The organism is Mesorhizobium koreense (assembly GCF_031656215.1).
Lineage (GTDB): Bacteria > Pseudomonadota > Alphaproteobacteria > Rhizobiales > Rhizobiaceae > Mesorhizobium_L > Mesorhizobium_L koreense.
The window spans coordinates 2,833,204-3,282,208 of sequence record NZ_CP134228.1 but is presented as its reverse complement, the minus strand read 5'-3'; the positions used below and the strand labels follow the sequence as shown (position 1 = coordinate 3,282,208).

The 449,005-nt window shown below is 62.6% G+C and carries 436 protein-coding genes, 5 tRNA genes, 1 other RNA gene, 2 pseudogenes and 1 riboswitch (2 of these 445 running past the window's edge); of the genes and pseudogenes, 192 read left to right on the top strand and 252 right to left on the bottom strand.

All coding sequences use genetic code 11. The annotated features are described in order from the left end of the window. Together RBH77_RS15635 and RBH77_RS15630 are read left to right on the top strand one after the other, a co-directional pair. A protein-coding gene (locus RBH77_RS15635; protein WP_311028512.1) for a MaoC family dehydratase crosses the window boundary here: on the top strand, positions 1 to 424 show its 3' portion. The gene continues 65 nt to the left of window position 1, outside the view; 424 of the gene's 489 nt are visible here — the last part of the coding sequence; the start codon falls outside the window, past its left edge; it ends in the stop codon at positions 422 to 424. A 49-nt stretch (positions 425 to 473) separates the two neighbouring features. After that, complete coding sequence (locus RBH77_RS15630) at positions 474 to 1,265, top strand: class I SAM-dependent methyltransferase (protein ID WP_311028511.1); 792 nt, start codon at positions 474 to 476, stop codon at positions 1,263 to 1,265. A gap of 40 nt (positions 1,266 to 1,305) precedes the next feature. Here RBH77_RS15630 and RBH77_RS15625 read toward each other — a convergent pair whose 3' ends face one another. Together RBH77_RS15625 and RBH77_RS15620 are read right to left on the bottom strand one after the other, a co-directional pair. Next, positions 1,306 to 2,109 carry a creatininase family protein gene (locus RBH77_RS15625; protein ID WP_311028510.1) on the bottom strand — a complete coding sequence of 268 codons (804 nt, stop codon included), beginning with the start codon at positions 2,107 to 2,109 and terminating at the stop codon, positions 1,306 to 1,308. 6 nt (positions 2,110 to 2,115) lie between these two features. Then, positions 2,116 to 3,648, bottom strand: coding sequence for a UxaA family hydrolase (locus tag RBH77_RS15620; RefSeq protein WP_311028509.1), 1,533 nt, complete (start codon positions 3,646 to 3,648; stop codon positions 2,116 to 2,118). A gap of 162 nt (positions 3,649 to 3,810) precedes the next feature. On the opposite strand from RBH77_RS15620, the gene RBH77_RS15615 reads away from it, so the two are divergent. After that, positions 3,811 to 4,836 (top strand): aldo/keto reductase, encoded by a 1,026-nt coding sequence (locus RBH77_RS15615; RefSeq protein ID WP_311028508.1) that lies wholly within the window; start codon positions 3,811 to 3,813, stop codon positions 4,834 to 4,836. Positions 4,837 to 5,033: 197 nt separating this feature from the next. Next, positions 5,034 to 5,861 carry an amidohydrolase family protein gene (locus RBH77_RS15610; protein ID WP_311028507.1) on the top strand — a complete coding sequence of 276 codons (828 nt, stop codon included), beginning with the start codon at positions 5,034 to 5,036 and terminating at the stop codon, positions 5,859 to 5,861. An 18-nt stretch (positions 5,862 to 5,879) separates the two neighbouring features. On the opposite strand, the gene RBH77_RS15605 is transcribed toward RBH77_RS15610, so the two are convergent. Together RBH77_RS15605 and RBH77_RS15600 are read right to left on the bottom strand one after the other, a co-directional pair. Beyond that, positions 5,880 to 6,272, bottom strand: a complete 393-nt coding sequence (locus tag RBH77_RS15605; RefSeq protein ID WP_311028506.1) for a hypothetical protein — start codon at positions 6,270 to 6,272, stop codon at positions 5,880 to 5,882. A gap of 116 nt (positions 6,273 to 6,388) precedes the next feature. Further along, entirely contained in the window at positions 6,389 to 7,390 is a 1,002-nt protein-coding gene (locus RBH77_RS15600; protein WP_311028505.1) for an LLM class flavin-dependent oxidoreductase, read from the bottom strand. A gap of 211 nt (positions 7,391 to 7,601) precedes the next feature. On the opposite strand from RBH77_RS15600, the gene RBH77_RS15595 reads away from it, so the two are divergent. The 6 genes from RBH77_RS15595 (at position 7,602) to RBH77_RS15570 (ending at position 13,054) form a co-directional block, all read left to right on the top strand. Continuing rightward, positions 7,602 to 7,931 (top strand): hypothetical protein, encoded by a 330-nt coding sequence (locus RBH77_RS15595; RefSeq protein ID WP_311028504.1) that lies wholly within the window; start codon positions 7,602 to 7,604, stop codon positions 7,929 to 7,931. A gap of 240 nt (positions 7,932 to 8,171) precedes the next feature. Further along, entirely contained in the window at positions 8,172 to 9,128 is a 957-nt protein-coding gene (locus RBH77_RS15590; protein WP_311028503.1) for a sugar ABC transporter substrate-binding protein, read from the top strand. Positions 9,129 to 9,222: 94 nt separating this feature from the next. Further along, positions 9,223 to 10,356, top strand: a complete 1,134-nt coding sequence (locus RBH77_RS15585; RefSeq protein WP_311028502.1) for an ABC transporter permease — start codon at positions 9,223 to 9,225, stop codon at positions 10,354 to 10,356. Next, positions 10,356 to 11,186: an ATP-binding cassette domain-containing protein gene (locus RBH77_RS15580; RefSeq protein WP_311028501.1), complete on the top strand. Its 831-nt coding sequence runs from the start codon at positions 10,356 to 10,358 to the stop codon at positions 11,184 to 11,186. The genes RBH77_RS15585 and RBH77_RS15580 overlap by 1 nt, the downstream gene beginning before the upstream one ends. Positions 11,187 to 11,255: 69 nt before the next feature. Further along, a complete protein-coding gene (iolG, locus tag RBH77_RS15575) occupies positions 11,256 to 12,260 on the top strand; it encodes an inositol 2-dehydrogenase (RefSeq protein WP_311028500.1) in 1,005 nt (334 codons plus the stop codon). Continuing rightward, positions 12,257 to 13,054, top strand: a complete 798-nt coding sequence (locus tag RBH77_RS15570) for an SDR family oxidoreductase (RefSeq protein WP_311028499.1) — start codon at positions 12,257 to 12,259, stop codon at positions 13,052 to 13,054. The genes iolG and RBH77_RS15570 overlap by 4 nt, the downstream gene beginning before the upstream one ends. A 28-nt stretch (positions 13,055 to 13,082) precedes the next feature. Here RBH77_RS15570 and RBH77_RS15565 read toward each other — a convergent pair whose 3' ends face one another. Then, complete coding sequence (locus RBH77_RS15565; RefSeq protein WP_311028498.1) at positions 13,083 to 13,871, bottom strand: MmyB family transcriptional regulator; 789 nt, start codon at positions 13,869 to 13,871, stop codon at positions 13,083 to 13,085. Between the two features lie 90 nt (positions 13,872 to 13,961). Here RBH77_RS15565 and RBH77_RS15560 point away from each other — a divergent pair, with 90 nt between their 5' ends. Next, positions 13,962 to 14,735 carry a class I SAM-dependent methyltransferase gene (locus RBH77_RS15560; RefSeq protein WP_311028497.1) on the top strand — a complete coding sequence of 258 codons (774 nt, stop codon included), beginning with the start codon at positions 13,962 to 13,964 and terminating at the stop codon, positions 14,733 to 14,735. Positions 14,736 to 14,744: 9 nt separating this feature from the next. On the opposite strand, the gene RBH77_RS15555 is transcribed toward RBH77_RS15560, so the two are convergent. Then, positions 14,745 to 15,860 (bottom strand): Gfo/Idh/MocA family protein, encoded by a 1,116-nt coding sequence (locus RBH77_RS15555; RefSeq protein WP_311028496.1) that lies wholly within the window; start codon positions 15,858 to 15,860, stop codon positions 14,745 to 14,747. 239 nt (positions 15,861 to 16,099) lie between these two features. Here RBH77_RS15555 and RBH77_RS15550 point away from each other — a divergent pair, with 239 nt between their 5' ends. From RBH77_RS15550 to iolB, 6 genes are all read left to right on the top strand, one after another. Beyond that, the gene (locus RBH77_RS15550; RefSeq protein ID WP_311028495.1) at positions 16,100 to 16,957 is read left to right on the top strand and encodes a MurR/RpiR family transcriptional regulator; all 858 of its coding nucleotides are present in this window, start codon (positions 16,100 to 16,102) and stop codon (positions 16,955 to 16,957) included. A gap of 100 nt (positions 16,958 to 17,057) precedes the next feature. After that, positions 17,058 to 18,995, top strand: coding sequence for a bifunctional 5-dehydro-2-deoxygluconokinase/5-dehydro-2-deoxyphosphogluconate aldolase (locus tag RBH77_RS15545; protein WP_311028494.1), 1,938 nt, complete (start codon positions 17,058 to 17,060; stop codon positions 18,993 to 18,995). Between the two features lie 37 nt (positions 18,996 to 19,032). Continuing rightward, a complete protein-coding gene (gene iolD, locus RBH77_RS15540; RefSeq protein ID WP_311028493.1) occupies positions 19,033 to 20,883 on the top strand; it encodes a 3D-(3,5/4)-trihydroxycyclohexane-1,2-dione acylhydrolase (decyclizing) in 1,851 nt (616 codons plus the stop codon). 44 nt (positions 20,884 to 20,927) lie between these two features. Further along, on the top strand, positions 20,928 to 21,842 hold the full coding sequence (gene iolE, locus RBH77_RS15535; protein WP_311028492.1) for a myo-inosose-2 dehydratase: 915 nt from the start codon (positions 20,928 to 20,930) through the stop codon (positions 21,840 to 21,842). A gap of 30 nt (positions 21,843 to 21,872) precedes the next feature. After that, positions 21,873 to 22,088 (top strand): DUF3329 domain-containing protein, encoded by a 216-nt coding sequence (locus RBH77_RS15530; protein ID WP_311028491.1) that lies wholly within the window; start codon positions 21,873 to 21,875, stop codon positions 22,086 to 22,088. 14 nt (positions 22,089 to 22,102) lie between these two features. Further along, on the top strand, positions 22,103 to 22,903 hold the full coding sequence (iolB, locus tag RBH77_RS15525; RefSeq protein WP_311032569.1) for a 5-deoxy-glucuronate isomerase: 801 nt from the start codon (positions 22,103 to 22,105) through the stop codon (positions 22,901 to 22,903). Positions 22,904 to 23,143: 240 nt separating this feature from the next. Here the strand turns inward: iolB and pncB are convergent, their stop codons facing one another. After that, a complete protein-coding gene (gene pncB, locus RBH77_RS15520) occupies positions 23,144 to 24,448 on the bottom strand; it encodes a nicotinate phosphoribosyltransferase (RefSeq protein ID WP_311028490.1) in 1,305 nt (434 codons plus the stop codon). 194 nt (positions 24,449 to 24,642) lie between these two features. Here pncB and RBH77_RS15515 point away from each other — a divergent pair, with 194 nt between their 5' ends. Beyond that, entirely contained in the window at positions 24,643 to 25,980 is a 1,338-nt protein-coding gene (locus RBH77_RS15515) for an MFS transporter (protein ID WP_311028489.1), read from the top strand. Positions 25,981 to 25,988: 8 nt separating this feature from the next. Here RBH77_RS15515 and RBH77_RS15510 read toward each other — a convergent pair whose 3' ends face one another. Both RBH77_RS15510 and RBH77_RS15505 read right to left on the bottom strand, forming a co-directional pair. Then, positions 25,989 to 26,285: a DUF2218 domain-containing protein gene (locus tag RBH77_RS15510; RefSeq protein ID WP_311028488.1), complete on the bottom strand. Its 297-nt coding sequence runs from the start codon at positions 26,283 to 26,285 to the stop codon at positions 25,989 to 25,991. A gap of 27 nt (positions 26,286 to 26,312) precedes the next feature. Next, positions 26,313 to 26,990 (bottom strand): PadR family transcriptional regulator, encoded by a 678-nt coding sequence (locus tag RBH77_RS15505; RefSeq protein ID WP_311028487.1) that lies wholly within the window; start codon positions 26,988 to 26,990, stop codon positions 26,313 to 26,315. Between the two features lie 182 nt (positions 26,991 to 27,172). Here RBH77_RS15505 and RBH77_RS15500 point away from each other — a divergent pair, with 182 nt between their 5' ends. The 5 genes from RBH77_RS15500 (at position 27,173) to RBH77_RS15480 (ending at position 31,233) form a co-directional block, all read left to right on the top strand. Then, entirely contained in the window at positions 27,173 to 27,604 is a 432-nt protein-coding gene (locus RBH77_RS15500; protein ID WP_311028486.1) for a hypothetical protein, read from the top strand. Positions 27,605 to 27,749: 145 nt separating this feature from the next. Further along, positions 27,750 to 28,562: a DUF1194 domain-containing protein gene (locus RBH77_RS15495; RefSeq protein ID WP_311028485.1), complete on the top strand. Its 813-nt coding sequence runs from the start codon at positions 27,750 to 27,752 to the stop codon at positions 28,560 to 28,562. A 115-nt stretch (positions 28,563 to 28,677) separates the two neighbouring features. Further along, positions 28,678 to 29,610: an ABC transporter substrate-binding protein gene (locus tag RBH77_RS15490; RefSeq protein ID WP_371832878.1), complete on the top strand. Its 933-nt coding sequence runs from the start codon at positions 28,678 to 28,680 to the stop codon at positions 29,608 to 29,610. A 67-nt stretch (positions 29,611 to 29,677) separates the two neighbouring features. Further along, a complete protein-coding gene (locus RBH77_RS15485) occupies positions 29,678 to 30,451 on the top strand; it encodes an ABC transporter permease (RefSeq protein WP_311032567.1) in 774 nt (257 codons plus the stop codon). Next, the gene (locus RBH77_RS15480; RefSeq protein ID WP_311028484.1) at positions 30,448 to 31,233 is read left to right on the top strand and encodes an ABC transporter ATP-binding protein; all 786 of its coding nucleotides are present in this window, start codon (positions 30,448 to 30,450) and stop codon (positions 31,231 to 31,233) included. Before RBH77_RS15485 ends, RBH77_RS15480 begins: the two co-directional genes overlap by 4 nt. A gap of 159 nt (positions 31,234 to 31,392) precedes the next feature. Here the strand turns inward: RBH77_RS15480 and RBH77_RS15475 are convergent, their stop codons facing one another. The 4 genes from RBH77_RS15475 to RBH77_RS15460 all read right to left on the bottom strand — a co-directional run bounded on the left by RBH77_RS15475 (position 31,393) and on the right by RBH77_RS15460 (position 33,240). Then, positions 31,393 to 32,391: a GlxA family transcriptional regulator gene (locus RBH77_RS15475; protein WP_311028483.1), complete on the bottom strand. Its 999-nt coding sequence runs from the start codon at positions 32,389 to 32,391 to the stop codon at positions 31,393 to 31,395. A 232-nt stretch (positions 32,392 to 32,623) separates the two neighbouring features. After that, positions 32,624 to 32,761, bottom strand: coding sequence for a hypothetical protein (locus RBH77_RS15470; protein WP_311028482.1), 138 nt, complete (start codon positions 32,759 to 32,761; stop codon positions 32,624 to 32,626). Positions 32,762 to 32,782: 21 nt separating this feature from the next. Next, positions 32,783 to 32,989 (bottom strand): hypothetical protein, encoded by a 207-nt coding sequence (locus RBH77_RS15465; protein ID WP_311028481.1) that lies wholly within the window; start codon positions 32,987 to 32,989, stop codon positions 32,783 to 32,785. A 65-nt stretch (positions 32,990 to 33,054) separates the two neighbouring features. Continuing rightward, entirely contained in the window at positions 33,055 to 33,240 is a 186-nt protein-coding gene (locus tag RBH77_RS15460) for a hypothetical protein (protein ID WP_311028480.1), read from the bottom strand. 136 nt (positions 33,241 to 33,376) lie between these two features. Between RBH77_RS15460 and RBH77_RS15455 the strand changes: the two genes are divergently transcribed. Further along, positions 33,377 to 34,276 carry a LysR substrate-binding domain-containing protein gene (locus RBH77_RS15455; RefSeq protein ID WP_311028479.1) on the top strand — a complete coding sequence of 300 codons (900 nt, stop codon included), beginning with the start codon at positions 33,377 to 33,379 and terminating at the stop codon, positions 34,274 to 34,276. Between the two features lie 15 nt (positions 34,277 to 34,291). Further along, complete coding sequence (locus RBH77_RS15450; protein ID WP_311028478.1) at positions 34,292 to 35,371, top strand: tartrate dehydrogenase; 1,080 nt, start codon at positions 34,292 to 34,294, stop codon at positions 35,369 to 35,371. 64 nt (positions 35,372 to 35,435) lie between these two features. Here the strand turns inward: RBH77_RS15450 and RBH77_RS15445 are convergent, their stop codons facing one another. Beyond that, positions 35,436 to 37,211, bottom strand: a complete 1,776-nt coding sequence (locus RBH77_RS15445; RefSeq protein WP_311028477.1) for a glucan ABC transporter ATP-binding protein/ permease — start codon at positions 37,209 to 37,211, stop codon at positions 35,436 to 35,438. A gap of 488 nt (positions 37,212 to 37,699) precedes the next feature. On the opposite strand from RBH77_RS15445, the gene RBH77_RS15440 reads away from it, so the two are divergent. After that, on the top strand, positions 37,700 to 38,689 hold the full coding sequence (locus tag RBH77_RS15440; protein ID WP_311028476.1) for an RluA family pseudouridine synthase: 990 nt from the start codon (positions 37,700 to 37,702) through the stop codon (positions 38,687 to 38,689). A gap of 60 nt (positions 38,690 to 38,749) precedes the next feature. Continuing rightward, positions 38,750 to 39,547 carry an ATP12 family chaperone protein gene (locus tag RBH77_RS15435; RefSeq protein WP_311028475.1) on the top strand — a complete coding sequence of 266 codons (798 nt, stop codon included), beginning with the start codon at positions 38,750 to 38,752 and terminating at the stop codon, positions 39,545 to 39,547. Here RBH77_RS15435 and RBH77_RS15430 read toward each other — a convergent pair. The 3 genes from RBH77_RS15430 to RBH77_RS15420 form a co-directional block, all read right to left on the bottom strand. Beyond that, positions 39,544 to 40,389, bottom strand: coding sequence for an EamA family transporter (locus RBH77_RS15430; protein ID WP_311028474.1), 846 nt, complete (start codon positions 40,387 to 40,389; stop codon positions 39,544 to 39,546). The genes RBH77_RS15435 and RBH77_RS15430 overlap by 4 nt on opposite strands. A gap of 175 nt (positions 40,390 to 40,564) precedes the next feature. Further along, positions 40,565 to 41,974, bottom strand: a complete 1,410-nt coding sequence (glnA, locus tag RBH77_RS15425) for a type I glutamate--ammonia ligase (RefSeq protein ID WP_311028473.1) — start codon at positions 41,972 to 41,974, stop codon at positions 40,565 to 40,567. Between the two features lie 45 nt (positions 41,975 to 42,019). Beyond that, complete coding sequence (locus tag RBH77_RS15420) at positions 42,020 to 42,358, bottom strand: P-II family nitrogen regulator (protein WP_311028472.1); 339 nt, start codon at positions 42,356 to 42,358, stop codon at positions 42,020 to 42,022. A gap of 347 nt (positions 42,359 to 42,705) precedes the next feature. Between RBH77_RS15420 and RBH77_RS15415 the strand changes: the two genes are divergently transcribed. Further along, a complete protein-coding gene (locus RBH77_RS15415) occupies positions 42,706 to 44,208 on the top strand; it encodes an NAD(P)H-hydrate dehydratase (protein ID WP_311028471.1) in 1,503 nt (500 codons plus the stop codon). A 306-nt stretch (positions 44,209 to 44,514) separates the two neighbouring features. On the opposite strand, the gene RBH77_RS15410 is transcribed toward RBH77_RS15415, so the two are convergent. Genes RBH77_RS15410 through RBH77_RS15400 form a run of 3 tightly spaced genes read right to left on the bottom strand, consistent with a single transcriptional unit; the run spans position 44,515 to position 50,613 of the window. Next, the gene (locus RBH77_RS15410) at positions 44,515 to 46,959 is read right to left on the bottom strand and encodes a GcvT family protein (RefSeq protein ID WP_311028470.1); all 2,445 of its coding nucleotides are present in this window, start codon (positions 46,957 to 46,959) and stop codon (positions 44,515 to 44,517) included. Next, positions 46,956 to 48,155: a pyridoxal phosphate-dependent aminotransferase gene (locus RBH77_RS15405; RefSeq protein ID WP_311028469.1), complete on the bottom strand. Its 1,200-nt coding sequence runs from the start codon at positions 48,153 to 48,155 to the stop codon at positions 46,956 to 46,958. Before RBH77_RS15405 ends, RBH77_RS15410 begins: the two co-directional genes overlap by 4 nt. A 4-nt stretch (positions 48,156 to 48,159) precedes the next feature. Further along, positions 48,160 to 50,613, bottom strand: a complete 2,454-nt coding sequence (locus RBH77_RS15400) for a GcvT family protein (RefSeq protein ID WP_311028468.1) — start codon at positions 50,611 to 50,613, stop codon at positions 48,160 to 48,162. 199 nt (positions 50,614 to 50,812) lie between these two features. On the opposite strand from RBH77_RS15400, the gene RBH77_RS15395 reads away from it, so the two are divergent. Together RBH77_RS15395 and ettA are read left to right on the top strand one after the other, a co-directional pair. Next, complete coding sequence (locus RBH77_RS15395) at positions 50,813 to 51,526, top strand: nitroreductase (protein WP_311032565.1); 714 nt, start codon at positions 50,813 to 50,815, stop codon at positions 51,524 to 51,526. Positions 51,527 to 51,693: 167 nt separating this feature from the next. Then, positions 51,694 to 53,343: an energy-dependent translational throttle protein EttA gene (gene ettA, locus RBH77_RS15390; RefSeq protein WP_311028467.1), complete on the top strand. Its 1,650-nt coding sequence runs from the start codon at positions 51,694 to 51,696 to the stop codon at positions 53,341 to 53,343. Positions 53,344 to 53,366: 23 nt separating this feature from the next. On the opposite strand, the gene RBH77_RS15385 is transcribed toward ettA, so the two are convergent. Then, complete coding sequence (locus tag RBH77_RS15385) at positions 53,367 to 54,119, bottom strand: sulfite exporter TauE/SafE family protein (protein WP_311028466.1); 753 nt, start codon at positions 54,117 to 54,119, stop codon at positions 53,367 to 53,369. A gap of 76 nt (positions 54,120 to 54,195) precedes the next feature. On the opposite strand from RBH77_RS15385, the gene RBH77_RS15380 reads away from it, so the two are divergent. The 4 genes from RBH77_RS15380 to RBH77_RS15365 all read left to right on the top strand — a co-directional run bounded on the left by RBH77_RS15380 (position 54,196) and on the right by RBH77_RS15365 (position 57,738). After that, positions 54,196 to 55,098, top strand: coding sequence for a LysR family transcriptional regulator (locus RBH77_RS15380; protein WP_311028465.1), 903 nt, complete (start codon positions 54,196 to 54,198; stop codon positions 55,096 to 55,098). 1,055 nt (positions 55,099 to 56,153) lie between these two features. Beyond that, positions 56,154 to 56,546, top strand: coding sequence for a GFA family protein (locus RBH77_RS15375; RefSeq protein ID WP_311028464.1), 393 nt, complete (start codon positions 56,154 to 56,156; stop codon positions 56,544 to 56,546). 97 nt (positions 56,547 to 56,643) lie between these two features. After that, positions 56,644 to 57,618, top strand: coding sequence for an alpha/beta fold hydrolase (locus tag RBH77_RS15370; protein WP_311028463.1), 975 nt, complete (start codon positions 56,644 to 56,646; stop codon positions 57,616 to 57,618). A 34-nt stretch (positions 57,619 to 57,652) separates the two neighbouring features. Beyond that, a tRNA-Leu gene (locus RBH77_RS15365) sits at positions 57,653 to 57,738 on the top strand. Positions 57,739 to 58,064: 326 nt separating this feature from the next. On the opposite strand, the gene RBH77_RS15360 is transcribed toward RBH77_RS15365, so the two are convergent. Together RBH77_RS15360 and RBH77_RS15355 are read right to left on the bottom strand one after the other, a co-directional pair. Beyond that, positions 58,065 to 58,868: a DUF72 domain-containing protein gene (locus RBH77_RS15360; protein WP_311028462.1), complete on the bottom strand. Its 804-nt coding sequence runs from the start codon at positions 58,866 to 58,868 to the stop codon at positions 58,065 to 58,067. Positions 58,869 to 58,984: 116 nt separating this feature from the next. After that, positions 58,985 to 59,302, bottom strand: a complete 318-nt coding sequence (locus RBH77_RS15355) for a hypothetical protein (RefSeq protein ID WP_311028461.1) — start codon at positions 59,300 to 59,302, stop codon at positions 58,985 to 58,987. A gap of 425 nt (positions 59,303 to 59,727) precedes the next feature. On the opposite strand from RBH77_RS15355, the gene RBH77_RS15350 reads away from it, so the two are divergent. The 5 genes from RBH77_RS15350 to RBH77_RS15330 all read left to right on the top strand — a co-directional run bounded on the left by RBH77_RS15350 (position 59,728) and on the right by RBH77_RS15330 (position 63,243). Then, on the top strand, positions 59,728 to 60,390 hold the full coding sequence (locus RBH77_RS15350) for a hypothetical protein (RefSeq protein WP_311028460.1): 663 nt from the start codon (positions 59,728 to 59,730) through the stop codon (positions 60,388 to 60,390). Between the two features lie 92 nt (positions 60,391 to 60,482). Further along, complete coding sequence (locus RBH77_RS15345) at positions 60,483 to 60,998, top strand: type II toxin-antitoxin system Phd/YefM family antitoxin (RefSeq protein WP_311028459.1); 516 nt, start codon at positions 60,483 to 60,485, stop codon at positions 60,996 to 60,998. After that, positions 60,995 to 61,384 (top strand): type II toxin-antitoxin system VapC family toxin, encoded by a 390-nt coding sequence (locus RBH77_RS15340; protein ID WP_311028458.1) that lies wholly within the window; start codon positions 60,995 to 60,997, stop codon positions 61,382 to 61,384. The genes RBH77_RS15345 and RBH77_RS15340 overlap by 4 nt, the downstream gene beginning before the upstream one ends. A 64-nt stretch (positions 61,385 to 61,448) precedes the next feature. Then, positions 61,449 to 62,231 carry a DUF4145 domain-containing protein gene (locus tag RBH77_RS15335; protein ID WP_311028457.1) on the top strand — a complete coding sequence of 261 codons (783 nt, stop codon included), beginning with the start codon at positions 61,449 to 61,451 and terminating at the stop codon, positions 62,229 to 62,231. A gap of 70 nt (positions 62,232 to 62,301) precedes the next feature. Further along, complete coding sequence (locus tag RBH77_RS15330) at positions 62,302 to 63,243, top strand: hypothetical protein (RefSeq protein WP_311028456.1); 942 nt, start codon at positions 62,302 to 62,304, stop codon at positions 63,241 to 63,243. A 55-nt stretch (positions 63,244 to 63,298) separates the two neighbouring features. On the opposite strand, the gene RBH77_RS15325 is transcribed toward RBH77_RS15330, so the two are convergent. The 7 genes and pseudogenes from RBH77_RS15325 to RBH77_RS15295 all read right to left on the bottom strand — a co-directional run. Next, on the bottom strand, positions 63,299 to 63,604 hold the full coding sequence (locus RBH77_RS15325; RefSeq protein WP_311028455.1) for a hypothetical protein: 306 nt from the start codon (positions 63,602 to 63,604) through the stop codon (positions 63,299 to 63,301). 169 nt (positions 63,605 to 63,773) lie between these two features. Continuing rightward, entirely contained in the window at positions 63,774 to 66,695 is a 2,922-nt protein-coding gene (uvrA, locus tag RBH77_RS15320; protein ID WP_311028454.1) for an excinuclease ABC subunit UvrA, read from the bottom strand. A gap of 895 nt (positions 66,696 to 67,590) precedes the next feature. Beyond that, positions 67,591 to 68,196 (bottom strand): ATP-dependent Clp protease proteolytic subunit, encoded by a 606-nt coding sequence (locus RBH77_RS15315; RefSeq protein ID WP_311028453.1) that lies wholly within the window; start codon positions 68,194 to 68,196, stop codon positions 67,591 to 67,593. Between the two features lie 10 nt (positions 68,197 to 68,206). Further along, positions 68,207 to 68,653, bottom strand: coding sequence for an SRPBCC family protein (locus RBH77_RS15310; RefSeq protein ID WP_311028452.1), 447 nt, complete (start codon positions 68,651 to 68,653; stop codon positions 68,207 to 68,209). Then, on the bottom strand, positions 68,650 to 68,970 hold the full coding sequence (locus RBH77_RS15305) for an ArsR/SmtB family transcription factor (protein ID WP_311028451.1): 321 nt from the start codon (positions 68,968 to 68,970) through the stop codon (positions 68,650 to 68,652). The genes RBH77_RS15310 and RBH77_RS15305 overlap by 4 nt, the downstream gene beginning before the upstream one ends. A gap of 180 nt (positions 68,971 to 69,150) precedes the next feature. After that, positions 69,151 to 70,203 (bottom strand): autotransporter outer membrane beta-barrel domain-containing protein, encoded by a 1,053-nt coding sequence (locus tag RBH77_RS15300; protein ID WP_311028450.1) that lies wholly within the window; start codon positions 70,201 to 70,203, stop codon positions 69,151 to 69,153. Positions 70,204 to 70,721: 518 nt separating this feature from the next. After that, a pseudogene (locus RBH77_RS15295) lies at positions 70,722 to 73,856 on the bottom strand (beta strand repeat-containing protein); the annotation flags it as partial. 1,008 nt (positions 73,857 to 74,864) lie between these two features. Here RBH77_RS15295 and RBH77_RS15290 point away from each other — a divergent pair. After that, positions 74,865 to 75,383 (top strand): single-stranded DNA-binding protein, encoded by a 519-nt coding sequence (locus RBH77_RS15290; protein WP_311028449.1) that lies wholly within the window; start codon positions 74,865 to 74,867, stop codon positions 75,381 to 75,383. Between the two features lie 36 nt (positions 75,384 to 75,419). On the opposite strand, the gene RBH77_RS15285 is transcribed toward RBH77_RS15290, so the two are convergent. The 5 genes from RBH77_RS15285 to RBH77_RS15265 are packed head-to-tail and all read right to left on the bottom strand — an operon-like array spanning position 75,420 to position 78,541. Continuing rightward, positions 75,420 to 75,656, bottom strand: coding sequence for a hypothetical protein (locus RBH77_RS15285; RefSeq protein WP_311028448.1), 237 nt, complete (start codon positions 75,654 to 75,656; stop codon positions 75,420 to 75,422). Between the two features lie 8 nt (positions 75,657 to 75,664). Continuing rightward, positions 75,665 to 76,288 (bottom strand): NifU N-terminal domain-containing protein, encoded by a 624-nt coding sequence (locus tag RBH77_RS15280; protein ID WP_311028447.1) that lies wholly within the window; start codon positions 76,286 to 76,288, stop codon positions 75,665 to 75,667. Between the two features lie 35 nt (positions 76,289 to 76,323). Continuing rightward, complete coding sequence (locus RBH77_RS15275; RefSeq protein ID WP_311028446.1) at positions 76,324 to 76,857, bottom strand: DUF2249 domain-containing protein; 534 nt, start codon at positions 76,855 to 76,857, stop codon at positions 76,324 to 76,326. A gap of 16 nt (positions 76,858 to 76,873) precedes the next feature. Then, a complete protein-coding gene (locus RBH77_RS15270) occupies positions 76,874 to 78,232 on the bottom strand; it encodes a hypothetical protein (RefSeq protein WP_311028445.1) in 1,359 nt (452 codons plus the stop codon). A 54-nt stretch (positions 78,233 to 78,286) separates the two neighbouring features. Next, positions 78,287 to 78,541, bottom strand: a complete 255-nt coding sequence (locus RBH77_RS15265; protein WP_311028444.1) for a DUF2249 domain-containing protein — start codon at positions 78,539 to 78,541, stop codon at positions 78,287 to 78,289. 215 nt (positions 78,542 to 78,756) lie between these two features. On the opposite strand from RBH77_RS15265, the gene RBH77_RS15260 reads away from it, so the two are divergent. The 3 genes from RBH77_RS15260 (at position 78,757) to RBH77_RS15250 (ending at position 79,988) form a co-directional block, all read left to right on the top strand. Further along, complete coding sequence (locus tag RBH77_RS15260) at positions 78,757 to 79,056, top strand: hypothetical protein (RefSeq protein WP_311028443.1); 300 nt, start codon at positions 78,757 to 78,759, stop codon at positions 79,054 to 79,056. A 93-nt stretch (positions 79,057 to 79,149) separates the two neighbouring features. Then, positions 79,150 to 79,491, top strand: coding sequence for a ferredoxin FdxA (gene fdxA / locus RBH77_RS15255; protein ID WP_311028442.1), 342 nt, complete (start codon positions 79,150 to 79,152; stop codon positions 79,489 to 79,491). 47 nt (positions 79,492 to 79,538) lie between these two features. After that, the gene (locus RBH77_RS15250; protein ID WP_311028441.1) at positions 79,539 to 79,988 is read left to right on the top strand and encodes a pseudoazurin; all 450 of its coding nucleotides are present in this window, start codon (positions 79,539 to 79,541) and stop codon (positions 79,986 to 79,988) included. Positions 79,989 to 80,016: 28 nt separating this feature from the next. On the opposite strand, the gene ccoS is transcribed toward RBH77_RS15250, so the two are convergent. From ccoS to RBH77_RS15185, 13 genes are all read right to left on the bottom strand, one after another. Next, on the bottom strand, positions 80,017 to 80,169 hold the full coding sequence (ccoS, locus tag RBH77_RS15245; protein ID WP_311028440.1) for a cbb3-type cytochrome oxidase assembly protein CcoS: 153 nt from the start codon (positions 80,167 to 80,169) through the stop codon (positions 80,017 to 80,019). Continuing rightward, the gene (locus RBH77_RS15240) at positions 80,166 to 82,469 is read right to left on the bottom strand and encodes a heavy metal translocating P-type ATPase (protein WP_311028439.1); all 2,304 of its coding nucleotides are present in this window, start codon (positions 82,467 to 82,469) and stop codon (positions 80,166 to 80,168) included. Before RBH77_RS15240 ends, ccoS begins: the two co-directional genes overlap by 4 nt. Continuing rightward, positions 82,466 to 83,320 (bottom strand): DUF2189 domain-containing protein, encoded by an 855-nt coding sequence (locus RBH77_RS15235; protein ID WP_311028438.1) that lies wholly within the window; start codon positions 83,318 to 83,320, stop codon positions 82,466 to 82,468. Before RBH77_RS15235 ends, RBH77_RS15240 begins: the two co-directional genes overlap by 4 nt. A gap of 194 nt (positions 83,321 to 83,514) precedes the next feature. Continuing rightward, positions 83,515 to 84,396: a cytochrome-c oxidase, cbb3-type subunit III gene (ccoP, locus tag RBH77_RS15230; RefSeq protein ID WP_311028437.1), complete on the bottom strand. Its 882-nt coding sequence runs from the start codon at positions 84,394 to 84,396 to the stop codon at positions 83,515 to 83,517. Further along, positions 84,387 to 84,560: a cbb3-type cytochrome c oxidase subunit 3 gene (locus tag RBH77_RS15225; protein WP_311028436.1), complete on the bottom strand. Its 174-nt coding sequence runs from the start codon at positions 84,558 to 84,560 to the stop codon at positions 84,387 to 84,389. Before RBH77_RS15225 ends, ccoP begins: the two co-directional genes overlap by 10 nt. Then, complete coding sequence (gene ccoO / locus RBH77_RS15220) at positions 84,557 to 85,291, bottom strand: cytochrome-c oxidase, cbb3-type subunit II (protein ID WP_311028435.1); 735 nt, start codon at positions 85,289 to 85,291, stop codon at positions 84,557 to 84,559. Before ccoO ends, RBH77_RS15225 begins: the two co-directional genes overlap by 4 nt. 6 nt (positions 85,292 to 85,297) lie before the next feature. Then, on the bottom strand, positions 85,298 to 86,953 hold the full coding sequence (ccoN, locus tag RBH77_RS15215; RefSeq protein WP_311028434.1) for a cytochrome-c oxidase, cbb3-type subunit I: 1,656 nt from the start codon (positions 86,951 to 86,953) through the stop codon (positions 85,298 to 85,300). Positions 86,954 to 87,196: 243 nt separating this feature from the next. Continuing rightward, on the bottom strand, positions 87,197 to 87,916 hold the full coding sequence (locus RBH77_RS15210; protein WP_311028433.1) for a peptidylprolyl isomerase: 720 nt from the start codon (positions 87,914 to 87,916) through the stop codon (positions 87,197 to 87,199). Further along, complete coding sequence (gene narI / locus RBH77_RS15205) at positions 87,913 to 88,632, bottom strand: respiratory nitrate reductase subunit gamma (RefSeq protein WP_311028432.1); 720 nt, start codon at positions 88,630 to 88,632, stop codon at positions 87,913 to 87,915. Before narI ends, RBH77_RS15210 begins: the two co-directional genes overlap by 4 nt. 12 nt (positions 88,633 to 88,644) lie before the next feature. Beyond that, on the bottom strand, positions 88,645 to 89,268 hold the full coding sequence (gene narJ, locus RBH77_RS15200) for a nitrate reductase molybdenum cofactor assembly chaperone (protein ID WP_311028431.1): 624 nt from the start codon (positions 89,266 to 89,268) through the stop codon (positions 88,645 to 88,647). A 10-nt stretch (positions 89,269 to 89,278) separates the two neighbouring features. Continuing rightward, positions 89,279 to 90,811, bottom strand: coding sequence for a nitrate reductase subunit beta (gene narH, locus RBH77_RS15195; protein ID WP_311028430.1), 1,533 nt, complete (start codon positions 90,809 to 90,811; stop codon positions 89,279 to 89,281). Continuing rightward, on the bottom strand, positions 90,808 to 94,587 hold the full coding sequence (locus tag RBH77_RS15190; RefSeq protein ID WP_311028429.1) for a nitrate reductase subunit alpha: 3,780 nt from the start codon (positions 94,585 to 94,587) through the stop codon (positions 90,808 to 90,810). The genes narH and RBH77_RS15190 overlap by 4 nt, the downstream gene beginning before the upstream one ends. Positions 94,588 to 94,611: 24 nt before the next feature. After that, positions 94,612 to 95,880 (bottom strand): MFS transporter, encoded by a 1,269-nt coding sequence (locus RBH77_RS15185; RefSeq protein WP_311028428.1) that lies wholly within the window; start codon positions 95,878 to 95,880, stop codon positions 94,612 to 94,614. Between the two features lie 392 nt (positions 95,881 to 96,272). Between RBH77_RS15185 and ilvD the strand changes: the two genes are divergently transcribed. Beyond that, entirely contained in the window at positions 96,273 to 97,997 is a 1,725-nt protein-coding gene (gene ilvD, locus RBH77_RS15180) for a dihydroxy-acid dehydratase (protein ID WP_311028427.1), read from the top strand. Continuing rightward, complete coding sequence (locus RBH77_RS15175; RefSeq protein ID WP_311028426.1) at positions 97,984 to 98,787, top strand: tetratricopeptide repeat protein; 804 nt, start codon at positions 97,984 to 97,986, stop codon at positions 98,785 to 98,787. Before ilvD ends, RBH77_RS15175 begins: the two co-directional genes overlap by 14 nt. Positions 98,788 to 98,827: 40 nt before the next feature. On the opposite strand, the gene RBH77_RS15170 is transcribed toward RBH77_RS15175, so the two are convergent. Together RBH77_RS15170 and xth are read right to left on the bottom strand one after the other, a co-directional pair. Beyond that, complete coding sequence (locus tag RBH77_RS15170; protein ID WP_311028425.1) at positions 98,828 to 99,112, bottom strand: hypothetical protein; 285 nt, start codon at positions 99,110 to 99,112, stop codon at positions 98,828 to 98,830. A gap of 57 nt (positions 99,113 to 99,169) precedes the next feature. Further along, a complete protein-coding gene (gene xth, locus RBH77_RS15165; protein ID WP_311032564.1) occupies positions 99,170 to 99,964 on the bottom strand; it encodes an exodeoxyribonuclease III in 795 nt (264 codons plus the stop codon). Positions 99,965 to 100,089: 125 nt separating this feature from the next. On the opposite strand from xth, the gene RBH77_RS15160 reads away from it, so the two are divergent. Then, on the top strand, positions 100,090 to 101,574 hold the full coding sequence (locus tag RBH77_RS15160) for a nucleobase:cation symporter-2 family protein (protein ID WP_311028424.1): 1,485 nt from the start codon (positions 100,090 to 100,092) through the stop codon (positions 101,572 to 101,574). 171 nt (positions 101,575 to 101,745) lie between these two features. Here the strand turns inward: RBH77_RS15160 and RBH77_RS15155 are convergent, their stop codons facing one another. After that, on the bottom strand, positions 101,746 to 102,480 hold the full coding sequence (locus RBH77_RS15155) for a DUF899 domain-containing protein (RefSeq protein ID WP_311028423.1): 735 nt from the start codon (positions 102,478 to 102,480) through the stop codon (positions 101,746 to 101,748). Positions 102,481 to 102,731: 251 nt separating this feature from the next. Here RBH77_RS15155 and RBH77_RS15150 point away from each other — a divergent pair, with 251 nt between their 5' ends. After that, complete coding sequence (locus RBH77_RS15150; RefSeq protein ID WP_311028422.1) at positions 102,732 to 106,874, top strand: AsmA family protein; 4,143 nt, start codon at positions 102,732 to 102,734, stop codon at positions 106,872 to 106,874. Between the two features lie 3 nt (positions 106,875 to 106,877). Here RBH77_RS15150 and RBH77_RS15145 read toward each other — a convergent pair whose 3' ends face one another. Genes RBH77_RS15145 through RBH77_RS15135 form a run of 3 tightly spaced genes read right to left on the bottom strand, consistent with a single transcriptional unit; the run spans position 106,878 to position 107,853 of the window. After that, positions 106,878 to 107,093 (bottom strand): ribbon-helix-helix domain-containing protein, encoded by a 216-nt coding sequence (locus RBH77_RS15145; RefSeq protein ID WP_311028421.1) that lies wholly within the window; start codon positions 107,091 to 107,093, stop codon positions 106,878 to 106,880. Continuing rightward, positions 107,090 to 107,281, bottom strand: coding sequence for a DUF4169 family protein (locus RBH77_RS15140; RefSeq protein WP_311028420.1), 192 nt, complete (start codon positions 107,279 to 107,281; stop codon positions 107,090 to 107,092). Before RBH77_RS15140 ends, RBH77_RS15145 begins: the two co-directional genes overlap by 4 nt. An 11-nt stretch (positions 107,282 to 107,292) precedes the next feature. After that, a complete protein-coding gene (locus RBH77_RS15135) occupies positions 107,293 to 107,853 on the bottom strand; it encodes an SspB family protein (protein ID WP_311028419.1) in 561 nt (186 codons plus the stop codon). A 255-nt stretch (positions 107,854 to 108,108) separates the two neighbouring features. On the opposite strand from RBH77_RS15135, the gene RBH77_RS15130 reads away from it, so the two are divergent. After that, on the top strand, positions 108,109 to 109,320 hold the full coding sequence (locus RBH77_RS15130) for a multidrug effflux MFS transporter (RefSeq protein ID WP_311028418.1): 1,212 nt from the start codon (positions 108,109 to 108,111) through the stop codon (positions 109,318 to 109,320). 7 nt (positions 109,321 to 109,327) lie between these two features. Here the strand turns inward: RBH77_RS15130 and RBH77_RS15125 are convergent, their stop codons facing one another. Next, on the bottom strand, positions 109,328 to 109,876 hold the full coding sequence (locus RBH77_RS15125; protein WP_311028417.1) for an AAA family ATPase: 549 nt from the start codon (positions 109,874 to 109,876) through the stop codon (positions 109,328 to 109,330). A gap of 80 nt (positions 109,877 to 109,956) precedes the next feature. Further along, positions 109,957 to 110,317, bottom strand: a transfer-messenger RNA (tmRNA) gene (ssrA, locus tag RBH77_RS15120). A gap of 126 nt (positions 110,318 to 110,443) precedes the next feature. On the opposite strand from ssrA, the gene RBH77_RS15115 reads away from it, so the two are divergent. The 7 genes from RBH77_RS15115 (at position 110,444) to RBH77_RS15085 (ending at position 116,303) form a co-directional block, all read left to right on the top strand. After that, on the top strand, positions 110,444 to 110,755 hold the full coding sequence (locus RBH77_RS15115) for a DUF2853 family protein (RefSeq protein ID WP_311028416.1): 312 nt from the start codon (positions 110,444 to 110,446) through the stop codon (positions 110,753 to 110,755). A gap of 118 nt (positions 110,756 to 110,873) precedes the next feature. After that, on the top strand, positions 110,874 to 111,668 hold the full coding sequence (locus tag RBH77_RS15110) for a thymidylate synthase (RefSeq protein ID WP_311028415.1): 795 nt from the start codon (positions 110,874 to 110,876) through the stop codon (positions 111,666 to 111,668). A gap of 11 nt (positions 111,669 to 111,679) precedes the next feature. Continuing rightward, positions 111,680 to 112,210 (top strand): dihydrofolate reductase, encoded by a 531-nt coding sequence (locus RBH77_RS15105; protein ID WP_311028414.1) that lies wholly within the window; start codon positions 111,680 to 111,682, stop codon positions 112,208 to 112,210. Positions 112,211 to 112,357: 147 nt separating this feature from the next. Continuing rightward, entirely contained in the window at positions 112,358 to 113,488 is a 1,131-nt protein-coding gene (hflK, locus tag RBH77_RS15100) for an FtsH protease activity modulator HflK (RefSeq protein ID WP_311028413.1), read from the top strand. Beyond that, positions 113,485 to 114,456, top strand: coding sequence for a protease modulator HflC (gene hflC, locus RBH77_RS15095; RefSeq protein WP_311028412.1), 972 nt, complete (start codon positions 113,485 to 113,487; stop codon positions 114,454 to 114,456). Before hflK ends, hflC begins: the two co-directional genes overlap by 4 nt. A 14-nt stretch (positions 114,457 to 114,470) precedes the next feature. Continuing rightward, positions 114,471 to 114,656, top strand: coding sequence for a DUF2065 domain-containing protein (locus tag RBH77_RS15090; RefSeq protein WP_311028411.1), 186 nt, complete (start codon positions 114,471 to 114,473; stop codon positions 114,654 to 114,656). A gap of 123 nt (positions 114,657 to 114,779) precedes the next feature. After that, a complete protein-coding gene (locus RBH77_RS15085) occupies positions 114,780 to 116,303 on the top strand; it encodes a DegQ family serine endoprotease (protein ID WP_311028410.1) in 1,524 nt (507 codons plus the stop codon). A 9-nt stretch (positions 116,304 to 116,312) separates the two neighbouring features. Here the strand turns inward: RBH77_RS15085 and RBH77_RS15080 are convergent, their stop codons facing one another. Both RBH77_RS15080 and serB read right to left on the bottom strand, forming a co-directional pair. Continuing rightward, complete coding sequence (locus RBH77_RS15080) at positions 116,313 to 116,882, bottom strand: GNAT family N-acetyltransferase (RefSeq protein WP_311028409.1); 570 nt, start codon at positions 116,880 to 116,882, stop codon at positions 116,313 to 116,315. Further along, positions 116,879 to 117,760, bottom strand: coding sequence for a phosphoserine phosphatase SerB (gene serB / locus RBH77_RS15075; RefSeq protein WP_311028408.1), 882 nt, complete (start codon positions 117,758 to 117,760; stop codon positions 116,879 to 116,881). The genes RBH77_RS15080 and serB overlap by 4 nt, the downstream gene beginning before the upstream one ends. A gap of 12 nt (positions 117,761 to 117,772) precedes the next feature. Here serB and miaA point away from each other — a divergent pair, with 12 nt between their 5' ends. Together miaA and RBH77_RS15065 are read left to right on the top strand one after the other, a co-directional pair. Further along, positions 117,773 to 118,651: a tRNA (adenosine(37)-N6)-dimethylallyltransferase MiaA gene (miaA, locus tag RBH77_RS15070; protein WP_311028407.1), complete on the top strand. Its 879-nt coding sequence runs from the start codon at positions 117,773 to 117,775 to the stop codon at positions 118,649 to 118,651. Between the two features lie 128 nt (positions 118,652 to 118,779). Further along, positions 118,780 to 119,571, top strand: coding sequence for a GGDEF domain-containing protein (locus RBH77_RS15065; protein ID WP_311028406.1), 792 nt, complete (start codon positions 118,780 to 118,782; stop codon positions 119,569 to 119,571). Between the two features lie 218 nt (positions 119,572 to 119,789). Here the strand turns inward: RBH77_RS15065 and RBH77_RS15060 are convergent, their stop codons facing one another. Then, positions 119,790 to 121,622, bottom strand: coding sequence for an ATP-binding protein (locus RBH77_RS15060; protein ID WP_311028405.1), 1,833 nt, complete (start codon positions 121,620 to 121,622; stop codon positions 119,790 to 119,792). A gap of 147 nt (positions 121,623 to 121,769) precedes the next feature. On the opposite strand from RBH77_RS15060, the gene RBH77_RS15055 reads away from it, so the two are divergent. From RBH77_RS15055 to RBH77_RS15015, 9 genes are all read left to right on the top strand, one after another. Further along, complete coding sequence (locus tag RBH77_RS15055) at positions 121,770 to 122,336, top strand: helix-turn-helix domain-containing protein (protein WP_311028404.1); 567 nt, start codon at positions 121,770 to 121,772, stop codon at positions 122,334 to 122,336. Then, positions 122,333 to 122,629 (top strand): hypothetical protein, encoded by a 297-nt coding sequence (locus tag RBH77_RS15050; protein ID WP_311028403.1) that lies wholly within the window; start codon positions 122,333 to 122,335, stop codon positions 122,627 to 122,629. Before RBH77_RS15055 ends, RBH77_RS15050 begins: the two co-directional genes overlap by 4 nt. Before the next feature lie 244 nt (positions 122,630 to 122,873). After that, positions 122,874 to 124,625: an acetolactate synthase 3 large subunit gene (locus RBH77_RS15045; protein ID WP_311032563.1), complete on the top strand. Its 1,752-nt coding sequence runs from the start codon at positions 122,874 to 122,876 to the stop codon at positions 124,623 to 124,625. Between the two features lie 61 nt (positions 124,626 to 124,686). Further along, entirely contained in the window at positions 124,687 to 124,962 is a 276-nt protein-coding gene (locus RBH77_RS15040; RefSeq protein WP_311028402.1) for an AbrB/MazE/SpoVT family DNA-binding domain-containing protein, read from the top strand. Next, on the top strand, positions 124,946 to 125,341 hold the full coding sequence (locus RBH77_RS15035; protein ID WP_311028401.1) for a type II toxin-antitoxin system VapC family toxin: 396 nt from the start codon (positions 124,946 to 124,948) through the stop codon (positions 125,339 to 125,341). The genes RBH77_RS15040 and RBH77_RS15035 overlap by 17 nt, the downstream gene beginning before the upstream one ends. 37 nt (positions 125,342 to 125,378) lie before the next feature. Next, positions 125,379 to 125,951, top strand: coding sequence for an acetolactate synthase small subunit (gene ilvN, locus RBH77_RS15030; protein ID WP_311028400.1), 573 nt, complete (start codon positions 125,379 to 125,381; stop codon positions 125,949 to 125,951). 425 nt (positions 125,952 to 126,376) lie between these two features. After that, complete coding sequence (locus RBH77_RS15025) at positions 126,377 to 127,642, top strand: efflux RND transporter periplasmic adaptor subunit (RefSeq protein ID WP_311028399.1); 1,266 nt, start codon at positions 126,377 to 126,379, stop codon at positions 127,640 to 127,642. Further along, the gene (locus RBH77_RS15020; RefSeq protein ID WP_311028398.1) at positions 127,639 to 130,794 is read left to right on the top strand and encodes an efflux RND transporter permease subunit; all 3,156 of its coding nucleotides are present in this window, start codon (positions 127,639 to 127,641) and stop codon (positions 130,792 to 130,794) included. The genes RBH77_RS15025 and RBH77_RS15020 overlap by 4 nt, the downstream gene beginning before the upstream one ends. A 147-nt stretch (positions 130,795 to 130,941) precedes the next feature. After that, on the top strand, positions 130,942 to 132,069 hold the full coding sequence (locus RBH77_RS15015; RefSeq protein WP_311028397.1) for an ATP-dependent DNA helicase: 1,128 nt from the start codon (positions 130,942 to 130,944) through the stop codon (positions 132,067 to 132,069). Positions 132,070 to 132,170: 101 nt separating this feature from the next. On the opposite strand, the gene RBH77_RS15010 is transcribed toward RBH77_RS15015, so the two are convergent. Beyond that, positions 132,171 to 132,566, bottom strand: a complete 396-nt coding sequence (locus RBH77_RS15010; RefSeq protein ID WP_311028396.1) for a hypothetical protein — start codon at positions 132,564 to 132,566, stop codon at positions 132,171 to 132,173. Positions 132,567 to 132,683: 117 nt separating this feature from the next. After that, positions 132,684 to 133,091, bottom strand: coding sequence for a SpoIIAA family protein (locus RBH77_RS15005; RefSeq protein ID WP_311028395.1), 408 nt, complete (start codon positions 133,089 to 133,091; stop codon positions 132,684 to 132,686). A gap of 113 nt (positions 133,092 to 133,204) precedes the next feature. Here RBH77_RS15005 and RBH77_RS15000 point away from each other — a divergent pair, with 113 nt between their 5' ends. The 9 genes from RBH77_RS15000 (at position 133,205) to RBH77_RS14960 (ending at position 141,053) form a co-directional block, all read left to right on the top strand. Further along, positions 133,205 to 133,951 (top strand): pyridoxine 5'-phosphate synthase, encoded by a 747-nt coding sequence (locus RBH77_RS15000; protein ID WP_311028394.1) that lies wholly within the window; start codon positions 133,205 to 133,207, stop codon positions 133,949 to 133,951. 212 nt (positions 133,952 to 134,163) lie between these two features. After that, complete coding sequence (locus tag RBH77_RS14995; protein WP_311032562.1) at positions 134,164 to 136,059, top strand: potassium transporter Kup; 1,896 nt, start codon at positions 134,164 to 134,166, stop codon at positions 136,057 to 136,059. A 221-nt stretch (positions 136,060 to 136,280) separates the two neighbouring features. Beyond that, positions 136,281 to 136,877, top strand: a complete 597-nt coding sequence (locus RBH77_RS14990) for a DUF2062 domain-containing protein (RefSeq protein ID WP_311028393.1) — start codon at positions 136,281 to 136,283, stop codon at positions 136,875 to 136,877. Next, positions 136,877 to 137,287 carry a holo-ACP synthase gene (gene acpS, locus RBH77_RS14985; protein WP_311028392.1) on the top strand — a complete coding sequence of 137 codons (411 nt, stop codon included), beginning with the start codon at positions 136,877 to 136,879 and terminating at the stop codon, positions 137,285 to 137,287. The genes RBH77_RS14990 and acpS overlap by 1 nt, the downstream gene beginning before the upstream one ends. A 78-nt stretch (positions 137,288 to 137,365) precedes the next feature. Further along, positions 137,366 to 138,115, top strand: coding sequence for a signal peptidase I (lepB, locus tag RBH77_RS14980; protein WP_311028391.1), 750 nt, complete (start codon positions 137,366 to 137,368; stop codon positions 138,113 to 138,115). Positions 138,116 to 138,131: 16 nt separating this feature from the next. Next, positions 138,132 to 138,851: a ribonuclease III gene (gene rnc, locus RBH77_RS14975; protein ID WP_371832784.1), complete on the top strand. Its 720-nt coding sequence runs from the start codon at positions 138,132 to 138,134 to the stop codon at positions 138,849 to 138,851. Beyond that, complete coding sequence (gene era / locus RBH77_RS14970) at positions 138,848 to 139,765, top strand: GTPase Era (RefSeq protein ID WP_311028389.1); 918 nt, start codon at positions 138,848 to 138,850, stop codon at positions 139,763 to 139,765. The genes rnc and era overlap by 4 nt, the downstream gene beginning before the upstream one ends. A 17-nt stretch (positions 139,766 to 139,782) precedes the next feature. Continuing rightward, entirely contained in the window at positions 139,783 to 140,532 is a 750-nt protein-coding gene (recO, locus tag RBH77_RS14965; RefSeq protein WP_311028388.1) for a DNA repair protein RecO, read from the top strand. Then, complete coding sequence (locus RBH77_RS14960; RefSeq protein ID WP_311028387.1) at positions 140,529 to 141,053, top strand: PaaI family thioesterase; 525 nt, start codon at positions 140,529 to 140,531, stop codon at positions 141,051 to 141,053. Before recO ends, RBH77_RS14960 begins: the two co-directional genes overlap by 4 nt. A 7-nt stretch (positions 141,054 to 141,060) precedes the next feature. Here RBH77_RS14960 and RBH77_RS14955 read toward each other — a convergent pair whose 3' ends face one another. Both RBH77_RS14955 and RBH77_RS14950 read right to left on the bottom strand, forming a co-directional pair. Then, positions 141,061 to 142,299, bottom strand: a complete 1,239-nt coding sequence (locus RBH77_RS14955) for an MFS transporter (protein ID WP_311028386.1) — start codon at positions 142,297 to 142,299, stop codon at positions 141,061 to 141,063. 106 nt (positions 142,300 to 142,405) lie between these two features. Next, positions 142,406 to 143,320: a mechanosensitive ion channel family protein gene (locus RBH77_RS14950; protein ID WP_311028385.1), complete on the bottom strand. Its 915-nt coding sequence runs from the start codon at positions 143,318 to 143,320 to the stop codon at positions 142,406 to 142,408. 287 nt (positions 143,321 to 143,607) lie between these two features. On the opposite strand from RBH77_RS14950, the gene RBH77_RS14945 reads away from it, so the two are divergent. Next, positions 143,608 to 144,708: a peptidase C39 family protein gene (locus RBH77_RS14945; protein ID WP_311028384.1), complete on the top strand. Its 1,101-nt coding sequence runs from the start codon at positions 143,608 to 143,610 to the stop codon at positions 144,706 to 144,708. Next, the gene (locus RBH77_RS14940; protein ID WP_311028383.1) at positions 144,705 to 146,165 is read left to right on the top strand and encodes a RimK family ATP-grasp domain-containing protein; all 1,461 of its coding nucleotides are present in this window, start codon (positions 144,705 to 144,707) and stop codon (positions 146,163 to 146,165) included. Before RBH77_RS14945 ends, RBH77_RS14940 begins: the two co-directional genes overlap by 4 nt. A gap of 3 nt (positions 146,166 to 146,168) precedes the next feature. Here the strand turns inward: RBH77_RS14940 and RBH77_RS14935 are convergent, their stop codons facing one another. From RBH77_RS14935 to RBH77_RS14925, 3 genes are all read right to left on the bottom strand, one after another. Then, positions 146,169 to 146,786: a YfbR-like 5'-deoxynucleotidase gene (locus RBH77_RS14935; protein WP_311032561.1), complete on the bottom strand. Its 618-nt coding sequence runs from the start codon at positions 146,784 to 146,786 to the stop codon at positions 146,169 to 146,171. Beyond that, positions 146,783 to 147,646 (bottom strand): CAF17-like 4Fe-4S cluster assembly/insertion protein YgfZ, encoded by an 864-nt coding sequence (gene ygfZ, locus RBH77_RS14930; protein ID WP_311028382.1) that lies wholly within the window; start codon positions 147,644 to 147,646, stop codon positions 146,783 to 146,785. Before ygfZ ends, RBH77_RS14935 begins: the two co-directional genes overlap by 4 nt. Positions 147,647 to 147,885: 239 nt before the next feature. Next, positions 147,886 to 148,326: a VOC family protein gene (locus RBH77_RS14925; RefSeq protein WP_311028381.1), complete on the bottom strand. Its 441-nt coding sequence runs from the start codon at positions 148,324 to 148,326 to the stop codon at positions 147,886 to 147,888. Positions 148,327 to 148,533: 207 nt separating this feature from the next. Between RBH77_RS14925 and RBH77_RS14920 the strand changes: the two genes are divergently transcribed. The 3 genes from RBH77_RS14920 to RBH77_RS14910 are packed head-to-tail and all read left to right on the top strand — an operon-like array spanning position 148,534 to position 150,464. Next, entirely contained in the window at positions 148,534 to 149,142 is a 609-nt protein-coding gene (locus RBH77_RS14920; protein ID WP_311028380.1) for a cold-shock protein, read from the top strand. A gap of 26 nt (positions 149,143 to 149,168) precedes the next feature. Next, entirely contained in the window at positions 149,169 to 149,681 is a 513-nt protein-coding gene (locus RBH77_RS14915; RefSeq protein WP_311028379.1) for a DUF192 domain-containing protein, read from the top strand. 27 nt (positions 149,682 to 149,708) lie between these two features. Beyond that, positions 149,709 to 150,464, top strand: a complete 756-nt coding sequence (locus tag RBH77_RS14910; RefSeq protein WP_311028378.1) for an alpha/beta fold hydrolase — start codon at positions 149,709 to 149,711, stop codon at positions 150,462 to 150,464. Positions 150,465 to 150,500: 36 nt separating this feature from the next. Here the strand turns inward: RBH77_RS14910 and RBH77_RS14905 are convergent, their stop codons facing one another. Together RBH77_RS14905 and RBH77_RS14900 are read right to left on the bottom strand one after the other, a co-directional pair. Next, positions 150,501 to 151,337, bottom strand: coding sequence for an FTR1 family iron permease (locus RBH77_RS14905; protein ID WP_311028377.1), 837 nt, complete (start codon positions 151,335 to 151,337; stop codon positions 150,501 to 150,503). A gap of 8 nt (positions 151,338 to 151,345) precedes the next feature. Beyond that, entirely contained in the window at positions 151,346 to 151,732 is a 387-nt protein-coding gene (locus tag RBH77_RS14900) for a cupredoxin domain-containing protein (protein WP_311028376.1), read from the bottom strand. 409 nt (positions 151,733 to 152,141) lie between these two features. Between RBH77_RS14900 and cysE the strand changes: the two genes are divergently transcribed. After that, the gene (gene cysE / locus RBH77_RS14895) at positions 152,142 to 152,981 is read left to right on the top strand and encodes a serine O-acetyltransferase (protein ID WP_311032560.1); all 840 of its coding nucleotides are present in this window, start codon (positions 152,142 to 152,144) and stop codon (positions 152,979 to 152,981) included. Between the two features lie 97 nt (positions 152,982 to 153,078). Further along, positions 153,079 to 153,285, top strand: a complete 207-nt coding sequence (locus RBH77_RS14890) for a DUF3126 family protein (protein WP_311028375.1) — start codon at positions 153,079 to 153,081, stop codon at positions 153,283 to 153,285. 2 nt (positions 153,286 to 153,287) lie between these two features. Here RBH77_RS14890 and RBH77_RS14885 read toward each other — a convergent pair whose 3' ends face one another. Then, positions 153,288 to 154,022: a hypothetical protein gene (locus tag RBH77_RS14885; RefSeq protein WP_311028374.1), complete on the bottom strand. Its 735-nt coding sequence runs from the start codon at positions 154,020 to 154,022 to the stop codon at positions 153,288 to 153,290. 178 nt (positions 154,023 to 154,200) lie between these two features. On the opposite strand from RBH77_RS14885, the gene RBH77_RS14880 reads away from it, so the two are divergent. After that, complete coding sequence (locus RBH77_RS14880; protein ID WP_311032559.1) at positions 154,201 to 154,728, top strand: gamma carbonic anhydrase family protein; 528 nt, start codon at positions 154,201 to 154,203, stop codon at positions 154,726 to 154,728. A 181-nt stretch (positions 154,729 to 154,909) separates the two neighbouring features. On the opposite strand, the gene RBH77_RS14875 is transcribed toward RBH77_RS14880, so the two are convergent. The 3 genes from RBH77_RS14875 to RBH77_RS14865 all read right to left on the bottom strand — a co-directional run bounded on the left by RBH77_RS14875 (position 154,910) and on the right by RBH77_RS14865 (position 157,172). Next, the gene (locus tag RBH77_RS14875; RefSeq protein ID WP_311028373.1) at positions 154,910 to 155,521 is read right to left on the bottom strand and encodes a transglutaminase-like cysteine peptidase; all 612 of its coding nucleotides are present in this window, start codon (positions 155,519 to 155,521) and stop codon (positions 154,910 to 154,912) included. Positions 155,522 to 155,814: 293 nt separating this feature from the next. Next, a complete protein-coding gene (locus tag RBH77_RS14870) occupies positions 155,815 to 156,432 on the bottom strand; it encodes a PilZ domain-containing protein (protein ID WP_311028372.1) in 618 nt (205 codons plus the stop codon). Between the two features lie 104 nt (positions 156,433 to 156,536). Continuing rightward, a complete protein-coding gene (locus RBH77_RS14865) occupies positions 156,537 to 157,172 on the bottom strand; it encodes a PAS domain-containing protein (protein ID WP_311028371.1) in 636 nt (211 codons plus the stop codon). Positions 157,173 to 157,538: 366 nt separating this feature from the next. On the opposite strand from RBH77_RS14865, the gene RBH77_RS14860 reads away from it, so the two are divergent. The 3 genes from RBH77_RS14860 to gatB all read left to right on the top strand — a co-directional run bounded on the left by RBH77_RS14860 (position 157,539) and on the right by gatB (position 161,299). Next, positions 157,539 to 158,285, top strand: a complete 747-nt coding sequence (locus tag RBH77_RS14860) for a rhomboid family intramembrane serine protease (protein WP_311028370.1) — start codon at positions 157,539 to 157,541, stop codon at positions 158,283 to 158,285. A 71-nt stretch (positions 158,286 to 158,356) separates the two neighbouring features. Next, positions 158,357 to 158,788, top strand: a complete 432-nt coding sequence (locus tag RBH77_RS14855; protein WP_311028369.1) for a CBS domain-containing protein — start codon at positions 158,357 to 158,359, stop codon at positions 158,786 to 158,788. A gap of 1,008 nt (positions 158,789 to 159,796) precedes the next feature. Next, complete coding sequence (gene gatB / locus RBH77_RS14850; RefSeq protein WP_311028368.1) at positions 159,797 to 161,299, top strand: Asp-tRNA(Asn)/Glu-tRNA(Gln) amidotransferase subunit GatB; 1,503 nt, start codon at positions 159,797 to 159,799, stop codon at positions 161,297 to 161,299. Between the two features lie 15 nt (positions 161,300 to 161,314). Here the strand turns inward: gatB and RBH77_RS14845 are convergent, their stop codons facing one another. After that, a complete protein-coding gene (locus tag RBH77_RS14845) occupies positions 161,315 to 161,722 on the bottom strand; it encodes a GFA family protein (RefSeq protein ID WP_311028367.1) in 408 nt (135 codons plus the stop codon). 136 nt (positions 161,723 to 161,858) lie between these two features. Here RBH77_RS14845 and wrbA point away from each other — a divergent pair, with 136 nt between their 5' ends. Next, a complete protein-coding gene (gene wrbA / locus RBH77_RS14840) occupies positions 161,859 to 162,458 on the top strand; it encodes an NAD(P)H:quinone oxidoreductase (RefSeq protein ID WP_311028366.1) in 600 nt (199 codons plus the stop codon). A gap of 96 nt (positions 162,459 to 162,554) precedes the next feature. On the opposite strand, the gene bmt is transcribed toward wrbA, so the two are convergent. Beyond that, the gene (gene bmt / locus RBH77_RS14835) at positions 162,555 to 163,574 is read right to left on the bottom strand and encodes a betaine--homocysteine S-methyltransferase (protein WP_311028365.1); all 1,020 of its coding nucleotides are present in this window, start codon (positions 163,572 to 163,574) and stop codon (positions 162,555 to 162,557) included. An 84-nt stretch (positions 163,575 to 163,658) separates the two neighbouring features. Further along, entirely contained in the window at positions 163,659 to 164,495 is an 837-nt protein-coding gene (locus RBH77_RS14830; RefSeq protein ID WP_311028364.1) for a helix-turn-helix domain-containing protein, read from the bottom strand. A 148-nt stretch (positions 164,496 to 164,643) separates the two neighbouring features. Between RBH77_RS14830 and RBH77_RS14825 the strand changes: the two genes are divergently transcribed. Together RBH77_RS14825 and RBH77_RS14820 are read left to right on the top strand one after the other, a co-directional pair. After that, the gene (locus tag RBH77_RS14825; protein WP_311028363.1) at positions 164,644 to 165,669 is read left to right on the top strand and encodes a fatty acid desaturase; all 1,026 of its coding nucleotides are present in this window, start codon (positions 164,644 to 164,646) and stop codon (positions 165,667 to 165,669) included. 67 nt (positions 165,670 to 165,736) lie between these two features. Beyond that, positions 165,737 to 166,549, top strand: coding sequence for a phosphate/phosphite/phosphonate ABC transporter substrate-binding protein (locus RBH77_RS14820; protein ID WP_311028362.1), 813 nt, complete (start codon positions 165,737 to 165,739; stop codon positions 166,547 to 166,549). A 9-nt stretch (positions 166,550 to 166,558) separates the two neighbouring features. Here the strand turns inward: RBH77_RS14820 and RBH77_RS14815 are convergent, their stop codons facing one another. The 3 genes from RBH77_RS14815 to RBH77_RS14805 all read right to left on the bottom strand — a co-directional run bounded on the left by RBH77_RS14815 (position 166,559) and on the right by RBH77_RS14805 (position 169,258). After that, a complete protein-coding gene (locus RBH77_RS14815; protein WP_311028361.1) occupies positions 166,559 to 168,070 on the bottom strand; it encodes a DEAD/DEAH box helicase in 1,512 nt (503 codons plus the stop codon). A 239-nt stretch (positions 168,071 to 168,309) separates the two neighbouring features. Then, positions 168,310 to 169,083 (bottom strand): NAD kinase, encoded by a 774-nt coding sequence (locus tag RBH77_RS14810; protein ID WP_311028360.1) that lies wholly within the window; start codon positions 169,081 to 169,083, stop codon positions 168,310 to 168,312. 85 nt (positions 169,084 to 169,168) lie between these two features. Further along, positions 169,169 to 169,258: transfer RNA gene (locus RBH77_RS14805), tRNA-Ser, on the bottom strand. 358 nt (positions 169,259 to 169,616) lie between these two features. Here RBH77_RS14805 and RBH77_RS14800 point away from each other — a divergent pair. The 10 genes from RBH77_RS14800 (at position 169,617) to mazG (ending at position 179,382) form a co-directional block, all read left to right on the top strand. Continuing rightward, the gene (locus tag RBH77_RS14800; RefSeq protein WP_442920467.1) at positions 169,617 to 170,888 is read left to right on the top strand and encodes a septal ring lytic transglycosylase RlpA family protein; all 1,272 of its coding nucleotides are present in this window, start codon (positions 169,617 to 169,619) and stop codon (positions 170,886 to 170,888) included. Between the two features lie 240 nt (positions 170,889 to 171,128). Further along, complete coding sequence (locus RBH77_RS14795) at positions 171,129 to 172,244, top strand: D-alanyl-D-alanine carboxypeptidase family protein (RefSeq protein ID WP_311032558.1); 1,116 nt, start codon at positions 171,129 to 171,131, stop codon at positions 172,242 to 172,244. Positions 172,245 to 172,330: 86 nt separating this feature from the next. Beyond that, positions 172,331 to 172,996 carry a dTMP kinase gene (tmk, locus tag RBH77_RS14790; protein ID WP_311028358.1) on the top strand — a complete coding sequence of 222 codons (666 nt, stop codon included), beginning with the start codon at positions 172,331 to 172,333 and terminating at the stop codon, positions 172,994 to 172,996. Between the two features lie 3 nt (positions 172,997 to 172,999). Next, positions 173,000 to 174,052, top strand: a complete 1,053-nt coding sequence (locus tag RBH77_RS14785) for a DNA polymerase III subunit delta' (RefSeq protein WP_311028357.1) — start codon at positions 173,000 to 173,002, stop codon at positions 174,050 to 174,052. A 74-nt stretch (positions 174,053 to 174,126) separates the two neighbouring features. After that, complete coding sequence (gene metG / locus RBH77_RS14780; protein WP_311028356.1) at positions 174,127 to 175,674, top strand: methionine--tRNA ligase; 1,548 nt, start codon at positions 174,127 to 174,129, stop codon at positions 175,672 to 175,674. Between the two features lie 2 nt (positions 175,675 to 175,676). Continuing rightward, positions 175,677 to 176,471, top strand: coding sequence for a TatD family hydrolase (locus RBH77_RS14775; RefSeq protein ID WP_311032557.1), 795 nt, complete (start codon positions 175,677 to 175,679; stop codon positions 176,469 to 176,471). Positions 176,472 to 176,473: 2 nt separating this feature from the next. Further along, a complete protein-coding gene (locus RBH77_RS14770; RefSeq protein ID WP_311028355.1) occupies positions 176,474 to 177,292 on the top strand; it encodes an MBL fold metallo-hydrolase in 819 nt (272 codons plus the stop codon). Between the two features lie 16 nt (positions 177,293 to 177,308). Further along, positions 177,309 to 177,779, top strand: coding sequence for a YbaK/EbsC family protein (locus RBH77_RS14765; RefSeq protein WP_311028354.1), 471 nt, complete (start codon positions 177,309 to 177,311; stop codon positions 177,777 to 177,779). 70 nt (positions 177,780 to 177,849) lie between these two features. After that, the gene (locus tag RBH77_RS14760; protein WP_311028352.1) at positions 177,850 to 178,401 is read left to right on the top strand and encodes a HutD/Ves family protein; all 552 of its coding nucleotides are present in this window, start codon (positions 177,850 to 177,852) and stop codon (positions 178,399 to 178,401) included. A 156-nt stretch (positions 178,402 to 178,557) separates the two neighbouring features. After that, entirely contained in the window at positions 178,558 to 179,382 is an 825-nt protein-coding gene (gene mazG / locus RBH77_RS14755) for a nucleoside triphosphate pyrophosphohydrolase (protein WP_311028351.1), read from the top strand. A 6-nt stretch (positions 179,383 to 179,388) separates the two neighbouring features. Here mazG and hflX read toward each other — a convergent pair whose 3' ends face one another. The 8 genes from hflX to dusB form a co-directional block, all read right to left on the bottom strand. Next, on the bottom strand, positions 179,389 to 180,708 hold the full coding sequence (gene hflX / locus RBH77_RS14750; RefSeq protein WP_311032556.1) for a GTPase HflX: 1,320 nt from the start codon (positions 180,706 to 180,708) through the stop codon (positions 179,389 to 179,391). Between the two features lie 57 nt (positions 180,709 to 180,765). After that, positions 180,766 to 181,014: an RNA chaperone Hfq gene (hfq, locus tag RBH77_RS14745; RefSeq protein ID WP_311028350.1), complete on the bottom strand. Its 249-nt coding sequence runs from the start codon at positions 181,012 to 181,014 to the stop codon at positions 180,766 to 180,768. Between the two features lie 145 nt (positions 181,015 to 181,159). Then, positions 181,160 to 182,023, bottom strand: a complete 864-nt coding sequence (locus tag RBH77_RS14740) for a D-amino-acid transaminase (protein WP_311028349.1) — start codon at positions 182,021 to 182,023, stop codon at positions 181,160 to 181,162. Positions 182,024 to 182,143: 120 nt separating this feature from the next. After that, on the bottom strand, positions 182,144 to 183,505 hold the full coding sequence (gene ntrX / locus RBH77_RS14735) for a nitrogen assimilation response regulator NtrX (protein WP_311028348.1): 1,362 nt from the start codon (positions 183,503 to 183,505) through the stop codon (positions 182,144 to 182,146). Further along, the gene (locus tag RBH77_RS14730; protein ID WP_311028347.1) at positions 183,495 to 185,792 is read right to left on the bottom strand and encodes a sensor histidine kinase NtrY-like; all 2,298 of its coding nucleotides are present in this window, start codon (positions 185,790 to 185,792) and stop codon (positions 183,495 to 183,497) included. Before RBH77_RS14730 ends, ntrX begins: the two co-directional genes overlap by 11 nt. Before the next feature lie 80 nt (positions 185,793 to 185,872). Then, positions 185,873 to 187,333: a nitrogen regulation protein NR(I) gene (gene ntrC, locus RBH77_RS14725; protein ID WP_311028346.1), complete on the bottom strand. Its 1,461-nt coding sequence runs from the start codon at positions 187,331 to 187,333 to the stop codon at positions 185,873 to 185,875. Continuing rightward, the gene (locus tag RBH77_RS14720; RefSeq protein WP_311028345.1) at positions 187,330 to 188,475 is read right to left on the bottom strand and encodes a two-component system sensor histidine kinase NtrB; all 1,146 of its coding nucleotides are present in this window, start codon (positions 188,473 to 188,475) and stop codon (positions 187,330 to 187,332) included. The genes ntrC and RBH77_RS14720 overlap by 4 nt, the downstream gene beginning before the upstream one ends. Next, positions 188,472 to 189,521 carry a tRNA dihydrouridine synthase DusB gene (dusB, locus tag RBH77_RS14715; RefSeq protein ID WP_311028344.1) on the bottom strand — a complete coding sequence of 350 codons (1,050 nt, stop codon included), beginning with the start codon at positions 189,519 to 189,521 and terminating at the stop codon, positions 188,472 to 188,474. The genes RBH77_RS14720 and dusB overlap by 4 nt, the downstream gene beginning before the upstream one ends. A gap of 125 nt (positions 189,522 to 189,646) precedes the next feature. On the opposite strand from dusB, the gene RBH77_RS14710 reads away from it, so the two are divergent. Continuing rightward, positions 189,647 to 190,852 carry a bifunctional 2-C-methyl-D-erythritol 4-phosphate cytidylyltransferase/2-C-methyl-D-erythritol 2,4-cyclodiphosphate synthase gene (locus RBH77_RS14710; protein ID WP_311028343.1) on the top strand — a complete coding sequence of 402 codons (1,206 nt, stop codon included), beginning with the start codon at positions 189,647 to 189,649 and terminating at the stop codon, positions 190,850 to 190,852. Further along, complete coding sequence (locus RBH77_RS14705; protein WP_311028342.1) at positions 190,849 to 191,337, top strand: CinA family protein; 489 nt, start codon at positions 190,849 to 190,851, stop codon at positions 191,335 to 191,337. The genes RBH77_RS14710 and RBH77_RS14705 overlap by 4 nt, the downstream gene beginning before the upstream one ends. Here the strand turns inward: RBH77_RS14705 and RBH77_RS14700 are convergent. The 13 genes from RBH77_RS14700 to RBH77_RS14640 all read right to left on the bottom strand — a co-directional run bounded on the left by RBH77_RS14700 (position 191,327) and on the right by RBH77_RS14640 (position 203,285). Next, positions 191,327 to 191,797: a type II toxin-antitoxin system RatA family toxin gene (locus RBH77_RS14700; protein ID WP_311028341.1), complete on the bottom strand. Its 471-nt coding sequence runs from the start codon at positions 191,795 to 191,797 to the stop codon at positions 191,327 to 191,329. The two genes, RBH77_RS14705 and RBH77_RS14700, sit on opposite strands and share 11 nt — an antisense overlap. Before the next feature lie 11 nt (positions 191,798 to 191,808). After that, on the bottom strand, positions 191,809 to 192,774 hold the full coding sequence (gene lipA / locus RBH77_RS14695; protein WP_311028340.1) for a lipoyl synthase: 966 nt from the start codon (positions 192,772 to 192,774) through the stop codon (positions 191,809 to 191,811). A gap of 133 nt (positions 192,775 to 192,907) precedes the next feature. Beyond that, a complete protein-coding gene (locus RBH77_RS14690) occupies positions 192,908 to 193,159 on the bottom strand; it encodes a GlsB/YeaQ/YmgE family stress response membrane protein (RefSeq protein WP_311028339.1) in 252 nt (83 codons plus the stop codon). Positions 193,160 to 193,227: 68 nt separating this feature from the next. Further along, the gene (gene lpdA / locus RBH77_RS14685) at positions 193,228 to 194,673 is read right to left on the bottom strand and encodes a dihydrolipoyl dehydrogenase (RefSeq protein ID WP_311028338.1); all 1,446 of its coding nucleotides are present in this window, start codon (positions 194,671 to 194,673) and stop codon (positions 193,228 to 193,230) included. A 17-nt stretch (positions 194,674 to 194,690) separates the two neighbouring features. Next, positions 194,691 to 195,329 carry an SGNH/GDSL hydrolase family protein gene (locus tag RBH77_RS14680; protein WP_311028337.1) on the bottom strand — a complete coding sequence of 213 codons (639 nt, stop codon included), beginning with the start codon at positions 195,327 to 195,329 and terminating at the stop codon, positions 194,691 to 194,693. A gap of 51 nt (positions 195,330 to 195,380) precedes the next feature. Next, entirely contained in the window at positions 195,381 to 196,742 is a 1,362-nt protein-coding gene (locus RBH77_RS14675; protein ID WP_311028336.1) for a pyruvate dehydrogenase complex dihydrolipoamide acetyltransferase, read from the bottom strand. A gap of 15 nt (positions 196,743 to 196,757) precedes the next feature. Then, the gene (locus RBH77_RS14670; RefSeq protein WP_311028335.1) at positions 196,758 to 198,164 is read right to left on the bottom strand and encodes a pyruvate dehydrogenase complex E1 component subunit beta; all 1,407 of its coding nucleotides are present in this window, start codon (positions 198,162 to 198,164) and stop codon (positions 196,758 to 196,760) included. A gap of 18 nt (positions 198,165 to 198,182) precedes the next feature. Continuing rightward, a complete protein-coding gene (pdhA, locus tag RBH77_RS14665) occupies positions 198,183 to 199,223 on the bottom strand; it encodes a pyruvate dehydrogenase (acetyl-transferring) E1 component subunit alpha (protein WP_311028334.1) in 1,041 nt (346 codons plus the stop codon). Positions 199,224 to 199,387: 164 nt separating this feature from the next. Continuing rightward, positions 199,388 to 199,705 (bottom strand): FtsB family cell division protein, encoded by a 318-nt coding sequence (locus tag RBH77_RS14660; protein WP_311032555.1) that lies wholly within the window; start codon positions 199,703 to 199,705, stop codon positions 199,388 to 199,390. 111 nt (positions 199,706 to 199,816) lie between these two features. Next, the gene (gene eno, locus RBH77_RS14655; protein WP_311028333.1) at positions 199,817 to 201,097 is read right to left on the bottom strand and encodes a phosphopyruvate hydratase; all 1,281 of its coding nucleotides are present in this window, start codon (positions 201,095 to 201,097) and stop codon (positions 199,817 to 199,819) included. 187 nt (positions 201,098 to 201,284) lie between these two features. Then, entirely contained in the window at positions 201,285 to 201,488 is a 204-nt protein-coding gene (locus RBH77_RS14650; protein ID WP_311028332.1) for a dodecin family protein, read from the bottom strand. Positions 201,489 to 201,564: 76 nt separating this feature from the next. Beyond that, on the bottom strand, positions 201,565 to 202,395 hold the full coding sequence (gene kdsA / locus RBH77_RS14645; RefSeq protein ID WP_311028331.1) for a 3-deoxy-8-phosphooctulonate synthase: 831 nt from the start codon (positions 202,393 to 202,395) through the stop codon (positions 201,565 to 201,567). Beyond that, a complete protein-coding gene (locus tag RBH77_RS14640) occupies positions 202,392 to 203,285 on the bottom strand; it encodes a VOC family protein (protein WP_311028330.1) in 894 nt (297 codons plus the stop codon). The genes kdsA and RBH77_RS14640 overlap by 4 nt, the downstream gene beginning before the upstream one ends. Before the next feature lie 175 nt (positions 203,286 to 203,460). Here RBH77_RS14640 and RBH77_RS14635 point away from each other — a divergent pair, with 175 nt between their 5' ends. Together RBH77_RS14635 and RBH77_RS14630 are read left to right on the top strand one after the other, a co-directional pair. Then, positions 203,461 to 204,918, top strand: coding sequence for an NCS1 family nucleobase:cation symporter-1 (locus RBH77_RS14635; RefSeq protein ID WP_311028329.1), 1,458 nt, complete (start codon positions 203,461 to 203,463; stop codon positions 204,916 to 204,918). A 168-nt stretch (positions 204,919 to 205,086) separates the two neighbouring features. Next, positions 205,087 to 205,950 carry a D-alanyl-D-alanine carboxypeptidase family protein gene (locus RBH77_RS14630; protein WP_311028328.1) on the top strand — a complete coding sequence of 288 codons (864 nt, stop codon included), beginning with the start codon at positions 205,087 to 205,089 and terminating at the stop codon, positions 205,948 to 205,950. Between the two features lie 21 nt (positions 205,951 to 205,971). Here RBH77_RS14630 and pyrG read toward each other — a convergent pair whose 3' ends face one another. From pyrG to tpiA, 4 genes are all read right to left on the bottom strand, one after another. After that, entirely contained in the window at positions 205,972 to 207,600 is a 1,629-nt protein-coding gene (gene pyrG / locus RBH77_RS14625) for a CTP synthase (RefSeq protein WP_311028327.1), read from the bottom strand. A gap of 150 nt (positions 207,601 to 207,750) precedes the next feature. After that, entirely contained in the window at positions 207,751 to 208,581 is an 831-nt protein-coding gene (locus tag RBH77_RS14620; protein ID WP_371832782.1) for a L,D-transpeptidase, read from the bottom strand. A gap of 266 nt (positions 208,582 to 208,847) precedes the next feature. After that, on the bottom strand, positions 208,848 to 209,399 hold the full coding sequence (secG, locus tag RBH77_RS14615) for a preprotein translocase subunit SecG (RefSeq protein WP_311028326.1): 552 nt from the start codon (positions 209,397 to 209,399) through the stop codon (positions 208,848 to 208,850). A gap of 142 nt (positions 209,400 to 209,541) precedes the next feature. Then, positions 209,542 to 210,306, bottom strand: coding sequence for a triose-phosphate isomerase (tpiA, locus tag RBH77_RS14610; protein WP_311028325.1), 765 nt, complete (start codon positions 210,304 to 210,306; stop codon positions 209,542 to 209,544). A gap of 179 nt (positions 210,307 to 210,485) precedes the next feature. Here tpiA and RBH77_RS14605 point away from each other — a divergent pair, with 179 nt between their 5' ends. The 6 genes from RBH77_RS14605 to lexA all read left to right on the top strand — a co-directional run bounded on the left by RBH77_RS14605 (position 210,486) and on the right by lexA (position 216,769). After that, positions 210,486 to 212,375, top strand: coding sequence for a SurA N-terminal domain-containing protein (locus RBH77_RS14605; RefSeq protein ID WP_311028324.1), 1,890 nt, complete (start codon positions 210,486 to 210,488; stop codon positions 212,373 to 212,375). 17 nt (positions 212,376 to 212,392) lie between these two features. Beyond that, the gene (trpD, locus tag RBH77_RS14600; RefSeq protein ID WP_311028323.1) at positions 212,393 to 213,409 is read left to right on the top strand and encodes an anthranilate phosphoribosyltransferase; all 1,017 of its coding nucleotides are present in this window, start codon (positions 212,393 to 212,395) and stop codon (positions 213,407 to 213,409) included. Between the two features lie 5 nt (positions 213,410 to 213,414). Continuing rightward, positions 213,415 to 214,233 carry an indole-3-glycerol phosphate synthase TrpC gene (gene trpC / locus RBH77_RS14595; RefSeq protein WP_311028322.1) on the top strand — a complete coding sequence of 273 codons (819 nt, stop codon included), beginning with the start codon at positions 213,415 to 213,417 and terminating at the stop codon, positions 214,231 to 214,233. Between the two features lie 5 nt (positions 214,234 to 214,238). Then, positions 214,239 to 214,724 (top strand): cyclic pyranopterin monophosphate synthase MoaC, encoded by a 486-nt coding sequence (gene moaC, locus RBH77_RS14590; protein WP_311032554.1) that lies wholly within the window; start codon positions 214,239 to 214,241, stop codon positions 214,722 to 214,724. Continuing rightward, positions 214,721 to 215,935: a molybdopterin molybdotransferase MoeA gene (locus RBH77_RS14585; protein WP_311028321.1), complete on the top strand. Its 1,215-nt coding sequence runs from the start codon at positions 214,721 to 214,723 to the stop codon at positions 215,933 to 215,935. Before moaC ends, RBH77_RS14585 begins: the two co-directional genes overlap by 4 nt. Positions 215,936 to 216,055: 120 nt before the next feature. Then, positions 216,056 to 216,769, top strand: a complete 714-nt coding sequence (lexA, locus tag RBH77_RS14580; RefSeq protein ID WP_311028320.1) for a transcriptional repressor LexA — start codon at positions 216,056 to 216,058, stop codon at positions 216,767 to 216,769. On the opposite strand, the gene RBH77_RS14575 is transcribed toward lexA, so the two are convergent. Beyond that, entirely contained in the window at positions 216,763 to 219,231 is a 2,469-nt protein-coding gene (locus RBH77_RS14575; RefSeq protein WP_311028319.1) for a ComEC/Rec2 family competence protein, read from the bottom strand. The two genes, lexA and RBH77_RS14575, sit on opposite strands and share 7 nt — an antisense overlap. 123 nt (positions 219,232 to 219,354) lie before the next feature. On the opposite strand from RBH77_RS14575, the gene gltX reads away from it, so the two are divergent. Together gltX and gltA are read left to right on the top strand one after the other, a co-directional pair. Continuing rightward, positions 219,355 to 220,773 carry a glutamate--tRNA ligase gene (gene gltX / locus RBH77_RS14570; RefSeq protein ID WP_311028318.1) on the top strand — a complete coding sequence of 473 codons (1,419 nt, stop codon included), beginning with the start codon at positions 219,355 to 219,357 and terminating at the stop codon, positions 220,771 to 220,773. A 176-nt stretch (positions 220,774 to 220,949) separates the two neighbouring features. Next, positions 220,950 to 222,239, top strand: a complete 1,290-nt coding sequence (gene gltA / locus RBH77_RS14565; protein ID WP_311028317.1) for a citrate synthase — start codon at positions 220,950 to 220,952, stop codon at positions 222,237 to 222,239. Between the two features lie 46 nt (positions 222,240 to 222,285). On the opposite strand, the gene RBH77_RS14560 is transcribed toward gltA, so the two are convergent. From RBH77_RS14560 to RBH77_RS14475, 18 genes are all read right to left on the bottom strand, one after another. After that, a complete protein-coding gene (locus RBH77_RS14560; protein ID WP_311028316.1) occupies positions 222,286 to 223,467 on the bottom strand; it encodes a lipid-A-disaccharide synthase in 1,182 nt (393 codons plus the stop codon). Beyond that, positions 223,467 to 224,363: an LpxI family protein gene (locus RBH77_RS14555; protein ID WP_311028315.1), complete on the bottom strand. Its 897-nt coding sequence runs from the start codon at positions 224,361 to 224,363 to the stop codon at positions 223,467 to 223,469. The genes RBH77_RS14560 and RBH77_RS14555 overlap by 1 nt, the downstream gene beginning before the upstream one ends. Then, on the bottom strand, positions 224,341 to 225,171 hold the full coding sequence (gene lpxA, locus RBH77_RS14550; RefSeq protein ID WP_311028314.1) for an acyl-ACP--UDP-N-acetylglucosamine O-acyltransferase: 831 nt from the start codon (positions 225,169 to 225,171) through the stop codon (positions 224,341 to 224,343). Before lpxA ends, RBH77_RS14555 begins: the two co-directional genes overlap by 23 nt. A gap of 7 nt (positions 225,172 to 225,178) precedes the next feature. After that, the gene (gene fabZ, locus RBH77_RS14545; RefSeq protein WP_311028313.1) at positions 225,179 to 225,646 is read right to left on the bottom strand and encodes a 3-hydroxyacyl-ACP dehydratase FabZ; all 468 of its coding nucleotides are present in this window, start codon (positions 225,644 to 225,646) and stop codon (positions 225,179 to 225,181) included. Beyond that, positions 225,643 to 226,698: a UDP-3-O-(3-hydroxymyristoyl)glucosamine N-acyltransferase gene (gene lpxD / locus RBH77_RS14540; protein ID WP_311028312.1), complete on the bottom strand. Its 1,056-nt coding sequence runs from the start codon at positions 226,696 to 226,698 to the stop codon at positions 225,643 to 225,645. Before lpxD ends, fabZ begins: the two co-directional genes overlap by 4 nt. Positions 226,699 to 226,766: 68 nt before the next feature. Then, complete coding sequence (gene bamA, locus RBH77_RS14535) at positions 226,767 to 229,169, bottom strand: outer membrane protein assembly factor BamA (protein ID WP_311028311.1); 2,403 nt, start codon at positions 229,167 to 229,169, stop codon at positions 226,767 to 226,769. Between the two features lie 225 nt (positions 229,170 to 229,394). Continuing rightward, the gene (gene rseP / locus RBH77_RS14530) at positions 229,395 to 230,531 is read right to left on the bottom strand and encodes an RIP metalloprotease RseP (protein WP_311028310.1); all 1,137 of its coding nucleotides are present in this window, start codon (positions 230,529 to 230,531) and stop codon (positions 229,395 to 229,397) included. A gap of 93 nt (positions 230,532 to 230,624) precedes the next feature. Further along, entirely contained in the window at positions 230,625 to 231,434 is an 810-nt protein-coding gene (locus RBH77_RS14525) for a phosphatidate cytidylyltransferase (RefSeq protein ID WP_311028309.1), read from the bottom strand. Positions 231,435 to 231,475: 41 nt separating this feature from the next. Beyond that, positions 231,476 to 232,195 carry an isoprenyl transferase gene (locus tag RBH77_RS14520; protein WP_311028308.1) on the bottom strand — a complete coding sequence of 240 codons (720 nt, stop codon included), beginning with the start codon at positions 232,193 to 232,195 and terminating at the stop codon, positions 231,476 to 231,478. Between the two features lie 31 nt (positions 232,196 to 232,226). Then, positions 232,227 to 232,787, bottom strand: a complete 561-nt coding sequence (gene frr, locus RBH77_RS14515) for a ribosome recycling factor (protein ID WP_311028307.1) — start codon at positions 232,785 to 232,787, stop codon at positions 232,227 to 232,229. Positions 232,788 to 232,857: 70 nt separating this feature from the next. Continuing rightward, the gene (gene pyrH, locus RBH77_RS14510) at positions 232,858 to 233,580 is read right to left on the bottom strand and encodes a UMP kinase (protein ID WP_311032553.1); all 723 of its coding nucleotides are present in this window, start codon (positions 233,578 to 233,580) and stop codon (positions 232,858 to 232,860) included. Between the two features lie 96 nt (positions 233,581 to 233,676). Beyond that, positions 233,677 to 234,600, bottom strand: a complete 924-nt coding sequence (gene tsf / locus RBH77_RS14505) for a translation elongation factor Ts (RefSeq protein ID WP_311028306.1) — start codon at positions 234,598 to 234,600, stop codon at positions 233,677 to 233,679. A gap of 122 nt (positions 234,601 to 234,722) precedes the next feature. Beyond that, positions 234,723 to 235,541 carry a 30S ribosomal protein S2 gene (rpsB, locus tag RBH77_RS14500; protein ID WP_311028305.1) on the bottom strand — a complete coding sequence of 273 codons (819 nt, stop codon included), beginning with the start codon at positions 235,539 to 235,541 and terminating at the stop codon, positions 234,723 to 234,725. Positions 235,542 to 235,730: 189 nt separating this feature from the next. Further along, positions 235,731 to 236,129 (bottom strand): DUF1801 domain-containing protein, encoded by a 399-nt coding sequence (locus tag RBH77_RS14495; RefSeq protein WP_311028304.1) that lies wholly within the window; start codon positions 236,127 to 236,129, stop codon positions 235,731 to 235,733. Between the two features lie 69 nt (positions 236,130 to 236,198). After that, the gene (locus RBH77_RS14490) at positions 236,199 to 236,408 is read right to left on the bottom strand and encodes a hypothetical protein (RefSeq protein ID WP_311028303.1); all 210 of its coding nucleotides are present in this window, start codon (positions 236,406 to 236,408) and stop codon (positions 236,199 to 236,201) included. A 38-nt stretch (positions 236,409 to 236,446) separates the two neighbouring features. Next, positions 236,447 to 236,878 (bottom strand): SRPBCC family protein, encoded by a 432-nt coding sequence (locus RBH77_RS14485; protein WP_311028302.1) that lies wholly within the window; start codon positions 236,876 to 236,878, stop codon positions 236,447 to 236,449. Next, positions 236,875 to 237,198, bottom strand: coding sequence for an ArsR/SmtB family transcription factor (locus RBH77_RS14480; protein ID WP_311028301.1), 324 nt, complete (start codon positions 237,196 to 237,198; stop codon positions 236,875 to 236,877). The genes RBH77_RS14485 and RBH77_RS14480 overlap by 4 nt, the downstream gene beginning before the upstream one ends. Positions 237,199 to 237,307: 109 nt before the next feature. After that, positions 237,308 to 238,135 (bottom strand): cell envelope integrity EipB family protein, encoded by an 828-nt coding sequence (locus RBH77_RS14475; RefSeq protein ID WP_311028300.1) that lies wholly within the window; start codon positions 238,133 to 238,135, stop codon positions 237,308 to 237,310. A 129-nt stretch (positions 238,136 to 238,264) separates the two neighbouring features. Between RBH77_RS14475 and RBH77_RS14470 the strand changes: the two genes are divergently transcribed. From RBH77_RS14470 to RBH77_RS14460, 3 genes are all read left to right on the top strand, one after another. Beyond that, positions 238,265 to 238,729: a RidA family protein gene (locus RBH77_RS14470; RefSeq protein WP_311028299.1), complete on the top strand. Its 465-nt coding sequence runs from the start codon at positions 238,265 to 238,267 to the stop codon at positions 238,727 to 238,729. Positions 238,730 to 238,733: 4 nt separating this feature from the next. Continuing rightward, positions 238,734 to 239,459: a glycerophosphodiester phosphodiesterase gene (locus tag RBH77_RS14465; protein ID WP_311028298.1), complete on the top strand. Its 726-nt coding sequence runs from the start codon at positions 238,734 to 238,736 to the stop codon at positions 239,457 to 239,459. A 62-nt stretch (positions 239,460 to 239,521) separates the two neighbouring features. Then, entirely contained in the window at positions 239,522 to 240,751 is a 1,230-nt protein-coding gene (locus RBH77_RS14460; RefSeq protein ID WP_371832781.1) for a GNAT family N-acetyltransferase, read from the top strand. Here RBH77_RS14460 and RBH77_RS14455 read toward each other — a convergent pair. Next, entirely contained in the window at positions 240,720 to 241,055 is a 336-nt protein-coding gene (locus RBH77_RS14455; protein WP_311028296.1) for a DMT family transporter, read from the bottom strand. The genes RBH77_RS14460 and RBH77_RS14455 overlap by 32 nt on opposite strands. A gap of 67 nt (positions 241,056 to 241,122) precedes the next feature. On the opposite strand from RBH77_RS14455, the gene RBH77_RS14450 reads away from it, so the two are divergent. The 4 genes from RBH77_RS14450 to RBH77_RS14435 all read left to right on the top strand — a co-directional run bounded on the left by RBH77_RS14450 (position 241,123) and on the right by RBH77_RS14435 (position 244,873). Continuing rightward, positions 241,123 to 241,548: an HIT family protein gene (locus RBH77_RS14450; RefSeq protein ID WP_311028295.1), complete on the top strand. Its 426-nt coding sequence runs from the start codon at positions 241,123 to 241,125 to the stop codon at positions 241,546 to 241,548. Between the two features lie 244 nt (positions 241,549 to 241,792). Beyond that, positions 241,793 to 242,980 (top strand): NEW3 domain-containing protein, encoded by a 1,188-nt coding sequence (locus tag RBH77_RS14445; protein WP_311028294.1) that lies wholly within the window; start codon positions 241,793 to 241,795, stop codon positions 242,978 to 242,980. After that, positions 242,977 to 243,930: an ABC transporter ATP-binding protein gene (locus RBH77_RS14440; RefSeq protein ID WP_311028293.1), complete on the top strand. Its 954-nt coding sequence runs from the start codon at positions 242,977 to 242,979 to the stop codon at positions 243,928 to 243,930. The genes RBH77_RS14445 and RBH77_RS14440 overlap by 4 nt, the downstream gene beginning before the upstream one ends. Then, a complete protein-coding gene (locus RBH77_RS14435) occupies positions 243,920 to 244,873 on the top strand; it encodes an ABC transporter permease (RefSeq protein ID WP_311028292.1) in 954 nt (317 codons plus the stop codon). Before RBH77_RS14440 ends, RBH77_RS14435 begins: the two co-directional genes overlap by 11 nt. A 331-nt stretch (positions 244,874 to 245,204) precedes the next feature. On the opposite strand, the gene putA is transcribed toward RBH77_RS14435, so the two are convergent. Continuing rightward, positions 245,205 to 248,858: a bifunctional proline dehydrogenase/L-glutamate gamma-semialdehyde dehydrogenase PutA gene (putA, locus tag RBH77_RS14430; protein ID WP_311028291.1), complete on the bottom strand. Its 3,654-nt coding sequence runs from the start codon at positions 248,856 to 248,858 to the stop codon at positions 245,205 to 245,207. Positions 248,859 to 248,957: 99 nt separating this feature from the next. Between putA and RBH77_RS14425 the strand changes: the two genes are divergently transcribed. After that, positions 248,958 to 249,446, top strand: coding sequence for an Lrp/AsnC family transcriptional regulator (locus tag RBH77_RS14425; RefSeq protein WP_311028290.1), 489 nt, complete (start codon positions 248,958 to 248,960; stop codon positions 249,444 to 249,446). Between the two features lie 13 nt (positions 249,447 to 249,459). On the opposite strand, the gene RBH77_RS14420 is transcribed toward RBH77_RS14425, so the two are convergent. The 5 genes from RBH77_RS14420 to RBH77_RS14400 all read right to left on the bottom strand — a co-directional run bounded on the left by RBH77_RS14420 (position 249,460) and on the right by RBH77_RS14400 (position 253,493). Next, positions 249,460 to 249,846, bottom strand: coding sequence for a MerR family transcriptional regulator (locus RBH77_RS14420; RefSeq protein WP_311028289.1), 387 nt, complete (start codon positions 249,844 to 249,846; stop codon positions 249,460 to 249,462). A gap of 85 nt (positions 249,847 to 249,931) precedes the next feature. Continuing rightward, on the bottom strand, positions 249,932 to 250,816 hold the full coding sequence (locus RBH77_RS14415; RefSeq protein WP_311028288.1) for a DMT family transporter: 885 nt from the start codon (positions 250,814 to 250,816) through the stop codon (positions 249,932 to 249,934). Continuing rightward, positions 250,813 to 252,171: a magnesium transporter gene (mgtE, locus tag RBH77_RS14410; protein ID WP_311032552.1), complete on the bottom strand. Its 1,359-nt coding sequence runs from the start codon at positions 252,169 to 252,171 to the stop codon at positions 250,813 to 250,815. The genes RBH77_RS14415 and mgtE overlap by 4 nt, the downstream gene beginning before the upstream one ends. A 193-nt stretch (positions 252,172 to 252,364) precedes the next feature. After that, complete coding sequence (locus RBH77_RS14405; RefSeq protein ID WP_311028287.1) at positions 252,365 to 252,652, bottom strand: DUF3175 domain-containing protein; 288 nt, start codon at positions 252,650 to 252,652, stop codon at positions 252,365 to 252,367. 190 nt (positions 252,653 to 252,842) lie between these two features. Continuing rightward, positions 252,843 to 253,493 (bottom strand): hypothetical protein, encoded by a 651-nt coding sequence (locus tag RBH77_RS14400; protein WP_311028286.1) that lies wholly within the window; start codon positions 253,491 to 253,493, stop codon positions 252,843 to 252,845. Between the two features lie 236 nt (positions 253,494 to 253,729). Here RBH77_RS14400 and RBH77_RS14395 point away from each other — a divergent pair. From RBH77_RS14395 to RBH77_RS14355, 9 genes are all read left to right on the top strand, one after another. Continuing rightward, positions 253,730 to 253,814: transfer RNA gene (locus tag RBH77_RS14395), tRNA-Leu, on the top strand. 177 nt (positions 253,815 to 253,991) lie between these two features. Continuing rightward, positions 253,992 to 254,477 carry a hypothetical protein gene (locus tag RBH77_RS14390; RefSeq protein ID WP_311028285.1) on the top strand — a complete coding sequence of 162 codons (486 nt, stop codon included), beginning with the start codon at positions 253,992 to 253,994 and terminating at the stop codon, positions 254,475 to 254,477. A 709-nt stretch (positions 254,478 to 255,186) separates the two neighbouring features. Beyond that, positions 255,187 to 255,315, top strand: coding sequence for a hypothetical protein (locus tag RBH77_RS14385; RefSeq protein WP_311028284.1), 129 nt, complete (start codon positions 255,187 to 255,189; stop codon positions 255,313 to 255,315). Positions 255,316 to 255,438: 123 nt separating this feature from the next. Then, a complete protein-coding gene (gene lipB, locus RBH77_RS14380; RefSeq protein ID WP_311028283.1) occupies positions 255,439 to 256,182 on the top strand; it encodes a lipoyl(octanoyl) transferase LipB in 744 nt (247 codons plus the stop codon). A gap of 201 nt (positions 256,183 to 256,383) precedes the next feature. Further along, on the top strand, positions 256,384 to 258,159 hold the full coding sequence (ggt, locus tag RBH77_RS14375; protein ID WP_311028282.1) for a gamma-glutamyltransferase: 1,776 nt from the start codon (positions 256,384 to 256,386) through the stop codon (positions 258,157 to 258,159). Positions 258,160 to 258,318: 159 nt separating this feature from the next. Further along, positions 258,319 to 259,065: an arginyltransferase gene (locus tag RBH77_RS14370; protein ID WP_311028281.1), complete on the top strand. Its 747-nt coding sequence runs from the start codon at positions 258,319 to 258,321 to the stop codon at positions 259,063 to 259,065. A gap of 119 nt (positions 259,066 to 259,184) precedes the next feature. Next, positions 259,185 to 260,027 carry a DMT family transporter gene (locus RBH77_RS14365; RefSeq protein ID WP_311032551.1) on the top strand — a complete coding sequence of 281 codons (843 nt, stop codon included), beginning with the start codon at positions 259,185 to 259,187 and terminating at the stop codon, positions 260,025 to 260,027. A 99-nt stretch (positions 260,028 to 260,126) separates the two neighbouring features. Beyond that, positions 260,127 to 261,290: an efflux RND transporter periplasmic adaptor subunit gene (locus RBH77_RS14360; protein ID WP_311028280.1), complete on the top strand. Its 1,164-nt coding sequence runs from the start codon at positions 260,127 to 260,129 to the stop codon at positions 261,288 to 261,290. Continuing rightward, positions 261,287 to 264,361, top strand: coding sequence for an efflux RND transporter permease subunit (locus tag RBH77_RS14355; protein ID WP_311028279.1), 3,075 nt, complete (start codon positions 261,287 to 261,289; stop codon positions 264,359 to 264,361). The genes RBH77_RS14360 and RBH77_RS14355 overlap by 4 nt, the downstream gene beginning before the upstream one ends. A 271-nt stretch (positions 264,362 to 264,632) precedes the next feature. On the opposite strand, the gene RBH77_RS14350 is transcribed toward RBH77_RS14355, so the two are convergent. After that, complete coding sequence (locus RBH77_RS14350; protein ID WP_311028278.1) at positions 264,633 to 265,082, bottom strand: DNA polymerase III subunit chi; 450 nt, start codon at positions 265,080 to 265,082, stop codon at positions 264,633 to 264,635. An 8-nt stretch (positions 265,083 to 265,090) separates the two neighbouring features. After that, on the bottom strand, positions 265,091 to 266,596 hold the full coding sequence (locus RBH77_RS14345) for a leucyl aminopeptidase (protein ID WP_311028277.1): 1,506 nt from the start codon (positions 266,594 to 266,596) through the stop codon (positions 265,091 to 265,093). Positions 266,597 to 266,987: 391 nt separating this feature from the next. Here RBH77_RS14345 and RBH77_RS14340 point away from each other — a divergent pair, with 391 nt between their 5' ends. The 6 genes from RBH77_RS14340 (at position 266,988) to rsmA (ending at position 274,621) form a co-directional block, all read left to right on the top strand. Beyond that, positions 266,988 to 268,202, top strand: coding sequence for an LptF/LptG family permease (locus RBH77_RS14340; protein WP_311028276.1), 1,215 nt, complete (start codon positions 266,988 to 266,990; stop codon positions 268,200 to 268,202). Further along, on the top strand, positions 268,199 to 269,287 hold the full coding sequence (lptG, locus tag RBH77_RS14335; RefSeq protein WP_311028275.1) for an LPS export ABC transporter permease LptG: 1,089 nt from the start codon (positions 268,199 to 268,201) through the stop codon (positions 269,285 to 269,287). Before RBH77_RS14340 ends, lptG begins: the two co-directional genes overlap by 4 nt. Next, on the top strand, positions 269,287 to 271,683 hold the full coding sequence (locus RBH77_RS14330) for an LPS-assembly protein LptD (RefSeq protein WP_311028274.1): 2,397 nt from the start codon (positions 269,287 to 269,289) through the stop codon (positions 271,681 to 271,683). Before lptG ends, RBH77_RS14330 begins: the two co-directional genes overlap by 1 nt. A gap of 79 nt (positions 271,684 to 271,762) precedes the next feature. After that, positions 271,763 to 272,692, top strand: a complete 930-nt coding sequence (locus RBH77_RS14325) for a SurA N-terminal domain-containing protein (RefSeq protein WP_311028273.1) — start codon at positions 271,763 to 271,765, stop codon at positions 272,690 to 272,692. Positions 272,693 to 272,765: 73 nt separating this feature from the next. Continuing rightward, complete coding sequence (gene pdxA, locus RBH77_RS14320) at positions 272,766 to 273,782, top strand: 4-hydroxythreonine-4-phosphate dehydrogenase PdxA (protein ID WP_311028272.1); 1,017 nt, start codon at positions 272,766 to 272,768, stop codon at positions 273,780 to 273,782. Next, on the top strand, positions 273,779 to 274,621 hold the full coding sequence (rsmA, locus tag RBH77_RS14315) for a 16S rRNA (adenine(1518)-N(6)/adenine(1519)-N(6))-dimethyltransferase RsmA (RefSeq protein WP_311028271.1): 843 nt from the start codon (positions 273,779 to 273,781) through the stop codon (positions 274,619 to 274,621). Before pdxA ends, rsmA begins: the two co-directional genes overlap by 4 nt. Here rsmA and gmk read toward each other — a convergent pair. The 8 genes from gmk to RBH77_RS14275 form a co-directional block, all read right to left on the bottom strand. Continuing rightward, entirely contained in the window at positions 274,618 to 275,268 is a 651-nt protein-coding gene (gene gmk / locus RBH77_RS14310) for a guanylate kinase (RefSeq protein ID WP_311028270.1), read from the bottom strand. The two genes, rsmA and gmk, sit on opposite strands and share 4 nt — an antisense overlap. Positions 275,269 to 275,271: 3 nt before the next feature. After that, positions 275,272 to 276,159 carry a YicC/YloC family endoribonuclease gene (locus RBH77_RS14305; RefSeq protein WP_311028269.1) on the bottom strand — a complete coding sequence of 296 codons (888 nt, stop codon included), beginning with the start codon at positions 276,157 to 276,159 and terminating at the stop codon, positions 275,272 to 275,274. A gap of 104 nt (positions 276,160 to 276,263) precedes the next feature. Further along, positions 276,264 to 277,445 (bottom strand): endolytic transglycosylase MltG, encoded by a 1,182-nt coding sequence (gene mltG / locus RBH77_RS14300; RefSeq protein ID WP_311028268.1) that lies wholly within the window; start codon positions 277,443 to 277,445, stop codon positions 276,264 to 276,266. Between the two features lie 109 nt (positions 277,446 to 277,554). Then, positions 277,555 to 278,817, bottom strand: a complete 1,263-nt coding sequence (fabF, locus tag RBH77_RS14295; RefSeq protein WP_311028266.1) for a beta-ketoacyl-ACP synthase II — start codon at positions 278,815 to 278,817, stop codon at positions 277,555 to 277,557. A gap of 58 nt (positions 278,818 to 278,875) precedes the next feature. Continuing rightward, positions 278,876 to 279,112 carry an acyl carrier protein gene (locus RBH77_RS14290; RefSeq protein ID WP_311028265.1) on the bottom strand — a complete coding sequence of 79 codons (237 nt, stop codon included), beginning with the start codon at positions 279,110 to 279,112 and terminating at the stop codon, positions 278,876 to 278,878. Between the two features lie 164 nt (positions 279,113 to 279,276). Further along, positions 279,277 to 280,014 carry a 3-oxoacyl-[acyl-carrier-protein] reductase gene (gene fabG, locus RBH77_RS14285; protein ID WP_311028264.1) on the bottom strand — a complete coding sequence of 246 codons (738 nt, stop codon included), beginning with the start codon at positions 280,012 to 280,014 and terminating at the stop codon, positions 279,277 to 279,279. Positions 280,015 to 280,066: 52 nt separating this feature from the next. Continuing rightward, positions 280,067 to 281,008: an ACP S-malonyltransferase gene (fabD, locus tag RBH77_RS14280; RefSeq protein WP_311028263.1), complete on the bottom strand. Its 942-nt coding sequence runs from the start codon at positions 281,006 to 281,008 to the stop codon at positions 280,067 to 280,069. Positions 281,009 to 281,114: 106 nt separating this feature from the next. Further along, positions 281,115 to 281,621, bottom strand: coding sequence for a DUF1993 domain-containing protein (locus tag RBH77_RS14275; protein WP_311028262.1), 507 nt, complete (start codon positions 281,619 to 281,621; stop codon positions 281,115 to 281,117). Between the two features lie 139 nt (positions 281,622 to 281,760). Here RBH77_RS14275 and RBH77_RS14270 point away from each other — a divergent pair, with 139 nt between their 5' ends. Next, positions 281,761 to 282,798, top strand: a complete 1,038-nt coding sequence (locus tag RBH77_RS14270; protein WP_311028261.1) for a DUF1176 domain-containing protein — start codon at positions 281,761 to 281,763, stop codon at positions 282,796 to 282,798. A gap of 25 nt (positions 282,799 to 282,823) precedes the next feature. On the opposite strand, the gene RBH77_RS14265 is transcribed toward RBH77_RS14270, so the two are convergent. The 8 genes from RBH77_RS14265 to RBH77_RS14230 all read right to left on the bottom strand — a co-directional run bounded on the left by RBH77_RS14265 (position 282,824) and on the right by RBH77_RS14230 (position 289,493). After that, positions 282,824 to 283,714, bottom strand: coding sequence for an alpha/beta hydrolase family protein (locus RBH77_RS14265; RefSeq protein ID WP_371832780.1), 891 nt, complete (start codon positions 283,712 to 283,714; stop codon positions 282,824 to 282,826). Then, positions 283,711 to 285,321 carry an NTP transferase domain-containing protein gene (locus RBH77_RS14260; protein ID WP_311028260.1) on the bottom strand — a complete coding sequence of 537 codons (1,611 nt, stop codon included), beginning with the start codon at positions 285,319 to 285,321 and terminating at the stop codon, positions 283,711 to 283,713. Before RBH77_RS14260 ends, RBH77_RS14265 begins: the two co-directional genes overlap by 4 nt. Continuing rightward, on the bottom strand, positions 285,318 to 286,028 hold the full coding sequence (locus RBH77_RS14255; RefSeq protein WP_311028259.1) for an XdhC family protein: 711 nt from the start codon (positions 286,026 to 286,028) through the stop codon (positions 285,318 to 285,320). The genes RBH77_RS14260 and RBH77_RS14255 overlap by 4 nt, the downstream gene beginning before the upstream one ends. Next, positions 286,028 to 286,237 carry a hypothetical protein gene (locus RBH77_RS14250; RefSeq protein ID WP_311028258.1) on the bottom strand — a complete coding sequence of 70 codons (210 nt, stop codon included), beginning with the start codon at positions 286,235 to 286,237 and terminating at the stop codon, positions 286,028 to 286,030. The genes RBH77_RS14255 and RBH77_RS14250 overlap by 1 nt, the downstream gene beginning before the upstream one ends. Positions 286,238 to 286,256: 19 nt before the next feature. Further along, positions 286,257 to 286,595 carry an XdhC family protein gene (locus tag RBH77_RS14245; protein ID WP_311028257.1) on the bottom strand — a complete coding sequence of 113 codons (339 nt, stop codon included), beginning with the start codon at positions 286,593 to 286,595 and terminating at the stop codon, positions 286,257 to 286,259. 15 nt (positions 286,596 to 286,610) lie between these two features. Continuing rightward, positions 286,611 to 287,831: a vWA domain-containing protein gene (locus tag RBH77_RS14240; RefSeq protein ID WP_311028256.1), complete on the bottom strand. Its 1,221-nt coding sequence runs from the start codon at positions 287,829 to 287,831 to the stop codon at positions 286,611 to 286,613. A gap of 210 nt (positions 287,832 to 288,041) precedes the next feature. Further along, on the bottom strand, positions 288,042 to 288,974 hold the full coding sequence (locus tag RBH77_RS14235) for an AAA family ATPase (RefSeq protein WP_311028255.1): 933 nt from the start codon (positions 288,972 to 288,974) through the stop codon (positions 288,042 to 288,044). A gap of 24 nt (positions 288,975 to 288,998) precedes the next feature. Further along, a complete protein-coding gene (locus RBH77_RS14230) occupies positions 288,999 to 289,493 on the bottom strand; it encodes a flavin reductase (RefSeq protein ID WP_311028254.1) in 495 nt (164 codons plus the stop codon). Between the two features lie 785 nt (positions 289,494 to 290,278). On the opposite strand from RBH77_RS14230, the gene RBH77_RS14225 reads away from it, so the two are divergent. Further along, positions 290,279 to 294,073, top strand: coding sequence for a vitamin B12-dependent ribonucleotide reductase (locus tag RBH77_RS14225; protein ID WP_311028253.1), 3,795 nt, complete (start codon positions 290,279 to 290,281; stop codon positions 294,071 to 294,073). Positions 294,074 to 294,444: 371 nt separating this feature from the next. Continuing rightward, positions 294,445 to 295,107, top strand: coding sequence for a hypothetical protein (locus RBH77_RS14220; RefSeq protein ID WP_311028252.1), 663 nt, complete (start codon positions 294,445 to 294,447; stop codon positions 295,105 to 295,107). Positions 295,108 to 295,385: 278 nt separating this feature from the next. Here the strand turns inward: RBH77_RS14220 and RBH77_RS14215 are convergent, their stop codons facing one another. The 4 genes from RBH77_RS14215 to RBH77_RS14200 form a co-directional block, all read right to left on the bottom strand. Then, the gene (locus tag RBH77_RS14215) at positions 295,386 to 296,594 is read right to left on the bottom strand and encodes an MFS transporter (RefSeq protein WP_311028251.1); all 1,209 of its coding nucleotides are present in this window, start codon (positions 296,592 to 296,594) and stop codon (positions 295,386 to 295,388) included. Between the two features lie 219 nt (positions 296,595 to 296,813). Beyond that, on the bottom strand, positions 296,814 to 297,686 hold the full coding sequence (yghU, locus tag RBH77_RS14210; protein ID WP_311028250.1) for a glutathione-dependent disulfide-bond oxidoreductase: 873 nt from the start codon (positions 297,684 to 297,686) through the stop codon (positions 296,814 to 296,816). A gap of 184 nt (positions 297,687 to 297,870) precedes the next feature. Continuing rightward, entirely contained in the window at positions 297,871 to 298,863 is a 993-nt protein-coding gene (locus tag RBH77_RS14205; protein ID WP_311028249.1) for a glycoside hydrolase family 25 protein, read from the bottom strand. Positions 298,864 to 299,105: 242 nt separating this feature from the next. Then, complete coding sequence (locus tag RBH77_RS14200; protein ID WP_311028248.1) at positions 299,106 to 299,309, bottom strand: hypothetical protein; 204 nt, start codon at positions 299,307 to 299,309, stop codon at positions 299,106 to 299,108. Positions 299,310 to 299,570: 261 nt separating this feature from the next. Between RBH77_RS14200 and RBH77_RS14195 the strand changes: the two genes are divergently transcribed. After that, positions 299,571 to 300,113: a MerR family transcriptional regulator gene (locus RBH77_RS14195; RefSeq protein ID WP_311028247.1), complete on the top strand. Its 543-nt coding sequence runs from the start codon at positions 299,571 to 299,573 to the stop codon at positions 300,111 to 300,113. 1 nt (position 300,114) lies between these two features. Here RBH77_RS14195 and tgt read toward each other — a convergent pair whose 3' ends face one another. The 6 genes from tgt to RBH77_RS14165 all read right to left on the bottom strand — a co-directional run bounded on the left by tgt (position 300,115) and on the right by RBH77_RS14165 (position 304,803). Continuing rightward, positions 300,115 to 301,284 carry a tRNA guanosine(34) transglycosylase Tgt gene (tgt, locus tag RBH77_RS14190; RefSeq protein WP_371832779.1) on the bottom strand — a complete coding sequence of 390 codons (1,170 nt, stop codon included), beginning with the start codon at positions 301,282 to 301,284 and terminating at the stop codon, positions 300,115 to 300,117. Then, a complete protein-coding gene (queA, locus tag RBH77_RS14185; protein ID WP_311028246.1) occupies positions 301,281 to 302,360 on the bottom strand; it encodes a tRNA preQ1(34) S-adenosylmethionine ribosyltransferase-isomerase QueA in 1,080 nt (359 codons plus the stop codon). The genes tgt and queA overlap by 4 nt, the downstream gene beginning before the upstream one ends. A gap of 80 nt (positions 302,361 to 302,440) precedes the next feature. Then, complete coding sequence (locus RBH77_RS14180; RefSeq protein ID WP_311028245.1) at positions 302,441 to 302,953, bottom strand: peptidylprolyl isomerase; 513 nt, start codon at positions 302,951 to 302,953, stop codon at positions 302,441 to 302,443. 20 nt (positions 302,954 to 302,973) lie between these two features. Next, entirely contained in the window at positions 302,974 to 303,564 is a 591-nt protein-coding gene (locus tag RBH77_RS14175; protein WP_371832778.1) for a peptidylprolyl isomerase, read from the bottom strand. A gap of 35 nt (positions 303,565 to 303,599) precedes the next feature. Next, complete coding sequence (gene coaD, locus RBH77_RS14170) at positions 303,600 to 304,109, bottom strand: pantetheine-phosphate adenylyltransferase (protein ID WP_311028244.1); 510 nt, start codon at positions 304,107 to 304,109, stop codon at positions 303,600 to 303,602. A 79-nt stretch (positions 304,110 to 304,188) separates the two neighbouring features. Beyond that, positions 304,189 to 304,803 (bottom strand): LysE family translocator, encoded by a 615-nt coding sequence (locus tag RBH77_RS14165; protein ID WP_311028243.1) that lies wholly within the window; start codon positions 304,801 to 304,803, stop codon positions 304,189 to 304,191. A gap of 179 nt (positions 304,804 to 304,982) precedes the next feature. Here RBH77_RS14165 and RBH77_RS14160 point away from each other — a divergent pair, with 179 nt between their 5' ends. After that, entirely contained in the window at positions 304,983 to 305,420 is a 438-nt protein-coding gene (locus tag RBH77_RS14160) for a CBS domain-containing protein (protein ID WP_311028242.1), read from the top strand. Between the two features lie 88 nt (positions 305,421 to 305,508). On the opposite strand, the gene RBH77_RS14155 is transcribed toward RBH77_RS14160, so the two are convergent. The 11 genes from RBH77_RS14155 to RBH77_RS14105 form a co-directional block, all read right to left on the bottom strand. After that, entirely contained in the window at positions 305,509 to 305,844 is a 336-nt protein-coding gene (locus RBH77_RS14155) for a hypothetical protein (protein WP_311028241.1), read from the bottom strand. Further along, entirely contained in the window at positions 305,807 to 308,563 is a 2,757-nt protein-coding gene (gene gyrA / locus RBH77_RS14150; protein WP_311028240.1) for a DNA gyrase subunit A, read from the bottom strand. The genes RBH77_RS14155 and gyrA overlap by 38 nt, the downstream gene beginning before the upstream one ends. A gap of 995 nt (positions 308,564 to 309,558) precedes the next feature. Next, positions 309,559 to 310,437 (bottom strand): twin-arginine translocase subunit TatC, encoded by an 879-nt coding sequence (gene tatC / locus RBH77_RS14145; RefSeq protein ID WP_311028239.1) that lies wholly within the window; start codon positions 310,435 to 310,437, stop codon positions 309,559 to 309,561. Continuing rightward, positions 310,434 to 311,120 (bottom strand): Sec-independent protein translocase protein TatB, encoded by a 687-nt coding sequence (tatB, locus tag RBH77_RS14140; RefSeq protein WP_311028238.1) that lies wholly within the window; start codon positions 311,118 to 311,120, stop codon positions 310,434 to 310,436. Before tatB ends, tatC begins: the two co-directional genes overlap by 4 nt. A gap of 47 nt (positions 311,121 to 311,167) precedes the next feature. Then, positions 311,168 to 311,398 (bottom strand): twin-arginine translocase TatA/TatE family subunit, encoded by a 231-nt coding sequence (locus RBH77_RS14135; protein WP_311028237.1) that lies wholly within the window; start codon positions 311,396 to 311,398, stop codon positions 311,168 to 311,170. Positions 311,399 to 311,590: 192 nt separating this feature from the next. Further along, complete coding sequence (gene scpB / locus RBH77_RS14130) at positions 311,591 to 312,292, bottom strand: SMC-Scp complex subunit ScpB (protein WP_311028236.1); 702 nt, start codon at positions 312,290 to 312,292, stop codon at positions 311,591 to 311,593. 28 nt (positions 312,293 to 312,320) lie between these two features. After that, entirely contained in the window at positions 312,321 to 313,154 is an 834-nt protein-coding gene (locus RBH77_RS14125; RefSeq protein ID WP_311028235.1) for a segregation and condensation protein A, read from the bottom strand. Positions 313,155 to 313,167: 13 nt separating this feature from the next. Continuing rightward, positions 313,168 to 314,187 carry a beta-N-acetylhexosaminidase gene (gene nagZ / locus RBH77_RS14120; protein ID WP_311032546.1) on the bottom strand — a complete coding sequence of 340 codons (1,020 nt, stop codon included), beginning with the start codon at positions 314,185 to 314,187 and terminating at the stop codon, positions 313,168 to 313,170. Between the two features lie 63 nt (positions 314,188 to 314,250). Further along, complete coding sequence (glmS, locus tag RBH77_RS14115) at positions 314,251 to 316,074, bottom strand: glutamine--fructose-6-phosphate transaminase (isomerizing) (protein ID WP_311028234.1); 1,824 nt, start codon at positions 316,072 to 316,074, stop codon at positions 314,251 to 314,253. A gap of 178 nt (positions 316,075 to 316,252) precedes the next feature. Further along, positions 316,253 to 317,617, bottom strand: a complete 1,365-nt coding sequence (gene glmU / locus RBH77_RS14110) for a bifunctional UDP-N-acetylglucosamine diphosphorylase/glucosamine-1-phosphate N-acetyltransferase GlmU (RefSeq protein WP_311028233.1) — start codon at positions 317,615 to 317,617, stop codon at positions 316,253 to 316,255. A gap of 95 nt (positions 317,618 to 317,712) precedes the next feature. Next, on the bottom strand, positions 317,713 to 318,462 hold the full coding sequence (locus RBH77_RS14105) for a cytochrome c biogenesis CcdA family protein (RefSeq protein ID WP_311028232.1): 750 nt from the start codon (positions 318,460 to 318,462) through the stop codon (positions 317,713 to 317,715). A 274-nt stretch (positions 318,463 to 318,736) separates the two neighbouring features. Between RBH77_RS14105 and RBH77_RS14100 the strand changes: the two genes are divergently transcribed. Next, complete coding sequence (locus RBH77_RS14100; protein WP_311028231.1) at positions 318,737 to 318,976, top strand: hypothetical protein; 240 nt, start codon at positions 318,737 to 318,739, stop codon at positions 318,974 to 318,976. Positions 318,977 to 319,074: 98 nt separating this feature from the next. On the opposite strand, the gene RBH77_RS14095 is transcribed toward RBH77_RS14100, so the two are convergent. Continuing rightward, the gene (locus tag RBH77_RS14095; protein ID WP_311028230.1) at positions 319,075 to 319,227 is read right to left on the bottom strand and encodes a hypothetical protein; all 153 of its coding nucleotides are present in this window, start codon (positions 319,225 to 319,227) and stop codon (positions 319,075 to 319,077) included. A 307-nt stretch (positions 319,228 to 319,534) separates the two neighbouring features. On the opposite strand from RBH77_RS14095, the gene RBH77_RS14090 reads away from it, so the two are divergent. Further along, entirely contained in the window at positions 319,535 to 320,416 is an 882-nt protein-coding gene (locus tag RBH77_RS14090; RefSeq protein WP_311032545.1) for a DMT family transporter, read from the top strand. Positions 320,417 to 320,586: 170 nt separating this feature from the next. Beyond that, positions 320,587 to 322,962, top strand: coding sequence for a molybdopterin-dependent oxidoreductase (locus tag RBH77_RS14085; protein ID WP_311028229.1), 2,376 nt, complete (start codon positions 320,587 to 320,589; stop codon positions 322,960 to 322,962). A 229-nt stretch (positions 322,963 to 323,191) separates the two neighbouring features. On the opposite strand, the gene RBH77_RS14080 is transcribed toward RBH77_RS14085, so the two are convergent. The 4 genes and pseudogenes from RBH77_RS14080 to RBH77_RS14070 all read right to left on the bottom strand — a co-directional run bounded on the left by RBH77_RS14080 (position 323,192) and on the right by RBH77_RS14070 (position 325,672). Beyond that, positions 323,192 to 324,277 carry a tyrosine-type recombinase/integrase gene (locus RBH77_RS14080; protein ID WP_311028228.1) on the bottom strand — a complete coding sequence of 362 codons (1,086 nt, stop codon included), beginning with the start codon at positions 324,275 to 324,277 and terminating at the stop codon, positions 323,192 to 323,194. A gap of 71 nt (positions 324,278 to 324,348) precedes the next feature. Beyond that, a pseudogene (locus RBH77_RS24005) lies at positions 324,349 to 324,462 on the bottom strand (helix-turn-helix domain-containing protein); the annotation flags it as partial. Between the two features lie 64 nt (positions 324,463 to 324,526). Then, the gene (locus RBH77_RS14075) at positions 324,527 to 324,961 is read right to left on the bottom strand and encodes a hypothetical protein (protein ID WP_311028227.1); all 435 of its coding nucleotides are present in this window, start codon (positions 324,959 to 324,961) and stop codon (positions 324,527 to 324,529) included. Positions 324,962 to 325,171: 210 nt separating this feature from the next. Further along, positions 325,172 to 325,672: a hypothetical protein gene (locus tag RBH77_RS14070; RefSeq protein ID WP_311028226.1), complete on the bottom strand. Its 501-nt coding sequence runs from the start codon at positions 325,670 to 325,672 to the stop codon at positions 325,172 to 325,174. A gap of 408 nt (positions 325,673 to 326,080) precedes the next feature. Here RBH77_RS14070 and RBH77_RS14065 point away from each other — a divergent pair, with 408 nt between their 5' ends. Then, a complete protein-coding gene (locus RBH77_RS14065; RefSeq protein WP_311028225.1) occupies positions 326,081 to 327,295 on the top strand; it encodes a hypothetical protein in 1,215 nt (404 codons plus the stop codon). Positions 327,296 to 327,385: 90 nt separating this feature from the next. Here the strand turns inward: RBH77_RS14065 and RBH77_RS14060 are convergent, their stop codons facing one another. From RBH77_RS14060 to RBH77_RS13980, 17 genes are all read right to left on the bottom strand, one after another. Further along, positions 327,386 to 327,652, bottom strand: coding sequence for a hypothetical protein (locus tag RBH77_RS14060; RefSeq protein WP_311028224.1), 267 nt, complete (start codon positions 327,650 to 327,652; stop codon positions 327,386 to 327,388). 562 nt (positions 327,653 to 328,214) lie between these two features. Next, on the bottom strand, positions 328,215 to 328,838 hold the full coding sequence (locus RBH77_RS14055) for a hypothetical protein (protein ID WP_311028223.1): 624 nt from the start codon (positions 328,836 to 328,838) through the stop codon (positions 328,215 to 328,217). Positions 328,839 to 329,463: 625 nt separating this feature from the next. Next, the gene (locus RBH77_RS14050; protein WP_311028222.1) at positions 329,464 to 331,620 is read right to left on the bottom strand and encodes a tape measure protein; all 2,157 of its coding nucleotides are present in this window, start codon (positions 331,618 to 331,620) and stop codon (positions 329,464 to 329,466) included. Between the two features lie 9 nt (positions 331,621 to 331,629). Continuing rightward, positions 331,630 to 333,249, bottom strand: a complete 1,620-nt coding sequence (locus RBH77_RS14045) for a terminase large subunit (RefSeq protein ID WP_311028221.1) — start codon at positions 333,247 to 333,249, stop codon at positions 331,630 to 331,632. Then, on the bottom strand, positions 333,221 to 333,601 hold the full coding sequence (locus RBH77_RS14040) for a phage terminase small subunit P27 family (protein WP_311028220.1): 381 nt from the start codon (positions 333,599 to 333,601) through the stop codon (positions 333,221 to 333,223). The genes RBH77_RS14045 and RBH77_RS14040 overlap by 29 nt, the downstream gene beginning before the upstream one ends. Further along, positions 333,598 to 333,915, bottom strand: a complete 318-nt coding sequence (locus tag RBH77_RS14035) for a phage head closure protein (RefSeq protein ID WP_311028219.1) — start codon at positions 333,913 to 333,915, stop codon at positions 333,598 to 333,600. Before RBH77_RS14035 ends, RBH77_RS14040 begins: the two co-directional genes overlap by 4 nt. After that, positions 333,912 to 334,325 carry a DUF3168 domain-containing protein gene (locus RBH77_RS14030; RefSeq protein ID WP_311028218.1) on the bottom strand — a complete coding sequence of 138 codons (414 nt, stop codon included), beginning with the start codon at positions 334,323 to 334,325 and terminating at the stop codon, positions 333,912 to 333,914. The genes RBH77_RS14035 and RBH77_RS14030 overlap by 4 nt, the downstream gene beginning before the upstream one ends. After that, the gene (locus RBH77_RS14025; protein WP_311028217.1) at positions 334,322 to 334,735 is read right to left on the bottom strand and encodes an HK97-gp10 family putative phage morphogenesis protein; all 414 of its coding nucleotides are present in this window, start codon (positions 334,733 to 334,735) and stop codon (positions 334,322 to 334,324) included. The genes RBH77_RS14030 and RBH77_RS14025 overlap by 4 nt, the downstream gene beginning before the upstream one ends. A gap of 1 nt (position 334,736) precedes the next feature. Beyond that, positions 334,737 to 335,027 (bottom strand): head-tail connector protein, encoded by a 291-nt coding sequence (locus RBH77_RS14020; protein ID WP_311028216.1) that lies wholly within the window; start codon positions 335,025 to 335,027, stop codon positions 334,737 to 334,739. Continuing rightward, entirely contained in the window at positions 335,024 to 335,749 is a 726-nt protein-coding gene (locus RBH77_RS14015) for a hypothetical protein (RefSeq protein WP_311028215.1), read from the bottom strand. Before RBH77_RS14015 ends, RBH77_RS14020 begins: the two co-directional genes overlap by 4 nt. After that, positions 335,746 to 336,105 (bottom strand): phage tail protein, encoded by a 360-nt coding sequence (locus RBH77_RS14010; protein ID WP_311028214.1) that lies wholly within the window; start codon positions 336,103 to 336,105, stop codon positions 335,746 to 335,748. Before RBH77_RS14010 ends, RBH77_RS14015 begins: the two co-directional genes overlap by 4 nt. Then, complete coding sequence (locus RBH77_RS14005; protein ID WP_311032544.1) at positions 336,102 to 336,374, bottom strand: HNH endonuclease signature motif containing protein; 273 nt, start codon at positions 336,372 to 336,374, stop codon at positions 336,102 to 336,104. Before RBH77_RS14005 ends, RBH77_RS14010 begins: the two co-directional genes overlap by 4 nt. A 71-nt stretch (positions 336,375 to 336,445) precedes the next feature. Then, positions 336,446 to 337,039 carry a hypothetical protein gene (locus tag RBH77_RS14000; protein WP_311028213.1) on the bottom strand — a complete coding sequence of 198 codons (594 nt, stop codon included), beginning with the start codon at positions 337,037 to 337,039 and terminating at the stop codon, positions 336,446 to 336,448. A 5-nt stretch (positions 337,040 to 337,044) separates the two neighbouring features. Beyond that, positions 337,045 to 337,527: a hypothetical protein gene (locus RBH77_RS13995; protein ID WP_311028212.1), complete on the bottom strand. Its 483-nt coding sequence runs from the start codon at positions 337,525 to 337,527 to the stop codon at positions 337,045 to 337,047. Between the two features lie 62 nt (positions 337,528 to 337,589). After that, positions 337,590 to 338,819, bottom strand: a complete 1,230-nt coding sequence (locus tag RBH77_RS13990; RefSeq protein ID WP_311028211.1) for a phage major capsid protein — start codon at positions 338,817 to 338,819, stop codon at positions 337,590 to 337,592. Then, positions 338,816 to 339,331, bottom strand: coding sequence for an HK97 family phage prohead protease (locus RBH77_RS13985; protein ID WP_311028210.1), 516 nt, complete (start codon positions 339,329 to 339,331; stop codon positions 338,816 to 338,818). Before RBH77_RS13985 ends, RBH77_RS13990 begins: the two co-directional genes overlap by 4 nt. Then, positions 339,328 to 340,380, bottom strand: a complete 1,053-nt coding sequence (locus RBH77_RS13980; RefSeq protein WP_311028209.1) for a phage portal protein — start codon at positions 340,378 to 340,380, stop codon at positions 339,328 to 339,330. The genes RBH77_RS13985 and RBH77_RS13980 overlap by 4 nt, the downstream gene beginning before the upstream one ends. Before the next feature lie 418 nt (positions 340,381 to 340,798). Here RBH77_RS13980 and RBH77_RS13975 point away from each other — a divergent pair. The 3 genes from RBH77_RS13975 (at position 340,799) to RBH77_RS13965 (ending at position 341,319) form a co-directional block, all read left to right on the top strand. Continuing rightward, positions 340,799 to 340,875, top strand: a tRNA-Pro gene (locus RBH77_RS13975). A gap of 20 nt (positions 340,876 to 340,895) precedes the next feature. Next, positions 340,896 to 341,201: an ETC complex I subunit gene (locus tag RBH77_RS13970; RefSeq protein WP_311028208.1), complete on the top strand. Its 306-nt coding sequence runs from the start codon at positions 340,896 to 340,898 to the stop codon at positions 341,199 to 341,201. A 41-nt stretch (positions 341,202 to 341,242) separates the two neighbouring features. Beyond that, positions 341,243 to 341,319: transfer RNA gene (locus RBH77_RS13965), tRNA-Arg, on the top strand. An 83-nt stretch (positions 341,320 to 341,402) separates the two neighbouring features. Here the strand turns inward: RBH77_RS13965 and RBH77_RS13960 are convergent. From RBH77_RS13960 to RBH77_RS13930, 7 genes are all read right to left on the bottom strand, one after another. After that, positions 341,403 to 342,155, bottom strand: coding sequence for a hypothetical protein (locus tag RBH77_RS13960; protein WP_311028207.1), 753 nt, complete (start codon positions 342,153 to 342,155; stop codon positions 341,403 to 341,405). 181 nt (positions 342,156 to 342,336) lie between these two features. Next, positions 342,337 to 342,651 carry a hypothetical protein gene (locus RBH77_RS13955; protein WP_311028206.1) on the bottom strand — a complete coding sequence of 105 codons (315 nt, stop codon included), beginning with the start codon at positions 342,649 to 342,651 and terminating at the stop codon, positions 342,337 to 342,339. A gap of 64 nt (positions 342,652 to 342,715) precedes the next feature. Beyond that, on the bottom strand, positions 342,716 to 343,423 hold the full coding sequence (locus RBH77_RS13950) for an MOSC domain-containing protein (protein ID WP_311028205.1): 708 nt from the start codon (positions 343,421 to 343,423) through the stop codon (positions 342,716 to 342,718). Further along, positions 343,423 to 343,644 carry a hypothetical protein gene (locus RBH77_RS13945; protein WP_311028204.1) on the bottom strand — a complete coding sequence of 74 codons (222 nt, stop codon included), beginning with the start codon at positions 343,642 to 343,644 and terminating at the stop codon, positions 343,423 to 343,425. Before RBH77_RS13945 ends, RBH77_RS13950 begins: the two co-directional genes overlap by 1 nt. 193 nt (positions 343,645 to 343,837) lie before the next feature. Beyond that, positions 343,838 to 345,820, bottom strand: a complete 1,983-nt coding sequence (locus RBH77_RS13940; RefSeq protein WP_311028203.1) for a bifunctional 2',3'-cyclic-nucleotide 2'-phosphodiesterase/3'-nucleotidase — start codon at positions 345,818 to 345,820, stop codon at positions 343,838 to 343,840. A 100-nt stretch (positions 345,821 to 345,920) separates the two neighbouring features. Next, positions 345,921 to 347,207, bottom strand: a complete 1,287-nt coding sequence (locus RBH77_RS13935; RefSeq protein WP_311028202.1) for an NAD(P)/FAD-dependent oxidoreductase — start codon at positions 347,205 to 347,207, stop codon at positions 345,921 to 345,923. Positions 347,208 to 347,282: 75 nt separating this feature from the next. Beyond that, on the bottom strand, positions 347,283 to 347,756 hold the full coding sequence (locus RBH77_RS13930; RefSeq protein ID WP_311028201.1) for an Lrp/AsnC family transcriptional regulator: 474 nt from the start codon (positions 347,754 to 347,756) through the stop codon (positions 347,283 to 347,285). A 150-nt stretch (positions 347,757 to 347,906) separates the two neighbouring features. Between RBH77_RS13930 and ald the strand changes: the two genes are divergently transcribed. Beyond that, positions 347,907 to 349,022 (top strand): alanine dehydrogenase, encoded by a 1,116-nt coding sequence (gene ald / locus RBH77_RS13925; protein WP_311028200.1) that lies wholly within the window; start codon positions 347,907 to 347,909, stop codon positions 349,020 to 349,022. Between the two features lie 304 nt (positions 349,023 to 349,326). Beyond that, the gene (locus RBH77_RS13920) at positions 349,327 to 350,481 is read left to right on the top strand and encodes an outer membrane protein (RefSeq protein ID WP_311028199.1); all 1,155 of its coding nucleotides are present in this window, start codon (positions 349,327 to 349,329) and stop codon (positions 350,479 to 350,481) included. A 266-nt stretch (positions 350,482 to 350,747) separates the two neighbouring features. Here the strand turns inward: RBH77_RS13920 and RBH77_RS13915 are convergent, their stop codons facing one another. The 8 genes from RBH77_RS13915 to RBH77_RS13880 all read right to left on the bottom strand — a co-directional run bounded on the left by RBH77_RS13915 (position 350,748) and on the right by RBH77_RS13880 (position 357,583). Continuing rightward, positions 350,748 to 351,215: a DUF1203 domain-containing protein gene (locus RBH77_RS13915; protein ID WP_311028198.1), complete on the bottom strand. Its 468-nt coding sequence runs from the start codon at positions 351,213 to 351,215 to the stop codon at positions 350,748 to 350,750. Between the two features lie 86 nt (positions 351,216 to 351,301). Continuing rightward, positions 351,302 to 352,108: a 4-hydroxy-tetrahydrodipicolinate reductase gene (dapB, locus tag RBH77_RS13910; protein WP_311028197.1), complete on the bottom strand. Its 807-nt coding sequence runs from the start codon at positions 352,106 to 352,108 to the stop codon at positions 351,302 to 351,304. A gap of 19 nt (positions 352,109 to 352,127) precedes the next feature. After that, positions 352,128 to 352,664 carry a GNAT family N-acetyltransferase gene (locus RBH77_RS13905; RefSeq protein WP_311028196.1) on the bottom strand — a complete coding sequence of 179 codons (537 nt, stop codon included), beginning with the start codon at positions 352,662 to 352,664 and terminating at the stop codon, positions 352,128 to 352,130. Positions 352,665 to 352,666: 2 nt separating this feature from the next. Then, on the bottom strand, positions 352,667 to 353,518 hold the full coding sequence (gene sseA, locus RBH77_RS13900) for a 3-mercaptopyruvate sulfurtransferase (protein WP_311028195.1): 852 nt from the start codon (positions 353,516 to 353,518) through the stop codon (positions 352,667 to 352,669). A gap of 69 nt (positions 353,519 to 353,587) precedes the next feature. Further along, positions 353,588 to 354,328 (bottom strand): alanyl-tRNA editing protein, encoded by a 741-nt coding sequence (locus tag RBH77_RS13895; protein WP_311032542.1) that lies wholly within the window; start codon positions 354,326 to 354,328, stop codon positions 353,588 to 353,590. Further along, a complete protein-coding gene (locus RBH77_RS13890) occupies positions 354,328 to 355,362 on the bottom strand; it encodes a cysteine synthase A (RefSeq protein ID WP_311028194.1) in 1,035 nt (344 codons plus the stop codon). The genes RBH77_RS13895 and RBH77_RS13890 overlap by 1 nt, the downstream gene beginning before the upstream one ends. A 460-nt stretch (positions 355,363 to 355,822) precedes the next feature. Then, positions 355,823 to 357,193, bottom strand: a complete 1,371-nt coding sequence (locus RBH77_RS13885; RefSeq protein ID WP_311028193.1) for a PleD family two-component system response regulator — start codon at positions 357,191 to 357,193, stop codon at positions 355,823 to 355,825. Positions 357,194 to 357,211: 18 nt separating this feature from the next. Then, a complete protein-coding gene (locus tag RBH77_RS13880) occupies positions 357,212 to 357,583 on the bottom strand; it encodes a response regulator (protein ID WP_311028192.1) in 372 nt (123 codons plus the stop codon). A 206-nt stretch (positions 357,584 to 357,789) separates the two neighbouring features. Between RBH77_RS13880 and RBH77_RS13875 the strand changes: the two genes are divergently transcribed. Both RBH77_RS13875 and RBH77_RS13870 read left to right on the top strand, forming a co-directional pair. Continuing rightward, positions 357,790 to 358,089 carry a DUF3572 domain-containing protein gene (locus RBH77_RS13875; protein WP_311028191.1) on the top strand — a complete coding sequence of 100 codons (300 nt, stop codon included), beginning with the start codon at positions 357,790 to 357,792 and terminating at the stop codon, positions 358,087 to 358,089. Next, on the top strand, positions 358,086 to 358,742 hold the full coding sequence (locus RBH77_RS13870; RefSeq protein ID WP_311028190.1) for a hypothetical protein: 657 nt from the start codon (positions 358,086 to 358,088) through the stop codon (positions 358,740 to 358,742). Before RBH77_RS13875 ends, RBH77_RS13870 begins: the two co-directional genes overlap by 4 nt. Before the next feature lie 20 nt (positions 358,743 to 358,762). Here the strand turns inward: RBH77_RS13870 and RBH77_RS13865 are convergent, their stop codons facing one another. Next, positions 358,763 to 359,377 carry a GNAT family N-acetyltransferase gene (locus tag RBH77_RS13865; protein ID WP_311028189.1) on the bottom strand — a complete coding sequence of 205 codons (615 nt, stop codon included), beginning with the start codon at positions 359,375 to 359,377 and terminating at the stop codon, positions 358,763 to 358,765. A gap of 66 nt (positions 359,378 to 359,443) precedes the next feature. On the opposite strand from RBH77_RS13865, the gene RBH77_RS13860 reads away from it, so the two are divergent. Beyond that, on the top strand, positions 359,444 to 360,772 hold the full coding sequence (locus RBH77_RS13860; RefSeq protein WP_311028188.1) for a DNA polymerase IV: 1,329 nt from the start codon (positions 359,444 to 359,446) through the stop codon (positions 360,770 to 360,772). A 27-nt stretch (positions 360,773 to 360,799) separates the two neighbouring features. Here RBH77_RS13860 and RBH77_RS13855 read toward each other — a convergent pair whose 3' ends face one another. The 4 genes from RBH77_RS13855 to RBH77_RS13840 form a co-directional block, all read right to left on the bottom strand. Beyond that, positions 360,800 to 361,366 carry a DUF2155 domain-containing protein gene (locus tag RBH77_RS13855; RefSeq protein ID WP_311028187.1) on the bottom strand — a complete coding sequence of 189 codons (567 nt, stop codon included), beginning with the start codon at positions 361,364 to 361,366 and terminating at the stop codon, positions 360,800 to 360,802. A 134-nt stretch (positions 361,367 to 361,500) separates the two neighbouring features. Beyond that, entirely contained in the window at positions 361,501 to 361,899 is a 399-nt protein-coding gene (locus RBH77_RS13850; RefSeq protein WP_311028186.1) for an NADH:ubiquinone oxidoreductase subunit NDUFA12, read from the bottom strand. Positions 361,900 to 362,013: 114 nt separating this feature from the next. Next, positions 362,014 to 362,694 (bottom strand): HAD hydrolase-like protein, encoded by a 681-nt coding sequence (locus RBH77_RS13845; RefSeq protein WP_311028185.1) that lies wholly within the window; start codon positions 362,692 to 362,694, stop codon positions 362,014 to 362,016. Further along, positions 362,695 to 364,707: an acetyl-CoA carboxylase biotin carboxylase subunit gene (locus tag RBH77_RS13840; protein WP_311028184.1), complete on the bottom strand. Its 2,013-nt coding sequence runs from the start codon at positions 364,705 to 364,707 to the stop codon at positions 362,695 to 362,697. Positions 364,708 to 364,881: 174 nt separating this feature from the next. Between RBH77_RS13840 and RBH77_RS13835 the strand changes: the two genes are divergently transcribed. The 11 genes from RBH77_RS13835 (at position 364,882) to gcvP (ending at position 375,108) form a co-directional block, all read left to right on the top strand. Next, positions 364,882 to 365,547, top strand: coding sequence for a DUF1345 domain-containing protein (locus RBH77_RS13835; RefSeq protein WP_311028183.1), 666 nt, complete (start codon positions 364,882 to 364,884; stop codon positions 365,545 to 365,547). Between the two features lie 79 nt (positions 365,548 to 365,626). Next, positions 365,627 to 366,028, top strand: coding sequence for a DUF3597 domain-containing protein (locus RBH77_RS13830; RefSeq protein ID WP_311028182.1), 402 nt, complete (start codon positions 365,627 to 365,629; stop codon positions 366,026 to 366,028). A 64-nt stretch (positions 366,029 to 366,092) separates the two neighbouring features. Beyond that, a complete protein-coding gene (locus RBH77_RS13825; protein ID WP_311028181.1) occupies positions 366,093 to 366,557 on the top strand; it encodes a YaiI/YqxD family protein in 465 nt (154 codons plus the stop codon). Positions 366,558 to 366,712: 155 nt separating this feature from the next. Beyond that, positions 366,713 to 367,615, top strand: a complete 903-nt coding sequence (locus RBH77_RS13820; RefSeq protein ID WP_311028180.1) for a cytochrome b/b6 domain-containing protein — start codon at positions 366,713 to 366,715, stop codon at positions 367,613 to 367,615. Between the two features lie 2 nt (positions 367,616 to 367,617). Continuing rightward, entirely contained in the window at positions 367,618 to 368,409 is a 792-nt protein-coding gene (locus tag RBH77_RS13815; protein WP_311028179.1) for a molybdopterin-binding protein, read from the top strand. A 587-nt stretch (positions 368,410 to 368,996) separates the two neighbouring features. Then, entirely contained in the window at positions 368,997 to 369,362 is a 366-nt protein-coding gene (locus RBH77_RS13810) for a hypothetical protein (RefSeq protein WP_311028178.1), read from the top strand. Positions 369,363 to 369,462: 100 nt separating this feature from the next. After that, the gene (locus RBH77_RS13805; protein ID WP_311028177.1) at positions 369,463 to 369,870 is read left to right on the top strand and encodes a lysozyme inhibitor LprI family protein; all 408 of its coding nucleotides are present in this window, start codon (positions 369,463 to 369,465) and stop codon (positions 369,868 to 369,870) included. A 235-nt stretch (positions 369,871 to 370,105) separates the two neighbouring features. Beyond that, complete coding sequence (locus tag RBH77_RS13800; RefSeq protein ID WP_311028176.1) at positions 370,106 to 370,510, top strand: helix-turn-helix domain-containing protein; 405 nt, start codon at positions 370,106 to 370,108, stop codon at positions 370,508 to 370,510. Between the two features lie 49 nt (positions 370,511 to 370,559). Beyond that, positions 370,560 to 370,647, top strand: a riboswitch (glycine riboswitch). 144 nt (positions 370,648 to 370,791) lie between these two features. Beyond that, on the top strand, positions 370,792 to 371,898 hold the full coding sequence (gene gcvT / locus RBH77_RS13795; protein WP_311028175.1) for a glycine cleavage system aminomethyltransferase GcvT: 1,107 nt from the start codon (positions 370,792 to 370,794) through the stop codon (positions 371,896 to 371,898). 6 nt (positions 371,899 to 371,904) lie between these two features. Then, complete coding sequence (gene gcvH / locus RBH77_RS13790) at positions 371,905 to 372,273, top strand: glycine cleavage system protein GcvH (protein ID WP_311028174.1); 369 nt, start codon at positions 371,905 to 371,907, stop codon at positions 372,271 to 372,273. A 33-nt stretch (positions 372,274 to 372,306) separates the two neighbouring features. Then, complete coding sequence (gcvP, locus tag RBH77_RS13785; RefSeq protein WP_311028173.1) at positions 372,307 to 375,108, top strand: aminomethyl-transferring glycine dehydrogenase; 2,802 nt, start codon at positions 372,307 to 372,309, stop codon at positions 375,106 to 375,108. A gap of 12 nt (positions 375,109 to 375,120) precedes the next feature. On the opposite strand, the gene RBH77_RS13780 is transcribed toward gcvP, so the two are convergent. The 8 genes from RBH77_RS13780 to cpaB all read right to left on the bottom strand — a co-directional run bounded on the left by RBH77_RS13780 (position 375,121) and on the right by cpaB (position 383,050). After that, entirely contained in the window at positions 375,121 to 375,591 is a 471-nt protein-coding gene (locus RBH77_RS13780) for a tetratricopeptide repeat protein (protein ID WP_311028172.1), read from the bottom strand. Positions 375,592 to 375,738: 147 nt separating this feature from the next. Continuing rightward, the gene (locus RBH77_RS13775; protein WP_311028171.1) at positions 375,739 to 376,686 is read right to left on the bottom strand and encodes a type II secretion system F family protein; all 948 of its coding nucleotides are present in this window, start codon (positions 376,684 to 376,686) and stop codon (positions 375,739 to 375,741) included. Between the two features lies 1 nt (position 376,687). After that, a complete protein-coding gene (locus RBH77_RS13770; protein WP_311028170.1) occupies positions 376,688 to 377,641 on the bottom strand; it encodes a type II secretion system F family protein in 954 nt (317 codons plus the stop codon). Positions 377,642 to 377,645: 4 nt separating this feature from the next. Continuing rightward, positions 377,646 to 379,073 (bottom strand): TadA family conjugal transfer-associated ATPase, encoded by a 1,428-nt coding sequence (locus tag RBH77_RS13765; protein WP_311028168.1) that lies wholly within the window; start codon positions 379,071 to 379,073, stop codon positions 377,646 to 377,648. A 4-nt stretch (positions 379,074 to 379,077) separates the two neighbouring features. Next, positions 379,078 to 380,286 carry a CpaE/TadZ family protein gene (locus tag RBH77_RS13760; protein WP_311028167.1) on the bottom strand — a complete coding sequence of 403 codons (1,209 nt, stop codon included), beginning with the start codon at positions 380,284 to 380,286 and terminating at the stop codon, positions 379,078 to 379,080. A 3-nt stretch (positions 380,287 to 380,289) separates the two neighbouring features. Continuing rightward, entirely contained in the window at positions 380,290 to 380,565 is a 276-nt protein-coding gene (locus RBH77_RS13755; protein ID WP_311028166.1) for a hypothetical protein, read from the bottom strand. Positions 380,566 to 380,575: 10 nt separating this feature from the next. Then, a complete protein-coding gene (locus RBH77_RS13750; protein ID WP_371832777.1) occupies positions 380,576 to 382,009 on the bottom strand; it encodes a type II and III secretion system protein family protein in 1,434 nt (477 codons plus the stop codon). 96 nt (positions 382,010 to 382,105) lie between these two features. Continuing rightward, positions 382,106 to 383,050, bottom strand: coding sequence for a Flp pilus assembly protein CpaB (gene cpaB, locus RBH77_RS13745; RefSeq protein WP_311028165.1), 945 nt, complete (start codon positions 383,048 to 383,050; stop codon positions 382,106 to 382,108). A 260-nt stretch (positions 383,051 to 383,310) separates the two neighbouring features. On the opposite strand from cpaB, the gene parE reads away from it, so the two are divergent. From parE to RBH77_RS13730, 3 genes are read left to right on the top strand one after another with little or no spacing between them, the layout of a single operon-like run. Further along, the gene (gene parE, locus RBH77_RS13740; RefSeq protein ID WP_311028164.1) at positions 383,311 to 385,344 is read left to right on the top strand and encodes a DNA topoisomerase IV subunit B; all 2,034 of its coding nucleotides are present in this window, start codon (positions 383,311 to 383,313) and stop codon (positions 385,342 to 385,344) included. 27 nt (positions 385,345 to 385,371) lie between these two features. Continuing rightward, entirely contained in the window at positions 385,372 to 387,456 is a 2,085-nt protein-coding gene (locus RBH77_RS13735) for an FUSC family protein (protein WP_311028163.1), read from the top strand. Between the two features lie 37 nt (positions 387,457 to 387,493). Next, positions 387,494 to 388,396 carry a DMT family transporter gene (locus tag RBH77_RS13730; RefSeq protein WP_311028161.1) on the top strand — a complete coding sequence of 301 codons (903 nt, stop codon included), beginning with the start codon at positions 387,494 to 387,496 and terminating at the stop codon, positions 388,394 to 388,396. Between the two features lie 11 nt (positions 388,397 to 388,407). Here the strand turns inward: RBH77_RS13730 and RBH77_RS13725 are convergent, their stop codons facing one another. Next, positions 388,408 to 389,550 (bottom strand): DUF2336 domain-containing protein, encoded by a 1,143-nt coding sequence (locus tag RBH77_RS13725; protein WP_311028159.1) that lies wholly within the window; start codon positions 389,548 to 389,550, stop codon positions 388,408 to 388,410. Between the two features lie 138 nt (positions 389,551 to 389,688). Between RBH77_RS13725 and RBH77_RS13720 the strand changes: the two genes are divergently transcribed. Beyond that, entirely contained in the window at positions 389,689 to 390,141 is a 453-nt protein-coding gene (locus tag RBH77_RS13720) for a MaoC family dehydratase (RefSeq protein WP_311028157.1), read from the top strand. A gap of 2 nt (positions 390,142 to 390,143) precedes the next feature. After that, positions 390,144 to 391,022, top strand: a complete 879-nt coding sequence (locus tag RBH77_RS13715; RefSeq protein ID WP_311028155.1) for an HpcH/HpaI aldolase/citrate lyase family protein — start codon at positions 390,144 to 390,146, stop codon at positions 391,020 to 391,022. 9 nt (positions 391,023 to 391,031) lie between these two features. Here the strand turns inward: RBH77_RS13715 and RBH77_RS13710 are convergent, their stop codons facing one another. Then, positions 391,032 to 391,640 (bottom strand): flavin reductase family protein, encoded by a 609-nt coding sequence (locus tag RBH77_RS13710; protein ID WP_311028154.1) that lies wholly within the window; start codon positions 391,638 to 391,640, stop codon positions 391,032 to 391,034. Between the two features lie 3 nt (positions 391,641 to 391,643). Further along, positions 391,644 to 392,228, bottom strand: a complete 585-nt coding sequence (locus RBH77_RS13705) for a nitroreductase family protein (RefSeq protein ID WP_311028153.1) — start codon at positions 392,226 to 392,228, stop codon at positions 391,644 to 391,646. Positions 392,229 to 392,325: 97 nt separating this feature from the next. On the opposite strand from RBH77_RS13705, the gene RBH77_RS13700 reads away from it, so the two are divergent. Together RBH77_RS13700 and RBH77_RS13695 are read left to right on the top strand one after the other, a co-directional pair. Further along, positions 392,326 to 393,294, top strand: coding sequence for an RgsD C-terminal domain-containing protein (locus RBH77_RS13700; protein WP_311028152.1), 969 nt, complete (start codon positions 392,326 to 392,328; stop codon positions 393,292 to 393,294). A gap of 243 nt (positions 393,295 to 393,537) precedes the next feature. Beyond that, positions 393,538 to 394,422 carry a 5'-nucleotidase, lipoprotein e(P4) family gene (locus tag RBH77_RS13695; RefSeq protein ID WP_311028151.1) on the top strand — a complete coding sequence of 295 codons (885 nt, stop codon included), beginning with the start codon at positions 393,538 to 393,540 and terminating at the stop codon, positions 394,420 to 394,422. Positions 394,423 to 394,481: 59 nt separating this feature from the next. On the opposite strand, the gene thrS is transcribed toward RBH77_RS13695, so the two are convergent. From thrS to RBH77_RS13675, 4 genes are all read right to left on the bottom strand, one after another. Next, a complete protein-coding gene (gene thrS, locus RBH77_RS13690) occupies positions 394,482 to 396,488 on the bottom strand; it encodes a threonine--tRNA ligase (RefSeq protein ID WP_311028150.1) in 2,007 nt (668 codons plus the stop codon). Positions 396,489 to 396,672: 184 nt separating this feature from the next. Then, positions 396,673 to 396,855 (bottom strand): YegP family protein, encoded by a 183-nt coding sequence (locus tag RBH77_RS13685; protein ID WP_311028149.1) that lies wholly within the window; start codon positions 396,853 to 396,855, stop codon positions 396,673 to 396,675. A 139-nt stretch (positions 396,856 to 396,994) separates the two neighbouring features. Further along, positions 396,995 to 397,327: a membrane protein insertion efficiency factor YidD gene (gene yidD, locus RBH77_RS13680; RefSeq protein WP_311028148.1), complete on the bottom strand. Its 333-nt coding sequence runs from the start codon at positions 397,325 to 397,327 to the stop codon at positions 396,995 to 396,997. 11 nt (positions 397,328 to 397,338) lie between these two features. Further along, positions 397,339 to 397,785 carry an iron-sulfur cluster assembly scaffold protein gene (locus RBH77_RS13675; protein WP_311028146.1) on the bottom strand — a complete coding sequence of 149 codons (447 nt, stop codon included), beginning with the start codon at positions 397,783 to 397,785 and terminating at the stop codon, positions 397,339 to 397,341. A gap of 222 nt (positions 397,786 to 398,007) precedes the next feature. Between RBH77_RS13675 and folE the strand changes: the two genes are divergently transcribed. The 3 genes from folE to RBH77_RS13660 all read left to right on the top strand — a co-directional run bounded on the left by folE (position 398,008) and on the right by RBH77_RS13660 (position 400,211). Then, positions 398,008 to 398,643, top strand: coding sequence for a GTP cyclohydrolase I FolE (gene folE / locus RBH77_RS13670; protein ID WP_311028145.1), 636 nt, complete (start codon positions 398,008 to 398,010; stop codon positions 398,641 to 398,643). 48 nt (positions 398,644 to 398,691) lie between these two features. Then, complete coding sequence (gene hisI, locus RBH77_RS13665) at positions 398,692 to 399,093, top strand: phosphoribosyl-AMP cyclohydrolase (RefSeq protein WP_311028144.1); 402 nt, start codon at positions 398,692 to 398,694, stop codon at positions 399,091 to 399,093. 143 nt (positions 399,094 to 399,236) lie between these two features. After that, positions 399,237 to 400,211: a patatin family protein gene (locus RBH77_RS13660; RefSeq protein WP_311028143.1), complete on the top strand. Its 975-nt coding sequence runs from the start codon at positions 399,237 to 399,239 to the stop codon at positions 400,209 to 400,211. Positions 400,212 to 400,266: 55 nt separating this feature from the next. Here RBH77_RS13660 and RBH77_RS13655 read toward each other — a convergent pair whose 3' ends face one another. Beyond that, positions 400,267 to 400,593, bottom strand: coding sequence for a winged helix-turn-helix transcriptional regulator (locus RBH77_RS13655; protein ID WP_311028142.1), 327 nt, complete (start codon positions 400,591 to 400,593; stop codon positions 400,267 to 400,269). Between the two features lie 148 nt (positions 400,594 to 400,741). Here RBH77_RS13655 and gstA point away from each other — a divergent pair, with 148 nt between their 5' ends. Next, positions 400,742 to 401,335 carry a glutathione transferase GstA gene (gene gstA, locus RBH77_RS13650; protein ID WP_311028141.1) on the top strand — a complete coding sequence of 198 codons (594 nt, stop codon included), beginning with the start codon at positions 400,742 to 400,744 and terminating at the stop codon, positions 401,333 to 401,335. Between the two features lie 59 nt (positions 401,336 to 401,394). On the opposite strand, the gene RBH77_RS13645 is transcribed toward gstA, so the two are convergent. The 5 genes from RBH77_RS13645 to RBH77_RS13625 form a co-directional block, all read right to left on the bottom strand. After that, a complete protein-coding gene (locus RBH77_RS13645; RefSeq protein WP_311032540.1) occupies positions 401,395 to 401,838 on the bottom strand; it encodes a CHRD domain-containing protein in 444 nt (147 codons plus the stop codon). A 146-nt stretch (positions 401,839 to 401,984) separates the two neighbouring features. Then, positions 401,985 to 402,950: an ABC transporter substrate-binding protein gene (locus tag RBH77_RS13640; protein ID WP_311032539.1), complete on the bottom strand. Its 966-nt coding sequence runs from the start codon at positions 402,948 to 402,950 to the stop codon at positions 401,985 to 401,987. 41 nt (positions 402,951 to 402,991) lie between these two features. Next, the gene (locus tag RBH77_RS13635) at positions 402,992 to 404,113 is read right to left on the bottom strand and encodes an ABC transporter permease (RefSeq protein ID WP_311028140.1); all 1,122 of its coding nucleotides are present in this window, start codon (positions 404,111 to 404,113) and stop codon (positions 402,992 to 402,994) included. Continuing rightward, entirely contained in the window at positions 404,113 to 404,988 is an 876-nt protein-coding gene (locus RBH77_RS13630) for an ABC transporter permease (protein ID WP_311028139.1), read from the bottom strand. Before RBH77_RS13630 ends, RBH77_RS13635 begins: the two co-directional genes overlap by 1 nt. A 34-nt stretch (positions 404,989 to 405,022) precedes the next feature. Beyond that, the gene (locus RBH77_RS13625; protein WP_311032538.1) at positions 405,023 to 405,811 is read right to left on the bottom strand and encodes an ABC transporter ATP-binding protein; all 789 of its coding nucleotides are present in this window, start codon (positions 405,809 to 405,811) and stop codon (positions 405,023 to 405,025) included. Between the two features lie 127 nt (positions 405,812 to 405,938). On the opposite strand from RBH77_RS13625, the gene RBH77_RS13620 reads away from it, so the two are divergent. Further along, a complete protein-coding gene (locus tag RBH77_RS13620; protein WP_311028138.1) occupies positions 405,939 to 406,355 on the top strand; it encodes a cupin domain-containing protein in 417 nt (138 codons plus the stop codon). A 78-nt stretch (positions 406,356 to 406,433) separates the two neighbouring features. Here the strand turns inward: RBH77_RS13620 and hydA are convergent, their stop codons facing one another. The 4 genes from hydA to aptA form a co-directional block, all read right to left on the bottom strand. Continuing rightward, positions 406,434 to 407,885 (bottom strand): dihydropyrimidinase, encoded by a 1,452-nt coding sequence (gene hydA / locus RBH77_RS13615; RefSeq protein WP_311028137.1) that lies wholly within the window; start codon positions 407,883 to 407,885, stop codon positions 406,434 to 406,436. A 67-nt stretch (positions 407,886 to 407,952) separates the two neighbouring features. Continuing rightward, positions 407,953 to 409,203: a Zn-dependent hydrolase gene (locus RBH77_RS13610; RefSeq protein ID WP_311028136.1), complete on the bottom strand. Its 1,251-nt coding sequence runs from the start codon at positions 409,201 to 409,203 to the stop codon at positions 407,953 to 407,955. A 5-nt stretch (positions 409,204 to 409,208) separates the two neighbouring features. Further along, positions 409,209 to 409,499 carry a cupin domain-containing protein gene (locus RBH77_RS13605; RefSeq protein ID WP_311032537.1) on the bottom strand — a complete coding sequence of 97 codons (291 nt, stop codon included), beginning with the start codon at positions 409,497 to 409,499 and terminating at the stop codon, positions 409,209 to 409,211. 4 nt (positions 409,500 to 409,503) lie between these two features. Next, positions 409,504 to 410,832: an omega-aminotransferase AptA gene (aptA, locus tag RBH77_RS13600; protein WP_311028135.1), complete on the bottom strand. Its 1,329-nt coding sequence runs from the start codon at positions 410,830 to 410,832 to the stop codon at positions 409,504 to 409,506. A 253-nt stretch (positions 410,833 to 411,085) separates the two neighbouring features. Between aptA and RBH77_RS13595 the strand changes: the two genes are divergently transcribed. After that, a complete protein-coding gene (locus RBH77_RS13595) occupies positions 411,086 to 411,718 on the top strand; it encodes a TetR family transcriptional regulator C-terminal domain-containing protein (RefSeq protein WP_311028134.1) in 633 nt (210 codons plus the stop codon). Between the two features lie 97 nt (positions 411,719 to 411,815). Here the strand turns inward: RBH77_RS13595 and RBH77_RS13590 are convergent, their stop codons facing one another. The 3 genes from RBH77_RS13590 to RBH77_RS13580 all read right to left on the bottom strand — a co-directional run bounded on the left by RBH77_RS13590 (position 411,816) and on the right by RBH77_RS13580 (position 417,871). Further along, a complete protein-coding gene (locus RBH77_RS13590; protein WP_311028133.1) occupies positions 411,816 to 414,722 on the bottom strand; it encodes an SPOR domain-containing protein in 2,907 nt (968 codons plus the stop codon). 94 nt (positions 414,723 to 414,816) lie between these two features. Continuing rightward, the gene (gene argS / locus RBH77_RS13585; RefSeq protein ID WP_311028132.1) at positions 414,817 to 416,574 is read right to left on the bottom strand and encodes an arginine--tRNA ligase; all 1,758 of its coding nucleotides are present in this window, start codon (positions 416,572 to 416,574) and stop codon (positions 414,817 to 414,819) included. 73 nt (positions 416,575 to 416,647) lie between these two features. Further along, positions 416,648 to 417,871: a deoxyguanosinetriphosphate triphosphohydrolase gene (locus tag RBH77_RS13580; RefSeq protein ID WP_311028131.1), complete on the bottom strand. Its 1,224-nt coding sequence runs from the start codon at positions 417,869 to 417,871 to the stop codon at positions 416,648 to 416,650. Positions 417,872 to 417,962: 91 nt separating this feature from the next. On the opposite strand from RBH77_RS13580, the gene erpA reads away from it, so the two are divergent. Beyond that, a complete protein-coding gene (erpA, locus tag RBH77_RS13575; RefSeq protein WP_311028130.1) occupies positions 417,963 to 418,313 on the top strand; it encodes an iron-sulfur cluster insertion protein ErpA in 351 nt (116 codons plus the stop codon). 49 nt (positions 418,314 to 418,362) lie between these two features. Here erpA and RBH77_RS13570 read toward each other — a convergent pair whose 3' ends face one another. Then, positions 418,363 to 419,781 (bottom strand): FAD-binding oxidoreductase, encoded by a 1,419-nt coding sequence (locus RBH77_RS13570; protein WP_311028129.1) that lies wholly within the window; start codon positions 419,779 to 419,781, stop codon positions 418,363 to 418,365. Positions 419,782 to 419,902: 121 nt separating this feature from the next. Here RBH77_RS13570 and RBH77_RS13565 point away from each other — a divergent pair, with 121 nt between their 5' ends. Beyond that, positions 419,903 to 420,382, top strand: a complete 480-nt coding sequence (locus RBH77_RS13565; protein WP_311028128.1) for a thioesterase family protein — start codon at positions 419,903 to 419,905, stop codon at positions 420,380 to 420,382. Positions 420,383 to 420,397: 15 nt separating this feature from the next. On the opposite strand, the gene RBH77_RS13560 is transcribed toward RBH77_RS13565, so the two are convergent. Continuing rightward, positions 420,398 to 421,672 (bottom strand): arsenic transporter, encoded by a 1,275-nt coding sequence (locus RBH77_RS13560; RefSeq protein ID WP_311028127.1) that lies wholly within the window; start codon positions 421,670 to 421,672, stop codon positions 420,398 to 420,400. Between the two features lie 331 nt (positions 421,673 to 422,003). On the opposite strand from RBH77_RS13560, the gene RBH77_RS13555 reads away from it, so the two are divergent. Beyond that, positions 422,004 to 422,207, top strand: coding sequence for a hypothetical protein (locus RBH77_RS13555; RefSeq protein ID WP_311028125.1), 204 nt, complete (start codon positions 422,004 to 422,006; stop codon positions 422,205 to 422,207). Positions 422,208 to 422,374: 167 nt separating this feature from the next. On the opposite strand, the gene RBH77_RS13550 is transcribed toward RBH77_RS13555, so the two are convergent. Beyond that, positions 422,375 to 423,250, bottom strand: coding sequence for a dienelactone hydrolase family protein (locus RBH77_RS13550; protein ID WP_311028124.1), 876 nt, complete (start codon positions 423,248 to 423,250; stop codon positions 422,375 to 422,377). A gap of 251 nt (positions 423,251 to 423,501) precedes the next feature. Here RBH77_RS13550 and RBH77_RS13545 point away from each other — a divergent pair, with 251 nt between their 5' ends. The 6 genes from RBH77_RS13545 (at position 423,502) to RBH77_RS13520 (ending at position 430,315) form a co-directional block, all read left to right on the top strand. Then, a complete protein-coding gene (locus RBH77_RS13545) occupies positions 423,502 to 424,377 on the top strand; it encodes a hypothetical protein (protein ID WP_311028123.1) in 876 nt (291 codons plus the stop codon). 5 nt (positions 424,378 to 424,382) lie between these two features. Beyond that, positions 424,383 to 424,811 (top strand): hypothetical protein, encoded by a 429-nt coding sequence (locus RBH77_RS13540; protein ID WP_311028122.1) that lies wholly within the window; start codon positions 424,383 to 424,385, stop codon positions 424,809 to 424,811. 188 nt (positions 424,812 to 424,999) lie between these two features. Next, on the top strand, positions 425,000 to 426,067 hold the full coding sequence (locus RBH77_RS13535; protein ID WP_311028121.1) for an alkene reductase: 1,068 nt from the start codon (positions 425,000 to 425,002) through the stop codon (positions 426,065 to 426,067). A 71-nt stretch (positions 426,068 to 426,138) separates the two neighbouring features. Next, on the top strand, positions 426,139 to 427,179 hold the full coding sequence (locus tag RBH77_RS13530) for a phosphotransferase (RefSeq protein WP_311028120.1): 1,041 nt from the start codon (positions 426,139 to 426,141) through the stop codon (positions 427,177 to 427,179). Positions 427,180 to 427,271: 92 nt separating this feature from the next. Further along, the gene (locus tag RBH77_RS13525; RefSeq protein ID WP_311028119.1) at positions 427,272 to 427,691 is read left to right on the top strand and encodes a hypothetical protein; all 420 of its coding nucleotides are present in this window, start codon (positions 427,272 to 427,274) and stop codon (positions 427,689 to 427,691) included. Positions 427,692 to 427,762: 71 nt separating this feature from the next. Beyond that, positions 427,763 to 430,315, top strand: coding sequence for an ATP-dependent helicase (locus RBH77_RS13520; RefSeq protein WP_311028118.1), 2,553 nt, complete (start codon positions 427,763 to 427,765; stop codon positions 430,313 to 430,315). A gap of 302 nt (positions 430,316 to 430,617) precedes the next feature. Here the strand turns inward: RBH77_RS13520 and RBH77_RS13515 are convergent, their stop codons facing one another. The 5 genes from RBH77_RS13515 to RBH77_RS13495 form a co-directional block, all read right to left on the bottom strand. After that, positions 430,618 to 430,890, bottom strand: a complete 273-nt coding sequence (locus tag RBH77_RS13515; RefSeq protein ID WP_311028117.1) for an HU family DNA-binding protein — start codon at positions 430,888 to 430,890, stop codon at positions 430,618 to 430,620. A gap of 184 nt (positions 430,891 to 431,074) precedes the next feature. After that, the gene (gene lon, locus RBH77_RS13510; protein ID WP_311028116.1) at positions 431,075 to 433,507 is read right to left on the bottom strand and encodes an endopeptidase La; all 2,433 of its coding nucleotides are present in this window, start codon (positions 433,505 to 433,507) and stop codon (positions 431,075 to 431,077) included. A gap of 232 nt (positions 433,508 to 433,739) precedes the next feature. Then, positions 433,740 to 435,017, bottom strand: a complete 1,278-nt coding sequence (gene clpX, locus RBH77_RS13505) for an ATP-dependent Clp protease ATP-binding subunit ClpX (RefSeq protein ID WP_311028115.1) — start codon at positions 435,015 to 435,017, stop codon at positions 433,740 to 433,742. Positions 435,018 to 435,333: 316 nt separating this feature from the next. Further along, entirely contained in the window at positions 435,334 to 435,969 is a 636-nt protein-coding gene (locus tag RBH77_RS13500; protein WP_311028114.1) for an ATP-dependent Clp protease proteolytic subunit, read from the bottom strand. Positions 435,970 to 436,109: 140 nt separating this feature from the next. Continuing rightward, positions 436,110 to 437,213: an NAD(P)/FAD-dependent oxidoreductase gene (locus RBH77_RS13495; protein ID WP_311028113.1), complete on the bottom strand. Its 1,104-nt coding sequence runs from the start codon at positions 437,211 to 437,213 to the stop codon at positions 436,110 to 436,112. 75 nt (positions 437,214 to 437,288) lie between these two features. Here RBH77_RS13495 and RBH77_RS13490 point away from each other — a divergent pair, with 75 nt between their 5' ends. Beyond that, on the top strand, positions 437,289 to 438,542 hold the full coding sequence (locus RBH77_RS13490) for a cytochrome P450 (protein WP_311028112.1): 1,254 nt from the start codon (positions 437,289 to 437,291) through the stop codon (positions 438,540 to 438,542). A gap of 127 nt (positions 438,543 to 438,669) precedes the next feature. Here the strand turns inward: RBH77_RS13490 and RBH77_RS13485 are convergent, their stop codons facing one another. From RBH77_RS13485 to RBH77_RS13470, 4 genes are all read right to left on the bottom strand, one after another. Continuing rightward, positions 438,670 to 439,956 (bottom strand): O-acetylhomoserine aminocarboxypropyltransferase, encoded by a 1,287-nt coding sequence (locus tag RBH77_RS13485; RefSeq protein WP_311028111.1) that lies wholly within the window; start codon positions 439,954 to 439,956, stop codon positions 438,670 to 438,672. A gap of 154 nt (positions 439,957 to 440,110) precedes the next feature. Beyond that, positions 440,111 to 440,632 carry a CoA-binding protein gene (locus tag RBH77_RS13480; RefSeq protein WP_311028110.1) on the bottom strand — a complete coding sequence of 174 codons (522 nt, stop codon included), beginning with the start codon at positions 440,630 to 440,632 and terminating at the stop codon, positions 440,111 to 440,113. Next, positions 440,629 to 441,048: a VOC family protein gene (locus RBH77_RS13475; RefSeq protein WP_311028109.1), complete on the bottom strand. Its 420-nt coding sequence runs from the start codon at positions 441,046 to 441,048 to the stop codon at positions 440,629 to 440,631. The genes RBH77_RS13480 and RBH77_RS13475 overlap by 4 nt, the downstream gene beginning before the upstream one ends. Positions 441,049 to 441,067: 19 nt before the next feature. Beyond that, the gene (locus RBH77_RS13470; RefSeq protein WP_311028108.1) at positions 441,068 to 441,889 is read right to left on the bottom strand and encodes an enoyl-CoA hydratase; all 822 of its coding nucleotides are present in this window, start codon (positions 441,887 to 441,889) and stop codon (positions 441,068 to 441,070) included. A gap of 99 nt (positions 441,890 to 441,988) precedes the next feature. On the opposite strand from RBH77_RS13470, the gene RBH77_RS13465 reads away from it, so the two are divergent. Next, a complete protein-coding gene (locus RBH77_RS13465) occupies positions 441,989 to 442,432 on the top strand; it encodes a PaaI family thioesterase (RefSeq protein ID WP_311028107.1) in 444 nt (147 codons plus the stop codon). A gap of 3 nt (positions 442,433 to 442,435) precedes the next feature. Here the strand turns inward: RBH77_RS13465 and RBH77_RS13460 are convergent, their stop codons facing one another. Continuing rightward, the gene (locus tag RBH77_RS13460) at positions 442,436 to 443,323 is read right to left on the bottom strand and encodes a sigma-70 family RNA polymerase sigma factor (RefSeq protein ID WP_311028106.1); all 888 of its coding nucleotides are present in this window, start codon (positions 443,321 to 443,323) and stop codon (positions 442,436 to 442,438) included. 137 nt (positions 443,324 to 443,460) lie between these two features. On the opposite strand from RBH77_RS13460, the gene RBH77_RS13455 reads away from it, so the two are divergent. The 6 genes from RBH77_RS13455 to RBH77_RS13430 all read left to right on the top strand — a co-directional run bounded on the left by RBH77_RS13455 (position 443,461) and on the right by RBH77_RS13430 (position 448,232). Further along, on the top strand, positions 443,461 to 443,919 hold the full coding sequence (locus RBH77_RS13455) for a carboxymuconolactone decarboxylase family protein (RefSeq protein ID WP_311028105.1): 459 nt from the start codon (positions 443,461 to 443,463) through the stop codon (positions 443,917 to 443,919). A 260-nt stretch (positions 443,920 to 444,179) separates the two neighbouring features. Next, positions 444,180 to 444,644 (top strand): 50S ribosomal protein L13, encoded by a 465-nt coding sequence (gene rplM, locus RBH77_RS13450; protein WP_311028104.1) that lies wholly within the window; start codon positions 444,180 to 444,182, stop codon positions 444,642 to 444,644. Further along, entirely contained in the window at positions 444,644 to 445,120 is a 477-nt protein-coding gene (rpsI, locus tag RBH77_RS13445) for a 30S ribosomal protein S9 (RefSeq protein WP_311028103.1), read from the top strand. The genes rplM and rpsI overlap by 1 nt, the downstream gene beginning before the upstream one ends. Positions 445,121 to 445,397: 277 nt before the next feature. After that, on the top strand, positions 445,398 to 446,366 hold the full coding sequence (gene speB, locus RBH77_RS13440; RefSeq protein WP_311028102.1) for an agmatinase: 969 nt from the start codon (positions 445,398 to 445,400) through the stop codon (positions 446,364 to 446,366). 81 nt (positions 446,367 to 446,447) lie between these two features. Further along, entirely contained in the window at positions 446,448 to 447,389 is a 942-nt protein-coding gene (gene argC, locus RBH77_RS13435; protein ID WP_311028101.1) for an N-acetyl-gamma-glutamyl-phosphate reductase, read from the top strand. Then, positions 447,390 to 448,232, top strand: a complete 843-nt coding sequence (locus RBH77_RS13430) for an aminoglycoside phosphotransferase family protein (protein ID WP_311028100.1) — start codon at positions 447,390 to 447,392, stop codon at positions 448,230 to 448,232. Here the strand turns inward: RBH77_RS13430 and RBH77_RS13425 are convergent. Then, positions 448,222 to 449,005: the 3' portion of a COX15/CtaA family protein gene (locus tag RBH77_RS13425; protein ID WP_311028099.1), read on the bottom strand. 320 nt of this gene lie beyond the right edge of the window; only the last 784 of its 1,104 coding nucleotides appear in the window; the start codon falls outside the window, past its right edge — the gene reads right to left on this strand; its stop codon occupies positions 448,222 to 448,224. The two genes, RBH77_RS13430 and RBH77_RS13425, sit on opposite strands and share 11 nt — an antisense overlap.

Sequence of the window (449,005 nt, the reverse complement as noted above, 5' to 3'; positions counted from 1 at the left end):
CGGCTCCGATCTTGGCGTATCGAACTGGATCGAGGTCGACCAGACCATGATCGATCTTTTTGCCGAATGCACCGGCGACCGGCAATGGATCCATATCGATGTCGACCGCGCTCGCCGCGAAAGCCCGTTCGGTGCGCCGGTGGCACATGGCTACCTGACACTCTCGCTCATCCCGGTGATGGCCTACGAGATCGGCGCGGCACCCGAAGGCGTGGCGGCCTCCATCAATTACGGCCTCGACAAGGTACGTTTCCTGACGCCGGTCAAGGTCGGGTCACGGGTCAGGCTGCATTCGCACCTCATCTCCTTCGAGCGCAAGGCGCCCGGCCAATATCTCATGAAGCAGCGCCAGACGATCGACATCGAAGGCGGCGACCGGCCGGCGTTGATCGCCGAGACGCTTTCGATGTTGGTCGCGGGTTGATCCAGGGCTCTCGGGGAAAGAATTTTTGGCCCGGACAGGAGGGCTGGTTGTGACCGATCAGATTCGTTTTGACGATGGATCCGCCTATGAGCGGATGATGGGCGTCTGGAGCCAGCTGGTTGGCACCGCCTTCCTCGACTGGCTCGCGCCGCCTCCGGATTGGCGCTGGGCTGACGTGGGTTGCGGCAATGGCGCATTCACCGAGCTTGTTATGGAGCGCTGCGCCCCTGCCGACATACAGGCCATCGACCCGTCGGATGGACAATTGGCCTATGCACGGCGACGGATCACGTCCGCAAAGGTCGAATTCCACAAGGGCGATGCCATGGAATTGCCCTTCGAAGACAACAGCTTCGACGCCGCTGTGATGGCGCTTGTGTTGTTCTTTGTGCCCGAGCCGGCGCGCGGTGTGGCCGAGATGGTCCGCGTGGTACGGCCCGGCGGCTCCGTTTCGGCCTATCTGTGGGACATGCTCGGCGGAGGCTTTCCGATGGAACCGATACAAGCCGAACTGCGCGCTGCCGGTCTCAATCCGGTTCGACCGCCAAGCGTCGGCGTCTCGCGAATGGATGCGCTCCGGCAGGCATGGGTCGACGCCGGTCTGGACGACGTGAAGACCACGGAAATCACGGTAAGCCGTACGTTCGACGATTTCGACCAGTTCTGGTCGATCACGACCAGCATCGGGACAAGCCGGTCGCTGCTTGCGTCGCTGCCTGCCGATGAGGTGGGGCGCCTGAGGGAGCGCGTGCGCGCGCGCCTGCCGGCGGATGCGGCTGGCCGGATAAGCTATGAAGCGCGCGCCAACGCGATAAAGGGCCGCGTGCCCATCGCGGACTGAGGAGCCGGCATTCTTGCGGTTTGGCGGATCGCTGCAACGCTCAGGATAGCCAGTCCCTGAGCCTCGCTTTCCTTATGTCCTGAAGCAGGCGGACAAATCCTTCTGCCTGGAATTTCGCCGTAGCGCGGCCCTTTTCGGCGGTCGCAGCCGCCGCGTTCCCGACTACGCCATGCGGGTTGAGGTCGGCTGCGACCCAGGCGAAGGCGTGCTTGCCGGTTTGGCGCAGTAGATCGAATTCCTGTTCCGCCTCTAAAACGCGGGAAGGAAAATTCTCCGCCTTCGACATATCGACCATTTCCGGCCGGAAATGCAGCATCAATGACGTTTCTACGTCGCCGCCATGGATTCCGTAGCGTTCCTCCCAGGCCGAAAACAGACCCTCCGGCCGGCCGAAGCGCTCCCAACTCGTCTTCACCGCCATCATGGCGTGCCGCACGCGAAGCTCGCGGGTGACAATGCCCATCACCTCCTCGTTGCCGCCATGCGAATTGACGAAGACGATCTTGCGGATGCCCGCGCGCGCGATCGAAGCTCCGAGCTCCGTCCATGCCTCGATCAGTACCGTGGGTGAAAGCGTCAGCGTGCCGGGTTCGAAGATGTGCTCGTTCGATTTGCCGACCGCCTGGATCGGCAGGATGCGGACATCGAGTTCGACAGGCAACTGCGCGATCGTCTCGGCGAGCATGCCTTCCATGATCGCCGTATCGGTAGAGACCGGCAGATGCGGGCCGTGCTGCTCGATCGCGGCGACCGGTACTACCGCGATCACTGCCTCGGCATCGATGTCCGTGAATTCCGGGGCCCGGAAATCCCCCCACCAGACCCGGCGCTTGCTGTCGGTCATGCGGGCCTACATCGTCGCGCCGATCTGCCAGGGCACGAACTCGTTGTCGCCGTAGCCGAGTTCTTCCGACTTGGTGCGCTTGCCCGACGCGACGGCCAGTATCTCGTCGAATATCTCGTGGCCCTTCTCCGCCAGTGTGACGCCGTCGAGGATGTCGCCGCAATTGATGTCCATGTCGTCCTTCATGCGCTCGTACATGGGCGTGTTGGTGGCGAGCTTGATCGACGGCGTCGGCTTGTTGCCGTAGGCGGAGCCTCGGCCCGTGGTGAAGCAGAGGATATTGGCGCCGCCGGCCACCTGACCGGTTGCCGAGACCGGGTCGTAGCCCGGCGTATCCATGAAGACGAAGCCTTTTTCGTTCACCTGGTCGGCATAGTGATAGACAGCGTTGAGCGTGGTCGAGCCGCCCTTCGCCGCCGCGCCGAGCGACTTCTCCAGGATCGTGGTCAGCCCGCCGAGCTTGTTGCCGGGGGAGGGGTTGTTGTTCATCTCCATCTGGTTGCGGGCGGTATAATCCTCCCACCAGTGGATGATCTCGACCAGCTTCTCGCCGACCTCGCGGTTTTTCGCCCGGCGCGTCAAAAGATGTTCGGCGCCATAGATTTCCGGCGTTTCCGAAAGGATCGCCGTGCCGCCGTTCTTCACCAGAATGTCGGCTGCGATACCGAGCGCCGGGTTGGCGGTGATGCCCGAATAGCCGTCCGAGCCGCCGCATTGGAGCGCCAGCGTCAGGAGCGAAGCGGGCAGGGGCTCGCGATGGACGGCGTTGACGGTCGGCAGCATCTCCTTGACGAACTCGACGCCACGCTCGACCGTCTTCCTGGTGCCGCCGACCTCCTGGATGGTCATCGTGCGGAAGGTGTCGCTTTCGGTCACGCCATAGGCTTCCTTGAAGCGTGGGATCTGGAAGCCCTCGCAGCCGAGGCCGACCATGACCACGCCGCCCATATTCGGGTTGGTGGCATAGCCCCATGTCGTCTTCTTCAGCGTGTCGAAGATAACGCCGCGATAGTCGATAACGCAGCCATTGGCCTGCTTCAGCGCCACGATGCCGTCGATGTTGGGATAATCGTCCAGGATACCCGAGCGCTCGATCTCCTTGGCGATGAAGCCGGCCACGGTGGTCGAGCAATTCACGCTGGTCAGGATGCCGATATAGTTGCGGGTGCCGGCGCGGCCGTTTCCCCTGAGATAGCCCTGGAAGGTCGCCTGCTCGGAAACGGGGAGGACCGCTTCCGGCCGCGCCTCCTCGGCGAAGCGGTAATCGCGCTCGAAATCGTGCATGTAGACATTGTGCTCATGAACCCAGTCGCCGGGTTCTATCGTCGTCTTGGCGAAGCCGATGATCTGGCCGAATTTGCGGATCGGCGCGCCTTCGGCGATGCGCGTAATCGCGATCTTGTGGCCGAAAGGAATGCGCGCCTTGGTGACGACCCCGCTGCCGACATCCGCGCCGGGTTCGATGCGGCTCGCCGCGACGATCACGTTGTCCTCGCTGGAGAGACGAAGCGTTTTGGGGAGTTCTGCGGTAACGGTCATGACGGGCGTCCGGTCGGTCGGGTGTTTTCAACGAAGCGCGGGGTTTGACGCGCGGCTAACAAGTAGCCTTTCGAAAGAGATGTAGATAGTCTTTCACTGAAAATGTAGCCTGTTTCGACGCGACGCGTCGAGCGGGCACGAGGAAAGGAACCGAGAATCCACATGAAGAACAAAACGTTTAGGACGCCTTCGGGCAACGATATCACTTTCACCGAACTCGGCTTCGGCTCCGCCTCGATCGGCAATCTTTATCGCGCCTATACGGAAGAAGAGGCGCAGGCGACGATGAATGCGGCCTGGGACGCCGGCATCCGCTATTTCGACACCGCGCCCTTTTACGGTCTCGGCCTTGCCGAGACGCGCATCAACCATTTCCTGCGCGGGAAGCCTCGCGATTCCTACGTGCTTTCCACCAAAGTCGGCCGCCGGCTCGGCCTCTGCAAGCCGGAAGAGCGGGCTGGCATCGGCAAATTCTTCGATACGCCGACCCGCCGCGAGATATTCGACTATTCCTATGACGGCATCATGCGCTCGGTCGAGGATTCGCTGGAACGGCTCGGCATCGACCGCATAGATATCCTCTACGGCCACGATCTCGACGTCTACACGCATGGTAGTCAGGAGGCGGCCGACCGGCGCGTCGCTGAATTCATGGCCGGCGGCTACAAGGCGCTCCTGAAATTGCGCGAGGAAGGCTCGGTCAAGGCGATCGGCGCCGGCATCAATGAGTGGCAGGCCTGCCAGAAGCTGGCGGAGCAGGGCGATTTCGACCTATTCCTGCTTGCCGGCCGCTACACGTTGCTCGAACAGGAATCGCTCGAGACCTGCCTGCCACTGCTCCAGAAGCGCGGCATCGGCGTCGTCATCGGCGGAGCCTACAATTCCGGCATCCTTGCCACCGGGCCGAAACCGGGCGCTTTCTTCAACTACGATCCCGCCCCGCCGGAAATCCTCGACCGGGTGACAAAGATCGAGGCGGTCTGCAAGAAGCACGGCGTCAAGCTGGTGCAGGCGGCGTTGCGCTTCCCGCTCGTTCATCCGGTCGTCGCCTGTGTCATCCCCGGTGCCGCGCGTGCCAGCGAGGTGGCGCTCAATATGGAAACGCTGGCCGCGGCCATCCCCGCCGCGCTCTGGGCCGACCTAAAGGCCGCCGGCCTCATGCGCGCCGCCGCGCCGGTGCCGGCATAGCTGAAAATCACTGTGCATGTGGAGAGTCTTGTATCCCCACCCCTAGCCCCTCCCCACAAGGGGGAGGGAGACCTTGTGCCGGCCAGTCCGCCGGTTTGGCGGAAACGGTGATGAAAGCGTCTCCCTCCCCCTTGTGGGGAGGGGACAGGGGTGGGGGTATCGGGACGCACCGGAAATGATCCGAGGAGAAATCAGCGATGCGCATCGATGCCCACCAGCATTTCTGGAACACGGCGCGTGGCGACTATGGCTGGATGGCATCGCTGCCGCCGGACGCGCCGATCCTGCGCACCATTCTGCCGCCTGTGCTTGAGCCGCATCTGAAGCGCTTCGGTATCGACCGCACTGTGCTTGTCCAAGCCGCGCCGAGTGTCGAAGAGACGGAATATATGCTGGGCCTCGCCGATGCGACGGATTTCGTCGGCAAGGTGGTCGGTTGGGTCGATTTCGAGAAGCCCGAGGACAGCAGGCACCTGGAGCGGTTGGCGAAGCATCCGAAATTTTCAGGCGTCAGGCCGATGATCCAGGACATTGCTGACCCCGACTGGATGCATCGGCCGGACGTGCAATGGGGCTACCGGGCGCTGATCGACCTCGACCTGACCTTCGACGTGCTCGGCTATCCGATCCATCTCGACAATTTCCTGCGGCTCTTCGATCGCTACCCTTCAATGCGCACGGTGGTCGACCACTGCATGAAGCCCGTCATCCGCGAAGGGCGGTTCGACGACTGGGCGGCCGGTATGGAGAGGATCGCACGGCAGACGCCGGTGTTCTGCAAGCTTTCCGGCCTCGCAACAGAAGCCGCGCCCGGCTGGACGATCGAGACGCTGCGCCCCTATGCCGAGCACGTGCTTGCCGTATTCGGGCCGGGGCGCGTCATGTGGGGATCGGACTGGCCGGTGCTGGAAATGGCGGGTACCTATGAGGGCTGGCGCAAAGCGGCCGAAGCCATCGTCGGCAAGGGACCGGCATTCGACAAGGTGTTTGGCGGAACGGCGGCGGAATTTTACCGCATCGAGTGAACGGCAGCGCGCCGGCGGTCAGCCCAAACCCGGCTTTTTCCGACCTTTGGGTGCTCCCTCGCACTGACGCCGCTGGAGCGAATGGTTCATGGCGTCGATACGCCCGAGCGCCTTGCGCGCCTCAAGCTGGTCCTTGCTGCGGAAATCGGGCGCCAGAAATGCGCCGAGCGGCTCGTGCTTCAGATAGGGCCTTTCGCCGGGCTTTTTCCCTTCGGGCAGGGCGTCCGGCGAACCGTAGCGGGCCACCAGCGTGTTGCGCTGGGATATCAGTTCCTTGCACGGAATATTGTCGAACTGGGTCGAACTGACGACCTCCCGGTTCGTGTTGCCCACCATGTCGGCGCAGGCCGTGAGTGAAACGAGCGCCGCCGCGGAGACGGCGAGCATGACGATCCTGCCTGTACCCGGCATTATCGGCGGCTTTGCTCCTCGCATCGAACGGCTCCTGCGCGAATCTGTGGCGCTTCGCGCCGGGAACGCAACATGCCGTACAATTGCGGGATGTGCAAAGCAAACAGATGTGGCTGTCAGGCAGCGCCGGCGAGTTCCCGCATCGCCTCCGCCGCGATTTCGAAGGAGCGGACGCGCGCGCTGTGCTCGAATATCTGGCCGGTGACCATGATCTCGTCAGCGCCGGTCGCCCTGGCGAAGTTTTCCATGCCGCGCCTTACCGCTTCCGGCGAGCCGACGACCGTGCAGGAAAGCGCCTGGTCGATCATGGCTTTCGCCATTGGCTCAAGCGTTTCGTAATAGCCGGCGACCGGGGGCGGAAGCTGGCCGGGGCGGCCGCTTCGCAGGTTGACGAAGGCCTGCTGCTGTGAGGTGAAAAGCAGGCGCGCCTCCTCGTCGGTCCCGGCGGCGAAGACGTTGAGGCCGAGCATGACATGCGGCTTCTGAAGCTGTTCGGACGGCTGGAAGCGTTCCCGGTAGATTGCCGCGGCGCGTTCCATCTCCGCCGGCGCAAAGTGCGAGGCGAAGGCGTAGGGCAGGCCGAGCATGGCGGCAAGCTGAGCGCCGAACAGGCTGGAGCCTAGGATCCAGATCGGAACGTCGAGGCCCGCGCCCGGCACGGCGCGTACCCGCTGTCCCTCTTCAACGGGCTGGAAATAGCCCATCAGTTCGACCACGTCCTGCGGGAAGGCGTCGACGTCGGAATGGAGGTTACGGCGCAGCGCCCGAGCCGTCAGCGGATCGGTGCCCGGCGCACGGCCGAGGCCGAGATCGATGCGGCCTGGAAAGAGCGATGCCAGCGTGCCGAACGCTTCAGCCACCATCAGCGGTGAATGGTTGGGCAGCATGATGCCGCCTGCGCCTACCCGGATGGTCGAGGTTCCAGCCGCGACATGGCCGATGACGACCGAAGTCGCAGCACTTGCGATGCCCGGCATGTTGTGGTGCTCGGCGAGCCAATAACGCCGGTAGCCCAACCGTTCGGCATGCCGCGCGAGATCGAGCGTGTTTTTCAGCGATTGCGCGGCATCAGAGCCTTGCGGGACGGGCGAAAGGTCGAGGACGGAGATCGGTATCATCGCGCGAATATAGGGACAGGTGCGGGGACTGCAATCATGTCGCTTACGAGAGCGATTGCGGCAGATTGGGAGACCGGAATGGTCCAGGTCACAAATAAGTCGGATATTCAGGAGTTTGTATCGAGGAGGCGCTGGCGCTTCGATTGCAGGGCCATTTCCTTGCAAGCCCGGCAAATAGCACAACCGATGCGGGCGCAGCGGGGTGCCTGGAATGGTAGTCGACTGGAATGAGACGCTCGCCAAGCAGGCGAGCCTTGTAAGGCAGATGTCGCAGAATGTGCTGGTGGCGCTGGCCGGGGCAAGCCTGACGCCGGAGCAGGTGTCGGAGATCGACGCTTCCGTGCGACGGTGCGCAGCGAATTTCGATCGTATCTCCTCGATGATGGACGGACAGGGGGTGGATCGTTCGTCGGCGGCGAAGGCCGAGGCCATTCGCGGCATGTGGCAGAACCTTTGCCTGGTCACGACCGATCGCCTGCATCATGCGCAGGCGGCGAACGAGGAGGGCGGCAAGCCCCTTCGCCTTGACGAACAGGTATGAGCGCCGGACGGCGCCAAGCGGCAACCTTTCTCGCATCGACCGCTTCCTGGCCATGCGTCGCGGCGTCTGCGCACGCGAGACGCTTGACAGATTTGCACTGAAATGGAATTAATATTCCACTCAATTGCAGTAATGGTATAAAAGTTCCATTATGTGCCGAATTGGGAAGGGGCGGAGCTTGCCGCGCCGCGAGGCGGGGGTAAGATGCGGCGCCTGAGTGTATTCAAGGGAGGATTATCGATGAAATCTGCTTTGCTGCGCGGCGTGCTCATGGCCGCGGCGATGGTGGCGGCGGTGGCGACGACCACTTCTTCCGCGCTCGCCGACAATGAGCGTTTCGTCTTTGTCAGCCATGCCCCGGATTCGGATTCGTGGTGGAACGTCATCAAGAATGCACTCAAGAACGCGGAGCACGACGAGGGCGTGAAAGTCGAATATCGCAATCCGCCGACCGGCGACATCGCCGACATGGCGCGTATCATCCAGCAGGCGACTGCTTCCAACCCGAATGGCATCGTCACCACGATCGCCGATTTCGACGTGCTGCAGTCGGCCATCCAGGGCGCTGTGGCCAAGGGCATTCCGGTCATCACAGTGAACTCCGGGACCGCCGAGCAGTCGAAGGAACTCGGTGCGCTGATGCATATCGGCCAGCCTGAATATGACGCGGGCAAGGGTGCGGGCGAGCGTGCCAAGAAAGCGGGCGTCACCCACTTTCTCTGCGTGAACCACTACATCACCAACCCCGCATCGGTTCAGCGCTGCCAGGGCTACGCCGACGGTCTCGGCGTGAAGCTCGGCGACCAGATGGTTGATTCCGGCATCGACCCGACCGGAATCTACAACAAGGTCAAGGCGTTCCTTGCCAGCCACCCGGATACGGACGGCATTATAACTCTTGGGCCGAATTCGGCGGATCCGACGATCAAATATCTCCGTGACACCGGCTCGCGCTCGAAGTTCAAGAGCGTGATCTCGTTCGACCTAGACGGTGATATTTCCAAGGCGATCAAGGACGGCACCATGGACGCGGCGATCGACCAGCAGCCCTATCTGCAAGGCTATCTGCCGATCGTCTTCCTGACGCAGTATGTCCGTTACGGCGTGATGCCCGCGAACAACGTCAATACCGGGCCGGGCTTCGTGACGAAGGACAACATCGCCCTGGTCGAGAAACTCGCCGGCGAATATCGCTGAGGCCTGGTTAGGCGGGCGTCGAGACGCCCGCCTTTCCTTTCCCAACGGACGGGTGCCTGCCGGGCACTACCTGGGATAAGACGCGAGGTTAGAAATGGCCGGACAAACCGATCCGGGCACGGCCGCGACACCGATCGTGGACGTGGTCGACGAACGGCTCAGCCGTCAGTCCTGGTACCAGCGGTTGATGAGACGGCCGGATTCCGGCGCTCTTGCCGGGGCGATCCTGGTTCTCCTCTTCTTCGTCTTCACGGCCGGCGACACCGGCATGTTCGCTTCCGACGGCATCCTGAGTTGGATGACCGTCACGGCGCAGCTCATGATCATCGGAGTCGGCGCGGCGCTTCTGATGATCGGTGGTGAGTTCGACCTTTCCGTGGGCTCGATGATCGGGTTCACCGGCATGATGATCGCCATCCCGACGATCTATTTCCATGTGCCGGTGGGGCTTAGCGTCATTCTCGCCTTCGTCGTGGCGATGGCGATCGGTGCGCTCAACGGCTACATCATCGTGCGCACCCGCCTGCCGTCCTTCATCGTCACGCTGGCATCGCTCTACATCCTTCGAGGGTTGACCATCGCGCTCTCGATCATCTTCACCAACCGCACCATCGTCAGCGGGTTGAAGGAATATTCGGACAACAGCTTCGTGGCCTCGCTGTTCTCGGCCAAGCTATTTCCCGGATTCTTCCAGTGGCTGGCCGATAACGGCATCATCAATAAGCTGCCGAACGGCGCGCCGGCAGTTGCCGGCATTCCCATGCTGATCGTATGGGCCTTCGTCATCGCTGTGATCGGGCACATCGTCCTGACCAGGACGCGGATCGGCAACTGGATATTCGCATCCGGGGGCGATGCCGACGCGGCGCGCAATGTCGGCGTTCCGGTCAGCGCCGTGAAGATATCGCTGTTCATGGTGACGGCCTTTTGCGCGACCGTCTTCGCCGCCTGCCAGGTGTTCGAATTCGGCTCGGCCGCAGCCGATCGCGGCCTTTTGAAGGAGTTCGAGGCCATCATCGCGGCTGTCATCGGCGGCTGCTTGCTAACCGGCGGCTATGGTTCGGTGATTGGAGCGTGCCTCGGCGCGCTGATCTTCGGTGTCGTGCAGCAGGGCATCCTCTTCACCGGCGCGCCGAGCGACTGGTTCCAGGTATTCCTCGGCGCGATGCTTCTGATCGCGGTCCTGTTCAACAGCTCCATCCGCCGGCGCGTGACGGGAGAACGCTGATGAGCACGGCCATGCAGGCTGCCGTCGCCGAAAAGGATCAGCCCGAAGGCTGGGGGCGTCCGCTGATCGAGGTGCGGGATCTGGTCAAGCATTTCGGTCCCGTCGTCGCGCTCGCGGGCGTCTCGCTCACGGTAAAGGCCGGAGAGGTGCATTGCCTTCTCGGCGATAACGGCGCCGGCAAGTCGACGCTCATCAAGACGCTGTCGGGTGTGCACAGGCCGACTGGCGGCGACTTCGTGGTGGACGGCAAGCCGGTATCTTTCTCGAGCCCGCGCGACGCCCTCGACGCCGGCATCGCCACCGTCTTCCAGGATCTGGCGATGATCCCGCTTCTCTCCATCACCCGCAACTTCTTCATGGGCCGCGAGCCTGTGAAGAAGGTCGGCCCGTTCTCCTTCATGGATATGGGTTATGCCAACAAAGTCGCGCGCGAGGAGATGCGCAGGATCGGCATCGACGTGCGCGATCCCGAGCAGGCGGTCGGCACCTTGTCGGGAGGCGAGCGGCAATGCGTGGCGATCGCGCGCGCGGTGCATTTCGGCGCCAAGGTGCTGATCCTCGACGAGCCGACCTCGGCGCTCGGCGTGGCGCAGACCTCGATGGTTCTGAAATTCATCCGGCAGGTGAGGGCGAAGGGCCTTGGCGTCATCTTCATCACGCACAATGTCCGCCATGCCTATGCCGTCGGCGACAAATTCACCGTGCTCAACCGGGGCCGCACGCTCGGCACCTTCACCAAGACCGAGATCAGCCTTGACGAACTGCAGACCAAAATGGCTGGTGACAAGGAATTGCAGGACCTTTCCGAGGAACTCGGCGGCACGGTATAGCCATCATCCTGTGCTCGACCTGCCGTCGCAGACGCGGCGGCATCGACACTTCCATAGTAGGGACATTCCATGACAGTGAGATTCGGGTTGCTGGGCGCGGGACGCATCGGCAAGGTTCATGCAAAGGCAATCGCCGCCAATCCGGTGGCGAAACTCGCCGCGGTCGCGGATGCGGTCGAGAAGGCCGCGTCGGATCTTGCCTCGACTTACGGTGCACAGGTGTGCACGATCGAGGCGATAGAGAAATCCCGAGATATCGACGCCGTCGTCATTTGCACGCCGACCGACACCCATGCCGACCTGATCGAGCGCTTCGCGCGTGCCGGCAAGGCGATCTTCTGCGAAAAGCCGATCGACCTCGATATCGGCCGCGTCAAGACCTGCCTGACGGTAGTGAAGGAGACCAAGGCGACGCTGATGGTCGGCTTCAATCGCCGCTTCGATCCGCATTTCGCCGCCGTGCGCAAGGCGATCGACGACGGCGCTATCGGCAATGTGGAGATGGTGCAGATCGTCTCGCGCGATCCGGGCGCGCCGCCTGCCGAATACATCACGCGCTCGGGTGGCATCTTCAAGGACATGACCATCCACGACTTCGACATGGCGCGCTTCCTGCTAGGCGAGGAGGCGGCCACCGTGACGGCGCAGGCCTCGGTGCTGGTAGACAAGAAGATCGGCAAGCTGGGCGACTATGATTCTGTGAGCGTCATCATCACGACGAAGAGCGGCCGGCAGTGCACGATATCCAATTCCCGCCGCGCCTCCTATGGCTACGATCAGCGCATCGAGGTGCACGGCTCCAAGGGCATGGTGGCGGCGGAAAACCAGCGTCCGGTGTCGATCGAGATCGCCAACGGCAGCGGCTATACGCGGCCGCCCCTGCATGATTTCTTCATGACGCGCTACACGGAAGCCTATGCCAACGAGATCGCGAGCTTCATCGAGGCAGTTGAGAAAGGGCGCAAGGCGCAGCCGAGCGGCGAGGACGGAATGATCGCGCTCGCCATGGCGGAAGCGGCGCTGCGCTCGGTGAGGGAAGGTCGCACGGTGAAGATGTCGGAGTTCGACCTATGAGCGCGGCCGATTTTTCACACCGCAACGAGGACGCGCGTGCTCTCGTCACCGGCGGCGGGCAGGGGATCGGCTTTGCAATAGCCAAGAGGCTTGTCTCTGAAGGATGTCGCAAGCTGGTGCTGGTGGGGCGCTCGGAGGAAAAAGGCCGCAATGCCGTGGCCGAACTATCGGCCTCCGGCGCGGATGTACGTTTCGTCTCCGCCGATCTTGGCAAGGTCGAGGACTGTCGGCGTGTGATCAAGGAGGCGCTTGCCGCGTTTGGAACGATCAACGCGCTCGTCAACGCGGCCGGCTCGTCGGAGCGTGGCTCGCTCCTCGATACGACGCCGGAGGTGTTCGACCGGCTCTTCGCCATCAATGTGCGTGGGCCGTTCTTCCTGATGCAGGGCGTGGTGAAGGCGCTGATCGACGCCGGCGTGCCCGGCTCGATCGTGAACGTGCTTTCCATGTCCGGCCATGGCGGCCAGCCCTTCCTCGCACCCTACTCATCGTCCAAGGGCGCGCTGGCGACGCTGACGAAGAACGTGGCTTACGGCTTCCGCTCGAAGCGCATCCGCTGCAACGCGGTGCTGCCAGGCTGGATGGATACGCCGGGCGAGGACGAGGTGCAGAAGAAATGGCATGCCGCGCCCAATGACTGGCTGGCGCAGGCGGAAGCAGCCTCGCCCATGGGCCAATTGGTCAAGCCGGATCAGCTCGCGGACCTCGTCTGCTATCTCTTGAGCCCGTATTCGGGTGTCGTCACCGGCTCGCTGATCGACTACGACCAGAACGTGGTGGGTACATCGGACTAGGACGCCCGCGCCCCGTGGTTCGAGCCGGTCAGGCGCGCCTTAGGATCGTCAGCTTCAGATCCGGATGGCCGACGAGCGCGAAGGTGACCTGTTCGTAGCGCAGGAAGCCGTCGACGGGGTGGTGGAAGGTTCGCTCGCCACCTTCGCGGCCGAGCACGGCGTGGTCGCGCCAGTAGCGCGCGAACAATTCGCTTTGGCGGTTGAGGCCATCCACCAGATCGCTGATCTCGGGATCGGTCAGATACGAACTGACATCGGCGCGGAATTCGGCAATCACGCGCTTGGCCCTTGTTTCGTAATCGTGGATGAACGAGCGGGCAGCCGGTTCGAGAAAGATGAAACGTAAGAGGTTCCGGTCAGCCTGGCCGTCCAGCCATCCCGTGAAGAGATGCCGGGCGGGGGCATTCCAGCAAAGCGCGGTCCAGGCGCGGTCGAGGATATAGGCCGGCGTCGTGATGAGATCGACCGAGGCGAGGGCCGCTGCCGGCGCGCTCGTGCTTTCACGATGCGGCTGTTCGGGATCGCGCTTCGAGGCAAGTTCGAACAGATAGACCCGCTCGGCTCGGCCGAGCCTAAGTGCTGCCGCCAGCCGTGCCAGCGCCTGCGGCGAAAGGGAGATTTCCCGGCCCTGCTCCAGCCAGGTGTACCAGGTGACGCTCAGGCCGGCGAGCAGCGCCGCCTCTTCGCGCCTGAGGCCGGGCGTGCGTCGCCGTCGTCCGGCCGGTAGGCCCGCATCCTGCGGTGTCAGCCTCTCCCGCAACGAGCGAACGAAATCGCCGAGTTCACGCCGCTGTCCTGCCGTCTGCGCTGTCACCATATTGGGATTTATACCAGTATAAAGATGGAACTGAAACCGGTATCGACCCTGTCGTATCCGGTTCCGGATCATCGAGAAGGAACAGCCGCCATGTCGCAGACCAGTCACGAAACCCTGGTGGGAAATCAGTTCGGCTCGCGCGCTGAGGCCTATCTGAAGAGCGCCGTGCATTCGCAAAGCGACGATCTCGCGGCGCTGGTGGACGTGATGAGGGGACGAAAGGCCGCTCGCGTGCTCGATCTCGGCTGCGGCGGCGGCCACGTCACCTTCAATGTGGCACCGCTGGTCCGGGAAATCACCGCCTACGATCTCTCGTACGAGATGCTGGAGGTCGTCGGGAATGCGGCGCGGGAGCGCGGCCTGACCAATGTGCAGACGCGGCAGGGAGCCGTCGAGGCGCTGCCGTTTGAGGATGCGAGCTTCGATGCCGTGGTGAGCCGTTTCAGCGCGCATCACTGGTCCAGCCTCGATGCCGCGCTTTCGGAAGCAACGCGGGTGCTCGAGCCCGGCGGGTTCTTTGCGATGGTCGATACGGTAACGCCCGGCGTGCCGCTGCTCGACACTTACTTCCAGTCGATCGAACTCTTGCGCGACTGTTCGCATGTGCGCAACTACACGCGCTCGGAATGGGAGGCCGCGATCGCCCGAGCCGGGCTGCTTCCGGGCTCCGTCCAAGGCTTCCGCATGCGCCTCGAATTCCGTTCGTGGGTGGAGCGCATGCAAACACCGGAAATCCAGGTGAAGGCAATCCGGGCGCTGCAGACGAGTGTCTCTTCGGTCGCAACTTCCCATTACGAGACCGAGGCCGACGGCAGCTACAAAATAGACGTGGCGCTGTTCACGGCGACGAAGCGGGCCGACTGATCGAAAGCGTTACGCCACGATTTCCCAGCGGCCGCGCTCGAAGGAGCGGGCCATGGCGTGCACGGCCCGCTCGATCTCCAGCCCGTCGTCGAAGCCGATGCCCAGCGTCTTCTCGTCGCGGATTCGGCCGATCAACTGCCGGCATTCGATGATCTTCAGTTCGTTGAAGCCGAGGCCGTGGCCCGGGGCGGGGATGAAGCGGTCGTAGGGCGGGTGCTGCGGCCCGGCGAGAATGGTGCGATAGCCCTGTTCGCCCGGCCGCCCGGATGCCTGGTAAAGCTGCAGTTCGTTCATGCGTTCCTGGTCGTAGAGGATAGAGCCGCGCGAGCCGAATATCTGCAGCGCGATACGGCCCTTGCGGCCCCAGGCGGTTCGGTTGACCATCAGCACGCCTGAAATGCCTTCGTGCAGATGGAAGAGTATGCTTGCCATGTCGTGGTTTTCCACCGCGCGGCGGGCGCCGCCCTCTGTCGGCCGGTCGGCATAGGGCTTGTCCATGTCGCACAGGACACGCGTCATGTTGCCGAAAAGCGTCTGCAGGATGGAGAGCGGATGCACGGCGAAATCGTCCAGCGCGCCATAGCCGTTGGCCTTCTCGTTGCGGGCGGCGAAGGGCGCGTCCGGGTCGGCCATGAAATCCTCGTCCATCTCGACGCGGACATGGTTGACCGAGCCGATCGCGCCTTCCGAGAGGAGCTTGCGGATATGGCGGACCATAGGGTTTTGTATGTAGTTGTAGCCTAGCATGGCGACCCGGCCGGATTGTCTAGCCGCCTTGGCCATGGCCTCGGCCTCGGCAAAGCTCGGCGCCATCGGTTTCTCGCACCAGACATGCTTGCCGGCCTCAAGTGCCGCGATCGCCATTTCGGCGTGGAACTTGTTCGGCGTAGTGATCGAGATCACGTCGATCTCGGGATCGTCGATCAGATCGCGCCAGTTGCCGGTCGCCTTCTCGAAGCCCAATTCGCTGGCGCGCTTTTCGGCCAGCGCTACACCTGCCTCCGCAAGGTGGACGAGGCGTGGTCGCGGCACGTCGCCGAAGACCGGATGAACGGCATTCCAGGCGAGAGCGTGGCATTTGCCCATATAGCCGGTGCCGATCAGGCCCACTCCGATGCGATCCATGCTTGTTTCCTTCAACATATGGGTGTGCGCAAAACTACACGACGAAACCTAAGGCGCTTCGCGCAATCGTCTGGAATCATATTCTTTTACGGGTTTCTTCGCCGCCCCAGACACGCAATTTGTCCACGTTTCCCGCGACCGCGCAACCACCCCTCGCCATGAATAAACCAGATCGTCGATTGATGGAATGTTTATTCTATTTGCTGTAGCGTGGTGACGGGAGAGGAAGGAAAGTGCCGATGGATGAGGCCGAAACGCCACCGCCGCCGCGCGATTTCGAATCGCTGCGCGCCATGATCATCACGCGCCGCCAGTCGCTGCCCAAGCGGTTGGCGCAGGTCGCGGCGCATACGCTGGACAGTCCCGACGAGATCGCCTTCGGCACGGCGGCAAGCGTCGCCGCAGCAGCCGATGTCCAGCCTTCCACGCTGGTCCGCTTCGCACAGCATTTCGGCTTCGAAGGCTTTTCCGATCTCCAGCGGGTGTTTCGAGACCGGCTGAAGGAGCGGACCAATTCCTATGAGGAGCGCCTAGCGGCGCTTCGTGCCGGCGCGCGCGCGGGTTCGCATGAGAGCGCCGTCCTGGACGGGTTCCTCGATGCGGCGCGCCACTCGCTCGACAAGCTCTCGCATGCCGTGGAGGCGCCGAAGCTTGAGCGCGCCGTTGCGATTCTCGGCGGAGCGCGTACCATCCACCTGATCGCGCGGCGCCGCTCCTATCCGATCTCCACCTACATGGCCTATGCCTTCGGCAAGCTCGGCATTCCCTGCACGCTGGTCGGTTCGCCGCTCGGCATCGATGCGGAGATGCTGGCAAATGCGGGCGAGGGGGATGCCGCGCTCGCCGTCAGCTTCTCGCCCTATGCATCCGAAACAGCGGAGCATGCGCGCATCCTCGCAGGGCGCGGCGTACCGGTGATCGCCATCACCGACAGCGCCTTTTCACCGCTTGCGGAATGCGCGACGGAATGGTTCGAGGTGGCGGAGGCGGATTTCGCCGGCTTCCGCTCGCTTTCCGCGACCATGGCGCTCGCAATGGCGCTGACCGTCAGCGTTGCCGAGCTTCGCGCGGAACTGGCGACCACAGAAAAGGAATAGACATTCCATATTGACTTGAACATGGAATTTACATTTCATATTGACGGGGCCACGCAACCGTTGCACACGTTTGCAAAACCTATGATCCCCGGAGGAGCACATGGCCAGGGCTGAAGCCTCGAACGGGCAGGGGCAGCTTGATGTCATCACCATCGGCCGCGCTTCCGTCGATCTTTACGGCCAGCAGATCGGCTCCCGCCTCGAGGACAGTACCAGCTTCGCCAAATCGGTGGGCGGCTGCCCCGCCAATATCGCTATCGGCACCGCGAGGCTCGGCCTGAAATCTGCGCTGGTGACGCGAGTCGGCCAGGAGCAGTTCGGGGCTTTCATCCGCGAGCAGATGGTGAGGGAAGGGGTGGAAACTGCTGGAATCGTTACCGACCAGGCACGGCTGACGGCGCTAGCCTTCGTTTCTGTCGAAAACGACAAATCCTTCCCGCTCCTCTTCTATCGCGAGAACTGCGCCGACATGGCGCTCTCGGAGGACGATATCGACGAGGCGTTCTTTTCGCGAGCCCGCGCGGTGGTCGTCACCGGCACGCATTTCTCGCGCCCCAACAGCGATGCCGCGCAAAAGAAGGCGATCCGACTGATGCGCGGGAAGGGCGGCAAGGTTGCTTTCGACATCGACTATCGTCCGAACCTGTGGGGCCTTGCCGGCCATGCCGCCGGTGATGAGCGCTACGTCAAGTCCGACCGCGTCTCGCAGCATCTCAAAACCGTGCTGCCCGATTGCGACCTGATCGTCGGCACGGAAGAGGAAGTGCTGATAGCGTCGGGCGAGGACGATCTCCTGAAGGCGTTGAAGACGATCCGCGCGGTCTCCGATGCCGTCATCGTGTTGAAGCGTGGCCCGATGGGCTGCATCGTCTATGAAGGCGCCATCCCCGATGACCTCGAGAATGGCATCGTCGGGCAGGGTTTCCCGATCGAGGTCTACAATGTGCTGGGCGCCGGCGACGCCTTCATGTCCGGTTTCCTGCGCGGATGGCTTGGCGGCGAGAGCTTCGAGACGGCGGCGACATGGGCCAATGCCTGCGGTGCCTTCGCCGTTTCCCGGCTGCTCTGTTCGCCGGAAAGCCCGACCTTCGAGGAATTACGGTATTTCCTCGAGCACGGGTCGAAGCACCACGCGCTGCGCAAGGACGATGCGATCAACCACATCCATTGGGCGACGACGCGGCGCGGCGACATTCCGCTCCTGATGGGGTTCGCCTGCGACCACCGCTCACAGTTCGAGGAGATGGCAGCGCGCGTGGGAGCCGATCCGGAGCGGATCTCGGCCTTCAAGGTGCTGGCAGTGAAAGCGGCGTCGAAGGTGGCCCAGGGGCGACGCGGCTACGGCATGCTGATCGACGAGAAATACGGCCGCGAGGCCCTGTTCGAGGCGACAAGGCACGATTTCGACTGGATCGGCCGGCCGGTGGAACTGCCGGGCTCGCGGCCGCTCCGCTTCGAGTTCGGTCAGGATATCGGCTCGCAGCTTGTCGAATGGCCGGTGACGCACACGATCAAATGCCTGTGCTTTTACCATCCCGACGATACGGCCGGGCTGAAAGAAGAACAGCAGCAGAAGCTCGTTGCGCTGTTTCAGGCATCGCGGAAGGTCGGCCGTGAATTGCTGATCGAGGTCATCACCGGCAAGAACGGCCCGCTCCGCGACGACACGGTCGCGCAGGTGCTCGACGAACTCTACGCACTCGGTATCCGGCCGGACTGGTGGAAACTCGAACCACAGGCTTCCAAGGCGGCCTGGACGAATATCGAGGCGACCATTTCGCGCAACGATCCATGGTGCCGGGGCGTGGTGCTGTTGGGGCTCGATGCCCCCGCCGCCGATCTCGAAGCGGCCTTCTCCGCGACCGCCGATGCGTCTATCGTAAAGGGGTTCGCGGTCGGTCGCACCATCTTCGGCCATGCGGCCGAGGAATGGCTGGCCGGGCGGATGGACGACGAAGCCGCGATTGCCGAGATGGCCGATCGCTTCGGCCGGCTGACGAAGGCGTGGCTCGCGACGCGCAAGCGCGCGGCGGCCTAGCGGATCGCCGGCGAGGCGGGAGGCGCAAGGAGGACAAATGACCAGCAAAATCCGCCTGACCATGGCGCAAGCGCTCGCCCGCTTCTTGACGCGCCAGATGACGGAGATCGACGGCGAGAAGGTGCCGCTCTTCGGCGGCGTATGGGCGATCTTCGGGCACGGCAACGTCGCCGGCATGGGCGAGGCGCTCTACCAGGTGCGGCGCGACCTGCCGACCTATCGCGCCCATAATGAGCAGGCGATGGTCCATGCGGCAGTCGGCTTCGCCAAGGCGAATTTCCGCCGCCGCATGATGGCCGCGACGACCTCCATCGGCCCCGGCGCGACCAATATGGTCACGGGGGCGGCCCTTGCGCATGTCAACCGCCTGCCGGTGCTGCTTTTGCCGGGTGATGTCTTTGCTACCCGTATTCCTGACCCTGTGCTTCAGCAGGTTGAGGATTTCGGCGACGGCACCGTCTCGGCGAATGACTGCTTCCGTCCCGTTTCCCGCTATTTCGACCGCATCGCCCGGCCCGAGCAGATCGTGCCGGCGCTGGCCCGAGCGATGGCCGTGCTGACCGATCCGGCCGAGTGCGGGCCGGTGACGCTGTCGCTCTGCCAGGACGTGCAGGCCGAGGCCTTCGATTATCCGGAAAGCTTCTTCGAGGAGCGGCTGTGGCTGCCGCGCCGGCAGCGGCCGGACGAGCATGAGTTGCAGGTGGCCGTCGAGGCGCTGCGCAGCGCCAAGGCGCCGCTCATCGTCTCCGGAGGCGGCACGCTCTATTCGGGGGCTTCCGCCGCGCTCGAAGTACTGGCTGGCAAGTCCGGCATCCCGGTGACCGAGACGCAGGGGGGCAAATCGAGCCTGCCCGACGGCAACCCGCTCAATATGGGCGCGATCGGCGTCACCGGAACATCCGCCGCCAACCAATTGGCGGAAAAGGCCGATGTCGTGCTGGCCGTCGGGACACGGTTTCAGGATTTCACCACCGGATCCTGGGCACTCTTCCGTAATCCGGACAAGACCATCATCGGGCTCAATGTGCAGCCCTTCGACGCCTTCAAGCACCGTGCGCTGCCGCTTGTCGCCGATGCCCGCGTCGGGCTGACGGAACTTGCCGAACATCTCGGCGGCTGGGCGGCGCCCAAGGCGTGGACGGACAAGGCCAGGAAGGGCAAGGCGGAATGGCGCAAGGCCGCCGACGCCGTCACCGCCTCGACCAACGCGCCGCTGCCATCGGACGCGCAGGTGATCGGCGCCGTTCAGCGCGCCATGGGCGACGGCATCGTACTGGTGCATGCGGCCGGAGGTCTGCCGGGCGAGTTGCACAAGCTCTGGCAGGCGGACTGGCCGGGTTCCTATCACGGCGAATACGGCTATTCCTGCATGGGCTACGAGATCGCCGGCGCGCTCGGCGCCAAGATGGCGCGGCCCGACGAGGAGATCGTGGTCATGCTCGGCGACGGCTCCTATCTCATGATGAATTCGGAGATCGCCACTTCGGTCATGCTCGGCTTGAAACTGACCATCGTGCTGCTCGATAATCGCGGCTTCGGCTGCATCAACCGGCTGCAGATGGCCACCGGCGGCGCCAACTTCAACAATCTGTTGAAGGATGCCCGCCATGACATGCTTCCGGATATAGATTTCGCCAAACATGCCGAAGGGCTCGGCGCGCTATCCGAGCATGTCTCCTCGATCGGCGATCTCGAAGCGGCGCTGAAACGCTCGCGTGAAAACGACCGCACGACCGTGATCGTCATCGACACCGATCCGCTCGTCTCGACGGATGCGGGCGGGCATTGGTGGGATGTCGCCGTGCCGGAAGTCAGCGTGCGCAAGGAAGTCAACGCCGCACGCAAGGCTTATGAGAAAAACAGGCAGACGCAGAGCGTCGGCGATTAGCTGCTACCCTCCCGCAGGGAGGTGGAAATCTGGAGAATGACATCTTGAAAGCCAAACTGGGCATGTCCCCCATCGCATGGTGGAACGATGATCTCGTGGAACTATCCGACGACGTTTCACTTGAGGAGTGCTTACGCCAGTCGCGATCGGCCGGTTTCACCGGCATGGAGAAGGGGCGGCGCTTTCCGGACGATCCGGCCGTCATGCTGCCTATCCTGAAGGCGGCTGACGTAACGCTTTGCGGGGGGTGGTTTTCCGGAACGCTGGTGAACGAGGATTTATCGGCCAACAAGGAACGCATCCGGCCGATGATCGAGCTTTTCAAGGCGGTCGGCGCGCCCTGCATCGTCTATGGCGAGGTCGGCCGCTCCATCCAGGGCGACCGTTCGAAGCCGCTGGCGCAAAAGGCGGTGCTGTCGGACGACGAGATGAAGGCCTATGCACGCAAAATGACCGAATTCGGCGAATGGTGCGCGGGCGAGGGCATGCCGCTCGCCTACCATCATCACATGGCGGCGGTGGTGCAGTTCGAGCGCGAATTGGACGCCTTCATGAACCACTCCGGCGAAGGCATTCCTCTGCTGCTCGACGCGGGACATTTGGCCTTCGCCGGCGGCGATGTGCTCGCCGCCATCGACCGGCACCACAAGCGCATCAGCCATGTCCATGTGAAGGACGTGCGCATGGATGTGATCAAGGGGCTGGACTGGAAGAAGCAGTCCTTCCTCGACGCCGTGGCGCTCGGCGCCTTCACGGTGCCGGGCGACGGCTCGCTCGATTTCGGCGCTATCGTGCGAAAATTCGCCGATTACGGCTATGAAGGCTGGTTCGTGGTCGAGGCCGAACAGGACCCGAAGAAGAACCCGCCCTTGAAGATGGCTCAGATCGGTCACAAGGAACTGATGCGGGTGATGACCAAAGCGGGCTATGAGGTCGAGACGCAAGGATTCCCGAACTGACGAAATCGCCAATCGAGAGGCCGCGCTGAAGTGTTGAAATCGGACGCCGACCATCCCTTCTTCCGGCCGCTTTGGCGGCGGATCGCCGTTTTCGTGGTCTGCCTGGTGTGGTCGGCACTGGAATTTTACGGCGGCTCGCAGAATTGGGGCGTCATCGCCCTGGGGTTCGCCGGCTACGCCGCGTACGCCTATCTGTTCCGCTACAGTCCGCCGGACGAGAACAAGAAGCCGCCCACCAAAGAGTAATGAGCGAGGAAGACATGCCGAATTTGCTGGTGAAGCCAAACGGGAAGCATGGGCGTGTCACCCATGTCACGCCCGAAAACGCCGGCTGGACCTATGTCGGTTTCGATCTCTTCCGCCTCAGGCCGGGTGAAAAAGCGGAGGCAGAGACAGGCGACCGCGAGGCCTGCCTTGTCTTTATCACCGGAAAGGGCAAAGCGGAGGCCGACGGCAGTGGTTTCGGCGAGTTGGGAGGGCGCACATCGCCCTTCGAAGGCAAGCCTTGGTCGGTCTATGTGCCGGCGGGCTCAAGCTGGAAGGTGACCGCCACGACAGATCTTGAACTCGCCGTCTGCACCGCGCCCGGCCGAGCCAAAAGCCATCCCGCGCGGGTCATCCGGCCGGACGATCTCGGGCAGGAAACGCGCGGGAAGGGGACCAATACGCGCCATGTCACCAACATCCTGCCGGAGACGGACAAGGGCGCGGATTCGCTTCTTGTGGTCGAGGTGATCACGCCCGGTGGCCACACCTCGTCTTATCCGCCGCACAAGCACGACGCAGACAATCTGCCGGCCGAATCGCAACTGGAAGAAACCTATTACCACCGCATGAACCCGACGCAGGGTTTTGCCTTCCAGCGGGTCTATACGGACGACCGATCATTGGACGAGGCGATGGCAGTTGAGGACGGCGATGTCACGCTTGTTCCGCGCGGATACCATCCCTGCGCGGCCTGCCACGGCTACGACCTCTACTATCTCAACGTCATGGCCGGCCCACGCCGCACCTGGAAATTCCACAATGCCGCAGAACATGAGTGGCTGTTGAAGGCGTGAGGCGGGGTGCGCTTCATCCTCGCTTGTGCGTCTTTCGAGGCTCGCTCCGCTCGCACCTCGGGATGAGGGAGGTCGGTGCTGCTTACCGATCCGGTTCTGATGGTTTGGAACGGATCGCTATGCTGGACGCGACACTTCAGAACTTGGGCTGACATGTAAAAGCCGTCCTCATCCTGAGGTGCGAGCGGAGCGAGCCTCGAAGGACGCACCACAATTTGCCGCCCCAAAATGGCAATAACCCTACACCGTTACCGGCTGGCGCACGCGGTCCTTGCTGCCGAAGATGCGCAGGTAGCGCTCGACCTCCTTCGGATCGCCGGTCGCTTTCTCCGGATTGTCGGAGAGCTTGACGGCCGGATGGCCGTTCGCCTCGCTTACCTTGCAGACCAGCGAGATGGCTCGAAGCTGATCGTTACGCTCAGGCGCGCAATCGACGAAATCGTTGGTGAGGTTGGTGCCCCAGCCGAAGCTCAATCGCGCCTTGCCGCGAAAATGGAGATAGGCCTTCTCGATTGTTTCGACGTCGAGCGCGTCGGAAAAGATGAGGAGCTTCTTTCTTGGATCCTTGCCCTTCTCCTTCCACCATTCGATGATTTTCTCGCCGCCTTCGATCGCTGGCGCACTATCGGGGCGGAAGCCCGTCCAATCGGCGACCCAGTCGGGTGCGTCCTTCAGGAAGGCGGCGGTTCCGAAGGAATCGGGCAGCACGATCAGCAGATTGCCGCCATAGTAGCTCTGCCAGTCGGTCAGCACCTTGTAGGGAGCGGCGCGAAGCTCCTCGTCGTTGCGGGCAAGCGCAGCTAGGACCATCGGCAGTTCGTGCGCGTTGGTGCCGAGCGCTTCGAGATCGGTGTCCATGGCGAGCAGCACGTTAGAGGTGCCGGTGAAAGCGGCGCCGATACCTTCCTTCAGCGCCTCGACGCACCAGCGCTGCCAAAGGAAGCTGTGGCGGCGGCGGGTACCGAAATCGGAGATTTGCAGGTCCGGATATTTGCGCAGCCGCTCGACCTTGGCCCACGTCTTGGCCTTGGCGCGGGCATAGAGCACGTCGAGTGCAAACGGCCCGAGCGAGCGCATGGCCGCGCGCGAGCGCAACTCGTTGATGATGGCGAGCGCGGGGATTTCCCACATCGTGGTTTCGCTCCACGGCCCATGGAAGTTCAGTTCATACTGGCCGTCGCGTCGTAGAAGTTCGTATTCGGGCAGGCGGAAGCCGGCGAGCCAGGCGAGGAAATCGGGATCGAAGATCTGCCTGCGGCCGTAGAAACTGTTGCCGGCGAGCCAGATCATCTCCTTTTTGGAGAAACGGATGGTGCGCGCGTGGTCGAGCTGGGCGCGCAATTCCGCTTCGTCGATCTCGTCGGCGAGGCGGACCGAGGCGGTGCGGTTGATGAGCGTGAACGTCGCCTGCACGGTCGGGTAGAGCCCCCAGATCATCTGCAGCATCAACAGCTTGTAGAAATCCGTGTCGAGCAGGCTGCGGATGATAGGATCGAGCTTCCAGGTGTGGTTGTACACACGTCGAGCGATATCGGTTCTGGCCATGCGCCGTCCATCCCTAAACGGTAGAGCCTCGGAAGCCGGGTCCGGCTGTAGTCGTTACAGCACCGCCGGCTTGTTTCTCGCGCCATAGGTGGTGGAGGGAGGGCTGCTGTCAATGTCTGTCAGCAGTCCGCCTCTTGGCCCAAGGCTGCCTGCTTGTTCGCCGGTTGTGCAAGGAATAAGCATGACGCGGATAAATGACCAGGACGCCCATGGCCGCGACACCGCCGATCCGGACAAAATTTTTCTATGGCTGGGTCGTCGTGGCGGTCGCCTTCGTCTCCATGGGCATTGCGGTCAACACACGTACCGCGTTCTCGCTGCTCTATCCGCCGATCCTCGATGAATTCGGCTGGGAACGCGGCGCGACAGCGGGTGCCTTTTCGCTCGGCTTTCTGGCCTCGACCGCGGCGGTGCCCGTTATCGGTATGATGATCGACCGCTACGGCCCGCGGCTGGTTTTGCCGCTGGCGGGATTCCTGATGGCGGCCGGACTGGTGGGCGTGACCTACGTGACCACGCCGTTGCAGTTCTCTCTCACCATCGGCCTTTTGACGGTTGGCGGCTCCATGCCGCTCACCTATATCGGCCATTCCATGTTCCTGCCGAACTGGTTCGTCCGGCGTCGTGGGTTGGCGATCGGCATTGCTTTTTCGGGCGTCGGCGTCGGCTCTATCCTGATGCTGCCGCTGCTCCAGGTCGTCATCGAGGCGAGCGGCTGGCGCGCGGCCTGCCAGATAATGGCGGTACTCTGCGCGCTGCTCATACCGCTCAATTTTCTGTTTCAGCGCAAGAGTCCTGAGAGTTTCGGCCTGTTGCCCGATGGCGAGGGTTCAGGGCCGGACGAGCAGATGCTTGCGCCTTCGACGATCGTGGACAAGGAGTGGGTGGATCGGGATTGGACGCTTGCGCATGCGATGCGCACGCCACGCTTCTGGTGGGTTGCCGCCGGGTTCTTCTGTGCCCTCTACGCCTGGTACACCGTGCAGGTCCATCAGACGCGCTATCTGGCCGATGTCGGCTTCGGTGCGGGCGAGGCGGCCTTCGCGCTGGGGATGGTCGGCCTTTGCGGCGTTGTCGGCCAGATAGGGATCGGTCATTTCTCAGACCGCATCGGCCGTGAATGGGCCTGGACGATCGGCATGTCGGGCTTCATCGTCACGGTCCTGGCGCTGCTTGCACTGGACCATAACAAATCCCGGCTCCTGATGTATCTGATGGTCGCATCGCAGGGCCTGATCGGCTATGGCGTCGCTTCCGTCTTCGGCGCCATGCCGGCCGAGCTGTTCGCCGGCCGCCGCTTTGCCACCATCTTCGGCATGCTCAGCGTCTTCGGCAATATCGGTGCCGGCGTCGGACCATGGCTGACGGGCGATCTCTACGACCGGACAGGAAGCTACCAGAGCTCCTTCGTCGTGCTGCTTGTGCTTTCCATTGTCTCGATTGGTTGCATCTGGATGGCTGCGCCGCGCAAGGTCAGGCTCGTCGCCGGCCAGGCCGCCCGCCGCGCGGTGGTCGCGACGGGCGGCGGCTGAGCTCGGCCTTAGTTCCAGACGATTTCCGGCTTCTCGCGGAAGGCGAAGCGTTCCAGATGGCTGGCGATGACATGCTGGACGCGCGACAGGCCGACCGTTGTGCCGGCGGTAGCGGTCAGGCTCAGCATGTTGCCGCTTGAGGCGAGCGCGCAATTGCCGAAATCGAAGACGATCGTGCCGCGTTCCGGCGTGAAGCTCACTGCGACCTTGTGGCCGAAATGCTTGCAAAGCTGCTGCAGGTAACCGCTCGCCCTCTCGCTTATGACGATCGCGGAAGAGGTGAGCAGGAGTGGCTGTGTATCCATTGTCGTTCCTGTTTTCAGGTTTGTTCTTCAGACGGTTCGAGGGGGATCGCGCCGCACCAGTGCGTCGAGTTGGTCGGCCGCCCGATTGAGTATTTCAAGCGCCTCCTTCTGCTTCTCGGAGGGAGCGTCGACGATCTCGGTCAATGCGGCGCGGACACGACGGCGAACGGCATGGAACTCGTGCCGCATGGCGTGCCGCTCGTCGCGGCGGCCGCGCCCGACGGGTCCCTCGTCGGACCAGTCGAACCACTCGCGCGCCTTCGCCATCTTGCGGCCGAAGCGCTCGATCTGTTCGAGCACGCCGTCGACCATCTCGCGATTCTCTTCCAGATGCGCGCGGCCGGCATCGGTGATGGCGAATACCTTCTTGTTTCCCTCCGTGGACGAGGTCGCGTAGCCGGCTTCTTCGAGGAAGGTGAGCGTAGGATAGACGACGCCGGGGCTCGGGCTGTAGATGCCGCTCGAAAGCTCCTCCAGCGCCTTGATGAGATCGTAGCCGTGGCGCGGGCCTTTCTCGATCAGCGACAGGGCGATGAGGCGCAAATCGCCGTCGGCCAACATGCGGCCGGCGCGGAACATGTTGCCGCCGCCTCCGCCGAAACCTTTGCCGAACGGTCCGAATCCGTGACGTCCGCCGAAATTGCGGGACATGAAGCGCATGAGGCCGTCGTCGCGGCCCCGATGGTCCCGGCAGTGATGATGCATGACGATTTCCTCGTTATGTCTTACGATACATCTTAAGATAACGATGCGGTGCTGTGAGTCAAGATATATCGTAAGATATGTCGAGAATTTGGCGCGTCGGCTCTTTGAGGAGGCGTTAACCGGTGGCGGGTAGGCTTTACCACCCGAAAGCGGGCCATGCGGGCGGGTGAGAATTGGGATCGGTGCGCGACTTCGTTTCGTTTCTGGAAGACCTTGTGGAGCCGCCCGCAAAACCGGCGACGCACGACGAAGACTTTTCCGATGATGCCGTGGCCGCTCCCTCGATCCCGTTCGGTCTCGTCGGAGGCAACTCCGCTGACCAGCCGTCCGGCAGCGGGCCGGAAATGGCCACGGTCGCCTATCTTGGTCTCAATGCGGGATGGGCAGGCAGGGAGGCATTGCCGGAAACCGCGCCCGACGCGATCTCCCGCGAGCTTGCGCTGCATCGCATTGCCGACGCGAAATCGCTCGATCGCCTGAGGCGCGAATTCGCGTTTAGGAACCATCCGGACCGGGTGCGGCCGGAATGGCGCGACGCCGCCATGGCCCGGATGCAGACCGCCAACCGTCTGATCGACGAAGCAAAGCAACGCCTCGCCGGCAAGCGCGGCTGAACGGCGAGCGCCTGACCTCTCTCACCCTGAGGTGCGAGCGGAGCGAGCCTCGAAGACCGCACCCACCCGAACCGCTCTCCAAATCGTGAAGGCGGTTGCCGGGAGAGGGATTTTCCGCGCTCGTGCGGCAGGCTAGATTCCGGCCATGGTGCCGTGGTCCGGCCTTTGGCGAATCCTGCTTGCCGCTGCTTGTTCGCTTCCGGCAGCGGCATCGGCGCGGGCCGCAGAGACTGTCGACGTGCAACTCGTCCTCGCGGTAGACGTGTCGCTTTCCATGTCGCCCGACGAACTGGAGATCCAGCGTCGGGGCTATGCCACGGCGATGGCCGACCAGAGCGTGATCGACGCCATCACCGACGGTGCCTATGGACGGATCGCCGTCACCTATGTCGAATGGGCCGGGAAGGATACGCAGCGTGTCATCGTTCCGTGGACCTATATTGCGAACCGCGCCGACGCGGAGGCTTTCGCCGGCAAGCTCACCGAGGAGATCCCGCACTCGGCGCGGCGCACCTCCATCTCGGGCGGCCTTGCCTTCTCGGCCGATCTCATCGCCGAAAGCGGCATTCAGGCGATGAAACGGGTGATCGACGTTTCCGGCGATGGGCCGAACAACGAGGGGTCGCCGGTGGAAAGCACGCGCGACCGGATCGTGGCGCAGGGCGTCGTCATCAACGGCCTGCCGCTGATGACCAATAGCGGTTTCGTGAGCACGTTCGATGTGCCCGACCTCGATATCTATTACAGGAACTGCGTGATCGGCGGGCCGGGTGCCTTCATGTTCCCGGTGACGGGCTGGGAGCAGTTCCCCGAAGCGGTGCGCCGCAAACTCGTCATGGAACTTGCCACCGTGCCGATGCATTTTCCGGTTGTGAAGGCCGCCGCAGACCCCGATTACGACTGCATGATCGGCGAGAAGATCTGGAACAACCGTCCCTGGAACCTCAACGCGCCGTGAGCCGGCCCGTTCGATGATGCCGACCTTGCGCCGCCAGTTGACAAGGTTTGCGGCGGTTGTACGACTACGCTCCTCATCGTTTGAGTTAAGGGGAACTTCCGTGAAAAAGACAATAATGTTCGCCGCCGCGCTGTTGGCTTCGGCGGCACTTTGCATGCCCGCATCCGCCGAGACGAAAGTCGCTCTAGGCATGAGCGGCTGGACCGGCTTTGCTCCGCTGACGCTTGCCAAGGAAGCCGGTATCTTCAAGAAGAACGGCCTCGACGTGACGCTGGAGAAGGTACCGCAAGCGAGCCGTCCGCTCGCCATCGCCAGCGGCTCGCTGCAATGCGCCGCAACCACCGTCGAGACCTGGATGGTGTGGAACGCCAGCGGCGTCGCCACCAAGCAGATATTCCAGCTCGACAAGTCCTACGGTGCGGACGGCCTCGTCGTGCGCAACGACATCAAGACCGTCGCCGATCTGAAGGGCAGGACCGTCGCCGCTTCGGCACCCGGCACCTCGCCTTACTTCCTGCTCGCCTGGATCCTGGACAAGAACGGCCTCTCCACCAAGGACGTGAAGGTCATCAACATGGAACCGGACGCGGCTGCACAGGCTTTCCTGGCTGGCCAGAACGACGCGGCCTCCACCTACGAGCCCTTCATCTCCTCGGTGCGTGACAAGCCCGATGTCGGGCACATCCTTGCCACCACGCTCGACTATCCGATGATCCTCGATACGGTCGGCTGCACGCCGGACTTCCTCGAGAAAAATCCGGGTGCGGCAAAGGCGCTTGCCGACAGCTATTTCGAGGCGCTCGAAATGATCAAGAAGGAACCGGAAAAATCCTACAAGATCATGGGCGCCGACGTGAAACAGTCGGCGAAGGAGTTCGAGGATTCGGCGAAATACCTGAAATGGGCCGACCGTGAGGAGAACAAGAAGTTCTTCACTAAGGAGTTCCAGGACTTCTCCACCTCCGCTGCGAAGCTCCTGCTGTCGATGGGGTTGATCAAGGAGATGCCCGACGTCTCCAAGCTTGTGGATACGAGCGCGGTACAGTAGGGCTGGCCGCAATAATCGGCGCGGCGCCGTTGTTGCGCCGCGCTTCTCATCCGGGAAGTTTCTGATGATGCGGCCCCTCGAACCGGTTTCGCCGATGCTGCGCGTCGTGCTCGGCATCGGCTTCTTCGTCCTGTTTGTCGCCTTCTGGGCGTGGATGACGCTCGGCGGATATGTCAATCGCGTCTTCCTCGCCGACCCGTTCAGCATGTTGCACGACGGCTGGCGGCTCCTGGTCGAGGACAATTTCGCGCTCGATATCCTGATCACGGTCTGGCGCGTGGTTGGCGGCTTCGTTCTGGCTTCAATCGTCGCCGTGCCGCTCGGCATCCTGATGGGCGCATGGAAGCCTGTCGAGGCGCTTCTGGAGCCTTTCGTCTCCTTCGCGCGCTATCTGCCGGCCTCGGCCTTCATCCCGCTCCTGATCCTGTGGGCGGGGATAGGAGAGGTCGAAAAGCTGCTGGTCATCTTCGTCGGCTCTGTTTTCCAGCTCATCCTCATCATCGCCGTTTCGGTCGGCAATACCCGCCGCGATCTCGTCGAGGCGGCCTATACGCTGGGCTCGTCGAGCGGCGGCATCGTCAGGCGCGTCATCGTTCCGGCGAACGCGCCGGCAATCGCGGAGACGCTGCGGCTGGTGCTCGGCTGGGCCTGGACCTATGTGATCGTCGCCGAACTGATCGGCGCGTCGTCCGGCATCGGCTACATGATCATCAACAGCCAGTCGCGGCTCGCGACGGGGCAGATCATCTTCGGCATCATCGTCATCGGCCTGATCGGCCTGATCTCCGACGCCGGCTTCAAGGCGCTCAACCGCTGGCTCTTTCCATGGAGCCTCGCGTGACCAAACTCACGATAGAGAATGTCAGCCGCACCTTTCCCGGCACGCATGGCGGGCAGCCGGTGAAGGCGCTGCAGCCGGCCAACCTTTCCGTCAACGCCAACGACTTCATCACCATTCTCGGCCCGTCGGGCTGCGGGAAATCGACGCTTCTCAGGATCATCGCCGGTCTCGACACGCCGAGCACCGGCCGCGTGCTGCTCGACGGGCGCACCGTGACGCGGCCGGGCCCGGATCGCGGCATGGTCTTCCAATCCTATACGCTGTTTCCATGGCTTACCGTCGCCGACAACATCGCATTCGGCCTGCGCGAGAAGGGAACGCCGGAAAGGGAGCGGCGCGACACCGTCGCCTCCTATGTCGATCTCGTCGGCCTCAAGGGCTTTGAGAACCACTGGCCGAAACAGCTTTCCGGCGGCATGCAGCAGCGCACCGCGATCGCCCGCGCACTCGCCAACGATCCGGAGATCCTGCTTCTCGACGAGCCCTTCGGCGCGCTCGACAACCAGACGCGCGGGCTGATGCAGGAACTTCTCCTCGGCATATGGGAAAAGCGCAAGAAGACGGTGCTGTTCGTCACCCACGACATCGAGGAAGCGATTTTCATGGCTTCGCGTGTCATCGTCATGTCGGCGCGGCCGGGGCGCATAAAGTCCGACGTCGCGGTCGACCTTCCGCATCCGCGTCTCTACACGATCAAGACCAGCCCGGAATTCTCCGCGCTCAAGGCCCGGCTGACCGAGGAAATACGTGTCGAGGCGATGCGCACGGCGGAGGTGAGGTAGCACACGTAAAGAGTGCGTCCTTCGAGGCTCGCTGCGCTCGCGCCTCAGGATGAGGACTGCCGGCGCCTGCCTTCCTCATCCTGAGGTGCGAGCCCACACCGACTTTCGTGAAAAGCCGCCGCATATCCGGGCGAGCCTCGAAGGACGCACTCAATCCGACTAAGCCGCCAGTAGCTGCTTGCGGTCGATACGCTCCTGCTGCGGCGAGCGGGCGTAGAGTTCACGGTAGCATTTTGAGAAGTGGGACGCAGAGACGAAGCCGCAGGCAACTGCTACTTCCACGACAGGCAGCGACGACTGGATGAGCAGATGTCGCGCCCGATCGAGCCGGATCTCCAGATAATAGCGTGCCGGCGAGCGGCCCATCTCCTGCCGGAAGAGCCGTTCGATCTGACGCCGCGAAAGGCCGACATGGTCGGCGATCTCGATCAGAGAAAGCGGCTCGGACAGATTGGCTTCCATCAATTCGATGATGGTGAGGACCTTTGAATTCTGCACGCCGAGACGGGCGCGCAACGGCAGGCGCTGGCGGTCGGTCGGGCTGCGCACGCGGTCGGTCAGGACCTGCTCGCAGATGCGGTTGACGAGGTTGTCGTCGAAATCGTCGCCGATGAGCTTCAGCATCAGGTCCAAAGCGGCGGTGCCGCCGGCGCAGGTATAGATGTTCTGGTCGACCTCGAAGAGGTCGGCGAAGACGTTTGCCTTCGGGAACGCCTCGGAGAAGCCGGGCAGGTTCTCCCAATGGATGGCGCATCTCTTGTTGGAGAGCAGGCCGGCGGCGGCAAGGATATAGGCGCCGGTGCAAAGTCCGCCGATCGCCACTCCGCGATTATATTCCTCGCGTAGCCATGCATGGATGGTCTTGCTGCCTTGGTCCTCGACATTGACGCCGCTGCAGACGACGACCATCGAAGGCCGGTCCTGCCCGGACATCTTGCGCCGCTCCTCGTCGAGCGACGTATTGACGGCACAAAGCACGCCGTTCGACGCGGCTACCGGCTTGCCGTCGGCGCTGGCCAGCCGCCAGCGGTAAGCTTCATAGCCGAGCATCCGGTTGGCGATCCTGAGCGGCTCCAGCGCCGTCGCGAACGCCACCATCGTGAAATCATTCACCAGGAAGAAGACCAGCGATCTCTTGGTTTGCGCTTTCGCGGTCATCCAAGCCTCCACGAGGCGAGCGGCCCGCTGACATGATGTCGCGATCAGAAAAATCGTCAACAGGAAATGCCTGTCCTGTCAATGGATTGAGCAGGGCGCAAACGGGATATTCGTTGCGTTTCGAGAGGGGATGAGACGGAATGTCGCGGCTGTCGCAAACAAACAAGGCCCGCCTCTTTCGAGACGGGCCTGCGTTCATTCGATGCGGCTCTCAGAGCCCGATCGGGCTATTTCAGACAAGGATACCGAGGCGGGCGCCGGCCATCGCTCCGGTCTGGCCCGGCATCGTGCTTGCCAGGCGCTGACGCTCGAGAGCGGTCGCGATGTTGGAGGACTTGCGGTTCCTGCGGAAGCGAGCGAAGAATTTCATGACACATCTCCATGCTTTGGTTCACACGGAGCGGCCAACGTTTTTTGGACGGGCTGCTCGGTTGATGTTGCTTACATAGTTATGGTGCGGCGCAAAATAAGCGGCAAAAGCGAAGTGCAGGATACGAAAAGCGACATCGTGCATGAAACCCGGCTCAGAAAATTCGGAAATACCGTTAGTTAACAGTCGGTTACTCCAAGTCTCCCTGGCGCTATGCGCGACGTTCATGGGGGTTCCTCGCTTTTCGCATGGCATTGTGCGACGCACAACAGCCTGCATCCCGCTTTCCCGGTTCACATTCCGCCGTAACGCCCGCGTTCGCGGATCAGGCGGTCGTGGACGTCTTCATGGGCCTGCGGCCAGCCGATATCCTTCTGGACATCCGGCGGCAGGCTGCTGATCATGCGCTCGGTGCGGGCGGCGTCACGGCGGGCACGGAAACCGGCCACGTAGTGATCGAAAGCGTTGAGTATCGACATTTTGGCCTCCTTGCGACTGTGGGATCCGGCGGGTTTGCCGATCCTTGCTGTTGACAAGATGGTGCCGAAGTGAGATTCAATCAAACGAAATGAAATGAAGCAATCATTCAGCAATATTGAATGATGGAGGTTCGCAATGAACGCCCCACTCAACCACCCGATGCCGCTGCTTGACCTCGATGTCCTGCGCACCTTCGTCGCCATTGCGGAGACCGGCAGCTTCACGCTCGCCGCCAGCGCCGTCTTCCGTACGCCGTCCGCCGTTTCCATGCAGATAAAGAAGCTGGAGGAGCAACTCGGTCGGTCGGTTTTCACGCGCGACGCGCGTTCCGTGGCGCTCACCAATGACGGCGAGATGCTGCTTGGCTTCGCGCGGCGGCTCCTCTCCATCAACCGCGAGGCGGTGTCCAAATTCGTCATGCCCGATATCAGCGGCGTGGTGCGGCTAGGCTCGGCGGACGATTTCGGCGAGCGCATCCTGCCGGTGGTGTTGAAGCGGTTCGCCGAGACGCATCCGTCGATCGCGGTCGACGTCACCATCGACCAGAGCGTCAATCTTCGCCGGCGCATGACGGAGCGGCTGCTCGACATCGCCCTGATTACCAATTCGTCCGGGACCGGCGGGGCCGATTGCGAGGTGCTTTTCACCGAGCCGATCGTGTGGGCCGGCATGAAGGGCGGCTGTGCCCATCTGCGCGAACCGCTGCCCGTGTCGCTGTGGGAAGAAGGCTGTGCCTGGCGGGCAGGCGCGCTGGAGGCGCTCGGGCGGGAAGGACGCAACTACCGTGTCGCCTATATGAGCGCACACACGGCCGGCCAGCGCGCGGCCATCCTGTCCGACCTCGCAGTGGCGCCGCTGCCGAAATCCTTCATCGGCGACGATCTGGTGGAACTCGGGCCGAGGGATGGCCTGCCGAAGATGGGCGAGTACAGCCTTGCCATGATCGTGGCGCCGGATGCCGACGCGCCGGTGAAGGCGGCCGCCGATCATATCCGCGCGGCCTTCGAGGCGTTCCGCGAAACCGGCCGGTTCTAGGTTCCGGTGAGCACGATGCGGGAATACAGTATCGCGGCGATCCCCGCCGATGGGATCGGGCCGGAAGTCATCGATGCCGGCATCACCGTCCTCAAGGAATTGGCCGGGCAGCGCGGCGATATCAGGCTGGATTTCGATCTCTTCGACTGGGGCACGGACTACTACAAGCGTCACGGCGTCATGATGCCGGCGGACGGGCTGGACCGGCTCCGGAAATTCGACGCGATCTATTTCGGCGCGGTCGGCGCCGTCGACGTGCCGGACCACGTGACGCTCTGGGGGTTGCGTCTGAAAATCTGCCAGGGCTTCGACCAATATGCGAATGTCCGGCCGACCCGGATCCTGCCTGGGATAGCCTCGCCGCTCAATGGTGTGGAGGCAGGGGACCTCGACTGGGTCATCGTGCGCGAGAATTCCGAGGGCGAATATTCCGGCGCAGGCGGGCGGGTCCATCAGGGCCTGCCCGAGGAAGTCGGCATGGACGTAGCCGTCTTCACCCGCGTCGGCGTGGAGCGCATCATGCGCTATGCCTTCCGGCTGGCGCAGTCGCGGCCGCGCAAACTCCTGACGGTCGTGACCAAGTCCAACGCGCAGCGTCACGGCATGGTCATGTGGGACGAGATCGCCGAAAAGGTGTCGCGCGACTTCCCGGATGTGACCTGGGACAAGATGCTGGTGGACGCCATGACCGTGCGCATGGTGCTGAAGCCGCAGAGCCTCGACACGATCGTGGCTACCAATCTGCACGCCGACGTGCTTTCCGATCTTGCGGGCGCGCTTGCCGGCAGCATCGGCGTCGCACCGACAGCCAATATCGATCCGGAACGGCGATTTCCCTCGATGTTCGAGCCCATCCACGGCTCGGCCTTCGACATTGCCGGCAAGGGTATCGCCAATCCGATCGCCAGCTTCTGGACCGCGGCCGAGATGCTAGGCCATCTCGGCGAACAGGAGGCGGGGGATCAACTCATGCGCGCCGTCGAGCGCGTCTGCGAAGCCGGGATCATGACGCCCGATGTCGGCGGCAAGGCGACGACGCGGGAAGTCGCCGAAGCAGTCTGCAATGCCCTGCGGGGACGCAATATCCTGGGTTGAAGGCTGACAAGCGAGGCCCCCACTGACGGCGGGACTGACGGCGGGCCTCCAAGGCGCGAGTGGCTTACGCCGCCTGATCGGTCGCGAGCGGGCGGGTCATGCGGCGGACTTCCTCGTCCGTCAGCAGGCCGCCAGCGCGCAGGAGCGCGGCGAAGCGGCCGTTCCGCGCGGCAAGCTCGTTGAAGCTGCCGGCTTCCACCAGACGCCCCTGATCGAGGAAGATCACGAGATCGGCATCGCGGACCGTCGAGAGGCGGTGGGCGATGATGAAGGTCGTGCGGTTGCGCCTGATCTCGTCGATGGCGTTCTTCACACGCTCCTCGGTCTCCACGTCGAGCGCGCTCGTCGCCTCGTCGAGTACCAGGATCGGCGCGTTCTTCAGGATGGCGCGGGCGATCGCGATGCGCTGCCGCTCGCCGCCCGAAAGCTGCGTGCCGCGCTCGCCGACGACCGTGTCGTAGCCCTCGCTCTTGGCGAGAATGAAGTCGTCCGCGGCGGCCGCGGCCGCGGCTGCATGGACGTCCTGGTTGCCAGCGTCCTCGTTGCCGACGCGGATGTTGGCCTCGATCGAGCGGTTGAACATGCCGGCATCCTGGAACACCGTCGCGATCGAGTGGCGCAGCGACTTCTTGGTAACCGAGCGCGTATCGACGCCGTCGATCAGGATACGTCCCGATTTCGGCTCGTAGACGCGCTGCAGGAGGTTGATCAGTGTCGTCTTGCCGGAGCCTGTCGGGCCGACAATCGCCACCGTCTGGCCGGGCTGCACGTCGAAGCGGATGTCGTGGACGCCCTGGCCCGAGCTTGCGAATTCGTAGGAAACATCCTCGAAGCGCACATGGCCCCTGACGTTCTCAAGCTCGATCGTTCCGTCGTTCTCAAAAACGGTATGATCGATCGCCTCGAGCGCATAGAATTTTTCGAGCTTGGCGCGCGCCTCGAAAATCTGGTTCACAAAGGCGTTGATCTGGTCCAGGCGGCTGATGAGCAGCGTGGCAAAGCCGGTAAAGGCGATGACGTCGCCGACCTTCATTTCGCCACGGGTGACCAGATAGGCGCCGAGAAGCAGCACGACCATCATCGAGATCGTCGAGGCGACCTTGTTCATCGCGCTTGCCAGCGCCCACCAGTCGAGCACGGGATACTGCGCGTTCAGGAGCTTGCGCGCGAATTCCTCGAATGCGCGCGTTTCCTGTGCCACGCGATTGTAGCTCTGCAGCACGGCGATGTTGCCGATGGAGTCGCTGACATGACCGAAGACGGCGTTGTGGTGCGATTCCACCGCCGTCTGCCCCGCCTTGGTGCGGTGCATGACGATGCGGCCGGTGATGAAATAGAGAATGCCCAGCATGACGAGCACGGCGGAAAGCCGCACGTCGAGCACCAGCGCCGTCGGAATCATGAAAAGCAACGCGACGGCGGTCGAAAGGTGCTGGCGCATGAATTCGAGCCAGAGGCTGAACAGCGCGTCCATGGCGCGTACCAGCGTGTGGAGCACATTGGAGGAGCCGTTGGCCTGGTGCCATGCGAGCGGCATGGTGATGATGCGCTCGAAGGAATTCCCCATCACCTCCAGCCGGCGCCTGTGGGCAAGCCTGTCGGCGCCGCGCGCCACCCATACAAAGGCGAAGATGTTGAAGATGCCGAGCGCGGCCCACATCAGGAGCGTGGAAGCAACAGGCTGGTGCTCGGACACGCCTTCGATGACCCGACCGAACAAGACCGGTTCGGCCACGGTAACAAAGGCCAGCACGACGTTCGCGGAACAGATGAACAGTACCGGACGCTTGGCAGGCGCGAGATAGCGCAAAGCCCTCAAGTAGATTTCAACTAATGACACTTCGCCTACTCCCCGGCTGGCGATAAGATTGTGCGCCGCAGCATCCGGAACACCTTGCCCGGTTCCAACGCAAGGGAAAAATGGAGATGGATGGCGACCGTTCCATGGCAAAAGGAACAATAGTTGCGTGGTCCCTGTAATATTCCGTGATCAGCTAAGCTTTTGAGATAAAACAAAAACTGCGTCCGGAAGTCGCGGTTAAAAAGGGGCTCGCACCAGAGGTTGGCGACGGCTGTCCGTTTACCGCCTAGCGGTAGCGTCCAACTCGTGCATTCGCTCGCCATCGATCGGGAGTTGCCCTGACTGGAAATGCCTGCCCCGTTTGGGAAAATGCCGGGAGGAACTTTCCGTTGCGTCAGCTTTTTGCAAGGCAGCCATGCATTTTTGTCGGGCCATCGCCCGACTGCGAAAAGGCCGGTTCCTCACCGCGGCGGCTCGCCTCCGCTGCGATGCGGTGCTAGACGCAGCGGCGAAAGGATCAACAGCCGATGGCCGGTGTAGAACAATTGACGGTGGAACCAGGCGAGGCGGGTATGCGCCTCGACCGCTGGTTCAAGGCGCACTATCCGGGGCTCGGCTTCGGCCATCTGCAGAAGTTGCTGCGCTCCGGTCAGGTGCGCGTCGACGGCCGCCGGGCCAAGTCCGACACGCGCATCGAGCCCGGTCAGGTCGTCCGCATCCCGCCGCTGGAAGTGGATCGCAAGGAAGGACATGCGCTGACGGCGAAATCCATCCGTGGCCAGGATGACGGCGACGTGCTCGCCAAAATGCTGCTTTTCGAGGACGACAAGCTGTTCGTGTTCAACAAGCCGGCGGGACTGGCGGTGCAGGGCGGGTCGGGCGTGACGCGCCATGTCGACGACATGCTTGAGGCCTGGCGCAACAAGAAGGGCGAGAAGCCTCGCCTCGTCCATCGCCTCGATCGCGATACGTCCGGCGTGCTGGTCGTGGCGCGTACGCGTCTCGCCGCCATGAACCTCGCCAAGGCCTTTCGCGAGCGCGTGACGAAGAAAGTCTACTGGGCGCTGGTGAAGGGCGTGCCGAAGAAGCGGGAAGGGCGCGTATCCTCCTGGCTGGTCAAGGAACCCGGCCCGGAGGGCGACCGTATGCGTGTGGCCAGACATGGCGAGCCCGATGCCGACCATGCCGTCTCCAACTACCGCGTGGTGGAGCAGGCCGGCATGACGCTTACCTGGCTGGAGATGGAGCCTTATACCGGACGAACGCACCAGCTTCGCGTCCATGCCGCGAGCATCGGCTGCCCGATCATCGGTGATCCGAAGTATTTCGAGGCCGACCAGAATTGGGAGTTTCCCGGCGGCATCCAGAATCGCCTGCATCTCCATGCCCGCCGCATAATCATCCCGCATCCGGACGGCAGTGGCGTGGTCGATGTGACCGCCCCGCTGCCGCCGCATATGGTGCAGAGCTGGAACCTGCTGGGTTTCGACGAGGCCGACGCGGAGAGCGAGGGCTGACCTCGCCATTGCCACCGCCTATATTCGGGAAATTCGGCTGCCCACGAACTGGAGATGCCCATGCGCGACTTGCTGAACGATCTGGACGCGAGCCGGTATCTTTCCGATCCTGACCCGGTGAAGCGCGCGCGCAACCAGATGAAGGCGGCGCTGCCGAAGCGCTTCTACAAGGCGGTGACGACGGCGGAAGAAGAAGAGAGCGGCCATGTCGTCAAGCTCGACGGCCGCTCGGTGCGGACGCCGGCTGGCGCCGTGCTTGTGCTGCCGAATGCGGCCGTGGCGAAGCTGGTTGCGGACGAATATGCCGCGCAGGAAGAACTCATCAATCCGCTGACGATGCCTGTCACGAGGCTCGCCAACACGGCCTTCGACGGCGTTTCCTCAGCGGCGGATGCCGTGCTGGAGGATGTGCTCAAATTCTCCACGAGCGATCTTCTCTGCTACCGCGCCGGTGCGCCGGAGGCGCTGATCGAGCGCCAGGCCGGGGCCTGGGATCCGGTACTCGACTGGGTGCGCTCCGAGCTTGGCGCGCGCTTCCTGCTCGCCGAAGGGGTGATGCACGTGGAGCAGCCGCGCGAGACGATCGGCGCGGTCGCGATCCATCTGCGTAAGCGCGCGGAGCCTTTCCGGCTCGCCGCCATTCATCTGATGACGTCGCTAACCGGCTCGGCGCTTCTCGCACTCGCGGTGGAGGCGAAGGCGCTTGATGCAGAGACGGCATGGACGGCTGCCCATATCGACGAGAACTGGAATATCGAGCATTGGGGCGAAGATCCCGAGGCGACGAAGCGGCAGGCGAACCGCAGGCGCGACATGATGGCGGCCGCGGCGCTCATCGAGGCACTCGACGCGAATTAGCTCTGCAGCCTGAGCAGCACGGCGCCGGAGAGCGTCACGAAGACCGAGACGATCTTCGCCAGGTTGACGCGCTCCTTCAGGAACAATGTGCCGATGATGAGCGCGAAGACGAGGCTGGTTTCGCGCAGCGCTGAAACCAGGGCAATCGGCGCCTGGGTGAAGGCCCATGTGATCAATGCATAGGCGATGAAGGAGAGCGGCCCGCCGATCCACAGCGACCGCCGGCATGCCGTGAACGCCACGGCCACAATGTTGCGCCGGAAGAACGACATGCCGATGCACATCATGGCGCAGTTCAGGATCGCGGCGGTGCTGTAATAAGCCACGCTGTTGCCGGCAAGCCGCGCGCCGATACCGTCGTTCAGCGAGTAGGCGGAGATGAAGAGGCCGGTGACGAGCGCCAGCGTGCAGGACACGACGTTCAGCCGGCCGTCGGTCTTTGCTGTCAGGACGAGGCTGATGAGGCCGAGTCCGATGGTCGCTACCGCGGCGGTTTCAAGCGGCGTGAGCGTTTCGCCGAGGACGACGCCGGCCGCGGCTGCCGTTATCAGCGGCGCCACGCCGCGCGCGATCGGATAGACCTGGCTCAGGTCGCCCACGCGATAAGCGCTCGTCAGGAACAGGAAATAGCCGGTGTGCAGTACGGCCGAACTTGCGACCAGCGGCCATGCCTCCCGTGCCGGCAGGCCGGTGTACACGAGGCAGACAAGCCCCATCAAGGCGCTGCCGATGGATACCGCAAGCGCGCCGGCCATCTTGTCGGGCTGGGATTTTAGAAGCGCGTTCCACCCGGCATGGAGCAGGGCGGCAAACAGGATGGCTATCAGGACGGGCGTGGACATGGCTCGGATTTTCAATCGCGACGAATGTTAGCCGGCGTCGATACGGCAATCCACCTTTGCAGCATATAGCCATCGCGGGCAAGTTCATGGGCCTGCGCTGTAAATGTTGTCCGATAAAAGCGAAAAGCCCCGCCATTGCCGACGGGGCTTCTCCGGATGCTCGGTGAGCGGTCGGTCAGACCGAATAATACATGTCGAACTCGACCGGATGCGGCGTCATGTCGAAGCGCAGCACCTCGGCCATCTTCAGTTCGATGAAGCTGTCGATCTGGTCGTCGTCGAAGACGCCGCCGGCCTTGAGGAAGGCGCGGTCCTTGTCGAGGCTCATCAGCGCTTCGCGCAGCGAGCCGCATACGGTCGGGATCCGCTTCAGTTCCTTCGGCGGCAGGTCGTAGAGGTCCTTGTCCATCGGCTGGCCCGGATGGATCTTGTTCTTGATGCCGTCGAGGCCGGCCATCAGCAGCGCGGCGAAGGCGAGATAGGGGTTCGCGCCCGGATCGGGGAAGCGGACCTCGACGCGCTTCGATTTCGGCGAGGCGCCGAAGGGGATGCGGCAGGACGCCGAGCGGTTGCGCGCCGAATAGGCGAGCAGCACCGGCGCCTCGAAGCCCGGCACCAGCCGCTTATAGGAATTGGTCAGCGGGTTGGTGAAGGCGTTGATCGCCTTGGCGTGCTTGATGACACCGCCGATATAATAGAGACAGCTTTCCGAAAGGCCGGCATATTCGTTGCCGGCAAACATCGGCTTGCCCTCCTTCCAGATCGACTGATGCACGTGCATCCCCGAGCCGTTGTCGCCGTAGATCGGCTTCGGCATGAACGTTGCAGTCTTGCCGTAGGCGTTGGCGACCTGATGGACCACATATTTGTAGATCTGCGTCTTGTCGGCGTTGCGCACCAGCGTGTCGAACTTCATGCCGAGTTCGTGCTGGGCGGCGGCGACCTCATGATGGTGCTTTTCCGTGCGCACGCCCATCTCGGTCATCACCGACAGCATTTCCGAGCGCATGTCCTGGCAGGCGTCGATCGGCGGAACCGGGAAATAGCCGCCCTTGACGCGCGGGCGGTGACCCATGTTGCCGGTCTCGTAATCGGTGTCGTCGTTCGACGGCAGTTCGTTGGAATCGAGCTTGAAGCCGGTGTTGTAGGGGTCGGCCTTGTATTTCACGTCGTCGAAGATGAAGAATTCGGGCTCCGGCCCGACATAGACGGTATCGCCGATGCTCTCCGCCTTCATGTAGGCTTCTGCCTTCTTGGCGGTGCCGCGCGGGTCGCGATTGTAGGATTCGCCGGAAACCGGGTCGAGGATGTCGCAGAGCACGACCATGGTCGACTGCGCGAAGAACGGGTCCATGTGGACCGTGTCGGTGTCGGGCATCAGTACCATGTCGGACTCGTTGATCGCCTTCCAGCCGGCGATCGAGGAGCCGTCGAACATGACGCCGTCGGCGAACATGTCCTCGTCGACCTCGGCGATGTCCATGGTCAGGTGCTGGAGCTTACCCCTCGGATCGGTAAAGCGCAGGTCAACGAACTTCACCTCGTTGTCCTTGATCTGCTTCATGATGTCGTCTGCAGTCGTCATTCTATGTTTTTCCCTGTGACAGTTTGATTTGCGCTACGCCGCCTCTCAGACGGCGTCGATCCCGGTTTCGCCCGTGCGGATGCGGATGACTTCCTCGACATTCGACACGAAGATCTTGCCGTCGCCGATACGGCCGGTCTGGGCCGCCTTGCGGATAGCCTCGATCGCCGCTTCCACCATGTCGTCGCCGAGGACCACCTCGACCTTCACCTTGGGCAGGAAATCCACGACATATTCCGCCCCGCGATAAAGTTCCGTGTGGCCCTTTTGCCGACCGAAGCCCTTGGCCTCGGTCACCGTGATGCCTTGAAGCCCGACCTCCTGGAGCGCTTCCTTCACCTCGTCGAGCTTGAAGGGTTTGATGATCGCCTCGATCTTCTTCATTTCAGGTCTGCTCTCCATTCGGTTGAGACGGCTGCGGTACCGGCTTCGCCCAAAGCTTAGCATGAAGCGTGCCAAACCGTTCGGGAGCGGTTGCTGTCGCTGGGTGGTGTCGCGGCCAGGACTGATACGTCATTCCGGCGCTAAAAGCGATTATTTGGCGGCCGTTCCGCCTTAGCCTGCAGATGTTCCTGATTGGAAACAGGGCATATTGCCTATTTTCTAGGCAGACTGGCCTATGTGCGGCCGCTTAGGGAGCGCCGGCGCAAGCCGCCGATGATTGCGGCAACGCCGGAAAGCGCCCTATGGTCACCACGATCCCCCACGGTCGGATCGGGAGCGAATGAACGATGACGCATGAACTGCTGATGCCGGATGAGATGGCCGAAGTCGACCGGCTTGCCATTGGGGCGGGGCCGCTCGCCGGCATCGAACTGATGCGCCGGGCCGGCGCGGCGGTGGCAGCGGCTATTCTGGAACGCTTTCCCGACGCCGCTGCCGCTCACGTCCTTTGCGGGCCGGGCAATAATGGCGGCGACGGCTATGTCGTGGCGCGCCTGCTGGCGGAAGCCGGCATGGAGGTCCGCGTCTGGAGCATGGCGGCGCCGAAGCCCGGCACGGATGCGGCCGGCGCCGCCGGCGAATGCCCGGTAGTGCCACAGCCGCTCGGTGAATTCCGCGCTGGTGCCGGTGAGGTGGTGATCGACGCGCTTTTTGGCGCGGGACTTTCCAAGCCAATTGCCGGAGTGGCAGCGGATGCAATCGCCGAAATCGAGCGTTCCGGTGCGGCTGTGGTCGCCGTCGATCTTCCCTCCGGCATTTCCGGAGCGAGCGGCAAGATGCTCGGCATCGCGCCGCGCGCGGATTTGACCGTCACGTTCTTCCGGCTGAAGCCGGGGCATTTGCTTTATCCCGGCCGCGACTATTGCGGGGAGACGGTGGTAGCCGACATCGGCATTCGGGACGAGATTCTGGAAAAGGTCCTGCCAAGCACCTTCGAAAACCTCCCGGCGCTCTGGATGCACGCGCTGCCGTTTCCGGACGTCGATACGCACAAGTACAAACGTGGCCATGCCTGCGTCTTTTCAGGCGGGCCGTCGGCGACCGGCGCGGCGCGGTTGGCTGCGATGGCCGCGGCGAGGGTCGGGGCAGGGGCGGTCACGGTGCTGTCGCCTGCTGCAGCGATGCTGGTCAATGCATCGCACCTGACCGCGATCATGCTGGCGAAGGTGAGGGATCGAGACGATCTCAATGCTTTCATCGAACGGCGCAAGCCGAACGCTTTCGTGCTGGGGCCGGGCTTCGGCGTCGGCGAAAGGACACGCGAACTGGCGCTCGCGATACTGGAAAACGGGGACTGCGGCGGGCTGGTGCTCGACGCCGACGGCATTACCTCGTTCAAGGATGCGCCCGCCTCTCTCTTCATCACAGCCGGCTCGGGACATGCGCCTCCGCTCGTGCTGACGCCGCATGAGGGCGAGTTCGCCAGGCTTTTCCCCGGGCTTGCCAAGGACGGGGCCCTCTCCAAGCTCGACAGGGCGCGCCGGGCGGCGGAGCGCTCCCACGCAGTCGTCGTCTACAAGGGGCCGGACACGGTGATCGCCGCACCTGACGGACGCGCGGCCATCAACGCCAACGGCACGCCCTTCCTCGCGACGGCGGGATCAGGCGATGCGCTCGCCGGCATAACCGCCGGACTACTCGCGCAGGGCATGCCGGCCTTCGAAGCAGCCTGCGCCGCGGTGTGGATGCACGCCGAGGCCGGCAGCCGTTTCGGGGCCGGGCTGATCGCGGAGGATTTGCCGGGTCTGCTGCCGAGGGTGCTGGCGGAGGTTTACGGGGCTGCTTCGTAGCCCTGTCGCGCGTCGTCCCCGATGGCAGGCTTTGTGCGTCCTTCGAGGCTCGCTTCGCTCGCACCTCAGGATGAGGGAGGTGAGTATTCGTCATCCCAGGTCCTGAGGCATTGGATATGGCGTTGTTGAGGTCCGGCAGCTTGCCAGAAAGCGGCACGGAATGTTGAAGCCACATCCCTCATCCCGGCGCTGGAGTGCTCGCTCCGTCTCTCTCGTCTGGCGCCATGGCTCCGTCTCCCTCATCCTGAGGTGCGAGCGAAGCGAGCCTCGAAGGACGCACCGCAACAACGGCCGGCGCTCGACTGACTACGCCCTGACCCGCTCCGCTTTCGGATCGTACATCGGTTTCAGCGATGCTTCCGCCGGGAAGCGTTCGCCGGCGATCTCGATCTCGTAACGCGAGCCGAGCACATCAGCCGCGCTCTCGCCCTCCGAGGGCACATAGCCAAGACCGACCGCGCCGCCGAGATGATGGCCGTAATTGCCGGACGTGATCGTGCCGACGATTTTTCCGTCGCGCAGGATCGCCTCATTGTGGAAGAGAAGCGGTTCCGGATCGGTCAGCCGGAACTGAACCAACCGGCGCGACAGGCCGGCATCCTTCTTGCGCAGCACGGCGTCGCGGCCGGTGAAATCGCCCTTGTTCAGCTTTACCGCGAAGCCGAGCCCGGCTTCCAGCACATGGTCCTCGTCGGTGATGTCGTGACCGAAATGGCGGAACGCCTTCTCGATGCGGCAGGAATCGAGCGCGTGCAGCCCGCAGAGTTTCAGGCCGGTCTCCGCGCCAGCTTCCGTGATCGTCTCGAAGACATGCACCGCCTGCTCGGACGGGACGTAGAGCTCCCAGCCGAGCTCACCGACATAGGTGACGCGGTGGGCGCGGGCGAGGCCCATGCCGATCTCGATCTCCTTCGCCGTGCCGAACGGGTGCGCCTCGTTGGAGAAATCGTCGGGGCTGATTTTCTGTATCAGTTTCCGCGCGTTCGGCCCCATCAGGCAGAGCACTGCTTCGGCCGCGCTGACATTGGTGACGACGGCGAACTCGTCGCGGAGGTGTTTTCTCAGCCAAGCGAGGTCGCGCTGGAGCGTCGCGCCCGGTACGATGAGCAGGAAGGCGGTCTCCGATAGCCGCGTGACGGTCAGGTCGCTTTCGATGCCGCCGCGCTCGTTCAGCATCTGGGTATAGACGATGCGGCCGGCGGGCACGTCGAGGTCGTTGCCGCAAAGGCGCTGCAGGAAGGAAAGTGCGTCGCGGCCTTCCACTCGGATCTTGCCGAATGAGGTCATGTCGAAGAGGCCCACGCCGTTGCGAACGGCCAAATGCTCCTCGCGGTTGTTCTCGAACCAGTTCTGCCTGTTCCACGAATATCGGTATTCGCGCTCCTGCCCTTCGTGTGCGAACCAGTTGGCCCGCTCCCAGCCGGCGACTTCACCGAAGACCGCGCCCAGTGCCTTCAAGTGCTCGTGGAGCGGCGAGCGCCGCACGCCGCGCGCGGACGCCATCTGCCGGTATGGGAAATGATCGGCATAGAGCAGACCGAGCGTCTCGGAAACGCGCTCGCGTAGATAGCGGCGGTTCCTCTGGAACGGCTCGACGCGGCGGATATCGACTTCCCAGAGATCGAAGGGCGGCTCGCCATCGTTGATCCATTGCGCCAGCGCCATGCCGGCGCCGCCGGACGAGACGATGCCGATGGAATTGTAGCCGGCGGCGACCCAGTAGCCGGAAAGTTCGGGCGCCTCGCCAAGATAGTAGCGGTCGTCCGGCGTAAAGCTCTCCGGCCCGCAGAAGAAGGTGTGGATGCCGGCCGTGCCGAGCATCGGCAGTCGGTTGACGCCCATTTCCAGGATAGGCTCGAAATGAGCGAAATCTTCCGGCAACTGGTCGAAGCAGAAATCTTCCGGGATGCCGTCCATCCCCCACGGCTTGGCTTTCGGCTCGAAGGCTCCGAGCATCATCTTGCCGGCGTCTTCCTTATAGTAGGCGCATTCGTCGGGCACGCGCAGCACCGGCAGGCGGCCGAGGCCTTCGATCGGCTCGGTGATGAGATAAAAATGCTCGCAGGCGTGGAGCGGGATCGTGACGCCCGACTTCGCGCCGAACTCGCGCGCCCACATGCCGGCGCAGTTGACGACGATGTCGGTCGCGATCTCACCGCGCTCGCCGTCTTTTTTCCATGAAACACCGGCGACGCGGCCGTTCTTCACCAATACGTCCGAGACCTTGACGCCCTCGACGATCTTCGCGCCGCGCTGCCTTGCGCCCTTGGCGAGAGCCATGGCGATGTTGGCCGGGTCGCATTGCCCGTCGAGCGGCAGATGGACGGCGCCGACGACGCCGTCGATGTTGAGATGCGGGTACATCTCCTTGACTTCTGCCGGCGAGATTTCACGCACGTCGATATCGAAGGCGCGGGCGACCGTTGCCTGCCGATAAAGCTCATGCTTGCGCTCCTCGGTGAGCGCGACGCTGATCGAGCCGACCTGGCGCATGCCGGTGGCGATGCCGGTCTCGGCTTCGAGCTTGACGTAGAGATCGGCCGAGTATTTAGCGAGCCGCGTCATGTTCTTCGAGCCGCGCAACTGGCCGACAAGCCCCGCCGCGTGCCATGTGGTGCCGCAGGTAAGCTGCTTGCGTTCGAGAAGAACGACGTCCTTCCAGCCGAGCTTGGTCAGGTGATAAGCGACGGAGCAGCCGGAAACGCCGCCGCCGATGATGACGACGCGGGCACGGGTGGGGAGGTCGCTCATGAAGCGGCCCTTGATTTGTTCTCACCGGGATAGGCGGAAATGAAGCGCCGCAGCCGTTTTGCTGCCTCCTTGAGCAATTCGTCCGGCTGGCAGAGGCTGATGCGGATATGGCCTGCCGCCGCCTCGCCGAAACTGGAGCCGGGCATGACCCCGACCTTCTCGGCTTCGAGCAGCGCCCAGGCGAAACGCTCGCAATCAGGCTCGACGGCGCGGATGTCGAGCATGACATACATGCCGCCTTCCGAGCCGCGCACCGTGACTGCGTTGAAGCCGCGCATCTCCCCAAGGAAGATATCGCGGCGCGCGGCGTAGCGCGCGGCGATCTCGTCCACGCCGTAGCGGTTCTCCAGCGCCTCGATCGCGGCGCGGCTGACGAAGTCGTTCAGCCCATAGGTGGAGACAAGGTTGAGGCCGATGGCGAGACGGATCAGGTCGGCCGGGCCGGTCAGCCAGCCGATGCGCCAGCCGGTCATGCCGTGGCTCTTCGACAGGGAATTGATGACCAGCGTCCGTTCCTTCATGCCGGGCAGCGCGCGCGGCGACAGATGCGGCTCCGCCCCGGCAAGTGTCCAGTAGACCTCGTCGGAGAAGAGCCAGAGATCGTGCTTGCGGCAGATCTCCGCGATCCCCTCCAGCGTCCCGCGCGTATAGACGGCGCCGGTCGGGTTGTTCGGGGTATTGATGAGGATGGCGCGGGTGTTCGGCCGGACGGCCTCCTCGACGGCCTTCGCGTCAGGCTGGAAACCGTCCTCAGCGCGTGCCTCGACCACGGTGAAGCTCGCGCCGGCGGCGCGGAACGTGCCGGGATAAGTCGCGTAATAGGGCGCCACGACGACCGCATGGTCGCCCGGATCGAGCGTCGCCTGAACGGCGGCGTAGAGCGCGGACTGGCCGCCGGGGGTGGCGAGCACCTCGCCAGCTGTCGTCGGTACGCCGGTCGCCTCGCTGGCGATCTTCGCCATGGCTTCGCGCAGGGGCGGCAGGCCGGGCAGTTGGGTGTAATGATGATGGCCCGAGCGGACGGCCGTTACGCAGGCCTCGACCGTTTCCGACGGCGTGTCGAAATCATGGTCTCCGACCGACAGCATCAATATGTCCTCGCCGGCCTGATAGCGGGCAAGGGCTGCGAAATGCACCTCCCAGCCGTCCTTGCCGGAAGGGCTTATGCCGGAAATGCGAGAAGAGGGTTTTGGCATGTTGTCAGGCTCTTATTCTTTCGTTTGTCGGGTCCCAGACCGCCTGGCCGGGCTGTACAGTGGCGGCGAAGCGCTCGCCGAAAATCTCGACCTCCACCCGCGTTCCCGGCTCTGTCAGGTCGGAGCGCAGCATGCCGAGCGCCAGCGACTTGTCCACTCTGTGGCCCCAGCCTCCTGACAACGTCTCGCCAACGATCTTTTCACCATGCCAGAGCGTCGACATGTAGGGCGCGTCGCATTCGCCGGGATTGTCGAGAACCAGTGTCGCGAAACGCTTGGTTACGCCCTTCTGTTTTTCCTTCAGGAGCGCGGCCTTGCCCTTGAAATCGGGCTTATCCCATTTGACGAAGCGGTCGAGCCCACCCTGAAGGATGGTGTAGTCGGTGGAAAGGTCCTGCTTCCAGGCGCGGTAGCCTTTCTCCAGCCTGAGCGAGTCGAGCGCGAACATGCCGAAGGGTTTCAGGCCGTGACCTTGGCCGGCTTCCCATATTGCGTCGAAGATGGAGGGCGTATCGGCCATATGCGTATGGATTTCCCAGCCGAGTTCGCCGGCGAAGGAAACGCGCACGAGCTGAAGCCAGCGATCCGCGATCCTGCAGGATTGATGCGAGAGCCATGGAAGCGACAGATCGCCGTCGCAGATTTCAGCGAGGATTTTCCGTGAATTGGGACCGCTCAGGATCTGGCAGGAAAAGGCTTCCGTCATGTTCTTGAGCGATAGTTCCGTTTTCTCCGGCAAGTGTTTCTGGAGCCATTCGAAATCGTGAAGTTCTGCGGCTGCCGCCGTGATGAGGAAGAAGAAATCTTCCTCCAGCGCCATGATCGACATTTCGGTGACGATGCGGCCGTCATCGTCGGCGAAATAGCCGAGGCCTATGCGACCGGGCTTCGGGACCACGCCGGTGATGAGCGAGGACAGCCACACGCGCGCGCCGTCTCCCTGCAGACGGAACCGCGAGAAGCCGGGAAGATCGAGGATGCCGGCGGCATCGCGCACGGCAAGGCACTCTTCGCGGATACGCTCCTGCCAGGGGCCGTCGCGGCGGAAGGTCTGGGTCGAGGCTTCGGAGATGTCGTCGCCCGGTGCCGCGTACCAGTTGGCGCGTTCCCAGCCATTATAGGCGCCGAATTGAGCGCCGAGATCTGCGATCCGGTCGTGGATAGGGGAGAGTTTCCTGTTCCGCGCGGCCGGCCATGTGTGACGCGGGAAGTGGATGGCATATTCGTGGCCGTAGACTTCCATGCCCTTGGCAACGGCGTAGTCGGGAGCCGACGCGAAGGCGGTGAAGCGGCGCGGATCGCACGACCACATGTCCCATTCCGTACGGCCCTCCGTGACCCATTCGGCCAGTACCTTGCCGGCACCGCCGGCTTGCGCGATGCCGAAAGTGAAGACGCAGGCCTCGAAGGCATTGGGCACGCCGGGCATCGGCCCGATCAGCGGATTGCCGTCCGGCGCGTAGGGGATCGGGCCATTGATGACCTTGGAGACGCCTGCCGTGCCGAGGATAGGGATGCGCTCGGCGGCGTCGTTCAAATACCATTCCAGTCGGTCGAGATCGTCGGGGAAGAGCTGGAAGGAGAAATCCTCCGGCATCGGGTCGTCGGGCGAAGCCCAATGCGCGCGGCAACCTTTCTCGTAGGGGCCGAGATTCATGCCGTATTTCTCCTGCCGCAGGTACCATGACGTGTCGACGTCGCGGAGCAGCGGCAGCTTGTGGCCGGCTTGCTGGGACCACGCCTTCAGTTCCGGTATTTCCTCGAACAGGATGTACTGGTGGCTCATCACCATGATCGGCACGTCGCGCCCGAACATCCGCCCGACTTCGCCGGCGCGATAACCTGCGGCATTGACCACATATTCGCAGCGGATTTCGCCGTCCGGCGTCGTAATGACCCATTCGCCCATGTCGCGCCGCACCCCCGTGACGGGGCAGAAGCGGACGATCGTCGCGCCCATATCGCGCGCGCCCTTGGCCAGCGCCTGCGTCAGCTGCGCCGGGTCTATATCGCCGTCGCTCGGGTCGTAGAGCGCGCCGGCGAGCCCGTCCGTCTCGATGAACGGGTAGCGGCTCCTGATGTCGTTTTCGCCGACGATCTCGATCTCCATGCCCTGGTAACGGCCCATGCCCCGCACGCGCCGGAACTCGCGCATGCGTTCCTCGGTGTGGGCGAGCCGCAGCGAGCCGGTGACGTGGTAGTTCATCGGATAGCCGGTCTCGGCCGCGAGCCCGCGATAAAGCTCGGTCGAATAGCGCTGCATGTTCATGACCGACCATGAGGCGGAAAAGGTCGGCACATTGCCGGCGGCATGCCAGGTCGAACCGGAGGTCAGTTCGTTCTTCTCGAGAAGCACGCAGTCGGTCCAGCCGGCTTTTGCCAGATGATAGAGCGAGGAGACGCCGATCGCGCCGCCGCCGATGATCACCACGCGCGCGGTGGGCGGGACTTTCGCCATTTTTTCTCCTCCTTTGGTCATGATATCCGCGCGGCTCGAAATTTCGAATACGCCTTCCCACGCCCGGCTTTTCAAGCGATCTTTGGCCTTGGCAGAGGCGAATCGCTGGCTCTGGCATTGCTTCGCAGGCGCGAAGGCGGCAAAAGTCGGCCAGATTCGGACCTCGGACCGGATCGCGGACGGCTCGAAGGGACATGAAATGCTGGCGCCGGACAACAGGAACCTGACGCAGGACGAGGAAGCGGCGATCGTCGACGAGGCCATCACCTCGCGACGGTCCGTGCGCGCATTCCTGCCGGACCCGGTGGACGAGAAAATCATCCGCGAAATCCTGGAAGTCGCCTCGCGGGCGCCCTCCGGCACCAACATGCAACCCTGGAAAGGCTATGTCGCGACCGGCGAGACCAAGCAGAAGATCACCGACGCCGTCATGAATTCCGGCATCCGCGCGGAAAAGGCGAAGTGGGACGAATACAAATATTATCCCGACAAGTTCTTCGAGCCTTACTATGCGAGGCGCCGCGCGGTGGGATATTCGCTTTACGGCGCGCTTGGCATCGGCAAGCGCGACGTCGACCAGATGCGCGCCCAGCATGATCGCAATTTCGTCTTCTTCGACGCGCCGGTCGGCATGATCTTCACCATCGACCGGCGGCTGAACCAAGGCTCTTGGGTCGATCACGGCATGCTGTTGCAGTCGATCATGATCGCCGCCCGGGGCAGGGGGTTGCATACGTGCCCGCAGGCGGCGTTCGCGCCCTATCACAACCAGATACGGCCGGTTCTTGGCATACCGGATGAAGAGATTGTCGTGTGCGGCATGGCGCTCGGCTACGAGGACACGTCCAAGCCGGAGAATACTCTGCGCACCGAGCGCGAGCCGGTCGACGAATGGGTCAAATTCTTCAAATAGCAGGCTTTCGCGCTTCCTGGCAGTCGATACGCATCGAGAAGCGGCTTTCTTCGACGGGCCGTTACAGAGCTTGCAGGGGCGGTCCGCTTTCGCCATTGCCCCCCATCCCCGCATCGCCTAAATAGCGCGCAACTCTCCTTTCAGTCCCAACCACAGGAAAAGCGCGCGTGGCACGCCAGTTCATCTATCACATGTCGGGCCTCTCCAAGGCTTACGGCACCAAGAAGGTGCTCGAGAACATCCATCTGTCCTTCTACCCGGACGCCAAGATAGGCATCCTCGGGCCAAACGGCGCCGGCAAGTCGACCGTGCTCAGGATCATGGCCGGGCTCGACAAGGAGTGGAGCGGCGAGGCCTGGCTCGCCGAAGGCGCGACCGTCGGCTACCTGCCGCAGGAGCCGCAGCTCGACCCGGCGCTCGACGTGTTCGGCAACGTCATGGAAGGTGTCGCCGCCAAGACCGCCATCGTCGAACGCTATAACGAACTCATGATGAACTATTCCGACGAAACGGCCGACGAATCGGCGCATCTCCAGGACGAGATGGACCGGCTGAATTTGTGGGACCTCGAGCAGCAGGTGGAGATGGCGATGGAGGCGCTCGGCTGCCCGCCGAAGGACGCCGACGTCACCAATCTCTCGGGCGGCGAGCGCCGCCGCGTAGCGCTCTGCCAGCTTCTGCTGCGACAGCCAGATCTCCTGCTGCTCGATGAGCCTACCAACCACCTCGACGCCGAGACGACGGCGTGGCTCGAAAAGCATCTGCGCGCCTATCCGGGCGCCGTGATGATCATCACCCACGACCGCTACTTCCTAGACAACGTCACCGGCTGGATCCTCGAGCTCGACCGCGGCCGGGGCATCCCCTACGAAGGCAACTACACCGCCTATCTGGACGCCAAGGCCAAGCGCCTGAAGCAGGAGGGCCGCGAGGACGACGCGCGCCAGCGGGCTATCGGCCGTGAGCGCGAGTGGATCGCCTCCTCGCCCAAGGCCCGGCAGTCCAAGTCGAAGGCCCGCATCAAGGCCTTCGAGGAGCTTCTGGACGCAGCCGACAAGCGCCGCCCCTCCGATACTCAGATCGTCATCCCGCATGGCGAGCGGCTCGGAAACGTGGTGATCGAGGTGGACGGCCTGTCGAAGGGTTTTGACGATACGCTCCTGATCGACGATCTCGAATTCAAGCTGCCGCCCGGCGGCATTGTCGGCGTCATCGGCCCGAACGGCGCCGGCAAGACGACGCTCTTCAAGATGATCACCGGGCAGGAAAAGCCCGACGCCGGCTCGGTTCGCATCGGCGAGACCGTCAAGCTCGGCTATGTCGACCAGAGCCGCGATACGCTCGATCCGGCCAAGACCGTATGGGAGGAAATCTCCGGCGGTGCCGAGGTGATCAAGCTTGGCAAGCACGAGGTGAATTCAAGGGCTTATTGCTCCTCCTTCAACTTCCGCGGCGGCGACCAGCAGCAGAAGGTCGGCAATCTCTCCGGCGGTCAGCGTAACCGGGTGCATCTGGCAAAGATGCTGAAGAACGGCGGCAACGTGCTCCTCCTCGACGAACCGACCAACGACCTCGATACGGAAACGCTGGCAGCACTCGAAGACGCGCTCGAAAGCTTCGCCGGTTGCGCCGTCATCATCAGCCACGACCGTATGTTCCTCGACCGCATGGCCACCCACATGCTGGCCTTCGAAGGCGACAGCCATGTCGAATGGTTCGAGGGCAATTTCGAGGACTATGAGGCCGACAAGGCGCGGAGGTTGGGCCCAGAGGCGCTCAACCCGCACAAGATGACGTATAAGCGGCTGACGCGGTAGGAGGCTTCTTCTCGGGCGCGTTCCTAGCCGAGATACGCGCGCGAGAAAAAGACCAGGGTCACGCCTGCCGTCCAGAACAGTGTCGCCACGCAGGCCACATGGGCGGGGACTGCGCGGCCGATCTTGGCGCCCGCGAAGCCGCCGGCCAATCCGCCGACCAGAATCGCCAGCGTCTCCGGCCAACGAACCGCGCCGGCGAACGCGAAGGTCACGACCGCGATCGTGTTGGCGGCGCTGACGAGCAATGTTCGCGGGCCGTTCAGCATCTTTATTTCGTGTTCGCCGAGAGCGGACCACGCCGCTACCATCATCAAGCCTACGGCGCCGCCGAAATATCCGCCATAGGCGCCGAGCGCGAACTGGATCAGCACCACCGGGCCGCGCCGCCCGTTCAGGCGGCCTTGCAGCGCCGGCCCGATCCGGCGCCCGAAGGCAAGCGCGAGTGTCGCCAGCAGAAGCATCCAAGGCAGGATCACGTTGAAGGACGAGGAGGGCGTCCACAGCAGAAGCAGGCTGCCGGCGAAGCCGCCCGCGAGCGTTACGGCCAGCATCAGGCCCGTTCCGATTCCGCATATGCGCTGCCTGCCTTCGTGATAGGTCCAGGCGCTTGCGGCGCCACCGGGCCATAGCGCCACCGTGCTCGACGCATTCGCCTCGACCGAAGGTACGCCGACGGCGATCAGTGCGGGCAAGGTGACGAACGAGCCGCCGCCGGCAAGGGCGTTCATCAACGCGCCGACAAACCCGGCACCAAGGAGGAAAAGATCATGCTCCATCTCACGAAAATGCTCCCGACGGGCTTTTCGTGCCAGCGGGCTTTCACGATGGTATCCTTCGGATATAACGAAGCCTATGGTGCGTTTCGATCTGACCGATCTTCGCCTATTTGTCGCCGCCGTCCGCGGCGGCTCGATCACGCGTGGAGCGGAAACCGTGCATCTGGCTCTCGCTTCGGCCAGCGAACGCATCAGCGGGCTTGAAGCGGCCTTTGGCGCTTCCCTCCTGGAGCGTGTTCCGCGCGGCGTGCGGCCGACGCAAGCCGGACTGGCTCTGCTCGCCCATGCGGAGGATATCCTGGCTAGCACGGAGCGGATGCGGGACGAACTCAGCGGCTTCGCAAAAGGAGCGCGCGGCCGCATCCGCCTTCTTTCCAACACCGGCGCGCTACTCGGCTTCCTGCCGCGCGCAATGGGGCGGTTCCTGTTGGAGCACCCAGGCCTCGATATCGATATCGAGGAGCAACCGAGCACCGAGATCGTCAGGCTGGTGACCGAACGCGCGGCCGAATTGGGTGTCATCGCCGATGTCGTGGATGCCGGCGGGTTGAGCCTGCATCCGCTCGTCGAGGACAGGCTTTTTCTCGTGGCGGCGTCGTCCCATCCGCTGGCGAGCGGAAAGGACGTCACATTTACCGATCTGCTGCGCGAGCCCCTCGTCGGTATCATGGAAACCGCGCTCGATCGTCACCTGGCGGAGCACGCCGTGCGACGTGGCGCGCGCCTTTCCTACCGCGTTCGGCTTCGCGGCATAGGTGACGTCTGCCGCATGGTCGAGGCCGGGGTAGGTGTTGCCGTTCTGCCGGAAAGCACTCTGCCGGAACTGGAGGGAATGGCGGTGCGTGCCGTACCGCTGGCCGAGCTATGGGGGCACCGCCGGCTGGCCTTGTGCTGCCGCCGCCAGGACGAACTGTCGCCCCATGCCCGGCTTCTGTTCGAACATCTCCGTGCGGTTGCCACGAATTCGAGCCAGGGATGAACGAAAGTGAGAGTTATCGCCGGCATCCGACGATTGGTGGATGTGTTTTCTTTGTACCGTCATTTGGATTTCCGGGCAGCGCGAAGCTCGGAAGACCTGGGGCGGCAAACCACACCCTGCGCGTCGTCCCGGAAGGCAGCCCGAACGCTGTGAGGGCGGCCTGTCCGAGGCCTATTCTGGAAGGGCGCGGAAGCGTGGCGGCTCCCCATTCTCGGCGATTGTCGGAAGGGTCGATGAAAACGCCGTCATTCCCGACCTCGTGAGCGACTGGAAGGAGCGGGGAGTGTCGGGAATCTAGGCCTGAGCGATGGTGTGGCGAGCCGGAGGTTCAGAACGGGTTCGCCTCAGGCATGGGGGTGTTCGTCCGCAAGGCCACGGCATGGATTCCCGACACTCTCCGCTCCTTTCAGTCGCTCACGAGGTCAGGAATGACGAAGTGGTTGGTCTCCCGCCAAACGTGGACAGGATCGCGCCTGCCTGCCTCCGGAAGCTGCTGATCTCCGCGCTTTCCATATTTTCTTCGTCTTTCTTTCTCCACGCCCTCTGCCCTTCATCCATACTCCCTGTCAGTTCCTCCCATCGGGAACACCGATCATGACGGTGATTGCGTGGAGAGGAGCCGGCGCCTCCGCCGTGATGCTGACGTGGCATCATGGCCGGGGAGGTTCCGCCTGGAGGTTCCCCTGGGGGCACTATGACCCCTGCGTGCCGGTAGAAGGTACACAGACCCCGGGACGAGCGCTGAACCTGTTCGGAGTGACTACCCTTCGGCAGGTTCAGGGTGAGGCTCGGGGAGCAGCGGAACAGGCGGGAACAGAAATCGCCGGCGGGGCGCGATTGTCGCGCCACCTATTTCAATTCGGAAGGCACGGCATCGCGCCCCGCTTCCCGGTTTCTTGACAATGGCCAGGGCCGACAGGCAGCGTGGTGAGCACCAAGCATGGGCGATTACGAACACGGAAGTGCTCCAACGCCCGTGCCGGCCATCGCATCCTCGCCTTGCGGCCCGGTGCATTCCGCCCCACAAGAAACAGGACCACGAAAGGAGGATCCGAATGCTCTATGCCGGCGGGTGTTTGTGCGGGAAGGTGCGTTACCGGGCGAAGGCAGCTCCGGTCAACGAGCGCGTCTGCCATTGCCGGCTCTGCCAGAAGGCGGTCGGCGCGGCCTTCAACGCACGTCTGCTCTTTGCTGGCGCCGATGTGGCGATCGAGGGGCCGGCGCGCTGGTCGCACTCCTCGCCCGATCTGCAGCGCGGTTTCTGCCCGGAATGCGGCACCACCCTCTTCACCCGGCGCCTGTCGAGCGGGACCGTCGGTGTCGGCTCCGGTACGCTTGACGACCCGTCGCTGTTTCGGCCCCGGATGCACATTTTCATCTCGGCGAAACAGCCCTGGCTCATCCTCGAAGACGGGTTGCCGCAATATGAGGAATGGCCACCCGCATGAGGCAGGCGACCGTGCGCCGTGGATGGAAGCGGAAGCCGGCTTGCCGTAACGCGTCGGCCCGGTATGCTCGGCGCCGAATAAGGGGAGAGCAGGGCGCATGTTCGAAATCCTGACGGTCGTCATCGGCATCCTGCTGGCGCTCGCCGTGGCGGCGATCATCGTCGTGCTCTATCTCTATTTCGTCACGCGCCGCATCGCCCGCCGTGCCGAGAAGGCAGTGCCGCCTGCCGGCAAGTTCATCACCGTTGACGGCAACCGTATCCACTATGTCGAGCAGGGCGAGGGGCGGCCGATCCTCTTCATCCACGGGCTCGGCGGTACGCTCCATCATTTCCTCTATCCGGTGATCCGCAATTTCGGTCCCGGCTATCGGCTGATCGCGCTCGACCGGGCCGGCTCCGGCTGGTCGACCCGCACCGACGGCAGCGACGGGCGGCTGATAGATCAAGCCAAGGCCGTTCACCGTTTCATCGAGACGCTCGGGCTGGAGAAGCCCTTGCTCGTCGGCCACTCGCTCGGCGGAGCGATCGCCTTGCAGACGGCGCTCGACTATCCGGACGACGTGTCCGGTCTGGCGCTGATCTCGCCACTCACCCATTTCGGCGGCGGTATCCCGGAAGGGTTCCGGCCGCTTTTCATCACCTCGCCCCGGAAGCGGCGACTGATCGCCTGGACGGTGTCGGCGCCGCGCTCCATCAAGAACGCGCCGGCCGTGCTCGACTTCGTCTTCGGGCCGCAGCAGCCGCCGGAAGACTACGCGGTGGCGGGTGGCGCCATGCTCGGCCTGCGGCCCAGCCATTTCTACGCGACCTCGACCGATTTCTGCAGTTCGGGGCGCGATCTGCGGCGATTGCAGGCACGCTACGGCGAATTGCGGATGCCGGTCGGCATCCTCTTCGGCGACGCCGACCGCGTGCTGAACTACGAACAGCACGGCCTTGCCATGGAAGGCAAGGTGAAGGGGCTCGACCTCGAAATCGTCTCCGGCATCGGTCATATGCTGCAGCATGCGCTACCGGAACAGACGGTGGCCTTCATCCGTCGCATCGCGGCGCGTGCGTTTGCGGCTTGATCGGGACGCCCGCCTCGTCTACCCGTTTCCCGGCGCTGGCGTGGCGGAATTGGTAGACGCAAGGGACTTAAAATCCCTCGGGCCTTGCCCGTGCGGGTTCGATCCCCGCCGCCAGCACCAGCTTCAACTCTTTCCGTAACAATTCGGCGCGTCGGAACCCCTTCGTCGAACCGTCGTTATGCGGCCAAAGGAGTTGGCCATGCCCGATCCGCGCCCACCCGATCCGCCTGCGACACCGCCTCCGCCGCCCAGCTGGAAGCCGGACGTCAAGGAGCCCGACCCGGATTTACTGCCCGACGAGGAGCCGAACCCCAATCCGGACGAAAACCGCGAGCCGCCGAAACGGGCCGGCACGCAGCCGCGCCCGATACCGAATCCGATCCCGCCGCGCCCGGAGCCGTTTCCAGGTCCCGACCCGGAGCCGCAACCGCCGGTCCGCGACATGTTTAGGCGACCCGCTTCATGAAGGCCATCGCTCCGTGCGGCGCGCGCACCTTGCCCGAGGTGATGAAATAGATGAACACGTCGCGCGGCTTGACTGGCGCATGCGTCGAGGGATCGGCAAGCGGCAAATCGTCGGGCGCCTTGCCCTCGGCCCACAGCTTCGCCCGTGCGGCCCATTCGTCCAACGCCTTTTCGGAATAGCAGGTCGGGATGTCGTCGGAGCCGGTCTGCAGGCGGGCATAGACGAAATCGCCGGTCACGTCGGCGATGGCCGGATATTTCTCATGGTCGGCATAGACCACCGCGACGTCGTGCTTGCGCAGGAGGGCGGCGAATTCCGGCACGACGAAGGAGTCGTTGCGCACCTCGACCGCGTGGCGCAGCTTCACGCCGTCCTGTTTCTCGGGCAAGAGCGCCAGGAACGCGCCGAAATCGTCGGGGTCGAATTTCTTGGTCGGTGCGAACTGCCAGAGGATCGGCCCGAGCTTGTCGCCAAGTTCGGAGACGCCTGAGCCGAGGAAGCGCCCGACGGATTCGCCCGCCTCCGCCAGCACCCGGCGATTGGTGGAAAAGCGGATAGCCTTCAGCGAGAAGACAAAACCTTCCGGCGCGTCGCCCGCCCATTTGGCGAAAGTGGCCGGTTTGAAGGTCGAATAATAGGTGCCGTTGACCTCGATGGTCGGCACAGCCCGAGAGGCATGATGCAACTGCTTCGCCTTCGGCAGCTTGTCGGGATAGAAGGACGTATCCCATGGCTCGAAGGTCCAGCCGCCCATGCCTGCGCGGATCGTTCCAGATTTTGCCACGCTGCTACTCCTGAATCGACGGGGCGAATTGATGCGGACGCGAGGGTGCGCGGGCGGACGACGCTTGTCCACCCGGAATGAAACATTGCTGACATATACCCATAGCCGTGGGGCGTTCATGAGGTGTCGGGTTTTTCCAGCGCCCAGAACGCCAGGCCGTGGGTGACGTCAAGGATTTCGTGGACCTCGTGGCGGGGCCCGCTATTGGCCGGGCGATGGCCGGGCGGGCGACCGGGACGCAACGGCCAGACACGGCGATTACCCCTACCCCTAGCCTTGCCGGGGAGAGCCACTTGTCTCGCCCGTCCTTCGGACCCCCACAAGGGGGAGGGGGACTTGGGATCAACGCCAGCCAGCCCCGCCATGGCGATGAGCATGGCCAGCACGCGCTTCAGTGCCTCCCGGTTTTTCTCGATCGCAGCATCCCAGTTCATCGAGCGTCCTCCGGACCCATTCAGGGCGGCGGGATTTTAGCGCTGGGTGGAGGAGGGTGGATAAAAGGGGCGAGGGAAATCACGCGCTTCGTCATCCCGGCCGCTGCCGAGCGGCCGCAGGCCGCGCGGCGAGAGCCGGGATCCATGCCCGAACGAAAGCGGCCGGGCGCGAACGCCAAGGTTCCGGACCGCTGCGTTATTCGGCAAAGGTTCCGGCATGGATCCCTGGGTCGCGTTCCGCGGAGCCTGTCCTCGGGCTTGCCGAAGACAAGACCCGGGGGCTCCACTTGCCCCAGGACGACGACCCTGGCCGTTCCTCCGCTTGCAAAATATAACGCGTTGATGCGCTATCAACCGCCGCAACCACCTAAACGGGAACAGGATCCGGCGGATGATACGAACACGAATTTCGCAGGGCGCCTGACATGGCCACGACTTCTCGCCCCAGAACCACCGGTATCCGGCAATTCCTCGATCCTGAGCAGCAGCGCGCTTGGATAGAGGGCAAGGCCGACTTGCCGGACGCGGGCGAGCGCTCGGAATCCCTGGAGCACCGCTTCAAATATGCCGTCCGGTTCGAGAAACTGCTTCGTCGCCCGCAGGCAAAGGAAGTGCTGGCGATCCTCGGAATATACGGTCCGAACTGCATTCCGATCCCGCGCAGGACAGAGCGCACCTACTGGTCGGTCTCCTGCCTGCCGTCGACCTCGGACAAGCCGCTCATCCGCGTCAATGCGAGCTGGATGGAGCTTTTCACGCTCTATGCCCGGGACGACGACCTCGGCGCCCGGTTCATCCTGCACCTGTCGGATTTCACCACGGATGGTTCGGCCACGCCGGACCGGCTGGACGAGTCCTTTCTCGAGCAGAGCGTCGCGACGCCGGAGAATGTCAGCCATTTCTTCCCGCGCGGCGCCGACATGTTCGTCGTCAAGGTGCGCGGCGCCGCCTCGATCCGCCAATTCATTGCGAACCCCCGCGCCCTGCGCGCCATCCGCACGTTCAACCTCACGCACATGAACCGGGGGCGGAACGCCTACCAGGCGAGCCATTGCTACAGCATTGCGGACACCATGCTGGGGGAGTGAGGGGTTCGGGGGGTCCCTTCTCCCCCTGTGGGACAAGGGAAGGGTACCGAACCTTCGTTGATCTTAGCTAAGTTCCTAGCTATATTGCAGGGATGGCCACGATCAACATGCACGACGCCAAGACGCAGCTTTCCGACCTCGTCGCTCGCGCCGAGGCCGGCGAGGAGATCGTCATCGCGCGCCGCAACAAGCCGGCGGTGCGGCTGGTGCGAATGCGGACGAGCGGCGAAGTGTTGCCGCCGGTCGAGATGGAGCCGTGGGAGCACGCACCGGATGATTATATCCACAAGGATGACATCGCCGCCTATTATCGGCGCTTCCCGCAAGAATGGGACGATATGGTCGGCCGCGTCGGCTTTGGCGAAGAGACGCCGGCCGGTTACGATGCCGGCGGCCTCCGTGAGGCGGTGGAGCAGGGCAGGGAATACACGATCATGAAGAATGGCAAGCCGGTGGCAAAGGTGGTGCCAGTGGAAAAGAAACCGCGCGTGGCCGGCCGCTTCGCGCATCTACGCGGCAGCCTGCCGCCCGACCTGTTTGACCAGCCGCTGACGGATGATGAACTAGACGCCTGGGAAGGCAAATATTCGGACGACGGCGGCCGGTGAGGGCTCTGCTCGATACCCACGCGCTGTTCTGGTGGCTCTATTTTCCCGAACTCCTGCCGGTCACGGTGCGAGAAATCCTTGCCGATCCGGATGCACGGATATTCGCAAGCGCCGTGTCCGCCTACGAAATGTCCTACAAGCATCACCGGGGACGCTGGCCGGAGGTGGAGCCTCTGGTCGGCGCCTTCGAGGAGGTGATCGCGGCTGAGGGGTTCGACCTTCTCCCGCTCTCCGCCAGGCACGCGATACGGGCGGGGGCGTACGGCCGCGAGCACCGCGATCCGTTCGACCGGATGCTGGCCGCTCAGGCGGTGGTAGAGGGGCTGACGCTGGTGTCGAAGGACAGGTGGTTGGGGGAGTTGGGCGTGGAGGTGGTGTGGGTGTAGATCGCCTTGCGAAATTTTGCTTGATTTGCACGTTTCACATTACGGCGAGGGGTAAGACGAACAAATGAAATATGTGTCACCTTCGATACGGGAAACGGCGTTCAACTGTCCTCATTGCGGCGCTCTCGCGAAGCAATTTTGGTATGACGCCTACGTGAAGGGGCGGAAAGACGATTATCCTCTTCCGACATTTATCTCTCGCGACGATGACCGCGACTTTTCCGATATTGAGGACAAGGAATTTCGCGCCATGATGATCAAGTGGCGCGATAAGAGGAAAGCTGGAACACCCTTCTTAGAAGAACTGTCGGACAGCGACTATGTCCGAATTCAATTTGAAAATTTTCAAGTTTCCAAGTGCTTCAATTGCGACGACATTTCCATCTGGATTTACGACAGAATGGTGTATCCCCAACGAGGAGAAGCACCGCCCGCAAACCCCGATCTGCCGGACGAAATTCGGCGCGACTACGATGAAGCCAGCACGATCCTAGACCTTTCGCCCCGTGGTGCAGCGGCCTTGGTGCGCCTCTGCATTCAGAAGCTATGTAGAGAGCTCGGCCAGCCGGGGAAGAACATCAATGACGATATCGCGGCGCTTGTGAAGGCGGGACTAGATAGTCGTATTCAGAAAGCGTTGGACGCCGTCCGTGTAATCGGAAACAACGCCGTTCATCCGGGAAGCATTGATCTCCGTGATGATCAGGCAACGGCCGAGAGCCTGTTCAGTCTGCTAAATTTGATAGCGGAAAAGATGATCTCCGAGCCGAAGCACGTTGATGAGGTTTATGCCACGCTTCCCCCGAACGCACTTGCTGCGATAGAGGCGCGCGACAAGAAGGTCTAAAAAAAATGGCGCGTATTTGGCGGTACATCCTTCGATAAACGCGGGCAGGATAATGGATCAGAATTCAATAATGGAACAACTAACGCAAGTGTATCACGATGCGATGGCGTATTTTGGTCACGCTGGTGACTACCTGAAGCAAAATGGGGAGTGGAAAGAAGACAAGGACGATAGCCCCTTTAGCTATTACTCAGACAGATATGTGGACTACTGGTCCAAGTTGCCTACAGAGGTGCAGGCAGAAGCTCATTCTTTGGCTTCGCGCTTAGCGGGACTGGCCCAGCAGATCGCTCCTGTCATCCGACGTTCGCCGTTGCTGACAGAGGTGGACGAACGCGCAGCTGGTCACGCGCTAAAGGGGATGCGGTCGGCACTGAAGTTTCGTGACTTCGGCTGGCGTGATGTTGAAGTTCTGCACGATGAGGGATCAGTTCTTGGCCTTCAACCGGCCCACGAAACTACTGACATTTCTGACCCTGATAAGGCTAAACAGGATTACACCTCGTGGTTCAACGGGCTCGTCGACCGCTTGGAGCTTGCTGATTTAAAGCCACCGGAGGGGAAGGAACTTCTTGTCGGCGGTACCGGGGCTGTTGCGGCGGGCATTAGGCCAGATACCGCGTTCATACTGATGTGGATTTCGCCGGAGCATCCCGAACTGGAAGATGCGTGCAATAAGATAAAGGAGTGCTTCAAACGCTTCGGCATAAAGGCGCTCCGAGCCGATGACATCGAGCACGAAGACATCATCACCCAACGCATACTTGACGAGATCAAAACAGCGGAGTTCTTGATAGCGGACATCACGGGCGAAAGGCCGAGCGTGTATTACGAAATAGGATACGCTCACGCGCTAAGCAGGCGGGTTACGATGTACAGAAGGGCTGGAACTAAAATCCATTTCGACATCGCCGCCTACAACTGCCCTGAGTACAAGAATCTCACCTCCTTGGAAGACATGCTTATGAAACGGCTTGAGGCGCTTACTGGTGGACCTGCGAAAGGAGTATGACAGCGTGACACAATGGGACGTCGATTGCTCGACGTCCCATAGGTTTGATTTCAGATTAGTCGGCCATATTTTTCTCACAAGCGAAACATGCTTCGCCTCGATGGTTTTCATAGGCTTCCTTGAGGAGGTCAGTGTAATCGCGGGCTTTCATATCGGCAGCCCATGGAACCGGCCCCTTAGCGCCACGGTTCCGGTCGTTCATGACCTGTTTGTAGAAGTCATCTTCGAGGTCCCAAGCAGCTCCGCCGAAAATGGTGCCGTGAGCCTCACAGCTTTCCAACCTTCCGATGGCCACTAGGTAGGAAGCAGCCATCGCTAGATTCTCTTCATGCTCCATCATTGCCGCCTTAGCGCCACCCATGTTTTTCTCCTTCCCTGAAACATAGCGCAAGTATCCGCCCCGCAGAGCAGCCCATCTAGATGGGAACGGGCATATAGCTAAACAAGAGGCGGCCGGGGTGTAGCCGGTCAGGATGGACCCCCCGCGCCCAGCCCGAGGATGAGCCGCGACTAGCGATGTGCCGTCAGCCTTACTCCGCCGCCTCTCTCTTCCTCCCCGGCCGACGCTCCATCAGTTCCTTCAAAAACTGCCCCGTATAGCTGCGCTTCTCCGCCATCACGTCCTCGGGCGTGCCGGAGGCGACCAGTTCGCCGCCGCCGTCGCCGCCTTCGGGGCCGAGGTCGAGGATCCAGTCGGCGGTCTTGATGACTTCCAGGTTGTGCTCGATCACGGCGACCGTGTTGCCCTGGTCAACCAGCTCGTGCAGCACTTCGAGAAGCTTGGCCACGTCGTGGAAATGCAGACCGGTGGTCGGCTCGTCGAGGATGTAGAGCGTCTTGCCGGTGGCCTTGCGCGACAGTTCCTTGGCGAGTTTTATCCGCTGCGCCTCGCCGCCCGAAAGCGTCGTCGCCTGCTGGCCGACATGGATGTAGCCGAGGCCGACCTTGGCCAGCGTCTGCATCTTGTCGCGCACCGCCGGCACGGCGGCGAAGAATTCGGCCGCTTCCTCCACCGTCATGTCGAGCACGTCGGCGATCGACTTGCCCTTGAACAGGACCTCCAGCGTCTCGCGGTTGTAGCGCTTGCCGTGGCAGACGTCGCAGGTGACGTAGACGTCGGGCAGGAAGTGCATCTCGATCTTGATGACGCCGTCGCCCTGGCAGGCCTCGCAGCGGCCGCCCTTGACGTTGAAGGAGAAGCGGCCGGGCTGGTAGCCGCGCGCCTTCGCTTCCGGCAGGCCGGCGAACCAGTCGCGGATCGGGGTGAAAGCGCCGGTATAGGTGGCCGGGTTGCTGCGCGGCGTGCGGCCGATGGGCGACTGGTCGATGTCGATCACCTTGTCCAAAAACTCCAGACCCTCGATGCGGTCGTGCTCGGCCGGATGCTCGCGCGAACCCATGATGCGGCGCGAGGCGGCCTTGAACAGCGTCTCGATCAGGAGCGTCGACTTGCCGCCGCCCGAAACGCCGGTGACGCAGGCGAAGGTGCCGAGCGGGATTTCGGCGGTGATGTTCCGCAGATTGTTGCCGCGCGCGCCGACAATCCGGATGCGCTTCTTCTTGAGCGGCCGCCTTTCGGTCGGGATTGGGATCTCGCGCGCGCCGGAAAGATACTGGCCGGTCAGCGAAGCGGGATTGGCCATGATCTCGGCCGGCGTGCCTGCCGCCACCACGCGGCCGCCATGGATGCCGGCGGCCGGGCCGATGTCGAAGACATGGTCGGCGGTCAGGATGGCGTCCTCGTCATGCTCGACCACGATCACCGTGTTGCCGATGTCGCGCAGGTGCTTCAGCGTGTCGAGCAGACGGGCGTTGTCGCGCTGGTGCAGGCCGATGGACGGCTCGTCGAGCACGTAGAGCACGCCGGTCAGGCCGGAGCCGATCTGCGAGGCGAGCCTTATGCGCTGGCTCTCGCCGCCCGACAGCGTGCCGGAATTGCGCGACAGCGTGAGGTAGTCGAGGCCGACATCGTTGAGGAAGCGCAGGCGCTCGCGGATTTCCTTCAGGATGCGCGCGGCGATCTCGTTCTGCTTGGCCGTGAGCTGGCCGGGCAGGTCGGCGAACCAGGCATTCGCCTTGCGGATCGACATGGCGGTGACCTCGCCGATATGCAGGCCGGCGATTTTTACCGCCAGCGCCTCGGGCTTGAGGCGAAAACCGTGGCAGGCGGGGCAGGGCGTCTCCGACATGAAGCGCTCGATCTCCTCGCGCATCCAGGCCGAATCCGTCTCCTTCCAGCGACGTTCGAGATTCGGGATCACGCCCTCGAAGGTCTTGGTCGTCTTGTAGGCGCGCAAGCCGTCATCGTAGTTGAACGACACCTGCCGCTCGCCGGTGCCGTTCAGGATGGCGTCCTTGCCCTCCTGCGGAATGTCCTTCCACTTGTCGCCGATCTTGAAGCCGTAGGCGGCGCCGAGCGCTTCCAGCGTCTGCGTATAGTAGGGCGAAGTCGATTTCGCCCATGGCGCGACGGCGCCGCCCCGCAGCGTCAGGTTCTCGTCCGGAACGATCAGCATCGCGTCGATGGCGCGCTGGCTGCCGAGCCCGTCGCAGGTCGGGCAGGCGCCGGCGGGATTGTTGAAGGAGAAGAGCCGCGGCTCGATCTCGGGGATGGTGAAGCCTGAGACGGGGCAGGCAAATTTCTCCGAGAAGAGAAGCCGCTCATGCGTCTCGTTCTTCGACTTGTTGGCGGCGCCGCCTTCCGCCGTTTCCTCGGGCGGCAGCGGCCTATCGGCCATTTCGGCGATGGCGAGCCCGTCGGCGAGCCTCAGCGCCGTTTCCAGCGAATCCGCCAGGCGTGTGGCGATGTCCGGGCGGACGACGAGCCGGTCGACGACCACGTCGATGTCGTGCTTGTATTTCTTGTCGAGCGCCGGCACGTCGGCGATCTCGTAGAAGGTGCCGTCGACCTTGACGCGCTGGAAGCCCTTCTTCTGCAGCTCGGCGAGTTCCTTCCTGTATTCGCCCTTGCGGCCGCGGACGATCGGCGCGGTGAGATAAAGCCGCGTGCCTTCCGGCAGCGCTAGCACGCGATCGACCATCTGGCTGACGGTCTGGCTCTCGATCGGCAGGCCGGTTGCCGGCGAATAGGGGATGCCGACGCGGGCGAAGAGAAGCCGCATATAGTCGTAGATCTCGGTGACCGTGCCGACGGTCGAGCGCGGATTGCGCGAGGTCGTCTTCTGCTCGATGGAGATGGCCGGCGAGAGACCGTCGATCTGGTCGACGTCCGGCTTCTGCATCATCTCGAGGAACTGCCGCGCATAGGCCGACAGGCTCTCGACATAGCGGCGCTGGCCCTCGGCATAGATCGTGTCGAAGGCGAGCGAGGATTTGCCCGAGCCCGACAGGCCGGTCATCACGGTCAGGCTGTCGCGGGGGATGTCGAGATCGACGTTTTTCAGATTGTGCTCGCGGGCGCCGCGAACCGAAATCATCTTATGCTCGGCCATGCTGCCGCTTTCTCGTCCGGGATGTCGGGATGGCCGGGTGGGAAGCCGGCCAGTCCTCATGTAGGTATTTTTGCTGCCGCGTCGAGCCGCGCGCCACGCTCCTGCCAAGGTTTATCCCCTTTGCGCGGGAAGGGGCAAGCGCGAAGAACAAAGGCCGAACGGGCTGCTGACACCATTATGGCAGGAGCTTTAAGACCGCAAGCCTGATCACATTCGCTGTAATATTAGCCGAAGAGTTTGACGAAGCGGGTGATCGGCACCAGAATAAGGGTGTCTCGATTGATGCGGTTCGCCGTCATCCGGACCTTGCGAGGCGCCGCAAGCCGCGTGGACCGGGCATCGATGGACGTTGACGCAACGGACAGAGGAGCGAGGCATGAATCCACCGGACAGTCTCCTTCGGCTCTGCCGAAGCGCAGAGCCGCGGCAGGCTTAGGCCGCGCCCCAAGGGTAAAGCCGAGGGCGTTGAGTCGGCTGTCGATATCCCCCACATCGTAGAGACTATTGGTCGGATCGGCGGCTGAACACCGCGACGCATCCGAGAGTTAACACCGGCAGGATGGCCGGCGAATGATGGTCAAACCACAAGAGCCCCGCGCGACCGGGTGAAACCGGCGGCGGGGCCGAGTTTTTGTAGACCGAAGCTGCGGCAGGTTTGGCTGTGCGTCCTTCGAGGCTCGCTTCGCTCGCACCTCAGGATGAGAGAGGATGGTGGTCTTCATCCCCAATTCTGAAACACCCCATCCGGCATATTGAAACTCGGGCAATCTAGTGGGACTTAGCGGACCTCAGAAATTGGTGCTGGAGCGTCAGCACTATCCTCCCTCATCCTGAGGTGCGAGCGAAGCGAGCCTCGAAGGACGCACGGTAGCTCCCATAAATCCATTGCCGCAGTTCACGCCGCGAGGTTGTCATCCCTCGTGTCGTAGACATGGTCGACCAGGCCCCACGCCTTCGCTTCTTCGGCGGTCATGAAGTAGTCCCGGTCGAGCGTTCGTTCGACTTCCTCGACGCTGCGCCCGCAATGCTTCGCATAGAGCGCAATCATCCGCTTCTTGGTCTTAACGATGTCCTCGGCATGGCGTTCGATATCGGACGCCTGGCCCTGGAAGCCACCGAGCGGCTGGTGGACGACGACGCTGGAATTGGGCAGCGCGATGCGGCGGCCGGGCGTTCCCGCCATCAGCAGGAAAGACGCCATCGAGCGCGCCGTTCCGATGCAGACGGTCGAGACCGGGCATTTGATGTAGCGCATCGTGTCGTAGATGGCGAAGCCGCTGGTGACCATGCCGCCGGGCGAGTTGATGTAGAGGGCCACTTCCTTGTTCGGATTGTCCGACTCCAATGACAGCAACTGGGCGCAGACCAGCGCCGCCATATCGTCCTCGATCGGGCCGTTGACGAAGATGATGCGCTCGCGCAGCAGCCGGGAAAAGATATCGAAGGCGCGCTCGCCGCGGCTCGACTGCTCGATCACCATCGGCACGAGATTGTTGGACATGGCTCTCTCCTCAGGCCGCAAGCGCCGTCACTGGCGCGTTCGCGGCGATCATCCGCATGCCCGACCGTTCCGCACCGAGCGACATGCGCATGCCGGAGACACCGGCGACACGCAGCGTCGGCAGGGCAGGGCGGGCGAGGCCGCTATGGACGATGGTCAGGCGCGTGCCGCCGGCTTCGGTGCCCGCAAGATGGAAACGCACCAGGCTGTCCGGGCCACCTTCTTCGCGCCAGGAATAGCTGAGTATGTACGGTGGTTTCGCATCGACGATCTCACACTCGATGGCGTGGTCCTCATCCTGCAGGCTGAAGGCGTGGCCTTCTTCCGGCCGGATGTCGTTCGGCGCCAACCAGCGTTCGACGATTTCAGGCACGGTCAGAGCGCGCCACACCTTCTCCGGCGACGCGTCCAGTTCGGTTTCGAAGCGGACCTCGTCTTCACGATCGTTACTATTCATTGGTCCATCTCCTTCAGAACTTCCTTCAGTTTCTCCACGCGTTCGGGCCAGAAAGCCTGGTAGCGCGCGACCCAGTCGATCAGCGGCGCGAGGCCGGCGGGTTCGACCCGATAATAGGAGAACCTGCCCTCCCGGCGTTCGCATACCAGTCCCGCACCGCGCAGCACGGCAAGATGCTGCGATACCGCAGGCTGCGAGACTTCAAGCCCCTTGCGCAGCTCCGATACACTCATCTCGCGATCGGCAAGACGCTGATAGACGGCTCGACGCGTCGGGTCGGCGAGCGCACGAAAGACTTCCGATTCGGCTTCGTTCATGGAAATAAATAAGCATGCGCTTATCAGATAAGCAAGGGCTTATTTGGTGTGCCGGCTTGGCCGAACCCGCAGGTCAAGCTTGCCTGTCAGGCTAAGGAGATCAGCGGGAAAGCTGGATAAGCTCGCCTTTTTCGGCGTAGCTGTCCAAGAGTTGTCGCGATTGGCGGTGCCTTGTTGCCCTCAGAATTTTCCCGCAACCTGTAATTGGATCTGCTCAGGACCAACACCGTCTTGCCCATCGACGGTGAAGCCATAGTCGGCGCCGAAGGTCCATCCCGTACCAATCCGCATATCGGTCCCGAAAGTGATGGTAGCGTAGTCGCGAGCGGTGTCGGCCGTCTTCAGAAGGTAGGACGGGCTGCCGGTGATGTTCGCGTAGGACAGTGCAAGGCTGCTCCCGCTGGCGAAATCGTGCCCGTACTCAAGGCGCAGCTTGGGTGTCATGCTGCCCCAGTCCGTCGGAATCTCATAGGCGAGCCGCAGTCCGACGATGCCGGTCAGCATATCGATGGATTGGCTCCCGTATCGGATTGCCGACCATTCGGTGCTGTCTTCGCTGAAGGCGTCGAGGTTGCTGTGCGAAGCGCTCAGCCGTGCATATGGCGATATGAAAAAGCCGCCCAGCTTCGTCTCGTAGCCCGCCGTCAGCGATCCATAAACCTGCCGTCCGTCACGCGAGCCGTCGAAGATATCGCCGGACGACGAGTCGAAACGCCTGGAGTTGAAGTGAAGCCAGCCATAGCCCGCTACCCCGTCGACAAAGACGCCGTTTGAAGGATGGAAGCTTCCATAGATCGCCGCGCTGTAGGCAAGACCATTTGTGCGCGTTCCATCATCGCTGATGAAGCTCTGATCGTAGCCGATGCCGGCAACAAAGCGATCGCTGAACTTGTAGTCCATTCCGGCGCTGATGCCGAAGGTCGTGAAGTCGAAATTCTTGCTGTCGTCGGTGAAATCGGTCGAGCCGAAATTGACCGAACCCGCCGTCCAGAAGGCGAGAGAGCCGTCCGCATAGGAGAGCAGGCGTCGTTGCTGTGATCGGCCGTCTTTTGATGATGCCCGTTTTTCCTGCCTTTGCCCGTGGACCCGCCAGACAGGCCGCCCTGTGAGGCCCCTTCTTCCGACAAGCCGGGGATCTGGCCGGGGTTCTGATTGAGATCGTCCTGTTCCCGCTGTTCCTGGGTGCTTTGACGATTGTCGCTCAGATTTATCCCCCAACTGTTGGTGAGACATCCGCCATGATGCAGTTGTTCGAGATGACTGTTGAAATTGTCGATCTCCATTTGCGCAAAGCGCTTTGTCGCTTCGACTTCCGCGTTCGCGACACCCGCCACGTCCGGATCCATCGTCGGATCGGGCAATGCGGTAACCGAGAACGTGACCGTCGCCGGAGCCGAGGTCGCGTAGGCGTTCGAGAGCGTGTAGGTCGCAACCGCAGTGCCGGAGAAGGTGGCGGACGGGGTGAATTTGAGTTTGTAATGACCGCTCGCCATCAGCGATGCCATGACCATCCCGCTCGCGTCGGCCGTGTCACCGAGCGTGATGACGGCCGTTCCCGCCGACGAGGGCGAGAGCGAGACCAGGGTCGCCCCGGTGAATGGCCCGCCTGTTGCGGTCGAGGTGAGATCGACAGTGGCGGTTCTGCCAGCGGTTGCCGAAGCGCCAAGCGAGGGGGCGACAATCGCCGGAGCTGAAACCTTGAGGGTATACGCGGCGGTTCCGCTAAAGCCCAGTTGATCGGTTACCGTTACCGTGAAGCTCGCATTGCTTAGCGCCGTCGGCACGCCGCTGATCTGGCCGGTCGAAGAATTGAATGTCAGCCCGGAAGGCAAGGATCCGGCGGTCACCATATAGGTGTAGGGCGCCGTACCATTCGAAGCTGCGATCGTCGTCGAGTAGTTTGAGCCCGCGGTCGCTCCGGGCAGGGAGCCCGCTGCCGGTGCGAAGACAAGAGGCGGCCTTGCCTGCACGGTGATTGTCACGGTGGCGGGAGCCGAAGTGCCGCCCGCATTGGCCGCCGTGTAGGTGAAGCTGTCGCTACCGCCGAAAAAGCTCGCGGCCGGCGTATAGGTCACCGTCGTCCCCGAGACCGCCGTTGTTCCGTGGCTAGGGGCGCTGGCGACCGTGATGGAGGTGACGCCCACGCCGGTGATCGAGCCGGACAGGTCGATGCTCGCCGGAGTGTTGTAAGGCGTCGTGACAGATTTCGCCGCCACGGTCGGTGCTGGCGGGGCGCCAACGGTGACAGTCACTGTGGCAGGCGCCGATGTGCCGCCCGGATTGGTCGCCGTGTAGGTGAAAGTATCGGTGCCGCCATAGAAGGTCGAGGATGGCGTGTAGGTCACTGTCTCGCCGGACACCGAAGCGGTGCCATGTGCCGGCGGCGTGCCGATCGCGACGGAGGTGACATTCACGCCGGTGATCGAGCCCGACAGGTCGATAGTCGCAGCGGTGTTGAAAGGCGTCATCACCGCCTTCGCGGCGGCCGCCGGCGCCGACGGCACGCCGACTGTGATAGTGACGGTGGCGGGGGCCGACGTGCCGCCCGGATTGGTGGCGGTGTAGGTGAAAGTGTCGGTGCCGCCATAGAACGTGGAGGAGGGGGTATAGGTCACCGTCTCGCCCGATACCGTCGCGGTCCCATGGCCGGGGGCGCTGGCGACCACGACAGAGGTGATGTCCACGCCGGTGATCGAGCCCGACAGGTCGATGCTCGCCACGGTATTATAAGGCGTCCCCACCGCTTTCGCAGCGGCCGCCGGCGCCGACGGCGCGCCGACAGTGATAGTGACGGTGGCGGGGGCCGACGTGCCGCCCGGATTGGTCGCGGTGTAGGTGAAAGTGTCGGTGCCGCCATAGAACGTGGAGGAGGGGGTGTAGGCCACCGTCTCGCCCGATACCGTCGCGGTCCCATGGCTGGGCGCGCTGGCGACCGCGACAGAGGAGATGTCCACGCCGGTAATCGAGCCGGACAGGTCGATGCTCGCCACGGTGTTGTAGGGAGCGGTCACGGATTTCGCTGCCGTCGTCGGCGCCGCGGGCGGCGACACTGTGATCGTCACTGTCGCCGGCACGGACGTGCCGCTGGCGTTGGTGGCGGTGTAGGTGAAGCTGTCCGGCCCGAAATAACCGGAGGCCGGTGTATAGGTGATCGAGGTGCCGCTGGCCGTGGCTGTGCCATGGGTGGCCTGTGTACCAACGGCCACCGACGTCGGCGCACCGCCGGCAACGTCAAGTGTGATCGGGTTGTTGGCGCTGTTGTAAGCCACGGTCGCGTTGGCCGGGTTCGCAACTGGCGGCTGGACTTTGATCGTTACTGTCACGTCTGCCGGCGCCGACGAAAACGGTCCTGTGCCAGTCGAGCTGTCAGCCGCCACGACCTTGAAGGCGAATGTCCCGGCCGCGCTCGGAGTACCGCTCAGTGTTCCATTGGCAGTCAGCGTCAGCCCGGCTGGCCAGGTACCGCTAGCAACGGTATAGGTATAGGGTGCCGTGCCGCCGCTCGCTCCCGCGATGGACTGACTGTAAGCGACGTTGACAGTGCCGGCCGGCGGATTGGCGGGCGTGTAGGTGATGGTCGGCGGCGACACCGTGATCGTCACGGTCGCCGGAGCGGACGTACCGCCGGCGTTCGTTGCGGTGTAGGTGAAGCTGTCCGGACCCGCGTAACCGGCGGTCGGCGCATATTTGATCGAGGTGCCGCTGGCCGTGGCTGTGCCATGGGTGGCCTGCGTGCCGACGGCCACCGACGTCGGCGCACCGCCGGTAACGTCAAGTGTGATCGGGTTGTTGGTGCTGCCATAGCCTATGGTCGCGCTGAGGGGATTGGCCACCGGCGCCTGGACGTTGATGGTCACCGTCACATTGGCGGGAGCCGATGAAAACGGACCCGTTCCGGTTGAACTGTCCGTGGCCCTGACCGTGAAGTTGAATGTCCCCGCAGCGGTCGGCGTGCCGCTCAGCGTGCCGTTGGCGGCGAGCGTGACACCAGGCGGATAAGAACCCGAGGCCCGGGCATAGGTATAGGGCGCCGTGCCGCCGCTCGCGCCCGCGATCGACTGGTTGTAAGCGACGCTGACGATACCGGCCGGCGGATTGGCCGGCGTGTAGGTGACGGTCGGCGGCGAAACCGTGATCGTCACCGTGGCGGGCGAGGACGTCCCGACGCTGTTGGTGGCGGTGTAGGTGAAGCTGTCGGGGCCGGCATAGCCGACGGTCGGCGTGTAGGTGATCGAGGTGCCGCTGGCGGTCGCCGTGCCGTGGGTGGCCTGGGTGCCGACGGCCACCGACGTCGGCGTGCCGGTAATGCTCAGTGTGATCGGGTTGTTGGTGCTGTCGTAAGCCACCGTCGCGCTGACCGCATTGGCGACAGGGGGCGGCATGTTCTGCACGGTGATGGATAGATTGTTGGCCGAGAAGAAATGGCTCGGCAGGCTGCTGTCCGTCACGCGTACGGTGAAGTTTGTGGTGCCCGTCGCGGTTGGCGTGCCGCTGATTGTGCCATCGGGCGTCAAGGATAGACCAGGCGGAGGCGTGGTGCCGCTGTCCATCGTATAGGTGTAGGGAGGTGTTCCTCCGGACGCGGTCAGGGTGAAGGAATAGGGGGAATTGACGACCGCATCCGCGGGCGTGTTGGTGACGTTGACGCTAGCTGGCCCGATCGAGATCGAATAGCTCGCCGTACCGGTAGTGCTTGCGTTATCGGTCGCTGTGATCGCGAACGAATAGGTGCCCTGCGTGGTGGGCGTACCGGAAATGGTATTGCCGCTGAGTGTCAGGCCGGGAGGCGGGGAACCACTGCTGACGGAGAAGGTATATGGCGTGGTCCCGCCGGATGCGCTCAAGGTTTGAATGGGATAGGCGACCGCCACGGTGCCCGAAGGCATGGTCGATGGCGAGATGGTGATGGACGAGGTCTTCGCGGCAATGTGCACCGTCACGGTAACGTTGTTGGTGCCCGTGCCGTCGTCGAACGCGAAAGTGTCCGTCGTGGCGCCGTCACCGTTATTGCTATAGCTGATCTGCGAGGCGGCATGGTTGGTGATCGTCGCCGTGCCGTGGCTTGCCGGTGTCGTGATATCCCCAATGCCAAAGCCGGCGACGCCTTGGCACGACGTGGCGTCGATGGCGATCGTGCCGCCGGATACCATCGGGTTGGTCGACGGCGTGGTATTCGCGCCGGGCACGCTCATAGTGGTGCAGGCGGCGTTCGCGGCGCTCGGCAGTAATATCACCAGCGCGAACAACGTGAGGCACAAGCGCAGCGCGCTGATCGCGCTCGTAGGGCGCATCGTTGCAAATCTGTGATGACTGCTCCAAATCGCCCGCGCCATCTGGCGCACAGGCGTCGATGTCACGCCGAGCAATGCCAGAGAATAGCGTTCCACCAGCCGAGATTGGCCGCGTTGATGCGATCGATCCTGAGTCATTGCCCCGCCCTTCCCGCCGCACAGCAGGCGCCGCACTGAGGAAGGCATTGGGCAAGATGTCCGCTGCTGTCTTGGCTACCTCAACATCGTCGGCGCCGCGTCGAAGCGCGGGCCAGCGAGGTTGGTTCCCCCCATGAGACGAGTGGCGGTTGTACACGAACCATTGTTCGATTCAAAGGAATTTGCGCACGTATGCCGATAATATGCAATCGATGAACGCGATGCTTGCAAGGCTGTATCGTGACCGATGCGAGCCTGCGGAATGCCCCCGATTGGGGTAAGATTTCGAGCGACGAGAGGAAGTTCTTTATCGCGGTATCGTTCCTTGGCTTGACTGTCGGGAAGAGGTTTTGTAGAACAAATATAGAACAGAAATGAACTGTGGACGGGCGCGGGCCGTCGCATCGACTCGCCGGCCTGTCGGTGCGAAGAAGGCTCGGTTTCGGACAAGCGTGGAGAAGCGTCATGGCGGGTAGCGTGAACAAGGTCATACTGGTCGGCAATCTGGGCGCCGATCCCGAGATCCGCCGGCTGAATTCCGGCGATCCGGTCGTCAATCTGAGAGTGGCCACGACTGAGACCTGGCGCGACCGGAACAGCGGCGATCGGCAGGAACGTACCGAATGGCACCGGGTCGTCATCTTCAACGACAACCTCGCCAAGGTCGCCGAGCAATACCTCAAGAAGGGCATGAAGGTTTATATCGAAGGCCAGTTGCAGACACGCAAATGGCAGGACCAGTCGGGGCAGGAGCGCTATTCGACCGAAGTGGTGCTGCAGAAGTTCCGCGGCGAGCTTCAGATGCTCGATTCACGGGGCCAGGGCGGCGAGGGACAGGTCGGCTACAGCGGCGGCGGCCAGAACTATGGCGGCGGCGAACAGGGCAGGGGCGGTTCCGATTTCGGCCAGTCCGGTCCAGGTAACCGTGGCAGCGGCGAAGGCGGCGGGTTCTCGCGCGACCTCGACGATGAGATTCCGTTCTGACGAATTGGCAGTGCCGGCGTAAGCCGGGTGCCGTCTCTACTCGGCGGGAGAACCCGTTATTGGGCTCAGTCGGTGCAACAGCTTGTTGAACCGGCTCCATTGTTCCGGGTTTTCCTTGCGCAATGTTGCGCAGGCACGTCCGGCTAGCTTGCAGGCCGCTTCCGGCTCGCCGGCTTCGGCAAGCGCCTTGAGACCTGCTACGAGGATTTCGCACAGTTCGGCTGTCGGGCGCGCGGGACTTTGGACGATGGCGGAGGGGCTATTGTCGGACATGGGGCGCCTCAATCCATGATGCCGAAATGGCCCTTCGCCTCGGGGCTCATCATCTCGGGCGCCCATGGCGGGTCGTAGGTGAGATTGACCTCAACCGCTTCGACACCCTCCACGGACCATGCCGCGTCGTTCGCGCCTTCCTTGAGGTAGTTCGTCGCCGGACAGCCGCGCGTCGTCGTGGTCATGATGATGTCGACGTCATGACCTTCCGTCCTGACGTCGTAGACCAGCCCGAGATCGACGATGTTGTAGCCGAGTTCCGGATCGATGACGAGCCGCAGCGCATCCGTGACTTTTTGCGCCAGCGGGCCCCGGGTCGCCGAAGCGCGGTTGGCCGTGGCCTTTGCCGGTTCCGAAAGAACCGGTGCGCCCGACATGAAATGCTCCATGATCACGCCGAGCAGCGCCGGCTTGAGATGCTGCCAGTCGCCGCCGTCTTTCGTGACGGTGATGTAGTCGAGCCCGAAGGAAAGCGCTGTCACGCCGGGGATTTCGAAGAGATGAGCGGCAAGCGGCGAACGGGCGGCCGCGGCTCCGTCGGCCATATCGAGCGGCCCGTCGGAAAGTACTTCCCTGCCGGGCAGGAATTTCAAGGTGGCCGGATCGGCCGTGGCTTCGGTCTGGATGAACATTTCGGTTCCTTAAGGCATGAGGACGATGGAGCCCGTCAGGCCGCGGCGTCCCGGTGTCCACCGATACGTATTAGGATCTTGTAGGTTGTGCCGTCCGGCTCGAAGGCTCCGCGCCATGCATGGCCGCGTTTCCCCAGTTCCGGCAGAAGGAAGATCGGCTCACGGCAAAGAAGCGCCGACAAAACCTGCCCCTGTTCCATTTTCTCCAGCGCGGCCAGGATGCGGACCATTGGTTCGGGCGGGTCGAGGTCGCGATTGTCCATCTGCTCAACTGGCTCGGGCCATCCCGCCGCGTCCGATGCGGCGGCCACGGCAACCGGTTCGGCGGGCGCCGTGGTGCCCGAGCGCCGGAACAGCACCTCCCAGTCGCCGCCGTCGAGTTCGTTCGCCTCATAGCTGAAGCCCTTGCTGCCGAGGACGTGGAACAGCGGAACGGGCTTGAACGTGGCGTAGAGGCGCAGGCCCTGATCCGGCGCGAGTGTCTGAACGGCCTCCATGATTTTCCCGAAGGGCTCGCCACCCTCGCGAAGGATCGGGCGAACGTCCAGTTCTGCAAAAGTCTCGGTCATGAGGAAATCCTCCTTGTCATCGGTTGGGGCTTGGCATGCACACGAGGAGATGCGGCCGGCCGACGCCTTCGGGCAGGCGAGCGGCGGCCGTTATATTCGACAGAAGCCGGGTGCGTACGAGTTGCGCGGCAATCGCCAAGGTGGCGACGGTCATGATGGCGGCGGCGAACCGGAAAGGGACGGGCTGGCCGACCAGGAGAGCAAGGGTGGCACCCCAGACCGCGAGGTAATAGACGACGAACCAGTTGCGCGCCCGCGCCTCGACCACGAGGTCCTGCACTCGCGGCGTCGCCATCTTGCCGAGGACGGGACCGTAGCATTCGAGCCATGTGAGGAAGGCGACGATCTTGTACAATTTGGCGAGGCCGAGCCCGCCCAGCCACCCAAAGGCGACGAGGAAGACGAGTGCGCCTACCTGTTCGGCGAATCTGCCAAGAGCGAGCAGTGCGGCCGCCAGAACGATGGACGCTGCAAGGGAAGCGAGAGCGAACGCGGCCATTCGGCTGTTCAGTTCGATGATGCGGCGCTTGCGGGCCCGGTAGAGATGGACGGCATCGGCGAGGTAGAGCGCGATCGCGACTGCGCCGAGGGCGCCGCCTAGAAGAAGCGCGGGAAAAACGGACATATTGCCAAGCAGCGATGCGAGGCCGCCCAATATGGCTACGGCAAGCGCGCTGGTGCCGAGCCAGAAGACGGCTTGCGGTCTCCGCCCGTTCAGTTCGGGCGCCAGCATGAACATCGCGAGCAGGCGATAGCTCACGCCGATCGCCGCCAAGGTAAGCCAGCCGCCAAGGCCGGCCGAGACATGGAGGGGAAGCCCGTAACCGGCAATCGCAAGAAGCGCGTCCGAATGCACCGTCGTGCCGAAGACAAAGCTGAATATCGCGCCAAGTGTGACGGTTGCCGCCAGGCAAATGAGCGCCACCGCGACGAAACGTGCTTGCAGCGGCAGCGGACGCGCCTGCCAGAGCGTGCGGCCGAGATTGTAGAGGACAAGCGCAAAGCCGATCGCGAGCGAGATGGCGCCATAAGGAAGCAGCGAAGGTGCGAAATCGATCGCGCCGGCGAGTTGGAGGAAGCCGGCGAGCAATGCGCCGAGCCCCGCCAGCAGGAATAGCAGTGTCGGGAGCGGCAGCGTGTTGCTGTAAAGGGAGCGCGCGACAAGGACAGGGACGAATTGGAAGAGCGCGCCGCACAGGAGGAGGCTCAGCCAGCCGATTGCGATAAGATGAACAAGAACAAGTGTCTGCGGCGCCTGAATGGGGACGGCTGGAAAGCCATAGCCGGCAACCATGAGCACCTCGCCCAGAAGGAGCGAGATAATCGCCACGGCGAAATAGGCCATGGTCCAGCGCGAGAGTGAGACACCGATCATAACGGCAACCCGGAAGAGCGGCGCCGGCCGGACCGGCGCCGCGAATGAAACGAATTATGCGGCCTTGGCGTGCTTGCCGATCTCGACGCGCCAGACCTGCGGCCCCCGCTCGACATAGGTCCAGGAATACTGGTTGGGGTATTCGGCCTCGAGTTGATAATAGAGCGGCTTGGGATCGTGATCGTTGACGAGAATGAACGACGCGCCCGGTTGCAATGCATCGACGAGCTGGAAGATCTTCGCGTGCCGCTGGGCGGGAATGAGGCTGCGGACGTCGATGATCTCGGCGCCACTTGATGCTTCGGTCATAGGGCTTTCTCCTTCGTTTGAAGAGGTGTCGGTTTCGCCGGTCGGGCCCCGCCGGCGGTGCTTAGGCGGTTATCGTGAAGCTCACCGAACGAGTGTCGATCCTAAAAGATACATTGTCAATATATCTTTTAAGAGTTATGGAGACAGCCAACGTAACGGCGTTCCTGGCGCGCTTTCGGGCATGTCCGGATGTCGGCGGAACGAAGCGGCCTCTAATGGACGAGGTGAGAGAAATGACGGAAGTGGTGATGGAGAGGTTCCGGATGGCCGCGAATGGCGTGCGGCAGGAAATCGGCCCCGAGGACCGGGAGTTGCTCGCCTACTACGAGTCGCTGGTCGCCTCCGACTATGATCGGTGCCATCCGGGTGATTCCTTCGAGGCGATGAAGCTTCGTGCCCGCTTTTCGAAAGAGGATCAGGGCCTTCTGAACGAGTGGATGGCTCTTGCCGCCGCGAGAGCCGCAAAGCTTCCGCGCGGGCGACGGGCGGCCAAGGTGGATCAGGCCGCCGCGTAAGACGCGGCGTCGTGACGGTATCGTCCCGACAAAAAGACGCATTGAAAATATTTCTTTTGCGCGCGACGACTGCACAACCCCACTGGGCATCCAATGACATATGTGGTCACCGACAATTGCATCAAATGCAAGTTCACCGATTGCGTCGAAGTCTGCCCGGTCGATTGCTTCTACGAAGGCGAGAACATGCTCGTCATCCACCCCGACGAGTGCATCGATTGCGGCGTGTGCGTTCCCGAGTGTCCGGCCGAGGCGATCTTCCCGGATACCGACCCGACGGTCGGGGCGGACTGGCTGCGGCTCAACCATGAATACGCGGACAAATGGCCCAACATCACGCGGAAGAAGCCGCCGCTGCCTGACGCGGACCAACTGAACGGCACCTCCGACAAGCTTCGTTTCTTTAGCCCTGAACCAGGAGAGGGAGACGCCTGAAGGCCCCCACACCGCTCATCCCGGGCGGCGTATGAAAGGAAAAGAAAATGCGTTATTCATTCGTGGCAATCGCGGCCGGCGCCCTGGCATTGACGGTGATCGGCGGTGCGCAGGCGGCCGAGGTCGAGGTCAAGATGCTCAATCACGGCGCCAGCGGCGCCTACGTTTTCGAGCCTGACCTGGTCCGCATCCAGCCCGGAGACAGTGTCCATTTCGTCGCGGCGGACAAGGGACATGACGCCGCCAGCATCGACGGTATGATGCCGGCAGGCGCCAAGCCGTTTACCGGCAAGATCAGCCAGGACATAACCGTCAAGTTCGATGTTCCCGGGGCGTACGGCGTCAAGTGCCAGCCGCATTATGCGATGGGGATGGTCGCGCTCGTCGTCGTCGGCACGCCGACCAATCTCGATGCGGCCAAGGCCTTCAAGACGCCCGGCAAGGCGAAGGCGAAGTTCGCGGACCTTTTCAAGCAATACGCCGCGAGCGCCAAGTAACAGAAGGCCATTGCATCTGGGCTCGACGTCAGTCCGGCGCGTCCTCGTCATCGAAGAGGACGCGCTCGGCGGCTCCGTCGAGGTCCTGATATTGACCGCTTCTCATCGACCATAAGAACGCGCCGAGCCCCACCGCGCCGAGCACGAACGATATGGGGATGAGATAGATGAGGATGCTCATTCTGCGGGCTGCGTGGCGGCGTTTGAAGGAGCGGCTTGGAGAGAAGGCCGGTCCAGCGCCTGCTTGAAGGACTTTGCCCTGCCGTTGAGGCGCATGGCGTTCGCTACGACGATCAGTGACGATCCCGACATGGCGAGCGCGGCGGCAAGCGGCGTGACGAAGCCGGCGATCGCGAAGGGCAGCGCGACCGCGTTGTAGAGGACGGCGAGCGCGAAATTCTCCCGGATCAGCCGGCGGGTGCGTCTGGCGATGACGAAGGCGAAAGGCACCGCTTCGAGGCTGTCGCGCGTGAAGACGAAATCGGCGGCGTTGCGGCCGACATCGACAGCGCTGGAAGGAGCCATCGAAACATGGGCCGCGGTTAGCGCGGGTGCGTCGTTGAGCCCGTCGCCGATCATGAATGTCTTGTGCCCGGCTTCAGCCAGTGCCTTGAGCCGGGCGAGCTTGCCGTCAGGCCGGATGCCGGCTTCGAATCGTTCGACACCGATTGTATCGGCGAGATCCCGAACAGCCGCTTCATGGTCGCCTGAAAGGATTTCTACGCCGAGCCCTGCATTCTTCAGCGCGCCTGTCGCTTCCTTCGCGCCGGCCCGTAGCCGTTCGTGGAAGGCGAAGGTCGCAACGAGGCATCCGTCCCTCGACAGGACGCTGCAAGGATAGCGAAGCGGCACTGAAACCATTGCCGGATCGTCGAGCGCCCAGTCGGCACGACCGAGACGAATGACGGCCCCATCGAACCGCGCTTCCAGGCCGTGCCCCGGCATTTCCCTTATATCGGTTGCATGCGGTTTTGTTCCGCCGCACGCCCTATGGGCGGCGACAAGCGCAAGCGACTGGGGATGGCGCGAATGAACGGCCAGCGCCGCTGCGAGGCTTAGCGCGTCGGGATCGGCGCGGTCAGGATCGACAAGTTCCGGGCGTCCGGCCGTCAGCGTGCCGGTCTTGTCGAAGACGACCGTGTCGGCCTCGGCGAGGCGTTCGAGCCCCGCTCCGTCCTTGACCATGATGCCGCGCTCGAAGAGCCGCCTTGCGGCGATCACCTGCACGATCGGCACGGCGAGACCAAGCGCGCAGGGGCAGGTGATGATGAGCACGGCGACCGCGACCGTGGCGGCGCGGTGGTAGTCTCCGGTGGCGAAAGCCCAGCCGAGGAAGGAGAGGAGCGCCGCTGAGTGCACCACCGGTGCATAGAGGCCGGCTGCCCGGTCGGCGAGGCGGCGATAGGCGGAGCGACCGGCTTCTGCGGCCGTCATCAGCCGAACCATTTCCGCCAGGAAGGAATCGTCTGCCGTGGCGGTCGCCTCGAGCCTGAGCGGGGCGGTCAGGTTCAGCGTGCCGGCCTCGACAATGGCGCCGGCTGTGATGGCGACCGGCGCGCTTTCGCCCGTCACCAGCGAACGGTCGAGTTCAGAGGCGCCGGCGAGCACCCGGCCGTCGACCGGCACCCTTTCACCGGCCGCGACCAGGATATTCATGCCGGGCTCGATCTTACCGACCGGCACATAGGCGCTGGTTCCGTCCTGATACTCGACCGTTGCGCCGCGCGGCGTGAGTTTCGCGAGGTCGCCAACCGCCGTGCGCGCCTTTGCCCGCATGACATGGTCAAGCGCCCGTCCGATCAACAGGAAGAAAATCAACATGACGGTCGCGTCGAAATAGGCATGCGGACCGCCATTGCTCATGTCGTAGAGGCTCATGGCGAAGGCGAGCGATACGCCGATCGAGATAGGCACGTCCATGTTGGTGCGGCCGTGGCGAAGCGCTGCCCATGCGGACCGGTAGAAGATGCGGCCCGAATAGAGGAGGACCGGCAGCGCGATTATCGCCGAGAGCAGATGAAACAGGTTGCGAAGCTCGGGCCCCGCGCCGGCCCATACCGATACCGAGAACGCCATAATGTTGGCGGAGGCGAAGCCCGCCACGGCAAGCGCGCGGATGAGTTCGGCTAGCGTCTTGTCGGTGCCGCCGCCGGCCTCGCTGTCCGCAAGATGCGGGGCGTGTCCGATGGCGGAAAGCGTTTCAGCGATCTGTGGTGGGGTGCCGCCTTCAGGCCAGCGGACCGTGACGCTTTTCGTCGTCAGGTTTGCGCGGGCCTCGGCCACGCCCTCGAGGTTTCCGAGTGTCCGCTCGATGGTCCTCAGGCAGCCGCCGCAATGGATGGACGGGACCGACAACCGCACCTCGCGCAAATGGCCCGCGACCGCGCGGCTGGCGAGCAAGAGTTCCTCGCGCGAGGGCAGGGCGCCATGCCCGCTCCCGGCGGGGGTTCTCTCCGTCGCTTCCGGCGCATGGCGGTTCATGCAAGGGCTCCGACGGCCTCCCCGTCGGCTGCCTCGGTACGCGGTCCCCGCATCGCCGAAAATGCGTGCCACGTGGCATGGCCTAGAACGGGGAACACGATGATGAGGCCGATGAGGCCGGTAAGCACGCAAAGGCCGAAGAGGCAGACGATGATCGCCGCCCAGGTGAGCATGACCGGAAGGTTGTTCCAGACGAGTGCCATGCTCTGTCCCATGGCCGTCAGCGCGTCGGTCCGCTCGTCCAGCAATCGGGGAACGGCAAACACGCTGATAGCGAAGGAAAAGGCCGCGAACAGGCCGCCGATCAGGCTGCCGACGATGAGAAGCGCCCAGCCGGAAGGTGTGCCGATCAGGACCGGGACGATAGTATCGAGCCCGGAGAATGGGCGGAGCCCGAAGAAAAGCGCGTAGATCAGGATGGCTGAGCGGTTCCACAGAACCATAAGCAGACAGAGAAGCAGGCCGACAAAGACGATCTGGCCGCCCGACCGGATCCTGACGAATAGCATGTTCGCGAGCGTGACGGGCTCGCCGGCCGCGAGACGCCGGCTCTTCTCATAGAGTCCCGTGGCGGCGAGCGGCGCGATCACCAGAAAGCCCGAAAGCGCAGGAAACAGGATGTAGTCGTAGCCGAGATTGAAGATCGAGTAGACGACCAAAAGCGAAACGGCGAAGACGGCGATGCCATAGATGAGGCTCAATCCCGGCTGCCGGACAAAATCCCGCCATCCGGCCGAAAGCCAGCCGAATGCGGCCGCCGGCGGCACATGGCGACGCCAATCCCTCCTTGTCGCGGGGATCGGCGGAAGGACCGGGGGAAGCTGCACATCCGTATTTCTTGCGATCGCCATGATGATCCTCCCTGGTCAGCAGGATGATTGCGCAGCACGGAACCGGCCGTCCGGCCCCGGCGCCTTGAGATGGGCCACGCAATCGGGCTGTGAACTTACCGACCTCCATATGAGATGCGCGTTGGCGGCGGCGAAGAGGCCGATCCCCGCGAAGACCGCCAGCGCCACTTTGGCCCGTGTCCCGATTCGCGCGGTCATGGTGAAACACGTCCGAGATCGAGGACGTAGAGCGTCAGGATCTTGCGATCCGCATCGCTGATCCGGTTTTCCCATGTCGGCATATGACCCTGCCGTCCGTCATAGACCGAATTGTAGATGGACGCCTCGTCACCGCCGTAGAGCCAGAAATCGTCGGTCAGGTCGGGGGCGCCGACCTCCGTGTTGCCCTTGCCGTCCGTGCCATGGCAGGCGACGCAATTATCCTCGAACACTTTCTTGCCTGCAGCCACTTGCTCCGCGGAGGTCTTGCCCTCTCCGCCCGGATGCGAGAGCGAATAGACATAGGCGACAACGTTGGTGATCGCCGTATTGTCCAGCATGCCGTCCTTGCCCCATGCCGGCATCTGGGCGGCGCGGCTGTCAGGGTGCTCGGAATTGATGCCGACACGGATGGTTTGGAAGACCGCATCCGGTGTACCGCCCCAGAGCCAGGCCTTGTCGATCAGGTCGGGGAAACCGGGGCCGCCCGTCGCCTTGACGCCATGGCAGGCGGCGCAATTGTCGCCGAAGAGGGCGTGGCCCGTCTCGCGTACGTCCTTCATGAGCGCCGGGTCGGCCTGGATTGCGGCAAAATCCTCTTTTTCGATCCGGTTCATCCAGACGGAACGTTCCTCCTTTGCGGCTTGCAAATGGGCGGCCACGTCCTTGCGGACATCGTCGCCGAGCAGGCCCTTGGTATAGGTTGTGCCCAGCGGCCATGCCGGCATCAGGATCCACCAGAGTATGGAAAACGCCACCGAGCCGATCAGGAAGGCCCAGATCAGCCAGGGAACGGCGGTGTTGAGTTCCTTGATGCCGTTCCATTCATGTCCGGTGGTGCCGTGACCCGTATAGGGGTCGCGTTCGATCACTCCCATGGCCCGCTCTCATCGTTCATGATGCTGTTCTTCGCGCGGGTGAAGCGCTTCCGGTTGCCCGGCCAGAAAGTATAGGCGAGCACGCCGATCGACAGCGCGATCAGGTAGAAAAGCCCCCACGACTTGGCGATGGCGACCAGGGTTTCATGCGCCGGTCCGGTCATTTGATCCCTCCGGTCACTTCCTGCTTATGGGCCGCGTCGGTCAGGCGGCCGAGGATCTGGAGATAGGCCACCAATGCGTCCATCTCAGTCACTTTTCCGGCGTCGCCGTCGAAGACGCGGATGTCGGTGGCTTCACCGTATCGCGCCTTCACGCCTTCGGCCTGCGGGCTGTCGGGCGCCGCCTGGCCATAGGCGTCGCTGGCCGCGTTCGCCACCATTTCGTCGGTATAAGGAACGCCGAGTTCCTTCTGCGTGGCCAGGTGCTCGGAGAGGTCGTCGATACGCAGTTCAGTGCGCTTCAGGAACGGATAGGCCGGCATGATCGATTCCGGCACGACGTCGCGCGGATTGTTGAGATGCTCGGCCTGCCACTGGTCGGAATACTTGTTGCCGATGCGCGCCAGGTCCGGGCCGGTCCGCTTCGAGCCCCACAGCATCGGGTGATCATATTGCGACTCGACCGCGAGCGAGTAGGGGCCGTAGCGCTCGACCTCGTCGCGCAGCGTACGGATCATCTGGCTGTGGCACGCGTAGCAGCCCTCGCGGATGTAGATGTTGCGACCGGCGAGTTCGAGCGGCGTATAGACACGCATGTCGGGCGCTTTTTCCACGGTCTGATGAATCGTGAAGAGCGGTGCGATTTCCACGATGCCGCCGATGCTGGCGACCACGATGATGCCGATGGCAAGGCCAATCGAGTAGCGCTCAAGCTTGTAGTGGGTCTTGAACATGGCCGCTCATTCCCCCGCTTGCAGGATAGGCCGGGAGGGTTCGGCTGTGACAGGTTTGTCGGCACGCGTTCCTTCAACAGCCGGGACGGCGCGCATCGTCATCCAGATGTTGTAGGCGCCGACAGCCGTGCCGATGAGGAACAACAGGCCGCCGAACGCGCGGGCGATATAGTAGGGATGCATGGCGATGAGGGAATCGACGAAGGAATAGGCGAGCGTGCCGCTGTCGTTATAGGTGCGCCACATCAGGCCTTGCGTGATGCCCGAGTTCCACATCGCGAAGACGTAGACGAAGGCACCGGCGATCGCGAGCCAGAAATGGACCTCCACCAATGCCGGCGAATACATCCTCTCGCGCTTCCACAATTGCGGAACGAGATAGTAGAATGCGCCGAAGATGATCATCGAGTTCCAGCCGAGCGTTCCGGCATGGACATGGGCCACGGTCCAGTCGGTATAGTGCGACAGCGAGTTGACGGGCCGGATGGCGAGGAAGGAGCCCTCGAAGGTCGCCAGCCCGTAGAAGACCGCCGCGACCATCATGAAGCGCAGCGTGGCGTCGTCGCGCACCTTGTGCCAAGCGCCGTTCAGCGTCAGCAGCGCATTGGCCGCCGCAATCCATGACGGGACGAGAAGCATGACGGAGAAGGTCATGCCGAGCGTCTGCACCCATTGCGGCAGCGCCGTATAATGCAGGTGGTGCGAGCCGACCCAGATATAGAAGAAGGTGATGCCCCAGAAGCCGATGATCGACATCCGGTAGGAATAGATGGGACGGCCGGCGCGCTTCGGCAGGTAATAATAGAGCATGCCGAGGAAGCCCGCAGTCAGGAAGAAGGCGACTGCGTTGTGGCCGTACCACCACTGCACCATGGCGTCCTGCACGCCGGCGAAGAGGCTATAACTCTTGGAGCTTCCCAGAGAAATCGGCAAAGCGAGGTTGTTGACGATGTGGAGCATCGCCACCACGAGGATGAACGCCAAGAAGTACCAGTTGGACACGTAGATGTGCGGTTCCCTGCGCCGCGCGAGCGTACGCAGGTAGAGCACGAAATAGGTGACCCAGACGATGACCAGCCAAATGTCGGCATACCATTCCGGCTCGGCATATTCCTTGGACTGGGTGATGCCCATCGGGTAGCCGGTGACGGCGAGCAGGCAGAAGAGATTGTAGCCGGCGAGCACGAACCAGGGGCTTAGCTGGTCCGGCATGCGCGCCCGTGAAGTGCGCTGCATGACATGGAAGGAGGTGGCGATCAGCGCGTTGCCACCGAAGCCGAAGATGATGCCGGTGGTGTGGATCGGCCGGAGCCGCCCGAAGCTCGACCATGCCCCGTCGAATCTCAGGTCAGGATAGGCAAGCTGCCAGGCGACCCAATCGCCGAAGACCATGCCGACCAGCGCCCACACCATGGCGATGACGATGCCGACCTTGATCGGCTCGTCGAAATAGGACGACAGCCGTTCGGGCGACGGTTCGGGATCGTAATAGCCGCGCAGGATGAAGAAGGCGCTGCCCAGCCCGGCAAGCAGGATAAGGAGGCCATGCGTGCCGATCGGATCGTGCCGGCCGGCTGCCGCCAGGACGATGCCGCAGAGCGCGACAAGGACGGAAATGAGAAGCGCGATCTGGCGCTCGTTGATGGTCATCGTGGAAATCATGCGGCCACCATTTCCTCGAAAAATCCGGCGCGGACAACACGCCGATCATTGCTGCTCGAGCTGCGCTCGCGCCGCCCGAAAAACATATATTGCCCGTATATCTTAAGGGTATGGCTGACGGTATGGAGCTTTTTGTCGCTGCCCCGAAGCCCCCGAAACAGACCGGATGTCGGCGGCTTTCTTGAAGCCGTTTCCGTCCGTCCGCCCGGCACGCTGCCGGCAACCCAGGGGCCGGCGGCCGGCCTATTGCACCAGCGGAGAGGCGCTTGCTGCAAGATCGACCCCCTCTATCTCGGCACGGCCGGCCAGCAAGCTGACATATTGGCGCAGCGCCTTCTCCTCCACCGACGCGCTCAGTCTTTCCGCAATCCGGTCGCGTGCCATCTCGAAGGGCAGTTTCTTCCCCGGAAGGCGCTGGTCTATGGCGACGATATGGAAGCCATAGCGCGTCTTGACCAGTTCGCGCAGGATACCGGTCGGCCCCAGCTTGAACAAGGCGGCCTCGAATTCCGGCACCATGTCGCCGCGCCCAATCTGGCCGAGATTGCCGCCCTGTTCGCCGGAGGGGCAGTTGGAAAGCTCGGCTGCAAGTTCGGTGAACCGGTCCGGCTCGGCGAGCAGCGTGTTCAGAGTCTCCTCGGCCCGCGCCCTGATCTGCGGCACGTTCACCTGCGGCGTTATCTGGAACAATATATGCCGCGCATGGACGAGGTCGCCGCTTTCGAACTCCGCGGGGTTCCGTTCGTAGTAGCGGCGGCATTCGGCGTCGGTCGGCTGCGGCGTCGTCACTTCCTTGTCCAGAAGCGCCTCGATCGCCGCCTCGATCGTTTCCTCGTCCTCGTCGGCCGGGCCAAGCAGGCCGATCGCGATCGCGCGCTGTCTCAAAAGCTCGCGCGCGGCAGCAAACTCGGCCGGGGCATCGGCCTCGACTGTAACCGCCATGCCGTTGACCGAGAGGATCATGACCGCACCGGTTGGTCGGCGCGGGTCTTCGGCGTGCGCACGATCTGGTAAGGACGGAACAGATAGGCGAGGGCGCCGGCGCCGCTCCAGATATGGATCATGCGGGTGAAGGGCGAGACGAGGAAGATCGTGAAGCCCAGCAATATGTGCAGCTTGTAGGTCAGCGGCACATGCAGCATCAGCGCCGCCGCCCCGCCGTCGAGCGTCACGATGCCCTTCACGTAGCTGGTCAGCGTCTCGAACAGCTCGCCGTCCATGTGGAAGGCCGAGAGCGGCACGGTGAGCAGGCCGAGCGCTAGTTGCAGCCACAGCATGAAAGTAATGGCGATATCCCATTTGCGGCTGTTCAGTCGGATACGAGGATCGGTCAGCCGTCGATGGATGAGGATGGTCAGGCCGACGATGGCGGTGAGCCCGGCGATGCCGCCCACCACCATGGCGAGAAGCTGGTGCATGACCGGCGACAGCGCCCAGTCGACCGCCCAATGTGGTGCCAGGAAGCCGGCGAAATGGCCGAGGATGACGATGATGACGCCGTAATGGAAGAGATTGGAGCCCAGCCGAAGCTCGCGCTTGCGCAGCATCTGCGAGGAATCGCTCTTCCATGTGTAGGGCTCGCGGTCGAAGCGGATGAGGCTGCCGATCAGGAGCACCACGAGGCAGATATAGGGGTAGACCCCGAAGAGCAGCGTGTTGACGTAGGAATTGGTGAGCATGGACCTTCCTCCTCACATCGTGGAACCGCCGCCTGGTGTGGCGGCATCGGCAAAGGCGGGGCGCTCGGCCCAGTCGCGGTCGAGCGTTTCCGGCTGCTCGGCGACCGGCTTCACGCCGGCCGTATCGACGGGCTTTTCGCCGGCGATGACGAGAAGCGCCTGCGGCACGGCCGAGTAGGAACTTTGCCGGGCGATAAGCGACCGGGCGATAGACCGGACGATATGGGCGCAGTCCGCCAACATGTCGCGGGCTTCCGCCATGTCGCGTTGGCTGAGATATTCGAGCACGACCGGCAGGTAGTCCGGCAGCTCGGAACTGTTCAGTTCGAAGCCGGCCGCGGCGTAGAGCGCCTTGAGTTCGACCATCGCCGTCCCCCGGTCGCGGCCGTCACCGTGCAAGTGTTCGAAGAGATGTAGCGACAGCGCCCGACCGCGGTCGAAGAGATCGACATAGCGCTCCTCCGCCGCAAGCAGATTGCCTTCACCGATCTCGTCGATCAGGGCGAGCAGCTTTTCGCGCTCATGCGCGCCGACGAGCGGCGACGCCCGCACGACTTCCGCGATCTCGGGCAGGGCTTGCCGCATCTCCTCGCTCGGGTAGGAGAGGAGCGCGCTGAAGGCCTTGAAGATCAGCATCGATCGACCCTCACGTATCGAGCGGCCGCATGGGGTTCAGCTTGCGCCGCCCCATCTTGCCGCCGAAGAGGGTGGAGTGCGGCGGGCCGAAATCGCAGCCATTGCCGAAGGAGAAGCCGCACGAGCCTTTCAGCCCGTAGGCGTCCTCCGCTTCCTCGCGGTGGCTGGTCGGGATCACGAAGCGGTCCTCGTAGTTGGCGATGGCGAGATAGCGGTGCATCTCCTCCACCTGCGCGACCGAAAGCCCGGCCTGTGCCAGCACAGTCTCGCCGTCGCCCTCGCCGAGCTGGCGCTGGCGGAAATAGATGCGCATGGCCAGCATTCGCTCCAGCGCCGAGACGATCGGCGCCTCGGCGCCGGCGGTAAGAAGATTGGCGAGATAGCGCACCGGGATGCGTAGCGAGCGCACGTCGGGGATTTCGCCGACCGTGTCGATGGCGCCGGCATTGGCGTGCGACTGGATAGGCGAGAGCGGCGGCACATACCAGACCATCGGCAGCGTGCGGTATTCGGGATGGAGCGGGAAGGCGATCTTCCAGTCCACCGCCATCTTGTAGGCGGGCGAGCGCTGCGCCGCCTCGATCCAGTTGTCGGCGATGCCGCCCGCGCGGGCCTGCTCGATAACGGCCGGGTCGTTCGGGTCGAGGAAGAGCTTGAGCTGCTCTTCATAGAGGTCCTGCTCGTCCTCGACGGAAGCCGCCTTCTCGATGCCGTCGGCATCATAGAGCAGTACGCCGAGATAGCGGATGCGTCCCACGCAGGTTTCCGAGCACACGGTCGGCTGGCCAGCCTCGATGCGCGGATAGCAGAAGATGCACTTCTCCGCCTTTCCCGAGGTCCAGTTGTAGTAGATCTTCTTGTAGGGACAGCCCGAAACGCACATGCGCCAGCCGCGGCACTTGTCCTGGTCGATCAGGACGATGCCGTCCTCCTCGCGCTTGTAGATCGAGCCGGATGGACAGGAGGCGACGCAGCTTGGGTTGAGGCAGTGCTCGCACAGCCTCGGCAGATACATCATGAAGGTGTTCTCGAACTGCCCGTAGATGTCCTTCTGCACCGCCTCGAAATTGTAGTCCTGAGAGCGCTTGTCGAACTCGCCGCCGAGGATCTCCTCCCAGTTCGGCCCCCATTCGATCTTCTCCATCGGCCTTCCGGTGACGAGCGACAGCGGCCGCGCGACGGGCGTTGTCGGCAGCTCCGGCGCCTTCTGCAGATGCTCGTAGTCGAAGGTGAAGGGCTCGTAATAGTCGTCGATCTCGGGCAGGTTAGGGTTGGCGAAGATCTTGGCCAGAACGGCGAGCTTGCCGCCCTGCTTCGGCACGATCTTCCCGTTCTTCTTGCGCTGCCAGCCGCCCTTCCAGCGCTCCTGGTTTTCCCAGTCCTTGGGATAGCCGATACCGGGCTTGGTCTCGACATTGTTGAACCAGGCGTATTCCATGCCCTGCCGCGAGGTCCAGACCTGCTTGCAGGTGACGGAACAGGTGTGGCAGCCGATGCATTTGTCGAGGTTGAGCACCATCGCAACCTGTGCGCGGATCTTCATGATGCGGCCTCCTCGGCAATCGGATCGACGGGATTGGAGCGGTCGAGCCACTCGACCTTGACAAGTTTGCGCAGCACGACGAACTCGTCGCGGTTGGAGCCGACCGTCCCGTAGTAATTGAAGCCGTAGGAAAGCTGCGCGTAGCCGCCGACCATGTGGGTGGGTTTCAAGACCGTGCGCGTCACCGAATTGTGGATGCCGCCGCGCTGGCCGGTGATCTGCGATCCCGGCACGTTCACGATCTTTTCCTGCGCATGGTACATCATGCACATGCCTTCCTGGACACGCTGGCTGACCACGGCACGCGCTGCGATCGCACCGTTCAGGTTGAAGAGTTCGATCCAGTCATTGTCGACGATGCCGGCTTTCTTCGCGTCCGTCTCCGATATCCACACGATCGGCCCGCCGCGCGACAGCGTCAGCATGATGAGATTGTCGGTATAAGTGGAGTGGATTCCCCATTTCTGGTGCGGGGTGATGAAGTTGAGGACGATTTCTTTTTCGTCGTTCGCCTTCTTGCCGAGCATGGCATTGGCCGTGCGCGTATCGATCGGCGGTCGGTAGACGGCGAGGCTTTCGCCGAAATCGCGGAACCAGCGATGATCCTGATAGAATTGCTGGCGGCCGGTTATGGTGCGCCACGGGATAAGCTCGTTCACGTTCGTGTAGCCGGCCGTATAGGAGACGTGCTCGCTCTCGATGCCGGACCATGTCGGCGAGGAGATGATCTTGCGCGGCTGCGCCTGGATGTCGCGGAAGCGGATTTTCTCGTCTTTTCGGGTGTCGGCAAGATGGACGTGGTTGCGCCCGGTGATTTTCCCCAGCGCCTGCCACGCCTTAACTGCCACCTCGCCGTTGGTTTCCGGCGCGAGATACATGATGGTTTCGGCGGCATCGATGTCGCTGTCGATGCGCGGCCGGTCGTCGGTCGGCCCGCCGTCGTTGACGCGACGGTCCAGCGCCCCAAGCCCTTTCACCTCGGTCTCGGTGTTCCACGAGATGCCCTTGCCGCCATTGCCGAGCTTGTCGGCGAGCGGCCCGAGCGCGGTATAGCGGCGGTATGTGTTGGGGTAGTCGCGCTCGACCACCGCAATCTGCGGCGCGGTGACGCCTGGCACGAGATCGCATTCGCCCTTCTTCCAGTCCTGCACCTCGAAGGGCTGGGCAAGCTCGGCCGGCGTGTCGTGCTGGACGGGGGTCAGCACCACATCGCGCTCGACGCCGAGATGGCCTTCCGACAGTTCGGAAAAGCGCTTCGCGATCGCCTTGTAGGTCTCCCAGTCGCTCTTTGATTCCCATACCGGATCCACCGCCGCCGAGAGTGGATGGATGAAGGGGTGCATGTCGGAGGTGTTGAGGTCGTTCTTCTCGTACCAGGTGGCGGTCGGCAGCACGATGTCGGAGTAGAGGCAACTCGTCGACATGCGGAAATCGAGCGTCACCACGAGGTCGAGCTTGCCTTCCGGCGCCGGGTCGCGCCACTCGACCTCGGCCGGCTTCTCGCGGCCTTCCTCGCCGAGGTCCTTGCCTTGCAGGCCGTGCCGCGTGCCGAGAAAATGGCGCAGGAAATATTCGTGCCCTTTGCCCGAAGAGCCGAAAAGGTTCGAGCGCCAGATGAACAGGTTGCGCGGGAAGTTGACCGGATTGTCAGGGTCCTCGCAGGCCATGGCAAGCTCGCCGGATTTCAGGCCGGCGACGACATGGTCCTTGACCTCGCTGCCCGCTTTCTCCGCCTCGGTTGCGAGCGTCAGCGGATTGACGTTGAGTTGCGGTGCCGAGGGCAGCCAGCCCATGCGCTCGGCCTTGACGTTCAGGTCGATCATCGAGCCACGGTAGGGCGCCGGGTCGGCAAGCGGCGACAGCAGTTCCGACACGTCGAGCTTCTCGTAGCGCCACTGGTCGGAATGCGCGTAGAAGAAGGAGGTGCCGTTCATGTGGCGCGGCGGCCGTACCCAGTCGAGCGCGAAGGCGAGCATGGTCCAGCCGGTCTGCGGCCTGAGCTTCTCCTGCCCGACGTAATGCGCCCAGCCGCCCCCGGAGACGCCCACGGTCCCGCATAGCATCAGCATGTTGATGATCGAGCGGTAGCCCATGTCCTGGTGGTACCAGTGGTTCATGCCTGCCCCGATGATGACCATCGAGCGGCCCTTGGTCTTCTCGGCATTCTTCGCGAAGCCGCGCGCGACCTCGATCGCATGGGCGGCCGAGACGCCGGTGATTTTCTCCTGCCAGGCGGGCGTGTAGGGCACATTGTCGTCGAAGCCCTTGGCGCAATCACCGCCAAGGCCGCGGTCGAGCCCGTAATTGGCGCAAAGGAGGTCGAACACGGTTGCCACGTAGCTCTCGCCGTCGGCGAGCTTGATGCGTCGCACCGGCACGTTGCGCAAAAGCACGTCGCCGCCCTGGTCGTTGCCGGCGAAATGCGGATGCGGCGTACCGCCGAAATAGGGGAAGGCGACCGGCAGCACATCGTCGCGCCGGTCGATGAGGGTGAGGCCGAGCCTGACGTCTGTGCCGGTCTCGCCGTCCTTCTCTTCGAGGTTCCAGCGGCCCTTGGGCTCGCCGTCTGCTGGCCAGCGATAGCCGATCGAGCCCTGCGGCACGACGAGGTCGCCGCTTTCCTCAGCCACAGCCACCGTCTTCCAGGCGGCGCGGTCGGACTTCGGCGTCTTGCGGCGCGACTTTTTCTCGCCAACGAGGTCGCTATGGCGCAAATAGCGGTCGGGCACGAAGCGGTCGCCGTCCTTCCTCAGCCGCACCAGCATCGGCAGGTCGGTCAGGCGGCGGCAGTAATCCTCGAAATATGGCGTCTTGCGGTCTAGGAAGAATTCCTTGAGCACGACATGACCCATCGCCATGGCGAGCGCGGCGTCCGTGCCCTGCTTGGGATGCAGCCAGAGATCCGAGAGCTTCGCCACCTCGGAATAGTCGGGCGTGACGGCGACGACATTGGTGCCGTTGTAACGCGCCTCGACGAAGAAATGCGCGTCGGGCGTGCGCGTCTGCGGCACGTTGGAGCCCCAGGCGATGATGTAGCCGGAATTGTACCAGTCGGCCGATTCCGGCACGTCGGTCTGCTCGCCCCAGGTCTGCGGGGAGGAGGGTGGCAGGTCGCAATACCAGTCGTAGAAGGACAGAAGCGTGCCGCCGATGAGGCTGAGATACCGCGCGCCCGAAGCATAGGAGACCATCGACATGGCCGGGATCGGCGAGAAGCCGACGACACGGTCCGGGCCCCATTTCCTGATCGTATGGACATTGGCGGCAGCGATCATCTCGGTCGCCTCGGCCCATGTCGAGCGCACGAAACCGCCGCGACCGCGGATCGCCTTGTAGGCTTTCGCCGTCTTCTCGTCGGCGGTTATGGCGGCCCACGCCTCGACCGGTCCGAGCGTCTTGCGTGCCTCGCGCCACGCCTTGACGAGGCGGCCGCGTATCATCGGGTATTTGATGCGGCTGGCGCTATAGAGATACCAGCTATAGGAGGCGCCGCGCGAACAGCCGCGCGGCTCGTGGTTCGGCATGCCCGGACGGGTGCGCGGATAGTCTGTCTGCTGCGTTTCCCAAGTGACGACACCGCTCTTGACGTAGATTTTCCACGAGCAGGAGCCGGTGCAGTTCACGCCGTGGGTGGACCGCACGATCTTGTCGTGCTGCCAACGCTGTCGGTAGCCTTCCTCCCACATGCGGTCCTCGTCGCGCAACTCGCCATGGCCGTCGGCGAAGGATTCGCGCCGCCGGGAAAGGTAGGTGAGGCGTTCGAGGAAGTGGCTCATATGGCTGTTCCTTTCCCGTGGGCGTCAGGCTTCCGATACTGAGGAGGGGGCTGTCTTCTCGCCCATGACATTTTCCCCCATGACAGGCGCGCGCCGCACCTCGGTCAGGTAATTCAGGGTGAGCGACACCCACACGATGCCGTAAAGCAGCATGAAGCAGCTTGAGTTGAAGCCGAGTCGGTCGAGGATGGCGCCGAACATGATCGGCAGGAGAAAGCCGCCGAGGCCGCCCACCATGCCGACGATGCCCGCCACCGCGCCCATGTTCTCCGAGAAATCGTCGCCGATATATTTGAAGGTCGAGGCCATGCCGCAGGCGAACGCGATGCCGAGCACGAAAAGCAGCATGGTGAACAGCCATGTCGGCAGCGCGATGCCGAAGCTGATCGGTTCGCGGATCGTATGGATGGTCAGGTCGGTCTTCGGATAGGAGAGCAGGAACAGGCAGATCCAGGCGATCCACAGCACCCACCAGGTAACGTTATGCGCCCCGAAACGGTCGGAAAGCCAACCGCCGAACGCACGGAAGGCGCCTGCCGGCAGCGCGAAGCAGACGGCGAGCAGCGAGGCCTGCGCGATCGAAAGCCCATATTCCGACTTGAAATACTGCGGCATCCAGATCGACAGCGCCGTGAAGCCGCCGAAAACGATCGAATAATACTGGCAATATTTCCACACGCGCGGATCGCGCAGCACCTGAAGCTGCGAGAGCATCGACGGCGAGTTTGCGGCCCGCGCTGGATCGGGCGCGGAAAAGACCCAGAAGATCGCCGCCGTCACGATCAGCGCGACGGCATAGACCTTCGGCACCATCTGCCAGCCATAGGCGTCGATCAGCCATGGCGCTATGAACATATTGAGCGCCGCGCCCACCGTGCCTGCGCCGAAGAAGCCCATGGCGAAGCCGCGCTTTTCCTTCGGGAAGAAGCGCGCCACATAGGGCGTGCCGACCGAGAAGGAGGCGCCGACCAGCCCGAGTGCGAGGCCGAGCAGGATGAAATGCCACAACGCCGTGGCGTAGGAGGAAATCCAGACGGGAATCGCGCAGCCGATGAGCAGCGCCAGCATCAGCCGGCGGCCGCCGAGCCGGTCCGTCCAGATACCGAGGGGGAGGCGGAAGAGTGCGCCGGTGAGCACCGGGGTGGCGGTAAGCAGACCGAACTCGGTCGAACTGAGGCCAAGCTGCTCGCTGATCGGGATGCCGGTCACACCGAACATCATCCACACGGCGAAGCAGATGGTGAACGCCCAAGTGGTCGCGAGCAGAACCGCAATGTTCCCGGATCCCGACATCGAAGCCTCCGGCGTCAGTCTTCACGGAACGATACGACTCGGGATCATTCCATGTCTTTGCGCTGGCGCAAAGAGCAAATGGACGCGGTGCGAGTAACGGCCGTGCGCCGCAGCCTTTGGGCGAGCCGGCAGCTCGGTCGTTTGGCGCACCACGCGACACCAACGCCGGTGATATTGGCTGAGCGTGAGAGGGCGACGGCAGATTCTGTTTTTGCACGCCGTTCACGGATTGTGACGATTCAGCAACACCTTTGCGTTAAGCTTTGCGCTAGGACGGCAAGGGGGCGGCTCGGCCCATTTCCCGCCATAAACCCAGCGCACCTCCGAAAGCTCAGGTGCGACGGATTGAGGCACCGGGGGGAATGGTCGCGAAAGCCGCGGCGGGAAGTGTGATGGACGCGAAGGCGATTTCCAAGGCGAATTTGCCCAGCCGGCACGTGACGGTTGGCCCGGAACGTGCGCCGCATCGCTCGTTCCTGCACGCCATGGGATTGTCGGCCCACGAAATCAACCAACCCCTTGTCGGCGTAGCAAGCTGCTGGAACGAGGCGGCGCCGTGCAACATCTCGCTGATGCGCCAGGCGCAGGTGGTGAAGAAGGGCGTCGCGGCCGCCAACGGCACGCCGCGCGAGTTCTGCACCATCACGGTGACCGACGGCATCGCCATGGGCCACCAGGGCATGAAGGCGTCGCTCGTCTCGCGCGACCTCATCGCCGACTCCATTGAACTCACCATGCGCGGCCATTGCTACGATGCGCTTGTGGGGCTCGCCGGCTGCGATAAATCCCTGCCGGGCATGATGATGGCGATGGTTCGGCTGAACGTGCCTTCGGTGTTCATCTATGGCGGCTCGATCCTGCCGGGCAGCCATCGCGGCCGCCAGATCACCATCCAGGACGTGTTCGAGGCGGTCGGCCAGCATTCGGTCGGCGCTATGTCCGACGAGGAACTGGTGGAGGTCGAGGAGGCGGCCTGTCCCTCCGCCGGCTCCTGCGGCGCGCAGTTCACTGCCAACACGATGGCGACGGTGGCGGAGGCGATCGGGCTGGCGCTGCCCTATTCCTGCGGCGCGCCGGCACCCTATGAGATGCGCGACCGCTTCAATTTCGCCTCGGGCGAAAAAGTGATGGAGCTTCTGGCGCTTAACATCCGCCCGCGCGACATCGTCACGCGCGAGGCGCTGGAGAACGCGGCCGCCGTGGTTTCCGCCACCGGCGGCTCGACCAATGGAGCGCTACACCTGCCGGCGATCGCGCACGAGGCCGGCATCAGGTTCGACCTCTTCGACGTCGCGCGCATCTTCGAGAAGACGCCGTACATCGCCGACCTCAAGCCGGGGGGCAAATATGTCGCCAAGGATATGTTCGAGGCCGGCGGCATCCCGCTCCTGATGAAGACGCTTTACGAGCACGGCTATCTGCACGGCGACTGCATGACGGTCACCGGCCGCACGATCGCGGAAAATCTGGAAAAAATTGCCTGGAATTTCGATCAGGACGTGGTCCGTCCCGCCGACAAGCCGATCACGAAGACCGGCGGTGTCGTCGGCCTCAGGGGCAATCTCGCCTCCGAAGGCGCGATCGTGAAAGTTGCGGGCATGTCGAAGCTGAGATTCACCGGGCCGGCGCGCTGCTTCGACAATGAGGAAGACTGTTTCGATGCGGTGACGCATCGCAAGTACAAGGAAGGCGAGGTCCTCGTCATCCGCTATGAGGGGCCGAAGGGCGGCCCCGGCATGCGCGAGATGCTGGCCACGACCGCGGCGCTTTACGGACAGGGCATGGGCAACAAGGTGGCGCTCATCACCGATGGACGCTTCTCCGGCGCCACGCGCGGCTTCTGCGTCGGCCATGTCGGGCCGGAGGCGGCGGTCGGCGGCCCGATCGCGCTTCTGCGCGACGGCGACATCATCACCATCGATGCCACGACCGGCGAGTTGTCGGTGGATTTGAGCGACGCGGAGCTTGCCGCGCGCCATAGGGAATGGAAGCCGCGCATCACGGACTACCAGTCCGGCGCGATTTGGAAATATGCCCAGACGGTCGGCCCGGCGCGCGACGGCGCCGTCACCCATCCGGGCGGGGCAAGAGAAACGCACTGCTATGCCGACATCTAGCCCGAAGCGGGCCGCCCTTTTCGTAACGATCATGGCCGCCGCGATTGCGGTGAGCGGGTTTGCGCACGCCTTCGACGCCAAGAGCATCGAGAAAGAGAAGAAGAGCCCCTGGGCCGTCTTCCGCCTCGGTTTCTCCGCCTACAAGAAGGGCGACAAGGAGGAGGCCGTCGAGGCCTACCGCTACGCCGCCGACAAGGGGCAGGTGGGGGCGAGCTGGAAGCTGGCGAAGATGTACGCCGACGGCGATGGCGTGGAGCGTGACGATTACCAGGCCTATAAATTCTTCCGGCAGATCGTCGAGGACGATGTCCGGCCCGGCAGCCCGGACGAAAGCTATGTATCCGACGCGCTGGTCGCGCTCGGCAATTATTCCCGGACCGGCATCCCCGACTCGCCCGTATCGCCCGACCTTTCCGCCGCGCAGGACTTCTACATGCGTGCCGCTGCCACCTACCGCAATCCGGTGGCGCAGTTCGAACTCGGCAAGATGTTCCTCAACGGCGACGGCGTGAAGGCCTCGATCAAGCAGGCCGGGCGCTGGCTGCAGCTTGCCGCCGAAAAGGGCCATGCCGGCGCACAGGCCACGCTCGGCAATCTGCTCTTCCAGAGCGGCAAGATCGTGCGAGGACTTGCGATGATGACCGAGGCGCTGAGCCACGCCCCGGCGTCCGACCTGCCATGGATCCGCCAGATGCAGGAGGAAGCCTTCGCGCTTGCCGGAGAAGGCGACCGGCGCACGGCGATCGCGCTTGCCGACAGCATGCGCGAGGGCGATAGCGACGGCAAATAGCCGCCGTCGCGGATACGTAGCGGACAACACACAATAGATTTCAGGATCGCCTGATCGACGCTCGCACCCGCAACTGCGGTGCCGGTGTCGTCATGGGGCCAGCGGCAACGTCCTCACCTGTCTCGGCCAGCGGGCATCCGTCCTGCAATTTGATCCATGAGGAATTGTTGAGAACCATGCCGCATTGCGCGAGTTGCGGTCCGGATGGCAGGCGAAGGCAGGCGATTTCGCCGTGATGGAAGACCCGGCCGTTGGCCATGCATTTGCAGTCGGCCATGGCTACCGATGCCCAGAGGAGCGCCGGGAAGAACAGCCAGAGGGCCATCGCCGCCTTCATGGACGGCAAGTATAGCATCTTTGGCGGTGGTGGAGAAATCCGTCGCTACGCCGCCTGCTCCAGGCTCAGCTCGATCGCCACCGGGACGTGGTCCGAAGGCTTTTCCCATGTACGGACATGCTTCTCGACCGAGGCGGAGACCAGATGGTTCGCGGCCTCCGGAGACAGCATCAGATGGTCGATGCGGATGCCGTTGTTCTTCTGCCAGGCGCCGCCCTGATAGTCCCAGAAAGTGTAGGTGTCCGCCGCATCCGTCACCGAACGGACGGCGTCCGAAAAGCCGAGATTAGCAAGGCGGCGGAAGTTCTGCCGCGTCTCGGGCTGGAACAGCGCGTCGCCGAGCCAGTTCTCGGGATGCCTTGCGTCCGCCGCTTCGGGGATGACGTTGTAGTCGCCGGCAAGCACCAGCGGCTCCTCCAGCGCGAGCCGCTCGCCGGCCCAGCGGTTCATCCGCTCCATCCAACCGAGCTTGTAGGGGAATTTCTCGGTGTCGACCGGGTTGCCGTTCGGCAGGTAGAGCGAAACGACCCTGAGCGCCCCGGAGGAAGTCGAGAAAACGCCTTCGATGAAACGCGCCTGTTCATCGCTGTCGTCGCCCGGAAGGCCGCGATTGACCTCGTCGAAGCGCAACTTGGATAAAAGCGCGACGCCATTGAAACCCTTCTGCCCGTGCGTCTCGACATGGTAGCCGAGCGCTTCGATCTCGGCGCGTGGAAACTGGTCGTCCACCGACTTTATTTCCTGCAGGCAGGCGATGTCCGGCGTGCTCTCCTGCAGCCAGTGCAGGAGGTTACCGATACGCGCCTTGACGCCGTTTATGTTCCAGGTGGCGATTTTCATGAAAACCAAACGAATTATTCAAGTCATTCTTGATGGTACCGGAAGCGATACCGGGTAATCCTGCACCATTGCTCCGGGAGAGGAAACCCGATTCGGGTGGAGGGAGTGAAAAAGGGAGGGACTTCATGTCATCGCCAACGCACTCCTTGGACGAGGTGTTGCCTGCTCCACGTCTTTTCGTACTCGGCCTGCAGCATGTTCTCGTCATGTATGCCGGCGCAATCGCCGTGCCGCTCATCATCGGCCGGGCATTGAAACTCGCGCCGGAGGATGTCGCGTTCCTCATCTCGGCCGACCTTTTCGTATGCGGCATCGCGTCGATCCTGCAATCGCTGGGCGCGACGCAGTGGTTCGGCATCAAGCTGCCGGTGATGATGGGCGTCACGTTCGCGGCTGTCGGACCGATGGTCGCGATGGCGGTTGCGCATTCAGGCACCGACGGCGCGCGCATGATCTTCGGCGCCATCATCGGCGCGGGCATCATCACCATGCTGATCGCGCCTTTCGTCAGCCGGATGCTGCGCTTCTTCCCGCCTGTGGTGACCGGCACCATCATTCTCGTCATCGGGGTGTCTCTGATGAAGATCGGCATCAGTTGGATCTTTGGACTGCCGGTCGGGCCGACCGCACCGAAGATCGTGTCGCCGGAGCATGCGGCATGGCTGAAGGCGGTAACGGACGCCGCCGGCGCGGCCGGTTCGGCCGTGCCTGCGCCGCCGGCGGGCGTGGCGCTCGCGCCGTCGCTGCCCAATCCCGCCTATGCGCCGCTGCAGAACATCGTGCTTTCGCTGGTCGTGCTGGCGATCGTCATAGGTGTCGCGCGTTTCACAAAGGGGTTCCTGTCCAACATCGCCGTCCTCATCGGCATCATCGCGGGCGGGGTCATTGCCGCCGGACTCGGCCTGATGCATTTCGAGAAGGTGGCGAGTGCAGCCTGGTTCGCGCCGATCCGGCCGTTCCATTTCGGCATGCCGATCTTCGACCCGGTTCTCATCGCCACCATGGTGCTGGTGATGATCGTCGTCATGATCGAATCGACCGGCATGTTCCTGGCGCTTGGCGAGATGACGGGCAAGAAAGTGACGCAACCCATGCTTTCCTCGGGCTTGAGGATGGACGGTCTTGGCACGCTGCTCGGCGGCATCTTCAACACCTTCCCCTATACGAGCTTCTCGCAGAATGTCGGGCTGGTCGGCGTGACCGGTATCAGGAGCCGCTTCGTCTGCGTCGCCGGCGGCGTGATCCTGATCGTGCTCGGCCTTATCCCGAAGATGGGCGCGCTTGTGGAAGCCCTGCCGACGGTCGTGCTCGGCGGCGCCGGCATCGTTATGTTCGGCATGGTGGCGGCGACGGGCATCCGCATACTGGGCGCCGTCGATTTCAAGGGCAACCGCAACAACCTTTTCGTCGTGGCAATCGCGCTTGGCTTCGGCATGATCCCGGAACTTGCACCGAGCTTCAACATCTGGCTGCCGAAGGTGATCGCGCCGCTGATCGGTTCGGGCATCCTGCTGGCCTCGGTCGCTTCGGTGATCCTGAACCTCGTGTTCAACGGCGCGACCGGCAAGGCCGACGATCTGCGCACCGCCGCGATGTCGGCAGAGGCCTAGAGCATTTTGCAGCCAGACGGAATCGGCTGGCGTTGCACAAATGCGGCTAGGGGAACCAAGCCGGAGCAGCGGGACCGTGTTCGTCAGAACGCCCGCTGCTCCAGGCCGAACGTCATCCCGGCTTCCGGCTACCGTAAAACGGCAGTCGGAAGGCTGGAATGATGCTGTAGCTCAGATGCTTACAGCCGGTTGCTCGTCATATTCATCATGGAGGCGCAACCAGTTCATCGTATTCGGGTGCGTTTCGTTGCGGCCGAGCGGTGCCATGTCGAGCCAGTTATAGGCGCCGATCAGGATGTCGCCGCCACGCGCACGCGCCATGAACGTGCAGTAGATGGTCCCGTCCTCGTCCTTGTAGAAGGCGGTTATGCCTGGCCAATCCCTTGAGATGAAGTCGGGCCCGGTTTCGAAATCCTGGAAATTGTAGACGACAGATCCCGAAGCGACCTGTTCTTCCGAGAACGACACCTGGAAGTCGAAATTGAAGTCGCTCGGGCCAGATGACACCCAGTCGAATTTCCAGCCCATCCGCTCCTTGTAGGGAAGGAATTCGGCGAGCGGCGCACGCGAGGCCACGACCAGCGAGATATCGTGGTTTCTCAGATGCTGTTCGGCGCCGTCGATGTGGTCGCACAGGAACGAGCAGCCCTTGCAACGATAGTCGGCACCGGGGCCGAACATGAAGTGATAAACGAGTAACTGGCTGCGGCCCTTGAACAGGTCGGAGAGCGTCTTGCGGCCCTCGGCCGTGTCGAAGAGATATTCTTTCTCGACTTTCACCCACGGCAGCCGGCGGCGCTCTTCCGACAGTTTGTCGCGTTCGCGCGTGAACGCCTTCTCGCGCGCCAGATGTGCCTTATGCGCCTGAAACCAGTCGTCCTGGGATACGATGTTGTGTGGCTGCATGGCTTTTTTCTCCGAGTTTTGCTTTACCCGATCATAGGACGCGCCGAATCTGTCATGACCGACAGGGCTCGCAAAATTTCTTGCCGCGACAGCCATTCCCTGGGCGGCCGCATCTGTCATTTGCCGCCACTTTATCGACACGCTAATTGGAATAGACTGGCATTGGGGCGGCTGTTGAACGGCCGCGGGGCATTTTCGGTACCGGAGAAGGAAAACTGGCTCGGCTTTTCGTCCTGATCGGCGGCCTCATCGTGCTGGCGCTGACTGCCGCATTGATCGGGCCGTATTTCATTGACTGGACCTCGTATCGGGCCGATTTCGAGCGCGAGGCAAGCCGCATCCTGGGCCGCCAGGTAAAGGTCGAAGGCGCGGCTACGGCGCGCCTGCTGCCTTTTCCCTCGGTGACGTTTTCGGACGTGCGCGTCGCCGGCGCCGATCCTTCCCAGCCGGCGATGACGGTCGATGAATTCTCCATGGACGCGGAGCTTGCGCCCTTCCTTCGCGGCGAGGTCCTGATCTTCGACATGCGGCTCGACCATCCGCATGTGACCGTAACGGTCGGGGAGGATGGAACCGTCGATCTTGCGTCCCGCGCGCCGGCCCTTTTCGACCCGCGCCAGGTGACGCTGGAGAAGGTGGCGGTGAAGGACGGCGAGATCACCATCCATCATCGCGCCGGCGGCCGCACCTACGTGCTTTCCCACATCGATGCCGACATCTCCGCCGCGTCGCTCGCAGGCCCCTGGAGGTTCGATGGCACGCTTCAGGCGGACGGTGAACCGGTCACGCTTTCGCTATCGACCGGCAGGGTGGACAGCGATGGCCATTTGCGGGTGCGTATACGCGCCGATCCTCGCGATTATCCGATCGCTCTGCAGACTGATGGCGATATCGGTCTGGACAAGGGTGTGGCGCTCTACAAGGGTGATTTCCACCTGGATATAAGGAATGCCGGTACCGAACAGCCGGCAGGCAATTCAGACGACGCCAACAAGGACGGAGCCTTCAAACCGAAGCCACCGGCACCCTACCGGCTGACAGGCGATTTCCATTTCGACCACAAGCGGCTTTCGGTGGAGAAATTCCGTTTCGAGACCGGTCCGGTCGACGACCCCTATACTGCGGAGGGCGATGCCTTCCTCGATATTGGGCGCGAACCCGGCTTCGGCATCACCGCCAACGGCTCGCAAGTCCGTTTCGACGATGCGCTCGGCAATGGCGATGCCGCACCCTCCGGACTTACGTTCCGCGACCGGATCGCGGCTTTCGAGCGCGTGGTGAAGGCGCTGCCAAAGCCGGGCATACCGGGCAAGATCGACCTCAATCTTCCGGCGATCGTGACCGGCGATACCACGGTTCGCGAGGTCAAGCTGTCCGCCGAACCGGCCGAGGGCGGCTGGAAGGTGGGGGCGCTCGATGCCACCTTACCGGGGCGCACGACGCTCGAGGCAAACGGCTTCCTTCGCACCGGCGGCGATTTCGGCTTCTCCGGCTCGCTGCTCCTGGCGGTAGCGCAGCCATCCGGCTTCGCGGCATGGGTCGCGCACGACGTGGACGAGGCGATCCGTCGGCTTCCCGCCGCGGGCTTTCAAGCGAAGGTGGATATTTCGCCGGAGAAGCAGGTCTTCCGCAATCTCGAACTCATCCTCGGCGACGCGCGCTTCAAGGGCAGCCTGGAGAACGACGAACCGGCCGACGCCAACCCGTCCATGGTGGTGAAGCTCGACGGCGGCAAGCTCGACGTCGAGGGGCTCGCCGCCTTCGCGTCCTTGTTCATCAGCGATGAGGGCAGGACGCGGCTTGCGGACCACGATATCGACCTGTCGCTCAAGGCAGGGCCAGTCATGGCCGCCGGGCTCACCGCCGATTCGGTCGACGCCGGTATCAGGCTGTCTGGCGGTCGACTCGAGATCGACAGGCTGAGCATTCAGGGCCTCGCCGGCGCCACGATCAGCGCCACCGGCGAAGTCAGGGATCTCGCGACCGCGCCGACGGGCAATATCGACGCCTCCATCGTCTCGGTCGATCTGGCGCCCCTGGTGTCACTGCTGGCCGAGCGTTATCCGGCAAATCCGCTGGTCGCCGGCCTCAACCGGCGGGCCGAGGGCTATGGCGGGCTTTTGACGGACGCGGAGATCGACGTCGTCGGCAGTGCTGCCGCCGACAAGGGTGGCCAGACCGGCGTCGCGCTCAGCGCCCACGGCCATGCCGGCGGCAGTCGTTTCACTCTTTCCGCTTCCGGTAAGGGAAGCAGGAAGGCGCCGGACAAGGCAAACATCTCGCTCAACGCGTCGCTCTCCAACGATGAAGCCGCACCCGTCTATGCGCTCTTCGGCCTGCCTGCACTGCCGATCGACGCGGCGGGCCGCGCCGAGGTCTCGATTGCGGCCAAGGGATCGCTCGCCGACGGCGTTGCGACGTCGCTCAGTGTCGCTGGCGAGGGCTTGCAGGCCTCCTTCGACGGCAAGGTCGGAGAGGCGGATGACGGCATTGCGGCCACCGGCAAGGCGAAGCTTGTCGCGAAAGACATCCAGCCCTGGCTCATCACCGCCGGTGTTGGCCTTCCGGGAATGGGGTTTGGTCTGCCGGTGACGCTGGCCTCGAAGGTGACGCTCTCCGGTAGCACGCTCGGGCTCGATGGGCTTGATGGCTCCATTGGCGGCGGCGCCGTTGCCGGCAACCTCAAGGCCGGCCTGAAGGACGGCCGTCCCGATTTCACCGGCTCGCTCTCGGCCGATACGATCGATCTTTCGCTCGCCGCCGACATGCTGTTCGGCGGCGAGGCATTGCGGAGCGAGGTCGGCGGCTGGCCGACGGCGCCGTTCAACACCAGACCGCAGCCTGCCTTCACCGGCGATCTCGACCTTACGGCAAAGACCGTGCAGGCCGGTGCTCTCGCCACCGTGCATGACGCAAAATTCAAGGCCAACCTCGAAGCCAACGGACTGAGCGTATCGGGACTGTCGGCGAAGCTCGATGGCGGCGATCTGTCGGGCCTGTTCGAATTGCGCAACAATGGCGGGACGGCGCTCTTTTCCGGGCAAGTGAAGCTCGATCGTGCCGATCTGGCGCGATTGCTTGCGGGTACGGGCCTCAGTGGTAACGCCGATCTCTCGGCTTCGGTGACCGCGAACGGCAAGTCTCTCGATGCCATGGTGGCCTCGCTCGCGGGCTCTGGCACCTCATCGTTCCGTGCCCTCGCCATCCCCGGCATCGACACCGAGGCGCTGCCGGCGATCCTGGCTGGCGCCGACCGCATCGGCAAGGATATCAATGCCGGCAAGACCGCCGCCTTCGCGCCCGCATTGGTCAGCGGCGGCCGTTTCCCGGCGGGCGAGGGAACGCTTGCCTTCACCATAGCCGAAGGCGTGCTGCGCGCCCCGCCGCTCAGGCTGGAAGGCAAGGGCGCGACCGTCACGGTTACGCCGTCCTTCGATTTCAACAAGGCATCGGCTGCCGCCGGTGGATCGATTGCCTACAGCCCCGGTGACGAGGCGCTGGTCGGCTCGGAACCAGATGTGAATTTCAGCGGCTCGGGTCCGCTTGCCGCCATGAAGTTCAGGCTCGACACGGCGCCTTTGGGCCAATTCCTCACGCAGCGCGCGCTTGAGCGTGAAGAAGCACGCGTCGAGGCCATGCAGGCAGCTCTTCTCGAAAAACAGAGGCTGCGGCGCGAAACGGCTTACTATGAAGACCGCGACGCAACGCGGAAGCAGCTTGTTGAGGCAGCGCAGGAACGGGCAGCGATGCAGGCGGCTGCCAGAGCCGCGGCCAAGGCCGAAGAAGTCCGCCAGGCGGAGGAGGCACGTCAGAAGGCCGAAGCGGAGGCGAAGCAGAAAGCGATCGAGGAAGCCAAGGCGGCCGCAGCCGTAAAGGCAGCGGAAGAAGCACGCCAGAAGGCAGAAGAGGAGGCTGCCGCAAAGGCCGAGGAAGAGGCCAAACGCGCTGCGGCGGAAAAAGCGGCAGCCGAGGCCGCTCGGAAGGCCGCCGAAGAGGCGCGCCAGAAAGCCGAAGCGGAGGCGAAGCAGAAGGCGATCGACCAGGCAAAAGCGGCCGAGGAAGCGGAAAAGGCACGCAAGCAGAAAGAAGATGAAGACTCGCTGGAAGACAGGATACGGAAGCTTCTCGACAGCGACAAGACAGGCGAGGGCACCCAGCCCACCGACAAGAAACCCGATCCGTCAAGCGTCCCCGCCGGACAGGATAAGAAGACCGGTACCGGCGGCAACGGGAATGACAAGCCCGCCACAACGGACACCGCCGGCAAGTCGGGCGAGCCGGCCAGCCAGCCGTCCAAACCGGCAACGGCCAACGGCTTCAAGGATTTGCCCGGTGTCACTAACATCTTCCGTCAGGGCAATATGTCCTTCAGGAGTCTCGGGACGTCCAATTGAAACTCAGCCTTTCCTTACGGCATCGAGCACGAAGAGCCTAAGCGCCGAGGAGAGGTTGGTGTCACGCGGCCGGCCCTCGTCGATTGCCGCGATAAGGGCGGCAAGCGACGTCGAACGTTCGGTCGTGATCCTTTCCAGCTCACCCTGGAACGCATCCTCCAGAGAATAGCTGGTGCGATGGCCGCGGATGGTGACCGAGCGCTTGCGGACGGGGCTCACTGATCGACGCCGGGCTTGCCGCGGAAATGGCCTTCAACGAAAGCCCGATCCTTCTCCTCGGCCGCACGGTCGCGCTGCTTCTCGAATTTCGAACGGCCATGGATCGCGCGCTGTTCCGAAGCGCGTGCTTCCTGATCGGCGCGGACCTTGCGCTTGCGGGCCATTCGCAGATTGACGATCTCCGCCACGATCCGGCCGCCTATTTCTTCCGGAAGGCATCCAACGAAACGACGTCCGCGCCCTTGTTGCCCTCGGCGGCGGGCTTGTCGTTCTTCCCGGCCTTGGACTTTTCTTTTTTCTCGGCAGGCTTGGCGGCGTCCGAATCTTGCTTCTTTGGCGTGCGCGGGCTCTTCAGCGTCTCGACTTCGGCGGTTGGAGCCGCCGGTTCGGCGGCATCGGCATCCTGCCTCGGGTCGAATTCGAGTTCGAAATTGGCCGAGGGGTCGTAGAAGCCGCGTACGGCGGAGAACGGTATCTCCAGTTTCTCGGGGATATCGGAAAAGGAAAGCCCTATCTCGAAGCCCGTCTCGCTGACCTTCAGATCCCAGTACTGGTATTGGATGACGATGGTCATCTGCTCCGGGTAGCGCTCCTGCAGGCGGCTTGAGATGCGCACGCCCGGCGCGTTGGTCATGAAGGTGATGAAGAAATGATGGTTGCCCGGTAGCCCGGTGCGCGCGACCTCCGTCAATACCTTGCGCATCACGGCGCGCAGGGCTTCCTGAACGAGAATGTCGTAGCGAATGTGATCTTCGGCCATGGATCGCCCGGGCTTCCGCGTGACTCTGACGGAGCCTACCTCTAATCAAGCTTCGCGGCGGCGTAAACCTTGTATCGGCCACCGCGCGCAAGCATATAAGCGCCTCGCCCGATTCCATCCAAGCAGCTTCGGCCAACATTGCAAGCGGCGGAAGGAAACTTGGTATTTTTTGTAGCATGTGTCGGGCAGGCGTTCGGCCGATCGTCTATCAGGACAGGCCGCGCTGCCCGCGCGAATTTAACCGGAAGCGGTGACATGACAGCGAGATTCCTGCGCATCGCGATCGTGCTCGGCCTTATCTCGGCCGTAGGGCCATTCGCGATCGACATGTACCTGCCGGCCTTGCCCTCGATCGGCAGCGACCTTTCCGCGTCGAGCGGCGCGGTGCAGATGACGCTGCTCGCCTTTTTCCTGGCCGTCAGCGCCGGGCAGGTCCTTGTCGGCCCGCTCTCCGACATGATCGGCCGCAAGGCGCCGCTCTATGGCGGGCTCGGCCTCTTCGCGGCAGGCGGCGTTGGGGCTGCGCTGTCGCCGACCATCGAATGGCTGATCTTCTTCCGCTTCGTCCAGGGTCTTGGCGCCTGTGCCGGCATGGTCGTGCCGCGTGCCATAGTGCGCGATCTGCATACCGGATCGGAGGCGACGCGGTTGATGTCGCTCCTGATGTTGGTGTTCAGCGTCTCGCCGCTGCTGGCGCCGCTGACCGGCAGCATCATCATCGGCCATCTCGGCTGGCGGGCCATCTTCTGGACCGTGACCGGCGCGGCGGTCATCGGCATCGTCCTGCTTGCTCTTTTTCAGGCGGAAACCCGACCGCCGGAGGAACGTATCGGCAGCGGCATCCGTACCGCGATCACCAGCTACTGGTATCTGTTGCGCGACGGCCGCTTCCTAGCGCTAACCTTCATCGGCGGTTTCGGCATATCGAGTTTCTTCGTCTATCTGTCGAGCTCGTCCTTCGTCTTCATCGACCATTTCGGCCTGAGCCCGTTCCAGTACAGCCTGGCCTTTTCCTTCAATGCCATCTCCTTCTTCGCCATGGCACAGCTTACGGGGATGCTGACGGAGCGCTACGGGCTGGAGCGCGTGGTGCGTGTGGCTGTCGCGGGCTATCTGGCTTTCATGGCGCTGCTCTTCGTGGTCACGCTTGTAGGCATCGACAGCGTCGAGGTGCTGATGGGGTTGCTCTTCATCGGCTACGGCTTCCTTGGTCTCGTGCTGCCGACGACTTCGGTTCTGGCGCTCGACGATCACGGGCCGATCGCCGGCGCGGCCTCGGCGCTGATGGGAACGCTGCAATTCGTCGTCGGCGTCCTAGCCATGGCGTTGGTCGGCTATTTCTCCAACGGTACGGCGTTGCCGATGGTGGCCGGTATCGCCGGCTGTGCGCTCGTCGCATTCCTGCTTGCGCAGTTCGCGGTGGGCCGGCGAGGAGGCGCCGCGAGGGAAGGAGCGCCGGCGGAATAACGGCGCTCTAAAGACTGATGCGGGCGAGAATGAAATCCGCGCGCGCATCGATCGGTCCTTGCGGTACTTCCACCAGATCGTAGCCAAGGCGCGAATAGACCGCGATCATCGCGCGGAACGTGCGCTCCGCTTCCTCGAAGGACTGCTTGCGTTCAGCATCCTGCCTGAAGATGTCCGGCCATGGCGGCAGGATAAAAACACCGCGCGCGTAGCGATACGTGTCGACGGCATCCATTGCAGCGTCCGACACCGGCAGGTTGCAAAGCTCCAGGTAACCGACCACGTCGGGCACGCCCCGATCGAAGAAGACAGGGCCGCTCGCTTCCAACGCTTCGGCGTAGTTGCACAGGTCGAAGGTGAGCATCCGCTCAGCAAAAAGCTGCCGATCAGTCCAGGGCAGGGCCTTGCCGCCGACCGCAAGCTGCTCGCGGATCACCGTACGACCGGCTTCGGGAGTCGTGGCATACCCTCTCGCCTTCAGTGCGTCGATGAGAGTGGTCTTGCCAGATCCCGGGCCGCCGGTAAGGACATGAAAGCGATCGATCGGATCTCGCACGGTGCCTCCGATGCGAAAAGGAAACGCGGCCGCGCCGAATTACGGGGCCAGCGAGACGGGATTGAAATAAGGGGAAGGGAAGTGGAGGCTTCTGTTGCCAGGTGCCTCCGAACCCCGCCTAGCAGTGCGAACCGCTAGGGCTTAATTTGAAGCGTTCGCACTGCTTACGCAGCGAGACGAGCTTCCGCATAGTTGTCATTAGCAACTATAGGTTTAGCCCGATAACGGTGGTACAATGCCGGGCGAAAGTCCGATCTTTACACCTTCGTCGATCCTGTTTCGCCCCCATCAAAAGCCGCCATGGAAGGCTGCGGCGGTTTTTGGTGGAGGCGCCGGGTACCGCCCCCGGGTCCGAACGGCTTATTGCATCGGCAGTTTATCGCCATAGCCGGACAAGCCGGCAGGCCGAATATAGGTGCGACGGCCGCGCATGGGAAGAGGGCTAGCGCATGCCGTACCCTTCCACATTGACTCGAACGGCCAGTTTTCCGACATTTCCCGCGCGGGGACGTTCGCGGCTTGCCTTCGACGGAGAGAGGCCGCCGCTTCAGACGAGGAGGCCATGAAATGGCGGACTACATCTCGGACGTAAGGAAATACGACGCCACGGCGAGCGAGGAGATCGTCGGCAAGATCGTCAAGCATCTGGGCATAGCGTTGAGGAACCGTGATTCCTCGCTCGTTTCCTGCTCGGACCCGAAGGAACTCGAGCGCGTGAAGACGAGCTGGTGCGGCAAGAAGCTCGGTGTCACCGACGATGCGAAGGTGGACGGCGTGTTGGAAAAGGTCTGCGAAACCATGGCATCCGACAACACCAAGAGCCGTGTGACCTTCTATTATCTCGCGGCCAAGCATCTGGGAAAGCTCTCGGCGCTTTAAGCCGCTGGAAGCCAGCGACCAAAACATCCAAATAAGGCGTTCAAGACCGCGCGCCGGCTTTGCCTGCCGGCGCGTGAGGCGACTATAGTCGTCCTCTCCGAATCGCGCGGGAGCGCCTATGCGCCAATATCTCGATCTGCTTGCCCATGTGCTGGAACACGGTGCCGACCGGCCAGACCGCACCGGCACCGGCACGCGCTCGATCTTCGGTCACCAGATGCGCTTCGATCTTGCCAAGGGCTTTCCGCTCCTCACCACGAAAAAGCTGCATGTGAAGTCGATCGTCCATGAACTTCTGTGGTTCCTCGCGGGCGATACCAATATCCGCTACCTGAAGGAGAACGGCGTTTCCATCTGGGACGAATGGGCCGACGAGAAAGGCGATCTCGGCCCTGTCTACGGTTACCAATGGCGTTCATGGCCTGCGCCGGACGGCCGTCACATCGATCAGATTGCCAATCTTCTGAACGATTTGCACCGAAACCCTCATTCGCGCCGGCTGATCGTGTCGGCCTGGAACCCGGCGTTGGTGGACGAGATGGCGTTGCCGCCCTGTCACTGCCTATTCCAGTTCTATGTCGCGGATGGGCGGCTGTCCTGCCAGCTCTATCAGCGTTCCGGCGATATCTTCCTCGGTGTGCCTTTCAACATCGCGTCCTATGCGCTGCTTACCGTGATGGTGGCCCAGGTTTCCGGCTACGAACCGGGCGAGTTCATCCTTACGCTGGGCGATGCGCATCTCTATGCCAACCATTTCGAGCAGGCGCGTGAACAACTCCAGCGCACGCCGAAGAAGCTGCCGACGCTTTGGATCAATCCTGAAGTGACGGACCTCTTCGCCTTCCGCTACGAGGATTTCCGCATCGAGGACTACGAGGCCGATCCGCATATCCGCGCCAAGGTCGCGGTGTGAGGGGTCGGTCGATGGCAGACACGCCGCTCAAGGTCGGCATTCATGTGGCGATCGCGGAGAACGGCGTGATCGGGCGCGCCGGCGGGCTGCCGTGGCGGCTTTCGACCGATCTCAAGCGTTTCAAGGCCGACACGATGGGCAGCCCGATCATTATGGGCCGCAAGACGTTCGAGAGCGTCGGCAGGCCGCTGCCGGGCCGGCTGAACATCGTCGTCACGCGGCATAAGGATTGGCATGCGGAGGGTGTGGAGACCGCTCCTTCGCTGGAGGAAGCGATGCGCCTTGCGCGGAAGCGCGCGGCAGGGATGCCTGAGGTACGCGAGATCTGCGTCATCGGCGGTGGAGAAATTTTCGGCGATGCCTTGCCGCTGGCGGATACGCTGCACGTGACGCATGTCCTTGCGGCTATTGACGGCGACACTTTCTTCCCGGCCATAGACCCGGCGACTTGGACCGAAATCTCCTCGGTGGATGTTCCCTCCGGTGAGCGCGACAACTATCCGACGCGCCATGCGGTCTATGAGCGTCGAAGCGCCGCATGAGTTTATAGGCCTGACAGCCTCGAATCCTTACCATATCGAAGATTGCGTGCCTTCCGCGCGTTGAAAGGGCATGGCGGCATCCCTATAAGAACACGAACGCATATGCCGCGCCGTCCGGTGGAGGCAATCGGGACCGAGAGGGAATTCATGCCCTGGAGCAATCAGAGTGGCGGCGGCGGGCCATGGGGAGGCGGCGGCAATGGTGGCGGTCCGTGGGGCCAGGGGCCGCGTGGAACCGGCGGCGGCGGTCCGCAAGGCACCCCGCCCGACCTCGAGGCCATCCTGCGTCGTGGCCAGGACCGGCTGAAGAGCGCTTTTCCCGGCGGTGGCGGCGGCTTCGCCATCGGGGTCCTGATCGTTGCCGTTCTGGTCGTCTTCTGGGCCTTCAAGTCGGTCTACACCGTCCAGCCCGACGAACTCGGACAGGAACTCTTCCTCGGTCAGCCGAAGGAGGCGGTCGAGGAACCCGGCCTGCATTTCATGTGGTGGCCGCTGGAGCAGGTCCAGATCGTCCAGACACAGCAGATTCGGGAGGCGATCGGCAGCTTCTCCAACAATTCCAGCGACGAGAGCCAGATGCTTTCGGGCGACCAGAATATCATCGACGTCGATTTCACCGTCATCTGGCGCGTGAACGATCCAAAGAAGTTTCTCTTCAATATCGACGACCCGGAGCAGATGGTGCGCAGCGTCGCGGAAAGCGCGATGCGTGAATTCGTCGGCCGGACACCCGACGATGAGGTGCGCACCGGCGGCCGGCAGAAGCTGGAAGAATCGGTCCAGAAGGTCACCCAGACCACGCTTGACGCCTACAACGCCGGCATCTCCATCGTCGGCATCCAGCTCGAAAAGGCCGACCCGCCACCCGAGGTCGCCGACGCGTTCGAGGAAGTTCAGCGCGCCCAGCAGGATCAGGACCGTTTCCAGCGCGAGGCCGACGCATATTCGAACAAGAAGCTCGGTGATGCCCGCGGCGAAGCCTCGCGTCTCCGCGAGGAAGCGCAGGGCTACAAGCAGAGCGTGATCGCCGAGGCGCAGGGCGAGGCCGCACGGTTCGTCTCCGTCTACAATGAATACAAGAAGGCCGAGGACGTGACGCGTAAGCGGCTTTACCTCGAGACCATGGAAAAGGTTCTTGGCCACACCAACAAGATCATCATCGATGAGAAGAACGGGCAGGGGGTCGTGCCTTATCTGCCGCTTGACCAGTTGATGAAGCAGGCCTTGCCCAAGCTTCCGTCCCAAAGCCTGACGAACGGCCAGGGGGTGTCGAAATGAGCCGACTTCCGTTTATCGTCGGCGCTCTCGTCGTCATCCTCTTCCTCGTCTATTCCTCCATCTTCATCGTCACGCCGACGCAGCAGGCGATCGTGCTGAGATTCGGCGAGATTACCCGCGTCGAGGCGAAGCCCGGCATCTACTTCAAGGTGCCGACCCGCTTCATCGACACCGTGCAGTTCGTCGACAGCCGCATCCTCAGGCTCGACATCGACAATCTCCGCGTGCAGGTGAATGACGGTCGGCGCTATGTCGTCGATGCGTTCGTCGCCTTCCGGATCACCGACCCGTTCAAATTCCGCAAGACCGTCTCGGGCAATCTCGACCTGCTGGAGGCCAACCTGCGCACGCGGCTCGATGCGGCGCTCCGCAGCGTCTACGGCCAGCGCTCCTTCGAGGATGCGCTGTCGGAGGAACGCCTGCAGATGATGCTCGAAGTGCGCGACCAGTTGCGCCCGCAGGCCGACGTGCTCGGGGTGGAAATCGTGGACGTGCGCATATTGCGGACCGATCTGTTGGCCGAAGTCTCCACGCAGACCTTCGAGCGCATGAAGGCCGAGCGTCTCGCCGAGGCCGCGCAGATACGAGCCCGCGGCACGCAGGCTTCGATCCGTATCAAGGCCGAGGCGGACCGCGAAGCGACGGTGACGGTCGCCGAGGCGCAGCGCGACGCCGACATCCTGCGCGGCGAGGGCGATGCCGAACGCAACAAGGTATTCGCCGACGCCTATCAGCGGGATCCGGATTTCTTCCAGTTCTACCGTTCCATGAAGGCCTATGAGACCGGGCTGGGCGGAAATGGGACGACGATGGTCCTGTCGCCGGATTCGGAGTTCTTCAAATATTTCAACGACGCTTCCGGGCTGCTTGCCGCCTCCAACGCTGCAAGGAATAGTGCCGGGGCGTCGGGGACCGCCGGTTCATCGGAAAAATCGGGCCAGACGCGTAGCCCGGCGTCCAACCAGTAGGCGGGGGCAGGCGCGTGCATGATTTCCTCGACGCGATCGGGCTTGTGCTCGTGCTCGAAGGGGTTTTCTATGGGCTGTTGCCTAATTTCGCCAAAAAACTCGCCGAGCAGGTGAAGAGCGTGCCGGAACCGACGCTGCGCATCGCCGGCTTGGTTTCGGTGGCGGCCGGCGTCGGCATCGTCTGGCTCGTGCGCCGGTAACGCGGTATTTACGGCTCGATACGGCCTAGAGTCCCAAACGCGCCTCAATTCATGTCAGAATGGCTGAGGCGGGGTGCCGGCCGGCTGCGTAGCCTGCCTGGCGAAAGCTGGAGATGTTTGCGCATGGCATGGATCGATTTCACGCGCGCCTCGCGCATGACGGCGGTTGCCGCGGCCGCCGTGCTCACGTTCGGCATGTCCGGTGCGCCGGCCCAGGTTCAGCCGTCGAAACTTCCCGGCGGAGGGCCGACTTCGGTCGCCGACCTTGCTGCCGGCTTGCTCGACGCCGTGGTTAATATCTCGACCTCGCAAACCGTCAGCGGCGGCGAATCGCCCGACAGCGTTCCCATGCCGAAGCTGCCGGAAGGCTCGCCATTCGAGGATTTCTTCAACGACTTCTTCAAGAACCGCGACGGCGATAACGACAACAATCCCCGCAAGGTGCAGTCGCTCGGATCGGGTTTCGTCTTCGACGCCGCCAAGGGGCTGGTCGTCACGAACAACCATGTGATCGCAGATGCCGACGATATCGAGGTGAACTTTTCCGACGGCACCAAGCTGAAGGCGACGCTGGTCGGCACCGACAGCAAGACCGACATCGCGGTCCTCAAGGTCGATCCTGCCAAGCACAAGCTCAAGGCCGTCAAGTTCGGCGATTCGGAGAAGATGCGCATCGGCGACTGGGTGATGGCGATCGGCAACCCGTTCGGGCTCGGCGGCACGGTGACGCTCGGCATCATCTCCGCGCGCAATCGCGACATCAATTCCGGCCCCTATGACGATTACATCCAGACCGACGCGGCCATCAACCGCGGCAATTCCGGCGGACCGCTGTTCAACATGAACGGTGAAGTGATCGGCATCAACACGGCCATCATCTCACCGTCCGGCGGCTCGATCGGCATCGGCTTCTCCATCCCCTCCCAACTCGCCGCGGCAGTGGTGCAGCAGCTTGCCGAATATGGTGAAACGCGGCGCGGCTGGCTTGGCGTCCGCATCCAGCCGGTGACCGACGAGGTCGCCGAAAGTCTCGACCTGCCATCCGCCAGGGGAGCTTTGGTCTCGGGCGTCATCAAGGGCGGGCCCGTCGACCACGGCGAGATCCTGCCGGGCGACGTGATCGTCAAATTCGACGGACACGACATCAAGGCGATGCATGAATTGCCGCGCGTCGTGGCCGAGAGCCCCGTCGGCAAGGATGTCCAGATCGTCGTCATCCGCAAGGGCAAGGAGCAGGCGGTTCTGGTCAAGCTCGGGCGGCTGGAGGACGGCGACAAACTCGCCAGCGCGGAGGAAAGCCATTCCGACAGCGCCGCTCCCGACCAGACAGACAAGCAGGCGCCCTCCAATACGGTGCTCGGCATGTCGCTGGGCGAGCTTGACGACGCCACGCGCGGGAAGTTCAAGATCGCCGCCGATGTTGCCGGCGTGGTCGTCACGGATGTCGAGTCCGATTCGGTGGCTGCCGAGAAGGGTATCGCGGCCGGCGATGTGATCACCGAAATCACGCAGCAGACGGTTTCGAAGCCGAAGGACGTGTCCGAGCGGATCGCGGCGCTGAAGAGCCAGGGACGGAAGGCCGCGCTCCTGATGCTGGCTTCGAAGAGCGGCGAACTGCGCTTCGTGACGGTGCGGATCGACGGGTAGCGGCGCCGGCTACGGCTTCCTTTGCCGTGCCTTCCAATCTGCGCGGGACAGGCGGTAGACGGCATGGCGGCGGAGATGTGCATAGTCTTCGCCGATCGCCGGATGATCGAAATCCGAAGCCGGATCGGCCTTCATGCCGATACGCTCCATGACGGCGGTCGAGCGCCGGTTGGCGGCGACTGCGAAGGAGACGATTTCGTCCAGGCCGAGCGTTTCGAACCCGAAGGCAAGCCAGGCCTCGGCCGCCTCCGTCGCATAGCCCTTGCCCCAATATTCCGGTGCCAGCCGCCAACCGATCTCGATCGTCCCCTTGGGAAACATCGGCAGGTCGTGCGGCCGGCTTAGTCCTGCAAAGCCGGCGCATCCGCCGGTTTGAATTACTTCCATGGCAGCGAAGCCGAAGCCGTCACGCTCGATGGCTGCCTGCAATTCGTCCATTTTCGCATCCGCCTGCGCCCGGTCGCGGCGGAACGGGAAGAATTCCATGACGACAGGATCGGAATTGATGCGGTGGAAGAGATCACGGTCGCGTTCTTCCCAGCTACGCAGCAGGAGACGCGGGGTCCGTATCGGCTTCATCGGACGAATTCCGATTGCCTGTAGCCCTGGACGTAGAGGAGGGCGGTGAGGTCGCCATGGTCGATGCGGATGCGAGCTTCGGCCGCCACCGAAGGCTTGGCGTGCAGCGCAACGCCCGATCCCGCCAACCGGATCATGTCGAGGTCGTTGGCGCCGTCGCCGACCGCCATCGCATCGGCTGGCGTCAGCTTGAGCCGCGCGGCGATCTTCACGAGTGCATCCGCCTTCGCCTGCCGACCCAGGATCGGCTCGGCGACCTTGCCGGCCAGTTTTCCGCTCTCCTCAAGAAGACGGTTGGCGATGTTCTCGTCAAAGCCGAGCCTGGCGGCGACGGGGCCGGTGAAGGCGGTGAAGCCGCCGGAGACGAGCGCGGTATGGGTGCCATTGGTCTTCATTGTCGCAATCAGCTCGCGGCCACCGGCGGCAAGCGTTATGCGTCTTTCGAGCACTTGCGCGATGACTGCGACGGGCAGGCCTTTGAGGAGGAGCACGCGCTCCCGCAGTGCCGGCTCGAAGGCTATCTCTCCGTTCATGGCACGCCGGGTGATGGCGGCGATGTGGTCCTTCATGCCGATCTCGTCGGCCAGTTCGTCGATGCATTCCTGGTCGATCATGGTGGAGTCCATGTCGGCGATCAGAATCCTCTTGCGCCTCCCGCCGGCGGGTTGCACGACGATATCGACAGGCTCCGCGGCAAGCGCCTCGCGCAGCCGAAGCTCGGCCGTCTCGGCATCGGCACCCTCGGGCAGGGCAAACTCACAGGCCGTTCTCTCCGCCAGCCAGCCGATCGCACTTGCACTGACAGCCTCCATCGCCATAGTGCCGATCGCGGGCGTCAGCCGGCCCGGGCTGGAGATGAGCGTCGCGATGAGGGACATGGGATTATCACGTTGATCGGAAAGGCGATCCTGATAGCCGGGCCGACCGCCAGCGGCAAGTCCACGCTGGCGCTGGAAATGGCCAGGCAGCGCGGCGGTGTCGTCGTCAATGCGGATTCCATGCAGGTCTATTCGGTGCTGCGCATCCTGACGGCGCGCCCAGACGAGGCGCAAACGCACATGGCGCCGCATCTGCTCTACGGTCATGTTCATCCGCGCGAAAACTACTCGACCGGGCAATGGCTGCGCGATGTCCGGGAACTTGCCGAGACCGATGTGTTCCGCGACCGCATCCCTGTTTTCGTCGGCGGCACGGGACTCTATTTCCGCGCCTTGTTAGGCGGCCTCGCGCCGATGCCGGCCATCCCGCCAGACGTGTCGGAGCGATGGCGCCGGGCGCTTGCGGAGGAAGGCCCTCAAGAACTCCATCGCGTGCTGCAGAAGGAGGACGCCGAAGCGGCACGGAAACTGAAGCCGGCGGACGGCCAGCGTATCGTGCGTGCGCTGGAGGTGCTGGAGGCTTCCGGCCGATCGATATTGGCCTGGCAGGCTGAAGCGCCCGAAGCGCTGATCGATCAAGATGGTGCCGAGATGATCCTGCTCGACCCGGAGAGGAGGCTGCTGGTCGAGCGCATAGAGAAGCGTTTCGACGGCATGATCGAGGAAGGCGCGGCAGCGGAGGTGGAGGCATTGCTTGCGCTTCGTCTCGACCCGAAGCTGCCCGCCATGAAGGCCATCGGCGTGCGCGAAATCGCCGCAGCGCTCGATGGCCGGCTCCGGATGGAAGAAGCGATCGCGCGCACCAAGGCCGCGACAAGGCAATATGCGAAGCGGCAGGGAACGTGGTTCCGGCATCAGATGGGTCCGAAATGGGAGCGGCGAGCCGGCTGACCTTTTGTCACGCCGACACATCCCTTAGTCTGGAAGTTCCCCCTTGCACTCGCGGAATGGTTGTGGAAATTAACCTCACGTAAGGCGCTTGGCGGCATAATCGCAGGCTGCATCGGCGTGGGAAAGATATGCGCTTCCACAAATCGGAAACGGCGTTCTTCGTGTTCGTTGCCCTCGTGCTCTTCGCAGGGGGGATCATCCTGCACGCCTATAGCGTACTGCGCGCCAACCCTGATTCCTTCTATGCCGCTGAAAGTTTAGCGCGTGTCGCTTATCTGAGCAGGCTTCTGTTTGCGACCGGCGTGCTGCTTTCGACCGCGCTCTTCTTCGGCATGTTCTTCATCTATCCGCTGATCCGCATCCAAGTGCGCGAGGAGGGGAAGCTTCGTGCCATGACCGCTTCGCTCAGCGCGCGCTCTGAAACGCTGGAGCATGCGGCGCTGACGGACGGCCTGACGGGCACGCAGAACCGGCGCTATTTCGACGACGCGCTGCGCGAATATCTCGATGAGTTCCGCCGCATCGGCAAGCCGGTCGGCCTGATGATCCTCGACCTCGACCATTTCAAGCAGGTGAACGACAATCACGGACACGATGTCGGCGACGAGGTGCTGCGTGAAGTCGCCTCCTGCCTCAAGGACATGACACGCTATCACGACGTGGTGGCGCGGTTGGGCGGCGAGGAGTTCGCGGTGGTGGCGCCGAACATGAGCGAAGATCAGTTGATGAAGTTCGCCGAGCGTATCCGCAAGGCGGTCTCCAACCTGACCGTCGTGAGCGGCAATGTCCGGCTCAAGGTCACGTCAAGCGTCGGCATAGCCGTCTGGGACGGCCGTGAATCCGCCGAGGATTTCTATCGCCGCGCCGATAAGATGCTCTACGAAGCAAAACGCCTCGGCCGTAACCGGGTCTGCGCGTAGCCTGTGTTTGTGTTGGGACCGTCCTTCGAGGCTCGCTCCGCTCGCACCTCAGGATGAGGGAGGTTTGCGCCCGTCATCCCGAGTTCTGAAGCATTTCATCCATCGTATTGAAGTCCGGCAACCTGTCAGAAACTGGCTCTGAGGGGTTCGCCCCTCCCTCTCTCATCCTGAGGTGCGAGCGAAGCGAGCCTCGAAGGACGCTGGAAAGATCAGGCCAGCTACGAACGGTTAGGGCGCCGCCAGAGCGTATCGGTGGCGCGGCGGCCGTAATTGAAATCCGAAGGCTCCTCCGGAACCTGGAAGGCGGGTTTCCTGTAGCTCGGGTCGCCGGCCTGCGCCTGCTGCGGCACGAGTTCGCCCTCCACCGGCGTCGGCTGCCGCTCTGCCGTCACGTTGCGCAGCTTGCTGACGATGGCCGCGAGATCCACGTCATCGTCGGCCAGCCCGTCTTCTGCCACCATCTCTTCCTTATATGTCCCAGGTATCCGCGCCGCATCGAGGCGCTCGAACTTCATGCGCATCGTCGTGGCGACGCCTTCGCCGAAGGCGATGGCCTCGCGCTGCCCCATGGAGGAGAGGAAGGAGAGCGCCGATTGCGAGGAATCGGCAATCGCCGACCGGATGATCTCCTGGTCGCGCTCGTTGGCAAGCCGCATGGCGAACACGGTCGAGCATTGCGAAAGGATCGTGGTGTCGAGTTCGCCCGGCCGTTGCGTTACGATGCCGAGATAGCAGCCATATTTGCGGCCTTCCTTGGCGATGCGCGAGAGCGCGTGGCGTGTCGGCGCGAAGCCAAGCTTGGGGTCGGACGGCATATAGCGGTGCGCTTCCTCGCACAGAACGAGCAGCTTCAGCTTGCCGGCGCTCCACAAGGTCAGGTCGAAGGCAAGGCGCGCGAGCACCGAGCAGACGGCGTTGACGACCTCGGACGGCATGCCTGCCATCTCGAAGCAGGTCACCGGACGGCCTTCCAGCGGCACGCGGAAGATGCGGCCTATCGTGGTGTGGATCGTGTCCTCGATGAGATGCGAGTTGAACATGAAGCGGTAGCGCGGATCGTTGATCGCCGCTTCCAGACGCGTGCGCAGCGCCCGGTAGAAAGGGCGCTCGAGCTTGCTGTCCAGAAGGCCCATGCGCTCGTCGATCAGCCTCAGCAGGTCCGTGATGCGGTAAGGTACGGGCGTGTCGGCCGTAATGGAGGAATCGCCTCCGCGGCGGACCGAGACATGCGCACCGCCGTTACGGTAATTCAGCTTCGCTATGGGAACGATGTCGCGCAGTAGATCCACCTCTTCCGGGACCGGTTCGCGCCCGCGATAGAGCACCTCCACCAGTTCCTCGAGACGGAAGAGCCAGAAGGGAAGGTCGAGGCTCGACGTGTCGATCCGGATGGCCTTGTCGCCGAAGCATTGGGCGAATTCGTTGTGCGGGTCCATGATCAGGATACGCAGGTCGGGCCGGGTCTCCATCGTCTTGTGCAACAGAAGCGAGACCGCCGTCGATTTGCCGACACCCGTCGTGCCGACAACGGCGAAATGCCGATCGAGCGTGGAATTGATCGAGATGCGCGCCTGAATGGTCTCGTCCTGCGACAGGTTGCCGATGGTGACCGAATCGCTGCCGGAGACGTCATAGACGGCATGCAGGTCCTTGGCCCGGATGCGATGGGCCATGGCGCCGATATGCGGATAGATCGTCACGCCACGATCGAATTTCGACGTGCCGGCCGCGGGATCGTCGCGCACTTCGCCGATCAGTTCGACATTGACCTCGATGCGGTTCTGGCCGTCATCCTCCCAGGTGCGGTCCGACTTGTCGATGGAATAGACCAGACCGACGGTACGCACTTCGCCGAGATTGATGGAAATGAGCTTGCCCACCGTCCAGAGCGCAGTGATGGTACCGTCCTCGGCGTCGGCGTAGGCCGCGAGCATGGCGCGGGAACCGTCGCACTGGATGACACGGCCGAGGATGCGCTTGTCGTTCTGCGAGCGGTCGCGCCGTTCCTGGCTGGTGGCCTCTCCCTCGATGCTTTTCTCATCCACGAACATGCGCCCCTTGCCCTCTTGTCGCGGTTTGGACGACAGACCCTAACCGATCCGGGTTAAAGCGATGTGCGGTTAGATGGTTGAACGGCGGTTAAGAGGTGGCGCGGGTTTTTATCTTTTCATTGCCCGATTGTCTTCTATAATGGACGTATGTCCATTTTAATTGATAACGCAGGGCAAGTATTGGCCCACCGGGTGAAGAAGGAGCGGGAGGCGCGAGGCTGGTCGCTGGCGGATCTCGCGGAGCGTTCCGGTATCTCCAAGGCAATGCTGAGCAACATCGAGCGGGTAGCGGCGAGCCCGACAGCCGGAACGCTGGCGCGTATCGCTTCGGCCTTCGGTCTGACGCTTTCCGGCCTCGTGGCGCGCGCCGAGCAGGATGGCGGGCAGGTGCTCCGCGTCGCCCAGCAGCCGGTCTGGCGCGATCCGGAGACGGGCTATGTCCGCCGCCATGTTTCGCCGCAGTCCGATATGCCGACCGATCTGGTACATGTCACCTTGCCGGCAGGCGCGTCGGTTTCATTTCCGGCTTCGTCCTACACTTTCGTTCACCATTATATCTGGCTGCTCGGAGGAAGGCTCGATTTCATCGAGGGTGAAACGAGGCATGAATTGCAGCCTGGCGATTGCTTGAAACTCGGCGCGCCGGTGGATTGTACGTATCATGCGCCGGGACCGGACGATGCCGTTTATCTCGTCGTTGTGATGCGCCAATGAGAAAGGCTCGCATCGGCGACAATGGCGGGCCGCCTCTCGACGACTACAAGGGACCACCCTGGGGCGACGGCGATGCCTTCGTCTTCCTCGCGTGGCGCGCCGCGCGCAAGGAGGCCTTCACACGCGGCGGGCCCGCGATCATGCTTCTCAGGCAGGAGAGGGCGGAGAAGCTGGGCCTTACCTGCGAGGAATACACCCTTGAGATACTGGAACGAGGCCGGCACCTTCAGGTCGAAGACGTCGAGCGCATTGCCGAGATCCGCCACAAGCGCCGGCGCAAGAAAGGTCGTTGACATTGCCGGGCATGGCCCCTTAAGGTTCGCGCCCATGAAAACGACCCTCATTCTCGTACGATCGCGCATGGGCAAGGCGGTGTAACCGCCGGGCGACAGCCACTCATGCGCAGACACAGGCTCCTCCGGGGGCCTTTTTTATTGCCCGCAACAGGACTAAACGCAGAAAAGCCCGTGAAGAAGTCACGGAAGATACGGGACCGATCCGATGAACAAAGAACATACCGAAACCGGCCGGCGCGAGATGACGGGGGCCGAAATGGTGGTGCAGGCGCTGCGCGACAACGGCGTCAAGCACCTTTTCGGTTACCCGGGCGGCGCGGTCCTGCCGATCTATGACGAGCTTTTCCAGCAGGACGACGTCCACCATATCCTCGTCCGTCATGAGCAGGGGGCGGGTCATGCGGCGGAAGGCTATGCACGCTCCACCGGCAAGGCAGGTGTCATGCTGGTTACTTCCGGCCCCGGAGCGACGAATGCCGTGACCGCGCTGCAGGACGCGCTGATGGATTCCATCCCGCTGGTCTGCATCACCGGTCAGGTGCCGACCGCGCTTATCGGATCGGACGCCTTCCAGGAATGCGATACGGTCGGTATCACGCGGCCCTGCACCAAGCACAACTGGCTGGTGAAGGACGTGAACGACCTTGCCGGTGTCCTTCACGAGGCCTTCGTCGTCGCGACTACGGGACGGCCTGGTCCGGTCGTCGTCGACGTGCCGAAGGACGTGCAGTTCGCGACCGGCATCTATACGCCGCCGCAGACCGCGCCGCGCGTCTCCTACCACCCGCAGGTCGACGGCGACATGGAAGCGATCAAAGCCGCGGTCGAACTGATGGCCGAGGCGAAGCGGCCGGTCATCTATTCGGGCGGCGGCGTCGTCAATTCCGGCGCGGAGGCTAGCCAGCTCCTGCGTGAACTGGTCGATCTCACCGGCTTTCCCATCACCTCGACGCTGATGGGGCTCGGCGCCTATCCCGCAAGCGGCAAGAACTGGCTCGGCATGCTCGGCATGCACGGCGCCTACGAGGCCAATATGGCCATGCACGATTGCGACGTGATGCTGTGCATCGGCGCGCGCTTTGATGACCGCATCACTGGCCGCATCGATGCTTTCTCGCCCCATTCACGCAAGATCCACATCGATATAGACCCGTCCTCGATCAACAAGAACGTCCATGTGGACGTGCCGATCATCGGCGACGTCGGCCGGGTGCTGGAGGACATGGTGCGGCTCTGGCGCGCGACCGCCCGGGCCGACAAGAAGGCGCTCTATCCCTGGTGGGAGCAGATCGCCCGCTGGCGCGCGCGGGATTCCTTTGCCTACGCGGCCAACAAGGATGTCATCATGCCGCAATTCGCCATAGAGCGGCTCTACGAGGCGACGAAGGGGAGGGACACCTTCATCACCACCGAAGTCGGCCAGCATCAGATGTGGGCGGCACAATTCTATGGCTTCGAGAAACCGAACCGCTGGATGACGTCCGGCGGCCTCGGCACGATGGGCTATGGTCTGCCGGCGGCGTTGGGCGTCCAGATCGCCCATCCGGATTCACTGGTCATCGACATTGCCGGCGACGCCTCGGTGCAGATGACGATCCAGGAGATGTCGAGCGCCGTGCAGCACAACGCTCCGATCAAGATCTTCATCCTCAACAACCAGTATATGGGCATGGTGCGCCAGTGGCAGCAATTGCTGCATGGAAACCGGTTGTCGCATTCCTACACCGAGGCGATGCCGGATTTCGTCAAACTGGCGGAAGCCTATGGATGCCATGGCATTCGCTGCGACAAGCCGGACGAACTGGACGACGCCATCGCCGAGATGATCTCGGTGAAAAAGCCGGTGCTGTTCGACTGCCGCGTCGCGGCGCTCGCCAATTGCTTCCCGATGATCCCGTCCGGCAAGGCGCATAACGAGATGCTCCTCCCCGACGAGGCGACCGACGAGGCGGTAGCCAACGCCATCGACGCAAAGGGCAGGGAACTGGTGTGAGTTGTGGTAAGACGCGGTAAGACGTATATTGTCTTACAGTGGCTTACTTCGGAGACGGTCAATGAACGTGCGGGCCAGGATTTCGAGCAAAGGACAATTGGTGCTGCCGAAGGCGGTTCGAGAAGCATATGGACTTGGGCCGGGATCGGAAGTGGACATTGAGAGCGCGGGCGATTCGATTGTCTTAAAGCCACTTCACAAGAAGGCGCGTCGCACATACACGATCGACGAGGTCGCGGGATTTCTTAAATACGACGGTCCGCCGGTGACGGTCGAGGATATGGAACGAGGCATATTGGAAGAAGCCAAGCGAAAGTGGAATGCCGAGCGCCGTTGATACCAATGTTTTGATCCGCTTCCTCGTCGATGATGGCAGCGAGCATGTTGCGGCGACGCGTCGTGTGTTCTCGGAAGGCCATGTATTTGTGCCGCTGAGTGTGATGCTCGAAACCGAATGGGTGCTAAGGAGCAATTTTGGTTTCAAGCGATCTCAAATCTGCGATGCGTTCGACCGGCTTCTGGGATTCACTTCGATCCGTATACAGGAAGTATCTGTCATCGAAATGGCGATAGCTTCTTGCCGAAAGGGGATGGATTTCGCGGATGCGCTTCACTTGCACTCCACCGCAGATTGCAATCCGTTCTACACGTTCGACAAGAATCTGATCCGCAAGGCGAAGCGAACGGCCCCCGTTTCAGTGGTTCGCCGGCCATAACATCCATGAAATTACTCGCCAAATTCGGGAGACATCCATGAACGCCCACCTTCAACCAACCGGCTCCGCCTATTTCATCACCAAGGACACGGCAAAGCCCGAGACGCATACGCTCTCCGTGCTGGTCGATAACGAGCCGGGCGTCCTTGCCCGTGTCATCGGCCTGTTCTCCGGCCGCGGCTACAACATCGACAGCCTGACCGTCTCGGAGACGGAGCACGAGAAGCATCTTTCGCGCATCACCATCGTGACGCGCGGCACACCGCATGTGCTGGAGCAGATCAAAAACCAGTTGGAGCGCATCGTGCCGGTTCACCGGGTGGTCGATCTCACCGTGGTGGCGCACGAACGGGGGCAGGAGCGGCCGCTTGTGCGTGAGCTTGCCATGGTCAAGGTCGCTGGCACGGGCGACAACCGAGTCGAGGCGCTGCGTCTGGCGGATGCCTTCCGCGCGCAGGTCATCGACGCCAACACCGAACACTTCATCTTCGAGATCACCGGCCGAGTCTCCAAAATCGAACAGTTCATCGCCATCATGAAGCCGCTCGGTGTCGTAGAGGTCTGCCGCACCGGCGCGGCCGCGATGAACCGCGGGCCGGAAAAAATGTAGTTGTATGCATGGCGGGTCGCCTGCCGAAGCTGTGGCCCGGATCGGTTTAACCAGTTCAAGGCGCTGCTTTGGCTCGACCTCGCCTTCAAGGCGGTTGCTGTCGAATGACAGAAGTTGAGATCAGCCCTATAACTGATTGAAACATAATAACAAAGTTTTGATCCTGCCGGCTACGCTTCGGGTGTAGAATGGACCCGAAGAAATTCCGCTCGGCTGTCAGGCGGATGGCGTGCCTTCGCGCGACAAATAGCGGTCGTCCTTAGCGCAGCATTAAATTGCTGTAATGGATGCATTTTTCACTTTTCGGACGGAAAATTCGTCTATCTATGGGCAAGGCGCGCTGCGGAAGGGATGCATCGTGCGTGTCTCGCCTGGATAATTTGTCGGTCGTCCTCGTAGCTCGGGGGCGCTTGAAGGTCTTGGACATGCGCCGCGTCGTTATCGTAAGTGCCCTTATCATTGTGTGCGCCGCAGCCGGCTTCTGGTATTTCGCGCCACGGGAAATGGTGCCGCTTAGAGCCGCGATGAGCTCCAGGTTATCGGCCGTGACGGCGGCCGTAGGCATCGGATCGGAAGCGGATGCCAAGCCTGCCTCACGCGGGCCGCAGGGGGTCGCCGTGCTGACGGCCGTCGCCACGACCGCGGATTTCCCCATCCGGCGCTATGCGATCGGCTTCGTTTCGTCGCCGGCGGTCGTCGATGTCAGCGCCCGAATTTCCAGTCAGGTCGTCGACGTCCATGTGAAGGACGGCCAGATGGTGAAAGCCGGCGATCTCCTGTTCACGTTGGACGACCGGGCGCTCAAGGCCGAACTTGCCAAGGACCAGGCGACGCTCGCCAAGGACCAGGCGCTGCAGGCGAGCGCAGAAGCGGACCTCAAGCGCGCCAGCGACCTCATGGCGCGCCAGACCGGCACGAAACAGGCCTTTGATCAGGCGGATGCGGCAGCGAAGGCGGCGGCAGCCACCGTGGCGGCGGATCAGGCCACGATCGACGCCGACAAGGTCCAGCTCGGCTTTGCCACCATCAAGGCACCGATCACGGGCCGACTCGGCGCCATCAAGATAACCAAGGGCAATCTCGTCAGTACCGGCAGCAACAACAGCAATTCCTCGCCGCTGGTGACGATCACGCAGATGGATCCGCTCGAGGTGACCTTCAACCTTCCCGAGACGGACCTGCCGCTCCTGCGTAAGGCGCTCTTATCGGACAAGCCGGCACAAGTCCGTCTCTATCGCGACGACGACAAGACGCCGTTGGGGGTCGGGGCGCTCGAATTCGTGGATTCGACGGTCGATCAAGCTTCAGGCACGGTCCAGGTGAAGGCGAGCATGCCCAACAAGGACCTGACGCTCTGGCCCGGCCAGTTCGTGGATGTAGCGCTCGACGCCGGTGTGATGCCGAAAATGGTCTCCATCCCGACGGTTGCGGTGCAGCCCGGCCAGAACGGCTCATTCGTCTATGTCGTTGGATCTGGCAACAAAGTCGAGACACGCCCTGTCGAGATCGCACTCACCCGCGGTGAGAACAGCGCCGTGGCCAAGGGAGTCAAAAGCGGTGAAAGGGTTGTGACGGACGGCCAGACGCGACTCAAGCAGGGCACGCTGGTTCGGGACGAAGGAAACAAGGGCACCGCCGGCGCGCCACGGAAAGTGGCGGACGATCTTTCGGGGGACGGTAGCGACCGATGATCTCCGAATTCTGCATTCGAAGGCCAGTTGCCACCCTTCTGATGTCGTTCGCCCTTATCCTGGGCGGCCTCTTCGCTTACAAATTCTTGCCTGTCGCGGCGCTGCCGCAGGCCGAATTTCCCGTTATCAACGTCTCGGCTTCGCTTCCCGGAGCGTCGCCGCAGACCATGGCGACGTCGGTTGCTACACCGCTCATCAAGCAGTTCGCGACCATTGCCGGCATCGACTCGATATCGACGACCAATGCCCTCGGCTCGACGTCCATTGTCATCCAGTTCGATCTCGACCGCGACATCGATGCGGCGGCGGCGGACGTGCAATCGGCGATCGCGCGCACACTGAGGCGCCTGCCGCCGGAGATGGTCGATCCGCCGAGCTACCGGAAGGTCAACCCGGCGGACGCATCCATCCTGATCCTCTCGCTGGTCAGCGACACCATCCCGCTGACCGACCTCGACGCCTTCGCCGAGAATGTCATCTCGCCGTCGCTCTCCACCATCGACGGCGTGGCGCAAGTGCTGATCTTCGGCCAGCAGAAATACGCTGTCCGCGTCCAGATAGATCCGACGGCACTTGCCGCGCGCGGCATCTCCATCGACCAGCTCCAGCAGGCCATAGCCTCGGCCAACAGCAACACGCCGCTCGGTACGCTCTCCAATGACCGGCAGCAATTGACGATCACCGCCAATACGCAGCTTGACGATGCGGCCGCCTTCTCCAACCTCATCATCGCAACCAGGAACGGTCGCCCGGTGCGGCTGGGCGAGGTGACGCGCGTCATCGATTCGGTGGAAACGACCACGACCGGAAGCTGGTATGACGGAACGCGAGCGGTGCTTCTCGCCATCCAGCGCCAGCCGGACGCAAACACCGTCGATGTCGTCGATCGCGTCAAGGCGCAACTGCCATCCTTCCAGGACCAGATGCCGGCCGCCGCCAGCATCAAGCTCCTCAACGACCGCTCGACGTCCATCCGCCATGCGGTGGACGATGTCCAGATCACGCTGTTGATCACTATCATCCTGGTGGTGCTGGTGATCTTCCTCTTCCTGCGCCGGATAACCGCGACGGTCATCCCGGCTGTCGCCGTGCCGATCTCGCTGATCGCAACCCTCGGCGCCATGTATCTGTTCCATTTCTCGATCGACAATATCTCGCTGATGGGCCTGACGCTCGCGGTCGGCCTTGTCGTCGACGACGCCATCGTCATGCTGGAGAATATTTTCCGGCACATGGAAGAAGATGGCCTGTCCGCCTTCGAGGCTGCTCTCAAGGGCTCTCGCGAGATCGGCTTTACGATCATTTCCATCTCCATCTCGCTGGTCGCGGTCTTCATCCCCGTGCTTTTGATGGGCGGCGTGATCGGCCGTATCTTCAACGAATTCGCCGTTGTGGTGACCGTCTCGATCCTTGCCTCGATGTTCGTGTCGCTGACACTGACGCCGATGCTTTGCTCTCGGCTCCTGAAGCTGCCGAAACGAGAGGATAACGCGAAGGAGGAAGGCGGGCGCCACAGGCATAACCTCTTCCTGCGCGGCTATGACTGGCTGCTCACGCTATGCCTCAGGCACCATCTCGTCATTTTCGTGGTCTTCCTCGGTACAGTGGCCATGTCGGTCTGGCTGCTGCAGATATCGCCCAAGGGCTTCTTTCCCGAAGAGGATATCGGCCAGCTTTCCGTGACCACCGAGGCGCGCCAGGACATCTCCTACGACGCGATGGTGAAGCTCCAGAAGCAGGTGGCCGATGTATTCTCCCATTCGCCCTATGTCGCGCACGTAGCCTGGTCGGTCGGCGGCGGCTCCGGGCGCGCGCTCAATCAGGGCCGCATGTTCATCGAGTTGAAGGCGAAGGATCAGCGCCCCGATCTGGAGACGGTGCTGTCCAACCTCAGGCGGCAACTCGCCGACGTGCCGGGGATCAGCACATATATGCAGCCGGTGCAGAATCTGCGCCTCGGGTCGCGATCCTCCAAGAGCCAGTACCAGCTAGTCGTGCAGGCGCTGGACCAGGATGTGACCAACGAGTGGGCCGAGAAGCTGGCTGACGCGATGGGACAGGATCACGCGGCCTTCACCGACGTTACGACCGACCTCCAGAACAACGCGCTGCAGGCGACACTCATCGTCGATCGTGACAAGGCGGCGACGCTCGGCGTCGACACCGACACCTTGCGCTCCAGCCTCTATGGCGGCTTCGGCACGGAACAGGTCTCCACGATCTATGGTTCCGCCGACAGCTATGCCGTCATCATGGAGCTCGATCCGCGTATCAACTGGTCGCCCGAGCGCATGCTTGCCATCCAGGTGCGCACCGCGAGCGGCAGTCTGGTTCCGCTCGGCGCTTTTGCGCATGTCGAACGCACCGCCGGCCAGTTGACCGTGAACCAGCTCGGCCAACTCCCGGCCGTCACCATCTCCTACAATCTGCCGAGGGGCGTCGCGCTCGGCGAGAGCGTGCAGCATATCAACGCGCTTAAAGAGAAGATCGAGATGCCGAAAACAGTCTCGACCACTTTCTCGGGCACCGCGAAGACCTTCGAGGATTCGCTTGCCAACCAGGGCTTCCTGATCGCCGGAGCGGTCTTGACGATCTATATCGTGCTCGGCATCCTGTATGAGAGTTTCATCCATCCGCTGACCATCTTGACGGGCCTGCCGGCGGCGGTGCTCGGCGCTTTGATCGCGCTGAAGTTCGCCGGCATGGACCTCTCGGTCATCGCCGTGATCGGCATCCTGATGCTGATCGGCATCGTCAAGAAGAACGGCATCATGATGATCGACGTGGCGCTGGTGCTGCGACGCGAGGGCAGGCGCCCGCGTCAGGCGATCCACGACGCCTGCATGATGCGTTTCCGTCCGATCATGATGACGACGCTGGCCGCGCTCATGGGCACGATCCCGATCGCGCTCGGCACCGGCGCCAGCGCCGAATTGCGCCAGCCTCTCGGCGTGGCCGTCGTCGGTGGCCTCGTCGTGTCGCAGGCGCTGACGCTCTTCATCACGCCGGTCATCTATCTCTACATGGAATGGCTGTCCGAATGGCTGCTTTCCTTTGGCCGCAAGGGGAAGGGCGGCGATGGCACCGCAATCGAGGATCATGCGGAGCCCGGCGATGTCGAGCCGCAGGAGTTGAGGCCGGCTGCGGAATAGCCACGGCATATCGACGCTTGCCAATCGACTTCCAGCATGTTCTCTTTATGTTCTGTTTAGCCGAACAGCGACGGTGCAGGACCTTGCCTGAACGATCCGCCTTGACGCACGCTTGCCTTGCAGCCACGAATCCGGTCTGACGGAGTGATGGACTTTTCCCCGCAGCAGGACGAGGCGCTGAAGGCCGTGGCGCACTGGCTGAAAGCCGGAAGGCCGCAGATCTTCCGGCTCTTCGGCTATGCCGGCACCGGCAAGACGACGCTGGCGCGCTATTTCGCCGAGCATGTCGACGGGCAGGTGCAGTTCGCCGCCTTCACCGGCAAGGCGGCGCAGGTGCTTCGCTCTAAAGGCGCGGTCAACGCGCGCACCATCCATTCGCTGATCTATCGGCCGCGCGGCGAGGAAGCGGTCGAGGACGAGGTCACCGGCAAGACCTCCATGTCGCCGACCTTCTCGCTCAATCGGCAAAGCCCGATCGCGCGCGCCAAGCTCGTCATCATCGACGAATGCTCGATGGTCGACGAGACGCTCGGCCGCGACCTTCTTTCCTTCGGAACGCCGGTCCTGGTACTCGGCGACCCGGCGCAGCTTCCGCCGATCTCCGGCGGCGGCTTCTTCACCGAGCACGAGCCCGACATGCTCTTGACCGAAATCCACCGGCAGGCGCGTGACAATCCGATCATAAGGCTGGCGCTCGACGTGCGCGAGGGCCGCGAATTCCTGAAGGGCGACTACGGCACAGCGCAGGTGATCGGCAAGGAAGACGTCACGCAGGAACTGGTGCTCTCCGCCGACCAGGTGCTCGTCGGTATCAACCGCACCAGGCGGCGGTACAACCAGCGCCTACGTGAACTGAAGGGCTTCAATGCGGCCTATCCGCAAGCGGGCGACAAGCTGGTCTGCCTGCGCAACGACCCATCGAAGGGCCTTCTTAACGGCTCGCTGTGGAAGGTGATGACATCCTCGCGCGAGACGGTGAAGCCGGGCATCAACCTGCTCGTCTCGCCGGAGGAGGACGATCCCGACCGTGGCGTCGCCAAGATCAAGCTCCTGAAGGCGACCTTCGAGGACCAGGAGACCGAAATCCCCTGGCAGACTAAGAAGCGCTACGACGATTTCGACTATGGCTACGCGCTGACCGTACACAAGGCGCAGGGTTCGCAATGGAACGACGTCGTGCTTTTCGATGAGAGTTTTGCGTTCAAGGACACGCGCCAGCGCTGGCTCTATACGGCCATCACCCGCGCCGCCGAGCGGCTCACCATCGTTCGCTAAGGCTTGTCTCCCGAAAGCGGGAACCGGTTTCGGGAGACAAGATCAAGAACCTGAAGCGTATGGGCGAATCTGAAAGATCGCGGCACGCTTTAAGGCGGGCGTCAGCCTGCCACGCCAACGGCCGCTCTCGAGGTGCCGCGTTTCGCAGCAAATACGTAGAGCATCAGCAAGGCGCCGATCAGGATGACGAACGAGCCGGCGATTACTACCGCAGGACCGCCGCCGGCGTCGACGCGGATCTTGCCCGCAACCAGTATCACGGCGCCGATCTGATAAATCCAAAGCTGATATGGCGCCATCCGCGATTCGGCCATCGAGGGGTAGAAGCGGTACATGATGCCGAAAATGGCCGAAACGACAAAACCGACCAGCGCCATATGCGCGTGCGATTCGGCAAAATTGAACTTTTCGTTTGCGCCCAACCAGATGCCGAAGACCATTCCGGCTATCAGCCACAGCAAGGATAACAGAAAATACGTCTCGTCGATTTTGCGCACGAAATCCCCCCCTTTGGTTGCACGAGGATAGAATCCCTCACCGCAAATGCTACTCCTCAATGCGGGTGCGGACCAGCCGGCCCCAGCATCAATCTTTTTGCATTTGAAGCTAAGCAATCAGGCCTTCTGCACTACCTCCGATGCGCCGATCCATGCCCAGGCCGCGGTCTCCTCCGCCGGGTCGAAATGTTTCATCTCGACCCGGAAGAAAGGTTTGAAAGCGGCGATCACAGCGCCCATCCAGCCCGGTCCGCCGACGACCGCGTAGCGCCTGATGTGCTTCAGCGCGTGCGTCTTCCCGAGAAGTCGGAAATCCTTCATCGCCGCGTCCCAATCTATGCCTTCGTAGTCCTTGATCCGCACCAGCATGTCGATCTTGTCATGGAGCGAATAGGCCCCTTCGAGAAGGCCGTAGATGTTCTCGACGTCGGATGCCGCGATATGGCCGACGACGTCGAAGGCGAAGACATCTTCCCGGTCCGTGTCGAGCCGGCGGATGGAGGCAGGAGGTTTCCGTATGCCCATGGCTTTCCCTCTTTTTTCGAACGTGGCCCTACTGGAACAATCGAAAGGGCCTGTCCGTTCCACCAAAACGCAGTATACGGTCCGTATCATCCTGATTTCGGACAAAAAAGCGTATGCCTGCCAAGCTATCCGTCAATATGAATGCCGTCGCGCTGCTCAGGAACCGGCGCGACTTGCCATGGCCAAGCGTTACCGGCCTGGGACGTATCGCGCTGGAGGCCGGCGCGCACGGCCTCACCGTACATCCGCGCCCGGACGAGCGCCACGTGCGCCGCAGCGACGTACCCGAAATCCGGGCGCTCATCGATGACGAATTTCCCCGTGCCGAGTTCAATATCGAGGGCTACCCGACGGGTGACTTCCTGGCCCTTGTCGAAACCATCGAGCCCGAGCAGGTAACGTTGGTGCCCGACGACCCGGAGCAACCGACTTCCGACCATGGCTGGGATTTTGTCGCCAACCGCGACATGCTGAAGGCTATCGTAGCGCGACTGAAGCGCACTGGTGCTCGCATTTCGCTCTTTTCCGATCCGGATGCAACCGAAGAGCAGATCGCCGCGGCGAAAGCCACCGGCGCCGACCGGATCGAGCTCTATACAGGCCCTTATGGCGGTTGTTACGACACTGTCAAAAAGGCAGGGAATGAGTTGGAAAGGCTCGTGAAAACGGCAGGGCTTGCGCGCGCCGCCGGGCTTGAAATCAATGCCGGGCACGATCTCACCGTCGCCAACCTGCCAGCGCTTGCCGAACGCATTCCGTTCCTGGCCGAGGTTTCTATTGGCCATGGCCTGACGGCGGACGCACTGGAATACGGCATGGCGGAAACGGTACGGCGTTTCCTCAAGGCTTGCGGGTGGTGAAACGACCCCGGTCGGCTTGAAAAGCTTGAACGGAATGCCACGGCTTCCCAGATTAACGCGGCATCCCTGCCGCCATGGCTGTGACGCCCGCCGCCGGTCGCTTTTGGCGAAATTGTGACTTTGCGGTTGATATTGCACTGCAACATAGAATAAAGAGGCCCCGCGCCAACCGGGGCCGATTGCATTTCATGGATTCATCTCAAAACGGCAGCATGCTGCCGGAAGCGGTCGATGAAGGCCAAAAACCGGAAGGGGGAGATACCCAGTCCGCGCTCGTCCTCGGTGCGCTCGGCGTCGTCTATGGCGATATCGGCACGAGCCCGCTCTATTCCTTCCGTGAGGCCCTGCGGGTAGCCGGCTCCGACGGCACGGTTCTGCGCGAGGACGTGCTCGGCGTGCTCTCGCTGATCGTGTGGGCGCTGACCCTCGTCGTGACGGTCAAATACGTCACCTTCGTGCTACGCGCCGACAACAGGGGCGAGGGCGGCACGCTGTCGCTGATGTCGCTTGCCCGCAACAGTTTCGCCCGGCGCCCCACGTTGATCCTGGGCATCGGTGTGGTCGGTGCGTCGCTGTTCATGGGCGATTCGGTCATCACACCCGCCATTTCGGTCCTGTCGGCGGTCGAGGGCCTGGAAACGGTGACGCCGGCCTTCCAGCCTTATGTCGTTCCGATCACGATCTTCATTCTGCTCCTGCTTTTCATGGTGCAGCGCTTCGGCACCGGCGCGGTCGGCAAGGTGTTCGGGCCGATCATGTTCGTATGGTTCCTGACGATCGGCCTTTCGGGCCTGCGCCATATCGCCGACGACCTCGGTGTGCTCTGGGCGATCAACCCCTGGCACGCGGTCGCATTCCTGGTCTCCAATCCGGGCCTGTCCTTCGCGACCGTTGGCGCCGTCTTCCTGGCGGTCACGGGCGCGGAAGCGCTCTATGTCGATCTCGGCCATTTCGGCCGCCGGCCGATCGTCACCGCGTGGCTGGCGATCGTCTTTCCGTGCCTGCTCCTGAATTATTTCGGGCAGGGCGCCTTCGTCCTGTCGCGCACCTCCATGCCGGAGAATGTGTTTTTCGACATGCAGCCGGACTGGGCGCTCCTGCCGGTGGTCGTGCTCGCCACGATGGCCACGGTCATCGCCAGCCAGTCGGTCATCGCCGGAGCCTATTCGCTGGTGCGCCAGGCCGTGCAGATGAACATCCTGCCGCGCTTCGGCATCCTGCACACGTCCGAGACGCAGTCCGGCCAGATCTATATTCCGCGCGTCACCTGGATCCTGGCCGTCGGCGTCATCCTGCTCGTGCTCGGCTTCGAGCGCTCCGGCAACCTGGCCTCGGCCTACGGCATCTCGGTCACCGGCGAGATGGTGGTGACCGACATCCTTCTCTTCATCGTCATGCGGCGTATCTGGAACTGGCAGGTCGCCGCCGCGGTGTCCCTCATCCTGGCCTTCCTGGTGGTGGATACCGTCTTCCTCGGCGCCAACATCATCAAGGTGGCGGAAGGCGGCTGGGTATCGCTGTGCATCGCGGCGGCCATGTGCCTCATCATGTGGACCTGGATACGCGGCAGCCGCTACCTCTTCGAAAAGACGCGCAAGTCGGAAGTGCCGCTCGGCGTCATCGTCAAGGAGATGGTGCGCAAGCCGCCGGTCGTGGTTCCCGGCACCGCCGTCTTCCTCACCGGCGATCCGGAATCGGCCCCGACCGCGCTGATGCACAGCCTGAAGCACTACAAGGTCCTCCACGAAAGCAACGTCATCCTGACCATCGCCACGGCGCCGACGCCTCTGGTGCCGGAAGACGAACGGGTCGAGATGGAAAAGATCAACGATCTTTTCATGCGCGTGAAGATCACCTTCGGCTATATGGAGCAGCCGAACCTGCCGAGGGCGCTCGCGCAATGCCGCAAGCAGGGCTGGAAGTTCGACATCATGACGACCTCCTTCTTCCTGTCGCGGCGCTCGCTGAAGGCGTCCCGGCACGCCGGCATGCCAGTCTGGCAGGACAAGCTCTTCATCGCACTGGCGCGCAACGCCGCCGACGCGACGGAATATTTCCAGATCCCCACCGGCCGCGTCGTCGAGATAGGCACGCAAGTCGTCATCTGAGCGGGGCTCGATCGGAGTCCCGGCGGCGAAGCATGCGCAAGGGTGATCACCGCGTAGCCATCGCGATGAAGGTTGTCCTGTCACAATCAGGTGGTTATATGGATTTCATAATGGCGCCCCGAACGGGGGCGGAAGGCGGCCAAGAAATGCTTAATGCGCCAGACACTATGATCGCCGGAATGTCAGGCGGGTGCGCTAAGTATTGAAGGAAGCCTGCTGGAATGCTTTTTCGCCGCCGCAAGCCGGATAGCCTTTATGACAGGGTGCGTACCCTTGTCTGGCCGCGGCGTTCGTTCTCCCGTTCCTGGCAGTACATCTCGAAGCGCGTATTGCGGCTGACCGCTTCTCCGCATTCGATCGCGGCCGGTGTGGCGGCCGGCGTTTTCGCTTCCACGACGCCGTTCCTCGGCTTCCACATCATCATGGCGACGATCATCTGCTACCTGATCCGCGGCAATATCATCGCCGCCGCGATCGGTACCACCTTCGCCAATCCGCTGACGCTGCCCGTGCTCTGGGCCGCTACGCTCGAGCTCGGGCGGTTCATGCTCCATGGAACCTTCAAATACGAGGGCCCGCCGCTCCATCTTGGACATCTGCTCAGCCATGGAAGCTTCGCCAGCATCTGGGATCCCTGGCTGAAACCGATGGCGATCGGCAGCATTCCGATCGGGTTCGTGCTGGCGCTCGGCTTCTATTTCGTGACGCGGATGGCTACCAACGCCTTCCGCAGGCAGCGGCGCAAGCGGCTGGCCGAGCGCGCCCGGCGGCGTGCCGCTTCGGCGGCCGGGCTGGACGTGCATATGGCCGCCTCCTGATGATCATCGGTCTCGGCAGCGACCTCATCGACATCCGCCGGATAGAGCGGACGCTCGAACGTCACGGCGAGCGCTTCACCGCCCGTATCTTCACCGAAATCGAGCGGGCGAAATCGGACCGCAGACGCGAGCGCGCCGCCTCCTATGCCAAACGTTTCGCGGCCAAGGAAGCCTGCGCCAAGGCGCTCGGCACGGGGCTCGCCCGCGGCGTCTTCTGGCGCGACATGGGCGTGGTCAATCTGCCCGGGGGCAAGCCTACCATGCGGCTTGAGAACGGAGCGGCCGCGCGCCTTGCCGAACTGACGCCGGTCGGTCATCGCGCCGTCGTCCACCTCACCATCACCGACGATTACCCGCTTGCGCAGGCTTTCGTCGTCATCGAGGCGCTATCCGTCGAACAAGGGCCATAGTTCGCCGCTTCATCGGCCACCACCGTTGCCCCCGCGGCGGCGAGGGACTAAGACGAGCCATTCGAGACTGAGGACGACATGAGCGTGACCGATAAATCGCAGAAGAAATCCGGTGGCCTTGGCGAAACCGTCAGCGTCATCATCCAGGCGCTCGTCCTTGCTCTCGTCATCCGAACGCTACTGTTCCAGCCCTTCTCGATCCCCTCCGGCTCCATGCGTCCAACGCTGCTCGAAGGCGACTATCTCTTCGTCACCAAATGGGCCTACGGCTATTCGCGCTATTCGCTGCCGTTCTCGCCCGACCTCTTTTCCGGCCGCATCTGGGGAGCCGCGCCGAAGCGCGGCGATGTCGTGGTGTTCAAGTTCCCGCCCGATCCGTCGCTCGATTACATCAAGCGGGTCATCGGCCTGCCCGGCGACCGCATCCAGATGAAACATGACGAGCTCTACATCAACGGGGTCGTCGTACCGCGCAAGAAAATCGGCCAGATCAACAACCCCGACATCACCGAGGTCGACCGGCCCGTCGATGTCTATCGGGAAACCCTGCCGAACGGCGTCTCCTACGACACGCTGGACCTGACGCCGAACGGACTCGGCGACGACACGCGCGAATTCGTCGTGCCGCCGGGGCATTATTTCATGATGGGCGACAACCGCGACAATTCCAGCGACAGCCGCTTCTCGGTGGGCTACGTGCCGGCGGAAAACCTCGTTGGCCGCGCCAATATCATCTTTTTCTCCATCGCCGGCGAAGCAAGCCCGCTCGAGATCTGGAAATGGCCGTCCGAACTTCGTGCCTCGCGCCTTTTCACCATGATCCGCTAGTGCCTATTATGGCAGGATGGATCGGACGCACTTGAACGGGAAGGAACTGGCACGAACGCTCGAAGAGCGCATCGGCTACGCGTTCCGTGACGAAAGCCGCCTCAAGCGCGCTCTGACCCATGCCAGCGCACGCGGCGGCAAGGGCGCCGACTACCAGCGGCTCGAATTCCTCGGCGACCGCGTGCTCGGCCTCGTCATCGCCGAAATGCTTTTCCTGGAATATGAAGGCGCCGACGAGGGCGAGCTGTCGCTTCGTCTCAACGCGCTGGTGAACGCCGAGACCTTGGCCGACATCGCCGAGGAGATCGGCCTGATCGACCTCGTGCGCGCCGGCAGCGATATCAAGACCTTGTCCGGCCGCAAGCGCATCAATCTCCGCGCCGACGTGATGGAGGCGCTGATCGCCGCGCTCTATCTCGACGGTGGCTTCGAGGTGGCGCGTGATTTCGTCCTCAAGTACTGGCAGCCGCGTTCCCGGCTGGCCGGGGCCGCGCGGCGCGATCCGAAGACCGAGTTGCAGGAATGGGCGCATCAGGTGTCGGGGACCGCGCCTTCCTATGCCATCGAAAAGCGCGAAGGGCCGGATCACGATCCGGTCTTCACGGTCAGCGTCCATGTGAACGGCTATACGCCGGCCGAGGGCAGCGGCCGGTCCAAGCGCGAGGCCGAGCAGGCGGCGGCGACCGCGATCCTCACCCGCGAAAAGGTCTGGCACATCGCCGGAACGACTGAATGACCGAAGAGACCGTATCCCGGGAGGCGACCCGCTCCGGCTTCGTGGCGCTGATCGGCGCGCCCAATGCTGGCAAGTCGACGCTGCTCAACCAACTGGTGGGCGCCAAGGTCTCGATCGTCACCCACAAGGTGCAAACGACACGCGCCATCGTCCGTGGCGTCGCCACGCATGGTTCGGCGCAGATCGTCTTCGTCGATACGCCCGGCATCTTCAGTCCGCGCCGGCGTCTCGACCGCGCCATGGTGACGACCGCATGGGGAGGCGCGAAAGATGCCGATCTGGTGCTGGTACTCCTCGATGCCGAGCGCGGTATCCGGGGCGATGCCGAGGCCATGCTGGCGGCGCTTTCCGATGTCCGCCAGCCGAAAGTGCTTATCCTCAACAAGATCGACCGCGTGAAGCACGAGAAGCTTCTGACGCTCGCGGCCGACGCCAACGCCAAGGCCGGTTTCGAGCGAACCTTCATGATCTCGGCGCTCAAAGGTTCGGGTTGCGACGACCTTCTGGATTTCGTCGCGGAGCGGCTGCCGGAAGGACCATGGTACTACCCGGAGGACCAGATCTCCGATCTCCCCATGCGCCAGCTTGCCGCCGAGATCACGCGCGAGAAGCTTTATCTGAGGCTGCACCAGGAACTGCCCTATTCCTCCCATGTGGAAACGGAAAAATGGGAGGAGAAGAAGGACGGCTCGGTGCGCATCGAGCAGGTGATCTATGTCGAGCGCGACAGCCAGAAGAAGATCGTGCTCGGCCACAAGGGCGAGACCATCAAGGCGATCGGGCAGGCCGCGCGTAAGGAGATCGCCGAAATCCTGGAACAGAAGGTGCATCTCTTCCTGTTCGTGAAAGTGCGGGAAAACTGGGGCGACGACCCCGAGCGCTATCGCGAGATGGGGCTTGAGTTTCCGGGCTGAAAGGCCAATCTCCAGTCATGGAATGGCGCGACGAGGGAATCATTCTTGGCACCCGCCGGCATGGCGAGACGAGCGCCATCCTCGAGGTGATGACCGGCGCGCATGGCCGCCATCTCGGCCTCGTGCGCGGCGGTCGCGGCCGCAGGATGCAGCCGGTCCTGCAGCCGGGCAATCGCGTCGAGCTTTATTGGCGGGCGAGGCTGGACGAGCATCTGGGCGTCTTCCAGGTCGAACCGCTGGAGCTTAATGCGGCGCGGCTTTTCGACAGCGCGGTCGCCGTCTTCGGCCTGCAGACCCTTGCCGCGCATCTGAGGTTGCTTCCGGAGCGCGATCCGCACCGCACGCTCTACGAGACGCTAGGCCTCGTCATCGGACATCTGGACGATCCCGTCTCGGCGGCGGAACTCCTGATCCGTTTCGAATTGCTGGTTCTGGACGAACTCGGCTTCGGGCTTGACCTGTCGCAATGCGCGGCGACGGGCTCGCACGAAGACCTCGCCTATGTCTCACCGAAGACGGGCCGCGCCGTCTCGCGGGCGGCGGGCTCCCCGTGGCAGGACAGGCTCTTGGCCTTGCCGGCTTTTCTCCAGCGAGGCGGCGGGCGGCGCGGCAGTCCGGCGGAGATCGACGTGGCGTTCCGGCTCACCGGGTTCTTCTTCGGGCGGCATGTCTACGAGGCGCGCGGCATCGAGCCGCCGGAGGCCCGCGCCGCCTTCCTGTCGGCGCTCAGCCGACAGTTCGCGAATAAGGGGGAAAGTGCCGCATGAACGAGGTGGAGCTTTATCCAGGCAGGGTTTCGCGCCTTGGTTTCGGTACGATCCCGCGTGCCGATCTGGTGAAATTCTCCGGGCTCGAACTGCTCCAGCGCGTCGTTGACGGGCACTATCCAGCGCCGACCATGGCGGGGCGGTTGAATTTCGCGCTGACGGAGGTCGCCGAGGGTAGGGCGGTCTTTCACGGGCTACCGGACGAGAACCATCTCAATCCACTGGGCACGGTGCATGGCGGCTGGGCGGCTTCCATCCTCGATTCAGCACTTGGCTGCGCGGTCCACACCATGCTGCGCAAGGGCGAGGCCTATACCACCGCCGAATTCAAGGTGAACCTGACCCGCCCGATCACGCCGCGCACGGGCGAGGTCGTCTGCGAGGGACGGGTCATCCATAAGGGGCGCACGCTTGCCGTCTCGGAGGCAACGCTGAAGGACAAGGACGGCAAGCTCCTCGCCTTCGGTACCGAGACCTGCTCGATCTTTGCTGCGGAGAATCTTGCCGGCCGCGCCGACTGACGATCACCTACTCGGTAGGCGCGAATTCCAGCCTCGGCACCGGCTTTTCCACGATCGGCCAGTGCACGATGGCCGCGCCGATGGCGAGTGCGACGCTCAGCCACCACACGCCGTCATAGCTGCCGAAGGCATCGCGCAGATAGCCGCCGAGCCACACGCCGAGGAACGAGCCGACCTGGTGCGAGAGGAACACGACCCCGCCCAGCATGCCGAGATAGCGCGTGCCGAACATGACGGCCACCAGACCGTTGGTCGGCGCGACGGTTGCAAGCCAGAGCAGCCCGGTGATGACGGCAAAGCCGATGACCGTCACGGGTGAGGGCGGCAACAGGATGAAGGCGACGACCGCCGCCGCCCGCGCCAGATAGATCAGCGACAGGAATATCCGCTTCGAATAATGCTGGCCGATATAACCCGAAGCCAGCGATCCGATAATGTTGAAGAAGCCGATCAGCGCCAGCGAGATGACGGCATAGCGCGGCTCGATGCCGATATCGCCGAGATAGGCGGGGAAATGGACCGTAATGAAGGCCAACTGGAAGCCGCAGACGAAGAAGCCGGCGGTCAAAAGCAGGAAGGAGCGATGGCCGAGCGCCTCACGCAAGGCATCCCGCATCGACTGCTCCGCTACCGCCTGCGAAACCTGACCGGACTGCGCAGTGCCCTTAAGCGGGATTGCCAGGAACGGTATCACGAGCATGGCGATGCCGAGATAGACAAGAGCGTTCACCCAGCCATAGGCATCGATCAACCCCTGGCTGATCGGCGCGAACAGGAACATACCTGCGGAACCCGCCGCCGTGCCGAGACCGAAGACGAAGCTGCGCTTATCGGGCGAAACGTTGCGCGCGAAGGCGGCGAGAATGATGCCGAAGGACCCGCCGGCGACACCGAGGCCGACAAGCACGCCTGCTCCCAGATGGAGCATTTCCGGCGTGTGAGCCGTCGCCATGAGAAAAAGGCCCGCAGCATAGATGACGGCGGAGAGCGCCAGCACGCGCCATGTGCCGAAGCGGTCGGCGATTGCGCCGAAGATCGGCTGTCCGAGACCCCAAAGCAGGTTCTGGATCGCCATGGCCAGCCCGAAGGTGGTCCGGTCCCAGCCGCGATCGGCCAGCATCGGCAACTGGAAAAAGCCCATTGCCGAGCGCGGGCCGAAATTGATCGCTGCGATCAGACAGCCGCAGATGATGATCAGCCAGGGGAAGCTGGACACCAGGCGGGTGGGAACGGTCGAGGTAGCCATTGCGGGATTCTCCGGCGGGGAGCGGCGATCCTAGTGATATCTTCGGGCCAATCAAACGAATAGGTTGCGACGTACGCTTCAATTTTCCTGATGCATAAGCTGCCCGCTATCGGTTGCCGCGTCCCTTTCCCACCTTGGCCGTTGGAGCATCCATGGCCGTATCCGAAATCCCGATTGCCTGCGTCCCGATCACATGAACGTCGCGCTGCGGAACCGCTATCGAAATACCTGCCTTGGCGAACGCTTCCCTTGCAGCCTTGAGGAGAGCCACCTTGGTAGCCCAGTTATCCGAAGAGGTGGTCCAGTAACGCAGCACGACCACTATCGCGCTCTCGCCGAGTTCCTTGACATAGGCAATCGGCGCGGGGTCCTTAAGGACGCGCTTTTCTGCTTCGGCGAGGCCCGAAAGCGTGCGCAAGGCGAGCCCGATATCGCCCTCGTACGAGATGCGGACGGTGCATTCGTCCAGCCGGCGTGGATTGCGCGAATAGTTCGTCACCGCGCTGTTCCAAAGCTGGCTGTTGGGCGCCATGACGTAGAGCCCGTCCCAGGTCCTGAGCTCGGTCGCGAACAGGCCGACCTCCAGCACCGTGCCGGCAAGGCTGCCCACCGCGACATATTCACCGACGCGGAAGGGCCTGAGCACCAGGAGCATGATGCCCGACGCGATGTTCTGCAGCGTGCCCTGCAAGGCGAGACCGATGGCGAGGCCGATCGCGCCAAGGGCGGCGATGATGCTCGCCGTCTGCACGCCGAACTGGGCCAGAACCGTAATGCCGACAAGGATCAGGATGGCGTAGCGCAGTATTTTCGAGAGGAAGATGCGCAGGGTCTCGTCGAAACCGCGAACCCGCTTCAGGCCTGCGAACAGCCATCTTTCCGCCAGCCCGGCGGCGATGTAGCCGACCACGAGCAGGATGATTGCGCCCAGGACCGAAAAAGCATACTGGGCGGCAAGGGCGCCGGCCGCCTGGACAGCGGACTGGCCCGCCTCGACAAGACGATCTGTCGTGGCTTCCATAAGACATTTCCTTTCGCGTGTTTATCGACGGGCAATGTTGCGAATTTCGCAAATAATTGGCGCGTAATCGTGTTCCCGGCAATCCGGCGCAGGCGAAAGCGGTCCGGATGTGGGTGCGGATACCGGCAACCGCCGTCAATCTTCACGGTCGTTCCGGCCGCCGCCGATATCAGCCACAATTTGGCCCAAATTCGAGAGCGTAGCGCGAGATGCTTGCGCGGAAGAAGGCTACGCAGGCGTCCGCACGGGCATATGGCCTTCTTCCTACACGGAACAATCGTTCAATCATGAACGTCCGAATCCGCGCCGCGCTTACTACAGACATAAATGCGCTTGTAGCGATCGAGAACGCCGCCTTCGCGACCGACCGGATCTCGCGTCGCTCTTTCCGCCTTCTCATCGAAAGAGATACGGCCGCCGTACTGGTCGCCGAGGCGGGCGACGACCTCACGGGCTATTGCGTCGTCCTCTATCGCAGAGGCAGTGTGGTGGCGCGCCTCTACTCGATCGCAGTTTCGCCGGAGACGAACGGACGGGGCGTGGGCAAGGCCCTGCTCGAAGCCGCGGAAGATGCCGCGTTCGAAAATGACAGGCTGATCCTTCGGTTGGAGGTGCGTGAGGACAATCCGCGCGCCATCACCCTCTACGAGAAGAACGGCTATCGCCCCATCGGTAAGCAACCCGACTACTACGAGGATGGTGCGACCGCGCTGCGCTACGAGAAGATGCTGCGCGGCGACGTGCCGTTCGCGACGACCGTGCCCTACTATGAACAATCCGAGGAATTCACCTGCGGCCCGGCCTGCCTGTTGATGGCAAAGGCCGCTTTCCAGCCCGGCTTCGTGCCGGACGCGGTGATGGAGGTCAGGCTGTGGCGCGAGGCGACGACGATCTTCATGATGTCGGGACCGGGGGGCTGCGAGCCTTTCGGGCTGGCGGTGGCCGCTTATGAGCACGGGCTGGCGCCAGAAATCATCGTTTCCTTCTTCGGTGCCCTTTTCCTGCAATCGGTCCGCAGCGACGAGAAGCGTCGCGTCATGGAACTGGCCCAGGTCGATTTCCGCAACCGTGTCGACGCCTACGGCGTTCCGGTCGAATACCGGAATTTCGTGCTCGACGATATCCGTCGCGCACTTGCCGGAGGACGTCTGGTCATGGTGCTGGTGAGCGGTTTCATCATGTTCGGCAAGAAAGTGCCGCATTGGGTGCTGGCCATCGGCGACGACGGCGACCATATCATCCTGCACGATCCGTGGGTCGAGGACGAGCGCGGCGAGACGGAAACCGACGCGGCGAGCATTCCGATACCGTATTCCATCTTCATGGCCATGGCGCAGTACGGCCGCGAAGGCCTGCGCGCCGCCGTCATTCTGGGAAGGCGACAATGAGCTGGGTCATCCTGACAGGCAGGCAAAGCGATCTCGACCAGTTTGCGACCCCCCACAAGATCATCACCAACCGGGACTATCTCGCCCATCCGGCGCTGTTCCAGAGCCAGCGCCCCAAGGTCATCAACCTCTCCAACCATTACGGCTATCAGAGCCGCGGCTACTATGCCTCGCTTCTGGCAAGTTCGCGCGGGCATCGGGTCATTCCGACCGTGGAGACGATGATCGACCTTTCCGAGCACAAGCTCTACGAGAGCACGCTTCCGGAACTCGAGCAGGCGCTCAACAAATGCCGGAAGGAACTCGGCGGCAGTTTCCCGCCCTCGATCACCGTGTTCTTCGGCAACGGCCCGGTGAAGGCGCTCGACCGCTTCTGCAAACTGCTCTTCGACTGGTTCCGCGCACCGGCGCTCGAAGTGAAGGTCAAGGACGGGGAATGGGCCTCGATCACGAAGATCGGTCTTCTGCCGCTTGCCCGCATTGCGCCGGCGGACAAGCCGCGTTTTCTCGAGGGGCTTGAAAGCTATACGCAGCGCGAATGGCGCGACAGCAAGGCGCGAACGCCCGCGCGCTACTCCTTCGCCACGCTGATCGACCCGCACGAGGTGCTGCCGCCTTCGAGCGTCCAGTCGCTGAAACACTGGTCGCGCGTGGCAGAGAAGATGGGCGTGGAGGTCGAGCCGATCACGAAGAAGGATCTGGCCAAGCTCGCGAACTACGACGCGCTCTTCATCCGCGAGACGACGACCATCGCCAACCACACCTATCGCTTCGCCCGCCGTGCGCAGCAGGAGGGCATGCCGGTGATCGACGACCCACTGTCGATGATCCGCTGCACCAACAAGGTCTATCTCAACGAACTGATGGCGCACAACAAGGTGGCCGTGCCGCCGACGGTCATGATCGCGGGAATGAACGATCTGGAACTCGCCGCCGACACACTGGGCTTCCCGCTGGTGCTGAAAATCCCCGACAGCGCCTTCTCGCGCGGCGTGAAGAAAGCGGCGGATTTCGAGGAGCTCAAGCGGCTCGCCCAGCAATGGCTGGAGGATTCCGACCTCCTCATTGCGCAAAAATACATGCCGACCGAATTCGACTGGCGCATCGGTGTGCTCGGCGGGGAGCCGCTTTTCGCCGTGCAGTACCTGATGGCCAAGAAGCATTGGCAGATCGTCAACCACGACCGCCGCGGCAAGCCCGACGAAGGCGGGTTCCGCACCTTCACGCTCGAGAATACGCCGCCGGCGGTGATCGATACGGCCGTGCGCGCCGCGCGCTGCATCGGCGACGGCCTCTACGGCGTCGACCTGAAGGAAACGCCCGACGGCGTCTTCGCCATCGAGGTGAACGATAATCCGAACCTCGACCATGGCTGCGAGGATACAGGCGAGAAGGATCAGGTCTGGGCCCGCCTGACACAATGGTTCATCGACCGCCTCGAACGGCAGGGGCGGTGAACGTCAGCCCCTGGCGAGCAGCGTTTCGATCGCTTTGAAGCGCTTCAGGAACGCCTTCTCGACCGATTTGACCGAACGCGGCGTAAAATCGAAACGGTCGGCGGCGATGCCGCGCGGGCGGCCGAAATAGCGCACGGCCTCCGTCATCGAAAAACCGGCAAGTTCCGTTGCCTCGAAATAGGCGGCGATCTGATCGGCGCGCTTGATCGCCTTCCGCGTCGCTTCCTCCGTTTCCGGCGGCAGGCCGAACCGGATATGGATCACGTGCTGAAGCCGCCGCTCGACGTCCTTGTAGCCGCCGCCGACGACCGATTTGAACGGCGAGATCATGTCGCCGATCACGTATTCAGCAGCATCGTGGAGAAGGGCTGCGAGCCGGTCGCTAGGGGAGGCGCTGGCGAAAGTCGCGGCGAATATATGCTCCACGACAAGTGAATGCTGGGCGACGGAAAATGCGTGATCGCCGGACGTCTGGCCGTTCCAGCGGGCGACGCGCGCCAGCCCGTGGGCGATATCGCCGATCTCGACGTCAAGCGGCGAGGGGTCGAGCAGGTCGAGCCGCCGTCCCGAGAGCATGCGCTGCCATGCGCGCGGCGGGGCGCCCTCACGGTCGGGCATCAGGCGTTGCCGGTGCCGGCATCCGCCGGCTGCGGATAGGTGAATTTCGCCCATTCAGGGATCGACGGCGTGATAGGCACGTCGCCGGCCATGATCGGGTCGCCCCCATCCAGGGCGTCCTTCACGCGGTCGATCCGGACGATGGCAAGTCCTCTATTACCCGACACCGAGCCGAGCGTACCGATGGCGCGACCGCCAGCCGTGATCTCGACGCCTGGAGCGGGCAGGGGGCGATCGCCTTGAACGATGAGAACGCGCCGGCGCGCCGTGCCACGATGCTGCATGCGCGAGACGACTTCCTGCCCGACATAGCAGCCCTTCTGGAAGCCGATGCCGCCGACCTGATCGAGCAGGACATCGTGTGGGAAAGCATCGCCAAGGGCATAGTCTGGGCCGCTCTCGGCAAGGCCGCTCGCGATACGATAGGCGTTCCAATCGCCTTCCGTGGCATCCGCCGGGGGCAGGGGCGGGTCGTAGTGCCGTAGGATCGTCCCGCCGAAACGGCTGTCGGCAAGTCCCTTCCGGCCATGCGGCAATACTCCCTCCTGTTCCCAAGTGACGGAAACGGGCATCACCGGCGCCTTAGCGATCTCGACCTTAGCCCGCAGCCGGTAAAGCATGAGCCGCCGCATCAAATCGTCCGCAACATCCGTGCGGCATTCGAGGCGGAACACGCTTTCGTCCGCGCGTGAGATGAGGAAATCGAAAAGGATCTTTCCTTGCGGAGACAACAGCGCGGCGGAACGGACCTCATCGTCTTTCAGCGTCGTGAGATCGGCGGTGATCAGGTTCTGCAGGAAATGTTCGGCCTCGGGACCGGAAACGGTGAGGATCGCGCGGTCTTCGAGATGGGCGACGGGCATGGCGCAGTTCGTTTCGCTGTTGTTCGCGGTCTAGGTATGCCCGGCGCGCGGAGGGGGCAAGAGTGTGCTGCTGCGGGTAAGCCTCGAGGCCGGACTACAAGTCGGGAGTTACCCCCACTCCGTCCCGCTTCGCGGGCCACCTCTCCCCCTCAAAAGGGGAGAGGAAGGGAGGCGTTCGACGCGGCGCATGAACCCAGCTTCCTTGATTTGCGCTACAGCCTGCCTCTCTATCGCGCCGTCTACCACTCGCCGGTGTTCGGCATCGACTTCCAGGGCTCGGCGGGCTCCAGCGGTTCGCCCTCCTGCAGAAGTTCGATCGAGATGTTGTCGGGGGAGCGGATGAAGGCCATATTGCCGTCGCGCGGCGGCCGGTTGATGGTGACGCCGGCATCCATCAGCTTCCGGCAGGTCTCGTAGATATTGTCCACCTTGTAGGCGAGGTGGCCGAAATTGCGCCCGCCCTTGTAATCTTCCGGATCCCAGTTGAAGGTTAGTTCGACCTCGGGCGCGCGTTCGGCCCGCGCGCGATCCGCATCTTTCGACGCGGCCAGGAAGATCAGCGTATAGCGGCCTTTGTCGTTGTCGAAGCGCCGCGTCTCCACAAGGCCGAGCTTGTTGCAGTAGAAATCGAGCGATTCCTCGATATCGCGGATACGAACCATGGTGTGAAGATAGCGCATGTCCTTGCCTCGCTTTGTTTGCTGTTGGAGACATAGAGCGTCGGGCAGGGTCACGACAACCGTAACGACCCGCGAAGGCCCCTTTATTGCAAATCTGTTGAATAACGAAAAATCGCGCGAGGTGACTTGTGCGCCCCGGGAATGGCGGTGTTATCCTTGCGGAAAGAATCACATCGCGTTTCAGTAGCAGAAAAGGGGTGCGTTCGGATGGGGGACAAGGCCTCTTCGGGGAGGCAGGAAGGCGTGAGCGACGATTTCGGGGGCCGTGAAGGCGCCGTCGAAAACGAAGATCTCGCCGAAGTCTCCGGCGCCATCAAATGGTTCGACGTAGCCAAGGGCTATGGTTTTATCCTGCCCGATGCAATCGGTTTGCAGGCGGGCATGGGCGATGTGCTTCTCCATGTCACCTGCCTGCGCCGCGACGGCTTCCAGACGGCGCTGGAGGGCGCCCGCGTGGTTTGCCTCGTCAAGCGCGGCGAGCGGGGCATGCAGGCCTTCCGCGTGCTTTCCATGGACAATTCCACCGCTACCCATCCAGCCGAGCACGGCGAGCAGCGCACGCACATAACCGTGACACCGGAAAGCGGCCTTGAGCGGGCTCTGGTGAAATGGTTCAACCGCACCAAGGGCTTCGGCTTCCTGACGCGCGGGGAGGGCACGGAGGATATCTTCGTGCACATGGAGACGCTGCGCCGCTACGGGCTGACGGAATTGCGTCCGGGCCAGGTCGTGCTGGTGCGCTTCGGCCGTGGTGAGAAAGGCCTTATGGCTGCCGAAATTCACCCCGATATGGGGACCTTGCCGATTTCGCACTGAAAATCGGCTTCGGCCGAGGGCGAACGATGACGGCGCGGGTTCAGCTTTTCTCGACACGTATGCTTTTCGCAGCCGGGATGGCGCTTTTAGCCATTGCGCTGCTGCTGTCGCCGGTGCGCGCTGGCGAGGCGCCGATGATCCTGCCGACCGACCCGACGCCGCTCATCGTCGACGGCGCAAACGGTCCGCATTCCTTCTCGATCGAGATCGCGAACACGCCGCAGGAACAGGAGCAGGGGCTCATGTACCGGCGGAGCATGCCGGACGACCACGGCATGCTGTTCGCCTTCGACCAGAGCGAACCTCTTGCCTTCTGGATGAAGAACACGCCGATGCCGCTCGACCTCGTCTTCGTCAGCAGTCGCGGAGAGGTGAGGGCGGTTCGTCAGGGAACGCCGTTTTCCACTGATATCATCTCGCCGAACGAGCCCGTGCGTTTCGTCCTTGAATTGAAGGCCGGCATAGCCGAAAAGGCGGGCATCTCGGACGGGGTGGTCATGCGCCATCCGGTCATAGAAGCGGCCTCGCACGACCGATGACGGGCATGGCCGCCACAGCGGGGCGCCATGCAATTTTTCGATCATGACGGTTTCAACCTGGCGTTCATCGACCAGGGCAATGGAGAGCCGGTCCTGCTCATCCACGGCTTCGCATCGAGCCATAGTGTCAACTGGGTGACACCCGGCTGGGTGAAGACGCTGACGGAGGCGGGATACCGTGCCATCGCCTTCGACAATCGCGGCCACGGTGCATCGTCGAAAAGCTATGAGCCGGAAGACTACCGCGCGCAGAAGATGGCCGGCGACGCAGCGGCGCTGCTTGATCATCTCGGCATCCCCCGCGCCCATGTCATGGGCTACTCGATGGGCGCCAGGATTGCCGCCTTCATGGCGCTCGATTATCCGGAGAAGGTGGCGACACTGATCCTCGGTGGGCTCGGCGAGGGAATGGTGAAGGGGGTCGGCGACTGGGATCCGATCGCGGACGCCCTGCTCGCCGACGACCCGGCCTCGGTAACCCATCCGAGGGGCCGCATGTTCCGTACCTTCGCCGATCAGACGAAGAGCGATCGCAGGGCGCTTGCCGCGTGCATCGAGACCTCGCGCGACCTGATCGGTGCGGACGAGGTCGCCGGCATCTACCAGCCGACGCTGGTGGCCGTCGGCACGACGGACGACATCGCCGGTTCGCCGACGGTGCTCGCCGATCTGATGCCGCACGGCGATGCCTTCGCCATCGAGGGCCGCGACCACATGCTTTCCGTTGGCGACCGCACCTTCAAGAAAAGAGTGCTGGAGTTCCTGCGTGAGCACCCGATCTGATCCGTCGGAAAGACCTGCCGTCGGGTTTGGAGTGTATCAGGCCGTTCCGCCGGCGCTCTGGCGTGCCTCCGCCGAACGGCGTGCTACGCCGGAAGCCACGATGATCAACAGCAGCGTCAGCACGTAGAAAACGATCTGGATACCCTGAGGCTGAGCGACGTAGCCGACGACGATGTGCAGGAATTGGCCAAGAATGCCGTCCTGCGACAACAGCCAGGACGTGTCCCAGACGCGGTTGCCGAGCGGCGGCAGCCATCCGGTCTGCGCGAGGAAGGCGGCTGCCTGCGCGGCAAGGCCAGCGGCGAGGAGCGTGATGATCACAGCAGTGACCTTGAAGATGTGACGCATCGAAATCCGGGCAAGCCCGGAATAGATCAGCCAGCCGATGACAACCGCCAGGACCATGCCTGCCAGCCCTCCGGCGAGCATCGAGCCGGTGTCGGAGGAGCCTTCCGCGGCGATGCCGTAGAGGAAGAGCACCGTTTCCGACCCCTCGCGCAGCACCGCGACTGCGGTAACGACGGCCAGTGCCGAGAGCGGCCTTGCGCCCGAGCGCACGTTATCGCCCAGTTTCCGCGCACTTGCGGCCATTTCGCGACCATGGCTCGACATCCAGGCCTGATGCCAGGTAAGCATGGCGACAGCCGCCAACAGCACCGCGGCATTGAAGAGATCGCTGCCGGACCCTTCGAAAAGCCCGGCGATAGCGTCCGCGAATATTGCCACGACGCCGGCGCCGAGCAACCCAACGACGAATCCCCCAACGACGTAGGCTGTCCGGCCGGCGATACCCCGGCTTGCAGCCATAACGATCGACACGATCAGGGCGGCTTCAAGCGATTCGCGAAAGACGATGACGAGCGTGGAGATCATGGCGGCGTCTATTTGGCCGTGAGAACGCCCTGCGCCGTGCTTTCATGGCGCTCGCCAAAGAATTTATAGGTGCCGGCTTCCAGCGGACCGATATAGACCGATATCGTCTTGCCGGCTCCGACGATTTTCTCGACGTGGAAATCGTGACTTTCGAATTCCTCGGCCGTCGTATCGGCATTGATGACCGTCAGCTTGACGCGAGTGCCTGCCGGGATTTCGGGATTGGCCGGCTCGAACTTGTGATCCTTGATGGTGATCGTCAGTTCATTGTCCGCGGCAAGAGCCGTTGTCGTCGCCATGGGCGGCAACAGGCCAAATGCCGCAACAGCGAGCGACAGCATCAAAACAGGAATACGATGGAGGTGAAGACGTATAGCGCGCGGCAAGATGTTCATTGTCCCTCTCTGTCAGGGGTCAAGGCCCTGCGATCAAGTCGCAACAAAGGCACCAGTAGCAATGGCCGATACGAAATTCAACTGAAAACCAACAGTTTAGAGTGACTCTAAAAAGCAGAGCTTAAAGTATAGAACAATTCTAAACTGGACTAGCGTCTTCACATTTTCGCCTGCTCCGACGATGTTCGAACCGAGCGGGCAATTCCCGCCTCTCCAGGCTCACCGGCGTGATAAATCGGCTACTGGGTTCGCCCTGCGAGCAACGAATTATTTTCCACGCCGGCTTGAATCCGAGCACATCAAATCCATTTGAAGCATGCTTAAGGAAATTGCGGTTCAATCGGCGTTTGCGATGGACTATGACAACAGCCACACGGTGGATGGACCGCAAGCGGAAGGAAAAGCGCCGATGAATATCCGCAACATCGCCAGAAGCGCCGGCCTTCAGGCCGTCGACCCCATCTGGAACGCGGTGCGCGAGGAAGCGACGGAAGCCGTGGAACGCGATCCGCTGCTCTCCGCCTTCCTTTTCTCCACCATCCTCAACCAGCAAACGCTGGAAGAGGCGGTGATCCATCGCCTGTCCGAGCGGCTCGACCACGCCGATATGGGCGCGGACATCATCCGGCAGACCTTCGCGGAAATGATGAGGGACGATCCGGACTGGAGCGCGGTGGTGCGCGTCGATATCCAGGCCTATTACGACCGCGATCCCGCCTGCGACCGCTTCCTGATGCCAGTCCTCTATTTCAAGGGTTTTCACGCGATCCAGACGCAGCGGCTCGCCCATTGGCTGTGGGTGAAGGGGCGGCGCGATTTCGCGCTCTATCTGCAAAGCCGCTCCTCCGCGGTCTTCCAGGTCGATATCCATCCGGCGGCGCGTATAGGCAAGGGCATCTTCATCGATCACGCCACCGGCGTCGTCGTTGGCGAGACGGCGGTGGTGGAGGACAACGTCTCGATGCTCCATGGCGTTACGCTGGGCGGCACCGGCAAGGCGGGCGGCGACCGGCATCCCAAGATTCGCTACGGCGTGCTGATCGGGGCGGGCGCCAAGATCCTCGGCAATATCGAGGTCGGCCATTGCTCCAAGGTGGCGGCCGGCTCGGTGCTGCTCACTTCGATACCGAACAACAAGACGGTTGCCGGCGTGCCGGCGCGGATCGTCGGCGAAGCGGGTTGCGACGAGCCCTCGCGCGCCATGGATCAGTTGCTGGGTAACCAGGATCACGCTTTCCCCAACGGTTGAAAGAAGCCTGTCGGGCTTTACATGGTGAGGACCGGCGTGCCAGAAGCGCCCCATAATAGCGCTTCGGCCTACGGCCGACTGTCACCGGAGAGTATACTTGAAGCCCGAAGAAATCAGGAAACTGGACGCCTATTTCAAGCGGACGTTCAACAACGCGGCGCTTGAAGTGAAGGCGCGGCCGCGCAAGGACGATTCGTGCGAACTCTATATCGGCGACGAGTTCCTCGGCATCATCTTCAAGGATGATGACGACGGAGAGCTTTCCTACAATTTCTCGATGGCGATCCTGGACGTGGACCTGTAGCGCTATTCCGCCGTCCTTATGAAGGACCGCGCCTTGGCTGTTACGGCTGCGTCGAGCGATTGCCAATCGGCCAGCAATTCGCGCGGAAAGCGATAATTGAGCGAAAGCCCATTGCCCGTCAGCACATCGCGCTGGCAAGGCGCCAGAGATTCCTTTCCAGCCGCTCCGGCAAGACATCTCGCGACGAAAGGTTCGGCGTTCGTCCGCGTACCCACTGCCAGCACCTCGTTCAAATAGCCGGTTTCGGGCTTGAAGTCATAAAGCGTGATGCCGTTTCCTTCGGATATGCCCGGCTCGACGATAAGCGAGCGATAGATCGGCTCGAGGCGGCCGCTCATGTCGTGCGACATGGTTTGCGGCTCGAAGGACAGGAAAAGGATGTCCTTGCGGCCGTTGGTGCCGTTGAAATCGGCCCGCGCCGCATCGGAATAGCCGCCCAGGTCCGGCCAGTGCAGATAAAGGTCGAGCCTCGCCGCCACGCCGTCATGGCGTGCCTTCGCAAAGCGGATCGCATTTGCCGGAACGGAGAGCACATTGTTGCCGATGACGATCTCATGCAAGGTTGGATCGTCCGAATAGCCGCCCATGGAGATCGACGGGCCGAGCCATCGGCCCACCGTCGCGATAAGGGCGGAGGCGAGGGCAAGCGCGATGAAGACATAAAAGGTCCGCACCAGGAAGGTCTGGTCGATGCCTCTTATGTTCGTGCGCCCGGCCGAATCGACATGCTCCGCCATCTAAACCCCCGGCGCGGCGTCTACCGGCTCTGAAGTTGCGCCACGCTCCTCTGTCGGCGACCTTGCGGACTTATGGTAAATGCCGGGTAAATGGACGCTGCCCGGCGCGATGCGGCTTGTCAGCGGCCGCTCCGGCCTCTTACCTTCCTCGCGTCATCTCAGCCGGAAGGAATCGCCGATGCCGCTCTATGCCCTGAAGGATGTCGCGCCGAGGCTGGACGAACCCGGCTCGAACTGGATCGCGCCGGACGCCACGATCATCGGCAATGTCAGGCTCGGGCGGAACGTCGGCATCTGGTTCGGCGCCGTACTGCGCGGTGACAACGACCCGATCATCATCGGCGAGGATTCAAACGTCCAGGAACACACGGTCATGCACACCGACATCGGCTTTCCGCTTACCGTCGGAAAGGGCTGCACCATCGGACACCGCGCGATGCTGCACGGCTGCACCATCGGCGACAACAGCCTGATCGGCATGGGCGCGATCGTGCTGAACGGCGCCCGGATCGGCCGGAACAGTCTGGTCGGGGCAGGGGCACTCGTCACGGAAGGCAAGGAGTTCCCGGATAATTCGCTGATCGTGGGATCGCCGGCGCGGGCGGTCCGTACGCTCGACGAAGAGGCCGTCGAGCGGCTTCGCTGGTCCGCCGCGCACTATGTCGAGAACGGCAAGCGCTTTCTGGCGGATTTCCGGCCAGCCTGACCGAACCCCGCGCTTTCATGAAAAAGGCGGAGCCGGCCCGGGACATGGGCCGGCTCCTGAGCCCGGTCGTTGGGGACGGGGAGGGTGGGGACTCGACCGGGCTTTCTGGTCCGCGCTGATCGCGCGGAGAACTTGTCACATCCGGCGGCGCCGTTTGGCCGGCGCCAGCCGAAACTCGATGCTACCGCACGCTGCCGACCGCGACGGTCGGTGCGCGATCGTCCCGAACCGAGACCCATTCGCCGGAGTCGGTTTCGGACTGTCGCTTCAGGTATCGATACTTGGTGTCCGTCCAGGCCAAGACACGCGGCTCCAGATTGTCCAGGATATAATCGCCAAGGCTGGTGTGCACGGTCAGCACGGCATGGCCGTCGCCGTTCGGCTGCCGCACGACCGTCAGCAGCACATCCCCGGCCGGCACGCCCTTCTCCATGAGCTCGCGGCGCTTCTCCAGCGCATAGTCCTCGCAGTCGCCGTAGCGGCCGGGATAGGACCAGACCTCTTCCTTGCCCCAGATCTCCATGTCGGTCCTGGGGATGACGCGGGTGTTCACGCCGTTGTTGATGTCGATCATCTCGGCCCACAGCTGGCGCGTCAGTTCGATCGGCGCTTCCTTGGGCGTGCGCTCGTTGCATTCGTTCGGCAGCCGCTGGCAGAATTCGTAGTGGCCGACAGGCTGTGACGTCAGATTGCCGGTCGGCATGAAGGAGCGTCCCGCATTCGCCGTTCCCGTCCATGACGCGAGCGATAGTGCCATCGCCGCTATGAGCCCGATGCCTCGTCCCGTTATCATTGTGGTGTCTCCCCGTTTGAGACCACAATGACAGAGACGGATTTATTCCACGCAAAATCCGATAGTATAGTTTGAATTCAATACGCATTGAATGAGAGTTGTTATTGAATAGAATAAATATAGATTTTATCTAAAATTGTATTCTTCGCCTTAATCTAGCAGAAAACCGTCGAGGTCGCGCTTCAGGACGGCCGGCCGAGATGACGGCAGCCATGCAGGCAAGGGCTATTCCGCGCAACAAAAAAGGCCGGCAGAGCCAGCCTTTCCAGGGAGCCGCTATCGGGTCCGTTCTATCACGATGCCGTTTGCCGGAAAGCGGCGTCCAGCATTTCGGGCCGCTGCACCACCGCGAATTCGATGGCGATGCCCTCGTCGAAGTGGCGCACGACCTGGCCGCGCATCGTGCCGAGCGTCACCTGCACGCCGAGCGCCGGCTTGACCTCGATCTCGACAGCGGCGCCGGACAGCGACAGGTCGATGATGCGGCACTGGTATTGCCGCCCATCGGAGAGTTTGAGTACGCTCATCGGATTACGCGGCGCCACGCGTTCGTGACGGCGGTCCTCGGGCAAGTCGAGCTCGTGCTTGTTGGCGAGCCATGTAAGCTGCGCTGCAAGCTTGTCCTTCTTGCGGTCCGACGCGATGACGGTCATCGCGAACCCGTCCTGCAGGCGCCGTGTGATAACGCCTTCAACGCGCCCGATATGGTCGATATAGGCGATGACCTTCTCGCCGGGTTCGCCGATGCGGTCGGTGCGAAGCGCTACGTTGCCCGGCGACATGTCGACCACCTGGCAGGAATGTTCGGTACGGTCCTCAAGCATGAAGCGGCCGTAGATCTTGACGCGAACGCGCTGAAAACTCCGCCTTTCGACGCGCGACGGCGCGGTATCGATCGCCGCTGACCTCATATTCGCCCCTGACCGGTTCCATCCTCGCGAGCAGGCGAGAATCTCATGGAAAAAATAGAACTTTTCCGGTTAACAAGCGGTAAGTTGAGGCGTCTCTTTCTTGATCAGGTTTCGCGGCCGCCTTCGAAGACAACGAGGTGGCGGATGCGACGCCCGTGCCCTCCCTGGCCGGCGCCCGCGACTTCATCGGCGCTCGGCGCCATGGCCGGCACCGCGACGGCCGGACGATTCTTCAGGAACATGGGCTCGCGATCCGGGTCGACGACTCGGATCGTATCGATCCGGCATTCCACGACCGGATCGGCGCCAAGCCAATAGGGCTTTTCCACGGCCGAGGCGATGCCGAGCGTCCGCGGCGCTTCCTCGCCGGCGTCGAGCGGGAGCAGAAGCAATTCAAACGGGTTGGTGCGGCCGTTCCGGCTGCGACCCTCGAAGGCGATGACGACCACGGCCTTGGAATGGAAGGCGCTGTGCGCCAATCGCGCGATCAGCCGCTGGTCCTTGAAGGCCCAGAGCGAGGGGAGGGCGAAGCCCTTCAATTCACGGCCGAAAACGGCACACAGCCTGGTGCCCGCCAGGCGGAAGACTGCCTCGCCCCGGCTATCCTTCTCAAGGATGAACGTGTCGGCAAGCAGCGTCTTTATGTCGGCCGGCTCGATATCGGTACGTCTCGGCGCCGGCCGCTCGTCCCTCAACCTGTCCCAATATTGGAACAGCTCGATCGATTCGCGTTGTTTCATCCCGCCCGCTCCAAACCGCGATTGCATTCCTGTCCCATCGGTGAACAGCGAGTCGCCTTCCGATGAACTACATGCGTTCCGCTGCAGGTTGCGTGCCAGCCGGATATCGACTTGTTCACGGGCGGGGGGCATTAAGGTTAACAATTGGTTTCGATTGCGGCGCTGAAAGCTCCATGGCACACGCATCCATCGGGAGACGCTGCTTACAGCACTGTATTCGACCTTCAGTCAGATTTTCGGGGAGCGTGGGGGCTCGTCGGGGCCGTTCGGAGCAAATTCCGGACGGCTTCTTTTTTGGGCGGTTTTGCGCAGCGGGCGCAGGTGCCCTATCTGTCGGGGTGACTCGATTCTCCGAAAGCCTCTGTCTTGAGCGATCCCATCATCGACGAACCCCGCCCTTCGAGCGAATCCGAAGACGAACTGGCGGAACAGGAGCGTGAGCCTTTCTTCAACCTTTCAGGCACGATCCTCTTCCTGATCGCAGCCTGCGTGGGCGTCCATCTCTTTCGGCTCTACGTGCTCACGCCGCCGGAAGACATGGCTTTCGTCCTCCATACCGCTTTCATTCCGGTGCGCTATACGGGGCCGTATGTGCTCGATCTCTACGCCTTCACCAGCCCCATCACCTACGCCTTCCTGCACGGCGGATGGACACATCTGGGCGTCAACATGATCTGGCTGGCCGCGTTCGGCTCACCGCTGGCCTACCGGCTCGGGGCAGGCCGGTTGCTGGCCTTCTGGGTATTCACGTCGCTGGCGGCGGCGCTCCTCCATTTCCTTGCCCATCCGGACAGCGCCATGCCGGTGATCGGCGCGTCGGGCGCGATCTCGGGCATGATGGGTGCCGCCTCGCGCTTCGGCTTCCGCATGGAACGCCTGAACGGCCGGCCGGCATTCGCGGGCCGGATGCTGTCGATTTTCGAGGCGTTCCGCTCGCGTGCGGTGCTGGCTTTCCTTGCGGTCTGGATGATCGTCAACCTCGTCACCGGGCTCGGCTTCGTGTCGCCCGGCATGACCAATCCAGTCGCATGGGAGGCCCATATCGGCGGCTTTCTGGCCGGTTTCTTCTGCCTGGCGCCTTTCGTCGGGCGAGCGCCTGACCGGGAATCTTGAAAAAGCCGCCGGCCGGGTGCACCATATCGCTGCCGGGGAGGGCGTGAATCGGGCATTCGAGGAGGACGCCGATGACCGTTAGATCCATCCTGGACGAGAAGGGCCGCGATGTCTTCACCATCGGGCCGGACGAGACGCTGACGGCTGCGATCCGGCTCCTGGCAGAAAAGCGGATTGGCGCCGTCGTCGTGCTGCGACCTGACGGCGGGATCGGCGGCATCCTTTCCGAGCGCGATATCGTGCGTGCGCTCGCCGAAGGCGGCGCCGGAGCACTGACAAAGCCCATCAGCGCGTTCATGACCTCGAAGGTTCAGGTGTGCCGCGAGGAAAATACGGTCAACGACGTCATGGAAGTCATGACGCGTGTCCGTTTTCGCCATCTGCCGGTGGAAAAGGAAGGCAGACTCGTCGGTCTCGTATCGATCGGCGACGTGGTCAAGCGCAGGATCGAGGACGTCGAGCGCGAGGCCGAAGACATCAAGGCATATATCGCGACGGCGTAGCGGCGGGTGCCGGTGCCCTTCAACCAGAAGCGGCGCGTGTCGAGGAATAGCCTTGACGCTACGGAATGGTTACCGGTCTTCCGCCTTCAGCTTCGCTTCAGCGGGAAACAGGCATGACGCGCATTTGGCTGGCCGGCGAAAGCGTGGATAGGCCCATGTGGACGGTTCCCGTAACCCTCTGATCCTGCTGCCTTCCCGCATTTTTCTTCTCTCGTTTCTCCACGCCTCCCGCCCTTCGTCCATAATCCCCGTCAGTTCCTCCCATCGGGAATACCGATCATGACGGTGATTGCGTGGGAGGAGCCGGCGCCTCCGCCGTGATGCTGACGTGGCATCATGGCCGGGGAGGTCCCGTCTGGAGGTTCCCCTGGGGGCACTATGACCCCTGCGTACCGGTAGAAGGCACACAGACCCGAAGCAGAAGAGCGCTTCGGGAGCAGCGGAACAGGCGGGAACAGAAATCGCCGGACGGGCGGCCGCAAGGTCGCACGTAAATTGCTTAGATGAGCGAGCCTGCGGCCGCCCGTCTTTCCCGAAGGATCAATGGCCAGATCGGAAACGAGGCGTGGCGAGGATGGGGTATGTGCGATCACAAATGCGGATAGCCCTGTACCCCTTCGCACCCCCCTCTGTCCTGCCGGACATCTCCCCCTCAAGGGGGGAGATCGGCTGGCATCGCGGTCTCCGCCTAACCTTCGGCATTGCAGAAAAGGGAGCCAAGAGCGCGGCGGGCTGATCTCCCCCCTTGAGGGGGAGATGTCCGGCAGGACAGAGGGGGTGCGAAGGAGCAGAAGACGAGAAGGAGTCCATAGGAACAATGAGCTTCAAGCAAACCCACCCCCAACGCTCGACCAGGCGTCGCGTCCGTTGGCACGCCCCCGCGGAGCGGCGTACGGGCGTGAGCGAAAACAAACCCGCGTGAGCGAAAGGAAACAGGGCCCAAAGCTTGCGTTGCCGGAAGCTTTGCAATAGCCAACAGTCGAGATTTCCATCCCAATCGGACTTTCCATGACCATCGTCGACGCCCGCACGCCTGATCCGAAACGCCTCGTTCCCGGCGCCACCGGCGACTGGGAGGTGATCGTCGGCATGGAGGTGCATGCCCAGGTCACGTCGAACGCCAAACTCTTTTCCGGCGCTTCGACCGCCTTCGGCGCCGAGCCGAACGCCAATGTCAGCCTGGTCGACGCGGCCATGCCCGGCATGCTGCCGGTCATCAACGAGGAATGCGTCAAGCAGGCGATCCGCACTGGCCTCGGTCTGAAAGCGGAGGTCAACCTGAAGTCGGTCTTCGATCGCAAGAACTATTTCTACCCGGACCTGCCGCAGGGCTACCAGATCTCCCAGTACAAGCAGCCGATCGTAGGCGAGGGGACCATCGTCGTCTCCGTCGGGCCGGACCGGCAAGGCAATTTCGAGGATATCGAGATCGGCATCGAGCGGCTGCATCTGGAGCAGGATGCCGGCAAGTCGCTGCACGACCAGCACGCGACCATGTCCTATGTCGACCTCAACCGCTCGGGCGTGGCGCTGATGGAGATCGTCTCCAAGCCCGACCTGCGTTCCTCGGACGAGGCCAAGGCTTACCTGACCAAGCTGCGCTCGATCCTGCGCTACCTTGGCACTTGCGACGGCAATATGGATGAGGGCTCCATGCGGGCCGACGTCAACGTCTCGGTCAGGCGGCCGGGCGAACCGTTCGGCACGCGCTGCGAGATCAAGAACGTCAACTCCATCCGCTTCGCCGGGCAGGCGATCGACTACGAGGCGCGGCGGCAGATCGGCATCCTCGAGGACGGCGGCACGATCGACCAGGAGACGCGGCTTTTCGATCCGAACAAGGGCGAGACACGGTCCATGCGTTCCAAGGAAGAAGCGCACGACTACCGCTATTTCCCCGATCCGGACCTCCTGCCGCTCGAATTCGACCAGGCCTATGTCGATGCGCTCGCGGTCGGGCTCCCGGAACTGCCGGACGCAAAGAAGGCACGGCTGATGGAAAGCCTCGGTCTTTCCGCCTATGACGCATCGATCCTCGTCTCGGAAAAGGCGATTGCCGACTATTTCGAGAAGGCGGCGGAAGGGCGGGACGGCAAGGCGGTCGCCAACTGGGTTATCAACGACCTTCTGGGCGCCTTGAACAAGGCCGGCAAAGCCATTGAAGAAACGCCGGTTTCGCCCGATCAGCTCGGCGGGGTTCTCGACCTCATCAAGGAAGGGACGATTTCCGGCAAGATCGCCAAGGACCTGTTCGAGATCGTCTGGAACGAGGGCGGCGACCCGAAGGCGATCGTCGAGAAACGCGGCATGAAGCAGGTCACCGACACCGGCGCCATCGAGAAGGCGGTGGACGAGGTGATCGCGGCCAATCCCGACAAGGTCGAGCAGGCCCGGGCCAAGCCGACCATGGCCGGCTGGTTCGTCGGGCAGGTGATGAAAGCAACCGGCGGCAAGGCCAACCCACAGGCGGTCAACGCGCTGGTTCGGGAAAAGCTCGGCATTGAGGAATAGGGGAAGGGCGCTTGCTCAGAGATGCCGTGTTTCCACCGGCACCGATCCCCAATCGTCATTCGCCCCGTCACAATAGACGACCGGAGCCTTCACCAGTTCATCGATGTCGACACCGTCCAGGCAGGCGACGTTGATATTGTAATATTTCGATCCGCTCATATTCGGCACATCCACCCACTCGAAAGGATGGATGCCGCAATGTCGGCAAAAGAGGTGATGCGCTACGGCATTTCCGCCTCGATAGTCGGCAAGCGCGCTTTCGCCGTCGAGCAGGCGAAACGCTTCCGGAGCGACCTGGACCGACCAAAGCCGCATCCTGGCACAGATCGAACAATTGCACTTTGTCGTACCGGCGGCGATGTCGATATCGGCTTCGAAGCGCACCGCGCCGCAATGGCAGCGTCCGGAATAGATTTTCAGCACGGGTCCCTCTTACGAATTTCGGCGGACGGTGAACGATCTGTCAGCCAGCGAGGTTATTTCAACTGGGGGCGTAGTAGCTAGATTGCACACGGGCGGCGGCGATCCGCCGAAGAGATTCTAATACAGGAGATGGATGATGGCGAAGATACTGGTGCTCTATTATTCGAGCTGGGGCCATATGGAGCAGATGGCGAAGGCCGCTGCCGAAGGCGCGCGCGAGGCAGGGGCGGATGTGACGATCAAGCGCGTGCCCGAACTGGTGCCCGAGGAAGTGGCCAAGGCCGCCCACTACAAGCTCGACCAGGATGCGCCGATCGCCAAGCCGCTTGAGCTGGAGAATTATGACGGCTTCATCTTCGGCATTTCGACGCGCTATGGCGGCATGGCCGCGCAGCTCAAAAATTTCCTCGACCAGACCGGCCCACTCTGGGCGAGGGGCGCGCTGGTGAACAAGGTCGCGACCGTCATGTCCTCGACGGCGACGCAGCATGGCGGGCAGGAAATCGCGATCGTCGCCACACAGGCGTCGCTCCAACATCACGGCCTCATCATCGTGCCGTTGTCCTACGCCTACCAGGGCCAGTCCGGCGTCGATGTCGTCCGCGGCGGTTCGCCCTACGGCATGACGACGATGTCGGACAGCGACGGCTCGCGTCAGCCCTCCGCGCAGGAACTCGAAGGCGCGAAATTCCAGGGCAAGCGCATGGCGGAGATAACCATCAAACTGCATGGCTGAGATTGGGGAGGCGGCTTTGCAGGCCCCTGCCTGCGAGAACGCCCGCCGGCCTGTCTGGAGAGCGCAGGCCGGCCTTTCCATGAGAATAGTGCGTGGTCAGCTGCGGGCGCGGCGTCGGTCGCGGCGACCACCACCTTCGGCGGTCGCGCCGCTCTGGTTGGCCGGCTTGTTGCGCATCGGCCCGATGCGGGTGACTACGTCGGCGACTGTCGGGCGCTCGGCCTTGTGGTGGCCGTCCAGCGCCGCGCGCATCGCCTTCAGATGCTCGAAGGAAGTGCCGCAGCAGCCGCCGATGATCTTGGCGCCGCCGTCCACCGCCAGGCGGACATAATCCGCCATCAGTTCCGGCGTGCCGGAATAATGGATCTCGGCTCCGCGGAATTCCGGAATGCCGCAATTACCCTTGATGATGACGGTGGCGTCGGGTGCGCGTTCGGTCATGTCGAGCAGCGAGGCCAGAATGTCGGAGGCGCCGACGCCGCAATTGGCGCCGACGGCGACCGGCTTCTCGGCAAGACCGTCCACGACACCGTGGATATCGGCCGGCGCGAGGCCCATCATGGTGCGGCCAGCCGTATCGAACGAGCCGGTATAGGTATAAGGCAGCCCGACGCGGATCGCGGCTTCAGCAGCCGCCTTGATCTCGCCCGGAGCCGACATGGTCTCGATCCAGGCGACTTCCGCGCCGCCTTCCTTCAGTCCCGCGATCTGCTCGGCGAAAGCGTCCACCGCGTCGTCGAAAGTGAGTTCGCCAAGCGGCTCGAGCAGCGCACCGGTCGGGCCGACCGAGCCGGCGACGATGACACGGCGCCCGGCGCCTGCGACCACCTCGCGGGCAATCTCGGCGGCTCTGCGGTTCAGTTCATGGACACGATCCTCGGCATTATGGAGCTTCAGCCTGTAGCGCGTGCCGCCGAAGGAATTGGTGAGGATGATGTCGGCGCCCGCGTCGACGAAGCCCTGGTGAAGTGCCCGCACCCGCTCGGGATACGTCTCGTTCCAAAGCTCGGGCGCCTCGCCGGATTCGAGCCCCATCGCAAACAGGTTGGTGCCGGTGGCGCCGTCGGCAAGCAGTACACCCTTCTCTGCGAGGAGAGCGTCGATCGGGTTGTTCATGAGGGTGCCTCGGATCACCGATAATCGGATAATGATATAAAGAAGTCCTTATATCATGTCAACGAAATCCAGTCTTTTACGTCTTCAATTCACGGGCAGATTGGCGGCGAAGGATGCAGTTTCATGTGAGTTGACTTCCGCGGCGCGGATCAGATTGTCGAAATGACGGGTCAGGCTGCGGATCGCTTCGGTGGCGTTCAGCACCAGATAGAGGTCGCCCGCATAGATGGCCGCGCGATAGGGACCGAAGATCGTATAGGGAATCGAATAGCGCTGCCGCCCATCATAGAGGAACAGGCGGAAGGTCGGGTAAAGGTCGTCCAACAGGCGCGCCATGTGCTGCAACTGTTCCCGGCGAGCCTCGCGCGAGAGTCCTTCCCAGACGCCAAGCCCGCGCGCGAATATCTCCAGCGTGTGGCGCGGCATGCAAACCTCCATGTCGGTCTCTGGCCGGCGATTGTAGTCGATACGGTATTGCGTCTCGACGATCTGGGAGAGCCTGTTCTTGTTGGCGATGCCGGCCTCGTATTCGATCACCTCGTCGGTGCGCAGGAGATCGGGGACGCCGGCTGGCACGTAGCGGATCTTGGTGCCGGCTGCCTCCGCGTGCCATTTAGCGAGCAAGGTCCGGTCGAAGCCTCCGAAACCTTCCTCAATCTCGAAACTGGCGCGGATTTCGCCGGTCAGCGCCTCATCGTGGCTGAGGCCAAGCAGCCAGTCGAGGGAAACCCTATGCGCCGCCGCAATATTGAGCAGCGTTTCGGCGCGGGGAAGGCGGGTCGAGGCGCCGGAAAGAAGCTGTGAGAGGGCGGACCGGTCAATACCGACATCGGACGCGAAAGCGGATTGGTTCTGCCCGGAGCGGTCGAGAAGCGTCTTCAACCGATCGCGGAAGACGACCGAAAGGTCGCGCTTGTCCATAGCTTTTCCTTCAAATTGTTTACTGGACACTACATCCGTTTCTCAAGGTGCGCAAAATAAACAATTCACGTAGATTGTCGCGTTGAAACACCGGGGCACTCCTGACAACCTCCTGTCAGGATCAACAGAATCGGGTGGCTGGAAGCGAATGGGAAAACGGGCAGGGGGTGTTTCGGCATCGAAGCGCGGGGGCGCTCGGTCCGTGGAATGGCCGACCGTCTTCCTGATCGGCGCATGCTATGCCGCCTGGGCAAGCGCCGGGCTCTTTCTCTGGCCCGGACATGGGGTGCTGGCGATGGCGATCCTGACGATTGCCGTCGCCATGCAATCTTCGCTGATGCATGAGGCCTGCCACGGTCATCCCACGCGCAAGGCCTGGATCAATGAAGCGCTGGTCTTCCTGCCGGTCGGGCTGGTGTGGCCGTACCGTCGCTTCAAGGCGCTGCATCTGCGTCACCATGCGGATGAGAGGTTGACGGACCCGTTCGATGATCCTGAAAGCTATTATCGCGCCTTGTGGCAGCACGAGGAACTGCCTCGCGCCATGAAATCCCTTCTGCGCATCAACAATACGATGATCGGCCGTTTTTTCCTCGGTCCGTGGCTTTCGGCAGTCGGTTTCGTCTTTTCGGATTTCAGGCTGGCCGTGGAGGGTGATCGTGCCGTGCGCCGCGCCTGGCTGCATCATGCGATCGGACTGCTCGTCGTGGTGCCGGTCATCGTGTTCGCTTTCGGCATCCCGCTCTGGCTTTATATCTTGGTGCCGGCATGGTTGGGGCAGTCGCTGATCGCCATCCGCACCTTCGCCGAGCACCAATGGTCGGAGCAGCCGGAGGGGCGCACGATCATCGTGGAGCGGTCACCGCTGGCCTTCCTCTTCCTCAACAACAATCTGCATTTCGTCCACCACCGCAGCCCGACCATCGCCTGGTACAGATTGCCACGCCTCTTCCGCGAGCGGCGCGAAGAGTGGATCTCGATGAATAATGGCTACGTCTATCCGAATTACTGGTCGCTCTTCCGGAAATTCGCGCTGAAGGGGAAAGAACCAGTCATTCATCCGTTCCTCCGCCGCAGCCCGGCGCCCGGCCGCGCTTTCAGGCCAAGAGTACACGCGCGTAACCTGAACGGCCTTGGAACTGCCCCTGTGCCGGCCGAACCGCCGAAGGAATGAGGCGCCAGCCGGCCATTCCACCACGACCGCGCTTGCGCTCCTTCATATCCATAGCAAAATGTACGGCATGAGCGAATTCGTCGCCGCGCTGCCCATGTATGACTGGCCGGAGGTACGCAAGGAAACCGACCTGCAGTGGGCGCGGCTTCGCGATGCGTTGCGCGCGGCGGGTTTCCATGCACCGGAGATGCTGGCGCGGCGAAACTCAGATCTGCCCACCGTGCCGGGCGGTATTCGGGACAAGGCGGGGTTAGTGGCCGCGCCGGATCCGGCAGCCCTGCCGTCGGATGCATTCGACCTGTCGGTGCTCTGGCGCCATCCCAAACTATTGTTCGCGCAGGCCTGCTGGGGGCCGATGGAATCCGGCCTTGCCCCGTTCGTGGAGGCGATCGGCCAACCGGACTATTCGCGCTTCGAAGGCGGTGACGGAATTTTCTATTCGAGCGTAATTCTGATGCATCAGGAGCAAGGCTATTCCGTCGCAATGTCTCCGGGCGAGGGCAGGGCAATGCTGCCCGTCGGGACATTGCGTGGTCGGACGCTTGCCTTCAACAGCAGGGATTCCATGTCCGGCTATCTCGCGCTCGAACGCGATCTCGAAACAATGGGCGAGGGAATGGCGATCTTTTCGGACGCGATCGAGACCGGTGGCCATCGTGCCTCGATCAAGGCCGTGGCGGGCGGCCGGGCCGATGTCTGCGCGGTCGACTGCAGAAGCTGGGCGATGGCGAAGCGCTTCGAAAGTGCTGCCGATGCGCTTGTTCCGGTCGGCTGGACCGCGCGCCGCAAAGGCCTCCCCTATATTACATCGGCCTTATTGCCAAAGGAGGCGATCGAAGCGGTTCGAGCGGCGATCGACGGCCAGATGGTCGAAGCCTGAGGGCACGGATCAGGCGCGGACCGCGATCTTCATGAAATCCGGCATGTCTTCGCCGAAGCCGAGCGGCGCGTGGAAATCGTCACTCTCGCGCGCCCTATTCCGACCCCGGGGGCCTTCCTTGTGCGGCTTGTCGTCGTCGCCACGGGAACGTGCGTTTTCCCCGTGCCTCTTCTGCGAAATGGCGGGCGTGGGCTCGACAGCTACAGCCTCGACGGCAGATCGATCAGCGGCTTCATGTCGTTCGCGAACATGGGATCCGCGCCGCCCTCTCGTGTCGCCATCGGCCTTCTTTGTGCCCCGGCCCGAACGGCCGCGACCCGAACGCGGCGCTTCTTCCACCTCCTCGGCAGCAAGGGTGGAGAGATCGCCGTCATGCCATTCGATCTGTTTGCCGATCAGCTTTTCGATCGCGTCGATATGCTTGCCATCACCTTTGGTCGTGATAGTGAAAGCCTTGCCGGAACGGCCGGCACGCGCGGTGCGGCCGATGCGATGGACATAATCCTCGGCGTGGATGGGCACGTCGAAATTGAACACGTGGCTGACATCGGGAATGTCGAGTCCGCGGGCAGCCACGTCGGATGCGACCAGGTATTTGAGCTTGCCGTCGCGGAAAGCCGAGAGCATCGACATGCGCGCGCGCTGGTCCATGTCGCCGTGCAGCGCGCCGGCGTCGAAGCCGTGCTTGGTCAGTGAGCGGAAAAGCTCGGACACTTCGACCTTGCGGTTGCAGAAGATGATGGCGTTCTTGAGCTCCGGCTCCTCGACATTCAGCAAATTGCGCAGCGCCTCACGCTTGGCCCACGGCTTGGTCCCGGATTTTACCAGCCGCTGCATGACGTTCTCACCGGTCGAGGCGGCTCGCGAAACCTCGACGCGCACGGGCGCCTGCAGGAACTGCTCGGTGAGTTTGGTGATCTCCGGCGGCATGGTCGCGGAGAAGAACAGCGTCTGGCGGGTGAAGGGGATGAGCTTGCAGATGCGCTCGATGTCGGGGATGAAGCCCATGTCGAGCATGCGGTCGGCCTCGTCGATGACGAGGATGTCGACACCGGTCAGGAGCAGCTTGCCGCGCTCGTGATGGTCGAGCAATCGGCCCGGCGTGGCGATCAGCACGTCCGCCCCGCGCTCCAGCTTGCGGTCCTGCTCGTCGAAGGAAACGCCGCCGATGAGCAATGCGACGGTCAACCGGTGGTTCTTGCCGTATTTGGTGAAGTTTTCCTCCACCTGCGCGGCGAGTTCGCGCGTCGGCTCCACGATGAGCGTGCGCGGCATACGCGCCCGCGCCCGGCCTTTTTCCAGCCGGCTGATCATGGGCAGGACGAAGGCCGCTGTCTTCCCTGTACCCGTTTGGGCGATGCCCAGCACGTCCTTGCCTTGCAGCGCATGCGGAATCGCGCCGGCCTGGATCGGCGTCGGTTGCGTGTACCCCGCGTCGCTGACGGCTGCGAGGACCTTGGGTGAAAGTCCGAGTTCGGAAAATGTCAGCGCTTCCGAAGCGCTATTGTTGTCTGATGACACGTTTGTCGGCTGTCTTTGCTGTTATGCGCCGCGGCCCCGGCCACTTGAACGCGATCCCGGCGCTTGCTTCAATCGGCAACGATCGGATTGGTTTCCGGCGTTACGTTCGGATCGCCATGTTGTCAATATAGTATGCTATCGGCGCTGTTGAACCCCGACGCAAGCAAAATCAAGGCGCTGGGTTAATTTGCAGGGCAGTTATGCGCCAACAGGCAAGCAATTCGGCACCAATTATCCGATCAATACCGGAATTGCTCCCTCAGGATGCGCTCGCTCCAGGAATGGCTGGGGTCGAAAAGCAACGTCGCCCGGGCGGTGGGCGACTCGTGCACCGTGACGCTCGTCACCGACTTTACTTCCGTATGGTCGGCGGCCGCGTTCACCGGACGCTTTTCAGATTCGAGAATATCGAAACGGACGGTCGACTTGTCGGAAAGGAGCGCCCCGCTCCAGTTACGCGGACGAAACGGACTGACCGGCGTCAGCGCCAGTAGCGGCGCGTCGAGCGGCAGGATCGGCCCGTGCGCAGAGAGATTGTAGGCCGTCGATCCGGCCGGCGTAGCCACCATGACGCCGTCGCAGTTCAATTCGCCGAGCCGGACCTTGCCGTCGACGGTGATGCGGATCTTGGCGGTCTGGTAGGATTGCCGCCACAACGCTACCTCGTTGATGGCGAGCGCGGAGACGGTCTCGCCCGAGGCCGTGGTGGCGGACATCTCGATCGGCCGGATCGTTTCCGATACGGCGGCTTCGATGCGTTCCGGCAGGTCGTTCTCCGAATATTCGTTCATGAGGAAACCGACCGTGCCCCGGTTCATGCCGTAAACCCGCCTGCCGCTGTTCATCGTCTCGCGCAGCGTCTGCAGCAGGAAGCCGTCCCCGCCGAGAGCGACCACCGTGTCCGCCTCGTCGATCGGCGATTGGCCATAGCGCCGCACGAGATCGTCCGCGGCCTCGCGGGCATCTTTCGTGTCGGCCGATACGATGGCGATGGCTTTGACGCGGCTATCCATTTGCTCCGTCTCGACGGCGGTTCGGGCCGGGTCCGATAACATGCCGGAAGCGGGCTTGAAAAGGCGAGACCGTACATTGCCGATGTGGCGGAAGAGGTGGGATTCGAACCCACGGACGAGTTGCCCCGTCGCTGGTTTTCAAGACCAGTGCCTTAAACCGCTCGGCCACTCTTCCATATAGCCCATAGACGCCGCTCCGTGACGCCTGCCAGCCAATCCGGCCGGGGCATTCCTCGCTGCTTTATCTTGCTCCCGATCGAAGCGTCAACATCGCGGACATGTTCCAGGGCGCACATGAAGTAGTGGCCGAGCATAATGATTTCCATCACCGCGGAATATCGGTAGATCGCGGAAAGGATTCATGCCACATTCTTGCCGGTTTCCGGCCATAGTCGATTAATCGCGTTTCAATTAATTTCTGACAGAAGCGTAACGGGGAGCGGGGCTTGGTTGTCCGGCGCGCTTCGAAGATCAGATAAGGACGAGGCGGTTCAGCGTCTCGCCGGATCGAAAAAGGGGACCGCCAGGGAATGGTGTTCGAGACTACGCGCCGACGCCTCGAGTTTGCGTCGTCCGTGCTTCTTGTCGCCGCATCCGGCGTATTGCTGGCAGCGTGCAACACGACCGGACCGACCGCATCGAACCAGAAGCAATCCAAGGAATATTTCGCCGAGGCTGAATATGGCGTGCCGGCGAGCCCGCGCGTGACCACCAAGCGCTCGCGCCTGCCACGGCGCGAAGGCCGCGCCCAGGTCGGCAAGCCCTACATGGTGCACGGCAAATGGTATTACCCCAAGGAAAACCAGAACTATAAGGCTGTCGGCGCTGCTTCCTGGTATGGCGACGCCTTTCATGGCCGTCTCACCGCCAATGGCGAGGTCTATGACATGGACCGGTTGACGGCGGCGCATCCGACCATGCCGCTGCCGAGCTATGCGCGGGTGACCAATTTGAAGGACGGGGCTTCGGTGGTAGTGCGCGTCAACGATCGCGGGCCTTATGCCGACGGCCGCGTCATCGACCTTTCCAAACGCGCGGCGGAGATGCTCGATTACAGCACGGCCGGCGTCGCCCGCGTGAAGGTCGAATATGTCGGCCCGGCACCGCTTACCCCGAACGACGACCGCTACCTGATGGCTTCTTACCATCCCGGTAAGGACGCGGTGCCTCTTCCGGGAGACGACAGCGGCGTGATGATCGCGATGAACGGCTCGACGCCCAGTTCGGGCCACAGTGCGGTTCCGTTCCCTGGCAAGTTGAACGACGTTCGCATGCCGTCGGGTACCCCGTTGCCACAGCCTGTACCGCAGGTGCAACTCGCATCCGCCTCGGCCGGCGTCGTCGACGCCGGCGATCCAATCCTGCCGGCGTTCGGGCCGATCGTGCCGGAACGCCCGGCCGTCGGGCTGGCCTCCAATGGCGCGAACGAAGTGCTTCCAGTGCTCGGTTACGCCGACATGCGCGTATCGCGAGCCGCGGGTGCCCTCGATGCTTTCGCAGGCAGTCAGAAAACGATGACGCCCGCCGATATCGTCGCTTCCTGGGACCGGTCACAGCCGGCGAAAACGAGTGCAGGCGATGAGGCAGATTATGTCGCCATCGGCACTTTCGCCAGCGCGGCGGACAGTTCCAGGCAGGCGGACTACCTTTCGGCCTATGGTCGCATTCAGGTGGAAACGGCGAAAGTCGGTGCGCGGACTTTCTACAGCGTCAACCTCTATCCGGATGGTCGAGCATCGATCGACGAGATGCTCAAACAGGCTTGGTCACACGGCGCTGGCGACGCCATGACAGTCCGCGACTGAGCGTCGCCGCGTTCACCATCTTGCCCCTAATCGATTGATCCGACGGCGTATGCGCTGTTACCTTCGCCTTGCGACGGGGCAGGGACATGCCCGGTCGCGGCTGATTTTTGGCATGGGCGAAAGGTGATCCCGAGCGAGGCCGGGATCATTTCGGCGGCCGGAACGCGGATGATCGGACGGGTACAGGTGAGGACACATCTGTTGCGATGGGTATCGCAGTCGGCGGCGCTATTGCTGCTCATGGCCTGCTGGACTTCCGCCGCCCAAGCGCAGCTCTTTTCGACGCGTGCGCCCGAAGCCTACATGATCGACGCCGAGACCGGCACGATCCTGTTTTCCAAGGACGCTGACAAACCCGTCCCGCCCGCATCGCTCGCCAAGCTGATGACGCTGGAACTCGTCTTTCACGCCATCAAGAGCGGGAGGCTCAATCTCGACGATCCGTTCTACATCAGCGTCAATGCCTGGAAGAACGGCGGCGCGGGTTCCGGCGGGTCGACCATGTTCGCCAAGGTTAAATCTTCTGTCCGACTGGAAGACCTCATCAAGGGAATGGCCGTGGTATCGGCCAATGACGCATGCATCGCGGTCGCCGAAGGCATGGCCGGCTCGGAAGAGAATTTCGCCAAGCTCATGACGGAACGCGCCCGCACTCTCGGCTTCGATCACATGGTCTTCAAGAACTCGACCGGGCTGCCGGCGGACGGCGAAGTGGTGACCGTCAAGGAATTGGCGCTGCTTGGCCTGCATATCTGGCGGGAATATCCGGACCTCTATCACTATTTCGCTCTGCCCGATTTCACCTGGAACAAGATCAAGCAGCGCAACCGCAATCCGCTTCTGGAAATGGATATCGGCGCCGATGGATTGAAGACGGGGCATACCGACTCGGCCGGCTACGGGATCGTGGGTTCGGCCGCGCGGAACGGACGGCGCCTCTTCGTCGCCATGAGCGGCATGTCGAGCAGCGGCGAGCGCGCCGAAGAGGCGCGCAAGATGCTCGATTGGGGGATGCGGGCATTCGAGAAATCGGAACTTTTCGCGGAAGGCGAAACGGTTGCCGAGGCATCCGTTTTCGGCGGTGCCCAATCGAGCGTTGCTTTAAAGGCGAAGGGGCCGGTGTCGATCTTCGTTCCGCTCACCAACCGCGACCAGCTAAAGGCGCGCGTCGTCTATACGGGGCCGTTGGTCGCACCGGTGGAGGAGGGAACGCCGGTCGGCAAGCTGAAGGTCTGGATCGGCGACACGCTCAGCCAGGAAACGCCGCTCTACACAGCAGACGCGGTCGGCAAGGGCACGATCTACCAGCGCGCGACCAGTGCGCTCGAGGAACTGGCAATCGGCTGGCTACGCTGAGAGCACATACCCGCATGGATTTTCCGCGCCGCACCGCTTAATTACAGGATGCGGGCCTCGGCCTCCACCAATGTCGGGTAGCTGAATTGACGCGCGGATTGTTCATAACGTTCGAAGGCGGCGAAGGGGCCGGCAAGTCGACCCAGATCGCCATGTTGGCGACAACGCTGCGCGCCTCCGGTTATGAAGTGGTGGTAACGCGCGAGCCTGGCGGGTCGCCGGGCGCCGAAGCGATTCGCCATGTGGTGCTCTCCGGCGCGGCGGAGCCATTCGGCCCGGAAATGGAGGCCGTCCTGTTCGCGGCCGCCCGCGCCGACCATATCGACCGCACGATCCGACCGGCGCATGCGCGCGGCGCGATCGTTCTCTCGGATCGTTTCGTTGATTCTTCGCGTGTCTATCAGGGCGTCACCGGAGGCCTCGATCACTCTTTCATGGAGACGCTGGAGCGCGCCACCGTGGAAGATATGATGCCGGATCTGACGCTGATCCTCGATATCGACCCGGAGGAGGGTATGCGCAGGGCCGGCGCGCGACGTGGCGCGTCCGAGGCGGACCGGTTCGAGAAGGAAGGGCTATCGCTCCACAGGCGTCGGCGCAAAGCCTTTCTCGAGATCGCGAAAGCCGAGCCGAAGCGGTGCAAGGTGATCGACGCGTCACGACCGGCCGAAAAGATCGCCGCCGAGATCGCCAATGCCGTCGAAGCGGTGATCGAGCGGAAAGGTCTTCGCGCGGCTGAGAAGGTAGACTGAGCGATGTTCGAACGCCTGGCCCCCGAACAGTATGACAGCATTCCCGGCGTGCCGGAGCCGTCGGAGAATTCCCGGCTTGTCGGCCATCTGGAGGAAGCGGGGCTTCTGGCGGGTGCCTATCGCGCCGGCCGGCTCCATCATGCGATCCTTTTGACGGGCCCGCTCGGCATCGGGAAAGCGACGCTCTCGTTCCGGCTTGCCTATCACTTGCTGAAATATCCGAACTCGTCGGAAGCGCCTGAAACGCTCGAAGACGCCGATATTTCCTCGCCGCTTTTCCGGCAGATCGCCAGCGGCTCGCACCCGTCGATCCTGCATCTCACGCGGCCTTTCGACGACAAACGTAAGGTTTTCAGGACCATGGTCACGGTTGAGGAGATTCGACGCGTGAACCGCTTCCTCTCCATGACCTCGCATGACGGAGGCTACCGCATCGTCATCGTCGATTCGGCGGACGACATGAATACAAGCGCCGCCAACGCGCTTTTGAAGAGCCTGGAAGAGCCGCCGGCACGGACGATCTTTCTCCTGATTTCGCATTCGCCCGGCCGGCTTTTGCCAACCATCCGTTCGCGCTGCCAGGCGGTGCGGTTGAGGCCGCTCGATGGGCAATCGTTGCGCAGGGTGCTTCAGACGCTCGAAACCGATTTGCCGGCCGACCCGGCGGCACTCGACGCTCTAGCCATCCGCGCGGAAGGCAGCGCCCGTACGGCGATCCTGCTCACGCAGTTCGGCGGACTGGAGATCGGCGGTACGCTCGACCGGGTGCTCGCGTCCAACCGCTTCGATCTCGTGGAGGCGAACCGGCTGGCGGAAGCCGTGAGTGGTCGCGACCAGACGATCCAGTTCGGTATCTTCAACCGCATGGCGCTCGACGCCGTGGCCGAAGCGGCCGGCAGCGCCGCCGAGGCGGGGGAGATCGAGCGGGCAGGGCGACTTTCCGACCTGTGGAGCGAAGCAAACCAGCGGATCAATGAGACCGGTATCTACAATCTCGACCGCAAGCAGCATGCGGCCGGCTTGCTCGGTCGAATGCACGAACTCATGCGTGGCTGACACGCCAAGCGGGATTGGCAATCGCCTTCCCGATGCGTTATCTGACCGCCATTCTCTCTTTCCGGAACCGTTTCATGCCCGCCGAAAAATTCTACATCACCACGGCGATCTCCTATCCCAACGGCAGGCCGCATATCGGCCATGCCTACGAGTTGATCGCGACCGACGCACTGGCGCGCTTCCAGCGTCATGACGGCAAGGAGGTCTTCTTCCTTACCGGGACGGACGAGCATGGGATCAAGATGCTGCAGACCGCGCGCAAGGAAGGCATCACCGCTCGCGAGCTCGCCGATCGCAATTCCGAACTCTTCCGGCAAATGGCCACGCTGCTCAACGCGTCGAATGACGACTTCATTCGAACGACCGAGAAAAGGCACTATGAATCCTCGCAGGCCATCTGGAAGGCGATGGCCGCGAATGGCGACATCTACAAGGGTGGCTATGCCGGCTGGTACTCCGTCCGCGACGAGGCCTATTACGGCGAAGAGGAAACGGAGTTGCGCGAAGACGGCGTGCGCTACGGGCCGCAGGGCACGCCAGTCGAATGGGTCGAGGAGGAAAGTCATTTCTTCCGGCTTTCCGCCTATCAGGACAGGTTGCTCGACCTTTACGAGCGCGAGCCCGGCTTCATCGGCCCAACAGAGCGCCGCAACGAGGTGATGAGCTTCGTCCGCTCGGGACTGAAGGATCTCTCCATTTCGCGCACGACCTTCGATTGGGGCGTGCCGGTACCCGGTGACGAGAAGCACGTCATGTATGTGTGGATGGATGCACTCACGAATTACATTACAGCCGTTGGCTATCCTGATGAGAAATCACATAAATGGCGATTCTGGCCGGCGGATGCGCATATCATCGGCAAAGACATCGTGCGGTTCCATTCCGTCTACTGGCCGGCCTTTCTGATGTCGGCCGGGATCGAATTGCCGAAACGGGTCTTCGGCCACGGCTTCCTGTTCAATCGCGGGGAGAAGATGTCGAAGTCGGTCGGCAACGTGGTCGACCCGTTCGCGCTGGTCGAGCACTATGGGCTCGATCAGGTGCGCTATTTCCTGCTGCGCGAAGTGCCGTTCGGGCAGGATGGCAGCTATAGCCACGAGGCGATCGTAAACCGCACCAACGCCGACCTTGCCAACGATCTCGGCAATCTGGCGCAGCGGTCTCTCTCGATGATCGCCAAGAACTGTAGCGGCAAGGTGCCGGAAAGGGGCGAACTGACGGAGGCGGATCGGGCCATCCTGGAGATGGCGGATGCCGCGCTCGACACGGCGCGCAAGGCGATGGCCGAACAGGCGATCCATATGGCGCTTGGCGCGATCTTCGGTGTCGTTTCCGAAGCCAACCGCTATTTCGCCGGGCAGGAGCCTTGGGCGCTGCGTAAAGCCGATCCGGCACGCATGCAGACCGTGCTCTACACGACCGCGGAGACGATCCGGCGGGTGGCGATCCTCTGCCAGCCTTTCATGCCAGGCTCGGCGGCGAAACTGCTCGACCTGCTATCGGTTGCGCCTGACCAGCGGCAATTCGTCGATCTCAATGAGGATGGAGCGCTTATACCGGGAACAGCCTTGCCGGCACCGCAAGGCGTCTTCCCTCGCTACGTCGAGACCGAGCCGGCATGACGATGCTCGTAGACAGTCATTGCCATCTCGATTTCCCGGATTTCGCCGAGGAGCGCGATGCCGTCGTCGAACGGGCCGCAGCGGCCGGGATCTGGATGATGGTAACGATCTCGACTCGCGTGAAGCGCTTCGAGAGCGTTCTTTCGGTGGCGGCGGCATACGAGAATGTCTTCTGTTCGGTCGGCACGCATCCGCATAATGCGGGTGAAGAGACGGACGTGACGACCGACGAACTGATCCGGCTTTCGACGCATCCCAAGGTCGTGGCGGTCGGTGAAGCCGGGCTGGACTATTTCTATGACCGCTCGCCGCGTGACGTGCAGGCAGTGGTGTTCCGCCGTCACATCGCGGCGGCGCGTGAGACCGGCTTGCCGCTGGTGATCCATTCACGTGATGCTGATGCCGACATGGAAGCGATCTTGCGCGACGAAAGAGGGAAGGGGGCTTTCCCTTTCATTCTACACTGTTTTTCGTCAGGGCAAGCATTGGCGAGGGTAGGTGTCGAACTCGGCGGTTATGTTTCCTTTTCCGGCATTCTGACCTTCAAGAAATCGGAGGAGCTTCGGGAAATCGCCAAATCGATCCCGCATGACCGGCTGCTTGTGGAAACCGACGCGCCCTATCTTGCGCCGGTGCCGTTTCGCGGAAAGCGCAACGAGCCGGCCTATGTCGCCCACACGGCAGCGGTGCTGGCGGAAACGATCGATATGAGCGCCGAGGATGTAGCGGCGCTGACGACCACGAATTTCTTCCGCTGCTTTGCCAAGGTGCCGCCCGCCCCGGCCGGGGCCGCTTGAACGTGGCCGATAGGCTTCGCCTGACCATTCTAGGCTGCGGTTCGTCGCCGGGTACGCCGCGTATCACCGGCGACTGGGGCAATTGCGACCCGGCAAACCAGAAGAACCGCCGGCGACGTGCCGCGGCGATGGTCGAGCGCATCTCCGAAACCGGCACCACGACGGTTGTCATCGATACCGGACCCGATTTTCGGGAGCAGATGATCGATGCCGGGGTGAAGCACATCGACGCAGTGCTCTACACGCACCCGCACGCTGACCATATCCATGGGATCGATGATCTTCGCGGCTTCGTTCTGGCGCAGCGCCGGCTGATGGACGTGTATGCCGATCGCCCGACGCTGGATAGGCTCAAGGCGGCCTTCGGCTACTGCTTCGAGACGCCTCCCGGCAGTTCCTACCCGCCGATTCTCAGAGCCCGGACGATCGCGCACGATGAAGATGTGGTCATAGAAGGAGAGGGGGGTCCCCTCACCTTCGAGCCGCTGCCACAGATCCATGGCGACATCATCTCGCTCGGATTCCGTATCGGCGACCTGGCCTACTGCCCCGACGTAAGCGATTTCCCCGCCGAAACCTTGCCGGCGCTCGAAGGGCTCGACGTGCTGGTGCTCGACGCCTTGCAGTACAAGCCTCATCCGAGCCATCTTTCTCTTGCGGAAGCGCTGGAGTGGATTGAGCGCCTGCGGCCACGGCGGGCTGTTCTTACTCACATGCACATCCCGCTGGACTATGAGACGGTATGTGCGGAGACGCCGGATGATGTCGATCCGGCGTTCGATGGGATGCAGATAGAATTGCATTATAATTCAATTAGCTGATTGGCGGTATTCATCTATGTCTGGAAGCATCGAACGCGTTAGCCAGGCCGCACTGGACGCAGGATTGGAAATCGAGATTCGCCGGATGGGCGAATCGACACGCACCGCGCAGGATGCGGCTAACCAGTGCGGCTGCGCGGTTGGCCAGATCGTCAAGTCGCTGGTCTTCGAAGGCGAAGACACGGGCCGATTGGTGCTCTTCCTCGTTTCAGGCGATCGACAACTCGATCTGGCGAAGGCCGCAGGTTTGACCGGCGAAAAGCTGAAGCGTGCCGATCCACGCCGTATCCGCGAGGAGACCGGGTTCGCTATCGGCGGCGTTTCGCCCATCGGCCACAAGGTCATCATAAGAGCCTATGCCGACCGAACGCTTCTTGATCATGACGTGATATGGGCTGCGGCCGGAGCACACGACGCCGTGTTCTCGTCGGAGCCGAGCGCATTGATCGCTGCAGCAGAAGCAACGGTACAGGACATCACGGCGTGATTTACTACGGTGGACACGGCGGATCGTTGATTTGAACCTTCGGGCCCTCAATCCGGATCGATACCGGCGCATGCCGTGGAAGAACGGCCGCGGTGAAACCGTTGAGATTGCAATATTTCCTCCAGACGCCGATCTCGAAACTTTCGAATGGCGGATCAGCTCGGCGTCAGTCGCTTCGGATGGCCCGTTCTCGAGCTTTTCCGGCATCGACCGGACGCTTTGTGTCCTGTCCGGAAAAGGGATTTTGCTGAGCGTCGGCACCGGCGAGCCGCAGGCTATCGGCCCGGACACCGCGCCGTTTTCCTTTCCGGCCGATATTGCGGCCGTAGCACGGTTGATCGACGGGCCGATCATCGATCTCAATGTCATGACGCGCCGCGCGGTTTGGCGCCACACAGTTTGCCGGCGGAAGTTGCTACCGGGTGATGTCTTGAATCTTGAAGCCGCGCAGACAATCGTCTTCTGCCAAAGCGGCGCTATGACGGTGAAGGGTGGAACTGGATTACTGCTCGCGCCGCCAGGTGCGACGCTCATCATCGAAGGTGATGTCGACCCGCACGAATTTCAGGCGACCGAACCGACGATTGCTTTCGTCATTAAGCTTGAGCAGAAAAACGGATGAGCCTGTGCGGGAGGCGCACCAACACAGTCGGCAGCTAGTTCCATAATCTATCTTATGCGACTTATGGGTTGAGCCAACCCCGCCTGCTTGTGGAGAAGCATTGACGTCCTCGCGTCGGTTGTGGGCTTGCTATCGCGGTGCGGATAAGATCGAGACATGCAAGCCTCGAAAGACATCTCCCGCCTGATCGAGATCATGGCGGCGCTCAGGACGCCCGGCACCGGCTGTCCTTGGGATCTTGAGCAGGATTTCACCTCGATCGCGCCGTATACGCTTGAGGAAGCGTACGAGGTCGCCGACGCGATCGAGCGACATAACATGGACGATCTGCGCGACGAACTCGGCGATTTGTTGCTGCAGGTCGTCTTTCACGCGCGCATGGCCGAGGAGCTTGGAAATTTCGCTTTCGGCGATGTCGTCGAGGCAATCACGAAAAAGATGATCCGCCGCCACCCGCACGTCTTCGGGCCTGATGCTGTGCGCGGTGCCAAGCTCGCCAAGGGCATGTGGGACAGGATCAAGGCCGAGGAAAAGGCGGAGCGGCGCCAGGCACGCATCATGCGCGGTCTCGAACCCGAGGACCACGGCAAGGGCTTCCTGGATGGCATCCCGCCGGCCCTGCCCGCACTGGTGCGTGCACTGAAACTGCAGCAGAAGGCAGCCCAGGTCGAATTCGACTGGAAGGAAGCAGAACCGATTCTCCAAAAGATCGACGAGGAGTTAGGTGAACTGCGTGAGGCCGTCCAGAACGGCGACAGCAATGCCATAACGGACGAATTCGGCGACGTCCTGTTCGCGCTTGTCAACTACGGGCGGCACCTCGGCATCGATCCCGAAGCGGCGCTCAGGCAAACCAATGAAAAATTCCGCAGCCGCTTCCACTCGGTCGAACGACGGCTGAGCGAGACCGGTAGCAGCCTCGATGCCGCGACGCTGGAAGAAATGGAAGCGCTGTGGCAGCAGGCAAAGAAGGTTAGATGAAGCCCACTACCCTTTGATTCGGTGGGCTAATCGTCCTTCAATCTCGCTCTTTGCGGAAGCAGTAGCCAGAATTTGCATGGATACGCTGCCGTCATCGTTATCGTGCCGTTTGAGAACGGTGCTTCTGCGATAGACGAGATCGGCAAGGCCAAGCATGTCGGGCGGCAGTACCACTTCGATGCGTTGCAATTCGCCGGCGATCCGTGTCTCGATATGATCGAGCAGGATAGGGACACCCTCGCCCGTGATGGCCGAGATCGCCAGCGGCGGAACATGGTTCATCCCGACAGAATCCTCCAAAAGCTCTCCGTCGTCGCCGTTCAGCCTGTCGATCTTGTTCCACACTTCTACGACATGCATCGGGTCGGTCGCATCGACGCCGAGGTCGGCAAGGATGCGTTCCACGTCAGCCGCCTGTGCGGCTGTATCCGGGTCCGAGATATCGCGCAGATGGAGCACCAGATCGGCCTCGACGACCTCTTCCAGCGTGGCTCGGAACGCGGCGACGAGATGGGTCGGCAAATCGGATATGAAACCGACCGTGTCGGAAAGGATCACGACCGTGCCATGGGGCAGCCGAAGGCGGCGAAGCGTCGGATCGAGTGTTGCGAAAAGCATATCCTCCGCTGTCACATCCGCTCCCGTCAGCCGGTTGAACAGCGTCGACTTGCCGGCATTCGTGTAGCCGACGATCGCGACGATCGGGTAAGGCACCTTCCGGCGCTTGGCGCGATGCAGTTCGCGTGTGCGGCGGACCGTTTCCAGCTCCTTTCTGAGCTTGACGATCTTCTCCTGCAAAATGCGACGGTCGGCCTCGATCTGCGTCTCGCCCGGCCCTCCAAGGAATCCTGCCCCACCGCGTTGCCGTTCGAGGTGGGTCCAGCTTCTGACCAGCCTTCCCTTCTGGTAATTGAGGTGCGCGAGTTCGACCTGAAGCGTCCCTTCCCGCGTGCGCGCCCTCTCCCCGAAAATTTCCAGGATGATGCCCGTTCGATCTACGACTTTGGTGTTCATCGCCTTTTCGAGGTTGCGCTGCTGTACCGGCGTCAGCGGATGGTCGACAATGGCGAGGTCCGCTTTCCGATCGGTGACAATGGCCGCCAGTTCTTCGATCTTGCCGGGCCCTATCAGGGTCGCAGGCCGGGCCGTCGCTACGTTCACTATTTCGTGATGAATCGGCTCGAGGCCGATCGCCCGGGCCAATCCGAGCGCTTCCTCCAGCCGTGCTGTCGGTGATCGAGCGGACGATTCGGCGTCCTCGCGCTGGCCGCGCGCCAGTACCGGCACCACGACGAGCGCCCTGCCCGTTCCGGAATGCCGTTGGATCGGAGCACGCGGATTTTCGCCGCGAAATCTATCTCCGTGTGCCGTGCTTTTGGGCAATCAGGATTCCCGAATGTTCTCCTCGCTGTCGAACATCTGGACCGGCTGGCTGGGCATGATCGTCGAGATGGCGTGCTTGTAGACAAGCTGGGAATGGCCATCACGCCGCAACAGTACACAGAAATTGTCGAACGACGTCACTACGCCCGTCAACTTCACGCCATTGATCAGGAATATCGTAAGCGGGATCTTGTTCTTTCTTACGGAGTTGAGGAAAAGGTCCTGCAGATTTTGGGTTCGTTCCGCCATTTTTGTTATCTTTCACGTGTCCCCGTTACCATACGCACTATAGCGCAAGATCAGCCGGGCGGAGTCAACCGCATGGCTCAAGGCTTTGCTGCCGGTTTAGACAAGCAAAACGAGTTTGTGCGCCGCACCGCAGCCTATGCGGTTATCAGGCCACGGTTTTTTCCGCAACGTCAAAAAACGCCTCACGTAACGTCAAGCAGACGGTCCCAGGATGGCCGTTTGCAACAGGTCTGCCGTCGATTTCGACGACCGGCATGACGAGCGAAGTCGCCGACGTGATGAAGGCTTCGCGTGCCGCTTTTGCCTCTTCCACGCTAAAGGGCCGTTCTTCCACGGTCAGGCCGAGTTTGCCGGCAACATCCATGACGGTCGCCCTGGTGACGCCCCGCAGGATGCCGAAATCCGCCGGCCGCGTCACGAGCCTGCCTTCCGGGGTCACGATCCATGCATTGGTCGAGCCGCCTTCCTTCACGGTGCCGTCGGGGTCGACGAACCATGCTTCCTGCGCGCCTTCTTCTTTGGCCTTCTGCTTGGCAAGCGCGTTGGGCAACAGGCCGACGGTCTTGATATCGACGCGCTCCCAGCGGCTCTCCGGAACGGTGATGATCTTGACGCCGTTCGCGGCACGCCTGGCGGCGGCGGCCGGATCGATGCACTTGGCCGTCACCACCATCGCCGGCTTGACCGAAGCAGGCGGGAAAACGTGGTCGCGAGGCGCCACGCCTCGGCTCACCTGCAGGTAGACCATGCCGTTCACGATGCCGTTGCGGCGGATCACCTCGCGCAACACGGTCTGTAGCGCGGAGCGGTGCATGGGCCACGCGATCCGCAGTTCGCGAAGCGAACGGTCCAGGCGATCGAGATGGCGCGTCATGTCGATGACGTAGCCGCGTGCCACCTCGCATACCTCGTAGACAGCGTCCGCGAACTGATAGCCGCGATCCTCTACATGCACCATGGCTCGGGCGTGCGGGACGTAGCGCCCGTTGACATAGGCAATGCGCGGCATGAAATCACCCTCAAGCGAATAGCACGATAGTGAGTAGCGAATGGCGAATAGGGGAACAAGCCGAAAACCGCCATTCGCAAACATCGTTTAATGGGCGGTCGCCTATTCGCTATTCGCCTTTCATACCCCCAGCGATTTGAGCTTCCGGTGCAAGGCCGAACGCTCCATGCCGATGAACTCCGCTGTTCGCGAGATATTACCGCCGAAGCGGTTGATCTGGGCGATCAGATATTCCTTCTCGAACATCTCGCGTGCCTCGCGCAGCGGCAGCGCCATGATGTGCTGGTCCGACTGGCTGGGGGCCCGGGGCATGACGTCGCCGATTTCCTGCGGCAAGAGGTCGGCCGTGATCGGCGCATCGGCATCGTCGCCACGCGCCAGGATCATCAGGCGCTCGATATTGTTGCGGAGCTGACGGACATTGCCGGGCCAATTGTGCGCCTGGATGACGGCAAGCGCGTCGTTGCCTATGCGGCGCGGCCTGATGCCGGCTTGGCCCGCGATCTGGCGCATAAAGAAGTCGACCAGGAAGGGGATGTCCTCGCGCCTTTCCGAAAGCGGCGGCACCATCACCGGGACCACGGCCAAGCGGTGATAAAGGTCCTCGCGGAATCGGCCCTCCGCGATCAGCCCCTCGAGGTTCTGCGCGGTAGAGGAGATGATGCGGACATCGACCTTGACCCGCTTCGTACCCCCTACCCGCTCGAATTGCTGATCGACGAGAACGCGCAGGATCTTGTTCTGGGTCTCGCGTGGCATGTCGGCGACCTCGTCGAGATAGAGGATGCCGCGATGGGCTTCCTCAAGCGCGCCGACCTTGCGCTCCGAACCGTTCGATTCGGTTCCGAATAGCTCGATTTCCATCCGTTCCGGCGTGATGGTCGCCGCGTTGAGCGATACGAACGGACCGCCCGCCCGCAAGGACTGGGCATGGATCGCGCGCGCCACCACCTCCTTGCCGGAGCCGGAAGGTCCGATGATCATTACGCGGCTGTTGGTCGGCGAGACGCGCTCGATTGTCTGACGGAGCTGGCCGATCGCCGTGGATGTACCGAGAAGCTCATGGGTGTCACCGCTGCGCTTCTTCAGATCGCTGACCTCGCGCCTTAGCTTGGATGTCTCCAGAGCGCGCTCGGCGATCAGGATCAGCCGGTCGGCCTTGAACGGCTTCTCGATGAAATCGTAGGCGCCGCGCCTTATCGCCGACACCGCGGTTTCGATGGTGCCATGGCCGGAGATCATCACTACCGGCAGATTGGGGTGAAGCGTCTTGATCTCGTCAAGCAGCGCCAACCCGTCGAGCCGCGATCCCTGCAGCCAGATGTCGAGAAAAACGAGACGCGGCACGCGGTCCGCGATCGCGGCCAGCGCGCTGTCGCTGTCGTGCGCGGTACGCGTCTCGTGTCCTTCGTCGCTCAGGATTCCGGCGACGAGTTCTCGGATGTCTTCCTCGTCGTCGACGATAAGAATATCAGATGCCATTTCCGATCTGTTCCGGTTCGTTGTGGGCCGCCCCGCCCTCTGTTTCTTCCGCCCTTTTCTCCATCGAAAGCGGCAGGACAAAGCGGATCATCGCTCCCCTGCCCCCATGGAATTCCGCTGGAGCATCATGCAGTTCCAGCCGCCCTCCATGGTCCTCGACGATCTTCTTCACGATGGCGAGCCCGAGCCCGGTGCCCTTCTCGCGCGTCGTCATGTATGGTTCCAGAAGGCGCTGCCGGTTCTCGCGCGGCAGGCCCTTGCCGTTATCGGTCACGCTGACCACGGCCATGCCGTCCCTGGCGCTGGCGACTATGCGGATGACCCCCGGCTCACCTCCCTCCCGCTCCACGGCCTCGATGCTCTCGGCGGCGTTCTTGATGACATTGCCGAATGCCTGCGCGAGAAGCCGGCTGTCGAAGGTACCCATCAGCTTCTCCGAGCCGAGGTCGCGTTCGAAGGCGATGTCGGGCCGGCTGACTTCGACAAGGAACGAGGCTTCGCGCAGCGGCTCCCTGAGATCGAGCATCTTCATGTCCGGTTTCGGCATGCGGGCGAAGGAGGAGAATTCATCCACCATGCGCCCGATGTCGCCGACCTGGCGAATGATGGTGTCGGTGCACTGGTCGAAGATTTCACGGTCCTCGGTGATCACCTTGCCGAAGCGCCGGCGGATGCGTTCGGCCGAAAGCTGGATTGGCGTGAGCGGGTTCTTTATCTCGTGGGCGATGCGCCGTGCGACATCGGCCCAGGCGCTCGTACGCTGGGCTGTGACCAGATCGGTAATATCGTCCACGGTGACGACATAGGACCAGTCGTCGGAAAAGGAAGCGGAACCCGCTTCGCGCTGCTCCGGCGTTACCTGAACGTTGAAGGTACGCTCGGCCCCAGCACGATAGAAGGTGACCTGCTCACGGTACACGGGTCTCCTCGACGACCGGGCGATCTGGAATACGCGCCCGACATCCGGGAGGACGGAGGACAGGTTCTTCCCGACCGACGCCTTGTCCGATATCGCCAGCATGGTCTCGGCGGAACGGTTGACTATGGTGATCACGCCTTGCGAATCCACCCCGATCACCCCGGCCGTGACGCCCTCCAGCACCGCTTCTGAGAAGCGCCGCCTTTCGTCGATCACGTCCTTGGCCGCAATGAGTTCGTTCCGGTGCGACTTCAACTGCGCGATCATCGTGTTGAACGTGTCGCCGAGGCTGGCCACATCGCCATCGGAAGCGCGGACTGGAACGGAAACGTCGAGATTGCCGGTCGATACCTCGTCGGCGGCGCCGATAAGCTGGCGGATCGGGCGTACAAGGCGATCGGCCACCGCGATGCCGGTCCAGATCGCCGCCAGCACGACAACCAGCGTCAGGCCGAGATAGAGCAGCGCGAATGCGATCTGCGTGACGCGCCTGTTGGCGCCGAGCGCCTGGTAGTCGGCGACATTGGCCTTCACGATCTGCCGCGCGCGGATAACCTGCGGGTCGACCAGCCGGATCGTATAGAGATAGACGTCCGGTATCTCCCTGAGCTTTACGATGGAGCCGACGATGTTGCGGATTCTCGGCTCGATCAGCACCGGCAGCCCATCGGCTGCCTGATGAACCGCCTGGATGGGCGGCTCCGGCATCGGGAAGTCGGATTTGGTTTCCGCCTCGATGACGAAGGAGCCGTCAGACTTGATTAGCGCCGCGTCGGCAAGCTGGCGCCCCGTTGCCTGCTGGCTCATCAGGTTGCGAAAGCCGTTCCGGTCGAGATCGTAGAGGGAACGCGCCTCGTCGAGCACGTAGGCCATGGAAAGCGTGGTGCCCTGCAGGTTCTGGGCATTCTCCCGCACATAAGCCTCGGCAATGGAAAGCGAAGAGTTGATGATGGTCTTCGTGCGGATCTCGAACCAGCGATCGAGGCCGACATTCAGGGTGATCGAAGCAACGATCGCGACGACCACGGCAGGGATGATCGCCACCAGCGAAAACAGCGAAACGATGCGCACATGCAGCCGCGCCGCCGCCTTGCCCCGGCGCCGGGCGGTGACGATGCGATGCGCTTCCCGTACGATGAGACCGGCAAGGACAAGGATGAAAACAGCGTTGACGCCGATCAGGGCAAGTGTCGTGTTTTCATCGGGAACGATAGGCGTGAGGCCCGTCAGGATTACAAACGAAGCCGCCGCCGTCAGCAGGGCACAGACAACCGCGATCACGCCGGGCAGGATGAGAACCCGGCGCCTCTCATGGCGCGACGCCTCGGAAATCAGATTGGAATCGCCGAAACCGGCCTGTGCTGCCATGTCCTGCTACGCTGTCTCGCCTGCGTGGCACTTATGCAACGCATTGTGGCGAGAATACAACAAAGCCAGCCCGGGCGTAACTAATCGCCTCTTGATCCACGATAAACGTTCACGCCGAGTTCGCGGATCTTCTTGCGCAGCGTATTACGGTTCACGCCAAGCAATTCCGCGGCCTTGATCTGGTTGCCCCGGGTCGCCGTCATGGAAGCAAGAACAAGCGGATATTCGACCTCCGCCAGGATTCGCTGATAGAGGCCGGGCGGCGGCATCTCACGCCCGAACGATGCGAAATAGCCTTGAAGATAGCGCTCCACCGCCTGACCGATGGTGATATCGTCGGCCGTCGCCCCTTCACTGGCGGCAATGGCGGCATCCTCGCCGGTCTTGAGTTCGGCCTCCATGATCTCGGTCGATATTTCGTCCTGCGGATAAAGCGCCGCCAGACGACGAATGAGGTTTTCCAGTTCGCGGACGTTGCCCGGCCATGGATAACGCTTCATGCGTTCAAGTGCGCCGGCGGCGATGCGCTTGGGGTGCAACCCTTCCCGTTCAGCCTGCTGGAAGAAATGGCGGACAAGGTCTGGAATATCTTCCGACCTCTCCCTGAGAGGCGGCAGCCGGAGCGGCACCACATTCAAGCGGTAGAAAAGGTCCTCGCGGAAGAGGCCCTGATTGATGAGCGTACGCAAATCCTTGTTGGTCGCCGCGACGATGCGCACATCCGTCCGGATCGGCGTGCGGCCTCCGACCGTCGTATATTCGCCCTGTTGCAGCACTCTCAGCAGTCGTGTTTGCGCCTCCATCGGCATATCGCCGATCTCATCGAGAAAGAGCGTTCCGCCCTCGGCCTGCTCGAAGCGGCCGATCGACCGCGCCTGCGCGCCGGTAAAGGCGCCCTTTTCATGACCGAAGAGCTCGGATTCGATGAGATCACGTGGAATGGCCGCCATGTTGATGGCGACGAACGGACCGCTGCGACGCCGGCCGTATTCGTGAAGCGCGCGCGCCACCAATTCCTTGCCGGTGCCCGATTCACCCGAGATCATCACGGTCAGGTCGGTCTGCATCAGCCGCGCCAGCACGCGGTAGATATCCTGCATCGCAGGCGAGCGGCCGACGAGCGGCATCGATTCCGGCTGCTCCTCGACTCGCAGGTCGCGGCCGCCGCTTCTTGGTTCCGATAGTGCCCGGCCGACGATATTGAGAAGTTCGTTCAGATCGAACGGCTTCGGCAGATATTCGTATGCGCCATGTTCGGAGGCTCGGATGGCCGTCATGAACGTGTTCTGCGCGCTCATGACGATGACTGGCAGTTCGGGCCGCATCTTCTTGATACGGGGCAACAGGTCGAACGCATTCCCGTCCGGCATGACGACGTCGGTGATGACAAGATCGCCCTCACCTGCCGCCACCCAGCGCCAGAGTGTCGTTGCATTGGAGGTGATCCGGACATCGTGTCCGACGCGTGAAAGCGCCTGGTTGAGCACGGTGCGGATGGCAGCATCATCGTCGGCGACGAGGATCTGTCCGTGCGCGCTCATTGCCCGATCTCCATGGTGCCTTCGGCATCCGCCGCGCCGGGGGCTCCCTTCCATGCTGGCATCAGGATGCGGAATGTCGTGCCGCGCGGCGACGATTCGCACTCGATAACGCCGCCATGCTCACCGACGATCTTCGCTACGAGCGCAAGGCCGAGACCCGAGCCGTTCGGCTTTGAAGTGATGAAGGGGTCGAAGAGGATAGGCAGCAGATCGTCCGGAACGCCGGAACCATTGTCATGCACACAGAATTCGAGCGGCAGCGACACGCGATCCTGGGTCCCCGGCACTGAAAGCCGGATCCCCGGCCGGAACGCGGTCGAAAGCGTGACCTCACCGCCCTCCTCGCGGCCGATCGCTTCCGCCGCGTTCTTGACCAGGTTGAGAAAGACCTGGATGAGTTGGTCGCGGTTGCCAAAGACTGGCGGCAGCGAAGGATCGTAATCTTCCACGATCCTGATATGGCGGGCAAAACCATTGCGGGCGATCGCCTTCACGCGGTCGAGCACGGAATGGATGTTGACTGCCGAGCGCTCGATCGGACGCTCGTCGGAGAATATCTCCATGCGGTCCACCAGCGATACGATCCGGTCGGTCTCGTCGGTGATCAGTCGTGTCAGCGCCCGGTCGTCGTCGGAAACGACGCTTTCAAGCAATTGGGCCGCGCCGCGGATGCCGGAGAGCGGATTCTTGATCTCATGCGCCAGCATGGACGCCAGACCGGTCACCGAGCGCGCGGCACCACGATGCGTCATCTGACGGTCGATCTTGTCGGCCATCGACCGCTCCTGCAGCATGACGACCACTGCACCGGCGAGTTCCGGCACCGGCGCAACATAAATATCGACGATCTTCTCCGGACCGAGGCGCGGCGAGGAAATATCGACGCGATACTCGTTGACCGGCGCGCGGCGTTCCCTGACCTGTTCGACGAGGGTCAGAAGCGGGCTTCCAAAGGGGACGAAACTCGCGAGTTTGTGTCGCCCCAGGAACACTGCGCTCGCCCGGAAGAAATCCTCCGCGTCGGCATTGGCGAAGATGATGAGATCATCCGGCCCGAGCATGATGACGGGATGGCGGATCGTGTCGAGCACGATCCTGGCGGGATCGACGGACGGCAATCTGCGCGCCGGGGCAATGCTCATGCCGCTATCTTTCCTGCATTCGGTCTTTCGTCGTCGAACGCCTCGCAGAGCAAGCGGGCGACCATGGACGGGTCGGTCGCCGTCAGGATCCGGCTGCGCAGTTCGATGGTGGCGCCCCGCGCATGACGGTCGAGATACCAGCCAAGATGTTTTCGCGCCTGGCGCAGCCCGCTCTCTAAACCGTAGAGCAGGAGCATCGCCTCATGGTGGCCGATGATATAATCGAGGAGCGCGGCTCGGCTGCGCGGCACGTCCCGCGCTTCCTCAGCACCGCAGGCCGCGCCAATCGCCGCCGCCGTCCAAGGCGCGCCACAATTCGCCCGACCCATCATCACCGCGTCGGCTCCGGAATATTCGAGCGCGCGCGCGGCATCCTCGACTGTCTGGATGTCGCCATTGGCGACGACAGGTATCCCCACGGCTTCCTTGACGTGGCGGATGGCGCGCCAATCCGCCCGGCCGGTATAGAACTGGCAGCGCGTACGTCCGTGGATGGTGATCATCGAGATACCGGCGGCCTCGGCGCGGCGCGCCAGTATCGGTGCGTTGAGCACCTGCTCGTCCCAGCCGAGGCGTGTCTTCAGCGTGACCGGAACCTCGACGGCTTTCACAACCGCGTCAATCAGGGAGAGGGCATGGTCGAGATCGCGCATTAGCGCCGAACCGGAATAACCGCCGGTTACCTTCCTTGCCGGGCAACCCATGTTGATATCGACGATATCGGCCCCCTCGCCCACCGCGATGCGCGCTCCCTCGGCCATCCAGCAGGCTTCACGGCCGGCAAGCTGGACGACATGCGGGAAGATACCGGAACGCCTGACACGCAGGGTCGATTTATCGCGGCCTTTGGCAAGCTCGCCGCTGGCGACCATTTCCGATACGACCATGCCGGCGCCGTGCGCAAAGGCACGCTCGCGAAATGGCGCATCGCTTATGCCGGAAAGCGGCGCCAGGAAGACACGATTGCGTAGCCTCACGTTGCCGACGAGAAGAGGCTCAGCCAGCTTGCTCCCTGCATTGCTTAAATTCGGCGCATTTTTCTCCATTGCCTATTTCTTAGACAAAATCAGAATTGCGAGCAACCGGCCTCCTATGCGACGTAACGGCAGGTCGGCACAACAAATTCGCTTTGCGCTGGTTTTTCCACGCTTTGACGGATAGTCCTCCCGTCATGGAACGAAGCGTAGCAAAACATCGGATCGCGGTAGTTCTCGTCGCAGCGGGTCGCGGCGAACGCGCCGGCTCGCATGAAGGGCCGAAGCAATACCGGCCGATCGGCGGTCGTGCAGTAATTGCGCGTACGCTCGACGCTTTTCTTGGCCATCCGGGAATCGCGGCCATCGCAATCGCGATCCATCCTGACGATACGGCGCTGTTTGCCGAGGCTGTCGGGCCGCTACCCAGGCATGTCATCACCGTGCCAGGCGGCGCGACAAGACAGGCCTCGACGCTCCTGGCACTGCGCGCGTTGAAGGCATTCGACCCCGAAACCGTGCTGATCCATGATGCGGTCAGGCCGTTCGCGGATTCGGGACTCATTGCTGGCGTGATCGAAAAGGCCAGGAGCGGCGTAGGCGCCCTCCCCGCTCTCGCTGTATCCGATACGTTGAAGCGCGGCGATACCGACGCGCGCGTTACCGGTACGGTGGATCGTACCGGCCTCTTTGCCGCGCAGACACCGCAAGGCTTTCCTTTCAGAGCCATTTTCGATGCGCACGAAAAGGCGGCGGCAAGCGGACGCGACGACTTCACCGACGATGCGGCAGTCGCCGAATGGGCCGGAATGCCGGTCGAGATCGTCGCAGGATCGTCCGATAATGTGAAATTGACCTGGGCAAGGGATATCGCCATGGCGGATGAAAGGCTTTCTCGCGCGGCGTACCCGGACGTTCGCACCGGCAATGGCTACGACGTCCATGCCTTTGGCCCTGGCGATCACGTGATGCTGTGCGGCATCGCCATTCCGCATGTGAAGGCCCTTTCCGGCCATTCGGATGCCGATGTCGGCCTGCACGCCCTGACCGACGCGCTGCTTGCGACCTGCGGCGCGGGCGACATCGGTACGCATTTCCCGCCTTCCGATCCGCAGTGGAAGGGCGCCGCCTCGCGGCTCTTTGTCGAGCACGCAGCCAAAATCGTTCGTGCCAAGGGCGGCCGGATTGCCAATGCCGACATTACGCTGATCTGCGAGGCGCCGAAAATCGGGCCGCATCGGGAGAAAATGGTCAAGGCGCTTACGGACATGCTCGGTATCGCGGCCGATCGAGTTTCGGTGAAAGCGACAACGAACGAGAAGCTCGGATTTGTCGGCCGCAGCGAGGGGATTGCCGCGATTGCTACTGTCAGCGTCCTCTATCCGGGAAGCGTCCCGGCATGAGTGAGGAACAGGAACTTGCACGGGAGGTGCTCGCAGCCTGCGAGGAACGCGGCATCATGTTGGCGACGGCGGAATCCTGCACGGGCGGCATGATTGCCGCCGCACTGACCGACATCGCCGGCTCATCGGCCGTCGTCGATCGAGGCTTCGTCACCTATTCGAACGAAGCGAAAATGGAAATGCTGGGCGTCCGGCAGGAGACGCTTGAAGCCCATGGTGCCGTGTCGCGAGAAACGGCGCTGGAGATGGCCGTCGGAGCGCTTGCGCATTCGCGAGCCGGCATCGCTGTTTCGGTCACCGGCATAGCCGGGCCCGGCGGCGGGTCGGCGGAAAAGCCGGTGGGGCTGGTGTGGTTCGGGCTCGCCGTCAAAGGCCGGCCGCCTGTAGCCGAGCAGCGTCTGTTCGAGGACAGGGGCCGGGCATTTATCCGCGAAGAGAGCGTGAAGACAGCGCTTTCCCTCGTGCTGGACGGGCTCAGGCGCTAGTAGCCTTGCCGCCTGCTCCGTAAACCTCGTCCGCGCGCTTCTCGAAGGCACCGGCGAACATACGGAAGGCGCGATCGAACATGGCGCCCATCATGGCGCCGAGCAGCCGGCTCTTGAATTCGTATTCGATGAAGAAATGGATGTCGCAGCCGCCCCGGCCGTCATCCTCGAAACGCCACAGATTTTGCAGGTAGCGGAACGGCCCGTCGAGATATTTGACCTCTATTGTGTTTTCGGCGCGTTTTAGCACGACCTGGCTGGTGAAAGTCTCGTGAATCGCCTTGTAGCCGACCGACATGTCGGCGACGAGAACGCCGATCCCGTCGCGTTCCTTGCGCGACCGAACCGTCAGTCCGGTGCACATCGGCAGGAATTCGGGATATCTCTCCACGTCCGCGACAAGATCGAACATCTTGTCCGGCGGGTGCGCGACATGACGGGTCGTTTCGAATTTCGGCATGAATGGGCGGCTCAGGCCGTCTTTTTCAGCGACTGCTCACGCGCTGCTCTCAGCCTGGCGAAATCTTCGCCCGCATGATGCGAGGAACGCGTGAGCGGGCTTGCCGAGACCAGCAGGAAACCCTTCGTGTAGGCGATCGTCTCGTAAGACTTGAATTCCTCCGGCGTGACGAATTTCTTCACCGGATGATGCTTCTTCGAGGGTTGCAGATATTGCCCGATCGTCAGGAAATCGACGTTCGCGGTCCTCAGATCGTCCATCAGTTGCAGCACCTCGTTCCGCTCCTCGCCGAGGCCGACCATGATGCCGGACTTGGTGAACATCGACGGGTCGAGTTCCTTCACACGCTGCAGGAGCCGGATCGAATGGAAATAGCGCGCGCCGGGGCGCACGGTCAGGTAGTTCGACGGAACCGTCTCCAGATTATGGTTGAAGACGTCCGGCCGCGCCTCGACCACGATCTCCAGCGCGCCGTCCTTGCGCAGGAAATCGGGCGTCAGCACCTCGATCGTCGTGCCGGGCGACCGTTCGCGGATGGCGTGGATCACCTCGGCGAAATGCCGCGCGCCGCCGTCCGGCAGATCGTCGCGATCGACCGAAGTGATGACGATATGATTGAGGCCCATCTGTCCGACCGCCTTGGCGACATTGGCGGGTTCCTCCGGATCGAGGGCTGTCGGCAGGCCAGTGGCGACGTTGCAGAAGGCACAGGCGCGCGTGCAGATTTCACCCATGATCATGAAGGTGGCGTGCTTCTTGTCCCAGCACTCGCCGATGTTCGGGCAGCCGGCTTCCTCGCAGACCGTCACCAATCTGTTCGACTTGACGATCTCGCGCGTCTCCAGATAGCCGCGCGAAGTCGGCGCCTTGACGCGGATCCAGTCCGGCTTGCGCAGCACTTCCTGATCCGGCCGATGCGCCTTTTCCGGGTGGCGCGGGCGCGGCGGGGCGGAAACCCTGTCCAGTACGGTTACCATCTACTCGAACCTGTCAATCTGGTTGCGGACGCCGGGAAGACTGTCACTTCCTCGGGTTCTCCTCCCGCATATAGTGACGCGCGGCGGTGGGTTCAGGCTGCCCGGTTGCCCGGGCAGCCCATGCTCGTTGCACCTAGCGCTTCAGCATCCTGCCAATGGCGATGAGGATACAAGCGCCGATGAAGCCGATGATGAGATAGGCGACCCAGCCCGTGAACCCAAGATTGAACGCCGCCAGTATCGCATTCAGGATCACCGCGCCGACGATGCCAAGAATGATGTTCATCAAGAGTCCCATACTGCTCTTCATGAATTGTTCCGCGCCCCAGCCGGCAATGCCGCCGATGATGATCGCGGTAATCCACCCTACGCCGTTTACGTCCATTTGCTCTCTCCTTCCTCGACAGTGATTCGAGCACAACGTTACAAGTATTCGCGGAACCGACCCCAGCGTCAAACGTGGATGACGCGACCGTATGCATCGAGCACGCTCTCATGCATCATTTCCGAAAGCGTCGGATGCGGGAAGACCGAGTGCATCAGTTCTTCCTCGGTCGTCTCGAGATTCATGGCGACGACGAAGCCCTGGATGAGTTCGGTAACCTCGGCACCCACCATATGCGCACCGAGAAGCTGACCGGTCTTCCTGTCGAAGATCGTCTTGACCATGCCCTGGTCCTCTCCCAACGCGATGGCCTTGCCGTTGCCGACAAAGGGGAAATGCCCCACGCGGATGTCGTAGCCCTTTTCCTTGGCTTTCGCTTCGGTAAGCCCGACGGAGGCGACCTGTGGGTTGCAGTAGGTGCAGCCGGGAATCATGTTCTTGTCCATGGGATGGACGCCCGGGACGCCGGCGATCTTCTCGACGCAGATCACGCCCTCGTGCTCCGCCTTGTGCGCCAGCATCGGCGGACCGGCCACGTCGCCGATTGCATAGATACCAGGTACGTTGGTGCGGCCGTAGCCGTCTATGACGATGCAGCCGCGCTCGGTCTTCACGCCAAGTTCTTCAAGTCCGAGATTCTCGATATTGCCCTGCACGCCGACAGCGGAGATCAAGCGGTCGGCTGTGATCTTCTCGACCTTGCCACCCTTCTGCTCGACATGGGCCGTGACTGAATTTCCGCTCTTCTCGACCTTGGTTACCTTGGCGTCGAGCAGGATCTTCAGGCCCTGTTTTTCGAATTGCTTCTTGGCGAATGCAGCGATCTCGGCATCTTCGACCGGCATGACCTGCGGCAGCAATTCGACCACCGTCACGTCGGCACCCATGCTGCGGTAGAAGGAAGCGAACTCGATGCCGATGGCGCCCGAGCCCATGACGATCAGCGATTTCGGCATCTCGGGCGGCACCATCGCCTCGAAATACGTCCAGATCAGTTTGCCGTCCGGCTCTATCCCGGGAAGCACGCGCGGTCGCGCGCCAGTCGCGATAATGATGTTTTTCGCCGTGTAGGTGCCCTCGCCTTTCGTGCCCTTGGGTTGTGGCGGCTGCGGCTGCATCGGCTTCTTTTTGGTCGCGGACACGACGATTTCTCCGGGCTTGGTCAGCTTCGCCTCGCCCCAGATGACGTCGATCTTGTTCTTCTTCATCAGGAAGCCGACGCCATTGTTCAGCCGCTGCGAAACGGCGCGTGAGCGGTCGACGACAGCCTTCGTGTCGGGGGTGACCTTGCCGTCGAGCTTCAGTCCGTAATTGTTGAGATGGTCGGCGTAATGCATGATCTCGGCGGAGCGCAGCAGCGCCTTGGTCGGTATACAGCCCCAGTTGAGGCAGATGCCACCGAGATGCTCGCGTTCCACGATAGCGGTCTTCAGTCCAAGCTGTGCCGAACGGATCGCCGTGACATAGCCGCCCGGCCCCGAACCGATGATGATGACGTCGTAGCTTTCTGCCACTTTGATTTCTCCTTCGCTCAGAGGCCGAGCATCATGCGTGCGACAGGCTCGATACCGCGCCCGATGGAGCGCGTGTTTTCAGCGTCGAGATGGACGCCGTCGATCGGGCTCGCTTGCGCCACCGAACCGGCATCGAAAAAGCCGCAGCCGATCTCGTCGGCAAGGTCGGAATACAGCGTTGCCAACATCTTCGACTGCGCGATGCCGGGACCGAATCTGGCGGCAAAATCGGGATCGGCCGTTTCGCGGATTACGGGCGGAGAGACCATCAGGATCTCCGGTGGCTCCTCGTTCAGCGGATAGTCGAACCGGCGGATGATATCGACCAGCCGCTGCATGCCCTGTTTGGCCGCCTGTGCATGGCCCGCGATCCATGGCTTCATGTCATTCGAGCCCAGCATGACGACGATGAGGTCGACCGGAACATGGGTCATCAGGATCGTCGGCAGGATGCGGGCGCCATTGCGATCTGCGCCCGCGGCATAGTCGTCGAAAATCGTCGTGCGGCCGTTCAATCCTTCGGAAATGACAAGCGCGGAAGCGCCTAGCCCCGCCTGCAACACGCTCGGCCAGCGGTCCTCGAAGGCATGGCGACCAGAACCGTCGGGGCTAAAACCCCAAGTCAGTGAATCGCCGTAACAGAGGACGGTTTTCATCAATACCCCTCGCGGCCGCTTCGCCCTCTCCGCAAGAGAGAGGGCTGGACCTCAGACCAGCATGCTCATCGGGTTTTCGATGTACTTCCTGAACGCCTGAAGCAGCTCGGCACCAAGCGCGCCATCGACCGCCCGATGGTCGGTCGAGAGCGTCACCGACATCACGTTGGCGACAACGATCTCGCCCTTCTTCACGACCGCCCTTTCCTCGCCGGCACCCACGGCCATGATGGTCGCGTGCGGTGGGTTGATCACAGCGGCGAAATCCTTGACGCCGAACATGCCGAGGTTGGAGACGGCGGTGGTGCCGCCCTGGTATTCCTCCGGCTTGAGCTTGCGGTTCCTCGCCCGGCTCGCCAGATCCTTCATCTCGTTGGATATCACCGACAGCGATTTCTGATCGGCATGCCGTATTATCGGCGTGATGAGGCCTCCGGGGATGGAGACAGCCACCCCCACATCGGCGTGCTTGTGCATGACCATGTTCGCCTCGGTCCATGAGGCATTGGCATCCGGCACCGCCATCAGCGCCATCGCCATCGCCTTGATGATCATGTCGTTGACGGAAAGCTTGTAGACCGGCGCCTCGCCGTGGTCCGTCTTCTTCATCGGCGCCGCGGCGTTGATCTGGGCACGCAGTGCAAGCAGCGCGTCGATCTCGCAATCAACCGTCAGATAGAAATGCGGGATGGTGGTCTTCGCTTCGACCAGCCGGCGGGCGATGGTCTTGCGCATGTTGTCGTGCGAGACGAGTTCGTAGGAGCCTTCCTCGAAGAGCTTGAGCACGGCATCGTCCGAAATAGGCTTTGCGGCCGAGGCCGCCGGCGCGCCGGCAGGTGCCGCGGCCTTTGCTCCGCGATCGGCGATCGCCGCCTCGACATCGGCCTTTACGACGCGCCCATGCGGACCGGTCCCCTTTACCGCCGCGACGTCGACACCGGCATCCTTGGCGATGCGACGGGCAAGCGGGGAAGCGAAAACACGATCGCCAGCCGCATGGTCGTTCGCCACCGGGGCGGCTGCCGGGGCTTGCGGTTTTTCTGACTTGGCAGGCTCGGCCTTCGGAGCCTCTGCCTTCGCTGGTTCCTGCTTCGGCGCTTCGGCGGCTTTCGGTGTCTCGGCTTTCTTCTCGGGCGCGCCGCCAGCCTTGGCGGCTTCGGCCACGTCCTCGCCTTCTTCGGCAAGCACCGCGATCAGTGCATTGACCTTGACGCCCTCGGTGCCGGCCGGCACGACGATCTTCGCGACCTTGCCCTCATCAACGGCCTCTACTTCCATCGTGGCCTTATCGGTTTCAATCTCGGCGATGACATCGCCGGCCTTGACCTCGTCGCCTTCCTTGACGAGCCACTTGGCGAGGTTGCCCTCCTCCATAGTGGGTGAGAGGGCCGGCATGGTGATGTTGATCGGCATATCGGCGCCCTCCCCTCAGGCCTTGTAAGTGACGGCCTTGACCGCCTCGACCACTTCGGAAACGTTCGGCAGGGCCAGCTTTTCGAGGTTGGCGGCGTAAGGCATCGGCACGTCCTTGCCGGCGATGGTGATCACCGGCGCGTCGAGCCAGTCGAAGGCACGCTGAGACACCTGGTTGGCAATGAAATCGCCGACCGAGGATTGCGGGAAGCCTTCTTCCACCACGACGAGGCGGTTGGTCTTCTTCACTGAGGCGATCACCGTATCGAGGTCCATCGGACGGATGGTCCTGAGGTCGATGATCTCAGCGTCGATGCCCATCTCACGCAGTTCCGCCTCGGCCTTGACCGCGTAAGTCATGCCGATGCCGAAGGAGACGATGGTGACGTCCTTGCCTTCCTTGTGGATGCGCGCCTTGCCGATCGGCAGCACGAAATCGTCGAGCTTCGGCACGTCGAAGGAATGGCCGTAGAGGATCTCGTTCTCGAGGAAGATCACCGGGTTCGGATCGCGGATCGCCGCCTTCAAGAGCCCTTTGGCATCGGCAGCGGTGTAAGGCTGCACGACCTTCAGCCCAGGAATATGGCTATACCAGGCGGCGTAGTCCTGGCTGTGCTGGGCGGCGACGCGCGCTGCCGCACCGTTCGGCCCACGGAAGACGATCGGCGCGCCCATCTGGCCGCCTGACATATAGAGCGTCTTCGCCGCCGAATTGACGATCTGGTCGATCGCCTGCATGGCGAAGTTGAATGTCATGAACTCGACGATCGGCTTCAACCCGGCGAATGCGGCACCCACCCCGACGCCGGCGAAGCCGTGTTCGGTGATCGGCGTATCGACAACGCGCTTGGCGCCGAATTCCTGCAGCAGCCCCTGCGTGACCTTGTAGGCGCCTTGGTACTCGGCGACTTCCTCACCCATGACGAAAACGTCCGGATCGCGGCGCATCTCTTCCGCCATTGCGTCACGCAGCGCCTCGCGGACCGTCGTCTGCACCATTTCGGTACCGGCGGGAATATCCGGATCGGCGGCGGGTTTTGTCTCAGGCGCTGCGGGCGCAGCCGGCACCTTTTCGGCGGCCTCCTGCTTCGGCTGGCTTTCCGCCTTTGCGCTGTCTTCGGTGGGCTTTGCGGGGGCCGGCGCAGGCTCTTTCGCTTTGCCTATATCGCTCGTGCTTTCGCCTTCCTGCAAAAGCACGGCGATCGGCGCGTTGACCTTCACGCCCTCGGTGCCCTCCGGAACGAGTATTTTTCCGAGTGTGCCTTCGTCGACGGCTTCGACTTCCATAGTCGCCTTGTCGGTCTCGATTTCGGCGATGACATCACCGGCGGAAACCTTGTCCCCTTCCTTCTTCACCCATTTGGCGAGATTGCCCTCTTCCATGGTGGGCGAGAGGGCGGGCATCAGAATATCGATCGGCATATGCGTCCCTCTCCCTGATCAATGCACGATGTCGGTCCAGAGCTCGGAAGCGTCCGGCTCGGCGTCGCTTTGAGCAAAATCGGTCGCATCGGCGACGATGTCCCGCACCTTCTTGTCCATCGCTTTCAAATCGTCTTCGCTCGCCCACTTCTTGTCGGTGAGCCGCTTCTTCACCTGCTCGATCGGGTCGTGCTCGGAGCGCATCTTCTGCACTTCGTCCTTCGAGCGGTATTTCGCTGGGTCGGACATGGAGTGGCCGCGATAGCGATAGGTCTGCATTTCAAGGATGATCGGCCCCTCGCCCGAACGACACCATTCCGTCGCCATATCGGCGGCGGCCTTAACCGCCCGGACATCCATGCCGTCGACCTGGATGCCGGGTATCCTGAAAGACAGGCCGCGATGCGAGAAATCGGTCTCGGCCGAGGAACGGGACACGGCCGTGCCCATCGCATAGCGGTTGTTCTCGATCACATAAATGACCGGCAGCTTCCACAGCGAGGCCATGTTGAAGCTCTCATAGACCTGGCCCTGATTGGCCGCTCCGTCGCCGAAATAGACGACCGAAACGTTGTCGTTCCCGCGATAATGATTGGCGAAGGCCAGGCCCGTGCCGAGCGGCACTTGTGCGCCGACAATGCCATGGCCGCCATAAAAATTCTTCTCCTTGGAGAACATGTGCATGGAGCCGCCCTTGCCATGCGAATAACCACCACGGCGACCCGTGAGTTCGGCCATGACGCCACGCGGCTCCATGCCGGTGGCGAGCATATGGCCATGATCGCGGTAGCCGGTGATGATCTGGTCACCTTCCTTCAGCGCCATCTGCATGCCGGTGACAACCGCTTCCTGGCCGATATAGAGATGACAGAAACCGCCGATGAAACCCATACCGTAAAGCTGGCCGGCCTTCTCCTCGAAGCGCCGGATCAGAAGCATCGCATCATAGGCCGCCAGCTCCTGTTCCTTGGAAAACGCCGCCGGTGCCGGTGCCTTGGGTGGAGATTTAGGTTTATCGGATTTGGCGCGTTTAGGCGCCTTTCTGGCGGCAGTGGCCATACATCACTCCCCGTAAGAAATCTGCGAAAGAAAAGCGTCTTCCTATTGGGGAAAAGCTAGCACGCGGGAAACTGTTCCGCCATGCCCAAACGCGCATGGCAGTCATGCCTCTAACCTACTAGGAATATTCAGAATAACAGCAATTAACCAGAAACCGGTTAACTCTAGCGGACAGGCCTATATATCGTGACCTCGTCCTCGCGAGAGAGGTTCAGCGTACGCCTCGCCTGCTCGTCGAGCATGTCCTTCTCGATCGTACCATCATGCAGCAGTTGCACGCGCTGTTCAAGTTCCTCGCGTTCGGCCTTGATCCCGGCAAGCTGCTGTTTGAGCGCCGCCGCCTGCGCATCAAGCTGGTGGCTGTTATAGATGCCGAATTCGCCATGGAAGGCATGGAAGCCGAAATAGGCCAGGAACGCCACGGTGATCGCGGGGACGATCAGTGCGCCGGTCCGCCGCTTGCGATGCTGACGTGTCCACAGATTGCTTCGGCGAAACCACATATCGCGGGGAGATCCTATTTACTCCCCAATGTGACCGATCATGCTTAATGGCCGGTTACAAAACGAGCCTACCGGTCAATTCTTCGTGGTCTACCCGCGCGGTCGGAACGCGCTTTCGCCGGCATAATGCGCCTGGGTTCCAAGCTCTTCCTCGATACGAATGAGCTGGTTGTATTTGGCCAGTCGGTCCGAACGCGACATGGAGCCGGTCTTGATCTGTCCGCAATTGGTGGCAACGGCCAGGTCGGCGATGGTGGAATCCTCCGTCTCGCCGGAACGATGCGACATGACGCAGGTATAGGCGGCGCGCTGCGCCATGGACACAGCCTCCAGCGTCTCGGTCAGAGAGCCGATCTGGTTGACTTTGACGAGGATGGAATTGCACACGCCCATGCGGATGCCGTCGCGAAGCCGCTCGGTGTTGGTAACGAACAGATCGTCGCCGACAAGTTGCACCTTGCCGCCGAGCGCGTCGGTCAGAGCCTTCCAACCCTCCCAATCATCCTCGGCCATGCCGTCCTCGATGGTGACGATGGGATAATCGGAAACCAGTTTGGCGAGATACTTCACCTGTGCCTTGGCATCTCGGGTCTTCCTTTCGCCCGCATAGGCATATTTGCCTTCATGATAAAATTCGGTCGCTGCGCAATCGAGCCCGATCGCCACGTCGTCGCCGGCGCGGTAGCCGGCCTTCTCGATCGACTTCATGATAAAATCGAGCGCCGACTGGGCGTCCTTCAGGTTCGGCGCGAAGCCGCCTTCGTCGCCGACATTGGTATTGTGGCCGGCATCCTTCAGTCCTTTGCGCAACGTATGGAAGACCTCCGAACCGATGCGGACGGCCTCGCGCAGCGTCGGCGCGCCGACCGGCAGGATCATGAATTCCTGGAAATCGATCGGATTGTCGGCATGCGCGCCGCCATTGATGATGTTCATCATCGGCACCGGCAGGACATGCGCCGATGCGCCGCCGACATAGCGGTAGAGTGGCAGGCCCGCCGCCTCGGCCGCCGCCTTCGCGACGGCGAGCGACACGCCGAGAATGGCGTTGGCGCCGAGCCGGCCCTTGTTCGGCGTGCCGTCCAGTTCGATCATCGTGCGGTCGATATGGATCTGCTCTTCCGCCTCCATGCCACCGACGGCTTCGAATATCTCGCCGTTGACGGCCTCGACAGCGCGCAAGACGCCCTTGCCAAGATAGCGTTCGCCGCCGTCGCGCAATTCGACGGCCTCGTGCGCGCCGGTCGATGCGCCGGAAGGCACGGCCGCCCGCCCCATGGAACCGTCTTCGAGAACCACGTCGACCTCGACGGTCGGATTGCCGCGGCTGTCGAGGATTTCACGGCCCACGATGTCGACGATAGCGGTCATGGCTTGGTCCTGCTTGCGATGATTTCTGTCGAGCCCGTCTTAGCCGAAGCGCGGTGAAAGGCAATCGGTTCCGGTATTACGGATGACGTTTCAAACACGGTGTAGGCGCCGATCCCCGGGCTGGGAATGCAAAGATGGGAACGGCAGGACCTTGACCCTGGCTCATCAAAGCCCCGAGCCGTCACGGTTAGTCTGTCAGGACGAATGTCACCTTCATATTGACGCGATAAGCAGTGATGTGGCCGTCCTCGACCTCCACCTTCTGTTCCTGAATCCACGCACCCTTGACGTTTTTTAGTGTCTTGTTGGCGCGTTCGATTCCCTTTTCCAGCGCATCTTGGAAACTGACTTTGGACGAGGCGGTGATTTCGGTGACGCGGGCGACGGACATAGCTTCCTCCTGAGGTCAAGCGTTTGCCCCCTGTCGCAGCCTACAGTTGCCGGCAACCGGTCACAAGCCGTGACGATCAGGCCTTGGCAATCCGGTCGAGCGCTACAAGGCGCTCCAGAAGCGACGGCAAGTCCCTGAGCGGCACCATGTTCGGTCCGTCCGAAGGCGCATGATCGGGGTCCTGATGTGTTTCGATAAAGACGCCGGCAACACCCACCGCGACAGCGGCGCGCGCCAGCGTCCCCACGAAGCGGCGCTCGCCGCCGGTCGAGCCGCCCTGCCCGCCCGGCTGCTGCACCGAATGGGTGGCGTCGAAGATCACCGGCGTACCCATCTCGGCCATGATCGGCAGCGAGCGCATGTCGGACACCAAGGTGTTGTAGCCGAAGGATGCGCCGCGCTCGGTGACCAGTACATTGGCATTGCCGGAATCCGCGATCTTTGCGACCACGTTCTTCATGTCCCACGGCGCCAGGAACTGGCCTTTCTTCACATTGACGATCTTCCCGGTTCTCGCGGCGGCGATGAGCAGGTCGGTCTGGCGCGACAGGAAGGCCGGGATTTGCAGGATATCGGCATGCGGCGCGACAAGGCCGCATTGTTCCTCCGTATGGACATCGGTCAGGATGGGGAGACCGAATTCGCGGCGGAGATCGTCGAAGATCGGCATCGCCGCGTCGAGACCGGCGCCACGCGCGCCCGTCAGCGAAGTACGGTTCGCCTTGTCGTAGCTCGTCTTGTAGACGAGGCCTATGCCGAGCCGACCAGCGATCTCCTTCAGGGCGCCTGCCATGTCGAAGGCATGCTGCCGCGTTTCGAGCTGGCAGGGCCCGGCGATCAGTGAAAGCGGGCCGTCATTGGAAAAGCGAACGTCACCGGCGATGACTGTGTTGTTGGGTGCGGTCATTCTGCCTCGAACACTAATATTGCGCCCTGCCCCGGCGCGGAATGGACAACAAGCCCGCCGTCGCGCTTCTCATAGGTGATCCCGGCATTGCGCAACAGGGCTTCCGTTTCGTTCACTTCGCGCACGCCGAAGCGGATCGCGTGAAGACGCAAGCCCGGATCGGCCGGCAAGGAGATGCCGAACCGGTTCTCCATCGCCGCGCCTTCAATCAATTCGAGCATGGCGTTCGCCGTTTTGATCCGTGTCGCATCGCGATCTTCGTTGGTGGAAGCCACATTCGCCGCCGAGAGTATAAAATCCGCAAAATCGCGCCCATGCGGCGCAGCCAGAACGATGCCCTTTATTCGCGTCGCGCCATTGCGATGCGTTTGGAGAGCCGAGCGGTCGACCTCAGGCACCCGCACACGCTGGCAGGTGAAGAAGAAACAATCCGGCGCACGCCAGTCGCCCGCGAAGGCAAGCCGGAAGGAAGCCTTGTCCGTCTTGCCGGAGGCGTCGGTAAAGCCGCGCGAAAAATCGAGGATGTTTCCGCCTGAAAAGCCCGCCTCGACAAATCCAGCATGGTCAGCGGCGGCATCTTTCGTATCGAATACGAGAGCTGAAAATCCCTCTTCGCCCTGGCGATAGCGGTAGGCGAGATCGCGTGCGGTGAACATATTGCCTTGACGTGCCGCTTCCCGCTCGGCCCGGCCATCCGCCTGCGCCAGCGGCTCGAGGAACGTGCCGTCGGCGAGATAGACGCAGCAATTCGCGGTGCCAAAGGGGTGAGCGCCGTCAGGCGCCACGACGAAGCCGAGCGAGGTCAACCGGTCGCGCGCAGTACCGAGATCGGCGACAGTCAGGACGCAGTGGTCGACCGAGCGGGCCGGCGGAAACTTCGATGCGGACATCGCCGCCATGTGCCTGAAAAAGCCGGCCGGTTCAAGCGAGCGCCCCGCTCCTTTCAGGGCAATTGTCCACCGGCTTCACGCTCGGATCGCCCACATCCCCGTTTACTTTCCCTAAGGTCAGTCCTAGCCTCACCCATCGCTCGCTTGTTGGCAGATGTTCGAGGGGACATATGAAATGAGCATCCAAGGCGCTTCGCCCTCGCTTTACAACGAGGATCTTGCCCCCGCCACAACACGCAATTGGGGCCCCTTCTCCATCTTCAACGTCTGGACCTCGGACGTGCACAGTCTCTGGGGTTATTACCTCGCTGCCAGCCTGTTCCTGTTCTGCGGCGGTTTCGTCAATTTCATCATCGCGATAGGCATCGGATCGCTCATCATTTTCGCGCTGATGAGCATGATCGGCTATGCCGGCGTGAAAACCGGCGTGCCCTACCCCGTGCTCGCGCGCGCCTCCTTCGGCATCTGGGGCGCCAACGTACCGGCATTGGTGCGCGCGATCGTCGCCTGCTTCTGGTACGGGGCGCAAACCGCCGCTGCCTCTGGCGCCGTTGTAGCGCTGCTAACGCGCTGGCACGTCTTCGCCGACTTTCACCAGAACTCACATTTCCTTGGCCATTCCGGCCTCGACGTGATCTGTTTCCTTGTCATGTGGGGCCTGCAACTCCTCATCATCCAGCGCGGCATGGAGACCGTCCGCCGCTTCCAGGACTGGGCCGGCCCGGCGGTCTGGATCATGATGCTGATCCTGGCGATCTACCTTTGCATCAAGGCGGGCAGCTTTGCCGTCACAAGCGATATCCCCATGGATGCGCTGATCGAGAAGACGAAGGATGCCGGCATTCCCGGCGTACCGGGTTCGTTTGCGGCGCTCGCCGGCGTGGCTGCGATCTGGGTTACTTATTTCTCGGCGCTCTACCTGAACTTCTGCGACTTCGCCCGCTACGCGCCGGACAAGGCGGCGGTCCGGACCGGCAACATCTGGGGGCTGCCGGTCAACCTTATCCTCTTCTCGCTGGTCGCCGGCGTTACAACGATCGCGGCATGGGACGTCTATCATGAAGTGCTGATTCACCCGGACCACATCTCGGCGAAGTTCGACAATTGGTTCCTGGCTCTGCTCGCGGCGGTCACGTTCGCGGTGGCGACGCTCGGCATCAACGTGGTGGCGAATTTCGTCTCCCCGGCCTTCGATTTCGCCAACGTCTTTCCGCGCAAAATCAATTTCAAGAAGGGCGGCTATATAGCGGCGCTGATCGCGCTGGTGCTCTATCCCTTCTCTCCCTGGGACGGGAGCGCCGCCGGCTTCGTCGGGGTGATCGGCGCGACGATGGGGCCGATCTTCGGGGTCATGATGGTCGACTATTATCTGATCCGCAAAGGCGAACTCGACGTGGTCGGCCTCTACAAGGAGAATGGAGAATTCCGCTTCCAGGGCGGATGGCACGTCAATGCCTTCATCGCCGCGATCATCGGGGCCATCTTCGCGTCGATCCTGCCGAACTTCACCGACTGGATGCCGGCATGGTGGGGCGTTTACGGCTGGTTCTTCGGCGTTGCCATCTCCGGAATCATCTACTACGTGCTGCGCTCAGCCGCGGCAGGAGCCGGTGCGAAGGTCGCCCGCGCCTGATCTTACCGCCTCTCCGGAACACCTCCGGAGAGATGGTTCATGCCGCCTGGCCGTTCGTCCAAAGCTTTTCATGCCGCTACCGTTGCGTGCGTATGGAGCCATCGCCTAGTCTGTGGCAGGCGGTCCTTGCGGGCCAATGCCTCAGGAAACGGAGATCGGGGCGCTTTCTTGGGTTTGGTCTTTTCTTGTCTGGCGTCGTCATTCGGCAAAGCGCGATTTCTGCTCCTGGTCGTCCTTCTGGCGGGGTGCTCGGCCGCCGATACGCTGACGCTGCCGCCGCCCACCGACTTCGCGGCCTCCAAATACGCCGCGGTCGTCATCGACGCCAACACGGGCAAGATGCTTTACGGGGTTAGCTCCAACTCTATCCGCTACCCTGCGTCGCTCACCAAGATGATGACGCTTTACCTCCTGTTCGAGGCCATGGACCAGGGTCGCGTGACGCGCGCCACGATGATCCCGGTCTCGGCGCACGCAGCCTCGATGCCGCCGACCAAGCTGCACTTCAGGCCCGGCGAGACGATCGATGTCGATTCGGCGATCCGCGCGATGGTCACGAAATCGGCGAACGACGTGGCGGTCGCGGTCGGCGAATATCTCGGCGGCACGGAAGACGGCTTTGCCAATCTGATGAACCAGAAAGCCCGTCAACTCGGGATGATGGGCACTGTGTTCCAGAACGCCTCCGGGCTACCGGATTCGGGCCAGCACACGACCGCTTATGACATGGCGCGACTTGGGCTGGCGCTACGTCAGCGCTTTCCGCAATACTACTATTATTTCTCGATCGAGAGCTTTGCCTTCCGCGGCAAGCTGATCAAGGGGCACAATAAAGTGCTCGACACCGTCCCCGGCGCCGACGGCATCAAGACCGGCTATATCCGCGCCTCGGGCTTCAATATCGCGACGTCCGTCAGCAGGAACGGCCGCAGGCTGATTGTCGTGGTGATGGGTGGGAACACCGCCAAGGACCGCAATCAGCGTGTGGCGCAGCTGGTCGAGCGCTATCTGCCTGAAGCAAAGGCCATGTAAGCCAGACCGACTGCATGCCCTTCAGACGAGTCGGGACTGTTCCACCGCCGCATTGATGAAGCTGGCGAAGAGCGGATGTGGTTCGAAAGGCCGGCTCTTGAGTTCCGGATGGTATTGGACGCCGATGAACCAAGGATGATCGGCATATTCCACAGTTTCCGGAAGCACGCCGTCCGGCGACATGCCGGCGAAGATCAGCCCGCATTCCTCGAGCTTTGCCTTGTAATCGATGTTGACCTCGTAGCGGTGGCGATGGCGTTCAGAAATACGCGTATCGCCATAGATTTCCGCGATCTTGGAGTCTGCTGCCAGCTCGGCCGGATAGGCGCCTAGCCGCATCGTGCCGCCGAGATCGCCGGCCTCGCGCCGCTTCTCCAGCATGTTGCCCTTCAGCCACTCGGTCATCAGGCCGACGATAGGCTCCTTCGTCGGCCCGAATTCGCTTGAAGAAGCCTTCTCGACGCCCGCGAGCGAGCGAGCGGCCTCTATGCAGGCCATCTGCATGCCGAAGCAGATGCCAAAATACGGCACCTTTCGCTCACGCGCAAATTTGGCAGCGAGGATCTTGCCCTCGGAACCGCGCTCGCCGAAGCCGCCCGGCACCAGGATGCCATGCACCTTCTCCAGCCACGGCGAAGGGTCTTCCTTTTCGAATATCTCGCTTTCGATCCAGTCGAGCTTGACGTGTACGCGGTTGGCCATCCCACCATGGGCCAGCGCCTCGTTGAGCGACTTATAGGCGTCCTTCATCCCGGTATATTTGCCGACGATCGCGATCGTCACCTCGCCTTCAGGGTTATGAATGCGCTCGGAAATCTCCTGCCAGCGCTCCATACGCGGCTTCGGCGCCGGATCGATGCCGAAGGCGGCAAGCACTTCGCCGTCGAGCCCTTCCTTATGGTAGGCCATCGGCACATCGTAGATATGGCCGACATCGAGCGCCTGGATCACGGCCGATTCACGCACGTTGCAGAAGAGCGAAAGCTTGCGCCGCTCCTCGTTTGGAATGGGGCGGTCGGCACGCACCAGGAGGATGTCCGGGGCGATGCCGATTGAACGCAGTTCCTTGACTGAATGCTGGGTCGGCTTGGTCTTAAGCTCGCCGGCCGAGGGAATGTAGGGCATCAGCGTCAGGTGAACGTAGACCGCGTTGTTGCGCGGCAGGTCATTGCCGAGCTGGCGGATCGCCTCAAGGAAAGGCATCGCCTCGATGTCGCCGACCGTGCCGCCGATCTCGCAGATGACGAAATCGTAGTCCTCATTCCCCTCAACGATAAAATTCTTGATCTCGTCGGTGACGTGCGGAATGACCTGCACGGTGGCGCCGAGATAGTCGCCCCGCCGCTCCTTCTCGATAATGTTCTGATAGATGCGGCCGGTGGTGATGTTGTCCTGCTTGTTCGCCGAGCGCCCGGTGAAACGTTCGTAATGACCGAGATCGAGGTCGGTTTCGGCGCCGTCGTCGGTCACGAAGACCTCGCCATGCTGATAAGGCGACATCGTGCCGGGATCGACATTCAGATAGGGGTCGAGCTTCCGGATGCGCGCGCGATAGCCCCGTGCCTGCAAAAGGGCTCCAAGAGCCGCTGCCGCTATGCCTTTTCCAAGGGAGGAGACCACGCCGCCGGTGATGAATATGTATCGCGCCATGGGAGTCAGGGCTTAGCGCCGCAAATCTGATTCCGCCAGCAGAAAATTGCCGTCGTTTCCATTTCCACCTGCAACATGTGCGCCTGCCGAGTGCTCAAAAAGAAACGGCCGGCAGAAGCCGGCCGGCTGCTGGAGAAGCAGAATATCGAATCAGAGGACGACGACAGGCGTGCCGATCTTCACGCGTCGATAGAGATCCATGACCTGATCGTTGTACATACGGAAGCATCCGTTGGATGCCGAGGTGCCGATCGTCCAGGGCTGGACCGTCCCGTGAATGCGGATATGGGTGTCCCGCTTGCCTTGATAGACATACATTGCGCGCGCGCCGAGCGGGTTGGAGAGCCCGCCGGGCATGCCGTCCTTGTATTGGCCGTAATGCTTCGGCTCACGCTTCTGCATGTCCAGCGTCGGGATCCAGCGCGGCCATTCCTGCTTGTCGCCGACCGTGGCCTTGCCCTTGAACTGCAGCCCCTCGCGTCCGACCGCGATCGGATAACGCCGTGCCGTATTCGACGATTCCATCAGGTAGAGGAATTTCTGGCTGGTATCGATGATGATCGTGCCGCGCGGATAGCCGGAATAGGGAACGCTCTGCGGCTGGAATTCCGGCTTTACCTTGAACGGTTTCCGCTCTTCCTTCACCCGCAGCGCCGCATCGAGCTCGCGCGTCTCCGGAAGCAGTCGCGGTTTGTCGCCGCCGAAGATCGCTTCGAAGACGTTCGGCTGGATTTTCTGCTCGCTGCGCAGCTCACCGTTGTTTTCCAGCGGGCCGGCATCATTGGCCGCGGTATCGGCTTTCGCCGTATTTGTGGATTTCGCTACCTTTTTCCTGGACGCTTCGGCGCGCGTCTTCGTTTCTACCGAGGCGGTACGGCCGCTGTCGATCCTAACGAATCGCTCCGAAGCACTGGCAAAGGATGTTACGCCGAGAGCAAATAAAGCACCGGCACAAAACAGGGCGAACCCGTGAATGCGCATTTTGAGAAATCCTATTCCTTCAGCGGCATGGCCGTGACGGAATCAGCAGCATGCCCCGCCCCGCCCGGTTGCCTTAATTGCCATATAGCCGAGGTTGCGGAACCTGCTCAACAAAAACGCGTGAATGCGTGGAGGATTGGTTCCTGCCACAGCGAATATCGTCCGGACTGTTGTTGAATCACAACACCGTCACAACCGGGAATAGGCGATTTTGAAGAATCGGCCGCTGACAAAGCCGCGACCGAGAACTACTCGCCCGGAGGTCCTTACTGGTTGGGAACCTGCGGTTGAGCCGGCGTCTGGCCGGAGTTGCCGCCGGAGGCTGGAGCTTGACCGCTCGTTGGCTCATTACCGCCCGATGGAACCTGCGTCGTCGGAGCGGTGGTCGCGGGCGCGCCCGATGCCGGCGCATTATTGGTCGCCGGAGCGGTGGTCGAGCCATTGCCATTCGGAGCGGCCGGTTGCTGACCGGTGTTAGGCGCCGGCGTCTGGGAAGGCGTACCGCCGAGTTGGTCCAGGACGCCCTTCCCACCATTTGAGCCCTTGGCCGGCGCCCCGTTCGACGAAGCGGGCCGATCGAGGATATCGACGATGCTTCCCTGATAGCGCGCCATGATCGTCAGCCCGAGCGATGTCGCGAAGAAGATCGCGGCCAGGATCGCGGTGGTGCGCGTCAGGGCATTTGCAGCGCCGCGCGCCGTCATGAAACCGGAACCACCGCCTATGCCGAGGCCACCGCCCTCCGAACGCTGCACCAGCACGACCGCGACAAGCGCGATCACGACCATCAGGTGGATGACGACAATAACGGTTTCCATGCGAGATTCCGGGCAAACTGCGACAGGCCGACAGCACGCGCGGCCAGCGTTGGACGCGGCTCAATACACGCCTTTCGGCCTTATTCCAACCCCATATGGACGCGCGAACAGAAAATGCAACGCGGCGTTTTCACCGGCTTCGTCAAAGCGACCGATAGGCTTCGGCGATGCCGAGGAAATCGGCGGCCTTCAGACTGGCTCCGCCAACGAGTGCGCCGTCGACATTCTCAAGCCCGAGCAATTCGACCGCGTTGGCCGGTTTCACCGATCCGCCATAGAGGAGACGCATGCGTCCGGCCTCGCCATGCGCCTTTTTGGCGAGTTCGGCCCTCAGATGCGCATGCGCTTCGGCCACGTCCTTCGCGGTTGGCGTCAGGCCTGTGCCGATGGCCCAGACCGGCTCGTAGGCGATGACCGTATTATCCGCCAGCGCACCTTGGGGCACCGAGCCGGCAACTTGCCGCGAAAGCACGGCAAGCGTGTCGCCCTCGTCGCGCTGTTTCCGTGTCTCGCCAACGCAGATGACGGCCGTTAGCCCGGCACGCCAGGCAGCACGGGCCTTGTCGTGCACAATCTTGTCTGTTTCACCGTGATCGGCTCGACGCTCCGAATGGCCAACAATAACGAAGGAAGCGCCAGCATCCTTCAGCATCTCCGCCGATATGTCGCCGGTATGGGCGCCGTTTGCCTCGGCATGGCAATCTTCCCCACCGCTCGCGACAGGCGTGCCGCGCAGCACGTCGGATGCACGGGAAAGAAGCGTGGCCGGCACGCAGACAAGCGCGTCCGTTTCTGTATCCAACCCGTGTGCGAAACCGTCCGCGATCGACCGCAATTCATCGAGCGAGGTGCTGGTGCCGTTCATTTTCCAGTTGCCGGCGACGAGCGGGCGGATCGCTGGGGTCATGACGCTTCCTTTGAGAAATCGAACCGGTTAGGCCCTGTCGGCGAAGGGACGCCCCGGGCGCCGGCCACGGTCTCTACCAAATTTGCCCTACAAAGCAATCGACACCGGGGCGCAAGGGCGTTATTGCCGGACACGTGCCGCCGAAATAGGGCGCCAAAGCGCCGAAAACAGGATTGAACATGCTCAGTGCAATGAGAACCGCCGCCGGATCCTGGGTGGCCAAACTGTTCTTTATCGTTCTGGTAGCCAGCTTCGCGGTCTGGGGGATCGGAGGCCGTATCGAGGGCGAGTCCAGCAGCAATTCCGTTCTGACGGCGGGCGATACCAACGTGTCTCTCAACGAATACCGGCTCGCCTATGACCGCCAGCTTTCGACCTTGTCGCAGCAACTCGGTCAGCGCCTGACCCGCGAGCAGGCCACTGCGCTCGGCGTGGACCAACGGGTCCTGTCGCAACTCGTCGGCGGCGCGGTGCTGGACGAGCAGGCACGTCGGCTCGGCCTCGGCATCTCCACGGCCCGGATAGCAGACTTGACACGCCAGGATGCGGCTTTCCACGGTCCTGACGGCCAGTTCAACCGGCAGCAATTCGACTACGTGCTGCGCCAGGTCGGGATGGGCCCGGAAGAATATATGCAGAACCAGCAGCAGGCTGCCGTCCGCCGGCAGATCGTCGATGCGACGACCGAGGGCATGAAAGTGCCCGATACATTCCTCAAGGCGGTCGCGCTTTACCGCGGAGAGGACCGCACCGTCGAATACATCACCCTGCCCCAATCCCTTGTCGAGCCGATAGAAAACCCTTCGGACAGCACGCTGCAAGCCTGGTTCGACAAGAACAAGAAGAAATACGCCGCGCCCGAATACCGCAAGATCGCCTATGTCCGGCTTGAGCCGCAGGACATCGCCGACCCATCCTCGATCAGCGACGAGCAGGTCAAACAGGACTACGACGCGCATCTCAGCAATTACACCACGCCGGAGAAGCGGACGATTGAGCAGATCGTCTTCAAGGACGAAGCCGCCGCAAATGCCGGTCTTGCCTCGATCAAGGGGGGTGCCACCTTCGACGATGTCGCCAAGTCCCAGGGCAAGACCGATGCCGACACGAAGCTCGGAACGTTCGCGAAATCGGAAGTCCCGGAGCAGAAGATCGCCGACGCGGCGTTCGGCCTGAAAGTCGGCGAAGTGAGCCCCGTCGTGCAAGGCGCGTTCGGTCCGGTGCTTCTGCGCGTGACCTCGATCACGCCTGAGGTGGTAAAGCCGCTCTCGGCCGTCAGCGACCAGATCCGCAAGGATCTTGCGCTGGGTGAAGCCAACCGCGATCTCCTGGATGTTCACGACAAATGGGAAGACGCGCGGGCGGGCGGGGCGACGATGAAGGAGGCTGCGGACAAACTCAGGCTCAAGGTCGTCACCGTCGACGCGATCGACCGCGAGGGGCGCGCGCCGGACGGTTCGGTGGTCAAGGACCTGCCGGAGTCGGAACAACTGATCAAGGACGCCTTCGACAGCGACAAGGGCATCGAGAACGATCCGATCACGACCAAGAACGACGGCTTCGTCTATTACGAGGTCCAGGACATAAAGCCGGCGCACGACCGGACGCTCGATGAGATGCACGATAAGGTCCTGGCCGACTGGAAGGCCGAGGAAGCGACCTCCCGGCTTGGCGCCAAGGCGACCGAGATGGAGAAGAAGGTCAAAGCCGGAACCTCCCTCGATGAGATCGCAACGGAACTGAAGCTCGAAAAAGAGACAAAGCGCGGCGTCAAGCGCGACTCCAACGATGCCGATCTCGGCCAGAACGGCGTCGCCGCCGTCTTCGGCGTGGGGCAAGGAGGGATCGGCCTGTTTTCAGGACTCGACGACAAGTCTCAGGTTCTCTTCAAGGTCACGGAGGTCTTCGAACCGGCCGGCGCCGGCGCTGATTCGGTTGATGAGCAAGCCCGCAAGACGTTTGCATCCGGCATGGCCAACGATCTGCTCGACCAGTTGGTGAGCAAGCTGCAGGCGGAATACGGCGTCACCGTGGATCGGCAGGCGATCCAGCGTGCGATGGCGTTCTGAGTGCCAAGCGGGGTGAAATGAGCGATTTCAAGGCGCATATCGCCAAGGTTGCCGGTGGCGCACCCCTGACATTCGAGGAAGCGCGCGCGGCATTCGATATCGTCATGTCCGGCGAAGCGACACCGAGCCAGATCGGTGGTTTTCTAATGGCGTTGCGCGTGCGCGGCGAGACGGTGGAGGAGATTTCCGGCGCCGTCGCGACGATGCGCGCCAAGATGCTGACGGTCGAGGCACCTGCCGATGCGATCGATATCGTCGGCACCGGCGGCGACGCCTCGGGCTCCTACAACGTCTCGACCGCCGCCGCCTTTGTAGCGGCGGGTGCCGGCATTCCGGTAGCCAAGCATGGCAACCGAGCGCTCTCCTCCCGCTCGGGCGCGGCCGACACGCTCGCCGCACTTGGCGTCAACATAGAGGCGACCCCGAAGCAGATATCTACCTGCATTCGCGAAGCCGGCGTCGGTTTCATGTTCGCCCCGTCGCATCATTCGGCGATGCGCCATGTGGGTCCCACGCGCGTCGAACTCGGCACGCGTACTATCTTCAACCTGCTCGGCCCTCTTTCCAACCCGGCTGGCGTCAAGCGCCAGTTGGTTGGCGTTTTCTCGCCCGAATGGGTGGAACCGCTTGCCCATGTGCTGAAGGGCCTGGGTACGGAAGCCGCATGGGTCGTCCATGGGGACGGCCTCGACGAACTGACCACCGCCGGGCCGACCAAGGTCGCTGAATTGCGGGACGGCGAAGTCCGCAGTTTCGAGATTGTGCCCGAAGATATCGGGTTGACGCGGGTCGAACCGGCCGACCTCAAAGGCGGCGACGCGGTGCGAAACGCCGAAGCGCTTCGCGCCGTACTCGATGGTGTCAAGGGCCCCTATCGTGATATCGTGTTGCTCAACGCCGGCGCGGCGATCCTCGTAGCAGGCAAGGCCGGCTCTCTTCGGGATGGCATCGCGGTCGCGGCAGCGGCGATCGACGGCGGCAAGGCGCGCGCAGCGCTGACCAAGCTCGCGGAAGTCTCCAATCGGCCGGACTGAGCGCAATGGCTGACATATTGAGAAAGATCGAAGCCTATAAGCGCGAGGAGATCGCCGCCGCCAAGGCGGCCGTCCCGTTTTCCGAGATTGCGGCCCGCGCCAAAGCGCAGGATCGGCCGCGCGGTTTCGGCGCGGCACTTCGGGCAAAGCGGAAGGCAGGCGCGTTCGCCCTGATCGCCGAGATCAAGAAGGCAAGCCCTTCGAAGGGGTTGATCCGCGCGGATTTCGACCCCCCTGCCCTTGCCCGCGCCTATGAGGAAGGCGGCGCTGCCTGCCTTTCCGTATTGACCGACAAGCCGTCCTTTCAGGGCGCGCCCGAATATCTGGCCGCCGCACGCAAGGCGACCGCATTGCCGGCGTTGCGTAAGGATTTCCTATTCGACCCCTACCAGGCCCATGAGGCGCGAGCCTGGGGCGCCGACGCCATCCTCGTCATCATGGCGAGCGTTTCCGACGACGTTGCGCGCTCGCTCGAGGACACCGCGTTCGAACTCGGCATGGACGCGCTGATCGAAGTCCATGACGAAACGGAGATGGAACGGGCGCTGAAACTCAGTTCGCCCCTGATCGGCATCAACAACCGCAACCTCCGAACGTTCGAGGTCAGTCTCGATACATCGCGCCGGCTGGCGAAGATGGCGCCGTCGGATCGGCTGTTGGTCGGTGAAAGCGGCATCTTCACGCATGAAGACTGCCTCGATCTCGAGCGAAGCGGCATTGGCACGTTCCTCGTCGGCGAAAGCCTGATGCGACAGGCCGACGTTGCGGCGGCCACGCGTGCACTGCTCGCCGGCGAAAGGCTCGCGCGCAGCGCGGCGGAATGAGCGCCATGACCTCGACGCTGACACATCTGGATTCTTCAGGCGAGGCCAACATGGTCGATGTCGGCGCCAAGGCCGAAACGGAGCGTCTGGCGGTCGCCGAGGGCACGGTGACCATGCGGCCGGAGACCTTAAGGCTCATCCTCGCCGGAGATGCAAAAAAGGGCGACGTGATTGGAACCGCGCGGATCGCGGGCATCATGGCGGCGAAGCGCACGCATGAGTTAATTCCGCTATGCCATCCGCTGCTTCTGACCAAGGTCTCCGTCGATATCAGGCCGGATAATGCGCTGCCGGGGCTTCGAGTTACCGCAACGGCGCGCGTCACCGGCAAGACCGGCGTTGAGATGGAGGCGCTGACGGCAGCGTCGGTTGCCTGTCTCACCATCTACGACATGGCCAAGGCCATCGACCGCGGCATGGTGCTGGGTGGCATCCGCCTGATCGAAAAGAGCGGCGGCAAGTCAGGTGACTATAGGGCTGAGGGCGCATGAACACCGGCGACCTGCTGCCTGTCGACAGTGCGCTGGAGCTTCTTCTCGCCGGCGCTGCGCCGCTTGCCAAGGAGAACGTGCCGATCGGAGAAGCCGCCGGCCGGGTGCTCACCGAACCGCTCGCGGCGCTGCGCACGCAGCCCCCCTTCAACGCCTCGGCGATGGATGGCTACGCGGTCCGCACCGAGGACATTGCCGCCCTCCCCGCGCGTCTCAAGATCATCGGCGCCGCGCAAGCCGGCAAGCGCTATCCAGGCACGGTCGGCAAGGGTGAAACCGTGCGCATCTTCACCGGTGCGCCGGTACCAGACGGCGCCGACGCGGTCCTGCTGCAGGAAGACGCCCGCATCGTCAGCGAAGGCCTCGTCGAGGCTCTGGAAAGCGTGGCGCGGGGACGGCATATCCGCCGTGCGGGCCTCGATTTCGCCGAAGGTGAGCCGCTCCTTCCTGCCGGCCGCGTGCTCGACCCCGCCGCGCTTTCGCTTGCGGCCGCCGCGAATCATGCGGAGGTTCCCGTGGTGCGGCGGCCGCTGGTTGCGATTGCCGCGACCGGAGACGAGTTGCTGCTGCCCGGCAGCCACCCCGGCCCGGACCAGATCATCGCCTCGAACGGCTATGGCGTCGCCGCGATCGCGCGCGATGCCGGCGCCGAAATCCTCGATCTCGGCATTGTGCCCGACGACCGCAAACTCATCGCCGCGGCGCTCCGCCGCGCGCTGGCCGCGGGCGCCCATATACTGGTCACGCTCGGCGGCGCTTCCGTCGGCGATCACGACCTCGTGCGCGAGGTGCTGACGGCTGAAGGCATGACGCTCGATTTCTGGAAGATCGCCATGCGCCCCGGCAAGCCGTTGATGTCCGGGCGTATCGGGCAAACGCGCGTGCTCGGCCTGCCCGGCAACCCGGTATCGAGCATGGTCGGCAGCCATCTTTTCCTAGTGCCACTGATCGCGCGGCTTGCAGGACGGACGCATCGTCCCGACGTCCGCGAGGCCCGACTCGCCGAGGCCATGCCCGAAAACGACCGCCGGCGGGACTATGTGCGCGCAGCGGCGGAGGAGACGTCGGAGGGCTTGCTCGCCGCGCCTTTCGGCATACAGGACTCTTCCATGTTGAGGACCCTTGCCGCCGCCAACTGCCTCATCATCCGCGAGCCACACGCGCCCGCCGCGGCGGCCGGCGATCCGTGCCGGGTACTTTTCATCCGCTGAAGGCAACCAAAGCCGATTTTCACCGTGGTTCATTGAAATTTAAACGGTTGCGGAACACAACTGGAACAGATAGTGTTTGTTCTGGTTTTGTTTACTACGCTGATTCTCGGGGAAATCGCGATGCTCACGCGCAAACAACACGAACTCCTGATGTTCATCCACGAAAGGCTGAAGGAGACCGGCATTCCTCCGTCCTTCGACGAGATGAAGGACGCGCTCGACCTCGCTTCGAAATCCGGTATCCATCGCCTCATCACGGCACTTGAGGAACGCGGGTTCATCCGGCGACTACCGAACAGGGCGCGCGCGCTCGAAGTGCTGCGCCTGCCTGATTCCATTGCGCCGGGCCTCAATGCCAGCCGCCGGTTCTCGCCGAGCGTGATCGAAGGCAGTCTTGGCCGCAAACAGCCGGAGAAGTCGCGCGTTCCCGCCGCGAGCAATGACGATGCGGCTGGTGTTTCCGTCCCCGTCATGGGGCGCATCGCCGCCGGTGTGCCTATCGATGCCATACAGCACCAGACCCATTCGATCGCAGTGCCGCCGGAGATGCTTTCCGGCGGCGATCACTATGCGCTCGAGGTCAAAGGCGATTCCATGATCGAGGCCGGAATCCTGGACGGCGACACGGTCATCATCCGCAACGCCAACACGGCCAACCCGGGCGAGATCATCGTGGCGCTGGTGGACGACGAGGAAGCCACCCTCAAGCGCTTCCGGCGCAAAGGTGCGTCCATCGCGCTCGAAGCAGCCAACCCAGCATACGAGACACGCATCTTCGGTCCGGACCGGATCAAGGTGCAGGGCAAACTGGTCGGGCTGATCCGCCGCTATTGAGTGGACGCGGCATGAGTGAGGCTACTCTCATGCGGTTGCCTATCCCGGTATGGCGGATTTTTGTGTGACCCTTTTTCGCTACGTTGCCGGCGCTGATAAGGTGGCAGGCCGCGTGCTGCGCGTGAATAGGTTCTCTCGGCATGCCATGGGCGGTAATGCTTTTCGATCGAGTATTCCACGGTCGGCTGGAAGCCCTTTGCAGTCTCTTCGAACGTAACGACAGCAGCGCCGTAACGTGCCAGGTCACGCTTGGTGATGATGACCGGGCCAGAGGCGATGCAGGGATCGTTCGCAGTCGCGTCGTCGATGACGATCAGGCTGGCGATTGCGCAGACGTTGCCGGCCGCTTTCTCCGTGGCTGCGTGGGCGATCACCACCCCTTTCGCATTCCACGCGACGCAAAGCGTTTTGGTGCAGGCAAACGGCACCTCCGGCGCGGCTTTAGGTATGGCAGACGCGGTGGTCGCGCCCGGCTTTACGATGGCTGTCGCCATCATGGCGCGTGCCCAGTCTTCCATTGTGAAGCCGTTCGGACGCTTGCGGTTGACCGTCACGCGACCGTCTGAAAGCTTCAGCGCAACAAGGCTCGCGTCTTCCGAGACGAAGAGTTCCGGCGCCGGTCGCCGCGCAATGAGCGCGATACCAATGGCGATCAGCGGCAGCGCCGCAATCCGGAACCATGTCGTTGCAAGGGTCAGGATCACGAGCGCCATCGTTAGGAAGACAACCGCGGAACCCGGCAAAATACCGATCGCGTCGAAGGGTGAATGTTTCGACAGCGCGACCGCGATCTCGGTGAACAGGCCGATGCCCTTGCCCATGATGGCGAAGGCCGCCCCGTCGAGGCCGAACGGCATCAGCACGAGACCGAGTACCAGGAACGGCATGACGATGGCCGAGATAATCGGCATGGTGGCGAGGTTGGCAACGAGGCCGAGCGGTGAGACGCGCTGGAAATGCCATGCCGCGAAGAGAGCCGTGGCCGTTCCCGCGACAAGCGAGGTCGCGGCGAGACCGACGAAGTGCCGCACCGTCGCACTGCCACCCCGCCAGAGATACGACGCCGATTGCGGAGGGGGCGCCCGCCTCTGCCCGCGCTGGCGCCATTCACCCCAGGCGGCGTAAGCACTGATCAGCGCGGCCGTCGCGGCGAACGACATCTGGAAACTCGGTCCGACGATCTCATGCGGGGCGCTCACCACCACGGCGAGCGCGGCGAGCGCGAAATTGCGCATGCTGATCGCGGCCCGGTCGAACAGCACCGCTACCAGCATGATCGCAAGCATGATGAAGCTCCGCTCCGTGGCGACGCCCGCCCCGGATATCAGGAGGTAGAAAGCGATCGCCGCGAGCGCGACGGCGGCCGCGTATTTCTTCGTTGGATGACGCGAGGAAAAGCTTGGGAACAACGCAAAGCCGAGCCGCATGAACACGATGACGATGCCTGCGGCCAGCGCCATATGCAGACCGGAAATCGACAGCACATGCGCCAGCCCGGTGATGCGGAGCGCTTCGTTGATGTCGTCGGGAATGCCGGACTCGATGCCCGCGACCAGTGCAGCACCGATTTCACCATTCGGCCCGGGTACGGCGGCCCGTACCCTGTCGGCAAGCGCATTGCGCAGGCGGGCGATGCCCGCGGCGGTACGCTCATAGAGCGTTGGTGGAGCAGCAAGTGAAATGCTCTTGGGATTGGTCAGGAAAAAGCCGCTCGCGCCGAGCCCGTCAAAATAACTCCTGAAGGAAAAATCGTAGCTAGAGGGCCTGAGCGGTCCGCTGGGCGGGAACAGATGCACGACGCCTTCGACGCCCGAACCCGGTTGCATGCCCGGCGGGATGGTACGGGCGCTGGCGCGTATACGGTCGGGTGCATAGCGCAAATGCGGACGCGAGGTGGAAACAAGGTCGATCGTCAGACGTACACGGCCGCTCGCCTGATGCTCGACCGTCACGACGCGGCCAACGATCCGAGTGGTGATGTCGGTTCCGAGCATCTTCGTTGCGGCACGCCACGTCTCGAACTTGCCGGCAAGCGCCCCGGCAACCACCAAGAGCGCGGCGAGCAGCACAATACGGAGCAGGAATTTCGACCGCGCGAGAAAATAGGCAGCCGACAAGGCAACAACGCCTGAAAGAAGCGGGGCGAAAGGCGGCTCCCAGGAAATATGGAAATAGGCGAGAGCTCCCACCGACAGGCACACCGGCACGAACAGGAACAGGGTGCCGCGCTCCCATTCGGTGATCGCCGCCTCACGGATGGAGGTCCGGAGGCGCGCGAAAGCCGCCCTCGCGCCGGCATATCCGTATCGATGCGGCTCCGCGCCGGTTGTTTCGCGCGTTCTTCCTGGAGGCGGTTCTCCACCGGCCGGAGCTTCCCGGTCGAATGGCATCGGACGATCGAGAAGGCGCGCGTCGAACTGCGACCGCTCGTCGCCGATCTCTTTCGCGTTGTCGTCCCCCATACGCCTTCCCCGCGCCGAAAGGCTTGCGCCCCGGCCCGCCTATGCTACATCAACGCCAGCCAAACGCCACCGCGCGCGCTCCCACCGATTTTCCGGTCCCGGCGCCGCCTCCCCGGAAATGCCATGCCACCCGTCGTCACACGCTTTGCCCCCTCGCCTACCGGATTCCTGCATATTGGCGGGGCACGGACGGCGCTGTTCAACTGGCTCTATTCCGAGCATACCGGCGGCAAGATGCTGCTCAGGATCGAGGATACCGATCGCGAGCGCTCAACCGAAGCCGCCACCGCCGCCATCATCGACGGCCTTACCTGGCTCGGGCTGACCTGGGATGGAGAACCGATCTCGCAATATGCCCGTGCCACGCGCCACCGCGAGGTGGCCGAGGAACTGGTGCGCATGGGCAAGGCCTATTATTGCTATGCCACGCCCGCCGAGCTGGAGGAAATGCGCGAGAAAGCGCGCGCCGAGGGCCGGCCGCCCCGCTATGACGGGCGCTGGCGCGACCGCGACCCGTCCGAGGCGCCAGCCGGCGCCAAGGGTGCGATCCGCATTAAGGCGCCAACGGAGGGCGAGACGATCGTCCACGACCGCGTCCAGGGCGAGGTACGCTTTCCTAACAAGGATCTCGACGATTTCATCATCCTGCGTTCCGACGGCAATCCGACCTATATGCACGCGGTAGTCGTCGACGATCACGACATGGGCGTGACCCACATCATCCGGGGCGATGACCACCTGACCAATGGAGCGCGCCAGACAATCATCTATGACGCGATGGGCTGGCCGGTGCCGGTCATGGCGCACATCCCGCTCATCCACGGCGCCGACGGCGCCAAGCTCTCCAAACGGCACGGCGCGCTCGGTGTTGATGCCTATCGGGCCATGGGCTATCTGCCGGCCGCGCTGCGGAACTATCTGGCTCGCCTTGGCTGGAGCCATGGTGACGACGAGATCATGTCGACGGAGGACATGGTCCGCTGGTTCGAGATCGAGGATGTCAATAAAGGCGCGGCGCGCTTCGACTTTCAGAAGCTGGAAGCGCTCAACGCCACCCATATGCGCCGCATGGAAGATGCCGCGCTGTTCGATGCTTTGATCACGTCCCTGCCCTATCTGCCGAACGGCGCGGATTTCGCCGCAAAACTGGACGAGGCGGCCAAGGCACGCCTGCTTCGCGCCATGCCCGGCCTGAAGGAACGGGCGCGAACGCTGATCGAACTCACCGACAGCGCCGCTTTCCTCGTCGCCGAACGGCCTTTGCAACTTGACGAAAAAGCGGCCGCGATCCTCGACGAGGACAGCAGGTCGATGCTGCGCCACTTGCTGCCGGAATTTCAGAAAGTGGGCGACTGGAGTGCCGCAAGCACGGAAGCAGTTGTCCGAACCTTTGCTGAAACGAATGGTCTCAAGCTTGGCAAGGTGGCACAGCCGCTCCGCGCCGCGCTGACCGGCAAGAGCACGTCACCCGGCGTTTTCGACGTGCTGGATGTGCTCGGGCGCGACGAAAGTCTGATGCGAATAGAAGATCAAATCGGTTAGTCCGAAGTTCAAGGAAATTCACATTGAAATCAGGCTTTTGCGGTGCAACATTGCGGCCGCCAGACAAGGGACGGCATCCGGAAGGGCGCGGCAAAGAGGCGTTATTTTCGATTTCACGACGTTTGCACTGCATCAACCGTGATTTCGGGCACAAATAAAAGAAGAAGGAGTTTGCGATGACCGAAGCGAAAGCGAAACTGGATTTCGGCGGCAAATCATACGAGTTCGACGTGCGCAAGGGTTCGGTGGGGCCGGACGTCATCGATATCGGGGCGCTCTACAAGGATACCGGCGCCTTTACATACGATCCGGGTTTCACCTCCACGGCAAGCTGTGAATCGGCCATCACCTATATCGACGGCGACGAGGGCATTCTTCTCCATCGCGGCTACCCGATCGAGCAGCTCGCGGAGCACGGCGACTTTCTCGAAGTCTGCTACCTCCTGCTTTACGGCGAGTTGCCGACCAAGGCGCAGAAAGAGGATTTCGACTACCGCGTCACGCACCACACCATGGTGCACGAACAGATGAATCGCTTCTTTCTCGGCTTCCGCCGCGACGCCCACCCAATGGCAGTGATGTGCGGCATGGTCGGCGCGATGTCGGCCTTCTATCACGACTCGACGGATATTTCCGACCCGCACCAGCGCATGGTGGCAAGCCTGCGCATGATCGCCAAGATGCCGACGATCGCAGCGATGGCGTACAAATACCATGTCGGCCAGCCCTTCGTTTACCCGAGGAACGAGCTGAACTACGCCGCCAACTTCCTGCACATGTGTTTCGCGGTCCCGTGCGAGGAATACAAGGTCAATCCGGTACTGGCGCGCGCGATGGAGCGTATCTTCATCCTGCATGCCGACCATGAGCAGAACGCCTCGACCTCGACGGTCCGGCTCGCCGGCTCCTCGGGCGCCAACCCGTTCGCCTGTATCGCGGCCGGTATCGCCTGCCTCTGGGGCCCGGCGCATGGCGGCGCCAACGAGGCAGCGCTCAACATGCTCGCCGAGATCGGCACAGTCGATCACATCCCCGAATTCGTGAACCGGGCCAAGGACAAGAACGACCCGTTCCGGTTGATGGGCTTCGGCCACCGCGTCTACAAGAATTATGACCCGCGCGCCCGGATCATGCAGAAGACCTGCCACGAGGTCCTTGGCGAGCTTGGCATCAAGGACGACCCATTGCTCGACGTGGCGATGGAACTGGAGCGGATCGCGCTATCCGACGAATATTTCATCGAAAAGAAGCTCTACCCCAATGTCGATTTCTATTCCGGCATCACGCTAAAGGCACTCGGCTTCCCGACCACCATGTTCACGGTCCTGTTCGCGGTGGCGCGAACCGTCGGCTGGATCGCACAGTGGAAGGAGATGATCGAGGACCCGCACCAGAAGATCGGGCGGCCGCGTCAGCTCTATACAGGCAAAACGCAGCGCGACTACGTTCCTGTCGCCAAGCGCTGATCCGGCTAAGACATTGCCTCGAAGGCGTCGCGGAAGCGGCGCCTTCCTATTTTCCGGCCTTAACCCTGATCTCGCGAAGGACGATTTCCGCGGCCATTTCCCCAGACGGCTTCGATGTGGACAGCGCCGAGGCGATGTCGTCGAAGCCTTCCAGTTGCGCCGCCCTCTCCAGCGACACGGCCGCCAACTGCTCTATGCGGCGCGCCAGCATGCCCGGGCGTACGAATTCATTATAGTGTTCGGGCACGACCGGACGATCGGCGATGAGATTGGGCAACGAGGCTGTCCACACGCTGATCAGGCCCTTGAGCAGCCGCATGAGCGGATCCGCCTTGTAGCACGCCACCAATGGCACGCGCGCGAGCGCCAGTTCCAGCGATACGGTGCCGGATGCGGCAAGCGCGACGTCGGCTTCGCCGAAGGCCTGCCATTTCCGCTCCTGATCGAGGATGATCTCCGGTTGGTCCGGCCAGCTTTCGATCGTCTGCCTGACGAGGTCCGCCACATGCGGAACCGTCGGGAGCAGAGGGCGCAGCCGGTTGCCACGCTCACGAAGGATGGACACGGTCTCGCCGAAGGCCGGCAGCAGCCCCTTTACTTCGCCGCTGCGGGAGCCCGGCAGGACCAGCAATGTCGTGACGCCGTCTTCCCGCCTTGCGCCAGCGCGCTCGCGCTGTCGCTCCGCCGCACCAAGGATGCCGGGGTCACGCGCCAGACGGTGGCCGACGAAGATGCCGGGTGGCCCGCCGAGCCTTTCAAGCTCCGCTGGCTCGAACGGGAGCAGGCACAGGATCTTGTCGACATGGGGCCGCATCCGCGCCGCTCTCTCCGGCCCCCATGCCCAGACGCTCGGACAGACATAATGAACGACAGGGATGGCAGGGTTTGCCGCACGCACCTTGCGCGCTACCCTCAGCCCGAAGGCCGGCACGTCTATGGTGACGAGACAGTCCGGCTTGTATGCCGCAACCGCGCGCGCGGTCTGCCCGATGCGATAGACAATGCGCGGCAGGTCACGCACGACCGCGCCGACCCCGACGATGGAAATACCGGCGGGATCGAACAGCGACTTCAGGCCAAGCGCCTGAAGATGGCGGCCGCCGACGCCGAACAGTTCGATTTCCCGGCCGGATGCGGCGGCAAGCGCGGAAACGAGATCGGCGCCGAGCAGGTCACCCGATTCCTCCCCCGCGATGATTGCAAGTTTCAGCGGCCGCGTGCCTTCCATCAGGACTCCGATTTGCCGATGCCGAAGACAAAGATGCCGAGTTCGTCGGCCCGCCTGACGGTCTCCGTATGATCGAGTACGAAAGAGCGCCCGGCCTCGACCGCGATCCCGGCGAGGCCCGCCACATGAGCGCCCTCGACTGTCGCGGGGCCGATTGTCGGCAGGTCGGCGCGCAATTCCTGGCCGGGCTTGGCGCATTTGACCAGAACGCCCCGCTTCCTGCCGGCGAGCCGGCCATGATCCCGCAGTTCCCTGGTCCGAGTGAGCAAGGCGTCCGTCCCCCCGATATCTTCCAGCGCCACCGCGCGGCCGCCGATGGCGATTGCCGCCTGCCCTACATCGAGCGCGCCGATCGCGCGCGCCGCCGCGTGGCCGGCATCGATATCCCTCATGTCGGCGGCAAGCGGCTTCCTCTTCGTCATAGGCCCCGCACGCGCCAGGAGATCGGGAACGATCTCGTGGGCGCCGGTCACCTTTATGCCGTTATCCTCGAAATAGCGGGCGACGGCCCGCAGCAAATTGTCGTCGCCGCGCGCGAGCGGAACGATGAAACGCGCCAGCATCGCCACCAGATGCAGGCTCTTGCGCAGCTTCCATGGGTTCGGCCGCCGCGATACGCCCCCTGCAAGCACGATACGGCCGATATTGTGCTGGCGGAGGATCGAAAGCAGGCTTCCGCCTTCCTCCAGCGGCATAAGAATATGATCGTAAGCGGAAAAGCGGTCGTCCGGCCCCTCGCCTTCGAGGGCGACGATGAAAGGCGCGCGCCCCTGTTCGGCAAGTTTCGACGCCACCTCTTCCGGCAGCCTGCCACTCCCCGCGATCACGGCGACGCGGGCTTCGCCAAGGTGTGACGATTGCGTCGGGCCGGTTTCAATCCTCTCCGTCATCATCATCGTCGTCGCCGCCATTGAGCGCGGGCACGGTGAAGTAGCGTTTCCCCCGACTGGTCATGAACTCGATGACGTCGGCGACGGCCTGCGAGCCATTGAAAGCCTTGGCGGCCGTTTCGAGATTTTCCGTAACGGGATGATCGCGATCGAAGATCATCCGATAGGCCTTGCGCAAGGCGAGCAATTCGCTTCTGGGTAGGCCGGAGCGCTTGATCCCGATGACATTATAGCCGCGCAGATGCGCTCTGTTGCCGACCGCCATGCCATAGGGAATGACATCGCCCACGATGGCCGACATGCCGCCGAGGAACGCATGGTGGCCGATGCGCACGAACTGGTGCACCGCCGTCATACCCGAGATAATGACGTTGTTGCCGACTTCGCAATGACCGCTGAGCGACGCATTATTGGCGAAGGTCACGTTGTCGCCGACGACGCAATCGTGGGCGACATGCGTATAGGCCATGAACATGCAGTTATCGCCGACCGTGGTCGTGCCGTGCCCGGTATCGCTGCCGGTGTGCATGGTGGCCGATTCCCGGATGACGCAGTTCTTGCCGATGGTGAGCGTCGTGCGTCCGCCCATGTGCTTGTTGTTCTGCGGCGCGCCGCCCAGCACCGCATTCGGATAGACGACCGTGCCCTCGCCAATCGTGGTGGCGCCGAGGACGGTGACACCGCTCATGAGATTGACGTTGCCGCCGAGTTGAGCGTCGCCGCTCACATGGCAAAAAGGGCCAATCTGGACGCCTTCGCCCAATTGCGCACCGTTCTCGACGACCGCCGAGGCATGAATGGAAGTTGAAGCCATTACACGCTCACGCCATCGGCTTGAAAGACATCATCGCCGAGATATCGGCTTCGGCCACCTTGCCGCCGTCCACCAGAGCCTCGCAGGCGAAGCGCCAGATATTACCGCGCTGCTTGATCTTCCGGACCTTGATCTCGACGCGGTCGCCGGGCACCACGGGCTTGCGGAACTTCGCGTTGTCGATGGTCATGAAATAGACGAGCGCCGGCATCTCGTTGCCGGAATTCTTGATGCAGATGGCGCCGGCGGTCTGCGCCATTGCCTCGACGATCAGCACGCCCGGCATCACGGGCTGTTGCGGAAAATGGCCTTGGAAATGCGGCTCGTTGACCGTGACGTTCTTGATGCCGGTCGCGGAACTGTCGCCGTCGATATCGACGATGCGGTCGACCAGCAGAAAAGGGTAGCGATGCGGCAGGAGCTTCATCAACTCCATGATATCCGCCGCTTCGAGCACTTTGGTGGTGTCGGTCATTGCGGTTCGCTTTTCCGTGGCCTGCTCTTCGACATCTTGCGCAAGCCGGCGATCTGGCGGAAGAATTCGCGGATCGGAACGGCCGGCGTTCCCGCCCATATCCCACCGGCGGGCACGTTGTCCATCACCCCGCTGGAGGCGGCGAGCTGCGCGCCGGTGCCCAACGTGATGTGATCCGAGACGCCTACCCTGCCGCCGAGCATGACGAAATCGCCGAGCGTGACGGAACCCGCGATACCGCATTGCCCCGCGACGATGCAGCCTCTTCCGATCCTCACATTGTGCGCGATCTGCACGAGATTATCGATCTTCGTGCTTTCGCCGATCACCGTGTCGGACATCGCGCCACGGTCGATCGTGGTGTTGGCGCCGATCTCGACATTGTCCTGAATGATGACGCGGCCGAGTTGCGGGATCTTCTCCGGGCCGTTCGGCCCCGGCACATAGCCGAAGCCGTCCTGACCGATCCTTGCGCCCCCATGGATGATCACGCGGTCCCCGACCAGGGCGGAAAGGAGGTTCGCGCCCGGTCCCACGTAACAATTTCTGCCAATGCGGCAGTTCGGGCCGACGACGGCATTGGCGGCGATGACCGTACCCGCGCCGATCCCGGCGCCGGCGCCCACCACCGCGCCGGCCTCGATGATGGCGCCGGGCTCCACCTCGGCGTCCGCGGCGACATGCGCGGCGGGCGAGATGCCCGTCTCACCGGTGATGGGACCCGGCCGGGCGGCCAGGGGGTAGAGCACGCGTGTGGCCGCGGCAAAAGCATAGACCGGCCTGCCCGAAATCAGGACAGCCATATCCGGCGGTGCGTATCCGGCGATTTCCTGGTTGCAGATGAGCGCCGCTGCACGCAAGCCCTTCGGCAGCGCTCCATGCCGCTTGCCGTCGATGAAGACCAGCATGCCTTCGCCGCCGTCCTGAACAGGGGCGACACCCCGTATCTCGGCGTCGGAAAACCTGGCGTTGGCGAGCTTCGCGCCCGTAAGCGAAGCGATCTCGCCGGCCGTATAAGCGCGCGACGGTGCGAAGAAGACAGGTTCCGCCATGACGCCGCGCGCTTTGCTATGCCTCTTCTTCTCGGCCCTCGCCGGGCCGGAAGGGATTGTCGTACCGGTCAGAATTGCGTCGACATGCCGAAGTTGAAATTCTGGACCTTGTCGCCCTTCTCTTTCACGACCGGGATCGCATAGTCGAGCCGGATCGGACCGAAGGGCGACGCCCACATCAGGCTGATGCCTGCCGACGCACGCCATTTCATGCCGGTGCCGGCGGTGCAGTTCGAACCGGGGACCGGAGTGAACGCTGCATCAAGGCACTCATTCTTGAGGTCATTGCCATAGAGCGTTGCCGCGTCGGCGAAGACCGCACCCCTGAAACCGAGGCTAGGGGGAACGACGGGCAACGGGAACTGCAACTCAGCTGTCGCATTAAAGTAGGTCGTGCCGCCGAGATGATCTCTCGAGTCCTTGTCGTATGGGCCGATGCCGTTGTATTCGAAGCCGCGAATTATACGATCGTTGCTCTGGAACAGATCGAAGATACGGGCCCCGTCATCGCCAAATCCATGGATATAACCGGCGCCGCCTGAAAGAAGGGCCACCAGGTCCATCTGTTCAGAGATGGTCTTGTAGTAGCTCGCGCGCGCCGTGAACTTCACGAAATTGGCGTCGCCCCCGATACCGGCATACTCAGTCGTGAACTTGGCATAAATGCCGTCGGCAGGATTCTTGATGTCGTCGATCGTATTGTAGATGAGCGAACCGCTAACCGAAGACTTGAGCCACGGGCTGTTCTCGATCGCATCGCGGATAACGTTCGAAAGATCGCAATGGCCAAGCGTGGCACCGCTGCCGCAGTCACGATAATCATACTTCTCGCTGACGATGTTGTAGGCGAATTGCGTCGACAGCGCGTCCGTGATCGGCAGGCCGAAGCGGATCGTGCCACCGGTCAACTGGCTGTCATAATGATCATACTGCCGTGTCGAGCGGTAGATATCGAAGCCAGCGGAAATTCGCCGTCCGAGGAAATACGGCTCGGTGAAGGAAAGCGCGTAGTCGCGCGAACCGTCGAGCCCGCCGCCGGCGGAAACGCGGATATACTGGCCGCGGCCGAGGAAGTTACGCTCGGAGATCGATCCCTGCAGCGAGATGCCCTTGCCGCTCGACGACGTCTCGCCTGTGGAATAGCCGGCGCCGATGTTGAACTGGCCGGTCGACTTCTCCACCACGTCCACGATCAGGACAACCCGGTCCGGCTCCGAACCCGGCGCCGTCGAGATGTTGACGGAGGTAAAGTAGTCAAGATCCTCCAGCCGCTTCTTCGCCCGCTGGATGAGCACCTGGTTGAAGGCGTCGCCCTCGCCGATGTCGAATTCGCGGCGGATGACATAGTCACGCGTACGCGTATTGCCGCGGATTTCGATGCGCTCGATATAAGTGTGCGGACCTTCATCCACGGCATAGGCGACGGAAATGGTCCTGTTCTCGAAATCGCGGTCGCCACGAGGCGTCACCCGCGCGAAGGCGTAGCCGAGGCCCGCCATGTGCTCGGTCAGCGCGGTCAGCGAATCCTCGACATTCTTGGCGCTGTAGATGTCGCCCTTATGGCTCTTCAGGAGCGCGTTCAGCGAGTTGGCGTCGACACCTTCGATGCTGCTGTCGATCGTAATGTCGCCGAACCGGTAACGCTGGCCTTCATCCACGGTGATATTGATCGTGTATTCGTTGTTGGCGTCGTTCAGGTCGGCCGAAGACGACACGACACGGAAATCGGCGTAGCCATGATTGTAATAGAAGCGGCGGAGCGCCTCCTCGTCGACCCTCAGCCTGTCCTCGCTGTAGACATCGTTGCGCATCAGGAAGGAGAGGATGTTCGATTTCTTGGTCGAAATCACATCCGACAGGCGCCGGTCGCTGAAGGCCTTGTTGCCGATGAAGTTGATGGCCTCGATCTTGGTGCGGCCACCTTCGTTGATATGGAAAACGACGTTCACGCGGCCTTCGCCCAGGTCGATCACCTGGGGCGAGACGGTCGCGTCGCTGCGTCCGATATGATCGTAGGCTTCCTTGATCCGCTTGACGTCCGCATCCATGATGGCGTTCGAGAACGAACCCTGCGATTTCATCTGGATCCCGCGCGCCAGGTCCTCGTCCTTGATCTTCTTGTTGCCGACGAAGATCACCTGGTTGACGGTCGCGTATTCCGAGACCTGGATTATCAAGGTGCCGCCGGCCTGGTTGATCTGGACATCCGAGAACAGCCCGGTCGAGAACAGCCGCTTTACGGCGGCGTCGATGTCGCCGCTACTGAACGGCTTGCCCGGCTTGATGGACAGGTAATTGCGGATCGTCGCCGAATCGACGCGATGATTCCCACGGACCTCGATATTGCTCACCACCGCCGCGTGAGAGGCGGAAACTGCCACCAGTCCGAATACGGTTGCAACCGGGACACTCAGGCCCACATAAAGAGCCGCCGCCATGACGGCGCTCAGAATTCTCGAAGTTACCTTCATCGGGCCTCTTTACCTTTTCCCGTAGTCCCCTAGGCGCGAAATCCCGGATATCGGCAGCCACTCCCAGACCGTAATAGCCGGATTTTCCCTACACGCAAGGTATCTGGTTAATTTGTATTTACTTAACCGATAGGCGTGGCATTCGCGTCACGCCTATCGAAGCGCATGGTAAACGCTGTCTCAATTCTGGACATTTTCGGGCGGTGCGTCGCCCCTTCCCTCCACTCACGTCCGACAGCCAAAAATATCATTCCAGAACACGAACCCCATGAACAGGAGAACGGCAAGCAACCCCGCCTTGTAGACGATATCGACAACCTTCTCCGATACCGGCCGTCGAAACACCGCTTCCAGCGCATAGAAAAGCAGGTGCCCGCCGTCCAGCGGTGGAATCGGCAGCAGATTGAGCACGCCTATACCCACCGACAACAAGGCGACAAGTTGTATCAGCCACTCGAAGCCCAGCTGCGCCGCCTTGCCCGCCATGTCCGCGATCTTGACGGGGCCGCCAAGCTGGCATCTGTCCTCGCGTCCGACGGCGAAGCGGCTGAGGAAGTCCCCGGTGCGGCCGATGATTCGCCACGTCTCGACAGTCGCCTGGGCGAACGCCTCGACGGGCCCGTAGGAGACGACGTGCGGCTGGCCCAGCGTCTGGTCGTTGACCACACCGATGACGCCGACCTTGATCTTGTTGCCAAGCGCGTCGGTCTCCTCGGTCAGTCTGGGCGTGGCGGTCAGCGTGACGTCCTTGCCACCCCGCTTTACGACGAAGCGAAGCGCCTCGCCGGCGTTGGGCGACACCAGGCGCTGCACGTCGGCGAACGTCTCCACCTTCACGCCGTTCACGGAAACGAAGCGGTCGCCGGGCATGAAGCCGGCCACCGCAGCCGGGCTGTCCGGCTGCACATTCGCCACCATCGGCTCGGCCACGTAGCGGCCGTAAGTGGCGAAAAGAACAGTGAAAACGGCGATCGTCAGCAGGAAGTTGAAGAACGGCCCCGCAAAAACGGTTGCCGCCCGCTTCCACAGCGCCTGCGTGTGGAAAGCCACCTTCCGCTCTTCGCTGGTAAGCGCCTCCATCCCCTCGGGATCGGGGGTGCTGGTGGCGCTCATGTCGCCGACGAACTTCACATAGCCGCCAAGCGGGATGAGGCAGAGCTTCCAGCGGGTCCCGCGCCGGTCGTTGAAGCCGGCGATTTCCGGCCCGAAGCCGATCGAGAACGCCTTCACCCCGATGCCGCACCAGCGGCCGACGAGGTAATGACCCATCTCGTGCACGAAGACGACGACCGTCAGCACGAACAGGAACGGCACGATCGTGCCGATCAGGACGCCGTTGGTGCTGAAAAGGGAAGAGAGCATTCCTGGAGGCGTTCCTTCGGCTTGGTTCCGCGACCAGCGGCCCCGTGGGTTGCGATTCGATCCCGGCGATTCGATGGCCGGAATATAATGCTATTACGGGCCGAAGAAGCCATGCGACGGCTGGTCCATCCCGCCGAGCGCCGCGCCGATCAGATAAAGGGCGAAGCCCGCGGCCACAAGCCCGTCGACGCGGTCCATCAGGCCGCCATGACCGGGGATGATGCGGCTTGAATCCTTTACGCCGAAACGTCGCTTCACCGCCGATTCGAAAAGGTCCCCCGCCTGCGCCACGACCGCCAGCACAAATGCCGCCACGGTCACGACAGCCATAGCGCCGGAGCCCGCCGCGGCGGCTGCCGCCACACCTGCCATGACACCCGCGGCCGTACCGCCGATCGCCCCGCTCCAGGTTTTCCCGGGCGAGATCGATGGGGCGAGCTTCGGCCCACCGAGCGCCTTTCCGGTGAAATAAGCGGCGATGTCGGTCGCCCAGACGACGGCGAACAGGAAAAGGACGACTTTCAGCCCGGCTCCGTCGTCGCCCCGCAGCAAGGCAAGACTGACGGCCGCAATGCCCGCGTAGGCAAGCGCCGCAGCGGCGGACGTCTCGCGACCCAACCCCAATCCGGCGGCGAGCGTGACGCCGATGCCGGCCAGCAGGACGACGGCCAGTGCGCCCGCCGAAAATCCCGAGACGAGCATGGCCGCGACGACAGCCAGCGCAAAGCCACCGATGGCCCAGCGATGGATTCGAAGCCCCGCCATCGAAACCCATTCGTAATAGACCAGCGCCGCGCCGAGAATTACCAACAGCCTGAAGGGGATGCCCCCCAGCCATGTGAGCCACAGTACAGCGCCCGCCAACACGATGGCGGACAGCGCTCGTGTCTGAAGATTGTTCATCCCGCCTCGCGAAGCGGCCCGCCGCTCATCCGGACTGGCGCTCACAATGCCACGTCTTGCGCCGCGACCCCGCCGAACCGGCGGTCGCGGGACGAATAGATTTCGATCGCCTCCGCCAGCTTGCGCCGGTCGAAATCAGGCCAGTAACAGGGCATGAACACCAATTCGCTGTAGGCGGCCTGCCAGAGAAGGAAATTGGAAAGGCGCTGCTCGCCGCTCGTGCGGATGACGAGATCGGGATCCGGCATCGCGGCCGTATCCAGGAAAGCCTCGAAAGATTCGGGCGTTATCTCTCCCGCGGTAAGGTTCCCGGCCGCCATCGCCTGTGCGAGTTTCCGCGCCGCCCGCGCGATCTCGTCCCTGGCGCCATAGTTGAAGGCGATCACCAGGTTCATGTTCGTATTGGTTTTCGTAAGTGATTCAGCTTCATCAAGAAGCATCTTGATATCCGACGCGAGGTTTTCCCGGTCGCCGATCACCAGCACCCTGACACCGTTCCGATGCAGTTCGGCAAGGTCGCGGCGGATGAAAAGCTTGAGCAGTCCCATGAGGTCGCTCACCTCGGCCTTGGGGCGTGTCCAGTTCTCCGAGGAAAAAGCGTAGACGGTCAGCCAGGGAATGCGCATGTCGCCGGCCGCGCGCACCGTCTCGCGCAACGCCTCGACGCCTGCCCTGTGCCCTGCGGCACGCGGCAGGCCCCGCGCCTTCGCCCAGCGCCCGTTGCCGTCCATGATGATCGCGATATGCGTCGGCTTCGCCATCCGCTTCTTTCGCCAGCCTGCTCGGCGTGGTTCAGACCTGCAGGATTTCCGCTTCCTTCTCGCCGAGAAGGCTATCGATGGAAGCGATGGTGTCGTCTGTCAATTTCTGCACGCGGTCGGAATGGACACGGCTGTCGTCCTGGCTGATTTCCCCGTCCTTCTCCGCCTTCTTGATATGCTCCATGCCGTCACGGCGCACATGCCGCACCGCGACCCTCGCCTGCTCGGCATATTGATGCGCGATCTTCACAAGCTGCTTGCGCCGATCCTCGGTAAGTTCCGGCAGGGGAATTCTGAGCGTCGCGCCGTCCACGATCGGGTTGAAGCCGAGGTTGGATTCGCGGATCGCTCGGTCGACCGCTCCCACCATCTGCTTGTCCCAGACCGAAACCGAGATCATGCGCGGTTCGGGGACTGTTATCGTGGCCACCTGGTTGACCGGCATCGACGTGCCATAGGCATCGACATTGACCGCATCGAGAAGGTTGCCCGAGGCACGGCCGGTGCGGAGCGATGCCAGATCGTTCTTGTAGGCATGAATGGCGCCGTCCATGCGGCGTTGCATGTCGTTGAAATCGATGGAGTTGCTCATCTAGACGCCTCCCGTACCGGCCGCCGAACCCAGGATCGACCTGCCTTCCAAATTGAAGCCGTTTCCGGCACTACGCATCCGACACGACGGTGCACCGGCCCTCACCCCTGAGGATTGCGCCGAAGCCGCCTTTTTCGTGAATGGAGTAGACGATTATGGGGATGTTGTTCTCCCGCGCAAGCGCAATCGCCGTTGTGTCCATAACCAGCAGGCCGTCATTCAACACCTGCTCGTGAGTTATATGATCGTAGCGTTTTGCCGAGGGGTTCCTCTTCGGATCGTCCGAATAGACGCCGTCGACCTGTGTTCCCTTGAAAAGAGCGTCGGCGCCGATCTCAGCGGCCCGTAGCGCGGCTGCCGAATCGGTCGTGAAGAACGGGTTGCCGGTACCGCCGGCGAAGATCACCACCTTGCCGGCATCGATATAGGCCGTCGCTTGGCGTTGCGAGAAGCTTTCGCACAATTCCGGCATGGCAATCGCAGAAAGAACAACGGCATCCACGCCGATCTTCACAAGCGAGGTGCGCAGTGCCAACGAGTTAATGACCGTACCGAGCATCCCCATATGGTCGCCGGTGACGCGGTCGCCTCCCTTCGAAGCGACGGCGACGCCACGGAAGATGTTGCCGCCGCCGATCACCACCGCCACTTCGACGCCCATCTGGCGCGCCTCGGCGATGTCGGCGGCGATGCGGTCGACGACGGAAACGTCGATGCCGAACCCCTGTTCGCCCATCAATGCTTCGCCGGAAGCTTTCAGAAGCACGCGGCGGTAGCGGGGTGTTTCCGGCATGTTTTCCTCGAAATGGTGGAAGGCGGAACCCGGATACACGAAGGGCACCGCGATGTCACGCGATGCCCTCATGGAACGTGAAGCCTTTGAACAGGCCTACTTCTTCACGGCGGCCGCAACCTCGGCGGCAAAGTCGGACGTCTCGCGCTCGATACCCTCGCCGAGGGCGAAGCGGACATAGCCGGTGATCGTGGCCGGCGCGCCGATATCCTTCGCCGCGTCCTTGAGCGCCTGCTCGACGGTCAGGTCGGGATTGACCACGAAAGCCTGCTTGAGGAGCACAACTTCCTCATAGAACTTGCGCATACGGCCCTCGACCATCTTCTCGATTATCGCTTCCGGCTTGCCGGATGCACGCGCCTGCTCCGAGAAGATCGCCTTCTCGCGGGCGACCGCGGCCGCATCGATCTCCGCCTCGGTCAGCGCCATCGGCGTTATCGCCGCGACATGCATCGCGACCTGACGGCCGAAAGCGCGAGCTTTTGCGGCGTCTCCAGCCGTCTCGACGGCAACCAGCACGCCGATCTTGCCGAGATTGTCGGCCGCGGCGTTGTGGATGTAGGTCGCCACGGCGCCCGACTTCACCGAGAGCTTCGCCGAGCGACGGAAACCCATGTTCTCGCCGATCGTGCCGACCGCATCCTTGATCGTCTCGGTCACGCTCTTGCCGGAACCGGGATAGGCGGCGTTCGCCACCGCCTCGCTCGAACCGTCGGTCGCAAGCGCCACCTGCGCTACATTGCGCACGATGTCCTGGAAGGCGTCGTTGCGCGCTACGAAATCGGTCTCGGAGTTGACCTCGACCACCACGGCGGAAAGATCGTTGGCCGCAACGCCGATCAAACCCTCGGCGGCGGTCCGTCCGGCCTTCTTGTCGGCCTTGGCGATGCCCTTCTTGCGCAGCCAGTCGACCGCGTCCTCCATATTACCGTCGGTCTCGGTAAGAGCCGCCTTGCAATCCATCATGCCCGCGCCTGTCATGTCGCGGAGTTCTTTCACCTGTGCTGCGGAAATGCTCATCTTTGCCTCGTCATTCAAATACGCAAAAGCGCCGGCCATTGTGGGGCGGGCGCCGATGCGACGGAAATGTTCGGAGCGCGGCAAAGCGCGCTCCCTCGAACTATAAAGCCGCTAAGCCCGGATCAGGCGTTCGCGGAGCCCTCGACGGAAGCCGGGGCTTCGGGTTCGGCCGGTGCATCTGCCGCGGCTTCTTCCAGAGCCGGTTCCACCGGCGCCTCTTCGGAAGCGCCGATATCAACGCCGAGCGCACCTTGCTGGCGGGCGATGCCGTCGATCGCCGCCTTCGAGACCAGGTCGCAATAAAGCGAGATGGCGCGTGCGGCGTCGTCATTGCCCGGCACGGCGTAGTCGATCTTGTCCGGATCGCAGTTGGAATCGACGATCGCCACGACCGGGATGCCAAGCCGCTTGGCTTCCTGGATCGCGATCGCTTCCTTGTTGGTGTCGATCACGAATATCAGGTCCGGCGTCGAGCCCATGTCCTTGATGCCGCCGAGCGCACGGTTCAGCTTGTCGCGCTCACGATCGAGCGTAAGGCGCTCCTTCTTGGTGAAGCCCTGGGCCTCGCCGGCGAGCAACTCGTCGAGCTTGCGCAGGCGCTGGATCGAGTTGGAGATCGTTTTCCAGTTGGTGAGCATGCCACCCAGCCAGCGCGAATTGACGTAGTATTGCGCCGAGCGCTGCGCCGCATCGGCGACCAGTTCGGACGCCTGGCGCTTGGTGCCGACGAACAGCACGCGGCCGCCGCCGGCGACCGTGTCGGATATGACCTTCAGCGCCTGGTGCAGCATCGGCACCGTCTGCGAGAGATCGATGATGTGAACATTGTTGCGGGCGCCGAAGATATAGGGCGCCATCTTCGGGTTCCAGCGGTGGGTCTGGTGGCCAAAGTGAACACCAGCTTCCAGAAGCTGGCGCATGCTGAAATCAGGCAGAGCCATTCAATCGTCCTTTCCGGTTCAAGCCTCCACGAATCCTGACGACCGGAATTTCCAGGCCGCCACCGGCGGTCTCCGCCGGATTTCTCCCGGACGAAAACCATGATCCGTGTGTGGAATGAGCGCGCATATAGAGGCTCGGCAAAGGAAACGCAAGCCGTGGGTACCGGGCTTGCCCGGGCGACGCTTAGCCTATGTCGAAACGTTCGCTGCCACGGCCGCGCGAACGAGCGCCGTCAGCGCCTCCTCGTCGATCCGGTCGCCTTTGCGGATATCGATGGCGCGCCTCGTATTGCCATCGAGGCTGGAGTTGAAAAGGCTCGAGGGGTCCTCCACCGACGCGCCCCTGGCGAAGGTCATCTTCACCTTGTCCCTGTAGATCTCGCCGGTGCAGATGATCCCGGCATGCTCCCACACGGGAACACCCAGCGGGTTTGACGGCTTCCGCCATTTCACCACTTCGACCATCTCGGGATCGGCCGCTCGGATGATCTCCCTGACCCTGGCCAGCGCTTCGCCGCGCCAGTCGCCAAGCCGTTCGATCTTCTGATCGATCAGTTCGGAGGCGGAGGCTTCTTCATCTGCTTTCATTCCACCGCTTCCTCTACGGGCGTTCCTCCCGCACATCGCGGAGAGACAGGCCGGTGCACCTTTTACGGATTATATCCGGTCGCGCGTTTCCACGAAATACGGCAGGAAGAACATGTAGAGTCCGCTGAAAAGCATCAGGAACAGCGGAGGCAGCGGCGAATACACTATCCAGGCGGGCGGTTGCCCAAATGCCATGGTGATGAAATTGGCGACAACCGCCAATGTGAAAACGATTGCCAGCCAGCGATGTGCCTGGCGGATCCAGCTATTCCAGTTCAATCGAACCTCCACGGTTTGCATCCGGTTCCGGATAATCTCTAGTCCATCCGCCCGAGCACTTGCTCGAGATTGGCAAGGAACTGCTGCCACCCGTGTTTCGCGCCGCCATAGGCCTGTTTCTGATCCGGTCGGAAGCCCTTCTGCTCCATTCGCAACCGGGTGCCGGCATTCGTTGGCGCAAGCGTAAAGGTCACCATGCTCCGCAGATCGTAGGCGGCATCTTCGTGCCTGAAATTCCAGGTGTATGCCAACGTCCTGTTCTGCTCGACAGTCAGGACCTCGCAGTCGAGAACACCGCCCCACTCTCCGCTAAGATTGAAATTGTGGCCGACGACAGGCTCAAAATCGTTCTTCATGAGCCATTCCTCGATCAGGTGAGGCTGCGTGAGCGCGCGCCAGACCTTTTCCGGCGGGAAAGCGATCTCCCGCTCGACGACGACGGAAAGGCCTTCGGACGACATTTCATTCATTGGTCCATCCTTTTGAGCAGGTCTTCAAGTTTGTCGAACCGGCCTTCCCAGAAGTTTGCCATCTGGCTCGACCAATCGACCAGCGGCGCCAAGGCACCGGGCTGAGGGCTATAGTGCGTTTGACGTCCTTCATGGCGGTCACGAACCAGCCCGGCTTGCTTAAGGACGCCGAGATGCTTCGAGACGGCCGGTTGCGAGATTCCGGCCTGCGCCGTCATCATGCCGACCGTCTGTTCTCCCCCGCGACAAAGTCGCTCGAAGATTGCCCGGCGGGTCGGGTCGGCAAGCGCCCTGAAGAGTGCGTCGTGAGTGTCGGTCATTCTACATCGATAACTTTATGGTTATGGATCAACCTATAACCATGCGGATATATATCCGTCAAGGGCCTCGATGCTTCCTGAAAATCCGGCTCGGATTCCGCGCGACCGCCTATTGCTTGCACTTCTCCTCGTGCGGGTCGAACGTGGCGAGATTGACCAGCCTGCCCTTCACCGAGAAATCGCCGTAGTCCATCAGGAGATCCCGCGTGATGCCGTTGTCGTGCAGCTTGAGCGAGATGCTGTAGGTCGGCAGCATTCCGCTCCCCTTGCCGCCGCTCGTATCGAAATAAGCGATCGTCACTGGCCAGTAGCGGTCGTGCTTCAGGCTGCCGAGCGCGACATATTCCGGATCGTCCTGTTTCGTTTCCGTGCGCTTGCCGACGACGACCGTCGTCGCCATCACACGATCCGCGTTGTCCGAACCGTCGAAGAGGCTAGTTTCATAAAAGTGCTCGCCATGCTCGGCCTTGCCGAGAAGTTCGACGAGGTGCTGCGTCGGAAACCATGTTTGTTGCAGCGACATTTCCGCCTTCTGCGGCTTGGTCAGCTTGACCGTAATGCCATCCGGACCGCGTGTCGCCGTGCCCTTGACCTCCTTGTCCAGTTCCTGATCGACCAGGGATTTCGTCACGAAGCTGAACGTCTTGCCGGCGCCATCCTCGAAGGTGGTCGTCTGCTGGTCGGTAAGCCGGGACACGTCATCGGTGTTGATACGCGTGACATAGCGGAAATTCGTCGTGTACCCCTCGCAGGGCGAGCCACTGAATTCGTAGACCATGCGGCCGCTGAGGCTGGTGATTCCCGACTTGTCGCTCGCCTTGTCGAGCGCGAGATCGTAAATCGCCCGATGTGACACGAGAAACCGTGCGGAGGCCTGCTGCGCGCCGAACGCACCGAGCAAGACGGCGGCAATCAGAAACTGGCGGATGAAGCCCATACGGGGGAACTCCGGTGGGGGATGCCGAGAGCGAATTTTCGGCAGGCTCGGAAAAAGTCGTGGCGGAAGCGAGGCGGAAAAGATAGGCCTCCCCAAAGCGGATAGTCATTTATTCAAGAGGAATATGGAATGGTCGACACCATACAAATGCGGCTCGACGCCCACGGCATCGTCCTGCCCAGGCCCGCAGCGCCCGCGGCGAATTACGTGCCCTTCGGCCGGGCCGGCAACCTGCTCTTCATTTCCGGCCAATTGCCGCTGAAGGACGGCAAGCTCATCTCCACCGGCCTGCTTGGGCGCGATCTGGACGTCGCAGCGGGCCAGGAAGCGGCAAGGCTGTGCGCCATCAACATCCTCGCGCAGGCACAAGCGGCACTCGGCGATCTCGAACAGCTAAAGAGCGTACTCAGGATTTCGGTCCTCGTCGCTTCGACGCCGGATTTCACCGACCAGCATCTCGTCGGCAACGGCGCTTCCGATCTTCTTGCCGCCATCCTCGGCGAGCGCGGCAAGCATTCACGGGTTGCTGTCGGGATGGCTTCGTTGCCGCTCAACGCCCCGGTCGAAGTCGAATCCATCATCGAGGCAAAGTAATTCCATGATCGCCATTCCCTGGCTTGCCGAACGGCCGATCGCGCATCGCGGCCTCCACGATCTCAACAAGACTTGTTGGGAAAACACGCTGTCGGCTTTTCGCAAGGCCGTTCACCACGACTATGCAATCGAGTGCGACGTGCACCTTTCAAGCGACGGCGTCCCGGTCGTCTTCCATGACGACGATCTGAAGCGGCTGACCGGCCGCGACGGGCAGCCCTGTGACCATCCCGTCGCGGAACTTACTGCGATGAAGATCGGCACGAGCAACGACACCATCCCTACTCTTGGAGAGATGCTGAAAACGGTCGCCGGCAAGGTGCCGCTGGTCATCGAACTGAAGGGCACCGAGGGCAAGGATGACGGCCTTGTCGCCAAGGTTGCCGGGCTGCTCGCCGGCTATAAGGGCAAGGCTTCCATCATGTCCTTCGATCATTGGCTGATCAGGCAATTTCCCAAGGACGCGCCGGGCATACCCGCCGGCCTGACCGCGCTCGGCCAGACGGACAAGGACATCGAAGGGCACTTCGCCATGCTGGCCTATGATCTCTCCTTCGTCTCTTATTGTCTCGCCGACATGCCGAACCGCTTCGTCAGCCTCGTGCGCGAACAGCTTTCCATGCCGGTGATAAGCTGGACGGTGCGTGATCAGACGGCAGCCGACCTCACCTTCAAATACGCCGACCAGATGACCTTCGAGGGATTTATTCCCGAGGTGGCGACCGTCTGAACACGGCGCGCCACCTTGCAAGGATGTCCGGGCGGCGTATCTAATCCGGCATGACGCAGAACATGAACGGCAACACGAAGGGTGAAGGCGAATTCACCCTTCGTGTCGCGACCGACCTTTCCTCCTTCACAGACGATGAATGGAACCGGCTCCGCGGGGCATCGCGAGACGACCCGGAGGGCGGCTACAACCCTTTCATATCGCTGGCTTTCCTGAGAACGCTTGAAGAGACAGGATGCGCGACACGCCGCACCGGTTGGATGGCGCAGCATCTCCGCCTCGAATCGCCTGACGGCCAGCTGATCGGTGCAGTACCGTGTTATGTGAAGTCGCACAGCCAGGGCGAATACGTTTTCGACTATGGCTGGGCCGACGCTTTTGAGCGGGCCGGCGGCAACTATTATCCGAAGCTACAGATATCCGTGCCGTTTACGCCGGTAACCGGACCGCGCCTGCTGGTCGACCGCGCGGTCGATCCCGCAAGCGGCCGGGCGGCGCTCGTTGCGGGAGTGAAGGCGCTGACAGAGCGGCTCGGCGTTTCCTCCGCTCATGTCACCTTCGCCGAGAAAGCCGACGTTTCAGCACTCGATGATGCCGGCTTCCTCTTGCGCACCGACCAGCAGTTCCACTTCTTCAACGAGGGCTATTCGGCCTATGATGATTTCCTCGCTTCGCTCGCCTCGCGCAAAAGGAAGGCGCTGAAGAAGGAAAGGCGCGAGGCCGTCGCGGACGGCATCACGATAGACCGCCTGACGGGGAAGGCCCTCACCGAGCGCGCCTGGGACGATTTCTTTTCCTTCTATATGGATACCGGCAGCCGCAAATGGGGCCGGCCCTATCTCAATCGCAAATTCTTCTCGCTGATCGGCGAGCGCATGGCCGACGATATCCTGCTCGTCATGGCCAGGCGGGACGGCCGCTATATCGCCGGTGCCATAAATTTCATCGGCTCGGACAGGCTTTTCGGCCGCAACTGGGGCTGCATCGAGGACCATCCCTTCCTGCATTTCGAGGTCTGTTATCACCAGGCCATCGAATTCGCGATCGAGCGCGGATTGAAGGTCGTCGAGGCGGGCGCACAGGGCCAGCACAAGCTGGCGCGTGGCTATATGCCGGTCACCACCACCTCCGCGCATTACATTCCGCATGCAGGCTTCAGGAACGCGGTCGCCGATTATCTGGACCGGGAGCGTCGGGAAGTGGCGCGCACGGGCGAAATGCTCGGCCGGCACGGCCCGTTCCGCAAGGGGGATGCCGCGGTCAATGAACCAGAGTCTTCGAAAACAGATTGATGACCACCACGCCGGCCAGGATCAGCGCCATGCCGGCGAGCGCGGGGACATCGAGAACCTGCCTGAACCACAGCCAGCCGATCGAAGTGACCAGAAGGATGCCGGCACCGCTCCAAAGCGCGTAGACCACGCCGACCGGCATGGTACGCAACGCCAATGCAAGGAAATAGAAGGCGAAGCCGTAGCCGACCACCACGACCAACGACGGAGCTAACCGGGTAAAGCCCTGCGTTTCCTTCAGTGCGGTGGTCGCCACGACCTCGAATACAACGGCAATCGTCAGATAGAGATAATTCCACAGCATCGAGCAGCCCTTGATTCGCCGCCTGCGGCGGGGCGATGATGCGCCGGATCGCCATGAGAGGACAGTGATGGGCTACGACAACGACAACATCTTCGCCAAGATCCTGCGGGGCGAAATCCCTTCGCACAAGATTTGCGAGGACGATGAGACCTTTGCCTTCATGGACATCATGCCGCGCGGCCCCGGTCATTCGCTGGTCATTCCGAAGAAGCCTGCCCGAAATATCCTTGATGTCGATCCGGCGAGCCTGGCCGCCGTCATGCGCACTGTGCAAAAAGTCGGCCGTGCGACCATGAATGCCTTCGACGCACCGGGATTGACCATCCAGCAATTCAACGAAACCGAAGGCGGGCAGGTCGTGTTCCACCTGCACGTCCACGTCATTCCGCGCTTCGCCGGCGTCGCCCTGAAACCGCCCGCCGGCCCGATGGAGGACCCGAAGGTCCTCGCCGAAAATGCGGCAAGAATAAGCGCCGCGCTCGAGGTTGCCTGACCGCCGCCTGGCCCTCACCGACCGGCTGGCCTTTCCTTCAGATGCCGAAAGCGCACCGCTTTCGGCCTTTTTCTGCCTTATTTCGTACGCCTGCCAAGCCCTTCAAACATTACATGAATTTAATGTAATCGGCAGATTCCTGCCGCATTTGCGGCGAAGCTAACCCGCATTCACGACCTTTTTCACGCGGAAACAAATCGCTTTCGCGCGCGGGTTTTTTTGTAGCAAGAAGGGAATTGCTCATATGCGAACCGCCATTTCTCCGCTCGGACTTGTGGTTCTCACCAGTGGACTGGCTCTTGCGGCCTCCGGCGCTCTGGCCGAACCGGCCTCCTCGCCGTCCAATCCGCCGACCGGCGTGTGGCTGACCACCGATTACCCCGCCGTTACCGAACAGGCCGGCAAGTCCTTTACCATGGACCTCTCGCTTGAGAATCACGGCATGCCGCCCGAACGGGTCCAGCTTTCGCTCGAAGGCGTGCCCCAGGGCTGGCACTACGAGTTCGAAGGCGGCGGAAAACCGGTGAAGGCCGCCATGGTCGGTCCGGGCGACACCCGCTCGCTGACGCTCAAGATGACGCCGCCGGAGAATGCGGAAACCAAGACCTATACGCTGAACCTCATGGGCACGGCCGAAGACAACAAGCTCTCGGTGCCGATCAGCGTAACGCTCGCGCCGCCCGCTCCCGCTTCGCTTAAACTCGAATCGAAACTGCCGGCGCTGCGCGGTTCGGCAAGCTCAAATTTCGACTACGACCTCACCATCAAGAACGACAGCCCATCGGACGTTACGGTGAACATGGCGGCGCAGACGCCTCCGGGCTTCGACGCCACCTTCAAGGAGCAGTACGGCTCACAAGAACTCACTTCCATCCCGATCAAGGCGAACGAATCGAAGACCGTAAAGCTTTCCGTCAAGCCGCCCCGAGACGTTCCGGCCGGCAAGTACAAGGTGGAAGTCGGCACCAGCACCGGCAAGGTGCAGGCTCAGACCGCGTTGCTGCTCGATATCACCGGCCAACCCAAGCTGGCGCTCGACGGGCCGAGCGGCATGCTTTCCGGATCGGCCGTGGCCGGCAAGGAGCATTCCTTCACCTTCACCGTCAGTAATACCGGCGGCGCGCCGGCGACCGATGTCAAGCTTAGCGCTAATGCGCCTTCGGGCTGGAAGATCGATTTCTCCCCGGCCAAGATCGACCAGATTGCGCCCGGCGGGAAGGCCGAAGCCCAGATGCGGATCACACCCGCTTCCAACGCCATCGCCGGCGACTACTCCGTCAATGTCGATTCGGACGGCAAGGGCGCCTCGGACAATCTGAAGTTCCGCGTCACAGTCGAGACCTCGACGGAATGGGGCATTGCGGGCCTCGGCATCATCGGAATTGCCGTTCTGGTCATGGCAGGCGCCGTCACAAGGTATGGCCGCAGATGAGCGCGCCAGTTGTCGAGGCGAAAGGCCTCACCAAGCGGTACGGGTCGACCATCGCGGTGAACGGACTCGATCTCCGAATAGAGGCGGGCGAGGTGTTCGGCCTGCTTGGCCCGAACGGATCCGGCAAGACGACGACCATCCTCATGCTGCTTGGCCTCACCGAACCGTCTTCAGGCACGGTCCGCGTCTTCGGTCACGACCCGCTTCGCGATCCGCTCTCGGTTAAGCGGGAGGTCGGCTACATGCCCGATGCGGTGGGCTTTTACGACCAGCTCACCGCGCGCGAGAACCTGCGCTACATCGCCAAGCTTTCCGGCATCCCGGAGGACGAGCGCGAGGCGCGCATCGAGCAGGCGTTGATCCGCGTGCGGCTCGCCAAGGTTGCCGACCGGCGGGTGAAGACCTTCTCGCGCGGCATGCGCCAGCGGCTCGGGCTGGCGGAACTCGTCGCCAAGGGCAGCCGGCTCGCCATCCTGGATGAGCCGACTTCGGGCCTCGACCCGCAATCGACGCAGGAACTTCTCCAGCTCATCTCGTCCTTCGCCAAGGACGGCATGACGGTGATCCTTTCCTCGCATCTGCTTTCCATGGTGCAGTCGGTCTGCGACCGCGTGGCGCTCTTCCGCGAAGGCAAGGCAGGGCTGGTCGGTACCGTACCCGACATCGCCGGCAAGGTGCTGGGCGGTATCTGCATCATCGACCTTGAGGCGGAAGGTGCCGATCCCGAAAAAGTGGTCGGCGGGATCGAGGGCGTGCGTCGCGTGACACGCAAGAAAAGCGGTTCCGTCCAGATCGACGCCGACGGCGATCTTCGTCCTGAAATATCGAGAGCCATTGTAGCCGCCGGCGGCTCGCTGAAGAGCCTGTCGATGAGCCAGTCCAGCCTCGACGACGTCTACGTGCGTTATTTCGAGGGCGAAGAGAACAAGGAGATGGCCGATGCGGCGTAAAGGCTTCGCCCTAGCGGGCATGTCCACCATCGCGTGGAAGGAAGCGGCCGATCATTTCTCCTCGGCGCGATTCCACTTCGTTATGCTTCTGGTGCTTTTGACGGCTTTCGGCAGTGTCTACGGCGCCATCGGCGAGATCAAGAATACAATCGGCCAGGATCCGTTCCTGTTCCTGCGCCTGCTGACGACCGCCAAGCAGCCGGTGCCGTCCTTCGTGGCGTTTCTCGGCTTTTTGCTTCCGCTCGTCTCGATCGCGCTCGCCTTCGATTCGATAAACGGTGAGTACAGCCGCCGCACCATGAGCCGTATCCTGGCGCAGCCGATTTATCGCGACGCGCTTCTGTTCGGGAAATTCCTCGGCGGCATGATCGTGCTGGCGCTTTGCCTGCTTACGCTCTGGCTCCTGATGACCGGGCTCGGAATCCTGACGCTTGGCCTGCCGCCGAGCGGGCCGGAGATCGCGCGCGGGCTCGCCTTCCTTGTCGCATGCCTCGCCTATGCGGGCGTGTGGCTGGCGCTGGCGCTGCTCTTCTCGACGATCTTCCGGCAGGCGGCAACTTCGGCACTTGCGGCTTTGGCGCTGTGGCTGATCTTCGCCATCTTCTGGGGCATGATCGTGCACGCGCTGACAATCGCGTTGGCCCCGATCGACCCGACCAATCCGATGACGCTGGTCAACGCGGTGGAGATGCAAAGCGCACTCGCCCGCATTTCACCGAACACGCTCTTCTCCGAGACCGCCCAGGCGCTCCTCAGCCCGCAAACCCGCTCTCTCGGTCTGGTGTTCATGGACCAGATGGAGGGCGCGATACCGGGTGCGCCCCTGCCCTTCTCCCAGAGCGCATTGCTCATCTGGCCGCAACTTTCCGGCATGGTCGCGGCCATGCTTCTGATCTTCACTGGCGCTTACGTTACCTTCCAGCGCCAGGAAGTACGGGCATAGCGGCGGAGCGGTAAGGGCGCGACGGGCGGGCGTTCGCCCTTGCCGCTCAACTGCCGCTAGCCTGCCCCTCCTCTTCCTGGCGGAGAGGAGGGGTTTGCTTTTGAATGGCCCAATATCTGGCCGACAGGTGGTGCGTCCTTCGAGGCTCGCTTCGCTCGCACCTCAGGATGAGGGCGCTTGGTGCTGCTTTCCTAAACTTGATGGATAAGCAAAGCGTCTCAGAAAATGGTTGGCTCAGCGACCTGGCGCCAACCTCCCTCATCCTGAGGTGCGAGCCCAAAGGGTGAGCCTCGAAGGACGCATCGAAACACCGGTCAAAAGCAAGAACCTTTCATGATGCAGCAAGCAGGCTGGCGTTGCCGCCTGCGGCGGTCGTATCGACGCAGATGGCGCGCTCGTGGACATAGGCCATCGGATTGAGCTTCTCGCTGACGATGCCGACGATCGGGCCCGGGCGGGAAGCCAGCGCCTGGCGAAGCCGGCGCAAAGCTTCGGCATCACCGGCGAAAGCGACAAGATCGACGGGCAGGTCGCCGAGATTCTCCGGATCGACCGTGCCATCAATCGCTGAAAGCGGCAGGCTCTTTCCGGTCAGCGGGGCAAGCGTCTTCACGGCGTCGGGTGCGACGGCAAGGACTGCGTTACCGGCGGCAAGCGCCTGTACCACCTGCGCAAGCAGCGTATCGGCATCGGGGCCGAGGCATAGCACGTGGCCGCGCGGCGCAGTCACCAGTGTGTTGGCCTCTCCGGTCGGTCCGGGCAGGTCGACGGGACCGTATTCCACCACGGCAGAGGCGGCCATCGCCGCAGTTGCCTTTCCCCGGATCAGTCTACGCAGCGTAGAGATGCGATCGTCGCGCCGCACCCATTCGCCTTTCGGGTCGGAAGGAAGCCGTCCCACAAGCTCGCTCGCCGCCACGACAGGTGCGGCCGTAGGGGTGGCACCGGCCGAGGCATTCGTGGATTTCCGGAACCGGCGCAGATAGTTCGGGCCACCGGCCTTCGGCCCGGTGCCGGAAAGCCCCTCCCCGCCGAAGGGTTGCGAGCCGACCACCGCGCCGATCTGGTTGCGGTTCACATAGAGGTTGCCGGCATGGACCGCATCGACAACGTGCTGGACGCGGGCGTCGATACGCGTGTGCAGGCCGAATGTAAGGCCGTAGCCTTTCGCGTTGATGTCAGCGATGGCACGGTCGATCTTCTCCGGCTCGTAGGTGGCGAGGTGGAGAACGGGACCGAACACCTCACGCTCCATCTCACCGATCCCCGCGACGCGAAAGATGCTCGGCTTGACGAAGCGACCGCCGGAAGGCGCATCGAGCTTCCCGACCAGCCGGCCGTCTTTCTCCATTTTCTCATTGTAGGCCGCAATCGACCGCATCGCATCGTCGTCGATCACTGGTCCGACATCGGTCGCGATATCGGATGGATCGCCGACCGTCAGCGCGGCGAGCGCGCCGGTCAGCATCTTCGTCACCTTGGGCGCCACGTCGTCCTGCAGATAGAGCACGCGCAGCGCCGAGCAGCGCTGGCCGGCGCTCTGGAAGGCCGAGGCGATGACGTCGCGCACGACCTGCTCCGGTAGCGCCGTCGAATCGACGATCATCGCGTTGAGCCCGCCGGTCTCAGCGATCAGCATGGCGTCCGGCGCGGCAGTCTCCGCAAGCTGGCGCTCGATGCCCTTGGCCACTTCAGTCGAACCGGTGAAGCAGACGCCGGCGATGCGCGGATCGGCGACAAGCGGTGCGCCGACCGACGGACCGTCGCCCGGCAGGAGCTGGACGATGTCTTCCGGCACGCCCGCTCGCCGCATCAGTTCGACCGCGCGCGAGGCGATCAGCGGCGTCTGCTCGGCCGGCTTGGCAATAACGGCGTTGCCGGTGACGAGCGCGGCCGCGATCTGCCCGGTGAAGATCGCCAGCGGAAAATTCCATGGCGAGATGCAGGCAATCACCCCGTGAGCCGCGGTGTCGTCTTCTGCCAGTTCGGCCTGCCCGGCATAATAGCGCAGGAAATCCACCGCCTCACGCACTTCAGCCACCCCATCCGCAAGCGTCTTGCCGGCTTCGCGCGCGGCGAGCGCCAAAAACTCGACCGAGTTTTCTTCATAGAGGTCGGCGATCCCGAGCAGGATCGCGGCACGGTCCTCGACCGGACGCGCGGCCCATTGCGGCTGCGCGGCGAGCGCAAGACCGACGGCGTCGCGCACCTGCTGCTCGTCGGCATTCACCACTTCGCCGACCATCTCGGACGGCTTGGCGGGATTGAGAACCGGTGTGGCTTCCCCCTTGCCGTTCGCCCGCGTCATCGGCCTTGCCTGCCAGCGGTGCGGCGCGGCAAACTTCTTCCGCGCCTTGTCGATCGCGGCGATCGTCACCGGGTCGGTGATGTCCCAGCCTCGCGAGTTGCCGCGCACCGGCTCGAAGATCGCACGGGGCGCGGGGATGGCTGGATTTTCCGCCGATCCCTGGCTCTCTACGATAGCCAGCGGATCACGCGCGATCTGCAGTGGGCTCACATCCTGATCAACGATCTGGTGGACGAAGGAGGAATTGGCGCCGTTCTCAAGAAGCCGCCGTACCAGATAGGCAAGCAGATCCTCATGCGCACCGACCGGCGCATAGATGCGGCAGCGCGTGCCTTCCGCCTTGCGCACCGTCTCATGCAGCGCCTCGCCCATGCCGTGCAGGCGCTGGAACTCGAAGCGGTCACGATCCTTGCCTGCAAGTTCGAGCACCGCGGCAACCGTATGCGCGTTGTGCGTGGCGAATTGCGGGTAGATGCGGCCTGTCATTGAAAGCAGCTTCTTCGCGCAGGCGAGATAGGAAACGTCTGTGTTCGCCTTGCGCGTGAAGACCGGATAGCCGGCAAGCCCCATCGTCTGGGCGCGCTTGATTTCGGTGTCCCAGTAGGCACCCTTCACCAGCCGCACCATGATGCGGCGGTCGAGCTTTTCGGCGAGCGCGTGGAGCCAGTCGAGCACGAAGGGTGCGCGCCGCCCATAAGCCTGTACGACGACGCCGAATCCATCCCAGCCGGCAAGCGACGGGCTTGCCAGCACCTCCTCGATGACGTCGAGCGAGAGATCGAGCCGGTCAGCCTCCTCTGCGTCGATGTTGAGGCCCATGCGGGCGTCCTTCGCCGCCTCGGCCAGTTCGAGCAGCCGCGCGGTCATGACCGGCAGCATCTTGTCTTTCTGCGTCGCCTCGTAGCGCGGATGGATCGCAGACAGCTTCACCGAAATGCCCGGATTACGGCGAATGTCGTCGCTGGTCGCGGACGGCTTCAGCGAGGCGATCGCGTCGGCATAGGCCTTGTGGTAGCGCAGCGCATCCGCCTCCGTGCGGGCTGCTTCGCCCAGCATGTCGTAGGAATAGCTGTAGCCCTTGGCGAGAAGCGGCCGGCCGCGCCTCAGCGCCTCGGCGATGGTGCGACCGAGCACGAATTGCTCGCCCATCTCGCGCATGGCGGCGGCAACCGCCTTGCGGATTACCGGCTCGCCAAGGCGACGGACCATGTTGCGCAACGTGCGCTCGATCGTCCCGTCGCCCTCCTCCAGCACGCGTCCGGTCAGCATCAGCGCCCAGGTCGAGGCGTTGACGAAGATCGAGGTTGATTCGCCCGAATGCGACGACCAGTCATGCGGCGCGATCTTGTCGCGGATCAGATCGTCCATCGTTTCGGCGTCGGGCACACGGAGCAGCGCCTCCGCCAGGCACATCAGCGCCACGCCCTCCGTGGTCGAAAGGCCGTACTCGGAAAGGAATACTTCCATGAGTTGAGGATCGGCCGATTTGCGCACCTGTTCGACCAGCCGGACGGCCTTCGCCGATATTGCCCCGCGCTCTTCTTCCGAAAGACCGGCCGATGCAGCGAGGCGTTTTAACGTCTCCGCCTCGTCGGCAAGATAATGGGCACGCATTTCCTCACGGATTTCGTCAAGACCGGCGGCTTTTTGTACCGGTCGTTCGGCAAAAGAAGGCATGGCACTGCGCTCCGGAAGCGATGGATGGCAACCATATCATGCGAAACGCTCGGCATACGGGCTGAAATGCAAGACAGGACGTTCCGATTTCGCTATTCAATGCCCGTTAGACAGCACGTATCGAATGGATTTCTTGCCATTACAGACCATCTGGATCGTATCAACCGGAAAATCCTTTCCTCCCTCCAGAATGACGGCCGCCTTTCCATGGCCGAGCTGGCGAATGCCGTCGGCCTGTCGAAGACACCGGTTGCGGCCCGCGTCCGCCGGCTGGAGAGGGAAGGCTATATCCGCGGCTACACCGCGCTTGTCGATCACGACCGGCTCGGCGAAGGGCATATCGCCTTCGTGCAGGTCAAGCTTTCCGATACCCGCTCCGCCGCGCTCGAAGCCTTCAACAAGGCTGTCCTGAAAGTGCCGGAAATCGAGCAATGCCACATGATCGCATCGAGTTTCGACTACCTGCTCAAGGTCAGGACGAAGGACATCGCTGCCTATCGCCGCGTCCTCGGCGAACGCATTTCCGCGCTGCCCCACGTCGCGCAGACATCGACTTTCGTGGCGATGGAGACGGTGAAAGACAGATAAAACGTTGTCTGCTTCAGGTATTCACGCCGAGTTCGGCCAGCCGCTCGACACAAGCTTCTTCCGCATGGTCCAACTCGGCCAGCGTTTCCTCCAGATCCCGGCGCTTCTGACGCAGATCCTCGCGCTTTTCCTCGACACGCTTGATCATCAGCTTGAGCTGTCCGACCTCGCCCGGCGGTTCCCTGTACATCTGCACGATCTCACGGATTTCCGCGATCGAAAAGCCGAGCCGCTTGCCTCGCAGGATCTGACGGACGAGATGGCGATCGGACGGCCGGAACAGTCGCGTGCGGCCGCGCCGGACCGGATGGATCAATCCCTCGTCTTCATAGAAACGGAGCGTACGCGTGGAGATGCCGAATTCGCGGGTCAATTCCGTGATCGAATAATATTCCCGCATTGGCCTGGGTGCCTACCTTGAATCCCTTGTGGAATCTGGCGCCGCATTTACGTAAAAGTCAATTGGCGGTCAGGAAGAATTGCCGTCAGCCGGTATTGCTTCGCCAGAGCGCAACGGCGAGGCCGGCAAGTACCAGGAATAATCCGACTGCATCCGCAGCCGTATAGGGTGCGTCGAGGAATAGTGCGCTGAGCCCGACGGCGAGCATCGGGCTCAAGCCCAGGAAAGCGGCGACATTCGATGCCGGCAACGCCGACAGAGCATGCAGCCATAATATGTAGCCGACGCCGCTGGAGGCGCCGATAAAGGCGATGGCGGCCCAGCCCGCCGTGCTGAACCCGGACCAGCCGGAGAACAGGCCCTCGAAGAACGAGGGGATGAGAAGAAAGACGACCGCGGCGGTCATGGCCGTAAAACTTACCGCCACCGTCGGATTACGCTGAAGATACGGGCGATAGCCCACCGAGCAGACCGCGCCGATGATCGCGCTCAGCAAGGCGGCACCAGCGCCGACCCATTGGCTTGCATTCCCGTTGTGGAAATCCAAGAGGGTCCCAACCGAAAGCGCCACACCCACAACCGTCATGACAATGCCGGCCGAGCCGCGCCATGTAAACCGCTCGCGGCCGATGGCGACGGCAAAGATCATGGTGAGAATCGGGAAAGTGGCGAAAATGAGCGTTGTCCGCCCGGGGTCAAGTTTCTGGATAGAGATATTCAGAAAAAGGATGAGCAGGCCGAACTGGCCGATGCCGAGCAACCCGACCGGGACAATGTCGGCGCGTCGCATCGCCGGTAGCCGTCGCGCGGCAATCGGTAGAATGATGAAGAGCGCGATCAGGTAGCGGAACAGCGCCAGCGAACCTGGCCCCGCCTCGGTGATGACGAAATGGGTGACGAAAGTTGCAGCACCGACCTGCAGCCCGGCAAGCGCGGCTGCCGTGAGCGCCAGGGTACGTCCCCCGCTCAATGCCCGCCGTACCACCAGGTCGCCAGGCCGAGGAAGGAGAAGAAGCCGGTCACATCGGTCACCGTCGTGACGAAGATGCCCGACGAGATGGCGGGGTCGGCGCCGATGCGGTGCAGGACGAGCGGGATCAGGATGCCGCCGAGAGCTGCGGCCAGCATGTTGATGATCATCGCCGCTCCGATCAGCCCGCCGATGTCGTAGCTGCCGAACCAGACCCAGGCCGTGCAGCCGACCAAAAGCGCGAAGACCAGCCCGTTGATGGAGCCGACAACCAGTTCGCGGCGGATGATGCGCCCGGCATTGTAGATGTCGATATCCCTTGTTGCCAGCGCGCGCACCGTAACCGTCATGGTCTGCGTCGCGGCGTTGCCGCCCATGCCTGCCACGATCGGCATCAGCACCGCAAGCGCAACGACTTTCTGGATCGTCTCGTCGAAGAGACCGATCACCGAAGCGGCAAGATAGGCGGTCAGGAGATTGACGGCCAGCCACGGCACACGAGAGCGGGAAGTCCTCAGAATGGTGTCGGAGAGTTCCTCGTCGCCGACGCCGCCCATGCGCATCAGATCTTCCTCGGCTTCCTCCTGGATGACGTCGACCACGTCGTCGATGGTGAGGACGCCGACCAGCCTGTCGTTCTCGTCCACCACAGCGGCCGAGAGAAGGTCGTACTGCTCGAATTCGCGCGCAGCCTCCTCCTGGTCCATGATGGCCGGAATGGCGTGCCTCGTCTCGTGCATCACCTCCTCGACCTTGGTGGTGCGTTTGGAGCGCAGGATACGGTCGAGGTCGACGGCGCCGAGCAGCCGGAAACTCGGATCGATGACGAAAATCTGCGAAAAGCTGTCCGGGAGGTTATTGTCCTCGCGCATGTAGTCGATCGTCTGACCAACCGTCCAGAAAGGCGGCACGGCAACGAATTCGGTCTGCATGCGCCGCCCGGCCGTCTCTTCCGGATAGTCCAGCGCCCGCCTCAGCCTTATGCGCTCGGTGAACGGCAGTTGCGCCAGGATCTCGTCGCGATCCTCCTGGTCGAGGTCTTCCAGGATGTAGACCGCGTCGTCGGAGTCCATCTCCTGGACGGCCTGCGCTATCTGCGCGTTCGGCATGTTGTCGACGATGTCGGAACGGATCGCGCCGTCGACCTCTGTCAGCGCGGCGAAGTCGAAATCCTCGCCCATCAGCCCGACGAGTTGGCGGCGCTGCTCGGGCGGCAGCGCCTCGATCAGGTCGCCGACTTCGGATTCGTGGAGAGAGCCGACCTCGTCCCTCAGGGCGCCCCGGTCACCCCCGGCAATGGCTTCCTCCACCCGCGAGACGAAGTCGCCACGGATGACGCCTTCCTCGTCGTAGATTTCGGCGGCGAGATCGGAGTGAGGGTCAGCCCCGGACGGTGGACGCGCGTGTTCGTCGACTTCGCTCAACGGCGCCTCCATTGTCCGATGTTGAAGATTCAGTTCATGGCGGCACGTCTAGCGCGGCGGGGCGGCGCAGCACAACAGCAATTCAGCAGCGGATTCGCCGCATGCCGGCGCTCAAACGACAAAATTATTCTTTCTCAAGCCCGAAGGCTTCGCGCAGTTCGTTCTTGGCGTCCTCCAGGACCTTCTTTTGTTTTTCCGGAAGGTTCTTGCCGGCGCGGTTGATGTAGAAGTTCAGCATCGACATCGCCGACTGATAGGGAGTTCCCTTACGGCGATGGCTCTTTTCCGCCGAACGCTTCAGCGATCGCGCGATCTTCGCCGGATCGTCGGATTCGAAGATATGTTCTTCCAGATCGAGCGCATCGGAATGCTCGGTCACTTCTGCCGACCATTTCTTCTGACTGACAGCCATAGCGATCTCTCCTTCGTCTCGCCTTTTAAGCCGCCGGACACGGTATTGGTTCCGAAGGGACCGTTTCGCGTAAGCGGACAACTTGCTGGAAGAAGGCCGTGTCGTAATACGATCGTCGCCGAATTCACGACGGCTCGGTGTTTTCGGTCGCCGTCTGTGGAAGGGCAAATATGCTTGAAACCAGGCGCAGCTACTGGAGTTGAACCACGGCGGGAATATAGCCGTACTTCTTGTCAATGACGGCTTGCGGAAGTGACGAGGTATTGAGGTCGGTTTTGACACCCCAGTTCAGCAGGCAGCCATTTTTATCGATGTACACCCAGTGGCGAAGGCCGTTCTCGGGATCGGTTCTCGGCTCCCGGCCGCAGCCGACAATACAATCCCGATACTTGATCAACTCGCTCTTGGTGAACGGTGCGTTGTTGACGGCCGGCAAAGTGGATTTCAGTCCCACGAACTCGACATAGTCCTGGACCGCCGAGGCCGGCATGGCGACACCGATCCCCCCTTGGAAGTTGGTCCAGTCGCCAGGGTTGTGAGCTTTCCGAACTTCCGACGCGATGCGGTTACAGATGTCGTTGATACTTTTGTAGCCGCTGTAGGGGGCACCGAACGATTGTGTGTAGGTTAGGATCGAGTTCGCGATACCCGGACGGCCGATCGCCGTCATCTTGAGGTAGGTGATGATCTCGGCGCCCAATCGTTGCTGAATCTCGTCAATATTCAGAGTGCGCCCGAACGATTGGAGTTTGCCCTCCTGGTGCAAGGCGTTGAGCACACTCACGAAGCCGCACACTCCCCACTGATTGGTTGCGTTTCCCTGTTTGATAATGTCGTTCACAGCAGCCCCCCTGCACCAAAGCATGGAATGCTATACTTGGACCAAGAATCCGGCAAGGCACGTGCCGATCTCCGAACTGGAACGATATCTCTTCGATAATTTCGACGGAGAGGCTAAACCGAGGCTCTTTCCGGGACGCGGCCACGCGGCTAAATAAGGCCAAACGCGCCCTTGTATGCGCATGGGCTATTTGCTAAATGCGCCGGGCCGGTTCGGACCGGTCCATCCCCTGACGTGCGGTCGTGGCGGAATTGGTAGACGCGCAGCGTTGAGGTCGCTGTGGGGCAACCCGTGGAAGTTCGAGTCTTCTCGACCGCACCATCGCTCAAAAAGCGCCGAGTAAGGCGCTGATTTTACCTGAAATTTCGACTCATAAGTCCCCCCTGCGGGACACCGGTCCCCCGTGGGCGATAGTTCGCCACGGCGCGTTCGCCTTTCGGCATTGGAAGTCCCTTCCCCATAAGCTACGCAGTAGGCAGCCGGATTCGGGGGACCCTCATGGCCAAGACCATCAGCACTTTTATTCTCGTCACCGTCCTGACCGCTCTTCTGATGGCGCTATCCATCGCCGTCATGCGCCATGGCGATCCGTTCGGCGCCCTCGGTATGAAGCGGCTGGACGGCCTCGCCAGCGCCGCAACCTTCATCCCGCTCGCCGCGCTCTATTTTTTTGGCGTCGCGTTGTTGATGATCCTACCGCTACGGGCTGCTTCGTTCGTGCTCGTAAACGGCGTCGAGACGGTCTATGTCGCGGTGGTCGTTCTATTCGCTACCATTATCGGCTGCCTTGTTGCACGAGTGGCATTCGGCCAGATCAATGCGTATCGCGCGCTTCTCGACTGGCAGTTCGTGTTCGTCCTTGCCGTCGCTGTCTTCCATGCCATCCTCAATGAGTTGCGTCGTAACGTCCTGATGAGGACCCTTGCGCTTGTCGCAAGCGTCGCCGCGACGCTTGTCTGCCTGTTCTGGACATTCCGGTTCTAGGTCGGCGCAACCGGTTGATATGCAGCGTCAAGGGCGAGCCGGATTTTCGGACCATCTTCCTTTTTCAGCTTCGATTTCCTACCTTGTCGCTCTGGGCCGGCAAGATACGCTTTTCATCTTGCGCAACCTGACAATTTGAACGGGTTGGATTTGCCTCTGCGACCAGACAAGCCTGTGAAGCACGACGGAAACGGGATTCCTTCGCCTAGAAGCACCCTGAGGCAGTTGGCGCGGGGCGCTTGGCTGGCTGTCCTTTGCTTCGCCGTACTGGCCCTGTCGTCGCCCCGTATTCCGCAGCCGGTTCCTTCCGGTTCTCCGGCGATCAGTTCCTCGCCCGCCGACTTCGTGGCGATTACGCGCGCGGCGGCTCTATACGACCTGTCGCGGACCCAAAGCGCCATCCACGTATGGCGCTCGGAGAAGCAGAAGCATCGTCCTCTCTGGCACGCAGATGGCACTGTCCTCGCTGCGATCGCAGACGAAATCGTCGGGCAGCGATCCCGCCCCGAAAGCCGGCGGCTTCCAGCGATCGCGGCGGCTCCTCAATACCGGGCCTTCGACGCCCAGGCCCCTCCTTCCACCTGCTGACCGCCGTTCGACGGCAACTTCATCACACACGTCAATCGGCACCCGGAGCTCCGAACGGGCCCGCTATACATGCGGCCGTCCTTTCGAAAGCGCCGGCGTGTAAACAGTCAGGTACTATTCCATGAATGACAAGAAGGAAGACCAGGAAGATCATGTCGTGTTCTCTTCCTCATGGGTGGGAAACATCGCCATAATCGCGGCGGTCGTGCTTATCCTTGGAGCGGCATTCGCCTACAAGGAGTTCTTTTAGCCGCCGCTGAATGGGCGCCGGGGGCAACCCCGGCGTCTCCTCATGCCGGATAAACAGAGCGGATCGGCTTTTCTGGACCTTACCGGCACGGCGTCCTATCTTCGCGGGGCCGATAGGACTCCCATGACAGAACGCAGCCAGCTTTCCGCCTCGCTACGCCCCTCCATCCCCTCACCGCCAGTCGAATGGCGGATCGAGCCGGGATTGACGCGGTACGAAAACGCGCTCGCCTTCATGGAGGAGCGCTCGGTGGCGATCCGAGAGGGTAAGGCGGGCGAACTAGTCTGGCTCGTCGAGCATCCACCGCTCTATACCGCCGGCACCAGCGCCAAGCCGCACGACCTGATCGAGCCTGACCGTTTCCCGGTCTTCGCGGCCGGTCGCGGCGGCGAATACACCTATCACGGCCCCGGCCAGCGGGTCGCCTATGTGATGCTCGACCTGAAGCGGCGCAAGGAGGACGTACGCGCCTTCGTGGCCGCGCTTGAGGACTGGATCATCGGCGCCCTCGGCCGCTTCAATGTGAAGGGGGAACGGCGCGACGACCGCATCGGCGTCTGGGTCGTGCGGCCGGATCGTCAGCCACTGCCGGACGGACGGCCCGCTGAAGACAAGATCGCTGCAATCGGCATCCGCCTGCGCCGCTGGGTGAGCTTCCACGGCATCGCCGTCAACGTGGAGCCTGACCTCTCGCATTTCGGCGGCATCGTCCCCTGCGGCATTTCGGGCTATGGCGTGACCAGTCTCGTCGATCTCGGCCTGCCGGTGACGATGGAGGATTTCGACATCGCGCTCAAAGCGTCCTTCGAGGACGTGTTCGGACAGGCGGAGGCGGCTGTCTCCGAAGAGCGGCGCAGGAGTGCCTGATGCCCAACCGATGTTTCCGTGCGTCCTTCGAGGCTCGCTTCGCGAGCACCTCAGGATGAGGGAGGCCGGCGCAAACTTCCCTCACCTTGAGGTGGGAGCCGGAATGGCGCGGGTACTCGGCGGCCATGGCACAAACCTCCCTCATCCTGAGGTGCGAGCGAAGCGAGCCTCGAAGGACGCACCCGGACGGTGGGCCGGCGAATGTTGAAGCCAGGGGGATCAGCCTTCCCGTCGTGCCTTGCAGCGCTTGCGGTTGCTCTCCTCCTTTTCGGCGTTCCTTCCTTCGCACAGCAGGCATCCGACAGTGTCGCGCCGGAGACGGCGAGCGGGGTCTCAGCAAAGCACGTCGTCGTCGCCCACCGCCATATGGTGGTTGCTGCCAACCCATTGGCAGCACAGGCCGGGCTGGAGGTGCTGCGCGAGGGCGGCAATGCGGCGGATGCGCTGATCGCGGTTCAGACGGTGCTCGGGCTTGTCGAGCCGCAGTCCTCCGGCCTCGGCGGCGGCGCTTTCCTCGTCTGGTACGACGCGAAGGAAAAGAAGCTCACCACATTCGACGGCCGCGAGACGGCGCCGGCTGACGTGACGCCGTCGCTCTTCCTCGACGCCGACGGAAAGCCCCTGCCCTTCTTCGACGCCGTCGTCGGCGGTCGTTCGGTCGGCACGCCGGGAACGGTTCGGCTGCTGGAGGCCGTACACAAGAAATATGGCGAGAAAGATTGGCAAGGCCTTTTCGCCCGCGCGATCGATCTCGCCGACAAGGGCTTTGCCGTATCGCCCCGCCTCCACAACGAGATCGCCGAGGATATGGGACGTCTCGACAAACAGCCGGCCGCGCGAAGCTATTTCTATGACAAGGGAGGCAAGCCGCTCGCCATCGGCGTGACGCTGAAGAACCCAGCTTACGCCGAAACGCTGCGCACTGTTGCCTCCGGCGGTGCCGACGCGTTCTACACTGGCCGCATCGCCAAGGACATTGTTGAAGCGGTCCATGCGCATCCGACCAATCCGGGCCATCTCGCGTTGCAGGACCTTGCCACCTATAGGGCGAAGGAACGTCCGGCCGTCTGCGCACCTTATCGCGGATACGAGGTTTGCGGCATGGGACCGCCCTCCTCCGGCGCACTCACCATCGGCCAGATCCTCGGCATGGTCTCCGGTTTCGACATTGCCACGCTCGGCCCCGACGATCCGGAAAGCTGGCGCATCATCGGCGACGCCACAAGGCTCGCCTTCGCCGACCGCGACCGCTACATGGCCGACAGCGATTTCGTGCCGATGCCGAAGGGCCTTCTCGACCCGGATTATCTGAAGAGCCGTGCCGCGCTTCTGAGACGCCCGACCGCGCTCGGCAAGGACGAGGTCAAGCCAGGCGATCCGCCCTGGGACAAGGCCGAGTTGCGCATCGACGGCCTATCCTATCCCGAGCACGGCACTTCGCACTTCGTCATCATCGACGACGAGGGCAACATCGCCTCCATGACGACAACCGTCGAAAGCGCCTTTGGCTCGCGGCAGATGGTGGACGGTTTCCTGCTCAACAACGAGTTGACCGATTTCACCTTCGCGCCGGTGACGGACGGCCGCGCCGTCGCCAACCGGGTCGAGCCCGGCAAGCGGCCGCGCTCGTCCATGGCGCCAACCATCGTGTTGAAGGACGGCAATCCCGTGATCGCCGTCGGTTCGCCCGGCGGTTCGAACATCATTTCCTATGTCGCCGAAGCGCTGATCGCCATGATCGACTGGAAGATGGATGTGCAACAGGCCGTGTCGCTGCCGCATTTCGTCAACCGCTTCGGCACTTACGATCTGGAAGCCGGGACCAAAGCCGCCGGGATGACGAAAGATCTGCAGGCCCTCGGCTACCAGACGAAAATCGACGATCAGAATTCCGGTCTGCACGGCATCGAGATCACGCCATCGGGGATCGAGGGCGGTGCTGATCCGCGCCGCGAGGGCGTGGCAGTCGGCGACTGACACCGCCGGCCTGCGCCTGATTCCCTAACCCTCTCCGCGACCTGCCAGAATACGACTGACGCAGGGTCGCCCTTCGGAGGGGATTGACGTTTGAAAAAAGCGCGGCAAGCTATGATTCACCATCACAATCAGGAATGAGGCAGCCGGACGCCCGCCTAAATGACCCACCAACCGACCCAGTCGCCGCAATTCTTCCTGACTGCGCCTTCACCCTGCCCCTATCTCGAAGGAAAGTTCGAGCGAAAGGTGTTCACGCATCTGGTGGGCGATCGCGCACCGGAGATGAACGACCTCCTCACCCAAGGCGGCTTCCGCCGGTCGCAGAATATCGCCTACCGGCCGGCCTGCGACGGGTGTCTCGCCTGCGTGTCGGTGCGCATCCTGGCCGGTGAATTCGAGCCTTCGCGGAACATGAAGCGCGTGCTTCACCGCAACAGCGACCTCATCGGCGCCGTGCACGACGCCGAACCTTCGACGGAGCAATACTCGCTCTTCCGCTCATATCTCGACGCGCGCCACCGCCGCGGCGGCATGTCGGACATGACGGTCCTGGACTACGCCATGATGGTCGAGGACACGCATGTGAACACCAAGATCATCGAATACCGCCGGCGCGGCCCGGATTCCTTCATCACCGGGCGCGGACATGGGCCGCTACTCGCCGTCGCGCTCACAGATACGATGGCCGACGGGCTGTCGATGGTCTATTCCTATTACGATCCCGCCGTCGAGGATCGCTCGCTCGGCACCTTCATGATCCTCGACCATATCCAGCGGGCGCGCGCCGCCGGGCTGCCCCATGTCTATCTCGGCTACTGGGTCAACGGCTCGCGCAAGATGGCCTATAAGGTGCGTTTCAAGCCGCAGGAACATCTCGGCCCCAAGGGCTGGGAACGGATCGCCTGAAAAGTCGTCCATCGACACGACCCTTCTGATTCTTCCTTCCGACGCTTTCCGGAGCTCTCTTGTCCGCCGCCGACAGTTCTCACCATGCCAGAGGATTGCTGCTCTGCGCCGTCGGCGGCATGGCGCTGACCATCGATATCCCGTTGATCCGACTGGCCGACGGTGAGCCATGGTCGATCCTGATGGTTCGGTGCGGCGCCACGCTTGTCGCCACGCTTGCCCTATGGCTTCTTATGCGTCGCACGATGCGTGAGCCGCCGCCGCTCATCCCGGGCCGGAGCGGCGTTATCGTCGCGCTTCTCTATGCGATCTCCTGGATCACTTTCATTATCGCGGTCTACAACACCACAACGGCCAATCTGGTCTTCATCCTTGCCTTCAACACCATGTTCGCTGCCCTGCTTTCATGGCTGTTCCTGAAGGAGCGTCCCCACCCTATAACGCTCATCACAATGGCCGCCATGCTGGCAGGCGTTCTCATCATCGTCGGCGACGGTGTGTCCTCCGGTCACCTGTTGGGGGATCTGATGGCCCTTGTCTCCGCCTTCTGTATCGCATCGGCCATTACCATCACCCGCGCAAGCGGCAAGAACATGGGGTTCGCGGCGCTGGTAGCCGTCGCTCTTCCCATGGTGGTCGCCGCGGCAATGGTGAGCCGGACCGATTATCATATTGCGGCACCGTGGTGGATTTTCCTGGACGGCTTTATCATCATGCCGCTTTCTTTTTTCTGCCTGGCGAGTGGGCCGCGCTATCTGTCCGCGCCGGAAGTGGCGATGTTCTATCTTCTGGAAACCGTCCTCGCGCCGGTCTGGGTGTGGTTGATCTTCGCGGAAGTACCGAGCCGCCAGAGCACGGTCGGCGGCGCCATCCTCATCGCCTCGCTGGTTGCCCATTCGCTGTGGCAGCTTCACCGGGGCCGCAAGCGCCGAGCGGCCGCGCTGGTCCGGCATACGGCATAGCGAGCGACGTCACGACCCGACTGTTGCATTGCAGCAGTAGGCAGGACGGGGCTTTTCATCTAGTAAGCTTTAATCTGAAGTTGTGGAGCCCTGCCGAGCATGGTCAAACGCCTCGTCATCGCCCTGATACTCATCGTCATTGTTGTCGGCGGCGTTGTCGGCTTCAACCTCTTCCGATCCAACGCGATCAAGCAGTACTTCGCCAACATGCCGAAGCCGAAGCTCACCGTCTCAACGACGGTGGCAGAGCCGATGACATGGAAGCCTGAAATCCAGGCGATCGGCACGGTTTCCGCACGTTCGGGCGTGGATTTGACCGTCGAAGTCAGCGGCGTCGTCCGCAATATCGCGTTCAAGTCCAACGAGAAGGTCAAGGCCGGCCAGCTTCTTGTCCAGCTCGACGATGCCGTCCAGCGCGCCAACCTGGAGGCCGAAAAGGCGCAGGCCGCGCTCGATCAGCAGAATCTCGAGCGCGCCATCGAATTGCAGAAGCGGCAGGTCGGCCCGCAATCGAACGTGCAGCAGGCCCAGGCAGCCGCATCGGCTTCCGCCGCGCAGGTGGACAGCCTTCAGGCCGTGCTTGACCAGAAGCGGCTTACCGCGCCCTTCAGCGGCACGATCGGCATTCCTCAGATCGATGTCGGCCAGTATCTGACGCCGGGCAACGTCGTGGCGACACTGCAGGATCTCGACACGATGCGCGTCGATTTCACCGTGCCGGAACAACAGCTGCCTGACCTCAAGATCGGCCAGAAAGTGCGACTCGGCCTGACCGGCGACGACCTCAAATTCGAAGGCAAGGTGATCGGCATCGACCCGAAGGTCGATCCGTCGACCAGGCTGGTTTCCGTCCGCGCCGAGATTTCCAATCCGAACGGCGCGCTGACACCGGGCCAGTTCGCGCAAGTCAGGGTTGAGCTTCCGGCCGAGGACAATATCATCGCCTTGCCCGAGACGGCGCTTACCACCAGCCTCTATGGCGACTTCATCTATGTCGTCGCACTGGCCGACAAGGACGGCAAGGCCACGACCGGCAAGGTCGACGAGGCCGACAAGAACCAGAACCTCGTCGCCCACCAGGTCTTTGTGAAGATCGGCCGCCAATCCGAAGGCCGGATCGAGATCAAGGACGGTGTGAAGCCGGGTGATGTGATCGTCAACGCCGGCCAGAACCGGCTGACCAATGGCGCCGCCGTCACGATCGACAATTCGGTGGAACCGTCGCAGGTCAAGGCGAATCCCGCCGGGGATGGTTCGCAATGAACTTTTCCGCGCTCTTCATCCGCCGACCGGTCCTCTCGACCGTCGTTGCCGCGTTGATCCTGCTTCTGGGTTTCCAGGGCATCTTCAATCTCGCGATCCGGGAATATCCCGAGGTTGCTGAGACGGCGATCACGGTCACGACCGCCTATCCCGGCGCCAGCCCGGAACTCATCCAGGGCTTTATCACAGCGCCGATCGCCGAGGCCGTCGCGACGACGGAGAACATCGACTACGTCACCTCGCAGAGCAGCCCGTCGACCAGCGTCGTGACGGTGAATATGAAACTCGGTTCCGACCCCGACTCCGCCCTGACCGACGTGCTGTCCAAAGTGCAGCAGGTGAAAAGCAAGCTGCCCTCCGCATCCAAGGATCCGGTGATCGTCAAGGGAACCGGCCAGCAATTCGCGATCATGTATCTGGCCGTGCAAAACCCCAACATGACGCCGGAACAGATCACCGAATATATCGAGCGGGTGATCCGCCCCCGCCTCTCCACCGTCGAGGGCGTCGCGCAGGTACAGGTGCTCGGCGCTGCCGACTATTCGATGCGCATCTGGATAGACCCGGTGCGGCTCGCCGCGCGCGGCCTTACGGCTTCGGAAGTGCTGAGCGCGATCAACTCGTCAAACTTCCTGTCGGCGCCCGGCAAGACGCAGAACAACCTGGTAGCGAACGCCATCACCGTCCGTTCGACCTTGCAGACACCGGAAGCCTTCGGCAATTTGCCGCTTAAAGGCAGCGGTGACAGCGTGGTCCGCCTGCATGACATCGCAAAGGTGGAACTAGCCGCAGAGAACACCGACACCATCGTCAATTTCAATGGCAAGCCGGGCACCTTCATCGGCATCTTCCCGACGCCGGCCGCCAACCCGCTCGACACGGCAGCGGGCGTCATCAAGGACCTGCCGGCGCTTCAGGGAACGCTGCCGCCCGGCATGACGATCACCATGGTCTATGACGCGACGGAGACCATCAGCGCGTCTATCGAGGAGGTTTTCAAGACGATCGCCGAGGCGGTTGCCATCGTCATTGTCGTTATCCTGCTCTTCCTCGGATCGTTCCGCTCCGTGCTGATGCCGATCGTCACCATCCCACTTTCGCTGATCGGCGTATGCTTCCTTCTCTACGCTGTCGGCTTCTCGATCAACCTGCTCTCGCTGCTTGCGATGGTGCTGGCGATCGGCCTTGTTGTGGACGACGCCATCGTGGTGGTGGAAAACATCCACCGCCACATCGAGGAAGGCCTGTCGCCCATGCAGGCGGCCTTCAAGGGCATGGTCGAGATCACCGAACCGGTAATCGCGATGACGATCACCCTCGCCGCCGTCTTCGCGCCGCTCGCCTTCACAGGCGGCCTCACCGGCGCGCTCTTCAAGGAATTCGCCTTCACGCTGGCCGGCTCGGTCATCATTTCCGGCTTCGTCGCGCTCACCATCACGCCCGCCATGTCGGCGCGCATCTTGAAAGCCGGCGGTCACAGCCGTTTCCAGAATTTCGTCGACAACACCTTCGACCGGGTGGCGGATCGCTACGAGCGACTGGTCAGCGGCTCGCTCAACTACCGGCCGGTAACGCTTCTGATTGCCCTGCCGCTGATGGCGCTCACCGTCTTCATCTTCTTCAACACGTCGAGCGAGCTGGCACCCGAGGAAGACCAGGGCGCGCTCTTCTCGCTGGTAACCGCGCCGCGCTACGCGACAACCCCTTACACCCAGCTTTATATTGACCAGATCGCCGGCCTTACCCAGGATATTCCAGAGGTGAAGGCGCGCTTCTCGATCGCCGGGTTGAATGGCCAGACAAACTCCGCCTTCTCCGTCTGGGCACTGAAGGATTGGGCCGACCGCTCGCGCTCGCAAAAGGAGATCCAGCAGGACATCCAGAACCGGATTTCGAAGGTGGCGGGCGTGCAAGCGCTGGTATTCGCACCCTCCTCGCTGCCCGGGACGGGAGGCGGATTGCCGATTTCGGTCGTCATCCAGTCGACCGGCGACGCCAGCCAGGTCTATGAAATCGGCGAGAAGATCAAGAACGCGGCTCAGGCGACCGGGCGTTTCATCATCGTGCAGAACTCGCTCGCCTTCGACGCGCCGCAGGTGACGGTGACCATCGACCGCGATCGGGCGGCCGCGCTCAACCTGCCGATAAGCGACATCGCCACTACGCTCGGCACCTTCGTGGCCGGCGCCGAGGTGGCTCAGTTCGACCGCGATTCGCGCAGCTACGATATCGTGCCGCAAGTGCCGCAGAGTTTCCGCGGCAATCCGAACGATCTCGGCCGTTATTTCGTGCGCAGCATGACCGGCAAGATGGTGCCATTGTCCGCTGTCGTGCATATCTCGACCAACGCCTCGCCGGCGGCGATCGAACAGTTCAACCAATTGAACTCCACCACGATCTCGGCCCTGCCGCTGCCGGGGGTGACGACCGGCGACGGGTTGCAGCAGATCGTCGATATCGCGCGTCCGATGCTGCCGGACGGCTTTTTCATCGACTATTCCGGCCAGTCACGCGTCGAGATCGAGACCGGCAATACGATCCTGATCGCCTTCGCTCTGGCGATTATCGTCATCTATCTGGTGCTCTGTGCCCAGTTCGAGAGTTTCCGCGACCCGTTCATCATCATGATGGCGGTGCCGCTGTCGATCTTCGGCGCAATGCTGCCGCTCAACCTCGGCCTCGGCACGCTGAACATCTATACGGAGGTCGGGCTTATCACACTGATAGGCCTCATCACCAAGCACGGCATCCTGCTTGTCGAGTTCGCCAACCAGCAGCGGCGCGAGCATGGGCTGTCGCGGCACGACGCCATCATCGCCTCGGCCAAGGTACGCCTGCGCCCGATCCTGATGACGACGGCGGCGATGTCCCTCGGCGTGGTGCCGCTGATCATGGCGGCAGGCGCCGGTGCGGCCTCGCGCTATTCGATGGGCCTCGTCATCTTTTCCGGTATCCTGATCGGCACCTGCTTCACGCTGTTCGTGGTGCCGATGTTCTACAGCTTCATCGCGGTGAAGGACCTCCCGGCAGAAGCGGAGATGCCGGATGCGGAGGCGATGCACCCGGCGTAAGGTTCTGTCGGCTCACGACAAATGCCCTGATCCGCCTCGGCCTGCAGAGCCGTCGAGGCATCGATTCCCGACACTCTCCGCTCCTTACGGTCACCCACGAGATCGGGAATGGTGGAGATTCATCTTCCGCTTTCGTAGCCCTCAACGTTGCCGATTTACAGAATCGCCAAGGGATAACCGTCATTCCCGACTTCGTCAGCGAGCGAAGCAAAGCAAGAGTTTCGGGAATCAACGCCTCGGAGGCGGCGACGACAGAGGCCAGCGCCCTTTTCTACGCCTTCTGCTCCCAGCGGCCTTCCGGCGTCTGCTGCCAATAGGTGACGCTGTGACCGTCACCCTTCAGCGCCTTCCAATGGCCGCGTGCCGCTTCGATCTGTCCTTCGTCGTTACCGTCGAACAGGAAGACCGCCCGCTCGTAGCCATCGAGCGGCGGGGGTGATGCTCCGTCGACCAGGAATCTTATCAGCGCGCCGTTCGGGTTGACCGGGCCGGCGGTGAGAATGACCGGCTGTTCGGCGGCATGCGGTTCGTGGTCGGCGCCGTGCGGCAGGAAGGAATCGTCACGATAGAGCCACAGATGCTGATCTAGCGCATCGCGCCTTTCCTCGCTCCCCGTCTGCACGACGGCCCGCCATCCGCGCCCGATGCTTTTCTCCAGGAGCGTCGGCAGCGCCTTCTCCAGGGTGGATTCCGTCAGATGGTAGAACAGCACCTCGGCCATTTCGAAGGTTATCCTTCGTAATTATCGCGCACCAGGCGGTCGAGCAGCCTGACGCCGAAGCCGGACGCCCATGACTGGTTGATCTCGTTGGCAGGCGCCCCGAGCGCCGTGCCGGCAATGTCGAGATGCGCCCAGGGCGTGTCCTTGACGAAGCGCTGCAGGAATTGCGCGGCGATGATCGCGCCGCCATGGCGGCCGCCGATATTCTTCATGTCGGCGTTCCTGGACTCAATCAGCTTGTCGTATTCCGGGCCGAGCGGCATGCGCCATACCCTTTCGGCGGTCGCGACACCGGCGGCGGCAAGCCGGTCGGCCAGTTCGTCGTTGTTGGAGAAAAGGCCGGCATAATGCTGCCCGAGCGCCACGATGATGGCGCCAGTCAAGGTCGCCAGGTTGACCATGAATTTCGGCTGGAAACGGTCGGCGCAGTACCAGAGCGCGTCGGCCAGCACCAGCCGCCCCTCGGCATCGGTATTGAGCACTTCGATCGTCTGCCCCGACATGGAGGTGACGATGTCGCCTGGACGTTGCGCGTGACCATCGACAGCGTTCTCGACCAGGCCGATGATGCCGACAGCATTAGTCTTCGCCTTGCGCGTGGCCAGTGCGTACATCAGCCCGGTCACCGCCGCGGCGCCCCCCATATCGCCCTTCATGTCTTCCATGCCGGATGCTGTCTTCATCGAGTTGCCGCCGGTGTCGAAGGTGACGCCCTTGCCGACGAATGCGACCGGCTTTTCCCTGGCCTTGCCGCCGTCCCATCGCATAATCGCCATCCGCGCCCCGCGCGGAGAACCCTGCGCGACGCCGAGCAGAGAACCCATGCCGAGCTTCTTCATCTCCTTTTCGGTGAGGATCTCGACCTTGACGCCAAGCTTGGAAAGCTCCTTGGCTTTCGCCGCGAATTCAAGCGGGCCCAGAACGTTCGCCGGTTCGTTGACCAGGTCCCGCGCCAGGGTGACACCGCCGACAACGGCTTCGGCATCCTCGAAGGCCTTTTTCGCGGCGGCCGCCGCCGGCGTGACAATCGTGACCTTCACTGTCCCCGCATCGGCGTCGTTCTCGCCGTCGTCGGATTTGGTCTTGTGGCGGTCGAAGCGATAGGCCCGGAGCAGGATGCCCATCGCCATCTCGGCTGCCTGGGCGCCTCCGATCTCGGCGCCGGGAAGCGAGAGGTATATCGTCACCTTCGTCGCCTTGTCGAACTTCGCGCAAATCTGTCCGCCAAGCCGCGCCCAGTCATGCTCCGTGACGGTTCGCGGGTCGCCGACGCCGATGACAAGGATGCGGTTGGCTGGGGATTCGGCGGGAGCGAGAATGTCCAGCGTCGCCATCGCCCTGCCCTTGAACTCGGCAACGCGCATCGCGCGCTCGACCGAGTTGGCCGGATCGACCGACGCGGCCGCCTCGCCGATGCCCCCGTCTTCCGTCGCAAGCAGGACGGCCAGCCCCATACTTGCTCCAGAACCGGCCTTTGGCGAGCGGGAGAACGTAACCTCGATCTTACGGGACATGAATTGTAACTCGCGCGATGATTCCAGATTTGACAGCCGATCTTGGGGGTTTCAGGCGCAAACGCAAGCATTTTGCCGTCTTCCCGCTGGCCGGCAGAAGTTTTTCCCGGCTCGAAAGGAGATGTTTGCCTGTCATGACCGCAAAGGTCGTAAGCACCACTGGAAGCACCTGGATATCCCTGCGGCGAGATCGGCAGAGATTGCTCCAACGGATTGAAATACAAGACTGAATTTGCGACACAGAAACTGTTATGAAATTTTTAACCGTGCTCATTCGCCTATTTTTAGCCAATCTCCCGTTCCATGCCGCCTCAGGGCGGGTATGGCGGTCGCGTATCGTCGTTGCGGCGCATGGGCGCGGTCCATTGCGTTCGGGCCGAACGGCGGGTTGGTGCGTACCATAATGAAGCTGATAGAGCGCTATATCTTCCGGCGTGTCCTGGCGCTCTCGCTGACAACGCTTTGCGCGACCACTGCGATCGTGCTGACAACGCAGGTGCTGCTGCGCGTCAATATCCTGACCGAATCGGGGGAGTCCCTCGGCACGTTCCTGAAGCTCGCCCTGTTTCTCGTCCCGGCCATGGCGATGCTGGTAATGCCCTTCGCGCTGCTGATCGGCGCATCGCAGAACCTCAACGCAATGAACGGCGATTCCGAACTGGCGGTGATCGAAGCATCGGGCGGCTCGAACCTGCTCATCGCCAAACCGGTCATGCTGATCGCGGTCGCGATGACGCTCATCAGCCTCGCCTCCTCGCTTTTCGTCGAGCCCTGGTCGAATCGTCAATTGCGCGAAATAGTCAGCGCCGCGAGCGCCGATCTCATGAGCTTCGCAGTGCAGTCGGGCACTTTCAAGCGCGTCTCGAAAAACCTCTACATCCAGATCGACGAACAACTGCCCGGCGGCGATTTCGGCGGCATCTTCATCGTCGATCTGCGCAACCCGCAAATGCAGCTCATCTATTATGCCAAACGCGGTGCGATCCGCACGGTCGACGGCAACAATTTCCTGGTCATGCAGCAGGGCGAAATTCAGCGAAAGAACCAGGAGACAGGGCAGATATCGACGATCACCTTCGCCTCCTACGCGCTCGACTTCGCCACTTTCGACGCCAGCCAGCGCACGACCACCTATTACCCCAAGGAGAGGAGCACCACCTATCTCTTCTCGCCCGATCCGAACGACCCGATCGTGAAGAGCGCCCCCGCCCAGATTCGCGGCGAGATCCACCGGCGCTTCTCCGAATGGCTTTATCCGCTGCTCTTCGGCCTGATTGCCGTCTATTTCGGCGGAGCCGCCCGCTCGAACAGGGATGAGCGGTTGTGGAGCCTGGGGCTCTCCGTGCTCATCGCGCTCGCATTCCGCAGCGTCGGTTTCCTGGTGGTCGGCAATTCCGGACAGAGCCTGGTCAGCGCCTTGCTCTGCTATCTGGTGCCGCTTTCGGGGATCGTCATCTTCGCCGTGCTGGTCGCCTTCCACAAGGTGCCGCGGGTCGCCCAGTCCTGGGTCGACCGGACCAGCGACCTTGTCGAGCATATCCGGCGACTTGGCTCATCCGTCGGCCTGGTCTCCAGCCCCGGCGAGGGCGGAGGAGAGCGACGATGATCGGGCGCACGCTCTTCTGGTATTTCTTCCGCCGCTATCTGATCTTCACCGTGCAGTTTTTTGCCGGCGTCCTGATCATTTCCTACCTGGCGGACTTCACCGAATTCTCGCGGCGGACTTCAAGCCTGCCAAACTATTCGCTTGGCCTCGCCATGCTGATCTCGGCGCTCAGGGTGCCGTTGATCATCCAGACCGCGATCCCGTTCATCGTGCTGTTTTCCGCCATGGGCACGCTGATGGCGCTCAACCGCAAGCACGAACTCGTCATCGCGCGATCGACCGGCGTATCGGCCTGGCAGTTTCTGGCCCCGCTTTGCCTGGCAAGCCTCCTGATCGGCGTCCTGACGGTGCTGGCCTTCAATCCGCTGGCGGCAAAAGCGCTTTCGCAGGCCGAGTTGGTCGATGCCGTCATGCATGGGGTGGATCCCTCATCCTCGAACGACGACATCATCCCCTGGCTCAGGCAGCAGACGGACGAAGGCACCACGATCATCGGTGCGACCAAGACGGCCAAGAGGGGTCAGTTGCTGAGCGACGCCACGTTCCTGAGGCTGGATAAGGACGGTTCGATCAGCGAACGCATCGACGCCAAGACGGCAGCGCTCGAGAAAGGCGCCTGGCTATTGAAAGGCGTCACCGAGTACCGGCCGGGAAAAGAGGTCATCCACAGGGAATCGACGACGGTGAAGTCCGGATTGACGCCGGAATTCATTGAAGAGACCCTTGCGGATCCGGAGACGATCCCCTTCTACGAACTGGGCAGGAAGATTCGTGCCGCGCATTCCTTCGGGCTCAACGCCGGCGGATTTGCGATGCAATATCATTCGCTGGTCGCGCTACCGTGGCTACTGGTCGCAATGACGCTTATTGCGGCTACCGTCTCCATGCGCTTTGTGCGAATGGGACAGTCGGCGCCCATGATTCTGGGTGGCATCCTTGCTGGGTTTCTGCTTTATGTCGTTTCGGTACTGGTCAAAGCCTTCGGAAGCGCGGGAATCGTGCCGCCCGTGGCAGCAGCCTGGTTCCCGGTCGTGGTTGCAATGTTTTTCGGGATAACCTTTCTGCTGCACAAGGAGGACGGTTGATGGGGAAAGGGGTGAACGGCAGGCCGGCCCGCCTGGCGCGCCTTGTTGGCGCGACAGCGATGGCTTGTGTTCTCGCCGCTGCTCTCCTCCCGGCGGATACGACACGCGCGCAGATGCTCGGATCGAGCGCTTCGGTCCCGCAAGGCGAGCAGATGCTGCTCGAGGCCGACAATCTTATTTTCGATCGCGACAAGAATACCGTCACGGCCGCCGGCAATGTCCAGATCGAATATGGCGGCAATCACCTCGTCGCGCAGAGGGTAGTCTATAATCGGACGACCCGCCGGGTTCTTGCCAGCGGCAGTGTCGAGGTCGTCGACAAGAAGAAAAACCACATCTTCGCCGACGAAATGGACGTCACCGACGATTTCCGCGATGGCTTCGTCAACGCGCTGCGCGTCGAAACACCGGAAAAGACCTATATGGGCGCGGATAGCGCCGAGCGCGCCGGCGGCGCGGTGACCATCTTCAATCGTGGCGTCTATACCGCTTGCGCGCCCTGCGAGGACAAGCCGAACAAGCCGCCGGTCTGGCGCATCAAGGCGAAGACGGTCGTGTGGAACGGCCAATCCAAGACGATCCGCTTCCTCCACTCGCGCTTCGAATTCTTCGGTCTGCCGATCGCCTATTTCCCGCAGTTCGAGATTCCCGACCCGACGGTCAAACGGAAGACCGGCCTGCTCATGCCGAGATTCTCGTTCAACAACGATCTTGGCTTCGGTTACAGGCAACCCTTCTACGTGGCTCTGGCGCCGACCTACGACATCACGCTCTACCCGACCTACTACGCCAACCAGGGCTTTTTCGGCGAGGCGGAATTCCGCCAGAAATTCAACAACGGTTCCTACAGCATCACCGCCGCCGGCATTCGTCAGCAGGATCCCGGAGCTTTCGACCGTAGCACCGTCGACCGCGGCGACGCTGGCGATCCCAACCGTTGGCGCGGTATGGTCGGAACCCAGGGCAAGTTCCAGATCAACCCGCGCTGGACGTTTGGCTGGGACGTTCTCGTTCAGTCGGACAAGAATTTTTCCAAGACCTATGAGCTCAACGGGTTCAATGATTATTACCGTCGCAATCAGGTCTATCTCACCGGCCTGAACGACCGGAACTATTTCGACCTGCGCTTCATGAAGTTCAATGTGCAGGAAAATGTCCTGAACAACAATCCAGACAGGCTCGACGACAAGCAACCATGGGTGCTGCCGTCGCTTGACTATTCCTATACGCCCAATGAGCCAGTGGCGGGCGGTGAACTGACCTTCAACGCGAACGTCCAGTCGCTTTACCGGTCGAACCTACAAGAATCTCTTGATTCAACGTCTACGCCATTCGCAATCCAGGGCATCGAAGGCTCCGACACCCGCTTCACCGCTGAAGTTAAGTGGCGGCGCCAGTTCATCACCGATCTGGGCATCGTGATCACGCCGTCGCTCGGGCTGCGCGGTGACGCGATTTACGCCAACTATTCCGGGTTAAGCCGTGCATCGATCAACAGCATGGCTGGCAACCTCGGGGTAGGATCGGATATCCGCTCCGACTACTACCGCTACATGGCGACGGCTGGGCTGGAAGTCGCCTGGCCGATCCTGTTCTCCACCCCCGGCGCATCGCACATAATCGAGCCGGTGGCGCAGATTTTCGTCCGTCCCGACGCGCCGTATTCGGATACGCTCGGCATCCCCAACGAAGACGCCCAGAGCATGGTCTTCGACGCTACCAGCCTCTTCGACGAAGACAAATTCTCCGGCTACGACCGGATAGAAGGCGGCACCCGCGCCAATCTGGGCTTCCGTTATACGGGCAGCTTCAACAATGGCTGGAGCGCCAACGGTATATTCGGACAATCCTTCCAGCTTGCGGGAGATAATCCTTACGCCGAACCGGACCTGGTCAATGCCGGCGCCTTTTCCGGTCTGGAAACTGACCGGTCCGACTATGTGGCGCTCATCGGCGTCAGCGCTCCGAACGGATTGTCTTTCGCGACCGCGGGTCGTTTCGATAAGGATAGTTTTTCCGCCCGGCGCCTGGAGGCCCGGGCGGGTTATGCGAGCACAGCCTTCTCGCTTGCGGCGCGCTATGCCTATATCGAGGCTCAACCGCTTTACGGCTTCAACAAGGACCGCGAGCAGGTCACCCTGACCGCTGCGGCCGGCTTTGCCCAATACTGGCGCGTTTTTGGAACGACAACCTACGACATGCAGTACGACGCCATAACAGCCGATGCGTTCGGCGTCGGCTATCTGGACGATTGTTTCGGTTTCAATCTAGGCGTCGGGCAATCGTATAATGTTCTGTCGAACGAGAGGCGCACGAACGTTTCCTTCAACATCTCGTTCCGGACTATCGGCGATTTCGGCAGTAACACGGGGAAGATGTTCCCACAGCAGAACTAGCCATTTACGCTGTGTCATCCTTTCGCCGTAGAGAACCGGTTGTTTTGAGCCGAACCGCCATCGAACCAGGAAGCTAGCGATGAACATCTTCAGGAACACCCTCGTGGCAGCGGGCCTGGCGGTTTTCTCCGTTTCTGCGGTTTCAGCGCCACTCTTCATCCCGCAGGCTGCGTACGCCAGTGAAGTCAAGGTGATCGTCAACAACATCCCGATCACGAACTACGATATCCAGCGCCGCGCCGCATTCCTGAAACTTCAGCATAAGTCGCCGGCCGACGCCAAACAGGACATGATTGACCAGACGCTGCGCGACATCGAAATGCGCCGCCTGCATGTCAACATCACCGACCAGGCGGTGGACCAGGCGTTCGCGAATTTCGCCAAGAAAAACAAGATGTCGCCCGCTCAGCTCACGCAGGTGCTGGCAAGGATGGGCGTCACTGCGGACCACTTCAAGCAGTTCATCCGTGTGCAGATGGGGTGGGGTCAGGCGCTGGGCGCCCGCTCGCGCGCCGAAGGCGGCAACTCCGCCCGCTCCGCTGTGGAAGCGATGCTCAAGAAGGGCGGGGAGAAGCCGTCAGCCACGGAATACACCCTGCAACAGGTGATCTTCGTGGTACCGAAGCGGGAGCGGGGCGCGATCCTCGGCAAGCGTAAGCGTGAAGCGCAGGCGCTTAGGGCGCGCTTTGCCGGATGCGACAAGACACGCAATATCACCAAGGGCCTGATCGATGTGACGGTGCGCGATCTCGGCCGCGTGCTGGCGCCGGAACTGCCGCCGGACTGGGCCGACCCGATCAAGAAGACCAAGTCGGGCGAAGCGACTCAGGTAAGGGTGACCGACCGCGGCGTGGAATTCATCGCCATCTGCTCCGAACGGCAGGTCTCGGACGACCGGGTAGCCGAGCTGGCCTTCCAGACCGGCGAAGGGCAGGACAAGAAGGTCGAGGAACTCAGCAAGAAGTATACGAAGGAACTCCGAGACAAGGCCGTCATCATTGAACGGTAGCCGAGCCTTCTGATAGATGGTTTTGCCGGTTGCGGTCCGCGCCGGCTGAGCCCGCTTTCCGTCGGATTACGATATGCCTGTCCTTGCGCTGACCTCCGGCGACCCCAACGGCATCGGCCCCGAAATCGCCGCCGAAGCGTGGCGAAGGCGCGAACGCGAACGTATTCCGGCTTTCTACCTGCTCGGCGATCCGAATCTCATGGCCGCCCGCGTGCGGCAGGCAGGGCATGCGGTTCCGATCGTGGAAACCGATCCCCGGGGCGCGGAACACGCCTTCGCCGACGCACTGCCCGTGGTTCGGCTTGAAAACACCTTCCGTGACGAAGCCGGCGCGGCCGATCCGGGCAATGCGCCCGGTATCATCGAAGCCATCGAACGTGGGGTGGCTGACGTCTTTCAAGGCCGCGCCGATGCCGTCGTTACATGCCCGATTGCCAAGAAGAGCCTCTACGAGGCGGGGTTCGGTTTTCCGGGCCACACGGAATTCCTGGCGCATCTCGCAGCACGAGCCACCGGCCGCAGAATTACGCCCATCATGATGCTGGCCGGCCCGGATCTGCGCACGGTTCCCGTAACCATCCATGTCCCGCTCGTAGAAGTGCCGGGCGCCCTCACCGAGGACATGATCGTGGAGACGGGCCGCATCACGGCGCACGACCTCGCGCGCCGCTTCGGCATCGCAAACCCGCGACTGGCGGTTTCTGGCCTTAATCCGCATGCCGGCGAAGGCGGTACGATCGGCCAGGAAGAAGATCTCGTCGTCGGCCCCGCGATCGAAGTGCTGCGCGGCGAAGGGATCGACGCCTTCGGTCCCCTCCCCGCCGACACCATGTTCCATCCCGCCGCCCGCGCCCGGTACGATGCGGCCCTTTGCATGTATCACGACCAGGCGCTCATCCCCGCTAAGGCACTTGCCTTCGACCAGGCGGTCAACGTGACGCTCGGGCTGCCCTTCATCCGTACCTCGCCCGACCACGGCACGGCCTTCGAGATCGCCGGCAAAGGCGTCGCCCGTCCCGACAGTCTGATCGCCGCGCTGAAACTCGCGCGTACGCTCGCCGATCATGAAAGCCGCGCGGGCGCGCGATGAGCCAGGACGGCCTGCCGCCGCTTCGTGACGTCATCCAGCGCCACGGCCTCGCCGCGAAAAAGGCGCTCGGCCAGAATTTCCTGCTCGACCTGAACCTTACCGGAAAGATCGCGCGGGCGGCCGGAGACCTTGCTGCCTCCACTGTTATCGAGGTCGGGCCAGGTCCCGGCGGCTTGACGCGCGCGCTGCTTTTCAACGGCGCGGCGAAGGTCATCGCTATCGAGCGCGACGAGCGCTGTCTCCCGGCGCTGGAGGAGATATCCGCCCGCTATCCCGGCCGGCTGGAGGTTGTCGCCGCGGACGCGCTTCGAATCGACCTTGCCACGCTTGCAGGAGACAAGTCGGTCCGGATCGTCGCCAACCTGCCCTATAATATCGGGACCGAACTCCTGATCCGCTGGCTGACGACGGCGGAATGGCCGCCTTTTTATGCCTCAATGACGCTGATGTTCCAGCGCGAGGTGGCCGAGCGCATCGTGGCGAAACCCGGCACCGGCGCCTACGGCCGGCTCGGCGTGCTTGCCGGCTGGCGGACGGAGGCGAATATCCTTTTCGACGTGCCCCACCAGGCCTTCACGCCACCGCCGAAGGTCACTTCCTCGGTGGTGCAGCTTATCCCCCGCGAGGCGCCGCTGAAGACCGATCTTTCCGCGCTCGAACGAACAACGCGCGCCGCCTTCGGCCAGCGCCGCAAGATGCTGAGACAGAGCCTGAAGGCACTCGGCGGAGATGTCCTGCTCGCCGCCGCCGGTATCGACGGCACACGGCGGCCGGAGACGCTTTCGATCGCGGAGTTCGTATCGCTGGCCAACGGGACGACAGGCGAAATGAAGATTTAGACTGGCTGCTCCGCCAGCAGGCCGGAGACGAAATCGAAAAGGCCGGGGCGGCGGTCGCGGCGGAGCCGTTCGGCGATCGCGATCGCGCGAACGGCGGCGAAGGCGCGATCCAAATCCTCATTGATCACCACATAGTCATATTCGCGCCAGTGCTCGATCTCGATGCGGGCATTCTTCAGCCGCGTCTCGATCGTTGCATCCGAATCCTCGGCACGGCGTTTCAACCGCGATTTCAATTCGTGCATCGAGGGTGGCAGGATGAACACCGAGACGATGTCCGCCCGCATTTTCTCGTTGAGCTGCACGGCACCCTGCCAGTCGATATCGAACAGCATGTCGCGGCCGGCCGCCATGGCCGATTCGGCCGGCTCACGCGGAGTGCCGTAAAAATTGCCGTGCACCTCCGCCCATTCGAGCAGGGCATCGGAATCACGCAGCCGCTCGAATTCGCGCCGCGAGACGAAATGGTAATGGACCCCATCGATCTCGCTGGCCCGCCGGGGGCGCGTCGTGACACTGACGGAAAGCTCCAGCGACGGATCGCTTTCGAGCAAATTGCGCGCGATCGTCGATTTTCCTGCCCCTGACGGGGAGGAAAGCACCAGCATCAGCCCGCGGCGACGGATGGCGGACGCATCTTCTACCATGCGCTACTCCAGATTTTGGACCTGTTCGCGAAAGCGGTCCACTACCGCTTTCAATTCAAGGCCTATCGCGGTTATCGCTGCCGCGTTCGATTTGGAGCACAACGTATTCGATTCGCGGATGAATTCCTGTGAAAGAAAATCGAGCTTGCGCCCGACCGGCCCACCGGTGCCGAGCAACGACCGCGCCGATGCCACATGTGTCTTCAGCCGGTCGATCTCCTCGCGGATATCGGCCTTCGTCGCGAGGAATGCCGCCTCCATGTTGAGCCGGCTTTCGTCCAGGGTGGGCATGGCGTCCATGACCAGTCGAACCTGCTCGGCAAGTTTCGTGCGGATCGTCTGCGGCTCGCGCGACGGATCGGCCTGCGCCTTCAGCGTCAGTGCCTCGATTTCGTCCACATGGCCGAGCAGCAGCCGACCGAGCGCCGCGCCCTCTTCGAGGCGGGCCTTTTCGAGCCCCGCCAGCGCCTCATCCAACGCCGCCATGATGGCCGTGTCGAACGCAGCCGCCTCTTCCTCGGTAGCAAGCGGATCGGCAAACTCCAGCACGCCGCGCAGCGCAAGCAATCCGTCGGCGTGCGCCGGCGCGAGGCCGAACTCTTTCTCCAGCCGCTTCGCCAGAGCGGCGACCTCGTTCAGCAGCGTTTCGTTGACGATCGGGGCGGCCTCCGCGCCCTGCCTGGTCAAATTCAGGGCGGCATAGAACTGGCCCCGCGAAAACCGCTTCTGGAAAGCCTGCTTCGCCGGCTGTTCGATCCGTTCGAGCCCAGGAGGCAGGCGCAATCGTGCCTCGAGCCCCTTGCCGTTGACGGATTTGAGTTCCCAGGCGAAGGCATTGCCCGGATGGGCGCCCGTCGCGCGGGCAAACCCCGTCATGCTCTGCAATGCCATCAAAATCCACCCCTCGCCTTCGCAGGCCGAACCGGTCCGGCTACCTCGGCTATTCGCATCGTCTCATAGCGGCTCAGATGCGAATTGTCGCTTGCAAGATGGGATCAATCGGGCGGAGCGGTGCCGGTTTGCGGTGCGGCGCCGGCGCCTTCCGCTTCCTTCCGTTCCTTCTCGATCTTGCGCCAGCGGGCAACGTTGCGGTTGTGCTCGGCCAGCGTCGAGGCGAACGCATGCCCCCCCGTTCCATCAGCGACGAAATAGAGATCAACCGTATCCGCCGGGTGGGCGACGGCCTCGAGCGCCGCGCGGCCCGGATTGGCGATCGGTGTCGGCGGCAACCCGTCGATGAGGTAGGTATTGTAGGGTGTCGGCTTTTCCATGTCCGACTGGAAGATCGGGCGCCCTGCCGGCCGGCCCTCACCCCCGAACAGCCCGTAGATGATCGTTGGGTCGGACTGCAGGCGCATATGGTGCTTGAGCCGGTTGATAAAGACCGCCGCCACGCGCGGCCGCTCCTCCGGCACTCCGGTTTCCTTCTCGACGATCGAAGCCAGCGTCACGAACTCGTTGATGTCCTTGAGCGGCAGGTCCGGCGCACGCTTCTCCCAGATAGACCGAACCAGCTTCTTCTGTTCGACTGTCATCCTGTCGATGATTTCCTGCCGGGTTGCGCCACGGGTAAATTGCTGCGTGTCCGCAGCCAGGCTGCCTTCCGGCGGCACCTGGGCCGGCATTTCTCCGACCAGAACGTCGTCCTTGGATATCCGGTCGAACGCCTGCGCCACCGTCAACCCCTCAGGGATCGTCAGCGAATGCAGGATCGATTTGCCGCTCCTCAGTATATCCATGATCCGATGCATGGAGGCACCGGCGGGAATGGCGTATTCCCCCGCCTTGAGCTTGCCCTGGTTGCCGTAGACCTGGATGCCGATCCGGAAGATCTGCGCGTCGCTGACGAGGCCGCGTTCTTCCAGATCGCCGGCGATGGCGTTGGCCCCGGTCTTCGGCTTGACCATGAAGACCGCGTCCTGAGTGGAAGGCCCTTTTCCGTCGAAGATCTGTTTGCCGATATAGATGCCGAACCCGGTTGCGATCGTCAGAAGGACAACGCCGGAGACGAGAAAATTCAGAAAAACGACAAACTGGTTGCGCGACTGTCGTGAACGCCTCGCCGCGCGCGCGCCCGAGGCTGGTGCGAGTGTTTCGTAGGCGGATTTCGGCATGGGAGCAGGCTCTCCGGCCCCGCCCTTGCCGGAACGATCCTCATCGCCGCTGTAATCGGTCATTCGCAGTGCTTATCCAGGGTCGCTGCGTGTCATTCACGGTTGGCTGCTACGCGGACAGTAGCTTTGAATATGGCAAATTTCGCGACACGCCCCCCGGGCGCACCGGAACTCAAGCGTCGTAGCGACGGAAGACAAGCGACGCATTGGTGCCGCCGAACCCGAAGGAGTTCGACAAGGCGATGTCGATCGGCCGTTTCCGTGGCGTTTTCGGCACGAGGTCGATCGCCGATTCCACCGCCGGATTGTCGAGATTGATCGTGGCCGGTGCGATCCCGTCCCGAATCGCCAGGATCGAGAATATGGCCTCCGCCGCGCCGGCCGCGCCCAGCATGTGGCCGATGGACGACTTCGTCGAAGACATGGAGATTTTCGACGCGGCATTGCCGACCAGCCGCTCCACCGCGCCGAGTTCGATCGTATCGGCCATGGTCGAGGTGCCGTGGGCGTTGATGTAGTCGATATCGGCCGGCGTGAGGCGGGCATTCCTGAGTGCCGCCGCCATGCAACGATAGGCGCCGTCGCCGTCCTCGGCCGGCGCCGTGATATGGTACGCGTCGCCGCTCATCCCGTAGCCGACGATTTCCGCGTGGATACGGGCTCCGCGCGCCTTGGCGTGTTCGAGTTCCTCCAGCACGAGGACGCCGGCGCCTTCCGCGATGACAAAGCCGTCACGGTCGCGATCGTAGGGTCGCGAGGCTTGTTCGGGCGTATCGTTGTGGCGGGTCGAGAGCGCCTTGCATGCCGAGAAGCCCGCAAGCGCGAGGCGGCCGATCGGGGCCTCCGCCCCACCGGCGACCATGACCTCCGCATCGCCGAACATTATCATCCTGGCGGCGTCGCCGATCGCGTGCGCGCCGGTGGAACAGGCGGTCACCACGGCATGATTCGGGCCCTTGAGCCCGTGCCGTATCGAAATCTGCCCGGAAACGAGATTGATGATATTGCCGGTGATGAAGAACGGGCTGATACGGCGCGGCCCGCGTTCGTGCAGGATCAGCGAGTTTTCCGCGATCCCTTCTATGCCGCCAATGCCAGAGCCGACGGTGACACCGGTGTAGTTCTGTTCGTCCGGTGTCTTCGGGTGCCAGCCGGCATCATCCAGCGCCAGATCGGCCGCGGCGATGCCATAGGCGATGAAATCGCCGATCTTGCGCTGGTCCTTGGCTTCAAGGAAACGGTCGGGATTATAGGTCCCGTTCTCCCCATCGCCGCGCGGAACCATGCTCGCGATCTTGCAAGGCATGTCTTCCACTTCGAACGTGTCGATGCGGCGAGCACCGCTCTTGCCGTCGAGCAGAGCCTTCCAGCTATGCTCGACGCCCACGCCCAAGGGGGAAACAAGGCCCATGCCGGTAACGACGACGCGCCTCATTTAAATTCTCCCTTGTTCGGCATCGGGCACCGCCCGCCTTTGCCGGGCGGCAGGGAAATCAGGATGAAGCCTTGTCGATATACTTGACCGCGTCGCCGACGGTGAGGATCGTCTCGGCGGCATCATCTGGAATCTCGACGCCGAACTCTTCCTCGAACGCCATGACGAGTTCGACGGTATCGAGGCTGTCCGCGCCCAAATCATCGATGAAGCTCGCCTGCTCCGTAACCTTGTCCGCGTCAACACCGAGGTGCTCGACGACGATTTTCTTGACGCGTTCTGCGGTATCGCTCATTTGGGAACCCTCGAATTCATGTTTCCGTGTCTTCGTTAGCGGCAGGCTGGCCGCTAATCAAGCCGAAAAGACTTCGGGGCGGACGGGCGTCCGTTTTCCCCCTACGGCGTCTGGCGATTGGGCGGATAGCATGAAGGTCGGCCAGGTAAAAGGCCAAAAGGCGATCAGATCATCGCCATCCCGCCGTTTACGTGGATTGTCTGCCCGGTGACGTAGGCTGCCTCCGTGGAAGCGAGGAATACGGCGGCGGCGGCAATCTCGTCGCCCTTGCCCATTCGCCTCATGGGGATGGCACCCATGATCGCTTCCTTCTGCTTGTCGTTCAGCTTGTCGGTCATGGCCGATTCGATGAAGCCGGGCGCGATGCAGTTGACAGTGATCCCGCGGCTGGCAATTTCGTTGGCGAGCGCCTTGGAGAAGCCGATCATGCCGGCTTTCGAGGCGACATAATTCGTCTGTCCCGGATTGCCGGTGACGCCGACGACCGAGCTGATATTGATGATGCGGCCGAAGCGGCGGCGCATCATCGGATGGGTGAGTTCGCGGGTGAGCCGCGCCATCGCGTTCAGGTTCACCTCGATGACCGCGTCCCAATCCTCGTCCGACATGCGGACGAAAAGCCCGTCGCGGGTGATGCCGGCATTGTTGACCAAAATGTCGACGCCGCCGAGTTCCTCCTCCGCCTTCTGGCCGAGCGCCTTCACCGCATCGCGGTCGGAGAGGTTCGCGGCAAAGACATGCGATCGCCCGCCGAGTTCGCCGGCAAACGCTTCCAGCTTCTCGACGCGCGTGCCGTGCAGTCCGACGGTCGCGCCCTGAGCATGGAGCGCGCGGGCGATCGCCTCGCCGATGCCGCCGGAAGCGCCGGTTACGAGGGCTTTTTTGCCGGTCAGGTCGAACATGGGTCGTTCCTTTTCAGGATACTAGGGGGGTATATTCCCGTGATGGTTCAGTTCATGCCAGCGTCGAAAGTGCCGCTTCCACATCCGCCGGCGTATTGACCGGCACCGTGGCGATCTCCCGGTTGATGCGGCGCGCAAGGCCGGAAAGCACCTTGCCGGAGCCGATCTCGTAGAGCGTGTCGACACCGTTTGCGCCGAACCATTCCACCGTTTCGCGCCAGCGCACCCGCCCGGTCACCTGTTCGACCAGCCGGGCGGCGATCTCCTTTGGATCTGTCAGCGGCGCGACCGCGACATTGCTTACCACCGGCACGACAGGCGTCTTGATCGCAGCCTCGGCCAGAGCCGCTCGCATACGCTCCGCCGCCGGCGCCATCAGCGCCGAATGGAAGGGCGCCGAGACAGGCAGCATGACGGCCCGCTTGGCGCCGCGCTCAGTGCAGAGGCGGGCGGCATCTTCCACGCCGGCCTTCGTCCCGGAAATAACGATCTGGCCGCCGCCATTGTCGTTGGCGATCTGGCAGGCCGATCTGGCGGACGCCTCGCGGCATGCCGCCTCAACCGCATCCTGGTCGAGCCCGAGGATCGCGGCCATGGCTCCTTCGCCGGCGGGCACGGCTTCCTGCATGGCGTCGCCGCGAATGCGAAGCAACCGCGCCGTATCGGAAAGCGTGAAGGCGCCGGCGGCGCAGAGCGCCGAATACTCGCCGAGCGAATGGCCCGCCACATAAGCGACTTTGTCGGCAAGCGACAAACCGCGCGCCTCCATTGCCCGGATCGCGGCAACCGATACCGCCATTAATGCCGGCTGCTGGTTGGAGGTGAGCGTCAGGACATCTTCCGGCCCCTCCCACATGATCGTGGAAAGCTTCTGGCCGAGCGCGTCATCGACCTCTTCGAACACGACCCGCGCTTCGGGAAAGGCATCGGCCAGTTCCTTGCCCATGCCGACCGTCTGGCTCCCCTGCCCCGGAAAAGTAAACGCTATGGCCATCTTCGCCGCTCCAGGCTGCTGATATCGGTCGAGCGTGTGACGCAGGAACCGCCGCCAAGTCAAGGGTGTCTGACCCCTCATCCTCCGGCCTTCACTCTCCGCGCCTTCATCCTCGACCGAAGAAATCAGTCTTGCCAAGCGGCACGCCGTTGTGACGCAAAATGGCGTAGGCTGTCGTGACGTGGAAGTAGAAGTTCGGCGTCGCGAAATGAAGCAGGTATTGCATCCCGGGAAATTTCATCTCACCCCCGCCAAGCTTGAGCGCGATCTCCTTCTCCTCCGAGCCGTCGATGTCGGCCGGTGAAAATGTCTTCAGATAGTCCTGCACCTTCCCGATCCGCGCCTGCAGCTCGGTGAAGCTCGTCTCCTTGTCTTCGAGCTTGAGCGGATCGCGGCCGGAAAGCCGGGCGCAGGCGCCCTTGGCATGGTCGGTCGCGATCTGCACCTGGGCCGTGAGCGTGAGCATGTCGGGCGCGAGGCGATCATTGAGGAATACGGCCGGCTCGATCTTGCGCTGCGCGGCATTGGCTTCGCCCTTGGCAAGCACATGCGAGAGATTCTTGAGCATGGAGGAGAACACCGGCACGGAGGCCGAATACATGGAGATGGTCATCGGTGGATCCTTGATTGAGCGGGCCGAACGGCCTCGCCGGGACAATACTCCGGCCCCGACCCAAGACAAGCACAAGGAAGCGATGCCCTGCCCGCGCCGCATTCGACGGTGAGAATCGGCTGGACCGTGGAGGATTCGCATGGCCCGCATCCGACTGTTCACGCTTGTTCTTGCCGGTGCGCTGCTGCCCGCCGCCGCGCGGGCCGAGCAAGCCTATCTCGATAACCGCTCGACGCCCGAAGCGCTCGTGGCATCGCTCTACAACGCTATCAGCCGGCACGAATATGCCCGCGCCTACAGCTATTTCTCCAAGCCGCCGGCGAAGGATGTAGACGCTTACGCCAAGGGCTTTGCCGATACGGCCGAGGTAAAGGTGCTTACGGGCGCTGCCGGCAGCGATGGCGCTGCAGGCAGTACCTACTACAATTTGCCCGTCGCTATCGAGGCTGTCGATAGCAAGGGGAATTCCAAGGTCTATGCCGGCTGCTATACGCTGAGGCTCGCCGATCCGCAGATACAGGCGGACAAATACGACCCTCTCCACATCGAGAAGGGCAGTCTGAAGCCTGCCAAGGGCAACCTCGAAGAGGCTTTGCCGAAGGAATGCGGCGACGGTCCCCCGCCGCCAGCGAAGGATGCCATGCTCGACAAGGCGAAGAGCCTTTTTACGACGGATTACGTCGGCATCTGCGACACTTCCGCGATGGGGCCGGACGCCACCGAGCCGCAATCATGGGAAATCTCCTTCGCGCTCGCCTCCGACAAGGAAGGTGCGACGCCGCGCAAGGCAAGGCTCTTCCAGTTCGCCTGCTCAAGCGCCGCCTACAACCAGTCGGATGTCTACTATTTCGTCAACGATGAAGGTGAACTGCGCAATCTCCAGTTCGCCGCCCCGGAACTCGCTGTCCGCTACGAGAACGATGATTCGAACGGCAAGGTCGAAAGCGTGCAGATCATCGGCTACACAGCCGAAGACCAGCTCATGAATTCGTCCTATGATCCCGAAACACAGACGATCTCGTCGACGAACAAATGGCGCGGCGCCGGCGACGCCGCCTCGAGCGGCGCTTGGATGTTCCGTAACGGCACCTTCACGCTTGTCAAATACGACGTCGATGCCTCCTTCGACGGCGAAGTCGATCCGAAGCCGGTGATCGACTATCAGACGGGGCCGTAAGTCGAAGGCTTCCAGCCCATTGACGCTATTTCCTCAACGAAAGCATCCAGTTGAGGACCTGCCGCCAGTCGGTCATGCGGATCGGCGTGCCGTGCGTGCCCGTCTCGAAGCGGGCGAAGCGCGTCGGATAGCCCGGTGCGCGCTTCCTTATCTCCTCGAAGAAAGCCTCCTGGCGTTCGACCGGGAAGACCTTATCGTGGCTGCCTTGCGCGAAAAATACCGGCACCTTCCGCTTGAGGGCCGGACTCTTGAAGAAATCCTCGTCCCACATGGAACCGAGGAGAAGAAGCCCGGAAAGCTTCGACGCGATTTTCTTGTCTTCTGCCAGCTTCCAGCAGATGTGCCCGCCCATCGAGCCGCAGGCGACGAACAAGGCGGCGTTTGGAGAGCCTTCGAGATAGTGTTCGATGATCGCCGCTACCTCGCTCGCGCCCTTGTCACCGAAATCGGAGAAATCCGGCGACAGATAGAGCCCGCCATTGTCGACCATCAAGTTCTTGATACGGTTGAAATTGCCGCCGAAGGTGAAATCGTCGACGCCCTGGCTGCGGCTGCCGCCCTGCCCGTGCAAATAGACGGTGATGACGCTCGCGCCCTTCTGCGCGCCGACCGCGACAGCGCGCAGCGTGCCGAGCGGCGTATCGAGCGCCATGTCCTGCTGCACGCGCCGCACACGAAGCGACACATACTGGTCGTCCACGCGCCGCTCGGGAATGCTGTCGCGCTGGTTGATGTCGCGGTATTCGCGATAGTCGAAGACGCGATAGTCGCCATCGTCACGGCTTGAAAGCTCTGTCGGATAGGCGAACAGCGCATCCTTGTAGGGCGCGAGCTGCAGCGCCCAGGCTACCGAGGGGATGAATAGGAGGGCGGCGGTCAGGCTGGCCGCCTTCGCCAGTCGCCTTCCGCCGCTCACCCCGCCACAACCCCGCCCGCGAGCGCAAGGGCGTCGGGCGTATCGACATCGATGCTGGCGCCCTCCCCGATCTCGACATCGACGACTTCAACCCCTCCGGCCTCGACCAGATGACGCGCGCCGACATCGCCTTCGAGTGATTCGACCGCGGGAAAGACAGAATGCGGCAGGATCACCGGGTTGCCGCGCTTGCCGGCATGCGTCGCGCGTACGATCGCATGGCCGGAGGCGCGGGCGAAGGCCGTGATCAGCGCATCGAAATCCGCCGTATCAACCCCCGGCATGTCGCCCAGCACGACCATCGCGCCATCGGCGTCCGCCGGCAGCGCGCGGATACCCGCCTTGAGCGAACCGGCGAGACCTGAAGCATAATCCGGGTTGTCGGCGAAACGAACATTGATCCCGGCGAGCGCATCGCGCACGCGGTCAGCCTGGTGCCCGGTGACCACCACGACGCCATCCGCGCGGCTTGCCCGCACGCGCTCCGCCACGAGCCGGACCAGCTTCTTGCCGCCGAAGCTCGCGAGCAGCTTGTTCGGGCCGCCCATGCGGCTGGAACGGCCGGCTGCCAGCACGATCGTATAGACCTTTGCACGTCTTGCCGGTTCCGCCGGTTCACGCGGTTGCGGCCGTGTCGGGATCTCCATCAGGAGGCCGCCGACGCCCATGCCGGCAATGTCGTCCTCCGTCACCGGCACGCCGGCGATCAGGCGGTCCAGCACCCAGTCGAACCCGTTCTCCTTTGGGCTGCGCGCGCAACCCGGTGCGCCGAGCACCGGCCGGCCGCCGCGTTCACCCAGGATGAGAAGATTGCCCGGGTCGACCGGCATGCCGGCGCGAAACACCGTCCCGCCCGATTCGCGGATGGCGGCGGGGATCACGTCCTCGGGATCGCACACGGCCGAGGCACCAAATACCAGCACCATGTCGTTGTCGCGCGACAGTTCCGAGATCGCCTGCGCCACCGCGCCCGGTTCGTGCGGCGTCCGCCGCTCTTCGGATACGCGACTGCCCGAGCGCGCCAGACGCGCCTCGGTGACGCGCCGCGTCTTGTCGAGCACGCTCTGTTTGACGCTCGGCAGGACGGTCTGCACGACACCGACCGACCACGCCCGGTAGGGATGCACCTCGAAAATAGTGTGATCGGCTGTGAGCGAGGCAATCCAGTCCACCACCGCCTCCGGCACCGCGAAAGGGATGATCTTCACCGTCGCCACCATCTGGCCGGCGACAACCGGCGCAAAGGCGGCAACGGTGGCGATGGTCACGGCCGGATCGACATGGTTGATGGAATCGACCAGTTCCTTGTCCACCGTGAACACGCCGGTGGTTTTGGCATGCAAATTGACGCGGCCGGTCGCGGCGGGCTTCACCTCGATACCGGAATGTTTGAGCACGCCTGCAATGCGCGCGGCAGCTTCGTTCTCGTCCACATCGTCGGAAGCAAGCGAAGCGGCAACTACCTCGCGCACGCCGGCTGCCGCCAGCACCTTCACATCCTCGGCTGTCAGCCGATGCGCCTTGCGCAATCGCCTCTCGCCGGCGGTGGTCGCATGCGCAAGGATCGCGCCTTCGGCGTCCTCTATCGGGATCGGTCCGAACCTCACGCTGCTTTCTCCGTCGTCTCCGCCGCCATGCCGCGCGAGCGGAACGCGGCGATGATCTCGGCGAGCACCGCCACCGCGATCTCCGCCGGGCTCGCCGCACTGATATTGATGCCTATCGGCGAATGGATGCGGCCGATCTCTTCGGCCGTCACGCCCATGGCCGTCAGCCGCTCGACCCGCTTCGCATGCGTCTTGCGGCTGCCGAGCGCGCCGATATAGAAACAGCCCGTTTTCAGCGCCGATTTAAGCGCGAAATCGTCGATCTTCGGGTCGTGCGTCAGCGCCGCTACGCCGGTATAGGCGTCGAAAGGCCGCCTCTTCAGCACATCCTCCGGCCATTCGGCGAAAAGCGGCACGTCGGGAAAGCGCGCTTCGGTGGCGAAGGCCGTGCGCGGATCGATGATCTCGATATCGAAGCCCGCGATCCTCGCCATCGGGGCCAGTGCCTGACTGATATGGACCGCACCGATCGCCACCAGCCTCGGCGGCGGCAAATGCGCGTTGAGGAAGAAATTCCGGCCTTCCGCCTCGATCGTGCCGGATTTGCCCGACCGGAACACCTTTTGAAGCGCTGCGCCGAGTTCGCCCGATACCGCGTCGCCTTCCCGCACCAGCCGGTCGCGGCCGTCGCCGAGATCGGTAACGAGGATCGCCGCGCGCCGCGCCTGGCGTTCAGCGTTCAGCTTCTTGAGAAGGTTCGGGTCCATCAGAACGCCTCCATCTTGCCGGTATAGCGCCCTGTGTTACCCTCCTCTGTCCTGCCGGACATCTCCCCCTCAAGGGGGGAGATCAGCTGGCCGCGCTGACTGCCCCCTTTTTCTGCAATTTCAGAAACAGACGGAGGCAGCGATGAAAACCGATCTCCCCCCTTGAGGGGGAGATGTCCGGCAGGACAGAGGGGGGTGAAATCGATCAACGAAGGTCTCCCGCCCAGCTTAGCCCAGCCGCTCGACATAGACCTTGATGCGGCCACCGCAGGAGAGGCCCGCGCGCCACGCCGTCTCGTCGGCCACGCCGAATTCCAGCATGCGCGGCTTGCCGGTTTCGAGCACGTCGAGCGCCTCGGTCACCACCTCGCCCTCGACGCAGCCGCCCGATACCGAGCCCTGGAAATTGCCTTCGCGGTCGATAACGAGGTGGCTGCCGACCGGGCGCGGGGCAGATCCCCAGGTCTCGACGACCGTGGCGATCGCCACGTCACGCCCGTCCTTCATCCAGTTTTCGGCAATGAACAGCGGGTCCTGCCCACCCTCAAGCATGGTCGCGTTTTCCATGACGGATCTCCTTCATCAGGCGGCCTTCGCCAGCCATGCCCGTGGATCGGCGATGTGTCCATTGTCGGCCGAAAGCGAGGCGCAAAGGTCGGATAGAGCATTCAAGGTATGCACGGCGCGGAATTCGTCAACATGCGGCAGCATCGCACGCACGCCGCGCGCCTTGGCCTCGAACCCTTCGAAGCGCAACAGCGGATTGAGCCAGACAAGCCGGCGACAGGATTTGTGCAGCCGCTCCATCTCGGCCGAGAGACCGGCGACGTCGTCGCGCTCCAGCCCGTCGGTGATGAGCAGCACCGTCGCCCCCTGCCCGAGGACACGGCGGGACCAGAGCCGGTTGAATTCGGCAAGCGTATCGCCGATGCGGGTGCCGCCGGACCAGTCCTTCACCGCCTTGGAGCAGTCGGCGAGCGCTTCGTCGGGATCGCGATGGCGCATCTGCCGGGAAATGTTGGTCAGCCGCGTGCCGAAGACGAATGTGTGCACGCGCCGCCGCTTTTCCGTCAGCGCATGCAGGAAATGCAGGAAGATGCGCGTGTACTGGCTCATCGAGCCGGAAATGTCGGCCAGCACGACCAGCGGGGGGTGGATTTCGCGCGGCGAGCGGAATTTGGGCAGGATCAGATCGCCGCCGGTCCTCAGCGCCGAGCGCATCATCGCGCGCTGATCGACGCGGCGGCCGCGCGGGTCGGCCTTGAAGCGGCGGGTCCGGACGAAATCGTGCGGCAGGGTCAGCCTGGCGATCGCCTGCCGCGCCTCGGCAAGCTCGGCCGCGCTCATCTGGGCGAAATCCTTCTGGCGCAGGACTTCGTTGCCGGAGACGGTAAAGCGCGCATCGACCTCGATCTCTGGGATTTCGTCAGGCCCCTTGCCCTTGTGTCCTTCGAACAGCGCCTCGCTGACCCGCTGCTCGGCGGCGCGTGGCTTTTCCTTTTCCCGACGATCGGGCGCGACCGGCGAGAACATGGCCAGCATTTTCTCGATCAGTTCGCGCGATTTCCAGAACAGCCGGAAAGCCTCGTCGAAGACGGCATGGTCTTCATGCCGCGTGACCAGTACGGAATGCAGCGTCCAATAGAAATCGTCACGATTGCCGATGCCGGCCGCCAGCACCGCGTCGATCGCATCGACCACGGCGGCGGGACCGACCCGCATGCCCGCCTTCCTCAGCGTGCGGGCGAAATAGATGATGTTGTCGGCAAGCCGGCCGTCGGGGTTGGCGGTGGAGATATTCATCGGGGCCCGTGCCCTTTCGCACCCCCCTCTGTCCTGCCGGACATCTCCCCCTCAAGGGGGGAGATCATCTTTGCCGTTTCCGCCGCACGAATTCTGCGAAGTCGGCGATTTAGACCGGCATCGACGCGAGCGTGATCTCCCCCCTTGAGGGGGAGATGTCCGGCAGGACAGAGGGGGGTGTGACAGAGCGCCAACATCAGCGGCTAACCTCTACTCCGCCGCGGTCGAAAGTTCCGCCTTCACTTCCTTCAGGATGCGGCGGCCTTCGCCCTGTTCGATCTTCGCGATGTCGTCCTGGTATTTCAAAAGCACGCCGATCGTGTCGGAAACTGTCTCGGGGTCGAGCGCCACCTTGTCGAGTTCGGTAAGCGCGCTTGCCCAGTCGATGGTTTCGGCCACCCCCGGCACCTTGAACAGCTCGATCTCGCGCAGCTTCTGGATGAAACGTACCAATTCGGCCGAAAGCCGGCGGTTGGCGTCCGGCACCTTGCGCCGGACGATCTCGAGTTCCCGCTCGGCTTCCGGATAATCGAGCCAGTGATAGAGGCAGCGCCGCTTCAGCGCATCGTGGATTTCGCGCGTGCGGTTGGTGGTGATGATGACGATCGGCGGCTCTTTCGCCTTGATCGTGCCGAGTTCCGGTACCGTCACCTGATAGTCGGAGAGGATTTCAAGCAGGAAAGCCTCGAAAGCCTCGTCGGTGCGATCGAGTTCGTCGATGAGAAAGACGGGCGCCGCGCCCACTTCACCCGTCAGCGCATCGAGTACCGGACGCCGGATCAGGTAGCGCTCCGAAAAGACGTTCCTCTCCATCGCCGAGCGGTCGACCGAGCCCGAAGCTTCTTCCATGCGGATTTCGATCATCTGAGCGGCGTAGTTCCACTCATAGACCGCCGAGGAGACGTCGAGCCCCTCATAGCATTGCAGGCGGATGAGCCGCCGGCCGAGCGCGGAGGCCAGGACCTTGGCGATCTCGGTCTTACCGACGCCGGCCTCGCCCTCGAGGAACAGCGGCCGCCTCATCTTCAGCGCAAGGAAAAGCACCGTCGCCAGCGCGCGGTCGGCAACGTAGTCGGCGCCTTCGAGAAGCGATAGCGTCTCCTCGATGGATTGAGGAGCGGCGCGCGGTTTCAGGTCAGGCATCGAAAACTCCAAGCGGAAATACGGTCAGAGACCGTGATAGCCGCGATCGTGATAGATGAGCGGCCGGACCTTATTCCCGACACGCAGCCCTGTCACCTTGCCAAAAAGCACACGGTGCGTCGCCACGTCCTTCGCCTCGATGATCCGGCAGTCGAAGACCGAGAGGGCATCGACAAGCGTCGGCGCGCCGGTCGAGATCGTGTCCCACTCGGCCCGGGCGAATCGGTCGTCCTGCGTAAGCCTGCCCAGGCCGGAAAAGGCATTCGCCAGCCCCTCGTGATGGTGGCCGAGCGTGTTCAGCGCGAAAACGCCGTTCTCGGCGAAAACATCATTGGCCGGATTAGTCCGCATCAGGCAGACAAGCACGGTCGGCGGATCGTCCGAGACCGAGCAGGCCGCGATAACCGTCGTGCCGCGGCGGCCGGCCGGCCCGTCGGTCGTCACGATATGCACGTGGCCGGCGAAATTCGCCATGGCGTCGCGGTAAAGCCGCGGCTGGATTTCGTTCTTCTTCAGCAAGATGCTTCCCCCGCTAGTACGGCGATGTGAAATTCGCTGCGACCCCATCACCGCCGGTCAACGAATTCCAGACCCAAAAACCATACTAGGATCATAAGCTTGCCAGTCTGTTGACCGAATCGCGAAGTTCAACGGCATCCCGTCTGCAAGCGATCCGACTGGATCGGAATTGCTCGGCGACCGTGGCGATCGGACGTTCCCCGCAAATATAGGGATCGGCCGGGGCATCACAAGCGCCCTTCCAGTCCCCGATATCCACACCCCTCGCCCACAAGATGTTGCGTCATGCCAATGTCGCAAAACGAGTCCTTGACGGCTTCGAGCGAGTCGCTTCTTATGGGTTATGCGCTGCTGTTCGCGGCGCGGCCGGAGAGTTCCGAGGCCGGTCTTTTTTCCAGATTTCGATGCGTTTCCGGGTATTCCGCCATCGTGGGGATTGGCGGGAAAGGTGCGGTTTGCGGATAGTTCGGGGGTCGTTAGCCGGGCTGGTAAAATTTAGCGTTAACACTATATTTAGTGTTTGCATCCACGCTTGGCACTAGATACGGTTTAGTTCCCGTTCGGGGAATCGGGACGGGACAGAGTTCCAAAAGAACCCGCGGTGGGTTCGCAGCAAGGCGGGAAAGCCCGATCGGGGCTTTCAGGTGCAAGGCGGCGGGCGACTGCGAAACATGGAGAGCCGGCCATCTTCGGATGGTTGGTGGGTGCGGACTTGCGCTTGTCGAATTGGGCGGAAATCGCCTTCAAAAAGCGCTATATATTGACGAGGAAAAGGGACCACGAAAATGCGCATCGAGCGGCGTTTCACCAAGGCTTCACAATCGTCCTACGGGGAGATCGAATTCCGCAAGGCGGTGAGCGAGATCAGAAACCCGGACGGCTCGATCGTCTTCCGGCTGGCCGATATCGACGTGCCGGCGCAGTTCTCCCAGGTCGCGACAGACGTTCTGGCCCAGAAATATTTCCGCAAGGCAGGTGTCCCCGCGCGGTTGAAGAAGGTGGAAGAGACCTCCGTCCCCTCCTTCCTGTGGCGGTCCGTGGCCGACGAGGCCGAGCTTGCCAAGCTGCCGGAAAATGAGCGCTACGGATCGGAGACCGATGCCCGCCAGGTTTTCGACCGGCTGGCCGGTACCTGGACCTATTGGGGCTGGAAGGGCGGCTATTTCGCCTCCGAGGAAGACGCGCGCGCCTTCCGCGACGAGCTTGCCTACATGCTCGCCACCCAGCGCGTCGCGCCGAATTCCCCGCAATGGTTCAACACCGGCCTTCATTGGGCCTACGGCATAGACGGGCCGAGCCAGGGCCATTTCTATGTCGACCCCTTCACCGGCAAGCTGGTGAAGTCGAAGTCGGCCTACGAGCACCCGCAGCCGCATGCCTGCTTCATCCAGTCCGTCGGCGACGATCTCGTCAACGAAGGCGGCATCATGGACCTTTGGGTGCGCGAGGCGCGGCTGTTCAAATACGGCTCCGGCACCGGCTCCAACTTCTCGCACCTGCGCGGCGAAGGCGAACGGCTTTCGGGCGGCGGCAAATCGTCGGGCCTGATGAGCTTCCTCAAGATCGGCGACCGCGCCGCCGGCGCCATCAAGTCTGGAGGAACGACCAGAAGAGCGGCCAAGATGGTCGTTGTCGACATCGATCATCCCGACATCGAGCAGTATATCGACTGGAAGGTGAACGAGGAGCAGAAGGTCGCGGCCCTCGTCACCGGCTCCAAGATCGTCAGGAAGCATCTCGGCGAGATCATGAAGGCCTGCGTCAACTGCGAAGGGCAGGACGACGATTGCTTCGACCCGTCGATCAACACCGCGCTCAAGCGCGCCATCCGCGCCGCAAAGCGCGACGCGGTGCCGGAGAACACCATCAAGCGCGTTATCCAGTTCGCCAGGCAGGGCTATACCCAGATCACGTTCAAGACCTATGACACGGACTGGGATTCGGAGGCCTACCTCACCGTTTCAGGCCAGAACTCCAACAACTCCGTCTCGCTGAAGGAGGATTTCCTGCGCGCGGTCGAGAACGACAGCGACTGGAACCTCGTCAACCGCATCGACGGCAAGGTGGCCAAGACGCTAAAGGCGCGGGAGCTGTGGGAAAAGATCGGCTACGCCGCCTGGGCCTCGGCCGATCCGGGGCTGCATTTCAACACGACGATGAACGACTGGCACACCTCGCCGGCGGCCGGCCCGATCCGCGCGTCGAACCCGTGCTCGGAATACATGTTCCTCGACGACACGGCCTGCAACCTTGCCTCGATCAACCTGCTCACCTACCGCAACGCCGACGGCACGATCGACATCGCGGCCTATGAGCATTCGGTCAGGCTGTGGACGATGGTGCTCGAAGTGTCGGTGATGATGGCGCAGTTCCCGTCTAAGGAGATCGCGCGTCTTTCCTATGAATACCGCACGCTCGGCCTCGGCTACGCCAATATCGGCGGCCTGCTCATGACCTCCGGCATCCCCTACGATTCGGATGCGGCCCGCGCCATCTGCGCTTCGCTGACCGCGATCATGACCGGCACGGCCTATGCGACCTCGGCCGAAATGGCAGCCGAGCTCGGCGCCTTCCCGGACTACGACCGCAACGCCGAGAACATGCTGCGCGTCATGCGCAACCACCGCCGCGCCGCCTATGGCGAGCACGACGGTTACGAGAAGCTTTCGGTCAATCCGGTGCCGCTCAATGCGGATCATATCTGGCAGAAGGAGTTGGTGGAGCATGCCCGCGCCGCGTGGGACCGCGCCATCGAACTCGGCGAGGAGCACGGCTTCCGCAACGCCCAGGCGACCGTCGTCGCGCCGACCGGCACGATCGGCCTCGTCATGGACTGCGACACGACCGGCATCGAGCCCGACTTCGCGCTGGTGAAGTTCAAGAAGCTCGCCGGCGGCGGCTATTTCAAGATCATCAACCGCGCCGTGCCGGAGGCGCTGCGCTCGCTCGGCTATGGTGAGGCGGAGATCGCCGAAATCGAGGCCTACGCGGTCGGCCACGGCAACCTCAACCAGGCGCCTGCCGTCAACCCTGGCTCGCTGCGCGCAAAAGGCTTCACCGACGAGAAGGTCGCCGCGCTGAATGCCGCCCTGAAGCAGGCTTTCGACATCAAGTTCGTCTTCAACAAATGGACGCTCGGCGAGGATTTCTGCAAGGAGGTGCTCGGCTTCACCGACGAGCAGCTGAACGACCTCTCCTTCGAAATTCTCCCGGCGCTCGGCTTCTCCAGGAAGGAGATCGAGGCGGCTAACATCCACATCTGCGGGGCGATGACGCTGGAAGGCGCGCCGCACCTGAAGGAAGAGCACCTGCCCGTCTTCGACTGCGCCTCGCCCTGCGGCAAGATCGGCAAGCGCTTCCTCTCCGTCGAGAGCCACATCCGCATGATGGCGGCCGCCCAGCCCTTCATCTCGGGCGCCATCTCCAAGACCATCAACATGCCGAACGAGGCGACCGTCGAGGACTGCAAGTCGGCCTACATGCTCTCCTGGAAGCTGGCGCTGAAGGCCAACGCGCTCTACCGCGACGGCTCCAAGCTGTCGCAGCCGCTCAACGCCTCGCTCCTCTCCGACGATGACGAGGAGGCGGACGATCTGGTCGAGGAACTGGTCGCGGCGCCGAGTGCCGCCCGCGCCGCGCAGGTGACGGAAAAGATCGTCGAGCGCATCGTGGAGCGCGTGGTGCGCGACCGCGAGCGGCTGCCCAACCGCCGCAAGGGCTATACGCAGAAAGCAAATGTCGGCGGGCACAAGGTCTATCTGCGCACCGGCGAGTTCGACGACGGGCGGCTCGGCGAGATATTCATCGACATGCACAAGGAAGGCGCCGCCTTCCGCGCGATGATGAACAATTTCGCCATCGCCATCTCGCTCGGCTTGCAATACGGCGTGCCACTGGAGGAATATGTCGAGGCCTTCACCTTCGTGAAATTCGAGCCGGCCGGCATGGTCATCGGCAACGAGGCCATCAAGACCGCGACCTCGATCATCGACTATGTTTTCCGTGAGCTTGCGATCTCCTATCTCGGCCGCAACGACCTAGCCCATGTCGACCCGTCGGAAATCTCCAACACCTCGCTCGGGCGCGGCATGTCGGAAGGCAGGTTGCCGGTATCGAAGGGCCTGACGCGTGGCCAGACCTTCAAGGTCGTGTCGAGCGGCGAGCCGAAGGGCTTTGCAGGGGGTTCGGGGCCCTCCGGGACCATCCCCACCCGCGTCGCCCCCACGGCCGTTTCCGGCTCCAACGTGCGTTCGCTGGCCGCCAGCACCGCGACGGTGACGGCGCTGAAGCCCACCATCTCCGCGCTCGCCGAGGAGGCTACCGCCTTCAAGCGCGACTACGAGGAAAAGGCCCGCGAGGCGGAAGAGACCGAGCAGGCGGAAGCGTCAACCGAACTCTTCACCCAGGACGCCGCGAAGGAAGCTGCCGAAGCCAAGGCCGTCGCCGCTACCCGCCGCCAGAAGGCGATCATGCAGGGCTACACCGGCAACATGTGCTCGGAATGCCAGAATTTTACGATGGTGCGCAACGGCACCTGCGAGAAGTGCGACACTTGCGGGGCGACGAGCGGGTGTAGTTGAGGAAACCTGCTAGCGGCGGAAACGTAACAGCTTCGGCCCGGTCGTAAGATCGGGCCGAAAGGGCAAAAGGAACAAATCGGGAAAGCATCATAAATTCGTTTAAAGGGAAATTTCCTCCCCTCGAAACACCAAAGCCGACCCTGCCGGATCGGCTTTGGATGCCGGAAACGGAAGCTAATATTTTCGCGTCTTACCTTTTAGTTCCCACCAGTCTGGCTGCGTCGTCAGGCCGCCGGTCGCCTTTTCGCGCGCCAAGACTTTCCCTTGCAACGGACCTGCCGCCTCGCTAGGAATCTTCCGCTACGTCACAGGGGGAGGGTGCAGTGTCAGGTGGTGCCAATAAGGCTTTTCTCGCCAATCCGGTCTCTTGGATGAGAACCAATCTTCTGATCGTGGCGCTGCAAGAGACCACGAGCGCACCTACCACCGACACCAAGATCAAATCCGGACTTAAGGCGGCGCCGAAATACCGCGACGGCGTCCTGGTCTCATGCGACATCACGGTGCATCCGACGGACACGGCGACCGCGGCTGGAGGCGGCAGCCGCAAGGCTTATATCGTCACGGGCGCCACCGGCGTCGCGCACAAGTACTCGCACCGGTTCAACGCCTATTACCTGCCGTTCTTCAACAATGATTTTCGCACGATGCGACTGGACCCGACGCAATTCCCGCCCGGCGCGGACATGTTCTTCACCGACAGCGTCAACGGCTGCTCCTTCGCCGCCGGGCCAGGCGCCAATCCGAAGGTCGGGCACTTCAACCGCACCACCGGTCCGCAGGCGCTCGCCGACCAGAACGCCATGGACCACGACATCGGTATGGAATTCGGGGGCGGAACGGTCGTGAAACTGACGAAGGCAACCTATAAGGGCACCTCGATCAGCAAAGCGGCGACCGTGTTCGGCTTCAATAACAACGGAGCCTGGACCTTCTATTGGCAACCGCGCGACGTCGCCGGCTACAATCACCCGACCGGGACGAAATGGGAAATGGGCAACCCGGCCATCGTCCAGTGCGACAATAACGGCTGAGATCGCCGATTATCCGTAGGCGTCGAGCAAACCGCGTAGTTCTTTGTGGAATGGCATCCGCGCCGGCGAAAGCGCGGACATGTTGATGCTTGCCATTCCACGCAGCCCTTGCCCTTTCCGCATTTTCTTCAGCCCATTCTCTCCTTCTTTTCTGAAAGTCAGTTCTTTGACAATAGCCAGGGCCGGAAGGCAGCGTGGCAAAGACGATGCAGACTCTTCTCTCCGACCGCCGCGCGGGCCACCTCTCCCCCTGAAGGGGGCGAGGAAGGGCGCTGCCCTCACGCCGCCGCCATCGCTTCCCTCCGTGGAAACGGCCGGAAAGTCATGGCGATCAGGAAGGCCGCCAGCCCCATGCCCCAGGAGGCTATGTAGAGATAGGCGTAGCTGTCGAAGCGGTCGTAGAGCAGCCCGCCGACGAGCGGCCCGAGCGACATGCCGAGGCTGCCGGCCATGGCGGTGCCGCCGATGATGGTGCCCATCATGCGGAGCGGGAAATTGTCGCGCACGATCACCGCGTAGAGCGGCATGACGCCGGCATAGATGAAGCCGACCACCGCCGCGACACTGTAGAATTGGCCAAGCTGGCTGGCGAAGACATAGCAGAGCACGCCGAAGGCCTGCGCGAGCAGCCCCAGCACCAGCACACGCTGCGCGCCGAAGCGGTCGCCCATGATGCCGAAGGCGATGCGGCCGAACATGCCGGCAAACCCCTCGACGCTGTAGATCGAGACGGCCGCGACCATCGGGATGCCACAGGTGATCGCGTAGCTGACCGTATGGAAGATCGGCCCCGAATGCGTGGCGCAACAGAAGAAATTGGCCGCCAGCAGCACCAGGAATTGCGGCGAGCGCACCGCCTCACGCACCGTCATGTCGGGCTGCGGATCGTCTCCGGCGAAGGCGCCCGCCCCAGCCTCGAGCTGCGGCGGCCGGCGCACCAGAAGTGCTGTCGGAATCATGATCACCGCCGCAACGCAGGCGATGATGAGCATCGAGGCACGCCAGTCATGCATCGTCAAAAGCCATGCGGCGAGTGGCGCCATGGTCATCGGCGCCATGCCCATGCCGGCGGAAACGAGCGACAGAGCGAGGCTGCGCTGCGTCTCGAACCAGCCGGCGACGGACGCCATCATCGGTATCAGCACAGCGGCGGTCGCGCCGCCGACCACGAGGCCGAAGAGGAGCTGGAAGGCGATCAGCGAGGTGGCTCGGCTCGCGAGCGCGAGGCTTGCCGCAAGGATGACGGAGCCCGTCAGCACCACAACGCGCGGCCCGAAGCGGTCGGAAAGGCCGCCTCCGATCATGGCGGCGAAGGCCATGGCGAGGAAGCCGATGGTCATGGCGGTCGATATGCCGGTGACCGACCAGCCGGTCTCCTTCGACATCGTCAGCAGGAAGACCGGGAGCGAAAACATCGACCCGATGGCGACGCAGCCAAGCACGCCGCCCGCCGCGACGATCACCCAACGATAGGAAAACTGAACCATGGCCCTTCTCCGGATTGCCGTTCATGCCGTTTCACGTCCAAGGACGTGAAGGCCCAGGCGATACCGACAATCCGGATGGGTTCGGTGCGAATTTTTTTCGCCAGAGCATTTTGCAGCCAGACGGAACCGTCTGGCGTCGCACAAATGCGGCGAAGAAAATCAAATTGGAGCAGCGGAACCGCGTTCGCCAGAACGCCCGCTGCTCGTGCCAGTGTCGCCCTATTCGGCCGCCACCTTGTCTTGCGTATTCGTATCGAAGTCCGAGGCGTCGTGGCGCTCGTGGAGCTGGCCGGCGGGGTTGCCCGAGGTGCGGTTGACCATGCGGCCGCGCTTCACGGCGGGCCGCGCATAGATCTGGTCGGTCCAGCGCAGCACGTTCTTGTATTCATGCGCCGACAGGAATTCGGCTGCATTGTAGGTCCAGCCCTTCAGAACGCCGCCATACCAGGGAAAAATGGCGATGTCGGCGATCGTGTATTCGCTGCCGGCCATATATTCGTGGTCGGCCAAATGCCGGTCGAGCACGTCGAGCTGGCGCTTGGTCTCCATCGCGTAGCGGTCGATCGCATATTCGAACTTTTTCGGCGCGTAGGCGAAGAAATGACCGAAACCGCCGCCGACGAAAGGCGCCGAGCCCATCTGCCAGAAAAGCCAGGAAAGCGTCTCCGCGCGCGCCGGCTGCGTCGTCGGCAGGAAGGCGCCGAATTTTTCTGCAAGATGCATGAGAATGGCGCCGGATTCGAATATCCGGATCGGCTCCTTGCCGCTGCGGTCCATCAGCGCCGGAATCTTGGAGTTCGGATTGACTTCGACGAAGCCGGAACCGAACTGGTCGCCCTGGCCGATCCGGATCAGCCATGCGTCATATTCGGCTCCCTTGTGACCGGCCGCCAGAAGCTCCTCGAACATGATCGTGACCTTCTGGCCGTTCGGGGTGGCCAGCGAATAGAGTTGGAAAGGATGCTTGCCGACCGGCAGTTCCTTGTCGTGCGTCGGCCCGGCGATCGGCCGGTTGATGCTGGCGAACTCGCCACCGTTCGGCTTGTTCCAGGTCCAGACCTTCGGCGGGGTGTATTCGGTGGAATCGCTCATGTCTCGGTTTCCGGCTGTTGGCTTTGTTCAATGAACGTAGAACATGGGGTATCGAAGCCGTGACGGCAACATATGAGTTGGCAAGAATGGATATGCCACGAGCACGCCGTTCCTCGAATCCCGGCGAGAACAGCTTTTATCGCTCTTTTCCGTGCCTATGGAAGGACCGGACTACCGACGCTCGTCAATCGGCATCCGCGACCATCCGCCGGCCACCGAGCCACGCCCACCAGTCGTTCTCGTCGCCGTTGAAGACGTTGAGGTCGATCTGGCCTTCCACGCCCTGCGACAGGCCGGAGCCGGAATATTGCCAGAACAGCCAGTTACGCCCCGGATAGACCTTGCCCGGATGCTGGGCCGTCGAACGCAGCCAGAACGGATAGTCGAGGAAAACGCCCTGAAGATTGTCGGCATAGAAATCGGGCGTGGTGTAGATGATCGGCCGCTGGCCGTAATGCCGCTCCAGCCGGTCCATGAAGACCTGCATCTTCTCCAGCACTTTGGCGCGCGACGGCCGCCGCTTGCAACTCGACTGGTGGTTCCATTCGACATCGATGACAGGCGGCAGCGCGCCTTGCACCTTCGGCACGTTGCGGATGAACCAGTCCGCCTGTTCGCTGGCGACCCGGCACCAATAGAAGAAATGATAGGCGCCGCGCTTCAGCCCGGCCTCGTCCGCGTCCCGCCAGTTCTTCATGAACATCGGGTCGAGATGGTCGCCACCGTCCGTCGCCTTGATATAGACGAAATTGGCTCCGTGCCGACGGAGCTTGGCCCAATCGATATCGGCCTGCCAGCGCGAGACATCGACGCCATGCACGTCGAGCTTGCGTGGCGAATGGCGGCCAAAATTCACTGGATCCGCGTCACGGAAGCCGTAGGCATAGATGACGCCGCGCGTGGCATGACCTGGTCGCGGCCGGGGCGTCGGCGGCGCAACTTCGTCGATAGCGACAAGCGGCTCGGGCTTCTTCGGTTCGTCGGCTACTGCCATCTCGGCAACCGGGCCGACGCCCACGGCAGCCGGTGGCACGATCACACCTGCCGGCCTCGCGATCGAGCCGGTCTTCTCATGCGATGGCGCCGGCAATTGCAGCGCGTCCACGGCGGATGTGGACGAGCAGCCGGAGGGCAGCATCAGGGCGAGACAAAGAAGGGCGAGGCTCGGCGGGCGCATTGCAACCTGTACGCAGTACCAGACAGACCACGCGCGACCGCGCGTTACGACATACAGGTTCGGACCCTAAGGGCGAAGTACCAACAAAGTTTGAATCGAAATGTTAGGAATTCGATGCTGGGCGAATCATCGATACGCTCCGACCCCTTCGGCAACACGCCACGGCCTGCCGCCGAACGACCAGTCGATCGAAAATCAGGATTTTTGAGGCTAATACCGGCGCCGTGGATTGCGGATCGCAATCAGATGCAGCACATGCCCTGTCCGCAGGGCGAGGAGGCGATCATTTGGAGCGCCGGCAATTCGGCTTCCTCTTCGTCGCTCTCATCCTGACCGCTTCCAAAAAGGCTGCGCACCTCTTCGGGCTCAACCCCGTCGCTTGCCATGACGAGGCGAACGATGGGGTCGTTCAACAGTTCTTCCAGCGCTTCCCTGGCCTTGTCCATGTCGCTTTCTCCTTGCCGCCCTCCTTTTCAGATAAGAACGCGATCGCGGCTTGCCAATGATGCAGGCACGTCGAAATCCTGGCGGAAGCGGGAAATGTTCGTGGCGGCTTCCGGGCGCTGGCCACATTCCTTAACGGAATCGTGTGCTACAAAATGCGGAAATCGGTGCGAAGCCCCCGCTTCCACTGTATTTTGGCTTGAATATTTTCTCACAAACCGCTGAAATGCTGTGCGAATCGTAGGGCTGCGAAGGAATCCGCGATGGAGAAGAGCCCCGACGCCTTCCGGACCATCAGTGAGGTGGCCGAGGAACTCGACCTGCCTCAGCATGTGCTCCGCTTCTGGGAAACACGCTTCAACCAGATCAAGCCGATGAAGCGCGGCGGCGGCCGTCGCTACTACCGGCCGCAGGATGTCGACCTGATCAAGGGCATCCGCCACATGCTCTATGATCAAGGCTATACGATCAAGGGCGTGCAGAAGCTGCTGCGCGACAACGGCAATCAGTTCCTCGTGGCGGTCGGCAGCGGCGACCTTGCGGCAATCGAGGCAATCGCGCAGCGCCGCCAGACTTCCGGTCCGGCGCTGGTGGCTGCTACCGCCGCCCCCCAGGGCGACGACGAGATGCTGGTCGGCGAATCAAGGGTGAAGCCCAGCCGGCGTTTCTTCGGCCTCGGCCGGCCGGACGATGACGGACCGGTGCAAGCCGACAGCGGCAAGCTTTCGCGCGATAACCGCGCACTCCTGCAGGAGGCGCTGTTCGACCTCCTCGAATGCAAGCGGCTCCTTGATCAGGTGCGGTAGGTCAAAGCGACGGCAGGTCGCCTCTTTCCCAAGCGGCGCCGATTTCGGTAGCGCGGTCGGCGAAGCGGCCGGCCTCGATCGCGGTGCGAATGTCCTGCATAAGCGACTGGTAGTAGGCGATATTGTTCCATGAGAGCAGCATCGCGCCAAGCGCCTCGCCCGATTTGACAAGATGGTGCAGATAGGCACGGCTGTAGTCGCGGCTGGCCGGGCAATCGCTCTCCTCATCGAGCGGGCGCGGATCGTCGGCGTGGCGGGCGTTCTTCAGGTTGACCTTGCCGCGCCGTGTATAGGCAAGCCCGTGCCGGCCGGCGCGCGTCGGCATCACACAGTCGAACATGTCGATGCCACGTCCGACCGACTTCAGGATATCGTCTGGCGTGCCGACGCCCATAAGATAGCGCGGCTTGTCCCTCGGCAGCACGGGATCGACCACGTCGAGCATGTCGAGCATCACTGCCTGCGGCTCGCCGACCGCCAATCCGCCGACCGAGTACCCCTTCAGGCCGAGCGCGGCCAGCGCCAAGGCGGACCGCTCGCGAAGGCGCGCCACATCGCCGCCCTGGACGATCCCGAACATGGCCTTGCCCGGCTGCTCGCCGAAGGCGATCTTACAGCGCTCCGCCCAGCGCAGCGACATTTCCATGGCACGCTCGATATCGGCTTCATCGGCAGGTAGGCGCACGCATTCGTCAAGCTGCATCTGGATGTCCGAATCAAGCAGCCCTTGGATCTCGATCGAGCGCTCCGGCGTCATCTCGTAGGGCACGCCGTCTATATGCGAACGGAAGACGACGCCGCTTTCAGTAAGCTTGCGCAGCTTGGCCAGCGACATCACCTGGAAGCCGCCGGAATCGGTCAGGATCGGCCACGGCCAACGGCCGAATTCGTGCAGGCCTCCCAGCCGGGCGACACGCTCGGCACCGGGCCGCAACATCAGATGATAGGTATTACCAAGGATGATGTCGGCGCCGGTGGCGCGTACGTCGTCCATGAACATCGCCTTGACCGTGCCGCCGGTCCCAACCGGCATGAAGGCCGGCGTCCGCACCGTGCCGCGCGGCATGGTGATCTCGCCGCGTCGCGCCCGGCCGTCCGTAGCGAGAAGGCGGAAGGAGAACTCGGCGTTTGCCGGGTACGCCATTTCCGGCGCGTACAGTTCCGTCTTCATGACGCCTCTGCCCGAAACAGCAGGCTGGCGTCGCCATAGGAATAGAATCGATAGCCACCCTCGATCGCATGGGCATAGGCGCTCTTCATCGTCTCCGTCCCGGCAAAAGCAGAAACGAGCATGAACAATGTCGAGCGCGGCAGGTGGAAATTCGTCATCAACACGTCCACGAATTTAAAGCGATAGCCCGGCGTGATGAAGATATCCGTCGAACCCGACCACGCCGACAGTTTTCCGTCATCGTCCGCCGCGCTTTCCAGAAGCCGGAGCGAGGTCGTGCCGACCGAAACAATGCGGCCTCCCCTCGCCCGCACCGCGTTCAGCGACGCGGCGGTTTCGGCTGAAACATGGCCGATCTCCTCATGCATGCGATGATCGACCGTATCGTCCGCCTTGACCGGCAGGAAGGTGCCGGCCCCGACATGCAGCGTGACGAAATGGCGTTCGATGCCACGCGCATCGAGCGCCCGCATCAATTCCGGCGTAAAGTGAAGGCCGGCGGTCGGCGCGGCGACCGCACCTTCCTCGCGCGCGTAGATGGTCTGATAGTCGGTGCGGTCGCGCTCGTCTTCGGCTCGCTTCGAGGCGATGTAGGGTGGAAGCGGCACATGACCGGCGGCGTGGATCGCCTCATCCAGCAACGGGCCGGAAAGATCGAAGGCAAGCAAAGCTTCGCCGGCCTCGCCCTTCTCGATCACCGTTGCATCGAGCGTGCCGAGGAAACAGACTTCGCCGGAATGGCCGAAGCGGATACGGTCGCCCGACTGCAACCGCTTCGCCGGGCGCACGAATGCCTTCCAGCGATCCGGGCCGGCGCGCATATGCAGCGTCGCGTCGATATGGGCTATCGTGCCGTCCCGATCGCGTGTTCCCGCAAGTTGCGCGGGGATCACCTTGGTATCGTTGAAGACCAGTGCGTCGCCCGGCCGGAGCAGATCCGGCAGGTTGCGGACGATACGATCCTCAAGTCCCCCCTGCGGCTGCACGACAAGCAGTTTCGCCGCATCGCGCGGGACAGCCGGGCGGAGCGCGATACGCTCTTCCGGCAGGTCGAAATCGAACAGATCCACTTTCATGCGGCGGCAATAGCGCCATTTCCCGCAAACCGCCACGGCGAATTGCCGCGGCGGTGTCCTACTACCCTGTCACGATCCGGCTACGCGGCGTCGGCCGCGACCTTCATCGATACGATCTTGTCGGGATCCTGTACGGGCTCGCCGCGCTTGATCTTGTCGACGTTGTCCATCCCCTCGATCACCTGGCCCCAGACCGAATATTGCCGGTTGAGGAAGCCCGCATCATCGAAGCAGATGAAGAATTGCGAGTTGGCGGAATTCGGGTTCTGCGCCCGCGCCATCGAGCAGGTACCGCGGCCATGATTCGCGTTGGAGAACTCGGCCTTTAGGTCCGGCTTGTCGGAGCCACCCATACCCGCCCGGCTGGGGTTGAAGGACGAGGCGCCGCTCTTGCCGTACTGCACGTCGCCGGTCTGCGCCATGAAGCCATCGATGACGCGATGGAAGACCACGCCGTCATAGGCGCCCTCGCGGGTCAGTTCCTTGATACGCGCGACGTGGCCGGGGGCGAGATCGGGAAAGAGTTCGATGACCACATTGCCCTTGGTCGTCTCCATCAGGAGGGTGTTCTCGGGGTCCTTTATTTCAGCCACAGGGCCTTCCTTTCGTTTCTCTATTTCGCCGCATCCGACGCGATGCGGACCTTGATCATGACGTCGGGATCGGTGACGGCACCGTTCTCGGCAGGGTCACCCTTCTTGATCTTGTCGACGAGTTCCATGCCGCTCTCTACATCGCCGACGACCGTATAATCCCCCTCGAGCGAGGGTGCGGGCGCGAACATGATGAAGAATTGCGAATTGGCGGAGTTCGGATCCTGCGCGCGCGCCATACCGACCGTGCCGCGCACATAGGGTTCCTTGGAGAACTCGGCCGGCAGGTTGGGCAGGTCGGAGCCACCGGTGCCGGCGAGTTCGGCATTGTAGCCCTTCTTGGTGTTTCCGTATTTCACGTCTCCCGTCTGCGCCATGAAGCCTGCGATGACACGGTGGAAGGCGACATGGTCGTAGGCCCCTTCCCGCACCAGCTTCTTGATCTGAGCGACATGTTTGGGCGCGAGGTCAGGCCGAAGCGCGATCGTCACATCGCCGTCCTTCAGCGTGATGATCATGGTGTTATCGGGATCGGCCGCGAAGGAGGGTACGGCCAGGGAGACGGCGCCGATCAATACGGTGGCGAACAGGGCACGCCGGGAAAGTTGCATGGAATTCTCCTGAAAATCCTGATAACCGGCCCGGCCTACCGACCCCGGGACGCGAATTTCTTCTTGATCGCGGCGGCGACGGGAGCCGGCACGAACGGGCGGATGTCGCCGCCCATCGAGGCGATCTGGCGTACCAATGTGGCGGTAATGGTTCTGACCGATGGGCTTGCCGGCAGGAACACGGTTTGCAGTTCCGGCGCCATGGTCTCGTTCATGCCGGCCATCTGCATTTCGTAGTCGAGGTCGGTGCCGTCACGCAGGCCGCGAATCATGATCGAGGCGCCGTACCTGCGGCTCGCTTCAATCAGGAGTCCGTCGAAGGCCACTACCTTGATCCGCGCGCGATCCTCGCCGAGTTCCGATTCGGCGGAAACCTCGATCAGCTGGACGCGCTCTTCGAAGGAAAACAGCGGTGCCTTGCCCGGATGCACGCCGATCGCAACGACGATCTCGTCGGCGACCGCAAGCGACGCTTTCAGGACGTCGAAGTGACCGTTGGTCAGCGGATCGAACGACCCGCCATATATGGCAATACGCGCGCTCATCGGGCCGCTTCTATCCGGCATGCGATGCAAAGGCAATTTCCGATATCCAGGGTCGAACAGCCCTCGCGAACGACTGCATTCAGCGACGCGCCAGCGCCAGCCAGACACCGCCGCCGATCAGGAAGCTTCCGGCGATACGCTCGGCGATGCGGATGCGGCCACGCGACAGCCAGCTTCCGGCGCGGCCGGCGGCGATCGCGTAAAGGCCATCGAAGATGGTGGCGACGGCCATGAAGATCACCCCGTAAAGGACGGTCTGGAGCGCCGTATTTCCGGCCGGATTGATGAATTGCGGAATGAAGGCGCCGAAGAAGAAAAGCGCCTTCGGGTTCGACCAGATAACGAAGAAACCCTGCAACGTGAACGATCGGGGCCTTCGCGAACCGGCATCGACGCTGCCGAGGTTCCCGTCGGAGCGCCAGAGCTTGATGCCGAGCCAGATCAGATAGGCGGCGCCCGCCAGGCGCAATATGTCGAAGAAATCGCCCAGCCCCGCAACGATTGCGGAGAGGCCGAGCGCCAGAACCGCGATCATGGTCATCAGACCGATCTGCGTGCCGACTACGTTCAGGAGGCCTGCGCGCGTGCCGTATTTCATCGAATTGGCGATCGTGACGGTCACGGTCGGCCCCGGCACGATGATGATCACGAAACATGCAAGCGCATAGGAAAGAAGCGTTGTCCATTCCGGCATGCGGGCGGCCTCCAACGTCGAAAACGGCGGATCAATGCACGGCTCCGCCGCCAGCGCAAGCGGTACCTGAAATCGGCCCATTTAGGTGCTATATTAAATAAGTATTCGCCGCCTGCCGGCCTCCTTTGTCGCGGAAGCCGCCCAGCTTGCAGCGCATACGCCAACAAAAGGAGCCAAACATGCATGTCTCTGACATTCTCGCGGCGAAAAGAGGGGAACAGGTGCACACGGTGCGCCCGGACGAGAGCATCGGAAACCTGGTGCAGCGATTGCGGCTGGAACGGATCGGGGCGCTTGTCGTCAGCGAACAGGGAAACACGGTGGACGGCATCATTTCCGAGCGCGACGTGGCGCACGGCCTTGCCGAGCACGGCGCGGACGTCCTGAACCGGAAGGTCAGGGACCTGATGACGGGCGCCGTCACCACCTGCCCACCCGGCGAGACGCTTGCCCACGTCGCAAAGCTGATGACGCACCGGCGCATCCGGCATATCCCGATCGTCGAAGGCAAGAAACTGGTCGGCATCGTCAGTATCGGCGACGTCGTTCGCTATCGGCTGGACGAACTCGAACTCGAGCAGAGCGTGCTGCGCGACTACGCCGTCGCCAGGCAGTGATTTCGCCGGGTGTTCCCGCGCTGCAACACTTGCCGCTTCAAATAAACGTGTCGGCCGGCACCAAGCGGCATGGCCTTGTATTTCCACTTCATGAACCACAGATGAATGGTGAAGCCAGCAACGCTTCAGGGTCGATGAGGCAATCTTCCTCATCCTCGATGAAACCAAATCGAGCGCCGCCCGTTGTTGAGGCAAGGAGTACAGGACCATGATGATTATCATGCTTGCCGCGGCCATGACATTGGCCATGCTTATCGCTACAGCTTTCGGCCTTCACCAAGAAGCCGAGAAGGTTCGGCTGGATGAGCGCAACAAGACTTTGAACCGGTATATTCCGAAGTAACCAGTCTCCTGTATCGAGTTTCACGAAACGGCGTGACGAAAGCTTAGGCTTCCGTCGCGCCGTTTCCGTTTTCGCCTTCATCTTCCTCGCCATTCGGCTCCGATATCCGCTCGACAGACACCACCTTCTCGCCTTCCGCCGTGTTGAAGATGGTAACGCCTTTGGTTGCCCGGCTGGCGAAGCGGATATTGTTCACCGGCACGCGGATGACGGTGCCGCCGTCGGAAACCAGCATGATCTGGTCCTCGTTGGCGACGGGGAAAGTCGCGACCAGCCGGCCGATTTCTCCCACCTTCGATACATCGGTCGCGCGGATGCCCTTGCCGCCACGTCCCGTCAGGCGGAAATCATAGGTGGACGAGCGCTTGCCATAGCCGAACTCCGTCACGGTCAGCACGAACTGCTCGTGATCCTTCAGATACAGGTAGCGTTCCTCCGAAAGATCGGTCTCCTCGCCGATATCCTCGTTGGTGAGGGCTATCTCCTCTTCTTCGCCCTCCCCAGCCGCAGCGCGACGCTCCGCCCCGGAACGCTTCAGATAGGCGGCGCGCTCGGCGGGTGAGGCCTCGACATGGCCGAGGATGGTCATCGAGATCGCCCGGTCGCTGTCGCCAAGCGCGATGCCGCGCACGCCGATCGAGTTGCGGCCGGCGAAGACGCGCACATCGGTGACCGGGAAACGGATGCACTGGCCGGAATTCGCGGTCAGCAGCACATCGTCGTTTTCCGTGCAGGTCTCGACATTGAGGATCTCGTCGCCCTCGTCGAGCTTCATGGCGATCTTGCCGTTACGATTGACCTGAACGAAGTCCGAAAGCTTGTTGCGCCTCACCGTGCCGCGAGTGGTGGCGAACATCACGTCGAGTTCGCCCCAGCTTCCCTCGTCCTCCGGCAGCGGCAGGATAGCGGTGATGCGATCGCCATTGTCGATGGGCAGCATGTTGATGAGTGCCTTGCCCCGCGCCTGCGGCGTGCCCACCGGCAGCCGCCAGACCTTCTCCTTGTAGACGATGCCGCGCGAGGAGAAGAACAGTACCGGCGTATGCGTATTGGCGACGAACAGCCGCGTGACGAAATCCTCGTCGCGTGTCGACATGCCCGAACGGCCCTTGCCGCCGCGCGCCTGCGCCCGATAGATCGAGAGCGGCACGCGCTTGATGTAGCCGCCATGGGTGACGGTGACGACCATATCCTCGCGCTGGATGAGGTCCTCGTCTTCCATGTCGGCGCCGCCGTCGGTGAGCTCGGTGCGGCGGGGCGTACCGAACTCGTCACGCAGCGCGACGAGTTCGTCCTTGACGATCTGCTGGATGCGCGCTCGCGAGCCCAATATGTCGAGATAGTCCGCGATCTCGACGCCGATCTTGTTCAACTCGTCGGCGATCTCGTCGCGGCCGAGCGCGGTCAGCCGCTGCAGCCGAAGTTCGAGGATGGCGCGCGCCTGCTCTTCGGACAGGTTGTAGGTGCCGTCCTCGTTGATGCGGTGGCGCGGGTCGTCGATCAGCGTGATGAGCGCGGAAACGTCGCCCGCCGGCCAGCGCCGGGTCATCAACTGCTCGCGCGCGCTTTGCGGGTCGGGCGCGTTGCGTATGAGGCGGATCACCTCGTCGATATTGGCGACCGCGATCGCCAGGCCGACCAGCACATGCGCGCGCTCTCGCGCCTTCCTGAGCAGGTAACGCGTTCGCCTGGCGACGACTTCCTCGCGGAAGGACACGAAGGCGCGCAGCATGTCGAGGAGCGTCATCTGCTCCGGCTTGCCGCCGTTCAGCGCCACCATGTTGGCGCCGAACGAGGTTTGCAGCGGCGTATAGCGGTAGAGTTGGTTGAGCACCACGTCGCCAACCGCGTCGCGCTTCAGCTCGATGACGACGCGATAGCCCTGCCGGTCACTCTCGTCGCGTATGTCGGAGATGCCCTCGATGCGCTTGTCGCGCACCAGTTCGGCCATCTTCTCCTGCATCGTCGCCTTGTTTACCTGGAAGGGCACCTCGGTGACGATGATCGCCTCGCGGTCGCCACGGATGGTCTCGAAATGCACCTTGCCGCGCATGACGATCGAGCCGCGCCCGGTCGAATAGGCGCTGTAGATGCCGGCGCGGCCGAGGATCAGGCCGCCGGTCGGGAAGTCAGGACCGGGGATGATCTCCATCAGTTCCGGCAAGTCGATCGCCGGATTGTCGATCAGCGCGATGCAGCCATTGACGACTTCGGTCAGATTGTGTGGCGGGATGTTGGTCGCCATGCCGACGGCGATACCGCCCGAGCCGTTGACGAGAAGGTTCGGGAAGCGCGCCGGCAGGACCTTCGGTTCCTGCGAGGCGGCGTCGTAGGTGTCCTGGAAATCGACGGTCTCCTTGTCGATATCCTCCAGAAGCTCGTGCGCGACCTTGGTCAGCCGCGATTCGGTGTAACGCATCGCCGCAGGCGGATCGCCGTCGATCGAGCCGAAATTGCCCTGCCCGTCGATGAGCGGCACGCGCAACGACCAGTCCTGCGCCATGCGCACCAGGGCATCGTAGATCGAGGCGTCGCCATGCGGGTGGTATTTACCCATCACGTCGGCGACGGGACGCGCCGATTTCACATATTTACGGTTCCAGTGATAGCCGCTCTCATGGCTGGCGTAGAGGATGCGGCGATGCACCGGCTTCAGCCCGTCGCGCACGTCCGGCAGCGCCCTGCTGACGATCACGCTCATTGCGTAATCGAGATAGGAACGCTGCATTTCCTCGATGATGGAAACCGGCTCTATGTCCGACGGCCCGCCCGGGCCGCTTGGTGTCGTCTGGTCAGTCAAAACGGATCACGATGCTGATTGGGAATCACGTCTCTCTTATATAGGAATTCCGCGCCAAACTCCAATGCCTGCGGCTATTTCCGGAAGGGCTTTTTTGATGAAATATCAAATGGATAAGGGCATAGGCAACGAAGATGCAAAAACACTTTACCCGCCCGCCCCGCCGCGGGTGAAAATCTGTCGAATATCCCCGTTTGAAAGCCATCGTCCATGGAGGCATATGCCCTCATCACCACGCTGCCTTCCGGCCCTGGCCATTGAAAGTCGGGAAGCGGGGCGCGAGGCCGTGCCTTCCGAATATAAATACGTGGCGCGACACACGCGCCCCGCCGGCGATTTCTGTTCCCGCCTGTTCCGCTGCTCCCGAAGCGCTCTTCTGCTTCGGGTCTGTGTGCCTTCATCCGGCACGCAGGGGTCATAGTGCCCCCAGGGGAACCTCCAGACGGGACCTCCCCGGCCATGATGCCACGTCGGCATCACGGCGGAGGCGCCGGCTCCTCCCCACGCAATCACCGTCATGATCGGTGTTCCCGATGGGAGGAACTGACGGGGATTATGGAGGAAAGGCAGGAGGCGTGGAGAAACCGACAGAAGAAAAATGCGAAAAGCGCGGAGATCAGCGGCTTCCGGAGGCAGGCAGGCGCGATCCTGTCCACGTTTGGCGGTCGGCCCCTCCCTCCGTCATTCCCGGCCTCGTGAGCGACTGAAAGGAGCGGAGAGTGTCGGGAATCCATGCTGTGGCCTTACGGACGAACACCAGTGATGAAGAAGTCCGTCCATTCCGAACCCTCCGGCTCGCCACACATCGCTCAGGCCTGGATTCCCGACACTCTCCGCTCCTTCCAGTCGCTCACGAGGTCGGGAATGACGGCGTTTCATTGGCCTTCCGACAATCGTCGAGAATGGGGAGCCGCCGCGCTTGCGCGCCGCTACGGAATAGGTCTCGGACAACCGGCCTGCCTTCGGGGATGACGCGCAGGATGGTTCTGCCGTCCCTATTCGCCGGCCTTTGCCTCTTCCGGAGCGAGCTTATCCTCGATCTCGGATGGCACGGTGGATTCGGAAGAGCCTGCCTCTTCGTTCTCCTTGCGCTCCTCCGACCGCTTCCTCTCCACCCAGCGCGAGGCGATGATGGCGACCTCGTAGAGCACGATCGTCGGCAAAGCGAGGCCGATCTGGCTCATCGGGTCCGGAGGTGTGAGGACGGCGGCGACGATGAAGGCGATGACGATCGCATATTTGCGCTTACTTCTCAGTCCTTCGGATGTGAGGATCCCGACGCGCGTCAGGAGCGTCGTCACCACCGGAAGCTGGAAAACGAGGCCGAATGAGAAGATCAGCGTCATGATGAGGCTGAGATATTCCGACACTTTCGGCAGCAGCGAAATCTGCACATCCTGCCCGTTTCCGACCTGCTGCATGGACAGGAAGAACCACATCACCATTGGGGTGAAGAAGAAATAGACGAGGCAGCCGCCCATCAGGAACAGGATGGGCGAGGCGATCAGGAACGGCAGGAAGGCGTGACGCTCGTTCTTGTAGAGGCCGGGCGCCACGAATTTGTAGATTTGCGCGGCAATCAGCGGAAAAGCGATCACCGCGCCGCCGAACATGGCGATCTTGACCTGCGTGAAGAAGAATTCCTGCGGCGCGGTATAGATGAGTTCGACCTTGGAGGGGTCGAGATGCGCCAATCCCACCGCCCATTTGAATGGGATGACCAGCAGGTTGAAAAGCCGCTTGGCGAAGAAGAAGCATCCGAGGAAGGCAATGAAGAAGCCGGCGATGCACCAGATCAGCCGGCGCCTGAGTTCAACCAGGTGCTCGATCAGCGGTGCCGAAGATTTCTCGATCTCGTCGTCTTCTGCGCTCAACGGGCGCTTCCCGTCTTTTTCCTGCCGGCCGGTCCAGTCCTGGCCGGCGCCCTTTTAGCCGAAGCCGAAGCCGATTTGGAAGCCTTGGCCGCGGTCGTTTTCGACGCGGGCGTTTTGGGGGCGGCACCAGCCTTCGGCGATGTCTTGCCGGAAGCTTTCGGCGGTGCCGCTTTCACGGGAGCCGCAACACCCGCCGAAGCGGAAATCTTTGGCGCGGCGGTTTTTCGCGCGCCCGTCTTCGCCACGGCAGCCTTCGCGCGTGCCGGCGTCTTCTTCGGCTTGGGCGCCGCCTCGCCCGGCAGCGCGGCCGCGCCATTCTTCAGCGGTTCCGCCGCCACGGGCTCGGCAGCCGTCTCGGCCGGAGTTGGCTTCGGCTGCGGCTTCAAGGCATCGTCGAGGCCGGCGCGCACTTGCTGCCCGACATCCTCGATCGGGGCGAGATGCTTCCGGATCTCGTTCATCGGATTGATCTTGCGCACCGAACTCAACGTTTCAGTGACGTCGTCGAGTTCGGCTTCCTTGAGCGCCTCGTCGAACTGGCGGCGGAAATCCCCCGCCATGGTGCGCAGCTTGGACGTCGTGCGTCCGAACTGGCGCAGCATACGCGGCAAATCCTTCGGGCCAACGACCACGATCAGCACGATCGCGATCACCAGCATCTCGCTCCAGCCGACGTCGAACATCTATACCGTTCCCCAGGAAGGGCGCTCAGTCCGCCCCTGCCAAAGCCTCAGGACTTCGTGGCTTTTTCCCGCGGCGCGGTCTTTACCGGTTCGTCGGCGCGATGCTCGACCGTCCTGCCGTCGACGGCATCGTCCGCATCGTCTTCGCTCATGCCCTTCTTGAAGCTCTTGATGCCCTTGGCAACATCGCCCATCAGGTCGGGGATCTTGCCGCGGCCGAACAACAGCAGAAGGATGACAAGCACGATCATCCAGTGCCAGATTGAGAAAGAACCCATATCTTATTCTCTTTCGAACGTTTCCCTCGATTTGATCTAAGCGCTTTCGCCCGATCTTTCAAACGGAGAGTGCACAGACTTTTCGCTTTTGAACCAGCGTGGTTGCGCGATGCGGACAATGCGCCGCACCCGGGCGCCGCACGCAGGCTCCATGTCCGGACGTCGGACCCGAGCGGAGGCTTGATCCGAAAGCTAATCCTCGACGCGCGGCGTCAACAGGCCGAGTTCCTCCAGATCGATGTCGGTCAGCGGGTCTTCGTCCTCGGTAAGCTCGTCGGGATCGGCCGGCGGCTGCGGCATGGAGAAGTTGGACGGCATGCGCGTCGAAAGCAGGCCCGCTCCCTTCAATTCCTCCATTCCCGGCAGGTCGCGGACTTCCGCCAGGCCGAAATGGTCGAGAAAACTTTCCGTCGTGCCGTAGGTCACCGGGCGACCCGGCGTGCGGCGGCGGCCACGCATCCTCACCCAGCCGGTCTCCAGCAGAAGGTCGAGCGTGCCCTTGGAGGTCTCGACGCCGCGTATGTTCTCCATCTCCGCTCGGGTGACCGGCTGGTGATAGGCGACGATGGCGAGCACTTCGAGCGCGGCGCGCGACAGTTTCTTCTGCTGTACGGCATCGCGGCTCATCAGGAAGGCGAGGTCGCCTGCCGTACGGAAGGCCCAGGCGTCGGCCACGCGCACGAGGTTGACACCGCGCTTTTCGTAGGAACGCTGCAATTCGGCCATCACCTGCGGCACGTCGATGCCTTCCGGCAGGCGCGCGGCGAGCGCTTTTTCCGTCACGGGTTCGGCGGAGGCGAAGACGAGGGCTTCGGCCATGCGCATCGCCTCGGAAAGATGCAGGCGCTCGGCCGGATTGCCGATGAATTCCTCGGGTTCGTCTTCTTCGTTCATAAACGGAACGACCGTCGCTGGTCTGCCTTCAATCACCGGTGACCTCCGTCAATCTGGCGCCGGATGGATTCGGCTTCGAGCGCATATAGAGCGCGGCGAAGGCCTGTTCCTGCCGCACTTCCAGATGCCCCTCGCGTATGAGTTCCAAGCTGGCGGCGAAGGAACTGGCGATCGCGGTCACCCTCTCCTCGGGCGTTGCGAGATAGTCGAGGAGGAAACTGTCGAGCGCCGTCCAGTCGCGCATCTGGCCGACCAGCCGCATCAGGATCGATCGCGCCTCCTTGAGCGACCACACGCCGCGCTTGACGATCTGCACATTGGTGATCGCCTGGCGCTGCCGCTGCGAGGCGTAGGCCGTGAGCAGATCGTAGAGCGAGGCGGAATATTCGTTGCGCTTCTCGACGATCACCGCCTCCGGCATGCCACGCGCGAAGACGTCGCGGCCGAGCCGGTTGCGGTTGACCAGCCTCGCGGCCGCATCGCGCATGGCCTCCAGCCGCTGCAGCCGGAACTGCAGCACCGCCGCCATCTCTTCGCCGGTCGCCTCCTCGTCGCCCGGTTGCTTGGGAATGAGAAGCTTCGATTTCAGGTAGGCGAGCCACGCCGCCATGACGAGATAATCGGCGGCAAGCTCCAGCCGGAAGTGCCGTGCCCGCTCGATGAAGACCAGATATTGCTCGGCCAGTGCCAGCACCGAGATGCGGGCGAGATCGACCTTCTGGTTGCGGGCCAGGTGCAGGAGCAAGTCGAGCGGCCCCTCGAAGCCGTCGACATCGACGACGAGCGCCGGTTCGGACAGGGCCCGCTCCGCGTCGTTGTCCGCCCACAGGCGCTCGAAAGGTGCTTCGTCCTTGTCCGGCACTCGTTTCCGTTTCCTATGCCGCCGCCTCGAAATAGCCCGCGAATTCCGCGCGGGCCTCCGCCTCTACCGTCGCGTCCGGCTTCCACCGCGCCGCTAGCGCCTGTTCGGCCCGCTCAAGCGGCTTGCCGGAGAGCGGGCCGGCGGCGCTTGCTACCGCGCGCATTTCCTCCATCACGCCGTTGCAGTGAAGGACCAGATCGCATCCGGCGGCAAGGATTGCAGCCGTCTTCGTGGCGAAATCCCCAGAAAGCGCCTTCATCGAGACGTCGTCGCTCATCAAAAGCCCGTCGAAGCCGATTTCGCCGCGGATGATCTCCTTGATGACCCTGGCGGAATGCGTCGCCGGGTTGGCGGGATCGATCGCCGAATAGACGACATGCGCCGTCATCGCCATCGGCAGGTCGCGAAGCGCGCGGAACGGAGCGAAATCATGTACGCGCAACTCCTCCAGCGATACATTGACCGTGGGGAGTTCGAAATGCGTGTCGGCGCCGGCGCGTCCGTGGCCGGGAATGTGCTTCATAACCGGCAGGACGCCGCCGGCAAAAAGCCCGTCCGCGGCGGCGCGCCCCAATGCGGCGACGATCTTCGGATCGCGGGCATAGGCCCGCTGGCCGATCACGTCATGCGCGCCCTCCACGGGCACGTCGAGTACCGGCAGGCAATCCGTATCGACCCCGCAGCGCACAAGGTCGAAGGCGTGGAGCCGCGACATCAGCCATGCCGCGCGCAGCCCTGCCTCGCGGTCGCGCCGATAGAGTTCGCCAAGCGCCGCAGCCGGCGGATAGTTCGGCGCGAGCGGCGGCCTCAGCCGCTGCACCCGCCCGCCCTCCTGGTCGATGAAGACCGGCGCATCCGGCCGACCGACGCAATCGCGCATCGCGGCGGTCAGATCACGCAACTGCGCAACCTCGCCGACATTGCGTGCGAAAAGGATAAAACCCCACGGCCGCTCGTCGCGGTAGAAGGCGATTTCATCCTGCGTCAGGCTCAAGCCCGACGCGCCGAGGATCATGCGTTTTGATTCGTTCATCGGCGAAGGATAGCGCGAAGCGGCCATTGCCGCACTATCCAGGGCATGGCGGCAATGACCGCCCTATTCCACCGTCACCGATTTCGCCAGATTGCGCGGCTGGTCGACATCCGTGCCCATCTGCACCGCTGTATAGTACGCGAGAAGCTGCACCGGCAGCGCGTAGACGATCGGCGCAATGAATTCCGGCATGTCGGGCAGGACGATGGTCTCGAAGGTCTCTATGCCCGCGCGCTTGGCCCCCGTCTCGTCGGTGATGAGGATGATCCGGCCGCCGCGCGCGGCTACTTCCTGCATGTTGGAAACCGTCTTCTCGAAGATGCGGTCGTGCGGGGCGATGACGATGACCGGCATGTTCTCGTCGATCAGTGCGATGGGACCATGCTTCAACTCGCCTGCCGCGTAGCCTTCGGCGTGGATGTAGGAAATTTCCTTCAGCTTCAGCGCGCCTTCCATCGCCAGCGGATAGCTCGTGTCGCGGCCGAGATAGAGGACGTGGTTCACCTTGGCGAGTTCGCGCGCCACCTTCTCGATCTGGCCGTCCAGCTTGAGCACCTGGCTGGCGAAGCGCGGCGCTTCGGAAAGCTGGCGCACCAGCCGCTTCTCCTCTTCCTCATCGATCGTGCCGCGCTCGGCGGCGGCGCGGACGGCGAGCGAGGCCAGCACCGAAAGCTGGCAGGTGAAGGCCTTGGTCGAGGCAACGCCGATCTCGGGACCCGCGAGCGTCGGCAAAGTGACGTTCGATTCGCGCGCGATGGTCGACCCGCGCACATTGACGATGGCGCCGATCGGCACGCCCTCGCTGCGGCAATAGCGGAGCGAAGCGAGCGTGTCGGCCGTTTCGCCGGACTGGGAGACGAAGAGGGCTGCGCTGTTCTTCGCCAGCGGCATCTCGCGGTAGCGGAATTCAGACGCGATATCGATATCGACCGGCAACCGCGCATAGCGTTCGAACCAGTATTTGCTGATCAGCCCCGCCAGATAAGCCGTGCCGCAGGCCGAAATCGCTAGCCGGTCGAGCTTCGCAAAATCGAAGGGCAAATCCATCTCGCGTGTCTTGCCGCTGATGAAGTCGAGATAATGCGCCAGCGTATGCGAGATCACCTCCGGCTGCTCATGGATCTCCTTCTCCATGAAATGCCGATGATTGCCTTTGTCGACGAGGTAGGAAGTGCCGACCGACTGCTGGCGCTGCCGCTTGACCGGATTGCCGTCGATATCGAAGATCTGCACCTTGTTGCGGCGCACGACCGCCCAGTCGCCGTCCTCCAGATAGGTGATGGCATTGGTGAAGGGCGCAAGCGCGATGGCGTCCGAGCCCAGATACATCTCGCCCTGGCCGTGTCCGACCGCGAGCGGCGGGCCGTTGCGCGCGCCGATAATCAGGTCCTCGTCGCCCTTGAACATGATCGCCAGCGCGAACGCGCCTTGAAGGCGCTTCAACGCGTTGTGGGCGGCTTCGATCGGTTCGGCGCCACCACGCAATTCCCGCGAGATAAGGTGCGCCACGACCTCGGTGTCGGTCTGCGACTGGAAGACGTAGCCGTCGCGCTTCAGTTCCTCGCGCAGCTCGGCGAAATTCTCGATGATGCCGTTATGGACGACTGCCACCTCGTCGGCGAAGTGCGGATGCGCGTTGGTCTCGTTCGGGACGCCGTGGGTCGCCCAGCGCGTATGGCCGATGCCGATCGTGCCGGACAACGGCTCGGCCTCGAGCCGGCGCTCCAGGTTGACGAGCTTCCCTTCGGCGCGGCGGCGGGAGAGTTCGCCCCGCTCGACGGTCGCGACGCCAGCGGAATCGTAGCCGCGATACTCCAGCCTCTTCAGCGCATCGACGATGAGCGGCGCCACCGGCGTCTGCCCGACGATCCCGACAATCCCGCACATCGTTGAAAACCCCTGCCTTGCTGCCGCTTTTCGCGCTTAGGACGTCAACCGCGTAGGCGAAAGTCACATATCGTTTCGAGACGTTTCAGCGGCAACCCGAAAAACAGGCCGACGCGATAGTCGAAGATATCATCAGTCGATTGAGGGGCGGTTACTACAATCGTTCATTTTTGGGCGTTCATTTTCGAGCCTTCGCCTTTTCCTTGGCGGCGGCGAGCCGGGCGCGCAATTCGATCCCCCTGCCCTCTTTGGTCGACTGCCGGGCACGGCCGAATGCGAGCCCACAATCGGGCACGTCTTCCGTGATGACGCTGCCGGAGGCGATATAGGCGTCGGCGCCGATCCTGACGGGCGCGACAAGCGCGGAATTGGAGCCGATGAAAGCGCCTGCCCCGATCTCGGTATGGAACTTGCTGAAGCCGTCGTAATTGCAGGTGATCGTTCCCGCACCGAGATTGGCCTTCGCGCCGACGGTAGCGTCGCCCACATAGGTCAGATGGTTGATCTTGGCGCCATCCTCGACGACCGATTTCTTGATTTCGCAGAAATTACCGACCTTGACGCCCTTGCGCAGATCGGCCCCCGGCCGCAGCCGCGCGAACGGTCCGACCTCGCTGGCAGCACCGATCACCGCCTTCTCGAAATGCGAGAAGGAATGGATGCGCACGCCCTCCGCCACGGTCACGCCGGGGCCGAACCAGACACTCGGCTCGACGACCGTATCGGCGCCAATCGCCGTATCCCAAGAGAAGAAGACGGTTTCCGGCGCGATCAGGGTCACGCCGGCAAGCATCATCTCGCGGCGTTTCCTCGCCTGCCACATAGCCTCGGCCGCGGCCAGTTCCACACGATTGTTGATGCCGAGCGCGTTTTCATAAGCCCCTTCGATCGCTTTCGTGGAAAGGCCGCGTGCATGGGCGATCTCCACGATGTCTGTCAGGTAGAACTCGCCCTTGGCATTCCTGTTCCCGACGGCATCGAGCAGCAGCAGCGCGGATGTTCCGGCCACTGCAATGACACCGGAATTGCAGAAGCCGATCCTGCGCTCTTCGTCGGTGCAGTCCTTCTCCTCGCGGATAGCGACGAGCGAATCATTCCGCTCTATCAGCCGCCCGTAGCCGGTCGGATCGGGCGGCCGGAAGCCCAGCACGACCACTTCGGCGCCGCCTGCCAGTTCGGCGCGCAGCGCTTCTATCGCCTCGGGCGCAATCAGCGGTGCGTCGCCGCACAGAAAAACGATATCGTCATAGCCCTTTGCGATGGCCTCGCGCGCGGAAAGTGCGGCATGCGCGGTACCCCGCCGCTCGGCCTGCACAAAGGATCTCGAACCGGGCGCGTAGGGCTCTACCGCGGCCCCGACCGCTTCGGCTCCGTTGCCGACGACAAGCGCGACCTCGCCCGCGCCTGCCGTAACGGCGGCGCGCACCACATGGGCGACCATCGGCAGGCCGGCGACCGGGTGCAACACCTTTGGCAGCGCGCTCTTCATGCGCGTGCCCTCTCCGGCGGCAAGGATGACCGAAAGGCAGGTTCGTGCGTTCATGAAAGAAAGCTCGCGTGAGAGACCAGACTATGCGCGGGCGTCTCTTAACACCGCTTCAACACGGCACAAAGCCCGAGGTCGGTCGAAAGCCCGGGTCAGCCGAGCCGGCCAAGCACCGGGAAAGCTTCGAGAAGCCAGTAGGAGACGAACTGGACGCCGCCGGTCAGAAAGGCGACGCCAGCGAGCACGAGGAGGCCGCCGATCACCTTCTCCACCCGGCCAAGATGCATACGGAAACGGCCGAGGAAGCGCATGAACGCACCGGAGAAAAGCGCCGCCAGCAGGAAAGGCACGCCAAGGCCGAGCGAATAGGCAGCGAGAAGAAGCGCGCCTTGCGACACGGTTTCCTGACCGCCGGCGAGGGTCAGGATAGGCCCGAGCACCGGGCCGATGCAGGGCGTCCAGCCGAAGGCGAAGGCAAGCCCCATCAGATAGGCTGCAGCGACGTTTGCAGGGCGTCCCCTCGCCTGGAAGCGCGCTTCACGCGAGAGAAGCGGAATTCGGACGATGCCGAGGAAATTCAGCCCCATCAGGATGATCAGGAGCCCGGCGACGATGGCCAGTGGCTGCTGCCAGTGCCGGAGCAGCGTGCCGATGGTCGAGGCGCCCGCGCCAAGCGCGACGAAGACAGTGGAAAAACCGAGTACAAAGGCGACCGACGCTGCCAGCAAAGGCAGGCGCACCGCCCGAACGGCCGCGGTTTCGCCATCGGAGCCGCGGAAATCCTCGACCGTCACGCCCGCCATATAGCAGAGATAAGGCGGCACAAGCGGTAGCACGCAAGGTGACAGGAACGACAGCGCCCCCGCACCAACCGCGCTCGCATAACCTATGTCCACCGCCATCGCTTAACCCAACAGGTGCCATTCAACACAGGCCACGGCTATACAGAGCCAAACCCCGACGCTCCAGTCACCTTTGCGTGGCATGTCGCCGCGAGGCGGTTCGCAGAAGCGGCCCGCAGCAGGCGGCAAGCGCTTATAAAGAATTCCCTGTCGAATAACTTGGTATCACAAGTCTAGTTTCGTTCTCTGGCCCAATTAATCAGTAAGCCAGAATCTAACCGGCTTTCTCGGGCGAGATAGAATCCATGCCGCGTTCAACCTAAGGAGTGCGCACATGGCTTCATCAGCTTTTAGAGTAATAGGTGCCGTCGCTTTGTTTTCGTTTGCCATCTCCCTCTCTCCAGGGGCTATGGCAGCAGGAATAAATCACGCGCCCAAAGCGGCGATGCAAAAAGCAAACGGGGAAATGGCCGTAAAGAAGAAGAAATGCTCTTCGGCTTTCGATTCTCAACCGGCGAGCGTCAGGGCCAAGGGAAAGAAAGCCTTTATGAATCACTGCATAAACGTGAAGTGACGTTAAATCCTTTGCTCTAGAAACGTACAGCATGAACCGGCCAGCCGTGCCTCGGCTGGCCGTGCCATAATACGGACTATGTCCTCTACGGTGCGATATTACTGAAGAAAGTAGTATCGGCTAACCGTATAAGCTACGCAGATCAGAACGAGCGGCAAAAGCGCATCGAATGCATAGCTCAGGAGCCTGCCGCCGCGCTTCATTTCCGTTTTGGCAGGCCGATCGTAATTGAATCCCAGATCCTTGGTCATGTGGACCCCCTTATCGCCTTGCGGATGAAATCATCGGACGCACCGCCTAACGACCTGTTTCGGCGATCGCTAAAATGCCGGCCGGTCCGGGCTTCAATTTTCCGGCGTGGTTAATCGGCGCAGGCCCAATGATTGTATTGCCGCTGGTCCTCCTCGGAGCACGATTTTCCCCGTTGAAGCCGATTGAGGTCGGTCGGACTCGGGCCTGGATGGCGAAGCGGCCTGACCTTGGCATTTCAGGAAAACCGAAGTGACACGATTGCAGAGGGCAAGTGTCTCGATTCCCCGCTTAGGCGGGGTCGAGGGTATGGTCGTCGCGGGCATCCTCCTGATGCTCCTCGGCGACTTCATGTTCGCCCTCAACGACGCTCTCGGAAAATGGCTCGTGGCGACCTTTTCGGTCGGACAGGTCGTGCTCATCCGCTCGATCGGCTTCTTCCTGGTGCTGACGCCGATGCTGATGCGCCAGGAGAAGGGAACCGTATTCAGGATCGCCAGTCCGGGCCTCGTCTTCCTGCGCGCCGTCCTCACGACGGTGGACACCGCCTGTTTCTACGCGGCCGTGGTCTACCTGCCGCTCGCCGACGTCATGAGCTTCTACATGGCCGCGCCGATCTATGTCGCCGCGCTTTCCCATTTCTTCCTCGGCGAAAACGTCGGCTGGCGGCGCTGGATGGCGATCACCCTGGGCTTCTGCGGCGTCCTGATCATGCTCAGGCCATCGACCTCGGCTCTGTCGCTCGCCTCCGTCTATGCGATCGTCGGCAGCCTCGCCTTTGCCATTTCGCTCATCCTCAGCCGGCTCCTGCGCGGAACGAGCGACGCGACCTTGGTAACCTGGCAGACGATCGGCGGCATCGTTCTCGGCGCGGTGCTGACCATCAGCGCCTGGAAGACGCCTTCTTTCGGGGAACTGCTCCAGCTTCTCCTGCTCGGCATCGTCTCCTGCGCCGCGCATCTCATGATCACGCGATCGCTGAAGCTCGCGCCCGCTTCGACACTGGCGCCGCTGCAATACACGATGCTGATATGGGGCGCGCTGCTCGGCTATTTCGTCTTCGGCGACGTTCCGGAAAGCCGCATCTGGATCGGCTCGGCGATCATCGTGCTGGCCGGCCTCTTCATCTTCCACCGGCAGAAGGTCAAGGCGGTGGTGCCGCCGGAGAATGTTCCGAAGGGCGTAAGCTGAACCGGAACTCTTCTCTATCCGCCGAGCCGAAAAAGTGCCGCCGGGAAATAGCCACGCCGGGGGGCGGAATTTTTCCTGTCCTGCCGCATCTGTGATGTCATAATGCGGGGACCGGACGGTCCCGGCTTCGATTTCACATCACTATCCACGAGCAGGGCGGAGGAGCGACCATGGACGATCTCAAGGGAGGGGAATGCGCCGCCTCCATATCGGACCTTCCCCTCACCTCCGCGCACTGGGGAACATACCGGGTGCATGCAAGCGGCGGCGTGCCCATACGGCTCAGCGGGTTCGAACGCGATCCCGACCCTTCCCCGATCGGGGATTCTATGATCGATACGCTCAAAGGGCCGTGCCGGATCGGCAAGCCCATGGTGCGGCACGGATTCCTCAATCGCTCGACCTCGGATACCCGCGACATGCGCGGCCGCGACGGTTTCGTGGAAATGGACTGGGACGAGGCGCTTGACCTTGCCGCCGCCGAGCTCAGCCGGGTTCGCGATCTTTATGGCAACACCGCCATCTATGGCGGCTCCTATGGCTGGGCGAGCGCGGGACGGTTCCATCACGCGCAAAGCCAGCTCCGCCGCTTCATGAACCTTTTCGGCGGCTGCACGGTCTCGCGCGATTCCTACAGCTCCGCCGCCGCCGAGGTCATCCTTCCACACGTGGTCGGCCAGTTATCGTCTCTCTTCGTCGAGCATACCTCGTGGAAGAGCATCGCCGAAGGCGCCGGCCTGGTCGTCGCGTTCGGCGGCATGTCCATCCGCAATTCACAGGTCAACTCCGGCACCACCGGCAGCCACGAACAGCGCGGCGACATGCTGGCCGCCAGACGCAATGGCGTGAGATTCGTCAATGTCAGCCCGGCGCGCTCCGATGTGCTCGACGAACTGGACGCGGAATGGCTGTCGATACGCCCCAACACCGACCTTGCCCTGATGCTGGGGATCGCGGGCTGGCTCCTTACCGAGGAACGGCACGACCAGGCGTTTCTCGACCGGTACTGCACCGGCTTCGACCGCTTCCGGGACTATCTGACAGGCAAAACGGACGGCATCCGGAAGACCCCTCGATGGGCAGCCGGGATCACCGGCATCTCGGAAGAAGAGATCGTGCGCCTCGCGCGCCTGATGGCCGACACTCCGACGATGGTTTCCGCAAGCTGGTCGCTCACGCGCCAGCAGAACGGCGAACATAATTACTGGATGCTGGTGGTGCTGGCGGCCATGCTGGGCGGCATCGGCCGGCCGGGCACCGGATTCTCGCTAGGACTTGGGGCGGTCACCAGCGTCGGGAAACACAGGGGCTATCTGCCCTGGGCGGCATTGCCTACCGGCAAGAACCCCGTCGAAAGCTTCATTCCCGTCGCCCGCATCGCCGATATGCTGCTCAATCCGGGTGCGCCATTCGAGTATGACGGCCAGCATCTCAATTATCCCGATATCCGCCTAGTCTACTGGGCCGGCGGCAATCCGTTCCATCACCATCAGGATCTCAACCGATTTCGCCAGGCATGGCGGAAAGTCGAGACGGTCATCGTGCACGAGCCGTTCTGGACGCCGCTCGCGCGCTTTGCGGACATTGTCTTTCCGGCGACCGTCGGTCTGGAGCGCAACGACCTCGCCGCTTCGCCGCGCGACGGCTACATGTTCGCATCCAGCAAGGTCAGCGAGCCCTATGGCGAAACCCGCAACGATCACGAGATCTTTGCGGGACTGGCGGCGCGGCTGACGCCCGGGCAAGGGATCAACAGCGATTTCGAGCAGGCATTTCGGGGCGGACACAGCGAAAGCGAATGGCTGGGGGAGCTCTACGAAGAGAGCCGGCGCCGCGGACGCGAAGTCGGTCACGATCTGCCCGATTACGAGACGTTCCTGCGAACCGGCATCTTCAAGCTGGAGCCGCCAGCGAGGCCGATGGTCATGCTCGAGGACTTCCGGCGCGATCCCGGCAAATATCCGCTTTCGACGCCTTCCGGCCGCATCGAGATTTTCAGTGCAACGATCGCCGGGTTCGGGCTGGCGGACAATCCGGGGCATCCGGTCTGGCATTCGCCCGACGAATGGTTGGGCTCGTCCCTCGCCCGACGCTTTCCGCTGCATCTGATTTCGCACCAGCCCTCGCGGCGCCTGCACAGCCAGCTCGATCACGGCGCTCACAGCCGTGCCGGGAAGATAAAGGGGCACGAAGTGTGCCGCATGAACGGGACGGAGGCTGCCAAACGCAGCATCGCGTCAGGCGATCTGGTCCGCATCTTCAACGACCGTGGCGCCTGTATCGCGGCGGCGGAGATCGACGACCGTATCCGGGACGGCGTCGCCATGATCGCCACCGGCGCCTGGTACGATCCCGACTGGGATGCGGACCCGGCCTGCTGCAAGCACGGCAACGCCAATACGCTGACGGCCGACCGGCCGACCTCTCCCATCGCGCAGGGGCCAAGCGCGCAGACCTGCCTTGTCGAAGTCACGTCCTTCGACGGCGATGCGCCGGAGGTCACCGCATTCGTGCCGCCGCGAATCGGCCCGGCGCCGTCATCATGACGGAAACGGCCCATCGGCCGCATTGATGGGCTTTCGCATTGCCACGGCGCGCATTGCAGATATTTAGTTCCACCTTTATATGCAGTTTTCGCCGTTGCGACCTTGTGTCGGAACGGCAAGAACCCTAAGGGATTCAGCGTCGAAGACCGACCTCGGAGCGTAGCGCAGTCTGGTAGCGCATCTGGTTTGGGACCGTTGGCGCGCGGTCGAAATTGCCCTTTTATTCTAGCTACTTAGAGGCGTCCTTTGCAGCCGGTATGCTGCTAGGTATGCTGTTTGCTGCTTCCATCGCCGCACGCATGTCGTCAAGCATGGCGTGAGCGTATTTCGCGGTCGTGGCGATATCTTCGTGACCAAGCATCTGTTGCACGACTTTGAGATTGCCGACGCGAAGGGTCCGGGTCGCCGCCGTGTGCCGGGTGTCATGGAACCGGAAGTTCTCCACCTTCGCTTCGCCCTTGTAGCGCCGCCACGCCGTCTTGAAGCCTTCCATGGTGATCGGTCGGCGCTCGCCGCGAACAAGCTTTAGGTGCTTGCGCGTGGCCTTCACAACGTAGGTAAAGACGGCGGTCGCGTGATTGTCCTTCTGTTGCCAGAGAAGATCATAGACCGGCGTGGTCATGGGGATGGTTCGCGTCTTGTCGCCCTTGCCAATGACGGTGATGGTCTTGCCGAAGAAATCGACACGCTGCCACGTAAGGCCGACAATCTCGGCGCGCCGGCATCCGGTCAGGAAGGCGAAGCGAACGGCCGGGGCGTAGTCGTCACGCATGGCGGTCAGAAGCTTGGTCTCTTCGTCGCGGCTCGCCTCACGGATACGCTCTTGCGGCTCCCTAAGCCAATGCTGCCCCCAATCGATATCAGTGACCGGAACCTTCCACACGCGAGCGGCGCGGCGCATCAGGCCGCGCAACGGCTCGATCACGGAGCGGTTGACGGTTGCGTTGGAAACGTCATCGCCGCGCCGGGTAGCGACCATCAGCGCCACCTTGGAATCCGTGATCTTGTCGAGCGTCGTATGCTTGCCGATCTGGCCTTCAAGCCAGCCGAGATAGCGAAAGCAATCGACGGAATTGGCGAGGTGCTGACCGACTTCGATCCAGTAGCGGGAAGCGGCAATCTCGAAAGCCATGGGGCCTTCGGCCGTGAACTTCGCCTGTTTGGCGAGCTTGTCCTTCGCTTCGCGCTTTAGCTGTTCAACGATCTTCTCGGCTTCGCGGCGGTTGCCGGTGCCCGCCGAGCCTGAAAATCGATTACCTCGAATTTCAAATGAGTAGGAGTAGTTCGCTCTTCCCTTGGGCTTGTATAGCGACATTGCTGTTGACTCCGGGTGTGAATGAAATCGTCAAGGTCGGTGTGAGCGTAACGCCGGGTCGGTCGCTTCCCATCGAGGCCGATGTTCACCCAACGCAAAGCGCCGGCATTCGTCAGTTCAAGCAGATGCTTGGGCGTGACGGCGAGCAATTCGGCGGCTTGCGCAGGGGTTAAGAGCCTCGACATACATGGTTTATAGCGACCGACCTAATGGGACTGCATACGATTTTTATGGATTTCGACGCCCGTATTATTCCTTGCGCACTTCATCACGCATTTCCTTGAGAGAGCGCCACTTATTTTCACCGGGAAAGCGGGCTTCCCAATAGTTCCAGCCGTTGAGATTTGTCGTATTGCCGTCCTTAGTGACGGCAAGCGCGCTCGCGGCAGCCGACAGAGTGTCGAAGGACTGTCCGTTTACGATCAGCTTCCCGTTCAAGAACCGCCCCTCATAGACCTGCCGTCCGCGTAGATAAGACATCCTCGCGTGCGAACCGTGCGGCACTCGCACGCCGTCTTCCGACCAATCTATGCCGCTCGTCTCAACGGAATCAGCCGACGTGCTCAACTCCGGCAGCTTAAGCAAACGGCGCAGAGCCATATAAGGCGGCTCATCGAAACCGCGCCGCTCGCCTTCTATCAGGCGGTGAATATCCCAATCGATGTCAATCTTTTGCAAGTGCATATGCGTGATCTCCTTTGTTGAGCGCCCTGTCAGCGCACAAAATCACTATCACACTCCGATTACTCAGTTCAATAGTAAATATGAGTAGATAGAGAAAAAGCCCACCGCTCGTCGCGGTGGGCTTCGGATAGGATGCCTGGGCTCGGGGCAAGGTATTCACCGCCCTTCACCATGGCGCGGGCCTTGCGCGGATCAGTTGCGTCGCAAGCACTACGAGAGCGGAAGGCTCCCAGCTATTTGCAGAACCTGCCCTACCATTACCCATAGCAAGCCGACCGGCGTCCGATCTATCGCCTCACCATTTTCTACCAAGTCATCAATATACTCGTGCATATCGATATATAATTTCTCAACTCTAGCTGGATCAATAATGCCGTCGGCACCAGAAAGTGTTTCTGCCTCCTCATGAAATTTATGTGCGGTCCTTAACATTGATCGCTCTAAATTTCTTGAGTTTATTCGTATGAAGAAAATTTGCACATCATATAGCCACCGTATCCAATGCAAGCGCGGAGAGGAACGCCTATTTGAAGCAGTCTGAAACCGCTTACGTGTTCGTCGGGCAGACCAAATTTGAAATTGTTTCGCCATACTGACGAATGATCTAAACTTGCGACCGAAAATGAATCCCCATTCTTTTGTCAGAAGAAGAACGCCGTAGAAGCCGACTATGAGACCGGCAACCACTAGCCAGCGCTGTAACAGTTCCATTTCAGTTGTTGCCCTCGTCCCGCCACACCGGCCGTTTGTGAACCTTAACCTCAACCAGCCGGCGAACCTTGATCCTGTCCCGTTCCATTGCGGACGGCAAGCGCACGTCAACATCTAGGTTGTCTCGCCGGCCGCACCGCTCGCATTTCATAGCTCGATCGAGCCGGTTCACATCAACATCACCGAATATCCGAATGAGGTCGGCGGGCTGATAGTAGCGCTCGCCGTCATGGTAGCCGCAAGAAACGCGAACAAGCTGACCGGCGTCATGGGCGGCACTCAGAAGGACAATCAGCTTGCGGCGTCTGGGCGGCAGGTCAGGCATAAGGAACGAAGTAGGAACATATACCTTGCGCGGTCAAGTTCCGTCATGCCAAGGTTAGCTCAAATTTTAAGGCGGGTAATGGCATGGCAACCTATAACGATGATTTTACAGAAATTGCTCATTGCGGTGGGCAGGCCACATTTGCAGTCCGATGCGACGAAGACGGTCAAATGAGCATTGCGGCCGGCTTTCGGGGATCAAGCCCGACGCCGATGGCCATGATCACGGTCTATGCAACGGTTCCTCAAGGGTTCCCAGTCTCGGATGTGAGAATGGGAGGTATAGGGCAGGCCTTCGAGCCCCCATGTCCAGAGGGCTGCATGGCCGTCTTCTTAGGGTCCGATTCTCACGGAAATTGGGGACACCAATGTCCAAGGTGCCACGGATATTTCCGCAACGGAAACCATCCAGCAATCTATCCTCTCACATGTCCATATTGCGGCCTAAAGAGCCACGCATTCCACTTTTTAACGAAAGCACACGCGCGATACATCAAGCACTACATCTCCACCTATTACGAAGCGATCGACGCTGATTTGAAGCCGGGCACAGAGAAAGAGTTCATTATTGATATGGACGCGATCGCTAAGTCTGGCGAGCGTGAAAATAGACCAGAATTTTACTATGCATCGGAATCTCAACAGACTCGATTCAATTGTCAAAGGTGCGGCGAATTCAACGACATTCGAGGACTCTATGGCTATTGCGCGTCGTGCGGCTGTCGAAACAACATCGCAGGACTCAACGAGATATTTGCGCAATTGCGGAAAGGGGTGGTTGATAAGACCACTTCGCCGGAAAGCGTAGTAAGCCGGGCGGTTTCAGCTTTCGATGCTTCGTGTCGGGACATGATCAATCAGCTTAAGAGCCGAATACCGATGAAGCCAGCCAGACTGAAAAGACTGGATCGGCTCATATTCCATGACGTCGAAAGCACAACCATTGCTGAGGTCAAAGCGGCGTTTGAAGTCGATCTCCTAAGAGGAATCGATAGCCAAACCGTAGCATTCCTAAGAATGATGCTGGAACGCCGTCACGTGTATGAACACAACGCAGGTGTCGCCGACGAACGTTATGTGGAGCGAAGCGGCGATGATTCCTGGCGTGTGGGCGACTTGATCCGAGAGACGGAGCAAAACGCTCACCGGCTGTTGAGCACGCTGCCAATAATGGCTCAAAACGTTCATGACGATTTCCACGAAATTTTCCCACTGACGGAATGGCCGGTGCGATATTTTGAAGAACGGACCGGCAGGCGAAAGCAAAAAGTATGGTTTAGAAAAGAGCAGAGCGCCTAGCCTCGCTCAAGGCGGGTTGAGCGACAAAAAAAATGATAAGCCCGCCGTGGTGAGCGGCGGGCTCCTGTTGGGCCGGCGAGGATCGGGCGGCTAGGCTTCCAGCGTCTCCACTTCCTCGCTGGGATCGCGGAAGGTCAAATAGCCGTCATCGTGCTGCCCGACGCACCACCGCTCGATATCGTTCAAGAGATAGATAGCCTGCTCACGGTCGAGCGACGGATTGCCCGGAGTGGCGCGGATGCGCTCGACCGTATTGGCGATCTTGTTAAGCAGAAGCTCGCGGGCCTGCCCGTCCTTGGCCTCATGCTTGGCCTTGGCATCGGCGACGATCTTCGCGACGGCGGGAGTAAGGGTCATTGATTGTCCTTTCAGAGTGGTGGTTGAAGGGACCACCTATTAGTCACAAAAATTGTTGGTTTTCCATAGGTTAATTTAGGCGCATGTATATCGTGCCGCGCCTAAGCACTGACCAAGATTGACGGGCCGGCGTCCTCCCCGATGTAGCAGGACATCGGCCATATGCCGCCAATCTCGCCGAGCGCCTGAATGATTTGAGTGCGAAGGTCGATAGGTGATCCGGCGTCGTAACTTGACGCGATACTTTCAATCGCGTCCAGCGTGGCATGATAGGTATGCGAATGTAGGTATGCCTGCGGTTCCATGATTTCCCCAAAAGGTGTTGCCCTTGCTGCCGAAGCAGCGCGCAATGACTCGCACGGCGGAATCATGGAACGCAAGCAGAAATATCACCTAAGTCATTGATTTTATTATAAGTAAGCACTTACTTCGGACAGTGATGCTGACCAAAAAAATAGCCCCTCATGGTGGACGAAACCATGAGGGGCCATCGTGCCGGGCCGGTTGTGCTTACTTCCTGCAAGGAAAGTCCCGCCCGACAATCTGCGATACCGTCGAAAGGTCAGAACATCGCGCGGTCCCGGTAATCCATATCGAGCGCGGCGGCTTCGGCCTTGGTCTTCCTACGTGCCGCGTCCGCGCGGCCTTCGAGCGGCTTCAACATTTGTGCCAGCACGTCCGCACGGTTGAAGCTGGCGCGGCGTTCACGTGCGGCACGCCAAGCGGCATGGGCTTCCCGGTATTCGTCCGCCGCCACCCGATATGCGGGCGTGTCGTCAAGCTGCTTTTGAAGCTCGCGCATCCGGGCACGGTCTTCCTCGATGAGCTTGCTCCAAGGGCGGTAGCCCAATTCAAAAAGCTCCGGGCAAAAACGCTTGGTCGGATTCTCCGGTTCCGGCAGCGGCCCCCATTCGGGCATTTCGCCCTTCTGTTTGCGGCGCATGTCGCAAAGGATCATCGCGTCACCAAGCCCCGCGCCGGCGATCTCACTGACAAAATCGTAAAGCGGGAAATCGCGCACCACTTCAACGCCCTCGATATCGTCCAGCAACTTCATTGGTCTTCCCCTTTCCGTGCGAGTGCTGCCCCGCTGCCTACGCTTCTTCAATCGCTCCTGTTCGCGCTTGTGCGCGGCCTTTTCTTCCGGCGTCATGTGCGCCAGCGATTGACGCTTCCTCTTCGGCATTTCCCTTTCTCCGGTTCGGCCGGGACTGGCCTCTTCCGCACTTATAGCGGCCGGCGCACTGGACTGCATTCGATGTGCCAGAATGTCGCAAGCGCGAGGAAGCCGGGAGTTTAAGGGGACATTTTTCCGCCTCTCGCGCGTGCGCGCGTGTAGGCCTGTAGCTTGTAGATAGGTTAGATGTAGATAATCAGATATAAATAAAAGGACTAACGAAAAAATGTCCCGCTAACTTCTTCCGGAACGGGGAAACCAGAGGCGGCATTACTCGGGCCTCCGGCCCTCGCCTGCGCGGCCTTCGGCCTTGCTGCGCGCTTCGCGCGCTCCATCGAAACGCTTCGCGGAAGACCGGAGGAAGTTTCTGGTTCTGGTTCTGGTTCATACGCTCCGGTCCCCGCACGGGGCGCGGTGCTACAGCCATCCGTCATCAAACAGAGAGTTCCCCCGGTCCCCGGTCGCTTCGCGCCCGGTTCCCGGCGCATCTCCGGTTGAATGCAGATCGGTTCCGCCCGGAAACCGGCAGGGAGAATCACAGGCGGGTGTCAGGGGTGCCGGATAGGCGAGCACACCGGAAAGCCGCCCGGACTCGCCAGCGGCCTTCTATGGCCTAAATAGAGGGTGCGCCCTTTTATCTGCTTCGGGAGTTCAAAAACCCGCCCGGTCGAGCATTGCGCCGAATCTCATCCTGCACGACGCCGCGCAACTGACCTTCCACCTGCTTTCCGACCTTGGCGGCGAGGTCGTTATTGGATGCCGGATCGCTACCGTTCGCATTCACGGTGACGTTGCTGTTGACGGTCACGGCCGGCGTGTTGCTGTTCGCGGCAGGCGTGATCCGGGCGACGTTCCCGCCGCCGACGCTGCCGCCATGGGCGAAGGCCGGCACGCGGCCGGTGTTGATCGCCTGCAAAAGCGCACGGTGCTTCTTTGCCGCCGCGGCGCGCACGACAAATTCGCCATCCGACAACCGGGCGACGATCGAGTCTGACGTTGCCGTGCCGGGTCCGCGAACGTCGCCGCCATCGGCATACAGCCCGCCGATGCCACCGGCGACCGATGCCGCCGCGACCGGAGAGAGACCGCCGCCGAACAAACCGCCAAGCAGGCTAAAGATGCCGCCGAACAAGCCGCCACCACCGCCCGCACCGGCGCTCTTCACGCGGAAGATCGCGTCCAGCACTTCATTCAAGAGCGTGTCGGCGAGCCGGGAAAGAGCGTTGCGCAAGGCTTCGGCCGGCGACACGCCGTTCAAAAGGTCATGCGCGAGACCGCCTACAAACTGCTTTTCGGCGTCGGCGATCTTCTCCATTGCTGCTTGCTGTTGCTCGTGGGCTTCGTTCTCATCGTGAATCTTGGTGACAAGCTCGCCAATCTTCGCCTTCTCGGCGTCGGTCGCGTTCGCACCGGCACGGCGAAGGGCGTTGGCCTTCTCGCGTTCAAGATCGGTCGCGCCGATCAAGGATGCTTCCTGTTCAAGATCGGCGATCAAATCCTTCGCGGCGTCATGCTGTGCCCGCATACTACCGGCCGATGCGCCACGGTTTCCGCCGCCCGTAGAAGTCGGCATCGGCTTGTATTCGGGCCGGGTGATATCGATCGGCTTGATCGCCGGAGGCGTGGCCGGCGTGCTGCCGCCCGCCCCGCCATAGTTCTTGTCGATCCACTGGCGAAGGTAGGGCGGCACGGTCGGCGTGACGCCGCCCATGCGACCTTCCGGGGAATCCAGCGTATGCGCGCCGAGCGCCTTGCCTACATCGGTGTTGGCAAACCAGCGGCCGACATTGTCCAGCCCGACCTTCTGACCAAGCGCCATCATGAAATTGTTGGTCGCATGGATCGCGTCGTTGGCGGCGTTGATGTAGGTCGCGAACTGATTCACGGCGTTATCGACGCTGAAATTCTCGATCGCCGTCGAAAGGTCGCCGAGCGCCGATCCGAGCATCTGACTCGTTTCGGTCGTCTCGTTGAACTTCTTTGCGGCGTCCAGAAGGCTGTTGTAAACCTGAGTGAAGCCTTGGCTGACGGTCAGGGTCGCGCCGGCAAGCTTTTGATCAAGGATCGGTGCGCCGGCGTTGATCGCATCGAAGAAGGCACGGCTGGAAACCTCGCCGTTCTTCACAAGGGCGGTCAGCTTCGCGACCGATCCGCCCGCCTGTTCCATGCCGGCCGCTGCCGCCTGCAAGAGCGGGCGCAAGCCGTCGATCAAGCTGTTGTATTCCTCGGCCTGAATCTTGCCGCCGCCAAGTGCCTGGCTAAGCTGAAGAAGCGCACCGGCCGCCTGCTGCGCATCGCCGCCGGTGAGGCGCACGCTCTTCGCAACATTGTCGGTCAGGGTCAGGACTTCGCCGGTCGAAACGCCGAGTTCCTTCTGAGACGATGCAACACGGGAATAGAGCGTAACCAGCGCTTCAAGGGGCGCGGCATTGCGTTGCGCCGACTGATAGAGCTTGTCATAGACGCCGTTCAATTCGTCGCCAGACAGGCCGGCGACCTTCAACGCATTGGTGATCTGGGTCGAAGCGTCCAGAAGGGACTTCATCTTGTCGGCGGTCAGACCGGCAGCGATGCCGCCGAGCAAGCCCGCGCCGAAATTGCCGAACGCGCGGTTCACGCCGAGACCGACCTTGGAAAAGCTCGACTGGACGCGCGAAGCCGAGACCTTCGCACGGCGCTCGATCCGGTCAAAGTTCTTGTCGCCGGTGCTGGCGGCCTTCGCCATGTTGCGCTCGAAATCCCGGATACGGGCTTCGATGGCGACGGCAATGCGTTCTTGATCGGTAGGCATGAAGAATCCTTAGAAGATGAAAAGGCCGGTCGAAGCCGGATCATTGTAGGAAGAGACGTTGCTTTCGCCGGCAGCGGCGCGCGCGACCGCCATCCATGACGCAACAGCGCCATCGATCCGGCCGGTCGATTTACCCTTGTGCATGGTGCGGTTGCCGGCCGAATCCGTGTGAATGGCGACGTTTGCGAAGTTCCAGCGAAGAACCGGGTGCCCGCCGTGCTGGAACTTACCGGCGACGATTGCCCGTTCCAGTTCATTCAAGGCCGGGGCTTGCGTAATCCAGCCCTGCCGCATGGTCATGACGGGGAAGCCGTCATCGCCAAGCGGCGACATGACCGGCGAGGCGTAGGCCGGATCAAAAGCGATCTCGCGCACGTCGAAACGGTCACAAAGGTCGCGGATATGTGCCTCGACCGCCCGATAATCGATCACGTTGCCGGGCGTCGGGCAGATGAAACCTTCGTCCGCCCATAGCGGATAAGGCACGCCGTCCTTGTCCGCCTTCCCCCGCAAATTATCCTTGGGGCAGAAGAATTGAGGCAGGACGATATAGCCGTCATCATCATCATGGAACGCCGCCAGCACGGCGGTCAGATCGGTCGTGGCGGACATATCGACGGCGAGCCAGCACGGCCGGCCGGCGAGCTTCTTCATATCGATCGCCGTCGATCCGCGATCATAAACCACCATGTCAACGAAAGGGTCGGTCGAGTGATCGAGCCAGATATTCAGATGCAATTGCCGGAAGGCTTCGCGGGTGCCCGGACTCGTTTCGGCTTCACGGGCACGCTGCCGAAGCGACTCTAGGTCCAGATATCCAAGATCGAGACCGGGATTGACGCGCCGCCAGATATCTTCGTCACGCCAATCGCAATCGCGAGGCGCTTCAAACAGGATCGGCAGAAAGGTCGGGTCTTCGATTTTGCCGGACGCGATTTTGAGGGCGCGGCTGTATTTCTCGAAAGCAATGTTGTCCTGACCACGGCCGGCAGTCGTGGCGATCACGACAAGCGAACCCTTCACCTTCGGCAAGCCGGATTCGAGAACATCCCAAAGGTCGCGCTTCTTCCAAGCGTGCAATTCGTCCGCCAGCACGAAGGCAGGCGATCGGCCGTGTTGCGTGCCGGCATCGCTGGAAATCGCCTCGTAGAAGGTTCCGTGCGCCGGATAGGTGATCCGGTTGCGGTGATCGACAATACGGACGGCCTTCGCCACGCGCTTGTCTGCGCGGATGATGTTCGCCGCCTCATCGAATCCGATACGGGCCTGTTTTTGGTCACTGGCGGCACTGATAACCTCGCCGCCCGGAACCTTCTCCGGGCCGATCGTGTGCAACAGCGCCAGTGCCGCGGCGAGCGACGTTTTGCGGTTTCCCCGCGGCAAAAGCAGAAATACGGTCTTCACGATCCGGCTTCCATCCGAATGCCGGGGACCGTAAATCTGGCGCACAATCCGTTCCTGCCAAGGGTCAAGCTGGAAAGCGTGACCGGGTGCCGTGCTCTTCGGATGCTTCAAGGCACGAAGGAAGCGCACCGCCCGTTCGCCGTAGCCAAGCGGATCGTCAATCGGCGAGCCATCATAGAGCCATGCCGGGAACGGGTCAGATATCGAGCGGCGAGGCTTCGTCATCGGCATCTTCACGGATCGAGGGACGCGACCGCGAAACCGGCGTCAAGCCGAGTTCGGCGGCAAGCTGGCGGGCGGTCTGGATTGCCTTGTCCTGCATACGGAAAAGAACCGGATCGATATCGCCGCCGGCCTTTTTGAAAAGGCGCTCGATCTCGCGAACACGGCCGCACGCCACGCAATAATTTTCGACGCCGCCCATGTCGGCATCGGTCAGAATCCGACGCTCGACAAGCAAGGGCATGATCCGCTTCCATTCCTTCTTCGCGTCCGCCGACAGCCATGCCGGGGCCGAAGGAACGCGATCGACCGGCGAGGAACCGGCGAGGATCACACTAGGCTTCCTGCCCTTCATTGCGTCACCTTCTCGCAACGAAGATCGAGACCACGCCGCCGGCCGATCTCCTTAATGTCGCGGATGTTGAATGCCTGGGTGCCGTAAACCAGCCGATCTTTCGTCGTCACGTCCGCGACATACCGGACGCGAAACACGATGGCCGATTGTTCTTCCTCGCCGAACGGCTTCAACAGTTCGGTCGTGCCGGCCTGAATAAGTTCGGCCTTGCGCGTGGCGATCGTCGCCCACGTCAACGTCACGGTGCCGGCCGGCGAGACGGTTTCCGTCTCGCGCTCGATCGTCACGGTTTCGGTCATACGGCCGGCCTTCATTGCGGTGCCTCATTCAACAAAACCTCGATCGACGTGATTGCGTGGCCGTATTCGCCGCCGGGATCGCGAAGGAAACGGGTGCCCGTCATCTTCCAATCGACAACATGGAAGCCGTCGATCGACGGCTTGCTACGAAGGGCAGCGCCGACATTGCCGGCGACCGTCTTGACCGTTTCGAGACCGCTTTCTTCGGTCCAGATATGCAGGTCGGCGAAGAGGCGGACGTGCGACCGGGTGAGCGTGATCGGTTCAAGGGCGGTGTTCGCATCGCCGATGATGATGCAGGGGAAGAGTTCCGGCCGGGTGCGCCGATCGAAGATATGGGCGGACGGCACGATGCCGGTCACGGCCGGCGAGGCAATGAGCGCCGAACGGATCGCGATTTGAACGGCAAGGGAAGGCTCGGTCACGCGCTTCCCCAATTCTCGCGCACGGCCTTGCCGATCGCGCGCTTGATCCGCCGCGCCGCGCGCTTCTTGAAAAGCCGGTAAGAGGGCAGGAAGAACGGTTCCGGCAGCGAATGCGACGTGCCGAACTCGACCCAACGGGCATAGAAGGCTTCGTCATCGCCGGCATAGATCGTGATCCGCAGCGCGCCGCCCTGCGACGAAGCAAGCACGATCGAGCCTTCGGGCGCATCGCCCCACGTCCAGCCGATCGAGTCGCGAAGGGTGCCGCTGCCGACCGGGCAAAGCGTCTTCGCCGCCGCCACGATCTCTTCGGCGGACTTTTCCATGGCCGGCATGACGGCAGCGCGCACGGCGACCGGGATAGCCTTCAAGCGCTGTTCGATCCGGGCAAACTGTTTCGACCGCGCCATATCAGAAATTCCAAATCCGGTGCGGTGCGAGAAGATCCGTTACGCCGAGCGGCAGGATCTCGGCGGCGGTGCCGACAAGGGAAGCCTCGCGAAGCTCATAAAGATCGGCGGCAAGCTTAAGGATGGCTTCCTTCACGGCTCCCGGCAGCGGATCGAGGTCGGCGAGGGCCTGACCGATGTAAGAGGCGCACCAATCTTCGGCGGCAGCGATCTTGCCGATCAGGAAGTCGTCGGAATCCTCTTCCGGCAGGTTGCTATGGGCGCGAAGTTCGGCCGGCGTCACGATCGTCATTCTGAAATCTCCAATTTGGCCGACTCTTGCGCGAAGGGATGTCCGCCGGTCCCTTGGCTTTCGGCCAAGTTTCGACCTACCCCCCGCCTGCGCCTCATGCGTTCATCGACCGGAGCGGTCAGCGCGCGCTCCATCGGCCAGCCCTTGCGAAGCCGGGTATCGATGACGCTGCTTGCCAAGCCGGTGCGTTCGGACCATTGCCGCAAAGTCAGCGTTTCACCGTTGAAGGTGTGCCGCTTAGCCTTGGCATCTGCCGTGGTCTCTTCGGTCAAGGCGCGCTCGACCGGCCAGCCATTGGCGAAACGCTTCGTCAAAGTCGAAATGCTGATATCCATCTCATCCGCCCATTGGCCGATGGTCATGGTCTTGCCATTGAAGGCGTAGAGGCGAACCTTGGTGGGCGGACGGTAAGGCTTCTTCGGCCGCGATACCCTCCTCTCTGCCGCACGCGCTGAATCACGACGGGCCTTTCCCACTGCTTGTCGCACCTTGCGCCTGTCACGCCACCACACGCGGCGCTGACTGGCGACGTAGCTATCAATGTGCTCGCCGGAGAGCTTCTGACCGCGTGCCGCGACCATGGGCTTGGTGATGGCTTCTGCAACGGGCATGCCACGTTCAAGGCGCGCGATGATGACGGCGGGTGCAATGCCGTAATCAAGCGCCCATTCGGTGACAGGTTGTTCTATACCGTCGAAGGCGATCATGGTTGCCGGGGTCATGCGAGCGCCCCGAAATACCGCTTGAACGTCGCGTTGACGGCGTAGAGCTCGGCTTCAAGGGCCGTGTCGCTCCAATCGGCGCACGTATATGCGATATGCGCCTCGCCGGGCATAGCGAAGAAGAAGGGCAGCGTGCCGCCACGGCGTTCGAAGAAGGAAAGCATGGCGTCACGTTCGCAACGTTCCAGCATTTCCCATTGCAAGGTAAGCACGCGGCGAATGTGATTGAGACCGGCCGGCGTCGGCTGCGAATAGCCGTCGCCGAACTCAGCCTGTAGAATCTTGATCTCCGGCTTGTTCTGTGCGCCGGGCGAAGGTGCAAAGGGCGGATCGAAGGTCGGGATCGCGATCGTCATTGCCGGCGCTCCCGTGCCTGCTTGATCGAGGAATGGCAGGGAACACAAAGCGGCTGCCAGTTCTGGCGAGACCAGAAAAGGCGCATGTCGCCCCGGTGAGGCTTGATATGATCGACAACGGTCGCGGGATTTCCGCAGAACCGGCAGAACGGGGCAGCGCGAAGGAACTCGATCCGGGCTTGTTCCCATTGGCCGGTATAGCCGCGCTGGCGGGCCGAAGGACGGTTTTGATCGTGCCTGGCCTTCCGCGCACGGTCGGCGGCAAGCATGTGCTGGCAACGCTGACCGAGTGCGACAACGCAACCGCAAGCACGAAGAGAGGGCGGCTTGAAAGGCATGGTTATGCCTCCTTCGCCTTGAAGCGCGCGCGAAGGCTTTCCATGGCGACGGAAACCTTGGTGGAAAGCGGAATCTTCTTCCGGGCTTCCTCTTCGCCGTCCTTACCGCCGAAGATCGCGCGAAGCATGTCCACGCGGCCCTTTTGGGCTGCGACGATCTCGGCAGGCGTAGCGCGCCACGTATCGGCCGGCGTCCAGCCTAACCAGCCGGTGCCGATCGAAAACAGGCGCTCGAAATAGGTGCCGAAGGATTCGGTGCTGGAATCCGCAACGGTTGCGGATTTGCCGGTCAGCTTTTCCTCTTCGTCGCCGACGCCGATCATTTCGCCGACAAGATTCAGAAGCGGCAGCTTGAAGATATCGAGGGCTTCCGAGCCGTCGCGCTCGATCATGGTGAGAAGATTGAGCATGGCGGCGGGATAGTCGCCGGCCTCGCGAATGACTGCCGCCATGGTCACGATCTGGCCTTCGGTGATGCCGGTGAGGATCGCCTTGAAGCCATAGGTCTCTTCAAGGCGATAGGCGGCGCGAAGGGTCGGGCGTAGCGTGACCGCTACGCCGTCAACCGTGATCGTGATTTCGTTCGCGAGGCGCATGGCGCTTAGGCTTCCGCCGCCTCGATCGTGAGCGGCGCGGCATCCACGGCGAGCGTGAAGACGGTCGTCACGAAATCGTCGGGTCCGCCGAGCTTGTTCTTGGCGCTGGCGACATAGACCTTCAGATAGTGGATCGTGTTCGTGCCGCCGGCCGGGGCGTCGTTCTGCTCGATCTTCAACGCATATGCGTCCTTCGAGCCGATAGCCGCGCGAAGCGCCACCTGACCGGGATCGGCAGGGTCACGGCCGACCGTGATTTCCAGCGTGCCGGCGTCCTTGCTGCCGACCTTCTTGCGCACGCGCGCGCCGTCGATCGTCTTCAAGGTGGCGATCTCGGCTTCGTCACCGAACTCGCCGATATCGGTAAGCCCAGCGACCGGAACGAAGGTCAGGGCGGTGAAGGCGGCCGAACTCGTCGGATCGCCGGTGAAAACGCCGCCGATACTCACAACGGAGTCGGCGACAAGGGAAAGATCGGCCTCAGCCATATTCGAAAATCCTTATGGAATGGGGAAAGAGGAAGGGCGGCGCATGACGCCGCCCGTTGCCGTTAGGCTGCCGTGGCGACCTTCAGCTTCACGAAGCGGTCGGGATTGGTCACGTCGCCGCCGACGCGCTTCCACGCGCCGAAGCGGACAAGCCCCTTCGTCATCTGCGTGAACGGGTCACGCTGGACGGTGAGGCCGACACGATCCACGATCCGATAGCCGGCGAGGTCGCCGAACATGATCGGATAGGCGTTCGCCGCCACGTCGGGCATGTCGGTCGCTTCCACGATCGGCCTGCCGAGCAAGGTGACCGGCGCGCCGGCCGTGATCGGATCGATCATGATGAAACGGCCGTCGCCATCCTTCAGCTTGCGAAGGGTGCCGAGCGTGTTCCGGTTCATCAGCCAAACGCCCTTCTGTGCGACGACAGAAGGAACGGAATGGAACATGCCGATAATCAGGCTCGCCGGATCACTGCCGAGCGTCGAAGCGTTGCCGCTCTTGATCTCGGAAATGCCAGTCGCCGACAGGAGACCATTCGGCTTTCCGGTGCCGTCGCCGGTGACGAAAGCGGTCGCTTCGGCCTTGCCGAACGCTTCGGCGAAATCGGCCGAAAGCTCGCCTTCCAGATTGTAGGCATTGTCTTCCAGAAGCTGCCGCGAAACATCGACGTATTCGGCCGCCTCATAGGGGGTAAGCGTCACCTGTTCGAAGGTCATATCCGACTGCGAACGGTCGCCGGTTTCGGAAACCCATACTGCGGTCGAGCCGGTCAGCTTGCGCGGAATCTTGATCTCCGGGGCGGAAATCGACATGACGCGCGCATACTGGCGGATCGGCGAGAACTCGACGATCTTCTTGAGGATTTCGTTCGCGAAGGCTTCCGGGGCGAGATAGCCGCCCTGAGAATCCGTGCTGACCGTGAGCGCGGCCACGGCCTTCTGTTCCATGCGCTCGACGCCCTTGCGGGCAAACTCGATGAACGCCTTGCGGTCTTCGGAAAGGTCGCCGGACTTGTCGCCGGTGATGACGGCCGGGCGATTAAGCTTGGCCTCGAAGGCGTCAAGGCGGGCCGTGATCTTGTCGGCGTCGGCCTGCTTGGTCTCGACCTTGCCTTCGGTCTGCTTTCCTTCAAGCGCCTTCAAACGGTCGTCAACGGCCTTCTGAAAATCGGCGAGGGCCTTGGTGACGATCGTCTCGGCTTCATCCGGGGAGTTCTTCAGGTCAGGGGCGCTATTCCCGCCCTTCACCTCAAGAACTCCCGCGAGATTCGCGGGATTGGTATACTTCATGCTCGATAGTTCCTTTGCGAGAAATGCGCCGTGGCGCGGTTGATGGCGTCGGCAATCGCGAGCGCCTTGACTGCCGACTTCGCGCTAGTGACGCGAGCGCCGGGGTGCATGGGGATCGCGACAAGCGATGCCTCCAGCAATTCGAGATTGGTAATCGTGCGGCCGCCCGTCCTGGGGGTAGCCTTACGGGTAACGAAGCCGATCGAGATGCCCCGAACCGCACCGGACTTCACCAAGGCGCGGACTTCGCGGGCGCGAGCAACGTCATCGACCAGAAGCTTACCCTTCAAGCGCAAGCCGTCCGGTGCTTCGATCGCTTCCGTCCACACGCCGACCGGATCGTTTTGATCATGGCCGAAGAGCATGGTGAGCGGCAGATTGACGTTGGCGAACGCGCCCTTCTGGATCATGTCGCCGACGCGATCCGGCGTATCAAAGGGCCATGCAAGGGCCTCGATCTCTCCGGCATCGGTGACGGCAAACTTCGTTTCGAGGATAAGGCGGTCCGTCATGCGGCTTCCTTCGCCGGCATGGTGCCGGTCGTGGTGTAGGGATTTTCCAGCGTGTCGCCGTCCGGGTGCGCCGGCAGATTGAGACCGGCGCGGACTTCATTCGCCGTCATGACGCCCATGGACCGATACTGACCGTATGCCGTGGCGCGTGCCGCCGTGTCGGCGACAAGCAGGGCGTCGGTCGTGAACTCGCAATAGAAGCGGCCGCGCTCCGAAGGAGAAAACAGAGCGCGGCCGTATGCCCGCGACCAAATGGAAAGCCACGGGGCAAGCGTGTCGGTAAGGAACTGTAGGTTCTGTTCTTCGACATTGGACTTGATGCCGGCAGACAGGTCTTGCAGCATCGTGACCGGCACGCCGAAGAGCCGGGCAATCTCGCCGATCTGAAAGCGGCGGGATTCAATGAACTGGGCGTCGGTGGAATTGAGGGTGATCGCGCGCCAGTCCATCTTCTCATCAAGGACCGCCGTGCCGCCGGAACCGCCGGGGCCGAACTTTGCATTCCAGCTTGCGGCGATCTTCGCCTTTGCATCGTCGCCAAGGGCCTTTTCCGACATAAGCAAGCCGGAAGGACGTGCGCCGTTGCCGAAGAGCTTGGAAGCCCATTGTTCCATGACAAGGGCCAGGGCGATGGCCTCGCGGCCGTGAACGATGGGCGAGCAACCGCCCGGCGCACGAATGCGCATGATATCGTCGTGGGTATAGGTAATGGTGCCGCCACCCTTTGCCGGAACCGTAAAGAACGGCTCGCCGGTCGCCGTGTCGTATTGCGTGGTCACGGCGTTCGGATCGAGCCGCAAGAGTTCGATCGGCCGCCCGTCAACGCGGTTGACGAAAGCATAGCCATAGCCGGTCAGAAGGGCGTCACGGGTGAGCGCCGCCCGGAACTCTTCCGCTCCGGTGAAACTGTTCGGTTCATCATGGATAAGGCGATAGGTCGGATGATCCTTCGCGGCTTCTTTGGTCGCCGCGTCATAGACCTTGCAGGGCAATGCGCCGACCATTTCCGAAATCAGCGTGACGGCGAGCCGAACGGCAGGAACCTTCATCGCCGTGTCAGGACCGATAGCCGGGCCGGACAGTGTAGAAGCGGAACTTCCGAAGATTTCGAAGATGGAAGAGTCAGATAGGCCGATCGACTTCTTTTCGATCGGCCTACCAAACACTTCCCTCACAAGGGAAAGGACACTCAAATGCTATGACTTCACTAGTTCAACTTTAAACTAGTGTCTCACAACGCGAATCGCGGCGCAAGCGATAAATTGAAGAAAATTGAATTATATCGGCGTGTCGTTCAAATTACTTGATGCATGGCGAGACGGAACAAACCGGGAGCACGTATGCGGTTGCGTATGCGGATTTTGGTTATTTCAGCCGCATACGGATACCGTTTGTTCCGTTTCCACGAAAAAGGCTTCGGAAGCCTCTTGCCTCCAAAGCCTTGATCTTCTAGGGCTTCCGGCACCTCGGAGCGTAGCGCAGTCTGGTAGCGCATCTGGTTTGGGACCAGAGGGTCGCAGGTTCGAATCCTGCCGCTCCGACCAACGGATTGAACGAGGGAAAGATGTCTGCGCGCATTTACAGTCCCGCCCGGACCGCCATGCAATCGGGAAAGGCCAAGACCGGCTACTGGCTGCTCGAATTCGATCCCGAGAAGCCGCGCAAGATCGACCCTCTGATGGGCTATACGACTTCCGGCGACATGAAGAGCCAGATCAAGCTGAAATTCGCCACGCGCGAGGAAGCCGTCACCTACGCCGAACGGAACGGCATCCCCTATCGGGTGGAACTGCCCAACGAGGCGAAACGCCGGCAGATTTCCTACTCCGACAATTTCCGCTATGACCGCAAGACGCCGTGGACGCATTGAGCGCGGCTGACGTCCGGCCAAAGGTTCGGCCCCGAGCAAACGGTCCCGTAGCTCAGTTGGATAGAGCACCGGCCTTCTAAGCCGATGGTCGCAGGTTCGAATCCTGCCGGGATCGCCATATTTTTCAATAATTTACAGTCGGAAGCCAGGTAAGGATCGCCAGGAACCTTTTGCGGCCCTTGAGGCACTGAAGAGAGTCAGTCAAACCGCCGGCGCTGCAAGGGCCTCCAGCCAGAGCCTGTCTATCGACGAAAGAATACCCGCGTCGAGCTTACTTGGCGATTTCCAGTAGTCGCCCGCCGGCACGAAGATGTTCTGCCGTGCCTCCAGCGCGGCGACTTCGGCCCGCGCCGTCTCCGCGATGCAGGCGCGCATCCGGGCGAGGCCGATGCGGTGGAATGCCGCGAGATCTCCCGCGAGCAAGGCCGGCTCCATCCTCGGAAAGGTCAGCCGGCTTTGCGGCAGCCCGGAAAGGTTGACGCACAGGCAATTCTCCGCGGCCGCCAGGATCGCCAGGCGGTTCGCCTTGGCCTCAAGGCTTTGCAGGGTGGGGTCCGGCCGCAGCGGGTCCGCCTGCCCGAAACCGTAGAAATGCGAAGGGCCGGCGCGTCGGTCATAGATCATGTCGCAACCGCAGAAGGCCATGATATCGGGCCGAAGCGCGTCCAGCACCCAATACGCGGCCGAGAACACCATCGTGCCGCCGGCATAGACGATCCCGCCAAAACGGTTGTTGGCCGGCACGTAGTCCTCGAACGTCACGGTTCGCTGGCCGGTTGCCGGGCGTGGCCGCCGTTCCTCGGGAAAGTCCTCCGGATGGACCAGATGCGTCCAGTCGGGCCGAACCCGCCAGGCATTGTTGATGGCCACGATCTGATCGATGTGGCGCGTATCGAACTCCTGCGCCCGGACGGCTTCCGGAGCACTGCCGATGACAAGGACGACTTTCGTCAAGAGCGGCCCCTACCGCGGATTTCCATGATCGCAAACGGTATTCACACCCGCCGACCAGGAAAACATACGACACGAACCGATCACGGGGTCAATGCGTCGAAAGCCGCATCTCCGTCGTTGGTGACAAACCGCAATGGTGCGGGCGCGATCTACGAACGCCCCAACTTACGAACGCCCCAACCTACGAACGTCTTGTCAGGAGAACCGCGAGCAGCCCAATCACTCCGACGGCGACCGCAGCCGTGACGACCGGATTGTCGCGGGCGGTATCGCGCGCCCGCCGTGCGCCGCGACGGATATCCGGCATGGCGTCCTGAACGCGCTCCCACAGATCGTCATAGAGATCGCCGGCGCCGTCACGGGCGTCGGCATAGGCCGCTTGTCCTTGCCTGGAGACCATCTTCCTGAGGGAAGAAACCTCACGGGTGAGCCGGGCGACCTGGTCCTGCATGTCGTCGTGGAGGTCTTCGCGAAAGCGTGTGAGCGCCGATGCCATGGCAAATTCCTTGCTTGGTCAATGGATCGGTTCTTCAACGGCAGCGGACGGCTTTCGTTCCGCCTCATATCTTCGGCGTCTCCAGACGGCGCGACCAGTTTTCGGTCTGCCCGGAAGCGAGCCGCGCATCGACGAGACGCTGCCAACTTTCCGTCAAGCCCGGCAGTGCGGCCAGTTCCTCCAGTGCGGGGCGGTTCATCCGATCGTGATAGAGAAGATGCGAAACCCGGTGGAGTGTCCATTCAGGATGCGGCCGCTCCGCCAGCGCGCCACGGTCGCCGGCGGCAATGACGCCAGGCTCGATCACGCGGAAATACCAGCCGCTGCGGCCCGTCTCCTGGACGCGGCGCGCCATGTCGGGCAGGTCGAAACGCAGGTTCAGCCTCCAGCATGGCTGCCGGGCCTGGCTGACCTCCGCCAGCGCCGACCCGATCCTCCAGCGGTCGCCGAGGCAGAAATCGGCCTCGGTTGCGCCGGCAACGACCAGATTCTCGCCGAAGGCGCCGGGGCGGAAGCAATCGGCCCGGTGCGGCAATTCGGCGGCCCAAAGCGGCAGATGCGCTAGCGCGTAGGCATGGAGCGCCTTGTGGGGGCCGCCATGGTTCTTCTGGTCGCCGTGCTGGTCACCCTCGAGCCCGAGGGGACCGGCCGCGACCGGCCCGTCCACCTGCTGCTTGTCGATGCCGCTCGGCACACCGGCAGGTCCGAGCGGCGCCACCCGGCCGGTGCGCAACTCGACGATTTCAAAAGCTTCCCCTGGCTGTCCCGGCATCAATTAACGTCCACTTGCTGCTGCTCGTCACTCGAATGCTGCCGCAGCATCTCGGCGGAAAGGATCATCAGGGAATAGCTAACGGCCTTCGGAGGCCAGCCGGCCTTGATCGCGATCTCTGCAAGGCCGGTGAGCGACGGCTCGAGCGCCAGACGGCATTCCGTCAGATAAAGCAGGTCTTCCGGATGTCTGGTCGGTGCGTTGATCTTCGCAGTGGCCATGAATTACTCGCATCGGATTGCCCGCTGTTGCCCGATACGTATTTGAATGGCATTCGCCTCATAAACAAGAGGGTGAGCGTAGGCTAAAAGGACAGTAAGCCGGATGCACGGCCTCGCGGGGAGCGCGTAACCGGCTATCGTACCCAATGGCTGCTCCGGACGCGCCCTCTTGAGGGAAGAAATGCGATGCCGGCTACAACATGATGCGATAGCGCGCGAACCCTTCGGCGCCCTCGCCCGCCGCCTCTATCTTGACGCCTTTCACGTCAGCGAGATGCGCTTTGCCCTTCGGCCCGGTATCGAAGACGACCGACGTACCGGGCAGCGGCGCGAAGCTCCAATTACCGTCGGCGGAAGGATTGATCGTGCCCTGCTGAACGATATAGCGCACGATCACGTCGCGGTTCGTGTCCGGCGCCTGCAGGATGGTCACCTTGTCGTTGATGTCCGGGAAATTTCCCCCGCCGCCGGCGCGGTAATTGTTGGTCGCGACCACGAACTTCGCGTCCGGGTCGATCGGCTTGCCCTGGAAGGAAAGGTCGACGATGCGGTTCGAATCCGCGTTGATCAGATTTCCCTTGGCGTCGTATTTCGGCTTCTGACTGAGATCGATCTTGTAGGTCACCCCGTCGATCACATCGTAGTTGAAGGACGGGAAATCGAGGTTGATCAGCGGCTGGTCGGCCTTGCCCGGCGTGATGTGCTTGAAGATGCCGGCCGACATCTCGAGCCAGTTCTTGACCTGTGCGCCATTGATCAGCACCGCGCGGGCCGTGTTCGGGTAGAGGTAGAGGTCCGCCACGTTCTTGATGGCGATAGCGCCGACGGGGACATCGGTATAGTAATCCGGGCCCCCTCGCCCGCCCGCCTTGAACGGCGCCGCCGCGGAAAGCACCGGCAAATCCTTCCACTCGGATTCCTTCAGCATATCCTTGACGTACCATGTCTGCGCCTGGCTCACGATCTGCACGGACGGGTCGTCGGCGACGAGCGCGAAATAGGAATAAAGCGGCGCCGAGGTCTTGCCGACCGGACGGCGCACATAGGCGAGCGTCGCTTCGTGGTCCGCCTTCTCGGCATCGACGATGCGCTGGTCGTCCTTCGCGGTCGGCACGATCTTCTTGTCGACACGGTCGTAGATCGGCCGCGCCTCGGAGGTCGCCGAAACGACCTTCCACTTGCCGCCATCCGCCTCCAACATCAGGTCGATCAGGCCCATATGCGAGCCCCAGAAACCGCCCATGACGGCGGGCTTGCCTTGCAGCGTGCCGTTCTTCGTATCGACACCCTCCATGCCCTGGAAATCCTTCGGACCCGGGAAGACCAGGTGCTGATGCCCGGTGAAGACCGCGTCGATGCCTTCCACGCCCGCGACATAGAAGGAAGCGTTCTCCATCAGGTCGGAATGCTGCACGTCGATGCCGGAATGCGAGAGCGCGATGACGATGTCGGCGCCGGCTTCCTTGATTTCCGGTACCCAGGCCTTCGCCGCCTCGACGATGTCGCGCGTCTTGACGTTGCCTTCGAGGTTCTTCGAATCCCAGATCATGATCTGCGGCGGCACGAAGCCGACGATTCCGATCTTGATCGGGTGCTCGTTGCCCGCCCCGTCCTTCAGTTTCTTGTCGAGGATCAGGTAGGGCTTCAGGTAAAGCTTGTCGTCGCGCGGATTGGAAGCAAGCGTCGTGCCACGGATCAGGTTGGCGCAGACGAAGGGGAAGTTGGCGCCCGCCAGCACCTTGTCCATGAAGGACAAACCGTAGTTGAACTCGTGGTTGCCCAGTGTCGAGCACTCGTAGCCGAGCACGTTCATGCCCTTCATGATCGGGTGCAGGTCGCCGTCCTTCATGCCTTTCTCGTAGGCGATATAATCGCCCATCGGATTGCCCTGCAGCAGGTCGCCATTGTCGATCAGCATGGAATTCGTGGCTTCCTTGCGCACCGCATCGATGAGCGAGGCCGTGCGCGACAGGCCCATCGTGTCGTTCGGCTTGTCCGCGTAATAGTCGTAGGGCAGCACGTTCACGTGGATGTCGGTCGTCTCCATGATCCTGAGATGCGCCTGGTTCGCCGCCGCCCGCGCCGAGAAGGGATGCAGCATGACAAAAGCACCGGCAGCGGAGGCTCCGGCGAGAAAGGAACGGCGGGAAATCATGTTGCTGAGGTTGGCCGACATCTTCTCCTCCCGAATGGTTGCACGCGTGTGCGCAGCCGGACTGTTGCGCCAAAACCCGGCGGAGTCCAGCAGCAACAGGTGACAGCAGAATGACGCGTGGTCAGCGGGTCTCCGCGCCGTGCTGGGTGATGAGGCGGGCGCTGCGCTGGCCTGTGGTGTAGATCCACAACCAGCTCAGCGCGACGGTCAGACGATTGCGCAGACCGATCAAAAAATAGATGTGGGCGATGCCCCAGATCCACCAGGCTATCCGGCCGGTGAGCTTGATCCAGCCGAAATCGACGACGGCGGCACGCTTGCCGATTGTCGCCAGGCTGCCGGGATTGCTATAGGCGAACGGACCGGGCGCCGTATTGCCTTCGAGGCGTGCGCGGATGACGGCGGCGATATAGCGTCCTTCCTGCTTGGCGGTTGGCGCAACGCCTGGAACCGGCGTTCCGTCGGGTGCATTCACGCGAGCCGTGTCTCCGATCACGAAGACATCAGGGTGCCCGGGTGCCGTCAGGTCGGATTGCACCTCGACGCGGCCTGCCCGGTCGGCCGGTGCCTTGAGCCATGCGGCTGCCGGCGATGCCTGCACACCGGCGGCCCAGATGATCGTCCTGGCAGGCAGGGATCTTCCGGCGAATACGACCCCTTCCGTACTGCAATCCGATACAGCCTGGCCGAGCTCGACCGTGACACCCAGCCTTTGCAGAGCCTTCAACGCATATGCCGACAAATCCTCGGCGAAACCGCCCAACAGCCGAGGACCAGCCTCGATCAGCACGACGTGCGCTTCGCCGGTGTCGATATGCCGGAAATCCCGCCTCAGCGTGTCGCGGGCGAGCTCCGCGATCGTGCCGGCGAGTTCCACGCCGGTCGGACCGCCGCCGACGATCGCGAAAGTCAGCAAAGCCGCGCGCGCCTTTGGGTCGGTTTCCCGCTCCGCCTGCTCGAAGGCGACCAGCAACCGCCGGCGTATGGCCGTCGCATCTTCGAGCGTCTTCAGGCCGGGCGCGAAGGGCTCCCACTCGTCATGGCCGAAATAGGCATGCCGCGATCCCGTGGCGAGCACCAGCGTGTCGTAGTGAAGCCGCGAGCCGTCCTCAAGCAGCACCACCTTCCTATCCGGGTCCACGCCGGTGACTGTTCCCAGCAGCGTCGTCACGTCCCGCCGCCCTCGAAAGAGAAAACGTACCGGCCAGGCGATCTCCGATGGCGCAAGCGAAGAGGTGGCGACCTGATAGAGCAAAGGCTGGAAGAGGTGGTGATTGCGCCGGTCGACGATGGTTATACCAACGGGCGCACCCGCAAGGCGGTAGGCGGTTTCCAGTCCACCGAAGCCGGCGCCGACAATAACGATCTGATGGGGGACTACTTGATGGGGCGAAGACTGCTGGTTCATGCGGGACCCTCTCGTGCCGGAGTATACGGCAGGAAAGTCCGATCGTTAAAGATCGATCCCTGAACCCGTCCTGTCTTACGCCACTGCCGGGTCGATGCCGACGGCTGTGCGGTCGATCACCTCCCGCAACGCGAAAGAGGAGTTGATCTTGGTGACGTGCGGCATGGCGGAAAGCCATTGCTTATGGATGCGCTCATAATCCTCGAGGTCGCGGGCGGCGATCCTCAATATGTAATCGTACTCGCCGGACATCAGATGGCAGGAAAGCACATTCGGGCAGCGCTTCACCGCCGCCTCGAAATCGGTCAGCGATTTCTCGAACTGGCCCGAGAGCGAGATGTGCACGATCACCGTCATCCGGTGCGACAGCGCGCCGTTGGAAAGCTGCGCGTGATAGCCGAGGATGACGCCGGTGTTTTCAAGGATATCGAGCCGACGCGAGCAGGCCGATTGCGACAGGCCGACTTTCTCGGCCAGCGCGGCGTTGGAGATGCGGCCGTCCTTCTGGAGCGTGTCGAGGATAGCGATATCGATCCTGTCTAAAGCCATTTATTCGTGATTTCTTTGACTGTACCGACACGTTACGCAAACTTTATCGAAGCGAGCGCTCTCTTACAACCGATTTCGCAAACACGTTCGACGGGTTTTGTGGTTCACTTGGCTACATTCCAAGAATGCCGCTCGCGATAGGAGGAGCACATGCGTGTCGGTTGCCCGAAGGAAATCAAGAATCATGAATACCGCGTCGGCCTGACGCCGGGCGCGGTCCGCGAATATGTGGCCCACGGCCATGAAGTGCTGGTCGAGACTGGCGCCGGAGCCGGTATCGGCGCCGACGACAATGCTTATCGCGCCGCCGGTGCCCGGATCGCCGAGAAGGCAGCCGAGGTCTTCCAGAAATCCGACATGGTCGTGAAGGTGAAGGAGCCGCAGCCAAACGAATGGGCGCAGCTTCGCGAGGGCCAGATCCTTTACACCTACCTCCACCTCGCGCCCGATCCCGAACAGACCAAGGGCCTGCTTTCCTCCGGCGTCACGGCCGTCGCCTACGAGACCGTGACGGACGAGCACGGCGGCCTGCCGCTGCTCGCGCCGATGTCCGAGGTTGCCGGTCGGCTCTCAATCCAGGCCGGCGCCACGGCGCTGCAGAAGGCTAATGGCGGGCGCGGCGTGCTGCTTGGCGGCGTGCCGGGCGTGCTGCCGGCCAAGGTCGCGGTGATCGGCGGCGGCGTGGTCGGGCTGCATGCGGCGCGGATGGCCGCTGGCCTTGGCGCCGACGTGACCGTCATCGACCGCTCCATCCCGCGCCTGCGCCAACTCGACGATATTTTCGGCGGCCGCGTCCACACGCGCTATTCGACCGTTGAAGCGCTGGAGGAAGAGTGCTTTTCCGCCGACCTCGTGATCGGCGCAGTACTCATTCCCGGCGCCGCCGCGCCGAAGTTGGTCACCCGCGAAATGCTCTCGGGCATGAAGAAGGGCTCGGTGCTGGTCGACGTCGCCATCGACCAGGGCGGCTGCTTCGAGACCTCGCACGCCACCACCCATTCCGACCCGACCTACGAGGTCGACGGCATTATTCACTATTGCGTCGCCAACATGCCGGGCGCCGTGCCGGTAACCTCGGCGCACGCGCTCAACAACGCGACGCTGCGCTATGGCCTACAACTTGCCGACAAAGGACTGAAGGCGCTGGTCGACGACCCGCATCTGAGGAACGGCCTTAACGTCCACAAGGGCAGAATCACCAACGCGGCGGTCGCCGAGGCACTCGGCTACGAACTGGCCGAGCCGAAGAAGGTGCTGGCGGCCTGAAGGCTGCCAGGGAGCCGGCGCCCAAGGCGCCGGCCCTCTACCACAGGTGCATATTTCAAACGTACCTGATCGGCCTATGCAATAAGCATTAAAATACATGTGTCTGTGGCATTTCGATCACAACCGTAACGCGATCGGGCGTGCTATCCAAACCCGCATCAGTTCCTTTTGGGCGGGTTAAATTATGTTCAGAACTCTTAGGGCGACGCTGCTCGGCGGCGCGAGCGTTATTTTTGTGGTATCGGCGGGCCATGCGGCCGATATGGTCCAACCAGCGCAGGCGCCGCAACCGGCCGCCGCCGGCATGAACTGGTCGGGCTTCTATGTCGGCGTGGGCGGCGGCTTCGGCGCAGTCGGTTACAATACCGGCCTAGGGGGTAATATCGGAGGCGACGGTGTCTTCGGCGAACTCACCGCCGGCTATGACCACATGCTGACCGAGAGACTTCTTCTGGGCGGGTTCATCGACACCCATCTCGGCACGATCGGACCAGAATTGAAGGCCGCCGCTCCTGGCGGCCCATCGGAGAAAATCACCAACAATTATGGTTTCGATGTAGGCGCCCGTTTGGGTTATCTGCTTAACGGCAGCACTCTTGGCTATGCCCTGGGAGGGTATAGCTGGCAGCAGATCAAAGCGTCGATCCCAGGTGACAGTGTGCGCGGTAATCTGGACGGCTACATGCTCGGTCTCGGCATGGAGACGGCAATCAGCAATAACTGGTCCATCAAGACCGAATATCGTTACGGCCGTTACAGCGGCAAGGTGGAAGGAGAAGAATTAAAGCCCTCGACCCACACCTTCCACATCGCGGCAAATTACCGGTTTGGCGCCAATGGAACCGCCCCCGCCATCGCTTCCCCGGTCTATGACTGGTCCGGCTTCTATGTCGGTGCTTCGGTCGGCGCGGGCCAAGCCGTGAATGATACGACGCTGGGCGGCCTTCTTAATGTGAACGGCATAACCGGCGACGGCATATTTGGCGAACTGAATGCCGGCTACGATCACGATTTCGGCAATTTCGTTGCCGGATTGATGGTGGATGGCAACTATTCCGGCATCAAAGCTAACAATCTTCTCTTCTTACCGATCCCCGGTGTGAAAAGCAGTCTTAAATCGGACTACGGCTTTGACATTCTTGGTCGGGTCGGCATGAAGGTGAACCCGTCCACCCTCGCCTATGTGCTCGGTGGCTATAGTTGGGCTCATTTCAAGGCAGGAATATCCGCTGGCGGCGGTGGCCCGTCGCTCAGCTACAGTTGGGGGAGCAGCGGCTATTCGGTCGGCGGCGGCCTCGAAACGGCCGTTACCGCCAATACGACGCTCGGCATCGAATATCGCTACGCGCAGTTTTCGGACAAGGACCTCTCGGCCGGCTTTGGAGCGCCTCCCGGCTCCTTCAAGGTCGAACCTTCCTCCCACACGGTGCGCGTTGGCCTGAAGTACAAGTTCAACTGACCGCCGCAACCATTTCGGATCGGCCTCCGATTGCCCGCCGTCTCCCTGCCGGCGGGCTTTTCCTTGTAAGAAAGCCCACTCGAATTCCGGCAACAAAAAAGCGGGGCAACAACCCCGCTTCCTCGTATGCCCGGATCAGGCCGCCGGTCCATCCGCGGTCGGCCCATCCTCAGGCATTCGCTCTCTACCGCTTCAGTGCGACAGCGCTATGACAGCTGGGAATCAGCGTCGCGCAGTTTGGTTAATGAAGAGTTAACGCCGGCAAGTTACGCAGCATCGATCCGGCACTGATAGCAATTGTTGCTCGCCGAACGCACATGGACATAGGCGATGTCGTCGCGAGCCAGCAGCGCTTCCGCCCTCCCCGCGATCTTGGCGGTCGGAACCACGGCGCCCGTCCCGTAGACGATACGATCGTCCGCGCCGTAACCGCGCACGATATAGTCCGGGCTGGCGAGCATCTCCGGCGGTTGCGTTCCGGATGGCCCGCGCTCGCATTCAGCCGCGTGCAGGAAGATCGGCCCGGTCTCCGCATAGGGCTGGAGTTCCGGGAAAGGCCGGTAGGCAAGGACGAGATAAGGCTCGCCCGCCGCAACGTTCCTCATGCAATGGCGGCAGGGCACACCGTCGCCGTCGGAGATTTTTCGCTCGGGCTTATGTCCGTAGGCGTCGGGCCCGCCGCGCTGCAGCGCGCGAACGGCTTCTGTGGGCAGGGCTTCGAATGTGACTTGCATCGTGACCTCCATGAGTGATGGAAGTCGAAATAGATCTCAGACACAGGCGCTGCGACCCGTTTCCTGCCAAGTCGGATATAGCTGGGCTACTCCATGAGGGCATCGAGCCCGCGCACCAGCCCCTTGATCTTTACCACCTCGCGGACGGCAAGTAGCGTGCCGGCCACATAGGGCGCAGCCGAGGAGCCGGCGTCGTGGCGGATGGTCAGCCGCTCGTCGGGAAGGCCGAACTGTGCCTCGCAGGAGAGGATATAGGACGGCAGGCGCAAGGCGTGTACCTGGACGCCCTCGCCGGTCCCGACCGCAGCGCCGCGCGTACCGGATACGCCGGAAACCTGCGCTTGCGGCACCGCCGTCGATTTGCCGCGGATGCCGGCCAGTGCCTCGGCCAGTTCGCGCGCCGTGCCGGATGGCGCGTCAGGCTTTTTCGCGCCGGCGTAGTCGATGACTTCCACATCCGGCACGTATTTCGCCGCCATCAGCGCGAAGCGCTTCAAGAGCGTCGCCGTGATGGAGAAATTACCGGCGGCGAGCACGCCGACGCCCGCCGAGCGCGCCGCCTTGTCGATCTCGGCATAGTCCGCCGCGCCGAGGCCCGACGTGCCGATAACGACATGGCGGCCCTTTTCGATCGAGAGAAGCGCGTGCCGCTTCACAGCATCGGGCTTGGTATAATCGACGACCACGTCGGAGGGTACGGTAAGCGCCTCTTCGAGCGTCGCAGCCACCATCACGCCGTTGACGACATGACCGACGACGTCACCACTGTCCTTGCCGGCGGCGCCGCGCGCCACCGCGCCGGCCAGCTCCAGCCCGTCCGCCGCCATGATCGCTGGGATCAGCGCCTTACCGACCCACCCGGTGGCGCCCGCCATCACTACCCTTATCGTCATTTTTCCCTCTCCTTGCCGTTCATGCCCAGGGTTCGACCTCTTCTTCCGACCAGCCGACGGGCGAAAAGCCCATCTTCTGATAGAGGCGCAATGCCAGGGGGCTGTCGAGCGTGTTCGTGTGGATGGCGACGATCTCGGGATCGTGCGCCCAGGCCGCGAAGATCGTCTCAGAAAGAAAGAAGCGCGCAAGCCCCCTGCCCTGGAAATCCGGCGCCAGCCCGAAATAAACGATCTCGACCTTCCGCGGCAGTTGCGTCAGATCCAGTTCGTGGAATCCGGCCGGCGAGCCATCGATATAAAGAACGGCGATCTCGGTGGTCGGGGCATGGATCGTCGCGGCAAGCTCCCCGTCGCCGATCAAGCGGCGCAGCGACCAGTGATGCGGTCGGCCGACCTGCTCGTAGAGATAGCGGTAGAAAGCGAGAGGCATCTTGCGCGCCTGCATGAGCGCGAGGCGCGGGCCGACCGGCATCGGCACCCGGTGGGGCGGCATGGCGCCCATTTCGAGATGAGTCACCCGCGCCTTGACGAGGGCCGACTTCGCCCGGCGCACCATCTTTATTTGCTTCCGGTCTCGACCGGCGTATCGGCGCGCCCGCCCCATTCCGACCAGGAGCCGTCATAGAGGCGGTTTTCCTTGTGGCCAAGCGTTTCGAGCGCGAGCGTCAGCACGGCCGCCGTCACGCCGGAGCCGCAAGAGGTGACGACCGGCTTCGAGAGATCGACCCCGGCGGCCTCGAATTTCTCCCTCAGCGCATCCGGCGGCAACAGTTTGCCGTCCTTCGCCAGCGACAGTGCGGGTACGCTATGCGCGCCCGGCATATGGCCGCTGCGCATGCCGGCGCGCGGCTCGGGGTCGGCGCCGGTGAAGCGGCCGCCCGGCCTCGCATCGGCGATCTCGGCCGACCCGGTCTCGACGATACCGCGCATGTCATCCAGCGAAGCGACACGGGATGCGTCGAAATTGGCGTCGAAGACGTTCGGCGCGATCTTCGTCGCTTCCGAGGTGACCGGTCGCCCAGCCGCCTTCCAGCCGTCGCCGCCGCCTTCCAGTATGAACACGTTCTTCGCGCCCATGACGCGGAACATCCACCACACTCGTGGAGCGGTGAAGACGCCCGGTCCGTCATAGACGACAATCCTGTCGCCTGTGGCGATGCCCATCGAGCCGGCGAAGCGCGCGAAGAGGTCGGGCGACGGCAGGGCGTGCGGGAGGCTCGACTCCGGATCGACGATCTTGTCCTGGTCGAAGAAGACGGCGCCGGGAATGTGTCCGGTATCATACTCCGCGCGCGCGTCGCGCTTCTGCGCCGGCAGATACCAGGAGCCGTCAACGATCTTCAGGCCCGGCTGCCCGAGCCGCTCCTGAAGCCACTCCGGCGTGACGAAGAAGAGGTTCTGATCGGACATTTGCGATCCTCCCGGCGAGAAACGTTTGGCGCTCTACGTAGAGCGGCCCCTCAGAAAATCCAAACGATCTTATGTCGGCGCCGGCCCGAAGCGGATACGGAAGCGGCGGTTCTCGCGACCCTTCTTCTCGATCTTGCCGATATGGATATCGCCGACCTCGCCCGTTCCGGCGACGTGGGTGCCGCCGCAGGGCTGGCTGTCGATCGCCTCACCCTCGCCGATGCAGACCAGCCGGATGCGTCCCGTGCCGGCGGGCGGGCGGACATTCTTCGACTTCACCAGTCCCGGGTTGGCCGCCAGTTCCTCATCGGTGATCCAACGCGTGAAGAGGGGATGATCGGCCTTGACGAGTTCCATCAGCCTCGCGCTCACCTCTTCCTTGGTGACGCCGGAGTCCGGCATATCGAAATCGACCCGGCTCTCCTCTTCGCCGACGGCCGCGCCGGTGATCGGATAGGGGCAGATGACGGTGAGCAGGTGACAGGCGGTATGCATGCGCATCAGCTTCAGGCGGCGCGGCCAGTCTATTGCCAGACGAAGCGTCTCGCCGAGCTCGGGCGCGGTCGCGTCGGCGCCCGGCAGATGGATGATCTCATCCTTGTTCTCGCCGGTGATCGTCGCTTCGACGCCGATCTGCGAACCGTCCGCGCGTTCGAGGAACCCGGTATCGCCCGGCTGACCGCCGGAGGTAGCGTAGAAGATCGTGCGATCGAGGATGATGCCGCCGCGGTCGTTGACGGCGACCACCCTGCCATCGTCGGCCTTGCGATAGGCGTCTTCGCGGAAAACGGCCTCCGTGAAGAAGGCCATCATGCCACCTCTTCGAACGGCACGGCGATATCCGGCGCCTTGTCCATCCAGGCCGGAACCGGCAGGTCCTTGGTGCGCAGGAAAGCCGGGTTGAAGAGCTTGGACTGGTAGCGCATGCCATAGTCGCAGAGGATCGTCACGATGGTATGACCGGGGCCGAGATCCCGCGCCAGTCGGATTGCCCCGGCGATATTGATGCCGGTGGAGCCGCCGAGGCAGAGCCCCTCCTCTTGCACGAGGTCGAAGATGATCGGCAGCGCCTCTTCATCCGGGATCCGATAGGAGAAATCCGGCTTGAAGCTTTCGAGATTGGCTGTGATGCGGCCCTGCCCGATGCCCTCGGTGATTGAGTTCCCCTCGGATTTCAACTCACCTTCGGTATAGAAGCTGTAAAGCGCGGCGCCGAAAGGATCGGCGAGTGCTATCTTTACGCTCTTGCTGTGACCGCGAAGCCCTTCGGCGACCCCGACTAGCGTACCGCCCGTGCCGACTGCCGACACGAAGCCGTCGAGCTTGCCGCCCGTCTGCTTCCAGATTTCCTGCGCAGTGGTGTGCACATGGCCGTCGCGGTTCGCGACGTTGTCGAACTGGTTCGCCCAAATAGCGCCGTGGGTTTCGGATTTCGCCATCCGCTCGGCGAGCCGGCCGGAGATTTTTATGTAATTGTTCGAGTTCCTGTAAGGCACCGCCGGCACTTCCAGCAATTCCGCGCCAAGCAGCCTGAGCGCGTCCTTCTTTTCCTGGCTTTGCGTCTCCGGGATGACAATGACCGTGCGGTAGCCAAGCGCCTTGGCGACGACGGTAAGGCCGATGCCGGTATTACCCGCTGTTCCTTCCACGATGACGCCGCCCGGCTCGAGCAGGCCCTTTTTCTCGGCGTCGCGGATGATGAAGAGGCCGGCACGGTCCTTCACCGACTGGCCCGGATTCATGAACTCGGCCTTGCCGAGGATCTCGCAGCCCGTTTCCTCCGAGGCGCGCCTGAGGCGGATGAGCGGCGTATTGCCGATGGCGTCGACGACCGAGCGAAACATAGGTTTTCCTTCTTTTCTTGCCGGCCGACCCTAGAAATCGCGGCCTCGCCTTTCAAGGACGGATTTTGCCCTACCGTATGGTCCAGCGGAATGACGTTCCAAGGCAAGCGGGAGTCTGGCACCCTGGCAGACTTCCGTATCGAAAATCTTGAAATGCCCGTCAGTGCAAAGGGATGATGGGAAGAAGGAAGGGGCCGGTCGGCAATCTGGCAGCGGTACGAGGAGGCCACTTTGCGCCAGCGCCGGCCGGCCGACCCCACGGAACCCAGGAGATGCGGCGGACCTGAGCATCATGGGGTATAGCTAAGGGACAGCTGGAATCCAGCCTCGTATCGCCACCCCTTAAATTCCCAAGGCGACACTCGCTTAAGATACCTTGGAAATCAATAGTTTCTTAACCAAAGCCAAGAAATCACTGCGAACAAGGTAAATTTATGGCCTTGCCGATATCGCCATGCGCCTATGCCGCCTTGGCAACGACGCGGTTGCGACCGCCGGACTTGGCCTCGTAGAGCGCTACGTCCGCACGCTTCATCAGTGCCTCGACGCCATCGCCATAGGGTTTGAGCGAGGAGACGCCGACGCTCACCGTGACTTCGATGGCCGTTCCGTCTCCCGCCACCACGAAAGGAGCGCTGGCAATCTCGGCGCGGATGCGTTCCGCGACCTTTTCCGCGATATGCGCCTCGGTGTCCGGCATGACGACCGCGAACTCCTCGCCGCCATAGCGGCAGGCAAGGTCGATGCCGCGCACGTTCTTCCTCAGCCGGCCGGCGAATTCGCGCAGGACACGATCGCCGCCGTCATGGCCCCATTTGTCGTTGACGGCTTTGAAATGGTCGATGTCCGTCATCATAACGGACAGGGGCCGGCGGCGTGCCACCGAACGGTCGAACAGCGTCTGGAGGTGGCTGTCGAGGTAGCGGCGGTTGTGCAGGCCGGTCAGCCCGTCGATCACGGCCATCTCCATCGTCTCCGTGACGCTCGCGCGGAGCTGGTCGTTGTAGCGCTTGCGGCGGGCCTGAGTCTTCAGCCGCGCCGTCAGTTCCTGCTGCTCGATCGGTCGGACGAGATAGTCGTTGATACCGAGTTCGAGGCCGCGCAGGATGCGGTCCTCCTCGCCTTCATTGGCGATCAGCACGATCGGCAGGAAGCGGGTACGGTCAAGCGAGCGGAGTTGCGAGCAGAGTCTGAGCGGATCGAAATCCCGGAAGCCGGTCGCCACGACGACGCAATCATAGTCTCCCTCCGCCGCGTCGAAGAAACCCTTGTGCGGATCGGCAACCGCGTCGATCGCGAAGGCCGACCCGAGCATGTTCGTCAGACGCTCGACCGAAACCGGCTTCTCGTCCACAAGCAGTATCTTGGGCTGGTCGGCATCGGCCTGCTTGCGGCTGAGCATCTCCTCGATGCCTATATTGCGCGTGGTAGAGGCGCGCAGCCGCAACTCGTCGGTCAGTGTCTTAAGCCTGACGAGGCTCTTCACGCGCGTCATCAGTTGCAGATCGTTGACGGGCTTGGTCAGGAAATCGTCGGCGCCCGCCTCCAGACCGCGAATGCGATCGGCCACCTGGTCGAGTGCGGTCACCATGACGACCGGGATGTGCGCGGTCGCCGGATCGAGCTTCAGCCGGCGGCACACCTCGAACCCGTCCATACCCGGCATCATGATGTCGAGCAGCACCACGTCGATCTTGCCGGCCTCGCAGATTTCGATCGCGTCGGCGCCGTTCGAGGCGGTCAGCACCTCGAAATATTCCGCCAGCAGCCGGACCTCCAGAAGCTTCACATTGGCCGGGATGTCGTCGACTACAAGGATGCGGGCGGTCATGTCAGAAGCCTTTCGGGGCTATGCGTCGCCTAGATAGGACTTGATCGTCTCGATGAACCTCGTCACCGAGATCGGTTTCGAGATATAGGCTTCACAACCCCCTTGGCGGATGCGCTCCTCGTCACCCTTCATGGCGAAGGCGGTGACGGCAATAACGGGAATGACGCGAAGGTCTTCGTCTTCCTTGAGCCATTTGATCACCTCCAGCCCGGAAACCTCCGGCAACTGGATGTCCATCAAGATGAGGTCCGGCTTGTGGGCGCGGGCGAGGTCGAGCGCCTCCAGCCCGTTTCGCGTGCGCACGGTCTCGTAGCCGCTGGCTTCGATCAGGTCGCGAAAGAGCTTCATATTGAGCTCATTGTCTTCGACGATCATCACCTTCTTCGGCATTCTTCCCGTCCCGATGCGGCCCTGCGGATGGCGTACGATGAAAGCACGCTATCCAGCCAAGCCGATTCCCTTCGTTTTTCCTAACTCAATTTGATTGACGAAAGGCAAACCGTTGTCCCGAAATGCAAAGTTTGGTCCGGTCGTTCTCTCGATGTATAGAGCCTCCGCTATACCTTCCATCCTCGCTGCCTAAGGAAAGCGCATTCATGCTACGAGCCGGACATTCCAGCGAAGAAGCCGAAACGATAGCCATATCGGCGCTCGGCTTCATCGCGGGCGACGCGGAACTGCTTCCGCGCTTTCTCGCCATTACCGGCATCGAGGCGTCATCGATCAGGGAGGCGGCGCGGGAGCCCGGCTTTCTCGCAGGTGTGCTCGATTTCCTGCTTGCCCACGAGCCGAGCCTGATGCGGTTTGCTACCGAGACAGGCGCCGAGCCCGCCTCAATTGCCGAAGCACGGCGGATGCTGGCGAACGGCAACGACCGCTTTGAAGCTTCCACATGAGCGATGATCCCGAAACCGTGCGGCAGATTGCCGAATTGGCGCTCGACGACCGGCCGCTTCTGGTGCTCGACGTTGACGATGTCGTGCTCGAATTCATCCGGCCGCTTCCGCGCTATCTGGCTTCGCAAGGGCTCGAACTGAGGCTGGAGACGTTCCACATCCATGGCAATGTCTTCGACGCGACTACGAATGAGCCGGCGGCTGCCGAACGCGTTTCCGCAGCGATCGACGCCTTCTTCGCGGTACAGGCGGACTGGCAGGAAATGGCGGAAGGCGCGGCCGAAGCACTCGCTTCCTTCGGGGGCCGCGCCGAGATCGTCCTTCTGACGATGATGCCGCATCGGCATCGGGCGGCTCGGCGCACCCATCTCGACCGGCTCGGTCTGCCCTACCCCCTACTCACGACAGAGATGCCGAAAGGACCGGCGATTGCCATGCTTCGCGGAGAAAAGAAGCGTCCGGTCGCCTTTGTCGATGATCTGCCCCGCAATCTCTTGTCGGCAAGGGAGAGCGTGTCGGATGCATCGCTCTTTCACCTGATGGCCGACAACTCGATCCGCGCCCTGCTCCCACCTTTCGATCCGGAAGGAATCACGACGGTAACGGACTGGAAAGACGCGCGACGGAAGATCGCCCAGGCGTTGGGCGTTTGATCGCCGAGATCCGGAGATCGTCAATTGGGTCCGCCCTTCTCTCCAGCCTTCTGATTCTCATGAAAAGCGAGCCGCACAAGCGGCCGGCCTGCCTTGCGCTCCGCTATTCTCTGGAAACCAGCCTTCTCGAACACCCGCGTCGAACCGACGAACAGGCCCAGTGAGCGGGAGTTCTTCGACTGATCCATCGGGCATGCTTCCAGATAGCGCGCACCTGCCTCCCTGGCATGATCGATCCCGGCCGAGACCAGCGCATGGGTGAGCCCCTTGCCGCGCGCACCGGAGCGGATAAAGAAGCAGGATATCGCCCAAATCGACGGATCGCTTTCTTCTCCTGCCTCGAATGGCGCCGAGGCGCGGCCCCCATTGTTCCATTGCGGTATGTCGGGGCGTGGCCCGACCTGCATCCAGCCGACCGCCTTTCCCTCGTCAAAGGCGAGGATGCCAGGCGGCGGCCCTTCCTCCACACGCCGGTGCATATGGTCCTTGTTGCGCTCGCGATTGTTTTCCCGCCGCACGGCGGGCGGCAGCCTGAAGGCCGTGCACCAGCAACCGTAGCACGCGCCCTGTTTGCCGAAGAGGTCTTCGAAATCCGCCCAGCGCTCAGGTGTCAGCAGTTCCGTGGAGATCGCCATCGACCCATCTCTCTCGCGATGCTCTTGTGATATGAAACAAGCTTGGCAAGCTAAATTGTTCTCTTTATGTTCGCAAGCTCCGCGCCTCCTGTCAACGATCCCGGTCACGGCTTCTGCCGTGATTGCCTGACCGTGCAGCGGCAGGCAGCGCGGCGCTGCGAAAGCTGCGGCAGCCCCCGGCTCATCGAGCATCCGGAACTTTACCGACTGAGCCTCGCCCATATCGATTGCGACGCCTTCTATGCAGCGGTCGAAAAGCGCGACAATCCGGAACTGAAGGACAGGCCGGTCATCATCGGCGGTGGCAAGCGCGGCGTTGTCTCGACGGCCTGCTACATAGCCCGCATCCATGGCGTCCGCTCGGCGATGCCGATGTTCAAGGCGCTCGCCGCCTGCCCAGAAGCGGTCGTCATTAAGCCGGATATGGAAAAATATGTGCGTGTCGGGCGCGAGGTGCGCGCCATGATGAGCGAGCTTACCCCGCTGGTCGAACCGCTATCGATCGATGAAGCTTTCCTCGACCTCGCCGGCACGGAGCGCTTGCACGGTCTACCGCCTGCACTCGTGCTCGGCCGTTTCGCGCTGAGGGTGGAAAAGGAACTCGGTATCACCGTTTCCGTCGGCCTCTCCTACTGTAAATTCCTGGCAAAGGTGGCCTCCGATTACCGCAAGCCGCGCGGCTTCGCGGTGATCGGCGAGACGGAAGCGCTCGGCTTCCTCGCCGTCCAGCCAGTCACGCTGATCTGGGGCGTGGGCAAGGCATTCGCCGCCACGCTGGAGAAGGACGGCATCCGCACCATCGGCCAGCTCCAGCGCATGGAGCGCGGCGAGTTGATGAAGCGCTACGGCACGATGGGGGACCGGCTCTATCATCTCTCGCGCGGCCAGGACGCGAGGCGTGTCCACGCCGACCGGGAAACCAAGAGCGTTTCCGCCGAAACGACGTTCGACACCGACCTCGCCTCGCTCGCCGATCTCGTTCCGATCCTGCGCATGCTGTCGGAACGCGTCTCGGCGCGGCTGAAGAAATCGGGCATTGCCGGCCGCACCGTCGTTCTGAAACTGAGAATGCAGGATTTCCACATCCTGACGCGCAACCGTCGGCTCGGCGATCCGACACGCCTCGCCGATCGCATATTCCAGACGGGACTGGACCTCCTGAAGAAGGAGGCGGACGGGACGCGCTACAGGCTGATCGGCATCGGCGTCAGCGACCTGACTGGCGAGGAAAAGGCCGACCCCCCGGACTTGGTCGATGTGCAGGCGAGGAAACGCGCGATGGCCGAAGGCGCAATCGATCGGCTGCGCGACAAATTCGGGAAGGCCGCCGTCGAAACGGGCTATACGTTCGGCCGGCATCGACCGCGCCCAAGCAAGCCGGAATCAGACGCCTAGCGGCTACTTTCGGCCAGCGATCCGGGATCAGTCCTCGAGGTCGGCTGGCGGCGGCGTGTTATCGTTCTGATCGAAGGACGGGGAAACCTCGTCGCCCGCCTTCGGCGCCTGCTTCTCGGCCGGTTGCGGGTTCTTCTTCGCGGCAGCAGCCGCCTTCGCCGCTTCCTCCGCCGCCTTGTCGCCCTTCGGGATGGGCACATCCGAGGTCAGCTTGCAGTCCTTCAGCCACACGTCATAGATCGGGTGCTCGACGGCATTGAGGCCGGGGCTCTGCGCGAACATCCAGCCGGTGAAGATACGCCTGATTTTGCGGTCGAGCGTGATCTCGTCGACCTCGACGAAGGAATCCGTCTTGGGTTCCTCCGTGTCCGGCGCCGAATAGCAGACACGCGGCGTCACCTGCAGCGCGCCGAACTGCACCGTCTCGCCGATATAGGCATCGAAAGTCATGATCCGGCCGGTGATCTTGTCTATGCCGGCGAACTCGGCGACCGGATTCTTGATGCGCTCGGCGTGTGCCGCACCCGCCAGTCCGAGCGCAAGCAACACGCTTCCCGCGAGCGAGATCCTCTGATGGCACGTGGGACGTATCATGAGTAACCGAAGCTGGAATTTGCCCGCGACGCCCAAATCGAAACCCCGCGCCGCCGCCGCGCGAGACGCATCCGGGTAACCCGCAATTGTGGCGAGAAAATACCGCCTTGTGAAAACGCGCCGCGCAAATCGCCTCAGCCGCCGGGCGTCCAGGCGTCGTAGTCGCCGTCGACGCGCGGCCGGTGACGGTTGCCAAGCACCGAGCCCCTGGGGCGATAAGCCGCCGGCGTGCCGGTAAGGTTCGGCCGATGCGGCTTTTGCCACTCGCGCGGCTTGTAATCCTCCTCGGAAGGCGGCGTGTCCACTCTGTGGTGGATCCAGCCATGCCAGCCTGGCGGAATGTCGGAGGCTTCCGAATAACCCTTATAGATCACCCACCGGCGCGTGCGGCCTTCCGAATCGGTTCCGCCCTCATAGTAGACGTTGCCTTGCGCGTCCTCGCCGACACGCTGGCCAGCCCGCCAGGTATGAAGCCGAGTGCCGAGCGTCTGCCCGTTCCACCAAGTGAAAAACTGCGTCAGGAATTCTTTCATGAACGACCTCGGTGCATGCCGCCTTATGACCTTCGCCCGCGGGGAACGCAAGAGCCCGTGGAGCGGACGGACAGATACACCGCACATCCGGACAATGGCGGCTTCCCCTATCGGTTATCCGGCCACGGCAGCGTTCATGTTTTCCACATGCGCCGGCAAATCTTCCGGTCGTTCCGCGATGCGGTCGGCACCCGCGCCTTCCAGTTCGGCGCGGTCGCCATAGCCCCAAAGGACGCCGATGGACGCGACCTTATTGGCGTTGGCCCCCACGATGTCGTGCAGGCGGTCGCCAATCATGATCGCGGTGGCCGGCTCGACCGCCTCCTGCCGGATGATGTGGCGGATCAGGTCCGTCTTTTCCGAGTTTCGCCCATCGAGTTCGGACCCGTGGACCGCATCGAAATGGCGGGCAAGATCAAAATGATCGAGGATATCGAGCGTATAGCTGCGCGGCTTGGAGGTGGCCACGATCAGGCGATAACCGGTATCCGCAAGCGTTTCGAGTGTTTGCGGGATGCCGTCGATGACACGATTCTCGAACTTGCCGACCGCGATGTAGCGTTCGCGATAGAGCAGGATTGCCCGGCCGATGGCATTGGCATCCTCGGTCTCGAGCAGAGCCTTGAATGCTTCGGTGAGCGGTGGGCCGATGCACCAGCGCAGATCGTCGGCGGCTGGCGCGATCCTGCCCAGCTTTTCCAATGCATACTGGATCGAGCGCGTGATGCCCTCGAACGGATCGGTCATCGTGCCGTCGAGATCGAAAAGGACTGCGGGGCGGTTGTCTCGCAGCATCTACGCGAACTCCATGATGACGGCATCGACCGCGAGGCTGTCGCCCTGCTTGACGTTGATCTTCGTCACCGTCAAGTCGCGCTCGGCACGAAGCACGTTCTCCATCTTCATCGCCTCGACGATTGCCAGCGTCTCTCCCGCCTTGATCTCCTGACCCTCCTTGACCGTGACCGAGACAACAAGGCCCGGCATCGGACAGAGAAGCAGCCTGGAGGTGTCCGGGGGAACCTTCACCGGCATCAGCTGGTCCAGTTCAGCGGTCTTCGGCAGCATGGCGCGCGCGGTCACCGAAAGGCCACGCCAGGCGATACGGATGCCGTTCAAGATGCTCTGGACCTGCGCCGTGACCTTCCGGCCGCCGACCCCTCCATGCCAGACGATATCGCCCGGTCGCCAATCCGAAGCGACCGTCACCGGCTGCGCGCCGCCGATGGCAAGCTCTATCTCCAGCGGAACGGCAATGTGCCCACCGGCCACGTTAACCGGCACATAATCATTGCCGATCCGCACCGACCAGTCGCTTTTCACTCGGCCCGAATGCGGCGCCAGCCTGCCGGGCAGTCGATCGAGGCGATCGCGGCGGATGAGTTCGATCGCGACCGCGATTGCGGCCAGTATGCCTTTTTCGTCCTCTTCGGGCTCGCGCGGATGGAAGCCGTCCGGATATTCCTCGGCGATGAAGCCGGTCGAAAGCCGGCCCTCGCGCCAGCGCGGATGCTGCATGAGCGCTGAGAGGAACGGGATGTTGTGCTCGATGCCGTTGACGACGAAACTGTCGAGCGCCTCCGACATGGCGTCGATGGCTTCCAGCCGGCTCGGCGCCCAGGTGCAGAGCTTGGCGATCATCGGATCGTAGAACATCGAGATTTCCGATCCTTCCGTGACGCCGGTGTCGTTGCGGACGATGCGGTCGCCTTCGCGGCCCTCGGCGGGCGGGCGATAATGCGTCAGACGGCCGATCGAGGGCAGGAAATTGCGATACGGATCCTCCGCATAAATCCGGCTTTCGACCGCCCAGCCATTCAGCTTTATGTCGCCCTGCTCGAGCGCCAGTTTCTCGCCGTCGGCGACACGGATCATCAATTCGACGATATCAACGCCAGTGACGAGTTCCGTTACAGGGTGCTCGACCTGAAGGCGCGTGTTCATCTCGAGGAAGTAGAAATTACGGTCCTTGTCGACGATGAACTCGACCGTGCCGGCACTCTGGTAATCGACGGCCTTCGCCAGCGCCACCGCCTGCTCGCCCATGGCAGCGCGCGTCTTTGCATCCAGAAACGGTGACGGCGCCTCTTCCACGACCTTCTGGTTGCGCCGCTGGATGGAGCATTCGCGCTCGCCGAGGTAAAGGGCGTTGCCGTGTGCGTCGGCCAGCACCTGGATCTCTATATGGCGCGGCTCGACCACGAATTTCTCGATGAAGACGCGGTCGTCGCCGAAGGAGCTTTTCGCTTCCGATTTCGCCCGTTCGAAGCCCTCGCGCACCTCCGCCTTCGACCAGGCGATGCGCATACCCTTGCCGCCGCCACCGGCGGACGCCTTGATCATCACCGGATAGCCGATCTCGCCCGAGATCTTCTCGGCATGATCGGCATCCTCGATTACCCCAAGATAGCCGGGAACGGTGCTGACCTTTGCGGCGGCGGCGAATTTCTTCGATTCGATCTTGTCGCCCATAGCGCGGATCGCCTTGGGCTTCGGACCGATGAAGACGATGCCCTCCTTTTCGAGCGCCTCGCAGAAGGAGGCGCGCTCGGAAAGAAACCCGTAGCCCGGATGAACGGCCTCGGCACCGGTCGCCTTGCAGGCCTCGATGATACGTTCGGCGACGAGGTAACTTTCGGCTGCGGGTGCCGGGCCGATATGCACCGCCTCGTCGGCCATCTCGACATGCAGCGCCTTGCGGTCCGCATCCGAATAGACGGCAACGGTGGCAATGCCCATCTTGCGCGCTGTCTTGATGACGCGGCATGCGATCTCGCCGCGATTGGCGATCAATATCTTGCTGAACATGCGGGAAGCGTTCCTCCGGACAACGATCCCGTATTACGGGCTCTATGCGAAAGGCTCAATCCGCCAAATGACGAAGGACCGCCGTGCGTCGGTCGAAACAAGCAAGCAAGGATTGCAGGCAGCGACGCGCGGGCGCAAAACATGCGCCTGGCCGGAGCGAAAGGATGCGCATTCATGTGGCTGAAAAGGCCGTTCGGCCGACACATTCCCTTTTATATCGCGGCGGCTGCGGGTCTTACGGCATTCTGCGCATCGCTGGTATTTTCCGCCCCGCTTGCGTCCACCTTCGGAGCAACCGTCTTTTTCGCGGTCTATATCGTGCTGGTGGTGCGCGATATGCCCCTCTTCACGGCCGATTATCTACGACGGAACGCTCGCAAGACCGATCTGCCGGTGCAGATCATCTTCATCGTCACGCTCGCCGTTATTTGCGTCGCGATATTCGGTCTTTTCGAGGTCGTCTACGACAGCCCGGACCCACGGCCGTTGCGGCTTGCCTTCTCGCTGGCAGCCATCCCGCTAGGCTGGTTCACCATCCATCTGATGGCCGCGCTGCACTACGCGCATCTGTACTGGTGGCCAGGCGACCGGAAAGACAGCACCAAGGACAAGAAGAGCGAGCCCCGTGGCGGACTCGACTTTCCCGGCGACGCGCCGCCCGGCGGATGGGATTTCCTCTATTTCTCGACCGTCATAGGCATGACGGCTCAAACGGCCGATACGGGCATCAGTTCAACCGCCATGCGCCGCGCGGTGCTGCTGCACGGTGTCGTCTCCTTCTTTTTCAACACGGTGATCGTCGCGGCGGCGGTCAACGTAGCCGTGTCGCTCGGTCAGTGAGCCGCGTCCGCCGTCTTGTTCCTGCCGTCAAATGATGCTCTCATAACGCGAAGGGGCGGACAAACACTCAGGAGAGGTCATGAGTATTTTCGACAGCATCAAGAACGCCATCTTCGGCAAGGCCGAAGCAGCGGAAGCCCCTGCCGGCACGACGCCGACGGCTTCTTCTCCGACCGCTCCATCCGCGCCCGCTTCGACGCCTGCCGGCGCCGCGCCGTCGTCGCCGGTGGATGTCGCCGCCGTCATGGAAGCCGCGGTCAAGGCCAAGGGCCAGAAGCTCAATTGGCGTACCTCCATCGTGGATACGATGAAGGCGCTCGACCTCGACAGCAGCTTTTCGGCCCGCAAGGAACTCGCCAAGGAGTTCGGCTATACAGGCGACACGGGCGATTCAGCGACCATGAACATCTGGCTCCATAAGGCGCTGATGAAGAAGCTTGCCGAGAACGGCGGCAAGGTCCCCGCGGACCTGATGCACTGACAGCCAGACGCGCTCCATACGCCGGCGCCCCGACAGGGATGCGCCGGCGGCAGGCAATATTTCCGTGACCAAGCCACCCAGCATCCTCGTCGACGCCGACGCATGTCCGGTCAAGGACGAAATCGTGAAAGTGGCGGAACGGCATGGCCTCTTTGTCACCTTTGTCGCCAATTCGGGCCTGCGGCCTTCGCGCGATCCCATGATCCGCAACGTCATCGTTTCGGCAGGCTTCGACGCCGCCGACAACTGGATTGCCGAAAACGCCGGGCCGAACGACATCGTGGTCACCGCCGACATTCCGCTTGCGGCACGCGTGCTGGAGCGCGGTGCCCTCGCGGTCGGCCCGACCGGCAGGATATTCACCGTCGAGACAATCGGCGCCGCACTAGGCATACGCGAACTCAACCGGCATCTGCGCGAGACTGGCGAATCGAAAGGCTATAACGCCGCCTTCGGCCAGCGCGACCGCTCTTCCTTCCTGCAGGCGCTCGACCGCCTGGTCCGGCAGGCGCTGCGGGGGGCTGGCTGAGAACCGTACGTAGCCCAACGGCTACTCCTCTCACGCACCCCTCAAAAAGATTTCATGCTAGATTGAAACACGAAGCTCGCAGGCTCCGTTACTACTCGTACCCAACGTCGACTCGACGACGTGAACAGGACGAACGGCCATGGAGGGCCGCTTCCATGACGAACGAAACAGAATTGCCGACCGGTTTCGGAGCATCCGGCAACTCTACCCCTGAAACCGCGGTCGATCCTGTGGCGCCAGCCAGGCCCCTCGTCTATCGGCAATCCGCGTGGACGCGCGTCACCCATTGGCTGTGGGCGCTAAGCCTGTTCTTCCTGCTTCTTTCCGGCCTGCAGATATTCAATGCACGACCCGACCTCTATATCGGGCAGCAATCCGGCTTCGGCTTCGACAATGCGATCCTGAGCTTCAGCGCCGCCAATACGGTACAGGGCCCGAAAGGCTACACGACGCTCTTCGGCAAGACGGTCGACACGACCGGCGTCCTCGGGCTCTCCGGCAGCGGCGAGGACCTTGCGGCCCGCGCCTTCCCGGCCTGGGTGACGATCCCCTCCTACCAGGACCTCGCGACCGGGCGCGTCATCCACTTTTTCTTTGCCTGGGTGCTGGCGGCGACGCTGCTGATCTGGCTCGTTTCGAGCCTCATCAATGGGCACGTCAAGCGCGATCTCCTGCCGCGCGGCGCGGATATCAGGCGGCTTCCAAGGGATATCGCCGATCATCTCCGCTTCCGCTTTCACCATGCACGCGACTACAACGTCCTGCAGAAGCTCTCCTACGCCGGCGTGCTCTTCATCCTGCTGCCGCTGATGATCCTGACGGGACTGACCATGTCGCCCGCAATGGATACGGCTTTCCCCTTCCTGCTCGACATCTTCGGCGGCCGACAGACGGCGCGCACCATCCATTTCATCGGCATGACGTTGCTGGTCCTCTTTTTCATCGCCCATGTCCTGATGGTGCTGGCGGCAGGACCGTTCAACGAACTGCGATCCATCGTTACCGGCTGGTACCGCGCCGACCCGCCGGCGAAACCGATGCCGGAGCCGGGAGAATAGAGATGGCTAAATTCATGCTCTCCCGCCGCAAATTTCTTACTTCGGCTACAATCGCGAGCTCTGGGCTGATGCTGTCCGGCTGCGATGTCTTCGACGCGCTCGGCGATCGCGACAATGCCGTGCGCAACTTCATCGAAGGCGCCAACGACCTCACCTACAAGGCGCAGCGTCTTCTGGTAGGCCGCGAGGCGCTGGCGCGCGAATATCCCAAAAGCGAGATCCGCCAGCCGCAACGGCCGAACGGCAGCACCGATCCGGACGATCCCCAATACCGTTCGCTGGCGGCCTCCAATTTCGCCGACTACCGTTTCGCGATCGGCGGGCTGGTCGAAAAGCCCCTCTCTTTCTCGCTCGACGAACTTCGCAATATGCCGAGCCGCACGCAGATCACGCGGCACGACTGCGTCGAGGGCTGGAGTTGCATCGCCGAATGGACCGGCGTTCCGCTCGCCCACCTGCTCGACCAGGCGAAGGTGAAGCCCGAGGCGCGCTATGTCGTCTTCAAATGCCTCGATACGATCGAGGAGACGCTCTCCGGCGGCATCAAATATTACGAATCGATCGACATGATCGACGCCCGTCACCCGCAGACGATCATGGCCTACGGTCTGAACGGCAAGCCGCTGCCGGTTGCGAACGGCGCGCCGCTGCGCTGCCGCGTCGAGCGCCAGCTCGGCTACAAGATGGCGAAATACGTGAAGTCGATCGAACTGACCGACAGCCTTGCCCATTTCGGCGACGGCAAGGGCGGCTATTGGGAAGACAACGGCTACGACTGGTATGCCGGGATTTGAAAAGGCTTCATGTCTCAAAATCGCCAAGAGCGCCTAGCGGCCAAAATTTTCTTTCCGATTTGCGGCGATTTTGCATCAAAATAGCTTCTATTTTGGGAAAATTTGACCGAAACCCAAGGATAATCTCTGTAAGATAATGAAAGCATCTCGCCTGTTGCTTCCGGTCTGATTGGTATTCGGCGCGCATATATTTTCAAGGCATGTTAAATTATTGAAACACAATTCACAAATAATCACTGCGGCTTGCCATAAGCCGTCCTTTTGTGTGACTTTTTCAAGCTAGGCTTGGGTGGGCGGTCGACAAGCACCGTACGCGGTGAACCGACAGGAATATCAGGCCTTTATGACCAAGGCCTTCGAGAGGCTGGGCGCCGACAATGACGGCTCGGTCGAGCAGAAACCGCCGATATCCTCAACGCCGATCAGTTCTCGGCAGCCGATGCGAACGGAAACGGCAACCCCAACTTCAATAAGCACGGCCGCTGATACGCCTTGAATCGAGGAAAGGAAGGATAGTCATGTCCGAATTCCATGGCACGGCGCGGCAACAGGCCAAGATAGTTGTTATCTGCGTCATGGGCTTGGGAATGACGCTGACGGGCGCTCTTGCCGCGAGTAACGCTTGTGATGGCGTGAAGGTCGAGATGACCACGGTGCGCAAGCAGGAATATGCGGCTCTTGTCGCGGCAGCGCTGGAAAACAAGGTCAAACCGGCACAGGTGAAATTTGAAGCGATCCTGGAGAGCGGCGACTGGAGCGCCGCCTATGCCTCCACGCCCGCTGCCGACGACGGAATGATGTTCTTCCAGAAAGTCAACGGAAAGAAGAAGTTCCGCGACGTGTGGGGCGGCTATGCCGAGCCGTCGGAAAAGCCCGGCCTGATTGCCTGGGCCAAGAAACTCGGAGTACCCGCCAATCTGGCAACGTGTTTTGCTCGGACGGTTACGGAATGAGGCTGATGATCGCCGAAGATATGCGGCTTCGCGGCAACCTCGATACCGGCACGACGTGAACCCCACCGCCAACAGGCAGGATCTAAATGGAGGATAATCGATGAAAATCGGGATACTGACTGCAGCAATGATTCTGGCCATGCCGACCCTTGCCTTTGCCAAGGACAAATGTGCCGATGCCCAGGATCAGGCAACCATGAACCAGTGCGCCGATGCTTCGTTCAAGCAATCCGACAAAAAACTTAACGACCTTTACAAACAGGTCCAAGGGCGCCTGAAGGACGACGCGGATACCAAGAAGCTTTTCATTCAAGCTCAGCGCAATTGGGTCAAATTTCGCGACGCGGAGTGCAGTTTCCAGACTGCAGAGGCGGCGGGAGGAAGCGTTATGCCAATGCTTGTTTCAATGTGCATGGACGGCCTGACCAAATCCCGCATCAAGGACTTACAAGGCTACCTCAATTGTCAGGAAGGCGATCAGAACTGCCCGGTTCCGGCCGCGAACTGATGCAGCCGCCACCGCCTCCGACCAGTCCGTGCGGAACCACACCTGTGCCGAACCAGCAATGATCCGTCCCCTTAGCCGGCAATGATCTTGTCCGGATTAGAAATCCAATCCGAGGGGCCAATTCGGCCACAGAGGTTGTCTCTCGCGGCGTGGTCGTTATATTGGTGGACCATGTCGTAAAAGCGACATGGAACGACCCCATACAATCCGGAACGATGCGGGAGACCCCGATACGATGAATATTTACGAACAGAAGCCGGACATGGACACGATGGGCGGCCGGCTTTCCCGCGCCCGCGAAGCCGCCGGCCTGACGGCAAAGGATCTCGCCTGGCGCCTCGGCGTGAAGATCGCGACCGTGAACGCCTGGGAGCGCGACCGCTCGCAGCCGGCGACGCATCGGCTGAATATGCTTTCCGGCCTGCTCAGCGTTTCGATATCGTGGCTGCTCCACGGCGTCGGGACTTCACCCGTCGAACCGGTGGAGCGCGTAAGCGCCGAGAAAGTCGCCGGCCAGTTGGAGAAACTGACCTCGCTGCACGAGGAGACCGGCGAGTTGATCGGACGGATAAGCAAGGAACTGGGCAATCTCGGCCGGATCAACAAATCGCTTCTGGAAGAGCTGACGGCGGGGGAGTGACATTCCCGTTGCCGTGAGGTAAGCATTGGCCCGTCGGGAGCTTCGGCTCCAACCGTTTGCGGGAGAGAGTCGCCTCGTGCGGCCGCCGAAGGGGAAATCGCCCGAAATCTCTCAGGCAAAAGAACCGTTGACGGGAAAGACGCTCTGGAAAGTCGGGGGAAACCCTGCGCCGAAGGTGTAAGCGCCGCCGACAGAGTTCCGGGGCGCGAGTCTCTCAGGCTTCAGACAGAGGGGCACGGAATGGCCGCGAGAGCGGCTGGTCGTGCTTTTCTGGAGAAGCCATGAGCGGCAACGAGCAAGCTACCAAAATTCTTCCATTGCAGGATCTGCATAAGGCCGCCGGCGCGCGTTTCGGCGCCTTTGCCGGCTGGTCCATGCCGATCAGCTATCCGGCGGGCGTCATGAAGGAGCACCTTCATACACGCGCCCATGCCGGGCTTTTCGACATCTCGCACATGCGGCTCTTCGAAGTGAGCGGCCCCGATGCCGCCGCCTTCCTCGGCCGGGCCTGCCCACTCGATGCCAACGCCCTCGATAACGGCCAGTCCAAATATACGCTGCTGCTCGATGAGCATGCCGGCATCCTCGACGATCTGATCGTCACGCGGCTCGGCTCGCATCGCTTCATGGTCGTCGCCAATGCCGGCAACGCGGCAGCCGACGAGAAGCATTTGAAGGCCGTAGCGAAGGATTTCGACTGCAAAGTCGAGCCATTGGAACGTGTCTTTCTAGCGCTACAAGGACAGGACGCGAAAGCGGTGCTCGTCGCCGCGGGGATCGACGCGGCGCATCTGAGCTTCATGCACGGTTTCGAGCCCCGGCCTGGCTGGTTCCTGACGCGATCCGGCTATACGGGCGAGGACGGTTTCGAGATCGCCGTACCGGTGAAGGACGGCGCAGCGCTCGCCGAGAACCTGCTCGCCGATGAGCGTGTCCAATGGGTTGGCCTCGCCGCGCGCGACAGCCTGCGGCTCGAAGCCGGTCTTTGCCTGCACGGGCAGGACATCGATCCTTCCACCGACCCCGTCTCCGCCGCGCTGATGTGGGCGATCTCGAAACCGGTACGGGAAAAAGGCGCCTTCATCGGAGCCGAGGCGCTGGCGAAAAAGGGAGCGCAAGGTGCTTCCGAGAAACGCGTCGGGCTGAAGCCGGAAGGACGCCAACCGGTACGCGACGGTGTCGAACTCTTCACCGAAAACGGCGAGCGCATCGGGCGCGTCACCTCAGGCGGCTTTGGTCCGAGCGCCGAAGCGCCGGTCGCCATGGGTTATGTCGCGACCGAACTCGCCAAGCCGGGCATCCGCCTTTTCGCCGACGTGCGCGGCAACAGGCTGCCAATCAACGTGCATACCCTTCCTTTCGTCCCTCACCGCTATCGCAAAGGATAATCCTCTATGGCGAGCACCTATTTCACCGAAGACCATGAATGGATCAGCGTCGAGAACGGCGTGGCGACAATCGGCATCACCGATTACGCACAGGAACAGCTCGGCGACATCGTCTTCGTCGAACTGCCGGAAAAAGGCCGCAAGCTCGCCAAGGGCGAGGCCGCCGTCGTGGTGGAATCGGTGAAGGCCGCTTCCGACGTCTATGCCCCCGTCGACGGGGAGATCGCGGACGTCAACGACAAGCTTTCGAGCGAGCCGGCGCTGGTCAATTCAGCGGCCACCGGCGATGGCTGGCTATGGAAGATGAAGCTGTCGAACGAAGGCCAGTTGTCGGGCCTGATGGACGAAGCCGCCTACAAGAAACTGATCGGCTGAATATCCGGCACAAATCTCAGGCAGGATCGCAACATGATTTCTCTCGCATCTCCCTTCGCCGCCCGCCATATCGGATCAAGCGCACAGGACCAGCGCGCCATGCTGGCGGCGCTCGGAATCCCCTCCGTTGAAACGCTGATCACGCAGGCAGTGCCGAAATCGATTCGCCTCGACCGCTCGCTCGACCTGCCGGCCGCCGCTAGCGAAGCGGAAGCCCTCGGCGAGCTTTCAGCGATAATGGGCAAAAACAAGGTGCTGAAGAGCTTCATCGGCCAAGGCTATCATGGCACTTTCGTCCCACCGGTGATCCAGCGCAACCTGTTCGAGAATCCGGCCTGGTATACTGCCTACACGCCCTATCAGGCCGAGATCAGCCAGGGGCGGCTCGAGATGCTCTTCCATTTCCAGACGCTGATCACCGAACTGACCGGGTTGCCGATCGCTTCGGCCTCGCTGCTCGACGAGGCGACGGCGGTGGCCGAGGCCGTCGGAATGGCGTATCGGCACCACCGCGAGAAGCGGACGCGCGTGGTACTCGCCGGCGCGCTGCATCCGCAAGCTCTCGATGTCGCGAAGACACGCGCCGATCCGCTCGGCATGACAATCGCGGAGGGCAAAGTGGACGGCGAGGCGGCGGCGCTGATCGTGCCGTGGCCCGACACGTTCGGCGTCTATCGCGACCATTCGGCCGCCATCCGCAAGGCAAAGGAAGTGGACGCGCTGGTGATCTTCGTCGCCGACCCGCTGGCTCTGACGCTCAGCGAGCCGCCCGCTTCTCTTGGCGCCGACATTGCGGTCGGCTCCATGCAGCGCTTCGGCGTGCCCATTGGTTTTGGCGGCCCGCACGCCGCCTATTGCGCGGTGGCCGACCGGCTGACCCGATTGATGCCCGGCCGTCTTGTCGGCCAGTCCGTCGACAGCAAGGGGCGGCCCGGCTATCGCCTCGCGCTGCAGACGCGCGAACAGCACATCCGCCGCGAGAAGGCGACCTCGAACATCTGCACGGCACAGGCCCTGCTCGCCAACATGGCCGCCGCCTATGCCATCTGGCATGGACCGGAAGGCTTACAGGCGATCGCTGAGCGCATTCACGCACTGGCCTGCCGGCTTGCCGAAGGGCTGGAAGCAGCGAAGGTCACGGTCGTCGGAGCAAGCCGCTTCGACACCGTCCTGGTCCGCGCCACAGGCAAGGCGCGTGAGATCGCCAGGGCGGCCGAGAAGGGCGAGGTGCTGTTTCGCGTCATCAGTGACGACGATCTCGGCATCACTTTCGATGAGTGTTCTACCGAGGCTGATCTCACAGCGATTGCGGAATTGTTCGGTGCGAAGGTTGCTGAGAGCGCGAAGTCCACCCTGCCCGGCAAGCCGCGTGGAAAAAATTTCCTGACGCAGCCGGTCTTCCACGAGAACCGCTCCGAGACGGAAATGATGCGTTTCCTGCGCCGGCTCTCGGACAAGGATCTGGCACTCGACCGCGCCATGATCCCGCTCGGGTCCTGCACGATGAAGCTGAATGCGGCTGCCGAGATGATGCCGGTAAGCTGGCCGTCGGTCGCGAACCTCCATCCCTTCACGCCGGTTCGGCACACGCGCGGCTATCGCCAGATGATCGGTCAACTCGAGGGCTGGCTTGCCGAGATCACCGGCTTTGCAGCGGTTTCATTGCAGCCCAACGCCGGCAGCCAGGGCGAATATGCCGGCCTGCTCGCCATCCGCCGCTATCATCTCGCGCGCGGCGAGAAGCATCGCGATGTCTGCCTGATCCCCTCTTCCGCGCACGGCACCAACCCGGCTAGCGCGCATATGGCGGGCATGCGCGTCGTCGTCGTCGCCTGCACGGAAAACGGCGACATCGATCTCGACGATCTGAAGGCCAAGGCGACGCAATATGGGGAAAACCTCGCAGCGTTGATGTTCACCTATCCCTCGACACATGGCGTGTTCGAGGAAGGCGCGCGCGACATTTGTTCAGTCGTGCATGAGCATGGTGGCCAAGTCTATTTCGACGGCGCAAATCTGAACGCCATGGTCGGACTGGCGCGACCGGGCGACATCGGCGCCGACGTTTGCCACATGAACCTCCACAAGACCTTCTGCATCCCGCATGGCGGCGGCGGCCCAGGCATTGGGCCGATCGGCGTGGCGAAGCATCTGAAACGCTTCCTGCCGGGACATGAAGCGCTCGGCTCTTCGCACGCTGTGGCCGCGGCACCCTTCGGCAGCGCTTCGATCCTGCCGATCACCTGGATGTATATCCGCATGATGGGCGCTACCGGACTAAAGCAGGCGACGGAAAACGCCATCCTGTCGGCCAACTATGTGGCGGAGCGGTTGAGGGCGCATTATCCAGTGCTCTATGCCGGCCGCAACGGACGCGTGGCACATGAATGCATCCTGGACACACGGGTGCTGAAGGACAGCGCGGGCATCACAGTGGAAGATGTCGCCAAGCGGCTGATAGACTACGGTTTTCACGCGCCGACGATGTCATGGCCGGTGGCCGGCACGCTGATGGTCGAGCCGACCGAATCGGAGCCGAAACGCGAACTCGACCGGTTCTGCGACGCCATGATCGCCATCGCTGGCGAGGCCGGCAAGGTGGCAAGAGGCGAATGGTCGAAGGAAGACAATCCGTTGGTCAACGCACCGCATGCGGCGGCGGATACGTTCGCTGACGAATGGACGCATCCCTATTCGCGTACGACCGCTGCGTTCCCCGACACGAATGCGGATCCCGCCACGAAATACTGGCCGCCAGTGTCGCGCATAGACAACGTGGCCGGGGACCGCAACCTCGTCTGCTCCTGCCCGCCAATGGAGGCGCTGGCGAGCTGAGCCAGGAGACCGTCAGCTCTTATTCAACAGGGCGATATTCGCCGCCACCAGCTTATCGCCCGGAAGGCTCTGCTCGGCTTCCATCAGGAGCCTGCGGGCTTTCGCCTTGTCGCCGCGCAGAAGCTGGGAATAGCCCATATTATTGACGATGCGCGGGCGCCGGCCGGCAATCTTCAGAAGTTGGCCGTAGGCGCGGTCGGCGAAGTCGAAGCGGCCGAGTTCGTCATAGCAGGCGGCGAGCCCCATCCATGCCTCGGCACTGTCCGGACGCAACTCCACGGCCTGGCGGAAGTGCTTCTCCGCCAACCCGTAATTGCCGTCGCGGAATTGCGACTTGCCCTGCGCCAGATCATCCGCGCTGACATCCCTGGCCGGCGGCGTGATCGAGATCGTCGACAACGCGTCGACTGGATTGGTGGTGCAACCCGATGCCGTGAACGCAGCACCCAAAAAACCGCACACGACGAATATGCTTGCCCGCATTGCCCCAGCCCTGCCCTGCCGGCCCGTTTTCCGGGCGCTTGTTTGATGTGAATACTTTAGAACAAGGTAATTAAGCTTCGGTGCCGAGTCGGGAGCAAATTGCGAGAGGCCTTCAACTCCTTGTTAAGGAAGAGGAGCGGCCCGGGCTCAGTGTTTCATCGAAGTCAGTTGCACGATGATCGGGATGATGGCGATCATCAGCACGACCGGCAGGATGCAGACCGTTACCGGCACCGACATCTTCGCCGGCAGGGCGTGCGCCTTTTCCTCGGCCAGCGACATGCGCTTGTGACGCATCTCATCGGAAAAGACCCTGAGCGCGCCAGACAGGCTGGTGCCGAGTTCTTTCGACTGCTGGAGGAGCGTCGCGAAAGAGCGCACCTCGTCGAGGCTCAGCCGGTCCGACAGCGCCTTCAGCGCGTCGTCGAGGCTGCGGCCGGCCCTCAGTTCCAGCGAGACCAGTTGCAGGTTTTCCGCCAGAGACGGGTAGGTAAGCTGCAATTCCTTCGACACACGCTCGATACCGGCTTCCATGCTCATGCCTGCGTCCGAGCAGACGATCATCAGGTCCATGAAATCGGGAAAGCCATTGCGGTATTCCCGCATCTTGGTCTTGACCTTCTGTGCGAGAACCAGCCCTGGCAGGAAGTAGCCGAGGATGCCCGCCATGCCGACGAACATCCAACGGTTAAGGCGCGAGGCATCGGAGCTGAACGCCATGACGAGGAGAAGCGCCAGCGCGACGCAACCGGCGAGCGCCAGGAAACGTACCAGGAAGAACATCCCGACAGCGCGAGGGTTCATGTAACCCGCCTGGATCAGGCGGAGACGCAGTCGGGCCACATTCTCGGGATCGGTTCTGGCGTAGAATTCCTGCGCCGTGCGCGCGGCTTTCTCGCGCACGACATTTTCCTTGCGCGGTCGTTCCGCCGACTTCTCTTCTCCCTCGGACTGCAAATCCAGGCGTAGCCTGCGTTTCAGATCGTTTCGCTCCTGCCGTCCGGCGACGAGAGGCCAGGCGAGCGCCGCCCCGCCTGCCAGAAGCAGGATGAGCGCTACCGGGAGCATGCCGCCGAATGGGGAAAAGGCGTCCATGTCAGAACTTGAAATTCGCCATTTTGAACATCATCGCATTGCCGAGCAGGAGCCAGAAGACCGATCCGCCGAGCAGATACCAGGTCATCGGTTCGCCCCATACATTGCCGTAGAATTCCGGCATCAGGCCGAAGATCGCCGCCATCAGGAGCACCGGCACGGCGGTGAGGATGTAGGCGGATATGCGCCCCTCGGTCGAAATCGCTCGCACCTTGCGGCGCAGCTTGCCGCGGTCCCGGATCGTACCGGACAGCCCGTCCAGTATCTCGCGCAGATTGCCGCCCGAACTCGACTGGATGGACACGGCCGTCACGAAGAGCGGAAGGTCCTCGTGCCCGACGCGCTCAAACATCGAATGGAGCGCATGGACCAGCGTCGAACCATAGGTTACCTCGTCGGCGACCACGCCGAATTCCGTGCCGATCGGATCGGGCATCTCGCGCGCAACCATGGCGATGGCGACCGGCACCGGATGGCCGGCCTTCAGGCTCCGCGTGATCAGTTCAAGCGCCTCGGGCAATTGCAGCCCGAAATGCTTGTGGCGCCGCTTGCGCAAGAATTTCAGCGCCATGATCGGGAGAATGATGCACAAAACTGGCACGGACAGGGCGGCGATCTTTACGGAACTGCCGAACCACAGGAGGACGAGGCCGATACCGAATGCCACGCCTGAAGTGATGCCGAGGAACTGCGGCAATGGCTTGGTCAGGCCCGACTGCGTACGCAGCCTGCGTAGACCCGCCAGTGAAAAGAGCGTGCGGCCGTCGCCGACGCCCCTCTCCTTGCGCAACTGGACGAGTACCTGTTCCTGGCTGAGCTTCTTTTCCTGAAGCTTCATGCGCCGGTTGATCGCCGCGCGCCTGTCGCTGCGGCCGGCATAGAGCAGATATAGCGCCTCCGCTATCATGATGCCGGCGACGGCTGCACAGCCATAGATGAGGTAGAGGGGGGTCATCCACCTACTCCTGCGCGATGCCCGGCTCGAAATATTTGCCGGGGAATTCGATCCCCATGGCGCGCAGGTCTTCGAGAAAGCGCGGACGGATGCCGGTCGCCTCGAAATGGCCGTTGATCGTCCCGTCCGCCTCCATGCCGGTGCGCACGAAACGGAATATCTCCTGCATCTGGATGATCTCGCCTTCCATACCGGTCACTTCGGCCACGCTCGTCACCTTGCGCTTGCCGTCGGCAAGGCGGGTCAATTGGACGATAATGTCGATGGCGCTGGAAATCTGGCTGCGGATCGACTGCACCGTCATCGGCATGCCGGTCATGCCGAGCATCTGCTCCAGGCGGGAAATAGCGTCGCGCGGCGTGTTGGCGTGAATGGTGGCCATGGAGCCTTCATGGCCGGTATTCATGGCCTGGAGCATGTCGAAGGCCTCCTCGCCACGGCACTCACCGAGGATGACGCGGTCGGGGCGCATGCGAAGCGCGTTCTTGACGAGATCGCGCTGCCTGATCTCGCCATGCCCTTCGACATTGGCGGGGCGCGTTTCCATGCGCGCCACATGCGGCTGCTGCAATTGCAGCTCGGCGGCATCCTCGATGGTGATGAGGCGCTCGTCCTCGGGGATGAAGGCGGAAAGCGCGTTCAGCATGGTCGTCTTGCCGGTGCCCGTGCCGCCGGAGATGATCGTCGTCTTGCGCGCGTGCAGGGCCGCCGCCAGCACCTCGGCCATGTTCTGGGTGATCGCGCCGAACTCGATCAGCTTGTGCAGGCCGAGCTTGTGCTTGGAGAATTTGCGGATCGAGACCAACGGCCCGTCGACGCCGACCGGCCGGATGGCGGCGTTGAAGCGGGAACCATCGAGCATGCGGGCATCAACCATGGGCTGGGATTCGTCCACCCGCCGTCCGACCGCCGCGACGATCTTGTTGACGATCCTGAGAAGATGTTCCTCGTCCTTGAAAGGGACCTGGATCTTCTCCAGCTTGCCGCGCCGCTCGACGAAGCAGTTCTCGTGGCCATTGATCAGTATGTCGTTGATCGTCGGGTCCTTCATCAACGGCTCAAGCGGGCCGAGGCCCACCATCTCGTCGACGATATCGTCCACTAGCGCGTCTAGTTCGGCGACGTTGAGCGCGAGACGTTCGCTCCGCGTCTTCTCCGAGACGAATTCGTGGATCTGGCGTTCCATCTCGGCCCGAGGCAGCTTCTCCAGTGCCACCAGGTTGATTTCCTCCAGAAGCATACGATGGATGCGATCGCGCGCGTCATGGCTGCGGCTGGAGGCCTTGGGCTGGCCGGCGCCGGGCTCGGCCGTCACCGCCTTGATGACCTTGCGCGCGGACGGGATGACGACAGCGGTGCGATCGCCTGCCGGTTGTTCGGCCGGGCGGGCTTCCTTCGGGCGGTCCCTCAGCGTGGAAAAGCGGCTCGCCATCTCCTTATCCCACCTTCTTCTTGAGGCCAATCGGTAGGGAGAAGAGCGAGCGCTTCTTCGTCGCCACCACCGCTTCTTCCGGCAGGATGATGCGCTTCAGGTCGTGCACGACATTGGCGTCCGGATCGATCTCGTGGAGAGGCACGCCGCGATCGACCGCCTCGCGCACCAGTCGGTAATTGTTGGAAATGCCGCCGACAAAATGGTCGCCTAGGATCTCCTCGACATCGGCTTGCTTGATGCCGCCGCCCGCTTTCTTCTGCTCGAAGCGGTTGACGATGACGTTCGGCTTTACCTCGCGCCCGGTCCTCTCGTGGATCGCCTTGATGAGGCGCTGCGTATGACGCAGACACGGCACCGTCATCTCAGAGACGATGTAGAGCCTATTCGAGCCAAGCAGCACCGTTTCCGTCCACGGGAACCAGGTGCGCGGCATGTCGATGACGACATTGTCGAAATAGGCCGAGACGAGGTCGAGCATGCGAACGACGACGTCGGTGTTGAAGGAACGCATGTCGGCCGGATCGGTCGGCGCGGCCAGCACGCAAAGCCCGCTCTCGTGCCGCGACAGCATCACGTCGAGCAACTGGCGGTCCAGCCGCTCGGGCTGGTTCTCGATCTCGTTGATGTCGAAGCGCGGCTCCAGATCGAGATATTCGGCGCAGGCGCCCTGCTGGAAATTGAGGTCAACCACGCAGGTCGAGGCTGCGCGCGTGACCGACCGGTGGAGCTGGAAGGCCGTCTGCACGGCGAGCGTTGTCGTACCGACGCCGCCGGCGGCCGGCATGAACGTATAAACTTGCGATTCGGCGTTCTCATGACGGCCCGGCCCTTGCAGCGCGCGGATGCAGGAGCGGACGAGGTCGGCCGTGGTGATCGGCTTGACCAGAAAATCCGCGACCTGGAGCTGGACGAGGATGCGCACCGCCGCGGCGTTGAACTCCCCTGTCACGACGACGACCGGCGCACGTCCCTCCAGCCGGCGCACGACGCGCTGGAGCGATTCTATCTGCTCCAAGCTCGCCACATCCATATCCACGATCGCCGCGCCACATTCCGACGTTTCGATCTCGCCGCGCAGTTCGTTGACGCTCTTGTCCAGTGTCACCAGTTCGATCGCCTCGGAAGAGGAGAATGCGGCGCGCGTATCCTGCAGGAACGACCGATCCCGCGAGACGAGGACGACACGCTTGCTCTTGTTCGTGTTCGCCATGGCTCAGTTGTCCATCGTCGAGGAGCGGCCGTTCGACGGCGCCGCAGCGCCAGCCGCAGCCGGTTTGTTCTGGTATTGCGCATGATCGGCCGGCACGCGGAGATTGGCGTTCTCGACACCGCGCGGCCACGGGTCCACCATCTGCATCACCGTATTGGCGGCGATGGCATCGCCGGCCCTGCCCGTCACGCCCTCGTTGCGGGCAAACTCGTCGCTGGTGCAGCCGGCCGCCGCCAGCGACAGGCCGAACACGGATACGAGGATCGTCATTCTCTGCATCGCGTCTCTCCTAGCGCAGGTCGAGGAAATGGCCGCTGTCGGCGCGCGCGATCGGAGCGCCCGCGGCCGCGAGTTGCGGCGCGCCGGGCTTCACTTCGTCGGCGTTGCCGAGGAAGTAGTCGACATTGCTCGCCGGCTTCGATCCGTCGAGCGGGCTCGCGACCTTCTTCGACGGATCGATCGGCTTCACCAGATAGGGCGTGACGATAATGATCAGGTCTGTTTCGTGGCGCTGATAGGACTTCGAGGAAAAGAGAGGGCCGAGGATCGGCAGCTTGCCGAGACCGGGCAGCGCCTGGGTGGTCGTGCTGTTCTGGGTCTGGAGCAGGCCGCCGATCATGAAGCTCTGGCCGCTCTTGAGGTCGACCGAAGTCTGGGCTCGGCGCACGATGAAGCCGGGAACGCTGATGCCTTTCAACTGATACGAAGTGGCCGAGTTGTCGATCGTCGAGACCTCCGGCGCGATTTCGAGGCTGATCAGGCCGTCCTCAAGAACCGTCGGCGTGAACTCGAGGCTGACACCGTATTTGTGGTAGCTGATCGTGATCGTGTTGTTGTCCGAAGCGACGGGGATAGGAAACTCACCCCCTGCAAGGAAACTTGCCGTTTCGCCGGAGCGGGCGATCAGGTTCGGCTCGGCCAGGCTGCGGGCGACGCCCCTGTCCTCCAATGCCTTAATGGCGATATCCGCCGAAAACCCGCCTGAAAGGAGCGAACCGATGATCTGTCCGGCCGGGACGTTGGAAGACGCGGACGGATCTGAATTGAAAGTGACCCCGCCACCAGCGCCGGCGCTGTAGGAAGCGCGGAACTTCGTGCCCAATTCACGGCCCGCCTGACGGCTGATCTCGACGAAGCGGACGTTGAGCTGCACCTGCTGCGAAGAGGAGACATTGACCGAATTGATGACTTTCTCCTCGCCGGAGAAGCGGTCGGCGATGTTCTTGGCCTTCTCGGCCGCGACGGCATCCTTGGCGGTGCCGGAAAGGATCAGCCGGCCATTCGCCGAATCCACGCGGATGTCGGTGCCCGGCACATTTGCTTGGATCGCCTTGGCGAGATCCTTCGTGTCCAGCGTCACCTCGACGTCGATATTGCCGACAAGGCGCTTGTCCTTGTCGAACAGCGCGATGCCTGTCGTGCCGAGCTTGGTGCCGAGCACATAGAAGGAATGGTCGGTGAGCGGATTGACGTTGGCGATCTCGGGATCGCCGATGACGATCTGCGAGAAGGGAACGCCTGTGCGGATGGTCTGCGGCTTGCCTTTCGCGACCTTGATCGATTTGTGCGCATCGGACGAAATATGAATCACGTCACCATTCGCCAGCGCCCTGGTGGCGCCTACGGCACAAAGAAGCGCGGCCGCGGCGAGGAGCATCACCCGCGCGATCAGGAACGAGCGCGCCGCATCCGCCTCCGTGGCTGCTTTCAAACGAAACGACATTAGCCCTATCCCCAAACCGGCCCCAGCCGGCATCCCCTCTATTCGCCGGTGCCAGCCGGCATACCTCTGGCCCTGCGGCCTTTATTCCTGCGGCCCCTATTCCTGCGGCAACGTCCCTACGCCGGCAGCCTGGCCATCATCGCCCTGATGCGGGCCGCTGCGATTGACCTTGTAGGTCTCTTCCTTGATCCCGCGCGTCACGACCACGGTGGCGAATTTCGGCTCTTCGTCATCGTGCGGAATGGCGCTGACCACGTCGCTGGCGGCCGCCGAGATCTTTTCGGCAACCGAACCGCCGAAGGCGGAGATGGTGGTCATGCCGGAGCCGTCAGAACCGGCCGGCCGTGCCGAGCGCAAGGCGAGCGAGAGCTTGCCGATGTTCCGTGCCAACGTGATCTTCTGCGCGCCTTCGGGCGTCACTTCCAGCGTCACCGAATTGGCCACCTTCGGCTGAGTCGCGCGCTCGTCCGCCGCCTGCCCGACCGACAGGACCTTCGCCGCCTCGATCACAACTTCCGTGGCGATCTTCGAGCCGGCGGCGCCCTCGGCGTTCTTCTTTACTTCCTCGATTTCGCCCGCGTCGCGCGTCAATACGACATCGACACGGTCGCCCGGCGCGATGAAGCCACCGACGCCGGCGATCTCGTCGGTCTTGACGGTTACGGCCTGCATGCCCGGCTCCAGAAGATTGGACAGCGTTGCGCGACCGTTCGGCCCGGAAAGCTCGGCAAGGAGGACTGGCTCGTTGGCGTCTATCGGCGAAAGGACGACGCGGTCGCCATCCTTCAGAAGCTCGTCCACAGTGCCGAATGCCCCCTTCGGCAACGCGTTCTCGGCCCATGGGATCTCGGCAAGATTGTCGCGCTCGGGTTTCATGCCGAAACGGAGCGGCGTCTTGGCCACGACGATCGTCTTGAACCGGATTTCGGGCTTCGCCGGCACCGTGACGGCAGTCGCGACGCGCGCGCTGGCCTGGCTCTTGATCCAGAAATTCGCAGCAAATATGGATATCGCGCCGAATACGGCTGCGATCCCGATCATCGGAACTATTCTGTTCTTCACGCCCGCCCCGCCCTTTCGAGCTTTTTGTTGTGCGGGAGGCTAGGCGGCAAATCCTAAAGGAATTGGAAGGCAAGGAGTGTAGAGTGCCGGCAATCGCTCGTCGTGGTTATCGGGATATTGCGCCCAAAGCAGCAATTCGAGCGATATCGGCCGCGCGAACAGAGAGAGAACCTCTGTCACCGGAACGGTAAAGCGTGGCAGTATGAAGCGTGATTCGGGCGGGCTAGATCAGCGGCGACATGGAAAAAGCGAACAAAGACCTTTTCACCCTGCATAACGAAGCTCCGGCGAACGATTCGCAGCCGGTAAAGCCGGTAGCGCGACCGGTATCCGCCAGGGACGGCAGTGACAGCTATAGCGCGGCCGACATCGAGGTGCTGGAGGGGCTCGAGCCGGTTCGCCGACGGCCCGGTATGTATATCGGCGGGACCGACGAGAAGGCGCTGCACCACCTCTTCGCCGAGGTGATCGACAATTCCATGGACGAAGCCGTGGCGGGGCACGCAAGCTTCATCGAGGTCGAGCTCGACGAGGCCGGCTTTCTCTCTGTCACCGACAACGGGCGCGGCATCCCGGTCGACGCGCATCCGAAATTCAGGAACAAGTCGGCGCTCGAAGTCATCATGACGACGCTGCATTCGGGCGGCAAGTTCGACTCCAAGGTCTACGAGACGTCGGGCGGCCTGCACGGCGTCGGCGTGTCGGTGGTGAATGCGCTTTCGGAGACGCTAGAGGTGGAGGTCGCACGCGGGCGACAGCTCTACCGGCAGGAATTCTCGCGCGGCCACCCGAAGGGCGAGCTGAAAAACCTCGGCGAGGTGCACAACCGCCGCGGCACGAAGATCCGCTTCCGCCCCGACGACCAGATCTTCGGCAAGGGCGTGCATTTCGATCCGGCCCGGCTCTGCCGCATGACGCGCGCGAAAGCCTATCTCTTCGGCGGTGTCGAAATCCGCTGGTCCTGCGCGCCTGCCCTGATCGCCGACAAGGAGAAGACGCCGGAGAAAGCGACCTTCCACTTCCCCGGCGGATTGAAGGATTACCTTGCCGCTTCGCTCGACGGCGAATTCCAGGTGACCCGCGACATCTTCGCGGGGAAGAGCGAAAAGCAGGGCGGCCATGGCTCTGTGGAATGGGCCGTAACCTGGTACGGCGGCGATCCGATCCTGAACTCCTACTGCAACACGATCCCGACCCCGGAAGGCGGCACGCACGAGGCCGGCTTCCGTTCGGCGCTGTTGCGCGGCCTGAAAGCCTATGCCGAACTGACCGGCAACAAACGCGCGCACGCCGTCTCCAGCGAGGACGTGATGATATCGGCGGCCGGGATGCTGTCGGTCTTCATCCGCGAGCCGGAATTCGTCGGCCAGACCAAGGACCGGCTGGCGACCATCGAGGCGCAACGCATCGTCGAAAGCGCCATGCGCGACCCGTTCGACCACTGGCTGGCCGATAATCCGCAGGAAGCCTCCAAGCTGCTCGAATGGGTGATCGCGCGGGCCGACGAGCGCCTCAGGCGGCGGCAGGAAAAGGAAGTCTCGCGCAAGAGCGCGGTACGCAAGCTGCGCCTTCCCGGCAAGCTTGCCGACTGCACGCAAAACGCGGCGGCGGGTGCCGAGATCTTCATCGTGGAGGGCGATTCCGCCGGCGGGTCCGCCAAACAAGCGCGCGACCGTGCCTCTCAGGCGGTGCTGCCCTTGCGCGGCAAGATCCTCAACGTCGCCAGCGCCGGTCGCGACAAACTGACCGCCAACCAACAGATCGCCGATCTGATCCAGGCGCTCGGCTGCGGCACGCGCTCGAAATACCGCGACGAGGACCTTCGCTACGACCGCGTCATCATCATGACCGATGCCGACGTGGACGGCGCGCACATAGCCTCGCTTCTGATGACTTTCTTCTTCCAGGAAATGCCGCAACTGATACGCGGCGGTCATCTCCACCTCGCCGTGCCGCCGCTTTACCGCATCAGCCAGGGCGGCAAGGTGATGTATGCGCGCGACGATGTGCACAAGGACGAACTCCTGAAGAACGAGTTCACCGGCCGCGGCAAGGTCGAGATCGGCCGCTTCAAGGGCCTGGGCGAGATGATGGCCTCGCAGCTCAAGGAGACGACCATGGACAAGAAGAAACGCACATTGCTTCGGGTTGAGGTCATCGACGAGCAGGATGCGACAAAGGAAGCGATCGACGCGCTTATGGGCACCAAACCGGAACTGCGCTTCCGCTTCATCCAGGAACGCGCGGAATTCGTGGAAGAGCTGGATATCTGACCCCGGAAATCGGAAGGCGGCCCGGCAGTGAGTTTCTCCCGCTGGCCTGATACCCTCCACTTCCCGCTAGCGCGCATCCCGCGACCCAAGCGTACCGACTGGATTTTTGCGATCCGCACGATGGTGGCGGGGCTGGTTGCCCTTGCGCTCGCCTACGCGTTGAAGCTGGAAAACCCCCAATGGGCGATGATGACGGTCTATATCGTCGCCCAACCAGTCGCCGGGATGGCGCTTTCCAAGGGTTTCTTCCGATTGGTGGGCACCGTCGTCGGGGCGCTTGCGGCACTTCTGCTTGTGCGGATCGGGGGCGGCAACGCCGCCGCCTTCCTCGCGGTGCTCGCAGTCTGGATCGGACTTTGCACCTATGTCGCGTCTATGCTCCGCAACCCCGAATCCTACGCCGCCGCGCTCGCTGGCTATACCGCCGCGATCATCAGCATGCCGGCCTTCGGCCAGCCGCATCTCGCCCATGAACTGGCAATCGCGCGCGCATCGGAAATCATCCTCGGAATCCTCTGCGCGGGGCTCGCCAGCCGCCTCTTCCTGCCACGACTCGCCAGCGACCAGATCGCTGGAAAGCTGGAAGGCCTGATCCGCGATCTCGCTGCCTATGCCGGATTCGCCTTCGGTGGCGCCGACCGTGCAAGGCTTTCGATGCTCAACCGGCGCATCATCGCCGAGACACAGGGCCTCGGTGAGATGCGCGCCTATGTGCGGCTTGAAGGCCCCAGCCCCGCCGCGCATGGCCGTTCTGTCAGGCGCACGATCGGCCATCTGCTTTCCGCCCTTTCCGCCGCACGGATGCTGAGACTGCACTCCGCGCCCGCTAATCCAGCATTGCCGCCGACTCGCAACCAATTGAAGGCTGTCGTCAACGAACTGTCCGAACGTCCCGATGCGCTCAATGATGTCCAGCCTTTCCTCGCTCGGCTAAGAGAGATAGCCAAGGAGGCTCGGAACGCGCCGTTGCCGGAGGGTGTGCCCGACCCGATCGGCGCCGCCGCAAGGCTCGCCATGGCGGCCGAATTCGCCGATGCGCTTGCCGGCGTCCTCGACGGTCTCGATGCCGTGCGCCATCCGGGCCGGCCGGAGAGCGACCAGACACGACAACCTGCGCTGGTTATCCACCGCGACCGGCAGGCGGCGTTGCGTAACGCGGTGCGAGCCGCGCTCGCCACTTCCCTCGTCGCGGCCTTCTGGATCGCCACCCAATGGGCGGACGCCGAAGGGGCGACCATCATCGTTGCCGTCGTCTCCAGCCTGTTTGCGTCGCGCCCGGCGCCGATCCGGACCGCTTTTGGCTTCTTCAAGGGCACGCTACTGGCCGTGCCCTTCGCCTTCATCGTCGGCCAGGTTTTGGTGCCCGTCTTCCCCGGTTTCGGCTGGTTCGTGCTGTTCGTGATCCCGATCCTGATACCCGGCGCGCTGGCGATGGCGAATCCGACTTTCACGGGAACAGCGACAGCCTTCGCTATAAATTTCCTCGCCTTCCTCAGTCCGCACCAGACGATGGTTTACGCGCCACTCCATTTCCTCAACCAGACGGCGTCCATCCTGGTCGGCATCCTGCTTTCGATCGGTGTGTTCTGGAGCGTGCTACCGGCAAGGCCACGTGACAGCGTCCTGCGCATCGTCGCAACCATCAAGGAAGACCTCGTGCGGCTCAGCCTGCACGAGCGCGTGCCTCGACGCTCGGCCTTCGAGAGCCTCGCCTATGACCGTATCAACCAATTGATGCCGTTTGCGCAGCGCACTGGCGGGCGCGGCGAAGCGATGCTCATCGGCAGCGTCGCGGCGTCCACCGTCGGACTGGAGATCCTCGCCCTGCGCAACGCCCAGCCGCACCTCCCCGAACCGGACAAGCCCATCATCGCCGATTTCCTGAAGCGCCTTGCTTCGCTGATCCTGCGCTCGGCGGGAAGCGGCCTGGGAGGCGGCTCGATCTCCGCTTTCGCGGCGGCGACAAGGGCAGAGGCGGAAGCGCTCGGCAAACGCGGTGACGCCGACCGGCCCCTTCTTGCCGTCGCCGCCTCGCTACGGGTGATCGCCGCGGCGGTGGAAGACAATCCCCGGTTCTTCCACAGCCCGCGCGCCGGGATACGGCACTCCTGACAACAGGCTGTCGGCAGCCTTCCCGTATCGTAGAGTCATGGATGCGCGATCGCTCGATCTTCCCGCCAGAATCGATACCGGCCACGCCGTCGGCATGATGCTGGTGACGGTATCGGCCGTCTTCTTCGCGCTTGCCGGTATCTTTACCCGTTCCGTCACCGCCGGCCCGTGGACGATCGCCTGCTGGCGCGGCCTTGTCGGTGCGGCGATCATCGCCGCTTACGTGTTATGGCGGGCGCGCGGCCCGCATATGTGGTCCAGCCTCCACCTCGGGCTCCGCGGCTGGGCGCTAGCGGTCGTCAGCACCCTGTCCAGCATCGCCTTCATCACGGCGTTCAAGCTCACCTATGTCGCCAACGTCACCATCATCTACGCTACCGTGCCTTTCATGGCGGCGGGGCTCGAACGCGTCGTACTTGGAGAGCGCACGCGTCGAAGTACGATTGTGGCGGCCGTCCTGTCGCTTGCCGGCGTCGGCATCATGATGCTCGGCGGTATCGGCACGGGAAGCCTTGCCGGTAATTTCATGGCCATTCTCATGACCGCAGGCTGCGCGCTCTACATGGTGCTGATCCGTAAATTCACCGATGCGCCCGTCGTCTGGACCGGAGCCGTGGCGGCTTTCCTGCTTTTCGTCATCGGCTGCCTCATCACCGACCCGCTCGACGTGACAAGGCGCGATGCCGTCCTGATGTGCGCCTTCGGCGTTTCCTTCGCCGCCGCCGTGATCCTTTGGACCGAAGGGACTCGACTGGTCAGCGCTGCCGAATCCGGACTGCTCGGAAGCACGGAAGTACCGCTTGCGATCCTGTTCGCATGGCTGTTTCTCGGTGAGTTGCCGCCGGCGGCGAGCCTCGTCGGCGGCGGCATCGTCATCGTCGTGATTTTCGGCTACGCGGCATGGAATTTCCGGCGGAGCGTAGCAAGCGCAGCCGCATAATCTGGAGGCCGTCAGGCCGCGGCGATGGCCAGCGCATGGCCGCGGGCATTCTCACGCAGCACTTCGAGGTGGATGGCACGGATCAGACCGGCAAGCTCGGCCAGACGCTCCGCCGGCCCGCTTTGGCCCGGACAGGCGTTCAATTCCCTCAGCATCAGCCAGCTCACTTCCTGTGCGCCGGCCACACGCCTGCCGTTGGCGACCTCGCGCCAGATCCCCAGCGCCCGCAGGATAACCCCGTGCGCGCTTTCCGGTAGGCCGGCGCCGCGAAAGAGCGCCGAAAGCGCCAGATCGCGCCCGCCGGCAAGAAGCGCCTGGACGCGGACCGCCTCGCGCCCCGCAAGCACGCCGAGCACGGAGGCGAAGAAATCGATCTTGCCGTGCGCCACCATGCGAACGATGAAGGCTGTGGTGAGTTCGCCGGCAAGTCGAAGATGTTCGACCAGCGCCGCATGCTCGTCCGGCCGGGTTCGGTCGATGAGCGTCAGCGAAGCCCTCACGCAAGCTTCCCGCATGACGCGTTCTCCACGTGCCCTGCCCATCAGCGCAACGACGAGCGGCGCATCCTTCAGTGCGGCGCTCAGTTTGACCAGCAGAACATGGCGGCAGTCGACCGGCAGGCGGCGGTCCGCAAGCATCGCTTCCCGCAGCCTCGGCATGGCGCCGAAGCGCTCCGCCATGCGGCGGAAGCTGAGCGAGGCGACATCAGCCCCATCGTTGCGGAGCAGGATCAGACAGGCCTCCGCCGAGCCTACCTCGGCAATGGCGGCCGAGACCGATTTCGAAACGAGCGCCCGCCCCGCGATGGACAGTTGTACGCTTTCGGCTCCCATGGCGACGCGGTCGATGAGATCGCCGTCCGTGAACAATGGCGAGCGCTTCAGCACCAGGTCGGCGATCTCGTCCTGATCGGAGGCGAGCGCGTGGATGATCTGGAGCGGCGCCAGCCTGTGCATGGCGAGCGCCTCGGCAAGCGCATAGCGCACCTTTGTCGACGGATCGTCCAGCAGGAAGGTCAGCGCGGCTTCCGCCTCACAGCGGTCCTCGAAGGGGAGTTCACGGGAAACATAGGCTCTTGCTAGCGCCGCCGCGCCGGCTGCCCGTTCGGAAACGCGCGCCGTATCGATCCACCTGAGGAAATGACTGATTACCATGCCGCCGACCCGACCCCGAGCTACCGCGGACGCTAGGTGGAAATGGTTTAGGAAGCGTTTACCATATCCGTTAACCGGCTCTCTTGCAGGCCCGTTACGACCGCTCTATCAAACGCGGGACTAGCGGAGGAAATAAAGATGCCAGGCCTCTATTTCGAGGAATTCACGCCCGGACAGGTGTTCCGCCATCCCCTCACCCGAAGCATCACCGAGAGCGACAACGTTCTCTTCTCCGTCATGACGCTCAACCCTCAGCCGCTGCACATCGATTTCGATTTCGCGGCGAAGAGCGAATGGGGCAAGCCGCTCGTCAATTCGCTCTTCACGCTCGGCCTGATGATAGGCATCTCCGTGCACGACACGACGCTCGGCACCACGATCGCCAATCTGGGCATGACCGAGACGGTGTTTCCGCATCCGCTCTTCCATGGCGACACGATCCATGTCGAGACGGAAGTGAAATCGGTGAGGCCGTCGAAATCCAAGCCGGACCGGGGCATCGTCGAATTCGAGCACCGCGCCTACAATCAGAATAATGTGCTGGTGGCACGCTGCGTGCGGCAGGCGATGATGAAGAAGAAAGGAGCCTGAGCGTGCGGTCCCTTCTGTTCGTTCCAGGCGATTCGGAAAAGAAGCTCGCCAAGGCGCCCCAGGCGGGCGCGGACGTCCTGCTTCTCGATCTGGAGGACTCGGTCGGAGCCGACCGCAAAGCCGAGGCGCGAAAGATCACTTCGGCCTTCATCGGAGAGAACCGGGAACAGGTTTCGGCCTCGCTTTACGTGCGTGTCAACGACTTCACCACCGGGCTGACCGACGACGATCTCACGGCGATCATGCCGGCGCGACCGGCCGGCATCATGCTGCCAAAGGCGATCGGCCCAAAGGACGTCATGCGGCTGTCGGCAAAACTTCGTGTGCACGAGGCCGAGAGCGGCATCGAAGACGGTGCCACGCGGATCGTCGCGCTCATCGCCGAGACAGCAGCCGGCGTGCTGGCTGCTCCAGCCTTCAGCGAAGCCAACCCTAGGCTTGCCGGCGTGACCTGGGGAGCGGAGGATCTGTCGGCGGATATCGGCGCGCGTACGCCGCGCGGCGGCGATGGCCGCTATACCGAAACCTTCCGTCTGGCGCGCACGCTGACCATACTCGCGGCCGCGACGGTCCAGGCGGCTGCGATCGATACGGTCTTCGTGAATTTCCGCGACATGGACGCGTTGAAGGCGGAGTGCGTGGAAGCTGAGCGTGACGGCTTCACGGCCAAAATGGCGATCCATCCGGCACAAGTGCCGATCATCAACGAGGTGTTCACGCCCTCTGTCGAATCGGTCGCGCATTCGCGTGCCGTGGTCGAGGCCTTCTCCGCCGCCGGAAATCCGGGCGTCATCGGCATCGACGGCCAAATGTACGACCGCCCGCACCTGCGCCGCGCCGAGCGCATCCTTGCACGGGCGCAGGCCGCCGGCGTGGCATGAGGGTGCGCGTCAATCCGCCTTCCACTTCGGCCGGCGCATGGCGAAGGTTTCGGTGATGGCGGAAAAATCGAGATAGCCGAGACGCGATACGTTGCCGGCCTTGACGTTGTCGAACAAGCCGTCGGTGAGGACAGCCTCGTCGATATGAATGCCGATCACCTCGCCGGTGCAGACATGGACACCGGCGGGCTTGCCGTCGAGGCCCTTCGGCTCGAATATCTCGGTCACCTTGCATTCGAGCGCGGCATACGCCTCCGCCACGCGCGGCGCCGCGACCAGCCGTGAGGGCGCCGGCGTCAGCCCGGCATAGCCGAATTCGCTCACCCCGCGCGGCGCATCCACGGAGGTAGCATTCATTTCCTTGAAGATGTGGCCGCCGGCGAGGTTGGCGACAAACTCGCCGGTCTCGCGCGCGAAAGTGAAGCTGTCCTTCTCGCCTTCGGAGGAGAACCAGACGAGCGGCGGGCGCGAAGAAAACGCATTGAAAAACGAATAAGGCGCGAGATTGATCGAGCCGTCACGGCCCATCGTGGATATCCAGCCGATCGGCCTTGGGGCAACGATCGCCTTGAACGGATCGTGCGGCAGGCCGTGGCCCTTGCCGGGTTCATAGAACACCGCCTATCCCTCCCAGGGACCGGAATAGTCCGCATAAAGTTTTGAGACATCCGGTCGCGGCCGTTCAGATACCGCTCCGTTGAACGTGCCGATATGGACGAAGCCGATGACCCGCTCGTGCGGCGCGAGGCCCAGCAACCGCCGACCCTCCTCGTCATAGGCATACCAGTTGGTGATCCAGTTCGTGCCATAACCCATGGCGTTGGCGGCTATGACGAGATTCATCGCCGCCGCTCCGCCGGAAAGCTGCATTTCCCAATCCGGGATCTTGGGGTTCTGCCGAGGCGCGGAAACGACGCCAACGACGAGCGGCGCGCGCGAAAAGCGTGTCAACTCCTTCTCGCGGCGCACTTCGGTGAGCGGCCCTTCACGCTTCTCGGCAAGCTCGGCAAGCATCCGCCCCACCCGTTCGCGCGCCTCGCCGCGATAGAGGATGAAGCGCCAGGGCTCCATACGGCCATGGTCAGGCACGCGACTGGCGATGCGGATCAAGGTCGCGATCTCGGCATCCGACGGCGCCGGCTCCTTCAATTCGTGGATCGGCGCCGAGTTGCGCTCGAGCAGGAGATCGATGACCGTCGATGACATCGCGAAAACTCTTTCAGATAAAATAGCCGGTGCAAGGAGATACCGGTCACGGAGAATCGTCTTGAAATTGCCACCGCGCCGGGCTTGATGGCAACCCATGTACGCCGTCCTGGAGAGACTTACAGTCCTGCTTTCATTTCTTGCGCTCGCCGTCATGCCGGTGGCCGCGCAGGAAGCCGGAAAGCTGGAGCCGCGGCTGAAATTGCCCGACCTGAAAAGCTTCAGAGGCGTGCCCAGTATCGAAGCCCCACTGCCCAAACTGACATTCGGCAATGTCACGCTGATCGCTGAACTGGTCGACAAGGGGCCGCAGGTGACACGGGGCCTTGTCTGGCGCGTCTTCGGGCCGCAAGCAGGCGAGGACGGCAAGCTGCCGTTGATTGCCTCGGCGCGCGGCGGCACCAGCGTCTTCCAACTCGATCCTGGAAGCTATCTCGTCCATGCCTCCTATGGCCGCGCAGGCGCGACGAAGCGCATAACCGTGGGCAAGGACCCCAAAAAAGAAGTGCTCGTGCTCGATGCCGGCGGTCTGAAGCTCGACGCCATCCTTCCGAGCGGCGGCCACATCCCGCCGAACAAGCTGCGCTTTTCCATCTACGAGGCCGAGGCGGGCGCGGATGGCGAGCGCGCACTCATCATCCCCGACGTGCACCCGGACGTGGTGGTGCGGCTCAACGCCGGCACCTATCATGTCGTGTCCAAATACGGCTCGGTCAACGCAGTCATCCGCTCCGATATCAGGGTAGCGGCGGGCAAGTTGACCGAAGCGACGGTAGAGCATCGCGCCGCCCAACTCACCATGAAGCTGGTGCGTGATCATGGCGGCGAGGCGATCGCCGACACGTCATGGTCGGTGCTGACCGATTCCGGCGAGGTGGTACGCGAAAGCGTCGGTGCTTTCGCCACCATGGTGCTGGCGGAGGGCGACTATACGGTTGTTGCCAAGAACCGCGGCCATACCTATCAGCGCGAACTGACCGTGGAAGCCGGCCACAACGAAGAGGTCGAAGTGCTGACCAGCGATGTCGGGCAACAGGGAGCCCCGATCGGCGACATTTCCGACTGACGGCGATTGCGGAAATCAACTCATCCAGCCGCCGGGCAAGGCTCGCCAGCGTGCTCCCCAGACCCCAAAGCATTCATATTGCTGTCGTATCCGATCGGTCTATAGTCACCGATGGCGGCGCCGATCGACACCGCGGGCGGGCTCGACAATGTCCGGCCGGGGGCCGATCCGCGCAATGCTGTCTCTGCACGGCGCCGTCCGACGCCGCGATCATGGATTTACGATCCGAAGGGGAGTTCAGAAATGAAGACAATGCGCATGCCGATTGATGGCGCCCTCAAGACTTCGGCCGCCGCTGCCATCGTGCTCACCGGCCTTTTCGCCGCGCCGGCACGAGCCGACGAAGCTGCGGCGGTTCCTCAGAACGATCTCCTGAACGCCACGCTGTGGATGCAGCGCTCGGTTGAATACAAGGCGACGACGCTCGGCATCTACAACCTTGCCAAAGGCCAGCTCGACGCGGCGCTCACCGACAAGAATTGGACTGCGGTTCCCGACAAGCAAGGTGAGAATTTTGGCGACAAGCCACCGGCTATCGTGCTCGACGCCGACGAGACCATCCTGGACAACAGCCCCTACGAGGCTTCGCTGGTGACCCGAGGCACCGACTTCAGCCCCAAGGAATGGACAGCCTACGTCAAGGACAAGGTGACCAAGGCAATCCCCGGCGCGGTCGAATTTCTGCGGTATGCCGATTCGAAGGGCGTGAAGGTCTTTTACGTGTCCAACCGGACGCTTGAGGAAAAACCGGCAACGCTGGAGAACATGAAGGATCTCGGCTTCCCGATGGGCGGCAACGTCGACACCTTCCTGGCCTCTGGGCAACAGCCCGACTGGAAGTCGCCGAAGGAGAACAGGGTCGCCTTCGTTGCCAAGGACTATCGCGTCATCATGATGTTCGGCGACAATCTCGGCGACTTCACAGACAAGTACAAAGGAACCTATGAAGAGCGCATGAAGTTCTTCACGGACAGTGCCGCACATTGGGGGCACGACTGGTTCATGCTGCCGGACCCCGAATATGGTTCTTGGGAGTCCAACCCCTTCAACAACAACTATAAGCTTTCGCCCGACGAGCGCCGCAAGATGAAGATCGAGGCCCTGCAACCCTGGAAGCCGAAAGGGTAACAGGCACTTGCCTACCCCTCTCTCCGTTTTTCACGGGGAGAGGGTAAGGGTGGGGTCGTTCAGCTTTTCCGCTTGCGCCTGATATCTGGCGCGGTTGCCTCGTCCACCAAGGCCGCGACGGCCTCTTCCAGCATCAACGATTGCTGGTCGCGTGAGCCGAGCCGGCGCAGATTGACCGTACCTTCCTCCGCCTCGCGCTTGCCGCAGACCAGGATCACCGGCACTTTCGCGAGGCTGTGCTCGCGTACCTTGTAGTTGATCTTCTCGTTGCGCAGGTCGGTTTCGGCGAGCAGCCCCGCATCCTTCAGCCGCGCCGCCACCTTCCTCGCATAGTCATCCGCGTCCGAGGTGATCGTCGCCACGACGACCTGCAGAGGCGCGAACCAGAGCGGCATGTGGCCGGCGTGGTTCTCGATAAGGATACCGAGGAAGCGTTCCATGGAGCCGCAGATAGCGCGATGCACCATGACCGGCTGCTTCTTCTCCGAATCCTTGTCGATGTAGAAGGCGCCGAACCGCTCCGGCAGGTTGAAATCGACCTGGGTCGTGCCGCACTGCCATTCGCGCCCGATCGCGTCGCGCAGCACATAGTCGAATTTCGGCCCGTAGAAAGCTCCGTCACCGGGGTTGATCTCGATGCGGATACGGTTGTCGGACTGCTGGATCTCGGTCAGCACGCCGCTCATGATTTCCTCGGCGTGATCCCAGAGTGCGTCGGAACCGACGCGCTTTTCCGGCCGCGTCGAGAAGCGGACCATGATCTCCTCAAAGCCGAAATCAGCGTATGTGGTGAGGATCAGGTCATTGATCTTCAAACATTCGGCGGCAAGCTGGTCCTCCGTGCAGAAGATATGCGCATCGTCCTGAGTGAAGCCGCGCACGCGCATCAGCCCGTGCAGCGCGCCGGACGGCTCGTAGCGATGAACAGCGCCGAATTCGGCAAGCCGGACAGGCAGGTCGCGGTAAGACTTGAGGCCGTGCTTGAATATCTGGACGTGGCCAGGGCAATTCATCGGCTTCAGCGCGAAGACGCGATGATCCTCGCTTTCGGCCTCATCGCCGGCGACCAGTACCTTGAACATGCTTTCCCGGTACCAGCCCCAATGGCCGGATGTCTCCCAAAGCTGCTTGTCCAACACCTGTGGGGCATTCACTTCCGAATATTCGTGCTCGTCGAGCCTCCGGCGCATGTAGGAGACGAGGCTCTGGAACATCTTCCAGCCTTTCGGGTGCCAGAAGACGACACCCGGCCCTTCCTCCTGGAAATGGAACAAATCCATCTCGCGGCCGAGCCGGCGGTGGTCGCGCCGCTCCGCTTCTTCCAGCGTATGGAGATAGCGGTCGAGTTCTTCGCGGTTGCGCCAGGCGGTGCCGTAGATACGGGTCAGCATCGGGTTGTTGGAATCGCCGCGCCAATAAGCGCCCGCCACCTTCATCAGCTTGAAGGCGTCGCCGATCTGGCCTGTCGAAGCCATGTGCGGACCGCGGCAGAGATCGAACCAGTCGCCCTGCCTGTAGATTTTGACGTCCTGATCCTCGGGGATCGCATCGACCAATTCGACCTTGTAGGCCTCTCCCTTGTCGCGGAAGACGTTTTTCGCCTTGTCGCGCGGCCAGACCTCCTTGGTGAAAGGCTTGTTGCGGCCAATGATCTCGCGCATCTTCTTTTCGATTGCCACGAAATCGTCCGGCGTGAAGGGCTCGTTGCGAGCGAAATCGTAATAGAAGCCGTTCTCGATCACCGGGCCGATGGTCACCTGCGTGCCCGGCCACAGTTCCTGCACCGCCTCGGCGAGCACATGAGCCGTATCGTGGCGGATGAGTTCCAGCGCGCCTTCGCTCTCGCGGGTCAGGATTTCGACGCGGCCCGAAGCGCCGAGCGGATCGGAAAGATCGCGCACATGGCCATCGATGGCGTAGGCGATCGCCTTCTTGGCGAGCGATTTGGAGATCGATTCGGCAAGCTCGGCGCCGGTCATCATCGCGGGATAGTCGCGCGAGGAGCCGTCGGGAAATTCAAGGGAAACGGATGCGCCGGAAATTGCGCCCGGGTTGGCGTCAGCCATGGTCATGTCTCCTATCCAGTCCCGCATACGAGCGCGGGTGGGATTGCAGTGTGTTGCAGCGCGCATGGGAATGCGGCTGCCGATAGCGCTACATAAGCCGGACGACGGCGCCCGTAAAGCCTACGAGGCGCCGTCTTTCACCAAGAGCGCTTATGTCTCACAAGCGCGAAAGCGTGTCGGAATTTCAGCTTGCGCTATTATCTTCGATCGGCGCGTTAGGGCCGTTCTTCTTGATCGAGTCGATCGCGTTCTGCGCGCTCGACTTCGACGTGTAGCCTTCGGACGAGAACATCACTTCGCTGTTGTATTTGAAGCGGACGCGATATTCGCCCTTCTTGTCTTTCCAAATCTCGAATTTGTGAGCCATGCGGGTCTCCCCTCCGTGGTGAATCAACGGCCCGATATCGCACCGGCCGCCCAATGATGCAAACATGCGGCAGAAACGCGCCCGAAATCAACGGGGAAGATAGTCTATCCCAAAGCTAAACCTTGCATCGTGCGATCAGCTAGGCAGTGTGGTGGCCCGCCGACCAGTAGCGCCATGGCAAATACCAGCGAAAGCGGGGCGCCAGTTCTTCCGGCACCGGGTCGAGGCCGCGCGTGCCGCCGGGACCGCAACGCGCGACGCGGAAAAGCGCCAGCCAGCCGCCAACCCACAGCCCGTGCCGTGCGATCGCCTCATAGCCATATTCGGAACAGGTCGGCAGATGCCGGCAGGAATGACCGACGAAGCCCGAGAGCGTAAGTTGATAAAGGCGAATAAGCGACGTGCCAAGGACGCGGTCGGGCGTCTTTGGCCACGGGCCGGAGAAGTTGCGGCTTTTCGTGGGCCCATTCACCAGCGGTAGTCTCAGGCCGCCTCACCGGCGCGCTTCTTCTCGATCTGGCCGATGGCGTCGACGACCGCGTCGAAGGTCAGCATGGTCGAGGCATGCCGCGCCTTGTAGTCGCGAACCGGCTCCAGATATTTGAGGTCTGCGAAGCGGCCTTCCGGTGGCGCGCCGTTTTCCTTCAGCATCCTGCGCATTGTCTCGCGTACCTCGCGCAGCTCATCCGCGTGTGCGCCGACGATATTGCTCGCCATGATCGACGACGAAGCCTGCCCCAGCGCGCAAGCCTTCACATCATGGGCGAAATCCGTCACCACGTCGCCGTCCATCTTGAGGTCGACGGTCACCGTCGAGCCGCAAAGCTTGGAATGCGCCATTGCCGACGCATCCGCATCCTCCAGCCGGCCGATACGCGGGATATTGCCCGCGAAGCCCAGAATTTTCGCATTATAGATGTCGTCTATCATTATTTTCCGTCCGCGCGCGGCCCAGCGAACACACCGTTTTCCGTACGCATCTTTCAATCTTCATCCAAGGCAATATATAGTGGGGAGGTGTGGTGCAGGGCAAGAAGCCGGCACCCACCTACAGATGCACGCCGCTTTCGGGGTCCACAGCAAGTCCCGCAAAAAGGGCCGTGATCCGTTCAACTCGTCCGCCCATCGAGGTGGACTACGGGAGACGCCTTAATGGACGCCGTAATCAAGACATTTCCAGCCGTTCCGGATTATCTGGACAAACCGAAGACCAACCGCCCGAGCGAAGCCGAGGTCATGAAGGCGGTTGAAACGCTCTTGCGCTGGACCGGCGACGATATCCACCGCGAGGGCCTGCGCGATACGCCGAAGCGCGTCGTCAAGGCGTTCCGCGAGATGTTCGACGGGTACGACAAATGTCCGGCGGAAGAACTCGGCCGCACTTTCGAGGAAGTCGCCGGCTATGACGATATCGTGCTCGTCAAGGACATCCCCTTCCATTCCCATTGCGAGCACCACATGGTGCCGATCATCGGCAAGGCGCATGTCGCCTATCTGCCGGATGGCAAGGTAGTCGGCCTTTCGAAGATCGCCCGCGTCGTCGACATATTCGCCCATCGCCTGCAGACGCAGGAGGCGATGACGGCGCAGATCGCCGGTGTTATCCAGGACGTTATCAACCCCCGCGGCGTTGCCGTGATGATCGAGGCCGAGCATATGTGTATGGCCATGCGCGGCATCCGCAAGCCGGGCGCCACAACACTCACCTCCACCTTCACCGGCGCCTTCAAGGACCGTCCCGAGGAGCAGTTGCGCTTCGTCGGTATGATCCGCGGCACGCGGGACTGATCCTTTCCCGGTCCGGTATATGGAAGCGGCGGACCGGTACGGTACGGCATGAAATCAAGACCCGAACTGGACGAGAGCGAGCGTGAGGAAGGAACTGTCCTCGCGCCGCGCTTTGATGCAAACGGCCTCGTGACGGCGGTGGTAACGGATGCCGGCGACGGAACGCTCCTCATGGTCGCGCACATGAACGAGGAAGCGCTGCGTTTCACGCTTGAAACCGGGATTGCGCATTACTGGTCGCGCTCACGCCGCTCGCTCTGGAAGAAGGGGGAGACCTCGGGAAACTTCCAGCGCGTTGTCGAGATACGCGTGGATTGCGACCAGGACGCCCTTTGGCTGAAAGTCGAAGTGGCCGGCGATGGCGTGACCTGCCATACCGGCCAGCGCTCCTGCTTCTATCGGATTGTAGAAGAGAACGGTACGGCCCCCCGCCTCCGCCATACGGAATAACGGATGGTTTCCTTGCCTACACCTGAATTGATTGATCATGCCTTCTGACGACCCGAAACGCCGATTTTGCTACCGGCAAGAAGAAGATTCATGAATTTGATACCTGCCAGAGTCCACAATCCCAGCGGGACACGGAGACGGTAATGCTCGAATGGGCGTCCATCAGGGGACGCGCCGAAGCGCGTGGCAAGTTGCGGCCGCCGGCAGATGAAACGCCGACGGTGGCGCCCTCGCGCAAATCGGGCGTCGCACTGGCGCTTGGCGGCGGCGCTGCGCGCGGCTGGGCCCATATCGGCGTTCTGCGCGCGCTCGACGAGGCCGGCATCGAGATCGACATGATCGCCGGGACGTCGATCGGCGCGCTCGCCGGCGGCTGCTATCTCGCCGGCAAGCTCGACCAGCTCGAGGAATTCGCGCGCGGGCTGACCAAGCGGCGCATGTTCGGCCTGCTCGATATCCATCTCGGCGGCAGCGGCCTGTTCGGCGGCATGCGGCTGACGGCTGAAATGCAGCGGCATATGGATGGCCTCACCTTCGAGGAACTGCCGAAGCCCTTCGTTTGCGTCGCCACGGAAATCCGTACCGGCCATGAAGTCTGGCTCAACAGCGGTTCACTCATCACCGCGATGCGCGCCTCCTACGCCTTGCCTGGCGTATTCGAGCCGGTCGCCTGCAACGGGCGCCTGCTGGTCGACGGGGCGTTGGTGAACCCGGTCCCCGTATCGGTATGCCGCGCCTATGAACAGCCGCTGGTGGTGGCCGTCAATCTGCATTACGACCAGTACGGGCGGGCTGCCGTGATCAAGCACAGCGCCGGCGCTGCCGAGCCGACCGTCTTGCCTCTCCCCTCGGAAGGCCATGTCAGCGACCGCACGGCGAAAGCGCGTGAGACGCGCATGGGCATCACCGGCGTCATGGTCGAGGCCTTCAATATCATCCAGGACCGCATCTCGCGCTCACGCCTTGCCGGCGATCCGCCGGATTTGTCGCTGCAGCCCAAGCTCGCTCATATCGGTCTTACCGAATTCCACCGCGCCGATGAGGCGATCCGGCTCGGCTACGAGGCGACCATCGCGCGTCTCGGCGAACTCGAGCGCCTGCAGGGAGTGCTGGCGTAGCCGGCCTTCCGCAAAAAGCCGGCCTTCCACGACAAGATGGGCAGGATGCGCGGCGCTATTGAACGAGTTCGCGGCCCCATTTCGACAGGCCCTTGTGCGCCTCGCCGAAACCCTGACCGATCTCGGTCAGCCGGTAGGAGACCTTGACCGGCGGACCGCCATCGACGACCCGCTCCAGAAGGCCTCGCGCCTCGAGCTCCTTCAGACGCTCCGACAGCATGCGGTCGGCAATGTCGATCAATGTCCCGATCTCGCTGAAGCGCAACTCTCCGTGGGCATGGAGAGCCGCGATGATGAGTCCATTCCATGGGCGGGCGAGGATATCCATCGCCGCCTGGAAATAGCGGCACAGATGTTCGGAGCGAGGGGGAACGCGGCTCATTGCTCGAATATGGACCGAAGTGGCTGAAATTTGAATACCTATAAGATCACATGTTACTTCCTTTTAAGAAGTTAATAGGCTATCACTCATTCTGGCCGGCTTGCTCCGGCCGCCATCCCCCAACCTGCAATAGCCGGGAGTAAACGGAATGAAGCTTTATTACGCACCGGGTGCCTGCTCGCTCGCCACCCATATCGCGCTCGCCGAGACGGGTGCCGACTATTCTCTGGACAAAGTGAACCTCCAGGCGAAGAAGACCGACAACGGCGGCGATTTCAACGCAGTGACGCCCAAGGGCAAGGTGCCCGTCCTTGAAATGGACGGGGGGGAAAAGCTCACCGAAAACGCTGTGATTCTCGGCTATGTGGCCGACAAGACCGGCAAGCTCGCCCCGAAGGCGGGTTCGCCCGAGCGCCTCCGCCTGCAGGAATGGCTGAACTACATCGCCACCGAATTGCACAAGGGCTTCTCGCCGCTGTTCAACAAGGCGCTGTCCGACGATGCCAAGCAGGTGTTCCGTACCAACCTCGTCAAGCAGTTGGGCTATGTCGAAGGCAAGCTCGGCGGCGACTATCTGACCGGTTCCGCCTTCACCATCGCAGATGGATACCTGTTCACGATGCTGCGCTGGGCGAACGCGACCGGCGTCGAGTTCGGCCCCAAGCTCGCCGCTTATTTCGACCGTGTGGCCGCGCGCGCCGGGGTCAAGCGCGCCATGCAGGAGGAAGGCCTGAACGGCTGAACAACGGAGAAAATCTCCATGCAAGGAAGGGGCGATCGCTCGCCCTTTTCCTTGCAGTTCTACATTTTGGCCTTCACCACCTGACCGCGGATTTCGCCGTCGCCATGGGCGGCCGTATGAAGGTTCACGTAAAGCTTGCCGTCGAGCAGCGCCTTCGCCTGGTCTGGCGCCAGGATGGCCGATCCCTTGATCGGGCTTTTCAGCTTCTTGAGCGGAACTTCGACGCCGGCATTCTGGCCCGGTTCTGCGGGGCCATGAAAGTGGCCGGCCTTGGCCGGGCCCGACAAGCCGGAATATTTGATTGTCCAGCTCAACTTCCTGGACTGTGTGTCATACGTGATGTCGGCCGTCCCCTTGCCCGCGCTATCGTTCGGCGGGACCTCCTGCGACGCATTCATGTCCGCCTGGAATTTCACGGTTTTCGCCAAAGACGGCGAGGCAACAAAAAGCGCCGCCGACAATGCTAGACCAAGGGCTGTGGTGAGAGTGGCTGGCTTGCGCATGTTCTTTCCTCCCGGAATCGACAGAGTGAGCCCACACAATTCCGAAATTAGGGTACTTTCCATAGCGGACCAGTGTGGGGAACAGGCGGCTGTCATGAAAAAGGGGCGGTCGCCCGCCCCTTCAAATTTTGGCCGTTATCGGCGCTCTATTTGATCGCCTTGTCGGTGATTTCGTGCGTCCAGGCGCCTTCCGGAGCCTTGCTGACGATCTTCTGGTCGACCACCATCTTGGCAGTACGGTCGTAAGCCGCCTCGTCGAGCTTGCCGTCGCCGATCAGCTTGGCGACCTCCCCGGCCATGTATTTCTGATGGTTCTCGTCCTGCGCGCCGGCATCAACGGTGATCTCGGCGGCCTCGTCCGGATGCTCGACCGCGTAGTGCCAGCCTTTCATCGAGGCGCGCACAAAGCGAACCATCTTATCCTGGAAGGCCGGGTCCTTGAGCTTGCTTTGCTGCACGTAAAGCCCGTCCTCCAGCATGTTCTGGCCAAGCTTCGAATAGTTGAAGACGAGGAGGTCGTCGGCCTTGAAGCCGGCGTCGAGCAACTGGCCGTATTCGTTATAGGTCATGACGTGGATGCAGTCGGCCTGATGCTGGATGAGCGGCTGCACGTCGAAGCTCTGCTTCAGCACCTTGACGCCGTTCGGCCCGCCCTCGGTCGAGATGCCGAGCTTGTTCATCCAGGCAAAGAACGGATATTCGTTGCCGAAGAACCAGACACCGACCGTATGGCCTTTGAAGTCCTCCGGTTTCTTGATCGGACCGTCCTTCGGGCAGGCGATCTCGAGGCCCGCCTTGTCGAAGGGCTGGGCGATGTTGACGAGGTCCACGCCCTTGTCGCGCGCCGCGAGCGCGGCTGCCATCCAGTCGACGATCACGTCGGCGCCGCCGCCAGCGATCACCTGCTCCGGCGCGATATCCGGGCCACCGGGCTTGATATCGACATCCAGCCCCTCGTCCTCGTAATAACCCTTGTCCTTGGCCACGAAATAGCCGGCGAACTGGGCCTGCGCGACCCATTTAAGTTGTAGCGTCACCTTGTCGGCCGCCATCGCCGGGACGACGGCCATTGCCAGCGCTCCAGACAGGAGCGCCGTCGCCAATCTTCTCATTCCAACTTTCTTTTTCATTTCATTCACCCTCTGAAGGACGCCTACCCACCACGGATAGACGGATGCCAGAACGTCACGGCCCGTTCCACCAAGGCCACGACGCCGTAGAAGATGGAGCCTGCGATCGCGGCGACCGCAATCTCGGCCCACACCATGTCTATATTCATGCGCCCCACTTCGGTCGAAATGCGGAAGCCCATGCCGACGATCGGTGTCCCGAAAAATTCTGCGACAATGGCGCCGATCAATGCAAGCGTCGAATTGATCTTCAAGGCGTTGAAGATGAAGGGTGCGGCCGCGGGCAGACGCAACTTGAAGAGCGTCTGCCAGTAACTCGACGCATAGGTGCGCATCAGATCGCGCTCCATATGGCCCGAGGCCGCGAGCCCGGCGACGGTGTTCACCAGCATCGGGAAAAAGGTCATCACCACGACGACAGCCGCCTTGGACGGCCAGTCGAAGCCGAACCACATGACCATGATCGGCGCGATGCCGATAATGGGAAGCGCGGAGACGACATTGCCGATCGGCAGCATGCCCTTGCGCAGGAAGGGCACGCGGTCGGCAAGGATCGCGACGGCGAAACCGGCCCCGCAACCGATCACGTAGCCGGCCAGAACCGCCTTGAACACCGTCTGCACGAGATCGGCGCCGAGGATCGGCAGCGAGTTGACGAAACGGGCTGCGATACTGGTCGGCGGCGGCAGGAGAACGAAAGGTATGCCGGCACCGCGCGTGATCCCTTCCCACAGGATCAGGATCCAGACGCCGAACAAGGTGGGCACGATGAGGCGCTGGAAATTGCGCGCGCCGCTGCTCTCCAGGGCGAGCCCCGAGATCAGCACGTTGAGGCGCCAGGCAAGCAGCCAGGCGGCCGCGAGCAGCAGGAAGAAGGAAGGCCGTGCGGCGCCCTCGTTTCCGACGATGCCGCCGACCAGCATGAAGGCGGCAATATGGACGGTGAACAACAGCACGACCGCACCGCCGAGTTGCTTGATCCCGCTTATGCTCACGATGACGGATATAAGAAGCAGAAGCTCGATTGCCGCCGTCCGCCCGATCGTGAACGGAAGCGCCGAGACGGCATCTGCAAGCGGCAGCGTCGCCGCTGCCGCAAGGCAGAGCGCCAGGGCCAGGATGGACTGCCATGCGAAACGCCGCATCAAGGCCGCGCCCCCATCCTGAGTTCTACAAAGCGCCCGACAACGCCGACGGCCGCGACGAGAAGGACGGCGACGACGGAGCCGGCGACCAGCGCCGACCACATATCGATGGTCTGGCTGTAATAGGAACCGGCAAGCAGCTTGGCGCCGATGCCGGCGACGGCGCCCGTCGGCAATTCGCCGACGATCGCACCGACGAGGCTCGCCGCTACCGCCACCTTCATCGAGGTAAAGAGGAACGGCACGGAGGCGGGTACGCGCAGCTTCCAGAAGGTTTGCGTCTTGGAGGCGTTATAGGTGTGCATAAGGTCGAGGTGGAGGATATCGGGCGAGCGCAGCCCCTTCACCATTCCGACGGCAACTGGGAAGAAAGAAAGATAGGTCGAAATCAGGGCCTTGGGGATGAGGCCTGTAACGCCGATGGCAGCGAACACGACGACGACCATCGGCGCGATCGCCAGGATGGGGATCGTCTGGGAGGCGATGATCCACGGCATGAAACTACGATCGAGCACTGGCACATGCACGATCCCAACCGCGATCACGATGCCGAGGAGCGTACCGAAGGCGAAACCGACCAGTGTCGAGGAAAGCGTTACCCAGGAATTATAGACGAGGCTGCGCCGGCTGGTGACCTTTACCTGGAAGGTGTTCTTGAAGAAGTTTTCGGCGATCTGATGCGGCGCGGGCAATGTCGGTTTGCGCTGCGCCCATGTCTGCCCGATGAACGCGCCCATGTCCGGCGTCTCGTGCGCGCGGGCGTTCAACTCGCGCTGGTAGGGCGCGTTCATGAAGATCGCTGCGACGTACCAGACCACAACGATCACGGCCACGATCACGCTGACGGGAACGATCTTGTCACGGAAGGAGTCCATTCAGACATCCCCGCCCGATAGCAGGAGCCGCCCTTCAATCCTCATAGGAGTGCCCTGCCCTCAACCCGTCGCGCACACGATGGGCGATCTCGAGGAATTCCGGCGTCTCGCGGATATCGAGCGGCCTTTCCTTCGGCAACGTCGATTGAATGACATCCGTCACCCGGCCGGGCCGGGGCGACATCACCACGATCTTGGTCGAGAGATAGACCGCCTCTGGAATGGAGTGCGTGACGAAACAGATGGTCTTGTTCGTGCGCGCCCACAGTTCCAGAAGTTGCGAATTCAGATGATCGCGCACGATCTCGTCGAGCGCGCCGAACGGCTCGTCCATCAGCAGGAGATCGGCATCGAAGGCAAGAGCGCGAGCGATCGAGGCGCGCTGCTGCATGCCGCCGGACAATTGCCACGGAAACTTCTTCTCGAAACCGGTAAGGTTCACGAGTTCCAGCGTGCGATGAAGACGCTCCGCCCGCTCGGCCTTGGAATAACCCATAATCTCGAGCGGCAGGGTGACGTTGCGCTCGATCGTGCGCCACGGGAAAAGCCCGGCCGCCTGGAACACATAGCCGTAGGCACGCTTCTCGCGGGCTTGTTGCGGCGTCATGCCGTTGACGCTGATGGTGCCTGCGGTCGGCTTCTCCAGATCGGCGATGACGCGCAGGAAGGTCGTCTTGCCGCAGCCGGAAGGCCCGATGAAGGAGACGAACTCACCCTTGCTCACATCGAGGTCGATATCGGCAAGGGCGTTGACGGGGCCGTCACTGGTCTCGAAAGTGAGTGAAAGCTTGCGTGCCGACACCACGGTCGAGCCACTTGACATCGTGGCGGCCCCGCGCCCAACGTTCTTGGCGCTTGCAGCGGCTGCGCTGACATTCATAGATCAAGGCTCCACACTGATCCGGCCGTCCGGAAACCCGGGCCGCCGGCCGAAAGGCTGAGGTTTTTCCATGCCGACGTCAACGTCCCCGACCTGCAGGCTTGTGCGCACCGGAAGGGCCTTCGACGGGAAACAGGGTTTTCGTTATTTTGAAGGCATCGCGCAAGAGACCGTCGGCTCAACCCACATCTGTATGCATTTCCTGACCATTCCGCCCGGCGGACGGGCGAAGGCCCACAAGCACGAGCATCACGAGACGGCGATCTACGTGCTGGAGGGCAAGGCGCGCATGTGGTTCGGACCGAAACTCGAAGAGATGATGGAGGCGAAGGCCGGCGACATGGTCTATATCCCGGCCGACATGCCGCACTTGCCGGAGAACCCGTATGGAGAGGTGGCACGGGCAGTGATCGCCCGCACCGACCCGCATGAGCAGGAAAGCGTGATGCTGTTGCCGGAACTGGAAGGGCTGGTGCCGGCGAAATAGGCTTGACGAAGCAGACGGACGAGAAGTCGCCGGCCCGCGTTCCAACGCGGCCGATGTGTTCGGACAACCGGACCAGGCTCAAACTCCACTCGCCGGAATACCGCTGCGCTCGATCTTGCGCGGCGCGGTGATCTCCTTCCATTTCGACAGCGCTCGATTAACGGCCTGATGCGGCTCGCGCCGGACGAACTCGCCATGGCCGGGCTTGGCATCCACCTTGCCGTCATCGACAGCAATCTCGCCGCGCGTCAGGACGAAGCGCGGCAGGCCTTCGAGTTCCATGCCCTCGAAGACGTTGTAGTCGATGATCGACTGTTGCTTTTTGGCGCTGATCTTTTTCTTCTTCTTGGGGTCCCACACGACGATGTCGGCGTCGGCCCCTTCCACGATCGCGCCCTTCCTGGGGTACATGTTGAGTATCTTGGCGATATTGGTCGAGGTGACGGCGACGAACTCGTTCATCGTCAGCCGGCCGGTGTTGACGCCACGCGTCCATAGGACCGGCATGCGATCCTCCAGGCCGCCGGTCCCGTTCGGGATCTTGGTGAAGTCGCCAACGCCATAGCGCTTCTGCTCGGTGGTGAAGGCGCAATGATCCGTTGCCACCACCTGCAGCGAGCCGGATGACAGGCCCGCCCACAGCGAATCCTGGTGCAGCTTGTTACGGAAGGGCGGACTCATGACGCGGCGCGCCGCATGGTCCCAGTCCTTGTTGAAATACTCGCTCTCGTCAAGCGTGAGGTGCTGGATCAATGGCTCGCCAAAGACGCGCATGCCCTTTTGCCGGGCGCGCCGGATCGCCTCGTGCGACTGCTCGCAGGAGACATGCACGACATAAAGCGGCACGCCGGCCATGTCGGCGATCATGATGGCGCGGTTGGTCGCCTCGCCCTCGACCTCCGGCGGACGCGAATAAGCGTGGCCCTCCGGCCCGTTGTTCCCCTCTGAAAGCAGCCTTTCGGAGAGCGAAGCAACGACGTCGCCATTCTCGGCATGGACGAGCGGCAGCGCACCAAGCCCGGCACAGCGCTGGAACGAGGCGAACATCTCGTCGTCGTTCACCATCAACGAGCCCTTATAGGCCATGAAATGCTTGAATGAGGTGATGCCTCGATCGACCACCTCGGCCATTTCGTTGAAGACCTGTTCGCCCCACCAGGTGATGGCCATGTGGAAAGAGTAGTCGCAGGACGCCTTGGTCGTCTTGTTGTCCCACATCTGAAGGGCTTCGAGCAGCGACTGGTTGGGCGAAGGCAGGCAGAAATCGACCACCATCGTCGTGCCGCCGGAAAGTGCGGCGCGTGTGCCGGACTCGAAATCATCGGTCGAATAGGTGCCCATGAAGGGCATTTCGAGGTGCGTGTGCGGGTCGACGCCGCCCGGCATCACATAGCATCCGGTGGCGTCGAGTTCATGGTCGGCGTGGAGATCAGGGCCGATCGCCACTATTCTGTCGTGCTGGATCAGCACGTCCGCCTTCCACGTGCGGTCGGCGGTGACGATGGTGCCGTTCTTGATGACTTTGGACATTTATTCGTTCCCTTCCTCGCCGGACCTCTATTGGGTTCCCTTAGCGCCTGCCGAGATTTTCGATCGTCTATTCGACGATCTCCGCTGTTTCCACCACGGCGTGGAAGAGCACGTCGGCGCCGGCGCGGGCCCAATCCTTGCTGATCTCCTCGGCCTCATTGTGGCTGAGGCCGTCGACGCAGGGGCACATCACCATCGTTGCCGGCGCGACCTTGGCGGCCCAGCAGGCGTCGTGGCCGGCGCCGGAAATGACGTTCATGTGGCTGTAGCCCAGTTTCTCCGCCGCGCTGCGTACCCGCCCGACGAGCGTCGGGTCAAAAGTGACAGGGTCGAAATGGCCGACCGCCTCGACCGAGCAGCCGACGCCGAGTTCAGCGCAGATCGCCGGCGCTTCCTTCTCGATGCGGGCGCGCATGCCGTCGAGTTTCGCCTGGTCGGGCGAGCGGATATCGACCGTGAATACCACCTGCCCCGGCAGTACGTTGCGCGAGTTCGGCGAAAAGCGCATCTGCCCGACGCCGCCCACCGCACCCGGCTGCGCGTCCATTGCCACCTTCTGTACCATCTCCAGGATGCGCGCCATGGCGAGACCGGCGTTGACGCGCATGTTCATCGGTGTCGAGCCGGTATGGGCCTCCTTGCCGGTCAGCGTGAATTCCAGCCACCACAGGCCCTGGCAGTGGGTAACGACGCCAATCGTCTTGTCCTCGGCCTCGAGGATCGGGCCCTGCTCGATGTGATACTCGAAATAGGCGTGCATCTTGCGCGCCCCGACCTCCTCGTCGCCGACCCAACCGATACGTTTCAATTCGTCGCCGAAACTCTTACCCTCGCCATCCTTGCGCTGGTAGGCGTAGTCGAGGTCGATGGCGCCGGCGAACACGCCCGACGCCAGCATGGCCGGGGCGAAGCGTGCGCCCTCCTCATTCGTCCAGTTCGTCACGACGATCGGGTGCTTCGTCCTGATACCGAGATCGTTGAGAGAGCGGACCACCTCCAGCCCGGAAAGCACGCCGAGCACGCCGTCATACTTGCCGCCGGTCGGCTGCGTATCGAGATGCGAGCCGACATAGACCGGCAGCGCCTCCGGATCGGCGCCCTCGCGTCTCGCGAACATGGTGCCCATCCGGTCAACGCCCATTTCGAGGCCAGCCTCGTCGCACCATTTCTTGAAAAGCTTACGCCCCTCGCCATCCTCGTCGGTCAGTGTCTGGCGGTTGTTCCCGCCGGCGATGCCGGGCCCGATCTTCGCCATCTCCATGATGGAATCCCACAAACGATCCGGATTTATTCGAAGATTCTCGCCCGGCGCTGCCATATTCCCTAACCCTTCAGTTCCACTTCGACGAAAGACATGGGCGTCGTTCCGCCATTGATCACATTGTGCTCTACGCCTGCCGCACGGCGATAGGCCGCGCCGGGTTCCATGTCGATACGGCGCGACGTCCCGCCGGGCTCCTCCAGCAGGAAGGCGCAATCGGTGACGGGCGTCACCACATAGTCGAGTTCATGACGATGCCAGCCCGTTTCCGCGCCAGGCACGAAGTCCCAGCGGGTGACGCGCACCCGCTCGTCGTCGACAAGGACCTCGTGCGTGGCTTGCGGTCTGGAAATGGGTCTACTCCACCTGTTCCAAGACGTTGCGGACGTGGTCGATCAGCTCGTCTATCTGCCCCTTGGTGATGATAAGCGGCGGCGACAGCGCGATGATATCGCCCGTCGTGCGGATCAGGCAGCCGTTCTCGAACGCCTTCACGAAGGCCGAGAACGCGCGCTTGGTCGGCTCGCCGGCGATCGGCTCGAGTTCAATGGCGCCGACGAGACCGATATTGCGGATGTCGATGACATGCGGCGCGTCTTTCAAGGAATGCAGCGCATCCTCGAAATAGGTTTCGAGTTCGGCGCCCCGGTTCAGCAGTCCCTCCTCCTTGTACGTATCGAGAGTCGCGATGCCTGCGGCCGACGCCACCGGATTGCCGGAATAAGTGTAGCCGTGCATGAACTCGATCAGGTGTTCGGGGCCGTTCATGAACGCGTCGTGGATTTCCTTCCTGACGAAGACCGCGCCCATCGGAATCGTGCCGTTGGTGACGCCCTTCGCCGTGGTGATGATGTCGGGGAGGACGCCGAAATAATCCGACGCGAAGGGTACGCCGAGGCGACCGAAGCCAGTGATCACCTCGTCGAAGATCAGCAGGATGCCGTGCTTGTCGCAAATCTCGCGCAACCGCTTCAAATAGCCTTTCGGCGGGATGAGCACGCCGGTCGAGCCGGCGACCGGCTCCACGATAACGGCGGCGATGGTCGATGCGTCGTGCAGGGCGACGATACGCTCAAGCTCGTCGGCGAGTTCCGCGCCGTGCTCAGGCACACCTCGGCTGAAGGCATTCTTCTTCGGCAGGTGCGTGTGCGGCAGATGGTCGACGCCGGTAAGCAGCGTGCCGAACATCTTGCGATTGGAGACGATGCCGCCGACGGAAATGCCGCCGAAATTGACGCCATGATAGCCGCGCTCGCGGCCGATCAGGCGGAAGCGCGACCCCTCGCCCTTGGTACGCTGATAGGCAAGCGCGATCTTCAGCGCGGTTTCGACCGATTCGGAACCTGAATTGGTGAAGAACACATGATCCATGCCCTTGGGCGCGATATCGACCAGCCGGTTGGCGAATTCGAAAACGATCGGATGGCCCATCTGGAAGGCCGGCGCGTAATCGAGTTCGGCAACCTGATGCTGCACCGCCTCGACGATCTTGGGTCGGCAATGTCCGGCGTTGACGCACCATAGCCCCGCCGTGCCGTCGAGGATCTTGCGGCCGTCGCTCGCCGTGTAATGCATGTCCTTGGCGCTGACGAGCATGCGCGGCGCCTTCTTGAACTGCCGGTTCGCCGAAAACGGCATCCAGAAAGCGCTGAGATCGTTCGGCGCGACGTTCAACCTGTTGGACATTACCAAGCCTTCCTTTTCGTTAGTGCTGTCGAGTAGTGCCCCATTGTGACGGCCAACGCTTGGTTTTTGCTGCGCAGTCGTGCTACGCAAATTTTTGACCGGATGGACAAACGTTAGCATCGCCACGGAGGCGGTCAAGGGGATAGTAGCGCATATGGATCAGCCGGCGCGCGCTCCACGATGCAATAGAAACTGGTCCAGTTTCTTGGTCCAGGAATGCGTTGCGCCCAGTTCGGCCGGGGAGCATTGAGACGTGGATGCCCCGGCGAAGAAACGGCGGACACGTATCCAGACGGAGAAGCGCGAGCTCATCCTTGAAGCCGCGCTCGAAGTATTCTCCGCCCATGGCTTTCGCGGCTCCACCATCGACCAGATCGCCGAAGCCGCCGGCATGTCGAAACCGAACCTCCTTTACTATTTCCGCCGTAAGGAAGACATCCACGAGGCGCTGATCGAACGGCTCCTGAAGACATGGCTACAGCCGCTCAGGGAGTTGGACGAAGCCGGCGACCCGCTGACGGAACTGCGCTCCTATATCCGTCGCAAACTGGAGATGGCACGTGATTACCCGCGCGAAAGCCGCCTCTTCGCCAACGAGATATTGCAGGGCGCGCCACGCATCATGCCGCTCCTCGAAGGCGAACTGAAAACACTGGTCGACAAGAAGGCGGCGATCATCACCGGCTGGATGCGGGCCGGAAAGGTTGCCACAACCGATCCCAGGCATCTGATCTTTTCGATCTGGGCGACCACCCAGCATTATGCCGATTTCGATGTGCAGGTCCGCGCCGTGCTGGGCTCCCATCTTGGCGGCGACAGCCGATTCGAGGACGCCGCGCGGTTCCTCGAGCAACTCTATGTAGACGGGTTGCGCCCGAAGGACTGATCTCCAGACATCGAACCGGTTCCGCCTCCATCAGCCTTCAATAAAAAGGCCGCCGCCTTTCGGCGACGGCCTTTTCGGATCAGGAGTGCGGCGGACGCTATTTGGAAACGAAGCAGTTTCCGCCGGCCGCCTTGTATTTGGTGCAAAGCGCTATCGCGTCGTCCTTGGAACTGGTCGCGATGCGGACACGGTAATACGTGCCTTTCCCGGATATGTCGGCCTTGACGATATTGACCGCGTGGCCGCCAAGGATGCTCGCATAGCGGCGCGCCATGTTCTGATAGGAGGTCTGCGCTGCTTCGGCAGTCGGCTGCGAGGCGATCTGCACCGACCAATTACCGGAAGCTTCCGTCACGGGTGCCGGTGCAGGCGCCGCCTCGGCGGAGGCCACCTTCTGCGGCCTGGCATTGGCGACATCGGCCGGCTGGTTGGCGGGACGCGTGGGCGCAGCGGCAACCTTGGCGGGCGTGTTGATCTGCCCACGATCCGACGAACGCTCGGCCGGCCTGGCGGCAGCTTCCGATGCTTTCGTCACCTGCGGCTCCTGTGAAGGGATCGGCGCCGCCGACGGAAGATCGGTCGAGACCACCGCGTCGGCCTCAGCGGTTTTGACGCCGGCGTCCGCCGACGTCTTCTCGGTCGGGGCAGGATCCTCGCGCGGAACCATCGTTCCGTCGGCCCGCACGATCATGGTTTTGACCTTGTGCGGCGTCACCGACAGGATTTCGTTGTCGGCGCGCTTCGGCGTTGCGTCTTGTGAAGGTGTCAGCCTGTCTTCGCCCTTTGGCGCAGCCTTGATGATATCGGCAATGTCGCCCTTCGATGCTGCCGCAGCGGAAGCGGAAGAAACCGGGCCGTTACTCGACGCGTCACTATCCGCAACGCCGTCATCCGACTGGCCGTTCTTCAGGGACTCGATCTTGTCACCGTCGAACACGCCCGGCAGGGCCGATGCCGCATTCTCGGTGCGGGCGGCTATATCGATGGGGTGCTCCTCGGTCGAGACGAGCTTCTTCTGCTCCGGCGCCACGGCAGTGGCGCCGTCGGCTACGCGCTCATAAACCTTGTTGTCCTGGTTCGGCACGGTCATGCCGCCGGGGTTCTTGGGCTTTATCTTCACGGGATCGGCATCGGCCTTCAGCACAACCGGCTTGTCGCCCGAATCGATGCCGCTTCCGGAAAAGGCGAAGGCGCCGATACCTCCCAGGACGACCACACCCGCAATCGCGGCGGCCACGAGTTTGCCACGGCCTTGCGAAAGGCGCATCTGGCGGGGCAGGAAGCCCGCGGTGCCCGTATCCTCCACCGCATATCCGTCACGGGTCTCACGGCTTGCATTGGTGGCGAACTCGTCGGGCAGGAAATCGGCATCGTCGAAGTCGAATTCCTCGATACCGTCTCCGGCGCGTTGGGTGGCGGCAGCCACCTGTCCGGCGGTGACCGCTGCCAGAGCCGCCACAGGCGCAGCCGCCGCAGTGCTTCCGATACCAAGTTCTTCGGCGAAAAGGCGCTCTATGTCCGCGCTCGTCTGCGCCTCGGAAGGCTGTTCCGGCGTGGCGGCAGCCTGGCGGATAGCTTCCGTGTTGGCCGAGAACGCCTGAAAAGCCTGCTCGAACTCCTCGTCCAGTTCATCATAGGCGGGCGCAGCGCGAGCTTCCGTCAGAAAAGCGGGAACAGGGATGTCGAGGTCGTCGGCGATAGCGACCGCAGGCTCGGCTATTTCCGTCGTCTCGATGTCCGGCGTGTCGCCTTTGTCGGAGGCGGAAACGGCATGAGGCTCGTTTTCCGCTTCCTCCTCATCCGTGGCGGCAGGGACTTGTTCGTAAATCTCGGCGGAGCGGATATCGAAGAAAGGCATGTCCTCGAAAGAGGTTGAAACGGGCTCCGCCGCCTCCATCTCCTGCGGTTCTTCCGGCACCTCTGTTACCGGAATTCGACTTTCCTCTTCGGAATAGGCATCCTCGGAATAGGCTGTCGCCGGGAAAGCGACCTCCCACTCTCCGGTTTCCCGCGACGCGCCTTCCTGAAGCGTGAAGGAGTCCTCAGGCATGGAATCGGCAGGCTCCGCCGCTCGCTCCAGTATTCCGGCGTCATCCGCCTCCGGTGCCCGCGCGTTCGCCTTCAAGGGGTCGCGGCGCTGAGGCAGGCCACGCTCGGTGCCGAGCGCAGCAAGGATATTGAACGGATCGACCGCCTTCGCCCGCGAAATCGGCGGCTCCGCAGCCGGCATATCGCCCCCGTCTTGCTCGAAGGACACCGTCTGGTGCCGCGGCTGGGCCTCACGATATTGCTGGGCAGCGGACTTGAAGGAGCGGATGTCGAACACTGGAGCCGCAGCCGACTCGACCTGCCCCATCTCCTCGACCGTAGCGCGGTCGGCGTCCAGCGGCGTGAAAAAGGCGGGCCGGAAGACATTCCCCTCTTCGAGCATGGCACTCTCGGCCAAGGACGCCTGCACGGCTTCACTGTCGGCACCGATATCGTCGTCGGCCGCCCAGTCATTCTCGTCGTGGGCCTGCGCCTCAGGAGCAACATGTTCAGGCTGTGAGGAGCCGAAGTCCATGTCGACCTCGGCCATGACGTCCTTGACGTCTTCGGGATAAGCATCCCGATCGGAATAGGCATCGAGCGGCGGCAACTCTGCGTCTGCGGCCTCTTCTTCCTGTTCCTCGTTCCACAAATCGGCGCTGCCAGAAAGCTCCTCTTCGAGCTTGGCCGCGAATGCGTCGTCGATCTCCTCCGCCGCCGCCTCATCGAGCGCCGGAGCGTTATCCACAGCCTCCTGTGGATAATCCCGCACCGACGCCGATTCGGTCGGCGCGTCGGAGCCCGGATCGAACATCCCCATCAGCTCCTTCTCGAGATCGATCTCGAAATCCTCGTCGGGACGGGGCGTCGGCTGGACGCGCGGGTCGAATCCCATTATGCGCGTCAACTCGGCAAAGGGATCGTTGTCGGTGAAGTCCTGGTCCCCCGCGGCTTTAAGCTGCACTTTGTTTGCCATGCTTGTCCACACTCACACACATAGGACGCCGGCTACGGCGCGCGTTTCGGGCCTACCAGCGCAATATGGGCAATCGGTGGCAGGCCTCAGCCGCCTAGCGCATCTCCGAAGGTGCTTCCGCCCCAATCAGCGCCAGGCCTGACGACAACACGTCGAGAACAGCCTGCACCAGACCCAGCCTGGCATCGGTTAATTCTGGATCGTTAACCTTAACAAACCGTAAGCCAGGATTTTCAGTACCCCTATTCCAGTGAGTGTGGAACGCATTGGCCAGATCGTAAAGGAAAAAAGCGAGACGATGCGGCTCCTGTGCTTCGGCGGCCGCCTCGATCAGCCTCGGATACTCAGCAAGCTTGCGGACAAGCCCTATCTCACCTTCGTCGGTCAACAGGTGAAGCCCCTTCTTCAGGGTCCCCCGGTTGCCCGCACCGGCGCCGACAACCTCCCTCGCCTGCCGGAAGACGGAATGGCAGCGCGCTGAGGCGTATTGCACGTAGAAGACAGGATTGTCCTTCGACTGCTCCGTCACCCGCGCGAAGTCGAAATCCAGCGGCGCGTCGCTCTTGCGATAGAGCATCATGAAGCGGATTGCGTCGCGACCGACTTCCTCGACCACGTCGCGCAGCGTCACGAACTCGCCCGCCCGCTTCGACATGCGCACCGGCTCGCCATCGCGGAACAACTTGACGAGTTGACATAGCAGCACGGTGAGTTTGACCTTGTCTCCCGCGATGGCGCGCGCCAGCGCTTCCAGCCGCTTGACGTAGCCACCATGGTCGGCGCCGAGCACGTAGATCAGTTCATCGAAATGGCGATCGACCTTATCCTTGAGATAGGCGACATCGGCAGCGAAATACGTGTAGGTTCCGTCCGACTTGACCAATGGGCGGTCGATGTCGTCGCCGACATCGGTCGAGCGGAAAAGCGTCTGCTCGCGATCCTCCCAGTCCTCGGGCTTCTGCCCCTTCGGCGGCGGCAGCTTGCCCTTGTAGACGTGGCCCTTCAGCGTCAGGTCGTTGATGGCGCAGCGGATGGCATGCGCGCCATTCGCGTGCAGCGTGCGCTCGGAGAAGAAGACGTCGTGGTGAACGTTGAGCAGCGCGAGATCTTCCTTGATCATCGCCATCATGGCGTCGATCGTGCGGTCACCGACGATGGCGAGCGCCTCTTCCTCCGGCATCTGCAAAAGGCTGCGGCCGAATTCCTTCGCCAGCGCCTCGCCAACCGGCACCAGATAGTCGCCGGGATAAAGGCCTGAGGGGATCTCGCCGACCTTGTCGCCGAGCGCCTCGCGATAGCGCAGGAAGGCCGACCGCGCCAGCACCTCGATCTGCGCGCCGGCATCGTTGATGTAGTATTCCTTGACGACCTCGTAACCGGCAAAAGCGAGCAGGTTGGCGAGCGCGTCGCCGACGACCGCGCCCCGGCAATGGCCGACATGCATTGGGCCGGTTGGATTGGCCGAGACGTATTCGACGTTGATCTTCCGCCCCGCGCCGACTTCCGAACGGCCGTAGTCCTGCCCCGCATCCAGCATCTCGCCGAGCCTGGCCTGCCAGAAGCCGGGAGAAAGACGTAGATTGACAAAGCCCGGCCCGGCGACTTCCGCCGCCGCGATATCGGGATCGGACGCAAGCGCCTCGCCGATCCGTGTCGCGAGCGCGCGCGGATTTTCGCCGACCGCCTTGCCGAGCACCATGGCCGCATTCGTGGCGATGTCGCCATGGGCCGGATCGCGCGGCGGTTCCGCGACGATGCGGCCAAGTTCGAGCGGATCGCCTGATGAGGTTTTCAGATCAAGCGATTGGATTGCTTTCTTGATCCGATCGTTGAAATCGGCGAAAATGTTCATTCGGAATTGCCCGTGGAGGAGGTTTCGGCGGGCGGCATACAAATTCACCACACCGCTGGATTTGGTCCCGCCCCTACCCCAAATCCGGTGTGTGGTCAAACAGCCGGCGGTGCTCCTTGACTGCGTAATTGTCGGTCATGCCGGCCAGAAAATCGGCCACGTTCCGCGCCCTTACCCGGTCCGTCGCCTTCCCGAGCAGGCCACGCCATCCTTCCGGCATCAGCCCGGGATCGGCGAAATAGGCGTCGAAAAGGTCGCGAACGATCCGGTCGGCGGCTTCCCGCACCTTGAGCACAACCGGATTGCGGTAGAGGTTAGCATAGAGGAACGCCTTCAATTCCCGTTCGTTCGCCCGCATCGACGGTGAGAAAGCGACCAGCGTGCGGCCAGCATCGTGCACGTCCTCGACGCTGGCGGGACGGATCTCGTCGAGATTGGCGCCCGTTGTGCGAATGACGTCTTCGACCATGAGCGTGATCTGGCGGCGCATGAGTTCATGGCCCGTACGGACCGGATCGAGCGCCGGATAAAGCTCGCGAACCTGCCGCAGGATGGCGCCGGAGAGTTCCACGCCTTCGAGCATGCCGAGGCTGAGCAGGCCCGAGCGCAACCCGTCGTCGATATCGTGCGCATCGTAGGCGATATCATCGGCGATCGCCGCGCATTGCGCCTCGATACCGGCGTAGCGGTCGAGTTCCAGATCGTGTAGCGCGTCGTAGTCCATGATCGAGGATGGCACCGGTCCGCCCAGCCCCTCCCCGTCGGGGCCGATAAGCGGGCCGTTGTGCTTGGCCAACCCCTCCAGCGTCTCCCATGAGAGGTTGAGCCCGTCGAATTCGGCGTAGCGGTGCTCGAGTTTCGTCACCGCGCGCAGAGACTGAGCATTATGGTCGAAGCCCCCCCACGCCGCCATCTTCTCGTTCAGCGCCTCCTCGCCCGTATGGCCGAAGGGCGTGTGGCCGAAATCGTGGACAAGCGCCACGGCCTCGGCGAGATCCTCGTCGCAGCGGAGAGCGCGCGCCAGAGCGCGAGCGATCTGGGCCACCTCGATCGTGTGGGTCAGGCGTGTACGGTAATGATCCCCTTCCTCGGCGATGAAGACCTGAGTCTTATGCCTCAGCCGGCGGAAAGCGGTCGAATGGATGATACGGTCCCGGTCGCGCTGGAAGGCCGTACGGGTGGGGCTTTCGACTTCCGGGAAGAGTCTGCCGCGCGTCTTCGCCGGATCGCTGGCCCACGCGGCGCGCGGCCGGTAGCCGAAGCCTATATTGCCCAGGCCTTCTGCCTCGCCTGTCATCCACCCATGCCGTCGGTTGACTTGACTATAGTTGACTTCCCCTGGGGCGCTTCATACCTATGCGAAGGAAGAAATTGCAAGGCGAACGGCCATGGGCGTTGACGCAAAGTCCGCGATGAAGGGCGTCGAGGTGACGGAAGCCGCCGCGCGCCGGATCAGCCAGATCATGGCATCCGACCCGGGCAAGACTGCGCTGAGGATCAGCGTCGAAGGCGGCGGCTGCTCCGGCTTTTCGTATAAATTCGACCTCATTGATTCGCGGAACGAGGACGACGTGGCCTTTACGCGCGACGGTGCCACCGTGCTGATAGACGAAATCTCGCTCGTCTATATGGGCGGTGCCGTCATCGACTTCGTCGACGATCTGATGGGCCAGTCCTTCCAGATAAAAAACCCGAATGCCGTCGCTTCCTGCGGCTGCGGCACCAGTTTTTCGGTTTAGTCGCCTTCCCCGTCATCCCGATTTCTGGAAAACGCTCGGGCCGCTGGCATCAATGCCGGCGGCTCGGCATGATCTTGCCTGGATTCATGATGTTGTCCGGATCGAGCGCCTTTTTGATCGAGCGCATGACATCGACGGCGCTGCCGAGCTCGCGTTCCAGGAAGGCCATCTTGCCCTGACCGATGCCGTGCTCTCCGGTACAAGTGCCATCCATGGCGATTGCCCGCATGTTGAGGCGCGCGATGAAGGCCTCCGCCGCCTCGACCTCCTTTGGATCCCCGGCGTCGAGCAGCAGCGCCACATGGAAATTGCCGTCGCCGACATGACCCACGATCGGGCCTACGAGGCCGTTCTCGGCGATATCGATCTCGGTCGCGGTGATGCATTCGGCAAGTCTTGAGATCGGCACGCATACGTCGGTCGAGATGCCCTGTGCGCCTGGCCTCAGGCTCATCGATGCCCAATAGGCGTCGTGACGCGCCTTCCAGAGTTTTGCCCGTTCCTCGGCGTTGGTGGTCCACAGGAAGGGCCCGCCGCCATATTCGTCGGCGATCTCGCCGAACATTTCGGCCTGCTCCTTCACGCCCGCGTCGCTGCCATGGAATTCGAGGAAGAGGCTCGGGCTCTCGGGATAGTCGAGCTTGGAATAGTTGATCATGCCGCGCATCATGAGCTGGTTGACGAGTTCGATGCGCGCCACCGGGATACCCATCTGGATGGTGGCGATGACCGCCTCGCAGGCGGTCTCGACGCTGGGGAATGGACAGACACCGCCGGAAATCGCCTGCGGGATGCCGTGGAGTTTCAGCGTCAGTTGCGTGATGACGCCGAGCGTGCCCTCCGCGCCGATGAAAAGCCGGGTAAGATCATAGCCAGCCGACGACTTCTTCGCCCGCTTGGCCGTCGTCACCACAGTACCGTCGGCCATGACGACGGTGAGCGCCATCACATTGTCGCGCATGGTGCCGTAGCGAACGGCGTTCGTGCCCGACGCGCGGGTCGAAGCCATACCGCCGATCGTGGCGTTCGCGCCCGGATCGATCGGGAAGAACAGGCCCGTATCGCGTAGGTGCTCGTTTAGCGCCTCTCGCGTGATGCCGGGTTCAACGACACAGTCGAGATCCTCCGCATCGACACGGACGACGCGGTTCATGTTCGTCATATCGAGCGAGATACCGCCGCCCGGCGCATTGGTGTGGCCTTCGAGCGAAGTGCCGACGCCGAAAGGAATGACGGGCACGCGATGTTCGGCACATATCCGCACGATCTCGGCCACTTCTTCCGTGCTTTCAGGAAAGATGACGGCATCGGGCGCCTGGTTCGGGATGTAGGTGGTGGTATGGGCGTGCTGCTCGCGGATGGACTGGCCGGTCTGCATGCGCGCGCCAAAACGCTGCTTCAGGATGCCGAGCGCGGTCTCGATCCCGGCCGCGTTGCGCTCGACCCGCTCAAGGTCCGCCAGAGCCATTTCATTTCCTCCATACCGGACCCGTTGCAGTTCCGGCGTACGTTCATTTATGGGTATTCGGACAATCCAAGGTTCTTGTCTAGGACCAGCACGCCCTGCCCCGCAATCTCAAAGGTGCCCGATGCCGATCCCAGCCCCGTTCGTCTCCAGCGTCATGGAAATCCAGAAGGACTGGATCGACTATAACGGTCATCTGAACATGGCCTATTACAATGTGCTGTTCGATCGCTGCAGCGACGAGGCTTTCGAATTGATGGGCATGGGGCCGAGCTACGCGGAGAGGCGCCGCCTGACCTGCTACACAGCCGAGGTGCATATCTGCTACGTGCGCGAACTGCACCTCGACCATCGCGTCACCGCATCGCTGCAGATCCTGGACCATGACGAGAAGCGCATCCGCTTCTTCCAGGAACTGCGCCACGTCGACGGCTGGCTGGCCGCAACATCCGAAAACCTCATCCTGCACGTCGATATGGCCGGCCCGAAGGTCGCGTCCTTCCCTGCTGACATAATGGAAAAGGTAGTGGGCATGGCGAAGGCGCATGCCGCGCTGCCGGTGCCGGAGCGCGCGGGCCGTTCCATCGCTATCCGCAGGAAATAAGGCCTCTTGGCTGCACTACGGCGCCGTTGGACTCGAAACCCACGCAGCCAACAGCGAAAGCACCAGCGCCGGCGGCATGACAACGATGCCGACCTTCAGGAACGCCCGGCCACTAACGGAAATACCCTCGCGCCTGAGTGCGGCAAGCCAGAGGATGGTGGCGAGCGACCCGGTGACGGAGAGGTTCGGGCCGAGATCGACCGCGATCAGCACGAAGCGCCGCAGCATCTCGGGAAACTCCGCGCTCTGGAAGACTGTGGCCGCGACAAGCCCTGCCGGCAAATTGTTGACCAGATTGGCGGCAAGCGCCGTCGCGCCGGCGAAAGCCCATGCCGTACCCGCAGCCGAGCCCTCTGCCATCGACAGGAGAAGGCTGCCAAGCGCCGGGATGGAACCGGTCTGCTGCAGGCCTTCGACCAGTACGAAAAGCCCGGCCACCAGCGGCAGCACGCCCCAGGAGACACCTTTCACGACCCCGAGCGGCGACCTTCTCTCGGCAAAAAGCGTCACCGCGGCGGTGAGGACGCCTGCGACCGCGGTAGGCAAGCCGAGTTGATAGCCATAGGCGGAGGCCGCCATCAGCACGATCGCTGTGACGACAATGCCGATCCCGGCTACGCGACCGCCGAAGGAGAGGTGGGGCATCTCCACGCGACGCACGACTTCACGGCTGAGCCTGTGCCGTTGCGACCAGCGCAGCATGACATAGGTCGCCACGATGGAGGCTAGTGAGGGCAAAGCGAACAGCGGCAGCCATTCGAAGAGCGGCGGCATATGCGAGCCGTAGACGACGAGATTCGCCGGGTTCGAAATCGGCAACACGAAAGAGGCGGCATTGGCGATGAAGGCGCAGATGAGGAGATAGGGCAGCGGCTCGCTGACGGCGGCCGCCCGCATCGCCGCCGCCACAGCGGGCGTCAGGACCACCGCCGTTGCGTCATTGGAGAGAAAGACCGTCACGACGACGCCCACGCCATAGACGAGCGCAAACAGACGACTGGGAGATCCCTTGGCAAGGCGGGTGGCAAGTGCGGCCAGCCAGTCGAACAGACCGGCTTCCCGTGCCACCTCCGAGAGCAGCATCATGCCGATGAGGAAAAGATAGACGTCGAGTCCGGCAAGCACTCCGTGCCACGCGGCCGAAGGCGGCAGGAAGCGCAAGCCGACAAGAAGCGCGGCGGCAGCCACCGCCCAGATCGCCTCGGGCAGACCGCGCGGACGCAATACGACACCGGCAGCAGCGAGCGCGGCGATCGCGCCGGTGCCGGCCTGGGCAATTTCCACGCTCATTTGGCGGGATCAGGGTGCAGATGCGGAGCGGACGCCGGCTGCGGCATCGATCGGACCATTCATTCTCGAAAAAGCGACGGCGTATCCGATACGCCGCCACGGCAGGAAGTCACTCGGAATTTTCCGATGCGGCCAGATAGCACAGCAGCGCTATGCGGGTGCGGCGTGCGCGACCGTGGCGACCGCCGCGTTAACCATTCGTAAACCTTAACGGAATTCGTAAGTTGGTAACTTTTCCGCTTTCGTTGAACCGCCGGGTTCAGGCGTTCTTATGACGTCGAGCCGATTCTCAAGCGTGAGTCGTGGGGCCAAATAGAAAGCGGAGAACGCGATGAATATCGACGTCGACAAGCTATCGAAAAGGCTCGCAGCCAATGCAACCATAAGTGACTATGATTTCTGGCGCGCATCCAAGACGATCAACCAGGCGCTGTACATGATGGAAAGATACAATCTTCCCATCCCTATCGATGTCCTTCGAGCTCGGAACATCATTCGACAGGCAAGGAGCAGAAGAAAGAACTCTTTCTACTGAGGAGTAAGTCTTCGTCGACTAGTCTTCCTGCCTCTCGCATGGACAGAACAGATGCAGTCGGAGGCGGCCGCCTTACCAAAGACAATGCCCGGCAAAGCAGAGGTCGCGCCGGCACTTCCCGCCGGTTCCGCATTTGCGATATTAACCAAACCGCTTCCTGCGCGCTCTCACGACAGATGTTTGTTCAGGAAAGCGACCGTCCTTCCCCAGGCAAGTTCGGCGGCTTTCTTGTCGTAGCGCGCGGCCGACGTGTCGTTGTTGAAGGCATGGTTCGCGCCTTCATAGATATAGATCTGGAAGTCCTTGCCGTTCTTCTCCAATGCTTCCTGAAAAGCCGGGATGCCGGCATTGGTGCGCTCATCAAGCCCGGCATAGTGCAGGAGAAGCGCGGCATGGATCTTCGCCACATCCGTCGCGTCCGGCTGCATGCCGTAATAGGCGACGCCGGCGGCGAGGTCGGGCGCGTTGACGGCCGTACGGTTTGTCAGCCCGCCGCCCCAGCAAAAGCCGACCGCGCCAACCTTGCCCCTACCGTCAGGGCGTCCCCTCAGATACGTCACGGTCGCTACAGAATTGGCGGTTGTCTTCGCCGGATCGAGGGCGGAGATCATCTGGCGCGCCTTTTCCTCGTCCGCCGGGGTTCCGCCTGATGGGGTGAGGAAATCCGGCGCTAGTACCATGAAACCCTCAAGCGCCAGGCGCCGGGCGACATCCCGGATATGCTCGTTCAAGCCGCGGTTCTCGTGGATCACCATGACGGCGGGAAGTTTGCCGTCCTGACCGGCAGGCCGCACCAGATAGCCTTTCATCTCGCCGTCCGCTCCGGGATAAGCGATGTCCTCGCCCTTGATGCGTTCGTCGGTGGCCGCAACTATCGCGGCGCGTGCCGGATCGGCCGCAAGTAGCGGCGCGATCGCCGCCGCGGCGGCGCCCGACCCGGTCAACCTCGTGAGCGTTTCCATGAAACGACGGCGATCGAGAGTAAGGTGCGTATATTCGTCGTAGGCGTCGATCATGGCCTTTGTAATCTTCGGTTTCCGCATCGTCGTCTCCGCATCCCTGCCCCGCGCACCATCATATAATCGAGCGGCCGGACACCCCGGTCGAATAACGTTTTGGCGAGCGAGTTCCGGCCGCGCTTGCGTCGCCAGACATGTTGCCGAACAAAAGACCAAATTGCGGTTGCACTTGACGATGGCAAAGGTCGACGACGAGTCTATACTTCGACCGTCCCGGATATCCGGACCCGCGGTACATGCCGACGCGTTTTGCTTGATTGGCAAGGAGGACTGAAATGCTTGTTTCCAAATCTGCGCTCGCCGGCATAGCGGCGCTCGCCGGGCTTGGCTTTCTCGCGCTGCCCGTCTCGGCCCAGGCTGCCACGAGCAGCGTGAGCAAGGAATGCAGCGCGCAATATCAGGCGGCGAAGAAAGCCGGCACGCTGAACGGCCAGAAATGGCCGCAGTTCTATTCGGATTGCGCCGCCAAGATGAAGGGCGACGATTCTTCAGCCGAAGACACCACGGCCAAATCGAAGAAGGCAACCAAGTCCGACACTTCGACAAAAAAAGCCGAAAAGAAGGAAAAATCGACCTCGAAGGAGGCCAAATCCTCCGGCCAGAGCACGCAGCAGGTGTGCAGCCAGCAGTATCAGGCCGCGAAAGCCGCCGGCACGCTCGGTGGCAAGAAGTGGTCGCAGTTCTATTCGGATTGCGCGGCCGGATTGAAGGATGGCGGGTCGACCGCGGCCGAGGCCCCTGCCGCGCCGAAAACAACCAAGACGGCCAGCAAGTCCGAATCCACCGACCACATGACGACGCAGCAGATATGCAGCCAGCAATATCAGGCAGCTAAGTCGGCCGGCACGCTCGGCGGCAAGAAGTGGTCGCAATATTATTCGGACTGCGCCGCCGATATCCGCAACGATAAATCAGACGCTTCCGAAACGCCGGATGAGCCGAAGGTTCAGAAGACCGCAACGGGCAAGTACACGGTGCCGACCGTCGACAAGAACGGCAAGGCGCTGACGCCGGGCCAGGTCGCCTTCCGCCAGCGCATTCACGAATGCAGCGTCGAATACCAGCGCGACAAGGCGGCCGACCATCTCCGGGGCCAGAAATGGCCGCAATACTGGAGCGCGTGCAACACGCGGCTGAAGCAGGAAGACTGACCCCGATGGCTATCACGGCACAGGATATCGTTGGCCAGGTCGCTACGCGGCTTGGCCTCGACCAGGCGACGGCCGAGAAAACGGTCGGCACCATCCTCTCCGTCATCGACCACGAAGCGGAGGGGACGCAGGTCGAAGCGCTGTTCGACAAACTGGCTGGCGCACGAGAACTGGCCCAGCGTTACGATGTCATGGCGGCCGACCCGAGTTCCGGCGGAGGCGGGCTGATGGATATGCTCGGTTCCGCGCTCGGCGAGAAGGCTAGCGCCCTCCTCAAAGGCATTTCGCGCCTGAAGGAGTCAGGTCTTACCGTTGAGCAGGTCGAGCAGGCTGGCGAACAGTTCTTCCAGCAGGCGAAGGCTGCCGCCGGCCCGGATCTCGTCAAGGAGATCACAGACTCGGTTCCGGGAATGGCGAGCCATCTGGGGGCTTGAGTTTCATCGGACGAAACGGAAACGGCCCGGCACACTCCGGGCCGTTTTTTTGTGGATCGGCACAAGCGTAGGCATCCGATCTACTCGGTCCGTTCACAGGAGGAGATTCTTCCCTTGTTGGGTGGCGCTCTCAATCCTACTTGTTCAAAGCCTGTTGAACAATAAGCTGTCAGAACTGGACCGAGCCCATGCCAGCACTCTTCGACCCGATCGTCATCGGCGACTTGAAACTTCCGAACCGCATCCTGATGGCGCCGCTGACACGCAACCGCGCAGCGATGCCAGGCCGCGTGCCGAACGCCCTGATGAAGGAATACTATGTGCAGCGCGCCTCGGCAGGCGCGATCCTCACCGAAGCCACTTCCGTCACGCCCGAAGGCGTCGGCTATCCCGCAACGCCCGGCATCTGGTCGGAGGAGCAGGTTGGCGCATGGCGCGACATCACCGATGCCATTCATGAGGCCGGCGGCCGTATTCTCCTGCAACTGTGGCATGTCGGCCGTATCTCCGACCCGGCCTATCATGATGGCCGCCCGCCGGTTGCTCCAAGCGCGATCCGCCCGAACGGTCATGTCAGCCTTCTCCGACCGGCCCGCGACTACGTTACCCCGCGAGCGCTCGAAACTGAGGAAGTCGAAGGCGTGGTCGAGGCCTTCCGCAAGGGTGCGGAGAATGCCAAGCGCGCCGGCTTCGACGGTGTCGAGATCCACGGCGCCAACGGCTATCTGCTCGACCAGTTCCTGCAGGACGGTACCAACAAACGCACCGACCGCTACGGCGGCTCGCTTGAGAATCGTGCCCGCCTCCTGCTCGACGTGACCGATGCGGTGGTGTCCGTGTGGGGTCCGGGCCGTGTCGGCATGCATCTGGCACCGCGCGCCGATTCGCACGACATGGGCGACAGCGACCTGCCGTCGACCTTCGGCTATGTCGCGCGCGAGCTCGGCAAGCGTGGCATCGCTTTCATCATGGCGCGCGAATCGCTAGACGAGCCCCGCCTCGGGCCGGCGCTCAAGGCAGCTTTCGGCGGTGTCTATATCGCCAACGAAGGTCTTGACCCGGACACGGCCGGGCAATTGCTCGCAAATGGCGAGGCGGACGCCGCCGCCTTCGGTAAGCTCTTCATCGCCAATCCGGACCTGCCGGAGCGCATTCGGCTCAGCGCTCCCCTCAATCGGTGGCGCAGCGAAACCTTCTACTACGGCGGACCGGACGGATACACCAACTATCCGGCGCTCGCCGTGGCCGCCGAATAGACGAAGCCTTCGATACGCCGCGCTTGCGCCTTTCGCCGCCTTCGTCTACCGACGCGCGCGAAAGGATGGCCATGCCCGATTTCGTAACGGAAACGGTGCTCAAGCGCGACGTCTTCTCCGAGACGCACAAAGGGCACCTTGCCGGGGAGCCGGCGAGGCCCGTGATCCGCCGCATCGTTTCGGCCGCACCGTGGTGGTCGCGTCCGCTCGCCTGGGTACTGGCGCGCCGTGAGATCGCCGCCTTGCAAGCGGTCAAGGGCATGGACGGAACGCCACAACTCATCTCGACAGACCGGGATGGCCTGCTGCGCTCATGGAGCGAGGGAACGCCCTTGCATCTAGCGCGGCCGGCCGACGCGGCCTGGTACCGCGATGCGGAGCGGCTTCTGCGGCGGCTGCGCCGCGCGGGCATCACCCATAATGACCTCGCCAAACCGCAGAACTGGCTGATGACGCCGGACGGGGGCGCTGCCGTCATCGATTTCCAGCTCGCTTCCCGGCACAGGCGGCAGGGCGCTCTCTATCGACTGATGGCATACGAGGATTTCCGGCATCTCCTGAAACAGAAGCGCGCCTTTGCGCCCCACCTGATGACGCCGACCGCAAGGCGCATCCTTGCACGTCGATCCCTCCCCTCGCGGCTTTGGATGGCATCGGGCAAGAAACTCTACAACCTTGTCACCAAGGGTATATTCAAATGGTCGGACGGTGAAGGCACCGGCGACCGGATCGACCGCGAAGGCGCGGCGATCGTCGCGGCGCTCAAAGGCCGGCCGGGCGTAACCGACGTGGCGCTCACCCTCTATCCTCTGCCGAAGAAGGGGGTCGGCGTCTATGCTTTCGCCGAGGCGCCAAACGCGGACCCCGCAGACCTGAAGAGCCACGCGGCCAGCGCCGATTTGGTGCAGCCGGTCACCGCCTTGCCGCGCGCAGCCGACGGGCGCCCGCGGCTCGACATCCTCAGCCTCATCGCCATGAACCAGATGACCGAACTCGACGCAACGCTTTCCGGCGACCCGGACCTTGCCCGTATCGTCCGGCCGATCGCGGCGGCGCGGCTCAACTTCACCGATCGACGCATAGCGCGCATGGAAAAGAAGCCCATCGGATGAGCTCGCGAGCCCTCGCGGCCCAATTATGGCTCAATTGGTGATTACCGTTTCGGTAGCTTGTTAAATCCCTGAGGCCCTTACCATAATGCCTCATGATGATGCCCGAGTCGCCGTTTCCGGCCAAAGCCGACGTCTACGATCTTGAAGCGGTTCTTCTCGAGCTTGCCTTCGAGTTCGTCGATTTTACCGCCAGCGGTTTCGACGCGGCGGTACAGGCGGCGGCGGAAAAGGTCAGCGCGTCGGTGCTGTTCAATGTCCGCTTCGACCAGCCGCGCTATCAGCGTGCGGCCGCAGTGGAAACGATGCCGCAAGGCAAGCTCTACCTCCTCCTGCTGGACCGGAAAGGCCGGAAGGTGGATGTGCTGACTGTGCCGGAGGATCATCGGCGGGTGGTCGAGGAAGTGAGGGAGTGGGCGGCCCGCCCGCTTGCGATGCAGGCGAGCGTGGACAGCCAGACCCAGCTCAAGCTTTTGCTTTATGCGGCCTGCGCACCGCTGCGCGCCGCCGGTTAGGGGCGGGATAGGCGTCGTCTCCTGCCCGGTTTGTGTGGCCTTTTGCCGCCGAATCACTACATTCCCCGGAAATGGCTGGTCTTCCCGACGATATGCCTTTCTTCGACGAGCCCGGCGGGCCGCGCCCGTCCGGTATCGCCGCGCGCGCCATGGCTGCGCGGCAGGGGTCGGCGCCGGATTATCTGAAGGGGCTCAATCCCGAGCAGCGCCTTGCGGTGGAGACGACGGAAGGCCCGGTTCTCGTTCTGGCCGGCGCCGGCACCGGCAAGACGCGCGTGCTGACGACGCGCATCGCCCATATCCTCGCCACTGGCCGTGCCTTCCCCTCTCAAATCCTCGCTGTCACCTTCACCAACAAGGCCGCGCGCGAGATGAAGGAGAGGATCGGTCTACTCGTCGGCGAGGCGGTCGAGGGCATGCCCTGGCTCGGCACCTTCCACTCGATCGGTGTCAAGCTCTTGCGCCGTCATGCGGAGCTCGCGGGCCTGAAATCGGGCTTCACCATCCTCGACACGGATGATGTCATCCGCCTCATCCGCCAGCTCATCCAGGCGGAAGGGCTCGACGACAAGCGCTGGCCGGCGCGCCAGTTCGCCATGATGATCGACGGCTGGAAGAACAAGGGGCTTGGCCCCGCCGACATTCCCGAAGGCGACGCGAGGAGCTTCGGCAACGGCAAGGGTCGCAAGCTCTATACGGACTATCAGCAGCGGCTGAAGACGCTGAACGCCTGCGACTTCGGCGATCTTTTGCTGCACCCGATCCGTATTTTCCGCGAGAATCCGGATGTGCTGCGCGAATATCACCGCCGGTTCAAATACATCCTCGTCGACGAGTACCAGGATACCAACACCGCGCAATATCTGTGGCTGAGGCTGTTGGCGCAGCGGCCGAACGGTCGTCCGATCTCCCCCCTTGAGGGGGAGATCGGCAGTTCCACCGTCAATATTTGTTGTGTGGGCGATGACGACCAGTCGATCTATGGCTGGCGCGGAGCGGAGGTGGACAACATCCTGCGCTTCGATAAGGATTTTCCGGGCGCCGTCGTGATCCGGCTGGAGCGCAACTACCGCTCGACGGCCCACATCCTCGGCGCCGCCTCGCACCTGATCGCGCACAATGAAGGCCGGCTCGGCAAGACGCTTTTCACGGATGCGGCGGACCCGGACGACGCCAAGGTTATCGTGCACGCCGCATGGGATTCCGAGGAAGAGGCTCGCGCCGTCGGGGAGGAGATTGAGGCGCTGCAGGCGAAGGGCCACAAACTCAACGACATGGCGATCCTCGTGCGCGCGTCCTTCCAGATGCGCGAATTCGAGGATCGATTCGTCACGCTCGGCCTCAACTACCGCGTCATCGGTGGTCCTCGCTTCTACGAGCGCCAGGAAATCCGCGACGCCATGGCTTATTTCCGCGTCGTCGCGCAAGGCGCCGACGATCTCGCCTTCGAGCGCATCGTCAACGTGCCGAAGCGCGGCCTCGGCGAAGCGGCGGTCCGCCAGATCCACGATGTCGCGCGCGGTGGCGGCATTCCAATGCTGGAGGCTGCCACCGACCTCGCCGAAAGCGACGAGATGAAGCCGAAGCCGCGCGCAGCGCTTCGCCAGCTCACGGCCGGCTTCGCCCGCTGGCAGAAGGCGCTCGATTCCACGCCGCATACGGAGTTGGCCGAGACCATCCTGGAGGAAAGCGGCTACACGGAAATGTGGAAGAACGACCGCTCGGCGGAAGCGCCCGGTCGGCTCGACAACCTCAAGGAGCTGATCCGCTCCATGGAGGAGTTCGAGTCCATGCGCTCCTTCCTCGAGCATGTCGCGCTGGTGATGGAGGCGGAGCAGAGCGAGGGGCTCGATGCCGTCAATATCATGACGCTGCATTCGGCCAAGGGGCTGGAATTCGAAACCGTCTACCTGCCCGGCTGGGAAGAAGGCCTGTTTCCGCATCAGCGCGCGCTGGACGAGGGCGGTCGCTCGGGCCTCGAGGAGGAGCGGCGGCTTGCCTATGTCGGCGTAACCCGCGCCAAGCGCAACCTGCACATCTGGTTCGTCTCCAACCGCCGCATCCACGGGCTCTGGCAATCGACCATACCCTCCCGCTTCCTCGACGAATTGCCTGAGAAGCACGTCGAGGTGGCCGACGCCGGCAATTCCTACGGCGGCTACGGCAATCCCTATGGTGGCGGCTCCTTCGCATCCGGGCGCGGCGGCTTCGGCGCTGGCCGGCAGAATCCCTACGGCGCGTCGCGCTTCGACGATGTCGGCGAACGCTCCTTCTCCAACACTTATGCCACGCCCGGCTGGCAGCGGGCACAGCAGAACCGGACCCAGGCGACCGACCGCAACTGGGGCACGCGCTCAGGTCACTCCGTCGAGCGTATAGGCTATGGCGAGACGGATTCAGGTTATGGCGCCGGCCGCGGCTCGGTTAAAGGCCGCACCATCGAGGGCGAACTGGTGGCGAAATCGGTCTCCTCCGACCCCTCCCCCTTCAAGGTCGGCGATCGCGTCTTCCACCAGAAATTCGGCAACGGAAACGTGTCAGCGATCGAAGGCAACAAGCTCACCATCGACTTCGACAAGGCCGGGCAGAAACGCGTGCTGGACGGGTTTGTGAAGGGGGTGTGAATTCTCCGGCAATGCCGGAAGCGGCGACCTGTGGTGCGTCCTTCGAGGCTCGCTTCGCTCGCACCTCAGGATGAGGGGGGCGGCGTCTGTGGTCCTCAGTTATTCTTGTTCTGGATTCCGAGGTTTCCTAGGCTCCAATTCCTCAAAATTAAGGTGCTTCGCCCCCAACCTCCCTCATCCTGAGGTGCGAGCGAAGCGAGCCTCGAAGGACGCACGGAAACACCAGCGACCGCCATGCCCTCCCAAAAGAAAAAGCCGGGATCATGCCCGGCTTTTTCGTCTGTATCAGTGGGAAACGGCGATCAGTTCACCGCGTCCTTGAGGCCCTTGCCGGCGGAGAATTTCGGCGCCTTACGGGCCGGAATCTTCACCGGAGCGCCGGTCTGCGGGTTACGCCCGGTGGACGCTTCCCTCTTGACCACCGAAAAATTGCCGAAGCCGACCAGACGGACATCACCGCCCTTCTTCAGCTCCTTGGTGATGACGGAAAACACCGCATCGACCGCCGCCTGGGCCTTGCCCTTTTCCAGCCCGGCCTCGTCAGCGACTGCAGAAACCAGTTCGTTCTTATTCATAAACAATCCCCTTCCTCAGGAAACCGGACTCTCGACTCAACCGGCAGAGGGGCACCTTAGTTAGAAGTTGTGCCGCAACCAAGACGAAAACGACGCAATTCTTTGAAGAAAGCCCGGATTTCCGCGGTTTTGAACAAAAAAGACCGGGCGCAAGGCCCGGTCTTTCGAGTTTCGTACGGATCGTTCAGTGCGCGACCGTTTGCGTAGCCGCATCTTCGAGCCCATCGGTCGTCGCCGGAGGGCTCACCGGCTCGGTCCACTCGATCGGTTCGGGCATAGTGGTGAGCGCATGCCTGAGCACCTCGCCCACCCTCGAGACCGGAACGATCTCCATGCCGCTCTTCACATTGTCCGGAATATCCGCCAGATCCTTGGCGTTTTCTTCCGGGATCAGCACCTTCTTGATGCCGCCGCGAAGCGCTGCAAGCAGCTTTTCCTTCAATCCGCCGATCGGCAGCACCCGGCCGCGAAGTGTGATCTCGCCCGTCATGGCGATATCCTTGCGGACGGGAATGCCGGTCATCACCGAGACGATCGCCGTCGCCATCGCCACGCCAGCCGACGGTCCGTCCTTCGGGGTCGCCCCTTCGGGAACGTGGACGTGGATGTCGCGCTTGTCGAAGAGCGGCGGCTCGATGCCGAAATCGATAGCCCTCGAGCGGACATAGGAAGCCGCGGCCGAGATCGATTCCTTCATCACGTCCTTCAGGTTGCCGGTCACCGTCATGCGGCCCTTGCCGGGCATCATGACGCCCTCGATCGTCAGCAACTCGCCGCCGACCTCGGTCCAGGCAAGGCCCGTCACCACACCGATCTGATCCTCTCCGTCGATCTGACCGAAGCGGAAGCGCTGAACGCCGAGATAGTCCGCCAGGTTCTCCGGCGTGACATGCACGGCCTTCTTCTCGCCCTTCGAGCGCAGGATCTCGGTGACCGCCTTACGCGCCAGCTTCATCAACTCGCGCTCGAAGTTACGGACGCCGGCTTCCCGCGTGTAGGTGCGCACGATCTCGCGCAACGCCTCGTCGCTGACCGAGAACTCCTCGGCCTTCAGTGCGTGGTCCCTCACCGCCTTCGGCAGCAGGTGCCGCTTGGCGATCTCGACCTTCTCGTCTTCCGTGTAGCCGGCGATACGGATGATCTCCATGCGGTCCATCAGGGCCGGCGGGATATTCAGCGTGTTCGCCGTCGTCACGAACATGACGTTCGACAGGTCGTAATCGACCTCGAGATAGTGGTCGTTGAAGGTGTGGTTCTGTTCCGGATCGAGCACCTCGAGCAGCGCCGAGGACGGATCGCCACGGAAATCCATGCCCATCTTGTCGATCTCGTCGAGCAGGAAGAGCGGGTTGGACTTCTTGGCCTTCTTCATCGACTGGATGACCTTGCCGGGCATCGAGCCGATATAGGTCCGCCTGTGGCCGCGTATCTCGGCCTCGTCACGCACGCCGCCAAGCGCCATGCGCACGAACTCGCGGCCGGTCGCCTTGGCGATCGACTTGCCGAGCGAGGTCTTGCCGACGCCCGGAGGGCCGACGAGACACAGGATCGGTCCCTTGAGCTTGTTCTGGCGGCTCTGCACGGCGAGATATTCGACGATGCGCTCCTTGACCTTGTCGAGACCGAAATGGTCCGCGTCGAGGACTTCCTGGGCGTATTCCAGGTCGTTCTTGAGCTTGGACTTCTTGTTCCACGGGATCGAAAGCAGCCAGTCGAGATAGTTGCGAACGACGGTCGCTTCCGCCGACATGGGCGACATGGAGCGGAGCTTCTTCAACTCGGCATTCGCCTTCTCGCGCGCTTCCTTCGACAACTTTGCCTTCTTGATGCGCTCCTCGATTTCGGCTGCCTCGTCGCGGCCGTCCTCGCCCTCGCCGAGTTCCTTCTGGATCGCCTTCATCTGCTCGTTGAGGTAGTATTCGCGCTGTGTCTTCTCCATCTGCCGCTTGACGCGGGAGCGGATGCGCTTCTCCACCTGGAGCACGGAGATCTCGGATTCCATGAAGCCCATCGCCTTCTCCAACCGCTCCTTGACGGAGAGCGTGGCGAGCATTTCCTGCTTCTCGGGGATCTTGATGGCCAGATGCGAAGCTACCGTATCGGCGAGCTTGGAATAGTCGTCGATCTGGCTGGCCGCGCCGACCACTTCGGGCGAAATCTTCTTGTTGAGCTTCACGTAGTTCTCGAAATCGGAGACGACCGAACGCGCAAGCGCCTCGATCTCCACCTCTTCCTCGCTAGGCTCATGAAGGATTTCGGCCTCGGCCTCGTGAAACTGCTCCTCTTCGGTAAAGCGCGTGATCTTCGCGCGCACCGTGCCTTCCACCAGCACCTTGACAGTACCGTCGGGCAGCTTGAGGAGCTGGAGCACGTTGGCGAGCGTGCCGACATCGTAGATCGCGCTGGCTTCGGGATCGTCGTCGGCAGCATTCATCTGGGTGGCAAGCAGAATCTGCTTGTCCGCACCCATGACCTCCTCGAGCGCCTTGATCGACTTCTCGCGGCCGACGAAGAGCGGCACAATCATATGCGGGAAGACGACGATGTCGCGCAGCGGCAGGACCGCATAGGCCCCCTTCTGCGAGGCGGCGCCTGGAGCGTTGGATGATTTGCTCATTCTCTTGCCTTTCCGATCGCGGCCGCCTTTGGCCAACCGCGAATCTCAGTTTAACGGCCGCGGCTCTTTCCGCCCATAACCCTTTCGAAGGGCCTCTTGATCGGCACGGAATTCCCACGACCTCGTTGCCGCTTACGTGGATGTTGCGCCTGCTAAGATCAAGGGCCAGTTCCCTGCCCATTGGGCAGGGCGGATATGCGAAGTCGGCATAAGGTCGGACAGGCAAGCCGCGTCAGGCGCTGACGTTGCCTTTTTCCTTCTTGGTGTCGGAATAGATGTAGAGCGGCCTTGCATTGCCGGAAACCACTTCTTCCGAAATCACCACCTCGCGAACGCCTTCCAGCGCCGGCAGCTCGAACATGGTGTCGAGCAGGATCGCCTCCATGATGGAGCGCAGGCCGCGAGCGCCGGTCTTACGTTCAATCGCCCGCTTGGCGATCGCCGAAAGTGCGTTCTCGTGGAAGGTCAGATCCACATTCTCCATCTCGAAGAGCCGCTGGTACTGCTTGACCAGAGCGTTCTTCGGCTCCGTCAGGATCTGGATCAGCGCCGGCTCATCGAGGTCCTCTAGCGTGGCAAGTACCGGCAGGCGGCCGACGAATTCGGGAATGAGACCGAACTTCAGCAAGTCCTCCGGCTCGACCTTGCGGAAGAGATCGCCGGTGCGGCGTTCATCGGGCGAGGCGACCGTCGCGCCAAAGCCGATCGAGGTCTTGCGACCACGATCCGAGATGATCTTGTCGAGCCCGGCGAAGGCCCCACCGCAGATGAACAGGATGTTGGCCGTATCGACCTGAAGGAACTCCTGCTGCGGATGCTTGCGGCCGCCCTGCGGCGGCACGGAAGCGACCGTGCCTTCCATGATCTTCAGGAGCGCCTGCTGCACGCCCTCGCCCGACACGTCGCGCGTGATCGACGGATTGTCGGCCTTGCGCGAAATCTTGTCGATCTCGTCGATATAGACGATGCCGCGCTGCGCCCGCTCGACATTGTAGTCCGCCGATTGCAGGAGCTTGAGGATGATATTCTCGACATCCTCGCCGACATAGCCTGCCTCCGTCAGCGTCGTGGCGTCGGCCATGGTGAAGGGCACGTCGATGATGCGCGCCAGGGTCTGCGCCAGGAGCGTCTTGCCGCAGCCGGTCGGGCCGATCAGCAGGATGTTCGACTTGGCGAGCTCGACGTCGTTGTTCTTGCCGGCATGCGCCAGCCGCTTGTAGTGGTTATGCACCGCCACCGACAGCACGCGCTTGGCGTAGGGCTGCCCGATCACGTAGTCGTCGAGAACGGCGAGGATCTCCTGCGGAGTCGGCACGCCCTCGCGCGACTTCACCATCGAGGTCTTGTTCTCCTCGCGGATGATATCCATGCAGAGTTCGACGCACTCGTCGCAGATGAATACCGTCGGCCCGGCAATCAGCTTGCGGACCTCGTGCTGGCTCTTGCCGCAGAACGAGCAGTAGAGGGTATTCTTGCTGTCGCCACCCCCCGCGTTGCCGACCTTGCTCATGTCTCACGTTCCTTTTCGCGTCCGTCCGGCCAACCGGCTGCTTCCAGTCCTGCGATCCTATTGCCCCAAAGCTCCTATGCCAACATCCCCTTTGTCAGCAGCAGCCCCAGGGCAACCGTCCCACCGCACCCTTCCGTACGAACCACGAATCGGAAAACGCGGCAACGAGCGAGCGAATCTGTACCAAAGTTAGGCCGTTGAAAAATCAACATAGGCTTAACGTAGGCTGTCGCCCAACCGGTGGGAACAGGTAATTGTGACAGAAATGACGCAGAGCGTTTCAATTCAGCGTCATTTCCAGTGTTTACGCCGAGAATTATCCCGCCGCGGCCGCCGTTTCGAGCGCTTCGCGCGTCGAATGGACCTTATCCACGATGCCGAATTCCCTGGCTTCTTCCGCAGTCATGAAATGATCGCGGTCGAGCGTGCTCTCGATCGTGTCGTAGTCGCGACCCGTATGCTTCTCGTAGATCTCGTTCAGGCGCCGTTTCAGCTTGATTATATCCTGGGCATGGCGCTCGATGTCGGACGCCTGTCCCTGGAAGCCGCCCGACGGCTGATGCACCATGATGCGGGCGTTCGGCGTGGCGAAGCGCATGTCTTTTTCGCCGGCACACAGCAGAAGCGAACCCATCGACGCCGCCTGGCCGATGCAGAGCGTCGAAACCGCCGGCTTGATGAACTGCATGGTGTCGTAGATGGCGAGGCCCGAGGTCACCACGCCGCCCGGCGAGTTGATGTAGAGGCTGATCTCCTTCTTCGGGTTCTCCGCCTCAAGGAAGAGAAGCTGCGCGCAGACCAGCGTCGACATGCCGTCCTCGATCGGCCCGGTGATGAAGATGATGCGTTCCTTCAGGAGACGCGAAAAGATGTCGTAGGCGCGCTCGCCGCGATTGGTCTGCTCGACCACCATCGGTACGAGGTTCATGAATGTCTCGGTCGGGCTTTTCATGGAGAGTCCTTTTCGCGGGGGCCGATCCCGTACCCAAAAAGCGGAATCGATTCGATCCGTGTTTCCCCGATAAATAGGTTGGCCGCACCGTCCGGCGCAAGCCCACACGACACTGCCGCCAGGTTAGTCGGAGAAATGGTTTATACGGCTTCCGCCCGCAGCCATCTCGCAAGCGTGCCGGTGTCACCGCTATCGACCGCGGCGGCAACGCGGCGACCGACCGCCGCGCCGAATTTATAACCATGCCCGGAGCAGGCCGACACGACGACGGCGCGACCGATTTCCGTGCCGAGAAAGCGCTCGTCGGCGGTGAATGTGTAGGCGCAGGTACGCACGTCCTTTACGCGATATTCGCTGATCCTGGCGAGCGGCGGCGCGAACAGATCGCGGATCGCCTCGCCTTCACCCGGTTCCGGCACACGACGGGCATCAGCGTCCGGCGAGGCGAATTTGTGCAGTCCAGAACCGAATTTCAGCCCGCCCTCCCCGGAAGGCGGAATGATGTAACCATCGGTCCGGCCACCGACGTCGAGGATGACGGGCGCGGCTGCCCACGCACCGGCAAGATCGGCCGGCGGTTCGAGATAGACTACGGCCGTGCGGTACGCCGTCAGGCGATCGGCAAGTTCGGGGAAGAGTTTCAGCACCCAGGCGCCTGCCGTCACGACGATACGGTCGGCCGATAGTATCGTTCCGTCCGTAAGCGTGACCGTGCCCTGCCCGCTATCCACCTCAGCGACGCGGGTCTTCGGGCGAAGCTCGGCGCCATTCGCCTGCAGCCACCCGGAAAGGCCTTCGGCTATCCGCCTGCAATGAAGCGCGCCACCCTCCTTGGAGAAGAACGCGTAACGGAAGGCGCCGGCGTCGAGGAACGGCCAGCGTTCGGCCGCCGCCGCCGGCGGCAATAGCTCGAACGGATAGTTTCCGCTCTCCAGTCCTTCACGATATTCCTCCGCTTCATCGCCCGGTTCGCGCGAGACGGCCATGAAGCCCCGCGGATCGTAGTGGCTTTTGCCGAGATCGGCCCAAAGCTCGTCCCATGCAGCATAGGCTTCGGTGATGGCGGCGCCGTAGCCTGTCGCAGCGCCATAGGCGCGTCGGATGATGCGGTGATGGTCGCCGGAGGCGCCGAGCGGATTGGGGATCGGCCCCTGCTCGATAAGCGTGACATGATGGCCGCGCTTCGTCAGCGCCCAGGCGCTCGACAGCCCGGCGATACCACCCCCGACAACAATGATTTTCATTCTCGCCTCGAAACTTGCTTCGCGGTCAAGCTTAGAGGCTGGCGGCCGCGTGGCAAGCCGCGTTAGAGTGCATCCATGAACGAGCATTCCACGCCCCTCCCTCGCTTCGATTTCGATCACGCGACCCGCCACCTCAGCCTCGAACCGCACCAACCGGCCTTCGTGCAGAATCCCTATCCCGCTTATCGGGCGATCCACGACGCCTCGCCGGTATTCTTCTGGGAAGAGTTCGGGATCTGGTGCTTTGCCGGATTTGACGACGTCTCGCGGCTTTTGCGGGATCGCCGCCTCGGCCGCGAGCGGCCGCCGGGCGCACCTGACGACGGCTATGAAGGGCCGCGCGACCATCTGAAGGATTTCGATGCCTTCGCGTCGCACTCCATGCTGGAGTTGGAGCCGCCTGCGCATACGCGGCTTCGCACGCTGGTCAACCGCGCCTTCGTCTCGCGACAAGTGGAACGCCTGCGCTCCGTGATCGAAAAGCTGGCGCACGATCTGATCGACCGTATCGAGCCAGCCGGGCATGCGGATCTGCTGCCTTCCTTCGCCACACCGATCCCGGTCACCGTCATCGCCGAGATGCTCGGCGTACCGACCTCGATGAACGATCAGCTTCTCGACTGGTCGCACCGTATGGTCGCCATGCACATGCACGGCCGCACGCGCGAGGTGGAAATCGCCGCGAATGCGGCCGCGCGCGAATTCTCCGACTTCCTGCGCGGTTATGTCGAGGAGCGACGCAGGAAGCCCGGCGACGACATCCTCAGCGTCCTGATCGCTGCGCGCGACGGCGAGGAGAAACTCTTCGACGCCGAACTGATCTCATCCGTCATCCAGCTTCTCAACGCCGGCCACGAGGCAACGGTCCATCAGACCGGCAACGGCGTGCGCGCAATCGTCGCCCAGGGCGGCGATCCGCGCCGTTTCTTCGCTACCCAGGAGCAGACGGTTGCGACGGCGGAGGAATGCCTGCGCTTCGACGCGCCACTCCATATGTTCCGCCGCTATGCCTATGACCGGACCGAGGTCGCTCCCGGCGTGACGGTGAATGCCGGCGAGCAGATCGGCCTAATCCTCGGCGCGGCCAACCACGACCCGGCGGCCTTCGCCTCGCCCGGCAAATTCGATCCCTCGCGCGCCGATCAGAAGAACGTCACCTTCGGCGGCGGCATCCATTTCTGCATCGGCGCGCCGCTGGCGAGACTCGAACTGCAGGTGGCACTGAAAGTGCTCTTCGATCGGCTGCCGGCGCTAAAATTTGCCGAGGCGCCGCGCTATCGCGATACCTACCATTTCCACGGACTGGAGAGCCTGGAGGCGCGATGGTGATACATTTGCCATCGACGCCAACTCGACCCGATATCCCTTCCGGTCTCTAATAGTTGTGGCCGGCCCGATCGGGCCGGCCAGCAAGATTAAGCCGCAACCCACGGCCGGGAGCGACCGCCCGAAAAGCTCACGCGGCTGCCTTCAGCGCCTGCTCCAGATCGGCGATGATATCCTCGACGTCCTCGATTCCGATGGAAAGTCGCACGACATCCGGGCCGGCGCCCGCCGCCACCTTCTGCTCGTCCGAAAGCTGGCGGTGCGTGGTCGAGGCGGGATGGATGACCAGCGATTTCGTGTCGCCGATATTGGCGAGATGCGAGAAAAGCTGCAACGCCTCCACGAATTTGACGCCAGCCTCGTAGCCGTCCTTGAGCCCGAAGGTGAATACTGAGCCCGCTCCCTTCGGCGAATATTTCTGCTGCAGCGCGTGGTTCGGATCCGACGGCAGGCCCGGATAGGAGACCCACTTGATTTGAGGCTGCTTCGACAGCCACTCCGCCACCTTCAGCGCGTTGTCCGAGTGACGCTGCATCCTGAGCGGCAGCGTCTCCAGTCCGGTGACGATCAGGAAGGCGTTGAACGGCGAGATCGCCGGGCCGAGATCGCGCAGGCCGAGGACGCGCGCGGCAATGGCGAAGGCGAAATTGCCGAAGGTCTCATGCAGCACCATGCCGCCGTAATCGGCGCGCGGCTCCGACAGCATCGGATACTTTCCAGACTTCGACCAGTCGAAGGTACCGGCGTCGACGATGATGCCGCCGATGGAATTGCCGTGACCGCCGATGAACTTGGTCAGCGCATGGACGACGATGTCGGCGCCATGCTCGATCGGCCGCACGAGATAGGGGCTGGCCAGCGTATTATCGACGACCAGCGGCAGGCCATGCTTGCGCGCTATGGCCGAGATTTTTGCGATATCGACGAACTCGCCGCCCGGATTGGCGAGGCTCTCGATATGCAGCGCCTTGGTCTTCTCGTCGATCAGTTTCTCGAAGCTTTCCGGATCGTTCACGTCGGCCCAGCGCACCTCCCAGCCGAAATTCTGGAACGCCTGGCCGAACTGGTTGATCGTACCGCCGTAAAGCTTGCGCGCGGCGACGAAATTGTCGCCCGACTTGAGAAGGGTATGAAAGACGAGCAGGTGCGCCGACTGACCGGAAGCCGTGCAGAGCGCCGCCGTGCCGCCTTCAAGCGCCGCCACGCGTTCTTCCAGCACCGCCTGGGTCGGGTTCATGATACGGGTGTAGATGTTGCCGAACGCCTTCAGCCCGAACAGCGCCGCGGCATGGTCGGCATTCTCGAAGACGAAAGACGTGGTCTGGTAAATCGGCACCGCACGGGCGCCGGTGGCCGGATCCGGCTTGGCGCCTGCATGAACGGAAAGGGTGTTGAAGCCCGGCGTACGCTGGCTCATGGGAACTCCTCCTTGGAAATCAAATTAGAGCGAATGAATTGGTCGGCGGCATTCTTCGCAAAGCGGAAGGGCAAAAGCAAAGAAGATTATTCCTCCAGACGGCCCAAAGACGATGAAGGGGGCATGTTTTCAGCCGGCCGGATGGACATCCATGCTATTTCGAGCGGATCCCGAAACTCTGGAAGCCGCCGCGCATAATCGGCTTTTTCGCCGACAGCACGCCCGAATTGACGCCGTTCCACCCGATTTCGCCTGACAGCTTGCCATATTCGATCTTCGGGCAACGGTTCATCACCACCTTCAGGCCCGCCGCCTCCGCCTTCGCCGCCGCTTCGTCGTTGCGGACGCCAAGCTGCATCCAGATCACCTTCGGCAGCGGATCGAGCGTCAACGCCTCGTCCACGATCGCCGGCACAGCGTCCGGTGCGCGAAAGATGTCGACCATCTCGATCGCATGCGGGATATCTGACAGGCGCGCATAGACACGCTGGCCAAGGATTTCCTTTCCCGCCTGTCCGGGATTGACCGGATAGACGGTAAATCCCTTCGCGATCAGATATTTCAGCACGAAGAAACTCGGCCGCACGTCATTGGCCGAGGCGCCGACCATGGCGATGGTCCTGACGCTGTTGAGAATGCCGGAGATGTAGTCCTGAGAATAGGTGTCGTGGTTCATGTCCGAAGCTTGATATTGCCCATCTCGTCGATCGGAAATTGCGGGTTATGGGCGACTTCCCAGAGATTGCCCTCCGGGTCGGCGAAATAGCCGTACCAGCCGCCCCAGAATGCACGGCCGGCCGGCTTCACGATGCGGCCGCCCGCAAGCTCGACCTCGGTCAATACCTGATCTACCTCGGCATCCGATCGGGTATTGTAAGCGAGATAGACACGCGAGACCCCTTTGCCGAACTCGATCCCCGCATCCGGTTCGGCCGATTTGCGCGGGAAAAGCGCCAGGATCGCGCCGCCCATCTGGAAGAAGGCAACGCCTTCATCGATCCGGTGCCGCTTCAGGCCCATCGCCTGATAGAACGCGGCCATGCGGTCGAGATCATCGACCGCGATGGTAATGATCGAGATGCGCGGTTCCATCAAAGGCGGCTTTCGACCGTCATTCGCCGATCCATTGCGGCTTGCGCTTGCCGATGAAGGCTGCGATGCCTTCCTCCGCGTCATGCGCCAGCATGTTTTCGATCATGACGCGTGAGGCACTATCGTAGGCTTCCGCAAGGCCGAGGTCGGCCTGCTCGTAAAAACCTTTCTTGCCCATGCGAATGGCCGTCGGCGATTTGGCTGCAATGGTTTCCGCGTATTTGTTGACGATCTGGTTCAGATACTCCGGTGGCATGACACGGTTCACCAGGCCGAAATCGCGCGCCGTCTGCGCATCGATCATCTCGCCGGTCAACAACATCTCCATGGCATGCTTGCGCGAGATATTGCGCGACAGCGCCACCGATGGTGTCGTGCAGAAGAGCCCGACATCGATGCCGTTGACGCCGAACGTCGCGCGGTCGGTCGCAATCGCCAGATCGCAGCAGGCGACAAGCTGGCATCCGGCCGCGGTAGCAATGCCGTCGACCGCGGCAATCACCGGCTTCGGCAAAGAAACGATCGACTGCATAAGGCGCGAGCAGGTGGCGAACGTCTCCTCGAAATATGCCCTGCCCTTGTCGGAATCGGCGCGATGCGCCGTCATTTCCTTCAGATCATGGCCTGCGCAAAAGAGCTTTCCAGCAGCGGCGATCACCACGACACGAACGGAGCGATCGTCGCGTGCGCGGTCGAGCTCGCCCTGCAAGGCCGTCATCACCTCCATCGAAAGCGCATTGGCCGGCGGGTTGGAGAGCGTGAGCACCAGAATCCCGTTGCGCAGTTCCGAAAGTATCGGGCCTTCAGGCGCCTCTGGTCTGAGCTTCAGTACCTCGGCCATTGTCTTTCTCCGCGCATCTACCTACCGATGCATAGCTAATGCCCGCTTCCTGCGAAGGAAAGGCGTAAAACGACGCGATCGGCTGTCAAAGAGGGACGCATGACGAAGAAACCCGCTCCGGTGATGACGGCGGACGAAGTGAACGATCTTTTTCGCCAGGTCTTTCCGCAGCTCAACAAGGACAGGCCGGATTACGTGGTGACCGAGGTGTTCTCCGGAGGCTGCACGATCCGCCTGAACGCGGCCTACGAGCACCTGCGCCCCGGCGACACGGTTTCCGGCGTTTCGCTCTTCGCGCTGGCCGATCTCGGCGGCTATGCCTGCGTGCTCTCCCATGCGGGGCCGGATGCCCTGTCGGTGACGACGAACATCTCCATAAACTTCATGCGCAAGGCGGAGGCCGGACCGGTCGACGGGCACTGCCGCATCCTGAAACTCGGCCGCAGCCTGATGGTCTATGACATCGAGATGGTGGCGGGACCGGATGCGGAGATCGTCGCCCATGCGACCGGCACCTACTCGATCCCGCCGAAAAGGAGCTGACGCTCATCCTTCCAGAATCTCGAGATCGAGTTCTGCAAGCTGTTCGGGGCCGGCAACGGCATCGATACCGGTAATCCGGCCGTCGACAATGCGCAGCCTGAGGACCAGCAGCAAACGCTCGCCGGGAACGACGGCGATATCGACCGTCCCGTCGATAAGGGCCGGTCGCGCCGCCTGCGCGCGGCCGTTGAACAATGCCGCGACTGCAGCGGCGCCCCGTGCCTCCCCTTGCTGACCAAGCCGCGTGGCCGTCTCGTCCGGGGTGAACACCACATCAGGCGCGAGCAGCGATAATAGCGCCGAGAAATCGCCGCCACGCGAGGCTGCGATAAAGGCACCGATGATTTCGCGACGACGCGCATTGTCGACCATACCGTTCGGCCTGGCGCCTTGCACACGGCGGCGTGCACGGCTGGCAAGTTGGCGGGTTGCGTCATGCGAGCGGCCGATCACGGGCGCGATTTCCTCGAACGGCACGGCAAACATGTCATGGAGCACAAAGGCAACGCGTTCTGCGGGGCCGAGCGTCTCCAGCACCGCCAGCATGGCGAGCCCGACAGAATCCGCCATCGCGATCTGCTCTTCCGGCGAAGCGTCCATAGCGACCACAGACGGCTCTACCGGAATCTCCTCGCCGGCCATGCGATCGAGCGAATCCTCCCGGCGCGACTTGCGGGCGCGCAGTATGTCGAGGCAGAGACGCGCAATGACGGTGGTTAGCCAACCGCCGATGTTGCCGATGGATTCGGCATCGGCGCGATTGAGCCGCAACCAGACTTCCTGGACTGCGTCTTCGGCCTCGCTGCGCGAACCCAGCATACGGTAGGCAACCGTTTCGAGGCGGCCCCGGTTGGCTTCGAACTCGTGCGTCAAAAGATTTTTTTCGGTCACGGTCACATTTCCCTTTCGCGTTCCGTCATGGTCATGACGAACGGATCGCAGCCGGTGTGACAGACACGGTCGGGCGACCGGCAGTCAACATCCAGACCAAAGTGTCTGGACCGAGACAAAACGAAAGGAACAAGACCATGCAAGCACGAATGAAACATCCCGTCTTTGTACTGCCGGACGCTTTGAAGGCGCTGCACGCACTCAACAAGGCAACGGCAACCGATGGCCTGCCCGACGTCACGCGCGAGCTTGTCCATCTGCGCGCGAGCCAGATCAACGGCTGCAGCGTCTGCGTGGACATGCATGCCCAAGGGCTGAAGCAGGCAGGCGAGGACGACAAGCGCATTTTCGCCGTCGCCGCCTGGCGCGACACGCCCTATTTCAATGATGCCGAGCGGGCGGCACTCGCCCTTACGGAGGAATTGACGCGCATCGCCGACAAGCCGGAAGCAGTATCGGACGCGGTCTGGACGGAAGCGGCCGCCCATTACGACGAAACCGCGCTTGCCGCGCTGATCATCCAGATTGCGCAGATCAACGTGTGGAACCGCCTTAATGCATCGGTGAAACAGGTAGCCGGGCAGAAGTGGAACTGATCTCCAAGGCGCCCGGGCAGGTGCGGTATTTTAATACCGCACCTGCAATTTATTGTTTTTGCTGAATTTTCTTGCGCAAACGGCCAAACATCGATATTGACGCCGCGACCGCCCTCCCCTATAAGCCTGCCTGCAAACAGCGGCCGCGGCGGTCGCCGTTTTGTTTTTGGCGCAAGGCACATCGCCCGGCGCCAACCCAAGCAACAAGAAACGCCTTCCTGCCCGATCCATCGCGGAAGGTCCGAGTGAGAGAGAAAGAGATGAAAACCTTTTCGCAGAAGCCTGCGGAAGTGACGAAGAAGTGGGTTCTGATCGACGCGGAAGGTCTCGTCGTCGGTCGCCTCGCCTCCATCGTCGCCAACATCCTGCGCGGCAAGCACAAGCCGACCTTTACCCCGCATGTCGATGACGGCGACAACGTCGTCATCATCAATGCCGACAAGGTCGCCCTCACGGGCAAGAAGTACACCGACAAGGTATACTACTGGCACACCGGCCATCCGGGCGGCATCAAGGAGCGCACCGCGCGCGACATCCTCGAGGGCCGTTTCCCCGAGCGCGTCGTAGAGAAGGCTATTGAGCGCATGATCCCGCGCGGCCCGCTCGGCCGCCGCCAGATGAAGAATTTGCGCGTCTACGCCGGGCCTGAGCATCCGCACGAGGCACAGCAGCCCGAGAAGCTCGACGTGGCGGGCCTGAACAGCAAGAACAAGAGGGTCCAGTAATGGCCGAACTTTCCTCCCTGCAAGAACTCGGCGCCGCGACGGGCCAGACCGAACAGGTCGCTCCCGTCCATGTCCAGAAGCTCGACAAGTCGGGCCGTGCCTACGCCACCGGCAAGCGCAAGGACGCCATCGCCCGCGTCTGGCTGAAGCCGGGCAGCGGCAAGATCACCGTCAACGACAAGGAATTCGCCGCCTACTTCGCACGGCCGGTGCTGCAGATGGTGCTGCGTCAGCCGATCGTGGCGGTCAACCGCGACGGTCAGTACGACATCGTCGTGACGGTGGCCGGCGGCGGCCTTTCCGGCCAGGCGGGTGCGGTCCGTCATGGCATCTCCAAGGCGCTGACCTATTACGAGCCGGGGCTGCGCGCCGTGCTCAAGAAGGGCGGCTTCCTCACCCGCGACAGCCGCGTCGTCGAGCGCAAGAAGTACGGTAAGGCGAAGGCCCGCCGCAGCTTCCAGTTCTCCAAGCGCTAAGCATTCCGCCTACCGGCATCTATGGCGAAGCCCGCGAAGATCGCTCTTCGCGGGCTTCTTCCCATCCAGTGCCCAGCCGCGTACACATAAACGATCCGCGGCATTCCCCAAGACCGGACAGGATTGTCGACCGGTTGCTCACCTGTGCCGTTCCAAACCACCTTTAGTGCCAGTTCGGGACAGGTCTGGCCGGTCATCCGGCTTCTTCCTTTTGCAGTGGCAATTTCCGCGCCAGGCGGCTAGGTGACCTCACTCGTCATGGCCGAAGAGGATGCCCATGCCTTCCAAGTCGATCGACCATGCTTTCACGGCCGGTAGCCTCACCGGCGCCGCCGAAGATCCGACCTATGCCGGGGCGCTCTCTTTCATGCGGCGGAAATATTCGAAGAAGCTCGCGGGCGCCGATGCGGTGATCTGGGGCATCCCCTTCGACGGGGCGGTGTCCAATCGGCCTGGCGCCCGTTTTGGCCCGCAGGCCATCCGGCGCGCCTCGGCGATCTTCGATAACGACCCGCAATACCCGTTTCACCGCGACCTGTTCGCACAGCTTGCGGTGATCGACTATGGCGATTGCCTGCTCGACTATGGCAACCACCAGAAGACACCGGCGACGATCGAGCGCGAAGCGGCCAGGATTCTGCGCTCGGGCGCCACGCTGGTTACGCTCGGTGGGGACCATTTCGTGACCTGGCCGCTGCTCAAAGCGCATGCGGCGATCCACGGTCCGCTCGCGCTCGTCCATTTCGATGCGCATCAGGACACCTGGTTCGACGACGGCAAGCGCATCGACCACGGCTCCTTTGTGGCGCGCGCGGTGCGCGACGGCATCATCGAGCCGGAATGGTCGATCCAGGTCGGCATCCGCACCCATGCACCAGAGAATTTCGGTATCCGCATCCTCCACGGTCATGAACTGGAAGAAATGCGCGTCGCCGATATCGTCTATGCGATCCGGGAGCGCGCGGCCGGCCGCAAGGTCTACGTCACCTTTGACATTGACTGTCTCGACCCGGCCTTTGCGCCCGGCACCGGTACGCCGGTGGCCGGTGGCCCTTCCTCCGCCAAGATACTCTCCGTACTGCGCGCGCTGGGCGATCTCGACATCGTGGGCGCCGATGTCGTGGAAGTCGCGCCGGCCTACGACCATGCCGACATCACGGCAATCGCCGGCGCGAGCGTGGCGATGTACTATCTCGGCCTGCTGGCGGAGCGGAAAGCGAAGAAGGCGGCCTCCGCCGAAAGCTGATGCTCGGGGCACACGTCGCTGCCGATTGCATCGCGCCCGCTTCTGCCCTATCTCCCATGACCATCGGAGCGAGCGACCACCATGACGGCGAAAATCTTCATCGACGGCGAACACGGCACAACCGGGCTGCAAATCCGGGCGCGGCTGGCCGAACGCCGCGATCTCGACATCCTGTCCATCCCCGAGGAGCACCGCAAGGACGCTGCCGCGCGCGCCGATTTCCTGCGCCAGGCCGACATCGCCATCCTCTGCCTGCCGGACGCCGCCGCACGCGAGGCCATCTCGCTGCTCGACGGCAACAATTCCACGCGCGTCATCGACACTTCTACCGCGCACCGAGTCAATCCCGACTGGGCCTACGGCTTCGCCGAGATGACCGAGGGCCAGCCCGAGCGCATCGCCAAAGCGCGGCTGGTCGCCAATCCCGGCTGCTACCCGACCGGCGCCATTTCGCTCGTGCGGCCGCTGGTTACGGCCGGCATGCTGCCTTCCGACTACCCGGTCGCCGTCAACGCCGTTTCCGGCTACACCGGCGGCGGCAAGCAGTTGATTGCGCAGATGGAGAACGCGGAGAACCCGGACTACATCGCCGCGCCGCATTTCCTCTACGGACTGACCTTGCAGCACAAGCATGTGCCGGAGATGCAGGTGCATGGCCTGCTCGACCGCAAGCCGATCTTCGCGCCGAGTGTGGGCCGCTTCGCGCAGGGCATGATCGTGCAGGTACCGTTGTATCTCGGCGACCTCGACGGCGCGCCCTCGATGGAGGACGTCCATGGCGCGCTCGCCGCGCACTATGCCGGGCAGGACATCGTGGAGGTCATCCCGCTCGAGGCGAGCGCGAAGCTTGCGCGCCTCGATCCGACCGAACTGAACGGCACCGACCGCATGCGCCTTTACGTATTCGGCACGCCCGGCCAAGGTCAGGTCAATATCGTCGCGCTGCTCGACAATCTCGGCAAGGGCGCCTCGGGCGCGGCCGTGCAGAACATGGATCTGATGCTCGGCAACACCCGGCACTGAATGGACGTTCCCGCCTTTCCCGCTCGCTGGGAAGTCCGTGATCCTGTTCTCATTGCCGACACCTTCAGCAGCCATGTCTGGAAGGTGTGGCTGCGCGATGGCCTGCACGCGGTCATCAAGGCGCTGAAGCCCTTCGACGATGTCGAGGACGAATTGCGCGGCGCGCACTATCTGGCATGGCGGAACGGCGAAGGGACGGTGCGGCTGCTCGGCCTCGAGGGGCAGTCCATGCTGCTGGAATATGCCGGCGAGACGATGCTTTCGCATGTCCTCGATACGGAAGGCGACGCGACTGCGACGGACATCGCGGCCGAGGTGATGACTCGACTCCTGTCGCCTTCGGACCGGGCTTTCCCGCCCGATCTTCAGCCGCTCCGCGAACGCTTCTCCAGCCTTTTTCGAAAGGCGAAGGCCGATCGGACTGCGGGGCGGACGACGCTTTACGCCCAGGCGGCCAATATCGCCGAAACGGTCCTCGCCGCCCCGCATGATATCCGGCCGCTGCACGGCGACCTTCATCACGAAAACATCCTCTGCAGCAAACGCGGCTGGCTGGCGATCGATCCGAAAGGCGTGCTCGGCGACCCTGCCTTCGATGCGGCCAACATGTTCTACAATCCGCTCGACCGCGACGATCTCTGTCTCGATCCGGAACGCATCGCGCGAATGGCGGAGACCTTCTCGAAGACGCTCGGGCAGGATGTCCGGAATATCCTCGACCATGCGATAGCCTATGGGTGCCTCTCCGCCGCGTGGCATGCGGAAGACGGTAACGACAAGGACGAGAAGCGCGAATTGGCCGTCGCCGAAGCGATCCGGCAGGTGCGGGCGCTCAGCTTCTAGCGGCAGCCGCTTCCTCCACCGGATACGCCCCCTTGGTGCCGCGCCAGTGCGCGGTGGCGAAAGCGAGCACGACCAGCGCCATCGCCTGATGCGCCAGCCCTAGATCGAGCGGCACCTGCATCAGAAGCGTCGTGATGCCGAGCGCCGCCTGCAATGTCACGAGCAGGAAGAGCACGGCGGCGCGTCTTGCATGCGTCGTTTTCGGGGCACGGCTGAGGGCGAAGATCATGTGCGCCAGCGCCACGATCCAGACCAGATAGGCGCCGCAACGGTGGATGAACTGCACCGTCTTCGGGTTCTCGAAGAGGTTGCGCCATGCCGGTTCCAGCACGAACAGCCCATCCGGCACGACCCTGCCGTCCATCAGCGGCCAGGTGTTATAGGAGAAGCCGGCATTCGTGCCCGCCACCAGCGCGCCGAGATAGATCTGGAAAAGCACCAGCGCGACCACCACGCCGGCGAAAATCTGGAGCTTGCGCGGCGCAGGCTTTTCGCTGTGCGGCGCGAGCCCGCGCGCGACGGCAAGCGTGGCGATGAAGATCAGGCAGGCCGTCGTCAGGTGGATCGCAAGCCGGTACTGGCTGACATCGGTGCGATGGGCAAGCCCGGACATCACCATCCACCAGCCGATCGCGCCCTGCAGGCCGCCAAGCGCCAATATGCCGACGAGCCGGGGCTTCAGTTTCCGCTCAATGCAGCCGGCCACCCACAGCAGGATCAGCGGGATGGCGAAGATGAAACCGACGCTGCGCGCGATCAACCTGTGCGTCCAC

Excerpts from the sequence above, each read along its gene's own strand:
- fdxA (WP_311028442.1), top strand. The coding sequence starts at position 79,150 with ATGACATATGTGGTCACCGACAATTGCATCAAATGCAAGTTCACCGAT.
- hisI (WP_311028144.1), top strand. The coding sequence starts at position 398,692 with ATGAAATCAAGACCCGAACTGGACGAGAGCGAGCGTGAGGAAGGAACT.
- ygfZ (WP_311028382.1), bottom strand. The coding sequence starts at position 147,646 with ATGCCCGTCGCCCATCTCGAAGACCGCGCGATCCTCACCGTTTCCGGT.
- RBH77_RS15505 (WP_311028487.1), bottom strand. The coding sequence starts at position 26,990 with ATGCATCATCACTGCCGGGACCATCGGGGCCGCGACGACGGCCTCATG.
- gstA (WP_311028141.1), top strand. The coding sequence starts at position 400,742 with ATGAAGCTTTATTACGCACCGGGTGCCTGCTCGCTCGCCACCCATATC.
- RBH77_RS15175 (WP_311028426.1), top strand. The coding sequence starts at position 97,984 with ATGCCGACATCTAGCCCGAAGCGGGCCGCCCTTTTCGTAACGATCATG.
- RBH77_RS15135 (WP_311028419.1), bottom strand. The coding sequence starts at position 107,853 with ATGGCCGAAGATCACATTCGCTACGACATTCTCGTTCAGGAAGCCCTG.
- RBH77_RS15115 (WP_311028416.1), top strand. The coding sequence starts at position 110,444 with ATGGCGGACTACATCTCGGACGTAAGGAAATACGACGCCACGGCGAGC.
- RBH77_RS13800 (WP_311028176.1), top strand. The coding sequence starts at position 370,106 with ATGAATATTTACGAACAGAAGCCGGACATGGACACGATGGGCGGCCGG.
- RBH77_RS14960 (WP_311028387.1), top strand. The coding sequence starts at position 140,529 with ATGAACGAGGTGGAGCTTTATCCAGGCAGGGTTTCGCGCCTTGGTTTC.
- RBH77_RS13870 (WP_311028190.1), top strand. The coding sequence starts at position 358,086 with ATGAGCGATGATCCCGAAACCGTGCGGCAGATTGCCGAATTGGCGCTC.
- RBH77_RS13820 (WP_311028180.1), top strand. The coding sequence starts at position 366,713 with ATGACGAACGAAACAGAATTGCCGACCGGTTTCGGAGCATCCGGCAAC.
- gltA (WP_311028317.1), top strand. The coding sequence starts at position 220,950 with ATGACCGAAGCGAAAGCGAAACTGGATTTCGGCGGCAAATCATACGAG.
- RBH77_RS15555 (WP_311028496.1), bottom strand. The coding sequence starts at position 15,860 with ATGGATCGCATCGGAGTGGGCCTGATCGGCACCGGCTATATGGGCAAA.
- RBH77_RS13905 (WP_311028196.1), bottom strand. The coding sequence starts at position 352,664 with ATGGTGCGCCGGGCGAAGTCGGCCCTCGTCAAGGCGCGGGTGACTCAT.
- RBH77_RS13515 (WP_311028117.1), bottom strand. The coding sequence starts at position 430,890 with ATGAATAAGAACGAACTGGTTTCTGCAGTCGCTGACGAGGCCGGGCTG.
- RBH77_RS14000 (WP_311028213.1), bottom strand. The coding sequence starts at position 337,039 with ATGCGCCTCGCGAACGAAATCACGATCACGGTTGACGGCGTAGCGGTC.
- RBH77_RS15325 (WP_311028455.1), bottom strand. The coding sequence starts at position 63,604 with ATGGGTGGCGCTAAGGCGGCAATGATGGAGCATGAAGAGAATCTAGCG.
- ilvD (WP_311028427.1), top strand. The coding sequence starts at position 96,273 with ATGGACGCGAAGGCGATTTCCAAGGCGAATTTGCCCAGCCGGCACGTG.
- RBH77_RS13570 (WP_311028129.1), bottom strand. The coding sequence starts at position 419,781 with ATGGCTCTGGCGGACCTTGAGCGGGTCGAGCGCAACGCGGCCGGGATC.
- RBH77_RS13880 (WP_311028192.1), bottom strand. The coding sequence starts at position 357,583 with ATGCCGAAGAAGGTGATGATCGTCGAAGACAATGAGCTCAATATGAAG.
- trpC (WP_311028322.1), top strand. The coding sequence starts at position 213,415 with ATGGCTGACATATTGAGAAAGATCGAAGCCTATAAGCGCGAGGAGATC.
- RBH77_RS14435 (WP_311028292.1), top strand. The coding sequence starts at position 243,920 with ATGCGGCGTAAAGGCTTCGCCCTAGCGGGCATGTCCACCATCGCGTGG.
- gcvP (WP_311028173.1), top strand. The coding sequence starts at position 372,307 with ATGATTTCTCTCGCATCTCCCTTCGCCGCCCGCCATATCGGATCAAGC.
- RBH77_RS13765 (WP_311028168.1), bottom strand. The coding sequence starts at position 379,073 with ATGGCGAGCCGCTTTTCCACGCTGAGGGACCGCCCGAAGGAAGCCCGC.
- RBH77_RS13815 (WP_311028179.1), top strand. The coding sequence starts at position 367,618 with ATGGCTAAATTCATGCTCTCCCGCCGCAAATTTCTTACTTCGGCTACA.
- RBH77_RS14200 (WP_311028248.1), bottom strand. The coding sequence starts at position 299,309 with ATGGACAAGGCCAGGGAAGCGCTGGAAGAACTGTTGAACGACCCCATC.
- RBH77_RS14710 (WP_311028343.1), top strand. The coding sequence starts at position 189,647 with ATGGAACGAAGCGTAGCAAAACATCGGATCGCGGTAGTTCTCGTCGCA.
- RBH77_RS15610 (WP_311028507.1), top strand. The coding sequence starts at position 5,034 with ATGCGCATCGATGCCCACCAGCATTTCTGGAACACGGCGCGTGGCGAC.
- RBH77_RS15160 (WP_311028424.1), top strand. The coding sequence starts at position 100,090 with ATGTCATCGCCAACGCACTCCTTGGACGAGGTGTTGCCTGCTCCACGT.
- RBH77_RS13755 (WP_311028166.1), bottom strand. The coding sequence starts at position 380,565 with ATGCAGAGAATGACGATCCTCGTATCCGTGTTCGGCCTGTCGCTGGCG.
- pdhA (WP_311028334.1), bottom strand. The coding sequence starts at position 199,223 with ATGGCCACTGCCGCCAGAAAGGCGCCTAAACGCGCCAAATCCGATAAA.
- RBH77_RS13845 (WP_311028185.1), bottom strand. The coding sequence starts at position 362,694 with ATGCTGCGAGACAACCGCCCCGCAGTCCTTTTCGATCTCGACGGCACG.
- RBH77_RS14005 (WP_311032544.1), bottom strand. The coding sequence starts at position 336,374 with ATGCTTGCCGCCGACCGTGCGCGGAAGGCCAGGCACGATCAAAACCGT.
- RBH77_RS14675 (WP_311028336.1), bottom strand. The coding sequence starts at position 196,742 with ATGCCGATCAACATCACCATGCCGGCCCTCTCACCCACTATGGAGGAG.
- RBH77_RS14760 (WP_311028352.1), top strand. The coding sequence starts at position 177,850 with ATGCCGTGGAAGAACGGCCGCGGTGAAACCGTTGAGATTGCAATATTT.
- RBH77_RS14910 (WP_311028378.1), top strand. The coding sequence starts at position 149,709 with ATGCAATTTTTCGATCATGACGGTTTCAACCTGGCGTTCATCGACCAG.
- RBH77_RS14810 (WP_311028360.1), bottom strand. The coding sequence starts at position 169,083 with ATGGATAGCCGCGTCAAAGCCATCGCCATCGTATCGGCCGACACGAAA.
- RBH77_RS14350 (WP_311028278.1), bottom strand. The coding sequence starts at position 265,082 with ATGGCCGAGGTGCTGTTCTACCATCTGACGGAATCCACCCTGGAGAAG.
- RBH77_RS14205 (WP_311028249.1), bottom strand. The coding sequence starts at position 298,863 with ATGCGCCCGCCGAGCCTCGCCCTTCTTTGTCTCGCCCTGATGCTGCCC.
- RBH77_RS14015 (WP_311028215.1), bottom strand. The coding sequence starts at position 335,749 with ATGACCCCGGCAACCATGATCGCCTTCGACGGTATAGAACAACCTGTC.
- RBH77_RS15085 (WP_311028410.1), top strand. The coding sequence starts at position 114,780 with ATGGCATGGATCGATTTCACGCGCGCCTCGCGCATGACGGCGGTTGCC.
- RBH77_RS13695 (WP_311028151.1), top strand. The coding sequence starts at position 393,538 with ATGAAGACAATGCGCATGCCGATTGATGGCGCCCTCAAGACTTCGGCC.
- RBH77_RS14025 (WP_311028217.1), bottom strand. The coding sequence starts at position 334,735 with ATGGCGCGGTCGAAACAGTTTGCCCGGATCGAACAGCGCTTGAAGGCT.
- RBH77_RS14360 (WP_311028280.1), top strand. The coding sequence starts at position 260,127 with ATGGTCAAACGCCTCGTCATCGCCCTGATACTCATCGTCATTGTTGTC.
- fabZ (WP_311028313.1), bottom strand. The coding sequence starts at position 225,646 with ATGACCGACACCACCAAAGTGCTCGAAGCGGCGGATATCATGGAGTTG.
- speB (WP_311028102.1), top strand. The coding sequence starts at position 445,398 with ATGCCTTCCAAGTCGATCGACCATGCTTTCACGGCCGGTAGCCTCACC.
- RBH77_RS14070 (WP_311028226.1), bottom strand. The coding sequence starts at position 325,672 with ATGGAACTGTTACAGCGCTGGCTAGTGGTTGCCGGTCTCATAGTCGGC.
- aptA (WP_311028135.1), bottom strand. The coding sequence starts at position 410,832 with ATGTCCAACAGGTTGAACGTCGCGCCGAACGATCTCAGCGCTTTCTGG.
- RBH77_RS13685 (WP_311028149.1), bottom strand. The coding sequence starts at position 396,855 with ATGGCTCACAAATTCGAGATTTGGAAAGACAAGAAGGGCGAATATCGC.
- gltX (WP_311028318.1), top strand. The coding sequence starts at position 219,355 with ATGCCACCCGTCGTCACACGCTTTGCCCCCTCGCCTACCGGATTCCTG.
- RBH77_RS14855 (WP_311028369.1), top strand. The coding sequence starts at position 158,357 with ATGACCGTTAGATCCATCCTGGACGAGAAGGGCCGCGATGTCTTCACC.
- RBH77_RS13760 (WP_311028167.1), bottom strand. The coding sequence starts at position 380,286 with ATGGCGAACACGAACAAGAGCAAGCGTGTCGTCCTCGTCTCGCGGGAT.
- RBH77_RS13750 (WP_371832777.1), bottom strand. The coding sequence starts at position 382,009 with ATGTCGTTTCGTTTGAAAGCAGCCACGGAGGCGGATGCGGCGCGCTCG.
- cpaB (WP_311028165.1), bottom strand. The coding sequence starts at position 383,050 with ATGATCGGGATCGCAGCCGTATTCGGCGCGATATCCATATTTGCTGCG.
- RBH77_RS14475 (WP_311028300.1), bottom strand. The coding sequence starts at position 238,135 with ATGGGCTTCATCCGCCAGTTTCTGATTGCCGCCGTCTTGCTCGGTGCG.
- RBH77_RS14940 (WP_311028383.1), top strand. The coding sequence starts at position 144,705 with ATGAGCTGGGTCATCCTGACAGGCAGGCAAAGCGATCTCGACCAGTTT.
- RBH77_RS13850 (WP_311028186.1), bottom strand. The coding sequence starts at position 361,899 with ATGAAAGAATTCCTGACGCAGTTTTTCACTTGGTGGAACGGGCAGACG.
- lepB (WP_311028391.1), top strand. The coding sequence starts at position 137,366 with ATGAGCGTGACCGATAAATCGCAGAAGAAATCCGGTGGCCTTGGCGAA.
- RBH77_RS13520 (WP_311028118.1), top strand. The coding sequence starts at position 427,763 with ATGGCTGGTCTTCCCGACGATATGCCTTTCTTCGACGAGCCCGGCGGG.
- RBH77_RS14705 (WP_311028342.1), top strand. The coding sequence starts at position 190,849 with ATGAGTGAGGAACAGGAACTTGCACGGGAGGTGCTCGCAGCCTGCGAG.
- dapB (WP_311028197.1), bottom strand. The coding sequence starts at position 352,108 with ATGACGATAAGGGTAGTGATGGCGGGCGCCACCGGGTGGGTCGGTAAG.
- rpsB (WP_311028305.1), bottom strand. The coding sequence starts at position 235,541 with ATGGCTCTGCCTGATTTCAGCATGCGCCAGCTTCTGGAAGCTGGTGTT.
- RBH77_RS13700 (WP_311028152.1), top strand. The coding sequence starts at position 392,326 with ATGTACGCCGTCCTGGAGAGACTTACAGTCCTGCTTTCATTTCTTGCG.
- RBH77_RS15350 (WP_311028460.1), top strand. The coding sequence starts at position 59,728 with ATGGCCACGACTTCTCGCCCCAGAACCACCGGTATCCGGCAATTCCTC.
- RBH77_RS13610 (WP_311028136.1), bottom strand. The coding sequence starts at position 409,203 with ATGGCAGCGCCGGGCGAGAATCTTCGAATAAATCCGGATCGTTTGTGG.
- iolD (WP_311028493.1), top strand. The coding sequence starts at position 19,033 with ATGACCAGCAAAATCCGCCTGACCATGGCGCAAGCGCTCGCCCGCTTC.
- RBH77_RS14990 (WP_311028393.1), top strand. The coding sequence starts at position 136,281 with ATGCTTTTTCGCCGCCGCAAGCCGGATAGCCTTTATGACAGGGTGCGT.
- RBH77_RS15375 (WP_311028464.1), top strand. The coding sequence starts at position 56,154 with ATGCTCTATGCCGGCGGGTGTTTGTGCGGGAAGGTGCGTTACCGGGCG.
- ntrC (WP_311028346.1), bottom strand. The coding sequence starts at position 187,333 with ATGAGCGCGCACGGACAGATCCTCGTCGCCGACGATGATGCTGCCATC.
- moaC (WP_311032554.1), top strand. The coding sequence starts at position 214,239 with ATGACCTCGACGCTGACACATCTGGATTCTTCAGGCGAGGCCAACATG.
- RBH77_RS14795 (WP_311032558.1), top strand. The coding sequence starts at position 171,129 with ATGGCCTGCTGGACTTCCGCCGCCCAAGCGCAGCTCTTTTCGACGCGT.
- argS (WP_311028132.1), bottom strand. The coding sequence starts at position 416,574 with ATGAACATTTTCGCCGATTTCAACGATCGGATCAAGAAAGCAATCCAA.
- RBH77_RS15600 (WP_311028505.1), bottom strand. The coding sequence starts at position 7,390 with ATGATACCGATCTCCGTCCTCGACCTTTCGCCCGTCCCGCAAGGCTCT.
- RBH77_RS15620 (WP_311028509.1), bottom strand. The coding sequence starts at position 3,648 with ATGACCGTTACCGCAGAACTCCCCAAAACGCTTCGTCTCTCCAGCGAG.
- RBH77_RS14950 (WP_311028385.1), bottom strand. The coding sequence starts at position 143,320 with ATGGAAGCCACGACAGATCGTCTTGTCGAGGCGGGCCAGTCCGCTGTC.
- RBH77_RS14670 (WP_311028335.1), bottom strand. The coding sequence starts at position 198,164 with ATGCCGATCGATATTCTGATGCCCGCCCTCTCGCCCACCATGGAAGAG.
- RBH77_RS13990 (WP_311028211.1), bottom strand. The coding sequence starts at position 338,819 with ATGAAGTATACCAATCCCGCGAATCTCGCGGGAGTTCTTGAGGTGAAG.
- RBH77_RS15395 (WP_311032565.1), top strand. The coding sequence starts at position 50,813 with ATGCTGGCGCCGGACAACAGGAACCTGACGCAGGACGAGGAAGCGGCG.
- RBH77_RS13475 (WP_311028109.1), bottom strand. The coding sequence starts at position 441,048 with ATGGAACCGCGCATCTCGATCATTACCATCGCGGTCGATGATCTCGAC.
- RBH77_RS14690 (WP_311028339.1), bottom strand. The coding sequence starts at position 193,159 with ATGGACGTAAACGGCGTAGGGTGGATTACCGCGATCATCATCGGCGGC.
- RBH77_RS13770 (WP_311028170.1), bottom strand. The coding sequence starts at position 377,641 with ATGACCCCCCTCTACCTCATCTATGGCTGTGCAGCCGTCGCCGGCATC.
- bmt (WP_311028365.1), bottom strand. The coding sequence starts at position 163,574 with ATGAACAACCCGATCGACGCTCTCCTCGCAGAGAAGGGTGTACTGCTT.
- RBH77_RS15625 (WP_311028510.1), bottom strand. The coding sequence starts at position 2,109 with ATGACCGACAGCAAGCGCCGGGTCTGGTGGGGGGATTTCCGGGCCCCG.
- RBH77_RS13580 (WP_311028131.1), bottom strand. The coding sequence starts at position 417,871 with ATGACAGGCGAGGCAGAAGGCCTGGGCAATATAGGCTTCGGCTACCGG.
- RBH77_RS15025 (WP_311028399.1), top strand. The coding sequence starts at position 126,377 with ATGCGCCGCGTCGTTATCGTAAGTGCCCTTATCATTGTGTGCGCCGCA.
- RBH77_RS13830 (WP_311028182.1), top strand. The coding sequence starts at position 365,627 with ATGAGTATTTTCGACAGCATCAAGAACGCCATCTTCGGCAAGGCCGAA.
- scpB (WP_311028236.1), bottom strand. The coding sequence starts at position 312,292 with ATGAACGAAGAAGACGAACCCGAGGAATTCATCGGCAATCCGGCCGAG.
- RBH77_RS13470 (WP_311028108.1), bottom strand. The coding sequence starts at position 441,889 with ATGGCCGAGGTACTGAAGCTCAGACCAGAGGCGCCTGAAGGCCCGATA.
- ccoO (WP_311028435.1), bottom strand. The coding sequence starts at position 85,291 with ATGTTCAAGACCCACTACAAGCTTGAGCGCTACTCGATTGGCCTTGCC.
- RBH77_RS14560 (WP_311028316.1), bottom strand. The coding sequence starts at position 223,467 with ATGGAAGGCACGCGGCCGCTGAAACTTGCAATCATCGCGGGGGAGGAA.
- RBH77_RS15410 (WP_311028470.1), bottom strand. The coding sequence starts at position 46,959 with ATGAGCGACCTCCCCACCCGTGCCCGCGTCGTCATCATCGGCGGCGGC.
- lpxA (WP_311028314.1), bottom strand. The coding sequence starts at position 225,171 with ATGGCTTCAACTTCCATTCATGCCTCGGCGGTCGTCGAGAACGGTGCG.
- RBH77_RS13805 (WP_311028177.1), top strand. The coding sequence starts at position 369,463 with ATGAAAATCGGGATACTGACTGCAGCAATGATTCTGGCCATGCCGACC.
- RBH77_RS15405 (WP_311028469.1), bottom strand. The coding sequence starts at position 48,155 with ATGCCAAAACCCTCTTCTCGCATTTCCGGCATAAGCCCTTCCGGCAAG.
- RBH77_RS13630 (WP_311028139.1), bottom strand. The coding sequence starts at position 404,988 with ATGGACTCCTTCCGTGACAAGATCGTTCCCGTCAGCGTGATCGTGGCC.
- RBH77_RS13500 (WP_311028114.1), bottom strand. The coding sequence starts at position 435,969 with ATGAAAAGCCCGACCGAGACATTCATGAACCTCGTACCGATGGTGGTC.
- RBH77_RS15615 (WP_311028508.1), top strand. The coding sequence starts at position 3,811 with ATGAAGAACAAAACGTTTAGGACGCCTTCGGGCAACGATATCACTTTC.
- RBH77_RS15420 (WP_311028472.1), bottom strand. The coding sequence starts at position 42,358 with ATGAAGAAGATCGAGGCGATCATCAAACCCTTCAAGCTCGACGAGGTG.
- RBH77_RS15240 (WP_311028439.1), bottom strand. The coding sequence starts at position 82,469 with ATGAACCGCCATGCGCCGGAAGCGACGGAGAGAACCCCCGCCGGGAGC.
- RBH77_RS13430 (WP_311028100.1), top strand. The coding sequence starts at position 447,390 with ATGGACGTTCCCGCCTTTCCCGCTCGCTGGGAAGTCCGTGATCCTGTT.
- yghU (WP_311028250.1), bottom strand. The coding sequence starts at position 297,686 with ATGAGCGATTCCACCGAATACACCCCGCCGAAGGTCTGGACCTGGAAC.
- RBH77_RS13480 (WP_311028110.1), bottom strand. The coding sequence starts at position 440,632 with ATGAACCACGACACCTATTCTCAGGACTACATCTCCGGCATTCTCAAC.
- RBH77_RS13885 (WP_311028193.1), bottom strand. The coding sequence starts at position 357,193 with ATGACCGCCCGCATCCTTGTAGTCGACGACATCCCGGCCAATGTGAAG.
- lpxD (WP_311028312.1), bottom strand. The coding sequence starts at position 226,698 with ATGGCGGAACCTGTCTTCTTCGCACCGTCGCGCGCTTATACGGCCGGC.
- RBH77_RS14305 (WP_311028269.1), bottom strand. The coding sequence starts at position 276,159 with ATGGCATTGCAGAGCATGACGGGGTTTGCCCGCGCGACGGGCGCCCAT.
- RBH77_RS14440 (WP_311028293.1), top strand. The coding sequence starts at position 242,977 with ATGAGCGCGCCAGTTGTCGAGGCGAAAGGCCTCACCAAGCGGTACGGG.
- RBH77_RS14620 (WP_371832782.1), bottom strand. The coding sequence starts at position 208,581 with ATGCGCATTCACGGGTTCGCCCTGTTTTGTGCCGGTGCTTTATTTGCT.
- RBH77_RS15170 (WP_311028425.1), bottom strand. The coding sequence starts at position 99,112 with ATGGCCCTCTGGCTGTTCTTCCCGGCGCTCCTCTGGGCATCGGTAGCC.
- RBH77_RS14325 (WP_311028273.1), top strand. The coding sequence starts at position 271,763 with ATGAACATCTTCAGGAACACCCTCGTGGCAGCGGGCCTGGCGGTTTTC.
- ccoP (WP_311028437.1), bottom strand. The coding sequence starts at position 84,396 with ATGGGAGTGATCGAACGCGACCCCTATACGGGTCACGGCACCACCGGA.
- lon (WP_311028116.1), bottom strand. The coding sequence starts at position 433,507 with ATGAGCAAATCATCCAACGCTCCAGGCGCCGCCTCGCAGAAGGGGGCC.
- RBH77_RS14995 (WP_311032562.1), top strand. The coding sequence starts at position 134,164 with ATGCTGCCGGAAGCGGTCGATGAAGGCCAAAAACCGGAAGGGGGAGAT.
- RBH77_RS15290 (WP_311028449.1), top strand. The coding sequence starts at position 74,865 with ATGGCGGGTAGCGTGAACAAGGTCATACTGGTCGGCAATCTGGGCGCC.
- RBH77_RS15460 (WP_311028480.1), bottom strand. The coding sequence starts at position 33,240 with ATGTCGATACTCAACGCTTTCGATCACTACGTGGCCGGTTTCCGTGCC.
- pyrH (WP_311032553.1), bottom strand. The coding sequence starts at position 233,580 with ATGCCGGAAACACCCCGCTACCGCCGCGTGCTTCTGAAAGCTTCCGGC.
- RBH77_RS13945 (WP_311028204.1), bottom strand. The coding sequence starts at position 343,644 with ATGGCCACTGCGAAGATCAACGCACCGACCAGACATCCGGAAGACCTG.
- RBH77_RS14330 (WP_311028274.1), top strand. The coding sequence starts at position 269,287 with ATGGGGAAAGGGGTGAACGGCAGGCCGGCCCGCCTGGCGCGCCTTGTT.
- era (WP_311028389.1), top strand. The coding sequence starts at position 138,848 with ATGACCGAAGAGACCGTATCCCGGGAGGCGACCCGCTCCGGCTTCGTG.
- uvrA (WP_311028454.1), bottom strand. The coding sequence starts at position 66,695 with ATGGCCGAGCATAAGATGATTTCGGTTCGCGGCGCCCGCGAGCACAAT.
- RBH77_RS14470 (WP_311028299.1), top strand. The coding sequence starts at position 238,265 with ATGGTCGACACCATACAAATGCGGCTCGACGCCCACGGCATCGTCCTG.
- gcvH (WP_311028174.1), top strand. The coding sequence starts at position 371,905 with ATGGCGAGCACCTATTTCACCGAAGACCATGAATGGATCAGCGTCGAG.
- RBH77_RS13980 (WP_311028209.1), bottom strand. The coding sequence starts at position 340,380 with ATGAAGGTTCCTGCCGTTCGGCTCGCCGTCACGCTGATTTCGGAAATG.
- RBH77_RS14450 (WP_311028295.1), top strand. The coding sequence starts at position 241,123 with ATGGGCTACGACAACGACAACATCTTCGCCAAGATCCTGCGGGGCGAA.
- RBH77_RS14075 (WP_311028227.1), bottom strand. The coding sequence starts at position 324,961 with ATGCACTTGCAAAAGATTGACATCGATTGGGATATTCACCGCCTGATA.
- RBH77_RS13810 (WP_311028178.1), top strand. The coding sequence starts at position 368,997 with ATGACGCTGACGGGCGCTCTTGCCGCGAGTAACGCTTGTGATGGCGTG.
- serB (WP_311028408.1), bottom strand. The coding sequence starts at position 117,760 with ATGTCCCTCATCGCGACGCTCATCTCCAGCCCGGGCCGGCTGACGCCC.
- RBH77_RS14880 (WP_311032559.1), top strand. The coding sequence starts at position 154,201 with ATGCCGCTCTATGCCCTGAAGGATGTCGCGCCGAGGCTGGACGAACCC.
- gcvT (WP_311028175.1), top strand. The coding sequence starts at position 370,792 with ATGAGCGGCAACGAGCAAGCTACCAAAATTCTTCCATTGCAGGATCTG.
- RBH77_RS15110 (WP_311028415.1), top strand. The coding sequence starts at position 110,874 with ATGCGCCAATATCTCGATCTGCTTGCCCATGTGCTGGAACACGGTGCC.
- folE (WP_311028145.1), top strand. The coding sequence starts at position 398,008 with ATGGACGCCGTAATCAAGACATTTCCAGCCGTTCCGGATTATCTGGAC.
- rsmA (WP_311028271.1), top strand. The coding sequence starts at position 273,779 with ATGAGCCAGGACGGCCTGCCGCCGCTTCGTGACGTCATCCAGCGCCAC.
- RBH77_RS14425 (WP_311028290.1), top strand. The coding sequence starts at position 248,958 with ATGCCCGTTAGACAGCACGTATCGAATGGATTTCTTGCCATTACAGAC.
- RBH77_RS15270 (WP_311028445.1), bottom strand. The coding sequence starts at position 78,232 with ATGATCGGTGTCTCACTCTCGCGCTGGACCATGGCCTATTTCGCCGTG.
- RBH77_RS13485 (WP_311028111.1), bottom strand. The coding sequence starts at position 439,956 with ATGAGCCAGCGTACGCCGGGCTTCAACACCCTTTCCGTTCATGCAGGC.
- RBH77_RS13590 (WP_311028133.1), bottom strand. The coding sequence starts at position 414,722 with ATGGCAAACAAAGTGCAGCTTAAAGCCGCGGGGGACCAGGACTTCACC.
- rplM (WP_311028104.1), top strand. The coding sequence starts at position 444,180 with ATGAAAACCTTTTCGCAGAAGCCTGCGGAAGTGACGAAGAAGTGGGTT.
- RBH77_RS15210 (WP_311028433.1), bottom strand. The coding sequence starts at position 87,916 with ATGATCCTCTCGGTCAACGGCATGGCGGTTACAGTCGAGGCCGATGCC.
- RBH77_RS14585 (WP_311028321.1), top strand. The coding sequence starts at position 214,721 with ATGAACACCGGCGACCTGCTGCCTGTCGACAGTGCGCTGGAGCTTCTT.
- RBH77_RS13730 (WP_311028161.1), top strand. The coding sequence starts at position 387,494 with ATGGATGCGCGATCGCTCGATCTTCCCGCCAGAATCGATACCGGCCAC.
- glmU (WP_311028233.1), bottom strand. The coding sequence starts at position 317,617 with ATGAACGCACGAACCTGCCTTTCGGTCATCCTTGCCGCCGGAGAGGGC.
- RBH77_RS13930 (WP_311028201.1), bottom strand. The coding sequence starts at position 347,756 with ATGGCTTTAGACAGGATCGATATCGCTATCCTCGACACGCTCCAGAAG.
- RBH77_RS13720 (WP_311028157.1), top strand. The coding sequence starts at position 389,689 with ATGCCAGGCCTCTATTTCGAGGAATTCACGCCCGGACAGGTGTTCCGC.
- RBH77_RS15130 (WP_311028418.1), top strand. The coding sequence starts at position 108,109 with ATGACAGCGAGATTCCTGCGCATCGCGATCGTGCTCGGCCTTATCTCG.
- hydA (WP_311028137.1), bottom strand. The coding sequence starts at position 407,885 with ATGTCCAAAGTCATCAAGAACGGCACCATCGTCACCGCCGACCGCACG.
- RBH77_RS14720 (WP_311028345.1), bottom strand. The coding sequence starts at position 188,475 with ATGAGCATTGCCCCGGCGCGCAGATTGCCGTCCGTCGATCCCGCCAGG.
- RBH77_RS15595 (WP_311028504.1), top strand. The coding sequence starts at position 7,602 with ATGGTAGTCGACTGGAATGAGACGCTCGCCAAGCAGGCGAGCCTTGTA.
- RBH77_RS13780 (WP_311028172.1), bottom strand. The coding sequence starts at position 375,591 with ATGCGGGCAAGCATATTCGTCGTGTGCGGTTTTTTGGGTGCTGCGTTC.
- RBH77_RS13560 (WP_311028127.1), bottom strand. The coding sequence starts at position 421,672 with ATGAGCGTGGAAATTGCCCAGGCCGGCACCGGCGCGATCGCCGCGCTC.
- RBH77_RS13625 (WP_311032538.1), bottom strand. The coding sequence starts at position 405,811 with ATGTCAAGTGGCTCGACCGTGGTGTCGGCACGCAAGCTTTCACTCACT.
- RBH77_RS15155 (WP_311028423.1), bottom strand. The coding sequence starts at position 102,480 with ATGCAGCCACACAACATCGTATCCCAGGACGACTGGTTTCAGGCGCAT.
- RBH77_RS15470 (WP_311028482.1), bottom strand. The coding sequence starts at position 32,761 with ATGAAATTCTTCGCTCGCTTCCGCAGGAACCGCAAGTCCTCCAACATC.
- RBH77_RS13455 (WP_311028105.1), top strand. The coding sequence starts at position 443,461 with ATGCAAGCACGAATGAAACATCCCGTCTTTGTACTGCCGGACGCTTTG.
- RBH77_RS15310 (WP_311028452.1), bottom strand. The coding sequence starts at position 68,653 with ATGAATAGTAACGATCGTGAAGACGAGGTCCGCTTCGAAACCGAACTG.
- wrbA (WP_311028366.1), top strand. The coding sequence starts at position 161,859 with ATGGCGAAGATACTGGTGCTCTATTATTCGAGCTGGGGCCATATGGAG.
- RBH77_RS14730 (WP_311028347.1), bottom strand. The coding sequence starts at position 185,792 with ATGGCAGCACAGGCCGGTTTCGGCGATTCCAATCTGATTTCCGAGGCG.
- RBH77_RS15225 (WP_311028436.1), bottom strand. The coding sequence starts at position 84,560 with ATGACCGGACCGGCGCATGAAACCCTGGTCGCCATCGCCAAGTCGTGG.
- RBH77_RS15570 (WP_311028499.1), top strand. The coding sequence starts at position 12,257 with ATGAGCGCGGCCGATTTTTCACACCGCAACGAGGACGCGCGTGCTCTC.
- RBH77_RS13645 (WP_311032540.1), bottom strand. The coding sequence starts at position 401,838 with ATGCGCAAGCCAGCCACTCTCACCACAGCCCTTGGTCTAGCATTGTCG.
- gatB (WP_311028368.1), top strand. The coding sequence starts at position 159,797 with ATGACCATCGTCGACGCCCGCACGCCTGATCCGAAACGCCTCGTTCCC.
- RBH77_RS13465 (WP_311028107.1), top strand. The coding sequence starts at position 441,989 with ATGACGAAGAAACCCGCTCCGGTGATGACGGCGGACGAAGTGAACGAT.
- RBH77_RS15330 (WP_311028456.1), top strand. The coding sequence starts at position 62,302 with ATGGAACAACTAACGCAAGTGTATCACGATGCGATGGCGTATTTTGGT.
- RBH77_RS13660 (WP_311028143.1), top strand. The coding sequence starts at position 399,237 with ATGCTCGAATGGGCGTCCATCAGGGGACGCGCCGAAGCGCGTGGCAAG.
- narH (WP_311028430.1), bottom strand. The coding sequence starts at position 90,811 with ATGAAGATCCGCGCACAGGTTGCGATGGTGCTCAACCTCGACAAATGC.
- RBH77_RS14905 (WP_311028377.1), bottom strand. The coding sequence starts at position 151,337 with ATGATCTCCACGCTCGTCATCGTCTTTCGCGAATCGCTTGAAGCCGCC.
- erpA (WP_311028130.1), top strand. The coding sequence starts at position 417,963 with ATGGGCGTTGACGCAAAGTCCGCGATGAAGGGCGTCGAGGTGACGGAA.
- RBH77_RS14020 (WP_311028216.1), bottom strand. The coding sequence starts at position 335,027 with ATGACGATCGTGACGCCGGCCGAACTTCGCGCCCATAGCAACCTGCCG.
- RBH77_RS14455 (WP_311028296.1), bottom strand. The coding sequence starts at position 241,055 with ATGCTGTGGAATTATCTCTATCTGACGATTGCCGTTGTATTCGAGGTC.
- RBH77_RS14875 (WP_311028373.1), bottom strand. The coding sequence starts at position 155,521 with ATGATAACGGGACGAGGCATCGGGCTCATAGCGGCGATGGCACTATCG.
- RBH77_RS15190 (WP_311028429.1), bottom strand. The coding sequence starts at position 94,587 with ATGAGCCACTTCCTCGAACGCCTCACCTACCTTTCCCGGCGGCGCGAA.
- secG (WP_311028326.1), bottom strand. The coding sequence starts at position 209,399 with ATGGAAACCGTTATTGTCGTCATCCACCTGATGGTCGTGATCGCGCTT.
- RBH77_RS15585 (WP_311028502.1), top strand. The coding sequence starts at position 9,223 with ATGGCCGGACAAACCGATCCGGGCACGGCCGCGACACCGATCGTGGAC.
- RBH77_RS13675 (WP_311028146.1), bottom strand. The coding sequence starts at position 397,785 with ATGATAGACGACATCTATAATGCGAAAATTCTGGGCTTCGCGGGCAAT.
- RBH77_RS14275 (WP_311028262.1), bottom strand. The coding sequence starts at position 281,621 with ATGACCATCTCCATGTATTCGGCCTCCGTGCCGGTGTTCTCCTCCATG.
- RBH77_RS14785 (WP_311028357.1), top strand. The coding sequence starts at position 173,000 with ATGTTCGAACGCCTGGCCCCCGAACAGTATGACAGCATTCCCGGCGTG.
- RBH77_RS15335 (WP_311028457.1), top strand. The coding sequence starts at position 61,449 with ATGAAATATGTGTCACCTTCGATACGGGAAACGGCGTTCAACTGTCCT.
- RBH77_RS14365 (WP_311032551.1), top strand. The coding sequence starts at position 259,185 with ATGGCGCTGACCATCGATATCCCGTTGATCCGACTGGCCGACGGTGAG.
- RBH77_RS13920 (WP_311028199.1), top strand. The coding sequence starts at position 349,327 with ATGAACTGGTCGGGCTTCTATGTCGGCGTGGGCGGCGGCTTCGGCGCA.
- RBH77_RS14355 (WP_311028279.1), top strand. The coding sequence starts at position 261,287 with ATGAACTTTTCCGCGCTCTTCATCCGCCGACCGGTCCTCTCGACCGTC.
- trpD (WP_311028323.1), top strand. The coding sequence starts at position 212,393 with ATGAGCGATTTCAAGGCGCATATCGCCAAGGTTGCCGGTGGCGCACCC.
- RBH77_RS13860 (WP_311028188.1), top strand. The coding sequence starts at position 359,444 with ATGTTCGCAAGCTCCGCGCCTCCTGTCAACGATCCCGGTCACGGCTTC.
- fabG (WP_311028264.1), bottom strand. The coding sequence starts at position 280,014 with ATGTTCGACCTGACCGGCAAAAAAGCCCTCGTAACCGGCGCTTCCGGC.
- RBH77_RS14650 (WP_311028332.1), bottom strand. The coding sequence starts at position 201,488 with ATGTCCGTCGCCCGCGTCACCGAAATCACCGCCTCGTCCAAAGTCAGT.
- hflC (WP_311028412.1), top strand. The coding sequence starts at position 113,485 with ATGAGCCGACTTCCGTTTATCGTCGGCGCTCTCGTCGTCATCCTCTTC.
- mltG (WP_311028268.1), bottom strand. The coding sequence starts at position 277,445 with ATGACCGATTACAGCGGCGATGAGGATCGTTCCGGCAAGGGCGGGGCC.
- RBH77_RS14445 (WP_311028294.1), top strand. The coding sequence starts at position 241,793 with ATGCGAACCGCCATTTCTCCGCTCGGACTTGTGGTTCTCACCAGTGGA.
- RBH77_RS15450 (WP_311028478.1), top strand. The coding sequence starts at position 34,292 with ATGCGGGAATACAGTATCGCGGCGATCCCCGCCGATGGGATCGGGCCG.
- RBH77_RS14010 (WP_311028214.1), bottom strand. The coding sequence starts at position 336,105 with ATGACGATCGCGATCCCGACCTTCGATCCGCCCTTTGCACCTTCGCCC.
- RBH77_RS13985 (WP_311028210.1), bottom strand. The coding sequence starts at position 339,331 with ATGACGGACCGCCTTATCCTCGAAACGAAGTTTGCCGTCACCGATGCC.
- RBH77_RS15385 (WP_311028466.1), bottom strand. The coding sequence starts at position 54,119 with ATGGAGCATGATCTTTTCCTCCTTGGTGCCGGGTTTGTCGGCGCGTTG.
- RBH77_RS14525 (WP_311028309.1), bottom strand. The coding sequence starts at position 231,434 with ATGAACAATCTTCAGACACGAGCGCTGTCCGCCATCGTGTTGGCGGGC.
- RBH77_RS14160 (WP_311028242.1), top strand. The coding sequence starts at position 304,983 with ATGCATGTCTCTGACATTCTCGCGGCGAAAAGAGGGGAACAGGTGCAC.
- pdxA (WP_311028272.1), top strand. The coding sequence starts at position 272,766 with ATGCCTGTCCTTGCGCTGACCTCCGGCGACCCCAACGGCATCGGCCCC.
- RBH77_RS15055 (WP_311028404.1), top strand. The coding sequence starts at position 121,770 with ATGTCCATTTTAATTGATAACGCAGGGCAAGTATTGGCCCACCGGGTG.
- argC (WP_311028101.1), top strand. The coding sequence starts at position 446,448 with ATGACGGCGAAAATCTTCATCGACGGCGAACACGGCACAACCGGGCTG.
- RBH77_RS14820 (WP_311028362.1), top strand. The coding sequence starts at position 165,737 with ATGAGCGAATTCGTCGCCGCGCTGCCCATGTATGACTGGCCGGAGGTA.
- RBH77_RS14100 (WP_311028231.1), top strand. The coding sequence starts at position 318,737 with ATGGCTTCATCAGCTTTTAGAGTAATAGGTGCCGTCGCTTTGTTTTCG.
- RBH77_RS15105 (WP_311028414.1), top strand. The coding sequence starts at position 111,680 with ATGGCAGACACGCCGCTCAAGGTCGGCATTCATGTGGCGATCGCGGAG.
- RBH77_RS15015 (WP_311028397.1), top strand. The coding sequence starts at position 130,942 with ATGGACTTTTCCCCGCAGCAGGACGAGGCGCTGAAGGCCGTGGCGCAC.
- RBH77_RS13555 (WP_311028125.1), top strand. The coding sequence starts at position 422,004 with ATGAATATCGACGTCGACAAGCTATCGAAAAGGCTCGCAGCCAATGCA.
- RBH77_RS14885 (WP_311028374.1), bottom strand. The coding sequence starts at position 154,022 with ATGGCGGAGCATGTCGATTCGGCCGGGCGCACGAACATAAGAGGCATC.
- ald (WP_311028200.1), top strand. The coding sequence starts at position 347,907 with ATGCGTGTCGGTTGCCCGAAGGAAATCAAGAATCATGAATACCGCGTC.
- putA (WP_311028291.1), bottom strand. The coding sequence starts at position 248,858 with ATGCCTTCTTTTGCCGAACGACCGGTACAAAAAGCCGCCGGTCTTGAC.
- ntrX (WP_311028348.1), bottom strand. The coding sequence starts at position 183,505 with ATGGCATCTGATATTCTTATCGTCGACGACGAGGAAGACATCCGAGAA.
- RBH77_RS14740 (WP_311028349.1), bottom strand. The coding sequence starts at position 182,023 with ATGCCGCGCATTGCCTATGTCAACGGGCGCTACGTCCCGCACGCCCGA.
- RBH77_RS13995 (WP_311028212.1), bottom strand. The coding sequence starts at position 337,527 with ATGGCTGAGGCCGATCTTTCCCTTGTCGCCGACTCCGTTGTGAGTATC.
- RBH77_RS15280 (WP_311028447.1), bottom strand. The coding sequence starts at position 76,288 with ATGTTCATCCAGACCGAAGCCACGGCCGATCCGGCCACCTTGAAATTC.
- tpiA (WP_311028325.1), bottom strand. The coding sequence starts at position 210,306 with ATGACCCCAGCGATCCGCCCGCTCGTCGCCGGCAACTGGAAAATGAAC.
- RBH77_RS14495 (WP_311028304.1), bottom strand. The coding sequence starts at position 236,129 with ATGAAAGCAGATGAAGAAGCCTCCGCCTCCGAACTGATCGATCAGAAG.
- RBH77_RS13705 (WP_311028153.1), bottom strand. The coding sequence starts at position 392,228 with ATGTCATCGACGGTCATCGATCTCCTGCTCGAGCGCAACTCGGCGCCG.
- RBH77_RS15060 (WP_311028405.1), bottom strand. The coding sequence starts at position 121,622 with ATGTTCGTGGATGAGAAAAGCATCGAGGGAGAGGCCACCAGCCAGGAA.
- RBH77_RS15435 (WP_311028475.1), top strand. The coding sequence starts at position 38,750 with ATGCGCGACTTGCTGAACGATCTGGACGCGAGCCGGTATCTTTCCGAT.
- RBH77_RS15485 (WP_311032567.1), top strand. The coding sequence starts at position 29,678 with ATGCGGCCCCTCGAACCGGTTTCGCCGATGCTGCGCGTCGTGCTCGGC.
- lipA (WP_311028340.1), bottom strand. The coding sequence starts at position 192,774 with ATGGTAACCGTACTGGACAGGGTTTCCGCCCCGCCGCGCCCGCGCCAC.
- RBH77_RS14825 (WP_311028363.1), top strand. The coding sequence starts at position 164,644 with ATGGGAAAACGGGCAGGGGGTGTTTCGGCATCGAAGCGCGGGGGCGCT.
- frr (WP_311028307.1), bottom strand. The coding sequence starts at position 232,787 with ATGAGCAACTCCATCGATTTCAACGACATGCAACGCCGCATGGACGGC.
- RBH77_RS13865 (WP_311028189.1), bottom strand. The coding sequence starts at position 359,377 with ATGGCGATCTCCACGGAACTGCTGACACCTGAGCGCTGGGCGGATTTC.
- RBH77_RS13535 (WP_311028121.1), top strand. The coding sequence starts at position 425,000 with ATGCCAGCACTCTTCGACCCGATCGTCATCGGCGACTTGAAACTTCCG.
- RBH77_RS14345 (WP_311028277.1), bottom strand. The coding sequence starts at position 266,596 with ATGTCCCGTAAGATCGAGGTTACGTTCTCCCGCTCGCCAAAGGCCGGT.
- RBH77_RS14105 (WP_311028232.1), bottom strand. The coding sequence starts at position 318,462 with ATGGCGGTGGACATAGGTTATGCGAGCGCGGTTGGTGCGGGGGCGCTG.
- RBH77_RS14050 (WP_311028222.1), bottom strand. The coding sequence starts at position 331,620 with ATGCCTACCGATCAAGAACGCATTGCCGTCGCCATCGAAGCCCGTATC.
- RBH77_RS15020 (WP_311028398.1), top strand. The coding sequence starts at position 127,639 with ATGATCTCCGAATTCTGCATTCGAAGGCCAGTTGCCACCCTTCTGATG.
- queA (WP_311028246.1), bottom strand. The coding sequence starts at position 302,360 with ATGAAAGTGGATCTGTTCGATTTCGACCTGCCGGAAGAGCGTATCGCG.
- RBH77_RS15550 (WP_311028495.1), top strand. The coding sequence starts at position 16,100 with ATGGATGAGGCCGAAACGCCACCGCCGCCGCGCGATTTCGAATCGCTG.
- gmk (WP_311028270.1), bottom strand. The coding sequence starts at position 275,268 with ATGGTAGAAGATGCGTCCGCCATCCGTCGCCGCGGGCTGATGCTGGTG.
- RBH77_RS14055 (WP_311028223.1), bottom strand. The coding sequence starts at position 328,838 with ATGCCGAAGAGGAAGCGTCAATCGCTGGCGCACATGACGCCGGAAGAA.
- RBH77_RS14370 (WP_311028281.1), top strand. The coding sequence starts at position 258,319 with ATGACCCACCAACCGACCCAGTCGCCGCAATTCTTCCTGACTGCGCCT.
- RBH77_RS15515 (WP_311028489.1), top strand. The coding sequence starts at position 24,643 with ATGACCAGGACGCCCATGGCCGCGACACCGCCGATCCGGACAAAATTT.
- RBH77_RS14485 (WP_311028302.1), bottom strand. The coding sequence starts at position 236,878 with ATGAATGAAATGTCGTCCGAAGGCCTTTCCGTCGTCGTCGAGCGGGAG.
- RBH77_RS14955 (WP_311028386.1), bottom strand. The coding sequence starts at position 142,299 with ATGGCTACCTCGACCGTTCCCACCCGCCTGGTGTCCAGCTTCCCCTGG.
- RBH77_RS14270 (WP_311028261.1), top strand. The coding sequence starts at position 281,761 with ATGGCCCGCATCCGACTGTTCACGCTTGTTCTTGCCGGTGCGCTGCTG.
- coaD (WP_311028244.1), bottom strand. The coding sequence starts at position 304,109 with ATGAGCGCGCGTATTGCCATATATGGCGGGTCGTTCGATCCGCTGACC.
- pyrG (WP_311028327.1), bottom strand. The coding sequence starts at position 207,600 with ATGGCGCGATACATATTCATCACCGGCGGCGTGGTCTCCTCCCTTGGA.
- RBH77_RS14605 (WP_311028324.1), top strand. The coding sequence starts at position 210,486 with ATGCTCAGTGCAATGAGAACCGCCGCCGGATCCTGGGTGGCCAAACTG.
- RBH77_RS13895 (WP_311032542.1), bottom strand. The coding sequence starts at position 354,328 with ATGGCCTTCTTCACGGAGGCCGTTTTCCGCGAAGACGCCTATCGCAAG.
- RBH77_RS14575 (WP_311028319.1), bottom strand. The coding sequence starts at position 219,231 with ATGGGGGACGACAACGCGAAAGAGATCGGCGACGAGCGGTCGCAGTTC.
- rseP (WP_311028310.1), bottom strand. The coding sequence starts at position 230,531 with ATGCTCTCTTCCCTTTTCAGCACCAACGGCGTCCTGATCGGCACGATC.
- fabF (WP_311028266.1), bottom strand. The coding sequence starts at position 278,817 with ATGAGGCGCGTCGTCGTTACCGGCATGGGCCTTGTTTCCCCCTTGGGC.
- RBH77_RS13495 (WP_311028113.1), bottom strand. The coding sequence starts at position 437,213 with ATGAAAATCATTGTTGTCGGGGGTGGTATCGCCGGGCTGTCGAGCGCC.
- RBH77_RS15040 (WP_311028402.1), top strand. The coding sequence starts at position 124,687 with ATGAACGTGCGGGCCAGGATTTCGAGCAAAGGACAATTGGTGCTGCCG.
- RBH77_RS15605 (WP_311028506.1), bottom strand. The coding sequence starts at position 6,272 with ATGCCGGGTACAGGCAGGATCGTCATGCTCGCCGTCTCCGCGGCGGCG.
- RBH77_RS14225 (WP_311028253.1), top strand. The coding sequence starts at position 290,279 with ATGCGCATCGAGCGGCGTTTCACCAAGGCTTCACAATCGTCCTACGGG.
- tgt (WP_371832779.1), bottom strand. The coding sequence starts at position 301,284 with ATGAAGACGGAACTGTACGCGCCGGAAATGGCGTACCCGGCAAACGCC.
- RBH77_RS14700 (WP_311028341.1), bottom strand. The coding sequence starts at position 191,797 with ATGCCGAAATTCGAAACGACCCGTCATGTCGCGCACCCGCCGGACAAG.
- RBH77_RS14775 (WP_311032557.1), top strand. The coding sequence starts at position 175,677 with ATGCTCGTAGACAGTCATTGCCATCTCGATTTCCCGGATTTCGCCGAG.
- RBH77_RS13835 (WP_311028183.1), top strand. The coding sequence starts at position 364,882 with ATGTGGCTGAAAAGGCCGTTCGGCCGACACATTCCCTTTTATATCGCG.
- RBH77_RS14920 (WP_311028380.1), top strand. The coding sequence starts at position 148,534 with ATGGGGGACAAGGCCTCTTCGGGGAGGCAGGAAGGCGTGAGCGACGAT.
- RBH77_RS15185 (WP_311028428.1), bottom strand. The coding sequence starts at position 95,880 with ATGTCGGGATCCGGGAACATTGCGGTTCTGCTCGCGACCACTTGGGCG.
- RBH77_RS13635 (WP_311028140.1), bottom strand. The coding sequence starts at position 404,113 with ATGCGGCGTTTCGCATGGCAGTCCATCCTGGCCCTGGCGCTCTGCCTT.
- RBH77_RS14900 (WP_311028376.1), bottom strand. The coding sequence starts at position 151,732 with ATGAACATCTTGCCGCGCGCTATACGTCTTCACCTCCATCGTATTCCT.
- lipB (WP_311028283.1), top strand. The coding sequence starts at position 255,439 with ATGACAGAACGCAGCCAGCTTTCCGCCTCGCTACGCCCCTCCATCCCC.
- RBH77_RS13655 (WP_311028142.1), bottom strand. The coding sequence starts at position 400,593 with ATGAGCCGCGTTCCCCCTCGCTCCGAACATCTGTGCCGCTATTTCCAG.
- RBH77_RS15370 (WP_311028463.1), top strand. The coding sequence starts at position 56,644 with ATGTTCGAAATCCTGACGGTCGTCATCGGCATCCTGCTGGCGCTCGCC.
- RBH77_RS15465 (WP_311028481.1), bottom strand. The coding sequence starts at position 32,989 with ATGAACGTCGCGCATAGCGCCAGGGAGACTTGGAGTAACCGACTGTTA.
- nagZ (WP_311032546.1), bottom strand. The coding sequence starts at position 314,187 with ATGAACGAATCAAAACGCATGATCCTCGGCGCGTCGGGCTTGAGCCTG.
- RBH77_RS14390 (WP_311028285.1), top strand. The coding sequence starts at position 253,992 with ATGGCCAAGACCATCAGCACTTTTATTCTCGTCACCGTCCTGACCGCT.
- RBH77_RS14045 (WP_311028221.1), bottom strand. The coding sequence starts at position 333,249 with ATGACGAAGCCTCGCCGCTCGATATCTGACCCGTTCCCGGCATGGCTC.
- ilvN (WP_311028400.1), top strand. The coding sequence starts at position 125,379 with ATGAACGCCCACCTTCAACCAACCGGCTCCGCCTATTTCATCACCAAG.
- RBH77_RS14480 (WP_311028301.1), bottom strand. The coding sequence starts at position 237,198 with ATGACCGACACTCACGACGCACTCTTCAGGGCGCTTGCCGACCCGACC.
- bamA (WP_311028311.1), bottom strand. The coding sequence starts at position 229,169 with ATGAAGGTAACTTCGAGAATTCTGAGCGCCGTCATGGCGGCGGCTCTT.
- narJ (WP_311028431.1), bottom strand. The coding sequence starts at position 89,268 with ATGCTGATCTTCAAGGCCTTCAGCGCGCTCCTCTCCTACCCGAGCGAG.
- pncB (WP_311028490.1), bottom strand. The coding sequence starts at position 24,448 with ATGGCCAGAACCGATATCGCTCGACGTGTGTACAACCACACCTGGAAG.
- RBH77_RS13950 (WP_311028205.1), bottom strand. The coding sequence starts at position 343,423 with ATGCCGGGACAGCCAGGGGAAGCTTTTGAAATCGTCGAGTTGCGCACC.
- RBH77_RS14245 (WP_311028257.1), bottom strand. The coding sequence starts at position 286,595 with ATGGAAAACGCGACCATGCTTGAGGGTGGGCAGGACCCGCTGTTCATT.
- RBH77_RS14520 (WP_311028308.1), bottom strand. The coding sequence starts at position 232,195 with ATGGCGAAGCCGACGCATATCGCGATCATCATGGACGGCAACGGGCGC.
- hflK (WP_311028413.1), top strand. The coding sequence starts at position 112,358 with ATGCCCTGGAGCAATCAGAGTGGCGGCGGCGGGCCATGGGGAGGCGGC.
- RBH77_RS14095 (WP_311028230.1), bottom strand. The coding sequence starts at position 319,227 with ATGACCAAGGATCTGGGATTCAATTACGATCGGCCTGCCAAAACGGAA.
- thrS (WP_311028150.1), bottom strand. The coding sequence starts at position 396,488 with ATGGCTGACGCCAACCCGGGCGCAATTTCCGGCGCATCCGTTTCCCTT.
- RBH77_RS14915 (WP_311028379.1), top strand. The coding sequence starts at position 149,169 with ATGACGGCGCGGGTTCAGCTTTTCTCGACACGTATGCTTTTCGCAGCC.
- RBH77_RS14465 (WP_311028298.1), top strand. The coding sequence starts at position 238,734 with ATGATCGCCATTCCCTGGCTTGCCGAACGGCCGATCGCGCATCGCGGC.
- dusB (WP_311028344.1), bottom strand. The coding sequence starts at position 189,521 with ATGGAGAAAAATGCGCCGAATTTAAGCAATGCAGGGAGCAAGCTGGCT.
- RBH77_RS15080 (WP_311028409.1), bottom strand. The coding sequence starts at position 116,882 with ATGAAGCCGATACGGACCCCGCGTCTCCTGCTGCGTAGCTGGGAAGAA.
- RBH77_RS15455 (WP_311028479.1), top strand. The coding sequence starts at position 33,377 with ATGAACGCCCCACTCAACCACCCGATGCCGCTGCTTGACCTCGATGTC.
- RBH77_RS14765 (WP_311028354.1), top strand. The coding sequence starts at position 177,309 with ATGTCTGGAAGCATCGAACGCGTTAGCCAGGCCGCACTGGACGCAGGA.
- RBH77_RS15045 (WP_311032563.1), top strand. The coding sequence starts at position 122,874 with ATGACGGGGGCCGAAATGGTGGTGCAGGCGCTGCGCGACAACGGCGTC.
- RBH77_RS14255 (WP_311028259.1), bottom strand. The coding sequence starts at position 286,028 with ATGGACCCGAACCTTCTCAAGAAGCTGAACGCTGAACGCCAGGCGCGG.
- acpS (WP_311028392.1), top strand. The coding sequence starts at position 136,877 with ATGATCATCGGTCTCGGCAGCGACCTCATCGACATCCGCCGGATAGAG.
- RBH77_RS15545 (WP_311028494.1), top strand. The coding sequence starts at position 17,058 with ATGGCCAGGGCTGAAGCCTCGAACGGGCAGGGGCAGCTTGATGTCATC.
- RBH77_RS14090 (WP_311032545.1), top strand. The coding sequence starts at position 319,535 with ATGGTCGTCGCGGGCATCCTCCTGATGCTCCTCGGCGACTTCATGTTC.
- RBH77_RS15560 (WP_311028497.1), top strand. The coding sequence starts at position 13,962 with ATGTCGCAGACCAGTCACGAAACCCTGGTGGGAAATCAGTTCGGCTCG.
- RBH77_RS13935 (WP_311028202.1), bottom strand. The coding sequence starts at position 347,207 with ATGAACCAGCAGTCTTCGCCCCATCAAGTAGTCCCCCATCAGATCGTT.
- RBH77_RS14040 (WP_311028220.1), bottom strand. The coding sequence starts at position 333,601 with ATGAAGGGCAGGAAGCCTAGTGTGATCCTCGCCGGTTCCTCGCCGGTC.
- RBH77_RS14555 (WP_311028315.1), bottom strand. The coding sequence starts at position 224,363 with ATGATGATGACGGAGAGGATTGAAACCGGCCCGACGCAATCGTCACAC.
- mazG (WP_311028351.1), top strand. The coding sequence starts at position 178,558 with ATGCAAGCCTCGAAAGACATCTCCCGCCTGATCGAGATCATGGCGGCG.
- RBH77_RS13565 (WP_311028128.1), top strand. The coding sequence starts at position 419,903 with ATGCCGATCCCAGCCCCGTTCGTCTCCAGCGTCATGGAAATCCAGAAG.
- RBH77_RS14925 (WP_311028381.1), bottom strand. The coding sequence starts at position 148,326 with ATGCGCTATCTTCACACCATGGTTCGTATCCGCGATATCGAGGAATCG.
- RBH77_RS13940 (WP_311028203.1), bottom strand. The coding sequence starts at position 345,820 with ATGTCGGCCAACCTCAGCAACATGATTTCCCGCCGTTCCTTTCTCGCC.
- RBH77_RS15565 (WP_311028498.1), bottom strand. The coding sequence starts at position 13,871 with ATGGTGACAGCGCAGACGGCAGGACAGCGGCGTGAACTCGGCGATTTC.
- glnA (WP_311028473.1), bottom strand. The coding sequence starts at position 41,974 with ATGACGACTGCAGACGACATCATGAAGCAGATCAAGGACAACGAGGTG.
- RBH77_RS15430 (WP_311028474.1), bottom strand. The coding sequence starts at position 40,389 with ATGTCCACGCCCGTCCTGATAGCCATCCTGTTTGCCGCCCTGCTCCAT.
- ggt (WP_311028282.1), top strand. The coding sequence starts at position 256,384 with ATGTTGAAGCCAGGGGGATCAGCCTTCCCGTCGTGCCTTGCAGCGCTT.
- recO (WP_311028388.1), top strand. The coding sequence starts at position 139,783 with ATGGAATGGCGCGACGAGGGAATCATTCTTGGCACCCGCCGGCATGGC.
- RBH77_RS14635 (WP_311028329.1), top strand. The coding sequence starts at position 203,461 with ATGAGCATCCAAGGCGCTTCGCCCTCGCTTTACAACGAGGATCTTGCC.
- RBH77_RS15250 (WP_311028441.1), top strand. The coding sequence starts at position 79,539 with ATGCGTTATTCATTCGTGGCAATCGCGGCCGGCGCCCTGGCATTGACG.
- iolG (WP_311028500.1), top strand. The coding sequence starts at position 11,256 with ATGACAGTGAGATTCGGGTTGCTGGGCGCGGGACGCATCGGCAAGGTT.
- parE (WP_311028164.1), top strand. The coding sequence starts at position 383,311 with ATGGAAAAAGCGAACAAAGACCTTTTCACCCTGCATAACGAAGCTCCG.
- xth (WP_311032564.1), bottom strand. The coding sequence starts at position 99,964 with ATGAAAATCGCCACCTGGAACATAAACGGCGTCAAGGCGCGTATCGGT.
- RBH77_RS13855 (WP_311028187.1), bottom strand. The coding sequence starts at position 361,366 with ATGATACGTCCCACGTGCCATCAGAGGATCTCGCTCGCGGGAAGCGTG.
- metG (WP_311028356.1), top strand. The coding sequence starts at position 174,127 with ATGCCCGCCGAAAAATTCTACATCACCACGGCGATCTCCTATCCCAAC.
- RBH77_RS14865 (WP_311028371.1), bottom strand. The coding sequence starts at position 157,172 with ATGAAACAACGCGAATCGATCGAGCTGTTCCAATATTGGGACAGGTTG.
- RBH77_RS14945 (WP_311028384.1), top strand. The coding sequence starts at position 143,608 with ATGAACGTCCGAATCCGCGCCGCGCTTACTACAGACATAAATGCGCTT.
- RBH77_RS13970 (WP_311028208.1), top strand. The coding sequence starts at position 340,896 with ATGTCTGCGCGCATTTACAGTCCCGCCCGGACCGCCATGCAATCGGGA.
- RBH77_RS15475 (WP_311028483.1), bottom strand. The coding sequence starts at position 32,391 with ATGACCGCGAAAGCGCAAACCAAGAGATCGCTGGTCTTCTTCCTGGTG.
- RBH77_RS14460 (WP_371832781.1), top strand. The coding sequence starts at position 239,522 with ATGAACGGCAACACGAAGGGTGAAGGCGAATTCACCCTTCGTGTCGCG.
- RBH77_RS15380 (WP_311028465.1), top strand. The coding sequence starts at position 54,196 with ATGGTGCGTTTCGATCTGACCGATCTTCGCCTATTTGTCGCCGCCGTC.
- RBH77_RS15260 (WP_311028443.1), top strand. The coding sequence starts at position 78,757 with ATGGACGAGGTGAGAGAAATGACGGAAGTGGTGATGGAGAGGTTCCGG.
- RBH77_RS14080 (WP_311028228.1), bottom strand. The coding sequence starts at position 324,277 with ATGTCGCTATACAAGCCCAAGGGAAGAGCGAACTACTCCTACTCATTT.
- RBH77_RS13620 (WP_311028138.1), top strand. The coding sequence starts at position 405,939 with ATGCCGACGTCAACGTCCCCGACCTGCAGGCTTGTGCGCACCGGAAGG.
- RBH77_RS14870 (WP_311028372.1), bottom strand. The coding sequence starts at position 156,432 with ATGAGGTCAGCGGCGATCGATACCGCGCCGTCGCGCGTCGAAAGGCGG.
- RBH77_RS15000 (WP_311028394.1), top strand. The coding sequence starts at position 133,205 with ATGCCTGCCAAGCTATCCGTCAATATGAATGCCGTCGCGCTGCTCAGG.
- RBH77_RS15495 (WP_311028485.1), top strand. The coding sequence starts at position 27,750 with ATGGTGCCGTGGTCCGGCCTTTGGCGAATCCTGCTTGCCGCTGCTTGT.
- ccoS (WP_311028440.1), bottom strand. The coding sequence starts at position 80,169 with ATGAGCATCCTCATCTATCTCATCCCCATATCGTTCGTGCTCGGCGCG.
- RBH77_RS13775 (WP_311028171.1), bottom strand. The coding sequence starts at position 376,686 with ATGGACGCCTTTTCCCCATTCGGCGGCATGCTCCCGGTAGCGCTCATC.
- RBH77_RS14135 (WP_311028237.1), bottom strand. The coding sequence starts at position 311,398 with ATGGGTTCTTTCTCAATCTGGCACTGGATGATCGTGCTTGTCATCCTT.
- lptG (WP_311028275.1), top strand. The coding sequence starts at position 268,199 with ATGATCGGGCGCACGCTCTTCTGGTATTTCTTCCGCCGCTATCTGATC.
- RBH77_RS15415 (WP_311028471.1), top strand. The coding sequence starts at position 42,706 with ATGACGCATGAACTGCTGATGCCGGATGAGATGGCCGAAGTCGACCGG.
- RBH77_RS15005 (WP_311028395.1), bottom strand. The coding sequence starts at position 133,091 with ATGGGCATACGGAAACCTCCTGCCTCCATCCGCCGGCTCGACACGGAC.
- RBH77_RS14175 (WP_371832778.1), bottom strand. The coding sequence starts at position 303,564 with ATGCAACTTTCCCGGCGTGCCCTGTTCGCCACCGTATTGATCGGCGCC.
- RBH77_RS13955 (WP_311028206.1), bottom strand. The coding sequence starts at position 342,651 with ATGGCATCGGCGCTCACACGCTTTCGCGAAGACCTCCACGACGACATG.
- RBH77_RS15510 (WP_311028488.1), bottom strand. The coding sequence starts at position 26,285 with ATGGATACACAGCCACTCCTGCTCACCTCTTCCGCGATCGTCATAAGC.
- RBH77_RS13540 (WP_311028122.1), top strand. The coding sequence starts at position 424,383 with ATGGCTATCACGGCACAGGATATCGTTGGCCAGGTCGCTACGCGGCTT.
- RBH77_RS14405 (WP_311028287.1), bottom strand. The coding sequence starts at position 252,652 with ATGGCTGTCAGTCAGAAGAAATGGTCGGCAGAAGTGACCGAGCATTCC.
- RBH77_RS13490 (WP_311028112.1), top strand. The coding sequence starts at position 437,289 with ATGAACGAGCATTCCACGCCCCTCCCTCGCTTCGATTTCGATCACGCG.
- RBH77_RS13890 (WP_311028194.1), bottom strand. The coding sequence starts at position 355,362 with ATGTTTCGCTCGGTCGTCGACGCCATCGGCAATACGCCGCTCATCCGC.
- RBH77_RS14035 (WP_311028219.1), bottom strand. The coding sequence starts at position 333,915 with ATGAAGGCCGGCCGTATGACCGAAACCGTGACGATCGAGCGCGAGACG.
- RBH77_RS14830 (WP_311028364.1), bottom strand. The coding sequence starts at position 164,495 with ATGGACAAGCGCGACCTTTCGGTCGTCTTCCGCGATCGGTTGAAGACG.
- RBH77_RS15035 (WP_311028401.1), top strand. The coding sequence starts at position 124,946 with ATGCCGAGCGCCGTTGATACCAATGTTTTGATCCGCTTCCTCGTCGAT.
- kdsA (WP_311028331.1), bottom strand. The coding sequence starts at position 202,395 with ATGACCGCACCCAACAACACAGTCATCGCCGGTGACGTTCGCTTTTCC.
- iolB (WP_311032569.1), top strand. The coding sequence starts at position 22,103 with ATGCCGAATTTGCTGGTGAAGCCAAACGGGAAGCATGGGCGTGTCACC.
- RBH77_RS15050 (WP_311028403.1), top strand. The coding sequence starts at position 122,333 with ATGAGAAAGGCTCGCATCGGCGACAATGGCGGGCCGCCTCTCGACGAC.
- RBH77_RS13525 (WP_311028119.1), top strand. The coding sequence starts at position 427,272 with ATGATGATGCCCGAGTCGCCGTTTCCGGCCAAAGCCGACGTCTACGAT.
- eno (WP_311028333.1), bottom strand. The coding sequence starts at position 201,097 with ATGACCGCTATCGTCGACATCGTGGGCCGTGAAATCCTCGACAGCCGC.
- RBH77_RS14290 (WP_311028265.1), bottom strand. The coding sequence starts at position 279,112 with ATGAGCGATACCGCAGAACGCGTCAAGAAAATCGTCGTCGAGCACCTC.
- RBH77_RS15400 (WP_311028468.1), bottom strand. The coding sequence starts at position 50,613 with ATGGCGAAAGTCCCGCCCACCGCGCGCGTGGTGATCATCGGCGGCGGC.
- narI (WP_311028432.1), bottom strand. The coding sequence starts at position 88,632 with ATGCTCACCAATTCCTACGTCAACACGCTGCTCTTCGGGGTCTACCCC.
- RBH77_RS15265 (WP_311028444.1), bottom strand. The coding sequence starts at position 78,541 with ATGACCGAAGCATCAAGTGGCGCCGAGATCATCGACGTCCGCAGCCTC.
- RBH77_RS15315 (WP_311028453.1), bottom strand. The coding sequence starts at position 68,196 with ATGTCCAACAATCTCGTGCCGATGGTGATCGAGCAGTCGAGCCGCGGC.
- RBH77_RS14235 (WP_311028255.1), bottom strand. The coding sequence starts at position 288,974 with ATGCCTGACCTGAAACCGCGCGCCGCTCCTCAATCCATCGAGGAGACG.
- lexA (WP_311028320.1), top strand. The coding sequence starts at position 216,056 with ATGCTCACGCGCAAACAACACGAACTCCTGATGTTCATCCACGAAAGG.
- RBH77_RS15440 (WP_311028476.1), top strand. The coding sequence starts at position 37,700 with ATGGCCGGTGTAGAACAATTGACGGTGGAACCAGGCGAGGCGGGTATG.
- glmS (WP_311028234.1), bottom strand. The coding sequence starts at position 316,074 with ATGTGCGGGATTGTCGGGATCGTCGGGCAGACGCCGGTGGCGCCGCTC.
- RBH77_RS14165 (WP_311028243.1), bottom strand. The coding sequence starts at position 304,803 with ATGCCGGAATGGACAACGCTTCTTTCCTATGCGCTTGCATGTTTCGTG.
- RBH77_RS14420 (WP_311028289.1), bottom strand. The coding sequence starts at position 249,846 with ATGCGGGAATATTATTCGATCACGGAATTGACCCGCGAATTCGGCATC.
- tsf (WP_311028306.1), bottom strand. The coding sequence starts at position 234,600 with ATGAGCATTTCCGCAGCACAGGTGAAAGAACTCCGCGACATGACAGGC.
- RBH77_RS15345 (WP_311028459.1), top strand. The coding sequence starts at position 60,483 with ATGGCCACGATCAACATGCACGACGCCAAGACGCAGCTTTCCGACCTC.
- RBH77_RS13545 (WP_311028123.1), top strand. The coding sequence starts at position 423,502 with ATGCTTGTTTCCAAATCTGCGCTCGCCGGCATAGCGGCGCTCGCCGGG.
- rnc (WP_371832784.1), top strand. The coding sequence starts at position 138,132 with ATGGATCGGACGCACTTGAACGGGAAGGAACTGGCACGAACGCTCGAA.
- RBH77_RS14155 (WP_311028241.1), bottom strand. The coding sequence starts at position 305,844 with ATGAAGGCGAAAACGGAAACGGCGCGACGGAAGCCTAAGCTTTCGTCA.
- RBH77_RS15305 (WP_311028451.1), bottom strand. The coding sequence starts at position 68,970 with ATGAACGAAGCCGAATCGGAAGTCTTTCGTGCGCTCGCCGACCCGACG.
- tatB (WP_311028238.1), bottom strand. The coding sequence starts at position 311,120 with ATGTTCGACGTCGGCTGGAGCGAGATGCTGGTGATCGCGATCGTGCTG.
- RBH77_RS13550 (WP_311028124.1), bottom strand. The coding sequence starts at position 423,250 with ATGCGGAAACCGAAGATTACAAAGGCCATGATCGACGCCTACGACGAA.
- hfq (WP_311028350.1), bottom strand. The coding sequence starts at position 181,014 with ATGGCGGAACGAACCCAAAATCTGCAGGACCTTTTCCTCAACTCCGTA.
- clpX (WP_311028115.1), bottom strand. The coding sequence starts at position 435,017 with ATGAGCAAGGTCGGCAACGCGGGGGGTGGCGACAGCAAGAATACCCTC.
- RBH77_RS13875 (WP_311028191.1), top strand. The coding sequence starts at position 357,790 with ATGCTACGAGCCGGACATTCCAGCGAAGAAGCCGAAACGATAGCCATA.
- RBH77_RS15490 (WP_371832878.1), top strand. The coding sequence starts at position 28,678 with ATGTTCGCCGCCGCGCTGTTGGCTTCGGCGGCACTTTGCATGCCCGCA.
- RBH77_RS14195 (WP_311028247.1), top strand. The coding sequence starts at position 299,571 with ATGGAGAAGAGCCCCGACGCCTTCCGGACCATCAGTGAGGTGGCCGAG.
- RBH77_RS13640 (WP_311032539.1), bottom strand. The coding sequence starts at position 402,950 with ATGAGAAGATTGGCGACGGCGCTCCTGTCTGGAGCGCTGGCAATGGCC.
- RBH77_RS15275 (WP_311028446.1), bottom strand. The coding sequence starts at position 76,857 with ATGACCGAGACTTTTGCAGAACTGGACGTTCGCCCGATCCTTCGCGAG.
- RBH77_RS13840 (WP_311028184.1), bottom strand. The coding sequence starts at position 364,707 with ATGTTCAGCAAGATATTGATCGCCAATCGCGGCGAGATCGCATGCCGC.
- RBH77_RS15300 (WP_311028450.1), bottom strand. The coding sequence starts at position 70,203 with ATGTCTCACCAACAGTTGGGGGATAAATCTGAGCGACAATCGTCAAAG.
- RBH77_RS15355 (WP_311028461.1), bottom strand. The coding sequence starts at position 59,302 with ATGAACTGGGATGCTGCGATCGAGAAAAACCGGGAGGCACTGAAGCGC.
- rpsI (WP_311028103.1), top strand. The coding sequence starts at position 444,644 with ATGGCCGAACTTTCCTCCCTGCAAGAACTCGGCGCCGCGACGGGCCAG.
- fabD (WP_311028263.1), bottom strand. The coding sequence starts at position 281,008 with ATGGCCATAGCGTTTACTTTTCCGGGGCAGGGGAGCCAGACGGTCGGC.
- RBH77_RS14085 (WP_311028229.1), top strand. The coding sequence starts at position 320,587 with ATGGACGATCTCAAGGGAGGGGAATGCGCCGCCTCCATATCGGACCTT.
- RBH77_RS14215 (WP_311028251.1), bottom strand. The coding sequence starts at position 296,594 with ATGGTTCAGTTTTCCTATCGTTGGGTGATCGTCGCGGCGGGCGGCGTG.
- RBH77_RS15580 (WP_311028501.1), top strand. The coding sequence starts at position 10,356 with ATGAGCACGGCCATGCAGGCTGCCGTCGCCGAAAAGGATCAGCCCGAA.
- cysE (WP_311032560.1), top strand. The coding sequence starts at position 152,142 with ATGAATATCCGCAACATCGCCAGAAGCGCCGGCCTTCAGGCCGTCGAC.
- RBH77_RS14220 (WP_311028252.1), top strand. The coding sequence starts at position 294,445 with ATGAGAACCAATCTTCTGATCGTGGCGCTGCAAGAGACCACGAGCGCA.
- RBH77_RS13725 (WP_311028159.1), bottom strand. The coding sequence starts at position 389,550 with ATGGTAATCAGTCATTTCCTCAGGTGGATCGATACGGCGCGCGTTTCC.
- RBH77_RS14240 (WP_311028256.1), bottom strand. The coding sequence starts at position 287,831 with ATGAATATCTCCACCGCCAACCCCGACGGCCGGCTTGCCGACAACATC.
- RBH77_RS15590 (WP_311028503.1), top strand. The coding sequence starts at position 8,172 with ATGAAATCTGCTTTGCTGCGCGGCGTGCTCATGGCCGCGGCGATGGTG.
- RBH77_RS14640 (WP_311028330.1), bottom strand. The coding sequence starts at position 203,285 with ATGTCCGCATCGAAGTTTCCGCCGGCCCGCTCGGTCGACCACTGCGTC.
- RBH77_RS15285 (WP_311028448.1), bottom strand. The coding sequence starts at position 75,656 with ATGTCCGACAATAGCCCCTCCGCCATCGTCCAAAGTCCCGCGCGCCCG.
- ccoN (WP_311028434.1), bottom strand. The coding sequence starts at position 86,953 with ATGATTTCCACGATGACCATCAACGAGCGCCAGATCGCGCTTCTCATT.
- RBH77_RS14065 (WP_311028225.1), top strand. The coding sequence starts at position 326,081 with ATGGCAACCTATAACGATGATTTTACAGAAATTGCTCATTGCGGTGGG.
- RBH77_RS14680 (WP_311028337.1), bottom strand. The coding sequence starts at position 195,329 with ATGAAAACCGTCCTCTGTTACGGCGATTCACTGACTTGGGGTTTTAGC.
- RBH77_RS15235 (WP_311028438.1), bottom strand. The coding sequence starts at position 83,320 with ATGGCGATCGCAAGAAATACGGATGTGCAGCTTCCCCCGGTCCTTCCG.
- RBH77_RS14385 (WP_311028284.1), top strand. The coding sequence starts at position 255,187 with ATGAATGACAAGAAGGAAGACCAGGAAGATCATGTCGTGTTCTCTTCC.
- RBH77_RS13530 (WP_311028120.1), top strand. The coding sequence starts at position 426,139 with ATGCCCGATTTCGTAACGGAAACGGTGCTCAAGCGCGACGTCTTCTCC.
- RBH77_RS15065 (WP_311028406.1), top strand. The coding sequence starts at position 118,780 with ATGCGCTTCCACAAATCGGAAACGGCGTTCTTCGTGTTCGTTGCCCTC.
- RBH77_RS14060 (WP_311028224.1), bottom strand. The coding sequence starts at position 327,652 with ATGACCCTTACTCCCGCCGTCGCGAAGATCGTCGCCGATGCCAAGGCC.
- sseA (WP_311028195.1), bottom strand. The coding sequence starts at position 353,518 with ATGTCCGATCAGAACCTCTTCTTCGTCACGCCGGAGTGGCTTCAGGAG.
- RBH77_RS13915 (WP_311028198.1), bottom strand. The coding sequence starts at position 351,215 with ATGCAAGTCACATTCGAAGCCCTGCCCACAGAAGCCGTTCGCGCGCTG.